Source organism: Arthrobacter sp. MW3 TE3886 (assembly GCF_041262145.1).
Lineage (GTDB): Bacteria > Actinomycetota > Actinomycetes > Actinomycetales > Micrococcaceae > Arthrobacter.
Genome location: NZ_JBGCAN010000001.1, coordinates 2,575,461 through 3,032,512, shown reverse-complemented (window position 1 = coordinate 3,032,512; position 457,052 = coordinate 2,575,461). Strand labels below are relative to the sequence as shown.

412 protein-coding genes, 1 tRNA gene, 9 pseudogenes and 1 riboswitch (2 of these 423 cut by a window edge) are annotated in these 457,052 nt (G+C 67.2%); of the genes and pseudogenes, 249 read left to right on the top strand and 173 right to left on the bottom strand.

Annotated elements, in window-relative coordinates:
• Nucleotides 1-319 carry the beginning of a helix-turn-helix transcriptional regulator gene (locus ABH915_RS13795; protein ID WP_370122237.1) on the bottom strand. It extends 596 nt beyond the left edge of the window, so the window shows 319 of its 915 coding nt (coding positions 1-319); it begins with the start codon at nt 317-319; its stop codon lies off the left edge, out of view.
• 198 nt (nt 320-517) lie between these two features.
• Between ABH915_RS13795 and ABH915_RS13790 the strand changes: the two genes are divergently transcribed.
• From ABH915_RS13790 to ABH915_RS13775, 4 genes are all read left to right on the top strand, one after another.
• Nucleotides 518-1,831, top strand: coding sequence for an MFS transporter (locus ABH915_RS13790; RefSeq protein ID WP_370122234.1), 1,314 nt, complete (start codon nt 518-520; stop codon nt 1,829-1,831).
• A 65-nt stretch (nt 1,832-1,896) separates the two neighbouring features.
• Complete coding sequence (locus tag ABH915_RS13785) at nt 1,897-2,754, top strand: aldo/keto reductase (RefSeq protein ID WP_370122231.1); 858 nt, start codon at nt 1,897-1,899, stop codon at nt 2,752-2,754.
• A gap of 113 nt (nt 2,755-2,867) precedes the next feature.
• Nucleotides 2,868-3,596, top strand: a complete 729-nt coding sequence (locus ABH915_RS13780) for a flavodoxin (RefSeq protein WP_370122228.1) — start codon at nt 2,868-2,870, stop codon at nt 3,594-3,596.
• Between the two features lie 54 nt (nt 3,597-3,650).
• Complete coding sequence (locus ABH915_RS13775; RefSeq protein ID WP_370122225.1) at nt 3,651-3,971, top strand: carboxymuconolactone decarboxylase family protein; 321 nt, start codon at nt 3,651-3,653, stop codon at nt 3,969-3,971.
• An 84-nt stretch (nt 3,972-4,055) separates the two neighbouring features.
• On the opposite strand, the gene ABH915_RS13770 is transcribed toward ABH915_RS13775, so the two are convergent.
• Nucleotides 4,056-4,868: a DeoR/GlpR family DNA-binding transcription regulator gene (locus ABH915_RS13770; RefSeq protein WP_370122222.1), complete on the bottom strand. Its 813-nt coding sequence runs from the start codon at nt 4,866-4,868 to the stop codon at nt 4,056-4,058.
• Between the two features lie 94 nt (nt 4,869-4,962).
• Between ABH915_RS13770 and ABH915_RS13765 the strand changes: the two genes are divergently transcribed.
• From ABH915_RS13765 to ABH915_RS13750, 4 genes are all read left to right on the top strand, one after another.
• Nucleotides 4,963-5,610, top strand: a complete 648-nt coding sequence (locus ABH915_RS13765; protein ID WP_370122220.1) for a bifunctional 4-hydroxy-2-oxoglutarate aldolase/2-dehydro-3-deoxy-phosphogluconate aldolase — start codon at nt 4,963-4,965, stop codon at nt 5,608-5,610.
• A gap of 61 nt (nt 5,611-5,671) precedes the next feature.
• Nucleotides 5,672-6,967: an MFS transporter gene (locus ABH915_RS13760; RefSeq protein WP_026537170.1), complete on the top strand. Its 1,296-nt coding sequence runs from the start codon at nt 5,672-5,674 to the stop codon at nt 6,965-6,967.
• A gap of 87 nt (nt 6,968-7,054) precedes the next feature.
• Nucleotides 7,055-7,642, top strand: a complete 588-nt coding sequence (locus tag ABH915_RS13755; protein ID WP_370122216.1) for an AAA family ATPase — start codon at nt 7,055-7,057, stop codon at nt 7,640-7,642.
• Between the two features lie 73 nt (nt 7,643-7,715).
• Nucleotides 7,716-8,240: a hypothetical protein gene (locus ABH915_RS13750; protein WP_370122213.1), complete on the top strand. Its 525-nt coding sequence runs from the start codon at nt 7,716-7,718 to the stop codon at nt 8,238-8,240.
• An 85-nt stretch (nt 8,241-8,325) separates the two neighbouring features.
• Here ABH915_RS13750 and ABH915_RS13745 read toward each other — a convergent pair whose 3' ends face one another.
• From ABH915_RS13745 to ABH915_RS13725, 5 genes are all read right to left on the bottom strand, one after another.
• Nucleotides 8,326-9,651: a wax ester/triacylglycerol synthase domain-containing protein gene (locus tag ABH915_RS13745; protein WP_370122210.1), complete on the bottom strand. Its 1,326-nt coding sequence runs from the start codon at nt 9,649-9,651 to the stop codon at nt 8,326-8,328.
• A gap of 243 nt (nt 9,652-9,894) precedes the next feature.
• Complete coding sequence (locus ABH915_RS13740; protein WP_370122208.1) at nt 9,895-10,347, bottom strand: hypothetical protein; 453 nt, start codon at nt 10,345-10,347, stop codon at nt 9,895-9,897.
• A 98-nt stretch (nt 10,348-10,445) separates the two neighbouring features.
• Nucleotides 10,446-11,003 carry a hypothetical protein gene (locus tag ABH915_RS13735; RefSeq protein WP_370122205.1) on the bottom strand — a complete coding sequence of 186 codons (558 nt, stop codon included), beginning with the start codon at nt 11,001-11,003 and terminating at the stop codon, nt 10,446-10,448.
• A gap of 131 nt (nt 11,004-11,134) precedes the next feature.
• Nucleotides 11,135-13,357 (bottom strand): transglycosylase domain-containing protein, encoded by a 2,223-nt coding sequence (locus tag ABH915_RS13730; protein WP_370122202.1) that lies wholly within the window; start codon nt 13,355-13,357, stop codon nt 11,135-11,137.
• 14 nt (nt 13,358-13,371) lie between these two features.
• Nucleotides 13,372-13,878 carry an LURP-one-related/scramblase family protein gene (locus ABH915_RS13725; protein WP_370122199.1) on the bottom strand — a complete coding sequence of 169 codons (507 nt, stop codon included), beginning with the start codon at nt 13,876-13,878 and terminating at the stop codon, nt 13,372-13,374.
• 238 nt (nt 13,879-14,116) lie between these two features.
• On the opposite strand from ABH915_RS13725, the gene ABH915_RS13720 reads away from it, so the two are divergent.
• Complete coding sequence (locus tag ABH915_RS13720) at nt 14,117-15,439, top strand: hypothetical protein (protein WP_370122196.1); 1,323 nt, start codon at nt 14,117-14,119, stop codon at nt 15,437-15,439.
• Nucleotides 15,440-15,461: 22 nt separating this feature from the next.
• Here the strand turns inward: ABH915_RS13720 and ABH915_RS13715 are convergent, their stop codons facing one another.
• Nucleotides 15,462-16,571, bottom strand: a complete 1,110-nt coding sequence (locus ABH915_RS13715; RefSeq protein ID WP_370122193.1) for a HoxN/HupN/NixA family nickel/cobalt transporter — start codon at nt 16,569-16,571, stop codon at nt 15,462-15,464.
• Between the two features lie 241 nt (nt 16,572-16,812).
• Here ABH915_RS13715 and ABH915_RS13710 point away from each other — a divergent pair, with 241 nt between their 5' ends.
• On the top strand, nt 16,813-17,328 hold the full coding sequence (locus tag ABH915_RS13710; RefSeq protein ID WP_026537180.1) for a DUF664 domain-containing protein: 516 nt from the start codon (nt 16,813-16,815) through the stop codon (nt 17,326-17,328).
• 164 nt (nt 17,329-17,492) lie between these two features.
• A complete protein-coding gene (locus ABH915_RS13705; protein ID WP_370122190.1) occupies nt 17,493-18,035 on the top strand; it encodes an aminotransferase class V-fold PLP-dependent enzyme in 543 nt (180 codons plus the stop codon).
• A 66-nt stretch (nt 18,036-18,101) separates the two neighbouring features.
• On the opposite strand, the gene ABH915_RS13700 is transcribed toward ABH915_RS13705, so the two are convergent.
• Complete coding sequence (locus ABH915_RS13700) at nt 18,102-19,142, bottom strand: Gfo/Idh/MocA family protein (protein WP_370122187.1); 1,041 nt, start codon at nt 19,140-19,142, stop codon at nt 18,102-18,104.
• A gap of 106 nt (nt 19,143-19,248) precedes the next feature.
• A complete protein-coding gene (locus ABH915_RS13695; protein WP_370122184.1) occupies nt 19,249-19,944 on the bottom strand; it encodes a maleylpyruvate isomerase family mycothiol-dependent enzyme in 696 nt (231 codons plus the stop codon).
• A gap of 473 nt (nt 19,945-20,417) precedes the next feature.
• Here ABH915_RS13695 and ABH915_RS13690 point away from each other — a divergent pair, with 473 nt between their 5' ends.
• The 3 genes from ABH915_RS13690 to ABH915_RS13680 all read left to right on the top strand — a co-directional run bounded on the left by ABH915_RS13690 (nt 20,418) and on the right by ABH915_RS13680 (nt 25,735).
• Nucleotides 20,418-23,825: a choice-of-anchor D domain-containing protein gene (locus ABH915_RS13690; protein ID WP_370122180.1), complete on the top strand. Its 3,408-nt coding sequence runs from the start codon at nt 20,418-20,420 to the stop codon at nt 23,823-23,825.
• A 122-nt stretch (nt 23,826-23,947) separates the two neighbouring features.
• Nucleotides 23,948-24,919, top strand: coding sequence for a dienelactone hydrolase family protein (locus ABH915_RS13685; protein WP_370122177.1), 972 nt, complete (start codon nt 23,948-23,950; stop codon nt 24,917-24,919).
• A gap of 42 nt (nt 24,920-24,961) precedes the next feature.
• Nucleotides 24,962-25,735 (top strand): glycoside hydrolase family 16 protein, encoded by a 774-nt coding sequence (locus ABH915_RS13680; protein ID WP_370122175.1) that lies wholly within the window; start codon nt 24,962-24,964, stop codon nt 25,733-25,735.
• Nucleotides 25,736-25,744: 9 nt separating this feature from the next.
• Here the strand turns inward: ABH915_RS13680 and ABH915_RS13675 are convergent, their stop codons facing one another.
• The gene (locus ABH915_RS13675) at nt 25,745-26,065 is read right to left on the bottom strand and encodes a hypothetical protein (RefSeq protein WP_370122172.1); all 321 of its coding nucleotides are present in this window, start codon (nt 26,063-26,065) and stop codon (nt 25,745-25,747) included.
• Between the two features lie 322 nt (nt 26,066-26,387).
• On the opposite strand from ABH915_RS13675, the gene ABH915_RS13670 reads away from it, so the two are divergent.
• A complete protein-coding gene (locus ABH915_RS13670; RefSeq protein WP_370122169.1) occupies nt 26,388-27,041 on the top strand; it encodes an aspartate/glutamate racemase family protein in 654 nt (217 codons plus the stop codon).
• 86 nt (nt 27,042-27,127) lie between these two features.
• On the opposite strand, the gene ABH915_RS13665 is transcribed toward ABH915_RS13670, so the two are convergent.
• Entirely contained in the window at nt 27,128-28,312 is a 1,185-nt protein-coding gene (locus ABH915_RS13665) for a glycoside hydrolase family 16 protein (protein WP_370122166.1), read from the bottom strand.
• A gap of 344 nt (nt 28,313-28,656) precedes the next feature.
• Here ABH915_RS13665 and ABH915_RS13660 point away from each other — a divergent pair, with 344 nt between their 5' ends.
• Nucleotides 28,657-29,376, top strand: coding sequence for a DNA alkylation repair protein (locus ABH915_RS13660; RefSeq protein WP_370122163.1), 720 nt, complete (start codon nt 28,657-28,659; stop codon nt 29,374-29,376).
• Nucleotides 29,377-29,457: 81 nt separating this feature from the next.
• Here the strand turns inward: ABH915_RS13660 and ABH915_RS13655 are convergent, their stop codons facing one another.
• Both ABH915_RS13655 and ABH915_RS13650 read right to left on the bottom strand, forming a co-directional pair.
• A complete protein-coding gene (locus ABH915_RS13655; protein ID WP_370122161.1) occupies nt 29,458-30,663 on the bottom strand; it encodes a cation:proton antiporter in 1,206 nt (401 codons plus the stop codon).
• A complete protein-coding gene (locus ABH915_RS13650) occupies nt 30,660-30,908 on the bottom strand; it encodes a hypothetical protein (RefSeq protein ID WP_231386249.1) in 249 nt (82 codons plus the stop codon). The genes ABH915_RS13655 and ABH915_RS13650 overlap by 4 nt, the downstream gene beginning before the upstream one ends.
• A 202-nt stretch (nt 30,909-31,110) precedes the next feature.
• A riboswitch (cyclic di-AMP (ydaO/yuaA leader) is annotated at nt 31,111-31,313 on the top strand.
• Between the two features lie 4 nt (nt 31,314-31,317).
• Here ABH915_RS13650 and ABH915_RS13645 point away from each other — a divergent pair.
• Complete coding sequence (locus ABH915_RS13645) at nt 31,318-32,007, top strand: hypothetical protein (RefSeq protein WP_370122158.1); 690 nt, start codon at nt 31,318-31,320, stop codon at nt 32,005-32,007.
• Between the two features lie 146 nt (nt 32,008-32,153).
• On the opposite strand, the gene ABH915_RS13640 is transcribed toward ABH915_RS13645, so the two are convergent.
• The 5 genes from ABH915_RS13640 to ABH915_RS13620 all read right to left on the bottom strand — a co-directional run bounded on the left by ABH915_RS13640 (nt 32,154) and on the right by ABH915_RS13620 (nt 36,071).
• Complete coding sequence (locus ABH915_RS13640; protein WP_370122155.1) at nt 32,154-33,161, bottom strand: sensor histidine kinase; 1,008 nt, start codon at nt 33,159-33,161, stop codon at nt 32,154-32,156.
• Nucleotides 33,154-33,831 carry a response regulator transcription factor gene (locus ABH915_RS13635; RefSeq protein WP_370122153.1) on the bottom strand — a complete coding sequence of 226 codons (678 nt, stop codon included), beginning with the start codon at nt 33,829-33,831 and terminating at the stop codon, nt 33,154-33,156. Before ABH915_RS13635 ends, ABH915_RS13640 begins: the two co-directional genes overlap by 8 nt.
• A 5-nt stretch (nt 33,832-33,836) precedes the next feature.
• Nucleotides 33,837-34,580: a DedA family protein gene (locus ABH915_RS13630; protein ID WP_370122151.1), complete on the bottom strand. Its 744-nt coding sequence runs from the start codon at nt 34,578-34,580 to the stop codon at nt 33,837-33,839.
• A gap of 2 nt (nt 34,581-34,582) precedes the next feature.
• Entirely contained in the window at nt 34,583-35,392 is an 810-nt protein-coding gene (locus tag ABH915_RS13625; protein WP_370122148.1) for a phosphatase PAP2 family protein, read from the bottom strand.
• A 121-nt stretch (nt 35,393-35,513) separates the two neighbouring features.
• On the bottom strand, nt 35,514-36,071 hold the full coding sequence (locus ABH915_RS13620; RefSeq protein WP_370122145.1) for a dihydrofolate reductase family protein: 558 nt from the start codon (nt 36,069-36,071) through the stop codon (nt 35,514-35,516).
• Nucleotides 36,072-36,224: 153 nt separating this feature from the next.
• Here ABH915_RS13620 and ABH915_RS13615 point away from each other — a divergent pair, with 153 nt between their 5' ends.
• On the top strand, nt 36,225-37,310 hold the full coding sequence (locus ABH915_RS13615) for a serine hydrolase (protein ID WP_370122143.1): 1,086 nt from the start codon (nt 36,225-36,227) through the stop codon (nt 37,308-37,310).
• Nucleotides 37,311-37,322: 12 nt separating this feature from the next.
• Here ABH915_RS13615 and ABH915_RS13610 read toward each other — a convergent pair whose 3' ends face one another.
• The 3 genes from ABH915_RS13610 to ABH915_RS13600 are packed head-to-tail and all read right to left on the bottom strand — an operon-like array spanning nt 37,323 to nt 44,120.
• Nucleotides 37,323-40,463 (bottom strand): efflux RND transporter permease subunit, encoded by a 3,141-nt coding sequence (locus tag ABH915_RS13610; RefSeq protein ID WP_370122140.1) that lies wholly within the window; start codon nt 40,461-40,463, stop codon nt 37,323-37,325.
• Nucleotide 40,464: 1 nt separating this feature from the next.
• Nucleotides 40,465-40,932: a hypothetical protein gene (locus ABH915_RS13605; RefSeq protein WP_370122137.1), complete on the bottom strand. Its 468-nt coding sequence runs from the start codon at nt 40,930-40,932 to the stop codon at nt 40,465-40,467.
• A complete protein-coding gene (locus ABH915_RS13600) occupies nt 40,929-44,120 on the bottom strand; it encodes an efflux RND transporter permease subunit (RefSeq protein WP_370125003.1) in 3,192 nt (1,063 codons plus the stop codon). The genes ABH915_RS13605 and ABH915_RS13600 overlap by 4 nt, the downstream gene beginning before the upstream one ends.
• Nucleotides 44,121-44,418: 298 nt before the next feature.
• Here ABH915_RS13600 and ABH915_RS13595 point away from each other — a divergent pair, with 298 nt between their 5' ends.
• Nucleotides 44,419-44,613: a DUF1918 domain-containing protein gene (locus tag ABH915_RS13595; RefSeq protein ID WP_370122134.1), complete on the top strand. Its 195-nt coding sequence runs from the start codon at nt 44,419-44,421 to the stop codon at nt 44,611-44,613.
• A 54-nt stretch (nt 44,614-44,667) separates the two neighbouring features.
• Here ABH915_RS13595 and ABH915_RS13590 read toward each other — a convergent pair whose 3' ends face one another.
• Nucleotides 44,668-46,122 carry a DUF5129 domain-containing protein gene (locus ABH915_RS13590; RefSeq protein ID WP_370122132.1) on the bottom strand — a complete coding sequence of 485 codons (1,455 nt, stop codon included), beginning with the start codon at nt 46,120-46,122 and terminating at the stop codon, nt 44,668-44,670.
• Between the two features lie 104 nt (nt 46,123-46,226).
• Here ABH915_RS13590 and ABH915_RS13585 point away from each other — a divergent pair, with 104 nt between their 5' ends.
• From ABH915_RS13585 to ABH915_RS13575, 3 genes are read left to right on the top strand one after another with little or no spacing between them, the layout of a single operon-like run.
• Nucleotides 46,227-46,766 carry a hypothetical protein gene (locus tag ABH915_RS13585; protein WP_370122129.1) on the top strand — a complete coding sequence of 180 codons (540 nt, stop codon included), beginning with the start codon at nt 46,227-46,229 and terminating at the stop codon, nt 46,764-46,766.
• On the top strand, nt 46,763-48,433 hold the full coding sequence (locus tag ABH915_RS13580; RefSeq protein WP_370122127.1) for a DUF5671 domain-containing protein: 1,671 nt from the start codon (nt 46,763-46,765) through the stop codon (nt 48,431-48,433). The genes ABH915_RS13585 and ABH915_RS13580 overlap by 4 nt, the downstream gene beginning before the upstream one ends.
• Nucleotides 48,434-48,481: 48 nt before the next feature.
• Nucleotides 48,482-48,949 (top strand): SRPBCC family protein, encoded by a 468-nt coding sequence (locus ABH915_RS13575; protein WP_370122124.1) that lies wholly within the window; start codon nt 48,482-48,484, stop codon nt 48,947-48,949.
• 60 nt (nt 48,950-49,009) lie between these two features.
• Here the strand turns inward: ABH915_RS13575 and ABH915_RS13570 are convergent, their stop codons facing one another.
• Nucleotides 49,010-49,279 carry a hypothetical protein gene (locus tag ABH915_RS13570; protein WP_370122122.1) on the bottom strand — a complete coding sequence of 90 codons (270 nt, stop codon included), beginning with the start codon at nt 49,277-49,279 and terminating at the stop codon, nt 49,010-49,012.
• 151 nt (nt 49,280-49,430) lie between these two features.
• Here ABH915_RS13570 and ABH915_RS13565 point away from each other — a divergent pair, with 151 nt between their 5' ends.
• On the top strand, nt 49,431-50,543 hold the full coding sequence (locus tag ABH915_RS13565) for an alkaline phosphatase family protein (protein ID WP_370122119.1): 1,113 nt from the start codon (nt 49,431-49,433) through the stop codon (nt 50,541-50,543).
• 57 nt (nt 50,544-50,600) lie between these two features.
• On the opposite strand, the gene ABH915_RS13560 is transcribed toward ABH915_RS13565, so the two are convergent.
• Nucleotides 50,601-51,311 (bottom strand): endonuclease/exonuclease/phosphatase family protein, encoded by a 711-nt coding sequence (locus ABH915_RS13560; RefSeq protein WP_051533017.1) that lies wholly within the window; start codon nt 51,309-51,311, stop codon nt 50,601-50,603.
• A gap of 196 nt (nt 51,312-51,507) precedes the next feature.
• Here ABH915_RS13560 and ABH915_RS13555 point away from each other — a divergent pair, with 196 nt between their 5' ends.
• Nucleotides 51,508-52,311, top strand: coding sequence for a thioesterase family protein (locus tag ABH915_RS13555; protein WP_026537204.1), 804 nt, complete (start codon nt 51,508-51,510; stop codon nt 52,309-52,311).
• On the opposite strand, the gene ABH915_RS13550 is transcribed toward ABH915_RS13555, so the two are convergent.
• Nucleotides 52,308-52,697 (bottom strand): DUF2177 family protein, encoded by a 390-nt coding sequence (locus tag ABH915_RS13550; RefSeq protein ID WP_370122116.1) that lies wholly within the window; start codon nt 52,695-52,697, stop codon nt 52,308-52,310. The two genes, ABH915_RS13555 and ABH915_RS13550, sit on opposite strands and share 4 nt — an antisense overlap.
• 16 nt (nt 52,698-52,713) lie before the next feature.
• Here ABH915_RS13550 and ABH915_RS13545 point away from each other — a divergent pair, with 16 nt between their 5' ends.
• On the top strand, nt 52,714-53,460 hold the full coding sequence (locus tag ABH915_RS13545; RefSeq protein ID WP_370122113.1) for a biotin/lipoate A/B protein ligase family protein: 747 nt from the start codon (nt 52,714-52,716) through the stop codon (nt 53,458-53,460).
• On the opposite strand, the gene ABH915_RS13540 is transcribed toward ABH915_RS13545, so the two are convergent.
• The 3 genes from ABH915_RS13540 to ABH915_RS13530 form a co-directional block, all read right to left on the bottom strand.
• The gene (locus ABH915_RS13540) at nt 53,433-55,016 is read right to left on the bottom strand and encodes a carboxyl transferase domain-containing protein (RefSeq protein ID WP_370122110.1); all 1,584 of its coding nucleotides are present in this window, start codon (nt 55,014-55,016) and stop codon (nt 53,433-53,435) included. The two genes, ABH915_RS13545 and ABH915_RS13540, sit on opposite strands and share 28 nt — an antisense overlap.
• Nucleotides 55,010-56,263 carry a CaiB/BaiF CoA transferase family protein gene (locus ABH915_RS13535; protein WP_370122107.1) on the bottom strand — a complete coding sequence of 418 codons (1,254 nt, stop codon included), beginning with the start codon at nt 56,261-56,263 and terminating at the stop codon, nt 55,010-55,012. The genes ABH915_RS13540 and ABH915_RS13535 overlap by 7 nt, the downstream gene beginning before the upstream one ends.
• 84 nt (nt 56,264-56,347) lie before the next feature.
• Complete coding sequence (locus tag ABH915_RS13530; RefSeq protein WP_370122104.1) at nt 56,348-57,757, bottom strand: SLC13 family permease; 1,410 nt, start codon at nt 57,755-57,757, stop codon at nt 56,348-56,350.
• A gap of 122 nt (nt 57,758-57,879) precedes the next feature.
• Between ABH915_RS13530 and ABH915_RS13525 the strand changes: the two are divergent.
• From ABH915_RS13525 to ABH915_RS13515, 3 genes and pseudogenes are all read left to right on the top strand, one after another.
• Nucleotides 57,880-58,589 (top strand): annotated as a pseudogene (locus tag ABH915_RS13525) (FadR/GntR family transcriptional regulator).
• Nucleotides 58,590-58,601: 12 nt separating this feature from the next.
• Nucleotides 58,602-59,921, top strand: coding sequence for a carboxylesterase family protein (locus ABH915_RS13520; RefSeq protein ID WP_370122102.1), 1,320 nt, complete (start codon nt 58,602-58,604; stop codon nt 59,919-59,921).
• A gap of 233 nt (nt 59,922-60,154) precedes the next feature.
• On the top strand, nt 60,155-60,826 hold the full coding sequence (locus ABH915_RS13515) for an N-acetyltransferase family protein (RefSeq protein WP_370122100.1): 672 nt from the start codon (nt 60,155-60,157) through the stop codon (nt 60,824-60,826).
• Between the two features lie 13 nt (nt 60,827-60,839).
• On the opposite strand, the gene efeB is transcribed toward ABH915_RS13515, so the two are convergent.
• Together efeB and efeO are read right to left on the bottom strand one after the other, a co-directional pair.
• Nucleotides 60,840-62,234 carry an iron uptake transporter deferrochelatase/peroxidase subunit gene (efeB, locus tag ABH915_RS13510; RefSeq protein WP_370122097.1) on the bottom strand — a complete coding sequence of 465 codons (1,395 nt, stop codon included), beginning with the start codon at nt 62,232-62,234 and terminating at the stop codon, nt 60,840-60,842.
• Nucleotides 62,231-63,157 carry an iron uptake system protein EfeO gene (gene efeO, locus ABH915_RS13505; RefSeq protein ID WP_370122094.1) on the bottom strand — a complete coding sequence of 309 codons (927 nt, stop codon included), beginning with the start codon at nt 63,155-63,157 and terminating at the stop codon, nt 62,231-62,233. The genes efeB and efeO overlap by 4 nt, the downstream gene beginning before the upstream one ends.
• Before the next feature lie 212 nt (nt 63,158-63,369).
• On the opposite strand from efeO, the gene ABH915_RS13500 reads away from it, so the two are divergent.
• Together ABH915_RS13500 and ABH915_RS13495 are read left to right on the top strand one after the other, a co-directional pair.
• Complete coding sequence (locus tag ABH915_RS13500; protein WP_370122091.1) at nt 63,370-65,916, top strand: AMP-binding protein; 2,547 nt, start codon at nt 63,370-63,372, stop codon at nt 65,914-65,916.
• 32 nt (nt 65,917-65,948) lie between these two features.
• Entirely contained in the window at nt 65,949-66,437 is a 489-nt protein-coding gene (locus ABH915_RS13495) for a hypothetical protein (RefSeq protein ID WP_370122088.1), read from the top strand.
• A gap of 34 nt (nt 66,438-66,471) precedes the next feature.
• Here the strand turns inward: ABH915_RS13495 and ABH915_RS13490 are convergent, their stop codons facing one another.
• Together ABH915_RS13490 and ABH915_RS13485 are read right to left on the bottom strand one after the other, a co-directional pair.
• The gene (locus tag ABH915_RS13490) at nt 66,472-67,098 is read right to left on the bottom strand and encodes an NADPH-dependent F420 reductase (protein ID WP_370122085.1); all 627 of its coding nucleotides are present in this window, start codon (nt 67,096-67,098) and stop codon (nt 66,472-66,474) included.
• A 54-nt stretch (nt 67,099-67,152) separates the two neighbouring features.
• Nucleotides 67,153-67,893, bottom strand: a complete 741-nt coding sequence (locus ABH915_RS13485) for an SDR family oxidoreductase (protein WP_370122082.1) — start codon at nt 67,891-67,893, stop codon at nt 67,153-67,155.
• A gap of 138 nt (nt 67,894-68,031) precedes the next feature.
• Between ABH915_RS13485 and ABH915_RS13480 the strand changes: the two genes are divergently transcribed.
• Nucleotides 68,032-68,631 carry a TetR/AcrR family transcriptional regulator gene (locus ABH915_RS13480; RefSeq protein ID WP_370122080.1) on the top strand — a complete coding sequence of 200 codons (600 nt, stop codon included), beginning with the start codon at nt 68,032-68,034 and terminating at the stop codon, nt 68,629-68,631.
• On the opposite strand, the gene ABH915_RS13475 is transcribed toward ABH915_RS13480, so the two are convergent.
• Together ABH915_RS13475 and ABH915_RS13470 are read right to left on the bottom strand one after the other, a co-directional pair.
• Entirely contained in the window at nt 68,628-69,887 is a 1,260-nt protein-coding gene (locus ABH915_RS13475; RefSeq protein WP_370122078.1) for a cytochrome P450, read from the bottom strand. The genes ABH915_RS13480 and ABH915_RS13475 overlap by 4 nt on opposite strands.
• 54 nt (nt 69,888-69,941) lie before the next feature.
• On the bottom strand, nt 69,942-71,573 hold the full coding sequence (locus ABH915_RS13470) for an FAD-dependent oxidoreductase (protein ID WP_370122075.1): 1,632 nt from the start codon (nt 71,571-71,573) through the stop codon (nt 69,942-69,944).
• A 94-nt stretch (nt 71,574-71,667) separates the two neighbouring features.
• Between ABH915_RS13470 and ABH915_RS13465 the strand changes: the two genes are divergently transcribed.
• Nucleotides 71,668-72,456, top strand: a complete 789-nt coding sequence (locus ABH915_RS13465) for a GNAT family N-acetyltransferase (protein WP_370122073.1) — start codon at nt 71,668-71,670, stop codon at nt 72,454-72,456.
• A 27-nt stretch (nt 72,457-72,483) separates the two neighbouring features.
• Here the strand turns inward: ABH915_RS13465 and ABH915_RS13460 are convergent, their stop codons facing one another.
• On the bottom strand, nt 72,484-73,926 hold the full coding sequence (locus tag ABH915_RS13460) for an AAA family ATPase (protein WP_370122070.1): 1,443 nt from the start codon (nt 73,924-73,926) through the stop codon (nt 72,484-72,486).
• 470 nt (nt 73,927-74,396) lie between these two features.
• Here ABH915_RS13460 and ABH915_RS13455 point away from each other — a divergent pair, with 470 nt between their 5' ends.
• Nucleotides 74,397-74,693: a hypothetical protein gene (locus ABH915_RS13455; RefSeq protein ID WP_370122067.1), complete on the top strand. Its 297-nt coding sequence runs from the start codon at nt 74,397-74,399 to the stop codon at nt 74,691-74,693.
• A 135-nt stretch (nt 74,694-74,828) separates the two neighbouring features.
• Here the strand turns inward: ABH915_RS13455 and ABH915_RS13450 are convergent, their stop codons facing one another.
• Both ABH915_RS13450 and ABH915_RS13445 read right to left on the bottom strand, forming a co-directional pair.
• Nucleotides 74,829-75,131: a hypothetical protein gene (locus tag ABH915_RS13450; protein ID WP_370122064.1), complete on the bottom strand. Its 303-nt coding sequence runs from the start codon at nt 75,129-75,131 to the stop codon at nt 74,829-74,831.
• A gap of 15 nt (nt 75,132-75,146) precedes the next feature.
• On the bottom strand, nt 75,147-75,872 hold the full coding sequence (locus ABH915_RS13445; RefSeq protein WP_370122061.1) for a GAF and ANTAR domain-containing protein: 726 nt from the start codon (nt 75,870-75,872) through the stop codon (nt 75,147-75,149).
• Between the two features lie 305 nt (nt 75,873-76,177).
• On the opposite strand from ABH915_RS13445, the gene ABH915_RS13440 reads away from it, so the two are divergent.
• From ABH915_RS13440 to ABH915_RS13430, 3 genes are all read left to right on the top strand, one after another.
• Complete coding sequence (locus ABH915_RS13440) at nt 76,178-76,528, top strand: GAF domain-containing protein (protein WP_370122059.1); 351 nt, start codon at nt 76,178-76,180, stop codon at nt 76,526-76,528.
• 184 nt (nt 76,529-76,712) lie between these two features.
• A complete protein-coding gene (locus ABH915_RS13435) occupies nt 76,713-76,883 on the top strand; it encodes an ANTAR domain-containing protein (protein ID WP_370125002.1) in 171 nt (56 codons plus the stop codon).
• Between the two features lie 66 nt (nt 76,884-76,949).
• A complete protein-coding gene (locus ABH915_RS13430; RefSeq protein WP_370122056.1) occupies nt 76,950-77,687 on the top strand; it encodes a GAF and ANTAR domain-containing protein in 738 nt (245 codons plus the stop codon).
• Between the two features lie 25 nt (nt 77,688-77,712).
• On the opposite strand, the gene ABH915_RS13425 is transcribed toward ABH915_RS13430, so the two are convergent.
• From ABH915_RS13425 to ABH915_RS13410, 4 genes are all read right to left on the bottom strand, one after another.
• Nucleotides 77,713-78,213: a DinB family protein gene (locus ABH915_RS13425; RefSeq protein ID WP_370122054.1), complete on the bottom strand. Its 501-nt coding sequence runs from the start codon at nt 78,211-78,213 to the stop codon at nt 77,713-77,715.
• A 67-nt stretch (nt 78,214-78,280) separates the two neighbouring features.
• The gene (locus ABH915_RS13420; RefSeq protein ID WP_370122051.1) at nt 78,281-78,943 is read right to left on the bottom strand and encodes an MBL fold metallo-hydrolase; all 663 of its coding nucleotides are present in this window, start codon (nt 78,941-78,943) and stop codon (nt 78,281-78,283) included.
• Entirely contained in the window at nt 78,940-80,025 is a 1,086-nt protein-coding gene (locus ABH915_RS13415; RefSeq protein WP_018773198.1) for an S-(hydroxymethyl)mycothiol dehydrogenase, read from the bottom strand. Before ABH915_RS13415 ends, ABH915_RS13420 begins: the two co-directional genes overlap by 4 nt.
• Before the next feature lie 192 nt (nt 80,026-80,217).
• A complete protein-coding gene (locus ABH915_RS13410; RefSeq protein ID WP_011692168.1) occupies nt 80,218-80,475 on the bottom strand; it encodes a mycoredoxin in 258 nt (85 codons plus the stop codon).
• A gap of 264 nt (nt 80,476-80,739) precedes the next feature.
• On the opposite strand from ABH915_RS13410, the gene ABH915_RS13405 reads away from it, so the two are divergent.
• Complete coding sequence (locus ABH915_RS13405) at nt 80,740-81,486, top strand: SOS response-associated peptidase (RefSeq protein WP_081801615.1); 747 nt, start codon at nt 80,740-80,742, stop codon at nt 81,484-81,486.
• A gap of 55 nt (nt 81,487-81,541) precedes the next feature.
• Here ABH915_RS13405 and ABH915_RS13400 read toward each other — a convergent pair whose 3' ends face one another.
• Entirely contained in the window at nt 81,542-81,964 is a 423-nt protein-coding gene (locus tag ABH915_RS13400) for a VOC family protein (RefSeq protein ID WP_370122046.1), read from the bottom strand.
• A 14-nt stretch (nt 81,965-81,978) separates the two neighbouring features.
• On the opposite strand from ABH915_RS13400, the gene ABH915_RS13395 reads away from it, so the two are divergent.
• Complete coding sequence (locus tag ABH915_RS13395) at nt 81,979-82,305, top strand: chorismate mutase (RefSeq protein ID WP_370125001.1); 327 nt, start codon at nt 81,979-81,981, stop codon at nt 82,303-82,305.
• 21 nt (nt 82,306-82,326) lie between these two features.
• On the opposite strand, the gene ABH915_RS13390 is transcribed toward ABH915_RS13395, so the two are convergent.
• Nucleotides 82,327-82,713 (bottom strand): hypothetical protein, encoded by a 387-nt coding sequence (locus tag ABH915_RS13390; RefSeq protein WP_018773194.1) that lies wholly within the window; start codon nt 82,711-82,713, stop codon nt 82,327-82,329.
• 246 nt (nt 82,714-82,959) lie between these two features.
• Between ABH915_RS13390 and ABH915_RS13385 the strand changes: the two genes are divergently transcribed.
• From ABH915_RS13385 to pdxS, 6 genes are all read left to right on the top strand, one after another.
• Nucleotides 82,960-83,295 (top strand): DUF6504 family protein, encoded by a 336-nt coding sequence (locus tag ABH915_RS13385; RefSeq protein ID WP_370122043.1) that lies wholly within the window; start codon nt 82,960-82,962, stop codon nt 83,293-83,295.
• Nucleotides 83,292-86,816: a DNA polymerase III subunit alpha gene (locus ABH915_RS13380; RefSeq protein WP_370122040.1), complete on the top strand. Its 3,525-nt coding sequence runs from the start codon at nt 83,292-83,294 to the stop codon at nt 86,814-86,816. The genes ABH915_RS13385 and ABH915_RS13380 overlap by 4 nt, the downstream gene beginning before the upstream one ends.
• A gap of 147 nt (nt 86,817-86,963) precedes the next feature.
• Nucleotides 86,964-88,973 (top strand): threonine--tRNA ligase, encoded by a 2,010-nt coding sequence (gene thrS, locus ABH915_RS13375; RefSeq protein ID WP_370122038.1) that lies wholly within the window; start codon nt 86,964-86,966, stop codon nt 88,971-88,973.
• 19 nt (nt 88,974-88,992) lie between these two features.
• On the top strand, nt 88,993-89,646 hold the full coding sequence (locus tag ABH915_RS13370) for an HIT domain-containing protein (protein ID WP_370122035.1): 654 nt from the start codon (nt 88,993-88,995) through the stop codon (nt 89,644-89,646).
• Entirely contained in the window at nt 89,639-90,277 is a 639-nt protein-coding gene (gene pgsA, locus ABH915_RS13365; protein ID WP_018773189.1) for a phosphatidylinositol phosphate synthase, read from the top strand. The genes ABH915_RS13370 and pgsA overlap by 8 nt, the downstream gene beginning before the upstream one ends.
• A gap of 209 nt (nt 90,278-90,486) precedes the next feature.
• Nucleotides 90,487-91,413, top strand: a complete 927-nt coding sequence (gene pdxS, locus ABH915_RS13360) for a pyridoxal 5'-phosphate synthase lyase subunit PdxS (RefSeq protein WP_026266390.1) — start codon at nt 90,487-90,489, stop codon at nt 91,411-91,413.
• A gap of 276 nt (nt 91,414-91,689) precedes the next feature.
• On the opposite strand, the gene ABH915_RS13355 is transcribed toward pdxS, so the two are convergent.
• Complete coding sequence (locus ABH915_RS13355) at nt 91,690-93,702, bottom strand: M3 family metallopeptidase (RefSeq protein WP_370122030.1); 2,013 nt, start codon at nt 93,700-93,702, stop codon at nt 91,690-91,692.
• Nucleotides 93,703-93,784: 82 nt separating this feature from the next.
• Here ABH915_RS13355 and ABH915_RS13350 point away from each other — a divergent pair, with 82 nt between their 5' ends.
• From ABH915_RS13350 to ABH915_RS13335, 4 genes and pseudogenes are all read left to right on the top strand, one after another.
• Nucleotides 93,785-95,029, top strand: a complete 1,245-nt coding sequence (locus ABH915_RS13350; protein WP_370122027.1) for a CapA family protein — start codon at nt 93,785-93,787, stop codon at nt 95,027-95,029.
• An 11-nt stretch (nt 95,030-95,040) separates the two neighbouring features.
• A pseudogene (locus ABH915_RS13345) lies at nt 95,041-95,451 on the top strand (alpha/beta fold hydrolase); the annotation flags it as partial.
• Nucleotides 95,452-95,482: 31 nt separating this feature from the next.
• On the top strand, nt 95,483-95,905 hold the full coding sequence (locus tag ABH915_RS13340) for a hypothetical protein (protein ID WP_370125060.1): 423 nt from the start codon (nt 95,483-95,485) through the stop codon (nt 95,903-95,905).
• A 69-nt stretch (nt 95,906-95,974) separates the two neighbouring features.
• Complete coding sequence (locus ABH915_RS13335; protein WP_370122024.1) at nt 95,975-96,754, top strand: alpha/beta fold hydrolase; 780 nt, start codon at nt 95,975-95,977, stop codon at nt 96,752-96,754.
• A gap of 58 nt (nt 96,755-96,812) precedes the next feature.
• Here ABH915_RS13335 and ABH915_RS13330 read toward each other — a convergent pair whose 3' ends face one another.
• Genes ABH915_RS13330 through ABH915_RS13320 form a run of 3 tightly spaced genes read right to left on the bottom strand, consistent with a single transcriptional unit; the run spans nt 96,813 to nt 99,390 of the window.
• Entirely contained in the window at nt 96,813-97,301 is a 489-nt protein-coding gene (locus tag ABH915_RS13330) for a GNAT family N-acetyltransferase (RefSeq protein ID WP_370122021.1), read from the bottom strand.
• A gap of 5 nt (nt 97,302-97,306) precedes the next feature.
• Nucleotides 97,307-98,104: a type 1 glutamine amidotransferase gene (locus ABH915_RS13325; protein ID WP_370122018.1), complete on the bottom strand. Its 798-nt coding sequence runs from the start codon at nt 98,102-98,104 to the stop codon at nt 97,307-97,309.
• The gene (locus ABH915_RS13320) at nt 98,101-99,390 is read right to left on the bottom strand and encodes a MurT ligase domain-containing protein (RefSeq protein ID WP_370122015.1); all 1,290 of its coding nucleotides are present in this window, start codon (nt 99,388-99,390) and stop codon (nt 98,101-98,103) included. The genes ABH915_RS13325 and ABH915_RS13320 overlap by 4 nt, the downstream gene beginning before the upstream one ends.
• Nucleotides 99,391-99,504: 114 nt before the next feature.
• Between ABH915_RS13320 and pdxT the strand changes: the two genes are divergently transcribed.
• From pdxT to ABH915_RS13275, 9 genes are all read left to right on the top strand, one after another.
• Nucleotides 99,505-100,206, top strand: a complete 702-nt coding sequence (gene pdxT, locus ABH915_RS13315; protein ID WP_370122013.1) for a pyridoxal 5'-phosphate synthase glutaminase subunit PdxT — start codon at nt 99,505-99,507, stop codon at nt 100,204-100,206.
• Between the two features lie 3 nt (nt 100,207-100,209).
• Nucleotides 100,210-100,965: a YebC/PmpR family DNA-binding transcriptional regulator gene (locus ABH915_RS13310; RefSeq protein WP_018773179.1), complete on the top strand. Its 756-nt coding sequence runs from the start codon at nt 100,210-100,212 to the stop codon at nt 100,963-100,965.
• Between the two features lie 48 nt (nt 100,966-101,013).
• Nucleotides 101,014-101,592: a crossover junction endodeoxyribonuclease RuvC gene (gene ruvC, locus ABH915_RS13305; RefSeq protein WP_370122010.1), complete on the top strand. Its 579-nt coding sequence runs from the start codon at nt 101,014-101,016 to the stop codon at nt 101,590-101,592.
• A 123-nt stretch (nt 101,593-101,715) separates the two neighbouring features.
• Nucleotides 101,716-102,360: a Holliday junction branch migration protein RuvA gene (gene ruvA / locus ABH915_RS13300; protein ID WP_370122007.1), complete on the top strand. Its 645-nt coding sequence runs from the start codon at nt 101,716-101,718 to the stop codon at nt 102,358-102,360.
• The gene (ruvB, locus tag ABH915_RS13295) at nt 102,353-103,477 is read left to right on the top strand and encodes a Holliday junction branch migration DNA helicase RuvB (protein ID WP_370122005.1); all 1,125 of its coding nucleotides are present in this window, start codon (nt 102,353-102,355) and stop codon (nt 103,475-103,477) included. Before ruvA ends, ruvB begins: the two co-directional genes overlap by 8 nt.
• Before the next feature lie 262 nt (nt 103,478-103,739).
• Complete coding sequence (yajC, locus tag ABH915_RS13290) at nt 103,740-104,162, top strand: preprotein translocase subunit YajC (protein ID WP_026266388.1); 423 nt, start codon at nt 103,740-103,742, stop codon at nt 104,160-104,162.
• A 105-nt stretch (nt 104,163-104,267) separates the two neighbouring features.
• The gene (secD, locus tag ABH915_RS13285) at nt 104,268-106,043 is read left to right on the top strand and encodes a protein translocase subunit SecD (RefSeq protein ID WP_026266387.1); all 1,776 of its coding nucleotides are present in this window, start codon (nt 104,268-104,270) and stop codon (nt 106,041-106,043) included.
• Nucleotides 106,044-107,063: a protein translocase subunit SecF gene (secF, locus tag ABH915_RS13280; protein WP_018773173.1), complete on the top strand. Its 1,020-nt coding sequence runs from the start codon at nt 106,044-106,046 to the stop codon at nt 107,061-107,063.
• A gap of 242 nt (nt 107,064-107,305) precedes the next feature.
• Nucleotides 107,306-109,597, top strand: a complete 2,292-nt coding sequence (locus ABH915_RS13275; RefSeq protein WP_370122001.1) for a bifunctional (p)ppGpp synthetase/guanosine-3',5'-bis(diphosphate) 3'-pyrophosphohydrolase — start codon at nt 107,306-107,308, stop codon at nt 109,595-109,597.
• 41 nt (nt 109,598-109,638) lie between these two features.
• Here ABH915_RS13275 and ABH915_RS13270 read toward each other — a convergent pair whose 3' ends face one another.
• The 3 genes from ABH915_RS13270 to ABH915_RS13260 all read right to left on the bottom strand — a co-directional run bounded on the left by ABH915_RS13270 (nt 109,639) and on the right by ABH915_RS13260 (nt 112,938).
• Nucleotides 109,639-110,313, bottom strand: coding sequence for a type IV toxin-antitoxin system AbiEi family antitoxin (locus ABH915_RS13270; RefSeq protein WP_370121999.1), 675 nt, complete (start codon nt 110,311-110,313; stop codon nt 109,639-109,641).
• 116 nt (nt 110,314-110,429) lie between these two features.
• Nucleotides 110,430-112,070 (bottom strand): DUF349 domain-containing protein, encoded by a 1,641-nt coding sequence (locus ABH915_RS13265; RefSeq protein ID WP_370121996.1) that lies wholly within the window; start codon nt 112,068-112,070, stop codon nt 110,430-110,432.
• 61 nt (nt 112,071-112,131) lie between these two features.
• Nucleotides 112,132-112,938 carry a peptidylprolyl isomerase gene (locus ABH915_RS13260; protein ID WP_018773169.1) on the bottom strand — a complete coding sequence of 269 codons (807 nt, stop codon included), beginning with the start codon at nt 112,936-112,938 and terminating at the stop codon, nt 112,132-112,134.
• Nucleotides 112,939-113,215: 277 nt separating this feature from the next.
• Between ABH915_RS13260 and hisS the strand changes: the two are divergent.
• Nucleotides 113,216-114,560, top strand: a pseudogene (gene hisS, locus ABH915_RS13255) (histidine--tRNA ligase).
• On the opposite strand, the gene ABH915_RS13250 reads toward hisS, so the two are convergent.
• A complete protein-coding gene (locus ABH915_RS13250) occupies nt 114,557-115,924 on the bottom strand; it encodes an APC family permease (protein WP_370121993.1) in 1,368 nt (455 codons plus the stop codon). The pseudogene hisS and the gene ABH915_RS13250 sit on opposite strands and share 4 nt — an antisense overlap.
• A gap of 123 nt (nt 115,925-116,047) precedes the next feature.
• On the opposite strand from ABH915_RS13250, the gene aspS reads away from it, so the two are divergent.
• From aspS to ABH915_RS13235, 3 genes are all read left to right on the top strand, one after another.
• Nucleotides 116,048-117,811, top strand: coding sequence for an aspartate--tRNA ligase (gene aspS, locus ABH915_RS13245; protein ID WP_370121990.1), 1,764 nt, complete (start codon nt 116,048-116,050; stop codon nt 117,809-117,811).
• Between the two features lie 119 nt (nt 117,812-117,930).
• Nucleotides 117,931-118,782 carry a GNAT family N-acetyltransferase gene (locus ABH915_RS13240; RefSeq protein WP_370121988.1) on the top strand — a complete coding sequence of 284 codons (852 nt, stop codon included), beginning with the start codon at nt 117,931-117,933 and terminating at the stop codon, nt 118,780-118,782.
• A gap of 120 nt (nt 118,783-118,902) precedes the next feature.
• Nucleotides 118,903-120,768 carry a DUF222 domain-containing protein gene (locus tag ABH915_RS13235; protein WP_370121985.1) on the top strand — a complete coding sequence of 622 codons (1,866 nt, stop codon included), beginning with the start codon at nt 118,903-118,905 and terminating at the stop codon, nt 120,766-120,768.
• A gap of 60 nt (nt 120,769-120,828) precedes the next feature.
• Here ABH915_RS13235 and ABH915_RS13230 read toward each other — a convergent pair whose 3' ends face one another.
• The gene (locus ABH915_RS13230) at nt 120,829-121,476 is read right to left on the bottom strand and encodes an acVLRF1 family peptidyl-tRNA hydrolase (protein WP_370121982.1); all 648 of its coding nucleotides are present in this window, start codon (nt 121,474-121,476) and stop codon (nt 120,829-120,831) included.
• Nucleotides 121,477-121,540: 64 nt separating this feature from the next.
• Between ABH915_RS13230 and ABH915_RS13225 the strand changes: the two genes are divergently transcribed.
• The 17 genes from ABH915_RS13225 (at nt 121,541) to ABH915_RS13145 (ending at nt 137,367) form a co-directional block, all read left to right on the top strand.
• Nucleotides 121,541-122,974, top strand: a complete 1,434-nt coding sequence (locus ABH915_RS13225; protein WP_018773159.1) for a replication-associated recombination protein A — start codon at nt 121,541-121,543, stop codon at nt 122,972-122,974.
• 264 nt (nt 122,975-123,238) lie between these two features.
• On the top strand, nt 123,239-123,637 hold the full coding sequence (locus tag ABH915_RS13220; protein WP_370121979.1) for a cupin: 399 nt from the start codon (nt 123,239-123,241) through the stop codon (nt 123,635-123,637).
• A 185-nt stretch (nt 123,638-123,822) separates the two neighbouring features.
• Entirely contained in the window at nt 123,823-124,449 is a 627-nt protein-coding gene (gene rpsD / locus ABH915_RS13215) for a 30S ribosomal protein S4 (protein ID WP_018773157.1), read from the top strand.
• A 180-nt stretch (nt 124,450-124,629) separates the two neighbouring features.
• Nucleotides 124,630-125,004 (top strand): DUF948 domain-containing protein, encoded by a 375-nt coding sequence (locus ABH915_RS13210; RefSeq protein WP_018773156.1) that lies wholly within the window; start codon nt 124,630-124,632, stop codon nt 125,002-125,004.
• A 19-nt stretch (nt 125,005-125,023) separates the two neighbouring features.
• Entirely contained in the window at nt 125,024-125,290 is a 267-nt protein-coding gene (locus ABH915_RS13205) for a DUF6167 family protein (protein WP_370121975.1), read from the top strand.
• 175 nt (nt 125,291-125,465) lie between these two features.
• Entirely contained in the window at nt 125,466-128,144 is a 2,679-nt protein-coding gene (gene alaS / locus ABH915_RS13200) for an alanine--tRNA ligase (protein WP_370121972.1), read from the top strand.
• 10 nt (nt 128,145-128,154) lie between these two features.
• Nucleotides 128,155-128,739, top strand: a complete 585-nt coding sequence (gene ruvX / locus ABH915_RS13195; protein ID WP_370121969.1) for a Holliday junction resolvase RuvX — start codon at nt 128,155-128,157, stop codon at nt 128,737-128,739.
• Nucleotides 128,736-130,478: an endolytic transglycosylase MltG gene (gene mltG, locus ABH915_RS13190; protein WP_370121966.1), complete on the top strand. Its 1,743-nt coding sequence runs from the start codon at nt 128,736-128,738 to the stop codon at nt 130,476-130,478. Before ruvX ends, mltG begins: the two co-directional genes overlap by 4 nt.
• Nucleotides 130,475-131,386, top strand: a complete 912-nt coding sequence (locus ABH915_RS13185; RefSeq protein ID WP_370121964.1) for a shikimate dehydrogenase — start codon at nt 130,475-130,477, stop codon at nt 131,384-131,386. The genes mltG and ABH915_RS13185 overlap by 4 nt, the downstream gene beginning before the upstream one ends.
• Nucleotides 131,387-131,412: 26 nt before the next feature.
• Nucleotides 131,413-132,612, top strand: coding sequence for a chorismate synthase (gene aroC, locus ABH915_RS13180; RefSeq protein WP_026266381.1), 1,200 nt, complete (start codon nt 131,413-131,415; stop codon nt 132,610-132,612).
• Nucleotides 132,613-132,677: 65 nt separating this feature from the next.
• On the top strand, nt 132,678-133,232 hold the full coding sequence (locus ABH915_RS13175; RefSeq protein ID WP_370121962.1) for a shikimate kinase: 555 nt from the start codon (nt 132,678-132,680) through the stop codon (nt 133,230-133,232).
• Complete coding sequence (gene aroB / locus ABH915_RS13170) at nt 133,232-134,323, top strand: 3-dehydroquinate synthase (protein ID WP_370121959.1); 1,092 nt, start codon at nt 133,232-133,234, stop codon at nt 134,321-134,323. The genes ABH915_RS13175 and aroB overlap by 1 nt, the downstream gene beginning before the upstream one ends.
• Nucleotides 134,323-134,841 (top strand): tetratricopeptide repeat protein, encoded by a 519-nt coding sequence (locus tag ABH915_RS13165; protein WP_370121956.1) that lies wholly within the window; start codon nt 134,323-134,325, stop codon nt 134,839-134,841. Before aroB ends, ABH915_RS13165 begins: the two co-directional genes overlap by 1 nt.
• 155 nt (nt 134,842-134,996) lie before the next feature.
• Nucleotides 134,997-135,560 (top strand): elongation factor P, encoded by a 564-nt coding sequence (gene efp / locus ABH915_RS13160; RefSeq protein WP_018773146.1) that lies wholly within the window; start codon nt 134,997-134,999, stop codon nt 135,558-135,560.
• Nucleotides 135,560-135,970, top strand: coding sequence for a transcription antitermination factor NusB (gene nusB / locus ABH915_RS13155; protein ID WP_018773145.1), 411 nt, complete (start codon nt 135,560-135,562; stop codon nt 135,968-135,970). Before efp ends, nusB begins: the two co-directional genes overlap by 1 nt.
• A gap of 246 nt (nt 135,971-136,216) precedes the next feature.
• Nucleotides 136,217-136,543, top strand: a complete 327-nt coding sequence (locus tag ABH915_RS13150) for an ArsR/SmtB family transcription factor (RefSeq protein WP_370121951.1) — start codon at nt 136,217-136,219, stop codon at nt 136,541-136,543.
• Nucleotides 136,540-137,367 (top strand): cation diffusion facilitator family transporter, encoded by an 828-nt coding sequence (locus ABH915_RS13145; protein ID WP_370121948.1) that lies wholly within the window; start codon nt 136,540-136,542, stop codon nt 137,365-137,367. The genes ABH915_RS13150 and ABH915_RS13145 overlap by 4 nt, the downstream gene beginning before the upstream one ends.
• 152 nt (nt 137,368-137,519) lie before the next feature.
• Here ABH915_RS13145 and ABH915_RS13140 read toward each other — a convergent pair whose 3' ends face one another.
• Nucleotides 137,520-138,794, bottom strand: a complete 1,275-nt coding sequence (locus tag ABH915_RS13140; RefSeq protein WP_370121945.1) for a PrsW family intramembrane metalloprotease — start codon at nt 138,792-138,794, stop codon at nt 137,520-137,522.
• A gap of 136 nt (nt 138,795-138,930) precedes the next feature.
• Between ABH915_RS13140 and pyrR the strand changes: the two genes are divergently transcribed.
• The 13 genes from pyrR to ABH915_RS13075 all read left to right on the top strand — a co-directional run bounded on the left by pyrR (nt 138,931) and on the right by ABH915_RS13075 (nt 154,451).
• Entirely contained in the window at nt 138,931-139,545 is a 615-nt protein-coding gene (gene pyrR / locus ABH915_RS13135) for a bifunctional pyr operon transcriptional regulator/uracil phosphoribosyltransferase PyrR (protein WP_018773143.1), read from the top strand.
• On the top strand, nt 139,542-140,612 hold the full coding sequence (locus tag ABH915_RS13130; protein ID WP_370121941.1) for an aspartate carbamoyltransferase catalytic subunit: 1,071 nt from the start codon (nt 139,542-139,544) through the stop codon (nt 140,610-140,612). The genes pyrR and ABH915_RS13130 overlap by 4 nt, the downstream gene beginning before the upstream one ends.
• Nucleotides 140,612-142,000: a dihydroorotase gene (locus tag ABH915_RS13125; RefSeq protein ID WP_370121938.1), complete on the top strand. Its 1,389-nt coding sequence runs from the start codon at nt 140,612-140,614 to the stop codon at nt 141,998-142,000. The genes ABH915_RS13130 and ABH915_RS13125 overlap by 1 nt, the downstream gene beginning before the upstream one ends.
• Nucleotides 141,997-142,518 carry a hypothetical protein gene (locus tag ABH915_RS13120; RefSeq protein WP_370121936.1) on the top strand — a complete coding sequence of 174 codons (522 nt, stop codon included), beginning with the start codon at nt 141,997-141,999 and terminating at the stop codon, nt 142,516-142,518. The genes ABH915_RS13125 and ABH915_RS13120 overlap by 4 nt, the downstream gene beginning before the upstream one ends.
• A gap of 37 nt (nt 142,519-142,555) precedes the next feature.
• Nucleotides 142,556-143,806, top strand: a complete 1,251-nt coding sequence (gene carA / locus ABH915_RS13115) for a glutamine-hydrolyzing carbamoyl-phosphate synthase small subunit (RefSeq protein ID WP_370121933.1) — start codon at nt 142,556-142,558, stop codon at nt 143,804-143,806.
• Nucleotides 143,806-147,105, top strand: a complete 3,300-nt coding sequence (carB, locus tag ABH915_RS13110; RefSeq protein WP_018773138.1) for a carbamoyl-phosphate synthase large subunit — start codon at nt 143,806-143,808, stop codon at nt 147,103-147,105. Before carA ends, carB begins: the two co-directional genes overlap by 1 nt.
• A complete protein-coding gene (pyrF, locus tag ABH915_RS13105; protein ID WP_370121930.1) occupies nt 147,098-147,964 on the top strand; it encodes an orotidine-5'-phosphate decarboxylase in 867 nt (288 codons plus the stop codon). Before carB ends, pyrF begins: the two co-directional genes overlap by 8 nt.
• 189 nt (nt 147,965-148,153) lie before the next feature.
• Nucleotides 148,154-148,471: an integration host factor, actinobacterial type gene (gene mihF, locus ABH915_RS13100; RefSeq protein ID WP_018773136.1), complete on the top strand. Its 318-nt coding sequence runs from the start codon at nt 148,154-148,156 to the stop codon at nt 148,469-148,471.
• Between the two features lie 40 nt (nt 148,472-148,511).
• Nucleotides 148,512-149,084, top strand: a complete 573-nt coding sequence (gmk, locus tag ABH915_RS13095) for a guanylate kinase (protein WP_018773135.1) — start codon at nt 148,512-148,514, stop codon at nt 149,082-149,084.
• A 39-nt stretch (nt 149,085-149,123) separates the two neighbouring features.
• Nucleotides 149,124-149,384: a DNA-directed RNA polymerase subunit omega gene (gene rpoZ / locus ABH915_RS13090; protein ID WP_018773134.1), complete on the top strand. Its 261-nt coding sequence runs from the start codon at nt 149,124-149,126 to the stop codon at nt 149,382-149,384.
• A gap of 52 nt (nt 149,385-149,436) precedes the next feature.
• Nucleotides 149,437-150,747 carry a bifunctional phosphopantothenoylcysteine decarboxylase/phosphopantothenate synthase gene (locus ABH915_RS13085; RefSeq protein WP_370121925.1) on the top strand — a complete coding sequence of 437 codons (1,311 nt, stop codon included), beginning with the start codon at nt 149,437-149,439 and terminating at the stop codon, nt 150,745-150,747.
• 77 nt (nt 150,748-150,824) lie between these two features.
• Nucleotides 150,825-152,060, top strand: coding sequence for a methionine adenosyltransferase (gene metK, locus ABH915_RS13080; protein ID WP_370121922.1), 1,236 nt, complete (start codon nt 150,825-150,827; stop codon nt 152,058-152,060).
• Nucleotides 152,061-152,276: 216 nt separating this feature from the next.
• Nucleotides 152,277-154,451 (top strand): primosomal protein N', encoded by a 2,175-nt coding sequence (locus ABH915_RS13075; protein ID WP_370121919.1) that lies wholly within the window; start codon nt 152,277-152,279, stop codon nt 154,449-154,451.
• Between the two features lie 260 nt (nt 154,452-154,711).
• Here ABH915_RS13075 and ABH915_RS13070 read toward each other — a convergent pair whose 3' ends face one another.
• The 4 genes and pseudogenes from ABH915_RS13070 to ABH915_RS13055 all read right to left on the bottom strand — a co-directional run bounded on the left by ABH915_RS13070 (nt 154,712) and on the right by ABH915_RS13055 (nt 158,655).
• Complete coding sequence (locus ABH915_RS13070; protein WP_370121916.1) at nt 154,712-155,803, bottom strand: glycosyltransferase family 4 protein; 1,092 nt, start codon at nt 155,801-155,803, stop codon at nt 154,712-154,714.
• Nucleotides 155,800-156,726, bottom strand: coding sequence for an alpha/beta fold hydrolase (locus ABH915_RS13065; RefSeq protein WP_370121913.1), 927 nt, complete (start codon nt 156,724-156,726; stop codon nt 155,800-155,802). Before ABH915_RS13065 ends, ABH915_RS13070 begins: the two co-directional genes overlap by 4 nt.
• Before the next feature lie 11 nt (nt 156,727-156,737).
• A pseudogene (locus ABH915_RS13060) lies at nt 156,738-157,609 on the bottom strand (aldo/keto reductase).
• A gap of 83 nt (nt 157,610-157,692) precedes the next feature.
• A complete protein-coding gene (locus ABH915_RS13055) occupies nt 157,693-158,655 on the bottom strand; it encodes a sugar-binding transcriptional regulator (protein WP_370121910.1) in 963 nt (320 codons plus the stop codon).
• A gap of 123 nt (nt 158,656-158,778) precedes the next feature.
• Here ABH915_RS13055 and ABH915_RS13050 point away from each other — a divergent pair, with 123 nt between their 5' ends.
• From ABH915_RS13050 to glpK, 3 genes are all read left to right on the top strand, one after another.
• Nucleotides 158,779-160,554 (top strand): glycerol-3-phosphate dehydrogenase/oxidase, encoded by a 1,776-nt coding sequence (locus ABH915_RS13050; RefSeq protein WP_370121907.1) that lies wholly within the window; start codon nt 158,779-158,781, stop codon nt 160,552-160,554.
• 156 nt (nt 160,555-160,710) lie between these two features.
• Nucleotides 160,711-161,463 carry an MIP/aquaporin family protein gene (locus ABH915_RS13045; protein ID WP_026266377.1) on the top strand — a complete coding sequence of 251 codons (753 nt, stop codon included), beginning with the start codon at nt 160,711-160,713 and terminating at the stop codon, nt 161,461-161,463.
• 42 nt (nt 161,464-161,505) lie between these two features.
• Nucleotides 161,506-163,020 carry a glycerol kinase GlpK gene (gene glpK, locus ABH915_RS13040; RefSeq protein WP_018773124.1) on the top strand — a complete coding sequence of 505 codons (1,515 nt, stop codon included), beginning with the start codon at nt 161,506-161,508 and terminating at the stop codon, nt 163,018-163,020.
• A 133-nt stretch (nt 163,021-163,153) separates the two neighbouring features.
• Here glpK and ABH915_RS13035 read toward each other — a convergent pair whose 3' ends face one another.
• From ABH915_RS13035 to ABH915_RS13020, 4 genes are read right to left on the bottom strand one after another with little or no spacing between them, the layout of a single operon-like run.
• Entirely contained in the window at nt 163,154-164,089 is a 936-nt protein-coding gene (locus ABH915_RS13035) for a hypothetical protein (protein ID WP_370121902.1), read from the bottom strand.
• A gap of 30 nt (nt 164,090-164,119) precedes the next feature.
• A complete protein-coding gene (locus ABH915_RS13030; protein ID WP_026537280.1) occupies nt 164,120-167,266 on the bottom strand; it encodes an efflux RND transporter permease subunit in 3,147 nt (1,048 codons plus the stop codon).
• 1 nt (nt 167,267) lies between these two features.
• Entirely contained in the window at nt 167,268-167,726 is a 459-nt protein-coding gene (locus ABH915_RS13025) for a hypothetical protein (protein WP_370121898.1), read from the bottom strand.
• Nucleotides 167,723-170,899 (bottom strand): efflux RND transporter permease subunit, encoded by a 3,177-nt coding sequence (locus ABH915_RS13020; protein ID WP_370121895.1) that lies wholly within the window; start codon nt 170,897-170,899, stop codon nt 167,723-167,725. The genes ABH915_RS13025 and ABH915_RS13020 overlap by 4 nt, the downstream gene beginning before the upstream one ends.
• Before the next feature lie 852 nt (nt 170,900-171,751).
• On the opposite strand from ABH915_RS13020, the gene leuS reads away from it, so the two are divergent.
• The 3 genes from leuS to ABH915_RS13005 all read left to right on the top strand — a co-directional run bounded on the left by leuS (nt 171,752) and on the right by ABH915_RS13005 (nt 175,795).
• Nucleotides 171,752-174,283: a leucine--tRNA ligase gene (gene leuS / locus ABH915_RS13015; protein WP_370121892.1), complete on the top strand. Its 2,532-nt coding sequence runs from the start codon at nt 171,752-171,754 to the stop codon at nt 174,281-174,283.
• Between the two features lie 136 nt (nt 174,284-174,419).
• Nucleotides 174,420-175,496 (top strand): DegV family protein, encoded by a 1,077-nt coding sequence (locus ABH915_RS13010; protein ID WP_370121889.1) that lies wholly within the window; start codon nt 174,420-174,422, stop codon nt 175,494-175,496.
• 113 nt (nt 175,497-175,609) lie between these two features.
• Complete coding sequence (locus tag ABH915_RS13005; protein ID WP_018773116.1) at nt 175,610-175,795, top strand: hypothetical protein; 186 nt, start codon at nt 175,610-175,612, stop codon at nt 175,793-175,795.
• Here the strand turns inward: ABH915_RS13005 and ABH915_RS13000 are convergent.
• Nucleotides 175,779-176,378, bottom strand: coding sequence for a hypothetical protein (locus tag ABH915_RS13000; protein WP_370121886.1), 600 nt, complete (start codon nt 176,376-176,378; stop codon nt 175,779-175,781). The genes ABH915_RS13005 and ABH915_RS13000 overlap by 17 nt on opposite strands.
• 911 nt (nt 176,379-177,289) lie before the next feature.
• Here ABH915_RS13000 and ABH915_RS12995 point away from each other — a divergent pair.
• From ABH915_RS12995 to holA, 3 genes are all read left to right on the top strand, one after another.
• Nucleotides 177,290-177,937, top strand: coding sequence for a helix-hairpin-helix domain-containing protein (locus ABH915_RS12995; RefSeq protein ID WP_370121883.1), 648 nt, complete (start codon nt 177,290-177,292; stop codon nt 177,935-177,937).
• 148 nt (nt 177,938-178,085) lie between these two features.
• On the top strand, nt 178,086-180,047 hold the full coding sequence (locus tag ABH915_RS12990) for a ComEC/Rec2 family competence protein (RefSeq protein ID WP_370121880.1): 1,962 nt from the start codon (nt 178,086-178,088) through the stop codon (nt 180,045-180,047).
• The gene (gene holA / locus ABH915_RS12985; protein WP_370121876.1) at nt 179,981-180,997 is read left to right on the top strand and encodes a DNA polymerase III subunit delta; all 1,017 of its coding nucleotides are present in this window, start codon (nt 179,981-179,983) and stop codon (nt 180,995-180,997) included. Before ABH915_RS12990 ends, holA begins: the two co-directional genes overlap by 67 nt.
• Before the next feature lie 243 nt (nt 180,998-181,240).
• On the opposite strand, the gene rpsT is transcribed toward holA, so the two are convergent.
• Both rpsT and ABH915_RS12975 read right to left on the bottom strand, forming a co-directional pair.
• Entirely contained in the window at nt 181,241-181,501 is a 261-nt protein-coding gene (gene rpsT, locus ABH915_RS12980; protein WP_018773112.1) for a 30S ribosomal protein S20, read from the bottom strand.
• Nucleotides 181,502-181,704: 203 nt separating this feature from the next.
• The gene (locus ABH915_RS12975; protein ID WP_370121873.1) at nt 181,705-182,322 is read right to left on the bottom strand and encodes a type II toxin-antitoxin system PemK/MazF family toxin; all 618 of its coding nucleotides are present in this window, start codon (nt 182,320-182,322) and stop codon (nt 181,705-181,707) included.
• Nucleotides 182,323-182,576: 254 nt separating this feature from the next.
• Here ABH915_RS12975 and lepA point away from each other — a divergent pair, with 254 nt between their 5' ends.
• The gene (lepA, locus tag ABH915_RS12970) at nt 182,577-184,430 is read left to right on the top strand and encodes a translation elongation factor 4 (RefSeq protein ID WP_026266375.1); all 1,854 of its coding nucleotides are present in this window, start codon (nt 182,577-182,579) and stop codon (nt 184,428-184,430) included.
• Nucleotides 184,431-184,475: 45 nt separating this feature from the next.
• The gene (gene hemW / locus ABH915_RS12965) at nt 184,476-185,714 is read left to right on the top strand and encodes a radical SAM family heme chaperone HemW (RefSeq protein ID WP_370121869.1); all 1,239 of its coding nucleotides are present in this window, start codon (nt 184,476-184,478) and stop codon (nt 185,712-185,714) included.
• Between the two features lie 132 nt (nt 185,715-185,846).
• Here the strand turns inward: hemW and ABH915_RS12960 are convergent, their stop codons facing one another.
• Nucleotides 185,847-186,266: a DUF4870 domain-containing protein gene (locus tag ABH915_RS12960; RefSeq protein WP_018773108.1), complete on the bottom strand. Its 420-nt coding sequence runs from the start codon at nt 186,264-186,266 to the stop codon at nt 185,847-185,849.
• 143 nt (nt 186,267-186,409) lie between these two features.
• Nucleotides 186,410-187,261, bottom strand: coding sequence for a DUF3097 domain-containing protein (locus ABH915_RS12955; RefSeq protein WP_370121865.1), 852 nt, complete (start codon nt 187,259-187,261; stop codon nt 186,410-186,412).
• 317 nt (nt 187,262-187,578) lie between these two features.
• Here ABH915_RS12955 and hrcA point away from each other — a divergent pair, with 317 nt between their 5' ends.
• From hrcA to ABH915_RS12940, 3 genes are all read left to right on the top strand, one after another.
• Nucleotides 187,579-188,592, top strand: coding sequence for a heat-inducible transcriptional repressor HrcA (hrcA, locus tag ABH915_RS12950; RefSeq protein ID WP_018773106.1), 1,014 nt, complete (start codon nt 187,579-187,581; stop codon nt 188,590-188,592).
• 78 nt (nt 188,593-188,670) lie between these two features.
• Nucleotides 188,671-189,801, top strand: coding sequence for a molecular chaperone DnaJ (gene dnaJ / locus ABH915_RS12945; RefSeq protein WP_018773105.1), 1,131 nt, complete (start codon nt 188,671-188,673; stop codon nt 189,799-189,801).
• A 2-nt stretch (nt 189,802-189,803) separates the two neighbouring features.
• A complete protein-coding gene (locus ABH915_RS12940; protein ID WP_370121860.1) occupies nt 189,804-190,592 on the top strand; it encodes a 16S rRNA (uracil(1498)-N(3))-methyltransferase in 789 nt (262 codons plus the stop codon).
• Nucleotides 190,593-190,644: 52 nt separating this feature from the next.
• On the opposite strand, the gene ABH915_RS12935 is transcribed toward ABH915_RS12940, so the two are convergent.
• A complete protein-coding gene (locus tag ABH915_RS12935) occupies nt 190,645-191,571 on the bottom strand; it encodes a GerMN domain-containing protein (protein WP_370121858.1) in 927 nt (308 codons plus the stop codon).
• A gap of 374 nt (nt 191,572-191,945) precedes the next feature.
• On the opposite strand from ABH915_RS12935, the gene ABH915_RS12930 reads away from it, so the two are divergent.
• Entirely contained in the window at nt 191,946-193,001 is a 1,056-nt protein-coding gene (locus ABH915_RS12930) for a DNA polymerase IV (protein WP_370125000.1), read from the top strand.
• Nucleotides 193,002-193,088: 87 nt separating this feature from the next.
• Nucleotides 193,089-193,586 carry an N-acetyltransferase family protein gene (locus ABH915_RS12925; protein ID WP_370121855.1) on the top strand — a complete coding sequence of 166 codons (498 nt, stop codon included), beginning with the start codon at nt 193,089-193,091 and terminating at the stop codon, nt 193,584-193,586.
• 42 nt (nt 193,587-193,628) lie between these two features.
• On the opposite strand, the gene ABH915_RS12920 is transcribed toward ABH915_RS12925, so the two are convergent.
• Nucleotides 193,629-194,072, bottom strand: a complete 444-nt coding sequence (locus tag ABH915_RS12920) for a GNAT family N-acetyltransferase (RefSeq protein ID WP_370121852.1) — start codon at nt 194,070-194,072, stop codon at nt 193,629-193,631.
• A gap of 61 nt (nt 194,073-194,133) precedes the next feature.
• Between ABH915_RS12920 and ABH915_RS12915 the strand changes: the two genes are divergently transcribed.
• Entirely contained in the window at nt 194,134-195,180 is a 1,047-nt protein-coding gene (locus ABH915_RS12915; protein ID WP_370121850.1) for an NAD-dependent epimerase/dehydratase family protein, read from the top strand.
• Nucleotides 195,181-195,208: 28 nt separating this feature from the next.
• On the opposite strand, the gene ABH915_RS12910 is transcribed toward ABH915_RS12915, so the two are convergent.
• Nucleotides 195,209-195,862: a class I SAM-dependent methyltransferase gene (locus tag ABH915_RS12910; protein WP_370121847.1), complete on the bottom strand. Its 654-nt coding sequence runs from the start codon at nt 195,860-195,862 to the stop codon at nt 195,209-195,211.
• Nucleotides 195,863-196,030: 168 nt separating this feature from the next.
• Between ABH915_RS12910 and ABH915_RS12905 the strand changes: the two genes are divergently transcribed.
• From ABH915_RS12905 to ABH915_RS12880, 6 genes are all read left to right on the top strand, one after another.
• Nucleotides 196,031-196,219: a hypothetical protein gene (locus ABH915_RS12905; protein WP_370121844.1), complete on the top strand. Its 189-nt coding sequence runs from the start codon at nt 196,031-196,033 to the stop codon at nt 196,217-196,219.
• A 162-nt stretch (nt 196,220-196,381) separates the two neighbouring features.
• Nucleotides 196,382-197,470, top strand: a complete 1,089-nt coding sequence (locus ABH915_RS12900; protein ID WP_018773096.1) for a PhoH family protein — start codon at nt 196,382-196,384, stop codon at nt 197,468-197,470.
• Entirely contained in the window at nt 197,467-197,940 is a 474-nt protein-coding gene (gene ybeY / locus ABH915_RS12895) for an rRNA maturation RNase YbeY (protein WP_018773095.1), read from the top strand. The genes ABH915_RS12900 and ybeY overlap by 4 nt, the downstream gene beginning before the upstream one ends.
• Complete coding sequence (locus tag ABH915_RS12890; RefSeq protein WP_370121839.1) at nt 197,937-199,268, top strand: hemolysin family protein; 1,332 nt, start codon at nt 197,937-197,939, stop codon at nt 199,266-199,268. Before ybeY ends, ABH915_RS12890 begins: the two co-directional genes overlap by 4 nt.
• Nucleotides 199,252-200,211: a GTPase Era gene (gene era, locus ABH915_RS12885; RefSeq protein ID WP_018773093.1), complete on the top strand. Its 960-nt coding sequence runs from the start codon at nt 199,252-199,254 to the stop codon at nt 200,209-200,211. Before ABH915_RS12890 ends, era begins: the two co-directional genes overlap by 17 nt.
• A gap of 133 nt (nt 200,212-200,344) precedes the next feature.
• Nucleotides 200,345-201,916: an LCP family protein gene (locus ABH915_RS12880; RefSeq protein WP_370121835.1), complete on the top strand. Its 1,572-nt coding sequence runs from the start codon at nt 200,345-200,347 to the stop codon at nt 201,914-201,916.
• Nucleotides 201,917-202,057: 141 nt separating this feature from the next.
• Here the strand turns inward: ABH915_RS12880 and ABH915_RS12875 are convergent, their stop codons facing one another.
• Nucleotides 202,058-202,798 carry a TetR/AcrR family transcriptional regulator gene (locus ABH915_RS12875; protein WP_370121833.1) on the bottom strand — a complete coding sequence of 247 codons (741 nt, stop codon included), beginning with the start codon at nt 202,796-202,798 and terminating at the stop codon, nt 202,058-202,060.
• Nucleotides 202,799-202,979: 181 nt separating this feature from the next.
• On the bottom strand, nt 202,980-204,932 hold the full coding sequence (locus tag ABH915_RS12870) for a M13 family metallopeptidase (protein WP_370121830.1): 1,953 nt from the start codon (nt 204,930-204,932) through the stop codon (nt 202,980-202,982).
• A gap of 252 nt (nt 204,933-205,184) precedes the next feature.
• Between ABH915_RS12870 and leuA the strand changes: the two genes are divergently transcribed.
• From leuA to ABH915_RS12855, 3 genes are all read left to right on the top strand, one after another.
• A complete protein-coding gene (gene leuA, locus ABH915_RS12865) occupies nt 205,185-206,924 on the top strand; it encodes a 2-isopropylmalate synthase (RefSeq protein ID WP_370121827.1) in 1,740 nt (579 codons plus the stop codon).
• A gap of 174 nt (nt 206,925-207,098) precedes the next feature.
• Nucleotides 207,099-207,851, top strand: coding sequence for a DNA repair protein RecO (gene recO, locus ABH915_RS12860; RefSeq protein ID WP_018773087.1), 753 nt, complete (start codon nt 207,099-207,101; stop codon nt 207,849-207,851).
• A 20-nt stretch (nt 207,852-207,871) separates the two neighbouring features.
• Complete coding sequence (locus ABH915_RS12855) at nt 207,872-208,723, top strand: isoprenyl transferase (RefSeq protein WP_018773086.1); 852 nt, start codon at nt 207,872-207,874, stop codon at nt 208,721-208,723.
• Between the two features lie 6 nt (nt 208,724-208,729).
• Here the strand turns inward: ABH915_RS12855 and ABH915_RS12850 are convergent, their stop codons facing one another.
• Together ABH915_RS12850 and ABH915_RS12845 are read right to left on the bottom strand one after the other, a co-directional pair.
• On the bottom strand, nt 208,730-209,701 hold the full coding sequence (locus tag ABH915_RS12850; protein ID WP_018773085.1) for an alpha/beta hydrolase: 972 nt from the start codon (nt 209,699-209,701) through the stop codon (nt 208,730-208,732).
• Nucleotides 209,702-209,746: 45 nt separating this feature from the next.
• Nucleotides 209,747-211,441 carry an FAD-binding dehydrogenase gene (locus ABH915_RS12845; protein ID WP_370121822.1) on the bottom strand — a complete coding sequence of 565 codons (1,695 nt, stop codon included), beginning with the start codon at nt 211,439-211,441 and terminating at the stop codon, nt 209,747-209,749.
• Between the two features lie 126 nt (nt 211,442-211,567).
• Between ABH915_RS12845 and ABH915_RS12840 the strand changes: the two genes are divergently transcribed.
• Nucleotides 211,568-212,641: a quinone-dependent dihydroorotate dehydrogenase gene (locus tag ABH915_RS12840; RefSeq protein ID WP_370121819.1), complete on the top strand. Its 1,074-nt coding sequence runs from the start codon at nt 211,568-211,570 to the stop codon at nt 212,639-212,641.
• Between the two features lie 102 nt (nt 212,642-212,743).
• Here the strand turns inward: ABH915_RS12840 and ABH915_RS12835 are convergent, their stop codons facing one another.
• Nucleotides 212,744-213,343, bottom strand: a complete 600-nt coding sequence (locus ABH915_RS12835) for a DUF3043 domain-containing protein (RefSeq protein WP_026266367.1) — start codon at nt 213,341-213,343, stop codon at nt 212,744-212,746.
• A 106-nt stretch (nt 213,344-213,449) separates the two neighbouring features.
• Between ABH915_RS12835 and ABH915_RS12830 the strand changes: the two genes are divergently transcribed.
• The 5 genes from ABH915_RS12830 to ABH915_RS12810 all read left to right on the top strand — a co-directional run bounded on the left by ABH915_RS12830 (nt 213,450) and on the right by ABH915_RS12810 (nt 218,649).
• Nucleotides 213,450-214,880, top strand: coding sequence for a dipeptidase (locus ABH915_RS12830; RefSeq protein WP_370121816.1), 1,431 nt, complete (start codon nt 213,450-213,452; stop codon nt 214,878-214,880).
• A 169-nt stretch (nt 214,881-215,049) separates the two neighbouring features.
• Nucleotides 215,050-215,439, top strand: a complete 390-nt coding sequence (locus ABH915_RS12825; RefSeq protein ID WP_018773080.1) for an iron-sulfur cluster assembly accessory protein — start codon at nt 215,050-215,052, stop codon at nt 215,437-215,439.
• Nucleotides 215,440-215,646: 207 nt separating this feature from the next.
• Nucleotides 215,647-216,519 (top strand): cytochrome c oxidase subunit II, encoded by an 873-nt coding sequence (gene coxB / locus ABH915_RS12820; protein WP_026537309.1) that lies wholly within the window; start codon nt 215,647-215,649, stop codon nt 216,517-216,519.
• A 10-nt stretch (nt 216,520-216,529) separates the two neighbouring features.
• The gene (gene ctaD / locus ABH915_RS12815; RefSeq protein ID WP_018773078.1) at nt 216,530-218,251 is read left to right on the top strand and encodes a cytochrome c oxidase subunit I; all 1,722 of its coding nucleotides are present in this window, start codon (nt 216,530-216,532) and stop codon (nt 218,249-218,251) included.
• Entirely contained in the window at nt 218,248-218,649 is a 402-nt protein-coding gene (locus ABH915_RS12810) for a cytochrome c oxidase subunit 4 (protein WP_018773077.1), read from the top strand. Before ctaD ends, ABH915_RS12810 begins: the two co-directional genes overlap by 4 nt.
• Nucleotides 218,650-218,799: 150 nt before the next feature.
• Here ABH915_RS12810 and ABH915_RS12805 read toward each other — a convergent pair whose 3' ends face one another.
• Nucleotides 218,800-219,093, bottom strand: coding sequence for an HPr family phosphocarrier protein (locus ABH915_RS12805; RefSeq protein WP_370121810.1), 294 nt, complete (start codon nt 219,091-219,093; stop codon nt 218,800-218,802).
• Between the two features lie 271 nt (nt 219,094-219,364).
• On the opposite strand from ABH915_RS12805, the gene ABH915_RS12800 reads away from it, so the two are divergent.
• Nucleotides 219,365-220,156 carry a GntR family transcriptional regulator gene (locus ABH915_RS12800; protein ID WP_026537313.1) on the top strand — a complete coding sequence of 264 codons (792 nt, stop codon included), beginning with the start codon at nt 219,365-219,367 and terminating at the stop codon, nt 220,154-220,156.
• A 154-nt stretch (nt 220,157-220,310) separates the two neighbouring features.
• Here the strand turns inward: ABH915_RS12800 and ABH915_RS12795 are convergent, their stop codons facing one another.
• The 4 genes from ABH915_RS12795 to ABH915_RS12780 all read right to left on the bottom strand — a co-directional run bounded on the left by ABH915_RS12795 (nt 220,311) and on the right by ABH915_RS12780 (nt 224,652).
• Nucleotides 220,311-221,990 carry a ubiquinol-cytochrome c reductase cytochrome b subunit gene (locus ABH915_RS12795; RefSeq protein ID WP_018773074.1) on the bottom strand — a complete coding sequence of 560 codons (1,680 nt, stop codon included), beginning with the start codon at nt 221,988-221,990 and terminating at the stop codon, nt 220,311-220,313.
• On the bottom strand, nt 221,968-223,038 hold the full coding sequence (locus tag ABH915_RS12790; RefSeq protein WP_026266363.1) for a ubiquinol-cytochrome c reductase iron-sulfur subunit: 1,071 nt from the start codon (nt 223,036-223,038) through the stop codon (nt 221,968-221,970). Before ABH915_RS12790 ends, ABH915_RS12795 begins: the two co-directional genes overlap by 23 nt.
• Before the next feature lie 100 nt (nt 223,039-223,138).
• Nucleotides 223,139-223,927 (bottom strand): c-type cytochrome, encoded by a 789-nt coding sequence (locus ABH915_RS12785; protein WP_026537316.1) that lies wholly within the window; start codon nt 223,925-223,927, stop codon nt 223,139-223,141.
• Nucleotides 223,928-224,013: 86 nt separating this feature from the next.
• Entirely contained in the window at nt 224,014-224,652 is a 639-nt protein-coding gene (locus tag ABH915_RS12780) for a heme-copper oxidase subunit III (protein WP_173403075.1), read from the bottom strand.
• Between the two features lie 148 nt (nt 224,653-224,800).
• Between ABH915_RS12780 and trpD the strand changes: the two genes are divergently transcribed.
• A complete protein-coding gene (gene trpD, locus ABH915_RS12775; RefSeq protein ID WP_018773070.1) occupies nt 224,801-225,862 on the top strand; it encodes an anthranilate phosphoribosyltransferase in 1,062 nt (353 codons plus the stop codon).
• Nucleotides 225,863-225,933: 71 nt separating this feature from the next.
• Here the strand turns inward: trpD and ABH915_RS12770 are convergent, their stop codons facing one another.
• Together ABH915_RS12770 and ABH915_RS12765 are read right to left on the bottom strand one after the other, a co-directional pair.
• A complete protein-coding gene (locus ABH915_RS12770) occupies nt 225,934-226,215 on the bottom strand; it encodes an Lrp/AsnC family transcriptional regulator (protein ID WP_018773069.1) in 282 nt (93 codons plus the stop codon).
• An 88-nt stretch (nt 226,216-226,303) separates the two neighbouring features.
• Entirely contained in the window at nt 226,304-226,747 is a 444-nt protein-coding gene (locus ABH915_RS12765; protein WP_370121803.1) for a DUF3054 domain-containing protein, read from the bottom strand.
• 131 nt (nt 226,748-226,878) lie between these two features.
• Between ABH915_RS12765 and ABH915_RS12760 the strand changes: the two genes are divergently transcribed.
• Both ABH915_RS12760 and ABH915_RS12755 read left to right on the top strand, forming a co-directional pair.
• Complete coding sequence (locus tag ABH915_RS12760; RefSeq protein ID WP_155855742.1) at nt 226,879-227,034, top strand: hypothetical protein; 156 nt, start codon at nt 226,879-226,881, stop codon at nt 227,032-227,034.
• 105 nt (nt 227,035-227,139) lie between these two features.
• Nucleotides 227,140-227,532 (top strand): SHOCT domain-containing protein, encoded by a 393-nt coding sequence (locus tag ABH915_RS12755; RefSeq protein WP_370121800.1) that lies wholly within the window; start codon nt 227,140-227,142, stop codon nt 227,530-227,532.
• Nucleotides 227,533-227,667: 135 nt separating this feature from the next.
• Here the strand turns inward: ABH915_RS12755 and ABH915_RS12750 are convergent, their stop codons facing one another.
• Nucleotides 227,668-227,886 carry a hypothetical protein gene (locus ABH915_RS12750; RefSeq protein WP_231386238.1) on the bottom strand — a complete coding sequence of 73 codons (219 nt, stop codon included), beginning with the start codon at nt 227,884-227,886 and terminating at the stop codon, nt 227,668-227,670.
• A gap of 445 nt (nt 227,887-228,331) precedes the next feature.
• Between ABH915_RS12750 and ABH915_RS12745 the strand changes: the two genes are divergently transcribed.
• The 6 genes from ABH915_RS12745 (at nt 228,332) to ABH915_RS12720 (ending at nt 232,877) form a co-directional block, all read left to right on the top strand.
• Nucleotides 228,332-228,721, top strand: a complete 390-nt coding sequence (locus tag ABH915_RS12745) for a VOC family protein (protein WP_026266362.1) — start codon at nt 228,332-228,334, stop codon at nt 228,719-228,721.
• A 114-nt stretch (nt 228,722-228,835) separates the two neighbouring features.
• Nucleotides 228,836-229,657, top strand: a complete 822-nt coding sequence (locus ABH915_RS12740) for a Fic family protein (RefSeq protein WP_370121796.1) — start codon at nt 228,836-228,838, stop codon at nt 229,655-229,657.
• Complete coding sequence (locus ABH915_RS12735) at nt 229,602-230,027, top strand: hypothetical protein (RefSeq protein WP_370121793.1); 426 nt, start codon at nt 229,602-229,604, stop codon at nt 230,025-230,027. Before ABH915_RS12740 ends, ABH915_RS12735 begins: the two co-directional genes overlap by 56 nt.
• A 90-nt stretch (nt 230,028-230,117) precedes the next feature.
• A complete protein-coding gene (locus tag ABH915_RS12730) occupies nt 230,118-230,879 on the top strand; it encodes a MerR family transcriptional regulator (protein ID WP_370121790.1) in 762 nt (253 codons plus the stop codon).
• A gap of 114 nt (nt 230,880-230,993) precedes the next feature.
• Nucleotides 230,994-231,443: a cupredoxin domain-containing protein gene (locus ABH915_RS12725; RefSeq protein WP_370121787.1), complete on the top strand. Its 450-nt coding sequence runs from the start codon at nt 230,994-230,996 to the stop codon at nt 231,441-231,443.
• A gap of 60 nt (nt 231,444-231,503) precedes the next feature.
• Entirely contained in the window at nt 231,504-232,877 is a 1,374-nt protein-coding gene (locus ABH915_RS12720; protein ID WP_370121784.1) for an FAD-binding oxidoreductase, read from the top strand.
• Between the two features lie 47 nt (nt 232,878-232,924).
• Here the strand turns inward: ABH915_RS12720 and ABH915_RS12715 are convergent, their stop codons facing one another.
• Complete coding sequence (locus tag ABH915_RS12715) at nt 232,925-233,815, bottom strand: aminoglycoside phosphotransferase family protein (RefSeq protein WP_370121781.1); 891 nt, start codon at nt 233,813-233,815, stop codon at nt 232,925-232,927.
• Nucleotides 233,816-233,893: 78 nt separating this feature from the next.
• Nucleotides 233,894-234,283: a hypothetical protein gene (locus ABH915_RS12710; RefSeq protein WP_370121778.1), complete on the bottom strand. Its 390-nt coding sequence runs from the start codon at nt 234,281-234,283 to the stop codon at nt 233,894-233,896.
• Here ABH915_RS12710 and ABH915_RS12705 point away from each other — a divergent pair.
• A complete protein-coding gene (locus ABH915_RS12705; RefSeq protein ID WP_370121775.1) occupies nt 234,276-234,569 on the top strand; it encodes a hypothetical protein in 294 nt (97 codons plus the stop codon). The two genes, ABH915_RS12710 and ABH915_RS12705, sit on opposite strands and share 8 nt — an antisense overlap.
• A gap of 25 nt (nt 234,570-234,594) precedes the next feature.
• Nucleotides 234,595-235,083, top strand: coding sequence for a GNAT family N-acetyltransferase (locus ABH915_RS12700; RefSeq protein WP_370121773.1), 489 nt, complete (start codon nt 234,595-234,597; stop codon nt 235,081-235,083).
• A gap of 376 nt (nt 235,084-235,459) precedes the next feature.
• On the opposite strand, the gene ABH915_RS12695 is transcribed toward ABH915_RS12700, so the two are convergent.
• Nucleotides 235,460-236,134 (bottom strand): ScbR family autoregulator-binding transcription factor, encoded by a 675-nt coding sequence (locus ABH915_RS12695; RefSeq protein WP_370121771.1) that lies wholly within the window; start codon nt 236,132-236,134, stop codon nt 235,460-235,462.
• Nucleotides 236,038-236,826: a class I SAM-dependent methyltransferase gene (locus ABH915_RS12690; protein WP_370121768.1), complete on the bottom strand. Its 789-nt coding sequence runs from the start codon at nt 236,824-236,826 to the stop codon at nt 236,038-236,040. Before ABH915_RS12690 ends, ABH915_RS12695 begins: the two co-directional genes overlap by 97 nt.
• A 208-nt stretch (nt 236,827-237,034) precedes the next feature.
• Between ABH915_RS12690 and ABH915_RS12685 the strand changes: the two are divergent.
• Nucleotides 237,035-237,625 (top strand): annotated as a pseudogene (locus ABH915_RS12685) (helix-turn-helix domain-containing protein).
• 25 nt (nt 237,626-237,650) lie between these two features.
• Here the strand turns inward: ABH915_RS12685 and ABH915_RS12680 are convergent.
• The 7 genes from ABH915_RS12680 to ABH915_RS12650 all read right to left on the bottom strand — a co-directional run bounded on the left by ABH915_RS12680 (nt 237,651) and on the right by ABH915_RS12650 (nt 245,619).
• Nucleotides 237,651-238,190 carry a dihydrofolate reductase family protein gene (locus tag ABH915_RS12680; protein WP_370121765.1) on the bottom strand — a complete coding sequence of 180 codons (540 nt, stop codon included), beginning with the start codon at nt 238,188-238,190 and terminating at the stop codon, nt 237,651-237,653.
• Nucleotides 238,191-238,507: 317 nt separating this feature from the next.
• Nucleotides 238,508-238,903 carry an STAS/SEC14 domain-containing protein gene (locus ABH915_RS12675; protein WP_370121762.1) on the bottom strand — a complete coding sequence of 132 codons (396 nt, stop codon included), beginning with the start codon at nt 238,901-238,903 and terminating at the stop codon, nt 238,508-238,510.
• A gap of 167 nt (nt 238,904-239,070) precedes the next feature.
• On the bottom strand, nt 239,071-241,737 hold the full coding sequence (locus ABH915_RS12670; protein WP_370121759.1) for a PEP/pyruvate-binding domain-containing protein: 2,667 nt from the start codon (nt 241,735-241,737) through the stop codon (nt 239,071-239,073).
• A 232-nt stretch (nt 241,738-241,969) separates the two neighbouring features.
• Nucleotides 241,970-243,238, bottom strand: coding sequence for a PRC and DUF2382 domain-containing protein (locus ABH915_RS12665; protein ID WP_370121756.1), 1,269 nt, complete (start codon nt 243,236-243,238; stop codon nt 241,970-241,972).
• A gap of 650 nt (nt 243,239-243,888) precedes the next feature.
• A complete protein-coding gene (locus ABH915_RS12660; RefSeq protein ID WP_370121753.1) occupies nt 243,889-244,335 on the bottom strand; it encodes an Hsp20/alpha crystallin family protein in 447 nt (148 codons plus the stop codon).
• Between the two features lie 332 nt (nt 244,336-244,667).
• Entirely contained in the window at nt 244,668-244,934 is a 267-nt protein-coding gene (locus ABH915_RS12655) for a GlsB/YeaQ/YmgE family stress response membrane protein (RefSeq protein WP_018773045.1), read from the bottom strand.
• Nucleotides 244,935-245,130: 196 nt separating this feature from the next.
• The gene (locus ABH915_RS12650; RefSeq protein ID WP_018773044.1) at nt 245,131-245,619 is read right to left on the bottom strand and encodes a MarR family winged helix-turn-helix transcriptional regulator; all 489 of its coding nucleotides are present in this window, start codon (nt 245,617-245,619) and stop codon (nt 245,131-245,133) included.
• A 315-nt stretch (nt 245,620-245,934) separates the two neighbouring features.
• Here ABH915_RS12650 and ABH915_RS12645 point away from each other — a divergent pair, with 315 nt between their 5' ends.
• The 4 genes from ABH915_RS12645 to ABH915_RS12630 all read left to right on the top strand — a co-directional run bounded on the left by ABH915_RS12645 (nt 245,935) and on the right by ABH915_RS12630 (nt 249,050).
• Entirely contained in the window at nt 245,935-246,774 is an 840-nt protein-coding gene (locus tag ABH915_RS12645) for a hypothetical protein (protein ID WP_370121750.1), read from the top strand.
• Between the two features lie 8 nt (nt 246,775-246,782).
• Nucleotides 246,783-247,184: a phage holin family protein gene (locus ABH915_RS12640; protein ID WP_370121747.1), complete on the top strand. Its 402-nt coding sequence runs from the start codon at nt 246,783-246,785 to the stop codon at nt 247,182-247,184.
• An 18-nt stretch (nt 247,185-247,202) separates the two neighbouring features.
• Complete coding sequence (locus ABH915_RS12635; protein WP_370121744.1) at nt 247,203-247,811, top strand: DUF3618 domain-containing protein; 609 nt, start codon at nt 247,203-247,205, stop codon at nt 247,809-247,811.
• Between the two features lie 117 nt (nt 247,812-247,928).
• Complete coding sequence (locus ABH915_RS12630) at nt 247,929-249,050, top strand: YihY/virulence factor BrkB family protein (protein WP_370124999.1); 1,122 nt, start codon at nt 247,929-247,931, stop codon at nt 249,048-249,050.
• 12 nt (nt 249,051-249,062) lie between these two features.
• Here the strand turns inward: ABH915_RS12630 and ABH915_RS12625 are convergent, their stop codons facing one another.
• The gene (locus ABH915_RS12625) at nt 249,063-249,695 is read right to left on the bottom strand and encodes a hypothetical protein (protein ID WP_370121742.1); all 633 of its coding nucleotides are present in this window, start codon (nt 249,693-249,695) and stop codon (nt 249,063-249,065) included.
• 208 nt (nt 249,696-249,903) lie between these two features.
• On the opposite strand from ABH915_RS12625, the gene ABH915_RS12620 reads away from it, so the two are divergent.
• On the top strand, nt 249,904-250,026 hold the full coding sequence (locus ABH915_RS12620) for a hypothetical protein (RefSeq protein WP_370121739.1): 123 nt from the start codon (nt 249,904-249,906) through the stop codon (nt 250,024-250,026).
• A 136-nt stretch (nt 250,027-250,162) separates the two neighbouring features.
• Here ABH915_RS12620 and ABH915_RS12615 read toward each other — a convergent pair whose 3' ends face one another.
• The 4 genes from ABH915_RS12615 to ABH915_RS12600 all read right to left on the bottom strand — a co-directional run bounded on the left by ABH915_RS12615 (nt 250,163) and on the right by ABH915_RS12600 (nt 253,533).
• Entirely contained in the window at nt 250,163-250,522 is a 360-nt protein-coding gene (locus ABH915_RS12615) for a helix-turn-helix transcriptional regulator (RefSeq protein WP_370121736.1), read from the bottom strand.
• 65 nt (nt 250,523-250,587) lie between these two features.
• Nucleotides 250,588-251,052 carry a hypothetical protein gene (locus tag ABH915_RS12610; protein ID WP_370121734.1) on the bottom strand — a complete coding sequence of 155 codons (465 nt, stop codon included), beginning with the start codon at nt 251,050-251,052 and terminating at the stop codon, nt 250,588-250,590.
• Complete coding sequence (locus tag ABH915_RS12605; RefSeq protein WP_370121732.1) at nt 251,042-252,145, bottom strand: TerC family protein; 1,104 nt, start codon at nt 252,143-252,145, stop codon at nt 251,042-251,044. Before ABH915_RS12605 ends, ABH915_RS12610 begins: the two co-directional genes overlap by 11 nt.
• 1,016 nt (nt 252,146-253,161) lie before the next feature.
• The gene (locus ABH915_RS12600) at nt 253,162-253,533 is read right to left on the bottom strand and encodes a hypothetical protein (protein ID WP_370121729.1); all 372 of its coding nucleotides are present in this window, start codon (nt 253,531-253,533) and stop codon (nt 253,162-253,164) included.
• 145 nt (nt 253,534-253,678) lie between these two features.
• Here ABH915_RS12600 and ABH915_RS12595 point away from each other — a divergent pair, with 145 nt between their 5' ends.
• Entirely contained in the window at nt 253,679-255,079 is a 1,401-nt protein-coding gene (locus ABH915_RS12595) for an MFS transporter (protein WP_370121726.1), read from the top strand.
• An 82-nt stretch (nt 255,080-255,161) separates the two neighbouring features.
• The gene (locus ABH915_RS12590) at nt 255,162-255,314 is read left to right on the top strand and encodes an LPXTG cell wall anchor domain-containing protein (protein WP_018773036.1); all 153 of its coding nucleotides are present in this window, start codon (nt 255,162-255,164) and stop codon (nt 255,312-255,314) included.
• A gap of 107 nt (nt 255,315-255,421) precedes the next feature.
• Here the strand turns inward: ABH915_RS12590 and ABH915_RS12585 are convergent, their stop codons facing one another.
• Both ABH915_RS12585 and ABH915_RS12580 read right to left on the bottom strand, forming a co-directional pair.
• Nucleotides 255,422-257,770 carry an FdhF/YdeP family oxidoreductase gene (locus tag ABH915_RS12585; protein ID WP_370121722.1) on the bottom strand — a complete coding sequence of 783 codons (2,349 nt, stop codon included), beginning with the start codon at nt 257,768-257,770 and terminating at the stop codon, nt 255,422-255,424.
• Between the two features lie 133 nt (nt 257,771-257,903).
• Complete coding sequence (locus tag ABH915_RS12580; protein ID WP_370121719.1) at nt 257,904-259,643, bottom strand: long-chain-fatty-acid--CoA ligase; 1,740 nt, start codon at nt 259,641-259,643, stop codon at nt 257,904-257,906.
• 351 nt (nt 259,644-259,994) lie between these two features.
• Here ABH915_RS12580 and ABH915_RS12575 point away from each other — a divergent pair, with 351 nt between their 5' ends.
• From ABH915_RS12575 to ABH915_RS12545, 7 genes and pseudogenes are all read left to right on the top strand, one after another.
• The gene (locus ABH915_RS12575) at nt 259,995-261,377 is read left to right on the top strand and encodes an MBL fold metallo-hydrolase (RefSeq protein WP_370121716.1); all 1,383 of its coding nucleotides are present in this window, start codon (nt 259,995-259,997) and stop codon (nt 261,375-261,377) included.
• Nucleotides 261,374-262,690 (top strand): erythromycin esterase family protein, encoded by a 1,317-nt coding sequence (locus tag ABH915_RS12570; protein ID WP_370121713.1) that lies wholly within the window; start codon nt 261,374-261,376, stop codon nt 262,688-262,690. The genes ABH915_RS12575 and ABH915_RS12570 overlap by 4 nt, the downstream gene beginning before the upstream one ends.
• Before the next feature lie 33 nt (nt 262,691-262,723).
• Entirely contained in the window at nt 262,724-263,593 is an 870-nt protein-coding gene (locus ABH915_RS12565; protein ID WP_370121710.1) for a universal stress protein, read from the top strand.
• A 104-nt stretch (nt 263,594-263,697) separates the two neighbouring features.
• A pseudogene (locus tag ABH915_RS12560) lies at nt 263,698-264,385 on the top strand (hypothetical protein).
• Nucleotides 264,386-264,617: 232 nt separating this feature from the next.
• Complete coding sequence (locus ABH915_RS12555) at nt 264,618-265,823, top strand: anion permease (RefSeq protein ID WP_370121707.1); 1,206 nt, start codon at nt 264,618-264,620, stop codon at nt 265,821-265,823.
• Nucleotides 265,820-266,041 (top strand): hypothetical protein, encoded by a 222-nt coding sequence (locus tag ABH915_RS12550; protein WP_018773023.1) that lies wholly within the window; start codon nt 265,820-265,822, stop codon nt 266,039-266,041. Before ABH915_RS12555 ends, ABH915_RS12550 begins: the two co-directional genes overlap by 4 nt.
• A 74-nt stretch (nt 266,042-266,115) precedes the next feature.
• Nucleotides 266,116-266,664 carry a dihydrofolate reductase family protein gene (locus ABH915_RS12545; RefSeq protein WP_018773022.1) on the top strand — a complete coding sequence of 183 codons (549 nt, stop codon included), beginning with the start codon at nt 266,116-266,118 and terminating at the stop codon, nt 266,662-266,664.
• 41 nt (nt 266,665-266,705) lie between these two features.
• Here the strand turns inward: ABH915_RS12545 and ABH915_RS12540 are convergent, their stop codons facing one another.
• A complete protein-coding gene (locus ABH915_RS12540; protein WP_370121704.1) occupies nt 266,706-267,170 on the bottom strand; it encodes a hotdog fold thioesterase in 465 nt (154 codons plus the stop codon).
• On the opposite strand from ABH915_RS12540, the gene polA reads away from it, so the two are divergent.
• The 3 genes from polA to rpsA all read left to right on the top strand — a co-directional run bounded on the left by polA (nt 267,169) and on the right by rpsA (nt 273,146).
• Nucleotides 267,169-270,066 carry a DNA polymerase I gene (gene polA / locus ABH915_RS12535; protein ID WP_370121702.1) on the top strand — a complete coding sequence of 966 codons (2,898 nt, stop codon included), beginning with the start codon at nt 267,169-267,171 and terminating at the stop codon, nt 270,064-270,066. The genes ABH915_RS12540 and polA overlap by 2 nt on opposite strands.
• 79 nt (nt 270,067-270,145) lie before the next feature.
• Complete coding sequence (locus ABH915_RS12530) at nt 270,146-271,432, top strand: GNAT family N-acetyltransferase (RefSeq protein ID WP_370121699.1); 1,287 nt, start codon at nt 270,146-270,148, stop codon at nt 271,430-271,432.
• 238 nt (nt 271,433-271,670) lie between these two features.
• Entirely contained in the window at nt 271,671-273,146 is a 1,476-nt protein-coding gene (gene rpsA / locus ABH915_RS12525) for a 30S ribosomal protein S1 (RefSeq protein WP_026537355.1), read from the top strand.
• A 463-nt stretch (nt 273,147-273,609) separates the two neighbouring features.
• On the opposite strand, the gene ABH915_RS12520 is transcribed toward rpsA, so the two are convergent.
• Together ABH915_RS12520 and ABH915_RS12515 are read right to left on the bottom strand one after the other, a co-directional pair.
• The gene (locus tag ABH915_RS12520) at nt 273,610-274,206 is read right to left on the bottom strand and encodes a GNAT family N-acetyltransferase (RefSeq protein WP_370121695.1); all 597 of its coding nucleotides are present in this window, start codon (nt 274,204-274,206) and stop codon (nt 273,610-273,612) included.
• Nucleotides 274,190-274,891 carry a YigZ family protein gene (locus ABH915_RS12515; RefSeq protein ID WP_370121692.1) on the bottom strand — a complete coding sequence of 234 codons (702 nt, stop codon included), beginning with the start codon at nt 274,889-274,891 and terminating at the stop codon, nt 274,190-274,192. The genes ABH915_RS12520 and ABH915_RS12515 overlap by 17 nt, the downstream gene beginning before the upstream one ends.
• 22 nt (nt 274,892-274,913) lie before the next feature.
• Between ABH915_RS12515 and coaE the strand changes: the two genes are divergently transcribed.
• The 3 genes from coaE (at nt 274,914) to ABH915_RS12500 (ending at nt 279,604) form a co-directional block, all read left to right on the top strand.
• Nucleotides 274,914-276,290, top strand: a complete 1,377-nt coding sequence (gene coaE / locus ABH915_RS12510; RefSeq protein ID WP_370121689.1) for a dephospho-CoA kinase — start codon at nt 274,914-274,916, stop codon at nt 276,288-276,290.
• A 40-nt stretch (nt 276,291-276,330) separates the two neighbouring features.
• Entirely contained in the window at nt 276,331-278,412 is a 2,082-nt protein-coding gene (gene uvrB / locus ABH915_RS12505) for an excinuclease ABC subunit UvrB (protein ID WP_018773014.1), read from the top strand.
• A gap of 163 nt (nt 278,413-278,575) precedes the next feature.
• Nucleotides 278,576-279,604, top strand: a complete 1,029-nt coding sequence (locus ABH915_RS12500; RefSeq protein WP_026537358.1) for a TerC family protein — start codon at nt 278,576-278,578, stop codon at nt 279,602-279,604.
• Nucleotides 279,605-279,754: 150 nt separating this feature from the next.
• Here the strand turns inward: ABH915_RS12500 and ABH915_RS12495 are convergent, their stop codons facing one another.
• The 3 genes from ABH915_RS12495 to ABH915_RS12485 all read right to left on the bottom strand — a co-directional run bounded on the left by ABH915_RS12495 (nt 279,755) and on the right by ABH915_RS12485 (nt 284,313).
• The gene (locus ABH915_RS12495; protein WP_370124998.1) at nt 279,755-281,113 is read right to left on the bottom strand and encodes an alpha/beta fold hydrolase; all 1,359 of its coding nucleotides are present in this window, start codon (nt 281,111-281,113) and stop codon (nt 279,755-279,757) included.
• A gap of 19 nt (nt 281,114-281,132) precedes the next feature.
• Complete coding sequence (locus tag ABH915_RS12490) at nt 281,133-281,678, bottom strand: N-acetyltransferase family protein (protein ID WP_370121685.1); 546 nt, start codon at nt 281,676-281,678, stop codon at nt 281,133-281,135.
• A gap of 88 nt (nt 281,679-281,766) precedes the next feature.
• Nucleotides 281,767-284,313, bottom strand: coding sequence for a DEAD/DEAH box helicase (locus ABH915_RS12485; RefSeq protein ID WP_370121682.1), 2,547 nt, complete (start codon nt 284,311-284,313; stop codon nt 281,767-281,769).
• Between the two features lie 143 nt (nt 284,314-284,456).
• Between ABH915_RS12485 and ABH915_RS12480 the strand changes: the two genes are divergently transcribed.
• The 17 genes from ABH915_RS12480 to ABH915_RS12400 all read left to right on the top strand — a co-directional run bounded on the left by ABH915_RS12480 (nt 284,457) and on the right by ABH915_RS12400 (nt 304,385).
• Nucleotides 284,457-285,236 (top strand): trans-aconitate 2-methyltransferase, encoded by a 780-nt coding sequence (locus ABH915_RS12480; RefSeq protein ID WP_018773009.1) that lies wholly within the window; start codon nt 284,457-284,459, stop codon nt 285,234-285,236.
• A 134-nt stretch (nt 285,237-285,370) separates the two neighbouring features.
• Nucleotides 285,371-287,137, top strand: a complete 1,767-nt coding sequence (locus ABH915_RS12475; protein WP_370124997.1) for an ABC transporter ATP-binding protein — start codon at nt 285,371-285,373, stop codon at nt 287,135-287,137.
• 113 nt (nt 287,138-287,250) lie between these two features.
• Entirely contained in the window at nt 287,251-289,092 is a 1,842-nt protein-coding gene (locus ABH915_RS12470) for an ABC transporter ATP-binding protein (protein ID WP_370124996.1), read from the top strand.
• Nucleotides 289,089-289,481, top strand: a complete 393-nt coding sequence (locus ABH915_RS12465) for a GntR family transcriptional regulator (RefSeq protein WP_370121678.1) — start codon at nt 289,089-289,091, stop codon at nt 289,479-289,481. The genes ABH915_RS12470 and ABH915_RS12465 overlap by 4 nt, the downstream gene beginning before the upstream one ends.
• Nucleotides 289,482-289,548: 67 nt before the next feature.
• Complete coding sequence (gene uvrA / locus ABH915_RS12460) at nt 289,549-292,497, top strand: excinuclease ABC subunit UvrA (RefSeq protein ID WP_370121675.1); 2,949 nt, start codon at nt 289,549-289,551, stop codon at nt 292,495-292,497.
• A 209-nt stretch (nt 292,498-292,706) separates the two neighbouring features.
• Nucleotides 292,707-293,498, top strand: a complete 792-nt coding sequence (locus ABH915_RS12455; protein ID WP_370121672.1) for an HAD hydrolase-like protein — start codon at nt 292,707-292,709, stop codon at nt 293,496-293,498.
• On the top strand, nt 293,485-294,153 hold the full coding sequence (locus ABH915_RS12450; RefSeq protein ID WP_026266350.1) for a 1-acyl-sn-glycerol-3-phosphate acyltransferase: 669 nt from the start codon (nt 293,485-293,487) through the stop codon (nt 294,151-294,153). Before ABH915_RS12455 ends, ABH915_RS12450 begins: the two co-directional genes overlap by 14 nt.
• Nucleotides 294,154-294,251: 98 nt before the next feature.
• Nucleotides 294,252-296,261 carry an excinuclease ABC subunit UvrC gene (uvrC, locus tag ABH915_RS12445; protein WP_370121668.1) on the top strand — a complete coding sequence of 670 codons (2,010 nt, stop codon included), beginning with the start codon at nt 294,252-294,254 and terminating at the stop codon, nt 296,259-296,261.
• A gap of 121 nt (nt 296,262-296,382) precedes the next feature.
• Entirely contained in the window at nt 296,383-297,306 is a 924-nt protein-coding gene (gene rapZ / locus ABH915_RS12440; protein WP_370121665.1) for an RNase adapter RapZ, read from the top strand.
• Nucleotides 297,306-298,325, top strand: coding sequence for a uridine diphosphate-N-acetylglucosamine-binding protein YvcK (gene yvcK, locus ABH915_RS12435; RefSeq protein ID WP_018773000.1), 1,020 nt, complete (start codon nt 297,306-297,308; stop codon nt 298,323-298,325). The genes rapZ and yvcK overlap by 1 nt, the downstream gene beginning before the upstream one ends.
• Nucleotides 298,326-298,335: 10 nt before the next feature.
• Nucleotides 298,336-299,316 carry a DNA-binding protein WhiA gene (gene whiA, locus ABH915_RS12430; RefSeq protein WP_018772999.1) on the top strand — a complete coding sequence of 327 codons (981 nt, stop codon included), beginning with the start codon at nt 298,336-298,338 and terminating at the stop codon, nt 299,314-299,316.
• Between the two features lie 167 nt (nt 299,317-299,483).
• The gene (locus tag ABH915_RS12425) at nt 299,484-300,107 is read left to right on the top strand and encodes a superoxide dismutase (RefSeq protein ID WP_018772998.1); all 624 of its coding nucleotides are present in this window, start codon (nt 299,484-299,486) and stop codon (nt 300,105-300,107) included.
• Nucleotides 300,108-300,394: 287 nt separating this feature from the next.
• Nucleotides 300,395-301,405: a type I glyceraldehyde-3-phosphate dehydrogenase gene (gene gap, locus ABH915_RS12420; protein ID WP_018772997.1), complete on the top strand. Its 1,011-nt coding sequence runs from the start codon at nt 300,395-300,397 to the stop codon at nt 301,403-301,405.
• A gap of 10 nt (nt 301,406-301,415) precedes the next feature.
• Nucleotides 301,416-302,642, top strand: a complete 1,227-nt coding sequence (pgk, locus tag ABH915_RS12415) for a phosphoglycerate kinase (RefSeq protein WP_018772996.1) — start codon at nt 301,416-301,418, stop codon at nt 302,640-302,642.
• A gap of 107 nt (nt 302,643-302,749) precedes the next feature.
• The gene (gene tpiA, locus ABH915_RS12410; RefSeq protein WP_018772995.1) at nt 302,750-303,565 is read left to right on the top strand and encodes a triose-phosphate isomerase; all 816 of its coding nucleotides are present in this window, start codon (nt 302,750-302,752) and stop codon (nt 303,563-303,565) included.
• 48 nt (nt 303,566-303,613) lie between these two features.
• Nucleotides 303,614-303,871: a preprotein translocase subunit SecG gene (gene secG / locus ABH915_RS12405; RefSeq protein WP_018772994.1), complete on the top strand. Its 258-nt coding sequence runs from the start codon at nt 303,614-303,616 to the stop codon at nt 303,869-303,871.
• 118 nt (nt 303,872-303,989) lie between these two features.
• Nucleotides 303,990-304,385, top strand: a complete 396-nt coding sequence (locus ABH915_RS12400) for an RNA polymerase-binding protein RbpA (RefSeq protein ID WP_018772993.1) — start codon at nt 303,990-303,992, stop codon at nt 304,383-304,385.
• On the opposite strand, the gene pgl is transcribed toward ABH915_RS12400, so the two are convergent.
• The 6 genes from pgl to tkt are packed head-to-tail and all read right to left on the bottom strand — an operon-like array spanning nt 304,344 to nt 312,600.
• On the bottom strand, nt 304,344-305,156 hold the full coding sequence (gene pgl, locus ABH915_RS12395) for a 6-phosphogluconolactonase (protein ID WP_026266348.1): 813 nt from the start codon (nt 305,154-305,156) through the stop codon (nt 304,344-304,346). The genes ABH915_RS12400 and pgl overlap by 42 nt on opposite strands.
• Nucleotides 305,146-306,087 carry a glucose-6-phosphate dehydrogenase assembly protein OpcA gene (locus tag ABH915_RS12390; protein WP_018772991.1) on the bottom strand — a complete coding sequence of 314 codons (942 nt, stop codon included), beginning with the start codon at nt 306,085-306,087 and terminating at the stop codon, nt 305,146-305,148. The genes pgl and ABH915_RS12390 overlap by 11 nt, the downstream gene beginning before the upstream one ends.
• Nucleotides 306,084-307,646 (bottom strand): glucose-6-phosphate dehydrogenase, encoded by a 1,563-nt coding sequence (gene zwf, locus ABH915_RS12385; RefSeq protein WP_018772990.1) that lies wholly within the window; start codon nt 307,644-307,646, stop codon nt 306,084-306,086. Before zwf ends, ABH915_RS12390 begins: the two co-directional genes overlap by 4 nt.
• A 15-nt stretch (nt 307,647-307,661) precedes the next feature.
• Nucleotides 307,662-309,296: a glucose-6-phosphate isomerase gene (locus ABH915_RS12380; protein WP_370121653.1), complete on the bottom strand. Its 1,635-nt coding sequence runs from the start codon at nt 309,294-309,296 to the stop codon at nt 307,662-307,664.
• Between the two features lie 6 nt (nt 309,297-309,302).
• Entirely contained in the window at nt 309,303-310,418 is a 1,116-nt protein-coding gene (gene tal, locus ABH915_RS12375; RefSeq protein WP_018772988.1) for a transaldolase, read from the bottom strand.
• 1 nt (nt 310,419) lies between these two features.
• Nucleotides 310,420-312,600 (bottom strand): transketolase, encoded by a 2,181-nt coding sequence (gene tkt, locus ABH915_RS12370; protein ID WP_370124995.1) that lies wholly within the window; start codon nt 312,598-312,600, stop codon nt 310,420-310,422.
• 496 nt (nt 312,601-313,096) lie between these two features.
• Here tkt and ABH915_RS12365 point away from each other — a divergent pair, with 496 nt between their 5' ends.
• Together ABH915_RS12365 and ABH915_RS12360 are read left to right on the top strand one after the other, a co-directional pair.
• Complete coding sequence (locus ABH915_RS12365) at nt 313,097-314,059, top strand: heme o synthase (protein ID WP_026266346.1); 963 nt, start codon at nt 313,097-313,099, stop codon at nt 314,057-314,059.
• A 130-nt stretch (nt 314,060-314,189) separates the two neighbouring features.
• Complete coding sequence (locus ABH915_RS12360; protein WP_370121649.1) at nt 314,190-315,161, top strand: threonine/serine dehydratase; 972 nt, start codon at nt 314,190-314,192, stop codon at nt 315,159-315,161.
• A 24-nt stretch (nt 315,162-315,185) separates the two neighbouring features.
• Here the strand turns inward: ABH915_RS12360 and ABH915_RS12355 are convergent, their stop codons facing one another.
• The 5 genes from ABH915_RS12355 to ABH915_RS12335 all read right to left on the bottom strand — a co-directional run bounded on the left by ABH915_RS12355 (nt 315,186) and on the right by ABH915_RS12335 (nt 320,157).
• Nucleotides 315,186-316,346 carry an acyltransferase family protein gene (locus ABH915_RS12355; RefSeq protein ID WP_370121646.1) on the bottom strand — a complete coding sequence of 387 codons (1,161 nt, stop codon included), beginning with the start codon at nt 316,344-316,346 and terminating at the stop codon, nt 315,186-315,188.
• Between the two features lie 279 nt (nt 316,347-316,625).
• The gene (locus ABH915_RS12350) at nt 316,626-317,129 is read right to left on the bottom strand and encodes a hypothetical protein (protein ID WP_231386236.1); all 504 of its coding nucleotides are present in this window, start codon (nt 317,127-317,129) and stop codon (nt 316,626-316,628) included.
• A gap of 298 nt (nt 317,130-317,427) precedes the next feature.
• Entirely contained in the window at nt 317,428-318,372 is a 945-nt protein-coding gene (locus ABH915_RS12345) for a heme A synthase (protein WP_370121643.1), read from the bottom strand.
• A 7-nt stretch (nt 318,373-318,379) separates the two neighbouring features.
• Nucleotides 318,380-319,192, bottom strand: a complete 813-nt coding sequence (locus ABH915_RS12340) for an ABC transporter permease (RefSeq protein WP_370121640.1) — start codon at nt 319,190-319,192, stop codon at nt 318,380-318,382.
• Complete coding sequence (locus ABH915_RS12335; protein WP_370121637.1) at nt 319,189-320,157, bottom strand: ABC transporter ATP-binding protein; 969 nt, start codon at nt 320,155-320,157, stop codon at nt 319,189-319,191. The genes ABH915_RS12340 and ABH915_RS12335 overlap by 4 nt, the downstream gene beginning before the upstream one ends.
• 113 nt (nt 320,158-320,270) lie before the next feature.
• Between ABH915_RS12335 and ABH915_RS12330 the strand changes: the two genes are divergently transcribed.
• From ABH915_RS12330 to ABH915_RS12300, 7 genes are all read left to right on the top strand, one after another.
• Nucleotides 320,271-321,146: a helix-turn-helix transcriptional regulator gene (locus ABH915_RS12330; protein ID WP_370121634.1), complete on the top strand. Its 876-nt coding sequence runs from the start codon at nt 320,271-320,273 to the stop codon at nt 321,144-321,146.
• Nucleotides 321,146-322,609 (top strand): Fe-S cluster assembly protein SufB, encoded by a 1,464-nt coding sequence (gene sufB, locus ABH915_RS12325; RefSeq protein WP_026537378.1) that lies wholly within the window; start codon nt 321,146-321,148, stop codon nt 322,607-322,609. The genes ABH915_RS12330 and sufB overlap by 1 nt, the downstream gene beginning before the upstream one ends.
• On the top strand, nt 322,609-323,895 hold the full coding sequence (gene sufD / locus ABH915_RS12320; RefSeq protein WP_370121630.1) for a Fe-S cluster assembly protein SufD: 1,287 nt from the start codon (nt 322,609-322,611) through the stop codon (nt 323,893-323,895). Before sufB ends, sufD begins: the two co-directional genes overlap by 1 nt.
• A gap of 31 nt (nt 323,896-323,926) precedes the next feature.
• Entirely contained in the window at nt 323,927-324,286 is a 360-nt protein-coding gene (locus ABH915_RS12315; RefSeq protein ID WP_026537380.1) for a non-heme iron oxygenase ferredoxin subunit, read from the top strand.
• A gap of 88 nt (nt 324,287-324,374) precedes the next feature.
• Nucleotides 324,375-325,172 (top strand): Fe-S cluster assembly ATPase SufC, encoded by a 798-nt coding sequence (sufC, locus tag ABH915_RS12310; RefSeq protein ID WP_026537381.1) that lies wholly within the window; start codon nt 324,375-324,377, stop codon nt 325,170-325,172.
• A 13-nt stretch (nt 325,173-325,185) separates the two neighbouring features.
• A complete protein-coding gene (locus ABH915_RS12305; RefSeq protein ID WP_018772973.1) occupies nt 325,186-325,518 on the top strand; it encodes a metal-sulfur cluster assembly factor in 333 nt (110 codons plus the stop codon).
• A 209-nt stretch (nt 325,519-325,727) separates the two neighbouring features.
• Nucleotides 325,728-326,324 (top strand): hypothetical protein, encoded by a 597-nt coding sequence (locus tag ABH915_RS12300; RefSeq protein ID WP_370121625.1) that lies wholly within the window; start codon nt 325,728-325,730, stop codon nt 326,322-326,324.
• A 30-nt stretch (nt 326,325-326,354) separates the two neighbouring features.
• On the opposite strand, the gene ABH915_RS12295 is transcribed toward ABH915_RS12300, so the two are convergent.
• Entirely contained in the window at nt 326,355-327,242 is an 888-nt protein-coding gene (locus ABH915_RS12295; RefSeq protein ID WP_370121622.1) for a neutral zinc metallopeptidase, read from the bottom strand.
• Between the two features lie 58 nt (nt 327,243-327,300).
• Between ABH915_RS12295 and ABH915_RS12290 the strand changes: the two genes are divergently transcribed.
• Entirely contained in the window at nt 327,301-328,713 is a 1,413-nt protein-coding gene (locus tag ABH915_RS12290) for a class I adenylate-forming enzyme family protein (protein ID WP_370121619.1), read from the top strand.
• A gap of 103 nt (nt 328,714-328,816) precedes the next feature.
• On the top strand, nt 328,817-329,971 hold the full coding sequence (locus ABH915_RS12285) for a thiolase family protein (protein ID WP_370124994.1): 1,155 nt from the start codon (nt 328,817-328,819) through the stop codon (nt 329,969-329,971).
• Nucleotides 329,972-330,432: 461 nt separating this feature from the next.
• Here the strand turns inward: ABH915_RS12285 and ABH915_RS12280 are convergent, their stop codons facing one another.
• From ABH915_RS12280 to ABH915_RS12270, 3 genes are read right to left on the bottom strand one after another with little or no spacing between them, the layout of a single operon-like run.
• Complete coding sequence (locus ABH915_RS12280; protein WP_370121616.1) at nt 330,433-331,056, bottom strand: energy-coupling factor transporter transmembrane protein EcfT; 624 nt, start codon at nt 331,054-331,056, stop codon at nt 330,433-330,435.
• On the bottom strand, nt 331,053-331,802 hold the full coding sequence (locus ABH915_RS12275; RefSeq protein ID WP_370121613.1) for an energy-coupling factor ABC transporter ATP-binding protein: 750 nt from the start codon (nt 331,800-331,802) through the stop codon (nt 331,053-331,055). Before ABH915_RS12275 ends, ABH915_RS12280 begins: the two co-directional genes overlap by 4 nt.
• Complete coding sequence (locus ABH915_RS12270) at nt 331,799-332,446, bottom strand: biotin transporter BioY (protein WP_370121610.1); 648 nt, start codon at nt 332,444-332,446, stop codon at nt 331,799-331,801. Before ABH915_RS12270 ends, ABH915_RS12275 begins: the two co-directional genes overlap by 4 nt.
• Nucleotides 332,447-332,760: 314 nt before the next feature.
• Between ABH915_RS12270 and ABH915_RS12265 the strand changes: the two genes are divergently transcribed.
• Complete coding sequence (locus ABH915_RS12265) at nt 332,761-334,359, top strand: ABC-F family ATP-binding cassette domain-containing protein (protein WP_026538746.1); 1,599 nt, start codon at nt 332,761-332,763, stop codon at nt 334,357-334,359.
• Nucleotides 334,360-334,429: 70 nt separating this feature from the next.
• On the opposite strand, the gene ABH915_RS12260 is transcribed toward ABH915_RS12265, so the two are convergent.
• The 4 genes from ABH915_RS12260 to ABH915_RS12245 are packed head-to-tail and all read right to left on the bottom strand — an operon-like array spanning nt 334,430 to nt 336,531.
• Nucleotides 334,430-334,909 (bottom strand): YbaK/EbsC family protein, encoded by a 480-nt coding sequence (locus tag ABH915_RS12260; RefSeq protein ID WP_370121607.1) that lies wholly within the window; start codon nt 334,907-334,909, stop codon nt 334,430-334,432.
• 3 nt (nt 334,910-334,912) lie between these two features.
• The gene (locus tag ABH915_RS12255) at nt 334,913-335,791 is read right to left on the bottom strand and encodes an SURF1 family protein (RefSeq protein WP_370121604.1); all 879 of its coding nucleotides are present in this window, start codon (nt 335,789-335,791) and stop codon (nt 334,913-334,915) included.
• On the bottom strand, nt 335,792-336,085 hold the full coding sequence (locus ABH915_RS12250) for a hypothetical protein (protein ID WP_018772962.1): 294 nt from the start codon (nt 336,083-336,085) through the stop codon (nt 335,792-335,794). It lies immediately after the preceding gene.
• A complete protein-coding gene (locus ABH915_RS12245) occupies nt 336,082-336,531 on the bottom strand; it encodes a DUF3099 domain-containing protein (protein ID WP_370121601.1) in 450 nt (149 codons plus the stop codon). The genes ABH915_RS12250 and ABH915_RS12245 overlap by 4 nt, the downstream gene beginning before the upstream one ends.
• Nucleotides 336,532-336,682: 151 nt before the next feature.
• Here ABH915_RS12245 and fabG point away from each other — a divergent pair, with 151 nt between their 5' ends.
• The 3 genes from fabG (at nt 336,683) to ABH915_RS12230 (ending at nt 339,017) form a co-directional block, all read left to right on the top strand.
• The gene (fabG, locus tag ABH915_RS12240) at nt 336,683-337,408 is read left to right on the top strand and encodes a 3-oxoacyl-ACP reductase FabG (RefSeq protein WP_018772960.1); all 726 of its coding nucleotides are present in this window, start codon (nt 336,683-336,685) and stop codon (nt 337,406-337,408) included.
• A gap of 232 nt (nt 337,409-337,640) precedes the next feature.
• Complete coding sequence (locus ABH915_RS12235) at nt 337,641-338,060, top strand: Hsp20/alpha crystallin family protein (protein ID WP_018772959.1); 420 nt, start codon at nt 337,641-337,643, stop codon at nt 338,058-338,060.
• A gap of 180 nt (nt 338,061-338,240) precedes the next feature.
• On the top strand, nt 338,241-339,017 hold the full coding sequence (locus ABH915_RS12230) for an SDR family oxidoreductase (RefSeq protein WP_018772958.1): 777 nt from the start codon (nt 338,241-338,243) through the stop codon (nt 339,015-339,017).
• Nucleotides 339,018-339,114: 97 nt separating this feature from the next.
• On the opposite strand, the gene serB is transcribed toward ABH915_RS12230, so the two are convergent.
• Nucleotides 339,115-339,996: a phosphoserine phosphatase SerB gene (gene serB / locus ABH915_RS12225; protein WP_370121596.1), complete on the bottom strand. Its 882-nt coding sequence runs from the start codon at nt 339,994-339,996 to the stop codon at nt 339,115-339,117.
• Nucleotides 339,997-340,128: 132 nt separating this feature from the next.
• Between serB and ABH915_RS12220 the strand changes: the two genes are divergently transcribed.
• The 5 genes from ABH915_RS12220 (at nt 340,129) to ABH915_RS12200 (ending at nt 344,248) form a co-directional block, all read left to right on the top strand.
• Nucleotides 340,129-340,914 carry an ABC transporter ATP-binding protein gene (locus tag ABH915_RS12220; protein WP_026266341.1) on the top strand — a complete coding sequence of 262 codons (786 nt, stop codon included), beginning with the start codon at nt 340,129-340,131 and terminating at the stop codon, nt 340,912-340,914.
• An 18-nt stretch (nt 340,915-340,932) separates the two neighbouring features.
• On the top strand, nt 340,933-341,718 hold the full coding sequence (locus ABH915_RS12215; RefSeq protein ID WP_018772955.1) for a sulfite exporter TauE/SafE family protein: 786 nt from the start codon (nt 340,933-340,935) through the stop codon (nt 341,716-341,718).
• Between the two features lie 34 nt (nt 341,719-341,752).
• Nucleotides 341,753-342,562 carry a TrmH family RNA methyltransferase gene (locus tag ABH915_RS12210; protein WP_370121591.1) on the top strand — a complete coding sequence of 270 codons (810 nt, stop codon included), beginning with the start codon at nt 341,753-341,755 and terminating at the stop codon, nt 342,560-342,562.
• Between the two features lie 170 nt (nt 342,563-342,732).
• Entirely contained in the window at nt 342,733-342,990 is a 258-nt protein-coding gene (locus ABH915_RS12205; RefSeq protein ID WP_018772953.1) for a type B 50S ribosomal protein L31, read from the top strand.
• A gap of 154 nt (nt 342,991-343,144) precedes the next feature.
• Complete coding sequence (locus tag ABH915_RS12200) at nt 343,145-344,248, top strand: biotin/lipoate A/B protein ligase family protein (RefSeq protein ID WP_370121588.1); 1,104 nt, start codon at nt 343,145-343,147, stop codon at nt 344,246-344,248.
• Between the two features lie 177 nt (nt 344,249-344,425).
• Here ABH915_RS12200 and pepN read toward each other — a convergent pair whose 3' ends face one another.
• Both pepN and ABH915_RS12190 read right to left on the bottom strand, forming a co-directional pair.
• On the bottom strand, nt 344,426-347,080 hold the full coding sequence (gene pepN / locus ABH915_RS12195) for an aminopeptidase N (protein ID WP_370121585.1): 2,655 nt from the start codon (nt 347,078-347,080) through the stop codon (nt 344,426-344,428).
• A 34-nt stretch (nt 347,081-347,114) separates the two neighbouring features.
• On the bottom strand, nt 347,115-348,140 hold the full coding sequence (locus ABH915_RS12190; protein ID WP_370121582.1) for a YeiH family protein: 1,026 nt from the start codon (nt 348,138-348,140) through the stop codon (nt 347,115-347,117).
• Nucleotides 348,141-348,283: 143 nt separating this feature from the next.
• On the opposite strand from ABH915_RS12190, the gene ABH915_RS12185 reads away from it, so the two are divergent.
• Genes ABH915_RS12185 through ABH915_RS12175 form a run of 3 tightly spaced genes read left to right on the top strand, consistent with a single transcriptional unit; the run spans nt 348,284 to nt 351,649 of the window.
• Nucleotides 348,284-349,882: a circularly permuted type 2 ATP-grasp protein gene (locus ABH915_RS12185; RefSeq protein ID WP_018772949.1), complete on the top strand. Its 1,599-nt coding sequence runs from the start codon at nt 348,284-348,286 to the stop codon at nt 349,880-349,882.
• Complete coding sequence (locus ABH915_RS12180; protein WP_026266338.1) at nt 349,875-350,801, top strand: alpha-E domain-containing protein; 927 nt, start codon at nt 349,875-349,877, stop codon at nt 350,799-350,801. The genes ABH915_RS12185 and ABH915_RS12180 overlap by 8 nt, the downstream gene beginning before the upstream one ends.
• Entirely contained in the window at nt 350,798-351,649 is an 852-nt protein-coding gene (locus ABH915_RS12175; RefSeq protein ID WP_018772947.1) for a transglutaminase family protein, read from the top strand. Before ABH915_RS12180 ends, ABH915_RS12175 begins: the two co-directional genes overlap by 4 nt.
• Nucleotides 351,650-351,732: 83 nt before the next feature.
• Here the strand turns inward: ABH915_RS12175 and ABH915_RS12170 are convergent, their stop codons facing one another.
• Nucleotides 351,733-352,923 (bottom strand): IS30 family transposase, encoded by a 1,191-nt coding sequence (locus ABH915_RS12170; protein ID WP_370121577.1) that lies wholly within the window; start codon nt 352,921-352,923, stop codon nt 351,733-351,735.
• Nucleotides 352,924-353,016: 93 nt separating this feature from the next.
• Nucleotides 353,017-353,514 carry a pyridoxamine 5'-phosphate oxidase family protein gene (locus ABH915_RS12165; RefSeq protein ID WP_026538736.1) on the bottom strand — a complete coding sequence of 166 codons (498 nt, stop codon included), beginning with the start codon at nt 353,512-353,514 and terminating at the stop codon, nt 353,017-353,019.
• A 157-nt stretch (nt 353,515-353,671) separates the two neighbouring features.
• Between ABH915_RS12165 and ABH915_RS12160 the strand changes: the two genes are divergently transcribed.
• Nucleotides 353,672-355,372: a GAF domain-containing sensor histidine kinase gene (locus ABH915_RS12160; RefSeq protein ID WP_370121574.1), complete on the top strand. Its 1,701-nt coding sequence runs from the start codon at nt 353,672-353,674 to the stop codon at nt 355,370-355,372.
• Between the two features lie 51 nt (nt 355,373-355,423).
• Here ABH915_RS12160 and ABH915_RS12155 read toward each other — a convergent pair whose 3' ends face one another.
• Nucleotides 355,424-356,155: a response regulator transcription factor gene (locus ABH915_RS12155; RefSeq protein ID WP_026538734.1), complete on the bottom strand. Its 732-nt coding sequence runs from the start codon at nt 356,153-356,155 to the stop codon at nt 355,424-355,426.
• A gap of 308 nt (nt 356,156-356,463) precedes the next feature.
• Between ABH915_RS12155 and ABH915_RS12150 the strand changes: the two genes are divergently transcribed.
• Nucleotides 356,464-356,907: a universal stress protein gene (locus ABH915_RS12150; protein WP_370121571.1), complete on the top strand. Its 444-nt coding sequence runs from the start codon at nt 356,464-356,466 to the stop codon at nt 356,905-356,907.
• A gap of 24 nt (nt 356,908-356,931) precedes the next feature.
• On the opposite strand, the gene ABH915_RS12145 is transcribed toward ABH915_RS12150, so the two are convergent.
• The 3 genes from ABH915_RS12145 to glgC all read right to left on the bottom strand — a co-directional run bounded on the left by ABH915_RS12145 (nt 356,932) and on the right by glgC (nt 360,481).
• Nucleotides 356,932-357,399 (bottom strand): pyridoxamine 5'-phosphate oxidase family protein, encoded by a 468-nt coding sequence (locus ABH915_RS12145; protein ID WP_026538732.1) that lies wholly within the window; start codon nt 357,397-357,399, stop codon nt 356,932-356,934.
• Between the two features lie 96 nt (nt 357,400-357,495).
• A complete protein-coding gene (locus ABH915_RS12140; protein WP_370121568.1) occupies nt 357,496-359,004 on the bottom strand; it encodes an SDR family NAD(P)-dependent oxidoreductase in 1,509 nt (502 codons plus the stop codon).
• A 61-nt stretch (nt 359,005-359,065) separates the two neighbouring features.
• Nucleotides 359,066-360,481: a glucose-1-phosphate adenylyltransferase gene (gene glgC, locus ABH915_RS12135; protein ID WP_370121565.1), complete on the bottom strand. Its 1,416-nt coding sequence runs from the start codon at nt 360,479-360,481 to the stop codon at nt 359,066-359,068.
• 102 nt (nt 360,482-360,583) lie between these two features.
• On the opposite strand from glgC, the gene glgA reads away from it, so the two are divergent.
• Complete coding sequence (glgA, locus tag ABH915_RS12130) at nt 360,584-361,789, top strand: glycogen synthase (protein ID WP_043423194.1); 1,206 nt, start codon at nt 360,584-360,586, stop codon at nt 361,787-361,789.
• A gap of 77 nt (nt 361,790-361,866) precedes the next feature.
• Here glgA and ABH915_RS12125 read toward each other — a convergent pair whose 3' ends face one another.
• Nucleotides 361,867-364,038: an acyl-CoA dehydrogenase gene (locus tag ABH915_RS12125; protein WP_370121561.1), complete on the bottom strand. Its 2,172-nt coding sequence runs from the start codon at nt 364,036-364,038 to the stop codon at nt 361,867-361,869.
• Nucleotides 364,039-364,110: 72 nt separating this feature from the next.
• A complete protein-coding gene (locus tag ABH915_RS12120) occupies nt 364,111-364,851 on the bottom strand; it encodes a TetR family transcriptional regulator (RefSeq protein ID WP_370121558.1) in 741 nt (246 codons plus the stop codon).
• Nucleotides 364,852-364,912: 61 nt separating this feature from the next.
• Here ABH915_RS12120 and ABH915_RS12115 point away from each other — a divergent pair, with 61 nt between their 5' ends.
• From ABH915_RS12115 to ABH915_RS12105, 3 genes are read left to right on the top strand one after another with little or no spacing between them, the layout of a single operon-like run.
• Complete coding sequence (locus ABH915_RS12115) at nt 364,913-366,316, top strand: acetyl-CoA C-acetyltransferase (protein ID WP_370121555.1); 1,404 nt, start codon at nt 364,913-364,915, stop codon at nt 366,314-366,316.
• A 10-nt stretch (nt 366,317-366,326) separates the two neighbouring features.
• Entirely contained in the window at nt 366,327-367,667 is a 1,341-nt protein-coding gene (locus ABH915_RS12110; protein ID WP_370121552.1) for a 3-oxoacyl-ACP reductase, read from the top strand.
• Nucleotides 367,664-368,578, top strand: a complete 915-nt coding sequence (locus tag ABH915_RS12105) for a MaoC family dehydratase (protein ID WP_370121549.1) — start codon at nt 367,664-367,666, stop codon at nt 368,576-368,578. The genes ABH915_RS12110 and ABH915_RS12105 overlap by 4 nt, the downstream gene beginning before the upstream one ends.
• Nucleotides 368,579-368,652: 74 nt before the next feature.
• Here the strand turns inward: ABH915_RS12105 and ABH915_RS12100 are convergent, their stop codons facing one another.
• From ABH915_RS12100 to ABH915_RS12080, 5 genes and pseudogenes are all read right to left on the bottom strand, one after another.
• On the bottom strand, nt 368,653-369,804 hold the full coding sequence (locus ABH915_RS12100) for an aromatic acid exporter family protein (protein WP_370121547.1): 1,152 nt from the start codon (nt 369,802-369,804) through the stop codon (nt 368,653-368,655).
• Nucleotides 369,805-369,880: 76 nt separating this feature from the next.
• Nucleotides 369,881-371,005: a serine hydrolase domain-containing protein gene (locus ABH915_RS12095; RefSeq protein ID WP_370121545.1), complete on the bottom strand. Its 1,125-nt coding sequence runs from the start codon at nt 371,003-371,005 to the stop codon at nt 369,881-369,883.
• Nucleotides 371,005-372,072, bottom strand: coding sequence for a glutathione S-transferase family protein (locus tag ABH915_RS12090; protein ID WP_370121542.1), 1,068 nt, complete (start codon nt 372,070-372,072; stop codon nt 371,005-371,007). The genes ABH915_RS12095 and ABH915_RS12090 overlap by 1 nt, the downstream gene beginning before the upstream one ends.
• Nucleotides 372,073-372,120: 48 nt before the next feature.
• Complete coding sequence (locus ABH915_RS12085) at nt 372,121-372,885, bottom strand: M50 family metallopeptidase (RefSeq protein WP_370121540.1); 765 nt, start codon at nt 372,883-372,885, stop codon at nt 372,121-372,123.
• Nucleotides 372,882-373,236: pseudogene (locus ABH915_RS12080) on the bottom strand (TraR/DksA family transcriptional regulator). Before ABH915_RS12080 ends, ABH915_RS12085 begins: the two are co-directional and overlap by 4 nt.
• Nucleotides 373,237-373,391: 155 nt before the next feature.
• Here ABH915_RS12080 and malQ point away from each other — a divergent pair.
• On the top strand, nt 373,392-375,635 hold the full coding sequence (gene malQ / locus ABH915_RS12075) for a 4-alpha-glucanotransferase (protein ID WP_370121537.1): 2,244 nt from the start codon (nt 373,392-373,394) through the stop codon (nt 375,633-375,635).
• Nucleotides 375,636-375,762: 127 nt separating this feature from the next.
• Nucleotides 375,763-376,791: an alkaline phosphatase family protein gene (locus ABH915_RS12070; protein WP_370121534.1), complete on the top strand. Its 1,029-nt coding sequence runs from the start codon at nt 375,763-375,765 to the stop codon at nt 376,789-376,791.
• Between the two features lie 130 nt (nt 376,792-376,921).
• Here the strand turns inward: ABH915_RS12070 and ABH915_RS12065 are convergent, their stop codons facing one another.
• Nucleotides 376,922-377,191, bottom strand: coding sequence for a hypothetical protein (locus ABH915_RS12065; RefSeq protein ID WP_370121532.1), 270 nt, complete (start codon nt 377,189-377,191; stop codon nt 376,922-376,924).
• 243 nt (nt 377,192-377,434) lie between these two features.
• Here ABH915_RS12065 and ABH915_RS12060 point away from each other — a divergent pair, with 243 nt between their 5' ends.
• The 4 genes from ABH915_RS12060 (at nt 377,435) to ABH915_RS12045 (ending at nt 383,366) form a co-directional block, all read left to right on the top strand.
• Nucleotides 377,435-378,952, top strand: coding sequence for a CHAD domain-containing protein (locus ABH915_RS12060; RefSeq protein ID WP_370121529.1), 1,518 nt, complete (start codon nt 377,435-377,437; stop codon nt 378,950-378,952).
• Entirely contained in the window at nt 378,913-380,121 is a 1,209-nt protein-coding gene (locus ABH915_RS12055; RefSeq protein ID WP_370121527.1) for an AI-2E family transporter, read from the top strand. The genes ABH915_RS12060 and ABH915_RS12055 overlap by 40 nt, the downstream gene beginning before the upstream one ends.
• A gap of 121 nt (nt 380,122-380,242) precedes the next feature.
• A complete protein-coding gene (locus ABH915_RS12050) occupies nt 380,243-382,222 on the top strand; it encodes an amino acid transporter (protein ID WP_370121524.1) in 1,980 nt (659 codons plus the stop codon).
• Between the two features lie 502 nt (nt 382,223-382,724).
• Nucleotides 382,725-383,366: a PKD domain-containing protein gene (locus ABH915_RS12045; protein WP_370121521.1), complete on the top strand. Its 642-nt coding sequence runs from the start codon at nt 382,725-382,727 to the stop codon at nt 383,364-383,366.
• 195 nt (nt 383,367-383,561) lie between these two features.
• Here the strand turns inward: ABH915_RS12045 and ABH915_RS12040 are convergent.
• A tRNA-Leu gene (locus ABH915_RS12040) sits at nt 383,562-383,644 on the bottom strand.
• A gap of 164 nt (nt 383,645-383,808) precedes the next feature.
• Here ABH915_RS12040 and ABH915_RS12035 point away from each other — a divergent pair.
• Nucleotides 383,809-385,125: a M20/M25/M40 family metallo-hydrolase gene (locus tag ABH915_RS12035; protein WP_018772922.1), complete on the top strand. Its 1,317-nt coding sequence runs from the start codon at nt 383,809-383,811 to the stop codon at nt 385,123-385,125.
• A gap of 16 nt (nt 385,126-385,141) precedes the next feature.
• A complete protein-coding gene (locus ABH915_RS12030; protein ID WP_370121517.1) occupies nt 385,142-386,305 on the top strand; it encodes an acyl-CoA dehydrogenase family protein in 1,164 nt (387 codons plus the stop codon).
• Nucleotides 386,306-386,377: 72 nt separating this feature from the next.
• On the opposite strand, the gene ABH915_RS12025 is transcribed toward ABH915_RS12030, so the two are convergent.
• Nucleotides 386,378-386,611: a DUF5703 family protein gene (locus ABH915_RS12025; protein ID WP_018772920.1), complete on the bottom strand. Its 234-nt coding sequence runs from the start codon at nt 386,609-386,611 to the stop codon at nt 386,378-386,380.
• Between the two features lie 39 nt (nt 386,612-386,650).
• Between ABH915_RS12025 and ABH915_RS12020 the strand changes: the two genes are divergently transcribed.
• Nucleotides 386,651-386,923, top strand: coding sequence for a hypothetical protein (locus tag ABH915_RS12020; protein WP_370121513.1), 273 nt, complete (start codon nt 386,651-386,653; stop codon nt 386,921-386,923).
• 29 nt (nt 386,924-386,952) lie between these two features.
• Here the strand turns inward: ABH915_RS12020 and ABH915_RS12015 are convergent, their stop codons facing one another.
• On the bottom strand, nt 386,953-387,888 hold the full coding sequence (locus ABH915_RS12015; RefSeq protein ID WP_026266333.1) for an aldo/keto reductase: 936 nt from the start codon (nt 387,886-387,888) through the stop codon (nt 386,953-386,955).
• 50 nt (nt 387,889-387,938) lie between these two features.
• On the opposite strand from ABH915_RS12015, the gene ABH915_RS12010 reads away from it, so the two are divergent.
• Together ABH915_RS12010 and mshC are read left to right on the top strand one after the other, a co-directional pair.
• Nucleotides 387,939-388,772: an undecaprenyl-diphosphate phosphatase gene (locus ABH915_RS12010; protein ID WP_026538709.1), complete on the top strand. Its 834-nt coding sequence runs from the start codon at nt 387,939-387,941 to the stop codon at nt 388,770-388,772.
• 15 nt (nt 388,773-388,787) lie between these two features.
• Nucleotides 388,788-390,068, top strand: coding sequence for a cysteine--1-D-myo-inosityl 2-amino-2-deoxy-alpha-D-glucopyranoside ligase (gene mshC, locus ABH915_RS12005; protein ID WP_370121509.1), 1,281 nt, complete (start codon nt 388,788-388,790; stop codon nt 390,066-390,068).
• Nucleotides 390,069-390,077: 9 nt separating this feature from the next.
• Here the strand turns inward: mshC and ABH915_RS12000 are convergent, their stop codons facing one another.
• Both ABH915_RS12000 and ABH915_RS11995 read right to left on the bottom strand, forming a co-directional pair.
• Nucleotides 390,078-390,596, bottom strand: a complete 519-nt coding sequence (locus tag ABH915_RS12000; RefSeq protein ID WP_018772915.1) for a DUF1269 domain-containing protein — start codon at nt 390,594-390,596, stop codon at nt 390,078-390,080.
• 150 nt (nt 390,597-390,746) lie between these two features.
• On the bottom strand, nt 390,747-391,652 hold the full coding sequence (locus ABH915_RS11995; RefSeq protein WP_018772914.1) for a PAC2 family protein: 906 nt from the start codon (nt 391,650-391,652) through the stop codon (nt 390,747-390,749).
• A gap of 153 nt (nt 391,653-391,805) precedes the next feature.
• On the opposite strand from ABH915_RS11995, the gene ABH915_RS11990 reads away from it, so the two are divergent.
• From ABH915_RS11990 to ABH915_RS11900, 19 genes are all read left to right on the top strand, one after another.
• Nucleotides 391,806-392,603: an HAD family hydrolase gene (locus ABH915_RS11990; RefSeq protein WP_370121505.1), complete on the top strand. Its 798-nt coding sequence runs from the start codon at nt 391,806-391,808 to the stop codon at nt 392,601-392,603.
• Nucleotides 392,596-393,783 (top strand): site-2 protease family protein, encoded by a 1,188-nt coding sequence (locus ABH915_RS11985; RefSeq protein WP_370121502.1) that lies wholly within the window; start codon nt 392,596-392,598, stop codon nt 393,781-393,783. Before ABH915_RS11990 ends, ABH915_RS11985 begins: the two co-directional genes overlap by 8 nt.
• Before the next feature lie 101 nt (nt 393,784-393,884).
• On the top strand, nt 393,885-394,964 hold the full coding sequence (locus tag ABH915_RS11980; RefSeq protein WP_370121499.1) for a tRNA (adenine-N1)-methyltransferase: 1,080 nt from the start codon (nt 393,885-393,887) through the stop codon (nt 394,962-394,964).
• An 84-nt stretch (nt 394,965-395,048) separates the two neighbouring features.
• Nucleotides 395,049-396,860: a proteasome ATPase gene (arc, locus tag ABH915_RS11975; protein ID WP_370121496.1), complete on the top strand. Its 1,812-nt coding sequence runs from the start codon at nt 395,049-395,051 to the stop codon at nt 396,858-396,860.
• Nucleotides 396,857-398,530 (top strand): depupylase/deamidase Dop, encoded by a 1,674-nt coding sequence (dop, locus tag ABH915_RS11970; protein ID WP_370121493.1) that lies wholly within the window; start codon nt 396,857-396,859, stop codon nt 398,528-398,530. Before arc ends, dop begins: the two co-directional genes overlap by 4 nt.
• A 90-nt stretch (nt 398,531-398,620) precedes the next feature.
• Nucleotides 398,621-398,824 carry a ubiquitin-like protein Pup gene (locus ABH915_RS11965; RefSeq protein WP_026266331.1) on the top strand — a complete coding sequence of 68 codons (204 nt, stop codon included), beginning with the start codon at nt 398,621-398,623 and terminating at the stop codon, nt 398,822-398,824.
• A gap of 86 nt (nt 398,825-398,910) precedes the next feature.
• Complete coding sequence (gene prcB / locus ABH915_RS11960; RefSeq protein ID WP_026538701.1) at nt 398,911-399,753, top strand: proteasome subunit beta; 843 nt, start codon at nt 398,911-398,913, stop codon at nt 399,751-399,753.
• Nucleotide 399,754: 1 nt separating this feature from the next.
• Nucleotides 399,755-400,462, top strand: a complete 708-nt coding sequence (prcA, locus tag ABH915_RS11955) for a proteasome subunit alpha (RefSeq protein WP_026538700.1) — start codon at nt 399,755-399,757, stop codon at nt 400,460-400,462.
• A gap of 1 nt (nt 400,463) precedes the next feature.
• Nucleotides 400,464-401,828: a Pup--protein ligase gene (gene pafA, locus ABH915_RS11950; RefSeq protein ID WP_026538699.1), complete on the top strand. Its 1,365-nt coding sequence runs from the start codon at nt 400,464-400,466 to the stop codon at nt 401,826-401,828.
• 111 nt (nt 401,829-401,939) lie between these two features.
• Nucleotides 401,940-402,875: an FKBP-type peptidyl-prolyl cis-trans isomerase gene (locus ABH915_RS11945; RefSeq protein ID WP_370121487.1), complete on the top strand. Its 936-nt coding sequence runs from the start codon at nt 401,940-401,942 to the stop codon at nt 402,873-402,875.
• A 66-nt stretch (nt 402,876-402,941) separates the two neighbouring features.
• Nucleotides 402,942-403,337 (top strand): FKBP-type peptidyl-prolyl cis-trans isomerase, encoded by a 396-nt coding sequence (locus ABH915_RS11940; RefSeq protein WP_018772903.1) that lies wholly within the window; start codon nt 402,942-402,944, stop codon nt 403,335-403,337.
• 165 nt (nt 403,338-403,502) lie between these two features.
• Nucleotides 403,503-405,566, top strand: coding sequence for a helix-turn-helix transcriptional regulator (locus ABH915_RS11935; RefSeq protein WP_370121483.1), 2,064 nt, complete (start codon nt 403,503-403,505; stop codon nt 405,564-405,566).
• Nucleotides 405,567-405,571: 5 nt separating this feature from the next.
• On the top strand, nt 405,572-405,979 hold the full coding sequence (locus tag ABH915_RS11930; RefSeq protein ID WP_370121481.1) for a hypothetical protein: 408 nt from the start codon (nt 405,572-405,574) through the stop codon (nt 405,977-405,979).
• A 35-nt stretch (nt 405,980-406,014) separates the two neighbouring features.
• A complete protein-coding gene (tatA, locus tag ABH915_RS11925) occupies nt 406,015-406,284 on the top strand; it encodes a Sec-independent protein translocase subunit TatA (protein WP_018772900.1) in 270 nt (89 codons plus the stop codon).
• Nucleotides 406,285-406,332: 48 nt separating this feature from the next.
• Nucleotides 406,333-407,127 (top strand): twin-arginine translocase subunit TatC, encoded by a 795-nt coding sequence (gene tatC, locus ABH915_RS11920; protein WP_018772899.1) that lies wholly within the window; start codon nt 406,333-406,335, stop codon nt 407,125-407,127.
• A 24-nt stretch (nt 407,128-407,151) separates the two neighbouring features.
• Nucleotides 407,152-410,085, top strand: a complete 2,934-nt coding sequence (locus ABH915_RS11915) for a DEAD/DEAH box helicase (protein ID WP_370121478.1) — start codon at nt 407,152-407,154, stop codon at nt 410,083-410,085.
• A 104-nt stretch (nt 410,086-410,189) separates the two neighbouring features.
• Nucleotides 410,190-411,872 (top strand): amidohydrolase, encoded by a 1,683-nt coding sequence (locus tag ABH915_RS11910; protein WP_370121475.1) that lies wholly within the window; start codon nt 410,190-410,192, stop codon nt 411,870-411,872.
• Between the two features lie 471 nt (nt 411,873-412,343).
• Nucleotides 412,344-413,078, top strand: coding sequence for a polyprenol monophosphomannose synthase (locus ABH915_RS11905; protein WP_026538693.1), 735 nt, complete (start codon nt 412,344-412,346; stop codon nt 413,076-413,078).
• Between the two features lie 47 nt (nt 413,079-413,125).
• Nucleotides 413,126-413,863 (top strand): VOC family protein, encoded by a 738-nt coding sequence (locus ABH915_RS11900; protein WP_370121471.1) that lies wholly within the window; start codon nt 413,126-413,128, stop codon nt 413,861-413,863.
• Nucleotides 413,864-413,998: 135 nt separating this feature from the next.
• On the opposite strand, the gene ABH915_RS11895 is transcribed toward ABH915_RS11900, so the two are convergent.
• The 4 genes from ABH915_RS11895 to ABH915_RS11880 all read right to left on the bottom strand — a co-directional run bounded on the left by ABH915_RS11895 (nt 413,999) and on the right by ABH915_RS11880 (nt 417,362).
• The gene (locus tag ABH915_RS11895; RefSeq protein ID WP_026266329.1) at nt 413,999-414,346 is read right to left on the bottom strand and encodes an RNA polymerase-binding protein RbpA; all 348 of its coding nucleotides are present in this window, start codon (nt 414,344-414,346) and stop codon (nt 413,999-414,001) included.
• A gap of 416 nt (nt 414,347-414,762) precedes the next feature.
• Entirely contained in the window at nt 414,763-415,719 is a 957-nt protein-coding gene (locus tag ABH915_RS11890) for an SPFH domain-containing protein (protein ID WP_018772893.1), read from the bottom strand.
• Nucleotides 415,720-415,808: 89 nt separating this feature from the next.
• Nucleotides 415,809-416,270, bottom strand: coding sequence for an NfeD family protein (locus ABH915_RS11885; protein WP_370121467.1), 462 nt, complete (start codon nt 416,268-416,270; stop codon nt 415,809-415,811).
• 225 nt (nt 416,271-416,495) lie between these two features.
• On the bottom strand, nt 416,496-417,362 hold the full coding sequence (locus ABH915_RS11880) for a methyltransferase domain-containing protein (RefSeq protein ID WP_370121464.1): 867 nt from the start codon (nt 417,360-417,362) through the stop codon (nt 416,496-416,498).
• A gap of 167 nt (nt 417,363-417,529) precedes the next feature.
• Here ABH915_RS11880 and ABH915_RS11875 point away from each other — a divergent pair, with 167 nt between their 5' ends.
• On the top strand, nt 417,530-419,653 hold the full coding sequence (locus tag ABH915_RS11875; RefSeq protein ID WP_370121461.1) for a prolyl oligopeptidase family serine peptidase: 2,124 nt from the start codon (nt 417,530-417,532) through the stop codon (nt 419,651-419,653).
• Here the strand turns inward: ABH915_RS11875 and ABH915_RS11870 are convergent.
• From ABH915_RS11870 to ABH915_RS11850, 5 genes and pseudogenes are all read right to left on the bottom strand, one after another.
• Nucleotides 419,650-420,360 carry a peptide deformylase gene (locus ABH915_RS11870; protein WP_370121458.1) on the bottom strand — a complete coding sequence of 237 codons (711 nt, stop codon included), beginning with the start codon at nt 420,358-420,360 and terminating at the stop codon, nt 419,650-419,652. The genes ABH915_RS11875 and ABH915_RS11870 overlap by 4 nt on opposite strands.
• A gap of 9 nt (nt 420,361-420,369) precedes the next feature.
• Nucleotides 420,370-421,377, bottom strand: coding sequence for a hypothetical protein (locus tag ABH915_RS11865; RefSeq protein WP_370121455.1), 1,008 nt, complete (start codon nt 421,375-421,377; stop codon nt 420,370-420,372).
• Between the two features lie 91 nt (nt 421,378-421,468).
• Nucleotides 421,469-422,647, bottom strand: coding sequence for an FAD-dependent oxidoreductase (locus tag ABH915_RS11860; protein WP_370121452.1), 1,179 nt, complete (start codon nt 422,645-422,647; stop codon nt 421,469-421,471).
• Nucleotides 422,640-423,338 (bottom strand): annotated as a pseudogene (locus ABH915_RS11855) (class I SAM-dependent methyltransferase); the annotation flags it as partial. The gene ABH915_RS11860 and the pseudogene ABH915_RS11855, both read right to left, overlap by 8 nt.
• Nucleotides 423,339-423,500: 162 nt before the next feature.
• Nucleotides 423,501-424,655 (bottom strand): annotated as a pseudogene (locus ABH915_RS11850) (type III polyketide synthase); the annotation flags it as partial.
• Between the two features lie 104 nt (nt 424,656-424,759).
• Between ABH915_RS11850 and ABH915_RS11845 the strand changes: the two are divergent.
• The 3 genes from ABH915_RS11845 to ABH915_RS11835 all read left to right on the top strand — a co-directional run bounded on the left by ABH915_RS11845 (nt 424,760) and on the right by ABH915_RS11835 (nt 428,148).
• Entirely contained in the window at nt 424,760-425,209 is a 450-nt protein-coding gene (locus ABH915_RS11845; protein ID WP_370121449.1) for a helix-turn-helix transcriptional regulator, read from the top strand.
• Nucleotides 425,206-425,625, top strand: coding sequence for a VOC family protein (locus ABH915_RS11840; RefSeq protein WP_370121446.1), 420 nt, complete (start codon nt 425,206-425,208; stop codon nt 425,623-425,625). The genes ABH915_RS11845 and ABH915_RS11840 overlap by 4 nt, the downstream gene beginning before the upstream one ends.
• Nucleotides 425,626-425,733: 108 nt before the next feature.
• On the top strand, nt 425,734-428,148 hold the full coding sequence (locus ABH915_RS11835) for an ATP-binding cassette domain-containing protein (RefSeq protein WP_370121443.1): 2,415 nt from the start codon (nt 425,734-425,736) through the stop codon (nt 428,146-428,148).
• Between the two features lie 213 nt (nt 428,149-428,361).
• Here the strand turns inward: ABH915_RS11835 and ABH915_RS11830 are convergent, their stop codons facing one another.
• From ABH915_RS11830 to ABH915_RS11805, 6 genes are all read right to left on the bottom strand, one after another.
• Nucleotides 428,362-430,161, bottom strand: a complete 1,800-nt coding sequence (locus ABH915_RS11830) for a CocE/NonD family hydrolase (protein ID WP_370121440.1) — start codon at nt 430,159-430,161, stop codon at nt 428,362-428,364.
• 18 nt (nt 430,162-430,179) lie between these two features.
• Nucleotides 430,180-431,121 (bottom strand): MBL fold metallo-hydrolase, encoded by a 942-nt coding sequence (locus ABH915_RS11825; protein WP_370121437.1) that lies wholly within the window; start codon nt 431,119-431,121, stop codon nt 430,180-430,182.
• Nucleotides 431,118-432,050: an alpha/beta hydrolase gene (locus ABH915_RS11820; RefSeq protein WP_370121434.1), complete on the bottom strand. Its 933-nt coding sequence runs from the start codon at nt 432,048-432,050 to the stop codon at nt 431,118-431,120. The genes ABH915_RS11825 and ABH915_RS11820 overlap by 4 nt, the downstream gene beginning before the upstream one ends.
• 4 nt (nt 432,051-432,054) lie before the next feature.
• Nucleotides 432,055-433,197 (bottom strand): FAD-dependent monooxygenase, encoded by a 1,143-nt coding sequence (locus ABH915_RS11815; protein WP_370121431.1) that lies wholly within the window; start codon nt 433,195-433,197, stop codon nt 432,055-432,057.
• Nucleotides 433,198-433,275: 78 nt separating this feature from the next.
• Nucleotides 433,276-434,229 carry a phosphotriesterase gene (locus ABH915_RS11810; protein ID WP_370121428.1) on the bottom strand — a complete coding sequence of 318 codons (954 nt, stop codon included), beginning with the start codon at nt 434,227-434,229 and terminating at the stop codon, nt 433,276-433,278.
• On the bottom strand, nt 434,226-435,293 hold the full coding sequence (locus ABH915_RS11805; protein WP_370121426.1) for a phosphotriesterase: 1,068 nt from the start codon (nt 435,291-435,293) through the stop codon (nt 434,226-434,228). The genes ABH915_RS11810 and ABH915_RS11805 overlap by 4 nt, the downstream gene beginning before the upstream one ends.
• Nucleotides 435,294-435,607: 314 nt before the next feature.
• Here ABH915_RS11805 and ABH915_RS11800 point away from each other — a divergent pair, with 314 nt between their 5' ends.
• The 5 genes from ABH915_RS11800 to ABH915_RS11780 are packed head-to-tail and all read left to right on the top strand — an operon-like array spanning nt 435,608 to nt 440,640.
• Entirely contained in the window at nt 435,608-437,338 is a 1,731-nt protein-coding gene (locus ABH915_RS11800; RefSeq protein ID WP_370121423.1) for an MFS transporter, read from the top strand.
• A gap of 54 nt (nt 437,339-437,392) precedes the next feature.
• The gene (locus ABH915_RS11795) at nt 437,393-438,565 is read left to right on the top strand and encodes a cytochrome P450 (RefSeq protein WP_370121420.1); all 1,173 of its coding nucleotides are present in this window, start codon (nt 437,393-437,395) and stop codon (nt 438,563-438,565) included.
• Nucleotides 438,562-438,756: a ferredoxin gene (locus ABH915_RS11790; RefSeq protein WP_018772872.1), complete on the top strand. Its 195-nt coding sequence runs from the start codon at nt 438,562-438,564 to the stop codon at nt 438,754-438,756. The genes ABH915_RS11795 and ABH915_RS11790 overlap by 4 nt, the downstream gene beginning before the upstream one ends.
• A complete protein-coding gene (locus tag ABH915_RS11785) occupies nt 438,753-439,997 on the top strand; it encodes an NAD(P)/FAD-dependent oxidoreductase (RefSeq protein ID WP_370121417.1) in 1,245 nt (414 codons plus the stop codon). Before ABH915_RS11790 ends, ABH915_RS11785 begins: the two co-directional genes overlap by 4 nt.
• A gap of 28 nt (nt 439,998-440,025) precedes the next feature.
• Nucleotides 440,026-440,640 (top strand): TetR/AcrR family transcriptional regulator, encoded by a 615-nt coding sequence (locus ABH915_RS11780; RefSeq protein WP_018772870.1) that lies wholly within the window; start codon nt 440,026-440,028, stop codon nt 440,638-440,640.
• A gap of 194 nt (nt 440,641-440,834) precedes the next feature.
• Here the strand turns inward: ABH915_RS11780 and ABH915_RS11775 are convergent, their stop codons facing one another.
• The 4 genes from ABH915_RS11775 to ABH915_RS11760 all read right to left on the bottom strand — a co-directional run bounded on the left by ABH915_RS11775 (nt 440,835) and on the right by ABH915_RS11760 (nt 444,501).
• Nucleotides 440,835-441,596 (bottom strand): maleylpyruvate isomerase family mycothiol-dependent enzyme, encoded by a 762-nt coding sequence (locus ABH915_RS11775; protein WP_370121414.1) that lies wholly within the window; start codon nt 441,594-441,596, stop codon nt 440,835-440,837.
• Nucleotides 441,596-442,420 (bottom strand): fumarylacetoacetate hydrolase family protein, encoded by an 825-nt coding sequence (locus ABH915_RS11770; protein ID WP_370121411.1) that lies wholly within the window; start codon nt 442,418-442,420, stop codon nt 441,596-441,598. Before ABH915_RS11770 ends, ABH915_RS11775 begins: the two co-directional genes overlap by 1 nt.
• On the bottom strand, nt 442,420-443,562 hold the full coding sequence (locus tag ABH915_RS11765) for a cupin domain-containing protein (RefSeq protein ID WP_370121409.1): 1,143 nt from the start codon (nt 443,560-443,562) through the stop codon (nt 442,420-442,422). Before ABH915_RS11765 ends, ABH915_RS11770 begins: the two co-directional genes overlap by 1 nt.
• A gap of 117 nt (nt 443,563-443,679) precedes the next feature.
• Complete coding sequence (locus ABH915_RS11760; RefSeq protein WP_018772864.1) at nt 443,680-444,501, bottom strand: IclR family transcriptional regulator; 822 nt, start codon at nt 444,499-444,501, stop codon at nt 443,680-443,682.
• 153 nt (nt 444,502-444,654) lie between these two features.
• Here ABH915_RS11760 and ABH915_RS11755 point away from each other — a divergent pair, with 153 nt between their 5' ends.
• The gene (locus ABH915_RS11755; protein WP_370121405.1) at nt 444,655-445,875 is read left to right on the top strand and encodes an MFS transporter; all 1,221 of its coding nucleotides are present in this window, start codon (nt 444,655-444,657) and stop codon (nt 445,873-445,875) included.
• Nucleotides 445,868-447,145 (top strand): FAD-dependent oxidoreductase, encoded by a 1,278-nt coding sequence (locus ABH915_RS11750; RefSeq protein ID WP_370121402.1) that lies wholly within the window; start codon nt 445,868-445,870, stop codon nt 447,143-447,145. The genes ABH915_RS11755 and ABH915_RS11750 overlap by 8 nt, the downstream gene beginning before the upstream one ends.
• Nucleotides 447,146-447,153: 8 nt before the next feature.
• Here ABH915_RS11750 and ABH915_RS11745 read toward each other — a convergent pair whose 3' ends face one another.
• Together ABH915_RS11745 and ABH915_RS11740 are read right to left on the bottom strand one after the other, a co-directional pair.
• Entirely contained in the window at nt 447,154-447,816 is a 663-nt protein-coding gene (locus ABH915_RS11745; protein ID WP_370121399.1) for a hypothetical protein, read from the bottom strand.
• Nucleotides 447,817-447,901: 85 nt separating this feature from the next.
• Nucleotides 447,902-448,468, bottom strand: a complete 567-nt coding sequence (locus ABH915_RS11740; RefSeq protein ID WP_370121397.1) for a dihydrofolate reductase family protein — start codon at nt 448,466-448,468, stop codon at nt 447,902-447,904.
• A 107-nt stretch (nt 448,469-448,575) separates the two neighbouring features.
• Between ABH915_RS11740 and ABH915_RS11735 the strand changes: the two genes are divergently transcribed.
• Nucleotides 448,576-449,013: a VOC family protein gene (locus ABH915_RS11735; RefSeq protein WP_370121394.1), complete on the top strand. Its 438-nt coding sequence runs from the start codon at nt 448,576-448,578 to the stop codon at nt 449,011-449,013.
• 482 nt (nt 449,014-449,495) lie between these two features.
• Here ABH915_RS11735 and ABH915_RS11730 read toward each other — a convergent pair whose 3' ends face one another.
• Nucleotides 449,496-449,624, bottom strand: coding sequence for a hypothetical protein (locus tag ABH915_RS11730; protein ID WP_370121391.1), 129 nt, complete (start codon nt 449,622-449,624; stop codon nt 449,496-449,498).
• Nucleotides 449,625-449,867: 243 nt separating this feature from the next.
• On the opposite strand from ABH915_RS11730, the gene ABH915_RS11725 reads away from it, so the two are divergent.
• Nucleotides 449,868-450,455 (top strand): hypothetical protein, encoded by a 588-nt coding sequence (locus tag ABH915_RS11725; protein WP_370121388.1) that lies wholly within the window; start codon nt 449,868-449,870, stop codon nt 450,453-450,455.
• Between the two features lie 230 nt (nt 450,456-450,685).
• Here ABH915_RS11725 and ABH915_RS11720 read toward each other — a convergent pair whose 3' ends face one another.
• The 3 genes from ABH915_RS11720 to ABH915_RS11710 form a co-directional block, all read right to left on the bottom strand.
• Nucleotides 450,686-451,144 carry a T6SS immunity protein Tdi1 domain-containing protein gene (locus tag ABH915_RS11720; protein ID WP_370121386.1) on the bottom strand — a complete coding sequence of 153 codons (459 nt, stop codon included), beginning with the start codon at nt 451,142-451,144 and terminating at the stop codon, nt 450,686-450,688.
• Between the two features lie 171 nt (nt 451,145-451,315).
• Complete coding sequence (locus ABH915_RS11715; RefSeq protein WP_370121384.1) at nt 451,316-451,900, bottom strand: hypothetical protein; 585 nt, start codon at nt 451,898-451,900, stop codon at nt 451,316-451,318.
• 325 nt (nt 451,901-452,225) lie between these two features.
• Nucleotides 452,226-454,157: a glycoside hydrolase family 15 protein gene (locus ABH915_RS11710; RefSeq protein WP_370121381.1), complete on the bottom strand. Its 1,932-nt coding sequence runs from the start codon at nt 454,155-454,157 to the stop codon at nt 452,226-452,228.
• A 94-nt stretch (nt 454,158-454,251) separates the two neighbouring features.
• On the opposite strand from ABH915_RS11710, the gene ABH915_RS11705 reads away from it, so the two are divergent.
• From ABH915_RS11705 to ABH915_RS11690, 4 genes are all read left to right on the top strand, one after another.
• Nucleotides 454,252-454,695 carry a VOC family protein gene (locus ABH915_RS11705; protein WP_370121378.1) on the top strand — a complete coding sequence of 148 codons (444 nt, stop codon included), beginning with the start codon at nt 454,252-454,254 and terminating at the stop codon, nt 454,693-454,695.
• A gap of 99 nt (nt 454,696-454,794) precedes the next feature.
• Nucleotides 454,795-455,385: a dihydrofolate reductase family protein gene (locus ABH915_RS11700; RefSeq protein ID WP_370121375.1), complete on the top strand. Its 591-nt coding sequence runs from the start codon at nt 454,795-454,797 to the stop codon at nt 455,383-455,385.
• A 147-nt stretch (nt 455,386-455,532) separates the two neighbouring features.
• The gene (locus ABH915_RS11695) at nt 455,533-455,964 is read left to right on the top strand and encodes a LexA family transcriptional regulator (protein ID WP_026266320.1); all 432 of its coding nucleotides are present in this window, start codon (nt 455,533-455,535) and stop codon (nt 455,962-455,964) included.
• 8 nt (nt 455,965-455,972) lie between these two features.
• Nucleotides 455,973-457,052, top strand: partial view of a Y-family DNA polymerase gene (locus tag ABH915_RS11690; protein WP_370121372.1) — the 5' portion only. It continues 219 nt past the right edge of the window; the window shows 1,080 of its 1,299 coding nt (coding positions 1-1,080); it begins with the start codon at nt 455,973-455,975; its stop codon lies off the right edge, out of view.

Here is a 457,052-nt window from a genome sequence, read left to right as displayed (position 1 = left end):
CGGCCCGGACCCGTCGCTTCCCCGGTTCCCGCGACGGGGCGGCGGCCCTGGCCAGGTCGAGCAGATGGGCCCGTTCGGCCTCGTCGAGCTGGAGGGCCGCGGCGAGGGATTCGAGGACGCTCTCGGATACTCCCCGCAGGTTTCCACGCTCGAGCCGGGCATAGTATTCGGTGCTGACGCCGGTCAGCATTGCCACTTCCTCGCGTTTGAGGCCGGCCACCCGCCGCGTCCCGCCGTAGGCGGGCAGCCCGGCCTGGGCGGGAGTGATGCGCGAGCGCCGGCTCATGAGGAACTCGCGGACGTCTTGACTGTTCTCCATGGCCCCTACGCTACGACGTCCCGGTCCGGCCTAACAGGAACTGGCAGTACACCGCACGGCAGGTACTCCCGCGCGCAGGAATTGGCTGGTTTTCTTGAATGAGTCCAGTCTCCCCATCCTGCAAGGACACCATGTCTTTATCCACGCTCAGCCCCTCGAGAACGGTGGCCCGGGCCGCGCGCATCGCTGGCGGTAGCCATGCTCGGGTTCTTCGTCGTTGCCCTCGATGCCCAGATCGTCAATGTCGCCCTGCCAGAGATCCGCAACGACCTCGGAGGCGGCCTGTCCGGACTGCAGTGGATCGTCACCGGCTACACCCTGATGTTTTCCGCCCTGCAGCTTTTCTCGGGGACCTTCTCCGACCGGGCAGGGGCCCGCCGCGCCTATGGCCTCGGCATGGTCCTGTTCACCGCTGCGTCCCTGGCGTGCGGGTTCAGCCCGAGCCTGCCGGTCCTCATTGCCGGCCGCATCCTGCAGGGCATCGGCGCGGCGATGATCACCCCCAGCTCCCTGGCCCTCATCCGGGAGGCCTACCAGGATGCAGCCAGTCGCGGCCGGGCCATCGTGTACTGGGGTCTGGGCGGCTCCGTCGCCGCGGCGGCAGGTCCGGTGCTCGGCGGCGTCCTCACCCAGTTCGACTGGCGGCTGATCTTCTTCGTCAACCTGCCGGTCGGTGCCGCCGCACTTATGGTGCTCTCCCGTGTCGCCCCGTCGCCACGGCGGCCGGCGCCCTTTGACTGGCTCGGGCAGATCACGGCCGTGCTGGCCCTGGCCAGCCTGACCTACGGCATCATCGAAGGCGCGGAGGTTGGCTATGGGAGCCCCGAAATCCTCACACTGTTCGCTGTGTGCGCGGCGTCGGCGGCCGCATTCGTGCTGGCGCAGGCCCGGGGACGGCATCCCATGGTCCCGCTGGACCTGTTCCGGTCACGCACAGTCTCCACTGCCCTGGCCATAGCCGTCGTCACGATGGCGGCGTTCTACGGCGTCGTCTTCCTCCAGAGCCTGTACTTCCAACAGCAACGCGGCGCCACCGCGCTGGAGGCCGGACTGCTGTTCCTGCCCATGACCGGCCTCGTCGCCGTCCTCAACCCCCTCGCGGCCCGGCTGATGGCCCGGTTCGGCAACGTGGCCATGATCGCCGCCGGCCAACTGCTCATGGCGCTGGGCCTGGCCGGACTGTGGCTGCTCCCCGCCGACGCGCCGGCCCTGCTCGTGGCGCTCGTCATGGTCCCCGTCGGCGTCGGCGGATCCTTTACCGTGCCCCCGATCATCGCCCTCGTCATGGACCACGTGCCGGCACAGAACGCAGGGACCGCCAGCGGAGTCATCAACACCGCCCGGCAGGTTGGCGGCTCCCTCGGCGTCGCCATCTATGGCGCCCTGCTCGCCGGGCACGACTTCATGGACGGCCTCCGCCTGGGCCTCGGCACCACCGCCGTCGTCCTCCTCATCCTCATCGCCGCGTCGCTGCGACTACGGCATGCGGAAGCACCCCGGCCCCAAACGTGACAGAGCCGCAGGCCCCGCCACGGCCCTGTCCGCAACCAATCGATACCCCGCACAAAGGAAATCCCATGAATAACGTGACCCTCAACAACGGCGTCCAGATGCCGATCCTCGGCTTTGGTGTCTTCCAGATCCCCGACGACGAAACCCAGGCCGCCGTCGAAGCCGCCCTCGCGGCCGGTTACCGCCACCTGGACACGGCCGCCTCCTACGGCAACGAAGCGGCCGTCGGCGCCGCGATCAAAGCCAGCGGAGTCGCCCGCGACGAACTCTTCATCACCACCAAGCTCTGGATCCAGCACGCACCCACCGGCAACGTTCAAGACGACACCAGGCGCGCTTTCGGAAAGTCCCTGGACCGGCTCGGACTGGACTACATTGACCTGTACCTGATCCACCAGCCGCTCGGGGACTACTACAGCGAGTGGCGGGCCATGCAGGAAATCAACAAGGAAGGCCTGGCCCGCGCCATCGGCGTATCCAACTTCCACCCCGACCGCCTGGTCGACCTCATCGACCACAACGAGATCGTCCCGGCCGTCAACCAGATCGAGACCCACCCCTTCCACCAGCGCGCCACCGACCAGGAACTGATGCGCGAACGCGGCGTCCAGATTGAGTCCTGGGGACCCTTCGCCGAAGGAAAGAACAACCTGTTCACCGATCCGCTCCTCAGCGCCATCGCCGAGGCGCACGGCAAGTCCGTGGCCCAGGTCGTCCTCCGCTGGCTCATCCAGCGCGAAGTGGTCGTCATCCCCAAATCAGTCCGGCCCGAGCGGATGGCCCAGAACCTCGATGTTTTCGACTTCGAGCTCACCGACGAGCAGATGAGCCGGATCGCCACCCTGGACACCGGTGCGAGCCTCTTCTTCGACCACCGCGACCCCGCCATGGTCAGCTGGCTCGGCGGACGCCGGATCGACTAATCACGCCCGTCTTCCGTCCGGGTGACCCGCCCCGTCACCCGGACGGACCCCATTGCCTCCGCCGCGGGCCACCGCCGGCCCCGGGGCGGCAAACACGACCAGAGAGACCCGTGATGAACACCAGCCTGGAGCCCATTGCCCGGCGTGCAGTCCTGCGTTCGGCCGTCAGCGGTCTGGGCGCCGCCATGATCACGGCCGGAATCTCGGGTTGCGGCCCGGGAGAACAGGACGCCCCCATGCCCCTACAAAAGCCAGCCACGCCGCCCTCCGCACAAATCACCCCGGGAGCGCGGGAACGCCGGCGGGTCCTGCTCGCCTACTTCTCCCGCGCCGGGGAAAACTACTATTACGGCGGGCGCACCAACCTCGACGTCGGCAACACCGAAGTACTGGCCGGCATGATCGGCAATCTCATCGCGTGCGACGTACACCGCATCGAGGCCGCCGACCCCTACCCGGACAGCTACGACGCGACCGTCGCGCGCAACGTCCGCGAGCAGGACGGCAACGCACGCCCGGCCATGGCCTCGCCGCTGGCCTCGATCGAGGAGTACGACACCGTGCTGCTGGCCAGCGGGATCTGGAACGTCCGGGCGCCGATGATCATGACGACATTCGCCGAAAGCTACGACTTCACCGGCAAAACCATCCACGCCGTCACCACCCACGCCATGAGCGGTCTCGGCACCACCGAACGGGACTACGCCCGCTCCTGCCCGGGGGCGACCATCGGCGAAGGGCTCGCGGTGCGGGGCGAGGACGTCCGGGACGCCGGGCCGGCTGCCGAGGCCTGGCTTCGCCGCACCGGACTGCTCCAGGACCGTTCAAGCCCGGCGGGGTGAGCTGCCCTCACCCAATCCCCATCCACTGCACACACTTCCCGAAGGGACTCCAGCATGAGCAATTCACACCAGACCCGGGCCCAGCAACTCATCGGCGACTTCGCCCCCAAGCTCGTCGACCTCACCGACAACGTGCTCTTCGGCGACGTCTGGGAACGGAGCGAACTCTCCCCACGGGACCGCAGCCTCATCACGGTCGCCAGCCTCGTCACCAGCGGCAGCACCGACCAGCTCCGCGGACACCTCGTACGCGCAAAGGCCAACGGCCTGACCGAGACCGAACTCAAAGAGGCCATCATCCACCTGGCCTTCTACGCCGGCTGGCCCAAAGCGATGTCCGCCATCACGGTCGCCAGGGAAATCTTCACTGCCTGACGGTGTCCACGAACCCGGCATTTATCGGGTCGATCGCACGCTGCGACCATTCAGCCCGGATCTGAAGCAGGGCTCCGGAGGCGGCTACGTAAGGCCCGGCTTCCGGAGGCCTGCGACATGGACAGTGACTCCCAGTTCGCGGATGCTCTCCTGCATTTCCTGGGGCAGCTGCTCATCGGTGATGACCGCATCCATTTTGTCGATCGGGGCAACACGGAACCTTGAGACGGTTCCGAACTTGGTGCTGTCCGCCAGGAGGAAGCACGACGTCGAGGCCTCCAGGGCGGCGAGCTTCATCTCCACCTTGTCCATCGACGGGGTCGTGACACCGCGCGACATGTTCCAGGTGCCGGTGCTGAGGAAGAAGAGGTCGATGTTGATGCCCTTGATGGCTTCCGCCGCAATCCGCCCCGAGCTGGATGCGCTGGAGGGGTCCACGGCGCCGCCGGTGTGGATGGCCTCGATGTGGGGGTGAGCGAAAAGGCTGGTCACCACGTAGAAGTCGTTGGTGACGACCGTGAGGTTCTTACGCTCGCTCAGGTAGGGCACCACGGACTGACAGGTGGTCCCCGCATCCAGGAACACCACCATGTCATCTTCCACGAACCCGGCCGCGAGTTCCGCGATGGCCTGCTTGCGTGGCAGCTCGAGCTGGGCCCGGAATTCCCGCTCCCGCGGCGGGGCCTGACCGGTCCATTCCGCCAGGCGGACCCCGCCCTGCACTGAGACGACCTGACCCGAATCCTCCAGCGCTGTGATATCCCGCCGGACGGTCATGTGGGACACACTCATGTAGTCCGTGAGGCTGCGGATGCTCAGCACTCCTTCGCGCCGCAGCAGGCGCAAGATCTCCTGGTGGCGCTGCTCAGGAATGAGCGGTCTCACTGTCGGATTCACGTAAAACTCCTTCGGTACGCGGACACATCACTACTTTAACAAACTTTCACGCACATGTTCCCATGTGTGAAAATTTGGGCTAATCTCTTAAATCATGTTAACCAAGTTTGAAGTACTCGAAACCATTGTCCGCACCGGTGCCCTGCTTATCGCACGGCTGGATTCGGCAGACGAGGCCTACCGGGTTGCCGAGGCAGCCATCGACGGAGGCATCCGGGCCGTCGAGGTCCCGTTGACCGTTCCTGGCGCTCTCGGTGTCATCGAGCGGCTGGCCGACAAATACGGCGATCAGGGGATCGTCGTGGGAGCGGGCACCGTGCTCGACGCCGAAGCCGCCTACGCCTCGGTGTCGGCCGGGGCGCGGCTGCTCGTCAGCCCGCAGCTCAACCCGAACATGATCGCCGCGGCCAACCGCTACCAGGCGGTCACTGCCAGCGGCGCCTTCACCCCCACCGAGGTCCTCAACACGCTGGAAGCCGGTGCCGACATAGTGAAGCTCTTCCCGGCTGAACTCGGCGGCCCCGCCTACGTCAAGACGATCCTGGCGCCGCTGCCGCAGGCACCGATCATGCCGTCCGGGGGAGTGACGCCGGAGAACGTCGGTGCGTGGTTCGCCGCCGGCGTGACCGCAGTCGGCGTCGGCAGCTTCGTCACCAAGGCCGCCCAGAACGACGGCGACTACGGGCTGGTTGCCCGCGCTGCCCGGACGTTCCTCGAAGCGATAGACAACGCCCGGCCGTAGGGTCTGGCACCACAACGACATCCGACAGAAAATGTCGACAGAACACAAAGGAGTGAGCTGCATGAGCCAAGCTTCCGCAGAAATCGCAACATCCGAGGTGAAGCCCGCGAAGGGCGTGCGGATCAGGTGGTACCTGATCGCGCTGCTCGTGATCGGCGGCATCATCAACTACCTGGACCGCAACAACCTGAGCATCGCGAACACCACGATCGCCAAAGAGTTCGGCCTCAACACCCTGCAGATGGGCGTGCTCCTGTCCGCATTCTCCTGGCCGTATGCCATCGCGAACCTGCCTGCCGGCTACCTCGTGGACAAGTTCGGCCCCAAGCGCATGTTCGCCTGGGCCGCGGGGCTGTGGTCCATCATCTCGATGCTCTCGGCGTTCGCCAACTCCTTCGGCTTCCTCTACGCCGCCCGCGTGGCCCTCGGCATCGCCGAGTCCCCGTTCTTCACCTCGGGCCTGAAAGTGGCCGACAAGTGGTTCAACAAGTCCGAGCGGGCACTTCCCGTATCAATTATTAACACCGGCTCACAGCTTGCCAACGCTATCGCCCCGCCGCTGCTGACGTTCCTGATGCTCACCATGAGCTGGCGGGGCATGTTCATCGTGATCGGCGCCCTGGGCATTGTGATTGCCCTCGTCTGGCTCCGGATCTACCGGGACCCCACGATGAAGGAACAGTTCATCATCAAGGGCGCGGAGTTCGAGGAACAGCAGCAGCCCAAGGAGAAGCAGGCCGGCTGGGGCGAACTGCTCAAGAAGAAGAACACCTGGTTCATGGTCCTCGGCGCGTTCGGCATCTTCTACACCGTCTGGGTGTACCTGACCTGGCTTCCGAGCTACCTGCAGACGGCCCGCGGCTTCAGCCTGAGCCAGATCGGCTGGCTTGCCGGGCTGCCGTTCCTTTGCGGCATCGTTGGAGTCCTCGCCGGCGGCATCCTCTCCGGAAAGCTGATCAAACGCGGCGTCCCCACCATCACGGCCCGCAAGATCCCGATCGTGGGCGGCGCCCTGCTCGCCGCCGCCGCTGTACTGCCGGTCGCGTACGTCGAGAACACGGCCCTGGCGATCGTGCTGCTCTCCGTCGGCTACTTTGCGGCCCAGGTGCCGATCGGCGTGCTGTGGACCCTGGCCTCGGACATCGCTGACTCCAACCAGGTGGCATCCCTGGGTGCAATCCAGAACTTCGGCGGGTTCCTCGGCGCCGCGGTGGCCCCGATCGTCACCGGCTACATCCTGAATGAAACCGGCGGCAATTACACACTGGTGTTCCTGATCGGTGGCATGCTCCTGATCGTCGGCGCCCTGTCCTACGGCGTCTTCGTCAAGGACCGCCGAGCGGCCATCAAGGTCTAAGGAATATCCCCACGCACTAGGCGTGCTGTGGCGGGCGCGGATTAGCACCCGCCACAGCACAACACAGGTTCAAGGAAGAACAGGCAGTTGACTACCACCACTCCCAAAGTCTTTTTTGTGATCGGCCCTGCCGGCTCTGGAAAGTCCAGCGTCAGCCGGCTGATCGCCGCGCGGTTCGGTGCCGCCTACATCGACAAGGACACCGCCACCATCCGCTTCACCGAGCTGCTGCTCAAGCTGAACAACTCGGATCCCAACGAACGCGACAACAACGAGTTCTACCAAACGACCATCATGCCCCTGGAATATGCGTCCATCCTGGACCTCACCAGGGACAACCTCATGGCAGGCAACTCCGTGGTCCTGGACGCACCCTTCGGAAAGTTCTTTTCCGACAGCGAATACCTGACCAAGATCCGTGCCCACCACCAGTGGCCAGACGCGGAACTCGTAGTGGTCCACGTCAAACTTGCCGGAGAGGCCCTCCGGCAACGCCTCATCACCCGCGGCTACCCGCGTGATGAATGGAAACTGTCCAACTGGGAAACCTTCTGGGCGGGAGCCCAAGCAAACTCCTGCCACTGGCACGGCGCGATGCACATCGATTTTGACAACAGCGCCGCGCCTGCTGACATGACCGCTTTTGAAGCTGAACTCTGTTCCAGCCAGACCTAAACTTTGCCCTGGCGTCCACAGACTATGCCCCGGTTGCCGGCAGGATACCCAGTCCATCGCTTAGGGTCGGGGCATGACCTTGAGCTTGGACGGCGCGCCGGACATTCGTGAGCAGGAATGCTCCTGTTGCGGGGCGACCTTTGTCGTTGTGGATCACTTCATCCTGATGGATGGCCGCACCCATGCCATTGCGAAGTCAGCACTTCATCACCATGGCGACGAACATGAGGCGTGGATCGATGTCATATTCGGCCCATTCGGGGACGACTCCACCGGCGGGCGAGTGAGCTTCGGCTGCAGAGTCGGTCCCATAGCGGGAGCCGCAGAACCGGCGGCGACTCTGGTGGACGCAGCCCGGCCATATCCTGACTCACCCCTTTGGGGCCACAAACTCTCACGCGAGGAAGCGCTCCAGCAGGACTTGCTGGCCCAATTCTGGGTCGTCGTGGACTGGCTGCTGAGTACGGACCCAACCGTTCACAGTCATGTCTACCGGAGGGACATCTCGAAGAGCCACTGGACAGGGCGGATGAATCACGACGGCGCCGGTCCGGGCTTCTGGACAAAGGTCCGTAAGCGCTTGGATAAACGGCGTTAGCCAGCGCCAGGTCAGTTAGGTTCCCACCCGCGCAGAATGCGCCCGGCCGTCTGCTCTCCATGAGCGGACATTCCCGGGTCGAAGCTCATGCGGGCCCAGCCTCCGTCAGAGCCTCAAGTGCGCTGGAAAGTTCGTCACGCAGTCGTGTCAGGTCCGGGCATGTCTCGGGATCGGCGATTGCGGTGATGGTCAGCGTGCCGGCGTAGGAGAGGACGGCAAATGCAACCGTTACGTTACCGCTGATCGCTCCGAGCGGAATGATCCCGGATACCGGCCTGCCCGCGATCTCCAGGGCACGTTCGGGCCCCCGCAGGTTCGTGACGAATGTATGGACAAGGTGTTGGTGGTCTATGACGAAGCGGTAGGCGCCAAGGTGCGCTGCGATCCGGGATACGGGGCCGATGATTGCAGTGGAGGCCCCGGGAGGCCGCTGCTTGACACTCATCATTGTTGCGGCCACTTTTGCCAGCCGTCTGTTGGTCGGACCGACCGCGGGAACGGTCACCGGGATGATGCCGCTCCGGTTCCCCAAGTAGGTGACTGTTGTGTGGCGGCGTGCCGAAAATAGCACGGAGATGACGAACTCTTCGACATATTCGCCCCGCGCCAGCAGCACGCGGTGCAAGGCCGTCGCGACGGCGGTGAGGATGAGATCGTTGATCGTAGCTCCCTGCACGTGTGCGGCGGTTCTGACGGCCTCCACGTCGCAGCGGAGGACAGCAAGCGTCCGTTGCGGACCCGTCGGGCGGTTGAGTGAGGTGCGGGCAGCCCGGGGTTTGCCCGTCTCTCGCAACTCGGAGGCTCCGGCGGCTGCGGTCCGCAGTGCGGCCGGCAGCCGGGCCAGCGCGTTGAATCGGCTCCTCGCAGCATCAACGGCCAGCTGCAGCGCCGAGTATGGAATTTCGGGCTCCCGGCGGCCATCCCATCCGTCTTCCGCGGCGGCCAGGGCCTCCAGGACGGCAAGACCTCCAATTCCATCCGTGAGGACATGATGAAAAACGACAACAAGCGCTGACAGGTCCTGGCTCACGCCGGTAATGAGCTTGGCTGACCAGAGAGGACGGTCGTGGGACAGCGGCGTGGCGAGCATTTCGGCTGCAATGTTGAGCACGGCTTCCTCGCCGCCGGCCGGACAGGCGATCACGCCCAGGTGCTGTGCCGGATCAAAGCCGGCATCTTCCGCCCAAATAGGCCGCCCGCAGCCGAAGGGGACAGAGACCAGCCGTTGACGCAGCCGGGGGACAGCGCCGAGCCGACGCGCCAGTGCATCCAGGAGGGGTGCCGGACCTTCGCCGCCTTCCTCGCTGAGCATGAGGATGGCCCCGACTTGCATTGGTGCTGAGCCAATATCGGCGTCCAGGGACATCATGTCCTCGGCACTCACCCGGTCAACAAGTTGTCTTGGCGTCATTTTCGGTCCCCGGAACCAGATCTCTGAATTCTCTGTACTCCTTGGAGGGAAGAAAACAGCAACCCACAAGTTGCTGAGCAGAGACAGCCTGCGACCCGACTTGGTCGTCATGTCCTCACTGTTGGGCCTATACGGCTTAGACGCTAGGGCAGAACGTCCCACTTGCCCGCTCTGCATAGCCGAGGAGCCAGCCGCCAGCGGCGCTGAAAAATGTGGAGCGACGACGGCGGCCAGCTCCCGCCGCTAGGAGGCCTTCGCGCTGGTGGTACCGGGGCCGGCGTTGATGGCCGCCGCCACCAGGCGGTCGAAGCTGGAGGTCCCGTTCTCCGGAGGCACAACCGTGAAGACCGCAACCCACTTCTCGGGGGCATGTCTCTCCAGCGTTGACGCCCGGGCCACGTGCAGGTTCAGCCCCGGTACGCCGCTGACAAGGAGCGGAAGCTGCTCGCCGGTCTTGGTCATGTGCCGGAATTGCCTGACCGACAGTTGGTCGCCCGGGCTGCTCGTGACCTCTGCGAGGGTGTCATTGATCCTCTTGGTCAGCCCCCGCATGAAGCGCTGCTGGGCCATGACGGTGCGCACCGTCAGAAGCGCGGCGAAGAAGAGGGTGAACAACACCAGGGCACCGAAGCTTCTGAGGAAGGGCAGAAAGATCATCAGGAACAGGCAGAGAATCAATCCCAAAATACTCGACATGATGAATTTGAAAACGGGGTTTTCGCCCGGTTTCTTTGACCAGCGAACAAGGGCGACGATGTCCTTTCGGGGCTGATCGCGCCGTGAAATATCCATGATTAGTACCCCTTCACTTCCATGAGCGCTTCGGCCAGGATGATTGCCTCGCGTGCTTCCTTGAGATCGCTCAGCAACCCCATATCGGGAATGGCTCCTGTGGCCACGGTGGAGCCGGCGATTTCGGAAAAGATGCTGCTCAACCTTTCGCGGTCTTGTGACAGCATCCGGGACGAAGTCAGCTTAATTCTGCTCAGCTCAAGCTCCAGCAGTGACTTGTCGATGGCCTCTCGACGCCCTTGCATGACTGCCAGCTTCTCGGTGACACGCTGGACACGGCCGCGGAGCATCGATTCCATTTTTCCTGCCACGACGTGGAGCTCGCACAGCGCGGTGTAGGACTGCGGGGACCCGGAGTGCACGGCGAGCTGCTCACTGACGTAATGGCGCCGTCGTTCCCATTTCCGGACGGCGGATTCAGATGGTCCCACGAGGAGGGAAACAGCTGCCAGTGCTTTGTCCAGCGACGCGGCCCGGGTGCTCAGGCTGGTTGTGGCGGCGTCCAGCCTCGACAGGAAGGCGTCGTAATTGTCGTGGGGCTGGGCGCTATCGGGAATCATGAGCTACCTGCGCGCGGTGGCGCGATTCCCCTCGCCGGAAAATTGGCCCCGTCTCCCATGGCAAGAGGATAGAGGCTCCAAGCCCGAAGGCATAGAGTGCTCTTTTGGATCCAGAGGATTTCGGGCCCGTGTCAGCGACACAACAACGCACCATTAACCCCAGGGAAGCACGGCGTGCGGGTCGTAGGGGGAGTCCGGCTCGCGAAGGGCGACCGGGTCATGGACTCAGGCGGCGCCGGGAAGGGGGCGGTGGGGTAATACCGGGCGACCTGAAGCATGTAGTTCGCCCACTGCGGGCCGGCGAGCATGTACCCGTCAATGGCCTTATAGAACTTGCCGTTGACGGTGATGTTTTGTCCTGGCCGCTTCTGGCCCTCCAGTGCGTCGCCGAAAAAGGAAGCCGTCGCGAGGCCGCTCGTGTAGCCCACCACCCAGGTGGCGCCGTTGGTATTGGACGTGCCGGTCTTGGCCGCAACCGGGAACCGCTCCTGGACCTTGGGCTTGATGTAAACGCCGGACCCGCGTTTCAACACGTCCTGCAGCACGGCGTTCACGCCCCGGGCGACCTCGGGCTTGAACGCATCACGGCAGGCGCTGGTCTCAGCCGGAAGCTTACGTCCCCCCGCATCTGTGACTGACACGATGGCGATCGGTGCGCAGTACTTGCCGTCGTTGGCGAACGTGGCAAACGCGTTGGCCAGATGGAGCGGCGCCACCCCGATGGCGCCCAGCAGATTGCCCAGCTGGTGCATGTTGATTTGGGCGTTGTCCACGCCGCTGTGGAGCCCGGCGGCATCGACCATCTTCTGGATGCCGCAGAAGTCGAGTTGCGCGGCCTCGGCGAAGGTGGCGGTGTTGATGGAGTTATACAGCCCGTAGTCCACGCGCATGCGGCGGTAGTACCCGGCGTCGTTGTTCTGGAGGTCGTCCGCCGCGCCGAGGCTCTTCTGGCTGGTGCTGTAGGCCCCGAGCACCCTGCCGCAGCTTGATCTCCAGCGGAACCCGAGCGGATAGGAGCGCCGGGACGCGTCGACTATAGCGGCCAGGGACTTGCCCTCGTTGAGCCATTCCGCGAACGTGAACGGCTTCATGGTGGAGCCGGGCTGGAACCCGCCGGCGCCGTTGAGGTCGTTGCCGTTGGCATCCTTGGAATCGACGTTGAAGTTCAGTTGCGTATCGAATTTCCCGGGCGCCGGGAGGAAGACGGTGTTTTGCGCCATCGCCAGGATCTTGCCGGTACCGGGTGCGATGGAGACCATCGCCGAGCCCCATTTGTCCGGGTTGGCCCCGGCCGTGGCATCGACCTGCGCCTGGGCGGCCAGTTGGAGCCGGCTGTCCAGGGTGGTGGTGATAGTCAGGCCGCCGCGGAACAGCTTCCGCTCCCGCTCGGCCATATCCGCGCCGTAGGCCGGATTGTTGAGGATGAGGTGGGACACGTAGTCGCAGAAGTACGGTGCCATTTCCGCGCCCGCGCACCCTTGCCTGCCGGGGGTGATCTTGAGATCCACCGGGGCGGCGACGGCCGCATCGTGTTGCACTTGCGTGATGGCGCCGTAGCTGAGCATCCTGGCGAGAACCTGGTTGCGTCGCTGGACGGCGTTCTCCGGATGGACGTCAGGATTGAAGAAGCTGGGGCTATTCACGAGGCCGGCCAGCAGGGCAGCTTGCGGCAGGGTGAGGTCCTTGGCCGTGGTGTTGAAGAAATAGCGGGACGCGGCTTCGATGCCGTAGGCGTCCCGGGCGAAAAACACGATGTTCAGGTACCCCTCGAGAATTTGGTCCTTGGTGTACTTCTTCTCCAATTCGACGGCGAGCCTCATCTCGCGAATCTTGTCGGCCATGCTCTTTTGCCCGTTGAGGACAATTTGATCGCCCCGGTCCGCCGACACGAGGGATTCGTTGAGCACGTTGGTGACGTACTGCTGGGTCAGGGTGGAGGCGCCCTGCCTGCCGCCGCTGGTCAGGTTGGACACCAGGGCCCGGAGAATCCCCTGGGGGTCGATGCCGGCATGTTCGAAGAAGCGGCGGTCCTCGATCGCGACGATCGCGTCCTTGATGTACCGGGACATCTGGTCGAGGCGGACCTTCACGCGGTTTTCCGCGTAGAAGGTGGCGATCGGTTTCCCGTCGGCGCTGAGCACCCTGGTCGACTCCGACGGCGGATCAACGGTCAGTTCCGAGGGAAGGCTGTTGAACAGGACGATCGATTCCTTGACGGCGACGCCGGCGGCGGCCACGGTCGGGACCAGGAGGCTGGCGGCCAGGACGCCGCAGACCGCGCTCGCTGTGAAGAAGCCGAAAAGCCCCCACAGGGTCACGGCTAGCCGGGATCGGGTGCGTTTCCTGGGCGCCATGGTGCCTGGCCAGGCTAGGTCAACGAGTCGATGGCGACGGTGATCGCCAGGAGGAGCGGAACGTCCTCGCCCGCCGCGATTTCGACGCCGTAGGACTCGCGCACACGGAACCATTTCTTGGAGATCGTGGCGACCGTATGGCCGTCGCGTTCGATCTCGTACTCGTGGTCGACGATGTTGCCGTGCGCCTTCATATCGGGGCCGCCCTTTACGTCGATCGAGAAGCGGTCACGGAGCCCTATCAACGCCTTGTGGACCGTTGCGGCGGTGTCTTCGCCGCGCTCGACGGCGACCTTGTCCCGGATCGAGAGCTTGCGCTCCTGGATGCGCGCCACCTCGTTGCCGGAGTCATCCTCCAGAACAAAAGTGTCCCGCATCCGCAACGCCTTGCCATTGACTTTGTAGGCGCGTCTGCCCTGGCTGTCTTCGATCCAGAAGTCATCCCCGATCGACAGCAGCTTCTCGCGCATCTGAAACCGCTCGCCCACGGGTTCGTCAGGCCGGTGCCGCAGTAGTCCCATTCCCTGACCATAGGACCGCTCCTCCGGCCGCCGCCTCACCCGAACCGGATGGTCCGCGGGCCACTCGGAAGAACGGCCTGGAATGAGGCTGTACCAGCACCTGTCCCCAGCTTTTTACAACCCCGGCGCACTAGGTTCGGCGGATGACCTGTCTCGACTTATGGTCGAAGCGCCGGAGCGGACACACTCAAGGTCGCGGAGCTCTCCTCCGTTCACCCACAAACCCGCGAGGATGGCCATGAGAATCAATTCCGCCTTCACAGCCTTGACCACCCTGCTCCTGACGGCCGGCTGGTTGGCGGTGGGCCTCCCGGCGCCGGCCCAGGCCGCGGGCACCACGTACTTCGTCAGTGCGGCCGGGAGCGATACGAATTCGGGAACGTCAAGCGCTGCACCTTGGAAGTCGCTGTCGAAGGTCAACTCGATCGTCCTCGAGCCCGGCGACACCGTCAGTTTCCGCAGGGGCGACACCTGGACCGGAGGTGTCGTGACCACCCAGAGCGGGACCGAGGCAGCGCCCATCACCTTGATCGGCTACGGCACCGGCAACGCTCCGACCATTACCGGCGGCAAGTCAGGAAACTGCATCAGGATCAACGGCAACTTCACCACCGTTGACGGGCTTCGGGGCGTCTCCTGCGGCTACGCGGGCATCAGCGTCACCGGCGACCGCAATACGGTCCGCAATTCCAGCGCCTCCAACAATGCCGTTGGCATCAAAGCAGGGACCGGGTCTGACTTCGGGAAATACACCGGCAATGTGCTGACCAACAACAACATCATGAACGTCCTGACACAGGGCACGAATTGCGGGACACCCCAGGCGGTGAACTGCAGTGACGATTCTGGTGCTTCCGGTGTGCTGGTCAACGGCAATGACAACGAACTTTCCGGCAACACGGTCAGCGGCTCCACCGCGTTTTCCTACGATTACACGCGCGACGGCGGTTCTTTCGAAATCTACAACGGCAGCCGGAACTACATCCATCACAACGTGTCCCTGGACAACAACAACTTCTCGGAGATCGGCCGGTCCTCCGGAACTGCGGACGGGAACATCTACCGCTACAACCTGGTCCGGTCGACCTGTGGTGCCAACTGTGCCCAGGCCAAGGGCTTGATCGCCCGCGGTGCAGGGACGTCCTTCGGGCCGACGAACGGCACCGTGTTCGAGTTCAACACCGTGTATCTGAACGGCCCGCAATCCCAGTCCGTCGTCTGCCATGCGGGCTGCCCGGCATCGACCGTGATTCGAGGCAATATCCTGACGGGCGTCAAGAACTCCTTGTGGATCAACGGCTCGGGCTGGACCGAGAAGCAGAACGTCCTCAACGGCCCGGTCAACTTTGTCCCGAACAGCACGTCCACCACCGCGTCGGCCCGCTTCGTGAACGCACCGGCCGATCTCCACCTGACCGGCACCAGCCCGGCCATCGACCGCGCTGGAACGAGCCTGTCTGCCGTCGACCTTGCCGGAAGTGCGGTGCCCCAGGACGGGGACTGCAACGGAACGGCCGCTGCCGATTCGGGGGCCTACGAGTTCGACTCGCCCAACTGCTGACCCATTTTGCGCCGGAAGCGGCTCAGGTGGTGCCAGCTTGGCTCCAGCGTTGCTCGATCCGGCCAAATTTCCAGACGGCGAGCGCGATCAGCCAGATGATGACAAACAGTCCGACAATGATGTACCCGACGTTTCCGAGGTCCAGCGAACCAATGGCGGCAGCCGGCCCGGATTCGAGTCCCAGCTTGTCCGCCACGACCCCGAGCAGCACGGTAACCCCGACCACCAGGGCCACAATCACCGAGAGCACCGTGACTGTGAGGTTGTAAAAGACCTTGCGGACCGGCTTCAGGAACGCCCACCCGTAAGCCCGGGACATGAACACGCCGTCGGCGGTGTCGAAAATGCTCATTCCGGCGGCGAACAGCACCGGCAGGACCAGGATGGCGTACCAGGGCAGGGAGAAGGCCGCGGAACCGGCCGCGAGCACGAGCAGGGCCACCTGGGACGCGGTGTCGAATCCCAGGCCCATCAGCAGGCCGACGGGATAGATGTGCCATGGCTTGGTGATCCTCCGGATGGTTCCGCCGAGGAGCCGCGCCAGGAAACCCCGGTTGTTGAGCTGGTGTTCAAGCTCGGCCTCGTCCAGTTCCCCGGTCCGCATCCCGCGGAACACCCGGGCGATGCCGATCACCGAGGCGAGGTTCATCAGACCAATCAGGATCAGGAACGTTCCAGCCACGACGCTTCCCACCAGTCCCAGCGTCTGCATCAGGGCCGAGTCCCCGTCCTGCACGGTGCCGGCCATGGCCCTCGCGCCGAGGGCCAGGAGCAGCGCCGCGCCGAACACCACGGTCGAGTGGCCCAACGAGAACCAGAAGCCCACCCCCAGCGCGGCCTTTCCCTCGCCGACCAGCTTGCGGGTGGTGTTGTCGATGACGGCGATGTGGTCGGCGTCGAACGCGTGCCGCACTCCCAGCAGAAAGGCGGTGACGCCCAGCCCTACCCCGTACACACCGGAGCGGCCCAGCGCGAAGTTCTGTGGAGCCACGGCCAGGGTCAACACACTCCAGCCGACGACGTTGAGCAGGAGGACGAAGCCGGTGATGCCGGCGAGATGGAACTTGTCCCGGCGTTCCCAGCGACTGGACGTCGCCCGCACCGGCTGCGCTACAGGCAACAAGTTGCTCATAATCCGTAAGGGTAGGCGCGGGGGGTCGCCGCTGCCAAGACCTCGCGGACTGCGGAACTGCGTGCGGCAGTGTTGACACCTGGAGGGTCTCGCTTGCGCCCTTGGCACGGAGACGCGCGGCCCTACCCACCGGTGCGGCCTCCATGCAAGCATGGGGATCACCGATCATGCACAGCACTTCGATCACGCACAGCACTTCGATCACGCACAGCACTTCGATCACGCACAGCGGGGGGACTCGATGAAATCCAATGAACTGCTGCTGGATGCCTTCGGCCGGATCCGCGAGACGGTGGCCGCGGCCCTGGCCGGGGTTGACGAGGCCGCCCTGCTCCGACGGCCCGGAGGCAACGGGAACTCAATGGCCTGGCTCATCTGGCACCTCAGCAGGGTCGAGGACGCCCAAGTCGCCTCCGCCGCGGGCCTGGACCAGGTCTGGACCTCGGAGGGGTTTGCCGCCCGCTTTGGCCTGCCGCTCTCCAAGCGGGACACCGGCTACGGCCATACGAGCGCCCAGGTGGACGCGGTGCAGGCACCGCCGGAACTGTTGCTCGAATACTACGACGCGGTCCACCGGCAGACTGCGAATTTCCTGGCGAACCTCGGCGACGACGACTTCGACCGCATCGTCGATACCCGCTGGGACCCGCCCGTCACCCTCGGGGTGCGGCTGGTGAGCACGATTGCCGATTGCCTCCAGCATGTGGGGCAGGCGGCCTACGCCAAGGGCCTGAACTCCGTGCACGGGCACGGCTAGGGCGGTCCCGGCCATGCAGGCGGCCGATATTCGCGGGCTCTTCCCGGGGCTACAGGACACCATCTATCTCAACACCGCCTCCATGAACGTCGGCTGCGCCCCCGCCCGCGAGGCCTACGAGCTGGCCGTCGGGCGCCGGTCCGCCGGCAAGTTCGACTGGATGGATGCCGAGCGGGCAGGGGAGGAGGCCCGCAGGTTACGAAGTCCGGTCCGTGGCACCGGGCGGCGACGGCGTGACGGCCGAGGCATTTGGCCAGGCGGCCGACGGCGGCACCCGCCTGATCGCCGTGAGCGCCGTTCATTCGGCCAACGGCTACCGGGCCGACCTGGCCGCGCTCAGCCGGGTCGCGGCCCGCTCCGGCGCCTGGTTCTTCGTCGACGGCTGCCAGGCCGCGGGCGCGGTGCCGCTGGATGTGGTGCGCGACGGCGTGGATTTCCTGGCCGCCGCGAGCCACAAGTTCCTGCTCGGCTCCAGAGGCATGGGCTACCTCTATGTCCGCAGCGGGTTGCTTGACCGGATCCAGCCCGTCGGTCCCGGCTGGAAGGCCGCTCGCAACCCGGCCGAGAGCTTCTACGGACCGGCTATGGACCTCTCACCCACGGCCTCGAAGCTCGATGCCTCCTTGGCGTGGTTTCCCGCCCTGGCCGAGCAGGCGGCGCTTGGCATCTTCCGCCGGTTCGGCATCACGGCCCTGCTCGATCGCTGATCGGGCGCGGCTGAGCGGCGGCGGGCCCTGCCTCTCCTGGACACCGGGGCTGCCGGAGCACCGGAACTAGGCGCGCCCGTGGTCCTTGGCGTCGCTGGCGTAGGCGAGGCCGATCTGGCGCCTGACTTCATCCATGGCCTCCATGACCTGAACGCTCTGCCGGGGCGGCAGGATGTCGTTGGCAATGGCGCGGGCCGCAATGAGCCGCTCCATTTCCCGCGCCTGGTATTGCATGCCGCGGCCGGCGACTGGTTCATCGAAGCGCTCGACGACGTTTCCGTCGGCGTCGTACCTGGTGAAGGCCGACGGCGTGTACCAGACTGACGGGATCTCGATCCGGCCTCCGGTTCCGATGATCGCGGCCTGGTTTGGTCCTGCCGTGTCCAGCGCGCATTGCAGCACGGCCTGCTGCCCGTCACCGTACTCGAAGATCATCGCGGTCTGCCGGTCCACACCGGTTTCAGTCATGCTGGCCGTAGCCCGGATGCCGGTCGGCGCCCCGAAGACGTCGAAGGCGAAGGACACGGGGTAGATGCCCAGGTCCAGGAGCGCTCCGCCGCCCAGCGCCGGGTCGTTGAGGCGGTGCGCCGGGTCTCTGGGCAGATTCTGGTTGTGGTCCGCGATCACTGTCCGGACCTCGCCCAGGGCACCGGACCGAATCAGCTCACGGATACGGACCATGTGCGGAAGGTAGCGGGTCCACATGGCCTCAAGGGCGATCAGTCCCTTCGCCTCGGCGAGCTCCACAATCTCCCGGGCCTGCCAGGCGTTCATGGCGAAGGGTTTTTCAATCAGCACGTGTTTACCCGCGTCCAGGGCCAACAGCGCATTCTCGTGGTGGAACGGGTGCGGCGTCGAAATGTAGACAACATCGACGTCCGGGTCGGCCACGAGGTCCTCGTAGCTTCCATGGGACGTGGGGATCTGAAACCGGGCCGCGAACTCGGTCGCGGATGCCAGGGTCCGGGAGCCCACGGCCTGGACCACTGAGCCGTTGTCGATCAGGTCCGGCGTCTGGAGCCCGGCGATGAACCCGGTGCCAAGAATTCCCCATCTGGCCACGGGCGTGGAGAGATCTGCGGTGCCGGTTGTGGCGTGCTCTGACATGAGTTTGGGTTCCCTTCGAACATGCGGTGACGAAAGCATCGGGCGGCTCGTGGAGTGTCCACGGCTTCCCGGGACGTGTTCGTATCCTAAGCCTGAAAACCGGGACTCACGGCGTGAGCGGACCCCGAAGCACGCGCAGGGCCGCGGCGGCGTCACCTTCAATGAGGGCGCTGTCTGCCAGGTTGGATCGACCCCAAAGACCCAGATACATGATCGGCAACGGGGCGGAAATCGATGCCACGGCAGGACCAGGGCCCAGCGTCCAGATGGCGGCCCCCGGCACCCGGAAGGTCACGGCTTTGTCCGGGTGCGGCATCCGGTCCAGCCGCAGCTGCCGCGGCGTGAACATTGCCAGCACCTCGTCGACACCGTCGAGCATGAAGTCATCCGCCAGCGCGGGGATCTCCAGGCCAAGTGCCTGGCAGGCGTCGACAAGGTGGATGGCGTGTTCGTGGGCCTGTCGCCGAAGCCAGAACCGGGCGGTGCGCGGCCGCGGGCCAAAGTTCCAGCATTCTTTCTCGGGATCAAGGCCCTTCATCGTCTCGAGGAAGGGTGCGGTGCCCGCCAGGAACCAGGCCGCGGCGCCCTCGGAAGGCGGTGCAGGTTCCTGGGCGAAGGTGCCTGTCCGGGCCACAGCTGCTGCCCACCGCTCGATTGAGCCGAGATGCCCGAAGAGTTGCTCGAGCGACCAGCCGGGGCACGCCGGAACGGCGCTGGCAAGCGTGTCCCGCGGCTGCCGGGCGAGCGTACCGAGGTGGTTCAGGGAGCTGGCCAGCTCGGCCAGGAATCGATCGGGCGACATGAGAGGAGCCTAACGCGACGCCGGGGCAGTCAGCGGCCCGGGCGGGCGCGGAGCGCTGAGGCGTTTCCGCACGCCCGGCAAGTAGGCAATCGTGTCCGCCCAAGTACAAGGCCAGTAGCAGCCGGAAGAATACGGGAATCGCACGCGAAAAGTCGGGTAGCCTCCACTCGCGCGCTCACCAACCCCCGCTTCTAGGCTCCAAAGTACTGGGTTAATAAAGTCAATGTAATGGTCAGGATCGGGTCTCAGCCATGCATGATCAAACAGAATCTCGAGTGTCGTCCGGCCATTTTCAGGGCCGTCTGCGCAGTAAACGGCCGGGAGGGCCACCGCATCCCCGGAAGCACCGGGCGGGCGCAATCCACGCATCGTCGCCCCGACACCGCGGGTGGTCCCGGGGCGCGTGGGCGTCGCTGCTGTCGGCAACGCTCGCCCTCGCCGGGCTGTCGGTCGGCGGGACCGCCGTCGCGGACGTGGGGACCATTGCCCACGATTCCCTGCGGACCGGATGGGACCGCGACGAGCCCGGGCTCTCGCCGTCGGCGGTCGCATCATCAAACTTCGGCAAACTGTTCTCCGCAACCGTGGACGGGCAGGTCTACGCCCAGCCGCTCGTAGTCGGCACCACCGTGATTGCCGCGACGGAAAACAATGCCGTCTACGGGCTGGACAGCGCCACGGGCGTGGCAAAGTGGACGCGCAAACTCGGGCCGGCGTGGCCGGCGTCGACGGTGAGCTGCGGTGACCTCACTCCCAACATCGGAATCACGTCCACTCCGGTCTACGACCCGGCGACGAAAAGCGTCTACCTGCTGGCCAAAACGAATGACGGGGCAAGTAAGCTGTTCCCGCACTGGTACATGCACGCCCTGGATGTGGCGACCGGCGCGGAGAAACCCGGCTTCCCCGTCAAGATCCAAGGCGCCCCGACCAATGACCCGGCCCGCCCGTTCAACCCGATGACGGCGATGCAGCGCCCAGGGCTGCTGCTCCTGAACGGGGTCGTATATGCAGGATTTGCCAGCCACTGCGACTACACCCCCTTCGTCGGCTACGTCGTCGGCGTATCGACCGCCGGCCGGCAGACGACGATGTGGGCCACCGAATCAGGCAACGCCAACGCGGAGGGCGGAATCTGGCAATCCGGCGGAGGACTGGTGTCCGACGGTCCCGCCAACATCCTGCTCACCACAGGGAACGGCATTTCCCCGAAGCCCGGCCCGGGATCGAATCCCCCAACCACACTGGCGGAGGCGGTGGTCCGGCTCCGGGTCGGCAGTGACGGCAATCTGAAAGCCACCGACTTCTTCAGCCCGGCCGACAACGCAAAACTTAACCGGAACGACGCCGATCTGGGCTCCGGCGCTCCCGTCGCGATCCCGGACGGCTATGGCACCGCTGCACACCCCCACCTGTTGGCCCAAATCGGTAAAGACGGCACCATGTACCTCCTGGACCGGGACAACCTGGGCGGCATGGCGCAGGGGGCCGGCGGCACCGACGCCGTCCTGGACAAGGCCGGACCGTACAGCGGAGTGTGGGGAAAGCCCGCGTTTCTCGGGACCAGCAACGGTGGTTACCTTTACGTCGTCGAAAGCAACGGGTACCTTCGCGCCTTCAAGCTCGTGCCTGGCGCCAATGGCGGGGTCAGCCTCGCCGCCGTCGGGACCTCTGCGGGCACGTTCGGGTTCAGCTCCGGTTCGCCGGTGGTGACATCCTCCGGCACGGACGGGTCCTCCGCCCTGGTCTGGGTGGTCTATGTCAGCGGAGGCACCGGGGCCGGGGCCGAACTGCGCGCCTACCGTGCAATTCCGGACAGTACCGGGAACCTCAAGGAAGTGTTTAGCGCACCACTGGGTATAGGGGCCAAGTTCTCCTCGGTGGCCACGGACAAAGGCCGCGTCTACGTGGGCACCCGGGACGGGCACGTCCTGGCTTTCGGCGCCCCGACAACATCAGCGGTAGGGGCAAAGAACACCGACCTCGGTACCGTCGCGGTGGGGAAGACGGTGACCGGCAACGTGACGATCACCGCGTCGCGGGCGGTGACGGTGAGCTCCATCACAACAAGCACCCCGTTCAGGATCGGAACCACGCTCACCCTGCCCCGGACCTTGGCCAAGGGCGGAAGCATGACGGTACCTGTGGCCTTCTCGCCGGCCGTTCCGGGACAGGCGGATGGCACCCTGAGGGTCAAGACAGCCGACGGCGAGACCGTCCTCCTCGGCGTCCACGGCGTCGGCACGAAGGAGGGCCTGGGCGCGACTCCGGCCACGGTCCAGTTCACCGACGTCCCGACAAACACTGTCAGCCGGCAGACCGTCAACATCGTCAACACGGGTACCACCGTCGCCAAGATCACCGGCGTCACTCTGCCGGCCAACGCACAGCTCCGCGTTGACGCCACCACGGTGCCGGCCGTCGGGCAGACCATCCAGCCCCTCGCGTCGGTGGCGGTGTCCATGACGTTCAGTCCCACCTCGGCGGGTCCGGTGACCGATACGCTCGTAGTCGCCAGTGACCGAGGGAAGGTGACCGTCAAGGTGGCCGCGACCGCAGTTTCCGGCGCAGCGCACCTGGAGTTGCCGCGCTCTTTGGACTTCGGTGACGTCCCAGCCGGGACGTCGGTTACGCGGGCTTTCGAGATCAAGAACACTGGCAACATCCCAATGACCATCACGAAGGCGAAAGCGCCGCAGGGCGTCTTCTCCACCACGAATCCCATCTCCGAGGGCTTGAAAATTCCCGCCGGTGAAACCGCGTACCAGACCGTAACCTTCGCACCCACGGCCGTCGGGCAGGCCGGAACTTCCGAAACTTACTACCTGATCACGGCGAACGACGGCCAAGCTGCCCAGAAGGTCATGCTCACCGGGAACGGTACCGATGACCCCATCGCTGCCTACGCATGGAAGATTAATGCCGGCCGCCCCGGGTCGAGCCTCGGCCGGTCTCTGACCGCGGAGTACGCCGTGGGCGTGGGCAAATGCCAGGACTACACCAGAGGGGTGATCTGCTGGTCGCCCAAGACCGGGGCCCATGCAGTCCTCAATGAAATCTACAAGCGTTACAAGGCCGAAGGCGGCGCCGGAGGCCGCTTCGGCTTCCCGACCTCGGACGAGAAGGTGTCGCCAGACACGGTGGGGCGGTACAGCGACTTCTCTGGTGCGGGCGGGACCTCGATCTACTATTCACTGGCCACTGGAGCGCACTCGGTGACCGGTGCGATCCGGTCCAAATGGAGGGCACTCGGCGCGGAGACAGGACCGCTGGGCTATCCAATCACCGACGAGAAACGGGCCCCGGACGGGGTGGGACGGTACAACCACTTCTCCGGTGCGGGTGGGGCGTCGATCTACTGGACACCGACAACCAAGGCCCACTCGGTGACAGGGGCCGTCCGCGCCAAGTGGGCGTCGCTGGGCTGGGAGACCGGACTTGGCTATCCGACGTCCGACACTACGGCGTCGGCGGACGGGGTAGGACGGTACAACCACTTCTCAGGTGGAAGTGGAAACTCGATCTTCTGGTCGCCGACGACTGGGGCGCACTTTGTCTTAGGCGCCATCCGGTCCAAATGGGCGGCCCTTGGCTGGGAGACCGGCCCGCTGCGTTACCCGATCACGGACGAGAAGGGCACCCCGGATAAAGTGGGGCGCTACAATCACTTCTCCGGTTCGGCGTCGATCTACTGGACGCCGAGGACCCTGGCGCACTCGGTGACCGGTGCGATCCGGTCTAAGTGGGCGTCACTGGGCTGGGAGACGAGCCGGCTGGGATATCCCACGAGCGACTCGTACACGGTATCCGTCGGTCGGGCGACGGATTTCCAATATGGACGGCTGACGTGGAACGCAACACTGAAGAAGGTCACCGGATAGGCAACGCGCGGACCAACCCGGACGCTTGGCGCGTTGGGCCTCATGGGGCGGCCTCCGTGCAGGACCCTTGCCGGAACTCTGACTTCGGAGGAGGATGATCGGCACACTGGAGGAGGCCCGTCATGACCCAGCTCGGCAAGTTTGAGAAGTATCTGATCGAGGAATTCTTCGACGACTACCGCGCCGGCGCCATGAGCCAGCATACGTTCACGCGCCGTGTGGCGTTCATCATGGGCAGCATGGCAGCGGCCTCGGCGGCGATGATCCTGGTGGGCTGCACGCCCGACGAGGTTCCCCGCAGTACCGATCCCATGCCGACGCCGACACTGTCCGCTCCGGGGTCCGGCGCCGCGTCCGCGGGTGCGGTGCCGGGGGCCAAGAGCCCGCTGTCGGTCCCGGAGGGAGCGGCCGGACTAACAACGGCGACCGTGCAATTCGCCTCGGGCGGCACCGATATCAGTGGCTATCTCGCACGGCCGGCACAGGGGGCCGCCGGGCCGGCCGTGCTGATCTGCCACGAGAACCGCGGGCTGACACCCCATATCCAGGATGTGGCACGCCGCTTCGCCAAAGCCGGATACGCCGCAATGGCCCTGGACCTGCTCAGCCGGGAGGGCGGGACCGCGGGTATGGACCCGGACGCTGTCCCGGGCGCGCTGACCAAGGCCGGGGCGCAGCGTCACGTTTCCGACTTCACAGCCGGCTTTGACTACCTGAACGCCCAGGACTTCGTTGATCAGGGTCGCATCGCCATGAACGGCTTCTGCTTCGGTGGCGGCATCACGTGGCAGTCGGCGACCGCGATTCCGGGACTGAAAGCGACCTCAGCATTCTATGGACCCGCGCCTGACCTGGACAAGGTCACCGCCATCAAGGCGGCTGTCTTCGGCGTCTACGCCGAACTGGACCAGCGGATCACCGGCGCCATGCCGGCGCTCCGGGATGCCTTGGCCAAAACCGGCGTCCGGAACGAGCTCAAGATCTATCCCGGCGTGGACCACGCCTTCCACAATGACACCGGGCCGCGCTACAACCAGGAGCAGGCCACGGCCGCATGGAACGACACGCTCGCCTGGTTCGGCAAGTACGTATGAGCGACAGGGCCCGGAGATACCTCCCGACCGGATAGAGGCACGATGACCGTAGGACGAACGACGGCGGCCCTGGCCGCGGCGGGCGCGTTGACTCTTCTCGGGTATGGCGCCGCGCCGGGCATGGACCGGCCCGCCGAAGTTGCCACGGCCATGACGCTCGCCTCCAACGGGACCCAGGCCGCCGTCGTCCGCGGCTGGGGACCGGTGGTGGCCGGGGATGAGTTTAATTATGCAGGGCCGCCTGACCCGGCGAAATGGAAGGTCTACAAGGGCCCGGGGCACGCGGGCAAGGGGATCCGAAGTCCGAATGCCCTTGCAGTGGGCGGCGGCGTCGTGACCCTCAGCGGCGACGGGGCAGGCACCACGGGAGGAATGTCCGCCAGGTTTGCCAATCAGCGGTTCGGCCGCTGGGAGGCCAGGATGAAAACGAGTGCGCGGGATTTGCAATACCATCCGGTCCTGATCCTGTGGCCGAACAATAACAGTTCACCCACGTGTGCCGAGATCGACTATGCGGAAGGCACTGCGAACACCACTCTGATCAGGTTCAACCTGCACCACGCCTGCAGCGGACCGGGCTTCCAGACCCGGGCAGCCCGGACGCTCGACACGACGCAATGGCACAACTATGCAGTCGAGTGGACCCCCGCCGGAATTACCGGATACCTCGATGGGTCATTGTGGTTTGCGGACACGAACCTGGCGCATCAGCCCACGGTGGGCATGCACCAAACAGTGCAACTGGACTGGTTTCCCAACGGCACGCCCACCAAACCCAGCCAGATGCAGGTCGACTGGATCCGCGTTTACAAGTAAGTGTTGCGCTTACTCGCCGGAGGCAAATTCCGGCCGGAACGGGCCGCCAGCCTCTGACGTCCCTTCGCGGTGCCCGTCCAAAGCCTTCAACGCCGCAAGGTGCTCCAACAGGGCCCGTTCCGGATGTCCGGGATGCGCAGCCAACTGCTGGCGCAGCAGTTCCCGTGCGCGGGTTTGTTCCGGGGCAGTGTCGTCGAGGACGGCGTCAATGATCCTGGCTGCCTGATGTCGGATACCGGCGGCAGATGCGGCATGTTCCGCACCGGATACCAGGTTCTCGGGATTCTGTTCTTCGAGGCGTCCTGGAGTGGACGACGGCTCCACCGACATGGCTATTCCTTTGGTCAACGTTCCGGCTGAGTCCGGAACCGGCCTGCCGCCTTCCCCCAATCCCGGGTACTGCACCCGGGTCCTAAGACGGGCCACCGTGACAAACCTACAACGACGCCGGGCCACCAACCCCACACGGGAGCGAAGTTTTCGCCAAGTTTCATGCACAAGCCACGTCGCCGCTGCCCGCGGAATGCTAACGGCCGCTGGCGCCACGGGGGGTATCCGCTGCAGCGCTTGTGTTGGTCATCTGCCCGAAAAGACGCGGAAATACTCGCCGGGTAGCCTCGCACCAAGCAATCCGTTCGAAAGGTAGTACGCCATGCGTGTTGGACTGATCCGGGTGATGACGACGTCGGACCGACGCCTGCTTCACGCCCACGGGAAACTCCTCCGGGAAGCATTCGGATTTACCGTCACCTCGCGCTGTATACCGGACCAGCCGTCCGGCGTTTACGACCAGGCGTCGCTCGAGTCTGCGGCGCCCAAGGTTGTCCAGCTGGCGCGGGACATGGCGGGGGACGCCGACGCCCTGATTATCAGCTGCGCGTCCGACCCCGGGCTGGCCGCCGCACGGGCAGCCGTGGATATCCCGGTCATCGGGGCGGGCTCCGCGGCCGCGGCCGCGGCTCTGACCTTCGGCGGCCGGATTGGAGTTTTGGGACTCGGCGCACACGTACCGGGCCCGATCTCGGATGCACTGGGCGACCGCATGCTGCTCATTGACGGGCAGGGGCGGGTCGAAACACCCGACGCGTTCCTCATGCCTGCCGGGATCTTCGACGCCCTCGCTGCGGCCCACATGCTGGTTGACGCCGGTGCCGACGTGATCGTCCAGGCCAGCACGGGCCTGAGCAGCATCGGCATGGCGGACGTGCTCCGCCGCCGGCTCGGGGTTCCGGTGATCGACGCCGTGACGGCGGCCGGTTCGATGCTCGTCTCAGCAGTTCTCTCCCGGGAACTTCAGGAGGTTTGAGTCCTGCCGCCTGTGGCGGCGTACCAGCGGCCAACGCCACGGCAGCCCCGCGCCGCAACAGGGCGCGGGGCTGCCTGGTGTCGGTCCTATTTGTAGACGCGGACCCAGTCAACCTGCATCTGTGAGGGCTTGGTGGCCGATCCGTCGGGGAACCAGTCCAGCTGCAACGTCTGATGCATGCCCACGGAGGGCAGGTGCGCGGGGTTCGTGTCGGAGAAGGTCTTCACGCCGTCGATGTAACCGGTGATGCCGGCAGGAGTCCACTCCACTGCGTAGTTGTGCCACTGGGTGGTGTCAATCGTCTTGGCCGCCGTGGTCTGGAAGTTCGAGCCGCCGCAGGCGTAGTGCAGGAAGAACTTGATCTGCGTGGTGTTGGTGCTGCCCTCGGCGTAGTCAATCTCGGCGCAGTTGGGCGAGGTGTTGTTGTTGGGCCACAGGATCAGCACGGGGTGGTACTCGGGGTCCCGGGCGTTGGTCCGCATCCGCGTCTCCCATTTGCCGTATTTCTGCTGCGCAAATTTTGCCGACATGCCGCCCGTGGTGCCGGCCGAGTCACCGCTGACGGTTGCCACGCCGTTGGCGACTGACCACGCCTGCGGGCTCCTGACACCCTTGCCGGCATGTCCGGATCCCTTGAAGACGCTCCATTTGGTGGAGTCGGGGGCGCCGGCCTTGGAGAACTCGTCACCCGCAACAACCGCACCCCAGCCCCGGGCCGTGGCGGCCTGGGACCCGTCGCCGGTCGCGGCGACGGCGGCCTGGGCCGCGACGGGCGCGGCGGCCGCCGTTACCGGTGCCGGTGCCGGAGCGGCTGCCGCTTGTGCGCCAGCTGCCGGGGCGACTGCCGCGGCGGCCGGTGCAGGTGCCGCACCGGCTCCGGGGGCCGCAGGTGCAGCGGCCCTGCCGGAAACAGGTTTGGGGGCCGAGGGGGCCGCCGGCTTCGGCGTTGCGGCCGCCGAGGCCGTGGCTTTCGCGGCAGGATGCGAGGCCTGTGTTGCCGCCGAGGACGTGGAGTCCGCAGCAGAATTCGCGGCCTCGGTGGCCGGGGAAACGGCTGCGGCGCCGGACGTGGGGCCAGCGCTGCAGCCGGTCAGGGCCAGCGCTCCCAGGCTCAGCGCAATCGCTACCTTGCTCAGCTGTGGTGCCGAGAGGCGTGCCTTCGGCCGTGCATCTTTGAACGTTGATGTATTGAGCGTTGACTTATTGAGCGTTGACTTATTGAGCGTTGACTTATTGAGCGTTGACTTATTGAACAGCGGTTTCTTGAACAACGGACCCCTCGGGCTTTCGTGGCTGGCACACACAACCGACGCTGCCAGGGCGGCGGATAGTGCGGAAAGTTTCATCCGGCCCCTGCCGCAAGGCATGGGCGAGCAGACGCCGAACGGCGCAACGGGGCCCTGCGAAGGGGCGGTCCGGGGCCCTGCATTCGGGCCGGGCCTCACGGCCAGCGGCCAACGTTACCGGACCGTTACCTCAGCCCGCAAACCTCCCGCGCAGATAGTGGTGACCTGCCAGGCAGGGCCGGCGGGGGATCTGGACGGTCCACGCCCGCCGCTCAGGACGGCTTGGCACCGCGTTTCCACCGTGAGCTGGGAGGGGAAAGAATGGACCTGTGAGTCAAGCCGGCGAATTCATCGACCGCTCCCTGCAGCGGGAAGCTTCCTGGCGCCGCTCTGAGCAGCTGCAGGCGCGGCTGGAAACGGAGCCAGCGGGCAGCGGCCTTCGGTTCTACGGCACCTCCGTGGGTGCCGTGCGCGGCACGGTCCGCGATGCCGGCCGCCGCTATCCCGGACTCTCCCGTGATGAGGTCGCTGCGCTGAGTTCCGAACTGTGGGGCCCGGAACTGGAGGGCTCCGATCTGGACGGCCCGGAACTGCGGGCAGCGCCGGTTTTCGAGCGCCGGCTGGCCGCCGTTGTCCTGCTGCAGAACAACGTGAAGCTGCTGACCAACGCCGACCTCACCCGGCTGGAGGGGTTCATCCGGCAGGCGCGGGTGCCGGACCTTGTGGATCCGCTCGCCGTCGACGTCGTCGGGCCCCTGGTGGACGGACTCGATGTCCTGGCCAGGGTACGGGCCGACAGCGTGCTGGACCGATGGGTGCGCGAGCCGGATGCCTGGCTGCGCCGGGCCGCGCTGCTCTCGCCGTTGCTGGCGCTGCGCGCGGGCGCGGGGGACTGGGACAGGTTTGTCCGGCACGCCAACGCGGTGCTCGGCGAGACTGGCGGGAAGTTCGACGCCGACGGCATGGCTGTCCGGGACGCGGTCTCCCGGGTCCTGGCGGAGATGGCAAAGCGGAGGCCGGAACTGCAACTCACGTCCGTTGGAGTATGACGATCCGGACCTTCGCCGCCGGATCGGCTGGTTCAGGCACTTAGGCACGCAGACATGTCGGACATTCAGACATCCGGACTGTCAGCCCTTCGGATCTCCCGGATCGCCCTGCCCGACGGTGCTGCCGGAATCCCCGGACTTACCGCCGGCACCTGCCGGCAGCGCGAACGTCCTCGCCGCCCGTGACCCGGCGACGGCGCCCGCGGCTATGGTGACCAGCGCTCCCACCAGCAGGGCCGCGGCCTCGCCTGGGAGCAGGACCTGAAGCTGCGTGCCGATGCTCGCCGCGGCCACCGGTACGCCTAGCTGGGCCGCCGACAACACCCCGAGGGGCAGCGGGAGTCCCAGGAAAGCCAGGTCGGCATGCGCCAGCAGGGCCCCGCCCCCCAGTGCCAGGCCGAGGGCAATCATGTCAGGGTGTCCGGCCAGGTCCCTGAGCGTCAGCGAGGCACCCAGCCAGACGAAGAAGAGCGGACCCAGGAAGCCGTCGCTGAGCGCGAACAATTGCCGGGCCAGCCGCCGCGGTTCGCCGACGGCAGCCATCACCAGGCCGAAGGAAAAGCCTGCCATCATCACAGAAACATTGCTCCACGTTGCGACACCGGCCAGGGTGAAGAGTACGGCCAGCTGGATCCGCAGCTCCAGGGCAAACTTGCGGCTTTCCGAGAGCCGGTGCACGCGCCGGCGGATTCCCCGGCGCTCCAGCCAGCGCAAGCCGACAAAGAGCACCACCGCGCACCCGGTCACCACGAGGACGCCCAGCGCCGCCTGGACTGCGTGGGGCGGATCCACCAGGAGCGGCAACGCCACAATGCAGGCTGTGTCGGCTATTGCCACCTGCGCTGTCATGTCCACGACATCTGGCCCGCCGAGGCGCAGGGAATCGACGATTGGAAGCACCAGGGCGGCCGACGAAGACGCCAGCAGCACGACATAGAGGGGAGCATGTCCAGTCCCGAACAGCAGCCCGATGCCGGTTCCGACCACCACCGCTGCCGCTGCGGCCACAATCGCCCGGCGCGAGCCCTTCCCGAGGGCGCCACGGATGTGCGGATCCCGCACGGGAACGTGGGTGCCTGCCACGAACATCATCAGCGCAAAGCCGATATTGGCCAGCAGGGTGAATGTCGGGTCCGCGGGGTCCACAAGGGCCAGGCCTGAGCGCCCGATCGCGATGCCGGCCAGCAGCTCACCCAGCATGACAGGCAAGTGCCAGCGCACGGGCAGGGCCAGCAGGGGGCCAGCCAGGGCGATGACGGCGATCAGCGCCAGGGACAGGAAGGTCACGGTTCGCCGCGGCCCGCCGGCACCGTTCCCGACCGCCGTTCCACTACTGCGTAGGCCTTCCCGTCCAGGAAGGCCCAGTCGTTGACAACCATGTACCCGAGCGCGTCCACCCGGTCATTCAGGACGTGCTCGTCGAAGCCCCCGTCGCGCGGTTCCGCGTCCCATGTGCTCACATGGACGTCCCCGCCGTCCAGGATCAGCAGCTCGGTGTTGACGTCGAAATCCTCTTGGGGCTGAGTGCTCAACTGGCAGATGGCGACACAATGGCTGTTCATTTCGGGCCTCCGCTTCCGGTGGTGCTGATGGCATCATCCTATGTTCGGAAACGGCCGCCGCCCTATGGGCAAATTGCGGCACGCCATCACCGCCTCCGTTACCTGAATGTGACTTTCGGGTGCGGTTCGCGCTACGGTTGATGAGTGCCTGTTGTCTCCGATACGGGCGCTCCCCAGCCGATTGCCTAACTCTGCCGCGGCCCGGGGGTAACTCGCATCAACGTCCGGCAGAGACGGGGAAACCACTTTTGACCTGCTGATATGCAGGTCTTGGGGTGAAGCCGCACAGTGCCCGCCACGACGGGCCCGGGAGTGCGGCCGGGTGCCTCCCATCCGAATCCGACAGCTCACCTCGCAGGCATTGGGAGAGGCTACATTCATGACTTCAGTCAATACTTTTGCGCGCCATGCCGCCGTCCTCGCCGCCGCATCCGGCCTGGTCCTGACCAGCGGAATGGCTGCCAACGCCGCCACCGCCCCCGTGCAGCGTGACTCCGCTCCGGCGTCGAACATCGACGTCACCGGACAGGTCAGCGCCCCCGTCAGCGCCGATTCAAGCGTCAAGATCAGCTTCGAGCGCCCCGCAGTGGATTCTGTTGCCGCGCCGGTCATCGAGCAGCCCGTTGCTCCGGCTCCGGCTCCGGCTCTGGCTCCCGCTGCAGCCCCGGCTGCAGCCCCGGTGGCAGCGCCCAAGGCGACCGTCCAGGTGCAGGCCGCTCCGGCAGCAGCGCCGGCCGCGGCGCCCGCTGCCGGCGGACGCAACGCCATCATGCTCTCGGCCGCCTACAGCCAGGTGGGCATCACCCAGGACTGCACCGCCATGGTGGAGAAGGCCCTTGGCGCCGCGGGCAAGCCCGTTGGCGACATCGGTCCCCGCGCGTTCCTTGGCCTTGGAGCCGTTGTGGCCACGCCGCAGCCCGGTGACATGGTGGTCCAGTCCGGCCACGTGGGCATCTACGCCGGCAACGGCCAGGTGGTCAGCGGCGGCATGAACGGCTCGAACCAGACGATGGTGCACCCGCTGTCCTGGCTCACCGCGACCGGCGGCGTGACCTTCGTCCGCGCCTAAGCCGCATGGCCCCGACCGGGGCCAGACAGTCCGGAAAGACCGGCGATCGATTTCCCTTGGGGGCAAATCGATCGCCGGTCTTTTCTGTCTCTGCATTTTGGGGGTCCGGGCTCCCGGCGGCACCGCCTTTCTCCGGCACAGGATCCTCAGGGATTCCCGCTCTCACTGAGCGGAAGCGTCAGCTTCATGACCGTTCCCTCGTCCCCGGTCGCGGCCACCTCGACAGTGCCCCCGGCAGCGACGGCAATCTCCCGGACCAAGGCCAGCCCGATGCCAAAGCTCCGCTGTCCCTGTGAAGTACCGGTGCTGGCGGTCCGCACGAACCGGTCAAAGATCCGGGCCTGATCGACGCCAGTAATTCCGGTCCCCGAGTCCGCCACGGTGATCACGGCGCGCTTCTGCTCGATTGAGGTCGTGATGGACACGCGGCCGCCCGGAGGCGTGTGGGCCAGGGCGTTGTCCGCCAGGGCCAGCACGGCACGGCGCAGCGAGTTCTTCTCGATCCGGGCCAGCGGCCGGGCATCGGCAGAGAATTCCAGGCGCACCTTCCGCTGCTCTGCCACCGGCTGGAGGCTGACGGCGACGCTGGCGGCAGCATCGGCCAGGTCGGCAGGGGGTGCGGAGTGGGCCGGGGCCTCCGCGGTAGCCGCGAGGAGCAGTTCGGTGACAATCCCGGTCAGCGTCGCGGCGTCCTCCCGGATCCGGGCCAGGTCCTGGCTTTGCCTGGAGCCGGGCACAGTGTTGCGCTGGGCCAGCTGGATCCTGGTGTCCAGGATGGTCAATGGGGTGCGCAATTCGTGGCTCGCGTCCTGGACGAAACGCCGCTCCCTGGCCAGGGCCTCACTGAGGGGTCGGATGGCGCTGCGCGCGCTGAGCCACCCGACGATGCCGGCCAGCAGGATTCCCGCCACCCCGGCGATGATCATGGCTTCGAGGACATCCTTGGAATCCAGGTATGTGTAGGCCGCCCCGGCCGCCGCCGAACGCGGCACTTCAGGATGGGCCAGTTGGTTCGTGAGGTACAGTGCCGTGGCGGCGAGCAGCCCGAGAACCATGACCGCGCACGCGGCGCTGATCCGCAGCGCGACCTTGAGGGAGGCCTTGCGCAGGACGGAGTGGTCCGGATTTCCGCGTGCCGGCCGGCCGTCACTCATGAGCATCGCCGATCTGGTATCCGAGGCCGTGCACCGTGCGGATCACGGCTTTGGAGATCTTCCGGCGCAGGTGATGGACATAGGTATCGATCACGCCGGGCTGCTCCGAGGCGTGGAAGCACGCCGCGAGGAGCTCGTCCCGGGTGAAGACGCGGTCCGGTTCCGCGGCCAGGGCTGCCAGCAGTTGGCCTTCCTTCGCGGTCAGCGGCACCGTTTGCCCGTAGACGGAACGGACGGAACGCTGCGTCGGGTCCAGTTCCCAGTCCCCGATCGCCACCGGGGCCGGGGCCGGGGGAGGGAAGGAGCGCGTCAGTGCGCGCAGGCGTGCTGCCAGTTCGCCGGCGTCGAACGGCTTGGTCACGTAATCGTTGGCGCCGGCGTCCAGTCCCCTGACCTTTTCGTCGGGGTCGCCCAGCGCGGTCAGGACCAGGATGGGCGTGGCAATGCCTTTCGACCGCAAAGCCGTGATGAGGGCGATGCCGTCCATGGCGGGCAACCCGCGGTCGACAATCATGACGTCCCAGCTCCCGGTCAGCCCCTGGTGGAGGCCATCGCGGCCGTTGGTGACCAACTGGACCCGGTAGTCGGGGTCCAGGAGCTCGGCGATGAGCGGTCCCAGGACGGCGTCGTCCTCGACGAGCAGCAGGGAGGGAAGCTCAGCGGAAGTCATGTCAGCTATTCTTCCGCGGCCATTTCCTCAGTCCGCCATCCGCCCCCGGGTTCCTCCGCCGTGTCGCCGGCGGCGTGGGCTGCGGACGCGGCTGCGCCGCGGGAGTTGCGGCGGCGTTTGAGGAGCTGCACCACCCCCGGCACGACGGAGACGAGCACCATGGCCACGACGATGGCGTCGATGTTCCTGGCGATGATGTCAAAGTGCCCCAGCCAGGTGCCAAGCATCGTCACGGAGGCCGCCCATGCCGCGGCGCCGGTGATATTCCACAGGGTGAAGGATTTGTAGTCATAGCGCGCGATCCCGGCGGTCAGGGGAGCAAACGTCCGGACCATGGGGACGAAGCGCGCCAGCACGACGGCGGCCCCGCCGTGGCGGCGGAAGAAGTCCTCCGTGGTGGTCAGGTGCGCTGTCTTCAGGATCCGGGCGTCGTCCTTGAACCAGCGCCGGCCAAATTTCCGTCCGAGCATGTAGCCGACCTGGTCCCCGGCGACCGCGGCCGCGGTGACGACGCCGATCAGCACGGGCAACGTCAGTTGCAGCTGCTGGTGCAGAAGGCCTGCGGTGAACAGCAGGGAGTCGCCGGGCAGGAAGGGAAAGAGCACGCCCGATTCGATGAAGACCATGGCCGCGATCACACCCAAGGCGGCCGGACCCAACCCGGCGAGCAGGTTTGCCGGGTCCAGCAGGGACGGTGTTCCGGCGGCGTGGGCGGCCGGAAGGACGGTAAGAACGTTTAGGGCGGGCATTGTCATTTCCCCTCAGCGCCCAGCGGCCGGCTGCCGGATGTCGCCCGACGCCAATCCGCCATCCGCGGAGTGACACGGTTCCACAGGCCCGCGAGCAAGACCACGGCTGCGCTCGCGGCCAGGAACGACGCCGCGACGTCGGTGGGGTAGTGGACGCCGATATACAGCCGTGACCAGGCTACGATCAGGGCCACCGCCGCCGCCCCGGCGGCCGTGACCTTGGCCCAGCGGGTTCCGCGGGCCAGGAAGTACACTGCGAATCCCAGTGCCACCGCAAAGGACACGTGGCCGCTTGGGAAGCTGTTGGAACCCGTTTCCGGCGCCAGGGGATCGAACAGCAGGGCAGGGTTGGGCCGCTGGCGGGCCACGATGAGCTTGAAGATTTCACTCGCCACCCAGCCGGATGATGCCACGAGGCCGAAAGCAACCGCCTTGGGCAGGCCGCCGCGGAACAGCCAGATGGACAGCGCCGTGGCGCCGATCAGCGCGAGGCCCGCCACCGGGCCAAACACGACGGTCAGGGCCATCGCGACGGCGGTCAGGGCGGCGGCGTGGTGCCGGCTTAGGTCCTGATCGATCCCGAGCTCGGTGGCGCTAAAGCCGGGGGTCAGCTGCGCCGCCAGGCCCAGCGCCACGACGGCGGCGGACAGCAGAATGCCCAGCACCAGCCAGTGGCGGATCTGGGGGAGGGCCCACAGCCGGGGCCCCGCGGTGGGAGGCACAGCGTCGGGACGGCGCAGTACTCCACTGCGGCTCAGTGCTCCATCACCGCCCGGCGGCGTATCGCGCTTAACAGGGGCAGGTCCAGTCATGGGATCCTCCGGCTCGGGACAAGGGCGCCCGGACAGGCGACAAATTCCACTCTTCCGTCAGCCGTTTAAGAAATGCTTAAGAAAGTGCCGCAGCGATGGCCGCAGGGGGCCGCCGCGCCGGCTACGCGGCGTAGCGCAGCAGCGCCACTCCGTTGCTGAAAGCCCGTGTCTCCAGCAGCCGGAGCTGGGCTCTGCTGTCCGCAGCCTTGAACAGTGGTCTGCCCCGGCCAATCAGTACCGGATGGACGTACAGCCAGTATTCGTCGATCAGCCTGAGCCGCCGGAAGGTATCGGCCAGTTCTGCCCCGCCGAGGGCCAGGTCCCCGCCCGGCTGCGCCTTCAGGGCCAGCACTTCTTCCGCCACCACATCCCGGACTACGGTGGTGTTCCAGTCGGCTGATGTCAGCGTCCGGGAGTAGACGATCTTGGGCATGTCCCGCCAGATCCGGGCGAACTCGGCCATCACTGGGCCGGCGGCTGGGTCCTTGTCCGCGGTGGGCCAGAACCCTTCCATCAGCTCGTACGTGACGCGGCCGTCAAGGAAGGCGCCCATGGTGCTCAACTGTTGGTTGAAGTGGCGGTGCAGCTCGTCGTCGACCGTGTGCCAGCTGATGTCGCGGTCCGGGCCCTCGAAGAATCCGTCGAGGGACACCTGCATGGCCAGGACGATTTTTCGCATGTCCGCTCCTCACGTTTTCTCCACAGTACGCCGCGGCTTTGGATGGCAGAACCACTTTTCCCCGGATACGTGCCCTTGCGCGGGATGCCGCAAGCGGGAAGAATGCTGGAAGTCTATGGCCCCACCGCGGTCAGTCACCTTCGGGGAAGTACGATGCCTGCGAACGATTCGAACAACAGCACGGGGCCGGTCCGGATGCCTGAGCCGACGCCGCGCCACTACCGCTCCGGCGGGCACCGGGCAAGCGACGGGTCCCAGCCCGGCCCGCGGTCCCTCGCCCGGCGTGAGGGGAGGATCCGGAGACAGTATCTGACGGCGGCCGCCGTCGCACTGGCCCTTGTCGCCGCCGGCGGCGTCTATGCGGGCGTCCAGGCAGGGCTGCCTTCTGACCCGCCGGCCGCTGCGGCGACGGCGCCGGTCACCGATGCCGGCCGGACCGTTCCGCCGGCATCTGACCTGCCCACAACTGCTTCGCCCGTGGCGGGCACCGTCTCGGCGGCCGCCGGGAAACCGGCTGAGCTCCCCGCCGTGCCTGCCGTCGCGGTCCCGGCCATTGACCCGGAACTGGACAGCCAGATCAACGGGATCATCGAGGCCAACAGCGCCTATGCGCTGGGGGTGTCCTTGATCGATGTCTCCGACGGCGTGGTCCACGGCTATGGGGCCCAAGGCAAGTTTGTGGCCGCCAGCACGGCGAAGATCCTGGCCGCGTCGGCGTATTACCACCTCGTGGAAACCGGCCGCGCCTCGCTGACCGCCCGGATGGGCGCCTCGACGGCCGGCGCCCAGATCCGCCAGATGGTCCAGCAGAGCAACAACGATTCGTGGGCGCTGATCCTGCGGGCGGTCGGCCAGCGGGGCATCACGGAATACGCCGCGTCGATCGGGATCACCTACGACCGCACGGTCAACCTGCTGACGCCCGCAGAAATGGCCAGGACCCTCCAGCTGCTCTACACGGGACAGCTGCTCAATGCCCGCAACACCGCCCAGCTCCTGTCCTATATGCAGAACACCAACTTTGAGACACTGATCCCGCCGGCGGTTCCGCCCGGGGTAGGGGTTCACCATAAGTACGGACTGCTGTTCGGAAACCTGCATGACGCGGCCGTCCTGGACAAGGACGGCCGGGCCTTCGTGTTCGTCGTGTACACACGGGGCAAGAATTACTCCGATATGGGCCCCCGCACCCAGATCATTCAGCAGCTCACCCGGACTGTGACCGCCGCGTTGTTCTGAGTCTGGCCACCGTCAGACGGTCGCCGGCCCGGCGGCAGCCCGTTCCCTCTCCGTGGTCTTCCTGGACTTGGCGAACCGGAGATAGAGCGAGGGCACGATGAACAGATTGAGCAGGGTGGAGGTGACCAGGCCGCCCAGGATGACGACGGCCATGGGGTGTTCAATTTCATGGCCCGGGATGTTGCCCATGACCACCAGGGGTACCAGGGCCAGCCCGGTGGCCAAGGTGGTCATGAGGATGGGCGAGAGCCGCTCCGCCGCCCCGCGCATCACCAGGGCGCGGCCGAAGGTTTGGCCTTCATAGGTTTCCAGATGCTGGCAGTGGTTGATCAGCAGGATGCCGTTGCGCGCAGCGATCCCCATCACCGTGAGGAAGCCGACGAGGGACCCGAGGGACAGGACGCCGCCGGTCATGTAGGCGGCTATGACCCCGCCCACCAGGGCTACGGGCAGCGTCAGCAGCGACAGGACTGCCAGCCGCCAGCTGCGGAAGGACGCCTGCAGCAGCAGGAGGATCAGCACAAGTGCCGCCGCGGAGTAGATCATCAGACGGTTCGTTGCCGCCTCGCGTTCGGTGTATTCGCCGAGCAGCTGCACGCTGTAGCCGGTGGGGAGCTCCAGGCTCTCCAGCCGTGATTTCAACTCACCGACCACGGTTCCCAGGTCCGCTCCGTTGGCCAGGAAGGATCCCACCTCGACACGGCGGGAACCGTTGGTGCGGTCGATCTGGTTCGGCGTCGCCTGCAGGCTCACGTCCGCGACGTCGGCGAGGCGAACCCGCGTTCCGCTGGGCGTGTCGATGGGCAGATCCTCGATGCTGGTGACGGAGGAACGGGTGGCCGGGGTACTCCAGACCTGGACGTCGTAGGCCCGGCCGTCCCGGAAGACGTCGCCGACTTCCTCGCCTGCCACGAGTGTCGCGGCCGCGCGCCGGACGTCGCCCGGTTTGAGGCCGTACTTCTGCGCCGCGGCCAGGTTAACCGTGACGGCGATCTGGGGGACTTCCACCTCCAGGGAGACATGCGGGTCCTCGGTGCCCTCGATCGAGTCCATGAGGGTCTTGACCCGTTGCGCCTGTTCCCGGAGCACGTTGAGGTCGTCTCCGTAGACGCGGACCAGGATGGGTTCGCTGGCGCCGGTGATGACCTCTTCAATCCGCTCCTTCAGATAGGTCTGGACGTCACGGTGCAGCCCCGGGTAGCCGTTGACCACTTCCTCCACAGCGGCCACCGTCTTGTCGTAGTCGGCGTGGCGGTCGATGCTGATCCAGTGTTCGCCGGCATTGACACCGACGATCTCGTCCGCGGCGAATGCCTGCCCGATGTGCGTGCCGCAGTTCAGGACCCCGGGGACCTTGAGGAATTCCTCACAGCCGCGCTGGGAAATCCTGAACTCTTCGGCGGCAGAGGTTCCCGGTTCGGAGATCCAGTGCATCAGGAAGTCCCGTTCCTTGAACGTGGGGAACAGGGACGAACCCATCAGGGGAGCGAGGACCAGGCCCACCACCGCCAGAACGCCAAAGCCCGCGTAACCGAACCGGGGCCGGTTCATGGCCTTGGACAAGGCGGCGTGGTAGCCGCGTTTGAGCACCCGGACCAGCGGCGCATCGCGTTCTTCGAGTTTGGCGTTGCCCAGCAGAATCAGGGCAAGGGCCGGCGTCACTGTCAGCGCCACGAGCATGGAGGCCAGGACGGCCAGGGTGTAGGAGACGGCCAGCGGCCGGAAGAAGACGCCGGTCAGCCCTTCCAGGAAGAAGATCGGTACGGCGGCGACCACAATGATCAGGGTCGCGTAGACGATCGGGCTCCGCATCTCCAGGGAGGCTTTCAAAACCACCGATGCCGCAGATTCATCACTGCCCGCAGCACGCCGCTGGCGGAGCCGGCGCATGATGTTCTCGACGTCGATGATCGCGTCATCCACCACCACTCCCACGGCGATGACCAGACCCGCCAGGACCATCGTGTTGATGGCACTGGACGTGAAGTAGAGCACCAGCGCGGCCGTAAGCAGGGACAAGGGAATGGCGACGATGCTGATCAGGGCCGTGCGCCACTGGAACAGGAACGCGACGAGGATCATGACGACCAGCAGGCAGCCGAGCAGCAGCGCGACGCTGAGGTTTGAGATCGCCTCCTCAACGAAGCTGGCGGGCCGGAAGATCGTGGTGTCGAAGTTGATGCCGCTCAGACCCGGCTGCAGCTCGTGGAGGGCCTCCTCTACACCTTTGGTCACGTCCAGTGTGTTGCCCCAGGGCAGCTTCTCGACGATCAGCATAAGCCCGTGGCCGTTGTTGATCACGGCGTCACCAATCAGCGGCTGATGGTCCTCCACAACCTGGGCAACATCGCCCAGATGCAGCGCCACGCCGTTCTTTTCCCGAATCGTCACCTGGGCCAGATCCGCGGGCGTCTGGATCGGCTGGACGTGGCGGACCCCCATCCTCTGGGTCGGACTGTCAATGAAGCCGCCCGTGCCGATGAAGCGTCCGGGCGAGTACTTCAGCAGCCCGGCGTCGAGGGCGCCGGCAGTGACTTCCATGACCTGGTTCAGGGAGACGTTCTGGGCCTTGAGCTTGTCAGGCTCCACCTGGACCTGCAGCATCTGGAGCCGCTCGCCCCAGATGGCCACGTTGGCCACCCCGGGGACCCGCAGGAGCCGGGCCCGGATGGTCCAGTAGGACAGCATGGACATTTCGATGAGCGAATGTTCCGACGACGTCATCCCGATCTTCATCACGCGGCTGGTCGCGGACAGCGGCTGCAGCATCACCGGCGGGGCCGCCCACGTGGGCAGCGCCGCGGTCACCGAAGCCATCCGTTCCGATACGAGCTGACGGGCGTTGAGCAGGTCAGTGCCCTGATGGAAGAGCAGCACGATCGAGGACAGCTGGGGTACGGACTTGGACCGGATCTCGTCCAGGCCCGGCATGCCGCTCACGGCGGCCTCGATCGGCACACTGACGAGCTCTTCGACTTCCTGGGCGGTCAACCCGAGGCATGCGGTCTGGATTTCCACGCGTGGCGGGGCGAATTCCGGGAAGACATCCACGGATGCTGCGCCCAACTGCAGGGAACCTAGCAGCATCACGGCGCACGCGAGGGCGACTACAACCGTCTTGAAACGGAGGCTGATCCCGATGAGCCAGCGCATGTCACTCGGCCGTATCGAATTCGGTGCCGAGAAGTTCCGCGGCACCTGTGGTGACTACCACGGTTCCTGCCGGCGGCCCGTCCGTCAGGACGGCCACGTCGCCGTTGATGCGCTGGACCGTGATGGATTGGCGGACGTAGACCCGGGGCTCAGGGTTGGTGTAGACCCATGCCTTGCCCGAGCTGTCGTACAGGATGGCCCCGTAGGGGACAGTGAGTTTCCCGGTCTGGGGATCCACTGCAGTCACCGCCGTCGCGATCCCGACCCGTTCGACGGCGTGGTCCGTGAGGGTGAGCCGGTGAAGATCCGTGCCCGGGACTTCAGCGATCTCCGCCGGTTCGCCTTCGGACGGTGCGGCCTCCGGCGCCTGGGCGCAACCTGTGGCCGAGAGCGCCGTGAACACCGTCACGATCAGCGCAATGATGAAAACCGCGACCTTGTTGCCCCGCGGCGAAAGTGTGGAGTTCATGACGCATCCCGGCTTTCAGTTGGTGCGGCGGTGCCCTGGCCGGCCGGCGGGCTGGGCGCCTGCTGGGGCTCGAACCGAAGCAGCACAGCGGGCACCACAAACAGCGTGAAGAACGTTGTTGTCAGCAGGCCGCCCCAGATGATCACGGCAAGCGGCAGGATGATTTCCGTTCCGACGACCCCGCCCAGCAGGACCAGGGGCACCAGCGCCAGCGCCGTTATCACGGTCGACATCAGGACAGGTCCCAGCCGCTCCCTGCTTCCGCGGACCACCAGCGCCTGCCAGGGGGCCGAAGCATTTGTTTCCCGCAGGCCCCGGACGTGGCCTGCCAGCAGGAGGGCGCCGCGGACAGCGATTCCCAGGACTGCGGCGAAGGCGACCAGGGCGACCAGCGCGTTGACGCCGCCGGTGACCTGGGCGGCCAGCGCGCCGCCGGACAGTGCCAGGATCAGGCCCAGGAAGAGCGGGGCGGCGAGCCGCCAACTCCCCGTCGCCGTTTGCAGCAGGACCAGGATGCCGGCCGCGGCGACTGCCGCGAGCAGCCAGAGCCACTGGTAGTTGCTTTGCTGCTGGGCGTACTGGGTGAGGATCTCGGCGTGGTACGCCATCGGGAACTGCATCTGCTGCAGGGCCGCGTTGATGTCACGCTGGATGTCGCCCAGGGGGCGCCCCTGGATGTCGGCTTTCACATCGATGCGGCGCGAGGTGTCATCGTGCAGGATCACGGACTCGTTCCCGACCATGGTCACCTGTGCGATGTCGCCGAGGCGGGCGTGGCCGCCGTTGGGAGTGTCGATGACCAGGTTGCGGACGCTGTCCAGGCTGCTGCGGGTGGCCGCGGCGCCCTTGACGATGACGGAGAAGACTTTCTGCTGTTCGTACAGGTTGCCGACCTCGATGCCCTGCAGCAGGGCGGCTGCCGCGCGTCGGACGTCGCCGGGGACGACGCCGGCCTTTTGGGCCGCGGCGAGGTCCACCTTGACTTCCGCGATGGGCTGTTCGGCGGGCAGGTCGACGTGGGGATTGGCCACACCGGCCGTGTGCTCCAGGATTGTTTGGACCTCCGCCGCCTTCTGCCGCAGGATCGTCGGGTTGAGTCCGAAGACCCGGACGGCAAAGCCACTGTCGGCTTCTTCCCGGATCTGGTCGATGCGTTCCTGCGGATAGGTGGAGACTTTGCTGGTCAGGCCCGCATAGCCTGCGATCACGCGGTCGACGGCGGCGGCCGTGTCGGCGTACGACGCGTCCGGGGCCACGGTCACCCACAGCTCGCCGGAGCTGACGTCGCCGACCTGATCAGAGGTGATCGCGCGTCCGATGTGTCCTCCAACGTTGGCCACCCCTTGCAACGTGCGCAGTTCGTCGGCTGCCGCCTCGGTGATCCGGCTCATTTCCTGGTCCGAGGTGCCGGCGATCGCGCTCCAGTGCACTACCAGGGTCTTGTCCGCCAGGACTGGAACGACCGGATGGGTTCCGGCCAGCTGGGGAGCGAGCGCCAGTCCGGCCAGCGCCACCACCGCGGCGGCGGCGAATACCCACCGGGTTTTCCCTGCCAGACGCTTCACGTACCTGCCGTACGCGCCTTCAAGCCGCCGGAGGGACCGCCGCTCCGGGGCCTTGGATGCCGCCGGAAGGACGAACGCGAGGGCTGCAGTGACCGTGAGGGCGATGATCATCGAGACAACCAGGGCAATCAGGTAGCTCTGGACCAGAGGTCCGAACAGGGCACCGTTCTCACCCGGGATGAACAGCGCGGGAGTGAGGGCTAAAGCCATGATCAGCAGTGAGTAGAGCATCGGTGTGCGGGCTGCCCGCAGGGCGGCCGGGATCACTGAGTCGCGCGGTTGCCTATCCAGTGCCGGCGTAGACTCCGTCCCGCCGTCGGAAGGTTCGCGGCGGGACCTGGTCTCGGCCCTCCGTGCCCGGGCGATGCCGCTGAGGTCTTCCGCGACGTCTCCCACGATGACCGCCAGGGCCAGCACCAGGCCGGCCATGACCATGGTGTTTATCCCGGTGCCGCGCCAATCGAGCACCAGCGCCGCCGCGGTCAGCGACACCGGGATCGTGATGAGGCTGATCAAGGCGGTGCGCCAGGAACGGAAGAAGGCCCCAAACATGGCGACGATGAGCAGCAGCGTCACCAGCAGGGCGGCGCCGAGCGTCCCGATCTCCTCGTCGATAAAGGACGCCTGCCGGTAGACGCTGGTATCTATCGCGACGCCGGGCAGGCCGGGCTGGAGGGCGTGCAGGGCCTCTTCAACGCCCCGGGTCACGTCCATCGTGTTGGTCTCCGGGAATTTCTCGATGACCAGCAACAGCTCCGCTTCCTTGCTCAGCAGGGCGTCGCCGATCAGCGGCTGGTGATCCGTTGACACTGTGGCCACGTCTTTGAGCAGGAGATGGCCTGGCGCACCCTGGACGGGGACCTGGCCCAGGTCCTCCGGTGTGGTGATCGGCAGGACATGCTGGACCCCGATCCGCTGGTGGCCCGTCTCAAAGAAGCCGCCGGTGCCGGGTGTGGATGCCTCCAGGTAGCTCAGTGGCGAGACCCACACGGAGTTGCCGGTCGTCTTGATGATTTCGTCCAGCGTGACGCCCTTGGCTTCGAGCCGCGCCGGGTCCACCAGGACCTGGAGCTGCTGGTCGCGCTGGCCCCAGATCGCCACGTTGGCGACGCCCGGCACGGCCAGGAGCCCGGGCTTCATGGTCCAGCGGGCCAGGACGGACATGTCGATGGCCGACATGTCCTTGGAGGTCAGCCGGATCATCATGACCCGGCTGGTCGAGGACAGCGGCTGCATCAGCACCGGAGCCGCCGAAACGTTGGGCAGTGCGCGTGCCTGGGTCAGCCGTTCCGAGACCAGCTGGCGTGCGCGGAGGAGGTCGGTCCCCGGCTTGAAAACCATCTGGATCGAGGACAGGCCGGGGACGGATTTGGACCTGATGGCCTCCACCCAGGCGACCCCGTTCAGCAGGTCGGCTTCCATGGGTGAGGTGATGAGCTGCTCAACCTCGGCGGCCGACAGTCCCAGGGCTTCGGTCTGGATCTCCACCTGGGGCGGGGCGAATTCCGGGAAGGCGTCCACGGACATGCTCGGCAGGCTGGTGAGCCCGAGGGCCAGGATTCCTGCGGCCGCTGCCAGGACCAGAATCCGGAACTGCAGAACCCAGCGGAGAATTGCGTCCATCACGGCCGGTACCCCGCAGGCTCCACCATGTTGCCCGGGCCCGCGGAGCGGCGACCTCCGGGCCGGCGTCGCCGGTGGCCCGGGCCGACGAGCCCGGGAAGCGAGGAGATCGGGCGACGCGGTCCGGCGGCGGAACCGAACTCGGGGAAATGGGTGCTTAGTGTTTTTTCTGCTGTGGAAAATGCCCGGATGGTGTTCACGGCACGGCTCCTCAGTCCAAGGCCATGGCGCCCCCCACCGTCAAGAGTCATAATGATCTTCGGGCACACAGGCGTCAATAGAGATACAGGTGATCGCCATGAAAGCAGTCGCAGGGGACCGCATTGTCATCCGGGGAACCACGGTCGAATCCACGGACCGACACGGCCAGATCCTTGAGGTCAGGGGGGTCGATGGTGCTCCGCCGTACCTCGTCAGGTTTGACGACGGGCACGAGACGATCATGTTCCCCGGTGGTGATTTCGCCGTCGAACGGCCCGGGACCGAGCCCTAGGAGGAAGGGCCCGGGGAGTACGGCCCCAAGGAGTGGGGCCCTGGAAACGTGGCCTTAGAAACTTGATGAGCTCCCGGACCCGGAGAAGCTTCCGCCGCTGGACCCGTACCCGGTGGTGGTGCCGCCGCCGCGCGCGCTGCTGACACTGCTGACGCCGCTGGTGAAGCCTGTGTTGAAGCTCGGGACTGAGAAGAAGTAGTAGGACGGGTACACCGTTCCGAGGATGCTTGGCTCGTAGGTGCGGCCGTATTTTGCCTTCGCTCCCGCCTGCGCGCTGTCCATTTCCTCGCGCATCAGCCCGGCTTCCTTCTCATTGCGGGCAAAGGCCTGGATCAGGGTATCGGCGTGCTCCTTCAACAGCTCCGAGAGGTGGGTCCGGGCGTCACGCAACCGGTCCAGCGCCGTTTCGGGTGTGATTGAGCCGTCCGCCAGTTCCGCCGACCAGCGCTCCATGTCACGTCGGCTTTCGTCGCGGAAGGACCGCAGGGCCGCCGCCGTCGCTGAGGTTCCCTCGGCGCGGCGCTGGCTCAGCAGGTCTTCCACGCCGTCCAGGTCACTGCGGAACGGCGCGAGCTGGCGGTCCCAGGCGGCAGGCCAGGACGAGCCTCGGTTGAGCAAGGCATTGGTATCGGCGATCACGTCGTCCAGCGCGTCGAGTTCGGCGGCGGTGTCGGCGTAACTCCGGACCAGTTTGAGGTTGGGCCGGCGGCTCAGGTCCCGGCTGCTGAGGGCGTGTACCTGGTTGGATAGTTCGGTGGCTGCACCGTAGCGGTTCACGAATGTGCGGTGCTTTTCGAGCACCGTGCTCCCGTACCGGGACGACTCGGGGATAGTGCTGGCGTTGAGCTCGGTCACCTGCAGGTCCATGCTGACATTGGCGTAGCTGGCGTCGCCCCGGGCCAGTTCCTTCCGGCTGGACACCCTGGTCCGCCACCGCACGATCAGCCATGCCGCGGCTGCGCAGACCGCGGCGGCCACTGCCGCCCAGGCTGTGACGAGGAAAGCCGTGGACCGGTACCACGGCTGGTTGATGAGTTCGGCACCGCGGCGGATCCCGGCAACGGTGCCCTCGGTCCACTGCGCATCGCGAAGGAGCTCCTTGGCGGCGTTCTGGATGTCCTCGCGCTGTTCAAGGGAGACCTTCCGGTCCTCGCCCATGTACGTCCCCACATGCCGGCCCACCGGATCGAGGGCGAAGATGAACAGCCCGTCTGCCCACTTCTGCCCGTCGGCGCTGATCCATTCGGGATGTTCGGTGCGGGCGAACCGCAGGACTTCTTCGTTCAGATTGTCGGCGGCCGTGCCGTTGTACGTGTAGACCGCAACTTTGGTGGGCTCATAAAAGTCGGTGGCTTGTACCGCCGGCAGCAACGTCCGCTGGTCCAATACCCCGGCGCGGTCTTCAACCACGACGGCGGTCGGCGTCACGGCGAGCGCCGCGGGGGCCCCGCCGAGAAGGCCGGCCATCAGCACAACCGCAGCGGCGAGGGCTTTGCGCATGAATCCCATTTTCCGAGCGTAGTGGCTGGCTTCGGCTGCGTCGACGCGGACGCCGCGGAAAGGGGACGAAAGACATCGTGACCGTGCGCTGGACCGGCGTCCATACTTGCGGCATGAGCCCGCAGCCTGAAGGACCGCCGGAGGAACCCGGCCCGGAGAAGCCGGAGAAGCCGGAGAAGCCGGAGAAGCCGGAGGAGCCGCGCCGCACCCGGCCCGACCGGACCCTGCTGGCCATCCTGGCCGCGATCGCGGTGATCGTGATCATCGCGCTGGCAGTTATCTTCACCCGCGGGGAACCTGCGCCCCTGGCCGAGTCAACGCCCGCCGGCGTCGCACAGCGCTATGCCGCCGCCGTCATTGCCGGGGATGAGGCCGCCGCCTCCGCCTACCTGACGCCAGCCGCCCGGAGCAAGTGCACACCCGACGCCCGCCCCACGGCCCGGAATCTGCGCGTCACGCTGGTATCCACCACCGAACGGCCGGAATCCGCGGACGTGAGGGTACTCATCACTGTGTCCGAGCCGGGCGGCCCCTTCGGCAGCGCCGAATACCAGGTGGAGGACGCGTTCGACCTCGTTCGGTCGGGCAACGGCTGGCTGATCGACACCGCACCCTGGCAGCTGACAGTGTGCCCGGGCCAGGTGAAGCAGTGAGCGCCCAACGGACTGTGCGCCGGCTCATCACCTACGCGCTGCTGTTCGCGCTGGTGGTGATCACCGCCGTCGGGCTCAGCGGACTGCTGGGCCGCCTGTTGGTGGCGGGGACGGAGATGGCCTCGGACGACGTCGCCGGGCTCGCGCGCTCGCTGGCTTTCGCCCTGATTGGCGGGCCGCTCGCTGCCCTCTTGTGGTGGGCGGTATGGCGGCGGCTCGACGACCCGGAGGAGCGGTCCGCCATCGGCTGGGGTCTCTACCTGGCTGGCGCCTACCTGCTCGCCCTGCTCATCGCCGCCACCAACGTGCTGAACTCTCTGTCCTCGCTGATCGGCGGCCAGGGCCCGGAATGGCGGCTGTCGCTGGCCACCGGTCTGGTGTGGGCCGCGGTCTGGGCCTGGCACCGGTGGATGTGGCATCACCCCCGGAAGAACCCGACAGACCTCTCCGACGTCCCCACGGTGCTCGGCTCGGTGCTGGGGCTCGTGCTGGGCGTGGGCGGCGCCTTCTCAGCCCTATCCACCCTGCTGGATGCCGCTCTGCGGGGAGCCGCGACTGAGGTGTCGGTGGGCAAGCCGTGGTGGGTTTCGGCGCTGCAATCCCTGGTCTGGGCCGTCGGCGGAACCATTATCTGGTGGTGGCATTGGAAGCACGACGGCGGCCGGAGGCTGCAGACCGGGCTGGCCGACGTCGCGCTCATCACGGTCGGGGTGCTCGGCGCCGGCATTCTCACCCTGGGCGGAGCCGGCGTCGCGCTCTTCGTGGTCCTTCGCCTGCTGTTTGACCGTTCCGAACCGCTGGAGCTCCTGCTGGAGCCCCTCGCGCCGGCTGTGTCCGCGGCCGCCATCGGCTGCCTCGTCTGGGTCTACCACCGCAACATCGCGCGCGGGCGCACAGAGGCAACGTTGCAGGGCGGCAGGCTGGTGACCTCCGGCGTCGCCCTGGTCGCGGCAGCGTCCGGGATCGGCGTGATCGTCAACTCGGTCCTCGCGATGACGGCGACGCCGCTGGCCGGCGCCGGGGCGCGGACGTTGCTGCTTGCGGGAATCAGCTCGCTCCTGGTTGGCGGGCCGGTCTGGTGGCTTGCGTGGCGGCCCGTGGAGCAGTCGGCGGCGACCGGCGCCGGACTGAACGCGCGACGGATCTACCTGGTGGCCGTGTTTGGTCTGAGCGCGGTGGTGGCGGTGGTCACGCTGCTGGTGATCGGGTTCCGGATGTTCGAGTTCTTCCTGGGCGAGGTCAGCGGTGGAAGCCTGGTGGACCGGATCCGCGCGCCCCTGGGGCTTCTGGTCGCCACGGGACTCGTGTTCGGGTACCACTTTGCCGTCTGGCGGCAGGACCGCGCCGTGCTCGCCGCGGCCGGTCCGGTCCGTCCGCGAACCATCGGCCACGTGATCCTCGTGGCGGGATCCGACCCCGCACCGCTGCGGCGAGTCATCGACGAGGTCACCGGGGCCGGCGTCACCGTCTGGAAGCGGGCCGACGGCGTTGTTGGTGCTGCTGCCAGTGCTGCCGGCGTTCCCGGCGTTGCCGGCGGGGAAGCCGCGGGCGATGCCGGGACCCAGGAGAACCGGTTGGCGGCCGCACTGGAGGGTATGGCGGCGGCCCGGGTCCTGGTCGTTGCCGATCAGCACGGGGGGATTGAGGTCATCCCGCTGCAGGGCTGACCTGCCTGTCCTGCGCCCGGTGGGGCCGATCACCCCTAGGATTGCGGCATGTCTACCTACGAAGTTACCCGCAGTGCAGTCATTCCCGCACCGCCCGAGGACATCTTTCCGCTGGTCAACAGCTTCCGCGAATGGACCAAGTGGTCGCCGTGGGAGTCAGTTGATCCTGACATGGAACGGAGCTACTCCGGCAGCGAATCCGGGGTCGGCGCCAAATACGCCTGGAGCGGGAACCGCAAGGCCGGCTCCGGCACGATGGAAATCGTGGACACCGCCGAGCCGCGCAACATCAAGATCCGTCTGGAGTTCACCAAGCCCTTCAAAGCGGTCAACCCCACCTCCTTCACGTTCACGCCTTCCGGTGACGGCACTCAGGTCACCTGGACGATGACCGGGGAGAACAAGGGCATCGGCAAGGTCTTTGCCCTGTTCATGGATATGGACAAGATGGTCGGCGCCGACTTCGAAAAGGGCCTGGCCTCGCTGGCTGGCGCCGTCGCACAGCGAAAGGCCTGAGCGGGGACGCCGCCGCCGGGCCGCCCTGCGGCGGCTCGTTAGTCCCGGCACGTTGGCCGGTCAATTGCGGCCGCTCAGGACGGCCCAGCGGTCCGGATAAGTTCGGGGTGATGACCGGGCGACCTCGGGGTGGGCCCGCAGCCAGCCTTTGAGCACGTTGGCGCCGTAGGGCGCGAGCATCGGATTGTCCGGATTATCGGAAACCCCCCGTGACCGGGCCCGGTGCGTGGCGTCGCGCACTACATCAATAAACGCCGGGTCAAACGTGCCGTCGCGCCCCCTGGCGGTGCTCAGATCCAGGAACGGAATGGAATCCGATGGTGCGCCCATGAGTGCAAACTACCACCACAGCATTCACGACTGAACTCGTTCCCAGCAACTGTGCAGGGTCCTCGCGGGTTTTCTTGACCGCGGTGTGAAAGAGTGCAAACACTGAAGCCGCCAAGGCCACGCTGATCGGTCAATCAGAAAGCCGGAATCCATGAGCCGGACTGCCACGAAAACTCGTCGCCGAATCGCCGCGCTGCTTGCTGCAGCAGTCCTGGTGGTGTCGGCAGCGGCGTGCGAGCCGGCGCCGCCGGGGAGCCACCCGGGTCCCACGGCCGGGGGCACCGCCACCACGGGGGCGGCGTCGAAGCCCGGGCACGTGTTCGTCATCAATCTCGAGAACAAGGGCTACAACAAGGTGTGGGGCGCAGGTTCTGAGGCCCCCTACCTGTCGCAGACGCTTCGCAGCCAGGGCGTCCTGCTTTCGAAGTACTACGGGATCGCCCACAATTCGAACCCGAACTACCTGGCCCAGATCTCCGGGCAGGCGTCCAACGCGATGACCCGCGCCGACTGCCCCACCTACGCCGCGTTTGAGCTGACGGGGACCGGCGCGCTCGGCTTGGCGGAGGGCACCGGCTGCGTCTATCCGGCCTCGGTCCCCACGGTCGCCGGACAGCTCAGCGCCGCCGGCAAGACCTGGAAGGGTTACATGGAAGACATGGGCACGCCGTGCCGGCATCCCGAACTCGGCGGGCAGGACACCAGCCAGGGCGCCAAGGTGGGTGACCAATACGCAACGCGGCACAACCCGTTCGTGTATTTCCAGGCCATCACCTCGTCACCGGACTGCCAGAGCAATGTGGTGGACTTCAGCGAACTCCGCGGCGACCTCCAGTCCGTAGCCACCACCCCGAACCTGTCCTACATCTCGCCCAATCTTTGCAATGACGGCCACGACAACCCCTGCGTCGATGGCAGCGCAGGCGGACTGGCCACCGCCGACCATTGGCTGAGCCAGCAGGTCCCGGCCATCCTGGACTCCCAGGCCTTCCGGCAGGACGGGATGCTGGTCATCACCTTCGACGAGTCCGAGGGCAAGACCGTTGGGCCCTCAGGGCTGCTGCCCGGAGGGACGGCCGGCGGCAGGATTGGTGCACTGGTCCTCTCGCCGTTCACGAAGGGCGGCACGACGTCGGACCGGGCCTACAACCACTTCAGCCTCCTGGCCAGCATCGAAGACGCGTTCTCGCTCCCGCGCCTCGGGTACGCCGGGGCGCCTGGGCTGAACGGCTTCGGCGGGGACGTCTTCAATGCTGGCTCCTAGCGGCAGGACCTGCCCGGCAGGACCGACCCCTCAGGATCTACCCGGCAGGAGCGTCCGTCAGCTGGGCGCGGGTGCCGCACCGTTGCCGTTGCCATCCTGGCCATATTCGGCCGTGATGAGGATGGGAAGGTGGTCCGAGGCGCCCCGGGCCAGCGTTTCCACGCTTTCGATCTCGAGGCCCTGGGACGTGGCAAAGTCGAAATGGCCCTTGAAGACTTTGTACCGGGTGTAGGTCCGTCGGTCACTCATGGTGAGGTCGTAGCCGGCGTCTTTCATCTGCGCTGTCAGGGACTTGGTGAAGAACGGATAGTTGAAGTCACCCACCATCAGGGACATCAGTCCGCCGCCCATGCTGAGCAGCTCGGCGTGGGCGGCATGGATCTGGTTCCGGCGCAGTGAGTTGGACGCCGTCAGCGGCGCTGCGTGGAACGATGCGATGACGAGACCGTGGTCGGTCTCGTTGTCGGTCACCCGCGTGCCGATGAGCCGCTCGTGCGCGGGGGAGAGGACACGGTCGTGCAGGGACTTCTTGAGGGCGAAGGTCTTGGTCTCGTAGGCCGTGAAGCGGCTCATGCGGTAATAGATCGCCAGGCCCAGCCGGTTGCCCTTGGTGGAATCGGCCAGATGCAGATCCCCGATGGTTTCGGGCAGATCGTCCGTGTCGCACTCCTGGAGGCACAAAGCATCAATCTCGAAATCACGGGCCAGATCGACCAGCTCGCCGCTGGCCGCGTGCTTGCGGAGGTTGTAGCTGATGACTCTAAGCAGGGGGAGCACCTCTTCGGTGAATAGTCGTTTAAACCTCACCCGAGTCTACCCAGTCAGAGCGGATCGAGTGGGAACAAACGCAACGCGCGTCCCGGGTCCGCGCCGGACCGGAGCCGGAAACACAATGGCCGGGAGCTGCGAAAAGCGCAGCAGGATAGTGTGTTCTGGAATCACCAGCCATGCGAAAGGGCGGACGTTGACTGCTGCACTACCGGATCTTGCCGAGGGCGATTTCTACTACGAGGTCCTGGGGGACGGGCGGTTCCGCTCCACCATCCACGCCCAAGGCGCCTGGAACGAACACGAGCAGCACATGGCCCCCGCATCCGGCATCATGGCCGACTGCCTGGCCCGGCATGAGCCCCGCGAGGATATGCGCATGGCGCGGCTCAGCTACGAAATCCTCGGGCTGATCCCCGGCGGTGAGTTCGAGATCGTGACCTCCACCCTGCGCCCGGGCCGGACCATCGAACTGGTGCAGGCCGAGCTCGTCGCCGGCGGGCGCACGGCCATCCGCGCCACGGCCTGGCGGATGATCACCTCGGACACGTCCGCCATCGCGGCTTTCGAGGATCCCCGGATTCCGGCCCCTGAGGACTGCGAGCCGTACGACGCCGCGGCCGTCTGGCCCGGCGGCTACATCGCCTCATTGCACATGCGGATCGCCGAGGGCCACCGGGCGGGCTCGGGGACAGTGTGGCTCCGCACCGACTATCCGCTGACCGACCGGGCGGACAGCGGCGACCTCGCCCGGCTGGTGGGCCTCGTGGACACAGCGAACGGTATTGCCGCCCGGGTCCCGCCGGGCAAGGGCAGCTACGCCTTCCCCAACCTGGACCTGCAGATCCACATGTACCGGCAGCCGGAGGGGGAGTGGCTGGGGCTGGACAACGAAGTCACGTTCGGCACGGACGGGATCGGGCTCACCTCCACGGTGTTGCATGACCTCACGGGCCCGTTCGGACGCGCGGAACAGATCCTGACGCTGCGCAAGTCCTAGTTCGTGTGGAAGACGAGCCAGCCGGCCAGCGTGGCCAGCGCCGTGAGCACGGCTCCCCACAGGATGTCGACGACGATCAGCTGCCACGGCCACGTCTTGAGCGTGGCGGCATTTGTCAGGTCGTAGGTGGCGTAGCCAAACACGCCCAGCGCGGCACCGTAGCCCACAGCGCTGAGCCAGCTGCCGCCGTCGAGCGTTGGCGTCAGGGCAAAGAACACGATCCCGGCAATGTAGATCACGTAGAACACCACCGCGTAACCTAGATTGGGCTTGTCGGCCATCAGGCCACCAATCTGGCGGCGGTAGAACGGGTTCATCGTCTTGAGCCAGATGGCGTCGATGACGGCGAAGGCGGCGGCTACGACGAGGAATTGCAGAATGACCATAAGGGAGCATAACAACATGCCGCAGGCGCCTGCCGGGTCCCGGACACTGACGGTGGTGCGGCAGCAGGAATCACTGGGCGCCGCGGCCGACCTCGACTTCGCACTCGGGCTCCTTCAGAAGGTCAAGACCGGTTCACTCGGTCCCATCTTGCGGCTGTACCGGCCGGTTCCCACGGTCGCCTTCGGCCAGCGCGACGCGCACCTGCCCGGCTTCGAGGCCGCCGCCAACGCCTGCCGGCAGCTGGGCTTCGAGCCGCTGGTCCGCAAGGCCGGCGGCCGCGCGGCGGCGTACCACGAGCGAACGCTCGTCATTGACCACTTGGAACCCGATGCGGACGCGATAGCCGGGGCCAAGGGACGGTTCTCGCGCTTCGGCGAACTGCTCGCCGGGGCACTGCGCGACGCCGGCGTGGATGCCGGCGTCGGTGAGATCCCGGGGGAGTACTGCCCCGGGGAGTTCAGCGTGCACGGCAGCGCCCCGGAGTTCCCCGAACACCGGATCAAGCTGGTCGGCACCGCCCAGCGCGTGGTCGCCGGCGGCTGGCTCTTCAGCTCCGTGATCGTGGTGGCGGACTCGGCCCCAATCCGCGCGGTCCTGGAGGCCAGTTACGCCGCCCTCGGCCTCGAATGGGACCCGGCGACGGCCGGCGCGGCCGATGACCTCGTGCCGGGCCTCGACGTCGATGCGGTCGAGGCCGCGGTGATCGCCGCCTACGGACGCTACGCCCCGCTCAGCTACGCGGAGTTCTCGAGCCTGCGCTGAGTGCGCCCGTCAACCGGCCCGGCCGGGCGGCGTCCCTCCGCCGGTGCAAGGACGCTGCCCAGGTTTCGGTACTTTGCCAGGCGCCGGGGGAGCAGTTCGTCGACTCCTGCTTTAGAGAGCGCGGCGAGTTCGTATTCGATGGCGCGGCCGAGGCGGCTGCAAAAGGCCAGAGCCTCGTCGGCGGCATTAGGGCGTTCGTCCACGATGTGCTCCACGAGTCCGTTGGCGTGCAGCGACGCGACGTTGACGCCCTGGGCCTCGGACATGGCCGCGGCGAAGCCGGTGCTCCGATGGACGATGGCGCTCGCGCCTTCTGGCGGCAGCGGCGACAGCCAGGCGTGCTGCGCGGCGATGGTGCGGTCCGCGGGCAGGAGGGCCAGTGCCCCGCCTCCGGCCCCCTGCCCGAGCAGCACGGACACCGTGGGTGCGTTGATCCCGATGAGGTCGTGCAGGGAGCGGGCGATCTCGCCGGCCAGGCCGCCTTCCTCGGCTTCCCGGGACAGGGCGGCGCCGGCGGTGTCGATGATGGTGACCAGCGGCAGCCCGAGCTCCTCGGCGAGGCGCATGCCGCGCCGGGCCTCCCGGAGGGACGCCGGCCCCATTGCCGTCGGCCGGTCGGCCCGCGGCCGGGTGTGGCCGATAACGACGCAGGATTCCCGGCCGAAACGGGCCAGGGCCAGCTGAAGGCCGGGGTCCTTTTCGCCCTGGCCGGTGCCGCTGAGCGGGAGCACGTCCCGGGCCCCATGCGCCAGCAACTGCCGGACATCCGGCCGGCGGGGGTCGCGGGAGATGCCGATCGACTCCCAGGCACCGGCGCCGGACGGCTTCACGGACAGCGTGGCGGGCGCGGTGACCGTCGGGCGGGGGCCGGTGACCAGGATGCCCAAGGCGCGGTCGACGACGTCGGACAGCTGCGAGGACGGGACCACCGCGTCAATCAGCCCTTTGTCGAAGAGGTTCTCGGCCGTCTGGACGTTCTCCGGGAACGGGGTGGCGTGGAGGGCCTCGTAGACCCGGGGTCCGAGGAAACCGAGCAGGGCGCCGGGCTCGGCGGCGGTGATGTGGCCGAGGGACCCCCACGAGGCCATGACGCCTCCCGTGGTGGGATGGCGCAGGTAGACCAGGTAGGGCAGCCCGGCGTTGCGGTGGGTGCGGACGGCGGCGCTGATCTTGACCATGGAGAGGAACGCGATGGTCCCTTCCTGCATGCGGGTCCCGCCCGACGCCGGACCGGCGAGGAGGGGCAGGCCCTCGCGGGTGGCCCGTTCGACGGCGGTGACGATCCGCTCCGCGGCGGCCTGGCCGATGGAGCCGGCAAGGAACCGGAACTCGCTGACGATCACGGCCACCCGGCGGCCGCGGATAAGGCCTTCGCCGGTGAGGACGGACTCGTCCACGCCGGACTTGGCCCGGGCGGCGGCCAGTTCCTGCCGGTACCCGGGGCCGGAATCAGGGTCCAGCACGGGAGCGTCCCAGCTGCGGTAGGACCCGGGATCGAGGACCGCGGCGATGAGTTCGGTGGCGTCCAGGTGCCGGACCTTCTGCTGGGTCAGCATGCCCGGGGACCCTTCTGGCCTGTGACTGTCGCCGCACCGGCCCGGGTGCCGGCTGTCAGCCCCAGCCACCGCCGGATCTGCTCCCCGTCCTGGTCCAGCAGCGGCGGTGCGGTGTGGGACGTCAACGTCGTTTCAGTGGTGCCGGCGGCGCTGAAGAACCGCAACGGCGGGCCAGGGAGCGCCACGGTCCCGAGGATTTTGTGCTCGACGTCGATCACCAGGCCCTGCGAGTGGACCTGTTCCCATTCGTAGACTTCGTCCAGGGTTCTGACCTTGCCGGCCGGGATGCCGGCGGCGTTGAGTTTGGTGAGCAGCGGCTCCGCCTCAAAACCGGAGAACACCCGCTCCACCTCTTCGATGACTTTCTCGCGGTTGCGCACGCGGTCCGCATTGGTGGCGAACTCCGGCCGCGCGGCGTCGATCCCGAACGTCGACGCGAACGTTCTCCAGAGCTTTTCGCTTCCCACGCTGATCTGCACCCTGCCCTGCCGGCAGTGGAACAGTCCGTAAGGGGCGATGGACGGGTGGTGGTTGCCCTGGGCCTTGGGCACTTCGCCCGCAACAGTGGCCCGGGTGCCCTGGAAGGCGTGGACCCCGATCAGGGCCGCGAGCAATGAGGTGCGGACGATCTGGCCCTGGCCGCTCCGCTCACGCTGGAGCAGTGCCGCGAGGGTGCCGAACGCCCCGTACATGCCGGAGAGGAGGTCGGCGATGGGGACCCCAACCCGCTGCGGATCGTCCGGCCCGGGTCCGGTCAGCGACATCAACCCGGCCTCGCCCTGGAGGATCTGGTCGTAGCCGCTGCGTTGGGATTCGGGCCCGTCGTGCCCGAATCCGGTGATGGAGAGGACCACCAGCGCCGGATTCAGGGCATGCATCTGCGCAGCGGAGAACCCGAGCCGGTCCAGGACGCCGGGACGGAAGTTTTCGATGACCACGTCGGCGCGTTCCAGCAGCTCTCGCAGCACTGCCCGCCCGTCGTCGCTCTTCAGGTCCAGGGCAATGGATTCCTTGTTGCGGTTGCAGGAGAGGAAATACGTGGCCTGCGGATCATCCTCGGGGCCCACGAAGGGCGGACCCCAGCCGCGGGTGTCGTCTCCGGTGCCGGGGTTCTCCACCTTGATCACCCGCGCGCCGAGGTCAGCCAGCATCATCCCGGCATGCGGGCCGGCGAGGGCACGGCTCAGGTCCACCACGAGATAGCCGGTGAGGGGGCCTTCGGCGTCGGGCATGGATTCGGTGCTCATGGGCGTGTGCCTTCTTTGGTCGGTCTTGGCGGGTGCGGCGGTGTGCTCGCCCCGGCTGGTTGATTTGCCGGCTACATCCAGGGGTCACATCCAGCCGGGGACTACCATGACCAGCCAGGCGATGGCCGGCCCGACGGCGACGACGATGCCGCTGTAGGCCAGGATCTGCTTGTAGAACCTGTCCTTGTCCACGTCCTCGGGCGCGTTGGCCAGTACCAGGGCGCCGTTGGTGGAGAACGGGGACACATCCACGATCGTGGAGGCCACGGCCAGGGCGGCGATCACGCCGACGGCGCCGACCTCGCCGGTGGCCAGGAACGGCACCGCGAGTGGAATGAGGGCCGCGAGGATGGCGGTGGAGGAGGCGAAGGCCGAGACGATGGCGCCGATGTAGCAGATCAGCAGGGCGGCGAGCAGGGGCATGCCAAGATCCGCCACGCCGCCGGACACGTATGCGATGGTGCCGGCTTCTTCGAGGACGCCCACGAAGGTGAGCATGCCGCAGATGAGCAGGACGGTGGACCAGCTGATCTTGTTGACGGCGCCCTTCTGCGCTGCGGGGGACACGAGGGCGAGGACGATTGCGATGGTGATTGAAACGAAGCCGACGTCCACCTTGAATCCGAGCGAGATGACGGCCAGGGCGATCAGGCCAAGGATGGTGATGAGCTGGGGAACGGATGCACGGGCACCCCTGGCCGGGGGCGCACCGGCGCCGGCGGGACCGCCTGCCGGGGATGCAACGGAGCCTGAGGTGCCTTTGGCCGAGACGCCGGCCGCGGAGATGTCGGATCCGGATCCCTGCAGCGTGACGCCGGCCGCGCGGGCACCCACGCTGACGGACATGCGCTTTTCTGCGGCCTGTTCAACCAACCGCCCGCCCGGGGTGGACAGCAGTTTGCCGCCGCCGAGGACGACAAACAGCACCAGCGCGATGGCCAGGTTGAAGAGGAAACTCGCCAGGAAGATCGCCATCGGATTGGCGTCCAGCTCCGTTTTGGCAATGATGCTGTTGACGGTGACGCCGTAGACGGCGATGGGGGAGAAGCCGCCGGCCTGTGCGCCGTGGATCACCATCATGCCCATCATGAGCGGATTGATTTTGTGTTTGGCGGCGAAGCTCAGGGCGATCGGCGCGATGATGGCCACGGCGGCCGGGGAGAGGGCGCCGACGGCGGTAATGACCGCGGTGATGCCGAACATGACCCACGGGATCAGGGCAACCTTGTTGCCGACCAGCCGGACGGCGCCCCGGACCAGCAGGTCGATGGTGCCGTTGTTTTGCGCGATGGCGAACAAGTAGGTGACCCCGACGATGGTCAGGAACAGGCCGCCGGGGAAGTTGGCCAGAATCTCGTTGGTGGACATCCCCAGCACCAGGGAGCCCAGAAGAAAGGCACCTACAAAGGCCAGGGCACCCATGTTCAGCGGCAGCACCGTGGCCAGCAGGAACATCACCGCCAGGATGATGATGGACAGGACGGGAGCGGACATCGTTGTTCCTCCGGATCGAAGTGATTGGTACTGGCTTAGTGGCCTAGCCTCCTAGACACTAGGTGTCTTTGTCAATAGTTCTCCGGTAGTCTTAGGAGTCAAGGAAGGCTGGAAGGACTCGTATGGCAAAGCAAGCGGCAACGCATCAGATTTCCCGCGTTTCGCGGCCCCGGCTTTACGAGCAGCTGGTGGAGCAGATCATGGACTTCATCGAGTCCGCAGAGTTGGGCCCCGGGGGGACACGTTGCCGGCCGAACGGGAACTTGCCGAGCGGTTGGGGGTTTCCCGTGCCACCCTGGCGCAGGCCCTGGTGGCCCTCGAAGTGCTTGGCGTGATCGACGTCCAGCACGGCACCGGAGCGGTGCTGGTCTACCGGCCGAACGTTCCATCCGTGATCAAAGGCCTCCGCGAGCACCGGAGCCGTCTGCCCGAGATCGTTGAGGCGCGGAGCACGCTGGAGGTCAAGCTGGCCGAACTGGCCGCGGCCCGCCGCACGGAGCAGGACATGAGCGCGATCGATCACGCCCTCGAAGCCATGACTGAAGAGGTCGCCTCGGGGGACCGCGGCGCACGCGGCGACGAGCTGTTCCACCAGGCCGTCACCGCCGCGGCCCACTCTGCGGTCCTGGCCCAGCTCATGACCTTCATTGCCGGCATGGTCCTGGAAACGCGCCTCGAATCACTCGGACAGCCCGGCCGGCCGGAGCAGTCGCTCGCCTCCCACCGCAAGATCGCCGACGCGATCAGGTCCCGGGACTCGGCGGCCGCCGCGGCGGCGATGCTCGAGCACATTGATCTTGTCTCCGACGTTGCCCTCCTGAAGAACAGCTAGACCGGAATAAACGTGAACCTTTCCTTCGATCCGCCGTGTGGCCCGATCGCCGGATGGCGCGACGGCGACGTCGTGCGTGCCGCCGCCATTCCCTACGCCACCGCGGAACGCTTTCAGCCGCCCGCGCCGGCACCCGACTGGTCCGAGACGCTCGAGGCGACATCCCTGTCTCCGGCGTGCCCGCAGGCGCCGGTGCCCTTCCTGGATGACGTGCTCGGCACCCGCTACGGCGAACTGCCGGGCAGCGAGGATTGCCAGCGCCTGACCATCACCCTGCCTGCCGATCTCCACGACGGTGAACGGCTGCCTGTCATGGTGTGGCTGCACGGCGGGTCCTACACGTCCGGTTCCGGGGATCTGGCGATCTTCGACCCGGCAGCGCTGGTTGCCGAAACCCGGGTGATCGTCGTTTCGGTGACCTATCGGCTGGGCCTCTTCGGATATTTGTCCACCAGCACCGGCCGGCCCGCCAATCTGGGCCTGCTGGACCAGATCGAGGCGTTCCGGTGGGTGCAGCGCAACATCGCATCCTTCGGCGGCGATCCGGGCCGCGTCACGGCGTTCGGGCAATCCGCAGGGGGCGACGCCGTCGCGCACCTCATGGCGACCCCTGACGCGGCGTCGCTCTTCCAGCGCGCCATCATTCAAAGTGCTCCGTTGGGCATCACGCGGGGGCGGGAAAGGATGAACGCCGCCATGGGGGTGGCCGCCGAGGCGGTTACCGCCGCGACTCCGGCGATGGACGTTGTTGCTATCGAAGAGGATGTGGCCCGGGCGGCGAGGAAGTTTGGGCTGATGGCTGCCATGCCGTTCGGGATCCAGTACGGGCATTCACCCCTGCCCGAGGAGTCCGGGCTTGACCGGGCCTGGAATGCCGCTGCCCCGGCGATCGACATCCTGATCGGCTACACAGCGGAGGAGGCCCGGCTGTTTCTGCCCCGCAGCCCGCGCCTGGGCCGGGTGGCGAGGATTCCCGTGGTCGGCAGCGCGGTGCTCAAGGCGGTCACATGGGTGGTCACGGAAATGGTGTACGGCAAAGCGGCCAGGCAGTTCGCCAGGCGGCATGTACGGGCGGGCGGCCGGGCCCATAGCTACCTGTTGTCCTGGCGCGCACCGGGAAATCTCTACGGCGCCGCGCACACGGTAGACCTGCCCCTGCTGTTCGGCCACCAGGGCACGTGGGAGGGTGCCGGGCTCCTGGCGGGAGCGACGTGGGACGAGATCAATGCCCACGGCCGGGCGATGCGGGCACTGTGGGCACGGTTCGCCTACGGGGAAGGTCTCGGGTCCCGCGGCGAGATTCCCGGCTCGCTCCGGTACCGCTCGGTCTGAACTCCCGAGGCCTCACGCGGCGTGCGATTTCGCCCCCGCTGGATCAGAACCGCAGCGATCACCCAGAGGAGCGCCACGACGCCGAAGGCGATCAACCGGGCGGTTCCCTCTACGGCCCGAACAGTCCCCGGCCGAAGCACGGGAGTGTTTACTCCGTGAGTTCGGCCAGGATTTCGGCGGCGTCCGTATTGCCGGCGGATGCAGGGTACCGCGCTGAAGGAACCGGCCCTGGTGTGAGCGGCCCAGCCCTTGGAGCCGCGGGCACGTGGCTCCTCGCCGCAGCCAGCGTCCTCGTCCTCGTCATCGGCTACCTTGGCCCGCCGCCTTGTGCGCGCCGCACGGCACCGGTGACCCCAGTTGATAGATTCTGGACCATGACCACTCCGGACATCAGCGTCAGGGCCGCAACCGTGCACGACGCCGCACGGCTGGCCGAGATCCACATTGCGGCCTGGCGGGCCACTTACCGCGGAGTCATGACGGATGAGTATCTTGACGGTCTCGACGCCGGGCGGGCAGCGTTTGCGTGGCGCCGGAACATCCTGGATCCCGGGGAAGGGACCATACACCTCGTCGTCCAGAGCGGCGATAACGTTGTGGGCTTCGCTATCCTCGGCCCGGCCGACGCCCCGGATCCGGGAACCGGTCAGCTCCACGCGATCAATGTGCATCCGGACTGGTGGGCACAGGGCGCAGGCTCCGTCCTGTTTGCCGCCGCGGAACAACAGTTGATCGACCTCGGCTTCGACCGGGCATTTCTCTGGGTGGAGAAAAGCAACGATCGGGCCATCAGCTTCTACACTAACCGCTGCTGGGTCGACGACGGAGGCACCCTGGAAGACACCAGATTCGATCCGGCTGTGGCCGAGAAACGCCACAGCCGGAACTTCCGTGCCGTGCGGTAGCCGAAGGAATCCGTCACGTGAAGAGACCTTCGCCGACGAAGCCCCCCGCCCTGGTGCCCGGCGGAACCGCGAACAGGCCCGAGCCGGTGTGTTTAAGGTATTCCACAGCCAGCGTGTCCTCCTTCGCCATGGCCAGCTGCATGGGCACATAGTGGGTCCTGGGGTCCGTGACGAACGCGATGAAGAACAGTCCGGCGTCGAGGTGCCCCAGGCCGTCCGAGCCGTCGGTGTAGTTGTAGCCGCGACGGAGCATCTTGACGCCGTCGTTCTGGCTTGAGTGCGCGAGCCTGACGTGGGCGTCCAGCGGGATCAGCGGTTCCCCGCTGCGCCCCTGGAGCTCGAAGTCCGGGGCGGTGAATTCCTCGCCTCCGGAGAGCGGGGCCCCTGCGCCCTTGGTCCGCCCGATCAGCGCTTCCTGTTCCCGCAGCGAGGTGCGGTCCCAGATTTCGATGTGCATCCGGATCCGGCGCGCCACCAGGTACGTGCCGCCGGCCATCCAGCCCTCTTCCGGACGCGTTCCCCGGCCTGCCCATACGTGCTCCTCGAGCAGGGCGGTGTCCTCGGCCTTGAGGTTGTTGGTGCCGTCCTTGAAGCCGAAAAGGTTCCGCGGGGTGGTCTGGGACCGCGACGTGGAGGACGTCCGCCCGAAGCCCAGTTGGGACCAGCGGACGCGGGTCTGCCCGAAGCCGATGCGGGCAAGGTTGCGGATCGCATGGACGGCCACCTGGGGGTCGTCCGCGCAGGCCTGCACCACGATGTCGCCGCCGGTGCGTCCGGGCTGGAGGTCGTCGCCGGGGAAGTGCGGCAGGTCGATCAGGGCGTCCGGTCGGCGCCCCTCGAGTCCGAAGCGGGCCTTGCCGTCCTTCCCGAACAGGCCGGGGCCGAACCCGAAGGTGAGGGTGAGTTTGCCGGCCCCCAGGTCCAAAGCTTCTCCCGTGTCCTCGGGCGGGGCGTCGTAGGGGCCGTCGACGGCGCCGCTGCTGCCCGTGCTGCGTCCCGCGGTCATGGCCGCAGCGGCCGCCGTCCAGTCCTTCAGGAGCCGGATGAGCTCGGCGCGGTTCTCCGTGACGAGGTCGAAGGCTGCAATGTGAAGGCGGTCCTGGGCCGGCGTGACGATGCCGGCCTGCCGGTCACCGTGGAAGGGGATGATGTCGCCGGGCGCCGCCAGCGGCGCGGCCGCTGCCGTCACGGCGTCGTGGCTGAGGAGGCCAGCCGCCAGGCCGGCGACGGCGCCCGCGCCGCCGGCTCCTGCGAGGGATAGGAGCCCGCGGCGGGACAGCCGGCCCTTTCCCGAACCGGGGGCTGCGGACGGCGCGGGCGAGGCCGGGGCTCCCGGTGCCTTGGCTGATTCCGGAGTGCCGCCGTCGGGGGTCTGGCCGGGGCTGCCGCCGAAGGGGCAGCCGGTCACAGGACTACTGCCGACGTGAGCTTGGCCAAGGGCTCGCCCAGGGCATCCACCAGGGAGGCGAGCTGCTGGACCTGGGCCTGGCTGAGGTCGTTGTAGTAGGCGAAGCCTGCGCCGGTGGAATGCTGCTTGAGCCCGGCCTGCAGGGCTGCGAACTTGGCCTCGAGCGCTGCGGCCAGGGCCGGGTCCTTCTGCGCCAGCACCGGCTTCAGGCTTTCGAAGGCGGTCCGGGCTCCGTCAACGTTGGCCTGGAAGTCCCAGAGATCGGTGTGGGACCAGATTTCTTCCTCCCCGGTGACTTTGCCGGTGGCTACTTCGTCCAGGAGCTCCTTGGCACCGTTGCCGATTTTGTCCGCGGAGAGTTCCACTGTGCGGGTCCGCTGGGCCAGGTCCTCGGTGTCGGCAACGAGCTGCGTGGCGATGGCGGCACGCGCCGCCGGTGCGAGGGGGGTGTAGCCGGCCGGCGGGAACAGGTCCTTCTCTGCCCGGTGCCAGCCGGTCCATTCCTGGCCGGGTTCGAGGTCGGCTTCACGGGCATCGAGCTTGGGGTCGAGGTCCCCGAACGACTCGGCCACCGGCTCGATGCGCTCCCAGTGCATGCGCGTCTCGGCATAGAGCCCGCGGGCCTTCGTTGCGTCCCCGGCGGCGTAAGCCGCCGCGAACGCCTTCGTGCCGTCAAGCAGCTGATCGGTCTGGTCCTTGACATAAGCGGAGTACTGCCGGGTGCCGGTGTCCAGCAGGGCCTGGAGTTTGGCGTCGACGGCGGGACTGCTGCTGACCTGGACGGGGCCGGCGGCGGCGTCGCCCGGGGTCTTTGGGGTGTCCATGCAGCCGGCCAGGGCAAGCGGAACCGCGGTTGCCGCGGCCAACAGGGCAAGCGTCTTCCGGAGCCGGGGAGTGGTTTTGGGCAGGGGGATGCTGGGCATGGGTCTTTCCTTGGATCGGACGGGTGGAACGGCGCTGTGCTGGGGTGCGGAAGCCGGGAGTGCGGGACCATGTGGGCTTCCCTCGGCAATACCGCCGACGCAAGCCCGACTTAGGCACTCCTAAGTAAGGAGGATACCCATCGGCGGGGATTACGCAAACCTTTCATACCCTAATTTGGTTTAGGTAAGCCTAATCTAATAAAGTCATCCGGGTGACCACGCAGCTTGACTTCATGCGGGTGCCCTTTGCCGCCGATCTTGCGAGCCACGGGGACAGCCCTGCCATCCTCACCGACACCCTGGCAATGACGTACCGGGAGCTGGCGGAGAGGGTCGATGCCTTCTCCCTCCGGCTTGGCACCACCCGGCGCCTCGTGGCGCTCGCCGCCGCCAACGACCTCGACTCCCTTGTGGTCTATCTGGCGGCCCTGGTCGGCGGCCACCCGCTGATTCTCCTGCCGGAGGACAAGCCGGCCGCCCTGGAATCCCTCGTCGCGGCCTACGACCCCGACGTCGTTGTCCGGTCCGGCACCGGGCAGCTCCTGATGGACGAACGCCGGCCCGGCACCCGCCACGAGCTTCACCCGGACCTGGCCCTCCTGCTCAGCACGTCCGGATCCACGGGCTCGCCCAAGCTTGTCCGGCTCTCTCATGCGAACCTGCAGGCCAACGCCGAGTCCATTGCCGAATACCTGAACATCGGGCCCGACGACCGTGCGGCGACGACCCTGCCGACGTCCTACTGTTACGGACTGTCCGTGATCAACAGCCACCTGCTCCGCGGCGCCGGACTGGTCCTGACCGACCTTTCCGTGGTTGATCCATGCTTCTGGGAGCTTTTCCGACGCCGGGCAGCTACGTCCTTCGCGGCCGTTCCGTACACCTTTGACCTGCTGGAACGCGTCGGGTTCGCGGACATGGACCTGCCCGGCCTGCGCTACGTCACCCAGGCCGGGGGCCGGCTGGGGCCGGAATCGGTGCGGAAATACGCCGAACTGGGCCGCCGCAACGGCTGGGAATTTTTCGTGATGTACGGCCAGACCGAAGCGACGGCCCGGATGGCGTACCTGCCTCCGGAACTGGCGGCCGAAGTCCCTGGCGCGGTGGGCATCCCGGTGCCCGGCGGCTCGTTCCGGATCGACCCCGTACCGGGGCTGGAACACGGCGAACTTGTCTACAGCGGCGCCAACGTCATGCTTGGCTATGCCGAATGCCCGGCGGACCTCGCTGCGGGCCGGTCCGTTGCGGAGCTGCGCACCGGCGACCTCGCCCGGCTGCACCCGGCGGGCGTCTACGAAGTCGTGGGCCGGCGCAGCCGGTTCGTCAAGATCGTGGGGCTGCGCGTTGACCTGGGACAGGTCGAGCGGCTCCTGGCGGACCTCGGTATGCAGGCGGCCAGCGCCGGGACGGACGACGGCGTCGTCGTCGCCGTCGAAGGCGACCACGACGCGCACCTGCTGGGCAAGGTCCTCGCCCAGGGCATGGGGCTGCCGCGGGCGGCCCTGGAGGTCCACGCCGTCGAACATCTCCCGCGCCTGGCAACGGGCAAGCTCGACTACCAGGCCGTCCTGGCCCTGTCCCGGCCGGAACCCGCCCCCACGGCGGAAACCGGCGGCCCGGACAATAGTCCTCCGGACAGCGTCCGGAGGATCTTCCAGGACGCCCTGGAGTGCGCCGACATCGCGCCCAATGACACGTTCGTGTCCCTGGGCGGGGACTCACTGTCCTACGTGGCCGCCTCGGTGCGGCTGGAACAGGCCCTGGGCCATCTCCCGCCCAACTGGCACGTGACGCCGGTCCGGGACCTGGAGCCGCCGCCGCGCAGTGCACCGGCCCGGAAGCGCCGGCGGTTCGTTGCGCCCGTGGAAACGACCGTCGTGCTGCGGGCCGTCGGGATCGTCCTGATCGTCAGCACGCACGTCGGTCTGTTCAGCTGGCAGGGTGCGGCCCACGTGCTCATGGCGGTAGCCGGTTACAATTTCGCCCGCTTCCAGCTCTCCGGGAAGCGGGTCCCGCGGCTGCGGCGGCAGCTGTCGAGTGTGGCAAGAATCGTGGTGCCGAGCATGGCGTTCATTGCGGTGGCGTACCTGACCACCGACTACTACGCACCCGCCAATATCCTGCTGCTCAACGCCGTCCTCGGGCCGGAGGCGGTGACCACCCAGTGGCATTTCTGGTTCATCGAAATTCTCCTCTACCTGCTTCTCGCGGCGACGGCACTGCTGGCCATTCCGTGGGCGGACCGCGCCGAGCGGCGCTTCCCCCTGCTCTTTCCGCTGGCGCTGACCGGCGTGGGGCTCCTGACCCGGTATGAGCTGGTGAACCCCGGAGTGCCGCACACGGCGCCTGCGCTCTGGCTCTTCGCGCTCGGTTGGGCTATTGCACGGTCCCGGACCATCGCCCAGCGTTGCCTGGTCTCTGTCACTGCAGCAGCCACCGTTCCGGGATTCTTCGAGAATCCGGGCCGGGAGGCCACTCTGCTCGCCGGGATCCTGCTGCTCATCTGGCTGCCCGGCATTCCGGTGCCGAAGGTCCTCCGCCGCCTCATGGTCGTGCTCGCCAGCGCCTCCCTCTACGCGTATCTGGTCCACTGGGTGGTCTACCCGCCGCTGGCCGCGATCAGCCCCGCTTTGGCCGTGGCAGGCTCGTTGGCCGCGGGCGTGGCCTACTGGGCGCTATGCGGGCGGGTGATGAGCGCAGTCAGCCGGTGGCGTACACGCGCAGGCAACGATCCGGGCACGAATGCAGCACAACGGTAGGCGGCGGGTGCCGTACCAGCGACACTGACGGCATGGCTCTCAATTGGAAGGACCGTGGTCGGCACTCCGCGATCAGTGCCACGGTGGGCGCATTGGCACTCGTTGCCGCGATCCCGGGGTGCGCGTCCTCCACTGACGGGGAGCCGCCGTGCTTCCCGCCCGCCTATTCGCTGACTCCGACGACGGCCGCGCCTGGGCAAAGCGTGACGGTGGCAGCGCCGGACGCTGACTGCAATCCCCGCTACGGCAAGAATGCGCGCATCCAGGTGAGCGTCACCGACGCAACAGGCGTGGAAGTCGTCAACACCACCGCCGCCATGAACGACGCCGGCGGGTTCACGTACACATTTGTTGTACCCGCCCGGACGGCCGTGGGGGATGCCGTCGTAACCGCTATGCCCTACAACGTTGACTGGTGCGATGACACCGGCAGGAACAACCGCGTGGCGGGCGCTGGCGACGTCCGCCTGGAACGGCTGTCCTGTGCGGCGCCAATGACGCCACTGACGGTCACCCGCTGAAGTGCACTCCCCAGCGGGTGACGCGAGCAGAGGCTTACTCCTTGAGATCCCGGGTGAGGATCTTGAAGCCCACACCGCGGCCCAGGCCCTGTTCGAATGCCAGGGCGAACCAGAGCTTGACGAAGTCATCGACGATGCCGACCTTGGCGGCGTCGCCGACGCGGATGGGCCGGAGGCCGGTGGCGCTGATGAGCTGTTCCACCGTTTCCTGGCCGGTGCCCGCGGGGCCGGCGTAGAGCATGTCGCCGTTCACGCCGTCGTAATTGGCGTCGGCGAAGCTTTCCCAGCCGAGGCTGTTGAACGCCCGGTAGACACGCGCGGCCGGCGCATGCTCGCTGATTAAGGCGACGCTGTTCATGGTGGTGCCGCCGGTGTTGTTGGTGGCGTCGATGACGATCTTGTGGCCGATGGCGGCGGCCATGGCAGGTACGGCCTGTTCCATGGCGGCGCCGTTGATGGCAAGGAGGACGACGTCTGCGGAGGTGATCGCGGCGTTGATGGTGTCGCGTGCAGCTCCGATGCTGTCGGCGTAGTCGGTGAGGTCTGCGTCCTCAGGGGAGCGGGCGCCGAACGTCACCGGGTAGCCGGCTTCGGTCCAGCGGCGGGCGAGAGTGCGTCCGATGATGCCGGCGCCGATCACGGCGATCTTGGGCTGGGTCATGAGGGGTTCTCCATTCGGGGTGCAGGTGGTGTGGCGCAGGGTCGGTGGGGAGCGTCAGCTGACGTGCACGCCGCCGTCGACGTCGAGGACCGTCCCCGTGACGAAGGTGTTGGTCATCAGGAACAGCGCGGCGGAGCCCACGTCCTGGGCGTTGCCCACGCGGCCGGCGGGAACGGCGCTGCCGTAGTCGGCGTACATGCCCTGGCGCATTTCCTCGGGCATGCCGGCGTATGCCGGGGTGTCGACGAGGCCGGGGGCGATCACGTTGACGCGGACCGGGGCCAGGTCCAGGGCGTTCGCCTTGCCGAATGCCTCGAGGGCGGCGTTCACGGCGGCCATGACGGGCCGGCCGGGGGCGTGCTTGCGGCTGGCGCCGCCGCCAACCATGGTGATCGACCCGTCCTGGGCGATCGCGCCGGACGCTGCGCGGACGGCGTCGTAGTAGCCCCAGAACTTGATGTCCATGAACGGCCGGGCGGCGGCGGAAGAAAGTTCGCGCACCGAACCCATCGCACCCGGCCCGGCGGACAGGACCAGGTGATCGAACGCACCGATCCGTTCGAACAGGGCTTCAACCGATGCGGTGTCCGAAATGTCGACCGGCTCGGTCCGCACGGGCGCGCTGAAGGTGCCCTCTGCGCGCTGCGGGTCACGGCTGGCAACCGTGACGCTCGCGCCGGCAGCCAGGGCCTGTTCCGCAGCGGCGCGGCCGATGCCGGAGGTGCCGCCGACGACGACGACGTGCTTGCCCGCCAGAACGGGGGCGGCGGGCAGGTTCTGTGAAACAGCAGTCATGGCAAGGAATCCGTTCAGTTCGGTTGCATTCCGACTATGTGACGGAACGTTCTCATTCATCTTGTGACGGAACGTTCCGTCTGTCAAACTGTAGGAGAACTTCTTCCGCCGGCGCGGGCCGGAGGAGGAGCGAAGACAGTGACCCAGAGAGACGGTGGGAAGAGCATGGCGCGCAAGACGGCCGCAGAAAACCGACAGCATGTGCTGGCCTCGGCAAGCCCGTTGTTCTACCGCCAGGGCATCCGGGCAGTCGGCATGGACCAGATCATCAAGGAAGCCGGCGTTGGCAACGCCACCGTTTACCGTCAGTTCCCCACCAAGGACGACCTGGCGACGGCCTACGTCCAGGAGCGTGCGGACGCCTGGTTCGAGCGGATGCACGCGGCTGCCGACGAAGTGGAAGATCCCCGCGGCAAGATCCTGGCCGTCTTCGAGGTCACGGCGGGGGATATCAGCGGCGCGATGTATCGGGGATGTCCGATGCTGAACACCCACACGGAGTTCCCCGATCCGGCCCACCCCGCCCACGCCGTAGCGGTGGTCCACAAACTGCAGGTCTGCGACTGGTTCCGCGCCCTCGCTGAGAGCGCCGGCGCAAATAGCCCGCAGGTCCTGGCGGAGCAACTCCTGCTGGTACTCAACGGCACCTTGTCAACGGCCGCCGTCCTGGGGGCGGACGGCCCGGCCAGGCAGGGACTCGCCCTGGTGCGACAGTTGATCGCTGCCGCCTGCGACTAGCCTGTATGGCCAGGGGCGAGGACGCCGTCGATGTCTATCGGAAGGTGGGAGGGGCCGCGCAGGAAAGGGCTCGGCCGGTACGGCGGCGGGTCGGAGACCAGCCGCGGGTTCTCCAGCCTGGTGGCGAATTGGGTGAGGGCGACCTGCGCTTCAAGACGGGCCAGGGGCGCCCCGAAGCAAAGATGGACGCCGCCACCAAAGCCGAGGTGCTGGTTGTTGCGCCGGTCGGGGATGAAGAGGCCGGGGTCTGTGACGTGGGCGGGGTCGCGGTTGCCCGCGGCGAGGACCAGGGTCAAGGAGGCGCCGGCCGGGATGGTGGTGCCGGCGATCTCGATGTCGTCGAGGGCGGTGCGGAACGGGATGAAATGGACGGGCGGCTCGTAGCGGAGCAGTTCCTCGACCATCGGGATGGCCAGACCCGGGTCACCGCGCAGCCTCTGGAGCTCGGCGGGGTGACGGAGCAACGTCAGTGCGCCGTTGGAGATGAGGTTCACGGTGGTTTCGTGTCCGGCGATGAGCAGGAGAAGCCCGGTGCTCACCAGTTGTTCGTCCGGCATGCGCCCTTCGGGGCCATCATCGGTGGCCATCGCGGAAAGCAGGTCATTCCCCGGTGCCCGCCGGTGGGCGTCGACCAGTTCCTGCATGAATGCACGCAGTTCTTTGCCGGCCTCGAGCCTCTTCTTTTGCTGGGTTTCGGGATCGAGACCAGGATCCGTAGATTGCAGGGCAACGTCCACCCAGATCCGGAAGCGCTGTTCATCGCCTGGGGGCACACCGAGAAGTTCGCAGATCACCGTGACGGGCAGCGGATACGCCAGGTCATCGACGACGTCGATCCGGCTGCGGTCCGCCATGTCGTCGACGAGGCCGGTGACAATTTCCGCCATCCGCTCCTCCATCCCGGCCACCCTGCCGGGAGTCGTAGGCGGGCCGAAGTGCCGCATGGTGATCCGTCGAAACTTGTCGTGGTCAGGCGGATCCATGCTGAGGAAAGTCGGCGTCATGCCCGCGCCGTCGCCGTCCCCGTCCTCGCCGGTGGCGGCCGCGCCCGCCGCGGCGGCTGCCGGGTTCCTGGCGATGTCTGAGCTGACCCGCGGATCGTGCAACAGGGCGGCGATTTCCGCGTAGGTGCTCACCAGATAGCTTCCGTCCGGAAGACGTGTCACAGGGGTCTTGCGGAGCTCCTCGTAGAACGGGTAGGGGTTCGCCCGGTTGGCGGTGTCGAGGATCTGCTCCCAGATGGTGGGCTGTGCCATGGCGAAGGCTCCTAGGGTCGTGGGGCCGGTGGGTGCCGGTCTCCGGGCGGCGCGTTACGGGAGGCGGCGGTCAGTCAATCTGGCGCGCCGCTCATTGGGATAGTGGCCGGTCACCACGACGGTCGCATCCTGGGTCGGGCTGGCGGCGGGCTGGAACCCGGCCGGCACCGGCTGCGCATCGGCGGGCTCGTCAACATGGTGGAACGAGGGCGGGAAGGACGCCGCCTGCTCGATCAGCGGTTCATAGAAGTCAAGCCATTTGTTCTGGTTGAAGGCCACCGCGGCCACGATGCGGCCCTTGTAGCCGTAAACCGCCAGGAACCGGCGCGAGGCCACCGATCCCTGCACGATGGCGACCTGATCGGCGACCGAGGGTACGCCCACGCTCTTGATTTCGGTGCCGAACTGGACGGACCAGAACTTAGGCACCGCCAGGTGCGGCCACCGTTCGGTCTCGCCGCTCACCATGTTGTGCGCCGCAACCTCGGCCTGGGAGATCGCGTTGCCCCAGTGCTCGACGGCGAGGAACTGGTAGCCGAACATCGGCTGCGGGGCGCGGGACACGTCGCCGGCGACGAAGACGTCATCGGTGACCAGCCCGTTGGCGTCGAAAGCGCGGCAGCCGGCGTCGCACGCGACGCCCCACACACCGCTCGCCAATCCGGAACCGGCGAGCCAGTCACCGTTGCGGACAGTCCCGAGCGCGGCGACCGCGATATCCACGTCAAGTGTGGTGCCATCGGAGAGGCGGGCGCGGCGCAGCTGTCCGCCGGCATCGCCTTCCAGCGAGACGACCCTGACGCCGCAGCGCAGATCCACGCCGTTCTCGATCTGCAGCTCTCCGGCAATTGCACCGATCACGCTGCCCAGCGCTGCGCCGAGCGGTGCCGGACCAGCCTCCGCCACGGTGACCGGCAGGCCAAGTTCGCGGCACACCGAAGCGACTTCGCAGCCGATGAACCCGGCGCCAATGACCAGGACCCGGCGAGGGCGCGCGGCCAGGAGCTGCCGAAGCGTTGCCGCGTCCTCCCGGGTCCGCAAGGTCAGCACGCCTGCCAGCGCCGCCTCCGCCGCGTTTGGCCAGGAACGGGCCCGCACGCCGGTGGCGATCAACAGCTTGTCGAATCCGATCCGGCTGCCGTCGGCGAGATGCACCTGCCTGGCGGCCAGATCCAGACCCGTGGCGGCGACGCCCAGACGCCAGTCTGCGTCGATTGTCCGGCGGCGTGGCAGCGACGTGTCATCGGAGCGCACCGTACCGGTCAGGACCTGTTTCGACAGCGGCGGCCGGTCATACGGTTCGTGCGTTTCCTCGCCGATCAGGGTCAGCGAGCCTGCGAACCCTTCCTCGCGCAGCCGCTCCGCCGCGCGCAACCCGGTCAGAGACGTGCCCACGATGACGATCCTTCCGGATCGTTTGAACGTGCCCCCGTTGCTCCCGCCTGCGGCTGCCGTTCCCGGGGCTTCCATGGGAGGCCGCGGGCTGCGCGGCTCCTCAAGCTGGTCGAGTCGGATGGCCTGTACAGGGCACGCCGCGGCGGCCCGCCGGATCCTCGTGCGCTGCGCGTCGTCAGGGTCGGGGTCGTACGTCAGGGCCTCGTCCCCTTGGATGGTGAAGACGTCCGGGGCGAGGAAGGCGCATTGTGCGTAACCCTGGCATTTTGTGAGATCGACGACGAGCCTCATGCCGGACTTCTCCCTGTTTGGTCAAGCGAATCGAGTCTAAGCCTCGGCGGCTGGCCGTGGAAGAGGTAGTTCTCTGGCTGTACCGTGGAGGCCGATGACTCTTTCTGAAGAACTTCTCATGGCGTACGACCGGCAGCTCCGGACAGATGCCGAGACCCCCAGCGCCACCGGCGTTGAACGGCTGGGCCCGCTGCGGCTGGTGACCTTCGCCGGCGGCAGGGGTTTCGTGACCTATCAGGACCTCGATGGGGCCGATGCCCGGACGATTGCGGGTTGGGTGGCCGAAGCGCTCGCGTTTTATCGCAGCGATCCCGCGATCGCGCGGGTCGAGTGGAAAACCCGTGGTCACGATCATGCGCCCGGACTCCATGGCGCACTGCTCGACAACGGATTTGAACCTGATGAGACCGAATCGGTCATGATCGGGCCGGCCCACTCGCTGAATGTGGAGGTTCAGCTCCCGCCCGGCGTCAGCCTGCGACGGGTGAGCGCGGAACGGGACATCCGGGCGATGAGCGCAATGCAGGACGAGGTTTTCGGCGTCGACCCCTCCGACGGCAACGCTGAGGCGATCCTGCGTCGCGTGGCACGCGACGACGGCATGGAACTGTGGGTAGCCGAACACGAAGGACTGATCGTGAGCGCGGGCCGTCTCGAACCGGTGCCGGACACAGAATTCGCGGGCATCTGGGGCGGGGCAACGCGGGCCGAATGGCGCGGCCGGGGTATTTACCGGGCCCTCACCGCCGCCCGGGCTCGCGCCGCACTAACGCTCGGTAAGAAACTCATCCACAGTGACTCGACCGAATATTCGCGACCAATCCTGGAACGCTATGGTCTGCGCCGGGTGTCCACAACCACGCCGTACCGGTGGCGGCGCTGACGGCCCAGACACTGGGCGCGGGCATTCCTAGCCCCCGGGACGAAAGGTCGCCGGCGGTCCGGGGAACGGCCCTCCCATGCCCTCAGCGTCGCCCCCGGCGCCGCTGCCGAGGAGGCTTCGGGTGAGGGCGGCGCTGTCGGCCATCAGGTCATCCACAGCCTTCACGAGATGAATGTCCGCCACCGGCACGCCTTCCAATGCTCCGGCAACGACCGCACGGCGGACGAGTTCGCGCGCGAACGAGGCGGTGGTGCCGTCGGCGCGGGCGGCGGCATCTTCAATCGAGTTCGGGCTGAAGGGAATACCACGGGCATACAGTCTGATCAGCGCAACCCGCTCCGCCTGGGCAGGCATGGGAATTTCCACGGCCAGGTCCACGCGGCCCGAGCGCTGTGCCAGGGCGCGTTCGAGCATGTCCACGCGGTTGGTGGTAAGGACGAACGCCACATCGGCGTCGCTGGCCAGACCGTCCATGGCGTCCAGCACCTCGAACAGCAGCGGCTGAGGCCCGTGCCCGAAGCTGCGGTCCTCGGCGATGAGGTCGCAGTCCTCCAGAACCACGATGGAGGGCTGCAGCGCCCTGGCCATGGTGGCCGCTTCTGAGATCCTGGCGAGCGATCCCCCCGAAAGCAGGATTGCTGTGACACCTTCGCTCCGACTCAACAAATACCTCACCGTATGGGTCTTGCCCGTCCCCGGCCTGCCATAGAGCAGGACGCCGCGTTTGAGGTGCTGGCCGTACTTGATCAGGGACTCACGGTGCTCGGCGATACCCAGTGCGTGGTCCGACACTTTCTCCAGCAGGCCGTCCGGCAGGATGACATCCGTCGCGCCAAGGACCGGCCGCGCATGAAAGGTTACCCCGGCCGCACTGGGACCATACTCACCCATCACCAGGGAAATGACCTGCCCCTTGAGCACGCTGTTGTGCTGCATCCGGCGCCGGAACTCCGAGAGGAACCGGGCGGCCCTATCTGTGGCGCCGGCCAAAACTTCAAGGGACGCGGACTGCCGGCCATACCGGGGGTTGGCGTCCCGCTGTAGCACGGCGATGGGGCTGCCTCCGTGGCTGAACAGCCACAGCCCCAGGGCCACGGCCTGCCGTTGTTCGTCCGGCCCGACAGCGAGGTTGGCGTAGTCCGGTTGGGACAGGGGGAATTGCGGAAATAGCTGGGACTGCTGCAGCATGTCGCTCAGCGAGTGATGGTGGCGCTGGTCGCCGCCGCCGATGCCCACGAGCCGGAACTCAGGATCCTCCGCGGCGAGCTCCTCCATGAGGATGTCTGCGTCCACGAACCGGTGCGGCGGAATCTCCTCAACTACTACGGACACTGATTCGGCCCGGACCGCCAAATGCTCGGTCAGCGTAGTCAGCAGTTGGGTTCCCGGTTGCACCCGCTGCTGCCCGGACTGCGCAAGCTCCACGAGCCGTGCGAAATTGTCGATGAACTTCCCCAAAATTTCATCCATGCGCTGACCCTACCAGCGCCGCAAATCGGGTGTGGCGCGGCGAGCACAGCTCGCGCTAGGGTCTGGAACAGCACCCGGTCTTCTGACGAGGACGTACGGAGCATGTTGTCGGTTCGGCGGTTGGGGAAGGCCGGCACGGGGGAGCTACGGGCTTACCGGCCGGGAAATCCGCCTATTGATTGTTACTCTCTTTTCCTTTTGTGCGGCAAATGCAATTGATATTCTGATTTTGGTCAGGAAGCGGCTGCAATCTTCGTTGCGGGGAGTTCCAGCCTCATGCCCACCAGAATCGATGTCGCCGTCAGTTCCGACGTGGACCCGCTGGCGTTCGCTCTGACGCCAATTGGCCACTTGACCGCCGGCACTGTTGTCGCCCAGTTCGCCGTGTCCGGCCCTCGAACACTCGCGGCAGTCGGCCGGCCCGCTTCTATGCGCTCCTCCTCACCGGGGCCTGGCCGGGGCGGTGCAACATGACCGGCAGACGGTCACAGCAGCCCCCAGGCGGCAGGATCTATTACACCTTCCGGCACTGGCCCCAGGTGCCGACGGGCGACCTCCTGCAACTGCGGCAGGCGCTGGTCCAGTGCCAGGAACCGGCCATCGAAGACGCAGCGTCAGAGCTCCGGCGGATCATCAACGCGGAACTGCGCGGCCGCGGCCGGCGCTGGGAGCGGCACCTGGGCGTGATCGGGGCGCTATCACGCCGCCGGCACGCCGGCAGGCGGTCCGGCGCGCGTGACCAAAAGCCCGATCCCGGGTTCCCTTAGGCCGGCGCGGATGCGGCCCTGTGAAAACGCATCGGGGGTGGCCGCATCCGCGCTCAAACGCACCCATCGTGCAAATCCGGCGGTGGACCCCGCTGGTGCCCGGCGGCGGACTGAGCTGCCACCCGCGCACGGCCATCACGGGCGCTGGTCGGGTCCGGAGTCCTCGTCGGGGGTACCAGTGGCCGGCCTGCTGTAAGGTGCCCGCGGCGCGGTGGAGTTGAGCGCATCCAGTCGTTCGTTGACGGCATGGGCTAGGATGTCGCGCTGAAGGTCCGGCAGAGACATCGCACCGTGCAGATACGCCTCCACTTCCAACTCACCGGCCTGGCCGCCCAGGGTGAAGTATTTCAGCCAAAGTTCATCGACGTTGAGCCCGGTGTGGGACAGCGCAGCAGTGATCCCGCGACGTTGCTCGCTTTCTTCATTGCTCAAGGCCATAGTTCCGCCTTGTGTTTAGGTGCCGGACGGCGCAGAGAAGCGGACCAACGCCGCCGCGGTCTCATGCAATGTTTCCCCCGACCGACGTGACATGGCGATCAGAGTCCGGAAGGCATCGTCCTCTCCGGTGTTGTCCCGTGCCATCAGCATGCCCTTGGCCACACTGATGGTGTCGCGCTGGAACAGGGCGTGCTGGAGTTGCTGACTCAGGGCCGCGGCAGCCTCGCGAGCTTGCGCGTGAACGACAAACAACGCTGCCTGCTCAGCAAACAGGGCCAGCAGCCGGACGGTGCGGGCATCGAAGTGGTCCGGGTCGCGGGCGTAGACCTTGACCGCCCCCACGGCCGTGGTCCCGGTCAATAACGGGCTGCTGGCGACTGAGCCGACGTCCATCGAAGCCACCGCCGCACTCCAGCCGGGCCACCGGGGATCAGCAGCGGCATCGCTGACGAGCACGGGCTGACCTGTTGCCCACGCAGTCAGGCACGGACCTTCGCCGAGTTCAAACTGCAGTCCATCTGCTTGCGAAACAATCTCGCCACCTGAGGATGCAGCCGTGAGCCGCTCACCCGAGGGTTTCATCAGGCTGACTCCTGACCCCATCGCCCCGGGAATGGCGGCGACGGCGGCATCGGTGATCAACTGCAGGGCGTGCGCCACGGTTTCCTCGGTCAGCAGCATCCGGGACGCTCGCGCGAAGACCGCGGTGAGCTCCTCTGCCAAGGGCAGGTCGGTTTCCATGTTCCACCTCGACAGATTCCACTGCGCCGTTTTCACTGTGCCACGGCGGGGCGCTGCGGCTGCGGATTCCAGCATAACCGGCCACGGGCCGCAGGACACCTGTTCACCACGCAGCACCGCGCGTAGGGTGAAAGGAGGAGATACCCCCGGAGAGTTCGACCGGCCGACGTTCTTCGCACCCAGGTTGCGTACGACCTAGAGCGCGCATCCCAAAACTGGGCTCCTGCAAGGGCGACCCACAGGAAGAGGACGCCGTCACTTCACAACCAGGGGCTGCGCCGACCGCGGAACAGCTCCAAGAATTGTTGCTGGAGAGCCCGGGATTCACCGATTTCCTCCTCAGCCTTTCCACACTGGCGGCCGCCGCGTTTGCGGGCAAACATCCCATGATGTGTGCCATAACGGTTGAACGCAATGGGAGTCCAGCCACCGTCGCCAGTAGCGGACCCGAAGCGCAACGCCTGGATGAGATCCAGTACAGCCTTCACGACGGGCCCTGCCTGACCGCGCTGCGGACCGCTCAAACCGTCTTGGTGACCGAAGTCGGAACGGATCCGCGCTGGGTTCCCTACGCCCGCAACATGTCCAAAGAAAACGTTAGATCGGTGCTCGCCGTGCCGATCCCCCACCGACAACGGGTCAGCAGCGGCACTTAACTGCCATTCATCCGAAACGGGGGTATTCGAATCGGGCATCGTCGAACAGGTGCGGGAATATGCGTCGTCGATCTCCAACATTCTCCGTCTCGCCCTCAGGGTTCATCCGGCCAGTCCCTACCCGGAACATCTGCGGTCGGCTCTCCAGTCCCGCGCCGTGATTGATGCCGCCGTCGCGCTGGTCATGGCCCAGAACCGGTGCAGCCACGACCAGGCGTTGGCGTTGATAAGCCGTGCGGCGGCAATCCAAGGCACACGCATGCATGACATCGCCGCAGACATCCTCGCGGGTTCCGCGCCGGACCCCGGACCGGCTGATCGGCCCAACGGCCCTTCCGCTGATTCCGGGCAGTAGGACCCGTCCCGCCCCGGTGCCCGCAAGGTAAAATTGCCCGGGGGCATACGGCCGGAAGGAGCCGGGATGGAAATTGCGGGGCAGCGTTTCAGGACGGCGGAAGAGCTGCAGGACCTCGTCCTGACCAGCCAGGACCTGGAAGAATTTCTGGGCGAACTGGCACAACATGCATCCGCCGGGCTTTCGCACGCGGAGCGGGAAGTCATTTGCGCCTTAACTGTCGCAAGGCCTAAGAAGCCCGTCGCGATCCGTGCCGGCAGCCGGCGGGCATTCGAACTTGAAGAGCTTCAGGCCGCAGCCGGCGCGGGCCCCTGCATCACCGCACTGGACGGAGCGCACACGTTATACGTCAGGGACGCGGCGCGCGAAAGCCAGTGGCCCGAATTCGGTCAAGCGGCCGCAGGCCGGGGCTACGTTGGGGTGCTCGTGGTCCCCATCGATCTGGACGACGACAGCCGGGCCGCCCTGAGCTGTTATGCCACACACCGTTCCGGTTTTACGGACGGCGAGATCCTCGCCGCGGAAAACATTGCCCGGCAGCTCTCCGGGCCCCTGCGCCTGACCTTGCGGATCGACCGCCTCAGGAGCGCCCGCGACGACCTTGCGGCCGCAATGAAATCACGTACGGTCATCGACATGGCAATCGGCGCGGTGATGGCCCAGAACAGATGCCCGCCGGATGAGGCCTTCACAGTGCTCCGCAGAGCCTCCAACGCCCGCAACTGCAAGCTGCGCGAGGTCGCGGCCTCAATCGTTGCCGCCATTGCCGGCACCACAGATATTCGTTCACGCTTCGAGTTGTGAGGCCCCGGCCCGGGGGCCGGTGCCGTCAGGTGCGCGCTGCCAGGATCTGCTCGCGCAAAATGTCCGCGTGCCCGCAATGCTGGGCGAGTTCCCTGAGCATGTGCAGGTAGACCCACCGCAGCGGCAGCGGGCCGCGCCGGTTGCCCCTGACAAGGTCGTCAAGATCGAGGGAAGCGGCCCGACGGCGTGAGTCCTCGCAGGCCTGGAGGTAGGCGGCCTGGAGGCCCGCGATGGTGTCCTCCTCCGCCAGGATAAACGATTCGTCGGGGGTGGCCGGAATGCCGATCTCCGCCCGGGACCGGCACGTGATGGCCTCATCAAACCAGACCTTCTCCACGAAGGCGGCGTGTTTGACCAGCCCCAGCAGGGTGGTCCGCGACGTCACCAGCGAGGCCCGGGCCTCCTCTTCGGTGAGCCCGTCCAGGCAGGCGTGCAGGTCCGCACGATGTTCATCGAGGAACGTATCGAACTGGGTCCGTAGGTCCGCGGTCAGTACTGCCGGATCCTTGCTGGGGAGAGAGCTCATGGCGTCACATCCTATGGCGGAAAGGCCCGGTCCGGAAGCGGTGGACCGGGCCATTGCCTGGACGCGGTCAGTGTCCCCGCGCGATCCATTCCTCAAGATGCGGTGCCTCGGCGCCGATCGTCGTCGGATCCCCGTGGCCGGTCCGGACCGTCGTGCCGGCCGGGAGCGGCAGAAGCCGGGCCCGGATGGACTCGATGATGGTCGGGAAGTCGCTGAAGGAACGGCCCGTCGCCCCGGGGCCGCCCTGGAACAGCGTGTCCCCGCTGAACACCGTTTTTTCGCTAAGCACGGTGCCCTCGCTCTCGAGAAGGAAGCACACCGACCCGGGCGAATGGCCGGGGGTGTGCAGTGCCACGAGCCTTGCCCCCGCGACGTCGAACGTGTCGCCGTCGGCAATGGCGTGGTCCGGCTCGGTGCCGGGGAAGACCCGCTCCCACAGCATCCAGTCGTCCCGGTGCAGGTACACGGGCGCGTTTACGAGCGACCGGACCTCGCCCACGGCGCGGATGTGGTCATCGTGGCCGTGCGTGAGCAGGATTGCCGTGACCTTCCTGCCCGAGACGGCGGCGGCCACGGCAGCGGGATCGTGGGCCGGGTCGATGATGACGCATTCGGTGTCATCCCCGAGGATCCAGACGTTGTTCTCGACATCCCAGGTCCCGCCATCGAGGGAAAACGTCCCGGAGGTCACCAGCCGGTCGATCCGGATGCTCTCAGAGCCGGCGTTCACAGCTCCACCACCGAGCGCAGCACGGCGCCGGCGTGCATCTTCGTGAAGGCTTCCTCGATCTGGTCGATCGTGATCCGCTCCGTCACGAAGGCGTCCAGGTCCAGCTTGCCCTGCCGGTAGAGGCTGATGAGCGTGGGGAAGTCGCGCGAAGGCAGGCAGTCGCCGTACCAGGAGGACTTCAGCGAGCCGCCGCGGCCGAACACATCCAGCAGCGGCAGTTCAAGTGTCATCTCGGGGCTCGGCACACCCACCAGGACCACCGTGCCGGCGAGGTCCCGGGCGTAGAAGGCCTGCTTGTAGGTTTCCGGGCGGCCAACGGCGTCGATCACCACATCGGCGCCGAAACCGCCGGTCAGTTCGCGGATCGCTTCGACGGGGTCGCCGGCGGAGGAGTCCACCGTGTGGGTGGCGCCGAGGTCCTTGGCGCGCTGGAGCTTCTTGGCGTCGATGTCGACGGCAATCACCGTGGTGGCTCCGGCGAGCGCCGCGCCGGCGACGGCGGCCACGCCGACTCCGCCGCAGCCGATCACGGCGACCGAATCGCCGCGCTGGACGTTTCCGGTGTTGATCGCCGCGCCGATGCCTGCCATGACGCCGCAGCCGAGCAGGCCGACGGCGGCGGGATCGGCGTCGGGGTCCACCTTGGTGCACTGGCCGGCCGCCACGAGGGTCTTCTCGGCGAAGGCGCCGATGCCCAGCGCGGCCGTCAGCTCCGTGCCGTCCTCCAGCGTCATCTTCTGGGTGGCGTTGTGGGTGTTGAAGCAGTACTGCGGCTGACCCCGGCGGCAGGCGCGGCACTCGCCGCAGACGGCCCGCCAGTTCAGCACCACGCGGTCCCCGGGGGCGACCTCGGTGACATCGGGTCCGACGGCACTGACGACGCCGGTGGCCTCGTGGCCGAGCAGGAAGGGGAAGTCGTCGTTGATGGCGCCCTGCTTGTAGTGCAGGTCGGTGTGGCAGACACCGCAGGTCAGGATGTCCACGAGGGCCTCGCCGGGGCCGGGGTCCGGCACCAGGATTGTCTCCAGGGTGACGTCGGCGTTCTTGGAACGGACTACTGCGGCCTTGACTTTATGGACCATGAAACAAGCTCCTCTGCTCTGGAACGCGGATTACTGGCACAACTTACTGGTTACTGGCACAACTTACTGGTTGCTGGCGCAACTTACTGGTTGCTGGCGCAACTTACTGGTTGCTGGCGCAACGGGCGACGGCGCGGCCCTTGGGAGGCCGCGCCGTCGTAGTTTGGTGGTGTCCTTGGATGCAGGAAGGGCCTAGGCGGCGAGCCGGCTCTTGACCTCTGCTGCGGAGGGGTTGGTGGCGGCGGTGCCGTCCGGGAACAGCACGGTGGGGACTGTGCGGTTGCCTCCGTTGAGCTGCTCGACGAGATCGGCGGTGCCTTCAACTTCCTCGATGTTGATCTCGGTGTACCCGATGCCCTGCGCGTCCAGCTGCTTCTTCAGCCGGTTGCAGTAGCCGCACCACGTGGTCGAAAACATGGTGATGGTGCCGGATTCGGGGGTGAAGTCCACGAAGTTCTCCTCAAGTAAGTGGTTGGGGCCGGCATGTCGGGCCGGTCGCCCACGGAAGTCGTACGTCACTGCCAACAACCGTACCCCGCAGCCCGCTATTCCCGCAGGCGCGTGACGGAGGCTGGGGCGGATGCGAATTCGCGGGAAAGCAGCGGAGTCGCCGCAAAGCTCCGGCGAAATCGCAGGTTTCCGGCGACCTCGGCGGGGCTCAGCCGGGAGGCTGGGGCGGATGACATGGGATGGGTGCGGTGGCATGCTGGTGCCATGTGTGGACGCTATGTGATGGCCCGGGCCGTCGGAGACCTGCTGGCCGAATTCGATGCCGGGCTGGAGGATGAGATCGCGATTCCACCGTCGTGGAACGTGGCCCCGACTGCGGATGTGCCGATCCTGCTCGAACGGCTGGTGGAGGGGGAGCCGGTCCGTCAACTGCACATTGCGCGCTGGGGCCTGGTGCCGTCCTGGGCCAAGGACCCGGGCATCGGGTCCAAGATGATCAATGCCCGCAGCGAGACCGTGCTGGAGAAGCCAGCCTTCCGGAAAGCGACCCGCGCACGCCGCTGCGCCGTCCCGGCGGACGGCTACTACGAGTGGAAGGGTGAGGGCCGCACCAAGCAGCCCTACTACGTCCATCCCAAGGACGGACGCCCCATTGTCTTCGCCGGGCTTTATGAATGGTGGCGGGACCCGTCCAAGGCGGAGGGCGACCCGGAGCGCTGGATGCTTTCGACCTCGATCATGACCACCGACTCGCCGCCGGAGGGCTACGCCGGGGGGATGCTGGCCGAGCTGACCGCGCTGCATGACAGGGTTCCGCTGCCTATGAACCGCGAGACCATGCAGACCTGGCTGGACCCGCAGGCCGATGACGCGGCCGGGCTCGTGGATCTGGTCCGGGCCGGGGCGCACGACGTGGCGGAGGGCTGGACGATCGACGCCGTCGGCACCGCCGTCGGGAACGTCAAGAATGACTCACCGGAACTCATCCAGCCGGTCGGGAGCCTGTTCTAGCGGGTGCCCCGGCACATCCAGCGACTGCCCCGCGTGGGGGCGTTGGGCCCCTGGGTCAGAGCGTCACTTTGCCGCCGCCGTCGACCGACCAGCCGGGGTTGAAGGCGACTTCCCAGCGGTAGCCGTCGGGATCGGCGAAGTAGCCGGTGTAGCCACCCCAGGGCTGGGTCTTCGGCGCCGCAACGATGCGGGCTCCCGCGGTCTCGGCCTCGGCCATCACCCGGTCGACTTCCGCCGTGCTGGCCAGGTTGTGGCTGAGCGTAATGCTCGCAATGCCGGCAGGGGGATCGGTGGCCGCTTCGGACTGCATCTGGCCCGCGTCCCAGAGCGAGAGGATGAGCCCGTGGTTGACCTGGATGAAGAGCACCTCCCCGGGGACTTCCCGGTGGGCCGGCCAGCCGAGGCCCTCGACGTAGAAGCGGCGTGAGGTGTCAACACTGCGGACACCTAGCGATATGAAGTCGACTCGTGGCTGCATCTTTCGATACTGTCATGCACATGCCCACAAATCACGCAGACGACAAGGCCAACCAGGCCGACCGCGAACAGCTCGCCGCCGTGCGGGTGGCTGTTGACGAGGTGGACGAGCAGATTGTGTCCTTGATCGGGCGCCGCGAGCGGCTGATCCGGATCGCGGGGACCCTCAAGGCGGACAGCGCCGAGGTCCGTGCGCCCGGGCGTGTGGAGCGGGTCATCGAACATGTCCGCGCCACGGCGGAAAAGAAGGACATCGACGTCGAACTTGTCGAGAAGACTTACCGGGCGATGATCGATGCCTTCATCACGCTCGAGCTGGAAGTGTACAAGTCCACTTCCTAGCGGGAGCCCATAAGAAGTTGCCTAGAGGGCCTCTTCAACAGGCACGTTGGCCTGGTAATCCCGGCCGTCACAGTCGCTGAAGGCCGTCATGAGATGGCCCTTGGGCAGGCCAAGCACAGTTGCAATGGGGAAGTTCCCGGTGATGGTGTTTCCTGAGTGTTCCACGCCTTTGAGGTCGAAGTTCTCTTCCGTGCCGTCATGGTTGAAGTAGTAGAAGGACACGGCCTCGCCGTTCATGAACTCAATGCCCAGTCTGCGCTGATGGGAGTAGTCCGGCCCGGCTGCCAGCAGGCCCACCACGTAGGCGCCCTGCCCCGGGATATTTCCGTCTATATCGAAGGTCGCCACCAAGGTTGAATTCTTGGCGGCGATCTTTACGTGCTTCAGGAGTGCGATATGGGAGCTCATGGCTCAATCCTGCTACCTGTGCAATCGTCCGTCCACCCCCGATCTGGGTTTTGTCGCCTCTCCGACGTAGACTGTATTTATTCGAAGATATGTTCGAATAAATACGGGGATCGAATAACAGAGGCGCTGCAACAGAAGGCGCTGCAACACAGGGCGCTGAATCACAAGGCGCTGGAAGCGGAATAGACGTAGGAAGTCGAAGCGGGGACTGGGCCGGCTCCAGCCCGGACTGGGTCGGGAGGCAACGTGGGCATTTTCAGCGAGTCCGTGGATGTCGTCTGCACGCCCTCCGGCCAGCCCCTGCGCCTGGACTGGGCCGGCCGGCGCTATACGGTCTGCGCGGAACCCGTCCGCTGGTATGAACGCCGCCAGTGGTGGGCGGAGGAACGCCGGGCGCCGCTCGGGAGCGGGCCTGGCCTGGTGGATCACGAGATCTGGCGGGTCCAGGTGCGAGCCGCCGGGGATCACGCCGCGGATTCGACCCTCACCCTTGACCTGACCCGGCACGTAGGCAGCGGCCGGTGGCGGCTCCTGAAGATCCACGACGCCCTGCAGCCCCTCCGGAAGTCCGAATCAGCATGAATTTCACCCATCTGCACGTCTCCACCGCCTTCAGCGCCCACTATGGCGTCTCCTGGCCGGATGAACTCGCCGCCGCGGCCGCCGCTGACGGCGCCACCGCGCTGGCCTGCACGGACCGTGACGGCCTGTACGGGACCGTCAAGCACCTGAAGGCGTGCATGGCCGCCGGGCTGGATGCGGTCGTCGGGGTGGACCTTGCGGTCTTTGACGACGACGGCGACCACCGCACCCAGCTCGGGGGACGCGTCGTCGTGCTGGCGCATGGACACAACAACGGTGCCGGCTACCGGGCGCTGTGCCGGCTGATCTCCGACGCCCATGCCCGCACCACGGGCAAGGCCGGGGGAATAGTGCCGGTGGCCGTCACCCGGGCGGAACTGGCCTCCCGCACCCTGCACCCGGAAACCCTGCAGCCGGTCCTGACGGTGCTGATCGGCCCGGACTCCGACGTCGGCCGGGCCATGGGCGGCCGGCGCTACCTGCGGCCCCGCACCCTGTTCAAACGCTGGCTGGACGCCATGCCCCCCGGAACCCTCGCGGCGGAGGTTGTGTCCCAGCTCAGCCCGCCCGGGGAACCGCTGAGCACCGCCCATGCGGTGCGCATGCTCAAACTCGCCGCAGAACACGGGGTGGCCGCCGTGCTGAGCAACACCGTGCGGTATGTGGCTGAGGACGGCGCGGCCACCGCCGATGTGCTGGACTCGGCCAGGACGCTGAAATCCCTCCCCGAGCTCTCCGCTGCCCCGCTGCTGCAGCCCAACGGGCAGGGCTGGCTGAAATCGGCGGCCCAGATGCTGCAGCTGGGCAAGGAGATCATCCACGCCGCCGGCTACGGCACGGCGGACCTCAAGCGGCTCCTGGCCCAGACCGAGGCGCTCGCGGACCGCTGCCGCATGGATCCAGAAACCGACATGGGCTGGAAACAGCCCGTGGTCCCGGAGGCCTCCGTGATCGGGATCGACGGCGACGCGCTCGCCGAACTGACCCTGCGTTGTGAGGCCGGCATCGGCCGCCGCTTCCCGGGAATTTCCGGGGAGCGGGAACAACAGTTGCGGGCCCGGCTGGAGCACGAACTCCGGATCATCGACTCACTCGGCTTCGCCTCCTACTTCCTGACCGTCGCAGAGGTCTCCCGGATGATCTTGGACCTGGGCGTCCGGGCGGCCGCACGCGGTTCTGGCGCCTCCAGCCTGGTCAACTACCTGATCGACATCAGCCAGGTGAACCCGCTCCAGCACGACCTCATCTTTGAACGCTTCCTCTCCCGGGACCGCGCCACGCTGCCGGACATTGACATCGACGTCGAAAGCGCAGAACGGCACAACGTCTACCGGAAGATCTTTGAGCGCTTCGGAGCCGAACGCGTCACGCTGATGAGCATGCAGAACGGTTACCGCGCTCGCGGTGCCGTGCGCGACGCCGGCCTGGCCCTGGGCATGGACGACGGCGAGGTCGGGGAAATCGCCAAGCAGCTGTGGCGGTTCTCGGCCCGGCATTTCCGCGAAGCCCTCGTGGAGAAACCTGAACTGAAGGAATTCGCGGACCGGGTGGAGCAGCGCGGCTTCACCGAAAACCAGCAACTGGACCTGCTGGTGGACCTCACGGAGCGGCTGGACCGGCTGCCCCGCCACATCTCCATGCACCCGTGCGGGGTCATCCTCGGCGATGCCACCCTGCTGGACCGCACCCCCGTACAGCCCAGCGGCCTGGGCCTGCCCATGAGTCAGTTCGACAAGCACGACATGGACCCCATGGGCATGCTCAAGCTCGATGTCCTGGGCGTCCGGATGCAGAGCGCCATGGCCTTCGCCGTCCGGGAAGTCATCCGGCTCCACCCCTCCAAGGCCGAAGTGGTGGCCGCCGGCGCGCATCCGGCCGGCCCTGACGGGACCGGGCCGGATTACATCTCAGGGGACGGGCACATCGACCTCAACGCGGTCCCGCTCGATGATGAGCCAACCTTTGAACTGATCCGCAGCACCCATACCCTGGGCTGCTTCCAGATTGAGTCCCCTGGCCAGCGCGAACTGATCGGCAAGTTGGCCCCCCGGGAATTCAACGACCTCATCATTGACATCTCGCTGTTCCGGCCGGGTCCGATGAAATCCGACATGGTCCGGCCCTTCCTGGAGCACCGGCACGGATTCGCCCCCGAGGTCTACCCGCATCCCGACCTCAAGCCGGTCCTGAAAGAGACCCACGGGGTCACGGTCTTCCACGAACAAATCCTCAAGACCTTCGACGTCATGACCGGGTGCGGGCTGGCGCGGGCGGACGAGTTCCGCCGTGCGCTGGGCAATGAAGTGCTTGAAGCCAAGGTGGAGGAGTTCTTCCGGAAGGAGGCGCGGGCCAGGAACTACGGTCCCGAGGTGGTGGACAAGGTCTGGGGCACGCTGAAGGCCTTTGGCAGTTTCGGGTTCTGCAAGGCCCACGGTGCCGCCTTCGCCGTGCCCACCTACCAGTCCGCCTGGCTGAAGGCACACCACCCGGAGGCCTTTCTCGCCGGGCTCTGGGAACACGACCCCGGCATGTACCCCAAGCGCCTGCTCGTGGCCGAGGCCCGCCGGCTGGGAATCCCCATCCTTCCCCTCGACATCAACCGGAGCCAGGCCGAGTACCGGGTGGAGCGGGTGGAATCCGGGCCGGACCGGGGCAGGCTGGGCATCCGCCTGAGCCTGAACGGCATCTTCGGACTCTCCGGCGCCGAGCTGAAACGGATTGTGGCCGGCCAGCCCTATGATTCCCTGGCGGACCTGCGGGCCAGGTCGCGGCTCAGCCGGCCCAGCATCCAGCGACTGGCCCAGCTGGGGGCCTTCGATTCGCTGCACCGGGCGTCCGGGGGAGACGCCAACCGGGCGGATCTGGTCCAGCACCTGCAGAAACTCCAGGCCCGCCCCCTGCGGAAGGGCGTGGAGGTCATTGAGGGCCAGTTGGCGTTGCCGCTGGGGGACGTGGAGCTGACGAACCTGTTGCCGGCGCTGCCCGCACCCAGCATGGTGGACAACGTCCGCGCGGAGCTGGACCTCATGGCCGTGGACGTCAGCGAGCACCTCATGACCAGCCACCGCCCGCTGCTGGACCGGCTCGGCGTCACCACCGCGGACAAGCTGCTGGGCCTGCGCAACGGCACGGAGGTGCTGGTTGCCGGGGTCCGGGTGGCCACCCAGACTCCGCCCATGCGCGGCGGCCGGCGGGTGGTGTTCATCAGCGTCGACGACGGCACGGGCTGCGTGGATTCGGTCTTCTTCCACGAAGCGCAGGAGCAGTCCGGATCCTTGCTGTTCGGCACCCGCCTGTTGCTGATCCGCGGCACCACCCGCCGGACCGGGCCGCGGGGGATCAGTATCAGCGCCTCCATGGCCTGGGACCTCAGCCGCCCGGAGACCCTGCCGTTCCCGGCCCCGGAATCCGGCGTCGACGGCCAGCAGGAGCCTTACCTGTCCGGCCACCTGCCCAGCCCCCTACCCGGCCCCCTGGACGGGATCAGCAGGAACCTCGCCATCACCGGGCTGGGCGGCTGACCGGCCCGCGGCGGGGCCGCCGCCGGGTTGCGGCCGCGCCCGTGGCGCGTTGGTTGGCCTCTGGAGAAACCGATAGCATGGACGAGGCTGGCTGTGGTCCCCGTACGCCACAAGCTACGAAGCCTTAACTTTGAATAGGAGACACCCGTGTCAGATGCCCAGCAGATCACCCTTCTCGTCGACGGCGAAGAGACCAAGGTGACTACCGGGACCACCGGCGCGGAACTCTTCTTTGAGCGCCGCGACGTCGTTGTGGCCCGCGTTAACGGCGAGTTGAAGGACCTGGACCAGCCCCTTCCCGAGGACGCCAACGTTGAGTCCGTCACCATTGATTCCCCGGACGGGCTCAACGTACTGCGCCACTCCACGGCCCACGTCATGGCCCAGGCCGTGCAGCAGCTGCGCCCCGACGCGAAGCTCGGCATCGGCCCCTACATCACGGACGGCTTCTACTTCGACTTCGACGTCGCTGAACCCTTCACCCCGGAAGACCTCCGCCAGCTCGAAAAGATGATGCAGAAGATCATCAACCAGAACCAGAAGTTCGTGCGCCGCGTCGTGTCCGAGGACGAGGCCCGCGAGGCGATGAAGGACGAGCCCTACAAGCTCGAACTGCTGGGCAAAAAGAATGACGCCGCCGATGCCGGCGAGGGCGTCAGCGTCGAGGTCGGCGCCGGCGACATCACCATCTACGACAACGTGGACCGCAAGAGCGGGGACAGCGTTTGGTGCGATCTGTGCCGCGGCCCGCACCTGCCGAACACCAAGCTGATCTCCAACGCCTTCGCGCTGACCCGGTCCTCGGCGGCCTACTGGCTGGGCAACCAGAACAACCAGCAGCTGCAGCGCATCTACGGCACCGCCTGGCCCACCAAGGACGCGCTCAAGGCCTACCAGGAGCGCATTGCCGAGGCCGAGCGCCGCGACCACCGCAAGCTCGGCGCGGAGCTGGACCTGTTCTCCTTCCCGGACGAGCTCGGCTCGGGCCTGCCGGTCTTCCACCCCAAGGGCGGTATCATCCGCAAGGCCATGGAGGACTACTCCCGCCAGCGCCACGTCGATGCCGGCTACGACTTCGTCTACACCCCGCACATCACCAAGGGCCACTTGTACGAGGTCTCCGGCCACCTGGACTGGTACAAGGAGGGCATGTTCCCGGCGATGCACATCGACGCGGAGCTCAACGAGGACGGCACGGTCCGCAAGCCCGGCCAGGACTACTACCTCAAGCCGATGAACTGCCCCATGCACAACCTGATTTTCCGCTCCCGCGGCCGGTCCTACCGCGAACTGCCCCTGCGGCTCTTCGAATTCGGCTCGGTCTACCGCTACGAGAAGTCCGGCGTGGTGCACGGCCTGACCCGCGTCCGGGGCATGACCCAGGACGACGCCCACATCTACTGCACCCGCGAGCAGATGAAGGACGAGCTCACCAGCACGCTGAACTTCGTCCTGGGCCTGCTCAAGGACTACGGCCTGGACGACTTCTACCTCGAGCTCTCCACCAAGAACGAAGACAAGTTCGTGGGCGACGACGCCGCGTGGGACGAAGCCACCCGCACCCTTGCCGAGGTGGCCGAAGCCTCCGGGCTCGAGCTCATCCCGGATCCGGGCGGAGCCGCGTTCTACGGCCCCAAGATTTCGGTCCAGGCCAAGGACGCGCTCGGCCGCACCTGGCAGATGTCCACCATCCAGCTGGACTTCAACCTGCCCGAACGCTTCGAACTCGAGTTCCAGGCCGCCGACGGCACCCGGCAGCGGCCCGTGATGATCCACCGCGCCCTGTTCGGCTCGGTGGAACGATTCATGGGCGTGCTCACCGAACACTACGCCGGGGCCTTCCCTGCCTGGCTGGCACCCGTCCAGGTGGTGGGGATCCCGGTCGCGGAGGCCTTCAACGACTACATGTTCGACGTCGTGGACCAGCTGAAGGCGGCCGGCATCCGCGCCGAGGTGGACATCTCCTCGGACCGTTTCCCGAAGAAGATCCGCACGGCCAGTAAGGACAAGATCCCGTTCGTTCTGATCGCCGGCGGGGACGATGCCGAGGCGGGAGCGGTGTCCTTCCGCTTCCGCGACGGCAGCCAGGACAACGGTGTGCCCGTCGCCGAGGCCGTCCAGCGGATCGTCGACGCCGTCCGCAACCGGACCAGCTAGGCAGACGGAAGGGCAGCGCGTGCAGGAATCGACAGGGGCCGGGCCGGAGTATCCGGGCGACCACGCCGTGACGGACGACTTCGGCCTGGCCGGGGTCCCGGACGCTTTCCAGCGCCTGTGGACCCCGCACCGGATGGCGTACATCAAGGGTGGCCAGCACCAGTTCAAGGACCCCAACGACTGCCCGTTCTGTGCCGCACCCGAGCGGGGGGACGAGGACTCCCTGATCGTGTACCGGGGCCGCACCAGCTACGTGGTGCTGAATCTCTTCCCGTACAACCCCGGCCACCTGCTGGTTTGCCCCTACCGGCACATCCCCGACTACACGGATCTCACGGTCGAGGAAACGGCGGAATTCGCCGAACTGACGCAGACGGCCATGCGGGTGCTGCGCAAAGTCGCCAACCCCTCCGGTTTCAACCTGGGCATGAACCAGGGAGTCACCGGCGGGGCGGGCATCGCCGGCCACCTGCACCAGCACGTGGTGCCGCGCTGGGGCGGGGACGGAAATTTCTTCCCCATCATTGCCCAGACCAAGGCGGTCACGCAGACCCTCGGCGAGGTCCGCCAGCAGGTCGCCGACGCCTGGCCGCAGGAAAAGCCCGCGCCGCAGGAAACACCAAAGCAGCAAATACCAGCGCACCAGGAAACAGCCGGGGAGAAGGATGCTTAACAGGCACGCCCGGGGTTTCTTCACCGCCCTGTTTTCCCCGGTTGCCCGCTGGCTGCTGAGGATCGGGGTCTCTCCCGACGCCGTGACGGTGGTCGGCACGCTCGGCGTCGTGGTCGGCGCCCTCGTGTTCTACCCGCTCGGGCAGCTCTTTTGGGGGACCGTGTTCATCACGGCGTTCATTTTCTCCGACGTCATCGACGGCATTATGGCCCGGATGCAGCAGCGCGGCGGCCGGTGGGGCAACTTCCTGGACTCCACCCTTGACCGCGTGGCCGACGGCGCCCTGTTCGCCGGCGTCGCCGTCTGGTTCTTCACCGGCGGCGCCAACCCGGCGATCGCCGTCGCCGCCATTCTCTGCCTGGTGCTCGGCATGGTGGTCTCCTATGCGCGGGCCAAGGCCGAAGCCCTGGGTTTTCACGCCAACGTCGGCATCGCCGAGCGCGCCGAGCGCCTCGTGTCCGTGCTGGTGGTCACGGGACTCACCGGCCTGGGCCTGCCCTCCGTGGTGCTGCTGGTGACGCTGTGCCTGCTCGCGACGGCGAGCCTGGTGACAGTGATCCAGCGCATCGTGACAGTGCACCGCCAGTCGCTTGGGGAACCCGAAGGTACCGCCACGGAACGTCCCGCCTGACGGCGCCACACGGTGCCCCGGCGGCCGCGCCGAATCCCAGTCCCCGCGCGAGATTCGACTGCTGTAACCCGAATTCTGCCGTGCCCCGGCCGGGGGATAGTATTAGCCTTACCGGCCAATGGATCCGGTAATCCGGTGTGTGCGAGACACGGCATAAACGTGCCGTCCGCGCCCCCGGCGAGGTCATCTATCTACCCATAGGGGTTTTTGTGTCTACACCTGATGTAAGCAGCGAAGCCGGCGCGTCCGCGAAGAACGTCACGGGCAGCAGCCGCGTCAAGCGCGGCATGGCTGAGATGCTCAAGGGCGGCGTCATCATGGACGTCGTCAACGCCGAGCAGGCCCGCATCGCCGAAGACGCCGGTGCCGTGGCCGTGATGGCGCTGGAACGCGTTCCGGCCGATATCCGCGCCCAGGGCGGCGTGTCCCGCATGTCCGATCCCGACATGATCGACAAGATCATCGCGGCCGTGTCCGTGCCGGTCATGGCCAAGGCCCGGATCGGTCACTTCGTCGAGGCGCAGGTTCTGCAGTCCCTCGGCGTGGACTACATCGACGAGTCCGAGGTCCTGACCCCGGCCGACTACACCAACCACATCGACAAGTGGAACTTCACCGTTCCGTTCGTCTGCGGTGCGACCAACCTGGGCGAGGCCCTGCGCCGCATCAACGAGGGCGCGGCGATGATCCGGTCCAAGGGTGAGGCCGGCACCGGGGACGTCTCCAACGCCACCACGCACATGCGCCAGATCCGCGCCGAGATCAAGAAGCTCGCCGGCATGGCCGAGGACGAGCTCTACGTCGCGGCCAAGGAACTGCAGGCCCCGTACGAGCTGGTCAAGGAAGTTGCCGCGACCGGCAAGCTCCCGGTGGTGCTGTTCACCGCCGGCGGCATCGCCACCCCGGCCGACGCCGCGATGATGATGCAGCTCGGCGCCGACGGCGTGTTCGTCGGCTCCGGCATCTTCAAGTCCGGCAACCCGGCCCAGCGTGCCGCCGCCGTCGTGAAGGCCACCACCTTCTACGACGACCCGGACGAGATCGCCAAGGCCTCCCGCGGCCTGGGCGAGGCCATGGTCGGCATCAACGTCGACGAGATCCCCCAGCCGCACCGCCTCGCCGAGCGCGGCTGGTAGCGTTCGGGCGCTTCTCAACGTTCGTGGCGCTGGGCGCCCCGAACGTTGAGCCTCTGCGCCCTCTCTTATTAAGCCAAGAGAGTTGGGCGCGATTCTCGCCAGAGCAATAACCACGACGCCGGGCGGTCACCTTCTTGGGTGGCCGCCCGGCGTCGTTGGTTTTCCCCGTCGGTTGCTCCGTAGCTGCCGTTATCGGGCCTCAAAAGGGCGCCTGCGGAGCAGTCGATGAGGGGTCAGCTGAGACGGGTCAGTCGATGAGGGTTCAGTCCAGAGGGGTTAGTCGAGGCCGCGGCGCTTCAGCAGCGGCCCGAGATCCGAGTCCCGGCCGCGGAAGGCGCGGAAGGACTCCAGCGGGTCCCGGCTGTTGCCGCGGGAAAGCAGTTCGGCGCGGAAGAAGTCGCCGTTGGCGCGGCTGAGGCCCCCGTTTTCCTTAAACCATTCCACGGTGTCGGCGTCCAGGACCTCGCTCCAGATGTAGGAGTAGTAGCCGGCGGCGTACCAGCCTCCCGCGAAGATGTGCTGGAAGTAGCCGGTCCGGTAGCGCGGCGGGATCAGGCTGTGCGCCACGCCGGCCGCAGCCAGGGCTTTCGCTTCAAACTCGACGGCGTCGTCCGGGATGTCGGAGCCGTCCAGGACATGCCACGCCAGGTCCAGCAGCGCAGCGCCGAGGTATTCCGTGGTGCCAAAGCCTTCGCCCCACAGCTGCGCGGCGTTGAGTTTGTCCACGGTCTCCTGCGGCAGGGGCTCGCCGGTGGCGTGGTGCCGGGCATAGTTGGCCAGGACCTCGGGCCACATGATCCACATTTCGTTGACCTGCGAGGGGTATTCCACAAAGTCCCGCGGCACGTTCGTACCGGAGAACCGCGGATACGTGACGGCGGAAAACAAGCCGTGCAGGGCATGGCCGAACTCGTGGAAGGTGGTGCGCAGCTCGTCCAGCGTCAGCAGGGTGGGTTCGCCGGCCGGCGGCTTGGAGATGTTGAGGTTGTTGATCACCACAGGACGGGTGTTCAGCAGCCCGGACTGCTCCACGAGGGAATTCATCCACGCGCCACCGCGCTTCGTGTCACGGGTGTAGTAGTCGCCCAGGAACAGGCCCAGGTCCGTGTCGTCGGAATTCTTCACCTCCCAGACGCGCACGTCCGGGTGGTAGCCGGCGAGGTCGGCGCGTTCGTGGAAGGTGACGCCGTACAGGGCGTTCGCCGCGAAGAACACGCCATCATTCAAAACCCGGTCAAGCTCGAAGTAGGGGCGCAGGGCCTGCTCGTCCACGGCATACCGCTCCCGCTTGACCTTGGCCGAGTAGTACGCCCAGTCCCAGGCCTCGAGCGGGTGGCCCGCGGCCTCGGCCAGCGCCTCGGACTCCGCGTCGGCATTGCGGACGGCGGCCGGGGCCAGCCGGCTCATCATCGCCTGAACGGCTTGGAAGTCCGGTGCCGTCTGCCGGTCCACGCTGAGTTCGGCGAAATTCGAGAACCCCAAAAGGCTGGCCTTCTCGGCGCGGAGCCGGACCATGTCCTTGACCAGATCGAGCACATCGAAGCTGCCGCCGTCGCTGCCGCGGCCGATGGAGGCCTCATAGAGGCGACGGCGGACATCCCGGTTCGCCAGCGCGGCCATGGCGGGCTGGTTGCTCGGCTGGATCAGGGTCAGCAGGAACTTCCCCTCGTGTCCGGCGGTCCGGGCAGCCTCGGCGGCGCTGGCGACGTCGTCGGCGGGCAGGCCAGCGAGGTCGGCGGCGTCATCAAGCAGCAGGGCCGCGGACTTCATGCCCTCCTTGACGCGCTGGCCGAACTCGGTGCCGAGCCGGGAAAGCTCGGCGTTGACTTCCTTGAGGCGCTCCTGGCCGGCGTCGTCGAGCTGGATGCCGGAGGCCCGGAACTCCTTGAGGTATTCCTCCACGAGCCGGGCGGACTCCGCGTCCAGGACCGTTGCGTCCAGCGCCGCGAAGCGCTCATAGAGCCCGCGGTTGAGGTAGACGGCGTCCTGGTGGGCGGCAAAGAGCGGGGACAGGCGGGTCTCGAGGTCCCTGATGGTGTCTGAGGCGTCCGCGGAAACCAGGGTGAAAAAGGCGGCGGCGGCCCGGTCCAGGAGCCGGCCGGAGCGCTCCATGGCGAGGGCCGTGTTTTCGAAGGTCGGGGCCGCCGGGGTGTCCACGATGGCCTGGATTTCGGCAAGGTGCTCGGCCAGGCCGGCCTCGACGGCCTCGGCGTAGTGCGCGTCTTCGATATCCGCGAACGGCGGCAGTCCGTAGGGCAGGGTGCTGGGGCTCAGGAGGGGATTGGTCATGAAATGACTCTTTCATGCAGGCGGCCGCTTCTCAACGATCGCCTCCGTGTGTTGTGATGCCGCCCACCATAGGATGAGCGGCATGGGGAACATGACCGCAAGGCAGCGGGGCCGGATGCTGGCTGTCGCCACGGCCGTTGTTCTCGCGTCTCTGCTGGCATCCTGCGGACTCTTTGCCGGGCCGGATAACCCCCCGGGTCCCACGGCGGGAGCCGGCGGTACCGGGGGAGCAGCTGACGTTGCCCGGCCGCCGTCGGGCACCCCGACGCCCGGGAAGGGTCCAGACTGTGCGGCTGCCCGGTGCACCTCCGTCCTCGTCACCGGGGACATGCTGGTCCACCCCCAGCTCTGGCGGCAGGCCAGCGAGGACGCCCGCGCTGCCGGCGCGGCGGGGCTGGACTTCGGCCCGCTGCTGGAGGGCCAGCGGCGCTACATCGAGCAGAGCGACGTGGCGATCTGCCATCTGGAGACACCGGTGGCCGGCCCGGACGGTCCATACTCCGGGTATCCCTCGTTCAACGTTCCGCCGCAGATCATCACCGCCGTGCGGGGCGTGGGCTATCATGCCTGCACGACGGCCAGCAATCACACCGTTGACCGCGGCACCGCGGGACTTATCCGCACCCTGGACGCCCTCGACGCCGCCGGACTCCGGCACACGGGCTCGTACCGGACCGAGGCGGAGTCCCGGGGCATCCTGATCCTGCAGACCGCCGCGGCCAAAATCGCCGTCGTTGATGCCACATACGGCCTCAACGGGCTGCGCGCCGAGCAGCCCTGGCAGGTTGACCTGCTCGATCCCGATGCCATGATTTCCAAAGCACGCAAGGCCAGGGCTTTGGGCGCGGATATCGTGCTGGGGGTCATGCATGCTGGCCAGGAGTATTCAAACGGGCCCGACGCCCAGCAGTGCGACGTCGCCCATGCGCTCGTGGACAGCGGCCTGTTCAGCCTGGTCTACGGCCACCACAGCCACTCGGTGCTGCCGATCGAGAAGTACAAGGGAACCTGGATTGTGTACGGGCTCGGGAACGGCATCACCGAGCTCTCGCCGTCGTTCGTCGTCAACAACGAGGGCCTGCTGGTCCGGGTGCAGTTCAGCCAGGACGCGGCCGGGTCCTGGGCCGCCTCGGACCTGGCCTGGGCGCCGTCGGTGATGGTCCGCGGACCCTACCGCTGGTGTTCGGTGGCGGCCGACGCGCCGCAGGGCCGTTGTGCCGGAACCGCGGCGGACGCGGCCACGCGCCGGCGCACCACGGCCGTGCTGGAGTCGATGGGCGCCGCGGCGGCGGGCGCCCATGAGCTTATTCTCACCCCGGGGCCCTAAGCTTGGGCGGCATGGAGATGATCAACGAACGGCGGCGCACCGTCGCGTCCAACGGGGCCGAGCTTGCCGTGTTTGAGTATGGCAGGGAGCCGGGACCGGACGTGCCGACGCTGCTGCTGGTACACGGCTATCCGGACAACCATCAGGTCTACCTGCCGGCCATCCGTGATCTGGCCCGAAGCCACCGCGTGGTCGCCTACGACACCCGGAACGCGGGCGCGTCCGCCGTCACCGGCCTCCCCGGGGACTTCACCCTGAAGACGCTCGTGGATGACATGTTCGCCGTGCTGGCCGCCGTCGGAGCAAGGGACGTCCATCTTGTGGGCCATGACTGGGGATCGATCCAGGGCTGGGCCGCAGTCCAGGACCCCAGGGCCGCGGGGCTGATCGGCCGGTACACGTCCATCTCCGGCCCGGACCTGCGGCACTTCGCCCGCTGGGTGCGAAGCCGGTATGCACGTCCACGGGGCGTGGCCGCAGCTGGCCGGGCAATTGGCCCGCAGCTGGTACATCGCTGCGTTCCTTGTGCCGAAGCTGCCGGAGGCCGCCTGGCGCCTGTTCCTCACCAAACGCTACGCGCAGACGGCGAAGCGCGACGTCGGCGATGATCCCATCCGCGGCCTGGCCCTCTACCGCGCCAATTTTTTCTCGGCCGTGAACTGGCCGCCCGGCGGCCCCGTGACGCTGCCTGTCCAGGTGGTGGTGCCGTTGAAGGATCCCTTCCTGTCGCCGGACCTCGTGGAGGGATTGGAATCCTGGGTGGATGACCTCACGGTGATCCGGGTGGACAGCGGCCACTGGTGGCCGGCATCCCGGCCGGCGGAGTTCGCGGAGCTGCTGCGGCAGCCGCAGCCGCAGCCCACGACGACGCCGTAGGCGGGCCCCGTCATGGCGCGGGCAGGCCGGCGGGTTCGGGAATGCCGGAGCGGGACGTTCCCCAACGGGATGGACTACCTGACGTGGGGCCCGGGCCCGAAAACGCTCTTGTTCGTCCAGGGCGGACCGGGGAGCTTTGTGCCCCAGGGGGTGCTGCGCGGGGTGTTTCGGCGGGAGTTCGCCGCCTATCAGGAGGCCGGGTACGCCATCTGGATTGTCACCCGCCGGCGGAATATGCCGGAGTCGCACACCGGCGCCGACATGGCGGCCGACTATGCCCGGCTGATCGCCGAGGAGTTCGGCGGCCGGGTTGACCTGGTGGTGGCCGAGTCATTCGGCGGGATGATCGGGCAGTACCTGGCCGCCCGCCATCCGCGGTCCTTCGGGCACATCGCGATGGTGGTCACGGCGGCCGAACTGAGCGCGTGGGGCAAGGACGTGGACGAGCGGATGGCCGCCGCCGTCGCGGCCGGAGACCCGGGCCGCGCCGGCATGGTCCTGGCCGAGTACCTCTTACCCGGCCCGCGGACCCGGTGGCTGCGGAAACTGCTGGGACCTGTTGTCGGCAGGCGCGTGCTGGACCCCGCCGGGTGCCCCGCCGCGGACATCCTGACGGAGGCGCGTGCCGAGCTGGCGTTCGATGCGCGGGCGGTGCTGCCGCTCATACGCCCGCCCGTCCTGCTGCTCTGCGGCGGGCGGGACGCGTTCTTCCCGAAGACGGTTGCGGAGGAGACCGCGCGCTTGATTCCTGACTGCACCCTGATCGTCTACGAGCGGTGGGGCCATCTCCGGGCGGGATCGAGCAGGCGGGTGCCGCGCGACGTCCTGGCCTTCGTCCGGAGCCGGTAATCGGGGCCGCAATGGGGGCCGGTAATGGCAGGCCGGGCCGTGGAAAGCTGCCGGGCTGTTACCCGGCGTCGAGGCGCAGGCTCATGAAGACGCTGTTGGGGTCGGCTTCGTAGCCGTCGAAAGGCGGGCAGCCCGCGAAGCCGTGCCGTTCGTACAGCCGCCGCGCGGGGGCGAAAAACTCCTGGCTGCCCGTCTCCAGGAACAAGCGTTCGTAGCCGCTGTCCCGGGCCTCCGCCAGAAGGTGGCGCAGCAGTGCCGAGGCCACACCGCGCCCGCGGGCTGCATTCGCGGTCCGCATCGACTTGATCTCGGCGTCGCCGGAAGCCAGGTGTTTCAGCGCCGCGCAGCCCAGGAGCCGGGAGTCCTGCCGGGCCGTCCAGAAGCTGACGCCGGGTCCGGCCAGCGCGGCGGGATCAAGGGCGTGGACGCTTTCCGGCGGGGAGGTCGCGTACATGTCGGCGAGGTGCTCGCCCAGCAGCTGCAGGACGTCCTGCCGCCCGGGCGTGTCGCGCCCAATCTGGATCGTGCCGCCGCCGGTGCCTGCCATCCGGGTCAGCGGGGCCGGCGGGCGGCGTGTTCCCGCGCCAGCACCGCGTAGGAGTCGTCCGGGGTGCCCGGGGTGAAGCTGCCGTATTTGCGTTCGACGGCGGTCCGGATCAGGAAATCCGCCAGGGCCGGGTTCTTGGGCAGCAGCGAGCCGTGCAGGTAGCTCGCCACGATGTTGCGGTAGCGGGCGCCCTCCTGGCCGTCGGTGCTGTTGTTGCCGGTGCCTTTGGCGGTGGTCCCGAGCGGTTCGACGCCCGGTCCCAGCGTGGTCTGGCCGCTGTGGTTCTCATAGCCCAGGATGCTGCCGAACTCGGGGGAGGAGACCGTGACGTTCCCGATCAGGCGCTCATCGGTGCCGTGGGTCTCCACGTCCAGGATGCCGATGCCCGGCAGGACGGACCCGAGCCGGGTCTTGAAGAACTTCCCGAACAGCTGGTACAGCCCGCAGATCACGAGCATCGGGGTGCCGTCGTCGGCCATCTGCTTCAGGGTGGACTCGCGCGAGAGGAGGTCGTCCTGGATGACGAGCTGGCCGCTGTCCTGACCGCCGCCACCGACGATCAGGTCCACGTCTGCCGGGAACGGGTCACCAACGTTGTATTCGAGCAGTTCCGGCGTGTAGCCGTGCCAGCGCAGGCGCTGCGCGAGGACCAGGGCGTTGCCCCAGTCGCCGTAAATGTTCATGTCCCGCGGGTAGAGCTGCAGGACCCGGATGGTTCCCTTGCTGGGGGCCGCGGAATCTTCGGGCGGAAGTTCGTGCCCAAAGGACAGCTCGTGCGGGGTTTCGGGGGACCCGGGGGTCATGAGACCACCTCCACTGTGGTGATTTTGGACAGCTCGCGGCGGATGGCCAGCATGGCCGTGTAGGTGCAGAAAATCCTCTTCGGCTTGCCCTCGCCGCCGCGGATGAACGCTGCCAGTGCCGGCGCAATTTCCGTGTCGACGGCGCCGATCGCGACGTCGTCGTACTGCAGCCGCAGCGCCATGTCATACGCGCGGGAGCCCGTGAGCTGGTCCACGCCGCCGTCGCGGAGCGTGTCGAATTCGACGTCCCACAGCCAGGACATGTCCCGGCCGTCTGCGTAGTTGTCGTTGATCGCGATCATCGTGGCGTACCCCGCGGCCGGGAAGGATTTGAGGCCGAGCCGGAAACCGCTGGGGTTCTTGACCAGGACCAGTTCCAGCGGGAGGCCATCGACCACGAGGCTTTCGCCGCGGCCGAACGCCGGCGCCACCTTGGACAGCGCCGTGAGCAGGCCGGCCTGGTCGGTCCCGGTGCCGCGGGCGCCCGCGACGCCGCGGGCCAGGGTCAGCGCGGCGGCGGCATTGAAGATGTTGTAGACGCCGCGCAGTTTCATTCCCGTGGTGACCGTCGCGCCGTCGTACTCGAAATCGGCGTCGTCGGCGCCCACGCGGCGCAACACGACGTCGGCGGCGGGCCGGGCGGGGGCGGCCGGCACCGGGCTGCCCGGGGCGGCGCGCATGTCGTCGTCGTTGGGGAAGGTGCTCAGCAGGGCATCGTCCAGCCCGAAGTAGAGCACCTCCGGCCCGTCCAGGGTCTGCGCGATCCGGGCGACCCGCGGGTCTTCCCGGTTCAGGACCACGGTCCCGGTGGTCTTGGACGCGATGTGCTGGAGCAGCTCGGCGGTCTTGTCGATCTCGCCGAAACGGTCCAGCTGGTCGCGGAGGACATTGAGCAGGAGGCTGTACCGCGGCGGGACCTTGTTGACGAAGTGCACGGCATGCGCCTCGTCCAGCTCCAGGACCGCGACGTCGGCATCGAGCCGGCCCCGCCAGTCCACCTCGCCCAGGAGCGCCGCGGCCACGCCGCGGGTGAAGTTGCTGCCGGTACGGTTGGTGAAGACCTTCAGCCCCTGGCTCTCGAGCAGTTCCACCACCATCTTGGTGGTGGTGGTCTTCCCGTTCGTGCCACTGACGACGGCGACCCCCAGCGGCAGCGTGGACAACGTCCGCCGCATGAAATCGGGGTCGATTTTTTCGACCACAAGCCCGGGGAGGGCCGAGCCTCCGCCCCTGAGCCGGGAGACCCGGCGGACGAACTTGCCGAGCGGAACGCTGAAGTAAAGCATGCTCTGTAATATATCCCAGCAGCGGCATGGAACCCGGACGCGCGGGGCCGTCGAAGGCGCCTTGCATGCTCCTTCCATGCGCTGCGGCGCGGCGCAGCGCATTATGCTGTGGGGATGACCACCCCCTCTTTTTTCCCTGAATCCCGCGCGGGTTCGGGCCTCCGGATTGGTGTCCTGGCACTCCAGGGCGATTTCCGGGAGCATCTGCATGCCGTGGAAGCCGCCGGTGCCGCGGGCGTCGGGATCCGGCGTCCCGCCGAACTCGACGGCCTGGACGGGCTCATCATCCCCGGCGGCGAATCGACCACGATCGACAAGCTCGCCAGGATCTTCGGGCTCCGGGATCCGCTGCGCGAACGCATCCAGGCCGGCCTGCCCGTCTACGGCTCGTGCGCCGGGATGATCCTGCTGGCGGACGAGATCGCGGACCCGGCGAAGGACCTGGCCGGAAACCCGCAGCAGACGTTCGGCGGACTCGACATCACCGTGCGCCGCAACGCCTTCGGCCGGCAGCGTGAGTCCTTCGAGACGGACCTGGACTTCAGGGGGCTCGGGTTCAGCGCCGCCGGCGGGGCAGTGGCCCCGGTCCACGCCGTCTTCATCCGCGGGCCCTGGGTGGAGCGCGTCGGCGACGGCGTCGAAGTCCTCGCCCAGGTGGAACCGTCCAAAGCCGGCCACCCCGAATCCCTGGACGGGACGGCTAGAATTGTTGCAGTGCGTTCCGGCAAGCTGCTGGCCACCTCCTTCCACCCGGAAGTGACGGGGGAAAAGCGCGTGCATGAACTGTTTATTCGAATGATCAGAGGAGAAGCGTAAAGCATGTCAGGCCACTCCAAATGGGCGACGACCAAGCACAAGAAGGCCATCCTTGATAGCCGCCGGGCCAAGTCGTTCGCCAAGCTGATCAAGAACATCGAAGTCGCGGCGCGCATGGGCGGCCCTGACCTCTCCGGCAACCCCAGCCTGGAACTGGCCGTCACCAAGGCCAAGAAGACATCGGTGCCCGCTGACAATATCGACCGCGCCATCAAGCGCGGCGCCGGGCTCACCGGCGAGGTCGTCGACTACACCGAAATCATGTACGAGTGCCGCGGCCCGCAGGGTTCCGCGCTGCTGATCGAGTGCCTCACGGACAACAAGAACCGTGCCGCCTCCGAGGTCCGGCTCGCCATCTCCCGCAACGGCGGCACGATCGCCGATCCCGGCTCCGTCAGCTACCTCTTCTCCCGCAAGGGCGTCGTTTCGCTGCCGAAGAACGGCCTCAGCGAGGACGACGTCCTGATGGCAGTCCTCGACGCCGGGGCAGAGGAAGTCAAGGACAACGGCGACAGCTTCGAGATCCACTCCGAGCCGACCGACCTGCAGGCCATCCGCGATGCCCTCAAGGAAGCCGGCATCGAGTACGACACTGACGAGGCCGAGTTTGTGCCGTCCATGCAGGTGCCGCTGGACCTCGACGCCGCCAAGAAGTTCATGAAGCTCGTGGACGCCCTGGAAGAACTCGACGACGTCCAGAACGTCTACAGCAACGCCGACCTCAGCGACGAAGTGCAGGCCGCACTGGAAGCTGAGTGACGCGCTCACCTCGCCGAGACGTTGAGGCCCGGTCTTGACGGCCCAATCGTGACGTTGCGCGTGTTGGGGGTTGACCCGGGCCTCACCCGTTGCGGGATCGGCGTCGTCGACGTCGAGCGGAACCGGCGGGCCACCATGGTGGCCTTCGGCGTCGTGGGAACTTCCCCCGAGGAGAGCCTGGACCAGCGGCTGCTGGTCATCGCCACATCCATCGATGAGTGGCTGGACAAGTACGAGCCGCACGTCCTCGCCGTGGAACGGGTCTTTTCCCAACTCAACGTCAGCACGGTCATGGGGGTGGCGCAGGCCTCCGGCGTGGTCATTGCGGCCGCCGCGCGCCGTGGCATCCCGGTGGCGCTGCACACCCCGTCGGAGGTCAAGGCCGCCGTGACCGGAAGCGGGACCTCGAACAAGGACGCCGTCACCAAGCTGGTGACCAAGATCCTCCGGCTGGACGCGCCCCCGCGCCCGGCCGACGCCGCCGACGCCCTCGCGTTGGCCATCACCCATGCCTGGCGGGCCGGCAGCGGCGCCGCCGTCTCGACTACGGGGCCGGGCAGCCAGTCCCTCACTCCGGCGCAGCGGGCGTGGGCGGACGCGGAGGCAAAAGCGCGCCGTGCGCGCTGAATGTCCGGCTGTGGCGCCGCGGAGCTTGGTAGGGTATTCGTAGATATGTTCGGATAGCCGGCATGCCCGGCCGTACTTTCTTTAATCCCCGTTACAGACGCCAGTTAGACCAGGAGCCCGGCCTTGATCAGTTTTCTTCGCGGAACCGTTGCGCATGTTGGCCTGTCCTCCGCCGTGATCGACCTCAACGGGGCCGGCATGAGCGTCAACGCCACACCGCAGACCCTCAGCGGCCTCCGCGTGGGTGAGGAGGGAAAGCTGTTCACGTCCCTGATCGTGCGGGAGGACTCGCTGACCCTGTACGGCTTCGCGAGCGATGACGAGCGCGAGGTGTTTGACGTGCTGCTCAGCGTCAGCGGCGTCGGTCCCCGCCTCGCCCTGGCCGTGCTGGCCGTCCACGAGCCGGAAGCCATCCGGGTGGCCGCACACTCCGGCGACGGCAAGGCCTTCACGAAGGTCCCCGGCATCGGACCGAAGGTGGCCGGCCGGATCGTGCTCGAACTCGCCGGCAAGCTTGTGCCGCACGGCACTGCCGGCGCGCCTGTCGCGGCCGTGTCCGCGGAATCAGTCTGGAAGCCCCAGGTGGTGGCCGCGATGACCAGCCTGGGCTGGTCCGAAAAGGATGCCACGGCCAGCATCGACAAGTCCCTGGCCGATTCCCCGGACCTTGCCGCCAACGGCAATGTGGCGGAGATTCTCCGCGCGACGCTGCGCTGGCTGGGCCAGGACGGCGCCCGCGCCGGAAACCGGGTAGGCGCGCGTGGCTGAGCCGTCGATCGTCGCCGGGGGAGAGGAGCCGGAGGAGCGGGTCATCGAAGCCGCCCTGCGGCCCAAGAACCTGCACGACTTCGTGGGCCAGCACCGGGTCCGCAAGCAGCTCTCCCTCGTCCTGGAGGCCTCGCGCATGCGTGGCCGCAGCGCGGACCACGTGCTGCTCTCCGGCCCTCCCGGCCTGGGCAAGACCACCCTGTCCATGATCATCGCGGCCGAAATGAACGTCCCGCTGCGGATCAGCAGCGGCCCGGCCATCCAGCACGCGGGTGACCTCGCGGCCATCCTTTCCTCGCTCTCCGAGGGCGAGGTCCTGTTCCTGGATGAAATCCACCGCATGTCCCGGCCGGCCGAGGAAATGCTGTATATGGCGATGGAGGATTTCCGCGTCGATATCGTCGTCGGCAAGGGCGCCGGCGCCACGGCCATTCCGCTGGAGCTGCCGCCCTTCACCCTCGTCGGCGCCACTACGCGGGCGGGCCTCCTTCCCGGGCCGCTGCGGGACCGCTTCGGTTTCACCGGCCACCTTGAGTTTTACTCCGTCGAGGAGCTGGAACTGGTCCTGCGCCGTTCCGCCGGCCTGCTGGACCTGAAGGTCAATTCCGCCGGATTCAGCGAGATCGCCGGCCGGTCCCGGGGCACGCCGCGCATCGCCAACCGGCTCCTGCGCCGCGTCCGGGACTGGGCGCTCGTGCACGGCATTGAGCAAATCGATGCGCGGGCGGCGTCTGCGGCCCTGGACATGTATGAGGTGGACAAGCGCGGCCTGGACCGGCTGGACCGTGCCGTTCTCGAGGCCCTCATTACCAAGTTCGGCGGCGGGCCGGTCGGCCTGTCCACGCTCGCGATCGCCGTCGGCGAGGAAACGGAGACCGTGGAAACGGTCGCCGAGCCCTATCTGGTGCGGGAGGGACTGCTGGGCCGGACGCCGCGCGGCCGCATTGCCCTGGCGCCGGCATGGACGCACCTGGGCTTCGCCGTTCCGGCCGGCGCCTTCGGCCAGGACCCGCTCGAGCTGTTCCAGGCCGACGAGCTGGGCCAGAGCCCGATGGGCGGGCCCGGCGGGGATCTTGGTGAAGAAACCGATCCTCAATGGATCCGTAACAGCCGCTAGCACCGTTCTTTCAGCTTTTCCCTTTAGACTGGTATGACGCTCGGCACGTTCGGGTTTTGTTTCCGTGGGCGGAGAGCAGGTAGCCGCCGGCGGTCTGGGGGACGGTCTCGCTGCCAGTTTGCTGCGCAGACCCCTGCCCGCGCCGCCCGGAGCAAACGGACGTTGCTGAAAAACAGCTATGCAAGTACAGAACGGAACAATCCCTGTGTTCGGACTTATTTCTGCCCAGACCCAGCCGCAGGCCGGCGGCGGCATCGACATCATGACGATTCTCCTCTTCGTCATGCTCGGACTTTTCGTCTTCATGATGTTCCGCCGCAACAAGAAGACCCAGCAGCAGCAGGCACAGCTTCAGTCCAAGTTCGAGCCCGGTGTTGAGGTCATGACGAGCTTCGGGCTGTTCGGCCGGATCGTGAACATCGATGAGGCCGAGAACAAGGTCACGCTGGAGCTCTCCCCGGGAAACACCGCCACCGTGCACCGCCAGGCCGTCACCAAAATTGTGGAGCCGGTTGTCGCCGCCGAGGAGCCGACGGTCGTTCCCGACGACGCGTCCTCGCTGACCACCGAGAAGCTGGGTGCTGAGGGCACGGACGCCAGCGCCCCGGTCCACGACGCGCCGCGCACCGAAACGCCCGAGGAAACCCTGCGCCGCCTCAACGACGAAGGTAAAAAAGACAGCTAGTCTGCCTTCCTGAGCTATCCCGCGAAGCAACGGTTGCGGGCATCCGCCGGCGGGGGCCCCGAGCCCGCGCCGGCGGATCCGCCGTAAATAATAGAAAGATCGACAATGGCACGAACTGGCCCCAAATACTCAGCCATCAGGATGCTGGTCTGGCTTGGCGTAATCATCGCCGCCATGACGGCTGTCCTGGCGGGCGGCACGATGGCCGGCCAGGCGGGCTGGGCTCCAAAGCTCGCACTGGACCTTGAAGGTGGCACCCAGATGATCCTGGCGCCCAAGGTTGAGGGCGGTTCGGGTATCACCGAAGACCAGCTCAACCAGGCCGTGGCGATCATTCGCCAGCGCGTGGACGGCTCAGGTGTCGCGGAAGCGGAAATCAGCACGCAGTCCGGCCGCAACGTCGTCGTCAGCCTCCCGGGAACCCCTGCCAAGGAAACCCGTGCGTTGATCCAGGCTTCCGCCGACATGAACTTCCGCCCGGTCATCCAGACCGGTCCCGGCGCAGCGGTCCCCGCCGCGTCCAGGACCCCGGACGCCCAGCTGCCGAAGCCGACGGCCGCACCCGCCAACAGCAGCGACGAGAACTGGATTACCCCCGAGGTCTACAAGCAGTTCGAGGCGCTCGACTGCGACAACCCCTCCCAGGACAAGCAGCAGCGCTCGGACCCGACCAAGCCGCTGGTGACCTGCGAGCCGGCGTCGGCCAATTCGCCGGCCATCAAGTACATCCTCGGTCCGGTGGAGGTGAAGGGCTCGAACATCAAGTCCTCCTCCTTCCAGCTGCAGCGGGGCGCCCAGGGTGCCGTGACCAATGAATGGGCCGTCAACATCCAGTTCGATGACGCGGGCACCACCAAGTTCAAGGAAATCACCGAGCGCCTGTACCAGTTCTACGCCGCCGGCGGCGGCCAGACCGGCTCGGATCCGAAGTCCCAGTTCGCTATCGTCCTGGACGACCAGGTCATCTCCGCCCCGCGCTCCCTCGCCGTCATCACCGACGGCCGGCCGCAGATCACCGGCGGGTTCACCGAGGAGTCGGCCAAGGCCCTCTCGGACCAGCTCCGTTTCGGTGCCCTGCCGATCAGCTTCGAAATCCAGAGCGAACAGCAGATCTCGGCGACCCTGGGCGGGGAGCAGCTCCGCATGGGTATGCTTGCCGGCCTGATCGGCCTGCTGCTCGTGGTGATCTACTCGCTGTTCCAGTACCGTGCCCTTGGCTTCGTGACCGTGGCCTCCCTCGTGATCGCCGGCGTGCTGACGTTCCTGGCCATCGCCATCCTGGGCTGGACCGAAAACTACCGGCTTTCCCTCGCCGGCGTCGCCGGCCTGATCGTCGCCATCGGCCAGACGGCCGACTCGTTCATCGTCTACTTCGAGCGCATCCGCGATGAGCTCCGCGAAGGCCGCGGCCTGGTCTCGGCCGTCGAAAACGGCTGGAAGCGGGCCAAGCGCACCATCCTCGCCTCCAAGGCCGTGAACCTCCTCGCCGCCGTCGTGCTGTTCTTCGTGGCAGTGGGCAACGTCCGCGGCTTCGCGTTCACCCTCGGCCTCACCGCGATCGCCGACCTCATCGTCGTCTTCATGTTCACCCACCCCACCCTGCAGCTGCTGGCCCGCACCAAGTTCTTCGGCGAAGGCCACCGGTTCTCGGGCCTGGACCCGAAGCGCCTCGGCGCCGTTCCGCTGTACCGCGGTGCCGGCCGGATGCGTACCCCGGAGGACAAGCCCGTGGCGGTAGTACGGGCGAAGAACACCGGTGCCGCCGCCGAGGCAGAGCGCCGGATGACCATTGCAGAACGCCGTCTCGCCGAAAAGCAGGATCAGGCACAACAGGCACAGCTCGCCGGTACCTCCAAGAGCGCGTCCAAGGAGGGCAAGTAAATGGTCAACTTCTCAACATTCGGCAATGAGCTGTACACGGGCAAGCGCTCGTACGACTTCGTCGGCTACAGGAAGATCTGGTTCCTGATCGCCGGAATCGCCGTCGCGCTCTCAATCCTGATCCCGGTCGCCAAGGGTGGATTCAACCTCGGCATCGAGTTCCGCGGCGGCTCCGAGTTCACGGTCTCCAACGTCAAGACCACCGAGGCCTCCCTCGGCGAGAAGGCCGTCACGGACGTCGTGGCGGGGTCCGTACCGCGCGTGGCGAACGTCGCCGGCACCACCATGCGGATCCAGACGGACAAGCTCTCCGACGACGAGACGCTGCAGATCAAGGAAGGCCTCACCAAGGCCTATGGCGTGACGGATAACGAAGTCACGTCAACCTTCGTCGGCCCCACCTGGGGTGCGGACGTCACGAAGCAGGCGCTGATGGGCCTGGCAATCTTTGTGGGCCTGGCCGCCGTGCTGATGGCGCTCTACTTCCGGACCTGGAAGATGTCGCTCTCGGCACTTGTCGGCATGGCGGTCACGATGTTCATGACCGCCGGTGTTTACGGCCTCAGCGACTTCGAAGTGACCCCGTCCGCCATCATCGGCTTCCTCACGGTGCTCAGCTACTCGCTGTACGACACCGTGGTGGTGTTCGACAAGATCCGGGAGAACACCTCGGACATGCAGGCCTCCACCCGGCGGACCTTCGCCGAAGAGGTCAACCTCGCCATCAACCAGACCCTGGTCCGGTCCATCAACACCATGGTTGTGGCCATCCTGCCGGTCGGCGCGATCCTCTTCATCGGGGCCGGGCTGCTCGGTGCCGGAACCCTGCGGGACCTGTCCCTGGCGCTGTTCGTGGGCATCCTGGTCGGCACTGCCGCCACGATCTTCATCGCGGCTCCGCTTTACGCCGCGCTGCGTCAGGGCGAACCCGACCTGGTCAAGCAGGCCAAGCGGGTGGAGCAGAGGCGCGCCGAAGCGGCAGCCAAGACCGCGTCGCCGGCATCGCCCGCCACGGCCTGAACCGTCCCAAGCGACCACAAACGGGCCGGAGGCCGTCCCTTTCGACGGCCTCCGGCCCGTCGCCGTATCCCCGCCGGTTATCGAAGTATCCTGCTGCGGGAATACACTTGAATAATTAACCGGTCGCGAGAGGTGCTCCATTGGAAGAACGTTCGACGCCGGTGCCGGAGGCACCAGCGGACAAGGGCCAAGGCCAGGGGTCACAGACTGGCCTGGTGGTTCCCGGACGCCCCGATGTTCCTGTGCCGGTTGACAATTCCGGTGCCCGGCCCACTTTCCCCGGCCGTCGCGAACGCACGAGGTCCCGCCTTGCCCGGCTGACGGGCCGCGGTGCTCCGGCGTACTCGCCGATCCTGGAGCCGTTGTTGCGCACGGTGCGCGCCAACAACCCCAAAGAGGATTTCGACCTCATCCAGCGCGCCTTCGTGGTGGCCGAGCGCTGCCACCGGGGCCAGAAGCGCAAGAGCGGTGACCCATACATCACCCACCCGGTCGCGGTGGCCACCATCCTCGCCGAACTCGGCCTCAGTGGCACCACGCTGGCCGCGGCCCTGCTGCACGACACTGTCGAGGACACGTCCTACACCCTCGCCGACCTCAAGGCCGAGTTCGGCCCGGAAGTGGCCATGCTGGTGGACGGCGTCACGAAGCTGGACAAGGTCAGCTTCGGTGAGGCGGCCCAGTCCGAGACTGTGCGCAAGATGGTCGTAGCCATGGCCAAGGACATCCGCGTCCTGATGATCAAACTCGCCGACCGGCTCCACAACGCACGCACCTGGCGTTTTGTCTCGGCTGAGTCCTCGGCCCGCAAGGCGCGCGAAACGCTGGAGATCTTCGCGCCGCTGGCCCACCGGCTCGGCATGAACACCATCAAGTGGGAGCTGGAGGATCTGTCCTTCGCTGCCCTCTACCCGAAGGTGTACGAGGAAATCGTGCGCATGGTGGGGGACCGGACCCCGGAGCGCGAAAAGAACCTCGCGGTCATCCGCAACCAGATCACCGAGGACCTCCGGACCGCGAAGATCAAGGCCACGATTACCGGACGGCCAAAGCACTACTACTCGATCTACCAGAAGATGATCGTCCGCGACAAAGACTTCGACGACATCAACGACCTCATGGGCGTGCGCGTCCTGGTCGATTCAGTCCGGGACTGTTACGCGGCCCTGGGCGCGATGCACTCGCGCTGGAACCCCCTGCCCGGGCGGTTCAAGGACTACATCGCGATGCCCAAGTTCAACATGTACCAGTCGCTGCACACCACGGTGATCGGTCCTGGCGGCAAGCCGGTGGAGATCCAGATCCGCACCCACGAGATGCACCGCCGGGCCGAGTACGGCGTCGCCGCGCACTGGAAGTACAAGGACCAGCCGAACCGGACGGCCGCCGGCCCCGGCAGCCCGCGCGACGGCGACATGGGCTGGCTGCGGTCCCTCGTGGACTGGCAGCAGGAGACGTCGGACCCCGGCGAATTCCTCGACTCCCTGCGCTTTGAGATCAACGCCCGGGAAGTGTTCGTCTTCACACCCAAGGGCGAGGTCATGGCCCTCCCCGCCGGGTCCACGCCCGTCGACTTCGCGTATGCGGTGCACACCGAGGTAGGCCACCGGACCATCGGCGCGCGCGTCAACGGCAAGCTCGTTCCGCTCAACAGCGAACTGAACCACGGCGACTGGGTCGAGATCTTCACGTCCAAGGCCGAAGGCGCCGGCCCCAGCCAGGACTGGCAGCACTTCGTCAAGAGTGCCCGGGCCCGGAACAAGATCAGGCAATGGTTCAGCAAGGAACGCCGCGAGGAAGCGATCGACCGCGGCAAGGACCTGCTGACCAAGGCGATGCGGAAGCAAAACCTCCCGCTGCAGCGGCTCATGACCCACGACGCCCTTGCGGCGATCGCGGAGGACTTCAAGTACGCCGACATCTCCGGACTCTACGCCGGTGTGGGCGACGGCCACACCTCCGCGCAGTCCGTGATGGAACGCCTGGTGGAGAGCCTCGGCGGGAACGAGCACCCAGACGATGCCCTCACCGAGGTCTCCATCCCGACCCAGGTCAGCAAGGCCCGCTTCTCCGATTCCGGTGTTGTTGTCCGCGGCGTGGACGACGTCTGGGTGAAACTGGCCCGATGCTGCACGCCGGTCCCGCCGGATCCGATCCTCGGCTTCGTCACGCGCGGCTCCGGGGTCTCTGTGCACCGGACCGACTGCACGAACGTGAGCGGCCTGATGGACCAGCCGGACAGGATCGTGGAGGTGGACTGGGCCCCCACACAGTCCAGCGTGTTCCTGGTGGAGATCCAGGTCGAGGCGCTGGACCGCAAATCGCTGCTCTCCGACGTCACGCGGGTGCTCTCGGAAAACCACGTCAACATCCTGGCGGCGAGCGTCCACACGTCCACGGACCGGGTGGCCATTTCCAAGTTTGCCTTCGAGATGGGCGACCCCAAGTACCTCAGCCACGTGCTCAGCGCGGTCCGCAGGATCGACGGCGTCTTCGACGTGTACCGCACCACCGGAAACCGCCGCCGCAGCTGACCGGCAGTTCGCGGCTCGGCCCGACCCTGGAGAGAGCGGGGTCAATCCGGCGCCGCCGGCTCTGCCACGAGGGCGGCGAGCTTCGCGAGGGCGGCCCGCTTGTGCGGGACGCGCGGACTCGCGTCAACGGCAAGCCTGAGCAGCCGCAGGCGCACGCCCAGCTCGGGACGAGCCAGCAGCGCCCTCAGGGCCGGCAGGGCCCGTTCCTCATCCACGTGCATCGCCACGTCCACGGCCGTGCGCAGCGGACTGGACACCATCAGGCCTCCCATGCTCACGACGTCGAACGGCCCCAGCCGAACTTCGTGGAAGGTGCAGCCGCGCACGGACCGCAGGCTGGAAATCCGCCGGTTGGCGTCAACCAGCAGCGCCAGACGGTCCGGCTCCGTGGCACACCCATAGATCCATGCCGCGGTCATCCGGCCCGCCACGACCCGCTGCCGGATCGTCGGCGCCACCGCCAGGGACGCGGCACGCGCGCGAAGCTGCGGACTGGCATCGGCCCCGGGTGGCAGGTAGCCGCGCTGGTACAGCTGCGTCAGCACGCCGTCGGCGGCCATGGCCTGCAGTTCGGGCCAGGAGAACAGAGCGCCGGGGGAGTAGAGCTCGCAGTTTTCCGGACCCGGCCCCGAGCCTCCCGGCCCCGAACCTCCCGAACCCGGGGCGTGCCGGCCCGGAACCTGCGGGGCGGCGGGAGCGCGGGGCATGGGTACCATTCCGCCATCGTTCCCGGTTCCCCGGACATAGAACAGGCCCCGTACCGGTCATGTGGATAACCGGAACGGGGCCTGGACTGACCTGCTGGTGTACTTCGTACTGGGCTGCAGCGTGCCTAGGAGAGCTCACTCGCTGAGCGCTCGAGCTGCTCCAGCCAGGCCTGACGTGCCTCGAGGGCTTCCCGGGCGGCCTTGATCTTGCGTTCGTCGCCGGCCTTCTCCGCCTTGGCCAGGTCTTCCTTGAGACCGGCGATGGCGGCTTCGAGCTGGGTGAGGGCGCTGTTGGTGCGTGCCTTCGTCTCCGGGTTGGAGCGCTTCCAGTTTTCGTCCTCGGCCTGGCGGACAGCGTCCTCCACCTTCCGCAGACCGGCCTCGACGCGGCCCATGTCGGCGCGCGGCACCTTGCCGGCTTCTTCCCAGCGGTCCCGGATGGACTGCAGTGCCTTCTTGGCTGCCGCGAGATCCTTGATCGGCAGGAGCTCGTTGGCTTCCACCAGGAGCGCTTCCTTTACCACCAGGTTCGCACCGTATTCCTGGTCGATCTCGTCGTTGGCTGCCTGCCGGTTGGTGAAGAAGACGTCCTGGGCGGCGCGGAAGCGTGCCCACAGCGCGTCGTCGTCCTTGCGGCTGGCGCGGGGGGAGGCTTTCCACTCATCCATCAGGCGGCGGTACTCGCCGGCGGCAAAACCCCAGTCGGTCGAGGAGGACAGGGCCTCGGCTTCGGTGATCAGCTTCTCTTTTACGGCCTTGGCCGCCGAATTGTTGCTGTCCAGCTGGGAGAAGTAGGCGCGGCGGTGCCGGTCAAACACCGTGCGGGCGGCGCGGAACCGCTTCCACAGCGCGTCCTCGTTGCTGCGGCCGAGCCGGACGCCGCTCTTCTGTGCGGTCTTCCAGCTCTCGAAGAGTTCGTTCATCCGAGCGCTGGAGGTCTTCCATTGGATCTGCGCGGGATCGTGGCCGGCGATTTCCTCGGCCTCGGCCACGATGGCCTCGCGGGCGGCAAGCTCAGCGGCGCGGACGGCGTCGTGTTCGGCTTTCTCGGCCTTTTCCAGCTCGCCGATCTGCGTCACCAGCGCGTCCAGCCGGGCCTCGGCGGAGCGGAAGTCGCCCACCATGTTCCGTTCGGCGAGCTGCTCGCGCAGGTGCGTTACGGTCTTCTGCATGTCCGCGGTGGGCGCCTTGGAGCTCACCCGCTGTTCAAGCAGGACGATCTGGGCCACGACGTCGTCGAACTTCCGGGCGAAGTAGCCCAGGGCCTCGTCGGCGCTGACCCCCGGGTACTGGCCTACGGGATATTCCGTGCCGTCAACGGTCAGGAAGACGTGGCCGTCGCCTTCAACACGGCCCCAGCGGGCCGCTTCGGCCAGTGAGGCTGCGGAGGACACGGCCACCGGCGCGGGAGCCGGTGCGGCCGCCGACGGCTTGGCCTTCGGCCGGGCGGCAAACGCTGCCGGGCTCGGCGCGGGACGCGCGGCCGTGGGGCCCGGCGTCGGAGCCGATGCGGGAGTCGCTTCGGCTTCGTCAACAGCCTCGGCCGTCTCCGTCGTCTCCGTCGTCTCCGCCGCCGCGGCGGGTTCCGCCGACACAGTGGGTTCGGATGCCTCGGCGGGCTCCTCGCCTCCGGCGGCCGCGGGTTCCGCAGTCTCGCCGGCGGCGTCTACTGCAGCGCCTGCACTCTCGGCTGGGGTGGCCTCGGCTTCGGTATCGTTGGCAGCTGCTGTTGCCAATGTTTCGTCGGATTTCTGACTGTCTGTCACCGCTAGAAGTCTTTCGCTTGGAGGGAAATACCGGGACCACGGCCTTTAGGGCCGCGGCTGGTTACTTCAGTGAGAACGAGTCTATCGTGACTGGTTCCACAGGTGCGCCGTCGGTGGCGTTGTCGCCAGGCTTCAGTCCGGCGGCGGCAATACCGCCCACCACGTCGAGCCCCGAGGTCACCTTGCCCACCACCGTATAGCCGCCGGCGGCATCCGCTGGAATGACTGTGTCCTTGTACACAATGAAGAACTGGGTGCCGTTGCCGTTGGCGTTCCCGCCAGTCCGGGCCACGGCGATCGTTCCGGCGGGGTACTTGTTGTCCGGCGGGGTGTTTTCCAGCGGGCCCCAGGTGTAGCTCGGGTCGCTGCTGCCGTCGCCGGCCTTGGACCCGCACTGGAGTACGCCGAAGTTTTCGGCCGTGGTCAGCCGGTGGCAGCTGACGCCGTCGTAGAACTTCTGGTCGGCAAGGGATTTGAAGACCGCCGCGGCCTGGGGGGCCTTCGTGCCGTCGAACTCGACGCCGAGCGTGCCGCGGTTGAGCTTGAGCTCGCCCGTGAACGTCTTGCCCGCGGCGGTCTCCGGCTTGGGGATGTTCGCGCCATTCGTCGGGGCCGCGGTGGGTGTAGCGGATGCCGACGGGCTGTTCAGTCCCTCCTGCACGGCCGCGAACTCCTCTTCGGTCGGGTTCGAGGCGAAAACGGTCAGCTGCAGCACCAAGGCCAGGCCAATTGCCGCCGTGCCGGCGCTGATGGCGAAGACGTTGTCGCGCTTGCGGCGCTTGTCCTGGTCCCGGCGCAGGCCGCGCCTGGCCTCCATCTGCTGGACGCGCCGCTTCGCTTCGCGTGCGCTGCGTGAACTGGCCGCCAAAGGTCCTCCTGGTTGTATGGCCGCCACCATAACGGGCCGTGGGCGCCGTCGCGGTAGCAGCAGCAAGCTGCAGGCAGCCCCGCCGGGCCGGCTCCGTTGGAAGAAGCGGGCGCCGAACGCATAAACTGACTGCCGCACACAGTTTATGCACGACTGGCCGGTCTGCCGCTTATCTTCGTCACGTTTCGACAGTGAGAATGCCGCCTGACGCCCGCGCCCAGACATACTGCAGTAGCAACGAGATACCGCAGTGGTAACCAGAGGAGAAAATTTCACCATGGCACGCACAGCCTCCCTGTCAGGATTCCCCGAGTGGCTCCCCGAGGAGCGGCTGGTGGAACTCCATGTGCTGGACACGCTGCGCCGGACCTTCGAGCTCCATGGTTTCTCCTCGATCGAGACCCGCGCCGTGGAGACGGTGGGCCAGTTGCTGCGCAAGGGGGAAATCGATAAAGAGGTCTACGGGCTGAGCCGGCTCCAGGACGAGGACGCGGACACCGCTGCCAAGGTTGACCCGCACGCCCTTGCCCTGCACTTCGACCTCACCGTGCCGTTCGCCCCGGTACGTCGTGGAAAACGCCGGCTACCTGGCGTTCCCGTTCCGCCGTTACCAGATCCAGAAGGTCTGGCGCGGCGAACGTCCCCAGGAGGGACGGGCCCGCGAGTTCACCCAGGCGGACATCGATGTTGTCGGCGACGGTGAACTGCCGTTCCGGTACGACGTCGAAATCGCCCTCGTGATTGCCGAGGCGCTCAACGCGCTGCCCATCCCCGACTTCCTGCTGCGGATCAACAACCGCAAGCTGGCCGAGGGCTTCTATACCGGGATCGGCCTCACGGACACCGCGGGCGTCCTGCGCAGCATCGACAAACTCGAGAAGGTCGGGCCGGCGAAGGTGGCCGAGTTGCTGAAGGAGGAACTCGGCGCCACCGACGATCAGGCGCAGGCTGCCCTGAAGCTCGCGGGCATCCGCACTGCGGACACGTCCTTCGTGGAGCAGGTCCGGGCGCTGGGCGTTACCAACGAGCTGTTGGAGGAAGGCCTGAACGAGCTGGAGCAGGTCATTGCGGCCGCCGTCCAGCACGCGCCGGGACGGGTCGTAGCCGATCTCAGCATCGCCCGCGGCCTCGACTACTACACGGGCACCGTGGTGGAAACCGTCCTGGTGGGGCACGAGCAGCTGGGTTCGATCTGCTCCGGCGGCCGCTACGACGCCCTGGCGAGCAAGGGCAACCGGAAGTTCCCCGGCGTCGGCCTCTCGATCGGCGTGACCCGCCTGGTATCGCGGATCCTGAGCCAGGACCTGGCCAAAGCCACGCGCTCCGTGCCGACCGCCGTGCTGGTGACGCTCAACAACGACGACAGCTGGGCCGCCGCGCAGGATGTCGCGGCGCAGCTGCGCAGCCGTGGCATCGCCACGGAGGTCGCCGCTAAGGCCGAGAAGTTCGGCAAGCAGATCAAGTTCGCCGACCGTCGCGGCATTCCGTTTGTCTGGTTCACCGACGACGACGGCAAACACCAGGTCAAGGACATCCGCACGGGCGAGCAGTACGACGCCGACCCGGCCGCGTGGACGCCCTCCGAGGAGGACCTGCACGTGCGCGTCATCGCCGCGCGCTAGGCCTTCCGGGCAGGTCCGCTGTTGGCCCGCGTCCTGCGCACCCGCACGACGAGGAACCGCCCGGCCACCCCTGCCGCCAGCACCGCCGCCATGAACAGCACGGAGGCCGGCGGCAGGGTGACGGCCAGGATCAGGCAGCCGAGGAAGCCCAGAACATTGAGCCAGCGCGGCGCATGCCAGGGGCGGCCGGACAGCGTGAAAGCCGCGGCGTTGGTCACGGCGTAATAGACCAGCACGCCGAAACTGGAAAATCCGACCACGGTCATCACATCGGTGCTCAGCAGCAGGACGACGACGGCGGCCGCGACGGCCAGTTCCGCCGTGAACGGGACGCTGCGGGCCCGGCCCACCCTGGCCAGCGGGGCGGGCAGGTCCCGCTCCCGCGCCATCGCCAAAGTGGTCCTGCCGACCCCGGTGATCAGGGCCAGCAGCGCGCCCAGGCAGGCGGCCGCCGCGCCGGCCTGGACGAACGGGACTCCGCCGCTGAGGCGGGAGGCCTCCACCGCGTCCAGCAGCGGCGCCGTCGAAGCCGCCAGCTGCTGCGGCGGCAGGTGCCACGGCAGCAGCGCGGCCAGGCCAAGGTAGATCACGAAGGCCCCGGCCAGTGCGGCCAGGATGGCCCGCGGGATGGTACGGGCGGGATCCTTGACCTCCTCACCCAGGGTCGCGATCCGCGCATAGCCCGCAAAGGCAAAGAACATCAGCCCCGCCGCGGGAAGGACGCCCCAGCCGCCGGAAGGCGGCGCGGGATAGGCCGGCGCCGCCGACACCGCGGGGGCGCCCGCCGGGTGCGGACCGAGCAGGGAGGCCACGGCGACGAAGACGAGCGTGGCCAACACAACGGCCAGCAGGATCCTGGTCAGCAACGCGGTCCGCGTGATGCCGAGCAGATTAACTCCCGTGAGGGCGACGACGCCGGCGACCGCCAGCGGCGTGGCATAGGCCGGCGCCACGTAGTGCCCGAACGTCAGCGCCATCGCCGCGCAGGACGCCGTCTTGCCCGTGATGAAACCCCAGCCCGCAATGAAGCCGGGCCACTGGCCGAGCTGCCGGCGCCCGTACACATAGGTGCCGCCGCTGGCGGGGTACCTTGCCGCCAGCTGCGCCGACGCGACGGCATTGCAGTAGGCGATGACGCCCGCCACGGCCACGGCGAGTGTCAGCAGCGGCCCGGCCAGGGCGGCGGCGGGGGAGAAGACGACGAACACGCCGGCGCCCAGCATCGACCCCAGGCCGATTGCCGTGGAATCGAACACGCCGAGCCGGCGCTGCAGCCGCTGGTGTGGCCGCTGCGGGCCGGGCCGGCCGCCGGGCTGATCACGGGGCTGGTCACCGGGCTGGGTTCCGTTGTGCCGGGTTGCCATGGCGGAAGGGGCCTTTCCAACGGGTAAACTCGAACGGGATCGTTCCCGTAGCGATCCTATTAGAACGTCATTGTTTTAATATCGCTTTTGATTTTCCCTCTGTCTTCTTCAGAAAGGCGTGCCGTGCTGCGCACACATGACCTCGGATCACTTCGCTCCGAGCACATTGGACAAACCGTAACCCTCGCCGGCTGGGTCGGCCGGCGTCGTGACCACGGTGGTGTCGCATTCGTTGACCTGCGCGACGCGTCCGGCGTCGCCCAGGTTGTGGTCCGCGAAGAAGAGGTCTTCCACGGACTGCGCAACGAGTATGTGCTGCAGATCGTCGGCACCGTCTCCCAGCGTCCCGAAGGCAACGAGAACCCGGCGCTTCCCACCGGCGAGATCGAGGTCATGGCCGAGAAGGTCACCATCCTCAACACCTCAGATCCGCTGCCGTTCCAGATCGACGAGCACGTAGAGGTGGGCGAGGAAGCACGCCTGAAGCACCGCTACCTGGACCTGCGCCGCCCCGGCCCCGCCCGCAACCTGCGCCTGCGCTCGGAAGCCAACCGCGTGGCCCGCGAACTGCTCCACCAGGACGGCTACGTGGAGATCGAAACCCCCACGCTGACCCGTTCGACGCCGGAAGGCGCCCGCGACTTCGTGGTCCCCGCACGCCTGGCGCCGGGTTCCTGGTATGCGCTGCCGCAGTCCCCGCAGCTGTTCAAGCAGCTCCTTCAGGTGGGCGGCTTCGAAAAGTACTACCAGATCGCCCGCTGCTACCGCGATGAAGACTTCCGCGCGGACCGCCAGCCGGAATTCACGCAGCTGGACATCGAGGCCAGCTTCGTGGAACAGGACGACATCATCCGCCTGGGCGAGAACATCGTCCAGGCCCTGTGGAAGCTGATCGACGTCGAGATCCCGACGCCGATCCAGCGCATCACCTACCACGACGCCATGGCCCGCTACGGCTCGGACAAGCCGGACCTGCGCTTCGGCCAGGAGCTCACCGAGCTGACCGAATTCTTCAAGGACACCAACTTCGGTGTCTTCAAGGCGCCCTACGTCGGCGCCGTCGTCATGCCCGGCGGCGCCTCCCAGGCCCGCCGCGCCCTCGACGCCTGGCAGGAATGGGCCAAGCAGCGCGGCGCCAAGGGCCTGGCGTACGTGCTCTACAAGGAGGACGGCGAACTCGCCGGTCCCGTCGCCAAGAACCTCACCGAGACCGAGCGCGCTGGCCTCGCCGACGCCGTCGGCGCCAAGCCCGGTGACTGCATCTTCTTCGCAGCCGGCGAGAAGACTCCGTCCCGTGCGCTCCTCGGCGCTGCCCGTGTCGAGATCGGCCACCGCACCGGGCTCATCAACCCCGCTGACTGGGCCTTCTGCTGGGTCGTGGACGCGCCGATGTTCGAGCCCGCCGCCGCCGCGGTCGCCTCCGGCGACGTCGCCGTCGGCGCCGGCAAGTGGACCGCCGTGCACCACGCGTTCACTTCGCCCAAGCCCGAGTTCATGGACTCCTTCGACACGGATCCCGAGTCGGCGCTGTCCTACGCCTACGACATCGTCTGCAACGGCAACGAAATTGGCGGCGGCTCGATCCGTATCCACGAGCGCGACGTCCAGGAACGGGTTTTCGAGCTCATGGGCCTGGACAAGGCAGACGCGCAGACCAAGTTCGGCTTCCTGCTGGAGGGCTTCAAGTTCGGCGCCCCTCCGCACGGCGGCATCGCGTTCGGCTGGGACCGCGTGGTTGCCCTGCTGGCCGGCGTGGAGTCCATCCGCGACGTCATCGCGTTCCCGAAGTCCGGTGGCGGCTTCGACCCGCTGACCCAGGCTCCCGCTCCGATCACGGCGCAGCAGCGCAAGGAAGCCGGCGTCGACTTCAAGCCCGAGGCCAAGTAGGCCGCGGACGGCAAAACCAGGCTGGAAACACCAGCCGTAGCGGCAGGGGCTCCCCGGGCAACCGGAGGGCACCTGCCGCTGTCATGATCGGCCGCAACTGTTCCGGACGGAGAACCTCGATGGACCTGAACCCGATGCCCGAAGCGGGCCCGGAACCGGACCTCCTGGCCATTCCGGGGCTGGACGGGCTGATGGATGCCGCGTGGCCGGCTGCCGAACGGGAGGAATCGGGCGGCTGGGTGCTGCGGGCGGCCTCCGGCGTGACGCAACGGGCAAACTCGGTCTGGGCGCGGGTTCCCGGCGATGATGACCCGCACCGGCTGCTGGCCGCGCTCCGGGAGGCCCGGCTTTGGTACCGGAACCGCCGGCTTCCGCTGATTTTCCAGGTCTTCGACGGCCCGCCCCATGCGGCGCTGCACGCGATGCTCGATGACGAAGGGTTCACCCGGCAGTCCGAAACCCTGGTCCTGGTCCGCGGCCCTTGGGTGGAGTCCGTACCCGGCCCGGATTCCGGCGGCCCCGGACCTGCCGTGGAAATCTCCGCCGAGCCGTCGGCGGAATGGCTGGAGCTGTGGTGGAACGTCGACGGCCGCGGGGGAGCGGACGAGCTCGCCGTGGCCCGCCGCATCCTGGCCGGGTGCCCGGCCCTGTACGCCCTCGTCCGGGACGACGGCGGGGCGCCGGCCGCCGTCGCACGCCTCGCCTTGCCCAACACCGGCCCGTCCGGGCCCGGGTGGGGCGGGCTGTACTGCATGGCAACGCGTCCGGATGCGCGGCGTCGGGGCTATGGGAGCCGGGCGGTCCAGGCGCTGCTGCGCGAGGGCGGGACCCGCGGCCTGGCGGGGTACTGGCTGCTGGTCATGGCCTCCAACTCCGGTGCCCGTGAGCTGTACGCCCGCGCCGGCTTCCGCGAAGCCGGCCGCTACCTCTACCGTCAGGACAGGCCCAAGCGGCACCTGACCGGCTGCTAAGGATTCCGGCTCCGGCGTTCGGATCACTCCGGGTTCGCGGGATGACCCTCGGCTCAATGCCCACGCTCGAGGACAGCGGATGTCTCTATTTCTGTCGGTGGCTCGTGATTTGCTTGGGGTATGGATCGCAGGACAGCGTGGGGTGCGGAGACGTGGAGTGCGGAGAGCGGTGCGGCCGTGGAGGCCGTCGCCGAGTCCGCTGCCGCGCTGGCTGCCCTGGCCGGAGCGGGCGCTGACGACGCCGATCCGCCTGCCGACCCGCTGGAAGCCGCCGATCCGTTGCGGCGGCTGGCGGAAGGTTGCCTGGACGGGCTCGCCGAGGTGGCCCGGCTGGAGGCCCGGACCGCGGCGCTGAAGGTTCAGCTGGCCGCCGGCTACGCCCAAGCGGCCAGGTTCCTGGCCCCGCCGGCGGCGTCCGCGCGGGACCGCGCCGTGCAGGAGATGGCCCTGGTGGCCGAGGTCGCCTGTGTCCTGACCGTCAGCGAACGCAGCGCCGGCGCCCTGCTGGCCGAGTCCCGGGCCCTGACGGCGGCGCTGCCGCTGACCCTGGCCGCGCTGCGGGCCGGCACGATCTCCTGGGCCCACGCCCGGATCCTTGTCGAGGAAACCGCCGGCCTGGACCGGGCCGGCGCGGCCGGGCTCGAAGCGCATTTCCTGGACCCCGCCGCACCGAACCCGGCCCGCGGCTGCCCGGCCGGGGACCTCGTTCCGGCCCGGTTCCGGGCCAAGGCACGCACCTGGCGCGAACGCCACCACCCGGCCAGCATCGAGACACGCCACGCCACGTCCGCCGCGGACCGGCGGGTCGAGTTCGTCCCGGACCGGGACGGCATGGCCTGGCTCTCCGCGCACCTTCCGGCCGATACGGCCGCCGGGATCTGGGAACGGACCACCGCCGCCGCCCGCGCCCTGCAGGGCCCGGACGAGGCCCGGACCCTGGCCCAGCTCCGCGCCGACATCACCGCCACCTGGCTCCTCACCACCGGCACCGGAACGGACGACGGCGGAACGGCCAACCGCGACACCGGCACCGGGACCACCGGCGGCACGGGTGCGGGTGCTGGCGTGGGGACGGGCGCGGGCTTGGCAGGGGGTGGTGTTCCGTCGCCGCGGGCGCAGGTCCTGGTCACCGTCCCGGTCCTGTCCCTGCTGGGCGCCACGGACGAACCGGCCGTCCTGGACGGCTACGGGCCGATCCCGCCGTCGATGGCCCGCCGCCTCCTCCTAGACGGCGCCGGCTCCTTCCACCGGGTCCTGACCGACCCCCGGGACGGTGCCCCGCTGGAAATCGGCCGGACCAGCTACCGCCTGACGACGGCCCAGCGCCAGTGGCTCCGGCTCCGCGACGGCAGGTGCCCCTTCCCCGGCTGCGGCAACCACTCCCTGGACAACGAGGCAGACCATATTCTGGCCTGGGCCGACGGCGGCAGCACCGGGATCTCCAACCTGGGCCAGCCCTGCCCGAAACACCACCGGCTCAAACACGCCTCCGCCTGGACACCGGCCGGAGCCAGCAAAGACCACCCGCCGGGCTGGACCTCCCCGGCCGGGCGGCACTACCCCAGCGAACACCAGGACTGGGAACCACCCCGCTGGCCCCAGGACTGGCTGCCCGACATCCCGGCCACGGACACACGCCCGGAACCAGACACCGACACAGGCCCCGACACAGGCCCGCCCGAGGACCCGGAGCCAGGCCTGCCCCCGGACCCCTTCCCGGACTGGGACCAATTCACCGCCGGGCACCCACTGCCCGCCGCAGACGCGGACCCGGACCTGGCCGAGGATCCGTACCCGGACCTGGCCGAGGATCCGTACCCGGCCCTGCCCGAGGATGCGGACCGGGGCCTGCCCCCGGACCCCTTCCCGGACTGGCACGAATTCACCGCCGGGCATCCACTGCCCGCCGCAGACGCGGACGAGCCGGCCTGGCCGGGGCCCCTGAACGACCCCTATCCGGAACGTTCCCTGTTCCACTGTGTCTGATCGCCCCCCGGTCACCGCTACTTTGGCGCCCAAAGAGCAGCTGCGGGCAATCGGCAACTGCTACGCCGGCGGGTCGGTCACCAGGATCCGCACGGAGCACAGCTCCGCGGCGGCCTTCTTCAGTACCGCCGCGCGTGGATCCGGGACGTCCAGGAACGCGAGCCGCGTCAGGCCGGCGTAGCGCCGGAGCACGGGCTCGGCGAGCACTTGGTCCGCCAGGGTCCGGTCGCCGCCGGGCGCGAGGTATTCGACCCGGTGCTCAGCGAAGATCCGTCCGGCGTGCTCGGCGACAGCCTCCACGAGGGCATCGGCCTGGTTGGCGCGCCGCCGGGCAAAACGTTGCTGGGACCAGCCACCCGCAGCCGTCCGCGACTGGACGTGGCGCGTGCCGGTCTTGGACGCCAGCACGGCGCCGGCGCTGACCACAGCCACCGAATATCCGCCGCGGCGGACCAGGACGGTGCCGATGCTCCGGGGCTGCCCGGCCAGGGAGGCCAGCCGGGAGAGGGCGTCATGGCCGCTGCCGGGCCGGCCGTCCACGGGCCAGGGCGCCCGGAGGACGGCCACGGCGCCGTCGGCGGCGCGCAGCTGCAGGCCGGCGTCGAGCTCCTCCTCCGCCAGTGCCCCGTGGCTCGCGGCGAAGCGGTCCACCCAGCCCGGCAGCCGGTCGCCGGAGACGAAAGCCACACGGGTCTCGGGGCTGGACATGGCAGGTACTCCGTTGCGGGGGATGAGGGTGAGGGGCGGCAGGAACTAGAAGTAGCCTATCTATGTGGATGATCTCTTTGGTGCAGGGCGGGACAACGCCGACGGTAGCGACGACTTCGGCGCAGCCGAGGGTGCCACCGACGATTCCGGCCACGCCCGGTCTGCCGCCGGGCCAGCGTCGCCACGGAGCCCCCTCGCCGTCCGGATGCGGCCGCGCACCCTCGATGATGTCGTGGGCCAGCAGCACCTGCTCGGCCAAGGCTCCCCGCTGCGCCAGCTGGCGGCCGGCTCCGACGCGACCGGCCCCGCGGGCCCCAGTTCACTGATTCTCTGGGGGCCTCCAGGAACCGGCAAAACCACGCTCGCGCACGTCATCGCCAAGGGCCCGGGGCGGAAGTTCGTCGAGCTCTCCGCCATCACCGCCGGAGTAAAGGACGTCCGCCGCGTCATGGACGAGGCCCTCACTGCCCGGGACCTCTACAAGACCACCACCGTGCTGTTCCTGGACGAGATCCACCGCTTCAACAAAGCCCAGCAGGACGCCCTGCTGCCCGGCGTCGAAAACCGCTGGGTGGTGCTGGTCGCCGCGACCACCGAAAACCCGTCCTTCTCCGTCGTCTCCCCGCTGCTCTCGCGGTCCCTCCTGCTAACCCTCAAGCCGCTCACGGACGCCGACGTCGAGGGCCTGCTCCTGCGGGCCGCGACGGATGCCCGCGGGCTCGGCGGCAAAGTAGAACTCAGCGACGACGCCCTGGCGCACCTCGTCCGGCTCTCCGGCGGCGACGCCCGACGGGCGCTGACCGCGCTCGAGGCCGCGGCCGGCGTCGCGTTCGGGGACGCCGACGACGCCGATGCGGCTCCGGTGAAGATCGACCTCAAGCACACGGAGCGGGCCCTGGACGTCGCCTCCGTCCGCTACGACCGGGCCGGGGACCAGCACTACGACGTCGCCAGCGCGTTCATTAAATCGATCCGGGGCTCCGACGTCGACGCCGCACTGCACTATCTCGCCCGGATGCTGGAGGCGGGAGAGGACCCCCGGTTCGTGGCCCGCCGGATCGTGATCTCGGCGGCCGAAGACGTCGGCATGGCTGACCCGACGGCGCTGCAAACCGCCGTCGCGGCGGCCCAGGCCGTGCAGCTGATCGGCATGCCGGAAGGCCGCATCATCCTTGCCGAGGCCGTGGTGCATCTGGCCACCGCACCGAAGTCCAACGCCGCGTACATGGGCATCAACCAGGCGATCGCCGACGTCCGCGCCGGGCTCGGGAACGGCATCCCCGCCCACCTGCGCGATGCCCACTACCCGGGATCAAAACAGCTGGGCCACGGCAAAGGCTACAAATACGCCCATGACGCCCCGCACGCCGTCGCCACCCAGCAGTACCCGCCGGATGACCTCGTCGGGCGCAACTACTACGAACCCACCGGCAACGGGGCCGAACGTGACATCTCCACCCGGCTCGAGCGGCTTCGGAAGATCATCCGCGGCACCTGAACCGCTCGCGAACCGCCCGTGAACGCCCGTGACCAGCGGCTGGTCGGCAGCGGGCCGCGGCGCCGGAATCCGCCGTTGACATAGGGACCAAGAGGTCTAACGTGGAATTATGTCAGCACGGATCTGCTGACCGTCCGTGCGGCGCAGGGGACAGCGCGGGCACATGCCGGCTCCCGCTACCCGGAGCCTGGAACGTCAGCCGGCTTCGCTCCATCCCAGGTCATCCACCGCGAGCGTTCCCGCCCCCTCCCCAGCAGGTGCCCCATGAGTATCAACTTCGTTACAGCCATGGCAGTGAAGTCCTTCGATGTGCCGGACAAGAAACGGTGCCCGGACAAGGCCGAATTCGACCTCTGCACGGTGAACGACTACTCGGTGGCCCGGTTGATCCTGGGCCCGGGCTGGCGGTGGTCGGTTAACACCCGACCCTACGAGCAGACCGACGTCTGCCTGCACCACCATCTCGGTTTCTGCATTTCCGGTGAGATGGAAGTTGAAACGGCCGAAGGGCTGCGCTCCACGATCCACGCCAACGACACCTACGCGATTCCGCCCGGTCACGACGAATGGGTGGTGGGCCAGAAACCGTTCGTGGCCGTGGAATTCCTGGGGGCGGCGTCCTTTGGGCGCAGCGGAGCCCGGGGAGTGCACGCCCGGATCTGAGCCGGTCCGTCGGCCGGATCTGGTAGGCTTGTTCGTTGTCTGGCAAGGTACGGACGCACAATCCATTGAATTTCGCATTTGATGAGGGTTGCCCTGTGCCCAGTAGCAAAAGGCAGCGGTTGGCCGATGCTCTCCATCGTGGAGGCCAGTAACACTGACACACCGCAGATATTGGAAGGACACAAGTGGCTAACAACACTCGTGCTCGCCGTACCGCACGCCTTTCGCGCGCACTCGGCATCGCTCTGACCCCCAAGGCCGCCAAGTACATGGAGCGCCGCCCGTACGGCCCCGGTGAGCATGGCCGTGCCCGCAAGAAGCAGGACTCCGACTACGCCGTACGTCTGCGCGAAAAGCAGCGTCTGCGCGCCCAGTACGGCATCCGCGAAGCCCAGATGACCCGTGCCTTCGAAGAAGCACGCCGCACCAAGGGCCTGACCGGTGAAAACCTGATCGAACTGCTCGAAATGCGTCTCGACGCCCTCGTGCTGCGTGCCGGCTTCGCCCGCACCATCGCCCAGGCCCGCCAGCTGGTTGTGCACCGCCACATCCTCGTTGACGGCATCCGCGTTGACCGCCCGTCTTTCCGCGTCGGCGAGGGCCAGCTGGTCCACGTTCACAGCCGCAGCGAGACCATGCCTCCGTTCCAGGTTGCAGCAGCCGGCGCTCACCGCGACGTCCTGCCGATCGTTCCGGCTTACCTGGACGTCAAGCTTGACGCCCTGCAGGCCCGCCTGGTGCGCCGCCCCAAGCGTTCCGAGATCCCCGTGACCTGCGAAGAGCAGCTCGTCGTGGAATTCTACGCACGCTAATTCAAAAGGCATCACCTACAAAGAAGCCCGTGGCAAGCGCCGCGGGCTTCTTTGTATGTAAGGTACTTGGGGGAGTTCCCCGGGAGCAGGCTCTGCCTGCCGGTTTAAACTGCCGGCCGAAACCGTCGGAACCCGACGCAACAAGCTGGTATCCACTGCAGTTCAAGGAGATGAGTGTCTATGTCTGGTGGCGATATTGCCGGCCTGATCGCGGCTGGAGTGTTTGCACTGCTGGTCTTGCTGCTCGCCGTGCCGATCCTGAAGCTCGGGGGAGTGTTCGACGAAATGCGGACCACCATCCGCTCCATCAGCGACGGCGCCACCCCGCTCATGGACGAGGTCACCGCCACGGTGACCACCACCAACGAGCAGCTGAAGAAGGTTGACGGCATCTCCTCGAACGTCTCGGACGCCTCCGCCAACATCTCGGCGCTGTCCTCGCTCATGGCCGCCACCGTAGGTTCGCCGCTGATCAAGGTGGCAGCCTTCAGCTACGGTGTGCGCTCCGCCTTCAGCACCCGCAAAAAGCCCGCCACCGGCCGCCGCAGCCGCTAACCCTCCGGGAGCACCTGACATGAACAGAATCATCTGGATGGGAATCGGCGTCGCAATCGGCATCATCGCTTTCCGCAAGGTCACAGAAGCCCAGTCCGCCCTCGGCCCCGAGGGCCTGAACCGGGCTGTCGGACGGCTGGCAGACGGCCTGCTCGACTTCGCCGATGCCATCCGCGACGGCATGGGCGAGCGGGAGTCCGAACTCCGCGCGGCGCTCGGGATCGAGACCGCAACGGACCTGGCTTCCGGCGGCACCGTCGCCCGCCGGGATGCGGTCCGGCGCTAGCCGGGAGAGAATTAGTAAGTAAGGTGCCCGTCACCGGGGGGTGACGGCGCGCCGACGCCCCGGTGGCGGGTACCAGATTGACGGGCCCGGATCAGTGCCGGTCCCCAGCTTGTCCCGCGCAACACAGACGCGGGCCACATATCGCAGTGAATATTGAAGGGTAAGAAATCAGCTCATGAAGTCGCAGGAGATCACCAAGCGCTGGATCGACTTTTTTGTCAGCAAGGGGCACACCGCCGTGCCCTCCGCCTCCCTGGTCTCCAGCGACCCGTCCCTGCTGTTCACGGTGGCCGGTATGGTCCCGTTCATCCCGTACCTGACGGCACGGGAGGAGGCCCCCTACCAGCGGGCCACCAGCGTGCAGAAGTGCATCCGGACCGGTGACATCGAGGAAGTCGGGAAAACAGCCCGCCACGGCACCTTCTTCCAGATGTGCGGCAACTTCTCCTTTGGCGACTACTTCAAGGAAGACGCCATCAAGTTCGCGTGGGAGCTCCTGACCACCAGCGTGGACGACGGCGGGTACGGGCTGCCGCCGGAGCGGCTCTGGGTCACCGTCTATGAAGAGGACGACGAGGCCGAGCAGCTGTGGCTGAAGAACACCGGCATGCCGGGCGAACGGATCCAGCGGATGGGCAAGGCCGATAACTACTGGTCCACCGGCCAGCCCGGTCCGGCCGGTCCCTGCTCGGAGATCTACTACGACCGCGGCCCGTCCTACGGCGTCGAGGGCGGCCCCATCGCCGATGAAAACCGCTACGTCGAGATCTGGAACCTCGTGTTCATGCAGTACCAGATCGACAACGTCCGCTCCAAGGTGGATTTCGACATCACCGGAGAGCTGCCCAAGAAGAACATCGACACGGGCCTCGGCATGGAGCGCCTCGCGATGATCCTCCAGGACGTCGAGAACATGTACGAGACGGACCAGGTCCGTCCCGTCATCGACCGGGCCGCGGCGCTCTCCGGCCGGGAGTACACCTCCGCTGAGTCCGCCGAGGACCCGCACCACACGGACGACGTCCGCATGCGCGTCGTGGCCGACCACATCCGCTCGGCGCTCATGCTGATCGCCGACGGCGTGACCCCCTCCAACGAGGGCCGCGGCTACGTGCTGCGCCGCCTGATCCGCCGGGCCGTCCGCTCCATGCGCCTGCTCGGTGTCGAAAAGGCCTGCCTGCCGGAGCTGCTGCCGGCCTCGCGGGACGCCATGAAGGGTGTCTACCCGATCGTCGAGACCGACTTCGAGCGCATCAGCCGGATTGCCTACGCCGAAGAGAAGGCGTTCCTGCGCACCATCGCTTCGGGCACCGCCCGCCTCGAGGACGCCGTCAAGGAGTCCAAGGCCGCCAACCAGCCGCTCTCCGGCGCCGACGCCTTTGCCCTGCATGACACCTACGGTTTCCCGATCGACCTCACCCTGGAAATGGCCGAAGAGGCCGGGCTGAAAGTCGACGAGCCCGAGTTCCGCAAGCTCATGCTCGAACAGCGCCAGCGCGCCCAGGCCGACGCCAAGGGCAAGAAGGGTTCGCACGCGGACCTCAGCGCGTTCCAGGAGCTGCTGTCCGCCGGCGAGACCGTCTTCACCGGCTACACCGAACTCCAGGGCGAGTCCAAGGTCCGCGGCATCCTGTCCGGCGGCCGGAAGGTCGCCCAGGCCTCCACCGGCGATGAAATCGAACTGGTCCTGGCCGAGACGCCGTTCTACGCCGAGGCTGGCGGCCAGGCTGCCGACACCGGGCTGATCACCGGCGACGGCTTCGTCGTCGAGGTCCTGGATGTCCAGCGCCCCGTCAAGGGCCTCAGCGTCCACAAGGCAATCGTCCGCGAAGGCGAAATCGGTGCCGACTCGCTGGTTCAAGCCGCCGTGGACCGGGAACGCCGGCACGCCGCCGAGCAGGCCCACACCGGCACGCACATTGTGCACGCGGCCCTGCACCAGATCCTCGGCCCGGAGGCCCTGCAGCGCGGCTCCTTCAACAAGGCCGGCTACCTGCGCTTCGACTTCGCCTGGGGCGAGGGCCTGAGCGCCGCCACCCGGTCCGAGATCGAGGAAGTCTCCAACATCGCCATCCGCAACAACTTCCGGGTGGAAACCAAGATCATGGGGCTCGCTGAGGCCAAGGCGCTCGGCGCCATGGCGCTGTTCGGCGAGAACTACGGCAACGAGGTCCGCGTCGTGGAAATCGACGGTGCCTGGTCCCGCGAGCTCTGCGGCGGCACGCACGTCGAGAACACCTCGCTGATCGGCAGCCTGTCCCTGCTCGGCGAACAGTCGGTCGGCTCAGGAAACCGCCGCGTCGAAGCCTTCGTGGGCATGGACGCCTTCCGGCACCTGGCCGCGGAGCGGGCACTTGTCACCGAACTCACGGAAATGCTGAAGGTTCCCTCCGGGCTGCTCGCGGACCGGATTTCCAGCACCCTGACCAAGCTCAAGACGGCCGAAAAGGAACTCGAGCGGCTGCGCAAGGAGCAGCTCACGGCCGCCGCTGCCCAGCTGGTCGGCACCGCCCAGGACGCCGCCGGCGTCAAGGTCATTGCGCACGACGCCGGCCAGGTCAGCGGCGCGGACGACTTGCGCGGCCTGGCCCTGGACCTGCGGACGCGTCTCGGTTCCGAGCCCGCCGCCGTCGCGGTGGCCGGTGTCAGCAACGACCGTCCCGTGATCCTGATCGCCACCAACGAAGCCGCCCGGGCAGCCGGAGTCAAGGCCGGCGCCCTGGTGCGCCTCGCCGCAGGCATCCTCGGCGGCGGCGGCGGCGGCAAGGACGACGTCGCCCAGGGCGGCGGCACCGACGCCGCCAAGGTCGGCGCTGCCCTCGGCGCCGTCGTGGACGCCATTACCCGGCGATAGCGGAGCCCACGTGTCTGAAGCTGCTGTGGCCGGCGTCTATCCCCGGGGCGTGAAGCTCGGGGTGGACGTCGGCACCGTCCGCGTGGGCGTGGCCGTCTGCGACCGCGACGGAATCCTGGCGACCCCGCTGCGCACGCTGCAGCGGAACGTGAAAAAGAACACCGATGTGCGACTCTTGGCCGCCCTGGCCGCGGAGCTGGACGCCGTGGAGATTTTCGTGGGACTGCCGCGCACCATGAAGGGCGAAGAACACGCCTCCGCCAGGATGGCCACAGAATACGCACAGCTGCTGGCACTGGCCCTGCGCGACGCCGGATCCGAGCTGCCCGTGCGCCTCATTGACGAACGGCTCAGCACTGTGACCGCGCACCGCAACCTGCACGAGGCTGGCATGAGCAGCAGGAATCACCGTACAGTTGTTGATCAGGTTGCGGCGGCAGGTATTCTGCAACATGCGATTGATATGCAAAAGGCCAGGGGAACGGAGGTCGGAACCCGCGTGTACGCGGAGTCTGCGCCGGGGCCGACCGGAGGCGGCGCACAGACCGGCCCGGCAGTACAGACGCACTCTTCAGAACATGGAAGGCTACAGTGAGCCCGGTCAACAGTGATGACTCCTCCGGTGACGCCCTTGGTGGCGCCGGCCGACCGCTGACGCGCAAAGAAATCCGGGCCCGGGAAAAGCTTCTGGCCACCCAGGGCCACAACGTGATCCCGCCGCAGGCTTTTGAGACGGGAGCGGACGTCCCTACGCCGGCCCCGGCACCCGCGCAGGACCGCGAGCTGCCGCAGTCCGCACCGGAACTCCCCGACGCGGCTCCGACCGTGCACGAAGAAGCCGTTCGTGAAGAGCCCGTACACGAAGAAGCCGCGCAGGAAGAGCCTGTGCACGAGGAAGCCGTGCGTGAAGAGCCCGTGCACCGGGAAACAGTGCACGAAGAGCCCGCGCACGAAGACTTCACGCAGCTGATCCCCGTGCGCGAAGTACCTGTCCACGAAGTACCTGTCCCCGACGAGCCCGTCCGCGAAGACGTTGGCCACGAGGACGTCGTCTATGCGTCAGCGGGACGGCTCGGCTACGAGGCCCGCCACGATGCAGCTGTCCATGACGCCGGCGTCCACGATGGCTACGCTCCGCACCCCCTCGACGAGGCGCACCATGCCTACGACAACTCCGGTGACCCCCAGGCACAGCCGCACCCGGACGCCGAGTACCACGGCGACCCGGGCGAGGAGCTGATTGCCGGAGCGGTCCGCCACAACAAGGGTCCGTCCAAGAAGGTCCGCCGCCGGCGCCGCTTCCTGGCCCTGGTGCTGACCCTGACGGTCTTCGTCGTCGCAATCGCCGTCGGCGCCCAGTTCCTCAAGCCGCTCCTGGGCGGGGACACCATGGCCGACTACCCCGGTCCCGGAACCGGTGAGGTCACCATCACAGTCGAACCCGGCGCCGGGCCGCGGTCCGTGGCCACCGAGTTGCAGTCGAAAAAGGTCGTGGCGAACGCGGACACTTTCCTCAAGGAGTTCACCGCTTCGGGCGGTGCCCTGAACCCGGGCACGTTCTCGATGCGCCAGGAAATGAAGAACTCCGATGCCGTGGATGTCCTGCTCAACAAGGGCCAGGACAAGGTCATGTACTTTGCGCTCAGCGCCGGGTTGCGGATCGGCGAATCCCTGCAGGCGATTTCCGAGGGCACCGGGATTTCTGTTCAGGAGCTGAAAGCGCTCAGCGATGCGCCCGGGCAGTTCGGCGTCCCGGCCAAAGCCAAGAACCTCGAAGGCTACCTTTCGCCGGGAGAGTACCGCTTCCCGTTGGGCTCCTCCGCCAAGGACATTATGCAGAAGCTCGTCGGCAACACCCAGGCTGAACTCAAGGCCCAGGGCGTCACCGATCCCGCGAAACAGTACGACGTCTTGACGGTGGCAAGCATCGTCCAGGCCGAAGGCGGCCAGGCCGAATACGGCGACGTGGCCGGGGCTATCTACAACCGCCTCAAGCCCAACAACACCGAGACCAACGGGCTCATCCAGTCCGATGCCACCGTCACCTATGGCCTGGGCATCCGCAGCTTCCACATCGACGAGGCCCAGAAGGCTGACAAGTCGAACCCGTACAACACCTACGCCAACCAGGGACTGCCGGCCGGCCCCATCGGTTCTCCCGGCAAGACGGCCATTGACGCCGCCGCCAAGCCCAAGTCCAATAACTTCCTCTACTGGGTCACCATCAACCTGGACACCAAGGAGACCAAGTTCTCCAAGACCCTGGCGGAACACAACGGCTACGTGGAGCAGTACAACGCCTGGTGCGAGGCCAACCCGGGACGCTGCGTATGACGCTTCGGGCGGCCGTCCTTGGGCATCCCATCAGCCATTCGAAGTCGCCGGCGCTGCACCGGGCCGCGTACGCCCACCTCGGCGTGGACATTGCCTACTCAGCCATTGATGTGACCGAGGCCGCCCTGCCGGATTTCATGCGGCAGGTCAGGGACGAGGTGCGCGCTGACGGTTCCTGGCGTGGCCTGTCGGTCACCATGCCGCTCAAGTCGGCCATGGTGGCGGAAGTGGACGAGGTCCGGGGCGTCGGCCGCGTACTCGGGGTCGTCAACACGGTGGCGTTCGAATCCGACGGCGGCAGTGCTGGCCACACCCGGTTGGTCGCTTACAACACCGACGTCGCCGGGATCGTCAACGCGCTCCGGCACGCGGGGGCAGCCTCGGCGCCCACCGCCGCGATCCTCGGCGGGGGCGGGACCGCAGCCGCGGCCATCGCGGCGCTCAAGGAGCTGGGGGCGGTGTCTGCCGATGTGTTCGTCCGCGATGTCAGCCGCGCGGCGGAAGCCCGCGCGGCTGCCGACGCCGTAGGCGTCCCCGTCCGGGTCCTTCCCCTCGCCGGCGCGGCAGCCGCCGTCGCCGCCGCCGACGTCGTCATCTCCACGCTGCCGCCCCGCGCGGCGGACGCGCTGGCCGGTGAACTGGCCGAAGAGCTGGCGGCGAATCCGTCGAGCGCACTGCCGGCGCACGGCAGCCCGGGCGTCCTCCTGGACGTCGCCTACGATCCATGGCCCAGCCGGATCGCCGCGGTCTGGCAGGAAGCCGGCGGCACCGTGGTCCCGGGACTGGAAATGCTGATCTACCAGGCGGTGGAGCAGGTGCGGCACTTCACCGGGCTGGGCGAGGCCCTCCCGGCCGGAGTCACAGATGTGATGTGTGACGCAGTCGGAGCGCCCCGACGGGTGTTCTAACCGCCCGACATGGCAGGATGGAATGTATGTTGCGTTGGTTGACTGCCGGAGAATCCCATGGCCCGGCACTGGTCGGAATAATTGAAGGCGTGCCCGCCGGTGTGGAACTCACCAGCGCCCACATCAGCGAGGCGCTGGCCCGCCGCCGGCTCGGCTATGGCCGCGGCGCCCGGATGAAATTCGAGCAGGACGTGGTGACGATCCTCGGCGGAGTCCGCCACGGCCTGACCCAGGGCGGCCCCGTCGCCATCCAGGTCGGCAACACCGAATGGCCCAAGTGGGAACAGATCATGTCCTCCGATCCCGTGGAGCCCGAAATCCTGGCCGACCAGGCCCGGAACGCCCCGCTGACGCGCCCGCGGCCCGGCCACGCCGACTTCACCGGCATGCAGAAATACGGCTTCGACGAGGCCCGCCCGGTCCTGGAGCGCGCCAGCGCCCGCGAAACGGCCACGCGGGTGGCGCTCGGCACGGTCGCTGCGGCGTTCCTCAAGCAACTCGGCATTGAACTCGTCTCCCACACCGTGTCCATCGCCAGCGTAGCCGTGCCGGAAGGCCGGCCGCTGCCGGTCCCGGGCAACGTGATCGCCCTGGACGCCGACCCGTTGCGCTGCTTCGACCGCGAAACCTCGGACGCCATGGTGGCCGAGGTCGACGTCGCGCACAAGGAAGGCGAAACCCTCGGCGGCGTCGTGGAAGTACTCGCCTACGGGCTCCCGCCGGGACTCGGCAGCTACGTCCACTGGGACCGGCGCCTCGACTCACGGCTGGCGGCGGCCCTGATGGGCATCCAGGCCATCAAGGGCGTTGAGGTCGGCGACGGGTTCCTGACCGCGGCCCGCCGCGGCTCCGCCGCCCACGACGAGATCGTCAAGGACGCGGACGGAAAGATCATCCGCACCTCCAACCGCGCAGGCGGGATCGAGGGCGGCATGAGCATCGGCGATGTCCTGCGCGTCCGTGCCGCCATGAAACCGATCGCCACCGTGCCCCGCGCCCTCAGGACGGTCGACGTCAGCACGGGGGAGGCCGCCAAGGCCCACCACCAGCGCTCCGACGTCTGTGCCGTGCCGGCCGCCGGTGTGGTGGCCGAGGCCATGGTGGCCCTCGTGATCGCCGAAGCGGTCGCGGAAAAATTCGGCGGTGACTCCGTGCAGGAGACCGCCCGCAACATCAAGGGTTACCTGGACAGCATTCCGGCGTCCCTGGACTCGATCGGCCACTAGTGCCGGCCGGGAACACCGACGGGCCCTCCGTTGCGGCGGCGCCCGCCGCAAAAAACGTCGGCCCGGTGGTCCTGATCGGACCGATGGCGGTGGGCAAATCGGCGATCGGGCAACAGCTCGCCCAGCACCTGGGGTGCGCCTTCATCGACACCGACGCCCTTGTGGTAGCCCAGCACGGGACGATCGCCGAGATCTTCGCCAGCCGGGGCGAGCACGCCTTCCGCGAGATGGAGGCCCGGGCCGTGGCCCAGGCCATCGAAGAGGCACAGGGCGACACCGCCATCATTTCGCTCGGCGGTGGGGCCGTCCTTGACTCCGGTACGCAGCAGCTCCTGGGCCGCTGTACCGTTGTATACCTCGAATGCGACGCCGAGACTGTGGCGGAACGCATCGCCAGAAATTCGGGCCGGCCGCTCCTGGCCGGCGACGCCATGGGCCGGTGGCGGACCTTGTTCGCCACCCGGCAACCGGTCTACGAACGGCTCGCCGACCTCGTCCTCGATGTCCGGCGCGGCAGCGTTCCGGAGCTGGCTCACCGGCTGGAAGATGCGCTGGGGGAGCACGCCGCGGCTCAGGCCGCGGCGTCGCCCACTCCGGCGTCGACAAAGGAAGTTGAATAGTGAGTACCGAATCAACCGTCATCAAAGTCACCGGACAAACGCCGGGTGAGAACTACGACGTCGTAGTGGGCAGCGGCCTCCTGGCAAGCCTGCCGGGCCTGCTGGGCGAGCGCGTCAAGCGCGTCCTGGTCATCCACCCCCGCGCGCTGCGGCTGACCGGGGACACCGTCCGGGAAGAGCTGGCCGCCGCCGGCTTCACCGCGCTGACCGCGGAAATCCCCGACGCCGAAGAGGGCAAACACATCGAGGTCGCCTCCTTCTGCTGGCAGGTGCTGGGGCAGAACGACTTCACCCGCTCCGACGCCATCGTCGCCGTCGGCGGCGGCGCCGTCACGGACCTGGCCGGCTTTGTCGCCGCGACCTGGCTGCGCGGCGTGAAGGTCATCCACATGCCCACGAGCCTGCTGGGCATGGTGGACGCCTCGGTCGGCGGCAAGACCGGGATTAACACCGCCGAGGGCAAGAACCTGGTGGGCGCGTTCCACCCGCCCGCCGGCGTCCTCGCGGACCTCGACACGCTGGAGACACTGCCGAAAAACGAGATCATCTCCGGCATGGCCGAGGTCATCAAATGCGGCTTCATCGCCGACCCGGCCATCCTGGACCTGATCGAAAAGGACCCGTCCGCGGTCTCCGATCCGCGCTCGGACATCCTGCGGGAACTGATCGAACGCGCCATCACCGTCAAGGCCCGCGTTGTGTCCGAGGACCTGAAGGAAACCGGCCAGCGCGAGATCCTGAACTACGGCCACACCCTGGGCCACGCGATCGAACTCGCCGAGCGCTACTCCTGGCGGCACGGCGCCGCCGTCTCCGTGGGCATGATGTTCGCCGCCGAACTCGCCCGCAGCGTCGGCCGGCTCAGCGACGCCGACGCCGACAGGCACCGCAGCATCCTGGAAAGCCTCGGACTTCCCATCACGTACCGCCGCGACCGCTGGCAGGCCCTCCTGGACGGCATGCGCCGGGACAAGAAATCCCGCGGTGACCTGCTGCGGTTCGTGGTGCTCGACGGCGTCGGCCGGCCCGGGATCCTCGACGTCCCGGACACGTCCCTGCTGTTTGCCGCCTACCAGGAGATTGCCTCCTGATGCACATGGTCAAGGGCGGCACGAGCGAGTGGCCGGACGCGGGATTTCCCGGGATCCGGATCAACCCGCAGTCCCTGATGCCCCAGATCGTCAATGACGAGGTCCTGGCCGAGGCGCTGGCAGCCTCGACGGACCCCGGGGACCTGATCCTCGTCCGGCTCGTCGAGGGGCACGCGGCCGAAGCCGCGGAGCTCCTCGCCGAGGCCCGCTACAAGGACCCCGGCTCGCTCCGGCTGCGGATCTTCGAGGCGGACGTGCTCCGGGTCTCGAACCGGTTCGACCGGGCCGTGGAGGTGTTCCGCCAGCTCCTCGCCGAGACCCAGGGCACCCTGGAGGAGGCCGCCGTCCGCCAGCACCTCGGCCGGTCCTACTTCGCCGGCGGGAACATCGGCGCCGCCGTCGAATCCTTCGCAAAGGCGCTGGATCTGCGCGTCGCCGGGTCCGCCGACGCGGCCCTCATCTACGCCTCCACCGTTGCGTTGCAGCGCGCCAGGGACGTGCTGGAACTGCAGTCCTGAGCCTGCGTCAGGCAGCCGTCCGCCGGAACCGGTAGAATAGATCTTGGATTTTTGACAAATACGCGCTGGCGGGCCGCTTGGCTTGCCGGCCCGGCATAGATCGTCCGGCCGATAGCACCGGCCTGATGGAACCAGAGAGAAACTAAGAGGATACAGTGGCAACCACTAACGACATCAAGAACGGAACCGTCCTTAAGCTCGAGGGCCAGCTTTGGAACATCATCGAGTTCCAGCACGTCAAGCCCGGCAAGGGTGGCGCGTTCGTGCGCACCAAGATGCGCAACGTGATGTCCGGCAAGGTCGTCGACAAGACCTTCAACGCCGGATTGAAGATTGAGACCGCCACGGTGGACCGCCGCGACTACCAGTACCTTTACCAGGACGGCGCCGACTTCGTCTTCATGGACACCTCGGACTTCGACCAGCTCACCGTCTCGGCCGCCACCGTCGGCGACGCCACCAACTTCATGCTCGAGAACCAGATGGTCAACATCGCCATCCACGAGGGCAACCCGCTCTACATCGAACTGCCCCCGAGCGTCGTCCTCGAGATCACCTACACCGAGCCGGGCCTGCAGGGCGACCGCTCCTCGGCCGGCACCAAGCCCGCCACCCTCGAAACCGGGTACGAGATCCAGGTGCCGCTGTTCGTCGAGAACAACACCAAGGTCAAGGTCGACACCCGCGACGGCAGCTACCTCGGCCGGGTCAACGACTAGTGAGTGCGCGCGGTAAGGCCCGGAACCGGGCCCTCGATGTGCTCTTTGAGGCCGAGCAGCGCTCGGCCTCGGCGTTCGACGTGCTGAAGTCCCGCCGCGAGCAGACAGACCAGATCGTCAACCCGTACACCCTCGAAATCGTCGAAGGCGTGGTCTCGCACCAGGTGGCCATCGACGAATTCCTGGAGACCTATTCGCAGGGCTGGACCCTGGAGCGCATGCCCTCCGTGGACCGCATCATCCTGCGGATCGGCACCTGGGAACTGCTCTACAACGACGACGTCCCGGACGGCGTGGCGGTCAGCGAGGCTGTGGCCCTGGCCAAGACGCTCTCCACGGACGAGTCGCCGTCGTTCATCAACGGCCTGCTGGGCCGGCTGCAGCAGCTGAAACCCTCGCTGCTGGCGTAGGCTCTCGGCGCCCCGAAGAACCCCGGCCAGGACATCCTGGCCGGGGTTCTTTCTGTTCCCCCGGTGACCGCCATGTCCTGGTCGGTTTCTCACAAACGTCGCAACAGGTCTGATCCGAACGTAACAGGGAGATGCGTGAGCTCGAGACTAGTACTACTACGGTGAAGCGCGGGCGTGTCCGCGGGGGACGGTAGCATGTGAGAGTACAGAATTGCGTGAATACATCACGCGTTGTACTTTGTGTGTATGGAAATGCTCACGCAGGCACCCGTCCTGGCCAGATTTGGCTATGCAGTGTCAGACCCAACCCGCGCCCGGATCCTCCTGGCACTTTCAGATGCCCCGTCCTATCCCTCGGATTTGGCTGAGGCGCTGGGAGTTTCCCGACAGAGCATGTCCAACCATCTGACGTGCCTGCGTGGCTGTGGGCTGGTGGTGGCCGTTCCCGACGGGCGGCGGACCCGGTATGAGCTGGCGGACGCGCGGTTGGGCCATGCGATCCAGGATCTGCTCGGTGTTGTTCTCGCTGTTGATCCGGCGTGCTGCGCCCCGGACGGGGAGTGCCTCGTATGACGGCGCTGCTGCAGGCACCCACCCGGGAACGCCGCGCCGTGCTGAACCGCCGCATCCGGCTGTTCGCGGCCGCGACCATCACCTACAACGTCGTTGAGGCCGTCGTGGCGCTCTGGGCCGGCAACGTCGCCGACTCTGCTGCATTGATCGGTTTCGGGCTGGACTCGGTCATCGAGGTGACCTCGGCAGTGGCGTTGTCGTGGCAGTTCTCCTCGAAGGATCCTGAACGGCGCGAGCACCTGACGCTGCGGATCATTGCCATCTCGTTCTTCGCTCTCGCCGCGTTCGTGGCCATTGACTCCATCCGGTCCCTGACCGGTGCCGGTGAAGCGCAGCAATCCCTGCCGGGCATTGTGATCGCAGCGTTGAGCCTGGCGATCATGCCCGTGCTGTCCTGGGCCCAGCGCCGGGCAGGGCGGGAACTCGGGTCCCGGACGGCCGTCGCCGATTCAAAACAGACCCTTCTATGCACCTACCTTTCCGCCGTCCTACTCGTTGGCCTGGTCCTCAACAGCACGCTGGGCTGGTGGTGGGCCGACGCCGGCGCCGCCCTGGTCATCGCCGGCATCGCGGTCCGTGAAGGCATTAACGCCTGGCGTGGCGAAGCGTGCTGCGCCCTTCCCCACGCCGATGACGCGCACGGCCAGGGGCACGGCGGCGAAGACGATGACTGCTGTGCACCAGCAGCCGGCACAACCAGCCCTGCAGTATCCGTGGCTTCGGTGCCGGCGGAGCAGGAAGGGGCCTGCTGCGCCGGGTGCCAGGCCGATGCGAAGCCGGCGCCGGTGACCTTGACTCTCGGGACGAAACCGGCTGATCGATGAGCGCTGTTTCGACCGCACGGAACGTGCGGATCGCAGCTGCTCGACGACGCCGCTAGCCCGTAGACGCAAGAACTGCATGCATCAACACCACTTGCAGACGGTGTTGCGACGTTGTGGGAAACCGCCCTGGTCCCACTGGCGTCCGCCGTTTCCTAGCCGACGACGGCGGCCCGGAGTGCGGCGATCCGGGCGAGCTGGTGCTGCTCATCGCGCTGGTGGGCCGGCACGTCCCGGCCGCTGAGGATCCGTTGCCGGGTGAGGGCGAGCTGGGTGGCGGCATCGAGCAGGGCCTTCATCTGTGCGCCCCGCCCGGTGGACTTGGCCCAGCGCAGCGCCGAACGGCGGCCGGCCGCGGTGGCCAGCATTTCGACCTCGGCCGCGGTGAACCAGCCCGCGGCCGCGTATTCCTTGAGCCGCTGACGGGTGAGCCTGCGCTCAGCCACCCGCAGCAGCGCGATCACCAGCACGGCCAGCAGGAAGATCGGCACCTGCACCATCACGTACCGGTCCAGGAAGTCCCGGCCCATGCTGTTCCAGGCGCTGTGCAGCAGCATCGCGGGAACGAGGCCGGCGAAGAACGCCAGCACGGACAGTCCGGTGTTCCCGCGGCTGGCGGCGAAGCCCATCACCAGGCCCGTGGTACCCGTGAAAATGGCGTGGGCGAAGGGTGAGAGGACCCCGCGGAGAAAGAAGACCACTGCGAGGTCCGTGCCGGGGTCGCTGGATTCGGCGATGGCGCGGCCGAAGTAGAGGATGTTTTCGGTAAACGCGAAGCCCGCCGCGATCGTGAAGGCGAACACCACACCGTCGACCGGTCCGTTGAAGTGTTTCGGGGCATAGAGCACGAGCAACAGCAGCCCCAGGGACTTCGCGAATTCCTCCACCACCGGCGCCTGGACCGTCACGGCGAACGTCGTATAGTCCAGTCCCGAGGCGGGCCCCGCCACCAGTGAGAAATAGGGCTGGATCAGCATCGTCACCGCGATCGAGACGACGGCTCCCCAGGCAAACGCGAAAAGCAGCAGGGCCCTCGGCTCGGGTTCCCAGCGGTCGATGAAGCGCACCGTCAGCAACACTGTCGTCAGGGGAATCAGTGAGGCGACGAAGCCGACAGCAAAGCCGGCGATGCCGGTCCTCTCCAGCAGGAAGGGAAGGACCAGGAAGAGGCCGAGGAACGCCAGGAATCCGCCGGCCAGCACGAGGCCGAAAACGCCGGAACTGCGGCCGTTCTTCCAGCCCGGACCGCCGCCCGCCGGCCGGGCGGGAGGCAGCGCCGGCTGGAACTGGCTGCGGTCGTTGGCAGGGGGCCGCTGGTAGTACGCCGGCTGCACCCGCCCCAGCCACGTCGGGTTCGCTTGCTCCGGCAGCGGCCGCTGGCGGGAGCCTCCGGGTTGCCCATGCCCCGGCCGCGGCTCGTTCATCGTCATGGAACCGAGCCTATGTCCGTGTGAGGTTAAACGCATTCCCGCGGCGACGGGGCGGCAGTGCCGTTGTGGTAATTTGAAAGAGCAAATATTCCTTTTTTAATTCCGTCCCGTGAGGCGGGGAAAGGGGAGACGAGCCATGACTTCCGTGCCTTCAGCACCGGGTCCGGCGCAGGTGGTGCTCACCCGGGTTGTCCTCAACCAGGCTGACATAGACCGCGCCCTCACTCGTATCGCCCATGAAATTCTCGAGGCCAACAAGGGCTCCCAGGACCTCGTCCTGCTGGGCATCCCGCGCCGGGGCTATCCCCTGGCCGTCCGCCTCGCCGCCAAGATCGCCGCCGCGGATCCCACCGTGGACGCCGCCGCGATTGTCGGCCAGCTCGACGTCACGATGTTCCGCGACGACCTCTCCCACCAGCCCACCAGGCCGCCGTACCCCACCCAGCTGCCGCGCACCGGCATCGACAACAAAGTTGTGGTGCTGATCGACGACGTCCTCTATTCCGGACGCACCATCCGGGCGGCCCTGGACGCCATCATCGACCTCGGCCGGCCGAGGATTGTCCGCCTTGCCGTGCTGATCGACCGTGGCCACCGGGAACTGCCCATCCGCGCGGACCATGTCGGCAAGAACCTGCCCACCTCCTCATCGGAGAAGGTCCGGGTCCGGCTCGAGGAAACCGATTCTGCCGGAGGCGGGGCAACAGACGGCGCCCCCGTCAACGAAGTGGTCATCGAGGCCACCGCATGAGGCACTTGCTCTCCACCGAAGACCTGAGCCTGCACAACGCCATCCGCATCCTGGACACCGCCGAGGAAATGGCGGCGGTGGGGGAGCGCGAGGTCAAAAAGCTCCCCGCCCTGCGCGGGCGCACCGTGGTCAACCTCTTCTTCGAGGACTCCACCCGCACCCGGATCTCCTTCGAGGCCGCCGCCAAGCGGCTCTCCGCCGACGTCATCAACTTCGCCGCGAAGGGCTCGTCCGTCTCCAAGGGCGAGTCGCTGAAGGACACCGCCCAGACGCTCGCGGCGATGGGCGCCGACGCGGTGGTCATCCGGCACTGGGCCTCCGGCGCCCCGCACCGGCTCGCCGCGACCGACTGGATCGACGCCGCCGTCATTAACGCCGGCGACGGCACCCACGAACACCCCACCCAGGCGCTGCTGGACGCGTTCACCATGCGCCGGCACTGGTCGAAGCTGGCCGGAACACCGTCGGCCGGCGCCGACCTCAAAGGCATGCGCGTCGCCATCGCCGGTGACGTCCTGCATTCGCGCGTGGCCCGCTCCAACGTCTGGCTGCTGCGCACCCTCGGCGCCGAGGTCACCCTCGTCGCGCCGCCTACGCTGCTGCCCGTCGGCGTCGAAAAATGGCCGTGCGCGGTCAGTTTCGACCTCGACGAGACCCTCGCGCAGGGGGTGGACGCGATGATGATGCTCCGCGTCCAGGGCGAACGGATGAATGCCTCCTTCTTCCCCACCACCCGCGAGTACTCGCGCCGCTGGGGCTTCGACGACAACCGGCTCCGTGCCCTCGACAGCCTGGGGCTCAAGGACACCATCATCATGCACCCGGGTCCGATGAACCGCGGCCTGGAAATCTCCGCGGCCGCGGCCGACTCGCCCCGCTCCACGGTGCTGGCGCAGGTCCGCAACGGCGTTTCGGTCCGGATGGCGGCACTGTACTTGCTGCTGTCCGGAGAGAACCGCGAGCCCGCCGCCGCAGCAGTTTCTGCCTCTGCGGCCGCGTCTGCGGCCGCGCCCGCGGCCCACGCCGCCAACCCGAACCTCACCTATTCCCACCAGGAGAGCCACTGATGGCCAATCAGCACCAGAACGCAGACAACAGCGGCACGTACCTCATCCGGGGGGCCTCGATCCTGGGCGGAGCAGCCGAAGACCTCCTGATCCGGGACGGCGTGATCGCCGCCCGCGGCCGGCAGCTGGACGCCGACGTGGCCGGGGCGCGGGAAGCGACAGTCATCGACGCCGCGGGCCTCGTCGCGCTCCCGGGCATGGTGGACATCCACACCCACCTGCGCGAACCCGGCCGTGAAGACGCGGAAACCGTCGAAACCGGCACCCGCGCCGCCGCCCTGGGCGGCTACACGGCCGTGCACGCCATGGCCAACAGCACCCCGGTGGCGGACACCGCCGGCGTCGTGGAGCAAGTCCTCACCCTTGGCCGGACCGCCGGCTGGGTGGACGTCCGCCCGGTAGGCGCGGTCACCGTGGGCCTCGCGGGGGAGCAGCTCGCCGAGCTCGGTGCCATGGCAGACTCCCGCGCCCACGTTCGGGTGTTCTCCGACGACGGCATCTGCGTGCACGATCCGGTGCTGATGCGCCGCGCGCTCGAATACGTCAAGGCGTTCGACGGGGTCGTGGCCCAGCACGCGCAGGAACCCCGCCTCACCGCCGGCGCCCAGATGAACGAGGGCGAGGTCTCCGCCGTCCTCGGCCTGGCCGGCTGGCCGGCCGTCGCCGAAGAGAGCATCATCGCCCGTGACGTGCTGCTGGCCCAGCACGTCGGTTCCCGCCTGCACGTCTGCCACGTCTCCACGGCCGGGTCAGTGGAGATCATCCGCTGGGCCAAGTCCCGCGGCGTCAACGTCACAGCCGAGGTCACCCCGCACCACCTCTGGCTCACCGATGAGCTCGCCCGCAGCTACGATCCCGTCTACAAAGTCAACCCGCCGCTGCGCACGGACGCCGATGTCCAGGCCCTCCGGGCCGCCCTGGCCGACGGCACGATCGACGTCGTCGGCACCGACCACGCCCCGCACCCGAGCGAACACAAGGAGTGCGAATGGGCGCAGGCAGCCATGGGCATGACCGGGCTGGAAACCGCGCTCTCGGTGGTGCAGCACACCATGATCGAAACCGGCCTGATGGGCTGGGAGGACTTCGCCCGTGTGACCTCTACGGCGCCGGCCGCCATCGGCCGGGTCAAGGACCAGGGCCGGCCGCTTGAGGCGGGGGAGCCGGCCAACGTCATACTCGTGGACCCGGCTGCGCGCTGGACCGTGGACCCTTCTAAGATGGCAACCATGGGCCGAAACTCTCCGTTTGCCGGCCGGGAACTGCCGGGGAAGGTAGTGGCGACGTTTTTCAAGGGCCACCCGACCGTTCTCGACGGAAAACTCAACACCCCGTACCGGTGGCCGGTCGATGCGCTCGACGCCGGACCGGCGGGCCGCCGCCCGTGAGTGTCAAGGACCTTTCCCTGCTCTTCACGCTCGTCCTGATTGGCGTCGCGCTTGCCCTCATCGCCGTCGGCTGGCGTAACCGCCTGCGCCGTCAGTCCGACGTCGAGCCCCTCCCCGAGGTTCCGGCCGGCCTCGGCGCCCCGCTGGCCGCCGCCGACGGACAGTACGTCGCCTCCACCACCGCCGGCGACTGGCTGGACCGGATCGCCGTGCACCATCTGGGCATCCGCACCAACGCCAGGCTCTCCGTGCACCCCGAAGGCGTGCTGTTCGAGCGCGCGGGCGCCGGCCCGGTGTTCATCCCGGCCGGACGCCTCACCGGTGTGCGGCAGGAAAGCGGCATGGCCGGAAAGTTCGTGGAAAAGGACGGCCTGCTGGTGCTCAGCTGGATGCTCGGTTCCCACGAACTCGACACCGGCTACCGGACGCGCCGCGCCGAGGACAAGACCGTGCTCCTCACCACCCTCCAAAATTTGATCTCCGCAGCCCCTCAGGCAGAAGCCGATAGTGGAAAGTAACGACGTGACGGACTCCAACGCAGTGTCAGAAAAAACAGTGCCAGAAAATTCAGTGTCAGAAAATTCAGTGACAACACCCGCTGCAGCAGCATCCACCCCCGCAGTCCTCGTACTCGAGGACGGCCGGATTTTCCGCGGCACCAGCTACGGCGCCACCGGAACGGCCCTCGGCGAGGCAGTCTTCGCGACCGGCATGACCGGCTACCAGGAGACCATCACCGACCCCTCCTACGCTCGCCAGCTCGTGGTGCAGACCGCGCCGCACATTGGCAACACCGGCGTCAACGCCGACGACGCCGAGTCCCGCCGCATCTGGGTGGCCGGCTACGTCGTCCGCGACGCCGCGCGCCGGCCCTCCAACTGGCGTTCCGAACGCTCCCTCGACGACGAGCTCGTCGAGCAGGGGATCGTCGGCATCCAGGGCGTCGACACCCGCGCCATCACCCGCCACCTGCGCGAACACAAGACCATGCGCGCCGGCATCTTCTCCGGCGACGCCGCCCGCGCCACGGACAAGGACCTCGTCGACGCCGTCCTGGCCAGCGCGCCGATGGAAGGCTCCCGACTCGCCGAGGAAGTCAGCGTGGACGCCGCCTACACGGTGGAGCCCAAGGACTTCGGCTGGGACGGCGAGCCTCGGTTCAGCATTGCCGCGATCGACCTCGGCATCAAGCGCATGACCCCGGTCCGCTTCGCCGAGCGCGGGGTCCGGGTGCACGTGCTGCCCGCCACGGCAACCCTCGCCGACGTCCAGGCCGTCAACCCCGACGGCTTCTTCATGTCCAACGGCCCCGGCGACCCCGCCACCGCGGACAACCAGGTGGCGCTGCTGCGCTCCGTGCTCGATGAGAAGATCCCGTACTTTGGTATCTGCTTCGGCAACCAGATCCTGGGCCGGGCCCTCGGCTTCGGCACGTACAAGCTGCGCTACGGCCACCGCGGCCTGAACCAGCCCGTGATGGACCGCCGCACCGGCAAGGTCGAAATCACCTCGCAAAACCACGGCTTCGCCGTCGACGCCCCGCTCAACGGCGCCACCCAGGCCCCCGAGGAACGCTTCGGCCGCGTCGAGGTCAGCCACGTGAGCCTCAACGACGACGTCGTCGAGGGCCTGTCCTGCCTGGACATTCCGGCCTTCTCCGTGCAGTACCACCCCGAGGCGGCCGCCGGCCCGCACGACGCCGCCTACCTCTTCGACCGCTTCATCGAGCTGATGGCGGACGCTTCTTCAACGACAGAGACCGGCACAAAGACTGCCACCGATTCCAAGACTGAGGACACGAAGTAATGCCCAAGAGAACTGACCTCAAGAGCGTCATGGTCATCGGGTCCGGCCCGATCGTGATCGGCCAGGCGGCCGAATTCGATTACTCCGGCACCCAGGCACTGCGCGTCCTCAAGGAGGAAGGCCTGCGGGTCATCCTCGTCAACTCCAACCCGGCCACGATCATGACGGACCCCGAGTTCGCTGACGCGACCTACATCGAGCCGATCACCCCCGAAGTGGTGGAGAAGATCATCGCCAAGGAGCGCCCCGACGCGCTCCTGCCGACCCTCGGCGGCCAGACGGCCCTGAACACGGCCATCGCGCTGGACAAGAACGGCGTCCTGGAGAAGTACAACGTCGAGCTGATCGGCGCCAATATTGCCGCGATTGAGCTTGGCGAGGACCGCGAGAAGTTCAAGGGCGTCGTGGAGCGCTGCGGCGCCGAGTCGGCCCGCAGCCACATCATCCACACCATGGACGAGGCACTCGAGGCGGCCGGGGACCTCGGTTACCCGATGGTCGTCCGGCCCTCCTTCACCATGGGCGGCCTGGGCTCCGGGCTGGCCTACGACGAGGGGGACCTGCGCCGGATTGTCGGCCAGGGCCTGCAGTACAGCCCCACGTCCGAGGTGCTGCTCGAAGAGAGCATCCTCGGCTGGAAGGAGTACGAGCTCGAGATGATGCGGGACAAGAACGACAACGTCGTGGTGGTCTGCTCCATCGAGAACTTCGACCCGGTCGGCGTGCACACCGGCGACTCGATCACCGTCGCTCCGGCCCTGACCCTGACGGACCGCGAATACCAGCGGCTGCGCGACATCTCCATCGCCGTTATCCGCGAGGTGGGCGTTGACACCGGCGGCTGCAACATCCAGTTCGCCGTCGAGCCTGACACCGGCCGCGTCGTCGTGATTGAAATGAACCCCCGCGTCTCCCGTTCCTCCGCCCTCGCGTCCAAGGCCACCGGCTTCGCGATCGCCAAGATCGCCACGAAGCTGTCCCTCGGCTACACCCTGGACGAGATCCCGAACGACATCACCCAGAAGACCCCGGCGTCCTTCGAACCGACCCTGGACTACGTGGTGGTGAAGGTCCCGCGCTTCGCCTTCGAGAAGTTCCCGGCGGCGGACCCCACCCTGACCACCACCATGAAGTCGGTGGGCGAGGCCATGGCCATGGGCCGGAACTTCACCGAGGCGCTGCAGAAGGCGCTGCGCTCCCTGGAGCAGAAGGGCTCCCAGCTGGACTTCAGCCACGTCCCGGAATGGGAAGTCGCGGAGCTGATCGAAAAGGCCAAGCGTCCCACCACCGAGCGCCTGCACCAGGTGCAGCGCGCCATGCTCGGCGGCGCCACCGTCGAACAGCTCTTCGAGGCGACCAAGATCGACCCCTGGTACCTGGACCAGCTCCAGCTGCTGAACGAGATCTCCCTCGAAATCCGCCAGGCCGCGGCGCTGACCCCGGAGATGCTGACCCGCGCCAAGCGCCACGGCTTCTCCGACGAACAGATCGGTGCGCTGACCCACAACTCCGAGGACGTCGTCCGAGGGGTCCGGCAGGCCCTGGGCATCCGTCCCGTCTACAAGACCGTGGACACCTGCGCGGCCGAGTTCGCCGCCTACACCCCGTACCACTACTCCTCCTATGACGAGGAGGACGAGGTGGCGCTGCACGCCAAGCCGTCCATCATCATCCTCGGGTCCGGACCCAACCGGATCGGCCAGGGCATCGAGTTCGACTACTCCTGCGTCCACGCATCGATGGCACTGCGCAAGGCCGGCTACGAGACCGTGATGGTCAACTGCAACCCGGAAACCGTCTCCACGGACTACGACGTCTCCACCCGGCTCTACTTCGAGCCGCTCACCCTGGAGGACGTCCTCGAGGTCATCGCGGCCGAGGAACGCACCGGCGGGGTCATGGGCGTCTTCGTCCAGCTCGGCGGCCAGACCCCGCTCAAGCTCGCCCAGCAGCTCGCCGACGCCGGCGTGCCGATCCTCGGCACCTCGCCGGAGGCAATCGACCTCGCCGAGCACCGCGGCGCCTTCTCCCGCGTCCTCGACAAGGCCGGGCTCGTCTCGCCGAAGAACGGCACCGCCGTGTCCTTCGAGGACGCCAAGAAGATCGCCGACGAGATCGGTTACCCCGTCCTGGTCCGCCCCTCCTACGTCCTCGGCGGACGCGGCATGGAGATCGTCTACGACGAGCCCAACCTCTCCCGCTACATTGCCAACGCGACCGAAATCACCCCGGATCACCCGGTGCTGATCGACCGCTTCCTTGAGGACGCCGTCGAGATCGACGTCGATGCCCTCTACGACGGCACGGAGATGTACCTCGGCGGCATCATGGAACACATCGAGGAGGCCGGCATCCACTCCGGCGACTCGGCCTGCGTGCTGCCGCCCATCACCCTGGGCGGCAACGTGCTGGAACGGGTCCGCACCGCCACCCTGGCCATCGCCGAGGGCGTGGGCGTCCGCGGCCTGATCAACATCCAGTTCGCCCTGGCCTCCGACGTGCTCTACGTCCTCGAAGCCAACCCGCGCGCCTCCCGCACCGTGCCGTTCGTCTCCAAGGCCACCGGTGTGCAGATGGCGAAAGCCGCGGCCCTGATCGGCACAGGCGTCACCATCAACCAGCTCCGCAGCGCCTACAAGATGCTGCCGGAGAGCGGCGACGGCTCCACCCTGCCGCTGGACGCGCCGGTCTCGGTCAAGGAAGCCGTGCTGCCGTTCAGCCGCTTCCGCACCCCCGAGGGCAAGGTTGTGGACTCCCTGCTCGGCCCGGAAATGCGCTCCACGGGCGAGGTCATGGGCATCGACAAGCACTTCGACACGGCCTTCGCCAAGAGCCAGGCGGCCGCGAACAACGCGCTGCCCACCGAGGGCAAGATCTTCGTCTCGGTGGCCAACCGGGACAAGCGCTCGGTCATCATGGGCGTCAAGCGGCTTTCGGACCTAGGCTTCGAGATCGTCTCCACCGGCGGCACGGCCGACGTGCTTCGCCGCAACGGCATCCAGGCCACCCCGGTCCGGAAGGTCGCGGAGGGCTCCAGCGCCGAGGGTGAAGGCACCATCGCCGACCTCATCATCGCCGGCGAGATCGACATGGTCTTCAACACCCCCTCCGGTGGCGAGGCCCGCAGCGACGGCTACGAACTCCGTGCCGCCGCGACGTCGATCGGGATCCCGTGCATCACCACCGTGGCCGAGTTCAACGCCGCCGTCCAGGCCATCGAGGCGCTGCGCACCTATGAATGGTCGGTCACGAGTCTGCAGGAGCACGCCGCGAACCTGAAGGCGCTCCAGGATGCCTGAGGCATCCGCCGCCGAAACGGCCGGCCGGGAGTCCTTCGGCTCCCGGCTGGGGCGGGCCATGGCGGCCCGCGGCCCGCTGTGCGTCGGCATCGACCCGCACCCGGCGCTGCTGCAGCGTTGGGGGCTGGGTGACGACGCCGCCGGGCTGGAACGCTTCTCGCTGACCGTGCTGGAGGCCGTGGGTTCCCTCGCTGCCGCGGTGAAACCGCAGGTGGCCCTGTATGAGCGCCACGGCTCGGCCGGCATCGCCGTGCTCGAACGCACCCTGGCGGCGGCCGCTGAAGCGTCCGTGCTGACCATCGCGGACGCCAAACGCGGCGACATCGGCTCCACCATGGCCGCCTACGCGGACGCCTGGCTGCGGGACGGTTCGGCCCTGGCCGCGGATTCGGTGACGTTGAGCCCGTACCTGGGCTTCGAGTCACTCCGGCCCGCTCTGGACCTGGCGGCCGAGACCGGGCGCGGGGTGTTCGTCCTGGCGCTGACCTCGAACCCGGAGGGAGCCTCGGTCCAGCACGTCGGCGGGACGGACTCCGTGGCGCGGCGGATCACGGAAGCGGCCGCGGTGGAGAACCGCCGCTATGACGGTTCCCTTGGTTCCGTGGGCCTGGTGGTCGGCGCCACCGTGGGCTCCGCCCTCACCGCACTGGATCTCGATCTGGCGGCGGTCCGCGGGCCCATCCTTGCCCCCGGGCTGGGTGCGCAGGGAGCCACCGCCGCGGACCTGCGCCGCACTTTCGGTGCGGCCTATCCCCAGGTCCTGGGCACCTCAAGCCGGGACATCCTCGGAGCCGGACCGCAGCAGCATGCCCTCCGGGATGCCGCGCGGCGCACCCTCGACGAACTCCTCGCCGCATAGCGGCAGCCGCCACACCGGCCCGGGACCGGAGCCAACGGACCCGGGCCGCGGGCTGCCCCGTCCGGGGACTGCGCTTTTCCGTTCCCGAACTGGCCGGCGCGCAGATTTCCATTGATTTCTGCCGCCGCCTGACGGTAGGTTCGGGGCAAGGGCATGAGTGCCCCGTCCCGCCATGCAGGGAGGCCTTCCGTGAGTTTGAGACCACTCACTCCTCAGGAGCGTTCCGACGCCCTTCGCAAGGCTGCTGCCGCAAGGGCCACCAGGGCCGAGGCCAAGGAGCGCCTCAAGACGGGCGAGCTGACCATCGCCAAAGTCATCAGCGCCGCCGAATCCGACGACGCCATTGCCCGCATGAGAATCGTGGAGCTGCTCGAGGCCCTGCCCGGGATCGGCCGGGTCCGGGCGGCGGCCATCATGGACCAGCTCGGCATCGCACAGTCCCGACGGGTCCGCGGCCTGGGAATCCACCAGCGCCGGGCGCTGGTAGATTTTATTGACGACAAGTAGCTCGGTCCGCCGAGTTGCCCACCACCGCCCAAAGGAATATGTGAGCAAGAAACCGGGACTGACAGTCCTCGCCGGCCCGACGGCTGTTGGCAAAGGCACCGTGTCCACCTACATCCGGGATAACTATCCCGGCGTCTGGCTCTCCGTGTCTGCCACCACGCGCCCGCCGCGGCCGGGGGAGCAGGACGGGATCCACTACTTCTTCAAATCGGCCGAGGAATTCGATTCTTTGGTCGAAAACGGCGAATTGCTCGAATGGGCCGTCGTCCACGGCCGGAACCGCTACGGCACGCTGCGCAGCACGGTTGACGCCGCCATTGCCGAGGGCCGCTCGGTGCTGCTGGAGATCGACCTGCAGGGCGCCCGGCAGGTCAAGCAGGCCGTCCCGGATGCCCAGTTTGTGTTCCTGGCGCCCCCGAGCTGGGACGAAATGGTCCGCCGGCTGGTCGGCCGCGGCACGGAAAGCACCGAAGAACAGCAGCAGAGGCTGGAAACCGCTAAACTAGAACTTGCCGCTGAACCGGAGTTCGACCACACCGTCATCAATGATGACGTTCGTCGGGCAGCGGACGAGCTTGTTTCACTCATGGGGCTGACCCCGAACCCGCGCTAGACGCCCGGACGTACCGGCCCGTTAGAATTTGGAGAATTCGTGTCCACGAACCTTGAAGGCATCATCAACCCGCCGATCGACGAGCTGCTGAAGGCCGCCGACTCGAAGTACGGACTGGTGATTTTCGGTGCCAAGCGCGCACGCCAGATCAACGCGTACTACGCCCAGCTGCATGAGGGCCTCTTTGAGTACGTTGGCCCGCTGGTCGACACCAAGCTGAACGAGAAGTCCCTGTCGATCGCGCTGCGCGAGATCAACGAAGGCAAGCTCGTCTCCACGCCGATCGAAACCGCAGAGTAATTCCCTCCGCGGGAAGAGCCAAGTAAACAGACTGCCTGCTGACGGAGATCACGTGCGCATAGTCCTCGGAGTCGGGGGAGGGATTGCCGCCTACAAGGTGGCATCGCTCCTCCGGCTTTTTACTGAAGCCGGGCATGACGTCACGGTCATCCCCACCGAGGCGGCCACCCGCTTCGTTGGCGTCGCCACGTGGGAGGCCCTGTCCGGGCACCCGGTGAGCAACAGCGTGTTCGACGCCGTCCACACGGTCAACCACGTCCGGCTCGGCCACGAGGCCGAACTGATCGTCGTGGCCCCGGCCACGGCCGATCTCCTGGCCCGTGCGGCCACCGGCCAGGCCGATGACCTCCTCACCAACACCCTGCTGATGGCCGGCGACTGCCCGGTGATCATGGCCCCGGCCATGCACACCGAAATGTGGCAACACCCCGCCACCGAAGCCAACGTCGAAACCCTGCGCAGCCGCGGTGTCACGGTGCTGGAACCCGCGAGCGGCCGGCTCACCGGCGCCGACTCCGGCCCCGGCCGCCTGCCCGAGCCCGAGGCGATCTTCACCGCCGCCATGGCCCTCGCCGGCGCCGCCGCATCCGCCGCTTCGGCGGCCATGCCGGCCGTTAAGGCTGACATGGACACCGCGGCCGCCGGGCCGGCAGCGGCGCAGCCGGCGGTCCCGCCGTTGGCCGGGCTGACGGTGACCATCAGTGCCGGCGGCACCCGGGAACCGCTGGACCCCGTGCGGTTCCTCGGCAACCGTTCCTCCGGCAAGCAGGGCGTGGCCCTGGCCGCGGCCGCCAGTGCGGCCGGCGCCCGCGTCCGCCTCCTGGCCGCCCACATGGAGGTCCCGGCGCCCGCCGGCGTCGAACTCGTCCAGGTCGAAACTGCCCTGGAACTGCGGGAGGCGGCGCTGCACGCGGCCGCCGACTCCGACGTCGTCATCATGGCTGCCGCCGTCGCGGACTTCCGCCCGGCGGACGTCGCCGGGACCAAGATCAAGAAGCGCGACGACGTCGCCGACCCCGTGATCAACCTGGTGCGCAACCCGGACATCCTGCGCGAGCTCGTCGAGGTCCGCGACGCCGCGTCCCGGAACCAGCTGATCGTCGGCTTCGCCGCCGAGACGGGCGACGCCGGCGGTGACGTCCTGGACTATGCCCGGGACAAGCTGCGCCGGAAAGCCTGTGACCTGCTGGTCGTCAACCAGGTGGGCCGGGACTTGGTTTTTGGTGAGGACACGAACTCAGTAGTCATCCTTTCCCGCGACGGCTCCGAACCCCAAGAGGCGTCGGGTTCCAAATCCGACGTCGCGGCTGCCGTGATCGACCGGATCAGCGCCGAGCTGAGCCGGGCTGTACCGCCGGCGTAGCCCGGCGTAACCAACATCTCCTTAGCACGGGGACACACGCCGCCGGACGTCCGTTATCCAACCAGTAAGGTAGTTGAGTGACTTTACCGCTGCACATCCCCGCCTTCCACGGGTCCACGCCCGCCGCGCTCCGGCTCTTCACGTCCGAGTCGGTGACGGAGGGCCACCCCGACAAGATCTGTGACCAGATCAGCGATGCGATCCTCGACGCCCTGCTCGACAAAGACCCCGAGTCCCGGGTAGCCGTGGAGACGCTGGCCACCACCGGGCTGGTCCACGTCGCGGGCGAGGTCACCACCGACGCCTACGTCGAGATCCCCCAGATAGTCCGGGAGACCATCCTGGGCATCGGGTACGATTCTTCGGCCAACGGCTTCGACGGCGCCCGGTGCGGCGTCTCGGTGTCCATCGGCCAGCAGTCCAACGACATCGCCGGCGGCGTGTTCAACTCCCTCGAAGCGCGTGAAGGCCGCCAGGAGGACGACTACGACCTCCAGGGCGCCGGCGACCAGGGACTCATGTTCGGCTACGCCAGCGACGAGACCCCGTCCTACATGCCCGTGCCCATCTGGCTCGCGCACCGGCTCTCCGAGCGGCTGACCGAGGTCCGCAAGAACGGCGAACTCGCCTACCTGCGCCCGGACGGCAAGACCCAGGTCACCGTGGGCTACGACGGCGACCGTCCGGTCTCGGTCGAGACCGTCGTCATCTCCAGCCAGCACGCCGAGGGCACCAGCCTCGACCGGCTCCGGGCCGACCTCGCCGAGCACGTGGTGGGACCGGTCATGGCGCTGTCCAACCTGGACACCTCACGGACCCGCAACATCCTCAACCCCGCAGGCGCCTTTGTGATTGGCGGCCCGGTGGGCGACGCCGGCCTCACCGGCCGCAAGATCATCGTTGACACCTATGGCGGCATGGCCCGCCACGGCGGCGGCGCGTTCTCCGGCAAGGACCCGTCGAAGGTGGACCGCTCGGCCGCCTACGCCATGCGCTGGGTCGCCAAAAACGTGGTGGCCGCCGGCCTCGCCAAGCGCGCCGAAATCCAGATCGCCTACGCGATCGGGCAGGCCCGCCCGGTGGGAACCTACGTTGAGACGTTCGGAACCGAAACCGTGGACCCGGCCCGGATCAGCGCCGCGATCGCCGAGATCTTCGACCTGCGCCCGCGGGCCATCATCGACGCCCTCGACCTCAAGCGCCCGATCTACGCCAAGACCGCCGCGCACGGACACTTCGGCCGCGAAGACCCGGACTTCACCTGGGAACGCCTGGACCGGGTGGACGAGCTGAAGGCGTTCTTCAACGCCTAAGGCCGGGCCACACCGTCCGAAGCCGTCCCGGCGGTTTGTTTTGATGGTGAGTTTGTCAGTCCTGTGTGATGTGCTGTAGCCAGGCCGCCCTCCGGTGGCCTGGCTACAGTTTTTTAAGATCACAGTTTTCCAGCATCACAGTTTTCCAGGATCGCTGTTTTCCAAGATCACCGTGCATTTGAAAAACCGCCATTTAGCCCGAGGGGAGGTGCGGCCGTGAGTCCCAATCCTGCCGGCGGCGCGCCCGGCGAACCCCAGCAGCTCTCCCTGCTCCAGGGCTTCCCCGCCTCCGCCGCGGAAGCGTCCGGGCCCGCCCTTGCCGCGCACCTGCCGGTGGCGCGGGTGCTGATCGAATCCTCGCTCCCACACCTGGACCGGCCGTTCGACTACAGCGTGCCCGCCGCCCTCGACGCCGAAGCCCTGCCCGGAGTCCGGGTCAAGGTCAAGTTCAACGGACAGGAACTGGCCGGATACCTGCTGGAGCGCACGGCCGGATCCGACGCTGGCCACCCCCTCGTGCCGCTGCACAAGGTACTCTCCGCCGTGCCCGTCCTGACCCCCGCCGTGGCCGAGCTCGCCGGCCGGATCGCCGCGCGCTACGCCGGAACCGTCAGCGATGTCCTGCGCGTTGCCGTGCCGCCGCGCATGGCCAAACTCGAAAAGGAATTCGCCCCGGACGGCCGGCTCGACCCTAGGCTCTTCGGCACTGAGATGTTCGGTCTGGCGACCGACGTGTCGCTTCCCTCGCCGGCCGCCGGCAGCGTCTGGACCCGGTACCGCAACGGTGCGGCGTTCCTCGCCCACCTCGCCGCGGGAGAGTCGCCCCGGGCCGTGCTGACCGCCCTGCAGGGGTACGGGCCCGCCAGCTGGCCGCGAATGATCGCCGAAGCCGTGGCCGCGGTCCGGATCTCGGGCCGCGGCGCCGTCGTGGTGGTGCCCGACTACCGGGACCTCGACCGCGTAGAATCTGCCCTGCTGGAACTGCTTCCCGCCGGCGACGTCGCCCGGCTCACCGCCGACGACGGCCAGACGCCGCGCTACCGCAGTTTCCTGCGCGTGCTCAGCGGCGCCGCCGGAGTCGCGGTGGGTACCCGGTCCGCGGCCTACGCGCCGGTGCCGAACCTCGGGCTCGTGGTCTGCTGGGACGACGGCGACGACCTCCACATCGAGCAGCGGTCACCGTACGCGCACACCCGCGAAGTGCTCCTGCTGCGGGCGGGCCAGGAAGGAGCCGCGTGCCTGCTCGCGGCCCATTCGCGCAGCACCGAAACGGAGAGGCTGGTCGGCTCCGGCTGGGCCCAGGCCGTGGAAGCGGACCGGACCGTCCTGCGGCGGACAGTCCCGCGCGTCCTGAACACGGCCGACAGCTACGAACTCGAGCATGACCCGCTCGCCCGTATCGCCCGTCTCCCCGGCGCCGCCTGGCGGGCTGCCAAGGAGGGCCTGGAACGCGGTCCGGTCCTGGTCCAGGTGGCCCGCGCCGGCTACGCCCCCTCGCTGGTGTGCGACACCTGCCGGGAACCTGCCCGCTGCACCGCCTGCAGCGGGCCCCTGGCGATCGCCGGCCCGGCCGGGAGCAGCGCCGTGCCGCAGTGCCGCTGGTGCTCGGCACCGGCCCCGGCATGGCGCTGCGGCACATGCAACGGCGCCAGGCTCCGGCGCGGCGCCACGGGAGCCCTCCGCACCGCGGAGGAACTCGGCCGGGCCTTTCCGGGGAAACCGGTCATCACCTCTTCCGGGGACCAGATCAAGGCCACCGTTGCGGAGACCACGGCCCTCGTGGTGGCCACCGTCGGCGCCGAACCGGTGGCCGCCGGCGGCTACGCCGCAGCCCTGCTGCTCGACGGTGACTCGCTGCTGCGCCGGGAAAACCTGAGGGCGGGGGAGGACGCAGTCCGCCGCTGGTTCAACGCCGCGGCCCTGGTGCGGCCGGCTTCCGAGGGCGGCCTGGTGGTCATTACGGCCGACGACGCCGCCGGGGTCGGCGCCCTGCTGCGCTGGGATCCTGCCGGGTACGCCAGCCGTGAACTGGCACTGCGGCAGGAGCTGCAGCTGCCGCCCGCCGTGCGGGTCGCCTCCGTCACCGGCGGCAGGACCGCCGTCGGCCATTTCACGGATGCCATTCAGCAGCAGCTGGCCGCGCAGGGAACAGTCCTCCGGACGGCCGGGCCCGCGCCGGTCATCCTGCCGGCAGCCGCAGGGGCCGGCCGCACGCCCCCGCGGGATACTGTGCCCCGGGATTCCGGCGAGGAGGTCCGGACCCTGCTGTTCATCCCCTACGCACAGGCCGCGGCCGCCACGGCCGTCATGCGGGCCGTCAAGGCGGCGGCCGCAGCCAAGCGCAGCGACGACCCGGTGCAGCTGCGGCTGGACGGCGTCGACGTCCTCTAGAACCTTCCATGGCGTCCCCGCGGTCCACCTGGTCCCGCCCTGCGCGGGCGGCCCCACCCTGCGCGGGCCTGCCTGCGCGGCGGCCCCACCCTGCAGCGGGCCTGCCTGCTGGCAGCCATTCGCCACGGACGGCCGGAATGAGGCTTCTATAGCGGCCCTCTGCGACAAATGGGTGGTCGGGGACCGTGGCCCCGGCGTCATCCCGGCCCCGCCGCGGGTGCGGCGTCGATCTCCGAGCCGGCCACTTACGGCCGTTCCGGCTATTTCCGGCCGCGAGGCCGGTTCCGAAGCGCGACGGCCTCTTCGGCGACGGCCACGAGCCGCCGCGCGGACTCGTCCCAGCTGAAGTCTGCCGCCCGCTCCACGGAACGGCGGGAACGGGCTTTCCACAGGGCGGGGTCCTCAAGCGTGCGCACCGCCTCGGCAAACTCCGCCGGAGAGTCCGGATGCACGTAGCTGACGGCGTCGTCGCCGACTTCCCGGAAGATCGGGATGTCGCTGGCAATGACCGGCGTGCCATGCGACATGGCCTCGACGAGCGGCAGTCCGTAGCCCTCGGCCCGGGACAGGCTGATCAGGGCGGTGGTGCGTGCCAGGAGGGCCTCGTACTCGGCGTCGGTCACGCCGTTGTGGAAGACGATGTTTGCGCCCTCCGGGGCCAGGGCCTCGAGTTCGGCCCGCCGCTCCGGGGCGATGCGGCTGAGCAGATGGAGGGTCATATCCGGCAACTCCGCCATGCCGCGGACCATGGTCTCCACGTTCTTGTAGGGCATGAAGGAACCCATGTAAAGCAGCGTCTTGTCGGCCCCCGCCCCGGGGTCGCGGGGGGTGTGGCCGTGCTGGGGGGCGTTGCCGACAATCCTGACGGGACGCCGGGTGAGCCGGTACTTCGCCATCAGGGCCGCCGTGGTGGAGCTGATCGTTGCCACGATGTCCGCCCGGTTCAGCAGAAGCCGCTGGGGCCAGAAGGCCTTGTGGTACAGGCGCCACAGGACCCTGACCGGGGCCGGCAGGAATCCGGGAGGAGTGGGGTGCTCATAGTAGATGAGGTCGTGCAGGGTCAGCACCAGGGCGTACTTCCGGCCCCAGCTGCCCATGGTCTGCATGGGGCACACCACCACGTCCGCGCCCAGCTTGTTGACCCTGGCCGCCACGAAGAGTTCGGCCGGGGACAGCGGGCTGTTGATCACGGTGTACGGAACTTCGGGCAGGAGCGCGAGCTGGCGGGGGTCGCTGATCAGCATCGAGACGTCGGCGATCTTGGCCGCTGCCGCGATCAGGCTGGCGCCGTAGCGGCTGATCCCGTCGTGCTGGTCCAGCCGGGTGAAGCGGGCATCAATGAGAATCTTCACGCGGCGTGGTCCTTCAGGAAGCGCCGGATGTAGCGGGCGGCGGGTTCGGGGGTTTCGTAGTGGATCAGGTGTCCGACGCCGGGAATGACTTCCAGCCGCCCGTCAGGGAGCCGCGCCGCGAGTTTGTGCTGGTCCGCCAGCATGGCGATCTCGTCCTTCTCTCCCGCGATCAGCAGCACCGGAAGCGTCAGTTCGCCGGCCACCTCGGTGACGTTGCTGCCCACCGAGGCCTTGAAGGCCTGAAGCAGGCTGTCGCGGTCCGCGAAGGAGGAAAAATAGGCGCTGTGCTGGGCGTGCACGAACCGGCGGATGTCCTTGTCCCCGGTCTTGGCCATGGTCACGCTCATCACCCGCACGATCGCCTGGCTGCGCAGCAGGGCCAGCCCGAACCGCTGGGGAAGTCGTGCGGCGGCCTCGTAGTAGAGCACCGCAAGCTTCGTCATCAGGCCTTTGGGCCCTTCGAGGGCAGGCGCCGCGATGGGATTGACCAGGATCAGTTCGGCCACGGCGCCGGGGTTGGCCGCCACGAAATGGCTGGCAATGATCGAACCGAACGAATGCCCCAACAGGACCGTGTCCGCGCCCAGCCCCAGCGCGGCCATGAAGCCTTCAATGAATTGGCAGTAGGCGGCAACGCTGTGCCCTGTTCCTGCGAAGGCAGCCGAGCTGCCGAAGCCCGGCAGGTCCGGCATGATCAGGCGCATGTCCGTCAGCTGGTCGGCTACCCGGAGCAGGCCGTGGTGGTCGCCTCGGAACCCGTGCACCACCAGGATGGTGCGCGTCTCGGCGGTGACCTCGGCGGGTTCGTAGACCCAGTACGCGATCCGGGCGCCGTCAACCTCAACGGCCGCGGCCCGGGTGCGGGCGTCGAGTCCGCCGCTGAACAGGGGCGCGCGTGAGGGCCCGGTATCCACTTGTTCCATTAGTTCGAATCCTATGCGACGTTGTCGGGGTGGGAGCCGGTCCGGAAGCCGCGTTCGAGGCCGCCGACCTCCGTCATGTCCAGCGGGGAGAGCTCAAAGTCGAAGACCTCGAAGTTTTCACGGATCCGCCCGGACGAGCTGGCCTTGGGAATGGCGATATTGCCCAACTGCAGGTGCCAGCGCAGGATTATTTGCGCCGGCGTGCGGTCGTGTTCGGCCGCGAGGGCCAGGATCACCGGGTCCTTCAGGACCTGGCCGCGGCCCAAAGGACTCCACGCCTCCGTGCGGATGCCCAGGACCTCGTGCTTTTCCCGCAGTTCATCCTGCTGCAGCCAGGGATGAAGCTCGATCTGGTTCACGGCGGGCACCACCTCCGCCGTTTCCAGGAGCCGGTCCAGGTGCTGCGGCTGGAAGTTGGAGACGCCGATTGCGCGCACCTTGCCCTCGCGATACAGCGTCTCAAGGGCCCGGTACGTTTCCGGGAACAGGCCCCGGCGCGCGCACGGCCAATGGATCAGGTAGAGGTCGATGTACTCCAGGCCGAGGTTGGAGATCGAGGTGTCGAACGCACGCATGGTGGCGTCGTAGCCGTGGTCGTCGTTCCAGACCTTGGTGGTGATGAAGAGGTCCTGGCGGGAAACATAGGGTGCGGTTTCCCCGGGGCCGCCGCCGGTGCCCTCAAATCCGGACAGGGCACCGACTCCCTTGCCGACGCCGGTCTCGTTGCCGTACATGGCGGCGGTGTCGAAGTGCCGGTAGCCGGTCTCGACCGCGCCATGGTCACCAGGCTGGCGGCGTCGGCCGGGGGGACCTTGTACAGCCCGAATCCCAGCCGGTCGATCAATACGCCGTTGTTCAGGGTCAGCCGGGGGGAGAGTCTCATGACAAAGACTTTACCCACTGGCGCTGGCGGATGCCGGACCGCCGTTGCTGCAGACCGCGCCGGTCACGGTGCCCCGCAGCCGCTCAGCCCAGTCCGTCGAACCGGACCAGCCTGCGGGCGCTGGCCTCGTCCAGGATCAGGTCGGTGGCCAGTCCTGCCGCCAGCGCGCCCCTGAGCCCGTTGATCTTGGAGGCACCTGACACCACGCAGATGCGGCGCCGGACCTGGCGGAGCTGGGCCAGGCCCGGGCCGGTGGACCGCGCGTTGAGCGTGATGCCGTCCGAGGACCCGTCGGCGCGGAAGAACACCGTGGCCACATCGCCCACCACATCGGAGTTCGCCAGCACGTTCAGGTCGTCTTCATCGAGGTAGCCGCCGGCGTAGACGTGGCTGGGGTAGTCGGCGTCGACCGATCCGACACCAAAGATGGCGATGCTCATCCGGGCCTGCAGCTCCAGGATCCGCTGAACACTGCGCTCATTCCACATGGCCTTCTTGGTCGCGGCGTGGTCGAAGAAGGCCGGTACGGGAAACTGTTCCACCCGTGCTCCGTAGGCGCTGCCGAACCGCCGCATGATGTCGGAGGCATAGGTGATGCCGGTGGTCTGCATGTTCCCGGCGCCGTTGAGCTGGACGATCACGCTGTCGTGGGTGATCTTGCGCGTCAGGTGCCGGCTCACGGCACTCAGGGTGGAGCCCCATGCGACGCCAATGATGGCGTTGGAGTCCACCAGCGGTCCGATCGTCCGGGCGGCCTGCATGGCCACCCGGTCCAGTGTTTCCGCCTCATTGAGGGTGTCCACCACTGGAACGACATGGACATCCACCTTGTACTCGGCGCGGATCATGCCCTCGAGTTCGGGCCCGGTGTCCAGCGGGCTGCGGATCTGGATCTGCACCAGACCCGAATCGCGCGCCGCCGACAACAGTCGCGAAACCGTGGACCGGGACGTCCGGAGCTCGCGGGCGATGGCATCCATGGTCAGGTCCTGCAGGTAATACAGCTGGGCCGCGCGGAGGGCGTCGGACTGGCGTGAATGCATCATGAAATTTCCCATCTGCACGTTTGTGCATAGTGCTTGACTCCATTTTCCATTAGTCCAAAGAATAGTGTTGAACGGCGCCGCGCCACGGGCGTGCCGCACAGAATCAAACCCAAGGGAGCAGTTTTGGGACAGAAGGACTCAGTCGGCACACCGGCGAACGATCGCGCCTCGGTGCAGAAGCTGCGAACGCGGCGGCACGCGCAGGTTCTGATCATCGGAGGCGGAATCAACGGGGTCGGCACATTCCGTGATCTGGCGCTGCAGGGCGTGGACGTGGCGCTCGTTGAGCGCGGCGATTATTGCCAGGGCGCCAGCGGCGCCTCCTCCCACATGATCCACGGCGGCATCCGGTACCTCGAAAACGGCGAGTTCCGCCTCGTCCAGGAGTCCGTGACCGAGCGCAACAGGCTCCTGCGGATCGCACCGCACTACGTCAAGCCGCTGCAGACCACGATCCCGATCTTCAGCACCTTCTCCGGAGTCCTGGCCGCCCCCATGCGCTTCCTGACCCACAAGCAGGGCAAGCACACCGAACGCGGGGCGTTCCTGATCAAGCTCGGCCTGAGCATGTACGACTTCTTCTCCCGCGACGGCGGCACGGTCCCGCGCCACCAGTTCCGCGGACGCAAGCGCGCCCTGGCCGAGCTGCCCGCGCTGCACCCCGGGATCAAATACGCGGCCACCTACTTCGACGCCTCGGTCCACAACCCCGAGCGCCTCACCCTCGACGTGCTCCAGGACGGCGAGAAGGCCGGCGGCGCTGACAGCCACGCCCGGGCCAGCAACTACGTCTCGCTTGTCTCGCTGGGCGGCTCCGGGACCAGCGGCACCCCCGGCACCCCCGGAACCACGGTCCAGTTGCGCGACGAACTGACCGGCGAGATGTTCGACTTCACTGCCGACGTCGTCGTGAACACCACCGGCGCCTGGGTCGACCTGACCAATGAGGCCATGGGGGCGGCGTCGTCGTTCATGGGCGGCACCAAAGGTTCGCACATCGTGCTGGACCATCCGGAGCTGCTCGCGGCGTGCAACGGCCGCGAGATCTTCTTCGAGCACACCGACGGCCGGATCGTGCTGATCTATCCGATGGGGGACCGCGTCCTGGTCGGCACCACCGACGTCGACGCCGATATGGCCCAGGACGCCGTGTGCACCGAGGCGGAAATCGACTACTTCTTTGACCTGATCGGCCACGTCTTCCCGGACATTCCGGTGGGCCGGGACCAGATTGTCTACTCGTTCTCCGGTGTGCGCCCGCTTCCGAAGCATGATGCCACCCAGCCCGGGTTCGTCAGCAGGGACTACCGGATCGAACGCCGGCAGGCGGCGGGCGGAGCCGTCCTCAGCCTCGTCGGCGGCAAGTGGACCACGTTCCGGGCCCTGGCCGAGCACCTGAGCAACGACGTCCTGGCCGAACTCGGCCTGGAACGGAAGGTTTCGACGGCGAAGCTCGCCATCGGCGGCGGCGCCGCCTTCCCGGACAGCGAGGACGGCGTCCAGCGCTGGATCAAGGCCCACATGTCGGCCGGCCGCGATGCCGCCCGCGTCACCGGGCTGCTGACCCGCTACGGGACTCGCGCCGAAGAAGTCATCCGGTTCCTGGACGGGCCGGCCGGCGGGCCGGACCGGCTGCTGCATTCGACGCGTGAGCTGAGCACCCGCGAACTGGAGTTCATGGCCGCCCACGAGCAGATCGGGCACCTCGTGGACGTCCTCATCCGCCGCACGTCCCTGGCTTTCCGCGGCCTGGTGACCGGGGAACTGCTGAATGAAGTTGCGGACATCCTTTCCGGACCGCTCGGCTGGGACGCGGCACGCCGGGCCACAGAGATCAGCCACGCACAGGAGGTGCTCCAACGGTTCCACGGTGTCCGGGTCCACAGCCTGGTCGCCTGATATTGCTTGCGTGCCCGGGCAGGGAAGCCCGGGTGCAAGCACTGCGCGGTCCGCCCCGGCGGCCGGCGCAGTGGCTGGCCGGCAGCACGAACATGCTGCCGGCCCCACGGCTTCCAAACTCGCGGACGCCGACAACAGAAAATAGAGGAGTCAAAGATGTCTCTTGGAATAGTTTTCCTATCCGAATTATTCGGTACCGCCATGCTGACCCTGCTGGGTTGCGGCGTGGTGGCCAACGTTGCGCTCAAAGGCACTAAGGGCAACAACGGCGGGTTCCTGATGGTGACCTGGGGATGGGGCATTGCCGTCTTCTCCGGTGTCTATGTTGCCGCCATCTCAGGTGCACACCTGAATCCTGCCGTGACTTTCGGCCTGTTGGTCAACGGCAAGAAGTTGTACGCCCCCGGCGTTCCGGTCGACTTCGCCTCAACCCTGACCTACTTCGGCGGGGAACTGACCGGCGCCTTCCTGGGCGCCGTCATCATGTGGCTGGCCTACCGGCAGCACTTCGATGCCGAATCCGAGCCCGCCAGCCAGCTGGCCGTCTTCTCCACCGGCCCGGCGATCCGCTCGAACCCGTGGAACCTGATCACCGAGATCATCGGCACCTTTGTCCTCGTCTTCGTCATTCTGACCTTCGGCGGGACTCCGTCCGGACTTGGCCCGCTGGCGGTCGCCCTGCTGGTTGTCGGCATCGGTGTTTCTCTCGGCGGCCCCACCGGCTACGCCATCAACCCGGCCCGTGACCTGGGCCCGCGCATCGCGCACGCCCTCCTCCCCATGAAGGGCAAGGGGTCCTCCGACTGGAGCTACTCCTGGATCCCGGTCGTCGGACCCCTGATCGGTGGCGGCCTCGGCGGCCTCGTGGCCGCGGTTGTGCCGATCATCCCCCCTGTACTGCCCCTCTGATTGCCAGATCAACTGCCACGCTAAACAGACAAGGACGTCAATATGAACCAGTACGTAGTTGCCATCGACCAGGGCACCACGAGTACCCGCGCCATCGTGTTCGACCACAGCGGCAGCATCGTCTCCTCCGGCCAGATGGAGCACGAGCAGATCTTCCCCCAGCCCGGCTGGGTGGAGCACAACCCCGCTGAAATCTGGAACAACACCCGCGAAGTGATCGGCTCGGCCCTGTCCAAGGCGAACCTGACCCGGCACGACATCGCCGCCGTCGGCATCACCAACCAGCGCGAAACAGCGGTGGTGTGGGACAAGACCACCGGCGAGGCGATCTACAACGCCATCGTGTGGCAGGACACCCGCACCCAGCCGATCGTGGACGAACTCGCGAAGGACGGCGGGGTAGAACGTTTCAAGCAGAAGGTGGGCCTGCCGCTGGCGACCTACTTCTCGGGCACCAAGATCAAGTGGATCCTGGACAACGTCGAAGGCGCCCGGGCCAAGGCGGAGGCCGGTGACCTCGTCTTCGGCAACACCGACTGCTGGGTGCTCTGGAACCTGACCGGCGGGACCGACGGCGGAGTGCACGTCACGGACGTGACCAACGCCTCACGGACCATGTTCATGGACCTTGAGACGCTGTCATGGGACCAGGAGATTCTGGACGCGTTCGGTGTCCCGGCCTCCATGATGCCGACCATCAAGTCCTCCTCCGAGGTCTACGGCACGGTGCACACCTCCCAGTTGCTGCGCGAGGTTCCTGTGGCCGGGATCCTGGGCGACCAGCAGGCGGCCACGTTCGGGCAGGCGGCGTTCGATGCCGGGGAAGCCAAGAACACCTACGGCACGGGCTGCTTCCTGATCTTCAACACGGCCGAGGAGATTATCCATTCCAAGAACGGGCTGCTGACCACCGTCGGCTACAAGCTCGGCGACGCGGCGCCGCACTACGCGCTGGAGGGCTCCATTGCCGTCACCGGTTCCTTGATCCAGTGGCTGCGGGACAACCTCGGCATGATCAGCAGCGCCCCGGAGGTCGAGACCCTCGCGGCCTCGGTTGAGGACAACGGCGGGGTGTACATTGTTCCGGCGTTCTCCGGCCTCTTCGCGCCGTACTGGCGCTCGGACGCCCGTGGCGCCATTGTGGGCCTGACCCGCTTTGTTACCAAGGCCCATATTGCCCGCGCGGCGCTGGAGGCCACCGCCTTCCAGACACGCGAGGTGCTCGACGCCGTCAACGCCGACTCAGGCGTCCCGCTGACGGAGCTGAAGGTCGACGGCGGCATGGTCGCCAACGACGCCCTGATGCAGTTCCAGGCGGACATCCTCGGCGTGCCGGTCATCCGTCCGAAGGTGGTCGAGACGACGGCGCTGGGCGCAGCCTACGCGGCCGGCCTGGCGGTCGGATTCTGGAAGGACCTGGGCGAGTGCTCGGCCAACTGGGCCGAGGACAAGCGGTGGGAGCCGCAAATGGACCAGGCCGAACGGGAACGCCAGATGCGTCTCTGGAAGAAGGCCGTCACCAAGTCCATGGACTGGGTTGACGACGACGTGAAGTAGGCGCACACACCGACCCGCCGGGTGCCGCCCCGGCGGGTACGGCTTCGGCGGACAGTGAAGAGCTCCGGCCAGGGAAACCTGGCCGGAGCTCTTCACTGTCTGCGTCAGCGCTGTCCCGCGTCGGGTTTGTCCCTCAGGGCACGGGCCGCGTAGACGGGGTCCTCACGACAGCACGCGGCGTCTTGGCGTAGACGTCCTTGCTGACCGTGTAGCCCCTGCTGTCGAGCTCAAGGGCACGGGTGTTGATCCTGTCCAGCACCGCGCTGGTGAGCCTGGTGATCTTGACCAGGTCCATGAACTCTTGGTCTTCGCCGCCGACTGCTGTCACCTTGATGAGCCCGGTCCCGGCTGAGTAAAACTTGCGCTGGTGGCCGGCGCTTGGCGGGTCGAGCGGGTTGAACTCATCAATCACCAGCACGTCGTTGTAGCATCCCGTGGGGACGCAGACTCGTTGGTCCTTCGCGAACACGTCCCCGCAGTCCAGGAAGTCCACGGTGGGGGCATAGGCCTGGACGTATGCAGGGGTGTTCCGGTGCGGCTTGGCCTGCATGGCGATGCCGGCCCGGGCCCTGTCGATGCCGCTGATGAACGTGCTGGGCGCGCCGACCAGCTTCCCGTCCTCGTACTCCTCCGGATATTCGCCGAAGAGCCAGACTGTCCCCTTCTCCGTTTGGGCGAAGAAAGCGAGTTCGGACTCCACGAGTTCACCGTCGGAGTAGTCCCGGTCCCAGACCACGATCGTCTTGACCCCGTCAATGACCTTGGTTAGCCCTGTGACGGTGCTGACGACCGTGCGGGTGGTCGTCCCGTCCGGGGAGATTACTTTGCCGGTTGTGGTGTATTGCATCCCGGGCCTGAGCCTGAGCCACTGGTTGTCGATATTCGGTTTTGCCGGGAACGCGGAACGGTTGAACCTCAGCACCGAGCCGGGGCCGCACAGTTCCTTGGTACTCGTGGCCGCCGGCGCGGCGGTGGCCGTCGCCGCGGCCGCCGTCGCCGCCGTCAGCGACGCCACCACCAGCAAGACCGCGGAGCAGTAAGCGGTAAATCTCTTAGATAGTGGTGTCATCTGACTGGCCTCTCCTTATTGGTGGTGGTACTAGGCGACAGGGACGGGTTCCGGCTGGCCGGGCTGGCGGTCACGGCGTGACGGGCCCTTCTTGGCGAACCGCAGGTAGAGCGATGGGACGATGAACAGGTTGACCAGTGTCGACGTGACAAGGCCGCCCAGAATGACCACCGCCATGGGGTGCTCAATCTCATGGCCGGGGAGGTTCCCCATCACCACCAGTGGCACAAGGGCCAGCGCAGTGGCAAGAGTGGTCATCAGAATCGGCGACAACCGCTCGGAAGCCCCCCGCAACACCAAGGCAGGTCCGAAGGTCATTCCCTCGAACTGTTCCAGGTGCTGGCAGTGGTTGATGAGCAGGATGCCGTTGCGGGCTGCGATACCCATCAGGGTCAGGAATCCGACCAAGGAACCCAGCGACAGGATCCCGCCGCTGAGGTGGGCAGCAATCACGCCACCGACCAAGGCGACCGGCAGTGTCAGGATGGCCAGGACGGCCAACCGCCAACTGCGGAACGCCGCCTGGAGCAGGAGGAAGACCACGAGGACCGCGCCAATCGAGTAAAGCAGCAGCCGTTGTGAGGCGGCCTGGCGTTCAGCGTATTCGCCGAGGACAACCGCTTCATAGCCGACCGGGAACTGAACCGACTCCATCTCCGATTTCAATGTCTCCACAACCTTGGCCAGATCGCCTTCCTTGACGTTGGCACTGACATCGATGCGCCTCGAACCCTCCGAGCGTTCAATGACGTTGGGCGTGGGTTTGACCGAAATCGTGGCGACATCGGCCAACCGGATCCTTTGCCCGCTCGGCGTATCGAGCGGGAGGTTCTCAATGCTCGTGACACTTGTCCGGATCTCCGGTGCGCTCCACACCTGGACGTCGTAGGCCTTGCCGTCACGGTAGACGTCGCCCACTTCTTCGCCGGAAACCAGGGTGGCCGCGGCGCGTCGCACATCGCCCGGCTTCAGCCCGTAGCGATTGGCGGCCTCCAGGTTCACTTCCACGTTGATCTGTGGAATGTTCGCCTGGAGAGCGACCTTTGCGCCGATGGCTCCGTCAATGCCGCCCAGAATGCCCTTTATCTTGTCAGCTTCCGTGCGCAGCGTCGCGAGGTCGTCTCCGTACACGCGAACGACGACCGCGTAGCCAGTTCCTGTCAACACCTCGCGGATGCGCTCCTTGAGGTAGGTTTGGACGTCCCGCACGATTCCGGGATAGCCGTCCACCACTTCTGTGATGGAGGCCAGCGTTTTGTCATAGTCCACTGAGGGGTCAACGCTGATCCAGTTCTCGCCGAAGTAGACGCCCACAACCTCATCGGCGTTGAATGCCTGCCCGATGTGGGACCCGCAATTGTTCACCCCTGGGATTGTCATGAGTTCCTTGCAGGCCAGTTGGCTGACACGGACTTCCTCTGCGTTGGACGTGCCGGGCTGCGTGAGCCAGTGCATCAGGAAATCGCGCTCCTTGAACGACGGGAGCAGTGATTGGCCCAGCAGCGGCGCCGCCACAAGGCCGATGACGCCGAGAGCGCCCAAGGCGAGATATCCCGGGGCGGGCCTGCGGACCATGGGCCGGAGCAACTTGCCGTACCAGCGCTTCAGCACCCTGACTACCGGGGGATCCCGGTCCTCCAGCTTGGCGTTCCGGAGGAAGATGTACGCCATGGCCGGGGTGACAGTGAGGGCCACCAGCATGGAGGCCATCACGGCGAGGGTGTACGAAGTGGCCAGCGGCCGGAAGAACGCGCCGGTCAACCCGTCCAGGAAGAAGATCGGCACCGTGGCGGCGACGATGATCAAGGTGGCGTACACAATAGGTCCGCGGACCTCAAGCGAGGCATTGACGACCACACGGGCGGTACTTTCGGTGCCGCCGCTGGCACGGTGGTGCCGGAGCCGTCTGACGATGTTCTCGACGTCGATGATGGCATCGTCCACCACCACCCCGACGGCAATCACCAGCCCGGCAAGCACCATCGTATTTATCGTGCCTCCGGTCCAATAGAGCACCAGGGCCGCTGCCATCAGTGACAGCGGGATCGCCGTCACGCTGACCAGCGCCGTCCGCCATTGGAACAGGAAGACGCTGAGCACGAGGACCACCAGGAGGCAGCCCAGCAGGAGTGCGAGGCTCAGGTTGCCGAGGGACTCCTCGATGAATGACGCCGGCCGGAACAAGGTGGTGTCGACTGCGATCCCGGTCAGGCCGGGCTGCAGTTCTTTGAGCGCCTCCTCCACGCCGCGCGTGACTTCGAGCGTGTTGCCCCACGGCAGCTTTTCAACAATCAGCATCAGGCCGGGGCCGCCGTTGATCACCGCGTCACCGATCAGCTGCTGGTGGTCCTCGACGACGTTCGCCACGTCAGCGAGCCGCAGGGGAGGCAGTCCCTCGCGCTCCTCCAAAGCAACCTGGGCAAGGTCGGCCGGGGACGTGATGGCCTGTACGTGACGGATACCAATACTCTGGCTGGGTGTATCGAGCGAGCCGCCAGTTCCGATGAGGGCGCCGGGGGAGTACTGCAACAGACCAGCATCCAGGGCATCGGAGGTTGAGCTCATCACGTTTTCCAGGGTGACGTTGTTGGCTGCCAGTTTGGCCGGATCAACCTGCACCTGAAGCATCTGGAGGCGTTCGCCCCAGATGGCCACATTGGCTACGCCCGGAACCCGAAGCAGATGAGCCCTGATGTTCCAGTAGGAAATCATGGACATCTCGATGAGCGAGCGGGTGTCCGAGGACAGGCCGATCTTCATGACGCGACTGGTCGAGGACAAGGGCTGCAGCATGAGCGGAGGGGCAGCCCAGGTGGGCAGGGTCGGGATGACCGTTGCCAGGCGCTCCGACACCAGTTGCCTGGCCGTGAGCAGGTCAGTGCCGTTCTCGAACTCCATCACAATCGACGAGAGCTGGGGGACTGACTTTGACCTCATGTGATCGAGGCCATCAATGCCGTTGAACGCCTCTTCCATGGGAACCGACACCAGCTCTTCGACCTCAGCGGCGGTAAGTCCCAGGCAGGCTGTTTGGACCTCGACTTTCGGTGGCGCGAACTCGGGGAACACGTCCACCGAAGCGCTGCTGAGTTGCGCGCCGCCCACGACCATCAGCGCCACAGCGAGCGCGATGACGATCGATCTGAACCTCAGACTGGCTGCGACTATCCGGCGCATGTCATTTACCCGTGTTCAACTCTGCGCCAAATAGTTCGACCGCGCCCACCGTTACCACTGCAGTCCCGACGGCGGGGCCTTTGCTGGCCGTGACCACGCCGCCTTCGATCTTGCTGACGGTGACGGCTTGGCGTTCGAACACTCTCGGTGCGGGGGTGGTGTAGACCCAGGTCTTGCCATTGGCGTCATACAACAGCGACGCATATGGCAGCAGCACGTCCGTTCCGGTGCCCGCCTTAACGGGTTCCGTCTTCAGCTCGATGCGGGCCAGGCCGTGTTCGGTCACGGTCAGCTTGGCGATGCCGGTGGTGGCGTTCTTCTCCACCTTGACCGGAGCCGCACCTGGCGCCGCAGCGGGTGCCACCGCTGTGGACTGTGCGCATGCCGGGAGGGTGAATAGCGCGGCGGCACAGGCTGCGGCCGCCAGGGCCAGACGGAGTTGGGGCTTTTGGCTGGTCATTTTGCTTCCACCTTTTCCTGCATATCGGGCTGAACGGGAACCTCGGCTTCGTAGACTTCGGCCCACTCTTCAGGGGCGGACCGGGGCCCGAACCAGAGTGCGAGCAGGGGGAGTACGAAGATCCCGATGAGGGTTGTAGTGATAAGTCCGGTGACAATGATCAGGGCTATCGGCCCCAGGAGGGCTCCGCCCACGGCGCCGCCGAAAAGTCCCGGCGGGATCAGAATCGCCACCGTGATCAGGGCGGACTTCAGGATGGGCGATACCCGGTCCCTGGCTGCCATCATGACGACTTTTTCACGGGACTCCTGCGGGGCTGCACGCCACAGTTCATCCGTGCGGGCAGAGAGAAGTGCCGCGTTGCGGCCAGCGATGGCCAGCACGGCGGCAAACGCCGTGAGCGCCAGCACACTGATGGCGCCTCCCGCGATCCAAGCTGCCACGGCAGCCCCCGCCAGCGCCGCCGGCAGTGCCAGGAAGTTGGCGAGGGCCAGCTTCCAGCTCCGGACCGCCGTCTGGAGCAGCAGGAACACTCCGAGGAGGGCTGCTGCCGCAAGCCAGAGCAAAAGGGTGTCGGCACCCTGCATCTGGGCATACTTGGTGGGGATCTCCGCGTGGTATTCCAGCGGGAACTGGATCTGCTGGATGGCCGTTTCAATGTCGCGCTGAATGTCGGCCAGCGGACGTCCGCTGACGTCGGCCACGACGTCGATCCTGCGAGACGTGTCATCGTGCAGGATCACGACCTCGTTGGGGACGAGCCGTACGTCGGCGATCTGGCCCAGCTGGACCTGGCCGCCGTTTGGCGTGTCGAGCAGGAGTTCGCGGATGCTGGTCAGGTCATCCCTGACGTCCAGTGCCCCCCGCACCACCACTTCAAAGACCTTCTGTTCTTCGAAGAGGTTGCCGACCACAATCCCTTGCATCAGGGCCGCAGCGGCGCGCCGTGCGTCGCCGGGTTTGATCCCGACCTTCTGCGCCGCCTCAAGGTTGACCTCGACTTCGACGATGGGTGTCATCGCGCTGGCGTTGATCGTCGGGTTCTGCACGCCGTCGATCTTCTCGATGGCCTTGCGGACTTCTTCGGCCTTCTCGCGCAGAACCGGCATCTCGGTTCCATAGACGCGGACCGCGAATCCCGGATCCATATTGGTGTTCTGTGCGCCGATCTTCTGCTGGGAGTAGTTCACGACGTTGTTGGCGATGCCCGGGTAGCCCTGGACGACGTCGCGGACTGCCCTTTCCGTTTCGCTGAAGTCGGCATCCGGTGTGATGGTGACCCAGAGTTCCGCGGAACTGTTGCCCACAATCTGGTCGGAGGAAATGGCGCGACCGATATGGCCGCCAACGCCCGAAACACCCGGCAGGGTCCGCAGCTCATCGGAGGCTTTCGACGCCACCCTGCGCACCTCGTCGTTGGACGTGCCGGCCATGGAGTCCCACTGCACCAGGAGCGTACGGTCCGGAAGCGTCGGAATGACGGCCCGGGTTCCGACCAGCTGGGATGCTGCAGCGAGTCCCAGCAGGCCAACGACGGCGACAGCAATGATGCCGAGGGTGCGGCGGGAACGTCCGCCCTCGAGCGCCCGGTCGTAGTAGGACCTCGCCCGCGCAACACCGCTCGATTCGGTCCGTGGGGCCGTTTCACGGGGAAGCAGGAGATACGCCAGTACCGGTGTCACGGACAGGCCCACGAGCATTGACACAGCAAGCGTCAGGGCCATTGACCAGAACAGCGGATGGAAGAACGCACCGCCGACGCCAGGAATGAACAGCGTTGGAATAAGCGCGACCACCATGATGAGGGATGCGTGGAACAGAGGGGTGCGGACGTTGCGGACGAGTTGGACCATACGGAACCTGATGGTGGCATCAGTTTCGGTCTCGGTGGCCTGCAGGGGCCGGCGCCGCTGCGCCTGCACATCCTCCACGATGTCTCCCACTATCACGGACACACCAAGGAGGATGCCGGCCAGGATCGAGATATTCAGTGTGGACTCGGTCAGGTAGAGCACCACCGCTGCCGCCATGACTGTCGTGGTGATGGCCGCGAGGGCTATCACGGCGACACGCCACGAACGGAAGAGCAGCCAGAAGAGCAGGACAGCAAGCAGGAGGCTCACGAGCAGGGCCACGCCGAGTCCGTCCACGGCATCCTGCAGGAACGAGGCGGGCCGGAAAACGGACGTGTCCATCTGGATTCCGGAAAGCCCGGGCTGCATGTCGTTCAGGGCAGCTTCGATGTCCTTGGTGACTTCCAGCGTGCTGGTTCCGGGGAACTTCTCCACAACCAGCAGGAGGCCTGCATCCTGGCCGACGACGGCGTCGCCGATCAGCGGCTGGTGGTCCGCCTTCACCTGGGCGATGTCACCAAGAAGCATGGGAGATGGGGCGTCTTCGACACTGACCTTGGACAGGTCGTCGGGCGTGCGGATGGGCAGGACATGCTGGATGCCCAGTCGCTGGCTCGGCGACTCCACGAACCCGCCTGTGCCGGGGGTAGACGCCTCAAGGAAGGTCAGCGGAGACACCCAGACGGCGTTGCCCGTGGTCTTGATGATCTGTTCGAGCGTGATGCCCTTCTCACGCATCTGCGTGGGGGTCACCTCGACCTGGAGCTGCTGCTCGCGCTGGCCCCAGATGGAAACGTTGGCGACACCGGGGATACCGATCAGCCGCGGCTTGATCTTCCACCGGGCCAGGACCGACATTTCGATGCCGGAGAGCTCCTTGGAGTTCATCCGGACCATAAGGACACGGCTGGTTGACGACAGTGGCTGCATAATCAACGGCGGTGCCGAGACGTTCGGCAGTGCATGGGCCTGGGTCATGCGTTCGGCCACAAGTTGGCGCGCCCGCAGAAGGTCGGTGCCCGGCTCGAATACGAGCTCGATTGAGGACAGGCCCGGGACGGACTTGGACCGGATTTCATCGAGCCACGCCACACCGTTAAGGAGGTCGGCTTCCATTGGAGACGTGATGAGCTGTTCAACTTCGGCAGCTGAGAGGCCCAGGGCCTCGGTCTGGATCTCAACGTGCGCCGGGGCAAACTCGGGCATGCTGTCGATGGCAACATGTGGGACGTTCACTACCCCGAAGGCAATGAGCCCAGCGGCCAGGGCGAGAACCAGGATGCGGAACTGCAGACTGAAACGGGTGATCCAGCCGAACATGGCTAGCTCTGTTCCAGGGAACCGGCGGCGTGAATGCAGCCGGTGGGGGTTTTCGGCAGTTGCACGGCAGAATTGCGCAAGTGATTCATGGCAGGCTCCTCAACCCGAGACCATTTGCGAATCCCCCCAAGAGATCCCAATTTTTGCTGATCTTTATCGAATAGTGTTCCTCTTTGAATCGTTTGGCAAGATCAAAATTTTATGCCTCGCCCCCGGGTTTTCACGGGTTTCTCCCAGTCTGGAGGCCCATAATCCGCATTCGGATCAGACTTCGTGGAACGGGCCGGCCGGACGCGGATGGCCACCCGAGTATTCGCTTATTTTCTACCTGCTTTTATAGACCGAACTACTTGAGTTTTCGGCGTGACTACTCGTCCGATGCGTGCAGCATTTGGCAGTAAGTACCGCTATTCCATAGGTATGTCATTTGTAACAATTGTGGACATAGCGGGACGCGCCGGGCTCCGGAGCGCGAGTCGACTGCGACTACGGGGCCGCTACCGGCCCCGTCCGTTCAGCGCGAACCAGCCCGAGGGGCTAAAGTGGTCCTATGCGCGCCGTGCTCCTGCTTAGCTAGCCGCCCGGCATCCCGACGAGACCTCGATTCCGAAGAGTCCCCGGATTGCCGAGCGGCGGCCCCTCCATGTCGAGGGGCTTTTGTGTGTCCGGGGTGCATCCCGGGCCGCAACGCACGAAGTAACAGCAGGAGTAACACGTACGGACAGTATGGAGTCGGGGCCGGGCAGCCGGCCATGACAGTGCAGACTTGATGGTGAACAGGCCTGGCGGCAGGCAGGCCTGAAGGTAGACAGGCCTGGGATAACAGGCCGCATAGAACAGAAGAGGCCAGCAGTGAGCGTTCAGCCGGAAACACAGACCGGATCGCCAGCAGCCGCGGCGGAGGGGCCCGAGGAAGGTGCCTACAGCTTCGCGGCAATGGAAGCCAAATGGCCGCAGGTCTGGGAAGACCTGAAGGTCTTCACGCCGCTCGATGACGGCTCTAAGGAACGCCGCTACGTGCTGGACATGTTCCCGTATCCGTCCGGTGACCTTCATATGGGCCACGCCGAGGCTTTCGCGATGGGCGACGTCGTGGCGCGCTACCTGCGCCAGCAGGGCTACGACGTGCTGCACCCGATCGGTTGGGACTCCTTCGGCCTGCCCGCGGAAAATGCAGCGATCAAACGCAACGCGCACCCCAGCGAGTGGACGTACGCCAACATTGACACCCAGGCGGCGTCGTTCAAGCGCTACGCAATCTCCGCGGACTGGTCCCGCCGGCTGCACACTTCCGACCCGGAGTACTACCGCTGGACCCAGTGGCTGTTCACGCGGTTCTACGAGCGTGGACTGGCCTACCGAAAGAATTCCCCGGTCAACTGGTGCCCCAAGGACCAGACCGTGCTGGCCAACGAACAGGTGGTCAACGGGGCCTGCGAGCGGTGTGGCACTCCTGTGACAAAGAAGTCCCTGAACCAGTGGTATTTCAAGATCACCGACTACGCCGACCGCCTGCTCGATGACATGGACGAACTGCGCGGGCACTGGCCCGAACGCGTCCTCGCGATGCAGAAAAACTGGATCGGCCGTTCCGAGGGCGCCCACGTCAACTTCGTGATCGAGGCCGACGGCGGCAAAGCCGCCAAGGATGTCACCGTTTTCACGACGCGTCCGGACACTCTCTACGGCGCCACGTTCTTCGTCGTCGCCGCCGACGCGCCGCTCGCCGTCGAACTGGTCACCGACGAGCACGCCGCTGCCCTGGACGCCTACCGCGAACAGGTCAAGGCGCTCTCCGAGATCGAGCGCCAGTCCACCGAGCGCGAAAAGACGGGCGTCTTCACCGGGCGCTACGCGACCAACCCGCTCAACGGCGAAAAGCTGCCCGTCTGGGCCGCCGACTATGTCCTGGCCGACTACGGCACAGGCGCCATCATGGCCGTCCCGGCTCATGACCAGCGCGACCTCGACTTCGCCAAGACCTTTGACCTGCCCGTCCGGGCAGTCCTGGACACCGGCGAGGAAGACCCCGCTGCCACGGGCATCGCCACCACCGGCGAGGGGACCCTGATTAACTCCGGCGGCCTCGACGGGCTGCCGAAGGCCGAGGCCATCCCGGCGGCCATCGAAATCCTGCGCGAGTTGGGCACCGGCGAGAAGTTCGTGAACTTCCGGCTGCGTGACTGGCTGCTCAGCCGGCAACGGTTCTGGGGTACCCCGATCCCCATCATCCACTGCCCGGCCTGCGGCGAGGTCCCGGTCCCGGACGATCAGCTGCCCGTGACCCTGCCGGCGGACCTGCGCGGCGAAGACCTGTCCCCGAAGGGCACGTCGCCGCTCGCCGCGGTCGAAAGCTGGGTCAATGTCGAGTGCCCCAACTGCCACGGTCCGGCCAAGCGGGACACGGACACGATGGACACCTTCGTGGATTCCTCCTGGTACTTCCTGCGCTTCGTCTCCCCGCAGTACACCGGCGGTCCGTTCGATCCGGAGAAGATCAACGACTGGATGCCTGTGGGCCAGTACGTGGGAGGCGTGGAGCACGCCATCCTGCACCTGCTCTATGCGCGGTTCTTCACCAAGGTCATCCACGACCTCGGCATGATCGAGGCGGACGAGCCGTTCAGCGCGCTGCTGAACCAGGGGCAGGTCCTCAACGGCGGCAAGGCCATGAGCAAGTCCCTGGGCAACGGCGTCGACCTCGGCGAACAGTTGGACAAGTTCGGCGTCGACGCTGTCCGTCTGACCATGATCTTCGCCTCCCCGCCGGAGGACGACGTCGATTGGGCGGACGTATCGCCGTCGGGCTCCGCGAAGTTCCTGGCCCGGGCCTGGCGCCTCGGCCAGGACGTAACAAGCGCACCCGGCGTCGACGTCGCCACCGGTGACCGTGCCCTGCGCACCGTCACCCACCGCACGATCGCCGATGCGCAGGCACTGCTGGAGAACAACAAGTTCAACGTGGTCGTGGCAAAGCTGATGGAACTGGTCAACGCCACCCGCAAGACTATTGACGCAGTCGGCGGTGCCGGCGGCGCGGACCCCGCAGTCCGCGAAGCCGTGGAAGCCGTAGCCGTCATCCTGAGCCTGTTTGCGCCCTATACCGCCGAGGACCTCTGGAACGTCCTGGGGCACCCGGCATCGGTCGCCAACGCAGGCTGGCCCACCCACGACGACGCGCTGCTCGTGGAGGACACGGTCACCGCCGTCGTCCAGGTGCAGGGCAAGGTGCGGGACCGGCTGGAGGTTTCCCCGGACATCTCCGAGAAAGACCTGCGCGAACTGGCGCTGGCATCGGAAAATGTCCAGCGCGCCCTCGACGGCCGTGCCCTTCGCACGGTGATCGTGCGGGCGCCTAAACTGGTCAACATCGTCCCGGCCTAGCCGGGCGTACTAGCCTGACACTGGCCGCTGGTTGACCCCGGCGGCCAGTGCAGACAACCAGTGCAAACAATGGGACGGGCACGATTGCCCTCGCCGGCAAAAAAGTTCATGCGTCCCCCACAGCAGGAGGTCCTTCGTGCCAGACCGCGAGCCGTCAGGCTGGCCATGGCTGCGCGACCGGCTTGTTCGCCTGCGGCAGGGTTCCCGGGGAAGCATCCCCGAAGCGGCTCCCGCCGCCGTCGTGCAGGTTGCGGTGGTCACGGACTCTGCTGCCGCGCTGCCCGCCGACTGGATCCGGGCTCTCGCTGCCGACGGTCGGCTCACTGTAGTCCCCATGCCCGTTATGGTCGGCGCCGAAATCTACGGCGAAGGTGAGGACGACATTGCGGAGACCATCGCCGTGGCCCTGGCCAGCGGCAAGCCCGTCAAGACCTCGCGTCCGTCACCGGGGCAGTTTGAACACGCCTACCGGGAGGCCAGCGAGCGTGGCTTTCAGTCCGTGGTCTCCATTCACATCTCCGCAGGGCTTTCCGGGACTGCCGACGCCGCCCGCCTGGCAGCCCAACGGGTCGGCATCCCGGTAGAGGTCCTCGACTCCCGGACGGTTGGAATGGCGCAGGGGATGGGCGTGCAGGGCGCGGTGGTCGCGGCCGCCGACGGCAGGAGCGCGGCCGAGGTGTTGGCCTTTGCGCAGGACAGGCTGGACCGCACCAAAGTGTATTTCTATGTGCCGAGCCTGGAACAGTTGCGCCGGGGCGGCCGGATCGGTGCGGCGGCCTCGCTCTGGGGGACCATGTTCTCGATCAAACCCATCCTGGCGGTAGACGATGGCCGGATTATCCCGTTGGAAAAGGTCCGGTCAGCGGGGAAGGCCATCGCACGGCTCGAAGAAATCGTGGCCGCCGACGCCTCCACCAGGCCTGCCGGGCAGGCACGGCTGGCGGTGCACCACTTCGGCAACCAGGCCGAGGCCGAAGACCTTGCCCGGCGCCTGGCCGTGGCATTGCCGGAATGCCCGCCGGCCCAGATCAGCGCACTCCCGGCCGTCCTGGCGGCCCATGCGGGGCTCGGTGTGCTGGCGGTGATCGTGGGGGAGGGCAGCACCCCAACCGCAGCGAAGCCCGATGCCTTCGCCGGAGACGTCGCTGGCCCGGCGGGCGGGGAAGCGCGCCCCGGCGGGGCGGCAGCCGAAGCGACGGAAGCCGGCGACTAGTCCGGCGGGTCCATCCGCTCCATCTGCGCGGGCGCTGGCCTCTGGCCGTGAACGGGCGGCGGCGGTAAAGTCACTCCACCGAACCCAGCGAACATGCGAATCCGGAGGCCGCCATGGCAATGCAGGTGCACCACGTAGCCCAATTCGACCGCGACGTCGCCGAAGAGGTGACCAAGTGGCTGAAATACCTCAAGGGCCAAGTGACCAGCGTTCAGTTCCTCACCACCACGGTGCCGGATCCCAAGGCCGCGGACAAGTGGCGGGTGCAGTACGAGGCGTACATCACCTATCAGAAGTGAACCCCGGGGCAGAAGTGAACCTCGGGCTGTAGCTGCGTTTCAGGGGGTAGGCACGGGCGATGTCCGTCCGGGCGTCGGCGATTCCGTCGACGCAGGTGTGGACGATGTCGTTGGCACGGTCGTTGGCTCGGACGGTGGCTCCGACGTTGGCTCGGACGTTGGTGGGGTGGTTGGCTCCGATGTTGGCGGGGTCGTTGGCTCCGATGTTGGCGGGGTCGTTGGCTCGGACGTTTGCGGGATGGTTGGCGCGACCGTCGGCGCTGGCGTTGGCTCGGAAGGTGGCGGGGACGTTGGCGGGGCGGGCGTTGCCGGGGTCGTCGGCACGGTGACTGGCTCGGACGTTGGCTCGGACGTTGGCACGGTGGTCGGTATGGCCGCCGGCGGCGGTGTCGGCGCAAGGGGTGCCGGTATCGTCGTCAGGGTCGTTGGCAAAGGCGTGGGCGCGGGTGTTGACACTGACGTCGGCGGGGCGGTTGCCGGCGCGGTCGTCGGAGGCGGAGTCGTTGGCGGGGGCGTCGGCCCGGGGGCTGGCTGATTCGGCCCGATAGTGTAGCTGGGCTGCTCGCCTGAGCCGTTGACCCAAAGGGCCGCTTTCACCCTGTGGGCACTGCCGGGCTCCAGCCACCAGAGCACCTGGACGTTGCAGTGGTAGACAATCGTGACATTGGCGACGGCGCCCTGCGGCGGAACGGCATGGATGGATGTGGCGGCTGTTTGGGTCGTCCAGATGAAATTCTGGTCCGCATTCATTCCCGCCGTACCGTCGACCGAAACATGCGCTATGCCGTAAAGACCGTGCTGAGGGCAGAAGCTGCTTTCCAGAGAAAACTTCACGACCTGGGTTGAGGTGGCTTGCGTTGTATCTGCCACTACGGGCGGGGCCGGCAGCATGGTACCGCCAAGCGCCAGCACCGCCGCGGGCCCAAACAACCACTTCATTGCACACCAGCTTTCGCCGCCTGATGTTCACATCCAGGCGATCAGGGTTGCCCCCAGCCGGCAAAGTCTTCTCGATTGGATGCAGACGTTACCACCGGGTCCGGGCGGGCACCAGCGTAGGGAATACTTGCCTGATGCCGCGGATCTACGCGTATTACTCAGGTATTTCCACATACGCCTGGTCCCCGGTATCAGCGGGCGTGAGGGCTGCCTAGAGTCGTTTCCATGTCACGCCGCAACCCGGGAGCTGGATCCGACACGGGAGTTAGGGCTGCCCGTGAACGCCTGGCGGCGACTGGGGATGCCCGGGATGCGGGGGACGCCGCGTATCCGGGCAAATTCCCGGATCCCGGCCGGGAAGCGGGCAACTCCATGGGGCTGCTGGAGGTGCAGGTGCCGGCACCGGACGGCCCCGTCCCGGCCCGGGCGGCTGATGCCTTCCGTGCTGCTGGACGGCGCGTTGGGGGAGACCCTTCACGCCATGCGGATGCAACCCGCGGGTACCGCCGTGCAAGGACGCAGCCGCTGACTTTGCGATTGCGGGCCAGGACCGGGGTGCAGGCTGCGGCTCTGCTGGGCGTCCTCGCCGTGCTGCTGGGCGGCTGCTTCTGGTGGCAGGCCGGCACCGGCGGTGCCCAGGTGGTGGCTCTCAGCGACTCCGCCCCTGCCGCCGAGGAAGCACCCGGTCCCGCAACTGGCGAGACAACCGCGCCTCCGGGAGATGGTGGCTCCGGAGAGCCGGAAAGCATCGAGGTACATGTTGCCGGTGCCGTGGCCAGCCCGGGGGTGGTTCAACTGCCCGCGGGAAGCCGCCTGCACGAGGCGATTGCGGCCGCCGGCGGACCCACTGGCCTCGGGGACCCGGACCGGCTCAACCTGGCAGCCGTCCTGGCGGATGGGCAGAAGGTCCTGGTGCCGATCCGCGGCGAACCCGATGAGCCGGATGCGCCCGCGGGCGGATCATCTGCGCCCGGTTCCGGTGCGGGCGGCACAGGGCCAGTCAGCGTTGGTGGGAAGGTCAACCTCAACACCGCCGGCCTCGAGGAACTCGGGACTCTCCCGCGCGTCGGGCCGGTGCTGGCGCAGCGGATCGTGGACTGGCGCCGGCAGCACGGGCGGTTCAAGACCGTGCAGGAGCTCGACGCCGTTGACGGGATCGGTCCGAAGTTGCTCGAGGCCCTGCTCCCGTTGGTGGGTATCTGACGTGGCACAGCCTGACATCGCATCGCCTGACACTGCACAGCTCGGCACTGCACAGCCCGGCATTGCAGAGCCCGGCAGTGCACAGCCCGGCATTGCAGAGCCCGGCAGTGCACAGCCCGGCGTGAATCGGACCAGTCGGCTGGGTTCTGTGAGGGTCCCCCCGAGCCGCTGGCAGCGCTACGCCGACGCGGCCGTCCGTTCCCCGGCGCGCGAGGAGCACGATGATCCGGTGGCCGCCGGCCGGATCCGCGAAGCCCTCAAACCCGCGCGTGACACCGCCTCTCGTCAGCGCCAGATCGCACGGAGACGGCGGACGGACCTGCGGCTGGTGTTCCCGGCACTCCTCGTCTGGGGTACCGCCGGTGCCGGGAACTGGTTGCCCCCTGCTGGACTGGCCGGCCTCTGCACTGCCCTGGCGGCGGCCGGCATCATGCTCTTCTTGCCCGGCCGCGTCAACCTCGGCCGTTCTGGGATCCGGCCGGCGAGGGAGCGGCGCACCAGGATTGGGCGCGGCGGCGCCAGGCTCGGCCCCAGTGCCGGGCAGGCGGCTCCGCGCAGCTTACGTGCCACGGTGGCAGTGGCGCTGTTACTCTCCCTCGCGGCGGGCGCGCACGCCGCCGTCGAGGCCTCCCAGCGGCATGACGGCGCAATCGCCGAAGCCGTGGCCGCCCGCGCGGCCGTCGTCGCGGAACTGGAAATTGCAGGCGCCCCGCGGCGGCTCAGGATTCCCGGGGCCGGTGGCCTGGCCGACCGCTGGGCAGTTCCCGTGAAGCTGACCGCGATGACCTTCGGCGGCCACAGGGTCGCAGGGGACGCCCGACTCGTCGTCATGGGCGGGGCCTCGTGGGGAGACGCCGTTCCGGGCCAGCACCTGCGCGCTACAGGCAAGCTCCGGCCGGCCGCACCAGGACAGCCGGAGGCGGGACTCCTGGCAGCGACGTCCGCGCCGACCCTGTTGCGGGGACCCGGGCCATGGCAGCAGGGCCCCGGGGAGCTGCGCCGCGCCTTCACCGCCGCGGCGGCACGGTTCGGGGTCGACGCCGGCGGGCTGCTGCCCGGCATGGTCACCGGCGACACCAGCACCCTGGACGCCGAGTTGGAAGCCGTCATGAAGACCGTCGGGATGACGCACCTGACAGCCGTCAGCGGGGCAAACTGCAGCCTGATCCTGGGGACGCTGCTGCTCACCGCCCGCACCCTCCGGCTTCCGCGCACGGCAGCCGCTGGGGCCAGTCTCGCGGGGCTCGCGCTGTTCGTCCTCATGGTGGGACCCGATCCCAGCGTGCTGAGGGCCTCGCTCATGGGCAGCATCGGCCTCGCGTCTGTGGCCTTTGGCCGGGCAGGGCGCGGACTCAGCCTGCTCTGCGTGGCCGTCATCGGGCTGCTGGTGGCGCAGCCGGTCCTGGCGACCAGCTTCGGGTTCCTGCTCTCGGTCCTGGCCACGCTGGGAATCGTTGTCACCGGACGCCGCATCATGGACTGGCTGCCACCCTCGGTGCCGCGCTGGGCGGCAGCCGGCGTCGCCGTCCCCCTGTCCGCCCAGCTCTTCTGCGCCCCGGCGATCGTACTGTTGCAGCCGCAGTTCGGCGCCTACGCCCTGCCCGCGAATATGGCCGCTGCAGCGCTCGTGGCGCCAGTAACACTCCTCGGCACGGCCGGCGCGGCGCTCCTGCCCGCTATCCCCGCCGCAGCAGGACTCCTCATGGCCGCAGCTGCTGTCTTCGCAGGCGCAGTGGCGGGGGTCGCACGGTTCTTCGCGGCCCTCCCGGGCGCCGCCCTGCCTTGGCCGGAAGGGGCCTTGGGCGCAGCCACCATGGGACTCTTTTCCGCGATTGTGCTGGCGGCGGCGTGGCTCGCCCTGCACCCGGCCGCGGTTGTTCGGGGCGTCCTGGCGGCGCACGCGCGGGTGGTGGCCGTCCTCGACGGACGGTCGCAGACGGTGGCACGGTCAGCCGCCCGGCAGACCTTTAGCCGCGGCTTGGAGCACCGGTCCGGGCGTGGGACGCTTAGAGTCCGCAAACCAACTTCCGGGAGGAATCACGAGTGGCTGCTGCCCAGACCCAACGGCCCAGGACCTCGGCGTCGAACACCGCCACCTGGCGCGACGTGACACCTGCTGCCGTCGTCCTGGTGGGCGGTCCGGAAGACTACCTGGGTGCCCGAGCCATGGACCGTATCCGCGGGCAAGTCCGCGCGGCGGCGCCCGACGTCGAAATTACGCGGCTCAATGCAGGCAGCTACACGGCCGGGTCCCTGGCAATGAACGTCAGCCCTTCACTGTTCGGCGAACAAAAGCTCATCGAGGTCGACGGGCTCGAGGCGATGAACGATGCCTTCCTCGCCGATGCCCTGAAATATGTGGCCCAGCCGGAACCGGACGCCTTCCTGGTGCTCCGCCACGGCGGGGGAGTGCGCGGCAAGAAGCTGCTGGACGTCATCAAGGCCGCGGGCTGGCCCGTAGTCGACTGCCAGCCGCTCAAGAAGGACGCCGAGAAAATCGCCTTCGTCACGGCCGAGTTCCGGGCGGCCTCCCGTCGTATCGAGCCCGACGCCGTGCACGCCCTCGTCAACGCCGTCGGCGCGCAACTCGCGGAACTCGCCGCCGCCTGCAGCCAGCTGATCGCTGACGCCACCACCGGCGTGGACTCGGCAATGGTGGACAAGTACTACGGCGGCCGGGTCGAAGCAACAGCTTTCAAGGTCGCGGACGCCGCGATGGCCGGCAACGGCCCCCTGGCCCTCTCCACACTTCGCCATGCCCTGGCCACGGGCGCGGACCCCGTTCCGATCGTGGCTGCCCTGGCGTCGAAGTTGCGCTCCCTGGCCAAGGTGGCCGGTGCGCAGGGATCGTCCTCGCAGATCGCCAAGCAACTGGGAATGCAGCCCTGGCTCGTCGAACAGGCCCAGCGGGAAGTCCGGCGCTGGACGCCCGAGGGGCTGGTCCGCTCCATCCAGGTCACCGCCGAGGCCGACGCCCAGGTCAAGGGCCTCTCCCGGGATCCCGTTTATGCCGTGGAACATGCGGTGACGGTGATTGCCACTTCAGCCCGAAGTTCCTGACACCCGCGTTCGAACCCAGGGTCCGGGCCTGTCGGCCCTGCGGGTCCCGTTGGAGGTGGCCCTGCGTGTCGGCCCTCTGCGGTTCCGGACCCGGGCGCGCACCCGGCTGCGGTTAGCCTGCGGCGTACCGGAGCCGTACCAGAACGGGTGCGGAGTCGGCCCATTGCGGAACCGGCTTAAAAGGATGTGGCCGGCACCCACTGGGTGCCGGCCACAATCATCAGTTCAAGTGAACTGGAAACCTTAGAGCGCGTTGACCTTCTTGGAGATGGCCGACTTGCGGTTTGCAGCGTTGTTCTTGTGGAGAACACCCTTGCTGACGGCCTTGTCCAGCTTGCGGCTGGCAGAAAGCAGTGCAACAGCCGCAGCATCCTTGTCGGTGGACTCAACGGCGGTGTTGACGGCGCGGATGGCCGTCTTCAGCTCGGACTTGACTGCGTTGTTGCGCAGGCGAGCCTTTTCGTTGGTCAGGATGCGCTTCTTCTGGGACTTGATATTAGCCACGTGTGAACTCTCTTTTTCAATGCGGAAAATGGTCTAGAGGGCTTTCAGATTGGCCATTGACTGAGCGGCGTGGGGATACCTATGGCGACCAACCATCTGTGGCCGTCGACCTGCACGGACACACAGCTGTAAATAATAGCAGAGATCAACGTGCAGGCACGAGTGCGGGTGGCGATCCGCCGCCGCACAGGGTGTCCGCCGGGTCAGCTCCAGCCGCGGCTCTCCCGCAGCGCGGCCGCGACGAGGTTGAAGCGGCCTGCGTCCAGGATCGCCCCTTCGCGCCGGATGTCCTTGGAATTGATCTGCAGAACCCGGTCCAGCTTCGCTTCGCTGGGCCGGCCCTGGCGGTCCCAGGGTCCCGTGCCGATGTCCACGTAGTCATCCGACCGGCGGGAGTCGCCGTCGTGGTCCTTGCTCGTCAGCATCAGTCCCAGCAAATACCGGCCACTGGTGCCCACCAGCAGCACCGGACGGTCTTTGCCCTGGGAATAGTCCTCCTCGTAGGGCACCCAGGTCCAGACGATTTCTCCGGGCTCGGGCAGGCCGTTGGGTGCGGGGGCGTAGCGGACGGCGGCCCGCCCCCGGAAGTCGCCGGGATATGTCCCGGTCAGTCCGGCGGCCGGGGTGCCGCCCGTGGCGCGGGTCGGGGTGCCGGGACTTGCATGGCCGGGCCGCCGCTTCGCCGCAGGCTTTCCGACAGGTTTTCCGGCGGGTTTCGCCGCCGGCCCGCGGGTGGTCCCCGGTGCGGAGCCGCCGAGTCTATCCAGGAAGCGCAGGGCATCGCGGACGGCGCCGCTGATCGATCGTAAGTTCCAATCCATGGGGAAACCATACCGGCAACCCCCGGAGGGCAAGGGAGAGAGGGGCAGGGAAAGGAAGAGGGCGAGAGAGGCGGAATCCCGCCGAGAGTCCACCGGAGCTGGCAGAGTACGCAACGCAACGCGGGGATGCACTGCCTCTGGCCCGGACGTGGGAGACTATAGGGACAGAAATGCGCCACGTCGCAGGATGGCATACGAGCATCCGCACCTCGCCGTGGAAAAGCCAACAGTAATGCCAACAGTAAGGACCCTGCGTGTCTCCCATGGCCCGCACCGCCCCGGTGCCCGCCGCAACAGATCCGGCCATCATCCGGAACTTCTGCATCATTGCGCACATTGACCACGGCAAATCCACACTGGCCGACCGGATGCTCCAGTTCACTGGTGTTGTCCAGTCCCGTGACATGAAGGCCCAGTACCTGGACCGCATGGACATTGAGCGCGAACGCGGCATCACCATCAAATCCCAGGCCGTCCGCATGCCCTGGGAACTCGACGGCACCAGCTACGCGCTGAACATGATCGACACCCCCGGGCACGTCGACTTCACGTACGAGGTCTCCCGCTCGCTCGCGGCCTGCGAAGGTGCGATCCTGCTGGTGGACGCAGCCCAGGGCATCGAGGCCCAGACACTCGCCAACCTCTACCTGGCGATGGAAAACAACCTCACGATCATCCCGGTCCTGAACAAGATCGACCTCCCGGCAGCACAGCCGGAGAAGTACGCGGCGGAACTCGCCAACCTGATCGGCGGCGACCCCGACGACGTGCTCCGCGTCTCCGGCAAGACCGGCATGGGCGTCGAGGTCCTGCTGGACAAGATCGTCCGCGACCTGCCGGCCCCGGTGGGCGACCCGAACGCCCCCGCCCGGGCCATGATCTTCGACTCGGTCTACGACACCTACCGCGGTGTGGTCACCTACGTCCGCGTGGTCGACGGCATGCTGCACCCGCGTGAACGCATCCAGATGATGTCCACCCGTGCCACGCACGAGCTCCTTGAGATCGGTGTGAGCTCCCCGGAACCCACCCCCTCCAAGGGCCTTGGCGTCGGCGAGGTGGGCTACCTCATCACCGGTGTGAAGGACGTCCGCCTGTCCAAGGTGGGCGACACCGTCACCAACCTCGCCAAGCCGGCCACCGAGTCCCTCCCCGGCTATGCGGACGCCAAGCCGATGGTCTTCTCCGGCCTGTATCCGCTCGATGGCACGGACTATCCGGTGCTCCGCGATGCGCTGGAGAAGCTGATGCTCAACGACGCCGCGCTGGTGTATGAGCCGGAAACGTCGGCCGCGCTGGGATTCGGCTTCCGGGTGGGGTTCCTGGGCCTGCTGCACCTGGAAATCACCCGCGAGCGGCTCGAACGCGAATACAACCTGGACCTGATTTCCACCGCACCCAACGTGGAATACGAGGTGACGCTGGAGGACAAGAAGGTCGTCCACGTCACGAACCCCAGCGAATACCCCACCGGCAAGATCGCGGAAGTCCGCGAGCCGATGGTGTCCGCCACCATCCTTGCGCCGAACGAGTTTGTCGGCGCCATCATGGAGTTGTGCCAGAGCCGGCGCGGCGTCATGGGCGGCATGGACTACCTCTCCGAGGACCGGGTGGAAATCCGTTACCGCCTGCCGCTAGCCGAAATCGTCTTCGATTTCTTCGACATCCTCAAGTCCAAGACCCGCGGCTACGGGTCACTGGACTGGAAGGCCGACGGCGAGCAGGTGGCCGACCTGGTCAAGGTGGACATCATGCTCCAGGGCGAGCAGGTTGATGCGTTCTCCGCCATCACCCACCGTGACAAGGCCTACGCCTACGGCGTGATGATGACCGGCAAGCTGCGCGAACTCATTCCGCGCCAGCAGTTCGAGGTGCCCATCCAGGCCGCCATCGGCTCCCGGATCATCGCCCGCGAAAGCATCCGCGCCATCCGCAAGGATGTCCTGGCCAAGTGCTACGGCGGTGACATCACGCGAAAGCGCAAGCTGCTGGAAAAGCAGAAGGAAGGCAAGAAGCGCATGAAGATGGTGGGACGCGTCGAGGTGCCGCAGGAGGCCTTCATCGCCGCGCTGACAACGGACGAGTCCAAGGACAAGGCCAAGAAGTAACGGTGCAGGTAATGACTGTTGCTGCAGTATCGGCAGGCCAGGCCCGTGCCTAGCGTCCTTCCCCTCGGCGACCCGGCGCCGCCGGACGGGCTCCTGCCCGCCCAGGCGCGCGAGGGCGCCGATCAGCGCGCTTTCGGGCTGTATGTGCACATCCCGTTCTGCGCGGTCCGCTGCGGATACTGCGACTTCAACACCTACACCGCCACCGAGCTGGGCGGCGGGGCCTCCCAGGACGCCTACGCCGCCACCGCGATCGCGGAAGTGGAGTTCGCTGCCGCGGCCCTGAGGGGCAGCGGCCTGCCTGACCGTCCCCTCAGCACGGTCTTCTTCGGCGGCGGCACCCCCACGCTGCTGCCGGCGCAGGACCTGGCGCGCATCCTCACAGCCGCGATCGGCGCCTGGGGCCTGCAGCCCGGCGCCGAGGTAACCACCGAGGCGAACCCCGATTCCGTCACGCCCGAATCCCTGCAGCTGCTCGCCGACTCCGGGTTCACCCGGGTCTCGTTCGGCATGCAGTCGGCCGTGCCGCATGTCCTGAAGGTCCTGGACCGCACCCACACGCCGAGCCGGGTGCCCGAGGTGGTGCAGTGGGCGCGCGATGCCGGGCTCGCCGTCAGCCTCGACCTCATTTACGGGACGCCGGGGGAGTCGCTGGAAGACTGGCGCTGCTCGCTCGAGACCGCACTTTCCTACGCCCCCGACCACATCAGCGCCTATGCCCTGATCGTTGAAGACGGCACCAAGCTTGCCGCGCAGATCCGCCGTGGCGAAGTCCCGGAAATTGACGACGACGACCACGCCGCCAAATACGAACTCGCCGACGAGCTGATTTCCGCTGCCGGGCTCGCCTGGTACGAGGTCAGCAACTGGTCCCGCACCCCCGAACAGGTCTGCCGGCACAACCTCGCCTACTGGCGCGGGGACGACTGGTGGGGCATCGGGCCCGGGGCGCACTCGCACGTCGGCGGCGTCCGCTGGTGGAACGTCAAACACCCCACCGCCTACGCCAACCGCCTCGGCGCCGGCGTCTCACCTGCCGCCGGACGCGAAACGCTGGACAGCGAAACCCGCAATGTGGAACGCGTCATGCTCGAGGCCCGGCTGAACTCCGGACTCGACATCCCGAGCCTCGGCGGCCTGGGGGACACCGGCAGGCACGCCGTCGCAGGGCTGATCGCTGACGGCCTCGTGGACCCCGCGGCCGCGTTCAAGGGCCGGCTCATCCTCACGCTCAAAGGCCGGCTGCTGGCCGACGCCGTCGTCCGCAGGATCCTGCCGGACTAATCTGCCCGGTCGCAAAGCCTCCACAATTTGGCGGCCCGCATCAGCGGCCGCACACGGCCTGCGGCACAAAAAAGAGCCGGCCGCTGCCTCATACGGGCAGCGGCCGGCTCTCTTTAGTTTGGTCTGCGCCGGCTATTTGATCCAGCGCAGGTTGAACTCGTAACGGTGCGGCTGGCCGCGGTTGACGTGGATGCCTGCCGCCACCGAGAAGCACGTCACAGCAATCCAGATCACCGTGGCGAGCACGGCGAAGAGGTTGCCCACCACCGGGATGAAGACCAGCAGATTGGCCAGCACGGCGGCGATGGTCGGCGGCAGCGTGAAATTGAGGGCTTCCTTGGATTCCTGCGCCGTGAACGGGCCGCGGTCCTTGAAGATGAGGTAGATCAGCAGCGACGGCACGCAGCCCAGGATGCCGCCGAAGTGGGCGAGCGTGGCCCACTGCCGGTCCTCGCTGGCCGTCAGCGGCAGCGCGTTTGCCGGAACCCCATGGTACGGGGGCTGGCCATGGCCAGCCTGATTGCCCGTGTGTTCGCGTGCGTTATCTGCCACGGTGTAGCCCTTCGGATTGCGGTGATGCGTTGCTGCCTGGGTTGTGCCTGAACTAGCCGGGACCGCACTGGAAGCGCGGCCGCCGTTTCAAGAATACTTGCTCGCACCCGGAAATGGAGATCAGGGGCGGCCGCCGCGGCGGACTAGGGCGCGGTGAGGAAGTCAATGACCTCTTCCACGCGGCCGAGCAGCGACGCCTCCAGATCAGCGTAGCTGCGGACAGCACCGAGGAGTTTCTGCCAGCCCAGGCCGATGTCCTCCTTTGTGGAGTGGGGCCAGCCGAAAGCCATCAGGATGCCGGTCTTCCAGTCCATGCCGCGGGGGATCACGGGCCACTGCTCGATCCCCAGGACCGCGGGCCGGATGGCCTGCCACACGTCCACGTAGGGGTGCCCCACAATGAGGACGTTGCCGGCGGCGCCCGGTGAGGCCATGACGGCATCGGCGATCCGCGACTCCTTGGAGTCGGGTACCAGGTGGTCCACGAGCACGCCGAGGCGCCGCCCCGGGCCCGGGCCGAACTCCGCCACGGCGGCTGCGAGGTCGTCAATGCCGTGCAGGGGTTCGACGACAATGCCCTCCACCCGGAGGTCATCGCCCCACACCTTCTCCACGAGCTCGGCGTCGTGCTTTCCCTCCACCCAGATACGGCTGGCCTTGGCCACCTGGGCGCGCTGCCCCGCCACCCGCACCGAGCCCGACGCCGTGCGGCCGGCACCGGCGGCCGGTGCCGCTTTCTTCGGGGCCGGCGGCATCAGGCGGATGGGCTGGCCCTCCAGGAGGAAGCCAAAGCCGAGGCGGAAGGACCGCGACTTGCCCCGCCGGTCCTCCAGCGCCACCACGTGCATGCCGCCGGACTTCTCCACCCGGGTTACGGCGCCCACCCAGCCGGACTGGACCTCCTCGAGGACCATCCCGCGTTCCACCGGGACTTCCGGCAACTGGGTCTTGGCGGGGGCGGACAGGTCCTGGGGTCCCCAGTTCTGGTACGACATCTCTACACGCTTACTTTGCACTCGGAATGTACGGCGGTCGGTGGAACTCTCCGGGGCCGGAACCGGACCGCGACGGCGCGGCAACGGCAGCGGCTGCCACGGTCTCGGCGCCGGCGTGACGGGAATCGCGTTCCCGCGGGCCACGCCTGGAGCGAATCCAATGCTAACAACGCGGCGACTCATATTAGACTGGTTAGCACTTAGGCATGTCGAGTGCTAACCCTTGTCCTGTTGCGGACCGTCCGTGCAGCACTTGTGGACCCGGACCGGACACGGCGGACGGCACCGACTGCGGGACCGTCGATTGGAGGTGGAGCGTGAGCGAACCGCGCAAACTCGAAGTGCTGCGCGCCATCGTGGAGGACTACGTCCATTCGCGTGAGCCCGTGGGTTCCAAAGCACTCGTGGAACGGCACCATCTCGGCGTCTCCAGCGCCACGATCCGAAACGACATGGCGGCGCTGGAAGACGAGGGCCTGATCACGGCACCGCACACGAGCGCCGGCCGGATCCCCACTGACAAGGGCTACCGGCTTTTCGTCGACCAGATCTCAGCGGTGAAGCCGTTGTCCCCGGCCGAGCGCCGGGCCATCCAGGCGCTGCTGGAAGGATCCGACGACCTCGACGACATTCTTGACCGGACCGTGAGGCTCCTCTCGCACCTGACCAACCAGGTCGCCGTCGTGCAGTATCCGCTGCTCAGCCGCGCCCGGGTGCGGCACATCGAGTTCGTGCTGCTGGCGCCCCGGAAAGTGCTGGCGGTACTGATCGCGGACACCGGCAAGGTGGAGCAGCGCGTGATCGACGTCGGGCAGGACCTTCCCGACGACGCGCTGGCGGAACTGCGGACCAGCTTTCTGGCCAGCCTCTCCGGAACCCCGCTGAGCCTGATGCCGCAGCTGCTGCCCGCCGTCGTTGCCGGTGGCCCGCCCGCGCGGCGCGGAGCGGCCCAGGCGCTGGCCCGCGGCCTGGAGGCCCTGGCCACGAGCAGCCGCGAAGAGCGCATGGTCATGGCCGGCACCGCCAACCTGGCCCGCTCCAACGTGGACTTCCCGCTCAGCATCGGCCCCGTGCTGGAGGCCCTCGAGGAGCAGGTGGTCATGCTCCGCCTGCTCAGCGAAATGGCCGAAGACCCGCGGGGAGTCACGGTCAGCATCGGCCGGGAAAACCCTTACGACGGTCTGGCCGAGGCCTCGGTTGTGGCCACCGCCTACGGGCCGGACGCCACGGCCAAGGTCGGCGTGCTTGGGCCCACCCGGATGGACTATCCCACCACCATGGCCGCCGTCCGCGCGGTGGCCCGCTACCTTTCGAGGATCCTGGGGCCCTGACAGGCCCGGGACCGAACACGACTTCTTGCCCCACAGGCAGTGCCCCACAGGCAGTACGAAAAGGAAGAGATACACACTTTGAGCAGCCACTACGACGTTCTTGGAGTCTCCCGCGACGCATCGGGGGAGGAGATCAAGAAGGCCTACCGGAAACTGGCCCGCACCCTGCACCCGGACGTGAACCCCGGGGAGGATGCCTCGGACAGGTTTAAAGCCGTCACCCACGCCTACGAGGTCCTCTCTGATCCGCAGAAGCGCCGGGTCTATGACACCACCGGCAACGAGAACGGTACCGACAACGGCTTCGGCGGCGGCAGCTACTCGGGCCAGGGCTTCGCCTTCCAGGACATCTTCGAGACCTTCTTCGGCGCCGGCGGCGGCCAAGGCGGCCCGGCGTCCCGGGTCCGCCGCGGCCAGGACGCACTGATCAGCGTCCGCATCGACCTCCGCGACGCCGTGTTCGGCGTGAACAAGAAGCTCGAGGTTGACACGGCCGTCATCTGCCCCACGTGCGAGGGTTCCTGCTGCCGCGAGGGCACCCACCCGGTCCGCTGCGACATCTGTGGCGGCAGCGGTCAGGTCCAGCGCGCCGTACGGTCCATCCTGGGCCAGGTCATGACATCCGCCCCCTGCGGATCCTGCGAGGGCTTCGGCACCGTCATCAAGGACCCCTGCAACGAATGCAGCGGCCAGGGCCGGATCCGCAGCCGCCGCTCCCTGACCGTCAAGGTCCCGGCCGGCGTCGCCACCGGCACCCGCATCCAGCTGTCCGGCCAGGGCGAGGCAGGCCCCGCCGGCGGCCCCGCCGGGGACCTGTACGTGGAGATCCGGGTCAACAACGACCCCACCTACGTGCGCGAGGGCGATGACCTCCACGCGAGCCTCAACATTCCCATGACCGCTGCCGCGCTCGGCACCGAAATATCCCTCGACACCTTCGACGGTCAGCAGGAGATCGACGTCAAGGCCGGCACCCAGTCGGGCGAGATCATCACCCTGCGCGGCCTCGGCGTCACGCACCTGCGCGGCCACGGCCGCGGCGACCTGAAGGTGCACCTGCAGGTGGAAACGCCGGTCAAGCTCGATCACGTCCAGGAAGAACTGCTCCGCCAGTTGGCCAAGCACCGCGGCGAGCACCTCACGGAAGGAAAGCTTGCGGCCAGCGGCGGCGTCTTCGCCAAACTGCGGGACCGGCTCGGTAACCTGTAGCGGTGAGTAACCCGGTCTTCTTCACCGCTCCAGGCACCCTGGACCAGCAGGTCCCCGGCTCGGCCTTCGTCCTTGAAGGCGGCGAGGCACGCCACGCCGTCACCGTCAAGCGGATCGCCGTCGGGGAAACCGTCGACATCGCGGACGGCGCCGGCAAACGCCTGACCGGCACCGTGACCGCAGTCGCTCCCGGGGAGCTGACCGTCGAATGCGTGGACCTTGCCGAGGAACCGCGGCCCGGAACCCGGCTGGTCCTGGTCCAGGCCCTCGCCAAGGGCGATCGCGACGAACTCGCGGCCGAGACCGCGACCGAACTGGGCATCGACGCCGTCATTCCCTGGCAGGCCGAGCGGTCCATCGTGCGGTGGAAGGCCGAGCGGGCCGCGAAGGCGCATGCCAAATGGCAGTCGGTGGTGACGGCCGCCGCCAAACAGGCGCGCCGGGCATGGATTCCCGAGGTCCGGGCCGCCGTCGACGGCGCCGGGCTGCAGGCGGCCGTGGCGGCGGCAGACCTCGCCGTCATCCTGCATGAAGACGCCGTGCGCCCCCTGCGGCTCGTCCTGGAATCCTGGTTGGAATCCGCGCAGCCCGGCGAGGTCATGGCAGGCGACGCCGGATCCCGTGAGGTCCTGCTGATCGTGGGTCCGGAAGGCGGCATCAGTCCGCGGGAGGTGACCCGGCTCTGCGACGCCGGCGCGGTCACGGCCCTTTTGGGGCACCATGTTCTGCGTTCGTCCACGGCGGGGCCCGCCGCCACCGTGCTGGCCAGCGACATCCTCGGCCGCTGGTGACCTGCGGCAGCCGCCGTCACCAGTGACAGTGACGGCCATTTGACGGTGACGGTTATTTGACCGTGAACCCGCGGGTGTCCTGGAATACCTCCTTGGCGCTGTCGGATGCGTCCACCTGGGACACCCGGACCTCATAATTGCCCGGTCCGAGGTTCACGGACAAAGTGAACAGCCCGGACTGGGTTGCATCGGCCGAGGCGGTGGCGCTGCCGTTGAGATACGCGGTCTTGGCGTTGTCGCCGTCGCCGTCGACCTTGAGGATCGCCCAGCGGAGCTTCCCGCCCTGGACGGTGCTGCGGCCACGGATCTTGACCGATCCGTCGCCCACGGACGTGCCCTCCTGCGGATCAATGATCCACACAGGGGCCACCATCCCGGCGCTGCGGGACGTCGGCTCGCCCAGACGGACATGGTTGAAGGCCACGTAGTCCGTGTGACCGTCCACCAGCACAACCACCTGGACCTGCTGTCCGGCATCGATGAGGCCGGCGCTGGCCGCGGCAGCTGTCGCCGTGTAGATGAGCTGCTGGATGGCGCGCTCGGCCATGGCCGCATCCACGTTGCTGTTGAAGGCATCAGCGGAGACATCCACCGTGATGACGTTCTTGCCGGAAATCGACGTCGCCAGCTTCTTCGGATTCTGCCAGGGCGTGAAAAAATCCGGGTCCAGCGGCTTCTGCGACATCATTACCCGCAGGGCGCGGGTGACGGGATTGTCCTGGTCCGGAACGTCTCGGAACTCGCGGTAGAGAAACGCGTTGTCATTGCCCCGGCCGATCCAATACACGGGAGCCTTGTTCGACGTCTGGGCTGTCTCGAGCGGAGCGCTCGTGGTGGGCACGCCCGACGCCGGGACGGGAATGAGTTCCGACGGGCTGCTGGAATTCGTGATGCCGCTCTGCGGCGTCGCCACGCAGCCGGACAGGACGAGGGCGGCAGGCAGCGCCAACGCCAGCGCGGCGCGGCGGATGCGCCCCACCGATGGCTGCTGAACTCCACGCTTGCTGATGCCGCTGTCCCTTCGTCTTACGCCCCGCGTTCCGCGGTGATGGTCCGTTTGTAGCCGTCGTCGGCCGCTGGCGGCCGCCCCCGTCCCTCACCGGCCGGAGACCGGCGCGGCGATCCCGGGGGAGCCGGATTCCAGCATGGCACACGGGCACGGCGCGGCAGCCGGGTTTGGGCCCCGGCGCCGGAACTGCAACGGGAACGATATGAGGCCGATACAAAGTTGATACCTAAAGTTGCCCGCTGGTGGTTCCAAGCGCGGACGCCGGTGGCGCCCATCGTTGCTGAGCCAGCGATGCCTGCCGGGGTCGTTTAGGGCAGACTGGTGGCGTGAGCGGAATCCCGTGGGTGCTGCACGTCGATCTCGACCAGTTCATCGCGGCTGTCGAAGTACTCCGGAGGCCGGAGCTTGCTGGCAAGCCGATCATTGTCGGCGGCCGGGGCGATCCTACGGAACGCGCCGTGGTGTCGACCGCATCCTACGAAGCCAGGGCGTTCGGCGTGGGTTCCGGCATGCCCTTACGCATTGCGGCCCGGAAAGTGCCCGACGCCGTGATCCTGCCCGTCGATCAGGAGGCTTACCTGGCGGCGTCTGAAACGGTCATGGCCACCCTGCGCGCGCAGCCCGGCGCCACCGTGCAGGTGTTGGGTTGGGACGAAGCCTTTGTGGGCATCAAGACTGAGAATCCGGAAGCCTACGCCCGGCAGGTGCAGGCCGCTGTCCTGGAGCGTACGCAGCTGCATTGCAGTGTGGGCATCGGCGACACCCTGGTCCGAGCCAAGGTCGCCACCGGTTTCGGCAAGCCGGCCGGCGTCTTCCGTCTCACTGCCGGGAACTGGCTCGCTGTCATGGGCAGTCGGCCCACCAAGGACCTGTGGGGCGTCGGAACCAAGGTGTCGGGCCGGCTGGCCAAACTCGGCATCAACACAGTCGCCGAGCTCGCCGCGTCCGACCCCCAAGACCTGGTACCGGAGTTCGGCCCCAGGATGGGACCTTGGTACGCGGAGCTCGGACGCGGGGACGGCGCCAGCGTTGTGGACGCCACCCCGTGGGTTGCCCGCGGGCATAGCCGGGAGACCACCTTCCAGCGCGACCTGACCGAACCCGCCCAGGTGGACGGCGCCGTGAGGGAGCTGACGGCGCGTGTCCTGGAGGATGTTGTGGCCGAAGGACGGCCCGTGGTTGGACTGACCCTGAAGGTTCGCTACGCGCCGTTCGTCACCAAGACACACGCGAGGAAGATTCCCGAGACATTCGACCGGGACGAAATCCTCTCGCGGGCCTTGGACCTCGCAGCCGGAGTCGAAGCGGGCCGTCCGATCCGGCTCCTGGGCCTGCGGGCCGAAATGGCGATGCCCGACGATGCCCGAACGGGACATACACCGACGCGCGGCGGTTGGTGACGGCGTCGCTGCCTTACCGCCGCAGCGTTCTGCGGGCAGGCTGAAAATGACCCTGGGAACCCCTCAAGTCAAAGCTAGGCTGGGAGGATGGAATACCACATCCGCCAGGCCGCGGGTGGGGACGCTGACGCCGTAGTCCGGATGCACACCCGGGCCCATGAGGAATGCTACGGCCACCTTCTGTCCCCGGCGTTCTTCGATGCGCGCCGTGCCAGCATCCCGCAGCGCGTGGAAAAACGCCGACCTTATCTGGACAGCGCTGAGCCTCGAATCATCGCCCTGGACAAGAGCAATGAAATCGTCGGATTTGCCGACGCAGGCACGGGACGTGACGATGACTTACCCGGAGAACTTGAGCTTTACTCCATCTACACACTGGGGCGCACCCATGGCACTGGACTCGGGGAAGCCCTGCTGAGGGCCGCCCTCGGCGATTTACCCGCCTACCTGTGGGTGCTTGAGGCCAACCCCCGTGCTCAGGCCTTCTATGCCAAGAACGGTTTTCAGCCCGATGGGACACGAAAATTGCTTTCACCCGATTGGGAGGAACTACCTGAGATAAGGATGGTCCGCTCCGACATTTAGCCGGGCACATCCACGGCGCATCGGCCTGGCGGACCCGAGGGGTCAGAACCTGAGAATGTTCAGTTCCGCGGCCGGCTCGAAACCAAGCCGTGCGTAAAAGTCGCGTGATTCGTCGGAGGGGGAAAGCACCATCCGTACGGCAGTGATGCTTTGCGCGAACCGGATCGAGGCGTGCACGAGCCGGCCGCCGACTCCGGCGTTCCGAAACTCCGGAAGGACGTATGCGTTGCCCAGATAGACCCACCGGGACGATTCCGTCCCCGGTTTGGGCATCCGCTCGAAAATCATCAGGTTGAGCATCCCGACTAGTTCGCCACCGTAGTCGGCCACGAAGAACTTTCGGGGACTGGCAGTCATCCACTCTCTAAAGGCGGCATCGAAGGCTGGATCGTTGATGAGCGCAGGGTCCTGTTCCGCCGCCCACGTGGCCCTTAGCGCCGCAAGGCCGGGCACATCGTCTGGGCGCCCTTCGCGAATGATGAACATGGAAGTACCGTACTTTGGCGGTGCGTCCGCCCCAGGCACCCCGTCCGTTAGAGTCGGACCCATGAAACGGGCTGTGATCCTTGGAGGCACTGGCGTTCTCGGCCGCGCAATTGCGTGGCGGCTGATCCGTGCCGGCTGGGCCGTGGACATGACGGGCCGGGACCGGACCAAGATGCCGGCTGACCTGGCTGCCGCCGGTGCCCGATTTATCGCCGCCGAACGTCGTGACGACGACGCCCTGGCCGGGCTGATGGCCGGTGGTGCCGATCTCCTCGTGGACGCGGTGTGTTACGCGGAGGCCGATGCCCGGCAACTCCTGCCGCACCTGGCCGCGGTGACCTCCGCCGTCATGCTCTCGAGCAAGGCCGTGTACGTCGACGCCGCCGGCAACCACGTCAATTCCGATATACCGCCCCGCTTTGAGGCGCCCATCCTCGAGGGCAATCCGACTATGCGGCCGGGAGCCGGGGAATACCGTTCCCGGGAAGGCTATGGCGCGAACAAGGTGGCCGCAGAGCACACCCTCCTGGACAGCGGCCATCCGGTGACAGTGATCCGGGCCTCCAAGGTACATGGTGAGGGCGCGGCCCTGCCCCGGGAATGGATGTTCGTCAAACGGGTGCTCGACCGGCGCCCGGCCGTATTCCTGGCCCATGCGGGGCAGGGTGCGGACCACACGACGGCAGCGGTGAACACGGCGGCCCTCGTGGAACGGGTGGCCGCCGTGCCCGCGGCACGGATCCTCAACAGCGCTGATCCAGATGCGCCGAATGCCCGGGAGATCGCGGCAGCAATCGCCCGCCACTTGGGCCACCATTGGGAAGAGGTGCTCTTGGATGACAGCGCACCCGCGGGCCTCGGCGACCACCCTTGGGATTTCCGGCCCCCGCTGGTACTCAGCACCAAGGCCTCCCTCGACCTGGCCTATGAGCCGGTGGGGACATACGCCCAGACCATCCCGCATCAGGTGGACTGGCTGGTGAAGGCGGCAGCGGCCGGAGCCATGCCGGGAACCGACGATCCGTCCCTCGGGCACTATCTCGACTACAGCCGTGAAGAGCAGTTCACCGCTGGTTCCGCCCTGCGGACACGCCAACGTCCCCTGTGAGGGGCTACAGGTTTGAGGGGCTAAGGGCTTAAGGGGCTAGGGGTTTGTCGACGAGAATGGCGGCCTGCGGATGTTTTTCCGTGGCTCGCGGTGAACGCACCAGCTGGGCGCGCATCGCAAAGCCCTGTTCCGTGAACCGGAGCGCCACCTCGTCGGGGGCGTGCAGTTCCGTGCGGAGCTGGACGTCATGTCCGTAGGCGCGGTCAATCGTGTGGTGGCCGCTGCCGGCGTGGAAAGCGACGAGCGCCGAACCGCCCGGGCGGAGCGCTCTCCAGAACTCGCGCGCGATCGCCGGCAGCGCCGTCGGGGGAGAGTGGATGATCGAATACCAGGCGAGGACGCCGTCCGCAGCTGCGTCGGATTTGGGCAGGTCCGCCAGCTCTCCGACTTCGAACAGCAGCCCGGGATGCAGTTCTTGCGCGACCCGGACCATTTCGGGCGACACGTCGACACCGCTGACGTTCAGCCCGGCATGGCCGAGGTAACCGGTCATTCGTCCGGTGCCGCATCCGACGTCGATCACCGTCCGGTCCGCCGTGGCGCGCAGGTGCGCTATGAAATGGTCCACCATGGCCATATCCAGCTCGGCCTCGAAGCTGGTATCCGGGATCACCGCTGAATAAGTCTCGGCGACCGTGTCGTACGCGGATCTGACGTCCATCAAATTTTCGTGGTTTGCCATCAACCGAGCCTAACGGCCATGGCCGGCGAACCCGTGGCGTCCATTTCTTACGTCATGCAACGGGTCCGTGACGCGTTGTGTCGCTGCGCGACAGTGCGTTGCGGCCGGCTTGGGAACCCGTATCCGCGGTGGTTGATTTGGGGCTACCAGCGCCCGAAAGGACCCGCCATGACGGAACAAACTGATCTCAGCCCGACGACACTCCGCCACGTTCTTGGACACTTCGCCACCGGGCTGACGTTGATCACCGCAGCAACCCAGCACGGGCCGGCCGGTTTCACCGCGGAACAGCCGTGCCCGGCAACAGGCGCCCACTGGCTGGATGGGTGGGTCGTCTTCGGTAACACGGACCCGTAACGGCCGACGCCGTATCCCCTCCGGCGTCGGCCACGCCGCGCTGGCGTAAGATGGAAGGACCCGTTGACCCCGGCCGCGGGCGGTGCGAACCGCCGTCGGTACGGATCACGGCGACAGACCATATTCATACTGGAGGGGACCAGAGGCCCGCGGGCCAACACCATGACTGAAGCAGCGAACGGCAAGGCCCGGTTCAGCGCCCGAGAACGCACCGCAGGGGAATTTCCCCACTCCCTACCAGGGCTGCGGACGGAGGTGGTCTTGTTCGACGACTCAGAGCAGATGGTCCAGTCGCTGGGCAGCCATGACGAAGCCTTAAGATTCATCGAAAACCAGTTCCCCGCCGTCGATTTCCACGTCCGGGGCAACGAGCTTGCGATCAGCGGGCCTGCCGCCGACGTGCCGCGCATCATGCGCCTGCTCAATGAGGTGCGCGGGCTGGTGGCCCGAGGCACCGTCATCACCCCGGCCGTGCTGCAGCAGCTCGTCTCCATGCTCCGCAGCCAGTCACTGCAGAACCCCGTGGAAGTGCTGACCACCAACATCCTCTCCACCCGCGGGAAGACCATCCGGCCCAAGACGCTGAACCAGAAGAACTATGTGGACGCGATCGACGCGAACACGGTCATCTTCGGGATCGGGCCGGCCGGTACCGGCAAGACCTACCTGGCAATGGCCAAGGCAGTCCAGGCCCTGCAGCAGAAGGAAGTCAGCCGCATCATCCTGACCCGTCCTGCCGTCGAGGCGGGGGAGCGGCTCGGCTTCCTGCCGGGCACCCTGAGCGACAAGATCGACCCCTACCTGCGGCCGCTCTACGACGCCCTGCACGACATGATGGACCCCGAATCCATTCCCCGCCTCATGGCCGCCGGCACCATCGAGGTCGCCCCGCTGGCCTACATGCGGGGCCGCACGCTCAACGATGCCTTCATCATCCTCGATGAGGCCCAGAACACCACGCCGGAGCAGATGAAGATGTTCCTGACCCGTCTGGGCTTCGGCTCCAAGATGGTGGTCACCGGCGACATCACCCAGGTGGACCTGCCCTTCGGCACCCGCTCGGGGCTCAGGATTGTCGAGGAGATCCTGCAGGGAATCGAGGACGTCAACTTCTCGATCCTGGATGCCTCCGACGTCGTTCGGCACCGCCTCGTGGGGGATATCGTCAACGCGTACAGCATCTGGGACGAAGTCCAAAGGAACCGGGTCAAGCACTCCGTTGCCCGGGAAACGCGGGGAGAACACGCATGAGCATTGAGGTTAACAACGAATCCGGCGTCGTCGTGGACGAGTCCGAGCTCGTGGCGCTGTCGCGTTTCATCTTCGAAAGCCTCTACATCCACCCGCAGGCGGAGCTGTCCATCCTGCTGGTGGACGAACCCGCCATGGAAAAGCTGCACCTCGAACTGATGGACGAGCCCGGCTCCACCGACGTCCTCTCGGTCCCCATGGACGAGTTGACGCCGGGCACGCCGGACAAGCCGACACCGCAGGGCATGCTCGGCGACATCGCCATCTGCCCCCAGGTGGCCGAGGTCCAGGCCCGCAACGCCGGCCACTCCACCCAGGACGAGATGCTGCTGCTGACCACGCACGGCATCCTGCACCTGCTGGGCTATGACCACGCCGAGCCGGAAGAGAAGGAAGAGATGTTCGGGCTGCAGCGCGAACTCCTGACAGCCTTCACCGGCAAAGCAGCCCCGTCCGAGACGGTTCAGTGACCCCACTGATCCTCGCCGGCATGGCGCTGGTGTTCCTTAGCTTTGCCGCAGTGCTCACCGCCGCCGAGTCCGCCTTCAACTTCCTGCCCCGGCACGACGCCGAACAGGCGGTCCTGAACAGCAGGGGCACCTCGCTCAAACGCATCCTGGCCCATCCCGTGGGGCACATGCGCGCCCTGCGGTTCTGGCGGGTCTGGTTCGAGATGGCCGCCGCCGTGGCCGTCACCGTCCTCCTCTACAGCATGCTGGACAACGTCTGGCTGGCCGGGCTGGCGGCCACCGGCATCATGGCGCTGGTCGGCTTCGTGATCGTCGGCGTGTCCCCCCGGCAGCTCGGCCGGGTCCATTCCGCCGCCCTGGTCCGGTTCAGCGCCCCGCTGGTCCGGTCCCTCTATGCCGTGCTCGGCCCGATCCCGGGCTGGCTGGTGCGGCTCGGCAGCGTCGTAGCGCCCGGCGCGCCGGCCGACAGCGAGGCGTTCTTCAGCGAGGAGGAATTCCGCGAACTCGTGGACCGGGCCACCGAGTCCGACGTGATCGAGGACAACGAGGCCGAGCTGATCCAGTCGGTCTTCGACTTCGGGGACACCCTGGTCCGCTCCGTCATGGTGCCGCGGACCGACATCCTCACGATCGACTCCGGATCCAGCCTGCACCGTGCGATGTCGCTGTTCCTGCGCTCCGGGTATTCGCGGATCCCGGTCATCGGCGAAAACACGGACCAGATCCTGGGCATTGTGTACCTGAAGGACGTTGCCGCCTCGCTCCACAACCTCGGCCCGGACGAGGAACCCCCGGTCGTGGACGAGGTGGCCCGCGAGGTCCGCTACGTGCCGGACTCGAAGCTCGTCAGTGACCTGCTGCGCGAACTCCAGAAAGAATCCACGCACGTTGCGATCGTCATTGACGAATACGGCGGAACTGCGGGGCTGGTCACGCTCGAGGACCTCATCGAGGAAATCGTCGGCGAAATCGTGGACGAATACGACACCGAAAGCGCCGAGGCCGTGGCCCTGGGGGACGGAAGCTACCGGGTCAGCGCCCGCATGAGCATCGATGACCTCGGCGAACTCTTCGACCTCGAGCTCGACGACGACGAAGTAGACACCGTGGGCGGCCTGCTCGCCAAGGCCCTCGGGCGGGTGCCGATTGTCGGCAGCACCGTCCAGGTCCACGGACTGTCACTCCGCGCCGACCGGCTGGAGGGCCGGCGGAACCGCGTCAGCCACATCATTGCGGCCGCCGTGGCAAAAGAACAAACTGACCTTGAAGACCTTCTCGACGAGGCCGCACCAATCCAACAGGGAGTCTCACGTGAGCAAGCAGAATAAGTCCGACGGCGAAGCAGCCTACGGCGGCTACCGCGCCGGTTTCTCGGTGCTGGTCGGGCGGCCCAATGCGGGCAAGTCCACCCTCACCAACGCCCTGGTCGGCCAAAAAGTCGCGATCACCTCGGCCAAGCCCCAGACCACGCGCCACACAATCCGTGGCATCGTGCACCGGGACGACGCCCAGCTGATCCTCGTCGACACCCCGGGCCTGCACCGCCCGCGCACGCTGCTGGGGAAGCGGCTGAACGAACTGGTCGCCGACACCCTCGCCGAGGTCGACGCGATCGGCTTCTGCCTGCCGGCCAACGAGAAGATCGGCCCCGGGGACAAGTTCATTGCCGCCCAGCTCGCCGCCATCCCCAACAAGCCCATCATCGCGATCGTGACCAAGGCCGACACCGTGGACCGCCAGGCCCTCACCGAGCAGCTGCTCGCCGTCGCCGCCCTGGGCCGCGAGGTCCTCGGCGAGGAGGGCTGGAAGGACATCGTCCCGGTCTCCGCCACGGACGGATTCCAGGTCGACACCCTTGCCGACGTCCTGATCGGCCACATGCCGGCGTCGCCGCCGCTGTACCCGGACGGTCACCTGACGGACGAACCGGAAGCGGTGATGATCGCCGAACTCATCCGGGAAGCAGCCCTCGAAGGCGTCCGCGACGAATTGCCGCACTCCCTGGCGGTCGTCGTCGATGAGATCGTTCCGCGGGAAGGCCGTCCCGAAGACCGGCCGTTCCTGGACGTCCGCGTCAACCTGTACGTCGAGCGCCCCTCCCAGAAGGCCATCATCATCGGCAAGGGCGGCGCCAGGCTCCGCGAGGTCGGGACCAACGCGCGCAAGGCGATCGAGGCGCTGCTCGGTGCCCGGATCTACCTCGACCTGCACGTCAAGGTCGCCAAGGACTGGCAGCGCGACCCGAAGCAGCTCGTCAAACTGGGGTTCTGAACCGGGCTGTTCCTGGGCCACTATTTTGGCCGTTGGGCCCTTCCCGCCGCTCCCAAGACAGGGCCATCGGCGTTTTCTCAGATTCGGACTCTAAAATGGGCTGACTCCCCGTTCGTTTAGGAAGGCTCAACAAGTGGTTCGACCCCGCGACAACCGTGCCGACGGATCCGCCCCGCCGGCCCGGTCAACGGCCGCTGCCCGGCACACGGCCGATCCCGCCGTTGGTCCGGCCCGCCACCTCGGCTCCGCCCGCCGGACCCCCACCTGGCTGAAAGTCTTCACGGGCGTGGTGGCCGTGCTTTTGGTCGGCGTGATCGCTTTCGGCGCCTACTGGGCCATCCGGCTCCAGGGCAACCTCACCAAGGCCCCGCTGAGCGCCGGCAGCACCAAGACCGAGGGTGCCGTGAACGATTCGACGGACCGGATGCAGATCCTGATCCTTGGCTCGGACACGCGCGACGGGAAGAACTCGCAGTACGGCACCAGCGATGACGCGACCGGCTACGGGCACTCGGATGTGATGATGCTGATGGACATCTCCGCGGACAACAAGCGGGTCAACGTGGTCAGCTTCCCCCGCGACCTGCTGGTCGATATCCCCAAATGCAAGGACCCGAAAACCAACAAGGAGTACCCGGCCCAGACCGGTGTCATGATCAACTCGGCAATGTCCGAGGCCGGCATCGGCTGCGCCGTGGACACCGTCAATAAGCTCACCGGCCTGGAAATCGACCACTTCATGATGGCCGACTTCAACGCCGTCAAGGAACTCTCCAACGCCGTCGGCGGCGTGTCAGTGTGTGTCAGCGACGCCGTATACGACCCCGATTCGAAGCTGCGGCTGCCCAAGGGCACCTCCACCGTCCAGGGCGAGCAGGCCTTGTCCTTCGTCCGCACCCGGCACGCCTTCGGCGACGGCGGCGACCTCGGCCGGATCAAGGCCCAGCAGGGCTTCCTGTCGGCCCTGACCCGGAAGATCAAGGACGACGGCACGCTCACCAACCCGGCCCGGATGCTTGGCATCGCGGACGCGATCACCAAGAACCTGACCATCGACGACGGCCTGGCCTCGGTGCCGACATTGCTGACCGTGGGCAACCGGCTCAAGAACATCGACGTCGGCAAGGTAGCCTTCGTTGCCACCCCGACAGTCCCGGCCGAAGCGGACATCAACCGGCTGCAGCTGGCCGAGCCCGCGGCATCCCAGCTGTTCGCCGCCATGCGCAACGACGTGGACTTGACGGATCCGACCGCGAAGCCGAGCACTTCCCCGAGTGCCAGCGCCACGCCGACGCCGACTCCCAGCCCCACCGCCCCGGCGTATGACAAGACGCTGCAGCCCGTCACCGTGGCCAACGGCTCGGGCGTTCCGGCCCGGACCCAGGAAATCATGCAGGCCATCAAGGGCGCCGGCTTCACCCAGGTGGGCCAGTTGACGGCTCCGCCCGTCGCCGCGACGGCGGTCTACTACGGTGCGGACTCCGCTGACGTGGCCGCGGACGTCGCGGCCCTGCTCGGCGTGGCGCCGGATCGGGTGCTCCCGGCCGCCGGAGTAACCGGGGTCCAGGTCTACCTGGGCAGTGACTTCGCCAACGGGACGCCGACCGCCGCCGCTGCTGCCCCGCAGCTGCCCAAGGACATCGTGAACCAGACCGCCGGCGACACCGTCTGCCAGCAGGCCAACCCGGAACTGATCACGCGCTAACCCCGCCCGCAAAAAAGGGTCCCCGTTCAGACTTCCCTGAACGGGGACCCTTTTTCTGGTCAGGGGTTTTGGGCGACGGCCTGCGGAGGTGTTGTTTCGGCGCCGCAGCCGTCGCAGCAGGCCTGCTCCGTGGCCGCCCGGCTACGCTGGTGCCTCCGAAGATCCCGTGCCCGGCGTCTCCCGCTCATGGCGCTCCGGCTGGAGGGCTGAGACGGCGTTTCGGACGAGTCTCAGGTAAGAGTCGTTGGTGTACAGGCCGTGGGTGTATAGCTCCAAGGCCGGCAGAGCGAGACGGAGCAGCATTTGCTGCTGTGAAGCCGGCAGCCCGAGGGTGCGTTCAATGTGCGGTCCCATGGTTATCAAGCCCACGACCATCGTGGCGGTCAGGACGGCCAGCGCCCGCGGGTCGTCGGAGGGGCGCATCGTGCCGTCCGAAATGCCGGCCCTGATGATCGTCTCGCTCTCATCGGTAAGGACGTCGATGAACCGGGCTGCGGCGGGTGTGTTCTCAGCCACGACGCGTCCGAGGTAGCTAATCTGTGCCTGATAGCTGCCGGGGTCAGCCTGGTAGGAGCGCATAACCTCGCCCATGCCCTCCAGCGTGGCCTTTTCACGGGCCCACCCCACCAGCGCTTGGAGCACGTAGTCGTCGCATGCCTGGCGAAGTTCTTCTTCGCTTCCGAAAAGCTCAACGATTTCATTGGTCGTGACGCCTGCAGCGTGTGCGATCTCGTCCAGCCCCGGTCGGCCGAACCCGACGGTCGCATAGTGGGAGACGGCCGCATCGCGGATCCTCGTTCCCGCGCCGTCGCCCCCTTGACCGCCGGATAAGGGGGCAGCTCCCGTCCGGTCTTCTGCCAGCAATGCCGATTGGACGAACAACCGGATCAGTCTGCCCACCGCGAACACGTTCCCTCCGCTGGATCCGAGTCCCTTATGTTCAGTGAATACTCTGCCCCGGCAGGGCGACAGAGAACAAAGCCCTCATTAGGGACGGCAGTGGGGCGGGGTGCTCCGGCCGGACCCGGGGCCCGCGGCATCCGCATCACCCCGGGTCCTCTGGTCACCAGATGCTGACGCGCTCCTGCGGTGCCATCCACATGCCGTCCCGGTCCGTGACGCCGAACGCTGCATGGAAGGCGTCAAGGTTCTTGGCGATGGCGTTGGTGCGGAACTCGTTGGGGGAGTGCGGATCCGTGGCGAGCCGGCGGATGGCCTCTTCAGTCCGGATGACCTGCCGCCACCCCGCGGCCCAGGACGCGAAGAACCGCTGCACCCCGGTCATGCCGTCGAGCACCGGCGGTTCCTGCCCGTCGAGGCTGATCAGGTAGGCCTTATAGCCGATGGCGAGGCCGCCCAGGTCGCCGATGTTCTCGCCCAGGGTCAGCTTGCCGTTGACGGTGTGGCCGGGGGCGGCCGTGGGGGAGAGGGCATCGAACTGCGCCACGAGCCGGGAGGTCAGAGCCTCGAAGGCGGTGCGGTCGTCCTCGGTCCACCAGTTGCGCAGCAGGCCGCTGCCGTCGTACTGCGAGCCCTGGTCATCGAAGCCGTGGCCGATTTCATGGCCGATCACGGCACCGATGCCGCCGTAGTTGACGGCGTCATCGGCGTCGGCAGTGAAGAACGGGGGCTGCAGCATGGCAGCGGGAAACACGATCTCGTTCAGGAGCGGATGGTAGTAGGCGTTGACCGTCTGCGGCGTCATCAGCCACTTCTCGCGGTCCACGGGCTTGCCGACCTCGTCGAGGTGGCGGTCGACGTCGGCGCTGTGCGCACGCTCCACGTTCCCGAGCAGATCGGCGGGGTCGATCTCCACGGCGGAGTAGTCAATCCACTTGTCCGGGAAGCCGATCTTGGCGCGGAATGAATCCAGCTTCTTCAGGGCCTCGAGCTTGGTTGCCTCGCCCATCCAGGCCAGCCCCGTGATGGACTCCCGGTACGCCTCGATCAGGTTGGCCACGAGGGTCTGCATGCGCGCCTTGTGCCCCTCCGGGAAATGTTCGGCCACGTAGATCTGGCCGACCGCCTCCCCGAGGGCCGCCTCGACCACCGCGACGCCGCGCTTCCAGCGGTCCTTGATCCGCGGCGTACCGCTCAGGGTGGTGCCATAAAACGCGAAGTTCGCGTCCACGAACTCGGAGGACAGGTACGGGGCGGCCGCGCTGACCACCCGCATGGCGAGCCATTCCTGCCAGGTCGCCAGCGGTTCGGAGTCCAGCAGCGAGGCCGCGCCGGAGAAGAAATCCGGGGTGCTCACCACCAGCTCGGCACGCTTTTCCGGCTCTATGCCGGCCGCGTCGAACCAGTCGGCCAGCAGGGGGAACAGCTCCGCCGCTTCCTCCGCGGACTTCAAGTTGTACGTCTTTTGCGGATTCCGCAATGTCACGTTGTCCCAGTGGTGCGAGGCAAGCGCAGTTTCCAGCGCCACCACGCGGCCGGCCGCCCCCTCGGGGTCGGCCACGTCCGCGAGGCCCAGCATGGCCCCCACATGTGCACGGTAGGCCTGGACCATCGGGGCGAACTTCGCCTCCCGGTAGTAGGACTCATCGGGCAGGCCCAGGCCGCCCTGGCCGGTGTAGAGCAGGACCCGGTCCGGGTTTCCGGCATCCGGGGCGGGGTAAATGTAGAAAAGGCCGGAGACGTCGGCGCGGAACAGCCGCCCGGCCAGCGCCACGAGAGCGGGCACCGACGTCGTCGCGAACACCTCCGCCAGCCGCGCCCGGAGCGGGTCCAGGCCCTTGGCCTCGACCGCCGCTTCGTCCATGAAGCTGTTGTACAGGTCCCCGATCTTGCGCTCGATGCCGGTAGCCTCCGCGCCGCGTGCGGCGGCCTGCTCGATGATCTCCTTCACCGCGAGCTCCGACGCGTCGCGCAGGGCGGTAAACGTGCCTTCCAGCGGCCGGTCGTCCGGGATGACCGTGCTGTTGAGCCAGCCGCCATTCACATGCTGGTACAGGTCATCCTGCGGGCGGACGCTGGCGTCGATGGTGGACAGATCGATCCCCGAAAGTGGCACGGATGCTCCTTTGAGAGGCAGTCCGGCCCGGAGCGTTTGCCGGCGCACGGTCTGCATGGTGGACGTTACGGTGGTCTGGCTCCTTCATCTTACGCACCCGTGTTACTGTGAAAAGGTGCGCGCAGAACTGCTCCTTCTTAGCTGCCGCGGCGAGGCCTCAGACGCGATCTAGCGCAAGGCCCACCCTCGCTGCGGAGTTTGTGTTGCCCGGCCACCCTTTCACCAAGAATCACAGAAAAGGCCCCGATTGTAATGCGAAACGCACAGAAGCCCTCAGGAATGCCGGTCCACCGTTACGTCCCGTTCCAGGACCAGATCACCGTTGAACTGCCGGACCGCACCTGGCCGGACAAGGTCATCACCAAGGCCCCGCGCTGGTGCGCCGTGGACCTCCGCGACGGCAACCAGGCCCTCATTGACCCCATGAGCCCGGCCCGCAAGCTGAAGATGTTCGACCTGCTGGTCCGGATGGGCTACAAGGAGATCGAGGTCGGGTTCCCCTCGGCATCGCAGACCGACTTCGACTTCGTCCGGCAGCTGATCGAGGGCAACCACATCCCCGACGACGTCACGATCCAGGTGCTGACCCAGGCCCGCGAGCACCTGATCGAGCGGACCTACGAGTCCCTGGTCGGGGCGAAGCAGGCAATCGTCCACCTCTACAACTCCACGTCCGTCCTGCAGCGCCGGGTGGTCTTCAACCAGGACGAAGACGGCATCCTGGACATCGCCCTGCAGGGTGCACGGCTGTGTAAGAAGTACGAGGAAACCCTCGCCGATACACACATCACCTACGAGTACTCGCCCGAGTCCTTCACCGGCACCGAGCTGGAGTACGCGATCCGGGTCTGCAACGCGATTGCCGACGTCTTCGAGGCCTCGGCGGACCGGCAGGTCATCATCAACCTGCCCGCCACGGTGGAAATGGCCACCCCCAATGTCTACGCCGACTCCATCGAGTGGATGAGCCGGAACCTGCACCCGCGCGAAGGCATCATCCTGTCCCTGCACCCGCACAACGACCGCGGCACCGGCGTCGCCGCCGCCGAGCTGGGCTACCTGGCCGGCGCAGACCGGATCGAGGGCTGCCTCTTCGGGAACGGCGAACGGACCGGCAACGTGGACCTGGTGACGCTGGGCCTGAACATGTTCGTCCAGGGCATCGACCCGATGATCGATTTCTCCGACATCGACGAAATCCGCCGCACGGTGGAGTACTGCAACCAGCTGCCCGTGGCCGAGCGGTCCCCGTACGGCGGAGACCTCGTCTTCACGGCGTTCTCCGGCTCGCACCAGGACGCGATCAAGAAGGGCCTGGAGGCCCTCGAAAAGGACGCGGCCGCGGCGGGCAAGGACGTGGCCGACTACACCTGGCAGGTCCCCTACCTGCCGGTGGACCCGAAGGACCTTGGCCGCAGCTACGAGGCGGTCATCCGGGTCAACTCACAGTCCGGCAAGGGCGGCGTCGCGTACCTGCTCAAGAACGAGCACAGCCTGGACCTGCCGCGCCGCGCCCAGATCGAGTTCTCCGGCGTCATCCAGAAGCGGACCGACACGGTTGGCGGAGAAGTCAGCGGACCCCAGCTGTGGCAGGTCTTCCAGGACGAGTACCTGCCCTCGGGCTCTGCCGACAGGCAGTGGGGCCGCTACGCCCTCGGCTCGATCAGCACCGAGACGGACGAAGACGGCGACATGACCCTGACCGCCGCCCTGAAGATCGACGGGACCCAGGTCCGCCGGACCGGGACCGGCAACGGCCCCATCGCGGCCCTGCTGAGCATCCTGCGGGAGGACGGCGTGGACGTCCGGGTCCTGGACTACAGCGAACACGCACTCTCCGAGGGCGGCAGCGCCCTCGCCGCCGCGTACGTCGAATGCGCCGTGGGTGAGCGCGTGCTCTGGGGCGTGGGGATTGACGCCAACACGAGCACGTCCGCCCTCAAGGCCGTCATCTCGGCCGTGAACCGCGCCATCCGGGACGCCCGCGCCTGATCCGACCCTGCCTGAACTGAACCTGCCTGATCCGTCCGCGGACGGGCGGGCACTGTTGAACCAACACATACGGCGCCGCCGGAACACTCCGGCGGCGCAGTTTTTTGCCAACGCGTTTCACCTCGGCGGTGCTGCCCATGCCGTGATTCCGCAAAGACAGTGCGAAGATTAACTGTGGTCCAACAATCCTTCGCAGCGCGCGCCTACCGTGATGACGCCGTCGTACTGCGCACCCACAAGCTGGGCGAGGCCGACCGGATCATCACCCTGCTGACCAAGCACCACGGCCAGGTGCGGGCGGTGGCCAAGGGCGTCCGGCGCACCAGCAGCCGGTTCGGTGCCAGGCTGGAACCGTTCATGGTAGCCGATCTCCAGCTGATTTCCGGGCGCACCCTGGACGTCGTCACGCAGGCCGTGGCCAAGGGCGCCTACGGCGGAAACATCGCCGCGGACTATGGCCGGTACACGGTGGCGGCCGCCATGACCGAGACGGCTGAGAAGCTCACGGACGTCGACGGCGAAGCCGGAACCGCCCAATACAACCTGCTGGTAGGTGCCCTCGCGTCCCTGAGCCGGGGCGACCACGCCCCCGAACTCATCCTGGATTCCTACCTGCTCCGCGCCCTCGCGACCGGCGGCTGGGCGCCCAGCTTCACCGACTGCGCCCGGTGCGGCGCGCCCGGGCCGCACACCGCCTTTTCCGCGCCGCTTGGCGGCATGGTCTGCCACGCGTGCCGGCCGCCGGGATCGCCCGCCCCGGCCCCGGAGACGGTGCTCCTGATGGGTGCCCTGCTCACCGGGAACTGGACGACGGCGGACGCCTCCGCGTCCGTCCACCGCCGGGAAGCGGCCGGGCTGGTGGCCAGCTACCTCCAGTGGCACCTGGAACGAGTCCTGAAATCCCTCAAACATGTGGAGCGAACGTAAAAGTGGCATTGGGAAGAAGCTTGGGAAAGAACCTGGAGAAGAGCCAGGCGAAACAGGCCAACGGCCGGCGGCGGACCACCCCGGTGGTGGCTCCGTATCCGCACCCGTCCGGCGCTGTTCCGCCCGCGATTCCCGCGGAGTTCATCCCGAGGCATGTGGCGATCGTCATGGACGGCAACGGGCGCTGGGCTAACCAGCGCGGCCTGCCGCGGATCGAGGGCCACAAGGCGGGGGAGCCTGCGCTGCTGGACGTCATGGCCGGCGCGATCGAGCTGGGGATCGAGCACGTGAGCGTGTACGCCTTCTCCACCGAGAACTGGCGGCGGTCCCCCGAGGAGGTGCGCTTCCTGATGGGCTTCAACAAGGACGTGCTGCGCCGGCAGCGGAACCAACTCGACGACTGGGGGGTTCGCATCCGCTGGTCCGGGAGGCGTCCGAAACTGTGGGGCTCGGTGATCCGCGAGCTTGAAGAGGCCGAGGACTACACCCGCGGCAACAGCACCTGCACCCTGAACATGTGCGTCAACTATGGCGGGCGCGCCGAGATCGCCGACGCCGTCGCCGCGATCGCCGAGGAAGTGGCGCAGGGCCGGCTCAAGCCGGGCGCCATCACCGAGCGGACCATCCAGAAGTTCCTGGACGAGCCCGACCTGCCCGACGTTGACCTGTTCCTGCGCAGCTCGGGGGAACAGCGGCTGTCCAATTTCATGCTGTGGCAGTCGGCCTACGCCGAGTTCGTGTTCCTGGATACCCTGTGGCCGGACGTGGACCGCCGGACCCTGTGGGACGCCGTCGAGATCTACGCACAGCGGGACCGCCGCTACGGTGGAGCCATCGATGCCGCTCCCGCCGCGGGCGGCCAGGTCAGCTGATCCGCGTCAATCGTAGACGTATGCCCTAATCCACCGGGACAGCCGGGCATAGGCGTCCGCGCGGACCCGCGGGGCGGAGAGGAAAACGTCATGCAGGGCGCCGTCAATCCGCTCCAGCGTGACGGTGCGGCCCAGGCTGAGCGCGCGGAGGGCGATCGTGTTCACGTCCAGGACCGCGTCTGTGCGGCGCATCGACTCCTTCCAGAACATCCCGTTGGCGCTGGCGCCCGAGATGAGCACCAGGATGGGTACATCGATGTTCAGGCCACGGGCGACCCTGGACTGTCCGGCGAGCACGGCGCTGAGCCAGCCGGCGCGGACCGGAAAGGCATGCGGCGGGCGGTAGGCATCGTCCAGGGCCCATTCGCCCTCCGCGGCGCTGCTGATGCTGCGCCAGTAGAAGGCCCGCTCGGGCAGCCGGATCACTGACTCTGGCCAGAACCGGGCGAACGGCTCCACCATGGTCCGCGCGGCCCGGCGCAGGGCGGGGCTGCCGTGGACTTCCAGCCACGGGCTGTCCAGGACCAGCTGTGACACCACCCCCGGATGCCGGTCGGCCCACAGCGCAGCGATCAGGCCGCCGGTGGAGTGTCCCATCAGCGTCACCTGCGGAGCCGCACCGGCGGGCCGGAGCGAGCCGATGATCCCGATCGCTGCGGTGATTTCGGCGTCGTAGTTGTCCAGGTCCGCGACGTAGCCGCCGTGGGTGCCGGGGCGCAGGCTGCGGCCATGGTTGTGCATGTCGAGGGCGAAAAACTCAAACCCCTGCCCCGCCCAGAATTCCGCGAGCTCCTCATTGAAGAAATAGTCACTCCAGCCGTGCAGGAACAGCACGGCCCGGGCCGGCAGCCCCGAGGGTGCCGGCGGGAGCGGGGTATGGCGGACCAGGGTGGCAGTGCGCAGCACACCGTCGGGGCCGGCGGCCTCGAAGGCGCACGCCTGGAAATCATCCCCCAGAATGTCGGTCCGCCACTGCATCGACTTTCCTCCTGCGCTGCTTACTCTGTGCTTGCTGCGTGCCGGCTATGCCGCGGACGCCGCGGCGCGGCCCGCCGAACGTCCGGAGAAGAGACACCCGCCCAGGAACGTCCCCTCGAGTGCCCGGTAGCCGTGGATTCCGCCGCCGCCAAACCCTGCGGCCTCACCGGCCGCGAACAGCCCGGGCACCGGCTGCCCACCGGCATCCAGGACCCGCGACTGCAGATCCGTCTGCACACCGCCAAGGCTCTTGCGCGTCAGGACCGAGAGCCGGACGGCAAGCAGCGGACCGTGCCGCGGATCCAGCAGCCGGTGCGGCGGCGCCACCCGCATGATCTTGTCGGTGGCGAAGCGCCGCGCTGCCCGGATCGCCGCAAGCTGCGGATCCTTGCCCATCCCGCTGGAAAACTGCCGGTCCCGGTCGCGGATCAGCTGCTCCAGGGCCGCGGGGTCGATGAGCTGCCCGCCCGTCAACTCGTTCATCCGGCCGGCCAGCCCGGCGGGGTCCCGTGCCTGCAGGAAGTCGACCCCGCGGTCCAGGAACAGCTGCAGCGGCGTGTCGCTGCCGGGCTTCAGCCGTGAGGCCAGCCGCCGGACATCCTTGCCCGTGAGATCCGGGTTCTGCTCGGATCCGGACAGCGCGAACTCCTTCAGGGCGATGCTGCGGTTCAGGACGAACCATGAATGGGCATGTCCCGTGGCCAGTATGTGGCGGAGGGCGCCGAGGGAATCGAAGCCCGGAAACAGGGGAGGCGGGAGCATCCGCCCGGTCGCGTCCAGCCACAGGGCCGACGGCCCGGGCAGGATTCGGATGCCGTGCCCCGGCCATACCGGGGCATGGTTGTGGATGCCCTCCGGGTAATGCCACATCCGGTCCCCGTTGATGAGGTGTCCGCCGGCGCGGCCCACGGCGGGGAGGAAATCCCCGTCCACGGATGCCGGCAAGCCACTCAACATCCGCTCCGGCGCCGCGCCGCCCGGCCACTGCTTGCGGACCATATCGTGGTTGCCGCCGATCCCGCCGCTTGTCACCACCACGGCCGCGGCCGCAGCCTCGAAACTCCCGGCCACACGCCGTGAAGAGCTTTCGCCCCGGCGCGCGCCGCTGGCCTCGAGCAGTTCGCCGCGCACGCCGCTGACCCGGCCCGCGGTTTTCACGAGCCCAGTGGCTCGGTGGCGGAAATGGAACGACACGCGGCCGGCAGCTTCGCCTTCGCGCAGTTTGGCAAGGAAGGGGGCCACCAGCGCAGGTCCCGTGCCCCACGCGACATGGAAGCGCGGGACAGTATTGCCGTGGCCGTCCGGACCGTAGCCACCGCGTTCGGCCCACTGCACCAGGGGAAACAGCCCGACGCCCAGCGAGGCGAGCCAGGCGCGCTTCTCCCCGGCGGCGAAGTTCACGTACGCCGCCGCCCAGTCCTTCGCCAGGGCGTCCTCCGGCCGGTCGAAGCCCGCGGACGCATGCCAGTCGGCGAGGGCCAGCTCTTCGCTGTCCCGCACCCCGAGCCGCCGCTGTTCCGGGGTGTTGACCAGGAAAAGGCCGCCGAAGGACCAGTGCGCCTGGCCGCCGACGGAGGCCTCGGGTTCCTGATCGAGCACCGCCACCCGGCGGCCGGCGGCATAGGCCTCGGCCGCGGCCACGAGCCCGGCCAGGCCGGCGCCGACCACCACGACGTCGGCCTCGATCCCGCGCCCTGATGCCCCACGGCCGCCCGTTCCGACACCCTCATCGCTGGTCATGGCTTCATGCTAACTCGCCCCGGTGCCCTTCGGCCGCCGGGGCCGGGGCGTGCGGCGTTGCAGTCACAACGGCAGTCGCCGGCGCACTGGTTTGGTCTGCGCGGCCCGAACCGGAAAACTAGAGGCATGCGCGTATATCCCACATTCTTCCGGCTGGCCTTCTCATGGATGGACGCCGAACGCGCCCATAAGATCGGCTTCAAGGCCATCCGCCTCGCCCACAGCTGCGGTGCCGGGCGGTTGCTGCAGAAGTTCACCGCCCCGGCGGCGTCACTGCAGACCCAGGCGTTCGGCCTGACCTTCCCGTCGCCGTTTGGCCTGGCGGCCGGTTTCGACAAGGAAGGCCTCGGCATCGAGGCGCTGGCCGAGCTCGGCTTCGGCCATGTTGAGGTGGGCACCATCACCGGCCAGGCCCAGCCCGGGAACCCGGCGCCGCGGCTCTTCCGCCTTGTGGAGGACAGGGCCGTCATCAACCGCATGGGGTTCAACAACGACGGCGCCGCGGCGGTGGCCCCGCGCCTCAAGTCCGCCCGCGCCGCCCTGCAGCGCCAGCACCCCGGCGTCCGGCCCGTGATTGGGGTGAACATCGGCAAGAGCAAGGTGGTTGGGCTCGATGACGCGGTGTCCGATTACCTGATCAGCGCGCGCAGCCTTGCTCCCGCAGCGGATTATCTCGTGGTGAACGTCAGCTCGCCCAACACCCCCGGGCTTCGGTTGCTGCAGGACGTGGAGACCCTGCGCCCGCTGCTGAGCGCAGTGGGGGAGGAGGCGGACAAGGCCGCCGGCCGCCACGTTCCCCTCCTGGTCAAGATCGCGCCCGACCTCAGCGATGAGGACATCGACGACGTCGCGCGACTGGCGCTCGACCTGAAGCTGGACGGCATCATCGCCACCAACACCACGATCGCCCGCACCGGGCTCGCCTCCAGCCCCGATAAGGTCGAGGCGTGCGGGGCAGGGGGTCTTTCCGGAGCACCCCTGAAGAAGCGGTCCCTGGAGGTCCTGGCCCGGCTCAAGTCCGTCACCGGCGGAGCACTGACCCTGGTCTCGGTGGGCGGCGTCGAAACGGCGCAGGATGTGCAGGCACGGCTGGACGCGGGCGCCACCCTTGTCCAGGGCTACACGGCGTTCCTTTATGAGGGCCCCTTCTGGGCCGCCCGCATCAACCGGCTGCTGGCCTCCCACCCGAGCCGGCGCTAAAGCTCACGGGGTACTCGGGCCCGGATCTTTTCGCTGCAACCAAGAAGCCCCCGGCAGGTGACTGCCGGGGGCTTCTCGGTTGAAAAATAGTGGAAGGGAATGTTAAGCGGGGTACTCGCCGCGCCGGACCTGGGGCTTGGGCAGGCGCAGGCGGCGGAACTGCAGGGAGCGCATGGAGCCGTACCAGACGGTGCCGCGCTCGACGTCGCCGAACTTTTCGCCGAGCCGCTTCTTGAGCTTGCGGGAGAGGATGAAGACGTCCACGAAAACCGCGAGGAACATGACCCAGAAGGCGCCCAGGACGTAGACCATCTGTGCACTGGAGGCCGGCACGAGCAAGGAGATGATGACAAACAGCAGGGCCCCGAACATGAGGAATTCGCCAAGGCTGAAGCGGGCATCGACGAAATCACGGGCGAACCGCTTCTGCGGACCCTTGTCCCGCAGCGGCAGGAACTTCTCATCACCGGTGTCCATGGCCTGCCGCATCTTGAGCCGCTGCTCCGTGACGGCGGCGCGCTCGGCAGCCTTGGAAGCCTTGCGGTCCTCCGGCACGAGGGGCCGCTTGCGGGCCGCCTCCTGGGCGCTGCGCTTGGGCGTGGGTGCGCCCTTGCCGGTCACGGCGCTACGGGCTGCTGCCTCGGATGCCTGCTGGTCAACTACGTCCTGCGCCGATGGCGCTTCCTTTTTACGTCCAAACACCCCTAAAGAATACCCCGCAGACACAGGCCCGAGACCCAGCCCACACGGTGCAGGCCCGGCCGTGACGCTGTTTGTAGTGATTCAGAGCACGGGTAGTGTTTTGGCCATGACTTCATCTACCGCGGGGAACCCGCAGACCATCATGGACCACGACGGCACCATCGATGCCGAGGCCCTCCGCCAGGCCGTTGCCGAATCGTTCGACGAGACGATCGGCCAGCTGACGGACCTTGTCGCCATTCCGGGCATCGCCTGGCCCAGCTTTGATCCTGCTCCGTTGAACCGCAGCGCCGACGCCGTCGCTAGCCTCGTACGGGCCAGCGGCTTCGATGACGTCCGGATCCTCCGCTGCGACAAGGAAGACGGGACGCCCGGCGGGCCCGCCGTCGTCGCCCGCCGCCCGGCCGCGGAGGGCAAGCCGACAGTCCTGCTGTACGCCCACCACGACGTCCAGCCCACCGGCGACCTGGCACTGTGGGAAACCGACCCCTTCACCGCCGTCGAGCGCGACGGCAGGCTCTTCGGCCGCGGCGCCGCCGATGACAAAGCAGGCATCCTCGCCCACGTCGCGGCCTACTCGGCGGTGACGCGCGTGCTCGGGGACGAACTGGGCCTGGGCGTGACGTTCTTCTTCGAGGGCGAAGAGGAGGCCGGTTCGCCAACGTTCCGGCAGTTCCTGGAAACCCACCGCGAGCTGCTCCGCGCGGACGTGATCGTCGTAGCCGATTCCAGCAACTGGAAGGTCGGCATTCCGGCCCTCACCACCAGCCTGCGCGGCCTGGTGGACGGCACCATCGAGGTCAAGGTTCTGGACCACGCCGTGCATTCGGGCATGTTCGGCGGCCCGGTGCTCGATGCCCCGACCCTGCTGGCCCGCCTGATCGCGACCCTCCACGACGACGAAGGCAGCGTCGCGATCAAGGGCCTGGTGAGCCGCGATGACGTCGTTGTCGACCTCACCGAGGAGGAGTACCGTGCTGACGCCTCCGTGCTCGACGGCGTGAAGCTCGCCGGGACCGGCAGCATTGCCTCACGCATGTGGACCAAGCCTGCCCTGTCCATCATCGGTTTTGACGCCCCGGCCGTGGACGTAGCCTCCAACACCCTGCTGCCGAGGGCGCGGGCCAAGTTCAGCCTGCGCCTGGCCCCGGGACAGGACCCGGAAGCCGCCATGGAGGCTGTCCGCAAGCACGTCGAAGACCACGCCCCGTTCGGCGCGCAGGTCGTATTCACCCCGGGGGAGAGCGGCAATTCCTTCCTGACCGACACGAGCTCGAAGGCCGCGTCGGTGGCCATGTGGGCCCTCGGCGAGGCCTGGGGCGTGCCTGCCGTCGAAATGGGGATCGGCGGATCGATTCCCTTCATCGCGGACCTGACGGATCTCTACCCGGACGTGCAGATACTGGTCACCGGCGTCGAGGATCCCGATTCCCGCGCCCACAGCGCCAACGAATCGCTGCACCTGGGCGACTTCCGGAACGCGATCGTCGCCGAGGCCCTGCTGCTCGCGCGCCTGAACGACGAGGGCGCGCTCTAGCCCCCGTGCACTGGCGGGCCCGGGGAACATCCAGCCGTCTCCCACAGTTACGTCAGGAGTTAGAGCTACAAGGCTGCGCGAAGTAGCATGTAGCTATAGCCCATACCGTTTAAGTAGGGGCGGGCACCGTGCGAGCGGGGCCGCCACCACCGTTGCAAGAAGGTAGGCCATGAGCACTACAACCAATGAAAACAGCGCCGGCAACACTGCCGCCGAGACCGGCGAGCTGGCCACGCACGAGGTCATGCTGACCGACGTCGCGGCCGGAAAGGTCCGCAGCCTGCTGGAGCAGGAAGGCCGCACCGATCTGCGCCTCCGCGTTGCCGTGCAGCCCGGCGGTTGCTCCGGCCTGATTTACCAGCTGTACTTCGACGAGCGGCTGCTCGACGGGGACGCTGTGCGCGACTACGACGGCGTGGAGGTCGTCGTCGACAAGATGAGCGTTCCTTACCTCAGCGGTGCCAGCATCGATTTCGAGGACACCATCGCCAAGCAGGGCTTCACGATCGACAACCCGAACGCCGGCGGGTCCTGCGCCTGCGGAGATTCTTTCCACTAATTCCTTCCACTAAGGCCGGGCATTTTGCCCGGCCTTAGTGCCGCAGGATCCTCAACGAGCGGCGCCTACAAAAAGCTCCCGACGCACGGTGCGGACATGTGGGCGAAAACTCCCGGGGAGCGGTAAGCTCTACACCGAGTAGTAAAACTTTTCGTTTGCCCTGCCCGTAATTTGCGGGGCAACAGCAACAAGTAGGAAGGGCCGTCTGTGAGTTCGCAGAACCGAACCGGCAGCCGACGCAAACAGATCACTACGATCACTGGCTTGGCACTAGCCGGCGCGTTGGCTTTGACTGGATGTTCACCAGAGGTACAGAAGGGCTGGTTGCCCACCGAGCGTGGCACCACCAATCACACTGACCTCATCATGGACCTCTGGGTCAACTCATGGATTGCCGCGCTGGTCGTCGGCATCATCACCTGGGGCCTGATGATCTGGTGCATCGTCGCTTACCGGCGCCGCAAGGGCACCGTGGGCTTCCCGCGCCAGAACAGCTTCAACCTTCCGCTTGAAGTGTTTTACCTGACGATCCCGCTGTTCATGGTCCTGGTGTTCTTCTACTTCACCGACCGCGATCAGCAGTCGATCGATGACCGCTCAACGCCGGCCGACGTCGTCGTCGACGTCCGCGGCAAGCAGTGGGCCTGGGACTTCAACTACTTGAAGGGCAACGTCGTCACCGAGGACGTGCACGAAGCGGGCGTCCAGGCGCACCTGACCGGCAACGACGTGGACAAGGAAAAGCTGCCCACCCTGTACCTGCCGGTCAACAAGTCGGTTGACCTCGAGCTCAACGCGCGCGACGTCATCCACTCTTTCTGGGTCCCTGCCTTCCTGCAGAAGCGGGACATGATTCCCGGCAAGACCAACTACATCCGGTTGACGCCCACCAGGGAGGGCACTTACGACGGTAAGTGCGCCGAACTTTGTGGCGAGTACCACTCCGAAATGCTGTTCCGCGTGAAGGTTGTCTCCGAGTCGGAGTTCCAGGCGCACATGGACAAGCTGCGCCAGGACGGGAACACCGGCCTGCTCGGTGAAGAGTACGACCGCAACCCGGCCCCGGCCGAAACCAAGTAAGGGGAGCGACGTGGCAACTTACACTCAATCCGCCGGGATCCTCGAGGCTCCCGTAGTACCGAAGTCCAAGGGACGCATCGTCGTCAACTGGATCACCTCGACCGACCACAAAACGATCGGGTACATGTACCTGATCGCGTCGTTCATCTTCTTCTGCTTCGGCGGCATCATGGCGCTGCTGATCCGTGCCGAGCTCTTCGAGCCCGGCATGCAGATCCTGCAGACCAAAGAGCAGTACAACCAGCTCTTCACCATGCACGGCACCGTCATGCTGCTGATGTTCGCGACGCCGCTGTTCGCCGGCTTCACCAACGTCATCATGCCGCTGCAGATCGGTGCCCCCGACGTCGCCTTCCCGCGACTGAACGCACTGGCCTTCTGGTTCTTCCTCTTCGGCTCCACGATCGCCGTCTCCGGCTTCATCACCCCGCAGGGTGCCGCGTCGTTCGGCTGGTTCGCGTACGCGCCGCTGTCCAACACCACGTTCAGCCCCGGCGTGGGCGGTGACCTCTGGGTCTTCGGCCTGGCGCTCTCCGGCTTCGGCACCATCCTTGGTGCGGTCAACTTCATCACCACCATCATCTGCATGCGCGCCCCGGGCATGACCATGTGGCGGATGCCGATCTTCACCTGGAACGCCCTCGTAACCTCCATCCTGGTCCTGATGGCCTTCCCGCCGCTGGCCGCCGCGCTGTTTGCCCTCGGTGCGGACCGCCGCTTCGGTGCGCACATCTTCGACCCCGAGAACGGCGGTGCCGTCCTCTGGCAGCACCTGTTCTGGTTCTTCGGCCACCCTGAGGTGTACATCATTGCGCTGCCGTTCTTCGGCATCGTCTCCGAGATCTTCCCGGTCTTCAGCCGCAAGCCGATCTTCGGCTACAAGGGCCTGGTCTACGCGACCATCTCAATCGCCGCCCTGTCCGTGACCGTGTGGGCCCACCACATGTACGTCACCGGCTCGGTACTGCTGCCGTTCTTCTCCTTCATGACGATGCTCATCGCCGTTCCGACCGGCGTGAAGTTCTTCAACTGGATCGGCACCATGTGGCGCGGTTCCATCACGTTTGAGACCCCCATGCTGTGGAGCATCGGCTTCCTGGCGACGTTCCTCTTCGGTGGCCTCACCGGCATCATCCTGGCCTCGCCGCCGCTGGACTTCCACGTCTCGGACTCCTACTTTGTGGTGGCACACTTCCACTACGTGGTCTTCGGCACCGTCGTGTTCGCCATGTTCGCCGGCTTCTACTTCTGGTGGCCCAAGTGGACCGGCAAGATGCTCAACGAACGCCTCGGCAAGATCCACTTCTGGATGCTGTTCCTTGGCTTCCACGGCACCTTCCTGATCCAGCACTGGCTCGGTGTCGAGGGCATGCCCCGCCGCTACGCCGACTACATGCCGCAGGACAACTTCACGTGGATGAACCAGTTCTCCACCATCGCCTCGTTCGTCCTCGGCGCGTCGCTGATTCCGTTCTTCTGGAACGTCTACATCACCTGGCGCAGCAACGAGCGTGTGGAAGTTGATGACCCGTGGGGCTTCGGTGCCTCCCTGGAGTGGGCCACGTCCTGCCCGCCGCCGCGCCACAACTTCACCTCCCTGCCCCGCATCCGCTCCGAGCGTCCTGCCCTGGACCTGCACCACCCGGAGCTTTCCCAGTCCTACACCGTGGATTCGCCTGCTCCGGCAGCAGCGGCTCTCGGTAACGCCGACCAGAAGGACACCGCCAAGTGAAAATCGAATCAAGGATCTTTGGCTTCGGCGTCTTCTTCTTCGTGCCCGTGGCATTCATCTACGGTTACCTGACCAACTGGACCGAATGGGTGGGCGCACTGGCCATCCTGCTGGTCGGCGGCCTCGCCGGCATGATCGGCGCCTACCTCGGCTTCACCGGCCGGCGTGTGGGCATGCGCCCCGAGGACCGCAACGACGCCGAGATCCACGAAGGCGCCGGCGAGCAGGGACACTTCAGCCCCTGGAGCTGGTGGCCGCTGATGCTGGGCCTGTCCTGCGCCGCAGGGTTCCTCGGCCTGGCCGTGGGCTGGTGGATCGTCTTCATCGCCGGCGGAATGGCAGTGGTCGCACTGGTCGGCTGGGTCTACGAGTACAGCCGTGGTGACCACGCGCACTAGCGCGCACCCGGACTAAAAGTTCAGAACAAACGACGGCGGGCCCCACCAATGGTGGGGCCCGCCGTCGTTTGTGCCTTGCTTCCTTGTTGCTGCCCGGGCTTGTTCCTGCCGGCTGGGTGCGCCCTCGCGCGACCGGCCCGCGTGCGCCCCTCAGGACGCCGCTGCCGACTCCAAGAGGATCCGGAGTTCCTCCAGCGCACCCTCGGCCTCTGCAGGGCTGCAGGCGGCCGGGAGGGCGTCCACAGCGACGGCCAGCTCCACCTCACAGCCACACTCGAAGTCCTCGGTCATGACCTCCAGCAGCGACCGGGCGTCGACGCCGGGCCTGCCGTCCTTGCTGATGGTCACCGGGAGGCCGGTCGCCGTGACCGCCCGGACAAATACTGCCGCCGGCCGGGCGTGGAGGCCGATGGCGGCCGTGACGATTGCCTTGCGAACTGGCAACGGGACTCCCTCATGCTGATGTTGTTCTGTACGTGCTGCTACTGGGCGGGCCGGCCACCCGACCGCGATCCAGGTGGAGACGTTCGGCAGGCATTCCGTCGGAGCGGGCGGGCGCCCTTGCCCCGGCTCCGGTCTTTACCTTCTAGGGTAGCCGCGGGGGAGTGCCCCGCACGACTTGAGTCGGCGGCGTGGTCTAGACCTGCCGGGCCACGGGCTTACCCTTGAGATATGAGTGTTTTTCCCGTGCCGGGCCGCGACCGGAGGCTGAAGCATGGCGTCCACTAACGCGTCCAAAATGATCGGCGAGATCGACCGTGAGAGCGGGGTGCCGATCTACGTGCAGCTGCGGGAAATCCTGCGGGCGCACATCGCCGCCGCCTGCCCGCCCGGATCTGCCCTGCCCTCCGAACGGGACCTCGCCCAGCGCTTCGGCCTGGCCCGGATGACCGTGCGCCAGGCCATCGATGCCCTTGTGGGCGAGGAAGTGATCGAGCGCGTCGTGGGCCTGGGCACGTTTGTGCGCAAACCCAAGCTGGATCTCCAGGTGAAGCTGACCTCCTACAGCGAAGAGATGCAGCGCCGCGGCATGGTCCCCGCCGCAAAGGTCCTGAGCTTCGAGCAGATTGGCGCGAGCGCGTTCCTGGCCCGCGAATTGCAGTTGGAGGAGGGGACACCCCTGGTCCGGTTCCGGCGCCTCCTGCTGGCCGACAACGAGCCGATGAGCGTGGACGAGAACTTCATCCCGGCCCACCGGGTTCCCGGGCTGCTGGACGGCGAACCGCCCACATCCCTCTACAACGTGCTGAGCGAACGCTACGGGCTGGTGATGGAGTGGGGCGAGGACATGATCGAGGCCACGGCGGCGTCGCCGTCCACGGCCCGGCTTCTGAACGTCGAGGTCGGCACTCCGCTGCTGAAGATTCAGCGGCACGCCTTTGTGGCCCGTGCCATGGTGGACTACTCCGTGTCCTACTACCGGGCTGACCGCTACAAGCTCTGGGTGCCCTTGCAACGCCCCGGCGTCCGGCCTACCCGCAACTACGCCTCGGGGTACCGCCCCTAGCACCAACAACGCGGGGTCACTTCGCGCCCATCCCGAGGGGGGTTAGGGGCGCGAAGTGACCCCGCGTTGTTGTTGTTTCTGTTGTTTCGTTGGGAATGCAGGAAGGCCCGGTCCCCAAGGGGACCGGGCCTTCCTGTGTATTGCTTGGTGCTGCCTAGTGGCTCAGCGTCTTCTGGGACTCTGCAGCTTCGACGGCCTCGTGGGCGCCGTGGTGGCCGTGAGCGGCCTCCAGCTCTGCCGGAGTGGCCGGGGCAACCCGGTCCTCGAAGAACCAGCGGGACAGCTTCGCGCGGCGCTTTTCCCTCCGGTCGACGACGCCGTTCTCGTTCGGCACCGCCGGGAGCGGGGCCGGGGACTCGAAGCCGACCAGCTTGTAGCGCTTGTATTCATCCAGCGGGGCGTGGACCTCGATGAACTCTCCGTGCGGCAGGCGCACGATGCGGCCGGTTTCACGGCCGTGCAGGGCAATCTCGCGGTCCTTGCGCTGGAGCGCCAGGGCGACCCGCTTCGTGACGATGAACGCGATGACCGGGCCGATGAAGAACAGGGCGCGCAGCCAATAGGTCACATCGTTCAGGGCCACGTGGAAGTGGGTGGCGATGAGGTCCGAGCCGGCGGCTGCCCACATCACGCAGTACCAGACGAAACCGGCCATGCCGATTGCCGTACGGGTAGGAGCGTTGCGGGGACGGTCCAGGACGTGGTGCTCCCGGTTGTCCTTGGTGATCCAGCGTTCGATCCACGGGTAGGCAAACATGACCGTGAAGAGGATGCCCGCGGGGACCAGGGCCGGAAGCAGCACGTTGAACGTGAACATGTGGCCGAACCAGATCTGCTCAACCTTCCAGTCACCGATCGTGCCCGGCATCAGGCGCAGTGCGCCGTCAACGAAACCGATGTACCAGTCAGGCTGGGTGCCAGCCGAAACCGGGGAGGGGTCGTACGGGCCGTAGTTCCAAATCGGGTTGATGGTGAAGAACGCCGCCATGAGGGCAACGACACCGAACACGATGAAGAAGAAGCCGCCGGCCTTCGCCGCGTAAACCGGTCCCAGGGGGTAGCCGACGACGTTGCCGTCATTGCGGCCGGGGCCGGGGTACTGCGTGTGCTTGTGCACAACCACCATGAAGAGGTGCATCACGATCATCAGCAGGATGAGCGCGGGAACCAGGAGGATGTGGAGCATGTACAGGCGGCTGATGATCATGGTGCCCGGGAACTCGCCGCCGAAGAGGAAGAACGAGGTGTACGTGCCGATGACCGGGATGGACTTGATGACGCCGTCGATGATGCGCAGGCCGTTGCCGGAGAGCAGGTCATCGGGGAGTGAGTAGCCGGTGAAGCCTGCGGCCATGGAGAGGATGAGCAGGACGCTGCCGACCACCCAGTTCAGTTCGCGGGGCTTGCGGAATGCGCCGGTGAAGAACACGCGAAGCATGTGCACGGAGACAGAGGCTACGAACAGCAGGGCTGACCAGTGGTGTACCTGGCGCATGAACATGCCGCCGCGGACATCGAAGGAGATGTCCAGCGAGGAGCTGTACGCCACGGACATTTCAACGTTCTTCAGGGGCGCGTAAGAGCCCGCATAGTGCGTCTCCGCCATGGACGGATCGAAGAAGAAGGTCAGGAAAGTGCCCGAGAGCAACAGGATGACGAAGGAGTACAGCGCCACTTCGCCGAACATGAACGACCAGTGGTCCGGGAAGACCTTCCGGCCGAATTCACGGAGGATTCCGGAGCCGCCAACACGCTGGTCGACGAAGTCGGTGATGCGGCCGCCTGAGGTTTTGGCGACGAAGACGGGGGCATCAGGAGTTTGGGATGAGGACATGCTGCTCACGCTCCCAGTAGGTCGGTCCAACGGGTTCATGGAAGTCGCTCGTGGCGACGAGGTAACCCTCAGAGTCGACGGAGATCGGCAGCTGGGGGAGGGGGCGGCTGGCGGGGCCGAAGATCACCTTGCACTGCTGGGTCAGGTCGAAGGTGGACTGGTGGCACGGGCACAGCAGGTGGTGCGTCTGCTGCTCGTAGAGGGCAACAGGGCAGCCCACGTGGGTGCAGATCTTGGAGTAGGCAACGATTCCGTTGTAGGCCCAGTCTTCGCGCCCGGGAGAGGGGTGGAGCTCCTCGGGGTTCAGGCGCATGAGGAGGACAACGGACTTCGCCTTCTCATTCAGCTTGCCTTCGCTCAGCTCGTTCAGCCCTTCCGGGATGACGTGGAAAGCAGAGCCCAAAGTGACGTCCGCGGCCTTGATCGGAGTGCCATCGGGGTCGCGGGCAAGACGCTTGAGTTTGCCGTCCTGCGGGGCCCACATGGTGTGGGCCAGCGTGTCATCCGGCCGGGGACCGAGGTCACCAAAGATGGCCAGGGCCGGCAGGGGTGCCAGTGCGACGGCGCCGAGCAGGGTGTTGCGGATCAGCGGGCGGCGCTTGATGCCGGTTTCTTCCACAATGTCATCGACGATGCGGACGGCCGCCTGGCGGTCTTCCTCGGTGCGGATCGCGTGGCGCTCTTCCGAGACCTCGTGGTCCGGCATGAGGGCCTTGGCCCAGTGGACGATACCGGTGCCGATGCCCAGCATCGCGAACGCGGTACCCAGGCCCAGCAGTGCATTCTGGAGACGGATCGTGGCGATCGTGGAGTCATCCCCCAGATCGATCGCGAAATACGCCACCAGGAAAATCAAGGTGCCAACGACCGAGATGCCGAACAGAAGGGCTACCTGCCGTTCTGCCTTTTTTGCGGCCTTCGGGTCCGTGTCAGCCAGGCGCAAACGGTGCGGGGGAATTCCAGGATCCTGGAATTTCTCCACCTCATTCTGACCAGCCGTAGCTACGGTGCCCGAGTCGTTCGGACCGCCGTCACTATGGTTGCCCATAATTCGCCTCATCCTTCTCTCGTCTCGGCGAGTGCCGAGTTAGGTTTCAATTCAAACTGCTGACGGGTCAGCAGAAAATTCTTACAGGTGCAAGGTCCGCTTAGGACGTGCGGGACGTGAGCCAGATGGTGAACGCGATGATGACACCCAGGCCGGCAATCCAGACAAACAGACCTTCGGAAACCGGTCCCAGTGCGCCAAGATCAGCGCCGCCGGGCGAACCGTTGGCCTCAATCTGCTTCAGGAACGTGATGATGTCGCGCTTGCCCTCCGGGGAGATGTTCGCGTCGCTGAAGACCGGCATGTTCTGCGGGCCGGTAACCATGGCTTCGTAGATGTGCTGGCCGGAGACACCCGCGAGGGCCGGGGCGAACTTGCCCCGGGTCAGTGCACCGCCGGCAGCGGCAGCGTTGTGGCACATGGCGCAGTTCGTGCGGAACAGCTCGCCACCCTTGGCGGCGTCGCCCTTCTCATCGAGCACACCTGCCTCGGGGATGGCCGGACCGGGGCCGAGGGAGGCAACGTAAGCAGCCAGCTGCTTGGTCTGTTCCTCATTGAACTGGGCGGGCTTCTTGTAGGCCTGCGGGCCGTTCATCTGCATGGGCATGCGGCCGGTGCCGACCTGGAAGTCAACAGCGGCGGCGCCGACGCCCACAAGGGACGGTCCGGCCTGCGATCCGCTGGCACCCATTCCGTGGCAGGTGGCGCAGTTGGCGGCAAAGAGCTTGCCGCCTTCCTCTACGTCGCTTGCGCTGTAGGTGGTGGTGTCGGCCTTGGCCTGGTTGACGGTGGTGGCAACGGCGTACAGCCCACCCGTGACCAAGAGGCCCATCAGCAGCAGTGCAATTGCTGCCAGTGGGTGACGTCGCTTCTGCGAGAGTGCCTTCACGTGGTGGTTCCTTTATTCGATCCTGCGGTGGCTCCGGGAGCCGCTTCTTGAAATTCTGCCTCTTGTAGAAAAAGAGTCAAGTCTGACTACTTGAGGACGTAGATGACCAGGAAGAGGCCAATCCAGACGACGTCCACGAAGTGCCAGTAGTACGAGGTGACGATCGCCGAAGTCGCTTCAAAGTGTCCGAACTTCTTCGCGGCGAAGGAGCGGCCCATGATGAGCAGGAAGGCAATCAGACCGCCGATGACGTGCAGGCCGTGGAAGCCCGTCGTGATGTAGAAGGCCGAACCGTAGGCGTTGGAGGACAGCGAGACATGCTCGGAAACGAGCATGGCGTACTCGGTCGCCTGGCCGGCGACGAAGAAGGAACCCATGAGGAACGTCAGGATGAACCATCCGTTCATCCCCCACTGGGTAAAGCTGAAGCGTCCGCCGGTCCGGCGCGGCTGGAGCCGCTCGGCAGCGAAGACGCCCATCTGGCAAGTAAAGGAACTTGCCACGAGGACGATCGTGTTAACGAGCGCAAACGGGAAGTTGAGCTTGGCTGTCTCCTCGGCCCACATCAGTCCGGAAGTCGAACGGAGTGTGAAGTACATGGCGAAGAGACCGGCGAAGAACATCAACTCACTGGACAGCCACACAACGGTTCCAACAGAAACCATGTTCGGGCGGTTCAGCGTCGGGTGCGCCGGGGTACTGGGGGCATGGGTCGCAGATGTCACATAGACATTATGTCTATAAAAGTCCGTCCTGCCCAACGCAAACCGCGTTTTCGGAGGACTTTTTCTACAAAGACGCGAATTCGCGCGGAAAAGTTCCCGGCGGGGTTCACATTGGTCTTTGCGGGGCCGACCTCGATAGCATCGGGAGGTGACTTCACAGGCATCTGCACAGGCGGCAGGCAACACCTGGCCGCGGCTCATCAACGCTCTCATCAGCGGCGCCGACCTCACTGCCGGGAGCACTGAGTGGGCCATGAACTCCATCATGTCCGGTGAGGCGACGCCGGCCCAGGTGGCGGGATTCCTGGTGGCGCTGCGCGCCAAGGGCGAGACCGTGGATGAGCTGGCTGGCCTTGTGGAGGCGATGATCTCCAACGCCAACCCCATTGACATTGCCGGTGAGAAGCTGGACATCGTCGGCACGGGTGGCGACCAGCAGAACACGGTCAACATCTCCACGATGGCCGCCCTTATCGCCGCCGGAGCGGGGGCCCGGGTGGTCAAGCACGGCAACCGTGCGTCGTCGTCCTCGTCAGGCTCCGCCGATGTCCTTGAGGCCCTCGGTGTCCGGCTGGATCTTCCCATTCCCCGCGTGGCGCTCAACGCCGAAGAGGCGGGAATCACGTTTTGCTTCGCCCAGGTTTTCCACCCCTCGATGCGGCATGCCGCCGTCGCCCGCCGCGAACTCGGCGTTCCGACGGCGTTCAACTTCCTTGGCCCCATGGTCAACCCGGCACATGTCCAGGCATCGGCGGTGGGCGTCGCCAATGAGCAGATGGCCCCGCTGGTGGCCGGAGTGCTGGCCAAGCGCGGCAGCCGGGGCCTGGTTTTCCGCGGCAATGACGGACTGGACGAGCTCACCACCACCGGCCCGTCGCGGGTGTGGGAGATCCGCAACGGTGAGGTAACTGAAGAGATGTTTGATCCGCGCGATCTCGGCATCCGAAAGGCCACACTGGAGGAGCTGCGCGGCGGCGACGCGGTGGCGAATGCCGCCGTCGTCCGGGCCGTCCTGGGCGGTGCGCCGGGGCCGGCCCGCGATGCGGCGCTGCTCAACGCCGCGGCCGGATTGGTGGCGTTCGACCTCGACGCCGTGGGTCCGCTGGCGGAGCGCATGGCCGCAGCGTTTAGCCGCGCCGAGCAGTCCATTGAATCCGGAGCGGCGGCCGCCGTGCTGGACAGATGGGTCGCCCTGTCTCAGACCGCCTAAAGATCAAGTAGGACGGGCCCGGCAGATTCTGCCGGGCCCGTCCTCTGTGCTGCTGGTATGTGGGTTGTTCGCTACTGCTCGAAACCGAGGGCAAAGGCCGCATCGAGGTCGTGCTGGGAGTACGCGCGGAACGCGATCTGCGTGGTGGTGTGCGCGACGCCGGGCACTTTCGAGAGCTTGTCCGCGATGACGTCCGCCAGGTCCTCGTGCTTGGCAACCCGGGCGATGGCGATCAGGTCCCACTCGCCCGTTACGGAATAGACCTCGCTGATCCCCGGGATGGCGGAGATTTCCTCGGCGGTCTCCGGGATGCGTGAAGCGTTTGTCTTGATCAGGACGAATGCGGTGACCACGTGTGAGCCTTTCCGGATCGGTTGCGCCGTTTGCGGGCCTGTCGGCGGCCCTTGCACGGGCGCTGCCATCTTCTGCAAGCCTAGTGCATTAGGCCTGGCGGCGGCGTGAACGCAGCCGCCGGACGCCCGCGGCCACCAGCCGGTAACCCAACAGGAAGACGGCCAGGCTCAGCAGGGCCACGATGATGAAGGGCAGCACCACCGTCTGCCCCGTGAGAGCCCGCAGGAGCATGCCGACGCCGACGGCTCCAAGCCAGACAGCGACGCCGGCGGGCCACACCTGCAGGGGGTCATGCCACAACCGCAGGACCAGCCAGGCCAGTGCCGCGCCCGTGAGGAAGGGCCACGCCGTCGCAAAGACACCTGTGATGATTTCTCCGCGCTGGTGCGCGTCGCGCCCAATCGCTGCGAAGAGCAGAATCAGCAGTGCATCCGCGCATGCGGCCAGGGCCGCTGTCTGCGCGGGCCGGAGGCCGGTACGTGGACTGCCCTGAGCGGACGGGCGGGGGAGTCTGGGGGCTGGAGAAGGCATACATCCAAGCCTAGTCCCGCTGGCCATCGCCGCCCTGCAGGAGGACTACGCATGACGCCCCCGGTGCCCGCCCCGGACCCCGGTCGGCGTGGCCCCCAGGCTCAGGGACTGTCCGCACATATGATCGTGGCATGAGTAGCGACGCCGTTCCGGAGGCTGTTGTCCCGGTGCAGCTGGATCCTCAGCTGGACGGCCAGCTGAGCATTAACGACATCCTGCTCGAACTTGGCCAGGCTCCCGTGGTGCACCCCTCGCCGGATGTGGCCAGCGAGCTGCACTTCTTCTAGGCCCGCCACTCCGCTGAAATCAGGCCCTTTGGTCCTAACAGCGCACAGCCCGGGAGACTAGCTTGGCGCGTAAGGATGCCAGCAGGGCCTCCTCAGAACGGAAGGATGGCTCCCGTGGAGCAATTCTGGAACTTCATTTGGCTGTTCTTTTGGTCATTCGCGTTCATCGCGTATCTCTTCGCACTGTTTGCGGTCATCACAGACATCTTCCGGGACCACGAACTCAGCGGTTGGCTCAAGGCCGTGTGGGTCATCTTCCTGATCTTCGTGCCGTTCCTCACGGTTCTCGTATACCTGATCGCGCGGGGCCGCAGCATGGCCGAGCGCCAGGCCCGCAGCGCCCAGCAGGCAGAAGCGGCAACAACGGAATACATCCGCTCCGTGGCCAAGGCGTCCCCCACCCAGGAAATCGCAAAGGCCAAGGAACTTCTCGACGCCGGCACGCTGACCCAGAGCGAATTCGACGCTGTTAAGGCGAAGGCGCTGAGCCAGGCCTGACTCCACCGCCTTCAAAGTCGGCCACCCCATCAGCGGAAAACGCAGCCGTCGTCGCGGCTGCGTTTTCCTTTGGCGTGCGCAACGTCCGGCGCGAGGTTCGGCACGATCTATGCTTGCTGATTCCCCCGCTGGACATCAGTGGAGTGCAAGTCCCAGGTAGAGGGCTGCAAGGGCAAGCGTGGTGGGGGTCATGACGAGACGCTCAGGTTTACTGCGGGAGATCCCGTTCATGAGGACGCCAAGCACGAAGTATGCCGTCATCACCCACACGGTGACCGCCGTAAAGGATTCGCTGACCAAGGCCGGGACAAAGTCGGCCTTTGCGAGCGCGGCGTAGGCGAAGAGTGCGTACACGGCAATGGATATGGCGCTTCCGATTCGCAGTTTGGCTGGGAGGACACGGTGGTTTCCGCCCCACGCCAATCTCCCGAGCGGGGCACCGGCGGCCAACGCGCCTTGGAAAACGGTCAGGCCAGCCAGAAGTGTGCAAGCGAGTATTGCGAAAAGCTGATCTAGCGGCATCTAAATCCATCTCCTTGTAGCTGTCCCAAGCCGCAACGTGTGTCCACTGTGCCGCGAGCTTGACGAGCAATTTCCCGGGCCTTCGCGAACCCGGTTCCTCCCGGCGCTGCGCTCCTGTTCTTCCCGGCGCTGCGCTCCGGCGCTTCATGCATGTTGTCGTAGCTGTGGAGAGCTTATTCGTGTATTCGAAAAATCGCGGCAGGCGCCATCCGACCACCTCGCAGCGGCATTGTCCGTACCGGTCTTCCGGCGAGACCGCCGGGGTATTGTGGGGCGCATGGAGATGCGCCTGGAGGTCGTACAAGTACCCGTCAGTGATGTGGACAAGGCCAAGTCGTTCTATACGGACCGACTCGGGTTCGTCCTGGACCACGACGTCGAATACATACCGGGCATGAGGGTCGTGCAACTCACGCCACCCGGCTCCGCCACCTCCATAGTCATCGGCACGGGAATGACCAGCATGCCGCCGGGCAGCCTGGAGGGCCTGCAATTGGTGGTCCCCGATATGGCGTCCACGCGGGCTGAGCTGCTCCAGCGGGGAGCAGAAGTCAGCGAAGTCCAAGACATGGGTGGAATCGCCTTCGCCTACTTCAGTGACCCGGACGGCAACCGCTGGGTCATACAGGAAGCTACGGGGCCGGACGCTAGGCAAGCCGGCTCCTAGACAGAGGGCAGAGTGCTCCGCCACGGCGGGTTTCCCCAAACACGCGTCGCGTTATTCATGTTTAGCCCCTAAAGTCTAAATAGCAAGGTGACTATTTAGACTTCCGGAGGATCCATGACCCGCTGGCCTGCGCACGGCAGCAAGACGATGCCGTGGAAGTCGTCTGGGCGGCCGCCCCGCGAAGACCGGGAATTCACTGAGGTTGCGGTCTCGCTGCCGCCCTTGATCGCCGGGAGCTGGTTCGATCCGGGGCGCGAGACCATCGTCGCCCTGGAAGAGGCCGCCGTCGCCATAGCGTCCCTGGACGTCACCGCCGGCACGCGGATGGCCGCCATCAGCGGGTTCCTGCTCCGCAGCGAGGCGGTCTCCTCCTCCAAAATCGAGCACGTCAACGCCAACCGCGACGACTACGCCCGGGCCATGATCGGGCTCAAGGCCAGTGACGACGCCCGCTCCATGGTGGCTGCCGCTGACGCTGTGCAAGGGATGATCGACGACGCCGGGCGGACCGGCGAGATCCGGTTGGAGGCTATGCTGGCCGCCCATCACACGCTCATGAAAGACGACCCGATGGACGGCCCACACGCCGGCCGGCTCAGGGACGTGCAGAACTGGATCGGCGGCAGTGACCATTCACCGCGCGGCGCCATCCACGTCCCGCCCCCGCCGGAGCTCGTGCCGGACCTGATGGAAGACCTGATGGTCTTCTGCAACCGCCGCGACGTGCCGATCATGGCGCAGGCGGCGATCGCGCACGCCCACTTCGAGTCCATCCACCCCGTTCACCGACGGCAACGGCCGGATCGGGCGGGCCCTCATTGGTGCGATTTCCCGGCGTCGTGGGCTCACCAAGAACACCGTCACCCCGATTGCGTCGGCGATGGTCGCCGACGTCGACACGTATTTCAGCCTGGTCAACAACTACCGCTCCGGTGATGCCGATCCGTTCGTGCTCTACTTGGCCCGTTCCGCTGTCCGCGCCTCGGATGCGGCCCGGGAATCCGTCGCCGCCCTCGATGCGCTGCCGGCGATGTGGCTGGAGCTGGCCAGGCCCCGGAGAGGATCCGCGGACGAGAAGATCATCCCGTGGCTGCTGGAGCGGCCCGTGTTCGAGGCCCACAGCGCTGCCCATATTGCCGGCGTCGCCGAGAGCTCCGTCTACGCCGCACTGCAGCGGCTCTCCAACGCCGGCGTCATCACCCCGGTCACCCAGTCCAAGCGCAGCCGCGCCTGGGCGGCGACCGAAGTCCTCGACGAGGTGGACCGGCTGAACAACCGGCTGGCCGACGTCGGGAAGGCCGGCTGACCAGGGACGGAACCGGAGCCGGCGGCCCGTCCCCAGGAGGCGGCGGAGGGACTTGATCCTCACGCGGGGTGAGGATCTACTGTGGATCACATGACAGAGACGAGCGGTGCCGCAGGCCAGTGGAGCATCGGCGACCTTGCCAAAGCATGTGGAGTCACGGTCCGCGCCCTTCATCACTACGACGAGATTGGGTTGCTGTCGGCAGGCCGGCGGACGGCTTCCGGCCACCGCCGCTACTCCGAGGACGACGTCCGGCGGCTCTACCGGATCCGGGCGCTGCAGATGCTGGGCCTGCCGCTGGCCGAAATCGGCGCCGCACTGGGAACCCCTGCCGATGACATGGGCTCGCTGCGCACGCTCCTGGAAAGACAATTGCTGCACCTGCGCCGGCAGGTCGAGCAGGTCCAGGCGGTGCAGGACCGGATATGCGACCTGCTGTCGCGCATCGACGGGGCCGCCATGCCGGCACCGGAACAGTTCATGGCAACTTTGGAGATGATCACCATGCTGGAAAACTACTTCACACCAGAACAGCGGCAGGAACTGGCCGGCCGCAGAGCCGAACTTGGCAGCGACAGCATCGAGGCCGCCAAGGTCCGGTGGGCCGCATTGGTCGAGGAGGGTCTCAGACACGTCGAAAATGGGACGCCGGTATCTGATCCGGCCATCCGGGACTGGGCCAGGGCATGGGACGAAATCGGATCCATGTTCCATGCCGGCGAAGAGACCAAAGCCGCGGCCCGTTCCATGTGGCATGACAATCAGGCTGCCCTCAGCACCGATCTGCCCTGGACCACGGATCAACTGGCCGGACTCATGGCCTACCTGCAAAAGGCAAGGACGCAGCCCTGATGGCCGTGTTCTCTGACGCAGCTATTTAGCGGTGCTTTTTGATGGTGGCGGATGCAGAATGGAAGGAAGCCGGGCTGATTCCTCAGCCCCCTCCAGCGTTGAGGAGGGCACATCATGACGAGCAACAAGACACGGACTGCACTTGTGCTGGCAACGGTACTGATTGGGCTGAGCGGCTGTGCCGGAGGCGGCGGAACGCAGACGCCGGCGCCCGCCACGACGGCCGGGACCTCTCCCAACATGTCGATGGAACCGTCTGCCCCGGCCGGATCCGCCGCGTCAGGATCGGGCAGCGGGGCGGCAAACGCCGCCTCCGCGACCATCACGATCAGCAACTTCGCCTACGAGATCCCGGGTGCCGTGGCTCCCGGCGCTGAGGTGAAGGTGATCAACATGGACACTGCCGAGCACACGGTAACCGCTGACCAGAATGTGACTCTCTTTGATGTCGAGGTCAAGGAAAACGGCGGTACGGCCACATTCAAGGCACCTTCCGAACCGGGGACCTACGCCTTTCACTGCACCTACCACCCCAACATGCACGGCTCACTGACGGTCAAATGAGCACGACGCCGTGGGCCGGGGAGCGCTCCTGACGATCTCGAACGAGAAAGGTGCCGTGGCGTGGCTTTCCGGACCCCCTCGCCGTCGCTTGATCCGGCCGACGTCGATGGCTTGAGTTCGGCGCTCCGGGGCCCTCTGTTCCGTCCAGGAGACGTCGGCTACGACGAAGCCCGGAAGGTCTTCAACGCTATGATTGACCGCCGTCCGGACGTGATTGTCCGTCCGGCCGACGCCGACGATATTCGCCGTGCGGTGACCTTCGCCCGGGAAAACGATCTCCCCGTCTCCATTAAGGGCGGCGGCCACAACGTGGCAGGGAACGCCGTTGACTCCCGTGGGCTCATGCTGGATTGCTCCGGCATGAAGAGCGTTCAGGTCGACGCCGAACGGCGGGTCGCCGTGGCTGGAGCGGGTGCGCTTCTGGCCGACCTTGACGCCGCCACTCAGGCGCACGGCCTGGCCACGCCGCTCGGCGTCGTGTCGGTTACCGGCATCGCCGGCTTGACCCTCGGGGGTGGCATCGGCTGGCTCAACGGCAAACACGGGCTCGCTTGCGACAACGTACTGGCCGCCGACATCGTGACTTCGGATGGCAGGCTGCTGACGGCGAGCCCCCACCAACACGCAGACCTCTACTGGGCCATCCGTGGTGGCGGCGGCAACTTCGGCGTTGTCACGTCTTTCACCTATGGTTTGCATCCCGTCGGGCAGGTTCTTGCCGGAGCGCTCTCATTCCCGGCCGAACGGACAAGGGAGGTCCTGGGGTTCTATCCCGGATTCGCCGCTTCCTGCCCCGACGAACTCTCGATGTCGGCCAGCCTGGGGTGTGATACCTCTGGGCGCCCTGTTTTCGGCGTCGGCGTCTGCTGGAGCGGCGGGCATGATGAGGCGGCGCTGGCGCTCCGACCCCTGCGCGAGCTCGGCCCAGCTGTGGACGTGGTGGTGCCAACCGACTATGTCGCTTGGCAGAGCGCCCACGACGCCGGCTTTCCGCGGGGCCGGAACCACTATTGGAAATCGAGTTTCTTCACTGACTTCACCGCCGGCGCCATCGATGTCCTGCTCCAGTTTGCGGCCGAGATGCCTTCAGCGGCGAGCGGCATCGGAATGCAACAACTGCACGGTGTGGCCGCGAGGGTTCCCCCGGCAGCCACGGCATTTCCCCATCGCCGGTCCCAGAGCGAACTTCTCATCCTGGCCCAGTGGTCTGATCCGGCAGAATCGGAGCGGCACGTCGGCTGGGCCCGCGCCTTCTTCGAAGCGATGCAGCCCTTTGCCGCGAGCGGTGTCTACGTCAACGATCTGGGCCAGGAAGGGGAGGAACGGGTGAGGGCAGCCTACGGCGCGAACTACGATCGGCTGGCCGCAGTCAAGGCCGCATACGACCCCATCAACCTCTTCCGCTCAAATCAAAACGTGCGCCCCACCGGATAGGAAATGACGATGACTCGAGCTGTGCCCTCGATCGTGGCAGGGAGTGCTCAGCGGGCGCTTGCGAGGGTGCGCATGATGATGATGTTGGCGGTCCCCGCAGCACGGCGGGCGACTGAGACAGCCATGATCGGGGCGAAGTTGCGGCACCAGAGCCACAGCCGGTCTGGGTCGATTGGATCAGCAATATCAGCGAGCTGTCGGCACCGGCTGCGAATGGCCGCTTCGCTGGTCGCTCCGGACATAGCCAGGTCGGTGAGGTCCATCGCTGGATCACCAATGCACGGCCGTGGGTCGATTGCGACAATTCGGCCGCCGTTACCCGTCCGCAGAATGTTGCCTGGGTGAAGATCGCCGTGAAGAAGCCAATCCCCGTCATTTGCCATCTCGATCGCAGCAGCGTGGCATCGATGCCAGGCTGCATCGTCGATCGGTGAGTTCGGGAGAGCGCGTCGTCGGCGATCCCACAACTCGAACACGAACTCCACGCGCTCACGGGCACGGGGAACATTCGATGGCGGTGTCCTGTTTGGCGTGTAGAGGTCGCTGATGAGACTGCTAACCTCCGCGATGCTGCACGCTTCGGTCAGTTCGGTGGCATCGGGAAGCCAGTGGAGCAAGATCGCGCCACGGTTGGCGTCCGCGTCCACCAGGTCGACGACAGTGCGCGCGTTTGCCCAATACGTGAGCGCCGAGGCCTCCTGCTCTGAGATTGTGGGGTCGGGTGAGAGCTTGAGCGCGTACCGCGCTCCGTCCGCGGTCGACACGCACTCTACGAGGGCACCGGTCTCGCCCGCGCAGACAGCGCGGGGCTCCATTCCCCACTTCTCACAGAGCTCTCCAACGATCGTTCCGAAGTTGTCGATCCAGGATGCTGCCGCGGGGCCGAATCGTTCGATCAGCCGGTCGCGGGCAGCAGCGGGCATCGCAACCTGTGTCATGTAGCGATGCTACGCGGTGCGGTGCCACCCTCGTGAAACTTCCCGATCAGATCCCTTGCCGGGTACTGACAGCCACGATCACGCATAGCTGGCGGTAACCGTCCTAGCTTCTCCATCGAGTTGGATTCGACCGCCGTAGGGGAGGATCCACTGCGGCCGGGTGTGCCCGAAGGGGACTCCGATGCACACGACGGCATCCGGGTTGTATCGTGCGATTTCGGTGCTGACCACATCGCGCTGTGCGGCGCGCAGCCGAGCCCGTTCGGCGGCAGGTGGAACCTGCCCGTGGCTGCTGACGGGAGGCCTGGCGACCATCACGCCGTCAACCGCCCCCAGGACACCACGCTCGCCGAGCGCACGAAACCATCGCTTGACCCAATCTGCGGGAGCGAGCAGTTCGCTGGTTTCGAGGATCAAGATTGCGCCCCGGAGCGCGTCGACGGAAGGCAGCCTGTTGGCGATGGACAAACATCCGTCAAGCCACAATGGAAAGCCGTCAGCACTTTCTATCGTCCAGCTCGCACTGAGTCTCTGCGCCTTGGTGGCGACAAGTGTCGCCGCCATCCTGTGGAATCCGATCGACGCAGACATCATCAATCGCGCCGACAATGCGGGGTGGGACGAATCTATGCTTCTCCCGCACCAAATGGAACTCTCGTTCGTCCTCAACGCATCAGTTACAGCAACGTGTGTCGTCGTCGTGACCGCGATCATTGGAGTGCTGGCCTCGTGTCGGCGGGCCGCGCCTGGCTGATTTTGATGGCTGGAATACTGAGGAAATGACTCTCGCTGAACTGGAACTGCCCGGCCGCCGATTCACAATCAGGAAAGCTGAATCATGTGATGTGGCTTCGATTGTTGGGCTGCTGGCTGCCGACCAGCTCCGAGCCTCTGTCGACTCGATTGCAATCGAGCACCGGAATCCCTACGATCTTGCTTTCCAGGCGATTGATGCGGACCCCGCGCAGCTTCTTCTCGTAGTTGGCTCGACCGAAAATGAAGTGGTTGGGACCATGCAACTTACATTCATTCCCGGCTTTGCCAGAGGCGGAGCTACACGGCTGCAGATCGAAGCAGTACGTGTCCGGTCCGACCTTCGGAGCCTGGGCCTTGGAGGGGCGATGATCTCGTGGGCGGTCGCAGAAGGGCGCCGACGTGGGGCACAACTGGTTCAGCTCACGTCTGACCAGTCCAGGGTCGCAGCACACCGGTTCTATGAGCGACTTGGCTTCGAAGCGTCGCACGTAGGCTTCAAACTTTCCCTCTGAGGTTGCCGCTCCAAGCCTCGGAACATGGGGACGCCCCGATGCTATTGGGGGATGCATCGGGGCGCCTCCGACAACCATAGGCGGAGACTTGTTCAAGTTCAAACGTGACGGCGGCGGTCGCCGCGAAAGGGCTTGGATCCCCATGGCGGACCGTCCAGTCCGGGGTCTGTGCCGGCGCCCCCCAAAAAATGCGCCCCGACACAGCCCCTCTTCGAGCGGAGTCCGCAATGGATCCGAGACAAGAATAATTGACCTCCAGCGCTAAAACAAGGCGGTCATCCGGTTTATGGGAGTTGGGCTCGCAGAAAGTCCCGAGGAGGGCAAGCAAGGCACCTCCTGCTCGGGAGTCGCAGTCCTAGCTGGCCGTGCGAGGCGGTCACGGTGCTTGTGGGGTACGAATCCCTGTCGGGCTGAGGCTTCCAGTGGAAACCAGTCCGGAGAGGGCATGGGGGTCCTCGTTGAAATCGTCATGCATGATCCCCGGCAGCACGATCTCCCACATTTCTTCGATCCGTTGCATGACGTCCGCGCGGTCGGTGAGTACTCCGGAGACCATCTGAACCCCGGTGAACGAAGCAACAAGGTATCGGGCAAATGTCCCGGCGTCGATGGAAGGCCGGACCTGCAATTCTGCCTTGGCCCGTTCGATAAGCTGCTCCATTACGGCGATCCAGTCCTCGTAGGGGCCGCGCACGGGCGGACCAAAAGCCGTCGCCTCAAACGTCAATCGGATGCCGGCCCTGACAACTGGCTCGTGCACGAGCTGGAGCCCAAAAGCGCGGCACAACAGGATCATTGCCGTCAGGCCTGGCCAATCCCCGGCAAGGATGCTCTCGCTTTCGGCCACGACGATCCGATGCTGCTCCTCGATGACCGCCCTGGCCAGATCTTCCTTGGACTGAAAGTGGAAATAGAGGGCGCCCTTGGTCACCCCGGCCGCCTCAGAGACCTGGGTCAAGCTGGCACTGCCGTAGCCATGCTCCTCAAAAACTGCAGCGGCACCGACAACAATGGCGCCGCGGGTGGCCTTCGCGCGATCCTGAAGGACCATCTATGAACCTCAACTTCAACTCTGGGACGTGGAAGCAGGATCTTCACCCACCCGCTGCGCGAGTTGATCGGGAGTTCCGCCGGCCGGCGTTCTCTGAAGCACCCTCTGTCGCGTCGCAACTGTCGCAACTCCGGGACCCACCAGTCGCCAACTGAAAGGTAGGAGACGAAAGCCTGGTCCGATCCTAGCAAAGCGGTCAACCGTCTTGTAGCGGTGGATCGACTGCACCTTCTGCGACGGCACGGGCGGTACTTTCTTGGCCAAACCAGAGCCTCCGGCCCCGGAGCTCGGCGTTGCCGGTGCGCCAGTCGCGGCTCCAGCATGCCGCCGGGGGCTACCCAATGCGAGATGCGTTCGTAGAAGGCAAGCTGCGGCATCGCCGGGTGCGCGTAGTGGGTGGTCACAAGGTCGAACCGGCCTCCCGGCGCCCACGACGTCAGATCCGCCTCGACCCAGGTCACCCTGCCGGGCGCGGACTGCCCTTCGGCACGCTCGGCCGCCTGAGCGAGGGCAGCGCCGGAGATGTCGGCGCCGGTGACCTGCCAGCCGCGCGCGGCCAGCCAGGTCGCCTCGGCCCCTGTCCCGCACCCGGCATCCAGCGCTGTACCCGGTGCGAGTCCGCCGGTTTCGCGGACGAGATGCGGGTTCGGGGCACTCCCTCCCGAATCTGCCTGCGCGGCACCGTGGGCCAATGCCCAATGCCCAGTGCCCTTGCCAGTAGTCCTTGTCGAAGCTGTGCGTCATCGCATCCCCGTCGCGTCCCCCAGCTTCTTCCCCTGACGATGTCCCTGCCGTCTCGGCCATCTGGAACCCCTTCCGATCTGATTACGCTTGAGATTCCATGGTCGTGAACAATCACGTGGGCGTGCAAGCGGTATTGCCGAATGGCAAAATGGCCCCATGAGCGACGATCTCGACAACACACTCAGCGCCGTCGGGCCGCGCCTCAAGCGCCTGCGACTCCGCCGTGACGTCACACTCGCTGACCTCGCCGAGCAGACAGGCATCTCCGCCAGCACACTCTCCAGACTCGAAGCAGGCCTGCGGCGGCCCACCCTCGAGCAGCTCCTTCCACTGGCCCGCGTGCACGGGGTAACCCTCGACGAACTCGTGGATGCGCCGCCGACCGGCGACCCCCGGCTCAATCTGCGGCCCGTCGCCGGTGCAGACGGGTCGACGATCTTGCCGCTCACGCGCCGGCCAGGCGGTATTCAGGCCTAGAAGTTCATCCTCCCCAAGGGGCGGGATGGACAGGAGCCTCAGCTGCGCACCCACGAAGGCTACGACTGGGCCTATGTCCTCAACGGCACCTTGCGCCTCGTCCTCGGTGAACATGACCTGATCCTCAGGCCCGGCGAAGCCGTGGAGTTCGACACCCGAACCCCGCACTGGTTCGGCGCCACCAGCGCCGGGCCGGTTGAATTCCTCAGCCTCATCGGCAAACAAGGCCAGCGCGCCCACGTCCGGGCTGCACCCAAACGCGATAGCTAGGCGCATCCTCTGACGGGCTCACTCCTTAGGCCGCTGCCGGCGCCATCCGGAGGGCCAGCATCCCGCCTTCGAGGAGCTCAAGTTCGACGATGTGCAGCGTGTGCCGGGTTCCGTCCTCCGGCAGCATTTTCTTGCCACGCCCGAGCACGATGGGGGAGAGCAGCAGAACGTACTCGTCGACGAGGTTTTCCTCCATGAGCGTCTTGGTCAGCGTCGGGCTTCCCCACACGAGCACGTTCTCCCGCTCGCGAAGTTCGCGGACTTGGCCGGGTATGTCGTCGGCGATAATCGTGCTGTTGTTCCAGTCGGCGTGGTCCAGCGTGGTGGACACGACATACTTTGGCATGGCGTTGAATGTGTCGGCCGTGAAGTCGCCCGACCGTGACGGCCAGGAGGCGGCGAAGCCCTCATAAGTGACCCGGCCGAGCAGCATCGAGTCCGCCCCGGCCAGAACTTGTTCGTTGAAGGCCACGGTGGCGTCGCTGAAGAACGGGCCCGACCAGAGCTGGGGCTCCTCGGCAACGTTGTCCAGAGTAGAAAAAGCAGTCACTGTCAGCTTGCCCATGAATATCTCCTTCAGGTCGGTGGCGGCTGTTATCCGAGGCTTTCGGAGCCGGAGTGGTCGTGCCTCGTGGATGGCGGCCAGGGCAACTGCGCTGGCCGCGAGTCTGAGGGCGTGGACCCTGCACCACCGCTTAGGCAGGGGGTTGCGGCGCGTCTCGCTGAGTAAATCCCGGCGGGCAGAGGAAGTCTGTCCCATGCCCACAATCTATCGCCGATGCCCCTCGCCGGGCCATGGAGTCCAGGCGGACGCTTCCGCGATGGTCATTGTGGGATGAAGCCACTCATGCCGGGCCGGTCAGCCCACCAGGGTCCTCACGGTCATGCCGCGGATCCTTCTTCTGCTGCGGGAGCAAACAATTGTCCCAGCCACTGCCTGGCAACGTCGACGGACGTGAAATATCCGTGCGGGCAATCCTGTTGCCGCAGCAGCGCCGCGGCCACCACGCGGTCCACGACGGAAGTCCCGACCAGTGCCACTGCTGAGACGAAGCGCGTCCCCAACAGCGTCTCTCTCGCCCCGGGACTCATGCACACGTCCACAACCTCCACAATCATCGGCTGCCGGCTGGTTCCACTCATCGCCTGGACGGCCGCAACGACGGCGCCGGCATCGGCTGCCGAGACCGTGGAGCCGGGCTTCCAGGTCAGGTGGAACGTGCCCTCCGCATCCAGGTCCAACTTTGCGTTTGTGCAGGTCAACGCGATTTCCGCCATGAGTTCCCCTTAGTCTTCCGATGAGGGTAGCCCACCCCGCGGAATAAATGTGACTTGTTGAACAATCACAAGGCATGACGGCAAAGGGCAGGAACGCATGAGTGTTCCGCGGAGGCCCTGCATCATCGCGCACTAGCGGGCGGCAGGAGCGCTTTGACGGTTTCCGGTCACGGCCCCTGCCCATCGGCCCGATCCGAGATCGTGACAGTGCCGGCGTCGCCGTCCACGCGGATTCGCTGGCCGCTGGTGAGCCGCTGGGTGGCCACACCGGTGCCCAGTACGGCCGGGATGCCATACTCGCGGGCCACGATTGAACTGTGGCTCAACGGCCCCCCGACGTCGGTGACCACGGCGGAGGCCATCGCGAACAGCGAGGTCCAGGCCGGGGTGGTGATGCGGGCCACCAGGACGTCCCCGGGCTTCATCAGGCCGAAATCCTGGGGCCCGCTCAGGACGCGGGCGGGGGCGGTGACCTGGCCGGAGCTGGCGCCGGCGCCCTTGATGACGTCGCCGAGCTGGTCCTGTGGGCCCGCCGGCATCATGGAGCCGAAGGCCCGCTCCATCCAACGGCTCTCCGGCAGCAGTTGCGGGGCAGCGGCCTTGGCCTGGCCCCGCCACAGCATCTTGCGCTCCTCGACGGCACCGGCGCGGACGGGCCGGTCTGCCCCGGTAATTGCCACGGCCGCCGGTGTGCCCGGCCCGGCAAGGCCGAACTCGACGGCACTGCGCAACTCCCGGTGGCGCAGCCAGAAGACGTCGCCGGGCTCGGCGATGACACCGGAGCCGACCAGCCGTCGTCCGAGCTCGAACAGCATCCGCCGCAGCAGCGGCCACGCCAGGCCGACGTCGGCCAGGGCATCCTCGCGGATCGGGGCCGCATTTTGCGCCCACCGGAGCAACCGGAGGAACGCGGCACGGCGCCTCGGCCCGAGCCGGGCGATGATCCGGCTCGTTTCCTCCTCGCGGCGGGCGGCCGAGAGCCGCTGGCGCTCGTACGGGTCATTGCCCTGTCCGCGCAGGTAAAACTTCACGGTCTCCAGCAGCGGCGAGGGATCGTCGGCCGGCACCGGGCTGACGAAGTCCAGGTTGTAGACCGCATGGCCGAACCGGCCGAGGTGCTCCTGGAAACGGGCATGCCAGTGCTGCCAGGGTGCCGGGTCCACGCCGGCAGGCGGGAACCCGGTGCGCTGCGACCCGGCCAGTGCCGCGGTGGGTGCGTTGAGGATCGCCGGGGCCAGCCCCGGGACGTCCCGGGCCCAGGCTGCGAGGTCGTACAGCGACTTCTCGGCCCGGATGGGTTCGCTGTCGTAGCCGAGGAGGAAGGTCTGGGCGGGGGGATCGCCGTCGCGCCGAACGAACTTGTCGTAGTAGGCCCGGAAGGAGATTTCGCTTGTTGCGGCGATCGGAATGATGGACTGCACGGCCGTGTAGTACACCGTGCCGGCGTCCAGCAGCGTCTGCACACCCGCCAGCAGTTCCTCGCCGGAGAGCTCCCCGACGGGCTTCGCCGACCAGTCCTTGATCACCTCCTCGTAGCGGGGATGCGAAAATTCCCGCCAGCCGGCCACTCCCATATGCGCCTTGCCGCGGGCCAGCGCGCGCATCGCGGTCAGCGACTTGCCCATCACCCGCCACATTCCCGAGTTGCGGTAGTAGTAATAGGCGTAGCCGTTGATAGTGGGCAGCCCGACGTCGTCCTCGCGGATTACTTCCTTGCCGACGGCGCCGGCCATCAGGGCCCTCAGCGACCGGGACACCGAGCCGTCAATGAGGTCGGCGAACAGCGGCGAGAGCGGGTCGGGCAGCTGTTCAACGATGCTTGCCCGGAAGTACAACCCGTGCCGGTAAGGCACTGGCCAGGTGTCCGGGACGTCGGCTGACGGTTCGGGCAGTGCGGTGATGGGCCGGGATTGCAGGATGAAGAACTCGCCACCGGCGCGTGCCCATTCGATGTCCTGCGGCGCCCCGAAATGATCCGTAATCCGTGTTCCGTAGCCGGCCAGCTCGGCCGCCTCCCGGTCGTCCAGTACGGCCTGGCGACGGCGCGCCGCCGGCACCGGCTGCTCCACGGTGCCGCGCTCCGCGTAGACGGTCATGACCTCCTTGTCAGCTGTCCGGCGCGACAGCACACGGCCCGTCTCCACTTCGACGACGACGTCATCCGTGGTGACCGATCCGCTGACGACGGACTCGCCCAGACCCCATGCTGCACTGATCACCGTCTGGTCGCGGCGCCCGTTGGCCGGATTGGCGGTGAACATCACCCCGGCCGCCTCGGCGTCGACCATCTGCTGGACCACGACGGCGAGGTGCACCGTGTCCGGTCCGATGCCTTCACGGGCGCGGTAGGCCATGGCACGCGCCGTCCACAGGGAGGCCCAGCACTCGGTCACGGCCGCGGCCAGGGCCTCTTCCCCGCGTACGTTGAGGTAGGTTTCCTGTTGCCCGGCGAAGCTGGCTGAGGCGAGGTCCTCGGCCGTGGCGGAGGAGCGCACCGCCACGGCCGCGTCCCCGTTGCCGAGCCTCCCGTAGGCGGCGCCGAGTTCCGCCGCGATCCCGGCCGGCATGGTGCCGCCGGTGAACAGGGCGCGGATCCGTTGCGAGGCTTCCTCGTAGTCCTGGGGCGCCGCCGTCGGCGACAGGGTGGCCAACTCATGGATACCGGGCCCTAGGTGATTGGCAGCCACATAATCCGCATAGGCTGCGGTGTTCAGCACAAACCCCGGAGGGACTGGCAGTCCTGCCTGGCTGAGGCCGCCCAGTCCGACGCCTTTGCCGCCGGCCACGGCAACGTCGCCTCGCCCCACATCGCCGAAGTTGTTGATGTAGGTCATGACCTCGAGTCCTTTCCGCCCGGAGCCGGGGCTCCGTGGTTGAGCCTGATGCCCAACATACTGGCACTGCTGCAGGCAAGAGGCCATAGCCGCACGGGGCCAAGGTATCCCGTTGACGCCGCCGGCCGAGGGGTGCCCGGAGTCACGAATTGCTCCGGCCTCCAGTGCGACAACGCGATGCCCGGGGCGATGGCCGTAGCCGTTGCCCCGGGCATCTACTCAGATCGAATGCTCAACCGCGGCTGTCTTCGGCGCCCTCGGAGCCCTGGTCGTCGAAGTGTTCTTTGTGGACCTTCTCACGGATGGTGACTTCATCGGTGACCGTTTCAGTAACGATGTGGACCCGTTCAACCGGGACGGTCTCCGTGGTGACTATGACTCGCTCTTCGTGAAGGATAACCTCGTCGTCGCTGTCCGGACGGCCCGCGAACTCGCCGCGGTCTTCCTCGGCAATCGGTTCCCGCTCGATACGAACCTCTTCGCGCTGCACTGGCACCGTCCTGGTGACGGTTTCCGTGGTGACGTACTTGCGCAGGCGCGCGCGGCCCGTCGCGTCGTGGGTTTCCGCGCGGTCCGTTTCGGTGGTGTCTTGTTGTGTGGTGGGGGCCGGGCCGACGTCGGTGGCGGGTGTGGTGGTGGCGTATCCGGCGGTGCCGGTGGCGTCGCGGGTTTCCGCGCGGTCCGTTTCGGTGGTGTCTTGTTGTGTGGTGGGGGCCGGGCCGACGTCGGTGGCGGGTGTGGTGGTGGCGTATCCGGCGGTGCCGGTGGCGTCGCGGGTTTCCGCGCGGTCCGTTTCGGTGGTGTCTTGTTGTGTGGTGGGGGCCGGGCCGGCGTCGGCGGCGGGTGTGGTGGTGGCGTATCCGGCGGTGCCGGTGGCGTCGCGGGTTTCCGCGCGGTCCGTTTCGGTGGTGTCTTGTTGTGTGGTGGGGGCCGGGCCGGCGTCGGTGGCGGGTGTGGTGGTGGCGTATCCGGCGGTGCCGGTGGCGTCGCGGGTTTCCGCGCGGTCCGTTTCGGTGGTGTCTTGTTGTGTGGTGGGGGCCGGGCCGGCGTCGGTGGCGGGTGTGGTGGTGGCGTATCCGGCGGTGCCGGTGGCGTCGCGGGTTTCCGCGCGGTCCGTGCCGGTGGTGTCTTGTTGTGTGGTGGGCGCCGCGTCAGCTGTATTCGCTTCGGTGTAGGTGCGTCCGCTCTCCATCCGGTAGTGCTCGTAGAGCCGGTCTTCCTCGGCAGGCTCCAGAGGCCGATCGGCGTCGATCCTTGGCGCGTCTTTGACCTGATTCTTGTTGTAAGGAACGACGATGTCATTGCCCTCCAGTCGAGCACCCTCAAGGGGCACGAATGATTCGGACATCCCGAACAAGCCCGTCCGGACGGTCACCCAGCTGGGCTGTCCGGCCTCGTTGTCTACGAAGACCTGGCCGATCGAGCCGATCTTTTCTCCGTCTCCCGAAAGGACATTTGCGCCTTGGCTGAGCAGACGGTCAATTTGTTCTGTGGTGAGCACGACGTCTCCTTGGATCTCCTCGATTGGAATGGTGGGTCCGGCCGGGAGCCCTTGATGGACTGCCTGACCGGTACCGGACAGTACGTTTTGGTGCTGCCCGGTGCTTTGGAAGCGTCCGTGGCGCTGCGAACTCCGGGAAGGGGCCATGATCGGTCGGCAGTACGCTCAGCTGAGAACTTCCGAGGACGACCCGCAGATCTGGCAGGGGCAGGGTCCTGGGCGACACCCTCGCGAGCGGCGGCCTGAAGGCGAAAGCGAGTAGAGACTGGGGGATGAACGTTGTCACCACCGCCAGTCCGGCTTGGAGCCGGTGCAAAATGTCCAATGATATGCGCCGCCATTCGATCAGGAGGCTGGGACCGGTCCCGTTGCGCAGGGAGCTCTCCCGCGCCTTTTTCTGTGTTATATCACGAGACGGGTTTTGTTAGGAAGCACCCTTATGAATAGTTGAGATCCCGGCGGCTGGGCTCCGCCGGCAGGCACGGGAAGCCCGACGGGGCACGGCCGAGCCGCTCTGCTGAGGAGGATGGAATGAGACGTGGTGAGCGCAGGGCGCTGCAGATCTGGGTCCCAGCGGTGCCCTGAAGGCGCGCGGCCGCGATCGCTGGTGAGAGTGCCGGTTGAATCGAGTCGAATGCCGGAATTGCCGGTCAGGTCACGAAGTTCTCAGGTGCTTCCGGTGACTGGCTTCCGCCGCGGGAGACGTGGACTTTCGTGGTGGATGCCCCGGATTGCTCCGGGATCTGGGCGCGGATTTCCAGGACACCGTCGATGTAGCTGGCCTCGACGTTGTCAGTGTCCGCCCCGCGGGGGAGCGGGACGCTGCGAGAATATTCGCCGTACCGCACTTCGCTGCGGTAACCCGGCTGATTCTTGTGCGCAGGTTCCGTGCGCCGTGCCACAATGTTCAAGTTGCCCTCGGTGACGGTGATATCTATGTCCCTGTCGGGATCGATGCCGGGGATGTCGGTTCGGACCACCAAGGTGTTTCCGTCTCGGTATTCTTCGACTCTGAGCCAGGTGTCGGTCTCGCCCTGCAGGAAGCGCCGGACAGGTTCGGGCACGTCGATGCCCGTGCGGCGGAATAGGTTGTCCATCTCTATCTCCTTGCTGTTTTGCATCTCTGGTCCCGTGAGGTCGGAGGCGCGCGGAGCCGTGCCATCGGCGGCTTTGGCGGCTACTACCTACGACGGCTACTCACGACGGCGACGCCGGCGCCGGCCGCGGGAACTGCTCTTGAGGACTTTCAGAGCCTGTGCTCAACGAAGCGTGGCGGGCAGGGGGCCCGGCATGAGGTTGGATTCGGCGGGTGCGGGCCGTGAGACACCCGGAGTTCCTTTGCCGGGTGTTCCAGAACCGGCCCGCAGCCGCCTAACAGATGTTGCAGGACGCAATCAGGGGCAGCCCTGCATCCGAAGGGCCGAGCCTGCTACGCCCTTGTCCTGCGACCGGCGAGGGCGCCATAGATCAGGAGCACAATAACGGCCCCGAGGATGGAGAGAAGCCAGGTCCGGAGATCGAAGAAGTCAGCGAGGCCTCCGCCGAAGATCAACGAGCCGATCCAACCTCCGAGGATTGCGCCCACGACACCAACAACGAGTGTGATCAGCCAGCCGCCTCCCTGCCGGCCCGGAAGGATCGCCTTGGCGATAGCTCCGGCGATAAGGCCGAGAATGAGAAAAGCAAGAATTCCCATCTTTGTACTTCCTTTCGGTATACCGGTCGTGGAATGCGGCCGTAACGGCGATTTAATCAGCATGCGTAGTAACGCGCAATACCCGGCGTAGCGGCCTTGGATCGCGCTCGTCCCTCTCCGGTCCCGCCTCCAAGGGAAGCGGCGGCCGGCCGTGGGTCCCGGGTGTGGCCGGCCCAGGGGAACTGGCCGGGGGAGGCTAGTTCATTGAAGCTGGGGGCCGGCTTTGGGTGGGCGGAGGGCCGCTGGAACCTGGAGTTCCCGGTCGTGGAGCCTGGAAGAACTCCACAAACCGGGCGAGTTGTTCAGACAAGGCCTCCCACCCGTCGAAGTCGGCAGGAACGGCCGCACGCTCAGCCCGAGAGGCCGCCTGCAGTGCGGCGTTGCCGGCGTCGGTAATCTCGACCCGAAATTGGCGCCGATCCTCCGGGTTTCGCGTCCTCGTGACCAACCCCCCGTCCTCGAGCCGGGCCAGGACGCGGCCGAGCGTTTGGCCTTGGACGTGGACTTTTGCGGCGAGCTGTTCCTGGTACATGGGGCGGGGTGCCACGGCTTCCAAGGCGATGACGGCGGCACGCGTCAATCCCAGCGGAGCCAAGGCATCGTCGTGGAGGCGCTGGACTAAACGGGCCGCTGCCGTCAGAAGCCGGTAGCCGTCCCGGGCGTGGGGCTCACGGGCGAGGATCACGAAGAAGGCCTTCCTGATTGGGTGGCAACGAAGGTCACGCTGCCCGCGACGGCGGCAAAAAGCGCCGGCGCTGGACCTCCACCCTATGCATGCCGGACACTCTTTTGGCAAGTATGCTTACTATTTTTCGCACGCCGCTTGCAGGTGCGCGGTGCGTCGTGGGGAGGGCGGGGGCCGGGCCCTCCGATTTTCAACGAAGGGCTTGCGCTCCATATAGCAAGTGTGCTTACTATCAAGTTAGTAACCGTGCTTACTAATTTCATCCGGTAGCGCTAGTCACGATCCCAAGCGGACCATTCCTGAAAGAGAGCAACGATGACACAGAATCCATGGGCCCAGGCAACACCCGAAGTTTCCCCGGACCGGTACGCCGGCGTTGGAGTTGTGCCCCCGCAAGGTACGGGACGCGCTGACTCGAAACAGGAAGCGGCCAGGGACGAAGCTGCGGACGTAACGCGGCACGCGACAGACGCTGCGCAGAACGTCGCCGAGACGGCCAAGACCGAGGCAGTCAACGTTGCCGCCGAGGTCAAGACCAATGCCCGGGACCTACTGCACCAGGCCAAGTCCGATCTCACCGAGCAGGCAGGAACCCAGCAGCAGAAGGTCGCCGAAGGTCTGCGGTCCGTCGCCGGCGAGCTGCATTCCATGGCTGCCGCCTCGGACCAGCCCGGCGTGGCCACCGACCTCGTCCGCCAAGCCGCGGAGCGGTCCTCCGCTGTTGCATCCTGGCTCGATGGCCGGGACCCGGGTTCGCTGCTGACCGAGGTCAAGTCCTTTGCCCGCCAGCGCCCGGGCACCTTCCTCCTGCTTGCGGCCGGTGCCGGTGTATTGGCCGGGCGTCTCAGCCGCAGCCTGAGCGCCGGTGCTCCCGAGCCGACGGGCGCCACCGCTGCCGGAACCTCCACTGCTGGCCGGATCCCCGATACCGGGGTAGCGGTTCCGCCGCCGCCGGTGCAGATGCCTGCTCCGCAAACCACGACGGCGGGCCTCGCGGATACCTACCCGCCGAATCCTCTGGACTCCGATTTGGGCACCCCCGATCCGCTCCGCGACGCCGGGCCGGGCCGCCGTGCCTCAGAGTCCGTGGCGGGTGAGCCCTTGCAGCAGGCTGATCCGCTGCGCGATGACCCCTTTGACGGCGGCCGTCGATGAGCAGCGAAATGCCTCCCACAGCCGCGCAGGCAAAGGCTGAATCGACTTCCCTCGGTGACCTTCTTGGTGAGGTCACACGGGACATGTCCACCCTGATGCGTCAGGAGGTTGAACTGGCCAAGGTCGAACTCAAGCAGTCCGCCACACGGGCAGGCAAAGGCACCGGCATGCTCGCCGGAGCTGGCGTCGCGGGCCACTTCGTGCTCCTGTTCCTCTCTTTGGCGCTTTGGTGGGCGCTGGGGAATGTGATGGGACTGGGCTGGTCCGGCGTCGTTGTCGCCGTCATTTGGGCAGTTGTCGCCGCCGTTCTGGCAGCCATGGGCCGCAAGGAACTGAACGCGATCAAGGGCATGCCGAGAACGGCCGAAACCCTCCAGGAAATCCCGCCCACACTAAAACCCAACTCCTAGATTCAGCGAGGAAACACGATGAGTGAAAACCCGGATGTCATCCGAGCAGATATTGAAGCAACCCGTGCCCGCCTGGGCACCAACGTGGACGCCGTCGCTGACAAGGTCACGCCGTCGCACATCGTCCAGCGGCAGACGGACAGAGTCAAAGAGAACGTCAAAGACGCGGTCTTCGGAGTGAAGGATAAAGTCATGGGAGCCGCTGACCACACCGCCGACCACGTCCACTCCGCCACCGGAAGCGTCGGCGCGCATGTGAGTGACGCGGGCTCCGCAGTTGCGGGAGCGCCGCGCCAGCTGAAGAACAGGACCCAGGGGAACCCGCTGGCTGCCGGGCTGATCGCTTTCGGCGCCGGTCTACTGGTGTCCTCCCTGATTCCCGCCAGCCAGAAGGAACGCGAAGCCGCCGACGCCCTCAAGACGGCCGCCGAGCCCCTCACCACGGAACTGACGGACGCCGCCAAACACATGGCTGAGGGACTCAAGGAGCCCGCCCAGGAAGCCATGGAAAACGTCAAGGCCACCGCAGCGGACGCTACCGAACACGTCAAGGCAGAAGGCCAAACGGCTGTGGCGGACGTCAAGGATCGGACCGCCGAAGCCAAGGACAACGTTCAGCAGGCCTGAGGCCGCATCTGAATACGGCCGGCTGCCCCGCTAATGCGCTGGGCGGCCGGCCACTTCGTTTAACCCCAAGAAGGATTTTCCATGGCCACGAACCCTGCTAAGGCAGAAAATGACTCCATGACCGACGCCGAAACGGACGAGAGCAGCACCGCTAAGGCCCGCACGGCGCCCGCCCCGGACGACTCCCGCAAGCCGGACAGCCCCGCCGACGTCACCAAGCCCTCCTGGAAGTACATCGCCAAGAAGACCCTGCGTGAATTCACGAAGGACCAGTGCCCGGATCTCGCCGCAGCCCTGACGTACTACTCGGTTCTCTCCATTTTCCCGGCGCTGTTGGCCCTCGTGTCCTTGCTGGGCATTTTCGGGCAGGCCGGGAAGACCACATCCGCGCTCCTAGAGATCGTCCAGGGCTTCGCGCCCGGTGACACAGTGGAAGCCATCCGCCAGCCAGTCGAGCAGCTCAGCAGCTCCTCCGCTGCCGGACTCACCCTGGTGATCGGCATCCTCACCGCTCTCTGGTCCGCCTCCGGCTACGTCGGGGCCTTTGGCCGGGCAATGAACCGGATCTACGAAATCGACGAGGGCCGGCCGTTCATCAAACTTCGGGGCACGATGCTCGCCGTCACCATTGCCACGGTGCTGATCGTTCTCGTGCTTTCGGCCATGCTGGTGCTGAGCGGGCCGGTGGCCGAGGCCGTCGGCAACGCGATCGGCCTGGGCGGGGCAGTCCTGACGGCGTGGAACATTCTCAAGTGGCCGGTGATTTTGTTGCTCGTGATTCTGGCGATCGCCATCCTCTACTACGCCACCCCAAACGTAAAGCAGCCCAAGTTCCGCTGGATGAGCCTGGGATCCACAATTGCCCTGGTGATCTTCCTGCTGGCGTCCCTGGCCTTCGCCTTCTACGTTGCCAACTTCAGCAGCTACGAGAAGACCTATGGTGCGATCGGCGGCGTCATCATCTCGCTGCTGTGGCTCTGGATCCTGAACATGTCACTGCTGTTCGGTGCCGAGTTCGACGCCGAGATGGAGCGGGGCCGGCAGCTCCAGGCCGGCATCGAGGCCGAAGAGACCATCCAACTGCCGCCCCGGGACACGAAACAAAGCGACAAGCTGCAGGCCCGCGAAGAAGACGACATCCGCCGCGGGCGGGAACTGCGGGAACAGCACGGGAACCAGTCCGAACAGCGGGATGGCAGCAACCGTCCCAAGCACAACGATGGAGTAGACCGCACCTAGCTCACGAAGAAGTCAGGCCTGGCTTATGGCGGCGAGTTTGACGCCGTTCGTTTGTCCTTCCCAGGTACCGGTCAACGTGAGCCGGCCGACTGGTTGCTCGCTAAGGTCCAGTCGCCGGACAACGAGTATGCGAAGGCCGGCAGTCTCGATAGCGGTGCCGGCGTCGGTGGCGCGCGGTGCCGGCGAAGAGACGTCAGGAACTGCCTCGAGTTTCGGTCCAGTGTTTTGCACGAAGACCGTCTGGGCCAGGAGTTCCAGGTTTTCCCCTTTTTGGAGGTATTGCTCTGCCTGCGGGCGTCCCAACATGATGCTCGCCGCCAGTGCTGCCACGTAGATTGGATCGGCGCAGGCATCGTAAACCCATCTCGGGCCGAGTACCGAGTGCTGCATAGTGCCGACCAACCAGGGTTCCGCGCCAGCCAAGGGCTGGGCCCTGTACGTGAGTGGGACTTGAAAAGTGGAGCTGCCCACAGACACGATGATGGTTTCTATGCCGACCTCGCCGGCGGGGTCGTCGAACCGGTAGGAGCCTGCTTTGTGCAGCGTTGCCGTGTCGGGTTCCGTGAACCACGGCTGGCGGGGCAGCCACTCTGCGAGAAGTTCAAGTTTCGTCGGCTGCAGTTCTGCCTGGTGGATGATCGCCATGACTGCAAGCCTAACCGCGGCCCGGAGAGTTCGGGCAGAAGCTGTCCTTATGTTGTTACCGGGGTCAGTTCCTCGGCCGTTGTAGGGTCGTGGCTGCCCAGGGGAGGCGGGTATGGCTTTGTTGCGCCGTCACCGCAGCCATGCGCCGGGCCACCGATCAGCCCGTCCCCCAGGACGCCCACGGCCAGGCCGCCTCAACGAGGACGACATGCAGTTCATCCGCACCCGGGCCCACAGCGCCTTCGCCGCCCACGGCGCCGAACGCCTCTTCGACGCCGTCCAACCCGAGGACACCGGCCATCGCCGGCATGGGCGGCCCGGCGCAGACTAGCCCTCGGCCGCAGGCAGCAGGAGGGACTTTTGCGCGCGCCCGTCAGGTAGTCCATGGCAGCCGACCGTCCCTCGGGCTGAGCGTGTGCCTCAGCCGGGCGGACGGTCGATACAGCCCCTGCCCCGAATGCGCGAAATCAGGTTGCGGGATACCGTTTCCGGGGGCGGTCATGCGGTCGGGATGAACGGATGTCCCGGGGTGGCTCCGCCGCGGTTGAGGGGGGGTCTGCGAAGAGGCCGATCAGTCCGTCGATTTCCCTGGTTGCTGTGGCGGGGTGCCGGAAGTGCTGGTGGGGTTCTATGGCATAGCGGGTTCGTCGTCCGTCCCGGCTGCGGTGCAGGTATCCGCTGGCTTCGAGATCCTTGAGGATTTGGAGGGTCGATCGTGGTGTGATCCCGACCTTCTTGGCGATGTCTTTCACGCGGGCGTCCGGGTCTGTTGCCACCGCCAGAAGGACGTGGCCGTGGTTCGTGAGAAAGGTCCAGGTTGGGCGCAAAGGTGTTGGTGGTGCTGGAGGAAGCGGTGGGTGCAGGCCATTTTCCGGATCCGGCGGCAGGATTGTCATGGTTCCTCCTCGCTGGCGTCTCCGATGGCGCCCGCATGCCTGTCGGGACGCAGGCGCTGTGCCTTCGTGATGATCGTGCCATCATCTTGCCTTGCCGGCGTTACGAGGATGAAAGCGCGGATTGCCAGTGCGGCGGCCTTGATGCTTTTCAGCGAGGCGCCTCCGGTGGTCCCTGCTTGTGTGTAAAGACAGGGAACCGCCCGGACTTGGAAATCGGTCGTGGTGCTTTCGAGCACCGGCCGGACCCGGGCGGCGATCGCTTCTGCTTCTGCAGTCTGCCGGATGCCTGCGAGCCGGTGGGTGAGGCGGCTGAGGCTGAATCCGGTCCGTTCCACCGGCACCAGGAGTATCAGGGGTCTGCCTTCCAGTCCGGCCACAGCCGCTGCGCGCCGTGCAGTCTCAGGCGCCCCCGCCCCATCAAGTATCAGGGCCGCCACCGGGCGGACCGGTTCATCTTTCACGTGCGTCACCCTTTGTAAATGAGTGCGGATCCGTGTCTGATTTCCCGGCATCGCCCTGTTGGGGTGTTGAGGTGGCTTTCGTGCCACGGCGTCTGACCCATAGTGGTTCCAGAGCCATGATCTCCTCGGGTGAGGCGGTGCCGAAGGGGGAGTGCGCCGGCCCCTCGGGAGCCCTGCGTTCTTGGCCGCGGGTGGCCCAGAGGCTGACGCCGATGGACACCCCGAGGATGGTGGCGATGACGGCCAGGGACAGCGCGGTGGGGATGTAGTAGATATCGATTTTGAGGAGCATTTTGATGCCGACCCAGATCAGGACGAGTGCGAGTCCGATCTTGAGGTAAATGAAGCGGTGGATCAGGTCAGCGAGCAGGAAGTACATCGCCCGCAGGCCCAGGATGGCGAAGGCGTTGGCGGTGAAGACCAGGAACACTTCGTCGGTGACGGCGAAGATCGCCGGGATGGAGTCCACGGCGAAGATGATGTCCGTGACCTCGATGAGGACCAGCACCGCGAGCAACGGGGTGGCCAGCAAGACACCGTTTTTGCGGATCAGGAACCGCTGGCCGTGGAAGTCGTCCGTCATGGGCACGCGCTGGCGGAAGAGTTTCAGCGCCCGGGACTTTTCCGGGTCAAGCGTGTCGTTGCGGTGGCGGATCATCCGGTAGCCGGTGATGAGCAGGAACGCCGCGAAGACGTACAGCACCCAGCCGGCACTGGAGATGATGGCGGAGCCCGCCGCAATGAAGATGCCCCTGAAGATCAGGGCGCCCAGGACCCCGAAGAACAGCACCCGGTGCTGGTATTCGCGGGGGACTGCGAAGTAGGTGAAGATGATCGCCCAGATGAACACGTTGTCCACGGCGAGGGATTTCTCGATCAGGTAGCCTGCGAAGTATTGCTGGCCAAACTCCGCCCCGTAGACCTGCCATGTCAGGAAGCCGAAGCCGACACCGAAGGCGACCCAGACTGCAGACCACAGTGCGGCTTCCCGCACACCGATGACGTGGGCCTTGCGGTGGGCAAAAAGGTCAACAGCCAGCATCAGGACAATGACGGCTAGAACGGCCAGCCAGGCCCAGAAAGGAACATTCATCAGGGAGTACCCGCTTCCAGTCAGTTCAAACCAACTGGAGGTCTTTCCCAGTCCCAAGGGACCTGTGCCGCCGGGCCGCTCAGGGTCGGCCGTACTGACGACGGGACATTCAGGGGATACTCCCCTCCACACAAATTAGTGAAGCATAATTCATCTATTGCGGCAACGGGTCGTGGCTGGCCTGGCCAGCCCGGACGCCCCAGGGATTACTGCAGACTCACCGGCCAAGAAACTAGAACACTGGCGTTGCCTAGCTTCGCTCAGATAGCTCCGACGTAGTTCGCGGGCCTCGCCGCGCTCGGGCAGCACAAGCTTTTTCTATTTCTTTTTGCTGCTGTCCGTTGGATCCTACGTGCCCGCTCCACCGGCTCAACCGTCCTGCGGACGGCAGCGCACCGGATGCCTTGTGTCGGCGCTTCGCTTATTTCCTCCCACAACCCCTCCGCTGCTTGCCCTTCGGGTTGCCCCGGCTCCGTCGGGCACAGCTACGCGATGCTCCGCCAGCAGGCAAAAACATGGTGGGGGAGAGGGAAGCCGGTACGTCAGGCACCCGCCCCGCCCGAACGAAACGGAGCATCACCTCATGAGAACCCAAACGTTGATCCACGCGGTCACCGGCGACACCGCGGAAGCGGTCACCGCCCCCGTCCTTCCTACGTCGAAGGCGACGCCGCCGCGCACTGGTTCCGGTCCCAGGAGGCCCGCTTCGCAGCGATCACCGCCGAGGTGTTCTTCCACTGGGCCTCCGGCCAGTCCGACGGCCGGGACAACCTCCCCGCCACAGCCGCCGAACTCCCGGATCAGGACCGCAAGCCCTACCGCGGCTGGACCGACTAAAAGCCGCCAGGTTCCCCCGGCAAAGCTGTCGGGGGAACTAGAGCGGCACCGCCACTATCTGTTGACAACATCATGGAGATTCCTTCAGATTGATGCAGCCCAGGGTAGGGCCGGCGTGAAGTTTCAGTGGACTATGGCGGTGGTCACCGGCCGCAGCGCGGGACGGAACTTCTGGCCCATCAGGTAATGGCGTGCACGAGGTCGTCCACCGGCCGGGAGCTGTCGATTCGAAGGACGGGGCAGGGCAGAGTTGACAGCCACTGTTCATGCCGGCGGAGGTTCCGGCCCGCGAAATCGGGGTCGTCATATCCTTGCGCCCAGGCCGAAAGAACCCAGGCACTCCGCGGTAGGAAGACTTCGCGCATCAACGATATGCGCTCCGGCGGCGTTCGCTTTTCCCGGTACGGCGGTGATGTCGGCTGCCAGAAGTAGTCGTCGGCGTCGGCGTGGGGTACTGCCCACTGGTTGGCGATTGCCCGGCCGAGCGTTGTCGTTCCAGATCTGCTGGCGCCCGTGATGAACAAGCGGCAGGGGTTGAGGGTGTTCAGCATCGTCGCAGAGTACCTCGTTAGGCCCAGCTCACCGCACAGCGTTGCCCAGGAGGGTTATCCATCCTTCCCGGTGAGACTGTCGGAGGGGGTGCGGGTGTTAGCTTGAGGGGTGGCTTCCCTACCGTCGGCGCGTACGCAGAGGCTCGTGCTGTGGATCGCGATTCTCGCCTCCTTTGTGTCGTTTCTCGACGGCAGCGTCATCAACGTAGCGCTGCCGGCCATTTCCCGTGAACTGGGCGGCGGACTGACGACGCAGCAATGGGTTGTCGATGCCTACCTGATCACCCTGGGGTCACTGATCCTGGTCGCCGGTTCGCTCTCTGATTTGCTGGGCCGGGTTGTCGTTCTCCGCGCAGGCCTGATCGGGTTTGGCGCGACATCAGTCATGTGTGCGCTGGCCCCCACAGCGGACTGGCTGGTCCTGGCCAGGGCGCTTCAAGGCGTCGCGGGCGCCTTGCTGGTGCCCAGTTCCCTGGCCCTGATCACATCAAACTTCGACGAAGCGCCCCGGGCGAAGGCAATCGGCCAGTGGACAGCTGGTACGACCGTGGCTTTCATCGCCGGACCCCTGCTCGGCGGAGTGCTCGTAGATTCGGTGGGCTGGCGCTGGATCTTCGGAATCAACGTCCTGCCCATTGCCGTGACTTTGTACTTGCTAGCCGTGCTGCGGGCCAAGGATGTGCGCAAGCAGGGCGTGCGGATCGACTACCCGGGTGCTGTGCTCTGTGTGCTCGGGTTGGCGGGGCCGGTCTACGCGTTGATCGAACAAGGCAACTATGGCTGGGGGAGTCCTCTCATTCTGATGCCCCTCGCCCTCGGCATCCTGTGCCTCGCCGGATTCATTTGGCGGGAAAGGACGGCGCATCAGCCGCTCTTGCCCCTCAGCCTCTTCTCCGTCCGAAACTTTGCCGTCGGCAACGCGGCTACGGCATTTATCTACGCCGCATTGTCGATCGGGGGATTCATCATCGTGCTGTTCCTGCAGCAGGTCGCAGGGTTTCCGGCGACGATGGCCGCGCTGGTATTGCTTCCGGTCAGCATCGTCAACATCCTCCTGGCGTCATGGTTTGGTTCACTGGCCGGGCGGTTCGGACCGAGGTGGTTCATGGCCTTCGGACCTGCTCTCGCCGGCGGCGGCTACCTCCTGATGCTCGTGACTGAGATCCCGGTCAACTATTGGACCCAGTTGATGCCTGGGATCCTCCTGTTCGCCGTCGGGCTCTCGGCGACAGTCGCCCCACTGACCGCCGCCATTCTCGGTTCGGTTTCGGAACAACAGGCCGGCATCGGCTCGGCAGTGAATAACGCCGTCAGCAGGGTAGCCGGTCTGATCGGCATCGCTCTGGTAGGCCTGGTCGTGGACGGCGACCTTGAGCTCGATGGATTTCACCGGATGGTGGCGGTGACGGCGGTGTTGTTGATACTCGGGGGCATAGTTTCCGCCGTCGGTATCCAGAACCGGCCTAAGCGGCCCGCACTCCGGGCAACGCAGAAGGTCCCATCCCAAAGCAGCGGGAGCCGTCGGATTTTCAAACCTGGCCCATAGGACGGGCCGCGTTCAGAGCTTGTGTCCGGGGCCGGAGCGTCGTTGCGCCACCACGGCCACACGGGTGGCATAGGCTGTCGGTATGGGACTAATAATCACACTGCTTATCATTTGGCTTGTTCTTTCGATCCTCGGCTTCGCCGTGAAGGGCCTGCTCTGGTTGGCCATCATCGGCCTGGTACTCCTGGTGGCCACGGCTGTATGGGGCTGGGTGAAGCGAAAGGCCAAGGCCTGATGCAACCCTGATATCCATTCGGCGGCGGCCGGTCCCTTCAGGATCGGCCGCCGTTTTCGTTCGGACCGGCCCGGGCCGGCCCCGTTGCGGGTGACTTGGGCAGGTGACTAGGGTGAGGCCACCCGGGCAGGGGCTGTTGCCGCGGCGTCGGGTGTCTGGTCCAGGCTTGGCTCGAGCCGGACGATGACTGCCTTCGAGACTGGCGTGTTGCTGCCTTCGGCCGTGTGGTTCAGCGGCACCAGCACGTTGGCTTCGGGGTAATAGGCAGCAGCGCAACCGCGTGCCGTGGGATAGGACACCACACGGAACTTGCGCACCACGCGTTCCTCACCGTCGTCGTACACGCCGCGGACGTCCACGTACTGACCGGCCGCGAGGCCGAGTTCGGCGATGTCGTCAGGGTTGACGAACACCACATGGCGGCCCTTTTTGATGCCCCGGTAGCGGTCGTTGTGCGAGTAGATGGTCGTGTTGAACTGGTCGTGGGAGCGCATGCTCTGCAGGATCAGGGTTCCCTCCGGCCGTTCGACAAGTTCAAGGTCATTGACTGTCAGCACGGCCTTGCCGGTGGGCGTGGGGAAGGTGCGGGAGTCGCGGGGACCGTGGGCGAGGACAAACCCGCCTTCCTGCCGGATCCGTTGGTTGTAGTCGTTGCAGCCGCCCACGACGTGCGAAATGTGATCCCGGATGAGGTCGTAGTTCTTCTCATAGCCGTCCCAGTCGGCCCTGATCTTGTCGCCCACCAGGAGTTTGCCCAGCCGGCTCACGATGGCCGGCTCCGAGAGCAGATGATGGGACACCGGTTCGACGCTGCCCCAGGACGGGTGCACGGCGCAGACGGTGTCCTCCACCGAAACGAACTGCGGACCGGATTCCTGGATGTCGATCTCGGTGCGGCCCATGGTGGGGAGGATCAGGGCCTCGCGGCCCGTCACAGTATGCGAGCGGTTCAGCTTGGTCGAGATCTGGACCGTCATCTCCGTGTTTTGCATGGCAGCCTCGGCGGCGTTCGTGTCCGAGATGGCACCCACCAGGTTGCCGCCCAGGGCGACGAATACTTTGATCTCGCCCGCGCGCATCTTGTTGATGGTCTCGACGGCGTCCGCGCCGTGTTCGCGGGGCGGCTCGAAGTCGAACTCCTCGCCGAGGGCCTCCATGAAGGACTGCGGCATCTGCTCCCAGATGCCCATGGTCCGGTCGCCCTGCACGTTGCTGTGCCCGCGGATGGGGGAGGCGCCGGCGCCGGGCTTGCCGATGTTGCCTCGCAGCAGCAGGAGGTTGATGATCTCCTTGATGGTGGCAACGCCCTTCTTCTGCTGCGTGATGCCCATGGCCCAGGTGATGATGACTTTCTCGGCCCTGAGGTAGCGGGCGGCGAGCTCGTCGATGTCCTCGCTGCGCAGGCCCGTGGCCTCGAGCACTGTGCGCTCATCCAGGCCGGCGAGGTGCTCCTTGAGCTCCTCGAGTCCCTCGCAGTGTTCGGCCAGGAAGGCGTGGTCCAGGACTGTCCCGGGGTTCTTGGTCTCGGCGTCGAGGACGCGCTTGGATACGGCCTGCAGCAGCGCCATGTCGCCGCCGATCCGGATCTGGAGGAACTGGTCTGCTATCTGGACGCCGTGACCGATGACCCCGTTGACCTGCTGCGGGTTCTTGTACCGGCGCAGGCCGGCTTCGGGGAGGGGATTGACGGCCACGATCTCGCCGCCGTTGCGCTTGCACGCCTCGAGTTCTGTCATCATCCGGGGGTGGTTGGTGCCGGGGTTCTGGCCCATGATGATGATCAGGTCGGCCCGGGCGTAGTCGTCGAAGCTGACGGTCGCCTTGCCGATGCCAATGGTCTGGCCCATGGCCCAGCCGGAGGATTCGTGGCACATATTGGAGCAGTCCGGCAGGTTGTTGGTGCCGTAGCCGCGGACCATCAGTTGGTAGAGGAAGGCGGCCTCGTTCGAGGTCCGGCCGCTGGTGTAGAAGGCCGCCTGGTCGGGGGAGTCCAGGCCCTTGAGCTTGTCGGCCACGAGCCGGAGCGCCTCGTCCCAGCTGACCGCCTTGTAGTGGTCCTCGCCGGCGGCTTTGTACACCGGTTCGGTCAGCCGGCCCTGCATGCCAAGCCAGTACTCGGTCTGGCTGCGCAGGTCGCTGACCGAATTCTCGGCCCAGAAAGTTTCGGGAACCACCACCGGGGTCGCCTCCCAGGTCACCGCCTTGGCCCCGTTTTCGCAGAACTCGAATGCCTTGCGGTGGTGCGGATCCGGCCACGCGCAGCTCGGGCAGTCGAAGCCGTCCTTCTGGTTCATCGCCATGACGGTTTTGCGGGTCCGGTTCAGTCCCATCTGTTCGATGGCCGGCTTCATGGAGTGGTACACGCCCGGGACACCGGCGGCCCAGCTCTTCGGCCCGTCCCCGACGACGAGATCCTGCTCGGACGGTTCCTCGATATGAGGAGTCTTGCGAGTCACGTGAATTTCCCTTCTGCAACCACCACCCGGACGGGGCGGCGTGCTGATCTGCCACTCTGCACCTTACCTTCAGGCCTATCAGCTTGATCGGAGCGCCGCAAGCAATTGGCCGGGCCGGGGGCAAGGAGGAACGCTACCGGCCGGCCACGAGGGTGTCCCGGATCTCGCGGCGCAGGACCTTGCCGATCAGCGAACGCGGCAGCTCGTCCATGACGGCAACGCGGCGCGGCACCTTGTAGGCGGCCAGGTTCTCCCGGGCAAACGCCAGCAGCGCCTCCTGGTCCAGGCCAGAGCCCGCGCTCGGGACGACGGCGGCAACCACGTCTTCGCCGCCGCCCGGGCGGGGCAGTCCCACCACGCACACGTCGCGGACACCGGCGTATCCGGAGAGGACGTCTTCCACTTCCGAGGGGGAGACGTTGAAGCCCCCCGTGATGATCAGTTCCTTGATCCGGTCCCGGACGGTCACAAAATCATCCTTGTCCACCGAGACAATGTCACCGGTGCGGAACCAGCCGCCTTCCAGCAGCGCTTCTTCCGTCTCCTTCGGCCGTTTCCAGTAGCCGGCAAAAACCTGCGGGCCCCGGATCAGGAGCTCACCCTCGGCGCCCGGGGGACGGTCCAGGAGAACGTTCCGCGGGTCAACCACACGAATGTCCGTCAGGGGGAACGGGACCCCCACGGTTCCCGGTTTCCGTGTGGGCCCGAAGGGGTTGCCCAGGGCGATGGGTGAGGTTTCCGTCAGCCCGTAGCCTTCGATCAGGTAGCCTCCGGTCGCCTTCTCCCACGTATCCACCGTCGCCGTCGGCAGGTTCATCGCCCCCGAGATGGAAAAGCGGATGCTGTCCAGCGCAATACCGCGCTCGGCGGCCGCTGCGGCGATGCGGTCGTAGATCGGCGGCACCGCCGGCAGGAACGTGGCGGGCGACTTCTTGTGCGCCTTCAGCACAAGGTCGACGTCGAACTTGGGGAACAGCACCAGCTTCGCGCCGATGCTCAGGGCAAACGTCATGCACAGCGTCAGCCCGTAGGCGTGGAACATGGGCAGCACCGCGTACACGGTTTCCCTGCCGTCCTTGAGTCCGGGCACCCAGGCGCGGCCCTGCGCGGCGTTGGCCTGCAGATTGGCATGGGTCAGCATGGCGCCTTTGGGCCGGCCCGTGGTGCCGCTGGTGTATTGGATGACGGCCAGGTCGGCGGCGGCCGGGCGCGGATGCCTTTTCTTCAGGCTGCCGGCGCCAAGAAGGTCTTTCCATGCCAGCACGGTCCGGGGTGCCGGCTGTGCCGCGGGCCGGGGCGGGTGCTTGGCGGCGGCCAAGGCGGCGCGCGCCGCGCGGGCCGCCGGTACGGGGAGCCGCAGCGCGATCCGTTGCAGCAGCGGCATCGCCGGTATCAGTTCCACGGAGACGATGCTTCGCAGCCCGACGTCGGCGGGCAGATGGCGGACCTTGTCCACGGCCTTGTCCCAGACAATGGCGACGGTGGCGCCGTGGTCCTCGAACTGGTGGCGCAGCTCGCGGTCCGTATATAAGGGGTTGTGTTCGACGACGACGGCGCCCAGGCGCAGAGCCGCGTGGAACGCGACGATGTGTTGCGGGCAGTTCGGCAGGACGAGTGCCACCCGGTCACCGGCTTGGACGCCGAGCTTCTTCAGGCCCGCGGCCGCCCTGTTGATGGCGGTGCCGAGGTCGCGGTAGCTGGTACGCGCGCCGAAGAATTCGAGCGCTGTCTTCTTCCCGTAGCGCCGGACGGACGAGTCCATCAGGTCGACCAGGGACCCTTCCGGGAGTTTGAGGCTGGCGGGAACGCCGGGGCTGTAGTGGCGGGTCCAGGGGCGGTCGGGACGTCGGGCCCCTGCGGATGTGGTGCTCATGGTGTGTCCTTGCCACTGGGCTGCGCTGTGCGGGGCTGTGCCGGGCTCCCGGCCGCGGGCCCGGCCGGGCCCGTCAGGAAATCCTACCGGGGCGGGCCCGTGCGGACGCGGGCAGCGGGAAGGGACTCCGGCGGGCGGCGCTGGCCCGGAGGTGACTTTTGGCCCTTGGCGCTTGGCAGGCCCGGGCGGAAGCTGGGCGTACACAGCGAGCCGCAGATCCGCGCATTTCTCTGGGCCGCGCAGTTCAGAGGGCCGCGCAGTTCAGAGGTTTGCGCAGTTCACAGGTTCGTGCAGGTCACAGGTTCGCGCAGTTCACGGGTTTGCGCAACGTAAAAGGTCCACGGGAGCGCCATGAAGCACCAACAGCCGAGCCTGAACTTCCTTGGTGCCACCGACACCGTGACCGGTTCACGCTACCTGATCGACGCCGGCGGCGGGCGTGTGCTGGTGGACTGCGGACTCTTCCAGGGCTACAAGCGCAGCCGCGAGCGAAATCGGGCGCCCTTTCCGGTGCCGCCGCGGTCCGTCGACGCCGTGGTGCTGACCCACGCGCACCTGGACCACACCGGTTACGTCCCTGCTCTGGTCAGGGACGGGTTCCTCGGCCCCGTGTATGCCACGGCCGGGACCACGGACCTGTGCAAACTCATCCTGCCGGACAGCGGCCACCTGCAGGAGGAAGAGGCCCGGTACGCCTCGCATCGGGGGTCATCCGCGCATGATCCCGCACTGCCGCTCTACACGGCTGCGGACGCCGTTGCGTCCCTTAACAGATTCAAAATCCTAGATTTTGACGTTCCCCGCGATCTGGGCGGCGGCATGGAGCTGACGTTTGTGCCGGCCGGGCACATCCTGGGGGCCGCCCAGGTGCACGTCCGGCTTGGCTCTCAGTCGGTGCACTTCACCGGGGACCTGGGCCGCGCCGATGACCCGTTCATGTACCCGCCCCGTCCGCTCGGCGAGACCGGCATCCTGGTGACGGAATCAACCTATGGCAACAGGAAACATTCCACCGAGGATCCGGAGCAGCTGCTGGGAGAAATCATCAACCGCGTCGCGAAACGCGGTGGGGTCATCATGTTTGCCGCGTTCGCCGTCGGCCGGGCCGAAACGCTCATGCTGTACCTGTCCCGACTCTTGCGCAAGGGCGCGATTCCCCGCATCCCGGTCTACCTGAACAGCCCCATGGCCATCGACGCCTCCGAAATGTACCAGCGCCACCCCGAAGAACACAGGCTCAAGCGGGAGGAATACGTGGACATGTACAAGCTGGCCAAAATCACCCGCACAGTGGACGAATCCAAGTTGCTGAACCTGCGCGGCGGGCCCATGATCATCATCTCGGCCAGCGGCATGCTGACTGGCGGACGGATCCTGCACCACGTCGCGGCGTACGGCCCCGACCCGAAAAACGCCATCATCCTCAGCGGTTACCAAGCCAGCGGCACGCGGGGGGCCACCCTGGCTGCCGGTGAACGCGAGCTGCGCATCTACGGGGAGGACGTCAAGGTGCGGGCCGAGGTTATCCAGATGGAAAGCCTGTCCGCGCACGCCGACGGCGACGCCATCATCGCGTGGATGAGGGCGGCAGCAATAGAGCCGCGCATGACCTATGTCACGCACGGTGACCCGGACGCGTCGGACGCCCTGCGGATCAGGATCAAACGCGAACTCGGGTGGCGGGCCAGGGTGCCCGAATACCTGGAAGCGGTCGATATCGAGGATCCGCGATGATTCCCGGGGCCGTCACCCGCACCACCGTGCTCAAGGAGATCCACGACCTCGCCCGGCCGCTGAAAACCGATAGGGACCTCAGCGGCCTCGTGCGGCGCGCGGCCGACTGCCGTTTTGTCGCCATCGGCGAGGCCTCCCACGGCACCCACGAGTTCTACACATGGCGTGACACGCTCAGCAGGAGGCTCATCGCGGAGGAAGGCTACAACTGGATTGGGGTGGAAGGGGACTGGCCCGACTGCTGGCGCATCAACCGCTGGGTCCGCGGCCAGGACGGGAAGGACCAGGGCGTCCACGCGCTGCTGGCCGGCTTTGAACGCTGGCCGACCTGGATGTGGGCCAACGAGGAAGTCGCGGCGTTCCTGGACTGGCTGCGCAGCTGGAACCTGGCCAGGCCGCTGGACAAACGTGTCGGGTTCTACGGACTGGATGTCTACTCGCTCTGGGATTCGCTGCGCGAAATCATCGGCTGGCTGCAGGAGAACGTTCCCGACGCCGTGCCCGCGGCCGAGCGCGCCTGGCAGTGCTTCCTGCCCCACCACGAGGACCCGCGCCAGTATGCCTGGAGCACGCGGCTTGTTCCGCAGTCCTGCGAGCCCGACGTCGTGGCCCTCCTGACCGAGGTCAGGAACCGGGCCTTCAGCCCCGGCCACCATGAGGAGGACGCCTTCGACGCCGTCCAGAACGCTGAAGTCGCGGCCAACGCCGAACACTACTACCGCATCATGGTCCGCGGCGACCGGCAGTCCTGGAACGTCCGCGACCACCATATGGCCGACACCATCGACCGGGTCAGCAGGCACCTGGGGCCGGCGTCGAAGGGCCTGATCTGGGAACACAACACGCACATCGGCGACGCCCGGGCCACCGACATGGCGCAGGACGGCCTGGTCAACGTCGGGCAGCTGCTGCGCGAACGCCACGCGGGGGAAGGGGTGCTGCTGGTCGGCTTCGCAGCCCACCGCGGCTCCGTGATCGCCTCCGACGGGTGGGGCCGCCCCGAACGCATCCTGGCGGTGCCGGAAGCACGCCCGGGCAGCCACGAAGACTTCCTGCACCAGGCCCTGGGGGTGCCCGCGGTGCTGGAGTTCGGCGACGACAGGACCGGGCCATGGCTTTCGACACGGCTCGGGCACCGGGCGATCGGCGTCGTCTACCACCCCGAAAGGGACGCCGGAAACTACGTTCCGACCCGAATGGGGGAGCGCTACGATGCCCTCATCTGGCTGGAACACACCGCACCGCTGCGGCCGGTGCACCATGAAGGCCCGCCCCAAGAACCGGAGTTCGAGACCGAGCCCACCGGATACTAGGCCGGTGTGCATTCCAGGAAAGCAGGAACCAGCATGAGCAAAGCAATCATTGTCGGCATCAACGGCTCGGCGGGCAGCAACGCCGCCCTGGCCTGGGCCCTTGAACGGGCCGGCCGGGACAAGCTCCCGGTCACGGTCGTTCACGCGGTGGACGACCGCTGGATGTCGCCGGATTTCCAGTACCACGAGATCATCCGGGAATCGGGGATGGAACTGCTGCGGGACGCGGAGGAGGCCGCCCGGCAGCAGGCGCCGGAGGTCACGGTGGACATCCAGCTCCGTCATGGCAGCGGCGGCTCGGTGCTCCGGGACGTGTCCAAGGAAGCCGCCATGATCGTGGTCGGCGGGCACGACAAACACTGGATGGGCGGCGGCCCCATGACGGACCGGGCCCTGCAGGTTGTCTCGGCCTCGGAATGCCCGGTAGCGGTCGTGCCGGCGAAACCGGCCGCCGGGGCAAAGGGCGTTGTGGTCGGCGTGGACGGCTCAGAGGAGTCGCTGCAGGCCGTCGCTTTCGCGGCCGCAGAAGCTGACCGTGGTGGAGACGAGCTCACCGTGGTCCTCGCGTTCAAGAGCCCCGCCCGGTGGGTCGAGAAGCAGCTGCCGACCAGCGGTCTCGCCGAGAGCATCGTCGAAGAAGACCGGATTGTCCTCGCCGAGTCGGTCGCCGGGCTCGGCGACAAATATCCCGACCTGGTGGTCCACCAGCGCCTGGAGACGAACACCGAACCGGCCAAGGCCCTCGTGGATATCGCCGCCGGCGCCAGGGAGTTGGTGATCGGAAGCCGCGGACGTGGCGGGTTCTCCCGGACAGTGCTCGGCTCCACGGCACACGCAGTGCTGCTCAACGTGCCGTGCCCCACCATCGTCACGCGGGTGCACAAGGTCAAGCACGGGGACTGACCGCCAGGCAGGCAACCCGTTCCCCGGCAGGACCCGGAACGGGCCGGAAGGCCCCCTTTTGGAGGGGGCTTTCCGGCGTCGCCCACGGATGGGAGGATGATGCCGTGGACCCCTTCTTCAATTTCGTCACTCACTTTTGGTGGCTTGTCTTCCCCCTGAGCGGACTGGCCGGCGGGTGGGCGCGGTCCTGGTCCAAAGCCGCTGAACGCCGGCACCGCCGCCGGGTGGAGCTTTACACGCTCAAGAACCAGGCGGCGCAGGCAGAGCAGGCCAGCCAGGCCGACGTGCTGGCCCTCATGAAGGCGCACGACACCGTCAACAAGCGCTGGCTGGACTACGAACTCGACGTGGGCAAGCTGATCGACTATCCGGTCATGACGGATGTCCGGGAGCCGCTCACCGTGGCCCTTCCTGCGGGCCAAGCGCGAGGCCGACGGGCTGCGGCCCGCCGCCCCGGCCGACGTCAGGACCGCCGCACGGCTTGCGGAGTACCGGGCGGCCGTGACCAGCTTTGAGCTCGCATTCGACGTCGCCGAACGGGAAGCCAAGCGGATCAGGGACAGCAAGTTCACCGGTCCCGAACGCCAGCGGCTGGAGACGGCCCGGAAACTTCTGCGGATCGCATCGGACGCGGCCGCGACTCCCGCCGAGCGGCAGACGGCTTACCGGCGCGCCCGCCGGGAACTCGACGGGCTCATCGTGCTGCCCGAGGCGACGCTCGCGGCGCTGGAGGACAGGATCGCTTCGATGCTCGACGCCGGTCCGGCACCGGACGCCCGCCGGGCCGTCTAGCCTCCTGTGACCGGCGTCGCACCCGCCGCCAAGATTGCCGGCCACCGGCGGGCGGCCCCGGGAATTAGGGTCTTCCGGCATGTTTTGCCCTGCCGTCTTTCCCACGTACCATCGATAAGGTTTCAAGCTGTTAAGTGACCACAAACAATCATCGGACATCAGATGAAAGTTTGTCGTCCTGCGGCGCCGGGGATGGAACTGCTGACCATGGACACTGCAGATTGGGCAACAGGTGGAAATCACCGTAATGGTGGCGCTAGTGATATCGCTGGCGCTATTCTTCGACTTCACCAACGGATTTCATGACACCGCGAACGCCATGGCTACCCCCATCGCGACCGGCGCCATCAAACCGAAAACAGCAGTTGCCCTCGCGGCGGTGCTGAACCTTGTGGGAGCGTTCCTCTCCACTGAAGTCGCCAAGACCGTCTCTGGCGGCATCATCAAGGAAGGCTCGGACGGTGTCCAGATCACCCCGGACATCATCTTCGCCGGGCTGATGGGCGCCATCCTCTGGAACATGATCACCTGGCTCAAGGGCCTGCCGTCCAGTTCTTCCCACGCCCTCTTCGGCGGCCTGATCGGCGCCGCGATCGCCGGTATCGGCATCCACTCGATCAACTTCGAGTCGCTCCTGCAAAAGGTCATTCTTCCCGCCGTGTTCGCCCCGGTCATCGCCGGGGGCGTCGCCTACTTGTGCACGCGGCTGGCCTACGCCCTGACCTCCCGCCACGACCCGGAAACCGGTGACAAACTCACGCAGAAGCGCGGCGGCTTCCGGACCGGGCAGGTCTTCACGTCCAGCCTTGTGGCGCTGGCGCACGGCACCAACGACGCCCAGAAGACCATGGGCATCATCACGCTGGTCCTGATCTCGGCCGGCACCCAGCCCGCCGGTTCCGACCCCCAGTGGTGGGTCATCACGGCCTGCGCCCTGGCCATCGCGATCGGCACCTATGCCGGCGGCTGGCGGATCATCCGCACCATGGGCTCGGGCCTCACCGAAGTGAAGCCCGCCCAGGGCTTCTCCGCAGAGACCAGCACCGCCGCCGCTATCCTTGCCTCCTCGCACCTGGGCTTCGCCCTGTCCACCACACAGGTGGCCTCCGGCTCAGTCATCGGCTCCGGAATGGGACGCCGCGGCACCACCGTGCGGTGGGGAACCGCCGGCCGGATTGCCATCGGCTGGCTGTTCACGCTCCCCGCGGCCGGAATCGTGGGCGCACTGACAGCGATGCTCGTGCAAACCGGGGTCGTGGGAGTGGTCATCGCGGCCGTCGCCGGCACCGCCGCCGTGGCCTACATGTTCCTGCGTTCGCGCAAATCCCATGTCGGCCACCACAACGCGGTCCAGATCGAGGAAGTCGGCCAGGCCGTGCAATTCCGCAAGAAGAAGTCCGCCGCGAAGGCGATCAAGAACGGTGGTGTCCAGCGATGAAATGGTTGGAACTGTTCAGTGTGGCAGGTGCCACGCTTGTCTCCGCAGTGACGGTCGTCGTCCTCTACGCCCTGGGTGTCCGCCTCACGGCCATCGCGGGCGATATCCGGAACTCGCCGCCGTCGTGGACCCGGCCGCTCGCCTACGGCTGCTTCGCCGTGTGCGGCTGTGCGATCCTCTACGGGCTCTACCTGATCATTCCTTACTTCCACAAGTAGGGCGTCCGCGCGGCCGTGCAGCCGGTGCGTCACGGGGATGGGACACCGGTTACCGGATTCGCTAGGCTGGGGCCATGGTGAGCTTCCAGTACTTCGTGGCCTCGTCACTGGACGGGTTTATCGCCACCGCCGACGACAATCTGGCCTGGCTGCTGCAGTTCGACGGCTTTGAGGGCGGACAGGACAGCTATGACGCGTTCATGGCCGACGTCGGCTGCATTGTCATGGGCGGCGAGACCTACGCGTGGCTTCGGGAGCATGAACCGGACACGTGGCCGTATCCGGGCACACCCTCCTGGGTTTTCACCCGCCACGAACACTCCGCCCCGGAGGGCGCAGATGTGACGTTCGTTCGCGGGGCCGTGGGCGAGTTCGTGGACGACCTCAAAGACGCAGCCGGCGGCCGGAACGTCTGGGTTGTGGGTGGAGGCGTGCTCGCGGCGCAGTTCGCGGACGCCGGGCTGCTGGACGAACTAATTGTCTCGGTCATTCCCGTGGTCCTGGGCAGCGGCAAGCCGTTGCTGCCCATGGCGGGCCCAACGCCGCCGCTCGAGCTGACGTCTTCCCGCACCTTGGGCCGGGGCATCGTGGAGTTGCGGTACCGCTTCCCGGGCCGGACGTAGCCGGATCCGGCCAGATCCGGTACCGCAGGCGGTGCGTCCCCCTAGCGCGCGATATCGCGGATAAGGTTTGTGATCCGGGCGGTGGAGAGCCGCCGGCCGTGCCCGTCGGTCATCACGATTTCGTGGGTGGCGAGGGTCCGGCCGAGGTGGATGGCGGTGCAGGTGCCAGTGACAATGCCTTCGGAGATAGCCCGGTGGTGCGTCGCCCCGACCTCGATCCCCAGCGCCTGCCGGTTGGGACCGGCGTGCAGGCCCGCGGCGAACGAACCCAGGGTTTCGGCCAGGACGACGTGGGCACCGCCATGCAAAATGCCGGCCACCTGGGTATTGCCCTCCACCGGCATGGTGGCCACGGTGCGCTCCGGGCTCATCTCGAGGAAGCGGATCCCCATCTTCACCACGAGGGCTCCGACGCCGTACTGGCCCAGCCAATCGTGCATCTCCTCGGGAACCCCGGCAGCCGCGAGCTCGGCTGCGTACGGGCCGGGCGTGAAATTGTCCATCATGGGAACTAGGCTGGCACCTGTGAGTGAAACTACCAAACCGGCCCTTGCTTCCAAAAGTGCTGCCCCCCAGAATGCCGCCCCTCTTTCTGCTGCCCCCCTTTCCGCAGACCTTATCCCGGCAACTGAGCCGGATTCAGTGGTTGCGGCCAAGTCAGCCGGAAAATCCAGCCGGGCCGGGGCGTCGGTTTCCGCCACCGAGGCCCCCGTGATCCCGATCACGGACCAGCCGCGGCTTCTGGTGCTCGACGGACACTCCATGGCGTTCCGGGCGTTCTTCGCCCTGCCCGCGGACAAGTTCTCCACCGCCGCGGGCCAGCACACGAACGCCGTCCACGGCTTCACCTCCATGCTGATCAACCTGATCAAGGAGCAAAAGCCCACCCACGTGGCGGTCGCGTTCGACGTCTCCGATGACACGACGCACCGCAAGGCCGAGTACAGCGAGTACAAGGGCGGACGCAACGAGACCCCGCGGGAAATGAGCGGCCAGATCGACCTCATTGACAAGGTCATGGGCGCCTGGGGCATCAAGACCATCAAAATGCCCGGTTGGGAAGCTGACGACATCCTGGCCACGCTCGCCGCAATGGGGGAAAAAGCCGGTTACGAGGTGCTGCTGGTCTCAGGCGACCGCGACGCCTTCCAGCTCATCACCGACAACGTTTTTGTCCTGTACCCCAGGAAGGGTGTCAGCGATATTCCCCGCATGGACGCGGACGCCATCCAGGAGAAGTATTTCGTCAGCCCGGCCCAGTACTCGGACCTTGCCGCCCTGGTGGGGGAGTCCGCGGACAACCTCCCCGGCGTTCCCGGCGTCGGGCCCAAGACCGCAGCAAAATGGATCAACCTTTACGGCGGCCTGGAGGGTGTCCTGGAGAACCTCGACGCGATCGGCGGGAAAGTAGGGGACTCCCTGCGCGAATACGTTGACGACGTCAAGCGCAACCGGCGCCTCAACAGGCTTCACACCGACCTGGACCTGCCGGTGACACTGGACGAGCTCGCGGACCCTCGGCCGGACCAGGCCGCCCTCGAGGAGCTGTTCGACGCCCTGGAATTCAAAACCATCCGCACCCGGCTCTTTGCCCTCTACGGCAGTGAAGTTGCCGAAGCCGACCGGGAAAGCCTCGAAACGCCCGACTTCGTGGTCCCGTCGGACGCAGCCGAGCTCGGCGCGTTCCTCGCGGCCGGTGCCGGCAAGCGCTCCGCGGTGGCGGTCGACCTCGTGCCGGGCCGGATCGGCGAGGACGCCGCCGCGGTGGCGATCGTCCGCGACGACTCCGCCGTCTACATCGACCTGGCCAGCCAGGACGCTGCCGCCGAAAACGTCCTGGCAGCGTGGCTGCGTGACGCCCAGGCACCAAAGGTGGTGCACGGGTTCAAGGCTGCCCTGAAGGCCCTCACCGCCCGCGGATTGGAACTGGAGGGCGTGGTGGATGACACCTCCATCTCCGGCTACCTCATCCAGCCCGACCGCCGCAGCTATGAACTCGCCGAGCTGGCGCAGCATCACCTGAACATCTCGGTTTCGACCGAGGCGGCCAAGGCGGGCCAGCTGGAGCTGGCGTTCGACGACGACGACGCCGCCAGTGCCGGCGCGCTGGTCCACGTGGCCGCCGTCGTCCAGGCCCTGAGCCGCTTCTTCGAATCAGAACTGAAGGAACGCAAAGCCCAGGACCTGCTCACCACGCTGGAACTGCCCGTCAGCCGCGTGCTCGCCGATATGGAACTCGCGGGAATCGCCATCGACATGCCCCGCATGGACGAGCAGCTCTCGGACCTCGCCAAGGTGATCGACAACGCCCAGGAGCTGGCGTTCGCCGCGATCGGCCATGAGGTCAACCTTGGTTCGCCGAAGCAGCTCCAGACCGTGCTGTTCGACGAACTCCAGCTGCCGAAGACCAAGAAAATCAAGTCCGGCTACACCACCGACGCCGCCTCGCTCAAAAACCTGCTGGAAAAAACCGGGCACGAATTCCTGGTCCAGCTCATGGCGCACCGGGAGTCGTCGAAGCTGCGCCAGATGCTGGAGTCGCTGAAGAAGTCCGTCACGGAAGACGGCCGGATCCACACCACCTACGCGCAGAACGTCGCAGCCACGGGCCGGATCTCCTCCAACAACCCCAACCTGCAGAACATCCCGATCCGCAGCGAGGAAGGCCGCCGCGTCCGCGGCATCTTTGTGGTCAGCGAGGGCTACGAGTGCCTGCTCTCCGCCGACTACTCGCAGATCGAAATGCGCATCATGGCGCACCTCTCGGGCGACGCCGGCCTGATCCAGGCCTACAAGGACGGCGAAGACCTCCACCGGTTCGTGGGCTCGAACATCTTCCATGTGCCCACCGACCAGGTGACCAGCGCCATGCGGTCCAAGGTCAAGGCGATGTCCTATGGCCTCGCGTACGGTCTGACCTCGTTCGGGTTGTCCAAGCAGCTGGAGATCTCCGTTGACGAGGCACGGACCCTCATGAAGGACTACTTCGACCGGTTCGGGGCCGTCCGCGACTATCTCCGCGGCGTAGTGGACCAGGCCCGGATCGACGGCTACACGGCCACCATCGAGGGGCGCCGGCGCTACCTGCCGGACCTGACTAGCACCGACCGCCAGCTGCGCGAGAATGCGGAGCGCATCGCGCTGAACTCTCCCATCCAGGGATCGGCGGCGGACATCATCAAGCGCGCCATGCTGGGCGTCCACGCGGAACTGGCGGCACAGGGCCTGAAATCGCGCATGCTCCTGCAGGTCCATGATGAACTGGTCCTCGAAGTCGCCGAGGGTGAGCGCGAGGCGGTGGAGAAGCTGGTGACCGAGCAAATGGGCTCGGCCGCGGACCTCAGCGTTCCGCTGGACGTCCAGATCGGCATGGGCTCCAGCTGGTACGAGGCGGGGCACTAACGCTTACCGGTTCCGGCAGGTTTTCGTTCCGGCAATGCCGGGACTTCAGGATTCGCAGGATTCTCAGGGGGAGAAGTAGATGGCAGATAAGTACGAGCTCAGGCGGTTCCGCGCGGTCGCGAAGGACTCGGCGGACTATGCGCAAGGCACGGCCTGGCTGCACGGGGTCGGGATCGGCTTCTACGAGGAGCCGCGCAAAGACGACTTCGTGGACAAGATCATGGCCATGTATCTCGTGGACGACCGCGAAATGACCGGCGTTTACCAGGCCGACGGCGTCGCGGCCCACTCGCTGGCGGCCGACGTCCCGGTGGCGACCTTCGCCACCCTGCGCAAGGACCTGAACATCGGCTACGGCCTGCAACTCGAGGCCCATCTGGTCACGGCCGTCACGGTGCGCGGGACCCACCGCCGGCAGGGGCTGCTGCGGCGGATGATGACCGAGGACCTCGCCGCGGCGAAGGCGGATGGCGTCGCGCTGGCGGCGCTGACCGCCTCGGAGGCCTCGATCTACGGCCGGTTCGGTTACGGCGTGGCCACCTTCGAACGCAGCATCAAGGTCGACACCGGGCCGCGCTTCCGGTTGCGCCATGCGCCCGCCGGCTCCGTGGAGATTGCGGACCGCAGAGTCCTCTTGGATCTGGCCCCCAAGGTCTTTGGGCGGCTTCACGCCTCCATGCCCGGGTCAATCTCGCGGCAGGAAGCGTACCGGCTGCGGTCCTCGGGCATGCTCGGCCGCGACGGCAGCGAGGACGAGGCAATCCGCTGCGCCTTGCACTATGACGCCGACGGCACGGTGGACGGGTACGTGTCCTATAAGTTTGCCGGGTGGGACGCCAAGCCGTACACCATGGAGATCGTGGACCTCGTGGCCGCGAATGACGCCGCGTACCTGGAACTGTGGCAGTTCCTGGGCAGCATCGACCTTGTGGACCGGATCAGCTGGCAGGATGCGCCGGTGGACGACCCCCTGGCCTGGGCGCTTGAGGATCCGCGTTGCGTCGAGGCCTCGGACCACCGCGACATGCTGTGGCTGCGTGTCCTGGACCCGGTCCGGGTGCTGGGGGCCCGGCGCTACTCGGCCGACGGGACGGTCGTTCTCGCGATCAGGGACGGTCTCGGCTTCGCAGCCGGCACCTTCGCTCTCACGGTCAGCGGGGGAGAGGCCACGGTGACGCCGGCTCCGGAGGCCGAACCGGACCTGTCCCTTGATGTCGCGGACCTCGGCTCTATCTACCTGGGCGCCGTCTGTCCCGTGACCCTGAAAGCTGCCGGCCGGATCACCGAGCACACCGCCGGGGCGGCGCTGACAGCGCGGCTCATGTTCGCCGTCGAACGTTCACCGCACTGCCTCACGCACTTCTAGGCCTCCGGCCCGCTTTCGGCGCCACCGCCGACGCGAACACTCCCGGGCGCTTTGACCGGCGTTCGCGTAAACGACTAGACTAAACGGGCGCGTACTACGTGCGCGCATCTACAATCCACAAAATCAGGATGACCCGGCGGATCGCTAGCTGTGATGCCGTGCTCTTGGCCTGCATTCCATAATGCCGGCGAAGCGGTTTGCCTGACCGACTCACTATCCACAACGGAGCCCCTACTACATGACCATCACCTCCACCGAGAAGCCCGGTACCCCCGTAGTCGCCATTAACGACATCGGTACCGCTGAGGACTTCCTCGCAGCTGTCGACGCCACCATCAAGTACTTCAACGACGGAGACCTCGTCGAAGGTACCGTCGTCAAGGTCGACCGCGACGAAGTTCTGCTCGACATCGGTTACAAGACCGAAGGTGTCATTCCCTCCCGCGAGCTTTCCATCAAGCACGACGTTGACCCCGGAGACGTCGTCTCCGTTGGCGATCAGGTCGAAGCCCTGGTGCTCACCAAGGAAGACAAAGAAGGCCGCCTGATCCTCTCCAAGAAGCGTGCTCAGTACGAGCGTGCCTGGGGCGACATCGAGAAGGTCAAGGAAGAAGACGGTGTTGTCACCGGTACCGTCATCGAGGTTGTCAAGGGTGGTCTTATCCTCGACATCGGTCTGCGCGGCTTCCTGCCCGCATCCCTCGTCGAGATGCGCCGTGTGCGCGACCTCGCTCCGTACATCGGTCAGCAGATCGAAGCCAAGATCATCGAGCTGGACAAGAACCGCAACAACGTTGTGCTTTCCCGCCGTGCATGGCTCGAGCAGACCCAGTCCGAGGTCCGTTCCACGTTCCTCAACAAGCTGGAAAAGGGCCAGGTCCGTCCCGGCGTCGTTTCCTCCATCGTCAACTTCGGTGCCTTCGTGGACCTGGGCGGCGTAGACGGCCTGGTTCACGTTTCCGAGCTGTCCTGGAAGCACATCGACCACCCGTCCGAGGTTGTCGAAGTTGGCCAGGAAGTCACCGTCGAGGTTCTCGAGGTCGACCTGGACCGCGAGCGCGTCTCCCTGTCGCTCAAGGCTACGCAGGAAGATCCGTGGCAGACCTTCGCCCGCACCCACGCCCTCGGGCAGGTTGTTCCGGGTAAGGTCACCAAGCTGGTTCCGTTCGGCGCGTTCGTTCGCGTTGAAGACGGCATCGAAGGCCTGGTCCACATCTCCGAGCTCGCCGTGCGCCACGTTGAGCTGGCCGAGCAGGTTGTCTCCGTTGGTGACGAGCTGTTCGTCAAGGTCATCGACATCGACCTCGAGCGCCGCCGCATCTCGCTCTCCCTCAAGCAGGCCAACGAGGGCGTCGACGCCGACAGCACCGAATTCGATCCGGCTCTCTACGGCATGGCCGCAGAGTACGACGAAGAGGGCAACTACAAGTACCCGGAGGGCTTCGACCCGGAGTCCAACGAGTGGCTCGAGGGCTACGAGAACCAGCGCGCAGCCTGGGAGCAGCAGTACGCTGACGCCCAGACCCGCTGGGAAGCACACAAGAAGCAGGTTGCCCAGCACGCTGCCGACGACGCTGCAGCTGCAACGTCCGGCGAGAGCGATTCCGGCACCACCAGCTACTCCTCCGAGCCGGCTGCGACCGAGACCGGTGCAGGCACGCTTGCTTCGGACGAGGCTCTTGCCGCTCTGCGCGAGAAGCTGACCGGCAACTAATTGCCGGTGTTCCTCACGGAGTCCGCTCCCTGAGGCCAGGCAGTTGGTAGCTTGAAGGTGGCCGTCCCCTCGGGGGCGGCCACTTTTCTTTGTGCCCCGGGGGACATGCCCATTTTTGAAGCCCTCCCTCCGGGGACATGCCCATTTTTCGAGCCTGCCCGTGGACATTTGTGGATTGTGCCCAGTCCTGGCCCTGGGCGCGGGACATGTCCAGTGCTGGGAGGCAGGCGCCACGCACTGGCGCCGGACATGCCCCGCGGGCGCCCGGGCCACCGGACATGCCCATTCCTCGCACTAGGCACTGGGCTGCAGCTGCCACGCGTTTCCTGCTTGTCAGGACAAGCACGGTGTCGCCCCTGGAATGTAGGCTCCTTGAAGGCAGCCAGGCGCTGCCGACGGAGGGCATGTCCAGTGTTGGGAACGTGGGATGGGCATAGCAGGAACCGGCCCGGATGCCATGCCTTCAGCGCAGCGGGATCTTCCCTATGACCGGTACCGTCTCCGTCTCCGAGGGAGCACCGGTCACCAGTTCGGCGCCCGCGTACTTCAGCAACGCGAGGGCTCCGACGTTGCCGGCCGTTGTCTCGGCCACCAGGACGGCTGCCCCGGCCGACGCGGCGCGAGCCATTATGAGGCGCAGTGCCTCGCGGCCCACACCCCGGCCGCGGAAGCTCCGGGCGAGCCAGATCCCGGTTTCCAGCGCCCCACCACCGCCACCAGCCCCGCCACTACCGGCCCCGCCCCCACCAGCCGCGCCGTCACCCGCTTCTGCCGGCTCAGGGTCCATCCGCTTGAGCCGGATGGACCCTGCCAGCTGCCCGTCGCAGCGGATGGCCCACGTCTTTTGCCCCGAGGGACCGTCCAGACCGGCTGCGGCGGCGCGGTGGAATTCGCGGAACCAGCTGATCCGGTCGGTGTTCCAGCCGGCGGTCGTGCCCAGCGGCGGGGTGACCTCGTCGGCGTCGGCGTCCCGCAGCGCAAGTTCCAGGAGCTGTTCGAGCAGCTCCTCGCTGACGTCAAGCAGCTCGACCGCGGGCGCAGGCTCAGCTGATGGGGACATCGATCCACTCCGTTTCTCCGGGCAGCAGCGACGCGCTGCCGGCCGACATGGCGGCCACACGGTCCGCGGCCCGGGCCAGTTCTTCCGGATCATCCGGCAGCGCCAGCCTCAGGACAGTAGTCTGCGCCTCGTAACGGGTTTCGGCCATGACATACCCCGCGGCGCGCAGATCGTTCTCGAGTCGCCCGGCCACGGCGTGCTGCACCGGCACCGAGCAAATGCGCAGCCGGCGGCGCCGCACGAGGGGAGCGAGCTCGAGCGCGCCGGACACCGATTCGGAATAGGCCCGGACCAGGCCGCCGGCACCCAGGAGAATGCCGCCGAAATAGCGCACGACGACGACGGCGACGTCGCTGAGGTCGGTGACGCCGGGTGCGGTCTCCCGTTTCAGCAGCGCCTCAAGCATGGGCACGCCCGCGGTGCCGGACGGCTCGCCGTCGTCGTTGGACCGCTGGATGTCCCGGTCGGGACCGAGCACGAAGGCAAAGCAGTGATGTCGTGCGTCATGGAATTCCCGGCGCAACCGGCCCAGGACGGCCCGGGCGGCGTCCTCGTCCGCCGTGCGGGCCAGCACGGTGATGAAACGGGATCGCTTGACCTCGATTTCGTGGCGAAACTCGGGCCCCGCGGCGAGGGTGGTGTAAACGGCCGTCCTGCTCTCGGGGGATTCCGCCGCATCTGCCACCGGTTCAGTTTAGTCTGGTGAGGTGTTGAAGATCGGGTTGACCGGCGGAATCGCCTCGGGAAAGTCCATGGTTGCCGCGCGCCTGCGCGACCTCGGAGCAGTACTTGTCGACGCCGACGCGCTTGCCCGGGAGGTTGTGGAGCCGGGTACGCCCGGGCTGGCCAGTGTGGTGGAGGCTTTCGGTGCTGCCGTCCTGACCCCGGACGGCCGGCTGGACCGGGCACGGCTCGGTGCCCTGGTCTTCGGTGATCCGGAGCGCCTGGCCGCGCTCAACGGGATCATCCACCCGTTGGTGCGGGAGCGCGCCGCGGCGATGGTCGCCGCCGCCCCGGCCGGCGCCGTCGTGGTCCAGGACATCCCGCTCCTGGTCGAAACCGGACAAGGGAAGAACTTCCATCTGGTGGTCGTGGTGGATGCCCCCGACGACGTCCGGGTCCACCGCATGGCCGAACACCGCAACATGACCGCCGACGAGGCGCGCGCCCGGATGGCAGCCCAGGCGGGCCGCGAGGACCGGCTGGCCGCTGCGGACGTCGTGCTGGATAACTCAGGCACCGCTGAGGACCTCCGGCACGCGGTTGACGCGCTGTGGGAGGAGCGGCTGACGCCGTTCGCACTAAACCTCAAGGAGCAGAGGATTGCCCCGCGGACGGCGGGGCCGGTCCTCGCCCCGGCCGATCCCGCGTGGGCCGCGCAGGCCGCCCGGCTGATCTCCCGACTGCGGGCAGCGGTTCCGCAGGATGTCCTGGCCGTGGACCACATCGGGTCCACGGCCGTCCCTGGTCTCGACGCCAAAGATGTAATCGACCTCCAGCTCAGCGTTCGGGACCTCGACGCCGCGGACCGGATCGCGCCGCTGTTGGCCGCCGCTGGATTCCCGCGCTGGCCCGGCATCATCGCCGACAACCCCAGGCCCTCGCACCCGGACCCTGCGGACTGGGGCAAGCGGCTGCACGGCAACGCCGACCCCGGCCGGCCGGTGAATCTCCACCTCCGCGCGGCCGGCTCGCCGGGTTGGCGCTACGCGCTGTGCTTCCGCGACTGGCTGTGCGCCGATCCCGAGGCCCGGGCGGACTATGTCGCCGAAAAGCAGCGGGTCGCGGGGCTGCACGACGTCGACAAGTCCACCGCCGGCTACGCGGCCGACAAAGAGGGCTGGTTCACCGACTACGCCGCGCCCCGGATGGAAGCGTGGGTGCAGCGCACGGGATGGCAGCCGCCGTCGTACCCGGACAACGCCGGAACGGACAACCCCGGAGCGGACGACGGCGGTACAGGCACCGTTGGCGGCGCCGCCGCAACGGCACCTGCCGCCAGCTCTTCCACGGCACCTGCCACCGGCCCTGCGCCGGGACAAAGCGCTGGCGCCGGGGTCGGCCCCGGTACTGCCCAAAGCTGAATCAGGGCATCCTGTCACAGCCCGGCGGTAGATTAGGTACATGAGTCTTGCCCAGGAAATCAACCGCGTCGTGGCGCCCTTCGAGGTCATCAGCGAGTTCCAGCCGGCCGGTGACCAGCCGGCCGCCATCGCAGAGCTGACCGAGCGCATCAAGAACGGCGAAAAAGACGTCGTGCTGCTCGGCGCCACCGGTACCGGTAAGAGCGCGACCACGGCCTGGCTGATCGAGCAGGTCCAGCGTCCCACCCTGGTGATGGTGCAGAACAAGACCCTCGCCGCGCAGCTGGCCAACGAATTCCGCGAACTGCTGCCGAACAACGCGGTGGAATACTTCGTGTCCTACTACGACTACTACCAGCCGGAAGCCTACGTCGCCCAGACGGACACCTTCATCGAGAAGGATTCCTCCGTCAACGAGGAAGTCGAACGGCTCCGCCACTCCGCCACCAACGCGCTGCTGACCCGCCGCGACGTGATCGTGGTCGCCACCGTCTCCTGCATCTACGGCCTCGGCACCCCGGAAGAATACATCGCCGGCATGGTGACGCTCCGCAAGGGCGCCGAGATGAACCGCGACGACCTGCTCCGGAAGTTCGTCTCCATGCAGTACACCCGCAACGACATGGACTTCCACCGCGGCACGTTCCGGGTCCGCGGGGACACCGTGGAAATCATCCCGATGTACGAGGAACTGGCGATCCGGATCGAGTTTTTCGGCGACGAGATCGAAAACATCCAGACCCTCCACCCGCTGACCGGCGAAGTGCTCCGGGACGAGAACGAAATGTACGTCTTCCCCGCCTCGCACTACGTCGCCGGTCCGGAACGGATGGGCCGGGCGATCAAGCGGATCGAAGACGAACTGGCCGAGCGCCTCACCGTGCTGGAAAGCCAGAACAAGCTGGTCGAGGCCCAACGGCTCCGGATGCGCACCACCTATGACCTGGAAATGATGCAGCAGATGGGGTTCTGCAACGGCATCGAGAACTATTCCTCGCACATCGACGGCCGGGCCCGCGGGACCGCGCCGCACTGCCTGATCGACTACTTCCCGGACGACTTCCTCCTGGTGATCGATGAATCCCACGTCACCGTGCCGCAGATCGGCGCCATGTACGAGGGCGACATGTCCCGCAAGCGGAACCTCGTGGACCACGGCTTCAGGCTGCCCTCGGCGATGGACAACCGCCCGCTCAAATGGGACGAGTTCCAGGACCGCGTGGGCCAGACCGTCTACCTCTCCGCCACACCGGGCAAGTACGAGCTCGGCAAGTCCGACGGTTTCGTCCAGCAGATCATCCGCCCCACCGGCCTGATCGACCCCGAGGTCGTCGTCAAGCCCACGAAGGGGCAGATCGATGACCTGCTGGGTGAAATCCGGACCCGCACCGCGAAGAACGAGCGGGTCCTGGTCACCACCTTGACCAAGCGGATGGCCGAGGACCTGACGGACTACCTGCTGGGCCACGGCGTGAAGGTGGAATACCTGCACTCCGACGTCGACACGCTGCGCCGCGTGGAACTCCTGCGCGAACTGCGGATGGGCGTCTTCGACGTCCTCGTCGGCATCAACCTGCTCCGTGAAGGCCTGGACCTTCCGGAAGTGTCGCTGGTCAGCATCCTGGACGCGGACAAGGAGGGCTTCCTGCGCTCCTCGACGTCCCTGATCCAGACCATCGGGCGCGCCGCCCGAAACGTCTCCGGCCAGGTGCACATGTACGCGGACCGGATCACCGACTCGATGGCCCACGCCATCGACGAGACGAACCGCCGCCGCGCCATCCAGGTGGCCTACAACACGGAGAACGGGATCGACCCCCAGCCGCTCCGGAAAAAGATCGCGGACATCACCGACCAGCTGGCCAAGGAAGACGCGGACACCCGCGAGCTGCTGGCCGCGGCCGGGAAGAACCGCGGCAAGGGCAAGGGCACCTCGCTCATCCGTGCGGACGGTCTCGCCGCCGCGCCGGCAGAGGACCTCGTCGGCCTGATCGAACAGCTGACCGAACAGATGCACGCCGCAGCCGGGGAGCTGCAGTTCGAACTGGCCGCCCGGCTGCGCGATGAGGTGGGCGAATTGAAGAAGGAACTGCGGCAAATGCAATCCGCGGGGCACGCCTAGGGTAAACTCGGTCAAACGTAGGGGAGTATCCGAAACGCTACGATCGTCAACACGCACGGCTACGATGCCGTGCCGGGCGTAGCGGGCAGCCAGGCAGCGTCATGCGCCGGCGGTCGGAGAGACTTACACCGCTGAGCTGTACCCTACGAAAGGTATTTCCCCCGTGCCCGAGCTTCCCCTGTGGTTCGAGATCGGCTCGTTTGTTGTCCTCGGCGTCATTCTGGCCATCGACCTGCTGATGGTCCTCAAACGCCCGCATGAGCCCTCCATGAAAGAAGCCGGACTGTGGGTCGCGTTCTACGTGGCCCTGGCCTTGGTCTTCGCCGGCGCCATGTTCGCCTTCACCGGCCCGGAATTCGGCGGCCAGTTCATCGCCGGCTGGGTGACCGAATACAGCCTGAGCATCGACAACCTGTTCGTCTTCATCATCATCATGGCCCGCTTCTCGGTACCGAGAAAGTACCAGCAGGAAGTGCTCATGGTGGGCATCATCATCGCCCTGATCCTCCGCGGCATATTCATCATGCTGGGCGCGATTGTGATCGAGCAGTTCAGCTGGGTCTTCTACATCTTCGGTGCTTTCCTGCTCTGGACCGCCTGGAAGCAGGCCCAGGACGAGGGCGAGGACGAGGAAGACAAGGAAAACCCGCTGATCGCCCGGATCCGCCGGGTCCTGCCGATGTCCGAGCAGTTCGACGGCGGCAAGCTCCGCACCGTGGTCGACGGCAAGAAGGTGTTCACCCCGATGCTGATCGTCTTCGTGACCATCGGCATGACGGACCTGCTCTTCGCGGTCGACTCCATTCCGGCCATTTTCGGCCTCACCCAGAGCGCCTTCATCGTCTTCACCGCCAACATCTTCGCCCTCATGGGCCTGCGCCAGCTGTACTTCCTGCTCGGCGGCCTCATGAACCGGCTCATCTACCTCAAGCACGCCCTGTCCGTGATCCTGGCGTTCATCGGTGTGAAGCTGGTCCTGCACGCCATGCACGTCAACGAGCTGCCGTTCATCAACGGCGGCCAGCACATCGAGTGGGCCCCCGAGATCCCCACCTACGTCTCGCTCGGGGTGATCATCGGCACCATCGTTATCGCGGTGATCGCCAGCCTGGTGAGCTCCAAGGCGTCCAAGTCGAAGCTGGACGCCCGGCTGGAAGAGGACTCACGCAAGAGCCTGAGCGACGTCGACTAGTTCCGCACCGCCGGGGGTACCCGGCAGCGCATGCCTGGCAGCGCACAGCAGTACGGCGCTGGCCCCTCGCGGGTCCAGCGCCGCACCTGTTTCGGCTAAATGTTGAGCCGGGCGCCATCAGGCCGAGACCGTGCCTGGCAGGCGGGCGGGTCAGCGGCGGGCGGAACGGGCCATCCCCAGCAGGCGCCCGAAGATCGCCTCGCCGTCGTCCGCGATGCCGTCGTGGTGGAACTCGCCGGACTCCCAGACCTGCAGGCCCCGGACCGCGGCCGCCGTGTCCAGGGACAGCTCCCGGTCCACGTAGATGTCGTCGGTGTAGACGGCCGCGGCGACGGGCACGGTGTTCAGTGCCAGCCTCGCCGGATCGTAGAGCGGCGCCCAGTCGTCCTTTTCGGCCAGGAGCCGGGCCACCTCCTGCAGCGGGCGCAGGGCTGGGTCCTGCTCGAAGTACCACGGGTACACCATTTCCCCGGTCAGAAGCGGTTCGCCGGCGTCGGGCCGGAACTCGGGGAATTCCTCCAGCACGCGCCAGGCGGCCCAGTTGGTGGCACCGTCCTGGGCGTAGATGGACTCGTGCATCAACGCATACAGCGGGTTCGCGGCCCGGGACACGAGGCCACGGACCTGTTCCAGGAAGGCGTCCGAGAGGCGGTCGCCGCCGGGTGTGGCCACGAAGGCGTCCTCGAGCAGGTGGTGCAGCGCGTCCACCCGGGTATTGCCGCCCAGGAACGAGCCCACCATCTGGAACCGTTCCACCGTGAGCCGGCCGCCGTCGGCCAGGACCTCCTCTGTTTCCCGCAGGTGCCCGGCGATCCGGGTGATGGCGGCCCGGTCCTCGGGGTACCAGTCAAAGTATTCGGCGTTCCGTGCCGCGACCCGCTGGAACGTGGCCCGGTACACACGGTCCGCGGAGCCGCCCAGCGGGGCCAGCCCGCCTGTCACGAGTGCCTCGCGCAGCCCCTCGGGGGCGAAGGAGAGGTAGCTGAGTGCGCAGAATCCGCCGTAGCTCTGGCCGTAGATGGTCCAGGGGGCGGAGTCCAGGGCGGCCCTGATGGCCTCGGCGTCGGCGACGATCGAGTCGGCGCGGAAGTGCTTCAGGTAGTCGGCCTGCTCCGCGGCGGTCCCGCGCAGCGGCAGCGTGTTGCGGTCCACGGGCGAGGACAGTCCGGTGCCGCGCTGGTCGAGCATGAGGATCCGGAAGTCCTTCGCGGCGGCCTTGCTCCAGCCGCCCAGCGACGGGAACCGGTTTCCGCGGCCGCCAGGACCGCCCTGCAGGAACAGCAGCCAGGGAAGCCCGGCGGCCGCTTCCTCGCTGTGTTCGGTGGACACGTACTCGCGGGCGAACACGGTGATGGTTTCGCCGCGGCGTCCCGCCTCGCTGAAGTGGTCCAGGGGGACCTGGAAGGAGTGTTCCGCGGTCCGCATGCCCCGGTAGGTGTGGCGGGCCCGGACGCTGTGCGGAACTTTGCGCCCGTCGCTGGATGCAGTCTCCAGGAGGGAGGCTCCCATGAGTCCCGTCATTGGGAGATCAGCCACGGGTTGCCGCCTCGCGGGAGCCGGAGCTTGAGCCGGCAGGGGAGCCGGCGCCGGCAACTGCGCGGCCGCCGAAAGCCGCCAGCGCCGCTCCGGTGAGGCGGAAGGTGGACCATTCCTCCATCGGCACGGCGCCGAGCTTCCTGTAGAAGTTGATGGAGGGCTCGTTCCAGTCCAGGACACTCCATTCGACGCGCGCGTAGCCGCGGTCGACGGCGGTCGCTGCCAGGTGCTGCAGCAGTGCCTTGCCGTGGCCTTCGCCGCGGGCCTCCGGCCTGACGTAGAGATCCTCCAGGTAGATCCCGTGGACGCCCTCCCACGTGGAGTAGTTCAGGAACCAGAGGGCAAAGCCGCGGACCTCGCCCGCCGCGTTCTCCGCCATCGTGGCGAAGACCTTGGGATTGTCGCCGAAAAGGACCTCGGTGAGCATCTCGGGGGTGTTCCGGACGGCGTCCGGTTCCTTCTCGTAGAGGGCGAGGTCGTGGATCATCTGCAGGATGGCAGGGACGTCATGCGCTGTGGCAGGCCGGATTACACTCATTGTTCGAGTTTACCCGCGGCGCGAAGGCCCCGGCCCTGCGTTCAAGCCCGCCGTGCTTTCAGCCCTGCGCCGGCCCGTGCCGTCCCGCTTAGAGCCGGTTGACGTCGGTGACGCGGACGACGGCGGTCCCGGACTCGTCCGAGGCCGCCAGATCCACTTCGGCGGAGATGCCCCAGTCGTGGTTGCCGGCGGGGTCATCGAAGATCTGCCGCACCTTCCACACTCCGGGCTCCTCGGTGATGATCAGCAGCCCGGGGCCGCGGGCATCCGGGCCGGTGCCGATGTCGTTGTGCTCATCAAAGTAGTCATCGAGGGCATCTTCCCAGCGCTCCGCGTCCCAGCCGGAGCCGGCGTCGAGCTCGCCCAGGGCCGTGGCGGCCTCATCGGCGAACAGCTCCACGCGGCGGAACATCTCGTTGCGCACCATCACCCGGAAGGCCCGGATGTTGGAGGTCAGCGACGGCGGCGGGGGCGGGGGAGCGTCGTGCGGTGTGGGCGCGGCGCCGGATGTGAGCTCTTCCCATTCGTCCAGCAGGCTGGAGTCCACCTGCCGGACCAGTTCTCCCAGCCAGGCGATGAGGTCCTCGAGGTCCTCACGGAGGGCATCCTGCGGGACGGTCTGGCGGAGCGCCTTGAAACCGTCGGCGAGGTAGCGCAGCACGATCCCTTCCGAGCGGGCGAGGCCGTAGAACTGGACGAACTCGCCGAAGTTCATGGCGCGCTCGTACATGTCCCGGACCACGGACTTGGGCGCCAGCTCGAAGTCGCCGACCCAGGGCGCGGCCTTGCGGTAGACATCGAAGGCCTCGCCGAGGATCTCGGCGAGCGGCTGCGGGTAGGTGACCTCTTCGAGCATTGCCATCCGCTGGTCATACTCGATGCCGTCGGCCTTCATCGCCGCGATGGCCTCGCCGCGCGCCTTCTTCTGCTGTGCGGAGAGGATCTGGCGCGGTTTCTCCAGGGTGGCCTCGATCACCGACACCACGTCCAGGGCGTACGACGGCGACTCCGGGTCCAGCAGCTCCAGCGCGGCCAGCGCGAACGGGGACAGCGGCTGGTTGAGGGCAAAGTTTGCCTGCAGGTGGACCGTGAGCCGGACCGTGCGGCCGTCAGCGCCCTGCTCCCCGGCCGGAATCCGCTCCACGACGCCGGCAGCGAGCAGCTCGCGGTAAATTCCCAGGGCCTTCTTCATGAGCCGCAGCTGGGCCGGACGGGTCTCGTGGTTTTCGGTGAGCAGGCGGCGGGCGGCCTGGAACGGGTCGCCGGGGCGTTCCATCAGGTTCATCAGCATCGCGTGGGTCACGGTGAAACTTGACGTCAGCGGATCGGGAACAGACTCGACCAGCCGCTTGTACGTCGGTTCACCCCAGGACACGAAGCCTTCCGGGGGCTTCTTCTTCACCACCTGGCGCAGCTTCTTCTGGTCGTCGCCGAACTTGGCGGTGGCTTTGGCCATCGCCTTGACGTTTTCCGTCACGTGCTCCGGGGCCTGGACCACCACGGTCCCGGCGGTGTCATAGCCGGCGCGGCCGGCGCGCCCGGCGATCTGGTGGAACTCGCGGGAGTTCAGCAGCCGGGTGCGGACGCCGTCGTACTTGCTCAGGGCGGTGAGCAGCACGGTGCGGATGGGCACGTTGATGCCTACCCCGAGCGTATCCGTGCCGCAGATGACCTTCAGCAGGCCGGCCTGGGCCAGCTGTTCGACCAGCCGGCGGTACTTCGGCAGCATGCCGGCGTGGTGGACGCCGATCCCGTGCCGGACCAGCCGGTTGAGGGTCTTGCCGAAGCCTGCGGCGAAACGGAACCCGGCAATGAGCTCGGCGATCTTGTCTTTTTCCTCGCGGGTGCAGACGTTGATGCTCATCAGGTTCTGGGCCCGGTCGATCGCCTCGACCTGACTGAAGTGGACCACGTAGACCGGGACCTGCTTGGTGGCGAGCAGCTCCTCGAGGGTCTCGTGGACCGGGGTCTGTTCGTAGTAGTAGTGCAGCGGAATGGGGCGTTCCGCGGAACTGACGGTCGTCGTCGTGCGGCCGGTCAGTTCGCTGAGGCCGTCCTCGAACCGGCTGACGTCGCCGAGTGTCGCCGACATCAGCAGGAACTGCGCCTGGGGCAGCTCAAGCAGCGGCACCTGCCACGCCCAGCCGCGCTGCGGGTCCGAGTAGAAGTGGAACTCGTCCATGATCACGGCGCCTAGCTGCGCCGCCGAACCTTCACGCAGGGCGATGTTGGCCAGGATTTCGGCCGTGCAGCAGATGATCGGGGCGTCCTGGTTCACGCCGGAGTCGCCGGTGATCATGCCGACGTTGTCGGCGCCGAAGATCTCACAGAGGGCAAAGAACTTTTCCGAGACGAGGGCCTTGATCGGGGCGGTGTAGTAGCTCCGCTGCCCGCGGGCCATTGCCTGGAAGTGCGCGGCGATGGCGACGAGGGATTTCCCGGACCCGGTCGGGGTGGCCAGGATGACGTTGGAGCCGGCGGCCAGCTCCATGATGGCCTCGTCCTGGGCGGTGTACAGGGCCAGTCCGCGGGTCTCGGTCCACTCGACAAACCGGGTGTAGAGCTCGTCCGGGTCCAGGCCCGTCCTGCCGGGGATACGGGCGGCCGGGGCGGGGAGCTGATCAACGAGTTTCATTGCTGTCCAGCTTAGTGCCCGCGTGGTACCCGCGGCACCGGACGGGCCGTGCGCCGCACGCAGCGCAGGCGCTCTTCCTTGGCTGTCCCACGGGCCGGGACTAGGCTTCGGTTAGGACAACGTGCCGGGAACTGGAGGCAGCCATGAAGTGGGATCCGGAGAAATATGTGCAGTTCGGTGACTACCGGGACAGGCCATTTTTCGATCTGACGGGGCGGATCCATGCCGAAGCCCCGCGGCACGTGGTGGACCTCGGCTGCGGTCCCGGAAACCTGACCGCGACGCTCGCGGACCGCTGGCCGGGCGCGCAGGTGGTCGGTCTGGATTCGTCGCCGGAAATGCTGGCCATTTCCAAGGACCACGCAGCCGCGGCGGCCAATCTTTCCTACGAGCTGGCCGACATTGAGCACTGGCTGCCGTCCGGCGACACGGACGTGGTGGTCACCAACGCGGCCCTGCAGTGGGTGCCCGGCCACCGAAAGCTGCTGCCTGGATGGCTCGATGCCCTCAAGCCGGGCGCCTGGTTCGCGCTGCAAGTGCCGGGGAACTTCAATGCCCCGTCGCACACCCTGATGCGGGAGCTGGCCGAATCTCCGGCCTGGGCGGGGCGGCTCGCCGGGGTGCTCCGCCACGACGACGTGGTGGGGGAAGCGGCGGAGTACCTGGAAATCATGCTCGACGCCGGTTGTGCCGCAGACGCCTGGGAGACCACCTACCAGCAGCTGCTCCCGGGCGCCCACCCGGTGTTGGAGTGGGTCCGCGGCACCGGGCTCAGGCCGGTCCTCGCGGCCCTCCCCGAGGACGAGGCCAGGGAGTTCGAAGCCGAGTACTCGGCACGGCTGGACGACGCATATCCGGCAGGCCGGCACGGGACGGTCTTCCCGTTCCGCCGCACGTTCGCGGTGGCGCAGAAAACCGGGTAGGCGGCGCGTCTGCCGGTTGACACGAAGCACTCCGGAATGGGGCTTACAATGACGTGGCGGTGTGGGGCGGCCGTTAGGCTGATCACCATTCCGGGCCCTGGGCTAGTAATGGAGGTTCAGTGCTTATAGGCCTGATGTCGCGGCTGTTGTCCGCGCATAAGGGGACCGTGCTGGCCATCGTTGTGCTGCAGCTCGTGCAAGCCACTGCCAACCTGCTCCTGCCCACCCTGAATGCCGCGATCATCGACGACGGCATCATCGGCGGGGACACCGGGGAAATCCTCCACCTCGGGGCCTGGATGGCCGGAATCGCTGCCGTCCAGGTGATCACGGCCGTCGCGGCCGGATATCTGGGCGCTGTGGTCGCCATGGAGATTGGCGGCCAGCTGCGCGGGGAGCTGTTCGCGAAGGTGCAGTCCTTCTCCTCCCAGGAGGTCAGCGCTTTCGGCGCGCCCAGCCTCGTGACCCGGGCCACCAACGACGTCGCCCAGATCCAAAACCTCGCCGTCCTAGTGTTCATCATGCTGATTGCCGCACCGGCGATCTTCATCGGCGGCATCGTGCTGGCCGTGCACCAGGACGTGGTGCTGTCCTGGATCGTGGTCGTGGTGATCCCGGTCCTGACGGTGATCATGACGGTGATCGTGCGCCGCCTGATTCCCCTGTACCGCCAGGGCCAGGGCCTCCTGGACCGGATCGGCCGGGTGCTGCGGGAGCAGATCATCGGCGCGAATGTTATCCGCGGCTTTGTCCGGCAGGACCACGAAGTCCGCCGCTTCGATGAAGCCAACAAGGACCTCACCCGGAACAATTTGCAGTCGGCCCTCCTGGTGGCGGCGATGATGCCGATGATCATGTTCGTGGTCAACATCTCCTCAGTGTTCGTGGTGTGGTTTGGCGGGCATCGGATCGACGCCGGCGAAATGCGGCTGGGGGCGCTGACGGCGTTCATCGCCTACATCCTGCAGATCCTGATTGCCATCATGATGGCGATGTACGTCTTCATGACCGCCCCCCGGGCAGCGGCGTGCGCGGAACGGATCCGCGCAGTGCTGGACACGGAACCGGCCATCGCGGATCCGGCCGTTCCCGCCGGCACTGCCGCGACTCCAGCCGGCACTGCCGCGACTCCCGCCGGCACCGCCGCCACGGGCCGCTCCGGCGCTGTCGAGTTCCGGAACGTGTCATTCGCGTACCCCGGCGCTGAAGCGCCTGTGCTGGACGGCGTCTCGTTCACCGCCAGGGCCGGGACCACGACGGCGATCATCGGCGCGACCGGCAGCGGCAAGACGACACTCCTGAACCTGCTGCCCCGCTTCCTCGACGCGACGGCCGGAGAGATCAGCATCGGCGGGGACAACGTGCGGGCGATGCCGCTGGACGTCCTGCGCGGCCTGATGGCAATAGTCCCGCAGCAGTCCTACCTTTTCGCGGACACCGTCGCCGAGAACCTCCGGTTCGGGGCGCCCGCCGCGAGCGAGCCCGAATTGTGGCAGGCTCTCGAAGCTGCCCAGGCCGCCGAATTTGTCCGCGCCCTGCCGCTCGGGCTCGAAACCCCCGTAAGCCAGGGCGGCACCAACTTCTCCGGCGGCGAACGGCAGCGCCTGTGCATCGCGCGGGCCCTGCTCAAGCGGGCCCCCGCCTACCTGTTCGATGACAGTTTCTCGGCTCTGGACTACGGCACCGACGTCAGGCTCCGGGCGGCGATTGAGCCGCTCCTGCGCTCGGCGACCGTGCTGATCGTGGCCGAGCGGGTGTCAACAATCGTGGACGCCGGGCTGATCCTGGTACTGGAGGGCGGCCGGGTCGTCGCGCAGGGTACGCACAGCGAACTCATGGAGTCCTCGCCCAGCTACCAGGAAATTGCCGCGTCCCAGCTGGTGCTGGAGGAAGCCCCGTGAGCCGCGAGCGGGCACACCGCGCCGGGACCGTTGCCGGACCCGGCGTGCCGGAGCGCATCAAATGGCACACCGCCACCCGGCTGCTTGGCCTGCTGCTGCCGCTGAAATGGCGGATGGCCGGTGTCATCGCCGCCACCTGTGCGTTCGTGACACTGAACGTGGCGGCGCCCAAGGTCCTGGGCGACGCCACCGACGTCGTCGTCGATGGCTTCCTGGGCGGCTCCCTCGACGAGCAACAGTTGGCCGAGCGGCTGCTGGCGGTTTCCGCCATGTACGTCGGGGCGTCGCTGTTCAGCTGGATCCAGGGCAGCCTCACCGCCACCGCGGTGCAGCGCCTCAGCTACGGCCTCCGCGGCTCCGTGGAACAAAAACTCCATGTGCTGCCGTCCAGCCATTTCGAGGAGCAGCGCCGCGGCGACGTGCTCAGCCGGGCCACGAACGACGTCGACAATATCTCCCAGGCACTCAACCAGCTCCTCAACCAGCTGATCATGTCCGTCCTGATGCTCTCGGCCGCACTCGCCATGATGCTGTGGCTCTCGCCGCTGCTGGCGCTGATCGCGGTCCTCTCGGTGCCGGTGTCCACGGTCATCACGGTCCTCGTGGCCCGGCACTCCCAGGCGCACTTCAAGGAGCAGTGGAGCAGCACGGGGGCACTGCACGCCCAACTCGAGGAATTCTTCACCGGGCATGAAGTGGTGAAGGCATTCGGCCGGCAGGAAGAGTCGGCCGCGAGCTTCCGGGAGCGCAACGAGAAGCTCACGCGATCCAGCACCCGCGCCCAGTACCTGTCCGGCATCGTGCAGCCGCTGCTGGTGTTTGTCGCCAACCTCAACTACATCGCGATTGCTGTTGTGGGGGCGCTGCAGGTCACCGCGGGGCTCTTGACGATCGGCGGCATCCAGGCCTTCGTCCAGTTCTCCCGCCTCTTCAGCCAGCCGGTGAGCCAGATCGGCGGCATGCTGACCCTCGTGCAGTCCTGCCTGGCCTCGGCCGAGCGCGTGTTCGAGCTGCTGGACGCCCCGGAGATCCCCCGGGACAGCGCCGTGCCCGCCGTTTCGGCAAACGGCGCCGGCAAACTGCGCGGCGCCACGGCTGCGCGGAAGTTCCATGTCCCGCGCAAATCCTCCAACGGACGCAAACCCCCTGCCCCGTCCACGCCCGGCGACCTGCTGGATCCGGGCGCGGTGGCAGGCCGGGTCACGTTCGAACACGTCAGCTTCAGCTACAGCCCTGGCACCCCCGTGGTGAAGGACCTCTCCTTCACGGTGGACCCGGGACAGACGGTGGCGATCGTGGGACACACCGGGGCCGGCAAGACCACCGTCGTCAACCTCCTGATGCGCTTCTATGAACTCGACTCCGGCCGGATCCTGGTGGACTCGACGGACATCGCCACCATCCCGCGGGACGAGCTGCGGCGCGCCTTCGGAATCGTGCTGCAGGATGCCTGGCTGTTTACCGGCAGCATCCGGGAGAACATCGAATACGGCCGGCCCGGCGCCACCGACGCCGACATCGTCGCCGCGGCCCGCGCCAGCCACGTGGACCAGTTTGTGCGGTCCCTCCCGGCCGGCTACGCCACGATGCTCGGCAATGACGGCGACTCCCTGAGCCGGGGCCAGCGCCAGCTCGTCTCGATCGCACGGGCGCAGCTTGCAGGGCGCAACATCATGGTGCTGGATGAGGCGACGAGTTCCGTCGACAGCCGCACGGAGGTGCAGATCCGGCATGCCATGGAGCAGCTGCGGCAAGGTCATACGAGCTTCGTGATCGCGCACCGTTTGTCCACGGTCCGGGACGCTGATCTAATTCTCGTCATGGACCACGGACGAATCGTTGAACACGGCACCCATCAGCAGCTGGTGGCGCGGCGGGGCCTCTACAAGGATTTGTACGAGGCCCAGTTCGCCGGCCGCGAACAGGTCCCGGCCGTCCGGAAGGCCGAACAGTGAGCCCCGCAGACGCCGCGGGGGAGCGCTTCCCGGGAACCTGGCGGACCAATCCGGCCAGCTCCGTCCCGCTCTTCGAACAGCTGCGGCTCTACGTCATCGAACGCGCCGACAACGGCACGCTCGCGCCGGGCACCAGGCTTCCGGCCGTGCGCAGCCTCGCCGGCGAGCTGGGCGTGGCTCCGCACACCGTGGCGCGGGCCTACAAGGAACTCGAGGCCGCCGGCGTTGTGGTGACCAAGGGCCGCAACGGCACCGTTGTGTGTGCCCGCGATGCGGCCTGGAGTTCGCTGTCCGCCGCCGCCGAGGAGTTCGCCGCGGCCGCCAAGGCCCAGGGCGCGAGCTTTGCCGAGGCCGTGCAATTGCTGGCCGCCGCCTACGACCGCCAGTAGCACATCAGGTGCCGCCCTGGACTCGCGGAATAGTTTTTCGAAGAAGTTTTCGATTAGCATTAGATTCGTGCCTAAAGCTGTAGCTGAAGATCCAGCCGTTGAAGTCCATTCCGCCGTCGAGCCGCTGGCAGTCCGGGATGCGGTCCCGTCCCGCCCCGTCCTGAAACGTCCGGACATGACGCGCCTCGTCGTCAAAGGCGCCCGCGAGCACAACCTGCGCAACGTGGACCTCGACCTGCCGCGCGATGCCATGATCGTGTTCACCGGCCTGTCCGGTTCCGGGAAGTCCTCCCTCGCCTTCGACACCATCTTCGCCGAGGGCCAGCGCCGCTACGTCGAATCGCTCTCCGCCTATGCCCGGCAGTTCCTGGGTCAGGTGGACAAGCCCGACGTCGATTTCATCGAGGGCCTCTCGCCGGCGGTGTCCATCGACCAGAAGTCCACCTCCAAGAACCCGCGCTCGACCGTGGGCACCATCACCGAGATTTACGACTACATGCGCCTGCTCTGGGCCCGTGTGGGCCGGCCGCACTGCCCCGTCTGCGGGGAGCCTGTAACCAAACAGACCCCGCAGCAGATCGTCGACCAGCTGCTCGAACTCCCGGACGGCACGCGCTTCCAGGTGCTGGCACCCGTGGTCCGCGGCCGCAAGGGCGAATTCGTGGATCTTTTCAAGGAACTCACCGCCAAGGGCTACTCGCGGGCCCGGGTGGACGGCGAGCTCGTCCACCTGAGTGATCCGCCGAAGCTGGGCAAGCAGTTCAAGCACACCATCGAAGTGGTGGTGGACCGCCTCGTGGTCAAGGAAGGCATCAGCCAGCGCCTGACCGACTCGGTCGAAACCGCCCTCGGACTGGCGGAGGGCCGCATTCTGGCCGAATTCGTCGACCTCGAAGCGGACGATCCCGAGCGGATCAGGGCGTTCTCCGAACACCTCGCCTGCCCCAACGAGCACCCCCTGGCGATCGACGAGATCGAGCCCCGCTCCTTCTCGTTCAACAACCCTTTCGGCGCCTGCAGCGCGTGCAGCGGCATCGGCACCAAGCTGGAGGTCGACGAGGAACTCCTCATCCCCAACCCGGAGCTTTCGCTCTCCGAGGGGGCCATTGCGCCGTGGTCCCTGGGCACCGCCACCACGGAGTACTGGAACCGGCTGCTGGCCGGGCTCGCCGAGGAACTCGGCTTCTCCATGACGACGGCGTGGGAGAAGCTCGACACCGACGTCCGGCAGACCGTCCTGCACGGCAAGGACCACAAGGTGGTGGTGCAATACCGCAACCGCTTCGGTCGGGAACGCAAGTACAGCACCGGCTTTGAGGGCGTCGTGCAGTACGTCCACCGCAAGCACGGCGAGACCGATTCCGACTCCGCGCGCGACCGCTACGAGGAATACATGCGCCAGGTCCCGTGCCCGGCCTGCAACGGGGCACGGCTGAACCCCGCGTCGCTCTCGGTGCTGATCAACGGCAAATCAATCGCAGAGGTCGCCGCGCTGCCCATGCGGGAATGCGCAGGCTTCCTCGACAACCTCGTCCTGACCGGCCGTGAGGCCCAGATCGCCCACCAGGTCCTCAAGGAAATCCAGGCCCGGCTGACCTTCCTCCTCGACGTCGGGCTCGAGTACCTGAACCTGGAGCGGCCCTCCGGCACCCTGTCCGGCGGCGAAGCCCAGCGCATCCGGCTGGCCACCCAGATCGGCTCCGGCCTCGTGGGCGTGCTGTACGTCCTGGACGAGCCCTCGATCGGCCTGCACCAGCGGGACAACCGCCGCCTGATCGAGACACTCACCCGGCTCCGGGACCTCGGCAACACCCTGATCGTCGTGGAGCATGACGAGGACACCATCCACGAGGCCGACTGGGTGGTGGACATCGGACCGGGCGCCGGCGAGCACGGCGGCATGGTGGTCCATTCCGGTTCCTACCAGGCGCTGCTGGAAAACACGGACTCACTCACCGGCGACTACCTCTCGGGCCGGCGGAAAATCGAGATCCCGAAAAAGCGGCGCAAATACGACAAGAAGCGCGAGCTCAAGGTGGTCGGGGCGAAGGAGAACAACCTCCTGAACATCGACGCCAGTTTCCCGCTGGGCCTGTTCACCGCCGTCACCGGGGTCAGCGGCTCGGGCAAGTCCACCCTGGTCAACGAGATCCTCTACAAAGTGCTCGCCAACAAGCTCAACGGCGCCAAGCAGGTGGCCGGCCGGCACAAGTCCGTCCAGGGCCTCGAACACCTGGACAAAGTGGTGCACGTCGACCAGAGCCCCATCGGCCGCACGCCGCGCTCGAACCCGGCCACCTACACCGGCGTGTTCGACCACATCCGGAAGCTTTTCGCCGAGACCACCGAAGCCAAGGTCCGCGGCTACCTGCCGGGCCGGTTCTCCTTCAACGTCAAGGGCGGCCGCTGCGAGGCCTGCTCCGGCGACGGCACCCTGAAGATCGAGATGAACTTCCTGCCGGACGTCTACGTCCCCTGCGAGGTCTGCCACGGCGCCCGGTACAACCGCGAAACCCTGGAGGTCCACTACAAGGGCAAGACCATCGCTGATGTGCTGAACATGCCCATCGAGGAAGGGGCCGAGTTCTTCGCGGCCTTCTCGCCGATCGCGCGGCACCTCAACACGCTCGTCGACGTCGGCCTTGGCTACGTCCGGCTGGGCCAGCCCGCCACCACGCTCTCCGGCGGTGAGGCCCAGCGTGTGAAGCTCGCAGCCGAGCTCCAGAAACGCTCCAACGGCCGCAGCGTCTACGTCCTGGACGAGCCCACCACCGGCCTGCACTTCGAGGACATCCGCAAGCTCCTCATGGTGCTGCAGGGCCTCGTGGAGAAGGGCAACACGGTGATCACGATCGAACACAACCTCGACGTCATCAAGAGCGCCGACTGGATCGTGGACCTTGGCCCCGACGGCGGGTCCGGTGGCGGCCGTGTGGTCGCCTCCGGCACCCCCGAGCAGGTGGCCAAGTCCAGCGAAAGCCACACGGCCGCCTTCCTCGCCGAGCTCCTCGCCTGAACACCAGCCGCCGGAGACCGTGCGGCGGCAGGCATGCTTCCGCCGCACGCGTCCCCCCGCCGGGATGTCACCGCCCGATCCATTCGCTGCTGTGTTCCCTGATGTATTCGCTGATGTACCGCGTGATGTGTTCCCGATGTATCGCGTGATGTATTCCCGCAGGGGTATGCGAATTTCTGGCAACAGCACACTCGTGAGAAACTAAGCCGGTGACGCATACAACAGTGCCCGTGATCTTCGACCTTGACGGCACTCTTGTCGATCCCGCCGGGGGAATTACCGACGGAATCGCCGCGGCCCTCGCCGAACTTGGCCTGCCGGTTCCGGACAAGTCCCGGATGGACGCCATGATTGGGCCCAAGCTCAGCCATTCCCTGACGGAAATCGCCGGTGTTCCGGCCGCACAGCTGGAAGACGCCATCCGCATCTACCGCGCGCACTACGTTGCCACGGGAATCGCGCAGAGCCGGCTCTACCCGGGAATCCGCGGCCTCCTCGAGGACTTTGTCGCCGCCGGACGGCCCATCGCCGTCGCGACCCAGAAGCCGGAAGGACTGGCCCGCACCGTCCTAGCGCACCACGGCATCGCCGGGCTCTTCCACAGCATCCGGGGCTCCGCCGCCGACGAGGCCGCCGGCCAGGGCGCGGGCTCCGTTCCCGAGGGCTCTGTTTCCGAAGCCTCGGTTCCCGAAGCCTTCGTTCCACAAGGCAAGGCCGGCATCGTCGCTGCCGCGCTCTCGGACCTGGCTGACGCTGCCCCTTCGGCCGTCGGCCGGGCCGTGATGGTGGGGGACGGGGCACAGGACGTCGCCGGGGCCGCTGCGAACGGACTGGACTGCATCGGCGTAGGCTGGGGGTTTGCGCCCGACGGCGAACTGCACGCGGCCGGTGCCGTCGAGATCGTGCACACCACCACGGCGCTACACGCGACGATCAACCGGCTCTCCGAACGCCCGGGGACCACAGCCCTGAACGAGGTGCACACCGATGGCAATGTTTGACGCAATCCGCTGGACCACGCGGGGGCTGGTAACCACCACGTGCCGTCCCACGGTCATTGGCCTGGAAAACGTGCCCAAGGACGGGCCGTTCATCGTGGCCCCGAACCATCTCTCCTTCCTGGACAGCGTGATCGTCCAGGCCCTCATGCCGCGGCCCGTGGCATTCTTCGCGAAGGCCGAATATTTCACCACCGGCGGCATCAAGGGCAAAGCCATGAAGTCCTTCTTCGAGGCCGTGGGCTCCATTCCGGTGGAACGCGGCGAGCAGGCGGCGAGCGTCCAGGCCCTGAAAACGCTGCTGGACATCCTCGACTCCGGCAAGGGCGTGGGCATCTATCCCGAAGGCACCCGCTCCCGCGACGGCATCCTGTACCGCGGCCGCACCGGCGTCGGCTGGCTGGCCCTCACCACGGGCGCGCCCGTGATCCCGGTGGGCCTGATCGGCACCGAACACCTGCAGCCCGCGGACAGCAAGTCCGTCAAACCGCAGCACTTCACCATGAAGGTGGGCGAGCCGCTGTATTTCGAGAAGACCGGACCGGACCATTCCCTGCCGGCCCGCCGCCAGGTCACGGACCGCATCATGGACGCCATCGCGGACCTCAGCGGCCAGGAACGCTCCACCAGCTACAACCAGAGCAAGTCGGCCGAATAGCCCGCGGTTTCCTGCCCCAGCCTGCCGCTCCCGGCCTCCGCCTTGCCTGCGGCGGTGCACGTGCAACGGCACCGCCGGCGGCTCAGTAGACTTGATCTGTGGCAGATCCAGCGAGTTACCGACCCCAGACGGGTGAAATTCCGACCAATCCGGGCGTGTACCGCTTCCGCGATCCGCACGGCCGGGTCATCTACGTCGGCAAAGCCAAAAACCTCCGTGCCCGGCTGAACACCTACTTCGCCAACCCCGCCGGGCTCATGCCCAAAACCTACGCGATGGTGCACACGGCCAGCAGCGTCGAATGGACCGTGGTGGGCAGCGAGCTCGAGTCGCTGCAGCTGGAATACACCTGGATCAAGGAATTCACGCCCCGCTTCAACGTGATGTTCAGGGACGACAAAAGCTACCCTTACCTCGCCGTGACGATGGGGGAGAAGTACCCTCGCGTCCAGGTGCTGCGCGGCGACCGGCGCAAGGGGACCCGGTACTTCGGCCCGTACACCGCAGGCGCGATCCGGGACACCATGGACACCCTGCTGCGCGTCTTCCCGGTGCGCAGCTGCAGTCCCGGGGTGCTGAAACGCGCCGAAGCCAGCGGCCGGCCCTGCCTGCTCGGCTACATCGACAAATGCTCCGCGCCGTGCGTCGGCCGGATCTCCGCTGCGGACCACCGCGCCCTGGCCGAGGATTTCTGCACGTTCATGGGCGGCGAAGCCAAGCCCTTCGTCAACCGGCTGGAACGGGAGATGGCCGCGGCAGTCGCCGAGCTCGACTATGAACGCGCGGCCCGGCTCCGGGACGACATCGTGGCCCTGAAGAAGGTCTTCGAACGGAACGCCGTCGTCCTGGCCGAGGGCACGGACGCCGACGTTTTCGCCCTGCACGAAGACGAACTCGAGGCCGCCGTCCAGGTCTTCCACGTCCGCGGCGGACGGATCCGCGGCCAGCGCGGCTGGGTGGTGGAAAAGGTCGAGGACTCCACCACCCCGGAACTGGTCGAACACCTGCTCCAGCAGGTCTATGGCGAGGAAGCCGGGCTGCAGGGCAGGTTGCCCCGGGAAGTGCTGGTGCCCACCGAACCCAGCAACGGCCCCGAGCTCGCACAATGGCTCAGCGGCCTGCGCGGGGCTCGGGTGGACATCCGCGTCCCCCAGCGCGGCGACAAGGCCGCCCTCCTGTCCACGGTCCGTGAAAACGCCGAGCACGCCCTCAAACTCCATAAATCCCGGCGTGCCGGCGACCTCACCATGCGCTCCCAGGCCCTGCAGGAAATCCAGGAGGCGCTCGAGCTTCCCGTGGCGCTGCTGCGGATCGAGTGCTTCGACATCTCGCACGTCCAGGGCACCAACGTGGTCGGGTCCATGGTGGTGGTCGAGGACGGCCTGCCGAAAAAGTCCGACTACCGGAAGTTCGCCGTGACCGGAGCCGCCGCCACCGACGACACGGCGGCCATGCACGATGTGCTGACCCGCCGGTTCCGGCACTATCTCCAGGAGAAAAACGAGCACGCGGCGGCCGCGGCCAAACCGGCGCACCAGGCGGCCCTGGACGCGGCAACTGCCGCGGCGGTCGCGGACTCCACGACGCCGGCGCCGCGGAGCAAATTCGCCTACCCGCCCAACCTTGTCGTCGTCGACGGCGGCAAACCGCAGGTCAATGCCGCCGCGCGGGCGCTGGAAGAGCTGGGCATCGAGGACGTCTATGTGGTCGGCCTGGCAAAACGGCTCGAGGAAGTGTGGCTGCCGGACAGCGACTTCCCGGTGATCCTGCCGCGCGCCTCCGCCGGCCTGTATCTGCTGCAGCGGATCCGCGACGAGGCCCACCGCTTCGCCATCAGCTTCCACCGGCAAAAGCGCGGCAAGGCCATGACGGTGTCCGCGCTGGACAGCGTGCCCGGGCTGGGCGAGTCCAAACGCAAGGCCCTCCTGGCCGAGTTCGGCTCCGTCAAGGCGATCAAGGCCGCGACGCAGGAGGAACTCACCGGTGCCAAGGGGATCGGCCCCTCCCTGGCCGCCTCGATCGTCCGGCACTTCACTGCCGGCGGCCTCGAGGAAGCCGCCACGGTTCCTGCCGTCAACATGACCACCGGCGAAATCCTCGACACTTAGCTAGCGCCGCCAAACTTAGCTAGGGTAAAGACTTGGGTACGGCACGGCCGCGGCATCACCGCGGCCGGCGCGCAAACCTGACGGAACAGCAAATCGCACAGGCAGAGATGGGGCTTCACTGATGGCAGAGTCGACGGCAGGATCCGAGACGGATGCGGACGGCATGACACCCGTCAAACCCGTCGAGGCTGAACTGCTCGTGGTGACCGGAATGTCGGGAGCCGGCCGCAGCACCGCCTCGGACGCCCTTGAGGACCATGGCTGGTATGTCGTGGAGAACCTGCCGCCGCAGATGCTCGGCACGCTCGCCGAACTGGTGTCCCGGACTCCGCACTCGATGTCCAAGCTCGCCGTCGTGATGGACGTCCGGAGCAAGGAACTGTTCGTCGACATGCGCGCGGCGCTCCGCGCCCTGGAAGCCACGGGCGTGAGCTTCCGCGTGCTGTTCCTCGACGCCAACGACGACGTCCTGGTGCGGCGCTTCGAGCAGGGCCGCAGGCCCCACCCGCTCCAGGGCGGCGGCCGGATCCTCGACGGCATCGCCGCCGAACGCGAGCTGGTGCGTGAATTGAAGGACACCGCCGACATCGTCCTGGACACGTCCTCCCTCAACGTCCATGGCCTCGCCACCGCCATCACCGAACTCTTCAGCGAGACCGGGCCGGTGGCGCTGCGGCTGAACGTCATGAGCTTCGGCTTCAAGTACGGGCTCCCGGTCGATGCCAACTTCGTGGCCGATGCCCGCTTCATCCCCAACCCGCACTGGGTGCCGCAGTTGCGCCCGCACACCGGGCTGGACAAGGACGTCAGCGGTTACGTGCTGGAGGCCCAGGGCGTCAGCGACTTCGTGGAACGCTACGTGCTGGCCCTCGAACCGGTCCTGGACGGGTACCGGCGGGAGAACAAGCACTACGCCACCATCGCCGTGGGCTGCACCGGCGGCAAGCACCGTTCCGTGGCGGTCGCCGTCGAACTCTCACGGAGGCTGGCGCAATATCCGCGCGTCACCGTGACCACGACGCACCGGGACTTGGGCCGCGAGTAATGGCGCTGCTGACCGGCCCGCTGCCCCTTGTCCCGCCCGCCAGCGCGGCCTTCGCCAGCCAGCAGGACAAAGGACCCTCCGTCGTCGCGCTCGGCGGCGGCCACGGTCTCTCCGCCTCGCTGTCGGCCCTGCGCCTGCTGACCTCCGAGCTCACCGCGATCGTCACGGTCGCGGACGACGGCGGCTCCTCCGGCCGGCTCCGCGAGGAGTACGGGGTCCTGCCGCCCGGTGATCTGCGGATGGCCCTGTCCGCGCTGTGTGACGACACCGACTGGGGCCGCACATGGCGGGACGTCATGCAGCACCGTTTCGCGCCGGGCAAAGGCCGCGGCGGCTCCCTCGATGAACACGCGATGGGCAACCTCCTGATCGTCACGCTCTGGGAGCTCCTGGGTGACACCGTCGCGGGCCTGAAGTGGGCCGGCGCCCTGCTCGGCGCCCGCGGCGAAGTCCTGCCGATGTCCAGCGTCCCGCTGACCATCGAGGGCCAGGTCCGGGTCACCGCCCCGGACGGAGCGACGGCACTGCAGACCCTCACCGGCCAGGCCAAGTGCGCGGTGGCAGGGTCCCTGGAGCACGTCCGGCTCTTGCCTGAGAACGCTCCGGCCTGCACGGAGGCACTGACGGCGATCGAGCTGGCAGACTGGGTGATCCTCGGCCCGGGCTCCTGGTACACGTCCGTTCTGCCGCACCTGTTGCTGCCCGAAATGCGCGAGGCCCTCGCCAACACGGCCGCCCGCCGGTGCCTGACCATGAACCTGGCCACAGATACCAAGGAGACCGCCGGCATGACCGCCGCCGACCACCTCCGGGTGCTGCGCGAGTACGCGCCGGAGTTCACGATCGACGTCATCCTGGCCGATCCGGCGTCGGTGCAGAACCTGCCCGACTTCGAGGCGGCGGCAGGAATGCTCGGCGCCGAGGTGGTCTTGGGTAAAGTGGGGGCGTCTGGTCGCCGTCCGGTCCACGATCCGTTGCGGCTGGCGACGGCGTATCACGATATTTTCGGGAATAGTTAGGAAAGGTGCCATGGCACTGACAGCATCAGTCAAGGAAGAACTTTCCCGTCTGGATATCAAGAAGTCCTCAGTCCGCAAGGCCGAGGTCTCGGCCATGCTCCGCTTCGCCGGCGGGCTGCACATCATCTCGGGCCGGATTGTGATCGAGGCCGAAGTCGACCTCGCATCGACCGCCCGGCGGCTGCGCGCCGCCATCGCCGAGGTGTACGGCCACCAGAGCGAGATCATCGTCGTCTCCGGCGGCGGCCTGCGCCGCGGCAGCCGCTATGTGGTGCGGGTGGTGCGCGACGGTGAGGCCCTCGCCCGCCAGACCGGACTGCTGGACGCGCGGGGCCGCCCCGTGCGCGGCCTTCCGTCGGTAGTGGTCAACGGCTCCGCGGCGGACGCCGAAGCCGTCTGGCGCGGCGCGTTCCTGGTCCACGGCTCGCTCACCGAGCCCGGCCGGTCCTCGGCCATGGAAGTCACCTGCCCCGGCCCCGAATCGGCCCTGGCCCTCGTCGGCGCCGCCCGCCGCCTGGGCATCCAGGCCAAGGCCCGCGAGGTCAGGGGAGTGGACCGCGTGGTGATCCGCGACGGCGACACGATCGCCGCGCTGCTCACGCGCATGGGTGCACACGACGCCCTGATGGTCTGGGAGGAACGCCGCATGCGCAAGGAAGTCCGGGCCACGGCCAACCGGCTGGCCAACTTCGATGACGCGAACCTGCGCCGTTCCGCGCAGGCCGCCGTGGCCGCCGGCGCCCGGGTGGACCGGGCCCTGGAAATCCTGGGCGACGACGTCCCTGACCACCTGAAGTATGCCGGTGAACTCCGGGTCGCGCACAAGCAGGCCAGCCTGGACGAGCTGGGCCGGCTCGCCGACCCCGTCATGACCAAGGACGCCATCGCCGGCCGGATCCGCCGGCTCCTGGCCATGGCGGACAAACGGGCCCAGGACCTCGGCATCCCGGGCACGGAAGCCAATGTGACGCCGGAAATGCTCGACGACTAGCCCGCCCCTAGAATCAACAGCAGGAATATACCGGGAATGGAAATACCCGGGAGCCGCGGCGGGTTGTCGCCGTTGGATCCCACCGCAATTTTCCGGATGCCCGCATCCGGATGCACAATCCGAGAGTTACCGAACCGGACAACCCGTCCACGACATTGGAGGATTTTGTGACCGAGTACGTACTGCCCCAGCTCGACTATGACTACGCAGCGCTGGAACCGCACATCTCCGCGAAGATCATGGAGCTGCACCACAGCAAGCACCACGCCGCCTACGTGGCCGGCGCCAACAACGCCCTGGCCCAGCTGGCCGAGGCGCGCGAAAAGGGCGACTTCGCCAACATCAACCGCCTCTCCAAGGACCTCGCGTTCCACACCGGCGGGCACATCAACCACTCCGTCTTCTGGAAGAACCTCTCCCCGGACGGTGGCGACAAGCCCGAGGGCGAGCTCGCCGCGGCCATTGACGACGCCTTCGGCTCGTTCGACGCATTCCGTGCCCAGTTCAGCGCCGCGGCGCTGGGCCTGCAGGGCTCCGGCTGGGGCTTCCTGGCCTACGAACCCATCGGCGGCAACCTGGTCATCGAGCAGCTCTACGATCAGCAGGGCAACGTCGCACTCGGCACCACCCCGCTGCTGATGCTGGACATGTGGGAGCACGCTTTCTACCTGGACTACGTCAACGTCAAGGCTGACTACGTCAAGGCCTTCTGGAACATCGTGAACTGGGCCGACGTCGCCAAGCGCTTCGACGCCGCCCGCAAGAACGCGACGGGCCTCATTACCCTCTAGGCAGGTCCCATTACCCTGAACGGGGTGACGGAATCGACTTCCGTTTGTAACAAACCTCACATTACGGGCCGGTCGGCCCGAAATGTGGACGGACTGCCCCTGCACTTGCGGGGGCAGTCCCGGTTAAACGTAAGATGGATCACGGAAGGCGGTTAGCCTTCAGCAATGTGGCTGGTCGCCCTCCGATCTGGTAATTATCTCTGCCCAATGGCGTGCGGGATCTGTTAGTTGGCTTGAACGCCTTCTCAACTAGTCGTGCTCGCAAGAGCACCAAGGAGACTGAAAACGTGACGACCCGTATTGGCATCAACGGCTTTGGCCGTATCGGCCGCAACTACTTCCGCGCCGCCCTCGCGCAGGGCGCAGACCTTGAGATCGTTGCGGTCAACGACCTCACCAGCCCGGAAGCCCTCGCTCACCTCTTTAAGTACGACTCCGTGGGCGGCCGCCTGGCCGAAACCATCGAGGTCAAAGACGGCAACATCGTCGTCGACGGCAACATCATCAAGGTCCTGGCCGAACGCGATCCCGCGAAGCTGCCCTGGGGCGAGCTCGGCGTCGACATCGTCATCGAGTCCACCGGCTTCTTCACCAAGGCCGCCGATGCGCAGAAGCACATCGACGCCGGCGCCAAGAAGGTCCTGATCTCCGCCCCCGCGTCGGATGAGGACATCACGATCGTGATGGGCGTCAACGACGGCCTGTACGACAGCGCCACGCACCACATCATCTCCAACGCCTCCTGCACCACCAACTGCCTCGGCCCGCTGGCCAAGGTCATCAATGACGCCTTCGGCATCGAGCGTGGCCTGATGACCACCATCCACGCCTACACCGCCGACCAGAACCTGCAGGACGGCCCGCACAAGGACCTCCGCCGCGCCCGCGCCGCCGCCATCAACATGGTGCCCACCTCCACCGGTGCCGCCAAGGCAATCGGCCTGGTCCTGCCGGAACTCAAGGGCAAGCTCGACGGCTACGCCATCCGCGTGCCCGTCCCCACCGGTTCCGCCACTGACCTGACCGTCACGGTCTCCCGCGAGACCACGGTCGCCGAAGTCAACGCAGCCCTCAAGGCAGCGTCGGAGACCGAGGAGCTCAAGGGCCTGCTGACCTACACCGACGAGCCGATCGTCTCCTCGGACATCGTCGGCGACCCGGCATCGTCCATCTTCGATTCCGGCCTGACCAAGGTGATCGGCGACCAGGTCAAGGTTGTGTCCTGGTATGACAACGAGTGGGGTTACTCCAACCGCCTCGTGGACCTCACGGAGCTTGTCGCGTCCAAGCTGGGCTAGGGTAAGACTCATGACATTTCACACCCTCAACGAACTGATCGCTGATGGTGTCCGCGGGCGGTACGTTCTGGTCAGAAGTGACCTGAACGTGCCGCTCGACGGCTCTACAGTGACTGACGATGGCCGCATCAAGGCCTCCCTGCCAGTGCTGGCGAAGCTCACGGACGCCGGTGCCCGCGTGCTGGTTACAGCACACCTCGGCCGCCCCAAGGGCGCCCCGGAAGAGAAATACTCACTCAAGCCCGCAGCCGCACGGCTGGCCGAGCTTGCCGGGTTCAAGGTCTCACTTGCCACTGACACCGTCGGCGAGTCGGCCAAGGAGCTCTCCGCCGCGCTGCAGGACGGCGAAGTGCTGGTCCTGGAAAACGTGCGCTTCGACGCGCGGGAGACCTCCAAGGACGACGCCGAACGCGGCGCCTTCGCGGACGAACTCGTCGCGCTCACCGGTGATAACGGCGCGTTCGTCGACGATGCCTTCGGTGCCGTGCACCGCAAGCACGCCAGCGTGTACGACGTCGCCACGCGGCTGCCGTCCTACCAGGGTGACCTCGTCCGCACGGAGGTCGAGGTGCTGCGCAAGCTCACCACCGACACCCAGCGGCCCTACGTCGTTGTCCTCGGCGGCTCCAAGGTCTCCGACAAGCTCGCTGTCATCGACAACCTCCTGGGCAAGGCGGACACGATCCTGGTGGGCGGCGGCATGCTGTTCACCTTCCTCGCCGCCGCGGGTCACAAGGTCGCGGGCAGCCTGCTCGAAGAGGACCAGATCCCGGTCGTCCAGGACTACCTGAAGCGGGCCGCCGACGCCGGCACCGAGTTCGTTGTGCCCACCGATGTTGTGGTGGCGAGCAAGTTCGCCGCCGATGCCGAGCACGAGACCGTTGCCGCCGACGCCATCGAGTCGGGCAGCTTCGGAGCGCAGGGCATCGGGCTGGACATCGGGCCGGTCTCGGCAGCGGCGTTCGCGGAACGGATCAAGGGCGCCAAGACCGTGTTCTGGAACGGGCCCATGGGCGTGTTCGAATTCGCGGCCTTCGCCGGCGGTACCCGGGCCATCGCCCAGGCCCTGACCGAGACGGACGCGTTCACCGTCGTTGGCGGCGGCGACTCGGCGGCAGCGGTCCGGACCCTCGGCTTCGCCGATGAGGCGTTCGGCCACATTTCCACCGGCGGCGGCGCAAGCCTGGAGTACCTTGAAGGCAAGGAACTCCCCGGCCTGAGCGTCCTCGACCGTTAGAAGCACAGACCGCTAAAAGCACCGGCATTTGAGCCGGCAGGGTGCCCTCCGCAGCGAACGGGCACCCTGCCGGCTGCTCCCACACACCAAGAACTCCTGGAGATCACGTGACCACGTCAACCAACGGTAAATTCGACCGCAAGCCTTTCATCGCCGGCAACTGGAAGATGAACATGGACCACGTCCAGGGCATCACCCTCCTGCAGAAGCTGGCATGGACCCTGTCCGACGCCAAGCACGACTACAGCCGGGTGGAGGTCGCCGTCTTCCCGCCGTTCACGGATCTCCGCGGCGTTCAGACGCTGGTCCAGGGCGACGAGCTCGCCGTCGTCTATGGCGGCCAGGACCTCTCCCAGTTCGACTCCGGCGCCTACACGGGCGACATTTCCGGCCAGTTCCTCGCCAAGCTTGCCTGCAGCTACGTCCTGGTTGGCCACAGCGAACGCCGCACCATCCACAACGAGTCCGACGCCGTGCTCAACGCCAAGACCAAGGCCGCCTTCCGGCACGGCATCACCCCGGTCCTCTGTGTCGGTGAAGGCCTGGAGATCCGGCAGGCCGGCACCCACGTGGACCACACCCTCGCCCAGCTGCGCGCCGGCGTCGAAGGCCTCACCCCGGAGCAGGCCGCCGAGCTCGTGGTCGCCTACGAGCCCGTGTGGGCCATTGGCACCGGCGAGGTGGCGGGCCCGGAAGATGCGCAGGAAATGTGCGCAGCCATCCGCGCCGAACTGTCCACCCTCTTCGGAGCCGACGTGGCCGCCAAGACCCGCCTGCTCTACGGCGGCTCGGTCAAGGCCAACAACGCGGCGTCGATCCTCAAGGAGCGCGACGTCGACGGCTTGCTGGTCGGCGGTGCCAGCCTGGACGCTGCCGAGTTTGCTAATATTGTCAGGTTCGAGAGTCACCTGTTGACGGATTAGTCCGGACACAGCCTGACCCCCGCAATCCAATCCTTCTGAAAGGCCGTCGTGGACGTTCTTCATGTCATTCTGCAGGTCCTCCTGGGCATCACCAGCCTCCTGCTGACGTTGCTCATCCTGCTCCATAAGGGACGCGGAGGCGGCCTGTCCGACATGTTCGGCGGCGGCATGAGCTCGGGGCTGAGCTCCTCCGGGGTCGCGGAACGGAACCTCAACCGGTTCACCGTCATCCTGGGAATCACCTGGGGAGTGGTGATTATCGCCCTCGGCCTGCTCATGCGGTTCAGCACGGGCGCCGATTCCTAGGACGCCCGTCCGAAAACTCCATATGGGGTCCTTATGGCCCTCCCGGCATCGGGAACTCACGAACTACACTGTGGCTGTCGTCTTGCACTTCCACCAGCTAAGTAGCCAGGAGTTCCCGATGCTGCATTCTGCTTCCGGATTCAAGGGAATCCGCGTGGGCGCCACCGAGGGGGCATCTCCCCGCCATGAACCACTGAACGGGGCCGGCGTACGCCAGCCCCGTATTCGTGTCTCCTTCCGGTGCGCCAAGGGCCATGAAACCGCGCTCGTGTTCGCCCAGTTGCCGGAGGAACAGATCCCCGGCGTCTGGGACTGCCGGCGCTGCGGCGGCACCGCAACCCGCGACGAATCAAAGTTTGCCCTGGAGGAAGCACCGACAGAGGGCTTCAAGACGCACCTGGAATACGTTAAAGAGCGGCGCTCCAGCCAGGACGCCGAAGACGTGCTGGCCGGAGCGCTGGAACGGCTACGCTCAGGACGCACCCTTCCGGACGAGCTGCTCCGGGACCCGTGAGGCCGCGTTCTCGTCAATCAGCCACAGGGTTTCCCGGCGGCCGCGCGGCCCCGCCGCGGGAACCTGCACCGGATTGGCGCCGGCCAGGGCGAGCCCTACGGCGCCGGCCTTGTCGTCACCGGCCACCACCATCCACACCTCGGAAGCCGTATTGATCGCCGGCAACGTCAGCGACACCCGTGCCGGCGGCGGCTTGGGGGAGTTGTGGACACCCACGACAGTCCGTTCCTTCTCCCGGATGCCGGCTTGCTCCGGGAAGAGCGAGGCGACGTGCGCATCCGGCCCGACGCCGAGGAGGACAATGTCCAGGCGGGGGAGCCGCGCCGGCATTTCCGGCCTGTCGTCGGACATGTCCGCGGCGTGCTCGGCGGCCGCTGCCTCGGCGAGGCGGCGGGCATAGTCGGCCGCCGCGTCGTCCGGGCTGTCGAAGTCATCGGTGGAACCGGGCACATGGACGCGCGCTGGATCAACACCGATATGGGACAGGAGGGCGTCCTGGGCCTGGCGGGCGTTGCGCTCGGCGTCGTCTGCCGCCACAAAGCGCTCGTCCCCCCACCAGAAATTCACCTTGGACCAGTCGACGGCCCGCGCCGCCGGCGACTCGGCCACGGCCTTGAGCGAGCCGATGCCCATTGTTCCCCCGGTAAGCACCACCGTGGCCTCGCCGTGCCGGTCCTGGATATCCACAAGCTTGGTAATCAGGCGGGCTGCGATCGCAGCCATCAGAACGGTCGAATCAGGATGGATGCTTACTCTCGGGTCAGCGCTCACTGGGACGGACACTCCTTAGATTGGTACGCGGCAGTCCCATAGTAATCACTTCACCGAAGACTTCGTCCGGATCCAGGCGGCGGAGTTCCTCGGCCAGGCAGTCCTTGAGGCTGCGGCGGGGCAGTGAGATCCGCTGCGCGGGCTGGCCGGGCTGGGTCAGTTCCGCAATGGTGAGCCCGGGCCGGAAAAGCTGGATGTCGCCGCCGGGCCGGGTCAGCCGGACGCGCCGGATGCCGGTTCCGGCCGGATCCGCAACGATCGTCACGGGAACGTCCAGGGCCAGGGTGAGCCAGGCGGCGAGGAGCACGGTGCTGGGGGAGTCCGAGGCGCCCTCGACGGCCACGGCCGTCACCGGTGAGTCGTCCACCTGGTCCAGGACCGCAGCCAGCTGGATGCGCCAGTTGGTCAGCCGGGTCCAGGCCAGGTCCGTGTCGCCGGCCTTGTAGGTGCGGCGGATGTTTTCCAGCGCCGCGACCGGGTCCGCTTCGTTGGCCGAGTCGGTGATCCGGCGGTGCGCGATGCCCCCGATCGAGGTCTGGCACGCATTCCTGGGTGCGCCGTGCGGCCACCACGCCACGATCGGGGCGTCCGGGAGCAGCAGGGCCGCGACGAGGGATTCGCTTTCCTCGGCGAGTTCGCCGTAACCGCGGAGCAGGATCACCTCGGAGGCCCCGGCGTCGCCGCCGACGCGGATCTGGGCATCCAGCCGGGTCGGGGCCGAGGCACCGGCGTCGGCGAGGACGATGATCCGGCACGGGTGTTCGCGGCTGGCCTCGTTGGCTGCCTCGATGGCTTCCTCTTCGAGCCCGGAGCGGGTGACGACCACAAGGGTCAGGACCCGGCCCAGGGCGATCACGCCGCCCTGCTCCCGCAGGGCCATGATCTTCTTGGAGATCTTGGAGGTGGTGGTGTCGGGAAGATCTACGATCATGGCCTTCTCCAGGTTCGTCCGTCGCGGGCAAGGAGCTCGTCGGCCGAGGCAGGGCCCCAGCTGCCGGGAGCGTAGGGCTGGGGCTGTTCGTCGAGGCCGGCCCAGTAGTTCTCGAAGGGATCCAGGATCTTCCAGGACAGCTCGACTTCCTGGTGCCGGGGGAACAACGGCGGTTCGCCGAGGAGCACGTCCAGGATGAGGCGTTCGTAGGCTTCGGGGCTGGACTCGGTGAAGGAGTGGCCGTAGCCGAAGTCCATGGTGACGTCGCGGACCTCCATCTGGGTGCCCGGGACCTTGGAGCCGAACCGGATCGTGGCGCCCTCGTCGGGCTGGACCCGGATCACCACGGCGTTCTGGCCGAAGTCGTCCTCGCCGTGGTCGGTGAAGAGCAGGTTCGGTGCGCGCTTGAACACGACGGCGATCTCCGTCACCCGGCGCCCCAGCCGCTTTCCGGCACGCAGGTAGAACGGCACGCCGGACCAGCGCCGGGTGTTGATGTCCACCCGGATCGCGGCGAACGTCTCGGTCTTGGAATCGGCGGGGATGCCCTCTTCCTCCAGGTACCCGAGGACTTCCTCGCCGCCCTGCCAGCCGCCGGTGAACTGACCGCGGGCGGAGTGGGTGGAGAGGTCGTGGGGGAGCCTGACGGCGGCGAGGACCTTTTCCTTCTCGGCCCGCAGGTCATCGGCGTTGAAGGAGATTGGCTCCTCCATGGCTGTCAGGGCCAGCAGCTGCAGCAGGTGGTTCTGGATTACGTCGCGGGCCGCGCCCACGCCGTCGTAGTAGCCGGCCCGGCCGCCGGTGCCGATGTCCTCGGCCATGGTGATCTGGACGTGGTCCACATAGTTGGCGTTCCAGAGCGGCTCGAAGAGCTGGTTGGCGAAGCGCAGTGCCAGGATGTTCTGCACCGTCTCCTTGCCCAGGTAGTGGTCGATCCGGAACACCGCGTCCGGCGGGAACACCGACTCGACGATGTCGTTGAGCTGGCGGGCCGATTCGAGGTCGTGTCCGAACGGCTTTTCGATCACCACGCGGCGCCAGTTGTCGCCCGCGGCCTGGGCCAGGCCGTGCTTGGAGAGCTGGCGGCAGACCTGTTCGAAGGCCTTGGGCGGGATCGAGAGGTAAAACGCGTGGTTTCCCCGCGTCCCGCGCTGTTCGTCGAGTTCATCGATTGTGTCGGAGAGCCGCTTGAACGCCTCGTCGTCGTCGAACTCGCCCTGCACGAAGCGGATGCCCTCGGAGAGCTGCTTCCAGACCGTTTCATCGAACGGGGTGCGGGCGTAGGTTTTGACGGACTCCTTGACCTCCGCCGCGAAGTCCTCGTTCTCCCACTCGCGGCGGGCAAAGCCCACCAACGCGAAGCTCGGCGGCAGCAGCCCGCGGTTGGCGAGGTCATACACGGCCGGCATGAGCTTCTTGCGGGCGAGGTCCCCGGTCACCCCGAACAGGACCAGCGACGCCGGCCCGGCAATACGGTTCAGACGGCGGTCACGGGGGTCCCGGAGCGGATTGCGCCCCCGGCCGGCCGTGTTCCTGCCGCCGTTGTAGGTTTCTGGCATGGTTGCGTGGGTGCCTTAGCTTTCAGTGGAGGATGCGGCCTGGCCGGCGAGGGACGTGACGAGCTCCTGGAGCTGCTTCACGCCCGCGGCGCGGTCGGTGAGGTGCAGCCGGAGGACCGGACGGCCGTGCTCGGAGAGGACCTGGGCATCGCCCGCGGCCTGCGCCGAGATCAGCTCGCCGAACGTGAACGGCCGGTCCGGGATGGCCAGGTCAGCCGCGGACGCGGCCGTGACCTGCAGGAAGACGCCGATCGCGGGTCCGCCCTTGTGGAACTGGCCGGTGGAGTGCAGGAACCGCGGGCCCCAGCCGAAGGTGACCGGGCGTCCGCTGACAGCGGCCAGTTCGTCCCGGACGCCTTCGAAGCTGGCGTAGGCGAGCCGGTCGAAGTAGGCCTGCACGCTGAGGTAGTTGTCCGGGCCGAGTTCGGCGAGCAGTGCGCCGACGGCCTCTGCCGCGGTGGCGGCGTCGCCGAGCCATGCCCCGCCGCGGACCTCGATGGCGCCGTCGGTGAAATTCGCCGGTGTCGGTTCGGGCTGTGCGTCCAGCAGGCCGCGGGCAGCGATTTTAGCTGCCTCGACATCGGGCTGGTCGAACGGGTTGATGCCCAGCAGGCGGCCGGCCACGGCGGTGGCGAATTCCCACACCATCATCTGCGTGGCCAGGCCGCCGGCAATGGCGACCTCGTTCTCGCCGAGCTGCACGTCGGCGTCCGCCGCGACGAGCCGGATGACCAGGACGTCGGGAGCGCCCAGGGTGGCCTCCGGGGAGGCAGGACCGGCCACGACCGGCAGCACGCCGGTGCCGAGCTTGCCTGTGGATTCGGCGATGAGCTGTTCGGCCCAGTCGGCGAAGCCCACGATCCCGGACCCGTCCTCCGCGATGACGATCTTGTTGCGCAGCGGGGTGGTGCCGCCCAGTGCGGTGCCGAGGGCGAGACCGATGTTCTCCTCCGAGTCCTCATTGAGTATCTCGGCGGCTTCTTCGGCCTCATCCAGGAAAGCCTGGATGTCCACTCCGGCCAGCCCGCACGGGACCAGCCCGAACGCGGTCAGGGCCGAGAAGCGGCCGCCGACGTTGGGGTCTGCATTGAAGACGGCGCGGTAGCCCGCCTCCCGTGAGGCCTTGTCCAGCGGCGACCCCGGGTCGGTGACGATGATGATGCGGCTCTTCGCGTCGAGCCCGGCATCGGTGAACGCCTGCTCGAAGATCCGGCGCTGGGAATCGGTTTCCACGGTGGAGCCGGACTTGGACGAAACCACGATTGCGGTTTCGGCCAGCCGGTCCGCCACCGCGGCACTGACCTGTTCGGGGTCGGTGCTGTCCAGCACAGTCAGCTCGACGCCAGCGGTGCCCGCGATGACTTCGGGCGCCAGGGAGGAACCGCCCATGCCGCAGAGGACGATCCGCGTTACGCCCTCGGCCTTCAGCGCGTCGCGGAGTTCGAGGATGTCGCCGACCAGCGGCTGGGAGACGGTGGCCGCCTCGACCCAGCCCAGCCGGACAGCGGATTCCTGCTCTGCGTCCGGACCCCACAGGGTGTGGTCCTTCGCGAAGATCCGGGTGGCAATACGGTCTTCCAGCAGTGCCGGGAGGTGCTGCTCATGTGCCTGGCGGGCTGCGCCGGTGGCGTCGTAGCTGAGTGTGCTCATGGTGGGTTAGGAAGCCTTCCGTGCAGAGGCCAGGGCGCCTTCGACGTCGCCCAGCAGTTCCTTCCAGCTGGCCACGAACTTGTCCAGGCCTTCGGATTCGAGCAGAGCGACGACCTCGTTGTAGGAAATCCCCAGTGCGTCGAGGGAGTTCAGCGTGGCGTTGGCGTCGTCGTAGCCGCGGGTGACGGTGTCGCCCGTGACGGTGCCGTGGTCGAACGTCGCGTCGAGCGTCTTCTCCGGCATGGTGTTGACGACGCCGGGGGCGACGAGTTCGGTGACGTAGAGGGTATCCGGGTAGGCCGGGTCCTTCACGCCGGTGGAAGCCCAGAGCGGGCGCTGCGGCAGGGCGCCGGCCTCGGCCAGCAGGGCCCAGCGTTCGGTGGAGAACAGCTCCTCGTAGACCTGGTAGGCCAGGCGGGCGTTGGCCAGGCCGGCCTTGCCCTTGAGTGCCTTGGCTTCCTCGGTGCCGATGGCATTGAGGCGCTTGTCGATTTCGGCATCGACGCGGGAGACGAAGAAGGACGCGACCGAGTGGATCGTGGACAGGTCATGGCCGTTGTCCTTGGCCTGCTCGAGCCCGGACTGGAAGGCGTTGATCACGGCGCGGTAGCGTTCCAGCGAGAAGATCAGGGTCACGTTGACGCTGATGCCCTCGGCCAGGGTGGCGGTGATCGCCTCGAGGCCTTCGAGGGTTGCCGGGATCTTGATCAGGACGTTGTCCTTGTTGACCTTCTTGTACAGGTGCTTCGCTTCGGCGATGGTGCCGGCGGTGTCCCAGGCCAGGCGGGGGTCGACCTCGATGGAGACGCGGCCGTCGACGCCCTTGGTGGCCGCCGCGACGGGGGCGAACAGGTCGCAGGCGTCGGCCACGTCGGTGGTGGTGATTTCGAAGACGGTCTCCTCGACGGTGGCGCCGGCCGCGGCCTGGGCGGCGATCACGGCGTCGTAGTCGTGGCCGGCGGTGATGGCGGCGTGGAAGATCGACGGGTTGGTGGTGACGCCAACGACGTTCTTCTCTTCGATCAGCTTGCGCAGGGTGCCGGTCTGCAGGCGGCCGCGGGAAAGGTCATCGAGCCAGATCGAGACGCCGGCGTCGGAGAGCTGCTGGGTGGGGGTAGTCATTTCATAACTCCTGGAAATCATGGGTTCCGGGGGCACAACGTCCCCCGGAACCGTGGTGGTGGATCAGTTGGTGAGGCCGCGCGAGGGATTCCTTCGCGGCGGCGGCGACTGCTTCTGCCGTGATGCCGAATTCCTGGAAGAGGCGCTTGTAGTCCGCGGACGCGCCGAAGTGCTCCAGGGAGATGGAACGGCCGGCGTCGCCGACGAATTCCTTCCAGCCCAGGGCCAGTCCGGCCTCGACCGAAACGCGTGCCTTCACGGCCGGGGGCAGCACGGCGTCGCGGTAGGCGGCGTCCTGCTTGTTGAACCATTCCACGCAGGGCATGGACACCACGCGGGTGGGGATGCCCTCGGCCTGCAGCGCTTCGCGGGCGTTGACGGCGAGCTGGACCTCGGAGCCGGTGCCGATCAGGATGACCTGGGCGTCGACGGTGTTGCCGTCCTTCGACGCCTCAGCCAGGACGTAGCCGCCCTTCTCGACGCCGGCCGTGGAGCCGAAGGTGTCGCCGTCGGCCACGCCGGTGCCGCGGGCGTACGTGGGGATGTTCTGCCGGGTCAGGACGATCCCGGCGGGGTTTTCGTGGTTTTCCAGCATGGCCTTCCAGGCCGCGGCAACCTCGTTCGCGTCGCCCGGGCGGACGACGTCCAGGCCCGGGATGGCACGCAGGGAGGCGAGCTGCTCGACGGGCTGGTGCGTGGGGCCGTCCTCGCCCAGGCCGATCGAGTCGTGCGTCCAGACGTACAGCGACGGGACGCCCATGAGGGCGCCGAGCCGGATCGCGGGGCGCTGGTAGTCGGAGAAGATCAGGAACGTTCCGGAGAACGCCCGGGTGCGCCCGTGCAGGGAGATGCCGTTCACGATCGATGCCGCGGCGTGCTCGCGGATGCCGAAGTGCAGGACCCGGCCGTAGGGGTTGCCCTTCCACGCCGCGGTGGACCGGGACTTGGGGATGAATGAGGGCGAGCCTTCGATCGTGGTGTTGTTCGACTCCGCGAGGTCGGCGGAGCCGCCCCAGAGTTCGGGCATGACCGGGCCGATCGCGTTCAGGACCTTCCCGGAGGCGGCCCGGGTGGAGACGTCCTTGCCGGCCTCGAAGACCGGCAGGGCGGCCTCGAAGTCGCCCGGGAGCTTCTTCGCCTCGACGCGTTCCAGCAGTGCAGCGGCCTCGGGGTTGCCGGCCTGCCACGCCTCGAACGAGGTCTGCCAGTTGGTGCGGGCGGCCGCGCCGCGGTCCTGGACGGCCCGGGCGTGGGCCAGGACGTCCTCGTCGACCTGGAAGGCGCGTTCCGGGTCGAAGCCCAGGACCTTCTTCAGTGCCGCGACTTCCTCAGCGCCCAGGGCGGAGCCGTGGATCTTGCCGGTGTTCTGCTTCTTCGGCGCCGGGTACCCGATGATGGTCCGCAGGGAGATGATGGAGGGCTTGCCGGTTTCGGCCTTCGCGGCAAGCAGTGCGGCGTGCAGCTCCTTCACGTCTTCGACGTATTCGCCGGTCCGGGTCCAGTCGACCCGCTGGGTGTGCCAGCCGTAGGCCTCGTAGCGGGCCAGGACGTCCTCGGTGAACGCCACATCGGTGTCGTCCTCGATCGAGATGTGGTTCTCGTCGTAGATCACCACGAGGTTGCCCAGTTCCTGGTGCCCGGCGAGTGAGGACGCCTCGGAGGTGACGCCTTCCTGCAGGTCACCGTCGGAGGCGATCACCCAGATGGTGTGATCGAACGGGCTCGTGCCGGCAGGAGCGTCGGCGTCGAACAGGCCGCGCATCCGGCGCTGGGAATAGGCGAAGCCGACCGCGGAGGCCAGGCCCTGGCCCAGCGGGCCGGTGGTGATCTCCACACCCTTGGTGTGCTTGTACTCCGGGTGGCCCGGGGTCAGCGAGCCCCAGGTCCGCAGCGCCTCCAGGTCCTTCAGCTCCAGGCCGTAGCCGGAGAGGAACAGCTGGATGTACAGGGTCAGGGACGTGTGTCCGGGGGACAGGATGAACCGGTCGCGGCCCAGCCAGTCCGGGTTCGCCGGATCGTGGCGCATCAGCTTCTGGAACAACAAATACGCGGCCGGAGCCAGGCTCATCGCCGTTCCCGGGTGGCCGTTTCCGACCTTCTCCACCGCATCCGCAGCCAGCACACGGACGGTGTCCACCGCGCGCTGGTCCAAGTCAGTCCATGACAGTTCTTGCTCTTCCAAATGTGGCACGAAAACCGGGCCCCTCTCTGTGCTGACGGCCGGCGGTACGCTCTATTTTCCGCCCGGGCACAGTTCGGTGCCCGCTGCGGTTCGTACCAGCCGTTCACCATCGAAACGTTGATCTATCATTCAGACGCAGATGCAGAGCCGCGTGTCCGGCAAGTGCCTGTGTGCGTGCCCGTGTGCGCTGATCTAAGGACAGCCTAGTCCCATTCCACTTTGTGGTCAGCGTATATCTCACCAATTGGACCTGATTTCGCTTATATGAATCACCGTCCGCCGTGGGGCCGGTGAGCCGGCGTTAACGCGCCGGAATCATGGGCGCCGTTCGGCGGCCGTCCGCCCCGGAGCTCCACGGTATGATGGGTGGTGGCCTTCGACTGGGGCAAGGACACGGGCGTGCGCCGAGCGCGGAGCCCGGTCTGCAGCACAGTGCGTTGCGAAATCCACCCGGGGCTGCCCAGCCAGACAGAACTGCACAGCCAGACAGAACAGAGTGACTGCCACCGTGAGCACAACTAATACGCCGCTGAACGCCTCCCCGGCCTCGGGAAGAATGGGCTTCGGCCGCAAAGCCAAGGCCTACCTGGCGCTCACGAAACCCCGCGTCATCGAGCTCCTGCTCGTCAGCACGCTGCCCACCATGATCTATGCCGAACGTGGTTTCCCGTCGATCGGCCTGATCCTGGCGACGCTTGTGGGCGGCGCGTTCGCGGCAGGTTCGGCCGGCGCCTTCAACTGTTACATCGACCGCGATATCGACAAGCTCATGCACCGCACCGAGAACCGGCCGCTGGTCACCGGTGAGGTCACGCCCCGCGAAGCCCTCATCTTCTCCTGGCTGCTGGGCGCGGCGGCGATCGCCATCCTCTGGTTCGGGGCCAACCCGCTCGCCGCGTGGCTCGGACTCGGCGCCATCGTCTTCTACGTGGTCATCTACACCATGATCCTGAAGCGGCGCACGGCCCAGAACATTGTCTGGGGCGGCGCCGCCGGGTGCTTCCCGGTCCTGATTGCTTGGGCCGCCGTCACCAACACTGTCGAGTGGCCCGCCGTCGTGCTGTTCATGGTGATTTTCCTCTGGACCCCGCCGCACTACTGGCCGCTGTCGATGCGCTATGGCGAGGACTACCGCAACGCCAACGTGCCGATGCTGGGCGCCATTGCCGGTGCGAAAGTGGTTTCGGTGCAGGTGGTCCTCTACGCCTGGGCCATGGTGGCGTGTTCGCTGCTGATGATCCCGGCCGGCGGTGCTGGCTGGGTCTACACGGTGACCGCCGTCGGCGCCGGTGCCTGGTTCCTGTACGAGTCGCACGCGCTGTACAACCGCGCCCAGGCGGGCGACGTGTCCAACAAGGGAGCCATGAAAGTCTTCCACGGCTCCATCAGCTACCTGACCCTGCTCTTCATTGCCCTGGCCGTCGACCCCTTCGTCGGCTCGGCCATCATGGGCGGCTGATTCCTCCGTTTATCTGCCTGACGCTCCCTCACCAGTGGTGGGGGAGCGTCAGCTGTAGCAGCGGTAAGGTCCTTTCGGACCCGGGGTATCCTTACGAACCGGCCAGGCGAGACAACCTCAGGGGGAGCCCGTGATCAACCGCAGCGATGTACTTCAGGCACAGAACCGCATCAGTGGCTACGTGCGGCGCACGCCGTTGCTCCGCGGGGGTACCGCTACCGCCCCGCTGTGGTTCAAATGTGAGTTCCTGCAGCACACGGGCGTATTCAAGGCCCGGGGCGCCTTCAACCGCCAGCTCGCCGCCCGGGAGCGCGGGGAGCTTGATCCGGCCGTCGGCGTGGTGGCGGCGTCGGGCGGCAACGCGGGTCTGGCGAACGCGTACGCCGCCGCGGCCCTCGGCGTGCCGGCGACGGTGTTCGTCCCGGAGAACGCCCCGCGGGTGAAGGTCGAGCGTCTCCTCGCGTACAACGCCACGGTCCGGCAGGTTGGAGCCGAGTACGCGGAGGCTTTCGCGGCCGCAATGCACTGCGTGGAAGACACCGGTGCCTTGTTCTGCCATGCGTACGACCAACTGGAAATCGCGGCAGGCGCGGGCACCCTTGCTGAGGAAATTCTCGAGGACGAGCCCGGCACCGACACGATCGTCGTCGCCGTCGGCGGTGGCGGACTGTATGCCGGCGTGGCGGCAGCTGCCGAGGGCCGGGCCCGCGTCGTCGCGGTTGAACCCTTCACCATCCCCACGCTGCACGCGGCCCTCGACGCCGGCCGTCCGGTCGATGTGGCCGTTTCTGGTGTCGCCGCGGATTCCCTCGGAGCCAGGCGGGTGGGTGGGATCGCCTTCAGCATCGCCTCACGCGTCCCGCCGACCTCTGTGCTCGTGGACGACGCCGCCATCGTCGCCGCCCGCTCACAGTTGTGGAGCGATTACCGGATCCCCGCCGAATACGGGGCCGCGGCTGCGTTTGCGGCGCTCACGTCAGGGGCGTACACACCCGCCGAAGGGGAACGCGTCGCGGTGATCGTCTGCGGGGCGAACACCGATGCCTGCACGCTGGAGAACGATCCCGGGGCGGGCAGCGCGGGTGCGCCGGGTACCCGCTGAACAGGACCGACCGAACAGCGCCGACTAACCGTGCCGGGAGGCGGCGCTGCCGGCCTGCTGCCGGTCCGGATAGTACCGGGCCGAATAGTGCTGGTCGAAGCGGGCCCGCGCGATCCGGCCGAGCCGTTCGACGGTGTGCCAGCTGATGACCGCAATGAGCAGGGTCACCACGATGGCCGACACCGCGATGAACGGCGGCAGATCGGCCGTGGAGCCGCCGTTGAGCCAGAGAATGACGGCGTAGTTCCAGAGGTACGCGGCGTACGAGACGGTGCCCAGCAGCTGCACCGGGCGCGTCCACTTGGGCATCACTGCGGTGCGGGAGGCGGCCAGTGCGACCAGGACGGCTGAGGCGGCCATGGCCAGCGGGCCGCCAATGAACATGAAGGCCGGCGTTTCGTTGGCCTTGGGGAAGAAGATCAGCGCGGCCAGGACGGCCACGGAACCGAGCAGCGCCGCACGCCTGGGCCAGCGGCCGGTGAACCAGCTGAACACATGGACCCTGTAGAGCCGCAGGGCGGAACCGATGATCAGGCCCAGGCCCCAGGTTGTCGGGAGTGCGTAAACCAGCGAGTGAAGTTGCGGGGCCAGGGTCACCATTGCCAGCACACTGGCGGACATGAGGAACAGGGCGACGGCGGCGGACCAGCCAATCAGCCGTCCCTGGCGGTTGCGCCGCAGGGCGAGCACCAGGAGCGCGGGCCAGATCAGGTAGAACTGTTCTTCCACCGCCAACGTCCAGAGCGGTCCGATCGCCATGCTGACGTCGAAGGGCAGGGGGAGGTCTTTGAGGTAGCCAAGACCGGCGAGGACGGTGTACCCCACGATTCCCTTGGACCGGTCACCGAGGACGTCGGTGGCCAATTCGACGATGGCGTATACGCCCAGGAGAGAGACCAGGGCCGGCACCAGCCGGAAGGCCCTGTGCGCATAGAAGCGTCCGTAACGAATTTTGCGGTGCCGTTCGATGTCGCCGACCAGCACGTTGGTGATCAAGTAACCGCTCAGCACGAAGAAGGCAATGACACCCACGATGCCGGCGCCTTGGAATATGCCGGGCCAGGAATGTCCGAGCAGGACGGCGCCAACAGCGGCACCGCGAAGAACGTCCAGGCCGTCCAGCCGTGGGAGCTTTGCAGTATGTTGGACCGCCTGTGCGGGCCTTTCGCCGACTAGTAACGCCACATATCCTCCGCTGCCTCTATCTGGCCGGTTCCAATTCCAGCTGCATCAAGGCAAAACCGAGCCGTCCTTCTATCCATGGATGCGATTACGGCGCCAGTCCTGCGCCCTATCCAAGTATTCCCGCCTTGGCTGGACGAAACCTGACGCCGGCTCTGCGGCTGCCCGGCCAATGGGCAGGCCCAAAAGGGGCCACACCATCCAGTATTCCGAACGCTTTCCCGTTTGGACAAGTGACCGGCCAGTAACCTGAGGTCGAATGGGGGGAGGCCTTGGGCCTCTTTAAAGATTGTGGGCCACCAGCTCAAGCCCGATTACCAGCAGGCTCAACACGACTTCGGCGAACATGATGGCGGCCTTGTGACGCAGAGGGATCTCGAGGCGCCGGATCGCGAGGAACCCGACGACGGCGAGCGAGACAACCAGGACCACGATCGCCCACGCGAGGGCGACGGCCGTCGACCACAGGCCGAGGCCGGCTGCCGTGAGGAGGAGCAGCGGAGTGACCAGGACGCCGAGGCCGTCCGCGCTGACTGCGATCATGTGGTGCAGCTCGTCACCGGTGGGAAGCTTCGAATGAACTGTCAGGTGGCTCAGGAGATCGGCGACGAAAATCCCCAGCAGGGAACCGATCACCACGATACTGAGCGTCGCCGCCGCTGCTAGCGGCGTGGTCTCGTCCGCGTGACTCCGAAGCGCCAACACCACGGCCAGGCTCGTGAAGATGATGTAGACGCGTTCTTTGAGGCTCGCCGCGCGCTGGCGGGCTGAGGGTGAAGGAGGCACGGTCGGTTCTGTCGCTTGCATCAGAGAAGGCCTTCCGGTCAGCGTCACGGGAACGAACGAGGAAAGCCCGCGGCCGCGACGATCCATGTCCATGCCATCCCATAGTCCACCCGGAAATCCCGTCAAGGCCAGCCCCCGGGAGGTGAATGCGGTACTGAACATCGTTGCCACAGCGCCCGGACGGGTACACAGACATCAAACGCGGGGTCACTTACGGGCCGTCCGGACGTGCCGGATGGGCGGTAAGTGACCCCGCGATGCTTTGTTCAGGGGTGCTGCGGCTGATTAGTCGACCGGGTTAGTCCACCGGGCTGTAGCGGGCGATGTCCGCGGCGTTGGTCGCCGCGCTCATCAGCAGCGCCGCCGCCAGCATGTGCGCGCCGACGAGCAGCGCCGGAATGCCGTTGTAGTACTGCGTGAAGCCGATGACGGCCTGCAGCACCGTGACGCCCAGGAGCATGAACACCGCGGAGCGGAACGGCCCCTGGATCCGGCCGCGGAGCACAAGGACCAACGCGAACAGCGCGCCTGCGGTCACCAGGTAGGCGGGCACAGCGTGGATGTGCGCGAACAGGTCCCAGTCGAGGTCGTTGCGCGGGGCGTTCGCGTCGCCGGCATGCGGGCCGGCGCCGGTCACCACCACGCCAAGGCAGACGGCCACGGCGGAGAGGACCGCGACGGCGGTCATCACCGGGCGGGCAGCCCCCGGCAGGGCGGGAAGCTGCACGGTCCGGGCCTTGCCCGTGCGGCCGTAGGCACGGTTCACCAGGAGAGTCGCGAGGACCACGAGGGCCATGGACACGAGGAAGTGCAGGCCCACGACCCACGGGTTCAGCCCGGTCAGCACCGTGATGCCGCCGATGACGGCCTGGGCCGGGATGCTGGCGAGCAGGCCGAGGGCGAGCAGGAACAGGTCGCGGCGCTCCCTGCGGAGGTTCCACAGGTAGACCAGCATCATCACTGCGACGGCCGCCAGCGCAAACGTCAGGAGCCGGTTGCCGAATTCAATGATGCCGTGGATCCCCATTTCCGGGGTGGTGGCCAGGGACGCTTCCGTGCAGCGCGGCCAGGTGGGGCAGCCAAGGCCCGAGGCTGTCAGGCGGACGGCGCCGCCGGTCACCACCAGGACGATCTGGCCGATGAGGGACAGCACGGCGAGCCGCCTGATCGTCTTGTCGACGCGGACTGGCAGCCGGGAGGTGATTCCGGAGACAATCCGGGGAGTTCGTGACGCCGTGCTCACAGTTTTCTCAATTCCACTTGAACCAACGGGTTGCTGCGCCGCCGGCGATCGCCGTCCAGAGCAGCAGGACAAGCACGGCGGCACCATTGACGCTGCCGTACAGGAAAGCATCCCTCAGCGCCTGGCCCAGCGCGCCGGAGGGAAGGAAATGCACCACGGCCTGGGCCAGCGCCGGGAGCCGTTCGGCCGGGATCACGATTCCGCCCAGCGCGCCAAGCAGGATCCAGAGCAGGTTGGTGATAGCCAGGGTCGCCTCCGGCCGGACCGTCCCGGCGACCAGCAGCCCGAGTGCCGTGAAGGCGGCGGCGCCGAGGACCAGGATGGCCAGCCCGGGCAGCCAGCCCGCGGGGTTGGGCTGCCATCCCAGCACCATGGCCACCGCGGTGACGATGAGCACCTGCAGGAACAGCACCGCCAGGACGGCCAGGACCTTCCCCGCGATCAGGCCGGTGCGGCCCAGGGGAGTCGTGGACAGAAAGCGCAGCACGCCGTAGCGGCGGTCGAAGCCGGTGGAGATGCCCTGCCCCGTGAAGGCCGTGGACATGGCGCACAGGGCCAGGATGCCGGGAACGGCGACGTTGATGCGGCTCGCACCAAGTCCGTCCAGCAGCGGCGTCACGGTCAGGCCGACCATGGCCAGCAGCGGCAGCACGATCGCGAGGATCAGCTGCTCGCCGTTCCTGAGCATGGTAACGGTTTCGTACTGCCCCTGCAGCAGGATGCGGCGCAGGAGGGAAGCGGGGGCGCTGCCGTGCGCGGCAGGGGGCGCGCCGGCACGGCGCGCGCTCTCCAGCGGGGCGCCACCTGTTACGCGGGTCATCGGATCTCCCTTCCGGAGATGTCCAAAAAGACGTCCTCGAGGCTGCGCGCTTCAAGGCTCAGGGAGCTGGGCATGATCCCGCGCTGGGCCCACCACGCGGTGATCGCGGCAAGGTCGGCGGGGGTCAGGGCTCCGGTTACGGCATAACTGCCGGCCCGCGCCTCGGTGACGTCGACGCCGTCGGGCAGCACGCCGGCGAAGTCCAGGCCGGGTTCGGTTTCGAAGAGCAAGGTGCGGATGTGCTGCGCCGCGTCGCCGGCGGGCAGCTGGTGGCGCAGGAGCTGGGCGACGGTGCCTTCGGCGACGTTGCGGCCGGCGTCGATGATGTAGACGTAGTCTGCGAGGCGTTGGGCGTCGTCCATGAGGTGCGTCGTCAGGATGATGCCCATGCCGCTGTTCCGCAATTCGGAGATGAGATCGAAGACCATCTGGCGGGACTGCGGGTCCAGGCCCGCGCTGGGCTCGTCGAGGAACAGGACCTCCGGATTGCCGACCAGCGCCGCGGCCAGGGCGAGGCGCTGTTTCTGCCCGCCGGACAGGCGCCGCACGTTGGTGCGGCTGAAAGAGTCGATCCCCAGGCGTCCGATGAGTTCATCCACCGGCCAGGGGTCCTGGTACATGCCGGCGATGTGCCGCAGCAGGGGGATGGGCCGGGCCGACGGCGGCAGGCCGCCGTCCTGGAGCATCACCCCCACCCGGGCGCGGAGGCCCGCGCCGGCCGAATCCGGATCGTGGCCGAGTAGGCTGATGGCGCCGGCGGTGCGCTTTTGCAGCCCCTGGGCGCATTCGATGGTGGTGGTCTTGCCCGCGCCATTGGCGCCGAGCAGGGCCGTGACCTGGCCGCGTTCGGCGATGAGGGAGAGGCCGCTGACCACGCGCAGCATCTTGCCGTCGAGGGTGGGCAGTGGACCAACATCCTTGACAAGCCCGTTGATGGTCAGAACGGGGGATTCGGGAGATCGCACCACAGCATTCTACGCGATGTAGTACGCCGCCCCCGGAGGGGCTGGTCGCGCAGGCAAGCCATGCCTTACTGGAATGCCGGACTAAATTACGACATGATTGTGTTGTGTATTCCATGAGTCCCTCTGTGTCCGGAGCCGCTGCGTCCGCAGTCCCGTCCGGCCGCGGCGCCGCGCGCGTCGGGTCCGCCCGGGCACACGTGGCGGCCGTTCCGGACGTAGTTCCCGCGGCGGCCGGCACCCACACGCACGACGCCGAAGAGCGCACGCGTGACCGTGTCCTGAATGCGGTGCTGGAGCATGGACCCATCAGCGCTGCCGAACTCGGCGACCTTCTGGGCTTCACCCCGGCAGCCGTGCGCCGCCACCTGGACCACCTCGCGCGCAGCGGAGTGATTGAGGTCAAGCGGGTTGCCCGCGCCGGTGCCGGCGCCGGACGGCCCGCCCGCCGCTACGTCCTGAGCTCCCAGGGCCAGTCGAACCTGGGCAACGACTACCTCGACATCGCCTCCGTGGCGCTGCGCCGCCTCGGCGAGGCGGCCGGCCCCGAGGCCGTGCGGCAGTTCGCCGTCGAGCGGTTCGCCGACATGGAGCGCCGCTACGCACCGGAGATCGAGCAGGCCGGACCGGACATCACCGCCCGCGCCCAGGCTCTCTCCGCGGCCCTGAGCCGCGACGGGTTCGTGGCGTCGGCGCAGTCGATCGAAGCCAAGGCCCCGCTCCCGGCCGCGCTCTCCAGCGTCCAGCTCTGCCAGGGGCACTGCCCCATCCAGCACCTGGCTGCCCAGTTCCCCGTGTTCTGCGACGTGGAGACCGAAGTGTTCTCCCGGCTGGTCGGCGTCGACGTGCGCCGGCTGTCCACCCTGGCGCGCGGCGGGCACGTTTGCACCACCCACATACCTACGGGCCGTCCGGCCGCCGTCGGGACTCCCAGTCCCGCAGCACCGGTCAACCCGGACGAAGTATCCAACCATCTCCAAGAAAGGCCGTGATGACGGACCAACTATCAGAGAAGAAGGTTGCTGACTCTACTGTGATTTCGGAGATTCTGGAAAAGAATCCCGAGCTCCACGGAATCGGCACCTATGAATACGGCTGGGCCGACAAGAACGACGTCGGGGCCAACGCCCGGCGCGGCATCGATGAAGACGTTGTCCGCGATATTTCGGCCAAGAAGAACGAGCCGGAATGGATGCTCGACCTCCGGCTCAAGGGCCTGAAGTACTTCGACCGCAAGCCCATGCCCACTTGGGGCGCGGACCTGTCCGGCATCGACTTCGACAACATCAAGTACTTCGTGCGCTCCACCGAGAAGCAGGCCGCAACCTGGGAAGACCTGCCCGAGGACATCCGGAACACCTACGAGAAGCTGGGCATCCCGGAAGCCGAGCGCAGCCGCCTCGTCTCCGGCGTGGCCGCCCAGTACGAGTCTGAGGTGGTCTACCACCAGATCCGCGAGGACCTGGAAGCCCAGGGCGTCATCTTCCTGGATACGGACACCGCGCTGCGCGAGCACCCGGAGATCTTCCAGGAGTACTTCGGCACCATCATCCCGGTGGGCGACAACAAGTTCGCGTCGCTGAACACGGCCGTCTGGTCCGGCGGTTCCTTCGTGTACGTGCCCAAGGGCGTCCACGTGGACATCCCGCTGCAGGCCTACTTCCGCATCAACACGGAAAACATGGGTCAGTTCGAGCGCACGCTGATCATCGCGGACGAGGACTCCTACGTCCACTACATCGAAGGCTGCACCGCGCCGATCTACACCTCGGACTCGCTGCACTCCGCCGTCGTGGAAATCATCGTGAAGAAGGGCGCCCGCGTCCGCTACACGACGATCCAGAACTGGTCCACCAACGTGTACAACCTGGTCACCAAGCGCGCCATCTGCGAAGAGGGCGCCACCATGGAGTGGATCGATGGCAACATCGGCTCCAAGGTCACCATGAAGTACCCGGCCGTCTACCTCGTGGGCGAAGGCGCCAAGGGCGAGACCCTGTCCATCGCGTTCGCCGGCGAAGGCCAGCACCAGGACACCGGCTCCAAGATGGTCCACATCGCGCCCAACACCAAGAGCTCGATCATCTCCAAGTCCGTGGCCCGCGGCGGCGGCCGTGCCGCCTACCGCGGCCTGGTCCAGGTCCGCGAAGGCGCCAAGCACTCGGCCAACACGGTCCGCTGCGACGCGCTCCTGGTGGACACCATCAGCCGGTCGGACACCTACCCGTACATCGACATCCGCGAGGACGACGTCACGATGGGCCACGAGGCCACGGTCTCGCGGGTCAGCGAAGAGCAGTTGTTCTACCTGATGTCCCGCGGCATGCGCGAAGACGAGGCCATGGCGATGATCGTCCGCGGCTTCATCGAGCCGATTGCCCGCGAACTGCCGATGGAATACGCCCTCGAGCTGAACCGACTGATTGAACTGCAGATGGAAGGATCGGTCGGTTAATGACTGACATCACTACTGAAAAGGCCCGCATCGGCGCGCCCTCAGCCCAGCCGTTCATCAACGGCTTCACCGAGGAAGGCGAAAGCCTCTCACCGCTGAACGCCGCTGAGTCCAAGGCGCCGCTGGCCGGCGAAGCCGTCAAGCGCCACTCGCACGGCGGCGGCGTCGGCGTACCGGACAGCTCACGCGCGGGCCGCCTGACCTCCTACAAGCTGGCGGACTTCAAACCGCTGACCGGCATGGAGGAGGACTGGCGCTTCACCCCGCTCAAGCGCCTCCGCGGCCTGCACACCGAGGTCCTCACCGGTGCGGCACCGGCCGTGAGCGTCACCGCTCCGGACACCGTCAAGGTCGAGACCGTCGGCCGTGACGACCGCCGGATCGGCTCCGCCGCCATCCCCGAGGACCGCGTCTCCGCGAACGCCTGGGAGAACTTCACCGAGGCCACCGTCATCACGGTCCCGTCCGAGGTCCAGGTGAACGGCGAGGTCAGCGTGCTGCTGACCGGCCAGGGCACCGCCGCTTCGGCGCAGCACGTCGTGATCGTCGCGGAAAAGTTCTCCAAGTCCGTCGTCGTCCTGGACCACCAGGGCACCGCGGTCGTCTCGGAAAACATTGAAATCCTCGTTGAGGACGGCGCGCAGCTGACCGTCATCTCGCTCCAGGAATGGAACGACGACGCCGTGCACGCCTCCTCCCAGCAGGCGAAGCTCGGCCGCGACGCGAAGTTCAAGCACATCGTGGTCAGCCTCGGCGGCGACCTCGTGCGCGTCACGCCCTCGGCACGCTTCACCGCCCCGGGCGCCGAAGTGGAATTGTTCGGCCTGTACTTCGCCGACGCCGGCCAGCACCTCGAGCAGCGCCTGTTCGTGGACCACGCCGTGGCCAACTGCAAGTCCAACGTCCTGTACAAGGGCGCCCTGCAGGGCCGCAACGCGCACACCGTGTGGGTCGGTGACGTTCTGATCCGCAAGGAGGCAGAAGGCACCGACACCTACGAGGCCAACCGCAACCTGGTCCTGACCGACGGTGCCCGCGCCGATTCCGTGCCGAACCTTGAGATCGAGACGGGCCTGATCGCCGGCGCCGGCCACGCGAGCGCCACCGGACGATTCGATGACCAGCACCTGTTCTACCTGATGGCCCGTGGCATCCCGGAAGAGGTGGCCCGCCGCCTGGTGGTCCGCGGGTTCCTGAACGAGATCATCCAGAAGATCAACGTTCCGGCCATCGAAGAGCGCCTCACGGAAGCCGTCGAGCGCGAACTCGCGGCGACCAACCACTAGTGCCCAGCACTAGAGAACACGGACTACATCAATGACTGAACAGCCAAAGGGCGAGCTGGTCTGCAACGCCAGCGAGATCCAACTCAAGCAGGCGCTGCGGATCCTGATCGACGACTACCCGGTAGCGATCGTGAAGGACTCGATGGGGGAGATCCACGCCATCGGCGACACCTGCTCGCACGCGGACATCTCCCTCTCCGAAGGGGAGGTCGAAGGCTGCAAGATCGAGTGCTGGGGCCACGGATCCCAGTTCGACCTGCGCAGCGGCGAGCCGCTCCAGCTGCCAGCCTATGATCCTGTTCCCGTGTTTGCCGTGACCGTCGTGGATGACGAGGTCTACGTGGACTTCACCAACGTCCTGAACGGCGCCGAGGCTCCAAACTTCAGCTAGCTGCCTGCAGCCGGCAACCCGCACAAGAAAACTTATCGCCAAGAAAACGCACAGTGCCGAGGGCACGGTGCAGAGGAGAACAAGACACATGTCGACTCTTGAGATCAAGGACCTGCACGTCAGCATTGACACCGAGCAGGGCACCAAGGAAATCCTGAAGGGCGTCAGCCTGACCATCAGGACCGGCGAGACGCACGCCATCATGGGCCCCAACGGTTCCGGCAAGTCCACGCTGGCGTCCACCATCGCCGGGCACCCGCGCTATAACGTCACCTCCGGCACGATCACCCTCGACGGTGAAGACGTCCTCGCCATGAGCGTCGACGAGCGTGCCCGCGCCGGCCTGTTCCTGGCCATGCAGTACCCCGTCGAGGTCCCGGGCGTGAGCATGACCAACTTCCTGCGCACTGCCAAGACCGCGATCGACGGCGAAGCCCCCAAGCTGCGCACGTGGACCAAGGACGTCAAGGCTGCCATGGCGCAGCTGCGCATCGACGCCGACTTCACCCAGCGCAACGTCAACGAAGGCTTCTCCGGCGGCGAGAAGAAGCGCGTCGAGATCCTCCAGCTCGAGCTCTTCAAGCCGAAGTTCGCCATCCTCGACGAGACCGACTCCGGCCTGGACGTCGACGCGCTCAAGGTTGTCTCCGAGGGCGTCAACCGCGCCCACGGCGAAGGCAACATGGGCACCCTGCTCATCACGCACTACACCCGGATCCTGCGCTACATCAAGCCGGACTTCGTGCACGTGTTCGTCGATGGCCAGGTTGTGGAAGAGGGCGGCCCGGAGCTCGCCGACCGCCTCGAAGACGAAGGCTACGACCGCTACGCCACCGGCGCAGGGGCGGCCACCATCGCTGCCGCCTCGGCGGCAGCCCAGGCGTAGTTAGGACTCCGCAATGACCGAACTCAATGTGGCCCGCACGGGCCTCGAGGATGTCGAAGAGGCGCTCAAGGATGTGATCGACCCGGAACTCGGGGTCAACATCGTTGACCTGGGCCTGCTGTACGGTCTGAAGTACTCGGACGACGACGGCGCCCTGCTGATCGACATGACGCTCACCACCGCCGCCTGCCCGCTCACCGACGTGATCGAGGAGCAGGTCGGCAAGGCCCTGGACGGGATCGTCGACGACTGGCGGCTCAACTGGGTGTGGATGCCGCCATGGGGTCCGGAACGGATCACCGAGGACGGCCGCGACCAGATGCGCGCCCTGGGCTTCAACATCTAGATCCGCACACATAGCAGGAGCGCACGGCGGGCCGGCCTGGCCCGGACCGCGTACGACGGCGGCCCCACCTCACTGAGGCGGGGCCGCCGTCGTCATTCCGTTCCGGTGTTCCCGCCGCCGTTCCCATATGGTCCTGGCGGTGGTCTGATAAAGACAACGGGTCCACACGCTTCGGGCCGGGCACGCCGTCGAACAGGAGGCACACGGATATGGATGCCACTCCACCGCCGCGGCCCTCCGGTGCCAGCGGGGACTTCGTGGTTGTCGAGGACAGCGGCGAGTTCTCCTACTACCGTTCCCGGGACGCCCTCCTGGCCGACTTCGAATATGTCGGCGAAGCTCCGTGCATCATTGACCGCGGCGCCACCACGTACCGGCTGGAGCTGGACCAGAACCGCCACCTGCGCCTGGGACCGCCCCTGGGATCCGTGGAGTTCCACTGGCTGCGCCAGGCCCTCGCGGAGGCACGCGAGGTGCATCCCGAGTCTCACCGGCTGCAACGTGTTGATCCCGTCGGGCTCGCCGGGCTCGTGGCCGGCCTGTTCGAAACGCTGCAGCTGGAGCGCGGAACCGACGTCGAGCTGGGGCTTTGGAGCCTGGACATCGACGGTCTGGCGACGCGGCGCAATGCGCTGGCCGACGTCGACCGCCTCCTGGCCGGAAACAACCGGCTGGACACGGTCCTGGTGACCGACCCGTTCGGGCACCAGTACCGCCCGGTGTGGCATCCCAAGCACCGGCACCTGGGCCATGCCGGATTCTTCAGCTACTTCGAGGTCCCTGCCCGGGGCCGGCCCCGGGGGTGAGGCCACGGGATTGGGGCTTGAGCGCTGGGGCTAGGGCGTTGCCACCGCGAACGTGTCGCACTTGTTGATGTCCCCGGTGGTGTACCCCTGGTAGAACCACTTCTGCCGCTGGGCACTTGATCCGTGGGTCCATGCCTCCGGTGAGACGCGGCCCGTGGCGGCCTTCTGGATGCGGTCATCGCCGACGGCCGAGGCCGCCGACAGGGCGTCCTTCACATCTTGGTCAGTGAAGGGTTCGAGGTAGGGCTGGCCGGTCTTGGGATCTGCCTGCGTCGTCGCATAGTGGGCCCACAGCCCTGCGTAGCAGTCGGCCTGGAGCTCAACCCGGACACCTCCGGAACCGGGGCCCTGGGGGTCCTGTTGTGCCCGGTCGAGGTCGCCAAGCAAGTTCTGGACGTGGTGGCCGAATTCGTGGGCCACCACATATTCCTGCGCCAGAGGGCCGCCGGAGGAGCCAAACCGGTCCACGAGTTCCTGGAAGAAGCCTGGATCGAAGTATGCCGTGGTGTCGACGGGGCAGTAGAACGGCCCCACGTCCGAGGTGGCGGCGCCGCAGCCGGTGTTGGTTCCGCCGGTGAAGATCACTGCCTTCGGCCGCGGGTACTTGGTGTTGTACTGGGCCAGATAGGCCGGCCAGAAGGCGTTCAGGCTGTTGACCGTGCCGGTGATCCTGCAGTCGAGGCGGGCGTCGGCGTCGGCGCCGGTCTGGCAGGCGGGGGCAGAGCCCTGGCTCTGCGTCTGGGGGTCCTGGACGGTGCCGGCCAGACCCTCGAGAAGCTGGGGATTGATGCCAAAGAGGGCTGCCAGCAGCAGGATGATGCCGCCGCCGATCCCGCCGCCGATCATCGGGCCGCGGCCCATCCCGCGGCGGTCCTGGACCTGCGACGGATCCAGTGGGGCGTTGTCGTTAAAGCTCATGGAGTCACAATATCCCGCACAGGCCGCGGCCGCGGCCAGCAACGGTAAAGTTGGTTCGATGCCTTTTCTCGACAGACTCCAGCGCTGGGCCGATGACCGTCCCGACGAGACAGCCGTCGTCGTTGCCGGAGATCACCTCAGTTGGTCCGGCCTGCGGGACGCAGCGGCAGCCCTGGTGCCCGCGGCTCCCGCCATCACCGTGCTGTCCGAACAAAATTCAACCCGCTTCGCCGTAGCGTTCGCCGCCGCCGTCGCTGGTGAGCGGCAGTGCGCCGTGCTGGACCCGGCCTGGCCGCAGCAACTCCAGGACGGCATCACCGCCCGCATCGCCGGGACGGAGACGGGGCCGGCGCATGCACTTCCCGGGCTGGGGACCGAGCTGGTTGACGGGCCGCCTGACACCTCGTTCCTGATCGGCCTGACCTCCGGCACCACCTCGGTGCCCAAGGCGTTCACCCGCTCGCGGCGGTCCTGGCAGGAATCGTTCGAGGCCTCCATTGAGTTCTTTGGACTGACGCAGGACGACAAGTCTTTGGCTCCCGGACCGCTCGCGGCAAGCCTGAACCTCTACGCCCTCGCCGAATGCCTGTATGCCGGCGCGGAGTTCCACAGCCTGGACCACTTCGACGTCGGCGCTGCCCACGCGGCCGTCAGCCACGACGGCATCACCCGCCTGGTCCTGGTGCCCACCATGCTCCGGCTGCTCAGCGAGCGGGGCCTGGCCGGCGGGGTCGATGCCTCCGGCATCCGCAGCATCATCTGCGCCGGTTCCAAGCTGGATGCCCGGACGCTGGAGGCGGCCCGGCGCTGGGCCCCCAACGCGACCATTTTCGAGTACTACGGCGCCTCCGAGCTCAGCTTCGTCTCGGGCGCCGGGTTGCGTCCGGGCGAGCCCGTTGAACCGGGCGGGACCGGCATCGGGAAGCCATTTCCCGGCGTCGCTATCCGCATCCTCGACGACGGCGGCGCCGAACTCCCGGACGGCAGCGACGGCAACATCTGCGTCCGCAGCGGCATGGTCAGCAACGGCTACCTGTGGGGTGACGACGGCCAGGCGCTGCGCTGCTTCGACGGCTGGTACACCGTGGGCGACCAGGGCTACCTCTCCGGCGGGACCCTGCACATGCTCGGCCGCCGCTCCGACATGATCATCACCGCCGGCACCAACGTCTACCCGCATGAGGTGGAGATGGCGCTGGCCTCCGTCCCGGGCGTCGCGGCGGCCGTGGCGGCCGGCATGGTTGACGATCTCCGCGGCCAGCGCGTCGTGGCCGGCGTCGTGCCCTCACACGGGGCGGTCACCGCCACCCAGCTGCGGTCCGGGATCGACGATGTGCTGACACGGAACAAGCGGCCCCTGGAGTATTTCGTGCTGACGGAGCTGCCCCTGACGGACCGGGGCAAAATCAGCCGGCAGCTGCTGCTGGACTGGGTAGCCCGGAACGATCCCAGGATCCGGCGTCTTGGCTGAGCCGCGCGCGGGCACAGCGCCTTCTTCCCCCGGGCGGCCACTCCCCGTCACGCCGATCCCCGGGCTGTCCTTCCCCGGGCTGCTGCCGGAGGACAGGCAGCCGGTGATCATCGCCGCGCGCCGGACACCGCTGTGCCGGGCCAACGGGGCCCTGAAGAAGCTCCGCGCCCACGAACTCCTGGCTCCGGTGCTCCGCAGCCTGCTCTCCGGTGCCGGTGCCGGCCCCGCGCCGGGCTCCGTGACCGACGTCGTGATCGGCAACGCCGTGGGCGGCGGCGGAAACGTGGCCCGGCTCGCCGCGCTGGAGGCCGGCCTGCCCGTCACCGTCCCCGGCGTCACCGTGGACCGGCAATGTGGCTCCGGTCTGGACGCGATCGTCCTGGCCTCCCGGCTGGTCGCGGCGGGCGGCGGCGGCCTGTACCTCGCAGGCGGCGTGGAGAGCATCAGCACGGCTCCGCTCCGGGCGCACCGCAACGACGACGGCAGCCCGGGCTTTTACAGCCGTGCCCAGTTTGCCCCGCTGAGCTTCGGCGACCCCGACATGGGCGTGGCGGCCGAGAACGTCGCCGGCCGCTTCGGCATCAGCCGGGAACGCCAGGACGCCTTCGCGCTCCGCAGCCACCACCGTGCCCTCGCTGCCGCGGCTGCCGGGATCTTCGACGGCGAAATCGTGCCGCTCGCCGCCGGCCCCGCTGCGTCCGCGGCAGCCGACGACGGGCCGCGGCCGAGCCTTGGCCCGGCCCTGATGGCCCGGTTCCCGCCCGTTTTTGCCAGTGGCGGCACGGTCACGGCCGGGAACTCCTGCTTCGACGCCGACGGTGCCGCCGCCGTCGTCATCACGTCCCTGGAACGGGCCCGGCAGCTGGGCGCCGCGGACGGTTTGCTGGTCCTGGGAACTGACACCGCCGGGGTGGCGCCGCAACTGCTGGGCATCGGCGCGGCCGCGGCGGCCGAACGGCTCCTGGCGGCACACGGCCTGACGGCCGCGAACGTGGGCCTGGTGGAATTCAACGAGGCCTTCGCCGCCCAGACGCTCGCGTGCTTTGACCAGCTGGGCATCGACCCGGAGCGGGCCAACCTCGACGGCGGCGCCCTGGCCCTCGGCCACGCCTATGGAGCCTCGGGCGCGGTCCTGGTCACCCGGCTGCTGGCCCAGGCCCGCAGGTCCCCGGAGCCGGGGCAGCTTGCCCTGGCGATGATCAGCATCGCAGGCGGCATGGGCACGGCCGCTCTGCTGGGGTACGCGCGCCTCACGTAACCCCCGCCGGGGGACATGCCCAGTCTTCGCCGCTGAGCGTGGACATATGGGTCACATGTCCACCGGCTGCGGCCAACGGAGGGCATGTCCATCTGCCCGGTGCGGACATCCCCTGCCCCGGCACCAGGTAAAGCGACATGCCCATGCAAGCCACCGGAAGGGGACATGCCCAGTCCCTGGCGCGAGGAGTGGACATATCGGCCACATGTCCACTGGCTGCGGCCAACGGAGCGCATGCCCATTTGCCCGGTGCGGACATGCCCTGCCCTGGCACTAGGTAAGCGACATGTCCAGGCCAGGCGCAGGGGAAAGGACATGCCAGTGCCCGGCGCCGGAGGAGGACATGTCCAGTCCTCGGCGCGAGGAGTGGACATATCGGCCACATGTCCACTCGCTGCGGCCAACGGAGGGCATGTCCACGGGGGGAGGACGCGGAACCGGGGTGTGGGTGTGCGAGGTGCCTAGTCCTCCGGCTCGCCCAGTCCACGGGCGGCGAGGGCTTCGCCGGTCTGCCGGGCGAAGGCCACCGTACTGATAAAGACGGGCAACACAAGGGCCCGCGGGTTGCGTTCGAGTCCGCGGGCCCGCGCCGAGTCGCGCACGTCCGTGTAGGCCTGGGCAACGAACGGGATACTGCGGAGCATGATGGCGATGGTCAGGGCGAAGCGTTCCGGGTCCGCACCGAAGCGCCGGAACGGCCGGGCCAGCGAGGCCACGCCGTCGAGGAGTGCCTGCACAGGGGTGGTGGCGGTCAGGATTGAGGCCGCGACCACGCAGACCAGGACGTTCAGCACGATCCGGACGGCGGTCGGTGCACCCAGCTGCCACCACTGGAAGAGCCCGATCGCCACGAGAACCGGAAGGACCGGACGCACCGCGCGAAACAGCCGGGCAGGGCCGGCCCCGCTCAGCAGGAACAGTCCGCAGAGCAGCACCAGCATGGCGGCCGACACGGCCCAGTCTGCGATCAGGAACGACGTCATTCCGCACCCAACGACCAGCAGGAATTTCAGCCACAGCGGCGCCCGGTGGACCAGGGACGTGCCCGGCACATACGCCGCCAGCAGGAAGCCGTGGCCGCTCACGCCTGCTCCAGCCGGCCGCCCGCAGGTCCGCCGGACGAGGGCAAACCCGCCGCGCTCAGGGCGCGGTAATGCGCGACGGCGGCCGCCGGTTCGCCGTCGAACACCACCTGCCCGGCGTCCACCACCAGGACTCGGTCCATGTCCCGGGCCAGGTCAAGGTCGTGGGTGGACAGGATCACCTGCTGGCGGAGCCCGGCGAGGGTGCGCCGAAGGAGTTCGCGGTTGCGCAGGTCCAGCAGCGTGGACGGCTCGTCCAGGACCAGCACCTCCGGCTCGACGGCCAGGACCGCGGCCAGCGCCAGGAGCTGACGTTCGCCGCCGGAGAGCTCGTAGATGCTCTGGTCCGCCAGCGGCAGGAGGCCGAACCGTTCCAGCACCGACTCCGCGTGGACCCGGCGCTCAGTGGCGTTCCGGATGGAGCGGCGCAGGGACAGTTCCACATCCTCGCGTCCGGTGGGCATGACGAGCTGGGAGAGCGGATCGGTGAAGACAAAGCCCACCCGGCGGCGGACCTCCCGGACGGCCCGGACGGTATCGGCGCCGTCGATTCTCACGGTGCCGCTGCTGGGTGCCACGAGCCCGTTCAGGAGCCGCAGGAGGGTGGACTTGCCCGAGCCGTTGGCCCCGATAACCCCGATCCGCCGTTCCGTGAGGTCGAGCGAGAGCTCCTGGAGCAGCGTCTTGGGGGCGGGGCGGCCGTCGACCGGCACCCGCACCGAAACCCGGTCCAGGACGATGATGCTCACGGGCGGGGTTCAACCGTCCGGACGCGGCGCAGCAGCAGGTCCGGGAAGGCCTTGTGCAGGGCCAAGGCGATGCTGACGGCCAGGATGTTCTTGATGATGTCGCCGGGGTAGAACACGAGATCGGCCAGGAAGGCTTTGGAGAAGTCCAGCTTGGCGTTGACCATCATGCCCAGGATGCCCAGGCCGTGGATGAAGATGATGCTGCTCAGCATGGCGGCGGCGAACAGGAGGATGGCGCGCAGCCTGCCGGTGCGGTTGGCGGTGCGTTTGAGGACGACGACGGTCAGCCAGCCGACGGCCGTGGCGGCCAGCAGGAACCCGATGATGTAGCCGGCGGAGGGGCCGGCGAGCACGCCCAGGCCGCTGCGGCCGCCGCTGAAGATCGGCAGGCCCGCGAAGCCAAGAAGCAGGTAAAGGCCGACGGCGGCGAAGGCCCGGCCCGGGCCGAGGGCCAGCCCCGTGAGCATGACGGCGAGGGTCTGCAGCGTGATGGGGACGCCGAGCCCGCCGACGGGGATGGCGGCGATCAGGGCAGAAGCGGCCACAAGGGCGGCGAAGACGGCGATGAGGCCAAGGTCGGTGGCATTCCAGCGGCCCCGGCGGCGCGGGGTCCTGGCTGTGGCGGGACGGTCGGTTTGCGTCATGATGTTCCTGTCGGGGTGCTGCGGCGGAATATGGTCTGTGATATTGACTGTACGGTCGCGGCGGGGACGGTTTTTTGTAGACGCCCCACTAACCGGCGGCCCGGAAGCTGGAGGGCGCCGCCAATGAACACCGCCAGCGGGCCGGACCAGCATTGCGCCGGCGGCTGGCCACTGCCAAAGGTGCCCATGTCATGGAGCCGGGGCAGTGCCGGTAGACTTGGGGAGGCCGTGCTCTCGCACCGCCCTGCCCCGGCCCCGCCCAGACTCCACCCGTTGTGCCGCGGCATTCCCTGTTGTGAAAGGCCTTAGCTGCATTGATTACCGTCCAGGATCTCGAACTGCGCGCCGGCGCCCGCCTCCTCATGGACCAGGTGAGCTTCCGGATCGACAAGGGAGACAAGATCGGTCTGGTCGGCCGTAACGGTGCAGGCAAGACAACGCTGACCCGGGTGCTCGCGGGCGAGGGCCTGCCCGCCGCCGGCAAGGTAACCCGCAGCGGCGAAATCGGCTACCTGCCGCAGGATCCGCGCACTCCGGACATGGAGCAGCTCGCTCGGGACCGGATCCTGTCCGTCCGCGGCCTGGACATTGCCGTGGGCAAGCTCCGTGTGGCGCACGAAGAGATGGCCAGCGAGGACCCCGCGGTCCAGCGCAAGGCGATGAACCGCTATGACCGGCTGGAATCCGAGTTCCTGGCCGCCGGCGGCTATGCCGCGGAAGCCGAGGCGGCAGCGATCTGCTCGAACCTCGCCCTGCCGGACCGGCTGCTGAACCAGCCGCTCAAGACCTTGTCCGGTGGACAGCGGCGCCGTGTGGAGCTGGCGCGCATCCTCTACTCGGATGCCGAAACCATGCTCCTCGATGAGCCCACCAACCACCTCGACGCCGATTCCATCTCCTGGCTCCGCGAGTTCCTCAAGAACCACCAGGGCGGGCTGATCGTCATCAGCCACGACACCGAGCTGCTTGAAGCGACCGTCAACAAGGTCTTCCTCCTCGATCCCAACCGCGCCCAGATCGACTTCTACAACATGGACTGGAAGCGCTACCTCACGCAGCGTGAAACGGACGAGCGCGCCCGCAAGCGTGAGCGGGCCAACGCGGAGAAGAAGGCCCAGGTCCTCATCGACCAGGCCAACAAAATGCGCGCCAAGGCCACCAAGGCCGTCGCCGCCCAGAACATGGCCAAGCGTGCCGAACGCCTCCTTGGCGGCCTCGAAGCCGTGCGCGCGACCGACCGCGTGGCAGCGCTGCGCTTCCCGGATCCGTCACCTTGCGGCAAGACCCCGCTCACCGCGGACGGCCTCAGCAAGTCTTACGGCTCGCTGGAGATCTTCACCGACGTCGACCTTGCCATCGACCGCGGTTCCAAGGTGGTCATCCTGGGCCTCAACGGCGCCGGCAAAACCACGCTGCTGCGGATGCTGGCCGGCGTCGACAAGCCGGACACCGGCGAAGTCGTTGCGGGCCACGGCCTGAAGGTGGGCTACTACGCGCAGGAGCACGAGACGCTCGACGTGGACCGCACCGTCCTGCAGAACATGCGCTCCTCGGCCCCGGACATGAACGACGCGGAAGTCCGCAACATCCTGGGCTCGTTCCTGTTCTCCGGCGACGACGTCGACAAGCCCGCCGGTGTGCTCTCCGGCGGCGAGAAGACCCGGCTGGCGCTGGCCACCATCGTGGCCTCGAGCGCGAACGTGCTGCTCCTCGATGAGCCCACCAACAACCTCGACCCCGCCAGCCGCGCGGAAATCCTCGGGGCCCTGAGCAACTACACCGGCGCCGTCGTCCTTGTGAGCCACGATGAGGGCGCCGTCGAGGCGCTCAACCCGGAGCGCGTTGTCCTGCTTCCCGACGGCATCGAGGACCACTGGAACGAAGACTACCTGGACCTCATCACGCTGGCGTAAGCCGCCTGGCTGACTCGCAGCAAAGGCCGTCGTGAGCGCTCACGACGGCCTTTGCTGCGAGTGAATCGGGTCAGCGGACCGGCATCTCTTCCGCGCCCGTGATCCGGTGCAGGTCCTCGTAGCTGATGGAGAACATCGAGTTGTGGTCCCCTGCCCCTGCCCAGAGCACGCGGTGGGCCGACAGCGACTCGTCCAGCAGGGTCCGGATCTTCTCCGGGTGGCCTACCGGGGCGACCCCGCCCACCTCCTGGCCGGTGTGCGCCAGGACGAACTCGGGGGAGGCCCGGCGGATCTTGCCGGCGCCCAGCCGGTCGGCGACCTTGCGGACGTCCACCTTGGCCGCGCCGCTGGCCAGGATGAGCAGCGGGGTGCCCTCGAGGTCGAACACCAGGCTGTTGGTGATCGCCGCGACGTCGCAGCCCAGCGCGGCGGCCGCCGCTGCCGCCGTCGGGACTTTTGAATCGAACACTGTGACGGTGTCTTGGGCGCCGAGGGCGGTGAGGGCACGCTTGACGTTTGCCACCGGTCGGGGATAGGCCTCAGGGCTCATCGTTCAGAACCCCTGGGCATCGAGGATGGCGTCTTCCTCTTCTTCCGCTGTCGCGTTCTTGCGCTTGCGCGGAGCCGGGCGGCGCCGCACGGCCGGGCCGCTGGAGTGCAGGAATCCGCCGGCCGCAGCCTCGGCTTCGGCGTCCTCCGCGTCGATCGCGGCGTTGCGGGCCTGCTGCCTGGCCGCGTAGCCGAACCCGACGAACATCAGCACGCCGAACGCGAACCACTGCAGTGAGTAGGACAGGTGGGTGCCTTCATCGGTGGTCGGCTTGGGGAACGGGAACGGCATGTCCTGCACCGACGGCGACTCTGACGCCAGCTGTCCGTAGGCGCCCGTCAGCAGCGGATAGCCCAGCTGCGCGGAATAGGCGGCGAGGTCAATCGAGGCCAGCTGGCCGTCAGGGGCGCCGCGCTGCAGCTCGGGCTCGGCCGGCTTGAGGCGGGCGACCACCGTCACCGGACCCTGCGGCGGGGCCGGCACTGAGTCGGGCCGTCCCGGCGTGTTGTTGCCGATGGGCAGCCAGCCGCGGTCGATCACCAAGGTTTCGCCGGTCTGGAGCTTGAAGGGAACCACCACCTCGTAGCCGGGCTGGCCGTTGAGCGGCCGGTTGCGGACGATGCGCTGGCCGGCGGCGTCGTAGCTGCCCTTCAGTTCCACCTGGGTCCACTCGCGCTCCGGGTCCAGCCGGCTGAATTCGTCCCGGACCGCGGCGAACGGCACAGGGGTGGCCGAGTAGTTCGAGACCACCCGGTTGATTTCGGCCAGGGTCTCGGCGCGGCGGTCCATCTGCCACCGGCCCAGCCCAACGCAGCCGGCAGCGAAGACCGCGGCCAGCAACAAGTACCCCAGCCATTTACTGGAGAAGAGAAAGCGGTACATTCAGCCGATCCTGCCTGACGGGTCGAGCGGGGCGGTCGCTCCGGGGAGGGGGACGGTCTCTGCGCCGAGGACCACAGTCTCTTTCCACAGTCCGCGCGTCTGGAGGTAGTCCTCAAGCCAGGCGCGGTGCTCCCCGCACGCCAGCCAGATCTTGCGCCGCTCCGGGGTGTGGATCTTCGGATTGTTCCACAGCAGCTGCCATTCGGCCGCCGCGCGGCAGGCTTTCCGCGAGCAGACGGTGCCGGGGGCCGCGGCGGTGTCGCCACCGGTCCCGGCCAGGTCAAAGAGGTTCATGAAGCTGCCCGTCCATGGTCGTCGTCGTTCTCATCTTCGATCAGCTCACCTTGCAGCAGCGTCCCCGCCCCGTCTGCGCGGTCATCGATATCCTGCCCGGCCGGGTCTGCGGTCTCCGGGGCGTCCAGCTCTGCGAGCGGAGCGTAGTCCAGGAGTGAGTCGCTGTGGATTTCCGCCTTGTCGCTGCCGTTGGCGATCACCACGGCCACCCAGGGCAGGAAGACTGCGCCGGCAATCGGCAGGAGCTTGAACCAGCCATCCACGACAAAAATCAGGATCAGGCAGACCATGCGGATGCCCATGGCGACGGCGTACTTGACCATCCGCTGGTGCATCTCGTCCGAGTGGGCAGCAGCGGCGTCGGTGATGCTGTGCACCTCGGTACCGCCGGACTCGGAGTCCGGCCTCCCGGGTACATGCGCACCGGGTCGGTTTTTGAGTGTCACGGCTGTCAGATCACGCTCCCAAGGCTTACTTCGATTCTCTCACCATCGGCGGAGCCGCCCAAACGGAAGCGAACCGGGCGCTAAGATCGGAGGCAGGAAAAATCCAGCCCCCAGCGCGGCCCTCCCTGCCGCAGAATCCCGGAGCCCCCATATGACTGACACATCCACCACCGGCCGCAGCGTTCTGATCACCGGCGGAAACCGCGGGATCGGCCTGGCCATCGCCGAGTCCTTCCTGGCCAACGGCGACAAAGTGGCCGTGACCTTCCGCAGCGAATCGTCGCTGCCCGAGGGCATCCTCGGCGTCAAGGCCGACGTCACGGACGAAGCTTCGGTTGACGCTGCGTTCGCGGAAGTTGAAGCCGCGCACGGCCCGGTGGAAGTACTCGTGGCCAACGCCGGCATCACCAAGGACACGCTCCTGATGCGCATGAGCGAAGACGACTTCACCTCGGTGATCGACACGAACCTCACGGGCGCCTTCCGGGTCATCAAGCGCGCATCCAAGGGCATGATCCGGGCGCGCAAGGGCCGTGTGGTGCTGATTTCCTCCGTCTCCGGCCTGTACGGCGCGCCGGGCCAGATCAACTACTCTGCCTCGAAGGCAGGCCTGGTGGGCATCGCCCGGTCGCTCACCCGCGAGCTCGGCGGACGCGGGATCACCGCGAATGTGGTCGCGCCCGGCTTCATCAACACCGACATGACGGCCGAGCTGCCCGAGGCCACACAGAAGGACTACCTGACGAAGGTTCCCGCCGGCCGCTTCGCCGAGGCCTCCGAGGTCGCCAACGTCGTGCGCTGGATCGCCAGCGACGAGGCGTCCTACATTTCCGGCGCGGTCATTCCGGTCGATGGCGGCCTCGGAATGGGCCACTAGCCCGGACCACGCCGGAGCCCTCCTGACATAGCGGATAGAACACAACGGACGACGGCGGCTTCCGCCGTCGTCCGTTGTGTTCTGTCCGCCGCAACCGCAGCCGCCGGCGACAAGGGACCCGCAGTTTTCCGCGCCGGGCCTTATTGCCCTTGGCTCCGGGGCTTCGGGAGCGTGTAATGGGCTCACAGCCCCTGACCATGCCGCGGCAGGGGCGTGGACGCAGGAGGAAATCATGAGTGATCTCAGCAAATGGACGCCCTCGGACATGCTGGAACCGGTCCGCCGCTTCCTTGACGGTGATCTGTCCATAGCGCCAGGGATCAAGATCGAACAGTTCCAGGAGGGCACCACCCTGGTGGTGCGGGCGGAAGTGCCGGGCATCGACCCGGACCGGGACGTCGACGTCTCGGTCGGCGAGGGCGTGCTCAATATTGCGGTGGAGCGGCGGGAGTCGTCCGAGCACAAGAGCAAGGACGGTTACCGCTCGGAGTTCCGCTACGGCCGGGCCGCCCGGAGCATTGCGCTGCCCGCGGGGGTGAGGGAGGAAGACATCACCGCCACGTACAAGGACGGCGTCCTGGAAGTCCGCGCACCGGCACCCAAGGTTGTGACCGGCGAAGCGACGACGAAGATCCGGATCGACCGCGGCTGACCGGTCGCCGGCACGTTCCCGCCATGGCTCCTAACGGCCGCGGCGCCTTTCCGGCACGGCACGGCGGAACTACACTGCCGGGGCTTCTTTGTGGATGCTGAACAACTGTAATGGCGTGATCCGCTGGCATGATGGATTGCAGACCCACAGTATTTGGACGTTTGGAACAAAGGAGCTCGTATGGGACTGCTGGAGAACAAGACAGCGATCGTGACCGGATCGTCGCGCGGAATCGGCGCCGAAGTGGCCAAAATCCTCGCCGCCGAGGGTGCGGCCGTCGTCGTCAACTACCGCCAGAAGGCGCCGCGCGCCAACAAGGTTGTCGCCGAGATCGAAGCCGACGGCGGCCGTGCTGCGGCCGTCGGGGCGGACCTGACCACCCAGGAAGGCGTCCAGGCCTTGGCCAGCGCCGCGATGGAGAACTTCGGCTCGCTCGACCTCCTGGTCCTCAACGCCTCCGGCGGCATGGAGACCGGCATGGAAGAGGGCTACGCCCTGAAGCTGAACCGCGACGCCCAGGTGAACATGCTCAACGCCGCCGTCGCGCTCATGCCTGAAGGCTCGCGCGTGGTCTTCGTGACCAGCCACCAGGCCCACTTCATCGACACGGTGCCCACCATGCCCGAGTATGAGCCCGTGGCCCGCAGCAAGCGGGCCGGGGAGGACGCACTCCGCGCCCTCGTCCCGAGCCTGGCGGACAAGGGGATCACCCTCGTGGTGGTCTCCGGCGACATGATCGAGGGCACCGTCACGGCCACCCTGCTTGACCGGTCCAACCCCGGCGCCATCGAGGCCCGCCGTGCAGAAGCCGGCAAGCTGTACTCGGTCAAGGAGTTTGCCGCGGAGGTCGCCAAGATGGCCTCGGCCGACGTCGAAACCGGCCATACCGAATACGTCGGCGGTGCGGATTATTTCGGTAAGACCGCAGAGCAGGCAGCGGACACGAGCTCCAGCTAGGGACAGGCCGCCAAGCGCCGGAATGGCGCGTCGAGAAGGCACGTCCCGGCAATGTTTTTACTGAACATTGCCGGGACGTGCCTTCTCGGTTAATGCATCAGACTCCCGCGATGTACCGCACGGCGTCGAGATAGGGAAGGTTGACGGCGGCGTCCGCGGCAGCCCGGACGGCCGGCTTCGCGTTGAAGGCGATGCCGATCCCTGCCGCGCCCAGCATGTCGAGGTCATTGGCGCCGTCGCCCACGGCGATGGTGTGTTCCATCGGGATGCCCTCGGCCGCGGCCCATTCGCGCAGGTACTTCTCCTTGGCCGCCCGGTCGATCACGTCGCCGAGCACCCTGCCGGTCAGTGCGCCGTCGACGATTTCGAGTTCGTTGGCGATCCAGTAGTGCAGACCCAGGTCTTCGGCGATCGGCCGGAGGATCTGGTTGAAACCGCCGGACACGACGGCCACGGCATGGCCGGCGGCCTGGAACGCCGCCACCAGCTCGGAGGCGCCCTCGGTCAGCCTGACCTCGGAGCGGACCGACTCGACGACGTCCGCGGGCAGCCCTGCGAGGACCGCCACCCGGGCGTGCAGGCTCTGGGCGAAGTCCAGCTCCCCGCGCATGGCCGCCTCGGTCACCGCCGTCACCTCCTCGCGCTTGCCGGCGTAGGCGGCCAGGAGCTCGATTACCTCCTGCTGGATGAGGGTGGAGTCCACGTCCATGATGAGGAACTTCCGCGGCGCGCTGCGCAATGCTGCCGGTACCAGCGCCGTGTCGACGCCCTCGATGCCAGCGGCCGCCAAATCGCGGCGTGCACCGTCCAGTTCGGCCTCCAGCGCGCAGTCCGCCGCATACACCTCGAAGCGGGCGTCGCCGGTGCGGGTTTCCGCCCCGACGCCCAACCCGGCGGCCGTCAGGAGCGAACGCAGCCGCTGGATGTCGGGAAGGGACAGTTTCAGGCCGTAGCTCACAGCGGTCACGTTCGAACTCATGGCCTCAATCCTAGCGAGCGGGCGGCGGGCGGCCCGAATTCGTTGCGCCCCGGCAGGCGCCGCGTGACGCTCCACGGCAGGGCGCGGCGCCGGTTATCAGTCGTCCGCTTTTTTGTCCTAGTGTCTACTCCTATGAGTGATGTTCTTGAAATGGCCGGGGTCAGTGTTGTACGCGGGGCAAAGACGCTCCTGGACAAGGTCGACTGGCAGGTCAAGGAGGGCGAACGCTGGGTGATCCTGGGCCCCAACGGCGCCGGCAAGACCACACTCCTCCAGCTGGCCGCGGCCCGCATCCACCCGACGTCCGGAATGGCGGGCATCCTCGAGGAAGTCCTCGGCGCCGTCGACGTCTTCGAGCTCCGCCCCCGGATCGGCCTGTCCTCCGCTGCGCTGGCCAGCCAGATCCCCGAGCACGAGAAGGTCCTCAACGTGGTGGTCACCGCCGCGTACGGCGTGACCGGCCGCTGGCGCGAGGGCTACGAGAAGGACGACGAGCGGCGCGCCTTCGGGCTGCTGAACGAGTGGGGGATGGGCCCGCTGCTCAACCGCCCCTTCGCCTCGCTTTCCGAAGGGGAGCGCAAGCGCGTCCAGATTGCCCGCGCCCTCATGACCGATCCCGAGCTCCTGCTCCTGGACGAGCCGGCCGCGGGGCTCGACCTCGGCGGCCGCGAGGACCTGGTCCAGCGCCTGAGCGAACTCGCCCGCGACGACGCCGCCCCGGCGATCGTCCTGGTCACCCACCACCTCGAAGAAGTGCCGCCGGGCTTCACACACGCGATGCTCATGCGCGACGGCGGAGTGGTGGCCTCCGGCCCGCTGCCGGAGGTCCTCACGGCGGAAAACCTGAGTGAAACGTTTGGCCTGCCGCTGGACGTCAGCGTCAACGCGGGCCGGTACACCGCGACCGCCAGCCGCTGACGGGGCCGCTGACCGCGCGTGGAGCTCCTCAATAGCGCCCTCATATTCTTCGCCGGGCTGTGGGCGGGCACCATCAACAGCGTCGTCGGATCCGGCACCCTGGTCACGTTCCCGGTGCTGATCGCCCTCGGCTACGCCCCGGTCACGGCCTCCATCAGCAATGCCATGGGGCTCGTGGCCGGCAACGCCACCGGCGCCTGGGGCTACCGGAAGGAACTCGAAGGCCGGGGCAAGCAGCTGCTCCGGCTCCTGCCGGCCTCGCTGCTGGGTGCCGTCACCGGGGCCTACCTGCTCCTGCACCTGCCCGAGAAGGTCTTCTACTACGCCGCCCCCGTCCTGATCGTGCTGGCCCTGCTGATGGTGGTGTTCCAGCCGCGGCTGCAGCGGTGGGTGAGGAACCGCGAGGAGAACCCCGAACACGCGATCAGGGACCGCCGCCACAGTGTCCTGCTGGTGGTGCTGGTGTACCTCGCCGGCGTCTATGGCGGCTACTTCGTCGCGGCCCAGGGCATCCTGCTGGTCGGCATCCTGGGCGTGTTCATGACCGGGACCATCCAGAACGCCAACGCGATGAAGAACTTCCTGGTCCTGGGCGTGAACGTGGTGGCCGCCGCCTCCTACCTCCTGTTCGCCTTCGACCGGATCGACTGGGGCGTGGTCGGGCTGATCGCCGTCAGCTCCCTGATCGGCGGCGTGATTGGCTCCAAGGTGGGGCGCCGGCTCTCCCCCGCGGTCCTGCGCGGGGTCATCTTCACCCTGGGCCTGGTGGCACTGGGATTCATGATCGCCAACCTGTTCAAATAGCCCCTTCCAACAGACTCCCAGGAATGACCTGCCCGTGACCTTTCACTTTCTCGAATCCGCCGACGACCCGCGGGTCGCGGACTACACGCAGCTCACCGACGTGCACCTGCGCAAAGTCCGGGAACCCGCCGAGGGCCTGTACATCGCCGAGTCCTCCCGCGTCCTGCGCCGGGCCCTGGCCGCCGGGCACCGGCCGCGGTCCTTCTTCCTGGCCGAGAAGTGGGCCGGGGACCTCGCCGATGTCTTTGAGCAGTTCCCGGACGTCCCGGCCTACATTGGCTCCGCGGCGCTGCTGGAGGAAATCACCGGCTTCCACCTGCACCGCGGCGCCATGGCCGCCATGCACCGGCCCGCCCCGGTGCCGCTGGCGGACCTCCTCGCCGGAGCGCGACGGGTTGCGGTGCTGGAGGACATCGTGGACCACACAAACGTCGGGGCCATTTTCCGTTCGGCCGCGGCCCTGGGCGTGGACGCCGTCCTGGTCTCGCCGCGCTGCGGGGATCCGCTCTACCGCCGCAGCGTGCGCGTCAGCATGGGCACGGTCTTCCAGGTGCCGTGGGCCCGGCTGGAGGACTGGGCGGAAGGCCTGGCCGTCCTGCAGCAGCAGGGCTTCACCGTCGCGGCCATGGAGCTGACGGATGACGCGGTGGACCTCGACGTGCTCGCGGCCAGCCGCCCGGAGCGGCTGGCCCTGGTGCTGGGCACGGAAGGCGCGGGCATGAGCGAAGGAACCCTTGCCGCCGTCGACCTCGCCGTGAAGATCCCGATGCGCCCGGGCGTCGATTCGCTCAACGTCGCCGCGGCGTCGGCGGTGGCGTTCTGGGAGCTCCGTCCGAAGGACTGAGGCGACCTGGATCGTGCGGCGGCCGCGCCGCGCTGACGTGCGCCAACGGTGTTCGTCAGCGGTCCGGGGATCGGCTATGATTGATAGCTGGCCGTCCGGTGCTTTCCGCCGGCCATCCCATTCATACCTGGCAACTGGCAAAATCCAGTTGTGCGAACAAAGGTCCAATTATGAAGTCTAATACTCACCCGAAGTACGAAGCTGTTGTTTTCAACGACCTGGCTTCCGGCGTCAAGTTCCTGACCAAGTCCACCGTGTCTTCTTCGAAGACCATCGAGTGGGAAGACGGCAACACCTACCCGGTCATCGACGTCGAAATCTCCTCCGAGTCCCACCCGTTCTACACGGGCAAGCAGCGCATCATGGACTCCGCAGGCCGCGTCGAGCGCTTCAACGCTCGCTTCAAGGGCTTCGGCGGCAAGAAGTAACCTTCTTCCTCCTGGTCTTATGGAAAGCCCGCACCGGCAACGGTGCGGGCTTTCTGCGTCTCTGCTGCTGTTCCGGCTAACCGGCTAACCGGCTAACCGGCTAACCGGGTCGCGGGTTCCCGGGTTCCCTGCCGCATGCGGCAGGATGGAGGTCATGACTTCCCATCCCGCCGCCCCCACTCCCAGCACCGACGACGACGGCGGCCGCCACCACGGCGAGTACAAGGTCCCGGGTGGCAAGCTCGTGGTCGCCGACTTCGACGTCGTCGATGGCGTCCTGGCCCACGTCTCACTGAGCGGGGACTTCTTCCTCGAACCCGACGAGGCGCTCCCGGAGATCAACCGGGCGCTCACCGGGCTGCCCATGGACGCCAGCGCCGCGGATATCGCGGACGCCGTGACGGAGGCGCTGCCCGAAGGCACCGTGCTGTTCGGCTTTTCCGCCGACGCCGTCGCCGTCACCGTCCGCCGCGCCCTGGCGAAGGCCACCGGCTGGGCGGACCACCACTGGAACATCATCGCCCCGTCTGTCCTGCCCACCCACGTCAACGTCGCCCTGGATGAGGTCCTGACCGAGGAAGTCGGCGCCGGGCGGCGCAATCCCACCCTGCGGTTCTGGGACTGGGAGGAGCCCTCCGTGGTGATTGGCAGCTTCCAGTCCGTCCGCAACGAACTCCATCCCGAAGGCGTGGCCCGGCACGGCATCAGCGTGGTCCGGCGGATCAGCGGCGGGGGAGCGATGTTCATGGAGGCCGGGAACTGCATCACCTACTCGCTGTACCTCCCGCAGACCCTCGTGGACGGCATCAGCTTTGCGGACTCCTACCGTTTCCTCGACGCCTGGGTGATGGCGGCCCTGGAAAAGGTCGGCATCAGCGCCTTCTACGTGCCGCTCAATGACATCGCCACCGAGCACGGCAAGATCGGCGGCGCCGCGCAGAAGCGGCTCGCCAACGGCGGCATGCTGCATCACGTCACCATGAGCTACGACATCGACGCCGAGAAGATGGTGGAGGTGCTGCGGATCGGGAAGGAGAAACTGTCCGACAAGGGCACCAGGAGCGCCAAGAAGCGCGTCGATCCGCTCCGCCGCCAGACCGGCCTGGCCCGCGCCGAAATCGTTGCGGCGATGATGGACGTCTTCGCCGAACGTTACGGCGCAACGCCCTCCGTCCTCACCGACGCCGAGCTGGAGGCGGCCCGCCGCCGCGTGGAGACCAAGTTCGGCACCACGGAGTGGCTGCACAGGGTTCCATAACCACCCGTTCCCTAGCGGCCCGTTCCCTAGCGGCCCGTTCCACCCCGTCGATTGTTCCCCACCGGCCCCCTCGCCTCGCAAGCTCGGCCAGGGAACCCTGCCGGCGTGGGCCCTACTGCCGTTCTGGGCCGCCAGGAGGGCGGCTACGGAGCAGTCGATCGCGGGTTCATCGCGGGTTTATCGTGGGTTCGCAGCCCGGGCGTGCGCCGCCAGGGCCGGTGCCGTCAGTGCCTGCGCCGTGAGGGAGCGGTGCAGCTGGCTGCGCTGTTCGATGATGATCCGGCGCAGGGCGCGCGGCGCGTCCGGGTGGGCGGCCAGCCACTGGTCGGTGCGCACAATCACGGCGTGGGTTTCGGGTGTTTCGCCGTCCAGGTCCTGTCCCGCGGGGTAGAAGCCGCGGACAATCCGGCTGGCGATCTCAATGCTGCGGTCCGCCCAGACGTGTTCGAGGGATTCGAAGTACGGGTCGATGAACGCGGCCAGCAGGGAGGCCGCGCCGGTGTTAAACCCGGCGATGGTGGCGCCGAGGAGCTGGTTGGACAGACCGGTGCCGTGGACGGCGGCCTCCCAGGCGGCTGCCTTGACGCTCTCCTCGGGGCGGGCGGCGAGGGCGGTGGCGTGACCGGACTTGCCTGCCGCCGTGTTGTCCCGGGCGAGCTCCTGGTCCAGCTGCTCCTGTGAGGCCCGGCCGTTGGCCGCCAGGCCATGCCAGAGATTCCAGCGCAGTTCGGCGTCCACCGCGAGGCCGTCGATCACGGTGCTGCCGTCCAGGATGCCCCGCAGCAGGTCCAGCCGGCCGGCGTCGTAGCGGCTGGTTGCGGCGAGGGTCCGGGCCCAGGCCAATTGCTGGTCGGAACCCGGCGCTGCCGCCTGCAGCTGTTCGGCGGCCGTGGTGAGGAAGCCGTGGCGCACGGCGTCCCGCTGGCCCCGGGGCACGTAGCGTTCCACCGCCGTCGAGGCGTTGCCCAGCACGTTGAGGAGGACGCCGATACCCGGCTCGGCGGGTCCGAAGCGCTGGACGGCGTCGACGTAGAGGGCCGCCGGTGTGACGGCATCGCGGGCCGAGTCCCACAGCGCCGTCCAGCACAGCGCCCGCGCCATGGGGTCCTCCAGCTTGTCCAGGGAGCCGCGGACAGTGGCCTCGGAACGCGGGTCCAGCCGGACTTTGGCGTAGCTGAGGTCCTCGTCGTTGACCAGCAGCAGCGCAGGCCGCGGTTTGCCGGCCAGCGCGGTCACGTCGGTCCTGGCGCCGCGGACATCGGTCTCGACGCTGTCCGTGCGAACCAGGGCGCCGGCGTCGTCAAAATTGTAAAGGCCGATCCGCAGGCGGTGCGGCCTGGGCTCCTGCCGGCCGGTGGCGGGATCCACGGCGTCCTGCAAGACCGCGACGGAGCTGAACGCAGTGTTGTGCTCGGTGGACGTGGTGATCTCGCTGGACAGGGTGGAGATGCCGGAGGTCTGGAGCCATTGGCGGGCCCATTCGCTGAGGTCGCGGCCGGACGCCGCGCTCAGGGCGGCCAGTAGTTCAGCGAGGGTGGTGTTGCCGTAGGCGTGGTCCCGGAAGTACTGCCGGGACCCGGCGATGAAGGCCTCGAACCCGACGTAGGCCACCAGCTGCTTCAGCACCGACGCGCCCTTGGCGTAGGTGATTCCGTCGAAGTTCTGCTTCGCGGCTTCCAGGTCCGGGATGTCGGCGACGATGGGATGGGTGGTGGGCAGTTGGTCCTGGATGTAGGCCCACGCCTTGCGGTTGTTGGCGAAGTTCACCCAGGCCGTGTCCCAGTCCGTGGTCCGGTCCACGCCGAGGGTGCCCATGTAATCCGCGAAGGATTCCTTGAGCCACAAATCATCCCACCACTTCATGGTGACGAGGTCGCCGAACCACATGTGCGCCATCTCGTGCAGGAGCGTGTTGGCGCGGGCCTGGTACTGCGAGTCGGCGGCCCGGGAGGTGAAGACGTAGCTTTCGGTGAAGGTCACAAGGCCGGGGTTTTCCATGGCGCCGAGGTTGTACTCGGGGACGAAAGCCTGCTCGTATTTGCCCCACGGGTAGGGGAAATCGAAGAGCTCGTTGAAGAAGGACAGCCCGTTCCTGGTGAGGCGGAACAGGGCGTCGGTATCGAAGGACGCGGCCATGGAGGCGCGGCAGTAGAGCGCCAGCGGCACGTCCAGGACGGTGCCGTCGCCGAGTGTCCCGCGCCAGGTGTCCTCTGCCTTGAAGTACGGTCCGGCGAGGACGGTAGTGATGTAGGTGGACATCGCCTTGGTGGGCGCGAAGTCCCAGCGGCTCGTGGCGGGATCGCTCGTGAGCTGGGTGCGCAGCACCTCCGCCCCGTTGGAGGACACCTGCCAGTCCGAGGGGGCCATGACGTGGAAGGTGAATTCGGCCTTCAGGTCGGGCTGTTCGAAGTTCGCGAACACCCGGCGGGCGTCGGCGGGTTCGTACTGCGTGTAGAGGTAGCACTGGCCGTCGGCGGGGTCAACGAAGCGGTGCATGCCTTCACCGGAGGTGCTGTACAGGGCCGTCCCCGTGATGGTGACCTGGTTCTCCGGCTGCAGGTTCTCAAGCCGGATCCGGGATCCGTCCACGACATCGGCGACGGCGAGCCCCTTGCCGTTGAGGAAGACGCTGTGCACGCTGCCGGCGATGAAATCCACGAAGGTCGTCGCCCCGGGTTCGCTGGCCGAGAAGGAGATGATGCTGCGGCTCGTGTAGCCGGCGACGTTCGGGTCGGCCGCCTGCCGGACGTCGAGGGAGACATCGTAGCTGTGAGTGGTGATGAGGGCGGCGCGGGCCGCGGCCTCGTCGCGGCGCAGATTCTGGTTTGACACCCAGCTATCTAATCACGGGAGCGTGTGCGCCCGGTCACGCCGGCGGGAACATCAGGAAGGCGGCCGCCAGGCCCAGCAGGGCGATCAGCAGCCAGGACGCCAGCGCGGCCAGCAGCGCGCGTGCGCCGGTGTGCAGCAGCTGCCGCACCCGGACGGCGGAGCCCAGCCCGAACAAGGCCATGCCCAGCAGCAGGTCCTGGAGGGCGGCGGCCGCCTCCAGGACCGCGGGGGACAGCCACCCGGTGGTGCGTACGGCCGCCAGGGCCACGAATCCGATGACGAACAGCGGGATCACCGGGGGGCGCTTGGCGCCGTCGGCCGCGGTGCCTAGCCGGTGGTGGAAGCCCGCGGCGGCGACCATCGGCGCCAGCAGGATCACCCGGGTGAGTTTGACGACGACGGCGACGGCAAGGGCCGCGGTGCCCGCGGTCTGGGCGGTGGCGACCACCTGTCCGACGTCGTGCACCGAGGCGCCGGTCCACGCCCCGAAGAGCTCCGGCCCCAGGCCCAGCGGCCGCGCGAGCAACGGCAGCACGCCGATCGCCAGCGTTCCGCACAGGGTCACGAGCGCCACGGGCAGCACGGTTTCTTCCTGCCGGATTTTGCGCACGGCGGCCATCGCCCCGATCGCGGACGCCCCGCAGATGGCGAAGCCCGTGGCCACCAGCAGCGCCACGCGGGGAGGCAGCCGGAAAAGCCTGCTGATCCCGTACGTGCCGGCGAAGGCGGCCAGCACCACGGCGGTCACGAGCAGCAGCGCCGCCCAGCCCAGGCCCAGCACGTCGCCGAGGCTGACTTTCAGGCCCAGCAGCACGATCCCGGCCCGCATGAGGTGTTTGCCGGCGAAGTCCAGCCCGGGCCGCGCCGGCCCGGAGGTCCAGCCAGATACGCCCGGCAGGTTGGCCGCCAGCAGCCCGAGGAGCACGGCCAGGGTCATCGCCGGCAGCGCGGGGAGGAACAGGTGAACAGTGACGGCAACGGCGACGGCCGCCGCAGCGCCGGTCAGGCCAGGCGCGGCCGCTGTCAGGCCTGACGCGGCGGCGGATCTCTTCGGGGGCACGCCCCTACATTGCCGTACCCGGCCGGAAAAGCCGTAACCGCCGCCATCCCGGCAGCCGGCTGCGTGCTGTGCGGCCGGCACTGAGCGCCGCGCCGCGGGCCGTCGAAATGATTTCGTAACGAAAAAGTGGTTGGCTAGTGACCATGTCTGACCTATTCCAGGAGTACTCCGAGGCCGCCGGCCGCACCGGCGCCTACGACGAGATGTTTGCCCCCGGCCAGCAGGCCCGGAAATCCTACGGGCAGGTGGCCCTGGCCCTGCGCGAACTCTCGTTGGCTGACGTCAGCGCCCGCGCCGATTCCATGGCACGGACCTTCCTGGACCGCGGCGTGACGTTCGACTTTGCCGGTGAGGAACGGCCCTTCCCCCTGGACATCGTCCCCCGGGTGATCCCCGCCGACGAGTGGAGCGTCCTGGAACGCGGTGTGGCCCAGCGCGTCCGTGCTCTTGAAGCCTTCCTCAATGACGTCTACGACAAGATGACGGTGGTGTCCGACGGCGTCATCCCGCGCCAGCTCGTCACGACCAGCGCCCACTTCCACCGCCAGGTGCACGGCTTTGAACCGGCCGGCGGCGTCCGGGTCCACATTTCCGGAATCGACGTCGTCCGCGACGCCGAGGGCACGTTCCGGGTCCTGGAGGACAACGTGCGGGTGCCCTCGGGTGTCAGCTACGTCCTCGAGAACCGCCGGGCCATGGCCAAGGGCCTGCCCGAGGCTTTCGGCCAGCAGCTCATCCGCCCGGTCGAGGAGTACCCCCGCCGGCTCCTGTCCGCCCTGCGGAAGACGGCGCCCTCTGGCGTCGACGATCCCACCGTCGTGGTCCTGACCCCCGGCGTCTTCAACAGCGCCTACTTCGAGCACACCCTGCTCGCCGGCCTCATGGGTGTCGAACTCGTCGAGGGCCGCGACCTCATCTGCCGCGGCAACCGCGTCTACATGCGCACCACGGCGGGCGAGCAGCGTGTGGACGTCATCTACAAGCGCATCGACGACGAATTCCTGGACCCGCTGCAGTTCCGTGCCGACTCCATGCTCGGCTGCCCCGGCCTGGTCAACGCCGCCCGCGCCGGCGGCGTCACGATCGCCAACGCCGTGGGCAACGGCGTCGCCGATGACAAGCTCGTCTACAGCTACGTGCCCGACCTCATCCGGTACTACCTCAACGAAGAGCCCGTGATCGCCAACGTGGACACGTTCCGGCTCGAAGAGAAGGAGGCCCGGGAACACGTCCTGGACCGCCTGGACGAGCTCGTGGTCAAACCGGTGGACGGCTCGGGCGGCAAAGGCCTGGTGATCGGCCCGGACGCGTCCAGGGACGAACTCGATGCCCTGCGCAAGCGGATCATCGCCGACCCCCGCGGATGGATCGCCCAGCCGGTGCTGCAGCTGTCCACGGTGCCCACGCTCAGCGGCGACAAGTTCGGCCCCCGGCACGTGGACCTGCGCCCCTTCGCCGTCAATGACGGCGAGGACGTCTGGGTTCTCCCCGGCGGACTGACCCGTGTGGCGCTCAAGGAGGGCTCGCTGATCGTCAATTCCAGCCAGGGCGGCGGCTCCAAGGACACCTGGGTCCTGGCCGACTCCCCGCAGGTCCCCGTCGAAGTGATCCCGCGGCCCACCATCGCAGTCCGCGAGCGGGTTTCGGTCTGGCCGGTGGAGAGCAACTGGCGCGACAGCCAGAAAGAGCAGCAACAGCAGCAGCAGATTTCTGATGCGCAGGAGGTAACCGCGAATGCTTAGCCGTATTGCCGAGTCATTGTTTTGGATTGGCCGCTACGTGGAACGGGCCGACGGTACCGCCAGGATCCTCGACGTCCACCTCGAACGGCTCAACCATCTGCCCATGGAGGAACAGCGCAGCGTGGCGCAGGAACTCCTGGCCGTCATGGGTGCCCGCGCACAAAGTGACGATTTCGGCCTGCCCGAACTGCTCAACGCCCTCGCCTACGACAAGCAGAGTGCCACGTCCATTGCCGGTTCCCTCGGTGCCGCCCGGGAAAACGCCCGCCGAGCCCGCGAGACTGTCTCCTCCGGGCTCTGGGAAAGCCTCAACACGACCTACTACGGGCTGAACCAGCACCGCAAGGACGTGGTGGGCACCTACCGGTTCTGCAACTGGGTCCTGGAGCGCACCGCCATGGTCAGCGGCCTCGCCGACACCACCGTCAGCCACGACGAGAGCTGGCAGTTCCTGGTCCTAGGCCGGTCGCTGGAGCGTGCCGACATGACAGCGCGCATGCTCTCCACCCGCGATGTCCTCTCGGCCGGCATGTCCTGGGTGAACATGCTCCGCTGTGCCGGCGCCTACGAATCCTTCCTGCGGACCCGCCGGGCGGCGTTCGGGGACCAGCACGCGGCCGAATTCCTGCTGCTGGACCGGCTGTTCCCGCGGTCTATCGTCTACGCCCTGCGCGACGCCGACGAGTGCCTGGCGAAGCTCGACCCCTCGGCACAGCGCGTCGGCTTCATCAACGACGCCCGCCGGATCGTGGGCCAGGCCCGCACCTTCCTGGAGTTCCACCGCACCGATGACCTCATGTCGGAGCTGCCGGAGCACATGGAGCGTGTGCAAAAAGCCGTGTCGCAGGCTTCGGACGCCATTTCCCGTAAGTACTTCAATCAGGCAGACGAGCTGGCCTGGGTGGGAGAAGTTTCATGACCCGGCTGAACATCGTCCACAAGACGGCCTACAAGTACAACAAGCGCGTCACCCTGTCCTACAACGAGGCCCGGATGACCCCGCTGACGGACCCGCAGCAGGTGGTGCTGGAGTCCTCCATGAAGGTTTCGCCTTCACAGGCGGCCCTGAGCAGCTACCGCGACTACTGGGGCACGCGGGTGACCGCCTTCGACATGCAGATGCCGCACGAGCACCTCGAAGTCCTGTCCACCACCACCGTCGAGGTGCACCGGGTCGAGAAGATCGCAGCCGAGGCCGACATCGTCGGGTGGGACGTCCTGTCCGCTCCGGAGACGCTGAACCAGTTCAGTGACTGGATTCCGCAGTCCCAGCTGACAGGTCCCGGCTCCGAAGTGCTCGCCATCATTCCCGGGGTTGTCGAGGGGAAATCGCCGCACGAGGCCGCCATGGCGATCTTTGCCTGGATGCGCGGTGAAATGACCTACATGAAGGGCTCCACCGGCGTCACCACCAACGCCGAGCAGGCCTGGAACCAGCGCCAAGGCGTCTGCCAGGACCTGGCGCACCTCGCCATCGGGTCACTGCGCAGCTGCGGTATCCCGGCTCGCTACGTGTCCGGCTACCTTCACCCGCGTTCGACGGCGGAGCTCGGCGAGACGGTTGCCGGCCAGTCGCATGCGTGGCTCGAGTGGTGGGACGGCGAATGGCGCAGCTGGGACCCGACCAACCACAAACCGGCGGGGGACTTCCACGTCACCGTGGCCCGGGGCCGCGACTACCGCGACGTGCCGCCGCTCAAGGGCATCCTGTCCGGCGGCGGGGGATCGGCCCTCAGCGTCAGCGTGGAAATCACCCGCGTCGCGTAGGCGCACCCCACGCCTCGCGTTGCGCTATCAGACCGGGCTGCCCTGAAGCCGGCAAAGTCAACTGGTCGGTGCAACGCGGGTGTTTAGGCTGCTGTTTGCAGCAGCTGGTTCAGCCGGTTGGCTGGGGTCTCGAGGTCCAGGGTGGGACGGGGCCGGCGGTTGAGTTTCGCTGCGACCTGGCGGAGGTCTTCGGGGGTGTGGACGGAGAGGTCCGAGCCTTTCTCGAACCAGAATCTCAGCAGCCGGTTGGTGTTCTCGTTGGTGCCGCGCTGCCAGGGCGAGTGCGGGTCGCAGAAGTAGAGCGTGGTGTCCAGGGCGGTCTGGATCCGGTCATACTCGGCGAGTTCGGTTCCGCGGTCCCAGGTGATCGAGCGGCGCAGGTGATCCGGGAGGTGGCCCATCTCCCGGATCATCGCGGCAGCGACGGTGTCGGCGGTGTGGTCCCCGGGGAGGTGGAGGAGGATCGTGAACCGGGTCGAGCGTTCCACGAGGGTGCCGATCGCGGTCCCGTTAGAGCCGATGATCAGGTCTCCCTCCCAATGCCCGGGCACGGCCCGGTCCTGGACTTCGGCCGGGCGTTCGCTGATCTTGAAGGCCTCCTTGTAGGGGCTGTTCTTCGTCCGGTCCGCGGCATGCGGGACGCGCTGCTTCCGTTTCAGGCTGAGCTTTTCCGCCAGGTCCGCCCGCAGACTTCCGCGGGATTGAACATACAGCGCCTGGTAGATCGTTTCGTGGCTCACCTGCATAGTCTGATCGTCGACGAAGTAGAAGGCCAACATCTCCGAGATCAGTTTCGGGCTCCACCCGTCATCCATCCACACCCCGATCAGCCGGCACAACGCCTCGTCCTGGACCAGTTTCAGCGGTTTGGGCCGGCGCCTGGCCTGGTGGGCCCTCGTGTGGGCGACCGAGGCGTAATACACCCCGTCGTCGCCGGTGTTGCGGTTGACCTCACGCCAGACCACGGATCTGTCCCGGCCGATCGCCTCGCCAATCCTGGCGTAACTGAGCCCGCTCCGCCGGCCCATCTGGATCATCCCGCGCTCAGCCAGGTTCAACGCCCGGCCCCCCGGCCCTTCGGCCGTGGGCGCCGGATCCGAAAGACCCCCGACTGGCCCCATGTCCATAGTCATCATGTGGCCAGACTGGGCCCACCAGTTTCTCCCGGTCCCATGAGTGGCTCCGACACGCCGGGCCGCAGCAAGAATCGACATTCCGCCACACACCAGGTCAAAGAACTCAGTGCGCGCTTCCAGGGAAAACACATTGACCATCAAACGCTCCATCAATCAGAGCGTTGCTACGACCATATGAATTTGCCCCCCTCAGGGCAGCCCGGTCTGATAGTGCAAAAGGTGTTTGCGGGGTTACTCGAGGCCGGAGCGGGTGGCGTCGTCCAAGGGTGTCCACCACGTCTGCGGCGGCACCACTTTGAAGCGCCGGCCCGTGACGGTATCCGGCGTGATCCGGACGAAGTGTTCCTTCTTTCCGGCCTGCCACGGGAACAGCAACAGGCCCACCGTGTCCATGACCTCCTGGGGGTTCTGCACTGGGGCGGCCTGGCCCTTGATGACAACGCTCCAGGCGACACCGGTGTCCGCGTTGATGCCGTCGGCTTCCACCGCCACCGGCGTGCCGCCCGTGGCCGCCTGCAGCTTGGTGCCCTCCGCGGTCCGAAACACCAGCGTGCCGTGGTCCACTTTGTAGTTAATGGGGAAGATGTCGGGATGATCGTCCACCCAGACCGCCAGCCTGCCCACCGAGACACTGCGTAACAGCTGCCAGCATGTGTGGTGGTCGAGGTCTTCGACGGCGTGGGTCTGGTCCTTTGGCTCGTGACGGCCCGGGCTCGATTCAGTACTCATGCGGGCGAGCGTACGCGGCCGGGCGGACGGCGGCTAGGGCAAATGGACCCAGCCGCCGGGTTTATCTCCGAATTCCGGGGCTTTCCCGAGTCGTTCGCGCTATTCTGGCATAGGGCCGTCAGCGTCTACATTGGCCGGAGCGATTGGGGGCAATGACATGCATTCAACGGGTGAGGGCTCAGGCCATACCGTGTCCGAGCCAAATCCCGTAGTTGAGGAATTGCTGAAGGGGTTCGGCGCCAGGGCGGAAGAGCTGCTTCAATCCAAGGAACGCATCGCCGGCCTGCTGGAAGCCGTCGTCGCCCTGGCCGAGGACCTGAGCCTGGATGCCGTCCTGGAACGCGTGGTCGGGTCGGCCTGCCGGTTGTTGCACGCCCGGTTCGGCGCCCTTGGCGTCATCGGTGATGACCACGCTCTCAGTCACTTCATCACCGTCGGCATCGATGGCAAACTGGCGCGGCAGATCGGTCCGCTGCCGACCGGCCACGGCGTCCTCGGCCTCCTGATCACAGACCCGAGGCCGCTCCGGCTGCATGAACTGAGCAAGCACGCCGAGGCCTACGGGTTCCCCGCGCACCACCCTCCCATGAAGTCCTTCCTGGGGGTACCGGTCCGCGTCCGGGACGTGGTGTTCGGAAACCTCTACCTCACGGAAAAAGAAGGCGGGGACGACTTTTCCGCCGACGACGAGACCTTGGCCGTCGCTTTGGCGGCAGCCGCCGGTGTCGCCATCGAAAATGCCCGGCTCTACGACGACGCCCGCCGCCGGGCACGCTGGCTGGAGGCCTGCATGGACGTCTCCGGGCTGATGCTGAGCACGGACCGCGACTACACGTCGGGCGGCCTGGACCCGATCGCCGGCCGGGCGCTCCAGGAGTCCGCGTCCTCGCTCGCCCTGCTGGTGGCCCCCGCCGCCAACGGCGTGGCCCACGTGGTGATCGGCGTTGCCGGTGAGCGCGGCACGGCGTTTTCGGGACGGTCACTGCACTTGGAGTCAGAGCTCCTGGAGGGTGTCCTCGAAGGCGGCGAACCGGTGCTGTTCGACGACGCATCCGAAGTGTTGGGGGAGGTCGACGGCGCCGTCAGGGGCCCGCTGCTGGCAGTGGCGCTGAGTACCCAGGGCGCCCACCACGGCCTCCTGCTGCTGGCACGGGACAAGGAGTCGGTGCGCTACGCCCGGACCGACATCGAAATGGGGGCCGTCTTCGGCTCCCACGTGGCCCTCGCCTTGGAACTGGCCCGGGTGCACCGGCTGCGCGAGGAGCTCCTGGTCTTCACCGACCGCGACAGGATTGCCCGGGACCTGCACGACCTCGTCATCCAGCGGCTGTTCGCCGCCGGGCTGAGCGTGCAGAGCCTGACCCGTTTCACCAAGGAGGAACTGGCGCTGGAGCGCATCCGCAACATCACCGGCGAACTCGACGAGGCGATCCGCAGCTTGCGCGACACCATTTACTCGCTCAAGAGCAACACAGGCGAGATCGAATTGCTGAGCGGCCGGATCCGTCGGGTCACACGTAGCTCGTCGAAGTCGATGCCGTTCCCGCCGCGCCTGACCATCACGGGACCGGTGGATGCCGTGACGCCGGACAAGGCCGATAACGTCGTGGCCGTGGTTTCCGAGGGGCTCAGCAACGCCATCCGGCACTCCGGGGCGGATACGATCTCGGTCTCGGTTGCGGTCGTCAGGGGCCGGGTGACGGTGGTGATCAGCGACAACGGCGCCGGATTCGCCAAGCCCGAAAAACGCAACGGGCTTAGCAACCTCGAAGACCGGGCGCGCATGCTCGACGGAAAATGCACTATCACGAGCGCGCCCGACTCCGGTACCAGCCTGGAATGGTCGGTGCCCCTGTAGCCGGCGGTGCCCCCCTAGCCGGCGCGCCCGGAGGCCCGGTGACCGCGGAGCCTACCCGACGCTGCGCGGCCGGATTACTTCGCCGGTTCTCCCGCCGGCGGCCGCCGGAAATGCCGGGCTGGCGATGAAGACGGCGGCCTGCGTGCGGCGTTCGAATCCGAGTTTGGCCAGCAGGGACGACACATAGTTCTTCACGGTCTTTTCCGCCAGGAACATTTCGGCGGCAATCTGCCGGTTGGTCAGTCCGCCGCCCACCAGCTCCAGGACCTTGCGTTCCTGGGGGGTGAGGGAGGACGTGCGCGGGTCGACCTCTTCGGCCTCCACCAGGCTGTCCACGACGCCGGCGGCCACGCCCTCCTCGAAGAGGGACTCGCCGGCTGCTGCCCGCCGCAGGGCGCCGATCAGGTCCGTGCCGCCGATCTCCTTCAGCACGTATCCCCGTGCCCCGGCCAGGACGGCGCCACGCAGGGCCTGTTCGTCGTCGAAGCTCGTCAGGATGATGCAGTTCAGGGACGGGTCCACCGACCTCACATCCCGGCAGACCTCAATGCCGGTCCCGTCCGGCAGGCGGGCGTCCAGCACACAGACATCAGGGTGCAGTGCGGGAATCCGGCGGGTCGCTTCCACCGCGGATCCGGAACTGCCGACCACGGCAAACCCCTCGCCTTCGAGAAGTTCCTGCAGCCCGCGTCTGACAAGTTCGTGGTCATCAAGGATAAAGACGCGGATCACCGCCTGCCCGCCATCAGGTGCAGTGAGACCTGCGTCTGCCCAGGCAATCATGATTCTCCCGTCCGGCCGCTCACGCGACCGCTCAATGCTCTTAGTAACACGCTGATTTTTGTATCGAGATACTGTTTCCATCTGCTGACCCCAGCCTCTGCCATTCTTCTGCACTGGGGCGGCGCGAACAAGGGTCATAGTGCCCAACAGGCTGGCTCCGGCCAGTTGCCCGTAGCGTTTCCGGGTAGCCGGCCGGCCAGCGTGGGTGCATGCCCTTTGGCCCTAGGCGTCGTGCCGGTCGAGGGAAATCATGGGAGCGTCGCCATCTGGCGCGGGATGCTCGGCCGGTACGAGGGCAAAGGATTGGGATGAACGAAGTCAGGGACGTCCGCACGATCGTGGTAGGCGTTGACGGCTCGGACGCTTCGGTGTCCGCGTTACGGCATGCGCAGGGCCTCGCGGTGCCCTTGTCCGCCAAAGTCCTCGCGGTGGCATGCTGGGACTACCCGCCGGTGTACGACGGCTATGTCGCCGTCGGGATCGACGACTTCGACGTCCGGGCCGGCGAAATCCTGGCCGAGGCGGTGGTGAAGGCCTTCGGCCCGGACACCCCGGACAACGTCGAGACCCGCCTCATCCAGGGACACCCCCGCCGCATACTGATCGAGGAGAGCAAAACCGCGGACATGCTCGTGCTGGGCCGCCGCGGCCACGGGGGATTCGGTGGACTGTTACTGGGATCGGTGAGTTCGGCCTGTGTGGCACACGCGCATTGCCCGGTGCTGGTGGTCCACTCACCAGAACACGACTGAAGCCGCACTCCTGCCCGGAGGATCCTATTCGAACGTGGCCCGGCGCGGATCCGAGAGCCGGGTGGTCCACACGTCGGGCCGGTTGACCTTGAAGCGTCGTCCGGTCAGGGCTTTGGGAGCCACCCGCACGTAGTAGGCCTTCTCGCCGGGCTGCCAGGGCTCCAGGAGCAGGGAGTCCACTTCGTCCTTCTCTTCCTGGCTCTCGATGACCTCGGCTTCGCCGCGCGCCATCACACTCCAGGCCGTCTCGTCGCGGACGTCGTAGCCGTCGATCTCGAATGCAACCGGCTTGCCCGTGATGGCACCCCAAAGCTTCGTGCCGCCGGCGGTGCGGAAGGCAATCGCCCGCCGTTCGAGTACGAAATTCACCGGGAAGATCTCCGGATGGTTGTCGACGATCAGCGCTACACGCCCCACGACTTCGGTGTCGAGCAGCGCCCAGCACTGGTCCATGGTCAGCGAGTATTCCGGCGAGGGCGTGGTTGAGTCCATGTCGAGCCACGATACGGGCCGGCCAGGATCCCGATTAGGGCCATAGGTCCCGCAGCGGACACCACCGTGACGCGCGCTGCGGCCCGCCGGCGCCGGTCACCAGGGACTGGGCTTGTAGTCCTTCAGGAAGACGCCGTACTGGTCCTCACCGGATTCGCCCATCACGATGGGGTCGTAAACGCGGGCGGCGCCGTCAACGAGGTCCAGGGGCGCGTGGAAGCCCTCTTCCATGAGGCGGACTTTGGTGTAGTGCGGCCGCTCGTCCGTGATCCAGCCGGTGTCCACGGCCGTCATGAGGATGCCGTCGGCGTCGAGCATTTCCTGGGCGCTGGTTCGCGTCATCATGTTCAGCGCAGCCTTGGCCATGTTCGTGTGCGGGTGCCCGGGGCCCTTGTAGGCGCGGGAGAACTGGCCCTCCATGGCGCTGACATTGACGATGTACTTCCGCCGCGCGGTGGACCGCTTCATGGCACCCCGCAGCCGGCTGACCAGCAGGAACGGAGCCGTCACGTTGCACAGCTGCACTTCGAGCATCTCCAGCGGATCCACTTCGTCCAGCACCTGGGTCCAGCTGTTGATGGTGGCGAGGTCCGGGACCAGACCGCCCGCGTCGATCGCGGTGCCGGAGGCAATCCGCTCCAGCGACGCCGAACCGGTGGACAGGGCCAGGGAAGTGATCGCGTCCCCGGCCAGTACGGGGTGGTCGAGCACGCTGCTGGCCAGGGCAAGCGGGTGCTTGTCGTGGGCGTGGCCGAACGTGACGAGCTCCGGGCCGCCGTTGGCAGCCTGGAGGGCGGCGGGCAGCGGCTCGTCTTCGGCGTCGACGAGCGGCTTGTAGGCATTGCCGGAGCGCCGGACCGTCTGGGCCGCGTTGTTAATGATGATGTCCAGCGGTCCTGCGGCATCCAGTGAATCCGTCAGGGCCATTACCTGGGACGGGTCGCGGAGATCGATGCCCACGATCCGGAGCCGGTGCAGCCAGTCGGCGCTGTCCTCCATCGCCGCGAAGCGGCGGGCGGCGTCCTTCGGGAACCGGGTGGTGATGGTGGTGTGTGCGCCGTCCCGCAGGAGCCGGAGCGCGATGTACATGCCGATCTTTGCCCGCCCGCCGGTCAGCAGGGCCCTGCGGCCGGTCAGATCGGTGCGGGCGTCGCGCTTGCTGTGGCTGAACAGGGCGCACTCGGGGCACAGCTGGTGGTAGAAGGCATCCACCTGGGTGTAGTGCTGCTTGCAGATGTAGCACGGCCGGGACCTGATCAGGTGGCCGGCGATTTCCCCGGTCGCGGACGTGACGAGCTTGTTGCCGCGCGTTTCGTCGTCGATCCTGTCGGGGGCCGCCGTCGCCGTCTGCGCGATCACGGCGCGATCCGCCTCGGCGATCTCATCGCGCTTGCTGACCCGCCGGTGGCGCTTGACGGCCTTGAACATCTTCCCGGTGGCGCGGCGCACTGAGACGTAGTCCGGGTGCTCCTCGTCATAGGCGTGGATCGTGTTCAGGACTTTCAGGCAGGCCTGGATTTCCTCCGGGGTCAGCCCGGCAAGACCAGACCCGGCAAGACCAGACTCGGCGGCGGAAACGTCGGAGGACAGATCGGGGGAGCTCATTGCCCTAATTTTACAGGGTGCGGGGAGCCCGGCCGGACGAGCGTGCCGGGCCCCCGCCTGCCTATGCCGTGGGTGATTGTTTGACCGGTCCGTCCGTGCCGACAGCGGCGGCCTGGACGTCGGCCACCTTGTCCACGGACTCCCGCAGTTCGGGCCAGTTCTCGGTTGCGGTGCGGACGGCGTCGGGCACCAGGCGCAGGTTGGCCGCGGACAGCGCGCGTTCCGCATCGCTGGGGTCCGGGACGTGCTGGCCCTTGGACAGGACCGTGATTCCGGAGTCGGTGACCTTGAAGCCGCGGGCGCGGTCCAGTTCGGGATCGAGCCCGATCGCGGCCCCGGCCGGCACCTTGACGTTCTTGTCGATGATGGCGCGCTTGATCACGGCGCCTTCACCGACGTTGACCTTGTCCATCAGGACCGAGTCCAGGACCCGGCTCGAGGTGCCGACGTAGACGTCGTTGGAGAGCACGGAGCCTTCCACGATGCCGCCGGAGACGACGACGCCGCTGGCCACGATCGAATCCAGTGCCGTGCCCACCGTGTTGGACTTGCCGCGGACAAACTTGGCCGGCGGGGAGATGGTCTGGCGGGTGTAGATCGGCCACTCGGAGTTGTAGAGGTTGAAGACCGGGACGGGGGAGATCAGGTCCATGTGGGCGTCGTAGAACGAATCGATGGTGCCGACGTCGCGCCAGTAGGTGCGGTCCCGTTCGGTGGATCCGGGGATGTCATTGAGGGTGAAGTCGTAAACGCCGGCCTCGCCCTGGTTCACGAAGTAGGGAATGATGTCCCCGCCCATGTCGTGCTTGGTGTCGAGGCGCTCGGCGTCAACGTGGAGGGCTTCAATCAGGGCGTCGGCGTTGAACACGTAGTTGCCCATCGAGGCCAGGAACTGGCTGGGGTCCGCCGCGAGGCCGGGTGTCGACGAGGGCTTCTCGACGAACGCGGCAATCTTCTCCGGGTTGTCCGCGTCCGTTTCGATCACGCCGAACTGGTCCGCCATGTGCAGCGGCTGGCGGACGGCGGCGACTGTGGCTTTCGCCCCGCTGGCGACGTGCTGGGCCACCATCTGGGAGAAGTCCATCCGGTAGACGTGGTCTGCGCCGACCACGACGACGATGTCGGGATTGGCGTCATGAATGAGGTTCAGGGACTGGTAGATGGCGTTGGCGCTGCCCAGGAACCAGCTCTTGCCGACGCGCTGCTGGGCCGGGACCGAGGCCACATAGTTCCCCAGCTGGGTGGACATGCGCCACGTTTCGGAAATGTGCCGGTCAAGGCTGTGGGACTTGTATTGCGTCAACACCACAATTTGCAGATAGCGGGAATTCACAAGATTTGAAAGGGCAAAGTCAATAAGCCGGTAGCTTCCGGCAAACGGGACACCAGGCTTGGCCCGGTCCGCCGTCAACGGCATGAGCCGGTTTCCCTCGCCACCTGCGAGGACAATTGCCAAAACTCTCTTTTGATGCGGCATGGTGATAGCTCCTGAACGCCTTCGTTACTCCCCAATACAGTCCGGCATGCCCGAACGTCTTCACACTAGATCAGTTCCACCGTAACGACTACCTTGGTGCATGTGCGAATAGATATTGTGACCAAAGAATTCCCGCCGGAAATCTACGGCGGCGCCGGGGTCCACGTGGCCGAGCTCAGCAGGGTGCTGGCCCAACGCGTGGACCTTCAGGTGCGTGCCTTCGGCGCGCCCCGCGAGCCCGGGTATCACGGAGCGACCGTCACGTCGTATTCCGTGCCCGAAGACCTGGGCTCAGCAAACGCCGCTATCCAGACCCTCGGGGTGGACCTGAGGATCGTTCCGGACATCGCCGGCGCGGACCTGGTCCACTCCCACACCTGGTACGCCAACATGGCCGGACACATCGCGTCGCTGCTCCACGGCATCCCGCATGTCCTCAGCGCCCACAGCCTGGAGCCGCTGCGCCCGTGGAAGGCCGAGCAGCTCGGTGGCGGCTACGCGGTGTCCTCATGGGTGGAAAAGACCGCCTACGAGGCCGCGGCCGCCATCATCGCCGTCTCGGAAGGCATGCGCCAGGACATCCTGCGCAGCTATCCGGACGTCGACCCGGCCAAGGTCAAGGTGGTCCACAACGGCATTGATGTCAGCCAGTGGAACCGGGACGAGGCTGATGACATCATCCGTCCGCTCGGGATCGATCCGGAGCGCCCCAGCGTTGTTTTTGTGGGCCGGAACACCCGGCAGAAGGGCGTACCGTACCTGCTGCGGGCCGCCGCCAAGCTCCCGGCCGACGTCCAGCTGGTGCTGTGCCTCGGTGCCGCGGACACGCCGGAACTGGCGGCCGAGACGGCACGCCTGATCGAGGAACTCCAGAGCCAGCGCAGCGGCGTGATCCTGATCGAACGGATGCTGCCCCGCAACGAGGTCATCCAGGTGCTCAGCCACGCGACGGCGTTCGCGTGCCCGTCCATCTACGAACCCCTGGGCATCGTCAACCTCGAGGCGATGGCCTGCGGCGCCGCCGTGGTGGCCAGCGCCACGGGCGGCATTCCGGAGGTCGTCGAGCATGGCAAGACCGGGCTGCTTGTTCCGATCGAGCAGGTCACCGACGGCACCGGCATCCCGCTGGACCCGGAAAAGTTCGTCACCGACTTTGCCGAGGCCCTCATCGAAGTGGTGTCCGATCCCGCCCGGGCACGCGCCATGGGTGAAGCGGGCCGGCGCAGGGCCGAGGAACACTTCTCCTGGGAATCCATCACGGAGACCACGCTCGAGGTCTACCGTTCGGTGCTCAACAAGGACTCCTGACCCCGGGTCCAAACGGCAGAACGACGACGGCGCCGCCCCGGCTGAGGGGGCGGCGCCGTCGTCGCATTTCGGCTGGGTCAGCCGAGGGCTTTGGTGCCGTGGGCCTTTGTGCCGTGGGCCTTTGTACCGTGAACGGCGCGCGCCAGCATAATCTTTTCGTCCAGGGGCGCCTGGCCGCTGGCCCGCTGCTTGCGGAAGTAATTCCGGGCCTCGTCCTGGCGGACCTTCTCCGCGCCGGTGGAGATCTCGGCGCGGAGGTGCTCCGGCCCGTAACCGAACGCGTCCACCAGGTCCAGGGCGTGCGGGCGGATCTTCACGAGCAGGCGGTTGATGTATTCGCCCACAGTGCGTCCGCGCTGCATCGACAGCCTGCCGTTCATGAGGTACCAGGACAGGTTCTTCTCGATCAGGGACAGGCCGAACAGATCGCGCAGCCACGTCAGGACCTTGCGCGTGCCCGGGTCAGTCACTTTGCCGAGGGCCTCGGTAAAGGCCTCCCACTGCAGCAGCTCCGCATGGGCCTGGGCGGCTTCGATGAGTTCGTGCTGGTGGGCGTTGAACAAGGCGGCGCCCTGCTGCTGCGGGAGCTTGTTCGCGCCCTTGAGGGCCGTGGCCACCTCAGCGACCATGGTCTGGACGCGGTCCGTGAGCAGGGTCCGCTGGCTTGCCTCGTCCTTGATCGCCAGCGCGGCTTTCTGCACTGATCCGGTGTCCGCCACGAACTGGGCGACGCCGCGCAGTCCGGTGCGGTGGATCGCGGCACCGGTGGCCTGGCCCACGACGTAGCGGGCCAGCACGCCGACGTTGACGGTGCGGAATTCCTTGGCGTAGTCCGCCAGCAGGCGCTTGGCGACCAGCTGCAGCAGGACCGTGTTGTCGCCCTCGAACGTGGCGTACACGTCGAGGTCGGCACGGAGCGAGGCGAAACGGTTCTCGATCAGGAACCCGGCGCCGCCGCAGGCCTCGCGGCACTCCTGCAGGGTGTCCAGGGCATGCCAGGTGCTCAGCGGCTTCAGGGCCGCCGCCAGGGTTTCGAGGTCCTGGCGGTCCTGGTCGGTGTCGTGACGGCCGGAGAAGACATCGTCGAATTTCTGCAGCAGTTGCTCGCTGGCGAAGCTGGCGGCGTACGTGGTGGCCAGTCGGGTGAAGAGCCGGCGCTGGTGCCGCTGGTAGTCCAGCAGGACTTCCTCGTCGGTTTGGGAGGAGGCATTGAACTGCCGGCGTTCGGTGGCGTACTGAATTGCGGTTTTCAGGGCCAGTTTCGACGCCGTCACGGCGGCGCCGTCGAGGGAGACCCGGCCCTGGACCAGCGTGCCGAGCATGGTGAAGAAGCGGCGGCCCGGGCTGGCGATGGGGGACGTGTAGTTGCCCTCGGGGTCGACGTCGCCGTAGCGGTTCAGGAGGTTGGTGCGGGGGATCCGGACGTTCGTGAAGTGCAGCCGGCCGTTGTCTATGCCGTTCAGGCCGCCTTTGACGCCGTCGTCCTCGCCCCCGATGCCCGGCAGGAAGTCCCCGGTCCCGGCGTCCCGGAGGTCCATGTAGAACGCGTGCACGCCGTGGTTGACGCCCTTCGTCACCAGCTGGGCGAAAACGACCGCGGCCAGACCATCGTTGGCGGCGTTGCCGATGTAGTCCTTCCACGCGGCCCGGAACGGCGTGTGGACCACGAACTCCCCGGCGGCGGGGTCGTAGGTGGCGGTGGTGGCAATGCTGGCCACGTCCGAGCCGTGCCCGGTTTCGGTCATGGCGAAGCAGCCCGGGATGTCCAGGCTCATGATGCCGGGCAGCCACTTCTCGTGGTGTTCCGAGGTGCCGAGGTGGTTCACTGCGGAGCCGAACAGTCCCCACTGGACGCCGGCCTTGATCTGCAGCGACGGGTCGGCGATGACCAGCTCCTGGAAACCGGCCACGTTCCCGCCGTGATCATCCGAGCCGCCCACGGACTCGGGGAATGCGCGGTGGACGGCGCCATTGTCCACCAGGATCCTGAGCTGGCCGAAGACGCGTTGGCGATGTTCGGTGTGGGTCTGGCCCTCGATTTTGTGCAGTTCCGGGCGGCCGGCGAGGCCCCTGGACTGCAGCCGGATGTCGGCCCACTTGCCGAGCAGCTGTTCGCCAAGGGCCGCGACGTCGACGGCGGGCGCCTCGGGGGAGCCGGGTTGGCCGGCTGCTGTGGGTGCCGCCGGCTGCTGTGGTTGCGGCCGGCTGCGGGGGGCGTTGCCGGTGGTGCGGTCGGCTAGTTCAGTCATGTCGTTTCCTTCTGTGGTTCTGACAATCTCTAGTGCTGACAGTTCAGTTCGCGGGTGTGGGCAGGGCCGCTGCTACGGTGTGCCCTGGCCCGCCAGGCCCGTTCGTTCCGTTTGTGCTGTTTCTTCCGGAGGAGGCGCCTGCAGCTCGGGGGCGATGCCGAAGCACAGCCAGTCCGTGATCTGCCGCGCCATGGCCTCCTGGCCGGGCTTGGCCGGTCCGGGCGGGCTGGCGAGCCACTGTTCACCCGCATTGCGGACCAGGCCGATCGCGGCATTGGGCCAGTAGCCGATCACGGCTTCCTTGTCCTGGCCGCCGCCCAGATGGCTGCGCATGGGCCGGGCAATCATGTCGCTAATGGCGGCGAAGAAGTGGCTCAACGCTCCGGCTGTGGACATGGTCGGGCCGGCCGTCTCGGCCTCGCCGGACGCAGGGCGCGTGACGAAGGTGTAGACGTTCGGGCTGGTCTCGGCCATTTGCAGGTATGCGGACACCATGGCGAACAGGCCTTCGCGGGGCGTCTGGGCGCTCTGGGCCGCCTCCTGGATGCGCCGCTGCATCTGGCTGAGGACCACCTCGCCCACGGCCTGCTGGAGTCCGGCCTTGTCGCCGAAATAGCGGTAGAACACGGACTTTGACGTTCCAGCGGCTGCGGCGATGTCCTCCATGGACGCGTCACTGCCGAGGGCATGCACCGCCTTCCGGGCGGACTTGATCAGTTCCCGCCGCCGTTCCTCGCGGTGGGACTGCCAGCGGGAAGCGCGGCCGTCGACGGTGCCCTGCCCGGCAGGCGGGGTGGCTTTGGGGCTGTTCACGATACCCAGCGTATCAGGTACGCTGGGTATCGGTAATCGCTTTGATCGAAGGAGACAGCCCATGTCCGTCAACGGACAGTCAGTGCCCCGCCCCCAACCAGCCGCCGCCGCACCCGCCACCGCATCAGCTGCCGCCGAGGCCACACAGCATGTCGGCGCGGTCCCGGCGCAACTCCGCAAGGCGGTGGTGGTGGGCGGCAACCGCATCCCGTTTGCCCGGACCGGAGGCGCGTACACCAAGTCCTCCAACCAGGACATGCTCACGGCCGCCCTGGATGGCCTGATCGCCCGCTTCGGCCTTCAGGACGAGCGGATCGGAGAAGTGGCCGCCGGGGCGGTCCTCAAGCACTCCCGGGACTTCAACCTCACCCGGGAAGCCGTGCTCGGCTCGGCCCTCTCTGCCGAGACCCCGGCGTATGACCTCCAGCAGGCCTGCGCCACCGGCCTGGAGACGGTGCTCGGCCTGGCGAACAAGATCAAGCTGGGCCAGATCGACTCCGCGATCGCCGGCGGCGTCGACTCCGCTTCTGACGCTCCCATCGCCGTCAGTGAGGGACTCCGCGAGGTGCTCCTTGACCTCAACCGCGCCAAGACGGTGTCCCGGAAGCTGCAGGTCCTCAGCCGGCTCCGTCCCAAGGATCTGGCCCCTGATGCCCCGAACACGGGGGAGCCGCGTACCGGCCTGTCGATGGGCGAGCACCAGGCGCTGACCACGGCGCAGTGGAAGATCACCCGCGAGGCCCAGGACGAGCTCGCCTTCAACAGCCACCGGAACCTTGCCGCGGCCTACGACGCCGGCTTCTTCGATGACCTCCTGACCCCGTACCGGGGACTGAGCCGCGACTCCAACCTGCGCGCCGACACGAGCACGGAGAAACTGGCCACCCTCAAGCCCGTTTTCGGCAAGAACCTGGGCGCCGAAGCGACCATGACGGCCGGCAATTCCACCCCGCTGACCGATGGCGCGTCCACCGTGCTGCTCTCGTCCGAGGAATGGGCCGACGCCCATGACCTCCCCAAGCTCGCCGCGGTCATCGACGGCGAGGCTGCGGCCGTCGACTTTGTCCACGGCAAAGACGGACTGCTCATGGCGCCGGCCTTCGCCGTGCCCCGGCTGCTCGCGCGCCACAATCTCACCCTCGCGGACTTCGACTTCTTCGAGATCCACGAGGCCTTTGCCGGCACGGTGCTGAGCACGCTCGCCGCGTGGGAGGACGAGGAATTCGGCCGCACCCGCCTGGGCCTGGACGGCGCCTTCGGCAGCATCGACCGGGCCAAGCTGAACGTCAACGGCTCCTCGCTGGCCGCCGGACACCCGTTTGCGGCCACAGGCGGCCGGATCGTGGCCTCACTGGCCAAAATGCTGCACGACAAGGGCCAGGTCAACGGGCGCCCGGCCCGCGGCCTTGTGTCCATTTGCGCCGCCGGCGGCCAGGGCGTCGTCGCAATCCTCGAAGCACTCTAGGGAGAATCGGATGAGCGACAAGTACACCCGGCTGGTCAGCCACGGACTCGGCAAGGACCTCGCCAAGCGGCTCGGCCTCCCGCAGCCGGCGGTCCTCCGCCGGCACGAGCCCGGCCGCCCCCTCATCGACGGACCGGTCCTGGTCCAGGGATCAACCGGCGGCGCCGACGAGCTCGCCGCCACCCTGCTGGACTGGAACCTCGACGTCCGCCGCCACGCGATCCCCAAGGAAAAGCTCGGCGCCATCATCCTGGTGCTGGACGAGCTGGCCCACCCCGGCGACCTTGAGAAACCGGTCCTCACCGCGGCCGTATCGCTGCGTGACCTCGCCCCGAACGCCCGCGTCATCACCGTCTCCCGCACGGCAGGCTCGGCGACGGAACCGGCAACGGCGGCTGCCAGGCAGGGCGTGGACGGTCTCCTGCGGTCTTTGGCGAAGGAACTCCGCGCCGGAGCCACCGGCAACGGCATCCTGCTCGCCGACGGCACCCGGGCCACGAGCCCGGCAGCGCTGGGGGCGTTGAGGTTCTTCCTCTCGGGCCGTTCGGCGTTCGTGGACGGGCAGTTCCTGACCGTCAGCTCCGGCGCCGGTCAGCTGCCCGACGACGTCGAGAAGCCGCTGGCCGGCAAGGTGGCCGTCGTGACCGGCGCCGCGCGCGGAATCGGGGCAGCGATTGCCCGCACCCTGTACCGCGACGGCGCCACGCTCATTCTCGTCGACATTCCAGCGGCGGGGGACCATCTGGCGGCAGTGGCCAACGAGGTCCACGGGACGGCCCTGCAGCTGGACATCAGCCGCGAAGACGCCGGCCAACGGATCATCGACCACGCCGCGGCACGGCACGGCCGGCTGGACATCATGATCCACAACGCCGGGATCACCCGGGACAAGCTCCTGGCCAACATGGACGCCGGCCGCTGGAATGCCGTGATCGCCGTCAACATCGCCGCGCAGCTGCGGATCAATGAGGCCCTCCTTGCGTCGGAGCACTTCCGCGACTCGCCCCGGATCGTGTCCGTGGCCTCTACCAGCGGGATCGCCGGAAACCGCGGCCAGACCAACTATGCCGCGTCCAAGGCCGGCGTGATCGGCATGGTCCGCGCCACGGCGGCGCTGGTCGGCGAGCGCGGCGGGTCGATCAACGCCGTCGCGCCGGGCTTCATTGAAACGGAGATGACCGCCAGGATCCCGTTCGCCACCCGCGAAGTGGCGCGCCGGCTCAACTCCCTGCAGCAGGGCGGCCAGCCGGGCGACGTCGCCGAGGCCATCGCGTTCCTGGCCAGCGACGCCGCGGGTGGGATTTCCGGGGAGGTGCTGCGCGTCTGCGGGCAGAACCTGGTCGGCGCATGAGCGGATCCCAGACCGTCATCCTGGGCGAGATGCCCGCACTGTCCAAGCTCTATGTCAACGCGGCGGCCGCCGCGGCGCGGCGCCGGGTCCTGGGTACCCACGGCGGCACCGAACTGCCGGCCTACACCCACGAGGTCCGTGGCGTGAAGGCCGACGTCGCCAACCTGACGGCCTACCAGCACCTGATCGGCGAGAGCGCGAGCGATGTCCTCCCGGCCGGCTTCATCCATGCGCTGGCGTTTCCGCTGGCCATGAGCGTGATGAACCGGGACGATTTTCCGTTGCCCCTGCTGGGCATGATCCACCTGACGAACAACGTGGTGCAGTCCGCGCCGGTCCTGTTCACCCAGGCCCTGGATATCCGGGCCCGGGTGGAGAACCTGCGCGGGCACCGGGCCGGTACGCAGCTGGATGTCGTCGCGGAGGTCCGTGCCGCCGGGCAGGAAGACGTCCGCTGGCGCGGGGTCTCAACGTACCTGGCCAAGGGGATGTTCCTACCGGGGATCGACAAGGCCTCGGTGGCCGTGCCGCCGCCGCCGTTTTCCGTGCCGGATCCCACGGCCATGTGGCAGCTGGGCGTCGATACCGGGCGTGCCTACGCGGCTGTCTCCGGGGACTTCAACCCCATCCACCTGAGCGTCCTGACTGCCAAGGCCCTCGGACAGCGGCGGTCCCTTGCCCACGGCATGTACCTGGCCTCCCGTGCGCTGGCCGACGTCGGTGCCGTCCGGGGGGATTCGTTCAGCTGGGAGGTGGCCTTCGAAGCGCCCGTGTTCCTGCCGGCCCGCGTGGCGCTCGACATCAGCACCGTGCAGGCCGACGGCGGTGCGTGGCAGCGCTCGGACTATGTGGCGTGGAACCCGCTGTCCGGGCGCCGGCACTTCAGCGGCTCTGTGGCGGCGCTGACCTAGCCGGCGGGCGCGGTGCCGCCCGGGCCCGGACAGACCGGCCGGGCCCGCCTCGCCGGCGGACAGTGCGTTCTTTCCTAGTCTGCCGGCGCCGTGGCCGGTTTGGCCTCCGGCCGCCCGGGCGTGGCCACACGCAGCATGCGGTGGAGGCTCAAGAGGATGGATTCGACCGCGCTCGGGGCGTCCTTGCTGTGCTGTTCGGCGGCAAGCCTGGCGGTGAGCTCGTTGATCGCCGCGTCGGCGGTGCGGGCCAGCTCGGTCTGGCGATCCGGGTTGTCCTCCTCCGTGGCTCGCAGCACGTCGCCGACGGCGGACATGGCGTCACCGAGGGGTGCCGCGTATTCGTCCGGGATCACGAACGGGGTGTCCTCGGCCCAGATGACGTCCGAGAGCACCTGGGTGACGTCCTGCACGTGGAACGTGAGCCGCTCGAGGTCGCGCAAGTTGCGGTAGTCGAGGTTCATGTCGCGCGGATGCAGCCGGCGGCGGGGATTGGCCCGGCGGCTGGCGTCGGCTTTCTCGACGGCGAGCCGCACCGAGCGGGCGTGCGCGGCGAGCGATTCCGAGCGCCGGGACCAGTCAACATGCTCCGGCGGCCAGCTTTCCTTGAGTGCCTTGCCCATGTCCCAGAGTTGCTGGGCGAGCGCCTGGCGCAGTTCCACGATGCTCAGCGCCGCGGCCCGGAAGTGCAGTGGCGGGAAGACCAGCAGGTTCACGACGATACCCACGGTGACGCCGACCGCCATCTGGAAAAGGTACCCGAACGAGAATGAGTCCGGGTTGTGGCCGCCGACCAGCAGGACCAGGAGGGCCGCCGTCGGGATCCAGTCCCGGCCCGAACCGATCTTCGGCAACCCGGCCAGGACCACGCCCAGGCCCATGACCACCGCGACCGTCCACGGCGACGGCGAGCCGAGGCTGAACAGCATGAACGCCAGTCCCACCCCGATCGCCAGACCGACCAGCGCCTGCAGGCCCTGGCGCATGGAGCCGGCGACGTTCTCGTACATGGCCACCAAGGCGCCGAGCGGGGCGTAGTACGGATACTCGGCCGCCGAGCCCGGCATGAAGGGAGCGATCGCGAAAGCAATGCCCGCGGCAAGCGCCGCCTTAAGAGCCAGCTGGAGCCGCGGCCACACTAGCGCTGCCGCGATGCCGCTTGCCACGCTATGGGCCCGAATGCGCAGCGCGGAGGGGGGCTTTTCTGTTGTCTTTTCTGGATTGGCCATCCCGGCTCACCCTAGGGCCGTGTGGTTGCTGCTACAAATGGACGAACCCGTTGCCGCGCCGCAGGAGCCTGCAGCTTCACGCCCAGGACGCGGAGTGGGCGGCCCGCCGCACCGCCGCGGACAGCCGCTGGGCCCGGCCGGCGGTCCGGCCCTCCTCGCTGCGGCGGGGCACATACCCGAACCCGAGGCCGTAGCCGGGATCCGCGAAGCCTAGGGCCGCGCTGGCGCCCTCGTGCCCGAAGGCCAGATGGCTGCCGAAGTTCCGCCCCGGCTGGGGTTTCATGAACCCGACGGCAAAGGCGTTGTCCTGCCCGGAGCACCGGTCAAGTCCCCAGACCTGCTCCGCGGCCATGAGCTCGATGGTGGCCGGCGCGAGGAACGCGGGGCTGCCGTCCACCCCGGTGGTGGCGGCGGCGTAGAGCCTGGCCAGCCCTTCAGCTGACCCCACGCCTCCGGCGCCGCTCATGCCCGAGGCGCGCACCACGCGATGGTTGGGCAGTTCCATGACGGTGCTGACCGGCGCGTTGCTGTTCAGCCCGTCGAGGCTGAGCGGGTCCAGCCACGGCTGGGCCGGGTCAGGGGCGTAAAGCACCTCGCGGTACCGCGGTTCCTGGTCCTCGGGCAGGCCCAGGAAGAAGTCGATCCCCCACGGGCGGCGGAGGCGTTCGTCGTAGAGCCCCTGCAGCGTCATCCCCGAGGCGCGGCGGCAGAGCTCCTCCATCAGGATCCCCAGGGTCAGGGCGTGGTAGCCGAAGGCTGTGCCCGGGCGCCATAGCGGCGCCGCGGCCGCGAGACGCCGTGCGGCGGCCGGCGTCGTGAATTCCGCGAGGGGAATACCGCCCACGACGCCGGGCAGCCCCGCCTGGTGGGAAAGGGCCTGCCGCACGGTGAGCCGGTCCTTGCCGTGGACGCCAAACTCGGGCCAGTAGGACGCGACGGTGCGGTCGAGGTCGAGCCGGCCGTCCTGGACGAGGAGGGCGATGACGAAGGCAGCGACTCCCTTGGAACAGGAGTAGGTGCCCGTGATCTCGCCAGGGGCCAATCCCGGTCCGCCGCAGAGGTCCAGCACCCGGGTGCCGTGGTGGTAGACCGCCAGCTGCGCGCTGTAGCCCGGATCCTCACAAAGGAAGGCGTCGAAGAGCTCACGCACACCCGTGAAACCGGGGGCGGCAAACCCAGCCGAGACGGCCGCCGTCGACATCAGGCTGCGCCGTGTCCGGGGGTGACCTCTTCGCCGGCCCGGACCGGTCCGGGAGGCGTGCCGTCGCCGAACGGCCGGCCGCCGAGGGCTTCGCGGCCGTGCTCCGAGAGCCAGTTGCCCAGTTCCGGCCCGCGGGGGACCACCCCGGTGGGATTGATGTCCTCATGCACGATGTAGTAGTGCTGCTTGATTTGCACAAAGTCGGTGGTGTCACCGAACCCTGGCGTCTGGAACAAGTCGCGCGCGTAGGCCCACAGGACCGGCATCTCGCTGAGCTTTTGCCGGTTGCACTTGAAGTGGCCGTGGTACACGGCATCGAAGCGGGCCAGTGTGGTGAACAGCCGGACGTCGGCCTCCGTGATCGTGTCACCCACCAGGTACCTTTGGCCCGCCAGGCGTTGCTCGAGCCAGTCCAATGCCGTCCAGAGCCGATCGTAGGCGGCGTCGTAGGCCTCCTGGGAACCGGCGAAGCCGCAGCGGTAGACGCCGTTGTTCACCTCGGTAAAGACACGCTTATTGACGGCGTCGATTTCTTCCCGCAGGTGCTCCGGGTACAGCTCCGGCGCGCCGGCCCGGTGGTACTGCGCCCACTCCGTGGAAAAGTCGAGCGTGATCTGCGGGAAGTTGTTGGTGACTACCTGCCCGCTGGGTACGTCCACGATCGCCGGGACGGTAATCCCGCGGGGGTAGCCGGGGAAGCGCCGGAAGTAGGCGTCCTGGATGCGCTCGATCCCGAGGACGGGATCCCTGCCGTCCGGGTCGAGATCGAACGTCCAGGACCGGGCGTCGTGGGTGGGGCCGGGCTGGCCGAGCGAGATGACCTCTTCCAGGCCGAGGAGCCGGCGCACGATCACTGTGCGGTTGGCCCACGGGCAGGCACGCGCGGCGATGAGGCGGTAGCGGCCAGGTTCCACGGGCCAGCCGGGCTCGCCGTGGGGGCCCGCGGCGCCGTCCCGGGTGATCCGGTCCTCAATGTAGTTCGTATCCCGGGTGAATTCCTCGCCGCCGGTCACGTACGCGCCCTTGGTGCTGAATCCCGGATCGTCGGTGTGGGTACTCTGGCTCATGGTCCCAGCCTAAGGCCGGGAAGAGAACGGCCCGAACGCTGCTGTTAACTACAGTGCCGTGAACACGGGCGCCATCGGCTGCCAGGCAAACCACCAGGCGCCGGCCACAACCGCGGCGAAGAGGGCAATCCACACCGCGGCGGGGACGGAGGTGGCCCGGGCCAGCAGGTAGGCGTCCGACGTCGGGAGCCTGTCACGGTGCCGCAGATGGACGTTGGCCAGTTTGCCGAGGTCCCTGACGGCAGCGACCAGCAGCGCCAGGCCCAGCACAATCATCACGTGGCCGTTGAATACCGGCGGCACAAAGAGCACCAGGAGCGCCGAGGCCAGCACGGCGGCGGCGGTGATGAGGAGGCCGACGCCGTTGCGGAGGAACAGGAAGGACGCCAGGAGGATGAGCGTGCCCACCGACATCGCGGCCGGCCCCCAGCCGTTGAACCCGCACCAGACCATCGCTGCCCCGACGACGGCGGGCACGGGGTAACCCCAGAACGTCGACCAGGCGGCGGACAGGCGGCTCCTGCTGTACGTCGTGGTGGTACCGGAGTGGTCCAGGCCAAGCCGGATGCCGCCGAGCCGCTGGCCGGTGGTGAGGGCGGCAAACGCGTGGCCGAGTTCGTGGGTCACGGTGGCGAGCAGGCCAAAGTAGCGCCAGGACAGGCGGGGCAGGGAGACGGCCACTGCCAGCAGGATCACCGCCACGAGCTCAGTGCTGCCCACGTGCGGGCTGGACGCGTGGGTGAATCCGGCAACGATCCGCTCCCACCATGTCAGGGCGAGGTTCGGTTCCCCCAGCAGGCCGGGCCGGATCATGCCCTACCCGAGGCATGCGCGATGCAATACGCCGTCCACGGCCTGGCTTCCAGCCGGTCCCCGGGGATCGGGGTGCCGCATACAGCGCAGATTCCGTAAGTGCCCTCGTCCAGGGCGGGCAAGGGCGGCATCGATCTGCAGCAGCGAAGCCCTGCTCTGTTCCAGGAGCGCGGATGCCTGGGACAGTTCGAAGGCGATCGTTGTGCCCTCGGGGTCGTGTTCATCGTCGACGTTGGAGTCGAGGCGGGCCGCGTTGACCGAGGTGATGTCCCGGCGGAGAGCGGGCAGGAGGGCAAGCTTGCGGTCACGTTCCTCGCGCAGGAGGATCCGGAACCGTTCGACGTCAACCATAGGGTTCAAGGCTAGCGCGGTCGCTGTGGCGGCGCCTAAACGGGCCGAAGGACCCGTCCGCACCGGGAGCCGCCGAGGGACCCAAAGAACTGGTAGATGATTCCCACATCCACGGAAAGGGCGCGGGCGGTGGGGGCAGCGTCTAGAGTGGGCGCATGGTGGACCAGACGCACCCCGAGACCCCCGCAAATCCCGAGAACCGTCCAAACCCCGATAATCCTGCAGACACCGGCAACACCGCGGCACCGGGAAGTCCCGTGCGGGCCGGGGACGCTGATACGGCCGACGCACTCCTGCGCGAACTCGCCGCAGCCTACGGCGTCGACACCAGCTACTGGGGCTGGGACGGAGTGCAGCGTTCCGTGGCCGCCGGGACCCTGCGGGACGTGCTGGCGGCCCTCGGGGTCCCCGCCAACGGGCCCCAGGAGCAGCAACGCTCCCTGGCAGAGTCCCGGCTGGCACCCTGGCGGCGCATCCTGCCCCCGGTCCTGGTAGTGAGGGAGGGACAGGAGACCCACGTCGAGGTCCACGTCCCGCACGGAAGCGACGTCCGCGTCTGGATCGACGCCGAGGACGGCAGCAGCCACGAGGTGGCCCAGCGGGAGAACTGGGACCAGCCGGTCGACGTCGACGGCGTCCTCACCGGACGTGCCACGTTCGCCATTCCCGGCAGCCTCGGCCTCGGCTGGCACACCCTGAGAGCCGACGCCGAAGGCACCGCGGCGCAGTGTCCGCTGGTTGTTACGCCAGGCCGGCTCCGTGCCTCGGCCCTGCTCAAGGAACGCCGCATCTGGGGACTGACGGCCCAGTTGTACTCGGTGCGGTCCTCCCGGTCCTGGGGGATTGGCGACTTCGCCGATCTCAGCGACCTCGCCGAGGTTGCCGGTGAGCAGGGGGCGGGGTTTGTGCTGGTCAATCCGCTGCATGCCGCCGAACCAGTGCCGCCGGTCGAGGATTCCCCGTACCTGCCCACGACGCGGCGCTTTTTCAACCCGCTCTACCTGCGGGTGGAGGAAATCCCGGAATACGGCTACCTGGACGCTGCCGGCCGGGCCGAAGTGGCACGCCTGGCCGAGGGCCTGCAGGCGGCCAACCGTTCCCGGGACCTCCTGGACCGCAACGCCAGCTACGCGGCGAAGCTCTCGGCCCTGGAACTCGTGTTTGCGGTCCGCCGCGGCCCGGCCCGCACCCGGCAGTTCGCCGACTTCTGCGCCGAGCAGGGGCAAGGACTCGAAGACTTTGCGCTTTGGTCGGCGCTCGCCGAAGAGCTGCCGCCGTCGGCGCCGGAATGGACCGGAGCGGCGGCATCCCCGGCGTCGCCCTACTGTGTTGAACAGCGGCCCAGGCTGGCAGCCCGAATCGAATTCCACAGCTGGCTGCAGTGGCTCTGCGACCAGCAGCTCGAGGCGGCCCAGCGTTCGGCACGCCAGGCGGGGATGGGGATCGGCGTCGTCCATGACCTCGCCGTCGGCGTAAAACCCGGCGGTGCCGACGCCTGGACCCTCGCCGGCGTTCTTGCCCGGGGCGTGAGCGTTGGTGCACCTCCAGACATGTTCAACCAGTTGGGCCAGAACTGGTCGCAGCCGCCGTGGCATCCGGGCCGGCTCGCCGAATCCGGCTATGCCGCCTACCGGGACATGCTCCGTACCGTCCTGCGGCACGCCGGCGGCATCCGGGTGGACCATATCCTCGGCCTGTTCCGGTTGTGGTGGATCCCCGAGGGCGCAGGACCGGAGAGCGGCACGTATGTCCACTACGACCACGAGGCTCTCATCGGCATCCTTGCCCTCGAGGCGCAACGGGCCGGTGCGATCGTGATCGGCGAGGACCTGGGCGTGTTCGAGCCATGGGTCCGCGGCTACCTGGCCGAGCGGGGGATCTTCGGCACGTCGATCCTCTGGTTCGAACACGACGCCGACGGCCCGATTCCGCCGGAGGACTACCGCGAGCAATGCCTGACCAGCGTCAACACCCACGATCTGCCCCCGACGGCGGGCTACCTCGCCGGTGAACACGTCACTTTGCGCGAATCGCTCGGGCTGTTGCGCCGGCCCGTGGCGGAAGAACGCGCCGAGGCCGCGGCCGAGCAGGAGGCAGTGCTGGCCCGGGTCCGGGCACGCGGCCTGCTGGCGGAGACCGGCACGGACGTGCGGACCACGGTGGAGGCGCTGTACGCCTACACGGCGCTGGCCCCGTCAGCACTGCTGGGAGTGGCGCTGGTCGACGCCGTGGGGGAGACCCGGACCCAGAACCAGCCGGGCACCAGCACCGAATACCCGAACTGGCGCATTCCGCTGGCCGCTCCCGAGGGGGTGGTGCTGATCGATGACCTGCCGGACAACGAGCGGTTCCTGTCCCTGCTGGGCGCCGTCCGCGGTGCGCTGCATCCCGGAGCCTGACCCGACACGGGGGAGTCGAGACCTGAACACTGAACCGGGCGCGGGCAGTTCCTTGACCTGAGCCTGGCCTGAGACCGTGAATGCAGACAGCATTGGCCGCACCAATACCGGCCGCTAGCATGGACCGATGACGCGGATCGGCCGACTCTCCCTGGCCGCCGGATGGGCGCTGGCGATGCTGCTGGTGGGGTGCACGCCGGCGCAGCCCTTCCAGACCGGCCCGCCCTCGCAGTCCCCAACCGCCGGGTCCCCACCGGCCGAGACCCTGCCTGCCGAGACACCGACCGAATCGCCCCCTGCAACCCCGCCGCCGTCCCCGTATTTCGCGCAGCCGGCCCCGCACCCCGCGCCGGGCGGGTTGGCCAGCAGCGGGATCGCGCACATTGTAGTCATCGTCCAGGAGAACAAGGCGGCCTCACAGATCATGGGTGCCAGCGAAGCGGGCTACTTCAACAAGCTTGCGGCGCAATTTTCAGTGGCCGCCAACTACCGGGCCATCACCCACCCGAGCCTGCCCAACTACCTGGCCCTCACGAGCGGGACCAGCGCGGGGATCACCAGCGACTGCAAACCGAACTCCTGCACCGCCGATGTGCGCTCCATCGCCGATGAGATCACCCAATCCGGAAGGACCTGGAAAATGTACGCCGAGGGCATGCCCGCGGCCTGCACCGCGCATGACTCCCACCGGTATGCGGTGAAGCACAATCCGTTCATGTACTACCCTGCCGTGACGGGCAACAAGGCCTCCTGCTCGGACCATGTTGTGCCGTACAGCCGGCTGGGGCAGGACCTGCAGTCCCCGTCCTCCCTGCCGGACTACTCTTTCATCAGCCCGGACATGTGCAACGACACCCACGACTGTCCCATCGGCACCGGAGACGACTGGCTCGCCCGCGAAGTGCCCAAAATCCTGGGGTCCCCTGCCTTCACGACGCAGAACTCACTCCTCGTGCTCACATGGGATGAGGGCAGCAAAGAGGACAACCGGGTGGCTACGGTATTCGCCGGCCCGGCGGCGCGGAAGGGCTTCACATCCAATGCCGCCTACTCGCACTACTCCTTGCTGCACACCATCGAGGACGTGTGGGGGCTGAGCCCCCTGACCGACGATGTCCGCAAGGCGCCCCTCATGGGCGAATTACTCAACCACTAGCGGTCAGCCTTTTCCCGGCCAATACACAGGAAGCACTGCCCATAATGGACCCGAAGCTCCGGTCAACCGCTATTTGACCGGAGCTTCGCCACATCCGCTTGCACCGCCGGCGGTCTCCGCCCGGGTACAGCTAGGGCTGGGCCTCGACGAGGATGACCAGGGTCTCGGGCAGTACGCCATCGTAGGCCATCGCCTCGCCCATGACGTCATTCTGCATCGCGGCCATGAGGGCATCCACATCAGGAACATCCATCATCACTGCGACTTGCGTCGGGTTCTGGGGGTTGACGAACGTACGAATGTTGGTGATCCCCAGTGGACCGAACACCTCTTCGCGCTTCGGTGAGGCAAGCCAATGATCCTTGTCCTTGACATCGTGGTGGCCGATTATGGTTGGCATGGCGGTCCTCTCGCAGGGGGCCAGCGGTCCGCCGGCCCACTGCTCCGAAAGTTACTCGCCGCTGCATGCCCGGGCAAGTCTATTTTCCGGCCGCACCCCGCCGCGTCTGTGTGTGTCTTCTGGAGGGCCGTGTCCCGGTCCAGGACGGCCGCCCGTCCCCAGCACCCCGTTCCCGTGACAGTCTCCTGCGATAGGGGCCTTTGGGCACACGCCGGGCGCCTGGGGGAGTTCCTAGAATGAAGCATGGCCGCCGACGCGATCGAGGTCGAACACAAGTACAGCCCTTCGGAATCCGACGCCCTCCCGCCACTGGCATCAATCCCGGGGGTGGATCGCGCCGGGCAATCCGCAAACGAAATGCTGGACGCCGTCTATTTTGATACCAAAGCTCTGGCATTGGCCGCGCAGCGGATCACCCTGCGCCGCCGGTCCGGCGGTCCGGATGACGGATGGCACCTCAAACTCCCGGTCGCCGCGGGGGAGCGCCGGGAGACACGGGAGCCGCTTGGCGGCGATCCGGATGCCGTGCCGGAAAATCTGCGGCAGCTGGTGCTTGTCCACACCCGCAGCCACGCGCTGGTGCCGGTTGCACGCATCAGGACCAGCCGCAGGTTGACGCCGTTGTACGCCGCCGACGGCGCCGTCCTTGCCCACTTCAGTGACGACCGTGTCGAGGCGCAATCCCTGCTAACCCCCGCGGAACCGTCGCGGTGGCGGGAATGGCAGCTGGAACTCGCCGACGGCCCCCGACAGCTGCTCCAGGACGCTGACGCTCTGTTCGCCGCAGAGGGAGTCACCGTCGCCGCCCTCCCGTCCAAGCTCGCCCGGGCGCTCGGACCGGACTATCCGGAGAATCCCGGCACGGCGCCAAAGCCCAGCCGGAGCGGGCCGGCTTCGGACGTCATGCTCTCCTATCTATCCCAACAGGTACGCGCCGTGAAGCTGCATGATCCTCGTGTCCGGGTCGATGCGCCCGATGCCGTGCATCAATTCCGGGTCGCCGCGCGCCGGTTACGGTCTGCACTGGCCACCTTCCGAAAGCTCACAGATACGACGTCGGCCAGGTTCCTTCGGGGCGAGCTCCAGTGGCTCGCCGGTACTGTGGGCCAGGCCCGGGACGCCGAGGTCATCCGCGCCCGGCTGAAGGACATGATCGGTGCCGAACCTCCGGAGCTGTTGATCGGACCCGTTGCGCAGCAGATCCAGGAGCACCTCGGCACCGTCCAGCAACAGGGCCGTGCCGCCGGCCTGGCAGCGCTGGACAGCACCCGCTACTTCCGCCTCCTCGATGCCCTCGATGCCTTCCTTGCGGTACCTCCGCTTAACGCCTGTGCGGGCAATGATGCGCCGGGGACGGTTGGCCGGCTCGTCTCCGCGGAACGAAAACGCCTCAAGGCGGCGGTCCGGTCCCTGGATGGCGGCGCAGGCGGGACCCCGCAGGATGCCGCATTGCATGAAGTTCGAAAGAGCGCCAAGCGGCTGCGCTATGCCGCCGAGGCGGCTACCCCCATTTTCGGCACTCAGGCAACAAACCTTGCCCGGGCCGCGGAGGGCATCCAGGAGATACTCGGAGACTTCCAGGACAGCGTCGTCACCCGGGCAACCCTGCTGGTGCTGGCTCGGCAGGCCGCGGACGGCTCCGGCAGCGGATTTACCTACGGGCGCCTGCATGCCCTGGAACAGCAGCGCGGCAACGAGGCCCGCTTGCGGTTCTATGATGCGTGGCAACAGTCCAGGCCGAAACCCCTGCGCTGGACCTAGCCACCGCGTCCGAACGCCGGGAGAAACCGATGATCGAACCCCGCAGCGGAATGCCGGCCATCTGGTCGGACGGACTGGGCCGCGCGAGCATCCGCTCCGTCCAGGTCCTCGCCGTGTCCGCCCTCGCGTGGGCGATCATCTGGGCCGCCAGCCGCATCCCGCTCGTCATCATCCCGGTCCTGATCGCCGTTATCCTTGCCGCGGCAATCTCCCCGCTGGTCCGCTGGCTCACGGGGCACGCCTGGCCTCGCGCCCTCGCGGTGGTTGCCTCGTTCGTGGCCATTCTCGCCGTTTTCGGCAGCGTCATCGCCGGCATCGTCATTCTGGTCTCCAACCAGTGGGGCGAGCTTACGGCCCGCGCCACTGCCGGGGTCGAACAACTGCACTCATTCCTGAACCACGGACCTGTCCCTGTCAGCGACCAACAGATCACCGCCCTCACGGACTCGGTGCGGGAGTTCTTCACCTCGAGCACGTTCGGTGCAGAAGCCCTCACCGGTGCCCGCACCGTGGTGGAGATCTTCACCGGTGGGGTGCTGATGGCGGTCACCCTGTTCTTTTTCCTCAAGGACGGCCCCGAGATCCGGGCCTTCCTTATTGGCATGCTGCCCGCTGACCACCGCGCCAGGGCACACCTGGCGGCGGACCGCAGTACCGTCGTCCTGGGCGGGTATGTCCGCGGCACCGCCATGGTGGCCGCGGTTGACGGTCTCGTCGTCGGGGTCACCCTCGCCATCATGGGAGTGCCGCTGGCCCTGCCGCTGGGAGTGTTCATCTTCATTGGCGGATTCATCCCGATCGTCGGCGCCACCGTCGCAGGCACCCTTGCCATTGCCGTCACGCTGGTCTCCAACGGGCTGGCCCAGGCGCTCATCGTTGTGGCCGTGGTCATCGGGGTGAACCAGCTCGAACACCACTTCCTGCAGCCGGTCCTGATGGGCAAAGTCCTCAGCATCCACGGCCTGGCGATCCTGCTCGTCCTGGCGGCCGGCACCATACTCGCCGGCATTGTCGGCGCGCTGCTGGCCGTGCCGGTCACTGCCGTCACCTGGACCGTCGTCAAGACATGGTCCGGCAAGGACCCGCTGCCCGGGCCAGAGCGGCCCGGGCCCGAACTGCCCGAACCTGAGCTGCCCGCAACTGACCTGCCCGAACCTGAGCCGCGGTAGGCTCGCCGTTCCGGACACTGCCTGCAGCTGACGGCCGGCACTGGGAGCCGGCACTACAATTGACCGGTTCCTACGACTTGCCCCTGCCCGGCAGACGCCCGGCCACCGACAGAAAGATCCGATGCAGACCACTTCTGACCACGCCGTCCCGGCCCAAGTCGACCTGAAGCAGGCCGACCGCCCGGACCGCAAGCCCCTGGTCCGCTGGCTACTGGCCAACCAGGTCGCACCCGCCGGCCCCGAGGCCGAGGAAGATCACAAGCCCAACGCCTGGTGGAAGGTCATGTGCCTGACCGGCGTCGACTATTTTTCGACCTTGTCCTACCTTCCGGGCATCGCGGCCCTGGCCGCCGGTGCCCTGTCGCCGCTGGCCACCCTGCTCATTGTGGCCCTGACGCTGCTGGGCATGCTGCCCATGTACCGCCGGGTCGCGCAGGAGAGCCCGCACGGGCAGGGCTCGGTTGCCATGCTGGAGAAGCTGCTCCCGTTCTGGCGCGGCAAGTTCTTCGTGCTGCTGCTGCTTGGGTTCGTTGCGACCTCGTGGATCATCACCATCACCCTCTCGGGGGCCGACGCGACGGTGCACCTGCTGGAGAATCCGATCGTCCCGGAGGGCTTGAAAGGCAGCGCCGTGATCATCACGGTGATCCTGCTGCTGATTCTGGGCGGGGTGTTCCTGCTCGGCTTCAACGAGGCCGTCGGCGTCGCCATCCCGCTCGTGGCCATCTACCTGCTCCTGAACGCCGCCGTCGTCGCCGCAGGATTCGCACATGTCCTCTCCGAACCGTCCCTGATCGCCGGCTGGACCGATCGGCTGTTCGCCAGCGCCGGCGGCGGCCCCATGGACCTGATCGGCCCTGCCGTCATCGCTTTCCCGCTGCTGGTCCTGGGCCTGTCCGGGTTCGAGACCGGCGTTTCCATGATGCCGCTGATCAAGGCCACCGGCGACAGCCCGGAGCAGGTCATGGCGTCCCGGGTCAGGAACACCCGCAAGCTGCTCACCACGGCGGCGGCCATCATGAGCGTCTACCTGATGTCCACCAGCTTCCTCACCACGGTCATGATCCCGGCCCAGGAGTTCGAGGAGGGCGGACAGGCCAACGGCCGCGCCCTGGCGTTCCTCGCCCACGACCTGTTCGGCGCCGGGTTCGGCACCGTTTACGACATTTCCAGCGCCCTGATCCTCTGGTTCGCCGGGGCCTCCGCCATGGCCGGGCTCATCAACATCGTGCCCCGGTACCTGCCGGCCTACGGCATGGCACCGGAATGGGGCCGGGCGGTCCGCCCGGTCGTGATCGTCTACACCGTGCTGAGCGTCGGCATCACCATCGCCTTCAACGCCGACGTCAACGCCCAGGCAGGGGCCTACGCCACCGGCATCCTGGCCATGATGGTCTCCGGAGCCGTCGCCGTGACGGTCTCCGCAATCCGTCGGCACAGCCGGGCCGGCACCATCGGCTTCGGTGTACTGACCCTGGTCCTGCTGTACGCACTGGGCGCCAACGTCATCGAAAAGCCCGACGGCATTGCGATCTCGGCGTTCTTCATCGCCGGCATCATCGTCGTCTCGCTCATCTCCCGGGTGCAGCGCACCACCGAACTGCGGCTGGAAACCATCGAGTTCGACGAGGCAGCCCGGCAGTTCATCACCGATTCGATTGCCTTCGACGGTCAATTGAACGTCATCGCCAACAAACGCCAGGCCGGTGACAAGGCTGAGTACGCGGACAAGGAGTACGAACAGCGCGGGCTGAACCCGGTCCCGGGCCCGGCGGATGTCATCTTCCTCGAGGTGGAAATCTCCGATCCTTCGGCGTTCAGCCACACGCTCCGGGTCGAAGGCGTCGAAGTGGACGGCTACCGGGTGCTGCGGGTGAAGTCCCCGGCCGTGCCGAACGCGATCGCAGCGGTCCTGCTGGCCATGCGCGACTCGACCGGCACGAAGCCCCAGTGCTATTTCGAGTGGTCCGAAGGCAACCCCGTCGGCCACCTCATGCGGTACCTGTTCCTGGGCGAGGGCGACACCGCGCCTTTGGTGCGCGAAATCCTCCGCGAGACCGAGCCCGACCAGGCACTCCGGCCATCCATCCACGTGGGCTAGGCACAACGCACGATAACCACCACGAACAGCCCCGCCGGGATTCCGGCGGGGCTGTTCGCATGATGCGGCCGGTACCTGAACCCACACCCCGGCGGGCGGCCGGCTAGCCATTTTCGGGAGCGGGTCCGCAGTGGAGGTGTGGGGAACGACGTGGATCCCGGGTTGCCGCCTGACCGGTGCCCGCCCTCAACATTGGCTAGGACCTAGCCGGGGTGGGGGGAATCCGCAGTATGTGGCTTCTCCCATGCTTATCCTGTGTGCGGCGACACACTTCCGCTAAGCGGTCGTCGGTATTGCGCATGTTGTGTTGTACAAACATCGATCAGTGGGGGAGTTCATGGGAAAGTGCAGGACACCAGGGTGGACGATCGCGGCGGCATCGCTGATGCTGGCCACAGGCTGCGCACAAGGTCCCGGACAGGCAGCGCCGGTCGGAAGCGCATCGACGGATTCCCCGGCCCAGGCAGCGGCGCCCGGCACCTCTTCGCCGGCAAGCCCGGCAGTGGCCAGCCAGACCCCTTCGGACCAAATCCAGTCAAGCCAAGCCGCCGGCGGCAGCCTTCAGGTCAACACCATCCCCCTGGGCGGCAGTAACCTCGACGTCGAGGCGAGACTGCCGATTAACGGCTACTGGGCAGTGCCCGGCCAGGAGATCACCTACGACGCCTCATCCTCCATGGGCACCATCGGCACATACGAATGGGACCTGGACGGGGACGGGACCTTCGACAAGACCACAACGTCGCCAGTCCTCAAACACGTCTACCCTGCGACGTTCGAAGGTCAGATGATCTTGCGGGTCTCGAGCCCGCTCGGCAGCACCAACGTTCTGAAGACCCCGGTCCACATCGGCTCTGTCGGTCCCTGGGGTGTCCGGCCGGCCCGACCGGCCACCGTCAAGGCCGAGGTCGTCTCCGCGGACGGCACGCACGTCAAGCTCACCTGGGAGTCCGATGACCCGACGGCTGCTTCCTGGGCGGTGGCCGTCAACGGCGTCCCCGTTGGCCGCATCGAAAAGTCTGCCCGCTCCGTCACGGTCACCGACATCCGGCGCGGCAAGGACGTCCTTCTGGAAATTTTCGGCATCACCGCCGACGGCAAGGTCGGCGAACGCGCAGGAACAACGCTGCCGGCCGCCAAATGAGGGAAGCCGTTCGCTACAACAGCCCTCGTCCCGGCCGGGATGGCAGTTGTCTGGATCGTCGACTGGATAACCCGTAGTCCGTGACGGAACGGTCCTTGCCGTTTCCGGCGTGCGGGGGAGCGAGGAGCTTGAGTCCGCATGGGTGAGAACAGAAAAAAACCCCTGGAATCCTTGGATTCCAGGGGTTTTCCCTTGTGCGCGGAGGGGGACTTGAACCCCCACCCCCTTTCGAGGACTAGCACCTCAAGCTAGCGCGTCTGCCATTCCGCCACCCGCGCAGGTGGTAATTCCGAGTTCGTTTCGCCTTTCAGCGTTTTGCTTTTCTCGGAAGCAGCGAGAAAGACTCTAGCACGACTTTTCCGGAAACAAATAATCGGGGTCCGCGGGGGTGGTGTGGGTAGGCTGAAGCAAGCAATTGAGCCACCCGCCACGAGGAGCCGCTATGACTGACAACCGGACCGAAACCAGGCCTGAGGACGAGGTCGTCAGGATCTGCCAGGAGCTGATCCGGATCGACACGTCCAACTACGGCGACGGCTCCGGCCCCGGTGAACGCGCGGCCGCCGAATACACCGCCGGGCTCATGGCCGAAGTCGGGCTGGACGCCGAAATCTTCGAAGCGGCCCCCGGCCGCGCCAGCGTGGTCACCCGGTTGGCGGGGGAGGACCCCTCCGCCAGCGCCCTGGTGGTCCACGGCCACCTGGACGTCGTCCCGGCCCTGCGCGAACAGTGGTCGGTTGACCCCTTCGGAGCCGAATTGAAGGACGGCCTGATCTGGGGGCGCGGCGCCGTGGACATGAAGGACATGGACGCCATGATCCTGTCCGTGCTGCGCAACTTCGCCCGCACGGGACGCAAGCCCAAGCGCGACCTGATCTTCGCGTTCTTCGCCGACGAGGAAGCCGGAGGCACCTACGGCGCCCGCTACGCCGTCGAAAAGCGGCCCGAACTCTTTGAAGGCGCCACGGAGGCGATCTCCGAAGTCGGCGGATTCTCCGCCACCATCGGCGGCCAGCGCACCTATCTGCTCCAGACGGCGGAAAAGGGCCTCTCCTGGCTCCGCCTTGTGGCCCACGGCCGCGCAGGCCACGGCTCCCAGATCAACACCGACAACGCCGTGACCAGGCTTGCCGGCGCGGTTTCCCGGATTGGTGCCTACAACTGGCCGATCGAGCTCACGCCGACCACCCGGCAGTTCCTCGACGGCGTCACCGAACTCACGGGGGTCGAATTCGATCCCGATGATCCGGACAAGATCCTCAAGGAACTCGGCACGGTGGCCCGCTTTGTCGGCGCCACACTGCAGAACACCACCAACCCCACCCTCCTCAAAGGCGGCTACAAGCACAACGTCATTCCGGAATCGGCCGAGGCCCTCATCGACTGCCGGACCCTGCCCGGGCAGGAACAGCAGGTGCTGGAAATCGTGCGCGAACTCGCCGGCACCGGCGTGGACATCAGCTACGTGCACAACGACGTGTCGTTGGAGGTGCCGTTCGCCGGCAACCTCGTCGATTCGATGATCGACGCCCTGCACTCCGAGGATCCGGGCGCCAAGGTACTGCCATACACGCTCTCCGGCGGCACGGACAACAAGTCCCTGAGCCGGCTCGGCATCACCGGCTACGGCTTCGCCCCGTTGATGCTTCCGGACGAGCTCGACTTCACCGGCATGTTCCACGGCGTCGACGAACGGGTCCCCGCGGACTCCCTGAAATTCGGTGCGCGGGTGCTGGACACCCTGCTCACCAACTACTGAGCGGACACCGCCTGCCATGACGCCCGAGGACATCCTCAGCGCGCCGCTGCTGGAACGGATCCGCGGCCGTGCCGCCGGCTACGACCGCGACAACGCCTTCTTCCACGAGGACCTCGCGGACCTCACGGCGGCCGGCTACCTGAAAATCTTCGTACCCGCTGTCGACGGCGGACTCGGACTCGGGCTGGCGGAAGCGGCGCAGCTGCAAAGCAGGCTGGCGACCGCGGCGCCGGCGACGGCGCTGGCCGTCAACATGCACCTGGTGTGGACCGGCGTCGCCCAGGTCCTGGCCGCCCGCGGTGACTCCTCGCTGGATTTCATCCTCAAGGAAGCGGCGCAGGGTGAGGTCTTCGCGTTCGGCAATTCGGAGGCCGGCAACGACTCCGTGCTGTTCGATTCCCGCACGGAGGCCGTCCCGCTGCCCGGTGGCGGCTACAGCTTCACCGGCCGCAAGATCTTCACCAGCCTGTCCCCGGCGTGGACCCGGCTCGGGATCTTCGGGAAGGACGCCAACGCCGCGGACGGCGCCGGGGAACTGGTCCACGGGTTCATCACCCGGGAAACCCCCGGTTACGAGATCCTGCCCGACTGGGACACGCTCGGCATGCGGGCCAGCCAGTCCAACACGACCGTTCTGGACGGCGCCGTGGTGCCCGCGGAACGGATCTTCCGGAAACTGCCGGTGGGCCCGAACGCCGACCCCCTGATCTTCGCGATCTTCGCCTGCTTCGAGACGCTCCTCGCCGCGGTGTACACGGGAATCGGCGAACGGGCCCTCACGCTCGGGGTGGAAGCGGTGCAGCGCCGGACATCGTTCAAGAACGGCGGCCGCAGCTACGCCCAGGACCCGGACATCCGCTGGAAGGTGGCAGAGGCGGCGATGGCCATGGATGCGCTCTACCCGCAGCTGTCCCGGGTGGCGGCCGACGTCGACGGCCTCGCGGACCACGGCAGCCAGTGGTTCCCCCGGCTCGTGGGGCTCAAGGTCCGGGCCACGGAAACGGCGCGGACCGTGGTGGACCTCGCTATCCGGGTGTCCGGCGGCTCCAGCTACTTCCGCGGCTCCGAGCTGGAGCGGCTGTACCGGGACGTGCTCGCAGGCATGTTCCATCCCTCAGATGAGGAGTCGGCGCACAATACCGTCGCGAACGCCTGGCTGGGCCCGCTGGAGACACCCTAGGGCGGCCCCGGACTCCCTGCGGCGTTCGCGGGTGCCGATCCCGGCCGATGCGCGGCCGGGGTCCGCGGCGGCCTAGACGGTGCGCTGGACCTGGATGACTTTCCGGCGCAGCCAGAAACGCCGCCCGCCGCCCACGTAGAGGCGGCTGCGTTCCAGTTCCCATTTGCCGTACTCGGAATGCTCCACGAGCCGGCGGCGGGCCTCGGGGAGCGAATCCTCAGGACCGACCGTCAGCACGAGATACTCGTACTGCTTCACATAGTCCCGTTCCCGCCGGACCGAGCTGCTCAGAAAATGTTCTTTCATTGCTCTCCATTTTCGTCTTTTTCCGACTAACGTGAAGTCATGAGCATCGATCCGCGTGTCGCGCTTCAGTCCCTGACCTCTGCACTGGAAGAACACCTGGCGGCGGCCTCCGCCCGCAGAAGTGACGGGGATCCCGCGGTCGAGGCGGCGTTCTTCGCCGTTGCCGATGCCTTTGAAGTCTACGACGATGCGCTGTATGAGGCGTATGGGGAAGTGACGCCGCTCGAAGTGATCGACGGCGACGAAGACGACGAAGAAGACGATGTCGACGACGAAGAGGACCTAGAGATCCTGCAGAATTCGGAGAACTAGGGGGACCTGCGGATCTCCGGGGACCGCCCTCAGCCGGGGTCGGACACGTCTTCGAGCGCCTGCGCGATCTCCGGCGGCAGCGGCGCGAGCGCCGAATCCAGGATTTCCTTGAGCTGAACCGGTGTCCGGGGGCCAACGACGGCGGTTGCGACGCCTTGCTGGGACAGGAGCCAGCTCAGCGACACATCCAGGGCGGTCCGGCCGAGCCCCTTCGCCGCCATGGCGACGGCCTCCACCACGCTTGACGCCGGTCCCTCGAGATAGGGCTCCACGTACGTCGCCAGCCGCTGGTTCGCGGCGCGGGAATCAGCCGGGATGTGGCCGCGGTATTTGCCGCTCAGGACGCCGCGTCCGATCGGAGCCCAGGCCATCAGGCCCAGCCCCGCGTCCTCGATGGCCGGAATCAGCTCAATCTCCGCGTTGCGCTGCAGGAGCGAGTACTCGGACTGGTTGGCCACGAGGGGGAAGCCGGCGATCGCGGCGGCCTTTGCGGTCTGCCAGCCGTTGAAGTTGGAGACGCCGGCGTAACGCGCCCGGCCGGACCGCACTGCGTGGTCCAGCGCGGATAGGGTTTCCTCCAGCGGAACATTCGAATCCCAGGCGTGCGCGAACCAGAGATCCACGTAATCGGTTCCCAGCCGGGCAAGGCTCGCGTCCAGCCCGGAGAGCATCCCGTTGCGGGAGGTGTCGACGCTGCGGCGCCCGTCCGCCGTCGTCAGTCCGGCCTTCGTGGAGATCACCACTTCGGAGCGCGCCACGACGTCGCCCAGTATTCCGCCGAGCATCGCCTCGGCCTGCCCGTCGGCGTAGGATGCCGCCGTATCGATCAGGGTTCCGCCGGCATCGACGAAGGACCGCACCAGGGCGGCGGCATCCTGTTCCTCGGTTTCCCTGGCCCAGGACATGGTGCCAAGGGATAGGGCGGACACGCGCAACCCACTGTTGCCGACATAACGCTGCTGCATGTCAGCTAGCTTACGGGGTCGGGCAGCTTCGTAACGTAGGGTCTATAAACGTGAACTGGATACAAGCGGCTCTGTTGGGCCTGGTACAGGGGCTGACCGAGTTCCTCCCGATTTCCTCGAGCGCCCATCTGCGGATTGTCGGCGCCTTCCTCCCGGAAGCGTCCGATCCCGGCGCCGCCTTCACGGCCATCACGCAGCTGGGCACCGAGACGGCGGTGATCGTCTATTTCTGGCGCGACATCCTGCGGATCATCCGGGCCTGGGCCGGTTCGCTGACCGGCAAAGTGTCCCGGCAGGACCCGGACGCGCGCATGGGCTGGCTTGTGATCCTCGGCAGCATCCCGATCATCGTCCTGGGCCTGCTGTTCCAGGACCAGATTGAATCGGTACTGCGCAGCCTGTGGGGCGTCGCGACCATGCTGATTGTCTTCGGCATGGTCCTCGCGGTGGCCGACACCATCGGCCGGCAGGACCGCGAACTGACGCAGCTCACCTACAAGCACGGCCTCTACTACGGTCTCGCGCAGGCCCTGGCCCTGTTCCCCGGCGTGTCCCGCTCCGGCGGCACGATCAGCGCCGGGCTCCTGATGGGCTACACCCGTGAGGCGGCGGCCCGCTACTCGTTCCTGCTGGCCATCCCCGCCGTGTTCGGCAGCGGCCTGTACCAGCTGTACAAGGTGGTCTCCAAGGAAGGCATCACCGGCCCGTACGGTCTCCCGGAAACGGCCCTGGCCACCGTGATCGCCTTCATTGTGGGCTACGTCATCATCGGCTGGTTCCTGAAATACGTCTCCACCCGCGGCTACCGGCTCTTCGTCTGGTACCGGATCATCCTGGGAATGTCCCTGTTCCTCTTGCTCGGTTTCAATGTCATCAGCGCCTAGCACTAGGCTTGGGCTGTGAAATCCTGGATCTCCCGCCCTGTTGCCCAGCTCCCCGGCAGCATGCCCGCCCTGCGCCTCTTCGACACCGCCAAGGGCGGGATCGTCACCCTGGAGGCCACGGGTGAGCAGTCCATGTATGTCTGCGGCATCACTCCCTATGACGCCACGCACATGGGCCACGCGGCCAGCTATGTCGCCTTCGACCTCCTCAACCGCGCGTGGCGGGACGGCGGGCAGCAGGTCGCCTACGTCCAGAACGTCACCGACGTCGACGACCCCCTCCTGGAGCGCGCCACGGCCACCGGCGTCGACTGGCGCGAGCTCGCGGCGAGCCAAATCGAGCTCTTCCAGACCGACATGGAGGCCCTGAACGTCCTCGCCCCGGACCACTACATCGGTGCCGTCGAGGCCGTTCCCCTGATCGTTCCGGCCATCGAGCGGCTCCTGCGCAACGGACTCGCGTACCGCGTCCCCGGCACCGGCGGCGAGCCCGACGGCGACGTCTACTACGACGTCGAAGCCGCCGGGAAGCACTCGACCGACGACGTCGACGCCTGGACCCTGGGATCCATATCCGGTCTCTCCGACGCCGAAATGCTGGAACTCTTCGCCGAACGCGGCGGCGACCCTGGCCGGGCCGGGAAGCGCCAGGCGCTGGATCCGCTGCTCTGGCGGGTTGCCCGCGAGGGCGAGCCCAGCTGGCCCGGCGGCGAGCTGGGGGAGGGCCGGCCAGGCTGGCACGTCGAATGCACCGTGATCGCCCAGGAGTACCTGCCCAAGCCGTTCACCGTCCAGGGCGGCGGCTCGGACCTTATTTTCCCGCACCACGCAATGGGTGCCGGCCACGCGTACTCACTGGCCGGCGTGCCGCTGGCCCGCCACTTCGCGCACGCCGGCATGGTGGGCCTCGACGGGGAGAAGATGAGCAAGTCCAAGGGCAACCTTGTCCTGGTTTCCAGGCTCCGCGCTGACGGGGAAGAACCTGCCGCGATCCGTCTGGCGATCCTGGCCCACCACTACCGCACGGACTGGTCATGGACCGACGCAGGGTTCGCGGAGGCCAAAGACCGGCTCCGCACCTGGCGCGAGGCCCTCGCCGTGGCCCTGGAAGGCTCCGCCGCGGCCCTGATCGGCCGGCTGCGGACCGAACTCGCCAACGACCTGAACGCGCCCGGCGCACTCGCTGCCGTCGATGCCTGGGCCAAGTCCGCCCTGGCCGCCCCGGGGGAGGCCTCAGCCACGGACGCCGCGCTGGTGAGCGACGCCGTCAATGCCCTGCTCGGCGTCGAACTCTAAGGCAAACGGTCAGGACGAGGCGGCTTCGATGATCTTCTCGTCGCCCTCGTTCACGGCCTTGACGACGGCGTCGTAGTCACCACTTTCGATGGCCTTGCTGACCTTCTTGGTGGCCTTGCTGATCGCCTTGTCGACGCGGTCGAGGTAGAGGTCGTCGACGATGGCAACGATCGCCGAGGAACCCGGCGGCAGAAACTCCTCCGCGTTGACGCCGATGGACTTCTCCTCGTGGCGCTTCCTGATGGCACCCACGCCTGCGCCGATTCCGGCACCGATCACGCCGGACAGCAGCAGTGGCGGAGCGAACAGTCCGACCACCAGCCCGCCGACTGCGCCGGCCGTGGTGCCGCCGGCGACCAGTCCGCCGCCGTGCTCCTTGACCTCGGTCTTGCCCGAGGAATCACGCGACAGCACGACCGCAGCCGCCACGGCCGCGTCCTCCATGCCCTTGATCGCCTTGAAATCCTCTGCCGCCGAGCCCTCGTCGGCGTACGACGACACGAACAAGATGTAGTTGTGATCTGTCATGGTGTGCCCTCCACTGAGTTCTTGGCCGGCGCTGCGGCCAGGTCCAACTCTTGCCGCGACAGGCGCGGGCCGGCAGGGTCATAAGACTCTGGTCCGGGGGAGAACCCTCGTAGGCAGCCGGTCCGGCTGCCGCCATGAAGCAGGCGCGGGCTAGGGCTTGTCCTTGCCCCGGCGCTTGAGGTACCGCTCAAATTCGCGGGCGATCGATTCACCGCTGGCCTCCGGCAGGTCGGCGGTGTCCTTGGCCTCCTCCAGCTGGCGCACATACGCGGCAATTTCCGGGTCCTCTGTCGCGAGCTCGTCCACGCCGCGCTCCCACGCGTCGGCCTCCTCGACCAGTTCCGTGGTGTCCAGCGGGACCTGGAGCAGCTCTTCGACCCGGTGCAGCAGGGCCAGCTGCGCCTTGGGCGACGGGGCCTGGGCCACATAGTGCGGCACGGCCGCCCAGAGCGACACGGTCGGGAGCCCGGCCAGCAGTGCCACCTCGCCGAGCACGCCCACAATCCCCACCGGGCCCTCGTACTGCGAGGCCTCCAGGTCCATCCGCTCACGGAGCGCGGCGTCGTCCGTGGACGTGCTGACCGGGATGGGCCGGCTGTGCGGCACGTCAGCCAGCAGCGCACCGACCAGGATGACGTAGTCGACATGCAGGGCCTCGGCATGCACCAGCAGCTCCGCCGTGTAGGCACGCCACTTGTAGGACGGCTCGGTGCCCTGTACGAAGATGACGTCCACATTCGAGTCCGGGACGCTGGCCTTGAAGATCCGCGTCGAAGGCCACTTGATCTTCCGCTCACCGGCCGCCGTCCGGCGGATCGTGGGCCGGGTGAACTGGAAGTCGTAGTACTCGTCGGCGTCGATCGCCCCGACCTTCTTGCCGCCCCAGAGCTTGTTCAGGTAGCGCAGGGCATCGCTGGCGGCCTCCCCTGCATCGTTCCAGCCTTCGAACGCCGCGAGCATGACGGTGATGCGCCGGCCCTCGGGCACTGGCTGCAGCAGCCGCTCCGGCTCGGAGACGGCGCCTGGTTCGGTGGGGTCTGCCTCGAAGCTGTTCATGCCATCACCCTACGTCCAAGAACCCGCCGTGCGCAGGCAATCGCGCGCCAACGAACCGCAAATTCCGCCCGGAATCCCGCGCCCGGGCGGACGGAATTCGCCGTAGGCGTAGCGCGGGCGCCCGGCCGCGGGCTTCCCCGTAGACTGGAAGGCATGCGATCCTCAGCTTCCCGGCCCCTCCTTAAAGCAGCGCTCTGGGACATGGATGGCACCATTGTCGACACCGAGCCCTACTGGATCGCAGCCGAACACGCACTCGTCGAAGCCCACGGCGGACAGTGGTCGCACGCACAGGCCATGCAGCTCGTGGGACAGTCCCTGATGTTTTCCGCGGGAATCCTGCAGGAAGCCGGCGTGGCGCTGGAACGGCGGGAGATCATCGACACCCTCACCGGCCACGTGATCAGCCAGGTCCGGACCTCCATTCCCTGGCGGCCCGGGGCCCGGGAACTGCTCGACGAACTGTACAACGCCGGCGTCCGCTGCGCCCTGGTCACCATGTCCGAGGCCCCGCTGGCCCGGGAGATCGTTGCGAGCCTGCCCGAGCCCTACTTCGAGTTCCTCGTCACGGGGGACACTGTCACCCAGGGCAAGCCGCACCCGGAGGCTTACCTCACGGCCGTTGAGCTCCTGCAGCAGCAGGACCCCGAACTTGGCCTGCACCACTGTGTGGCCCTGGAAGATTCCGTGCCGGGTGTCGCCGCCGCCGTGGCCTCCGGCGTCGTCACGGTCGCCATCCCGCACATCCTGCCTCTCCCGCACGATCCCCGCCGCGCCACCTGGGACACCCTGGAGGGCCGGACAGTCGCGGACCTGGAAGAGCTCGTCGCCCTGCGGCACGAATTCCCGGACGCCACGTTCGGTGCCGCAGCGGATGCCACCGGCCACTTAGCGGCGGACCCGACCGCACTCTTGACTGCACTCTCGACCGCGGGTCACGTCCGTGGCTGACCCCGGCAGCCAGGGACAGCCCGGCAAGACTCCGGCTACCCGCCGGGAGGGGATCCCGCTCGGCCGCATCGCCGGCATTCCGGTGTTTCTGGCGTATTCGTGGTTCATCATCGCGGCCTTCACGGTGATCGCCTACGGGCCGGTCCTGCAGAGCAACAACCCGCGCCTCGGCGTCACCGCCTTCTTGGTCGCCTTCGCCTACGCGCTGCTGCTCCTGGTCTCCGTGCTGGCCCACGAACTCGCGCACGCACTGACCGCGAAGCTGTTCAAGTGGCCCACGGAGAAAATTGTCCTCAACCTCTGGGGCGGCCACACCCAGTTCCAAAGCTTCACGGCCACGCCTGGCCGCTCCGTCCTGGTGGCAATGGCCGGCCCGGCCGCGAACTTCGTCCTGGCCGGCGCAGGCTGGCTCCCGCTCGCCTATGGGGACCTGAACGGCGTGGCCGATATCCTGGCCAACATCTTCGTCTGGGCCAACCTGCTGATCGGCATCTTCAACGTCCTTCCCGGCCTTCCGCTGGACGGGGGCCGGCTGGTCGAATCCGCCGTGTGGAAAGCCACCGGCAGCCAGGAAAAGGGCACGATTGCCGCAGGCTGGGCGGGCCGGATCATCGTGATCGCCCTTGCCCTGTGGTTTATTGTCCTGCCCCTGGCCAGCGGCGCACGGCCGGATATTTCCTTCACCCTCATCACCGCCCTGGTGGGCAGCTTCCTGTGGATGGGGGCGTCGGCGTCGATCCAGCAGGCCCGCCTGCGGGGCCGCCTGCACCTCGTTGACGCCGCGGCCCTTGCCGAACCCGCCCTCGGCCTCCCGGAAACCGCCACAGTCGCGGACTTCCTGGACCGGGCGCCGGCAGGAACGCCCGCCGTGGTGCTGTGCGACCGGGACGGCCGCCCCGTGGCCATCGTCGACGCCGGCGCCGCAGCCACCGTGCCTGCCGGACTGGCCGCAGCAACCGCCCTGACCGCGGTCTCCTACCCCCTTGGCGCGGGCGCCTATGTCCCCGAATGGTCCAAGGGCCAGGAGCTGGTCCAGTACCTTGCCCAGCTCGAGGGCCAGGAGTACGCAGTGGTGAACCGCGAAGGCGCCGTCACCGGGCTGCTGCGCCAGTCCGCCGTCGTCCGGGCCATAACGGGCAAGTACCGGAACGAACGCCAGAACCAGGGCCAGAACCGGTAGAGTTACTGGGCGGTCGTGAATTTCCGGCCCCCACGCGCAAGGACCGGTGCCCGCCGGCATGTCCGCGGCCACACAGCTTTACAGGAGCGAGGAACATCTTCATGAGCAGCGACACCGCCGCAGGCACTAACACCGCCACCACCGCCGCCGCCGCAGGCACTGACACCGCCGCCGCCGGCGCGAATGGTGCCACCGGCGCGGCGCGCCGCCGCGGACCGTTCCGCGAAGGCGAACGCGTCCAGCTCACGGACGAGCGCGGCCGCATGAACACGATCACCCTCGAAGTCGGCGGGGCCTTCCACACCCACCGGGGCTTCCTGAACCATGACGAGATCATCGGCAAGCCTGACGGCTCGGTGGTGGTCAACAACGTCGGGCAGCAGTACCAGACCCTGCGCCCGCTGCTTTCGGACTTCGTGCTCTCGATGCCGCGCGGCGCGGCCGTGGTCTACCCCAAGGACGCCGGCCAGATCGTGACCATGGCGGACATCTTCCCCGGCGCGCGCGTTGTCGAAGCGGGCGTCGGCTCGGGCGCCCTGTCCATCTCCCTGCTGCGCGCGGTGGGGGACAACGGATACCTGCATTCCTTCGAACGCCGCCAGGAGTTCGCGGACATCGCCCGCGGCAACGTCGAGACCATCTTCGGCGGCCCGCACCCGGCCTGGAAGATCTCCCTTGGCGACTTCCAGGAGCAAGTGGTGCGCACCGAGGAACCCGGCTCCGTGGACCGCGTGGTCCTGGACATGCTGGCGCCGTGGGAATGCCTCGACGCCGTCGCCACCGTCCTGGCCCCCGGCGGCGTGTGGATCAATTATGTCGCGACTGTGACGCAGCTTTCGCGGACAGCCGAAGCCATCCGCGCGGACGGACGATTCACCGAACCCGACGCGTGGGAATCCATGGTCCGCGGCTGGCATCTCGAAGGCCTGGCCGTCCGCCCGGACCACCGCATGGTCGCCCACACGGGCTTCCTGCTGGTAACCCGGCGGCTCGCCGACGGCGTCACGGGCATCTCGGTAAAGCGCCGCCCCTCCAAGACCGATTTTAACGAAGAAGACGTCAATGCCTGGACCCCGGGCGCTGTGGGCGAGCGGGCGGTCTCGGACAAAAAGCTGCGCCGCGCCGCCCGCGACGCAATCGCCGGAACAAACGTCGTCGACACCCCGGAGATAACGAACTAGGCAGCATATTTCGGATGTCTCCAGCGGCACCCGCCTTCTTAGGGCTATGGTCTTAACAGAAGAGCAGGAAGGGGCTGATGCACGATGGAGACTCCGAATACTGACCCGGGCCGCACACCGGCCGAGGACGCGGCGGATGCTGCCGCCCGCACGGACGCGGCCCGCGCCGCGGCCGGCGACGGCGACCGCTATGCCGCCAATGAACTGTCCGTCGCCGAGCGGCAGGTCAACATCCTCCGGGACAAGCTCCGCCACATTGACCGCCAGCTTGCCGCCGCGACGCAGAACAATTCCAAACTGGTCAGCATGCTGGAAACGGCCAAGGCCGAGATCCTGCGGCTGAAGAACGCCCTCGACCAGGAGGGACAGCCGCCGTACAGCTTCGGCACCATCCTCCAGCTCAACCCGAAACGGCAGCCGACGGCCGGGAACAGCGGCCAGGCGGCCACGGAAGAATCCGTGGATATCTTCAACGCCGGCCGCAAGATGCGGGTGGGGATCAGCCCGCTGGTCAACATTAGCCAGCTCGCCGTCGGGCAGGAGGTCCTGCTCAACGAGGCCCTGATGGTGGTCGCCGGGCTCGGCTACGAGCGGGCCGGGGACCTCGTCACGCTCAAGGAACTGCTGGGGACCGACCGTGCCCTGGTGGTGGGCCGCGCCGATGAGGAGCGGGTCATCCGGCTCTCCGGCGCCCTGCTCGCCCAGCGGCTCCGGGTCGGGGACGCGCTGTCCATCGATTCCCGCACCGGGTACGCGCTGGAAAAGATCCCCCGCTCCGAGGTGGAGAACCTCGTGCTCGAGGAAGTCCCGGACATCACGTACCAGGACATCGGGGGACTGGGCCCGCAGATCGAACAGATCCGCGACGCCGTCGAACTGCCGTTCCTGCACCCGGACCTGTACCGGGAGCACGGGCTGAAGGCGCCCAAGGGCATCCTGCTGTACGGCCCGCCCGGCTGCGGCAAGACCCTGATCGCCAAGGCCGTGGCCAACTCGCTGGCCGCCCGGGCCGCCGAGCGCGCCGGCAAGACGGACATGAAGAGCTACTTCCTGAACATCAAGGGACCCGAGCTGCTCGACAAGTACGTCGGCGAGACCGAACGCCACATCCGCCTGATCTTCGCGCGCGCCCGGGAAAAGGCGTCCGAGGGCAGCCCCGTGGTGGTGTTCTTCGACGAAATGGACTCCCTGTTCCGCACCCGCGGCACCGGCATTTCCTCCGACGTCGAAACCACCATCGTCCCGCAGCTCCTCAGCGAGATCGACGGCGTCGAACGGCTGGACAACGTGATCGTGATCGGCGCCTCCAACCGGGAAGACATGATCGATCCGGCGATCCTGCGCCCGGGCCGCCTGGACGTCAAGGTGAAGATCCAGCGGCCCGACGCCGAGGCCGCGGCGGACATCTTCAACAAATACATCACCACGGACCTGCCCTTCCACGAGACCGACCTCGCCGAACACAACGGCGACGTGCAGGCGACCGTGGACGCCATGGTCCAGCGCACCGTCGAGGCGATGTACTCCACCGAGAAGTCCAACGAATACCTCGAGGTCACCTACGCCAACGGCGACACCGAAATGCTCTACTTCAAGGACTTCAACTCCGGCGCCGTGGTGCAGAACGTCGTGGACCGGGCCAAGAAGTACGCCATCAAGGACCTGTTGACCATCGGCCAGAAGGGCCTGCGGATCGACCACCTGCTCCGGGCAGTCGTGGACGAGTTCCGTGAACACGAGGACATGCCCAACACCACAAACCCGGACGACTGGGCACGCATCTCCGGCAAGAAGGGCGAGCGCATCACGTACATCCGCACCATCGTCCAGGGCAAGGCCGGCCAGGAGCCCGGGAAGTCCATCGAGACCATGCCCAGCACGGGCCAGTACCTGTGACGGCTGTTGTCCCCGGCAAGCCCGCCGACACCGCGGGCGGGCTGCCGGTCGGCGGGGCGATGCGGGTGATGGGCTCGGAGACCGAATACGGCATCCACGCGCCCTCGGCCCCGGGAGCCAACGCCACGATGATGTCGGCCCGGGTCATCCAGGCGTACGCCCAGGTCACCCGGCAGCGGGCCGCCGGCGGCGCCGAGACCCGGTGGGACTACACGGACGAGGAACCGCTGCACGACGCCCGCGGCTGGACCCTGGAACGCAGCAGCGCGGACCCGGAACAACTCACCGACCAGCCTCCCGTCCTCGACGCCGAAGCGATCGCCCTCGCCTACGGCCGGCAGGAACTCGAGGCCGACGGCCAGGACGAGTCCGGGACGCTGCTGATGAACATGGTGCTGGGCAACGGCGCACGGCTGTACGTGGACCACGCCCATCCGGAGTATTCCAGCCCCGAGGTGACCAACCCCCGCGCCGCCGTCACATGGGACGCCGCCGGCGACCTCGTGGCGCTGGCCGCGGTCCGGCGCCTCGCCGCCGATCCCGAACTGCCGCCGATCAACCTGTACAAGAACAACACGGACAACAAGTCGGTCTCCTACGGCTCGCATGAGAATTACCTGATGCCCCGCTCGGTGCCGTTCGGCGAGATCGTGCGCGGCCTCACGCCGTTCTTCATCACCCGGCAGATCATCTGCGGTGCCGGGCGGGTGGGCCTGGGGCAGGACAGCGCCCGGGCCGGCTACCAGATCAGCCAGCGCGCTGACTTCTTCGAAACCGAAGTGGGCCTGGAAACCACCATCCGGCGCCCCATCATCAACACCCGGGACGAACCCCACGCCACCGCGGACAAATACCGCAGGCTGCACGTCATCATTGGCGACGCCAACCTCAGCCAGGCGTCCAACTTCCTCAAGTTCGGCACCACCGCGATGGTCCTGAGCCTGATCGAGGCCGGGCTGGCGCCGCGGATTGAAGTCCACGAGCCCGTCGCCGCGCTGCAGGCCGTCAGTCACGACACCTCGCTCACCGGGCTGCTGCGCCTGGGCGACGGGCGGCGGATCAGCGCCCTGGATCTCCAGTGGATCTATTTCGAGGCCGCCTCCAAGCATGCGCAGGACACCGGCGTCGCGGACGCCGTGGACGGTGACGGCCACACCCACGAGGTCCTGGAGCGGTGGTCCGCCACGCTGAGCGAGCTCGGCGGTGACCGGGCGGCGGCCGCGTCCTCGGTCGAGTGGCTCGCCAAACTGTCCCTGCTGGAGGGCTACCGCCAGCGTGACGGCCTGGGCTGGGACAACGCTCGGCTGGGCCTCGTGGACCTGCAGTGGGCTGACATCCGCCCCGAAAAGGGGCTCTACTACCGGCTGCTGGCCCGTGACCGGATGCACCGAATCGTCGACGACGCCGCGATTGCGCGTGCGGTAACCGAACCGCCGTCGGACACGCGGGCGTACTTCCGCGGGCGCTGCGTCAGCAGGTTCGGAGCGGACCTCGCGGGGGCCAGCTGGGACTCGGTGATCTTCGATGTCCCCGGCCGCGGCAGGCTCCAGCGGGTCCCCACCCGCGAGCCGCTGCGCGGAACCGAAGCCCTCACCGGCGGCCTGTTTGCCCGGCACCGGGAGGCCGGGACCTTCCTGGCCGAACTGCTCGGACTCAGCCCCGGTTCCTGAAAACAAAGCCCCCCGCGGGCGCCCCGGGCGTGGCACTATTGCTACAGGATGTCCCTTACGAGAAAAGGGACGGACATGAAGGAGAAGACAATGGCAGGCCAGGAGCAGCAGCAGCCGCAGTCGCGGGACACCGAGGTTGACGAGGACGTCCCCGCCGCGCCGCCGGCCCCGGCGGACGCCCAGGCGTCGGCAGCCACCCAGGGCGTCGACGATCTCCTCGATGAGATCGACGGCGTGCTGGAGTCCAATGCCGAGGAGTTTGTGCGCGCATTCGTCCAAAAGGGCGGCCAGTAGGAGCGCCGCCGGCCGCCGGATGAGGGCGGCGGGAGGGGCTAAGGGCCGGAAGAGTCGTTGATCCACCACGTTGAGGGAGAGCGTTAGTGCAGGAAACAACAGCCAACCGAGTAGCAGCCAACGCGACGTCCTCATTCACCGAGCATCTGCAGCGCGAACGGCCCGATCTGATGCCCTTCGGCCAAGTGCCGTTCAACCAGTTGCCCGCCGCCGGGCACACCGGGCAGCCGGGAGCGCCGCTGCAGGTCCCGCACGGGACGACGATCGTGGCGATGACCTATGCCGGGGGAGTGCTGATGGCCGGGGACCGCCGCGCCACCATGGGCAACGTGATCGCGAGCCGGCACATCGAGAAGGTCTTTCCCGCCGACCAGTATTCAGTGCTGGGCATCGCCGGGACCGCCGGAATCGCGCTGGACATCACCCGGCTGTTCCAGGTTGAACTCGAACACTACGAGAAGATCGAAGGCACGCTCCTGAGCCTGGACGGCAAGGCGAACCGGCTCGGCGCCATGGTGCGCGGCAACCTGCCCATGGCCATGCAGGGCCTCGCCGTCGTCCCCCTGTTCGCGGGATTCGACCGGCCCGCAGGCTTCGGCCGGCTCTTCTCCTATGACGTCACGGGCGGCCGCTACGAGGAACAGGAGCACCACGCGGTGGGATCCGGCTCGATGTTCGCCCGCGGCGCGCTGAAGAAACTGTGGCGTCCGGGCCTCTCGGAGCAGGACGCTGTGGCGGTCGCCGTCGAGGCCCTGTACGACGCCGCCGACGACGACTCGGCCACGGGCGGCCCGGACCCGGTCCGGCAGCTGTGGCCGGTGGTGTACATCGTGAACCGAACAGGCGCCTTCCGCGTCCCGGACCGCGATCTTGCCGCCGTGGCCGGCCGCGTCATCGAATCCCGCGCCGTCGCCCAGCGGGAGGCCTGAGATGACCCAGCAGTTCTATGTATCCCCCGAACAGCTGATGAAGGACCGTGCGGATTTCGCACGGAAGGGCATCGCCCGCGGACGCTCGGTGGTGGTCATCAGTTGCCGAGACGGGATTGCCCTCGTGGCGGAGAACGCGTCCCCGTCGCTGCACAAGATCGGCGAGATCTACGACAAAATCGCGTTCGCCGCCGTCGGTAAGTACAACGAGTTTGAGAGCCTGCGGCAAGCCGGGGTGCGGTACGCCGATGTCCGCGGATATTCCTACGACCGCGAGGACGTCACGGCCCGCGGGCTCGCCAGCGTGTACGCACAGAGCCTTGGCGCGGTGTTTACGGCCGAACAGAAACCCTTCGAGGTGGAACTGGCCGTGGCCGAAGTCGGTCAGTCCCAGGAGGCGGACCATCTGTACCGGTTGACCTTTGACGGGTCGATCGCCGACGAGCACGGCTTTATCGTGATGGGCGGCCAGGCAGACAAGGTCTCCGAGGCTGTCGCGGCGGGCTGGCAGGGCGAACTCGACTTCGCGGGCGCCATCCGGCTGGCCCTCGCCGGGCTCGTGGCGGACAAGGAAACCACCACCCTGCCGGTATCCGCACTGGAAGTTGCGGTACTGGACCGGGATTCTGAAAGCGGCCGCGGCACCCGCCGGGCCTTCCGCCGGCTCGAGGACCCGGACATCGTGGCATTGCTGGCTGAGGAGAAGTGAGATGGACAAGCGCATATTCGGCATCGAAACCGAATTCGGAATTTCCTATTCAAGCCCGGAGTCCCGGCCGCTGGCACCGGAGGAAGTGGCCCGCTACCTCTTCCGCAAGGTGGTCAGCTGGGGACGGTCCTCCAACGTCTTCCTGACCAACGGCTCGCGCCTTTACCTGGACGTCGGGTCCCACCCGGAATACGCCACCGCCGAGTGCGACGACCTCGCCCAGCTGATCGCCCATGACCGCGCCGGGGAACTGATCCTGTGCGACCTCGTGGACGAAGCCCAGGAACGGCTCGCGGCGGAGGGCTTCAACGGCACCGTCTACCTGTTCAAGAACAACACGGACTCGGCCGGGAACTCCTACGGCAGCCACGAAAACTACCTCATCCCGCGGCGCGGGGAATTTTCCCGGCTCGCGGAGATCCTCATTCCCTTCCTCGTGACCCGCCAGCTGATCGCCGGGGCCGGCAAGATCCTCAAGACCCCGCACGGGGCGACCTTCGCATTCTCCCAGCGGGCCGACCACATCTGGGAAGGCGTCTCCTCCGCCACCACCCGCTCCAGGCCCATCATCAACACCCGGGACGAGCCGCACGCGGACGCCGAATTTTACCGGCGCCTGCACGTGATCGTGGGCGACTCCAACATGTCCGAAACGACGGCGCTGCTCAAGATCGGCACGGTGGACCTGATCCTGCGGATGATCGAGGCCGGGGTGATCATGCGCGACATGCGGATGGAGAACCCGATCCGCAGCATCCGGGAAATCTCCCACGACCTCAGCGGCCGGGCCCTGGTCCGGCTCGCCAACGGCCGGCAGCTCACGGCCCTGGAAATCCAGCGCGAGTACCTGGGCAAGGTCACCGCGTTCGTGGCCGAACACGGCGCGCATAACCCCCACGTGCCGCTGATCCTGGACCTCTGGGAGCGCACGCTCGACGCCATCGAAAGCGGCGACACGAGCACGATCGATACCGAAGTGGACTGGGCCATCAAGAAGAAGCTCATGGACAACTACCGGGAACGGCACGGGCTGGGCCTTGACGCCCCCAGGATCGCGCAGCTGGACCTGACCTACCACGACATTTCCCGTGGCCGCGGCCTCTTCTACCTGCTCCAGGCCCGCGGCGCCGTGCGCCGGGTGGTGGACGACACCGCGGTCAAGGACGCGGTGGATGCACCCCCGCAGACCACGCGCGCCAAACTCCGCGGCGACTTCGTCCGTCGCGCCCAGGAGCTCGGCCGCGACTACACCGTGGACTGGGTCCATCTGAAGCTGAACGACCGCGCCCACCAGACCATTCTGTGCAAGGATCCCTTCCGGAGCGTGGACGACCGGGTGGATGCGCTGCTGGACTCGATGGGCTGATACCCAGCTTCGCACGTTATTCTGGGGTAGGGCCGCCTTGCGGCCGCCGCTTTCTTTGCCACGGGAAACCGCACGGCACTGAGTCCACCCTGCCCCGACGAAAGTTTCCAATTGCGCCGACTACTAGCAATTCTTCTTCCCGGACTGCTGCTGCTGACCGCCTGCGGCGGCAGCGAAGCGCCTCCGGCTCCGGAACCCACCAGCCAGTCCGCGGGTGAGACCGCCAAGCTGGACTCGGTCAAATTGACCGAGAACGGTGACAAGAAGGCCCCCGGCGTCGACTTCACCAAGCCGCTCGACGTCAAGGAACCCACTGTCAAGGTGGTCACCGAGGGCGGTGGCGAGCGGGTCAAGGCCAACCAGATCGCCGACATTTCGATCGTGGCGTTCAGCGGCACGGACGGCTCCACCCTCGAAGACACGTTCCCGAACGATCCCGAGCCGCTGGAGCTGAACGACGAGCTCAAGGGCAGCAGTCCTGTCATCTACAACGCGTTCGTGGGCGCCAAGGTCGGCTCGCACCTCGCCCTGGCCGTTCCCGGCCAGGCCGCAGCCGAGGGGGCCGCCGCCAAGCCGACCCAGCTGCTGATCGTCAAGGTGCTCGCCGCCAAGGACGCCCCGCCGGTCCTGGACAAGCCTGAGGGCGACGCCGTCACCCCGCCGGCCGGACTGCCCACCGTCAAGGAAAACGACAAGGGCGTCCCGGAGATCTCCGTCACCGGCGTCAAGGCCCCGACCGCGCTGGTCTCCCAGGACCTCATCACCGGCAAGGGCCAGGCCCTCAAGGAGACCGACACCATCACCGTGAACTACGTCGGCGTCGCCCTCGCCACCGGCAAGGTCTTCGACTCCAGCTTCGAGAGTGGCAAGAAGGCCACCTTCCCGCTGACCGGCGTCATCAAGGGCTGGACCCAGGGCCTGGCCGGCAAGACGGTCGGCTCCCGCGTCCTCCTGGTCGTCCCGAAGGACCTGGCCTACGGAGACCAGGGCCAGGGCGACGCGAAGGGCGACCTCGTCTTCGTAGTCGATATCCTCGGCGTCAAGTAATCCACCGCAACAACCGCACCAACTGCAACAACGACACTCACTACACGTCACCTCAAAGGAGTAACCATGTCATTTGGACAGCGCAACCTCGACCGCGAGAAGCCGGAAATTGACTTCCCCGAAGGAGACGTCCCCACCGAACTGGTCATCACCGACCTGATCGAAGGGGACGGCGCCGAGGCCAAGCCCGGCGACACCGTTTCCACCCACTACGTGGGCGTCGCCTGGTCCACCGGTGAAGAATTCGACGCATCCTGGGGCCGCGGCGCGCCGCTGGACTTCCGGGTCGGCGTCGGCCAGGTCATCCAGGGCTGGGACCAGGGCCTGCTGGGCATGAAGGTCGGCGGCCGCCGCCGCCTCGAGATCCCCTCCGAGCTTGCCTACGGCTCCCGTGGCGCCGGCGGGGCGATCGGCCCCAACGAGGCCCTGATCTTCGTCGTGGACCTCGTCGCCGTCCGCTAGGGTTCACCACACAGACGCAACCCGTACGGTGGCTGAACCAGCCGGCTGATTCCGCCGGCTGAATCAGCCCCAGCGGCGTTGAAGCGCGGTAACAATCGGAAAAGTTCTTCCGGCTGTTGCCGCGCTTTCGTCATTTTCCGGGACCGGCTTTAGTACCCTTGCGAGGTGTCCGCCTCACGTACAGAACGCCTCCTGAACCTGCTCATCGCCCTGCTCAACACCAAGTACGGCCTGCGCCGCAGCGAACTGCGCGATAAGGTCTACCACGACACCACGAGCAGTGACGTCGCCTTCGGCCGTATGTTCGAACGCGACAAGGGCGAGCTGCGCCAGTTCGGCTTCGACGTCGAGGCCGTGATGGACACGGGCTGGGGTTCCGACGACCCGGCAACCACCCGCTACCGGATCGGCAAGGAATCGAACCGGCTGCCCGACGTCAGCCTCACGCCCGAAGAGTGCACAGTCCTCATCCTCGCGGCCCAGCTCTGGGAGCACGCCGCCCTCGGCTCCGCCGCTGTGGACGCGGTCCGGAAGCTGCAGGCTGCCGGCGGCCTCGTCGACGCCGAACTCCCCACCGGCGTCCAGCCGCGTATCCGCCCCGCCGGCCAGGCCTTCGAGGACCTGGTTGCCGCGATACACGCCCAGCACCCGGTCCGGTTCAGCTACCTCGCCGGCAGCACGGGCCAGGAGCAGGAACGGCTGGTGGAGCCCTGGGGCCTGGGCAGCCGCTTCGGCCAGTGGTACCTCGTGGGCCATGACCGGGGCCGGGGGGACAAACGGTTCTTCCGCCTGTCCCGCCTGACGTCAGCGGTGACCGTCCTGGATAAGGAAAGCTTCACGCCGCCCGCCGGGTTCAACGTCCGCGCCGAGCTGACCGGCCTGGCCGAACTGCCGGTACAGCATGCCGTGGTCGACGTCGAGCACGGGCGGCTCCTGGGCCTCCGCAAACGTGCCCAAGCGCTTCCAGCCCCAACGTCGGCAGCCGCAGCGCCGGGGGCCGGGGTTCCGGAACCGGAGGCTCCGGAACAGGGAGCACAAGGGCCCGCGGCCGGGACGGACCGCCTCGCGGTGCCCTTCCGCGACGCCGAGACCCTGGGCGAGGAGCTGGCCTCCTACGGTCCCCGCGTCACCGTGATCTCACCTCCCGAACTCGCCGGCGCCGTCCGCCGCCGCCTCACGGCAGCCGCCGAATTCGCCGACCGGCCCCTGCCGGACGTGGCTTTCCCGGAGGCGGCCCGCGCCGGCCGCGCCCGCAAACGCACGTCGGAGGACCAGCTCAAGCGGATGCTGCAACTCGTGCCCTTCCTGGTCCACAACCAGGGACTGCACATCAGCGAGGTCGCCGCCAGGTTTGGCATCACCCGCAAGGCGCTCGAGGACGACCTTCGGATCCTGATCTGCTCGGGCCTGCCGGAAGGCTACCCGGACGATCTGCTGGACATCCAGTGGGACGATGACCACGTCTTCATCACCCAGGCCCTGGACATGACCCGCCCCGTACGGTTCACCGTGGACGAGGCCTGCGCGCTCCTGACCGGTCTGGAGACCCTCAACAGCCTGCCCGAGCTCGCCGAAGGCGGCGCACTGGAATCGGTGACGCTCAAACTCATGGCAGCGGCGGGGGAGGAGGGCGTCAAAGCGGCGGCGCTCTCCGGCCCCGAGGTCGCCCCCGGTGACTCCGCCACCCTCGATACCGCCCGCGCGGCCCTCGAATCCGGCGCGCAGCTGCACCTGAGGTACTTCTCGCCGCAGCGCGACGCCGTGTCCGAACGCGACGTGGACCCCTTGCGGCTCTATTCACTGGACAACACGTGGTACCTCGAGGCGTACTGCCACTCCGCCCAGGGCCTCCGCAACTTCCGGCTGGACAGGATCGAAGCCCTTGAGCCCAACGGCCGGCCGGCGGCCGCGGCGGCGAAGCCCGCGGACAGCTTTCCCGTGAAACTGTTCACCCCGAACGACGACGACACGGTGGTCGTGGTGGAACTGGCGCCCCGCGGCACCGGCCTCGCTGACGACTATTACGCCGAGCGGACCGCGGCCTTGCCCGGCGGCGGGATGCTCGCCGAAATCCGGTTCGGCAGCACGGACTGGCTGCCGATGTTCGTGGCCCAGCACGGCGGGATGGTGCGGATCCTGCAGCCGGAGGCCCTGGCGGCCGCGTCGCGGGACTGGCTCGCCGCGGCCCTGACGCAATACGAAGCCTCGTCGGATCGCCCGATAGACTGATCTGCATGCCTTGGTGGTCCTGGATCGTTATTTGGATAGCGCTGGTCGCGTTGTCGCTGTTGTTCTTCGGCGTGCTCGGCTTGCGGCTGTTCCGCCAAGCCACGACGACGCTCTCGGAATTGGGTGAAGCCGCTGACCGCTTTTCCACCCTGCCCGCACCAGCAGGCCCGGCCGGTATAGCAGGAGCCGGTACAACAGGAACCGGTTCAGCGGCCGGCGCCAGTGACCCGGCCGGCGCGGACAAACCGCTACGGCCGGTGCCCGGCGACGCCATTTTTGCCTCGCCCGCGCGAATGCGACATGATTACCACGCATCCAAGCTCGCCCGGCAAAATGCGCGCCGGCTGCGCCGCATCCAACGCAAGAAGGACCGCGGTCAACCCCAGGCGCTGCGCGACATCGAAACGCGTTAGACATAGGATGTATTCAAACGAAAGGACCTCTCCACATGAGGCTTGAAGGCTGGCATCTCATCATCATCATCGTTCTGGCACTGGTGCTCTTCGCTGCGCCGAAGCTGCCGGGCATGGCCCGCAGCCTGGGCCAGTCGATGCGCATTTTCAAGTCGGAAGTCCGGGAAATGAAGAAGGACGGCACCACCGATGCCAAGGATGGCTCCGAGCCGGTTGAAGGACGGGTTATCAACCACCCGCAGGCCGGCGCACCGGAAAGCCGCACGGGCGACGGAACCGACGTTCCGCCGTCGACCCGCGCCTAAGACCGCATGGCAGTAACCATGAGCCGTCGATCGAACCCCGAGGGGAGGATGGCGCTCCTCGACCACCTCAAAGAGCTGCGCAACCGGCTCTTCAAGGCGGCAATCGCCGTCGTCCTCGGGACGGTAGTGGGTTTCCTTGTCTACCAGCCAATGCTGGCGGCGCTGATCAAGCCGATCCGCGACCTGAACGAACACGAAGGCCGCCAGGCCACCCTGAATTTTGACGGCGTCGCGAGTTCGTTCGACCTCATGATCCAGGTCTCGGTGTTCCTGGGCCTGATCATCGCCAGCCCCGTCTGGCTTTATCAGCTCTGGGCCTTCATTGTGCCCGGGCTGCACAAGAAGGAACGTCGGCTGGCCCTGTCCTTCGTGGCGGCGGCCGTGCCGCTCTTCGTCGGCGGCGTCCTGCTGGCCTGGCTCGTGCTGCCCAACGCGGTGCGCGTCCTGACCGACTTCACGCCGTCGGGCGGTTCCAACTTCATCAGCGCACAGGTGTACCTGTCCTTCGTGCTGCGGCTGCTGCTCGCCTTCGGCATCGCCTTCCTCCTCCCGGTGGTCCTGTTCGGGCTGAACCTGGCCGGCCTCATCAAGGGCCAGCAGCTCGTCAAGAGCTGGCGGATCACGGTTTTCCTGGTCTGCCTGTTCGCCGCGATGGCCGCTCCCGGCGCCGACGCCATGAGCATGTTCTACCTGGCCGGGCCCATGCTGGCGCTGTTCTTCGCCGCGATCGGGCTGTGCCTGCTCAACGACCGACGGCGCGAGCGGCGCGCCGTCAAACGCGACGCGGAGACCGAAGCCACCGCCGACCAGGCCACCCCCAGCTCCGAGCTGGAGAATCTCTAGCCTTTCGCGCACTAGGCTGGAAGCATGTCGTCACACCCCGGGCCGGAATCACCGTCCGAACGTTACCGCGCCAGCGTCGAGCGGGCTGCTGAAGCCAAGACCTACCTGGGCGGTTTCATCCGCTCGCTCGAATTTGAACTCGATGACTTCCAGCGCGAGGCTTGCCTGTCCCTGCAGGCCGGCCGGGGCGTGCTGGTGGCCGCCCCCACCGGCGCCGGGAAGACGATCGTGGGGGAGTTCGCCATCTATCTGGCCCTCCAGCGCGGGCTCAAGGCGTTCTACACCACCCCCATCAAGGCCCTGAGCAACCAGAAGTACTCCGAGCTGGCCGCCAAGTACGGCGCCGCCCAGGTGGGCCTGCTCACCGGTGATACCAGCATCAACGGCGACGCCCCGGTGGTGGTCATGACCACCGAAGTGCTCCGCAACATGCTCTACGCCGATTCGGACACCCTGGACGATCTCGGCTTCGTGGTCATGGACGAGGTCCACTACCTCGCCGACCGCTTCCGCGGCGCCGTGTGGGAGGAAGTCATCATCCATCTGCCCAGCGAGGTCCAGGTGGCCTCCCTGAGTGCCACGGTCTCCAACGCCGAGGAGTTCGGTGCGTGGCTCGACACCGTCCGTGGGCAGACCGACGTGATCGTCTCCGAGCACCGCCCGGTGCCGCTGTGGCAGCACGTCATGGTGGGCCGGAAGATCGTGGACCTGTTTGCCGGTGACACCAGCTTTGACGAGATCGCGCTGCCTGGTGACGCAGCCGCCGGGACCGTAGGAGGTGCCGTAGCCGGCGCTCCCGCCGTCGGCAGCGGCTCCTCGGCTGCCGTCACGGCAGAAGTGCCCGGGCGGGCCGGCTTCGAGGTCAACCCTGAACTGCTGTCCATGGCCCGGGCCGAGAGCCAGATGAATTTCCGTGGCCGCTTCGGCCACGGCGGACGCAACCAGCGCCGGCAGCAACGCAGCCAGCGGGACGAACCGCAAGGCGCCCAGCGCAGCCCGGTGCGGAAGGCCAGCCGGCCGCAGGTCATCGCCAGCCTGGACCGGCAGGACCTCCTGCCGGCCATCACATTCATCTTCTCGCGGGCCGGCTGCGATGCCGCCGTGGCCCAGTGCGTCGCGGCCGGACTCTGGCTGACCACCGAGCGGGAACAACAGATCATCGCCCAGCGCGTCGACGAGGCCGCCCAGGACATCCCCTCGGACGACCTCGATGTGCTCGGCTTCTGGAGCTGGCGGGACGGCCTGCTGCGCGGGCTCGCGGCGCACCACGCCGGTATGCTGCCGACCTTCAAGGAGGTTGTGGAGAAGCTGTTCGTCGACGGGCTGGTCAAGGCCGTCTTCGCCACCGAAACACTGGCCCTGGGCGTCAACATGCCGGCGCGCTGCGTCGTGCTGGAAAAGCTGGACAAGTTCAACGGCGAAGCCCATGTCAATATCACGGCGGGGGAGTACACCCAGCTGACGGGCCGGGCCGGCCGCCGCGGCATCGACGTGGAGGGCCACGCCGTCGTGCTGTGGCAACCCGGCACGGATCCGGCCGCTGTCGCCGGCCTGGCCTCACGGCGGACCTATCCGCTGAACTCCAGCTTCCGGCCCACGTACAACATGTCGATCAACCTTTTGGCGCAGTTCGGCCGGGCGCGTGCCCGGGAGATCCTCGAATCATCCTTTGCCCAGTTCCAGGCGGACCGCTCCGTGGTGGGCCTGGCCCGGCAGGTCAGGAGCCGGGAAGAATCCATTGCCGGGTTCAGCAAGGCCATGACCTGCCACCTGGGCGACTTCACCGAATACGCGAAGTTGCGGCGGGCCCTGGGCGATGCCGAGACCATGGCCTCCCGGAGCACGTCCCGGGCCAGGAAGTCCCTGACCGAGGACTCCCTGAGCAGGCTGCTCCCGGGTGACGTGGTGGATGTTCCCGCCGGCAAGTCGCCGGGACTGGCGGTGGTGCTCAGCTCCGACCACGAATCGCGCGAGCCCCGCCCCGCCGTCATGACGCTGGACAACCAGCTCCGGCGGATCGGCCTGCACGACGTCGAAGGGCCGTTGTCGCCGATCACCCGGATCAGGATTCCCAAGTCCTTCAACGCCAAGGTTCCCAAGTCCCGCCGCGACTTGGCGTCCTCGGTGCGCAACGCCATCCGCGAGCACCGGCCGCCGGCGCCGCCGCGGCGCGACGACGACTTCGGCCGGGCCTCCGCGGCACCCAACCAGGAGAAGCGGATCGCCGAGCTGCGCCGGGAGCTCCGCGCCCATCCGTGCCACGGCTGCAGCGAACGCGAGGACCATGCCCGGTGGTCCGAACGCTGGTGGAAACTCCGCCAGGAAACGGACGGGCTAATCCGCCAGATCCAGGGCCGGACCAACACCATCGCCAAGACGTTCGACCGTGTATGCGGCGTCCTGACGGGCTACGGCTACCTGGAAACCTCGGATGCCGGCGTGCTGTCCATCAGCCCCGACGGGCAACGCCTGCGGCGGATCTACGGCGAAAAGGACCTGCTGATTTCGCAGTCCCTGCGGATGGGGGCCTTCGACGACCTCGACGCCGCCGAGATCGCCGCCCTTGCCAGTGTGCTCGTCTACCAGGCCAAGCGTGAGGACCGCGGGCTGCGGCCCAAGATGCCGAGCGTGTCCCTGGAATCCGCGGTAGACACCGTGGTCCGCGAATGGTCCGCCCTGGAAGATATCGAGGAAGCCAACAAGCTGCCCCTCACCGGCGAGCCTGAGCTCGGCCTCGTCTGGCCGATCTTCAAGTGGGCCAAGGGCCGGCACCTCCAGGACGTGCTGAGCGGCACCGACCTGGCCGCTGGCGACTTTGTCCGCTGGGTCAAACAGGTGATCGACCTCCTGGACCAGCTCGCCGACATCCCGAACCTCGACCCCCGGATTGCGCGGCTGTGCGCGGACGCCATCAAACTCGTCAAACGCGGCGTCGTCGCCTATTCCTCTGTGGCGTAGGGGGCTGGCCGGACCGGCCCGCTCCCTGGACCACTAACGAGTCTTCCCAGACTTTCGAACCGCCGGCGCTGGGCCGGCCACCAGTAACAAGGAGTTCCCGCCCCATGACCGATTCGCCGGCCGCCCCCGCCCCCCGCAACGTCACGCTGTACCGCAACGGCTCCGTCTACACGGCGGCTGATCCCTTTGCGACTGCGATGCTGGTCGACGGCGACACGGTCGCCTGGGTCGGTTCCGAACAGGCCGCCACATCCATCGCGGACGCCTCGATGAAGGTGGTCGATCTGCAGGGCGCGCTCCTGGCCCCCGGCTTCGTCGACTCCCACGTCCACCTGACGGAAACCGGAATAGCCCTGGAGGGCCTGCAGCTGGCCGGGGTGCGTTCCGCCGCTGAGCTGCTCGAGGCCGTTGCCGGCTTCGGTGTTTCCGCTTCCGGCGCGGACGGTACCGTCCTGGGCCACGGCTGGGATGAGACCACCTGGGCCGATCCCACGCTGCCCTCCCGGGACGAAATCGAACGCGCGGCCGGCGGCCGCCAGGTCTATCTCTCCCGCGTGGATGTCCACTCGGCCCTGGTATCGAACTCCCTGGCCGCGTCGGCCGGACTGGACGGGCTCGACGGCGGCGCCGGCAGCCAGGTCAAACGGGCGGCCCACACCGCCGCCCGCCTGGCGGCGCGCCGGCTGCCGGCCGACGCGCTACGCGCCTACCAGCAGCGTGCCCTCGCCGAGGCTGCGGCCAACGGCTACGTGGCCGTCGCCGAGATGGCCGCGCCGCATATCGGAAGCATCGAGGACCTGCGGCTCGCTGTGGCCTGGAACAGCAACTCCGGCGGTGGCCCGAACGGGGTGAACGGCGTGGCAGTGCCGGAGATCCTGCCGTATTGGGGCGAGCTCGCCGCGTCCGCCGAACATGCCCAGTCCATTCTGGACGGATTGGGCCTGCCCGTGCTGGGCCTGGCCGGCGACCTCAACATCGACGGCTCGATCGGCTCACGGACCGCCTTCATGCGGGAGCACTACACCGACGCGCCCGGAGAGCGCGGCAACCTGTACCTCTCCGTGGCCGAGGCCGCCGCCCACCTCGCCGCGTGCTCCCTCCTGGGGATCCAGGCGGGTTTCCACGTGATTGGCGACGCCGGCCTGGACGCGGCCCTCGACGCCCTCGACCTCGCCGCGGCTGAGGTGGGGGAGCAGCGCGTCCGCGCCGCGGGGCACCGGTTCGAGCACGTCGAGCTCGCGGATGCCGCCGCGATCAGCCGGCTGGCCCGCTATTCCGTCAGCGTCAGCGCGCAGCCGGTCTTCGACGCCCTCTGGGGTGGCGGGGACCGCCTCTACCAGCAGCGCCTCGGCTCCCGCCGGCTCGGAATGAATGCCTTTGGCAGCCTCTACGCTGCCGGTGTGCCGATCTGCTTCGGCAGCGACAGCCCGGTGACGCCGCTGCGGCCGTGGTCCAGTGTGCGCGCGTGCCTGCAGCACTCCAATCCCGCCGAACAGATCTCCGCCCGCGCCGCGTTCCTTGGCCACACGCGGGCCGGCTGGCGGGCAGCCCGCTACCACAACCCCATGGCCGGGCAACTGGTGCCGGGGGCTCCGGCCAGCTTTGCGGTCTGGGAGGTCGAGGAGCTCATGGTCCAGGTGGCCGACGGGCGCGTGCAGTCGTGGAGCACCGACCCGCGCGCCCGCACCCCGCTCTTGCCGGCGCTGGACACCGGCAGCGATCCTGCCTGCCTCCTGACGGTACGGGACGGCCAGGAACTCTATGCCAGCGGGGCCCTCGGCGTCTGAACACACGGCGCTTCATCCGGCTGGCCGCGCAGGGCCTCAACCGGCCCCGTCATCCAGCCGGCGGAGCGGAAACATTGCCGCCCGCGACCCCGCCCTGAACTGCACCGACAGACAAAACGGCAGGTCACGGCTCGGTTGACAGATGTGGCCGCCCCCGTAGCATTGAGGGGCAACGGAGGGTTGCGTACGGCGCAGACTCCGGCAGTCCCCGGTCCATCCCAGGTTGCCGCACGCGCGGAAGCTTCACTTGGTCATGACCACGGGAACCCGAGGGGCGGGTCCACTTCGCAGCAGAAAACGGTTCCGGCGCCGCAATTCGCGGCCTGCCGTAACTGGCCCGAAGCGGGTGGACCTGCCCGGGTGGTCACACGGCCGCCTGGCGGGCTCGCAACTCCCTATAATGGGGAGTTGCGCCTGAAGAACGATTGACTTTCGGCGCACCGACCGCTCCCTTCAAGGAAAGGCCTCGCTGTGCGTGTCCTCACCATCATCCCGACCTATAACGAGCTGGAATCGTTGCCCAAGACCCTCGGACGCCTGCGCACAGCCGTGCCCGCCTCCGACGTGCTGGTTGTCGACGACAACAGCCCTGACGGCACGGGTCAGCTGGCGGACCGCATGGCCGCCGAAGACGGCCAGGTCCACGTCCTGCACCGCGCCGGAAAGGCCGGTCTGGGAGCGGCGTACATTGCGGGCTTCAAGTGGGGCCTGGAGGCCGGCTACGACATCCTCGTGGAGATGGACGCCGACGGCTCGCACCAGCCCGAGCAGCTGCCCCAGCTGATCGAGGCAGTGGAGCAGGGCGCGGACCTCGCCATGGGCTCCCGCTGGGTGCCCGGCGGCCGCGTGGTCAACTGGCCGCTCTACCGCCAGGCCATCAGCCGCGTCGGCAGCACCTACGCGCGGATCATGCTCGGAGTAAAGATCAAGGACGTCACCGGCGGCTTCCGTGCCTTCCGGCGGACCACGCTGGAGAAGCTGAACCTGGATGCGGTGGACTCGGTTGGCTATGGCTTCCAGGTGGATCTGGCCTGGCGCGTGGCCAAGCTCGGCCTGACCATCGTGGAACGGCCCATCACCTTCGTCGAGCGCGAGCTCGGCGCTTCGAAGATGAGCGGCAACATCGTCGTCGAAGCCATGATCAACGTCACCAAGTGGGGACTCACGGCGCGCTGGAACAAGCTTCGGGGCAAGCAGGACGCCTAAGGCGTGTCTCCCGGATCGGGCATTTCCCGGGTATAGGGTCGGTCGGTATGGCGCTGCGACTTGTTCAGGTGAATTTCAAGGCCCGGGATGACTCAGCACTCGGCCGGTTTTGGGCCGAGGCACTCGGCTGGGGTGTTTCCAGCGAAGGGCCCGGTGTGACCAATGTTGAACCCCTGGGATTCGTCTGGCCGGACCCCGCCGCCGTCTGCATCGATGTTGTCACCGTCCCGGATCCCGAGACGGTGAGATACCGCGCGCGCCTCGATCTCGCCACCACCTCTGAGGCCCATCAGGCTCAGCTGGTCGCGCACCTGTTGGAACTCGGCGCGACGCCCGCGGACGCGGGCCAGGGTGCTGTGCCGTGGAGGCTTCTGGCCGACCCGGAGGGCAACCTGTTCCGTGTGCTGGAGCCCCGCCCGATCTACCAGGACACCGGGCCGATCGCCGCGGTGGTGGTCAGCTGCGCAGACCCGCGGGCCATGGCCCGTTTCTGGGGTGGGGCGATGGACTGGACCCTGCACGAGGTCACCGGCGATCATGCGAGGCTGCGTTCGGCCAAGGGTGTCGGGCCGTATCTGGAGTTCCTCCGCACGCCCGGCGGGAAGACCGTGTGGGGCCGTGTCCATCTCGACCTGAAGCCGTACCCGGGTGATGATCACGGGGTGGAGGTGGCCCGGCTGCGGGCTCTGGGCGCCACCGACGCCGACGTTGGCCAGGGCGATGTGCCCTGGGTCTGCCTCGCCGACGCGGAGGGCAACGAGTTCTGCGTCCTCACCGCGGGCTGACGCCGACCCCCGGCTCCTCGGTGCGCGTGCAGGGGGGTGCAGCTCCAGAGGACGCAGCCGCCGGAACAGAACAAGGGCCGGGCCCGCATCGAAATGATGCGGGCCCGGCCCTTGCCGTAGCCGGTGCGCCGGGGGCTAGGCCGAGCGGCGTTCGCCGCGGCGTTCGCGCAGGATCGTGAGGCGATCTTCGAGGATCTGCTCAAGTTCGGGAAGCGAGCGGCGCTCCAGCAGCATGTCCCAGTGCGTGCGCACTGCCTTCTCGTTGCTGTTGACGGGGCGTTCGCCGTCCACCAGCAACGCCTCCTTGCCCGTCTTCGAAACCCAGACCGGGGGGATTTCGGCTTCCGAGGAGAACGTGACGAACACCTGTTCGCCGTCCTCGCAACGGTATTCAACCCGCTGGCGCGGAGCCGGTTCGACGCCGGATTCGGTCTCCATGCTCTGTGCGCCAAGGCGCATACCCCGCAGGCTGCGATCGCTCATCTTTTCTCCCTCTATTCGGTTCGCAGGGTCCAGCCCTGCGGTGTCCGGTGACCGTCAGGCGCCGGACTTCTGGTTGCACCGCGTTGTACCGTACCTGGCCCGGTGTGGCCCGGCCAGATGACAGTCACCAGTGGACAAAACTGTTTGGAACGTCATTGGAATCAACGCTGTGCGGAGCGTTTTTGTTCCGGACGGCTGAACTGACCGGACAAATATTCAAGTATACGGGAGTGGTGCATGCGAGGTAAAGCGAGTAGCCCCGCGGCGCGGACTGCGTAACCTGTACCCGACTGGCCCGGACTTAAACTGGCAGGCCCCCGCAGCCGGGCCGAAACGGCCGGGCTGCGGGGGCCCAGACGGAACTACCCGGTCCGCACGGTCATGCCGGCTGGATCCGGTCCAGCGCGGGAGCAGGCTCAGGGCCGGTTGCCCTGGCCGTCGGCTGCCGCGGGCGGTGAGTACGGAGCAACGTCCGGCGTCGAGGCCGTCTGCTCCTGCACCGCGCCTGCACCCAGTACGCTGCCGATCCCTTTGAGCGCCTCGCCAACCTCGCTGGGAATGATCCACAGCTTGTTCGAGGACCCCTCGGCAATCTTCGGGAGGGTCTGGAGGTACTGGTAGGCCAGCAGTTTCTGGTCCGGGTTGCCCTTGTGGATCGCGTCGAAGACCTTCTGGATGGCCTGGGCCTCCCCGTCGGCCCGCAGGATCGCCGCCTTCGCGTCGCCCTCGGCTTTCAGGATGGAGGACTGGCGCTGCCCTTCGGCGGTGAGGATTGCGGACTGCTTGGTGCCCTCGGCCGTCAGGATGGCGGCGCGGCGGTCACGTTCGGCGCGCATCTGCTTTTCCATCGAGTCCTGGATGGAGTGGGGCGGATCGATCGCCTTGAGCTCCACCCGGGAGACCCGGATGCCCCAGCGTCCGGTCGCTTCGTCCAGGACGCCGCGGAGCTGGCCGTTGATCTGGTCGCGCGAGGTCAGCGCTTCCTCCAGGTTGAGGCCGCCAACCACATTGCGCAGGGTGGTGGTGGTCAGCTGTTCCACGGCCTGGATGTAGTTGGCGATCTCGTAGGTGGCGGCCCGGGCGTCCGTGACCTGGAAATAGACGACGGTGTCGATCGAGACCACCAGGTTGTCCTCGGTGATGACGGGCTGCGGCGGGAAGGACACCACCTGCTCTCGCAGGTCGAGCAACGGCAGCAAGCGGTCCACAAACGGGATCAGCAGGGTGAGTCCGGGATTCAGGGTGCGTTGGTATTTGCCCAGCCGTTCAACGACGCCGGCCCGGGCCTGTGGAATGATCCGGACCGACCGGACCAGCACAATAATGACGAACACAATTAGTACCAGCAGCACAATTGCGACTGCGATATCCATACATCACCTATTCCCCAGTTGTTTTGTTTTAGTCTCGCACCGGCAGTTCCGACGCCGGCGGGACGGCGGTTTCCGCCTTGCGGTGTCCCTTATTGGACAGCGGATTCCGGTTGCGGGGCCACGATCGCGGTGGCCCCTTCGATGGCGCTGACCACAGCCTGTTGCCCGGGCGCCAGCACTCCCGATTCGGACCGCGCACTCCAGACGTCCCCGCCAATCTTGACGAGCCCGCCGTTTTCGCTCACAGCCTCCATGACGACGGCGGATTCGCCGATGAGGCGTTCGATGTTGGTGCGCCGATCCGCCGGGCCATGGTGGAGATGCTTGAGGGCCACCGGCCGGACGAAGCCGATCATGAGCAGGGACACCACGCAGAAGGCGATAATCTGCAGCCACGGATCGGCGCCGGCAAAGTCCGCCACCAGCCCGGCGAGGGCGCCGCCGCCGAGCATGATGAAGAACAGGTCGAGTGTGATCATCTCGACCACGGCAAACAGGAGAAAGAGTGTGAGCCACAACGCCCACCAATTCTCGATCAGCCATTCAGACATCAATTCCCCCTTGAGTCCCGGGAGCTGCAGGCACAGTTCCCCAGTACTGTGATTCCATCCTAAGCGGAAGGGCAATAGCTGGGACCGGCGGCCGGGAATTGATGATCAAAGTGGCCAAGTCGTTATTTCGCGGGCCGATTCCCCGCCCTGGTCTTCCGCGCCGGTTCCCTTCCCGGGGGTAGTTTCAGGGCGTCCCGGACGGCACCCGGCGATGCGGCGGAATCGTCAGCGGATGGGTTGAAAAACACTGATCCGGAAGCGGGCCGTGACAGCGGTCCGCTCCGGAAGCGCGGCCTCGAGGGCAGCGAGTGCGGCACGGTCCAGGTGGTGGCCGGCCGGTCCCATGTAGGCCAGGTTGGCGACGTCGCGCGGACCGAGGGCCAAAACCAGGTCCAGATCAGTTGCCTCGACGGGCGTGAAGTGCTGGCCCAGCGACGCGGCGAGCCGCTCGTCTTTGGCCGGCTCGATCCCCAGCATCCCGGCCGGCCCGGCAACCTCCGCCAGGTGGCCGGGCCGCGGCGTGACCACGACCAGGCGGCCGCCGGGGCGGAGCACCCGGGCGAACTCAGGCGCGTTGCGCGGCGCAAAGATCACGGTGACGACGTCGACGGCGTTCTCCGCCACCGGCAACGGCTGCCAGACATCCCCGACCACGTTCAAAGCCTCGGGGTTCAGCCTGGCTGCACGGCGCAGTGCGAACTTGGAAATGTCCAGGCCGATTGCCGCGGCCGGAACACCGTCAGCGGCCCGGTCCAGCATGGCCCTGAGGTAGTGGCCAGTACCTGTTCCGGCGTCGAGCACGAGGGGCCGGCCGGCGGGGGTTTCCCGGAGCGCCGGTGTGGCGAGCCCGGCAACGGCATCGGCCAGCGGCTGATAGTGCCCTGCGGAGAGGAAATCGAAGCGGGCCGCCACCATGTCTGCGCTGTCGGCTTCAAAAACTGTCCCCTTGCCGACCAGGAAGTTGAAGTAGCCCTGCCTGGCCGCGTCAAAGCTGTGGCCGGCGCCGCACACAAGAGTGCGGGCGCCGCCGGTGAACCGGAGGCCATTGCGGCACACCGGGCACAAGAGGGGAAGATCGGCGGTGGCAGGCATAGCTTTCATCCTATGCGCGGGTCCGGTGCCCGCCGCGCGGCGCGGGCGCCGGGGACCGTGCACCCCGGTCAGGGCGCGGCGGACAGGGCACCCCGCGGCATGCCGCGCCGCACCGGCGCAACGTGAGGTGTTTCACAGCGGCCGCGCCACGGGCTAGGCTCGCACTCGTGAAATCTGAACATCTTCCGCTGCTCAATTCCGTGTCCGCCCCGGCCGTGCACCCCGACGGTTCCCGCGCCGTGGTTTCCGTGATCCGCCCGGACTTCGATGCCGACGCCTACGTGGGCCAGCTGTGGACCGTGCCCCTGGGCCCGGATGGCCCGGACTTCAACAACCCGGACTTCAACAACCCGGACTTCAACAACCCGGACTTCAACAACCCGGACTTCAACAACCCGGACCGGAAGCCGCGCCGGCTGACCCGCGGCTTCCGCGACACGGCACCGGACTTTTCACCTGACGGCCGGGCCCTTGGGTTCCTGCGTGCAGCAGCCGGCGGAAAGCCGCAGCTGTTCGTGGTGGAAGCCGCCGGCGGCGAACCCCAGCTGTTGACGGCGGCCCCGCTGGGGGTCAGCTCCTTCACGTGGTCGCCTGATTCCACCAGCATTGTCTTCAGCGCCAGGACGCCCGATGAGGGCCGGTACGGCAGCGTCGACGGCGTGGGTGCGGGCAGCGAGGACGCCCGGCTGATCACGGATTTCCAGTACCGGATGAACGGTCTTGGCTACACCGCCGACAAGCCGTTGCAGCTCTTCATCCTCGAGGTGCCGCAGCTTGGCGCCGAGCCGAAGGTGGCCCCGGCCGGACGCGCCCTGAAAGCCCTCGGCACCGCGGCGGACTCCGCGGAGAATGCAGCCGGGCTGCTGCCGGCCGCCAAACAACTCACCACCGCTGCAGCGGACCACAACGGGGCCAGCTTCAGCGCCGACGGCGGCACCATCTACTTCACCGCGGCCCTGCACGATGGGCGGGACACGGACCTTGTCAGCGGAATCTACGCGATTCCCGCCGTCGGAGGGCAGCCTCAGGCCGTGCTGCCAGCCAATACCGGACGGCATAGCATCAGCGCCGTGCGCCAATCCGCGGATGGGCAGTGGCTGTTCTTCCTCGCCCAGGACCTCGGCGCATCCGGCCGGGACTTCGTGGCCAGGAACACCGCCCTCTACGCGATGCCTGCCGCCGGGGGAGAAGCCACGGCGCTCAGCGATGCCGAGACGCTGGACCTGTCCGGCGGCAGCTGGATCGAGCTGCGCGGCGGTGCGGGGGCCCTGGTGCTGAACAATGCGCGGGGAACCGTGGAGGTGCACGAGTTCCTCGCGACGGGCGGCCACACCGTCCTCCTGGAAGGCAATCGGGTGGTGACCGGCGCCGCGGAAGGCGGCGGGAGGCTTGTGGCGAGTTTCAGCGATTCGACCACGGCCGGTGATCTGGCCGTGCTCGAGGGCGGGCAGGTACGCCGCCTGACGGACTTCTCCGCCCAGCTGCGGAGCGTGGCGGGGATCAGTGAGCCGCAGGAACTGACTTTGCCCTCGGCCGACGGGTACCCGGTCCATGGCTGGCTCGTGAAGCCCGCGGGCCCGGGCCCGCACCCGGTCTTGCTGAACATCCACGGCGGCCCTTTTGCCCAGTTCAGCGGGGCGTTGTTCGACGAAGCGCAGGTTTATGCGGGGGCCGGTTACGCCGTGCTCATGTGCAATCCGCGGGGTTCGGCCGGCTACGGCCAGGCACACGGCCGGTCCATCAAGGAACGAATGGGAACAGTGGACATGCAGGACGTCCTCGCGTTCCTTGACGGTGCAGTGGAGAAGTTCGAGGACCTGGACGCCGCCAATGTCGGCATCATGGGCGGATCCTACGGCGGCTACCTGACGGCATGGACCATCAGCCACGACCACCGTTTCCGAGCGGCCATAGTCGAGCGTGGTTTCCTGGACCCCGTGAGCTTCACGGGTTCTTCCGACATCGGCTGGTTCTTCGGCGGCGAATACACCGGCCCGTCGGCGGAGCAAATGGCGGCCCAGAGTCCCATGGCGCGCGTGGAGCACGTCCGGACGCCATCGCTGGTGATTCACAGCGAGGAGGACCTCAGGTGTCCCGTGGAACAGGGGCAGCGATACTTCACCGCCCTGAAGCAGCAAGGTGTCGAGACCGGATTCCTGGTCTTCCCGGGCGAGAACCATGAGCTGTCCCGATCCGGCACGCCGCACCACCGTAAGCAGCGGTTCGATGAAATCCTGAAGTGGTGGGCCCGCTACCTGCCGTCCGCAACGAATCCGGCACCGCAGCCTTAGTCTGCAGCGCCAGTCTGCAGCCCCAGTCCGCTGCCCTCGTCCTCGGCCGGGTCCGGCAGGAACCCGAGTTCCTGCCGGGCGAGGCTGATGTCCGGTTGGGCCCAGCGGGCGGAGTATTCGGCATTGTTGCTGATGGAGCGCAGCTCGGCCCGGTCAAGGAAGAGGATCCCGTGCAGGTGGTCGGTTTCATGCTGGACAATCCGGGCTTGCCAGCCGGAGAAAGTCTGTTGGAGTTTCGTCCCGTCCGGCGCGGTGAAGTCGAGCTGGACTGATTCCGGCCGCACCACGGCTGCCTGCAGGCCTCCAATGGAGAGGCAGCCTTCGTAGAACGCCACGGACTTCGCGCCCAGGGGACGATAGCTCGGGTTCAGCATGGCAAAGAACGGCAGCGGTTCGCGCCCGCGGACGGCAGCGACGTCGGGATCGACGTCGAACTGGTCCTCCAGGACGGCGAGCTGCAGCGGTATCCCCAGCTGCGGGGCCGCGAGGCCCACACCCGGGGCCTTGTGCATCACGCTGCGCATGAGGTCGATGAGGTGACCGAGTTCGGCATCAGTCAACTGGCCATCGTACGGCGCCGCCACGTGCCGGAGCACCGGATGTCCGGCCTGGATAATCGGCGGAAGGATGCCCGCGCTCAGGATCTCCTGGACAGTCTCGCTTATCCGGGCGGCGCTGAAGTCGGTGGGCCTGGCGTCAAAGGGCATGCCCCCAGACTACTGGCGCCCGCAGGCCTTTGTAACAAAGTCGTAAATGCGGTTGCGAAGCTGGTTGCCGGCGTCGATCTTCAAAATTCCCTCGCGGCCCGCAACGCTGACCTGCAGCGGTAGGAGCGTGCCCACCTTGTCTTCGGCCACTGCATGGGGATCGCAGCGGGAGGGCCTGATGCCGAGGCGTACTTCGGCCGGGGCCCCGCCGGCGCGGACCGTCACCGACCGGGGCCACGGGTCTTGTCCGGCCTCCGCCAGCAGGGTGGTTTCCTCGATCCGGTCAATCACCAGTTCACCGGCGCCTCCGGCGGCGCGCGGTTGCAGCAGCAGACGCACGACGGCGGTCCGGCCATCCGCGGCGACCTCAAGGTCCTGGGCCAGCGCGATCGTGGCGACGGCCGAGGCTTCCCGGGCCAGGCACAGCTCCGAATTGTTCCGTGCCAGGACGCCGAACGGGTCTGCCGCCGGGGCCATGGCCGGGACCGGCACGGCTCCTTCCGGTGTGGCCAGCCGCAGGGATACACGGGCGTCTCCCGCACCCCCGGAGGTGGCTCCCGCCCCGGCTTCGGGCCCGGCTCCAGGTCCCGTTTCAGGCGCCGCCGGGCTGCCGCAATCCGGGGCGGGCAGCGGCGCCGGCAGACTCTTGGGCTGTCCGGGCGGCAGCTCGATCCCGCCGGTTCGGGCGGGCCAGGTGATTGGGGCCGCGAAGAGAGGGCTGGTCAGTTCCGCGCCGAGGACCGTCAGGGCGTGGCCGGTGGTGTTCGTGAGCTGGATTTCGATGATCTGCTTGCTGTAATTGTCGCGGAACTGGCTGATTTCCGCGGTCACAGGGCCTGTGGAGATCGAGGTCGCCGACGCCGCCGCGGTTGCCGGGGACGCGGTGCCGCCGACCGTCCCGGTGCTGCATGACGCCGCCGTGCCCAGCAGCACCGTGGCAGCCGCTGCCCGCAACCCCCAACGGGATGCGGCGCCGCGCGTCACAGGAAGTCCGCGCGTCACGGGAAGTCCGTCCATGCGCACAGTCTATTCCGGGGCAAACCCGCCACACGGTGGCGTCACACTGGCCGCGGCAGGAGGGGCTTTGGATCGCAGACGCCTGCGCTGCCTACTGCATCGTGAAACGGCGGGCGATCAGGGAATTCACCGCAGGAACTGCGGCCACGCCTGCGATGCCACGGTTCCGCAGCGCCAAGAGACGGTCCGTGAGGGGCCGGCCCAGGGCCATGTTGATTTCGGCCTGGCGTGCCGCCCTGGCCGCCGCCCGCAACCGGGTCCGTTCAAAGGTCCTCAGGGCGCCTCCCACCTCCTGGCCGCGCACGGCCGCCGACACGATCGGTGCCAGCGCGGCCGCATCCAGCCAGCCCAGGTTCATGCCCTGCCCGCCGATGGGGCTCACCTCGTGGGCCGCGTCCCCGATCATCACCACCCGTCCGGCCAGCATCCGGCGGGCCAGGCGCGTGCGGACGCCGAAGCGGCTGAGCATGCTGTTGGTCCCGGCGTCGATGTCGAAACCCGTCCGCTCGCGCACGCAGCACATAAGCCACCGCGCGTCCGCGCCGGGACGGCCGGCTGATGGTCCGCCGGCTGCAGGTCCGCCGGCCGCGGCGTCGCCGGTGCCCAGCCGGACCACCCAGCGGCGGAGCCGGCCAGGCAAGGGGAACGACTCCACGATGCCGGCGCCGGAGAGGAACAGTGCGGCGTCCGGACCGAAACCGGTCCCGTCCGCAAAGTCACCCATGAGGTAGCTGTCCGGGTACTCTTTCACGCGCAGGTCGATGCCCTGCAGGGCCCGCACGGTGGAGCGCACGCCGTCGGCGGCGATGACCAGCGGCGCCGAATAGCGCAAGGTGCCACTTCCGGAGTCGGCTTCCACGCTGACCCGGCCTCCGTCGTCGGAGAGCCGGGTGAGGCGGACGCCGCGGTGCAGGGCGCCGTCGCCGAGCTCGTTGACCCGCCGTTCCAGGTGCGCCTCAGTCCGGGCCTGGGGCAGGGACAGCACGAACGGAAAGCGGTCCGAGACGCCGGCAAAGGACATCCGGGCGAGGCACTTTCCGCCGGCCAGCGCCATGCCGCCGCGGATCTGGACCCCCTCGGCAACCAGGTCCCCGGCAACGCCGGCTCCCGCGAGCGCGGCCAGCGCCGGTGGATGGATGCCGATGGCACGCGACTGCGGTTCCGGTGCGCTCCGCTGTTCCAGGACCTGCACCTCCACGCCGTCCTGCAGCAGCAACGCCGCCATGAACAGTCCCACCGGGCCGGCACCGATGATCAGCACGTCAGCCATTGGCAGCGGCCCTGTCCGGGTGGCCGCCGTCGGGAGTGCCGTGCAGCAGCAGGTTGCGGAAGGGGGCGTGGCGGGCAGCCGTCCAGCCCGGGGGAGCGGCGGCGGCCAGCTCCGCGGCGGTGTAGCTTCGCCGGATGGAGGTCAGCCCGTCCCGGCGGATGTAGGAACCGGTGAGCACCCAGGAGCCGGCGAAGAACAGCGCGTAGGCGGCGGGGCTGCGGCGAATGTCGTTGTGGACCACGGTGCCACGGGACAATTGGGCCGACTCGGCCAGGAACGCTTCCAGTTCGTCAAGGTGGTGCAGGACGTGGTTGGACACCACGAGGTCGTACCGGGTGCCCTCTTCGAGCAGCTCCGCACTGGCCGCCTGGCGGAACGTCACGTCCGCCGTCGCGTGGCGGGCGCGGGCGAACAGGATCGCCCGCGGATCCGGGTCAATGGCGGTGACCTCCAGACGCAGTCCGTCCCGGGCTGCCCAGCGGGCCAGCAGCACGGAAACGTCGCCCCCGCCGCACCCGATATCCAGCAGGGACGTTGCGGAGGCGGTGGACAGCCGGGGCCGGATCCGGGTCCGATAGATGCCGCGCCAGCCGGCAATGGCACGGTTGACGAGCGCAAATTGGGCATACGTGCGCTCCAGGCGGCCAGGGTCGCAGCCCGGCAGGTCCATTTCCTCGATGGCGTCTGACGCGCGGTCCCGCAGGAGGGCGGACCGAAGGTGTTCCGGGCCCTGCTTCGCGCTGAACGGTTTCAGCGTGGCCGCTTTCAGACCCGCACCGCTACTGACGGCGCTGATACCGCCGGTTCCGCCGATTGCGCCGCTGGCTCCTGCCGCGGAACCGCGCCGGGGCCGCGGGGCAGCCAGCCGGGTGAAGAGCGCCGTCTCAACCGTCAGGCCCGGGCCGAAGGCCATGGAGCAGATCCGTTCCGCTCCGGGGCCAGCGTCGTCTGCGGCGTCGTCCGCTGCCGGCAGCTCGAGGATGTGCTTGAGGACGAACAGGACGGTGGCGCTGCTCATGTTGCCGAAGTTCCGGAGGGTTTCGCGGGCCGGGACCAGCTGCTCGTCGCTGAGCTCCAGCCTGGACTGGACCTTGTCCAGAATGCTCCGCCCGCCCGGGTGGATGCCCCAGTGCTGGATCTCCCGGTAGGGGAGCCCCAGCAGCGAGCTGTCGCGGGACAGGAGCGGTTCGAGCGCGCCGATGATGTGGTCATCGATGATGTGCGGGACATAGTTGCCCAGCACCATCTCGAAGCCCTCGTCGCCGATGTTCCAGGCCATCGAGTCCTCCCCGACGGGCGTCAGGACGGTTTCGAAGTGGTCCAGCCGCAGCAGGGCAGGTTCGCCAGGGATGTCCCGCGCGGTGATGATGGCCGCCGCGGCGCCGTCGGCGAACAAGGCCGATCCCATGATGGTGTCCGGATCATTGGAGGTCCGGACGTGAAGGGAGCAGAGTTCGGCGCAGACCACCAGCACCGTCGCATCCGGATCCGCCTCGCAGAAGGACTTCGCGGCCCGCAGCGCCGGGAAGGCTGCATAGCAGCCCATGAAGCCGAGGTGGTACCGCTGGACGGCCGGGTTGAGGCCGAGGGCACGGACAATCTTGTAGTCCGGGCCGGGATTGAAGAATCCGGTGCAGGAGACCGTGATCAGGTGGGTGATGTCCGGCGCATCGACACCCGGACAGGCCTCCAAGGCTTTTTGGGCGGCCTCAATGAAGAGCTTGGTCGCCTCCGTGGCGAAAATGCCGTTGCGGATTTTGGTGCTGGGGCTGAGCACCAAGCCGGTGGCGGGGTCGAAGAACTGAGGGTTTTCCGCCTGGCTGTCCGCCGTGAGTTCCTCCACCGCCGTGTGCCGGGTGTCGATGGCTGCGGAGTCAAAGCACGTGTTGACCAGCCGGGATCCGAGCCGGGTGAGGCCCGGCTGGGCGGCGAACACGGCCCTGGCCTCGGGCTGGACCAGGATGGTTGGCGGAACTGCAGTTTCCAGTGACCTCAGGTAGACCGTCATGGTTCATTCTCAGTGAGCCCGCCGCCAAAGACAATGGAATGGCCGGAGATTCGGGGACACCTCCGGGCTGGACAACCTCGGCCAGTCGTAGCACGATCGCACATGTGACCAGCAAACCCGACCGGGCGCAGCACTTGCGCGACCTCGCGCGGTTGCGCCGCGTCCGTGACCGAATGGACCGGGAGTACGCACAGCCGCTGGATGTCGAGGCCCTCGCCCGCGGCGCCCACATGTCCGCCGGGCACCTCAGCCGCGAGTTCCGGCTGGCGTACGGCGAGTCGCCGTACAGCTATCTCATGACGCGGCGCATCGAACGCGCGATGGCCCTGCTGCGACGCGGCGACCTGAGCGTCACCGAGGTCTGCTTCACGGTCGGTTGCTCGTCGCTGGGCACCTTCAGCACCCGTTTCACCGAACTGGTTGGCGTGCCGCCCAGCGTCTACCGGCGCGAGGCTGCCCGTGCAACCGCAGGGATGCCCTCCTGCGTCGCGAAACAGGTCACCAGACCGGTCAGGAATCGAGAAGTGCCGGACCCCGAACCGCAACTAGCATGATTTTCATGGACATCAACATTCACGCGAGTTTCCTTCCACACAACGATCCCGACGCCGCCTTGGCCTTCTATCGGGACACCCTCGGCTTCGAGGTCCGCAACGACGTCGGCTACGGCGGGATGCGCTGGATCACGGTCGGCCCGGCCGGCCAGCCGGGCACATCAATCGTCCTGGAGCCGCCGGCCGCCGATCCCGGCGTCACGGACGAAGAGCGCCGCACCATTGACGAGATGATGGCCAAGGGCACCTATGCGCGCATCCTCCTGGCCACCAAAGACGTCGATGCCACCTTCGAGCGGCTGCAGGCCAATGGCGCCGAGGTGGTCCAGGAACCGACAGAGCAGGCCTACGGGGTGCGCGACTGTGCCTTCCGCGATCCCGCGGGCAACCTGATCCGCATCCAGCAGCCGCTCTGAGCTGTCCGCCGCCCGGGACCGCCGGACCAGGTGCCAGCTGGTTAGATAGAGCCAGTCGACGACGACGGGGACCGTTTGGGGCTGCCCCGCCTTACAGATGGAGACACGATGAGCATTGCCACGAGCACGGACACGCAGTCGCCTGCGCTGCATGAAGCGGACAGCCACGATCTGATCCGCGTGCAGGGGGCACGGGAGAACAACCTCAAGGACATCAGCGTCGAGATCCCGAAGCGCCGCTTGACGGTGTTCACCGGCGTGTCCGGCTCCGGCAAGAGTTCGCTGGTGTTCGCCACCATCGCCGCTGAATCGCAGCGGATGATCAACGAGACCTACAGCGCGTTTGTGCAGGGCTTCATGCCCAACCTGGCGCGGCCCGAGGTGGACCACCTCGAGGGGCTGACCACGGCGATCATCGTTGACCAGGAACGGATGGGCGCCAACCCCAGGTCCACGGTCGGCACCGCCACCGACGCGAACGCCATGCTCCGGATCCTCTTCAGCCGCCTGGGCATGCCCCGCATCGGGCCACCGACCGCCTTCTCCTTCAACGTCCCGACGCGCAAGGCGAGCGGGGTGATGAGTACCGAGAAAGCCGGCGGCCGGGTGGAGCGAAGCGTGGTGCGCGATGTGGTCTACCTGGGCGGCATGTGTGCGCGCTGCGAGGGCATGGGCTCGGTGTCCGACTTCGACCTCACCGCGTTGTACGACGACAGCAAGTCCCTCAGTGAGGGTGCGCTGACGATTCCCGGCTACAGCATGGACGGCTGGTACGGCCGGATCTTCAGCGGCGCCGGCTTCGATATGGACAAGCCGATCGCGAATTTCACCAAGAAGGAAATGCACGACCTCCTCTACAAGGAGCCCACCAAGATCAAGGTCGAGGGCATCAATCTGACCTACGAGGGCGTGATCCCGAAGATCCAGAAGTCGATGCTGTCAAAGGACGTCGACGCCATGCAGCCGCATATCCGGGCCTTCGTGGAGCGCGCCATCACGTTCCAGACCTGCCCCGAGTGCGACGGCACCCGGCTGAGCCCGGAGGCCAGGTCCGCGAAGATCCACGGCAAGAACATCGCCGACCTGTGCGAGATGCAGATCAGCGACCTCGCCGCATGGATCCGCGAGCTCGACGAGCCTTCGGTCGCACCCCTGCTGAAAGGCCTGCAGCATCTGCTCGACTCGTTCGCCGAAATCGGGCTGGGTTACCTCTCGCTGGCCCGCCCGGCGGGCACCCTGTCCGGCGGAGAGGCGCAGCGCACCAAGATGATCCGGCACCTGGGCTCGTCCCTCACGGACATCACCTACATCTTTGATGAGCCGACGATCGGCCTGCACCCGCATGACATCGAGCGGATGAACCAGCTGCTGCTGCAGCTGCGGGACAAGGGCAACACTGTGCTCGTTGTCGAGCACAAGCCGGAGACCATCGCCATCGCCGACCACGTCATTGACCTTGGCCCCGGCGCGGGCACCGAGGGCGGCAACGTGTGCTTCGAGGGAACCGTGGAGGGCCTGCGGGCCAGTGACACCATCACCGGCCGCCACCTCGATGACCGGGCCAAGGTCAAGGAATCGGTGCGAAAGCCCTCAGGCGCGATGGAGGTGCGGGGTGCGTCGACGCACAACCTCAAGGACGTCGACGTCGACGTTCCGCTCGGCGTGCTGTGCGTGGTCACGGGGGTCGCGGGTTCGGGCAAGAGCTCGCTGATCCAGGGCTCGGTGGCCGGCCGCGACGGTGTGGTGGTGATCGACCAGGGCGCCATCAAGGGATCCCGGCGCAGCAACCCTGCGACCTACACGGGCCTTCTCGAACCGATCCGCAAGGCGTTCGCCAAGGCCAACGGCGTCAAGCCGGCGCTGTTCAGCTCCAACTCAGAAGGTGCCTGCCCGACCTGCAACGGCGCGGGCGTCATCTTCACCGAACTCGGCGTTATGGCCACCGTCGAGTCCACCTGCGAGGACTGCGAGGGCAGGAGGTTCCAGGCGTCAGTCCTGGAATACAGGCTGGGCGGGCGCAACATCGCCGAAGTGCTGGCAATGTCGATGACCGAGGCCGAGGATTTCTTCGGTGCAGGCGAGGCGAAGACACCGGCGGCGCACGAAATCCTCGACCGGCTCGTCGACGTCGGGCTCGGCTACCTCACCCTCGGCCAGCCGCTCACCACGCTGTCCGGTGGCGAGCGGCAGCGCGTCAAGCTCGCCACCCAAATGGCGGAGAAGGGTGATGTCTACGTCCTCGACGAGCCCACCACCGGCCTGCACCTCGCCGACGTCCAGAACCTGCTGGGCCTCCTCGACCGCCTTGTGGACTCCGGCAAATCGGTCATCGTCATCGAGCACCACCAGGCGGTCATGGCACACGCCGACTGGATCATCGACCTCGGTCCCGGCGCAGGGCACGACGGCGGCCGGATCGTTTTCGAGGGCACGCCCGGCAGCCTCGTCGCCGCCCGCTCCACCCTCACCGGCGAGCATCTGGCGGCCTACGTCGGTTCAGTGCCTGAACACAGCATCAAGTGAGCGAGTGTGGTGAGGCAGGGGACTAATCTGGGGACGTGGCAAGCATTCGAGACGCTCAAAGGCAAATGACCCGCCGGCTTTTTCTCGACAAAGGGCTGCAGCTTTTCGAGGAGAAGGGGTTCGCCGCCACTACAGTGGATGACATTTTTGAGTGAACCGGCAACGCCAGGGCATAGTCTGTTGGCTGCGCCCTGGCGTTCAGGTGCCACGGCATCAGTGCGCCTGGTCTTCCGCCGGCTGGCCCTCCGCAGCCTGGCCCTCCGCAGCCTGGCCCTCCGCCGCCTGGCCCTCCGCCGGCTGGCGGGAGGTGAACGGCAGGACCAGCCTGGACTGGTGGGCGGCGTCGCGGTAGATCTTGTGGGTGACAGGCCGGCCCACCGGCAGGTGGAAGGCATCCGGCGGCAGCAGCGAATTGTGCTCGTCGGCGAGCGGCTCGCCGTTTGACAGCTCCACGGTCAGCTTGTGACCTGGCTTGAACGTGTTCGCGAACGGGTAGAGGCGCAGCACGTACTCCTCGATCGTTCCCGGTTCCACCGGCATGGAGCGGGTGTGCGGGTGGTACGGGTTGCCCTCGGTGGTCCGCCCGTCCAGCTCGCGGTGCGAGGCCTTGAGGTAGCCGCTGGTGATCAGCTGGCGCTTGCCGTTGGGTGCGTAGTCCCACAGGCGCAGGATGAAGTTCGTGTCCGGCTGGTCGATCTCCGCAAAGATGTGTGCGGCACCGGCGCCGATCAGCTCCGTGTCCTCCTCGAACGGCTCCGTGGACCAGCTCAGGATCTCCACCTTGTCCGTCACAGTCAGTGGAGCCTGGTAGAACCCGTCCGGGGCGGCGTACTCGGCCCCCATCAGCTCGGGCTCGGTCGACAGCTTGTGGCGCGGGCGCAGATACAGGGACGTGTATTTGATGTCCTTCGGCGGCCACGCCTCCGCGGTCACCACCTCGCGGGAGCCCTCCACGAAGACACTCACGGCCGGCTCGTCCATGACGCCGCTGTCGATGCCCTTGATCCAGTAGTCGTACCACCGGAACATCTTGTCGTGCTCCTCGATGAAGGGGCGCGACTGCATCGGCGGGTAGGGGCCGATGTCCAGCTTCTTCGGGCCCTTCAGCTCGTTGAACAGCTCGATGGTGCCGTCCAGGGTCCAGCCGCGGCCCTGGTCCAGCTGCAGCCACACCGGGATGTCGATATTCGGGGCCAGCGTGATGGGGTTGCGCTCCTCGTACCAGTCCCCGTCGAGCTCGTTCATCACGATGTCGAACCAGGCCTCGTGGTTCTTCGGATAGTTGAGGACGTGGACCAGGTTCGGCCACGCGGCGACGTCGGGATCCTCGAGGCGCTGGGCGACAAGCTTCTTCAGCTCCCCGGGGGAGTACTTCTCGATCATGCGCGACTTGACGCCGTCGGTGAATGCCCAGCCGGAGTCACCGCCGCGGCCCTCGCGGGCGGCCCGCGGCATGAACCACATGATGCCGCCGTGGTAGGTGGTTTCGTAGAAGTCGTAGTGGCCGCCGCTGACGAAGATCGCCTTCAGGTGTGGCGGGCGCTCGGCCGCGGCCAGCACCTGCATGGATCCGAAATAGGAGATCCCGACCATGCCGACATTGCCGTCGCACCAGGGCTGCTCGGCCACCCACTCGATGAAGTCGTAGGCATCCTGGCCCAGCGAGACACCGCCGGCGTTGTAGTTGCCGATGTGCTCGCCGCCGGAGTGGCCGGAGCCGCGGAGGTCGCCGATGACGTGGACGTAGTCCTCCTTGACGATGCGGGCAATGTCGCCGGCCTCGATGCAGCCGTCCCACATGGGGCTGGGGCGCCGCTGCGGCGGGGTGGTGAGGGCCAGTGCCTGCAGTTCCTTGCCGTAGGGGCTCAGCGCCACCAGCGCCGGACGCGGCCTGTCCTCGGTACCGTGATAGGCGTCCGCGGCGAGCTCGACGCCGTCCCGCATGGGGACCCGGAGGTCCTTGCGGACGGCGATCTTCTGCCCACCGGCGTCGATTGTCTGATACTCATTCATGATTGCGGGACTCCTCAGTTAAGACGTCTGGTTGAACTGCGTGAGATGGCCGTGCATCGTGGTGAAGAACGGGGACGGTTCCAGTGTGGGGTCCCCCGTGTAGCCGAGTTCTTCGGCCACCGGCGCGAAGGGGGAGTACACCGAATCGGACTCCCGCAGCCCCGCGTGAAAGTACCGGCGGACGGCGGCGTCGATCCTGGCCTCGAGGTCCATGCTGCCCTGCAGGGCATTCCGGGCCGCCTCACGGTCCAGTTCAACGCCGTACGGCACGCCGTCCGCGCCCCGGTACGGGTGCCCGAGGTAGAGATGCTGCGGCCGGACCTCGTCGCGCAGGTACCGCAGGCTTGAGCGGTAGGCGGCCGGATCCTCGTAGCCGGGGAAGCCGTTGGCAGCCCCGTGGATCTGCACGGCGTCGCCGACGAAGACCGACTGCTGGCCGTCGATGACGTACGCGACGGACCCTGCCGTGTGGCCGGGGATGTGGTGGACCGAGACGGTGACGTCCCCGCCCAGGGAGAGGGTCTCGCCGCCCCTAACCAGCATGGTCGGCTCCATTTCGCCGGAGATGACATGGTTCGCTGCTTGTGTCTGCTCCTCGACGGCATGCGGATTGTCGATGTACTGCTGGCGCACGGCCACGTACTGGTCAACGTGCGCTCGCCGGGAGCGCAGCAGAGGTGCGTCGGCCTCGTGGATCACGACCCTCGCGCGCCGTTCGGTGAGCTCCCACAGGGCGCGCGCCCCGCCCAGATGATCGATGTGGCCGTGGGTCAGCAGGATCCAGCGCACGTCCTCGATCCGGCGGCCGATCGCCTCCAGTGCCGGCACCATGCCTTCGGCGGGCGAGGACGCGATCCCGGTGTCGACGATGGCGGGCTCGGGAGCGTCGATGAAGAAGCTGTAGAGTCCGAACCGGCCCCACGGCGAGACCAGGGGATGGACAGCGACTGGCTCCGTCATTGCCCGGCCCTCGCGTTCAGGAAATCGCCTGTCTCTTCGAAGGCCCGGTAGAACTCCGGGATCCAGGAGAAGTGCTGGACGAAGCCGTGGTTGGCCCCCGCGTAGCGGCTGACCGAAGCGGCGATGCCGGCCTCCGCCAGTCGCTGGCCGTAGCGTTCGCCCTCATCGCGCAGGGGATCGTACTCGGCGGTGATGATGAGGGCCGCGGGCAGGCCAGCGAGGTCATCGCGCTTGATGGGCGAGACGAGTGAGTCCGCCGGGTCCGCACCGTTCTCAAGGTAGAAGGAGTTGAACGGTTTGAGGCCCGCCGTCTCCAGGCCGTATCCCTCGGCGTTCTCCCGCAGCGAGGCGTAACGGTCGACGTCGAAGTCCAGGTCCAAGGACGGGTAGAAGAGGACCTGGTGCGTGATCCGGTCAAACCCGTCGTCGTGGGCTTTCGCGGCGACGGCGGCCGCGAAGTTGCCGCCCGAACTGTCGCCGGCGATGGCGAGGTTTTTCCCGTCCCAGCCCAGGCGCGTACCCTGCTCGGCGGCCCAACGGACCACCCCGTAGCAGTCGTCGAGGCCGGCAGGGAAAGCAGCCTCGGGCGCCAGGCGGTAGCCCACCGAGATGACCTTGTAGCCGGTTTCCTTGGCCAGGGCCCGCGCGACGTGGTCGTGGGTGTCCAGATTGCCCAGGAAGAACGCCCCGCCGTGGAGGTACACCAGAAGCCCATACGCGTCAGCCTCGGCCGCCGTGTAGATCCGCACGGGCACCTCGCCCGACGGCGTCACCGCAGTGGCGTCCTCGACAGAGTACAGCGCCAGGCGCTCCTCCAGTGGGGGAACCTGCGCGGCCTCGCCGGCGCGCATGGCCTCGGGGTTCAGCGGCGAACCGTCGGGCGCCGGCAGGGTGCTGAGGATCTTGGCGATTTCGGGATGGAGGGTCATGGGATCAGGCTTTCGACTGTGCTGGTGCGTTGACGGTGGCGGGCTTCTGGGACGTGGGCTTTTGTCCCGGGAAGACATCATTGACCTCGTCCACGGTCCACCCCTGACGCGAGATGCGCTGCAGCTCGTCCGTTACCGGCTTACGGGTTGCCTGGAACAGGGCCAGTGCCTCCTTGACCGAGCCGGCCTCCGCCAGGGCATCGGCGAGCGCGCCGGCATCCTCGATGGCCGAGTTGGCGCCCTGGCCCTGGTGGTGCAGCATCGAGTGGGCCGCATCGCCCATGAGCACGACGGAGTCCCTATGCCAGGTGTCAACCGGGTCGATGTCGTAGACGGCGCGGATGTTCACGGTGTCCATGTCGAGGCCGCGGGCGATGTTGACGATCCGCTCGTCGAAGCCCTCCACCGTCGCCACGAGGTCGTCCTTCGTGATTGCGGGGGCCCAGGTGCTGTCCGGGCACAGTGCGGTGATGTCGAAGGACATCTGGTTGCGGTGGCGCAGCGGCAACAGGTAGACCTTCGTGCCCCGGCCCATGTACATCCGCAGGTTGTCGTCCACCACCATGCCGTGGGCGTCGTCGGCGGAGATCACAGCGCGGTAGGCGTGTTCGCCGGAAAACACCGGGCCTTTGTTGCTGAAGAGCTGCTCGCGCACCACGGACTTGATGCCGTCGGCGCCCACCACCAGGTCGGCCTCGACCGTCTTGCCGTTGGTGAAGGTCAGGACGGAGCGGCCGCCCTTGTCCTCGATGGTCTCCAGCTTGTGGCCAAGGTGCACCATGCCCTCCGGCAGCACGCTCAGGAGGGCCTCGATGAAGTCGCCGCGGTGGATCAGGTGGGTCTGGGTCTGCTCGCCGAACTCCGGCCAGGTGTCCTTCATGATCGGGTCACCCGTGGCGGTGAGGATTTCGAAGTAGTCGCTCGGCGAGCTGACTTTCGCGATCGTGTCGAAGATGCCCCACTGGCGGAACCGGTGCATGGTGGCGGGGCGCAGCCCGATGCCGGCGCCGACCTCCCTCATCTGGGATGCCTGTTCGTACACGGTGACGTCGGCACCGAGCAGGCTCAGGGCCTTGGCCGCCGCTGCGCCGCCGTACCCCGCGCCGACGATGGCGATGTTGAGGTTCTTGATGTCTTCAGCCTTCATGGTTCATCTCTTTCTTGACTCTTTCTGGGCCCGGGCCATGTCTGGGGGAGCGGGCAGGTTGTGGTGGCCTGTCCGGGATCAGGCGTGAAGCGCCAGGAAGTCGGCCGGGTTGTCCTCGAGCAGGAGTTTGAGGGTGGCGTCGTCGATGCCGGCCGCGCGCATGTCGGGGATCATGTCCTCGAAGATGTAGTTGATGGTGTGGCCCCTCACGCCCGGCCAGCCCAGCGGGCTGCAGTTCGCGTCGGCCGAGACGAGGAGCTTGTCCGCATAGCCCTTGTTCACCAGGTTGACGAAGTGCTGCATGCGTTCGGCGCGTTTGCGGCCCCAAAACGGCGGATCCGGCAGCTCGAGGTCGTAGCCGAAGGTGTCGAAGCCGATGCGGCCGCCCTGCTCGTAGATCCAATCGTGCGGGGTGATCGGAGCGTTTAGGCCGTCGTCGGCGTGGCCGAAGAGCACGCGGTCCAGCCGGAGGCCCTCTTCGTTGAAGATGGTCACCGCCGGTTCGGGGTCGATGGCCAGGTGGGTCAGGATGGGTGCTCCGGTGACGACGGCGGCGCGGGCCGCGGCCCGGTAAATGCGCTTGTCCAGGTCCGTCATGCGTCCGCCGCGGCTCACGCCGACCTTGATGACGCCGGCTTTGGCGCCTGTGTTGCCGATGCCGACGGTGATCTCGTGGATGAACACCTTCGTGAGGTAGTCCACGGTGGCGCGGGAGAAGTGCGGCAGGGCGGTGTCGCCGCCGACGAAGCCGGTGCAGGCAACGATGTGCACGCCCGTCTTCTGGGACAGGGACTTGTAGTAGTCGACGTCGCGGCCGTTGCAGATGCCCGTGGCGTCCACGAAGGTTCCGCCGCCGTATTCGCGGAACTTCCGCAGCTTTGGCACGGTTTCCTCGTAAGCCTGCTCCGGCGACTTCCACCACTTGGTGTCCAGTTCAGACCCGGGCATGCCGTAGCCGATGTGTTCGTGGACCGCCACGATTTCCAGTTCTTCGGCCGGGATGGTTCCCAGCACGGTGTTGACCTTGGTCATTCGTTCACCTCAGGGGTTCGAAAGGCTTGATGTGTGTGGGGGCCGACGCGTGCCTGGCGCACGGTCAGCAGGTTGCGCGGGTTGTCCACGAGGATGCGCTGGGCGTCTTCTTCGCTCAGGCCGCGGGCCTTGAGGAACGGCACGAACGTCGTCAGGACGTGGCTGTAGGGCAGGTTGTACTCCGGCAGGCCCTTGGCAACGCCGATCGAGTTGCCCGACAGGATGATCCTGTCGGCATGGCCGGCCTTGACGAGCCCGAGCACCAGTTCGGCGCGATCGTGGTCGGTGAGGTAGTCCGGGTGGTCGTTCAGGCCCACGTGGTCGATGCCGACGAAGGCTCCCCGGCCGGCCACCGCAATGGCGGAGCCGGCGGCGTCCTTGCGGTCCAGGTCGCCGACGATCACCCGGTCGGCTCCGATCTGCTCGTCCAGGACGATGTCCAGATCCTGCAGGGCATCGGCGCCGAAGCGGATGGAGACCGGGACACCGGTGTTCCTGGCGGCGCGGGCGGAGCCGCGGAACAGGCTTTCCTCGGTCGGGGTCATGCCGGCACGGTCGGCAACGGTCGCGACAATCCCGGCGGCGGCGCGGCGCTCGACCCGGGGAACCACCATCCCCTCAGTAACCTCCTTGCCGAAGAGATCGCCGAACTTTTCGGCCGGCCACGGGGTGGGCGGGTTGGTCTGCGGCGTCAGGAAGTATCCGCCGAGTTCTTCCTCCGGGCCCAGGCCCGTGGAGGCGACGATGTGGACGCCGGTGGAGCGGGACAACGCCTCGTAGAGCTTGAGGTCGCGGCCGTGGAACATGCCGGTGCTGTCGACGATCGTCTGGCCGCCGTGCGCGCGGAAGTCCTTGAGCTTGGCCGCCAGGGCCTCGAAGATCTCCGCCCGGTCCATGGGGATGTCCGGTGCGTACTGGGCGCCCGGGACCACCGACAGCAAGGCCTCGTGGAGCGCGACGACGCCCAGTTCCGAGGCGGGGACGGGACCCAATACCGTATTGACGGTTTGCCCGGTGGAGGCGTGGAACGCGCCACCGCTATCGACGGGTTTGGTGTGACTCACTTGGCTTCTCCCTTGAAGATCGGGTGCTGACTGTAGGGCGCCGCGGTGTCTGACCGTGCCGTAGCCCCGTTGCGAGGTAGCCAGCATCACATTTTTCTTTACAGCATGTCAAGAAAACATTCGAAGCGTAAGCGTGGAAAGGATCGGAGCGTTCACGAAAACAACGTTCAGTAAATGTTCTTGACATTCTGTAAACCTTGACACCAGACTGTGGGGAGCGCCACACCCACTTCCGCCTGCCGGCTCCTGCTCCGGTAGGGCACTAGCCCTGGCGCTTCACCGGAGAATCGACCGGAAACAAAGGAGTTTCATCGATGAGTCAGACAATTTCGGCGCCGAGCCGCAGCTCGGTTCGAGCCACCTTCATAGCCGCTTACAGCGCCGTCACGCTGGCCCAAATCACGAATGCACTGCCTGGCGCCCTCAACGGCACCTTTGCCGTGGAATTCCACACCTCGGGCGCAGGCCTGACCTGGATCGCAGGCATGTTCATGATGGGCATCGTGGTGTTTGAGCTCAGCTGGGGGCTCCTGGGCGACCTATTCGGACGCAAGAAGCTGCTCTACGCGGGCGCTGTGGTCAGCGTCGTCGGCTCCGTGCTGGCAGCGCTGGCGTCCACCACCGAGATGATGATCGCGGCGCAGGCGGTGGGCGGCATCGGGGCGGGCATACTCTTCCCCATTTCGCTGTCCATGATCGCGGCCATCACCCCGGACCATCGCGCCCGGGCGAAAGTTATCGCCACCTGGGCCGGGTTTCTGTCCCTTGGTGCAGTGATCTCGCCGATGCTGGCAGGCCTGACGGCACAAGCCTTCACCGTGGCGGGTCCCGCGGCGGGCGCCCCCAACACCTTCAGTGGATGGCGCGTTGCCTATTACATTGCCGCCGCGATCGCCGTCGCCGTCCTCATCGTCGCTGTCCGGGCGCAGGACTCCGCAGCAGCCGACGGACGCAAGTTGGACATCCCCGGCCAGATCACGCTCGCGCTTGGCCTGATCGCTGTCCTCTTCGCCACCGTGCAGGCGGTCGACGCCGGATTCGGCAGCACCGAGGTGATCGCAAGCTACATCGCGGGCGGCACTCTCCTGGTCGCCTTCGTCATCATCGAAACACGCACCCGGCAGCCGCTCATTCACCTGTCGCTGTTCAAGAACAGCGCCTACTCAATCACGGGAGTTGTTGCCGTCACCGGCATGTTCGCTTTCCTCGCGGTCTGCTACAGCACCAGCGTCGCCGTCGGCGGACTTGCCCTCGCCGAAGCCTGGAAGGTCGGCGTGCTGTTCGTCTTCATCCAGGGCCCGGCCTTCGCCTTCATCCCGGTGGTGGGCTGGCTCATCCACCACGTGGCCCCGCGCTGGGTGCTCACCGCGGGCTTCGCATTCATGGCCGTCTCCGCCTACTGGCTCTCGACGTTCTCCCTGGGCACGCCGGAAGCCTTCGGCGGAACTCCCTGGACGGCCTTCATTCCGCCGCTCCTGCTGTTGGGCATCGGGTTCGCGCTCACGGTCGGCTCCATCACTGCCGTGGCCATCAACACCGTGCAGCCGCAGCACATCGGCATGGCCTCTGCCACGACCAACCTCCTGCGCGACCTCGGGTTCGCCCTGGGCCCTGTCATCGGCTCAGCCATCGCCTTCGGAATCGGCGCCACCGTCTTCGCGGCACCCCTCGCCGGGATCCTCGGCGGTTTAGGGCTGCCGGCCGACGCCGTCGCAGGACTCTCGAACGTGCCGCCATTGGGCTACCTCTCAGGCTGGGATGGCGTCATCGCGCAGTTCTCCGGCCAGGCAACGGCCAGCGGCGCACCGGCCCAGGCCGTCGACGGCATGGTCAAGGCCCTCGGCTCCGCGCAGCAGCAGATCCAGGGCGTGGCCGGGACGTCCCTTGGCCAGGGCTTCCAGGCCGTGTACCTGGCCGCGGGCATCGCGGCGGCCCTCTCCGCCATTCTTACCCTCTTCATCTCCGCACGTTCCTCGGCACCTTCGCCGGATGCCATCGCGGAGACCTCGAAAACCACCCAAGCCAATGCAGAAGCGATCGTCTAAGCCTGACGGCCTCCGGCCCCGGGCCGACCACCCACCATCAATAAGGAGAACACCATGACTGCACCCACCGAATCCGGCATCGACATCTGGGACGACGACGTCCTGGTCGACCCATACCCCACTTACGCCGCGCTCCGCGAGCAGGCAGCAGTGGTCCACCTCCCCAAGAACGACATGTACGTCCTGACACGCTACGACGTCATCCGCGACGCACTCGGTGATCCGGAGACCTTCTCGTCCACAAGCATCGGTTTCAACCCCATGGTGAACGAGGCCCTGCAGGGCACCTCCCTCGCATCCGACCCGCCCATTCACACGCAGCTCCGCGCCACGCTGTCACAGAACCTCACCCCCCGGGCGCTCCGCGGGCTGAAAGTCGTCATCGACGAAAAGGCGGACAAGCTCGTCGCCGAGCTCGCCGCCAGCGGCAGCTTCGAGGCCATCGATTCCCTGGCCCGGGCCTTCCCGATGGAAATCGTTGCCGACCTCATTGGCTTCAGCGGGCACGTCAAGGACAACATGCTGCGCTGGGGCAAGGCCGCTATGCAGGTCCTCGGCCCGCTGAACCAGCGCACCCAGGAGAGCTTCCCGATCGCCGGCGAGCTCTACGGCTGGTGCTCGTCGGTCACCGCAGAAGATCTCACACCCGGCTCAATCGGCCGAGGTATTTTCGATGCCGAGACGCGCGGCGACATTCCCCAGGGCTCTGCGGGGCACATCATCCACCAATACCTGGGAGCCGGCGTTGATACGACCATCGCGTCAATCGGGAACATCATTGCGCTGTTCGGCCGCCACCCGGAGCAGTTCGAACTGGTCCGGAGGAACCCGGAACTGGTCCCCGCAGCGTTCGCCGAAGTGCTGCGGTACTGGGCCCCGGTCCACATATGGGGCCGCAAGGCCATGCGCGACGTGGAGATCGAGGGCGTCACGATTCCCGCAGGCGCCCAGGTGGGCATCCTCTTTGGGGCCGGCAACCGGGACCCGCGGCACTACGAGGATCCCGACACCTTCGACGTGCTGCGGAACCCCGTGGACCACCTGTCCTTCGGCTACGGACCGCACGGCTGCGCCGGTCAGGGCCTGGCGAAACTTGAAGCGCATGCGATCATTGAGGCGCTTGCCCGCAGGGTGAAAACGCTGACGATCTCCGACGAGGTCCGGGAGCCGAGCAACATCACGCGAAGCCTCGAATCGCTCCAGGTCGCCAAGGTGGTGGCAGCATGAGGATCCACCTCGACCGGCCGCGCTGCGAGGGACACGGCCTCTGCGAAGAAGCCGCGCCGCGGCTGATGCACCTCGACGATGACGGCGAGCTGGTACTCGACGTCCCGGACGTGGAAGGGGCTGACCTGGACGCCGCGAAGGCGGCGGTAAGGGTCTGCCCGGTTGCCGCACTGCGATTGGCCGCGGCATGACGATGCGAAAAATCGTGGTGGTCGGCAACGGCATCGCCGGACTCACGGCCTGCGACTCGCTGCGCTCGGCCGGCTTCGACGGTGAGCTCACTGTCGTGGGCGCGGAGCGCCACCAGCCCTACAGCCGGCCGGCCCTCTCCAAAGCGCTGCTGCACGCTGTCGAGGAGAACAGTGCCGACGGAAACGGTGACGGTGGACTCCAAGCGCATGTGCTCCCCGAGCCGACCCACAATGCAACGGAGCTGCTCGGGGTCAGCGCCACGGGCCTGGACGTCGAGGCCCGGATTGTGCGCCTGGACGGGGGAGGGGAGCTGGCGTATGACGGCCTCGTCATAGCTTCGGGTTCCCGGGCCAGGCGCCTCGACGCGGGTGCGCGAAGGACGCAAAAGAAGGGTACAGCGCAACCGCAACAGGACGGCCACCTCCGGGAACTCACCCTGCGCACCATCGAGGATGCGTTCCTTCTTAAGGAACGCGTCGCATCGCGCCCCTCGGTTATCGTGATCGGCGGCGGAGCACTGGGCATGGAGGTCGCGTCCGGTTGCGTGCACGTGGGCTGCGAGGTCACCCTCGTCGCCGACGTCAAGCCCCTGGCGCGTCAGCTCGGCGACCATCTGGCGGACATCTTCACCTCCGCCGCCATCCGGCGCGGACTGCGGGTGGTTGGCGGCGGGAAGGCCCGGCTTGTCGATCACGGTGCCGGGGTAAAGGTGGTCCTGGCCAACGGCACCGAGCTGGAAGCTGATCTGGTGGTCACCGCCATCGGCGACGAGCCGAACACCGGCTGGCTCGCTGGCTCGAACCTCCTCGTCGACGGACAGCTGCGGGTCGATTCGCGCGGCAGGCTCCGGCCGGACATCGTCGCCGCCGGCGACGTGGCGTCCTTCCCGACCCGCCGCGGGGTGGAACGGGTGCCCCTGTGGACCAGCGCCATCGACCAGGCCAAGATCGCTGGCGTCGGTCTGCTCAGGGGTGACGCGGCGCCCGAGTTCAATTTCCAGCCGTACTTCTGGACGGAGGCATTCGGCCTCTCGCTCAAGTCGGTGGGCTTCGCGCCGGCCCTCGGGGCTCCCGACTACTGCGAGCCCGGCGGGGGTGCGGACTCGATGCTGCTTCGCTGGGACAACGCGGACGGTTCCGGCACCGCCGCTGCGATCAACTACCGGATCCCCGTCCCCAAGCTGCGCCGGTTGGCCGACGCCGGTCCGGCCGCGCTGCGTGCGGCGCCCGCTCGCGCCTGACGCCGCGCAACACCGTTAGGATTGATCCATGTCGTCGTTGCGAGAAGCCCAGAAGCAGCTGACCCGTGACGTGATCGTCGAACGGGCGCTGGAACTCTTCACCGAGAAGGGCTACGCCGCTACGACGATCGATGAGATCGCCGCTGCGGCCGGTACCACCCGGGTGACTTTTTACGCCTACTACCCTACGCGCAGCGACCTGATGCGGGACTTCATGGCGCGCGTCAATGCCGTGCTGGACCGCGCGGACGGCCCCGACCGGGGATCGACGGCGGCAGACCTCGTCGACGTCGTCCGCGCAGGCGAGCTGCCGGGCATCCTGGCCTGGCTGGAGTCGCGGGCGGCGCTCTGGCCGGTTTTCCGCCCGTACCTCGACGTGCTCGAGGAGGCCGCCGCCGTCGATCGCGAGGTGCGCGCCTTAGTCGAGGGATGGCATGAGGAGGTCATCTCCGACCTCGTGCGCGGGATGGAGCTGGCAGGGCGCTTCTCCGAGGAGACGCACCACATTCGCGGCACCCTTGCCTTCACCTCGCTCGACTACGTGGCCACGCTCTGGACACGACGGAAGTTTGAACCAAACCGCGAACACGCCCTCGAGGTGCTCGCCGACAACTGGTACCACCTGCTCTGCGACGAAGGCTAAGCCCGCCGTCGCAGAGCGGCTCTACTGCGCTCCAGCGGCGGTCCGGGGGCACTTTGGCGCGGACACGCCGTCAACCAGGGCTCCGGCGTCGAACATTGCCCGCAAAGGGCCCCCGGGCGCAGGCAACCAGGCACGAAAGCGGAAGGCCCCCTCGCCGAGGGGGCCTTCCGCTTTTACGACCGTTTAGCCAGTTCTCAAATCCACTTCGGGGCGGCTGGGACCTTTCCGTCCACGTCTGCAGTGCCGGGCCCGGTGGCGGTGACCCCGCCGCTGGTGCCGCGGCCGGCGGCCCATTCGACGACGGCGGCGAGCGGTCCGGAGACCACGGTGGGGGTCGCCGAGGCCGTGTCCCCGAACGTCAGGTCGTGGTCCGTGACCTTGACGACGAGGTCCTTGTCGGTGCCGCGGGTTTTCCAGGCGCCGGTGATGTCTGTCAGCAGCCGTTCCAGCACGGGTGCGGGGATGTCGGCGAAGCTGGCGCCGTTGGCGAGGTCGACGGCGTGCATCCAGACTTCGCGGCTGCGCATCCACACTGTCTCTTCAGCGGGGACGATCCGTCCCTGCGCGGTCTTCACTTTGTGGTGCCAGGCCTCTGCCGGAAGGTCGCGCCATTCGACGTTCAGGTGCACGGCGGAGTGGTCGAAGAGGTGCCGCAGCGCGATCGGGCTGAGCGTGGCGCCGAAGTCGATCTCGTGGTCCCGGACCGCGGTGGAGGCATACATCGGGGTCTCGACCCCGGTGGCGGCCCACTCCACCAACCGGGCGATGGCCCGGGCGTTGTAGCCGATGTGCGCGGTGATGTGCCGGCGGGTCCAGCCCGGCAGCAGCGAGCCGCCGTCGAGCTCCGCGTCACTGAGCTCGTTGAGTTTGCGGGCGAAGAACGCGGTGCCGCGCCGGGCCTGCAGCAGCGCCGCGAGCAGCTCCGGGTCCGTGGTCTGGTCGTGGCGGGCCACCATCAGGCTTCCTTGATGACGCGGTTCTTCAGCTGGCCCAGTCCCTCGATGGTGGTGACCAGGACCTGGCCTTCCTGCAGGTAGCGCTTCGGGTCCTGGGCGTGGCCCACCCCGCCGGGGGTGCCGGTCGCGATCACATCGCCCGGGTTCAGCGTGATGATGGTGGAAATGTAGGAGACCAGGAACTCCGGGGTGAAGACGAGATCCCCGGTCGGGGTGCTCTGCTGGATCTCGCCGTCCACCGCCGAGGTCATCAGCGGCCCGGCGGTGAACTCGTCCTTGGTGACCAGGGCGGGGCCGAACGGGGTGGACTTCTCCCAGGTCTTGCCCTGCAGCCACTGGATGGTGCGGAACTGGTAGTCCCGCATGGACACATCGTTCAGCACGGCGTACCCGGCGATGTGGTCCGCGGCGTCGGCCTCGCTGATCCGGCGGCCCTTCTTGCCGATCACGACGGCGAGTTCGGCTTCCCAGTCGACGGCGTCGGATTCCTGCGGCAGGGCCAGGTCATCGTTCGGGCCGATCAGGGATTCCTGGTACTTGGCGAACAGAGTGGGGAACTCGGGCACGTCCCGGCCCATTTCCTTGATGTGGTTGCGGTAGTTGTGGCCCACGCAGATGATCTTGCCGGGGGAGGGCACCACCGCTTCGAGGTCGGCGCCCTCGGCCGGGTGGGTGGCGCCGTTCGCTGCGGCGGCGATGGATTCCCAGGCGGAGTCCTTCAGCAGGGCGCCGACGTCGGCGAACCCGTCGATCTCGGTCAGGGTGTCGCCGTCCTGGCGGACAGCCCTATTGCCTGTGGGGGTGCGGAGGGTGAGGAGTCTCATTACTTGTTGCGTCCTTCGATGTAGGTGCGGTTGAAGTTCAGCCGTTCAAAAATGGGTGCATCGCTGAAGCGGAACAGATCAAACGAAGCTTGGGAGCCAGCGTCGGCCTGCAGCGACCACTCCTGCCAGGACGGGACCACGAAGAGGTCGCCCTTGGCCAGGGTCCTGGTCTCGCCGTTCAGGACCACGGAGCCGGAGCCTTCGAAGACCTGCCAGACACTGGAACCGACCTCCCGGACCGCGTCGGTGGTGGCGCCGGCGCGGAGGCGGTGGAATTCGGCCCGGATGGTCGGCATGACGTCGCCGCCGGTGGTGGGGTTGGTGTAGCGGACCGCGGCGTGGCCCTGGGACACGGTGGCCGGGTGGCCCTCGTCCTCGAGCAGCAGCTGCTCGGCCAGCGCCCGGTCGGTGTATTCCCAGCGGTAGGCCGCGATGGGGGAGCAGGTGGTGTCATCGAGCCCGGAGAGCGGGCGCAGGCCCGGGTGCGCCCAGAGCCGTTCGGAGCGGGAGATGTCCGGGGTGGCCTCGTCGGTGACGCGTTCGGTGCCGAATTCGAAGAACCCGGCGTCGGCGTAGTGCACGAACGGGATGTCCAGCCCGTCGATCCAGGCCATCGGCTGATCGGTGTCGTTGTGGTGGCCGTGGAAGTTCCAGCCCGGGGTCAGCAGGAAATCGCCGCGGGACATCCGTACCGGGTCCCCGTTCACCACCGTCCAGACCCCTTCGCCCTCGACGACGAAGCGGAACGCGTTCTGCGAGTGGCGGTGCTCGGGGGCGGTCTCCCGGGCGCCGAGGTACTGGATGGCCGCCCACAGCGTGGGGGTCGCATACGGGGTTCCGGCCAGGCCCGGGTTCGCCAGGGCGATGGCCCGGCGTTCCCCGCCCCGGCCCACCGGAACCAGATCCCCGGCACGTGCCGCCAGCGGATACAGATCACTCCACCGCCACACGTGCGGGACCGCCTTCGGTGACGGGACCATCGGCATCAGGTCCGCGATCTCGGTCCACAGCGGGATCAGGTTCTCCCGGTCAAAATCCTGGTACAGCTCCTTGAGCTGGGCAGCCTCTTCAGGCGTGGGCTCCGGGACAGTGTGCCCCGCGGCCACTGATTCATGAGTCGTGTTCTCGGCGCTGATGGACACGTGGGCCTCCTCTGTAGGTCAGAACTCTATTGGCGTAGTTCGACTCTACGGATGCCGGCGTGTGACCCCGAGCATATTCTGCTCAACAGAATTTCTCGCGCAGGGCGCCGGGTGCACTCAGTCCGGCTCGGCCGGGTTTGCGGCGATGTCGATCTCCAGCTGCCGACAGGTTTCCCGCAGGGCGGGGACGAGTCCGGCGTCGAACACCCGGCGGAAGCGGGTCGCGGGAGTGGCGACGGTGATCGCGCCGACGACGTGCCCATGCCGGTTGTGCAGGGCCATCCCGAGGGCGCTCACGCCCTCCTCGGTGCCTTCGAAGTTGGCTGCGAACCCGTTGCTGCGGATGGATTCCAGCTCGCGCAGAAATGCCGGAAATTCCTGGTCCGGGATGGTGTCGCCGCCGATTTCAGCGTTGTGGCTGCGGAACAACTGCTCGATCATGTGCGGTTCCAGTTCGGCAAGCATGGCCTTGCCGCCGGACGTCTTATTGGCAGGCATCACCGTTCCCTGCCGGTCACCAACACGCAACACGTTGTTCCCTTCCACAGTGGCCAGGAAGCGCACTTTCGTACCCACCCGCACCATAAGGTTGACGGTCTCGTTGAGTTGCGCCGAGAGCAGCTCCATGTGCGGCTGCGCGAGGGTGCGGAGCATGCGGGTCCAGCTCAGCCCGGCGGGCCCAACGCCCATGGCCGGGCCGGGGACGTAGCGGCGGGTCTCGTCCTGGACGGCGAAGCCCCGGTAGACCAGCATCGCCAACAGGCGGTGGGCGGTGGAGGGGGCCACGCCCAGCTCGACGGCGGCGTCCTTGAGCCGCAGCGCGCCGCCGTCGCGGAGCAGCTGGAGGAGCTGCAACGCGTTGTCCACCGCCTCGATGGAATAGGTCGGCCGCTTCTGAACGGGCTTGCGGGCGGACTTTGCTGACGGGTTGTTCTGCACATCAGAATTGTATTGTGGTTCACCTGCGGCGGCTAGGACAGTGGTGGCATGAATCACACACCTTCCGCTGCAGCGCCGGAGCGGCCAACCCCGAGTCTTGACGGCTCGACCACCGCCGATGGGCCTGCATCGCGGTTCTCCAAAGGCTCGGCAATGGCCGTCCTCGTCTGCTGGCTCCTGGTGGTCTTCGATGGTTACGACCTGATCGTCTACGGCACGGTCCAGTCGTCCCTGATCTCTGAGACCGGCTGGGGCCTGAACAGGGCCACCGCCGGAACGATCGGCTCAATGGCCTTCGTCGGCATGATGATCGGAGCGATCTTCGCCGGTCGGATGGCTGACTCCTGGGGCCGCCGTCGCACCATCCTGGGGTGTGCCATCGTCTTTTCGATCTTCACGATCCTGTGCGCGTTCGCCCCCAGCGCCCCCGTCTTCGGTGCTCTGCGGCTCCTCGCCGGCATCGGGCTCGGCGGCCTGGTGCCCTCGGCGAATGCGCTCGTGGCCGAACTTGTCACGGCCAAGTGGCGGTCCACTGTCGCCACCCTGATGATGTCCGGCGTCCCGATCGGCGGATCGATCGCGGCCCTCGTCGGCATCCAGCTGATTCCCGCCTTCGGCTGGCAATCCATGTTCCTCGTGGCCGTGCTCGCACTGCTGATCGTGGTGCCACTCGGACTCAAATACCTCCCGGAAACCCTGGCGCCGGTCAGCGGCACAGCCAGCAAGGACCATGCGGTCAAGGAGCCGTCCGGTTTCAAATCCCTGCTCCGCGCCCCGTACCTGGGCGTCAGCGTGCTGTTCGCCCTGGCGACGATCGCCACCCTGTTTGCCTGGTACGGGCTGGGAACCTGGCTGCCCAACCTCATGCAGCTGGCCGGCTACAACCTCGGGTCCGCCCTGACCTTCGCCCTGGCCCTGAACCTGGGCGCGGTGGCCGGCTCGGTCATCACGGCCTGGGCCGGGACCCGCTTCGGTCCGATTCCGACGGCGATCGCCGCGGCCGCCGTCGCCGCCGGCGCGCTCGTGGTGCTGGTTACGGGACCGCCGGTCACCGTCGTCTATCTCATGCTGGTCCTCGCTGGCGTCGGCACCCACGGCACGCAGTGCCTCATCATCGCCGCCGTCGCGAGCCACTATCCCGCCCACCTGCGCGGCACCGCGCTGGGCTGGGCGCTGGGGACGGGCCGCATCGGCGCCGTGGCCGCCCCGCAGGTAGGCGGCCTCCTGCTGGCCGCCGGGCTGGGCGTCAATTCCAATTTCCTCGCCTTCGCCGGTGCAGCCGCCATCGCGGCGGTCCTGCTGGCCGCCGTCGGCCTCAAGCTCAAGTCCAAAACCTCAACCCCTCACTCACTTACAGGAGCAAGCAATGTCTGAGCACGCCCCGTCCACCAGTTCCCTGTCCACCGACGGCTCGTCCACCGATGTCCTCGTCATCGGAGGGGGAATGGCCGGACTGGCAGGAGCCCTCGCGCTGCGGGAAAACGGCGCCAACGTCACCCTCGTGGAACGGGCCCCCGAATTCGGCGAGGTCGGCGCGGGGCTGCAGATGGCCCCCAACGCCTCCCGGGTCCTGAAGCGCTGGGGCCTGCTGGAGAAGGCCCTGGAGATTGGCGTCCAGCCCAAGCATCTGGTGTTCCGCGACGCCGTCACCGGCGAGGAGCTCACGCGCCAGAGCCTCGGCGGGGAATTCGAGGAACGCTACGGTGCGCCCTACGTGGTGATCCACCGCAGCGACCTGCACCGGGTCCTGCTCGAAGGCTGTGAAGCGGCGGGCGTGAAACTCGTAAACGACGTCATGGTCGAGAGCGTGGAGACCGTGAACGGCAGGGGAGTGGCCCACACCGCCGCCGGCGTGGACTACGAGGCCGACGTCGTGATCGGCGCCGACGGGCTCAAGTCCACCCTCCGTCCGCTCGTGGCCGGCGACGAGCCGGTTCCCTCGGCCTACGTCGCATACCGCGGCACCGTGCCGATCACCGAACACACACCCAAGGCAGACCTCGAGGACGTCATTGTCTACCTCGGACCGGACTGCCACCTCGTGCAGTACCCGCTGCGCAAGGGCGAGCTGCTGAACACCGTAGCCGTTTTCAAGTCCGCATCCTTCGAACGTGGCGAGGAGCAATACGGCGGAGTGGACGAGCTTGAGGCCGCGTACAAGGATTGCGTCCCCGCCGTCCAGGCTGCGCTGAAAAACCTGGGCACCAGCATGCGCTGGCCCATGTACGACCGCGATCCGATCGACAACTGGGTGGCCGGCCGGATGGTGCTGATGGGCGACGCCGCGCACCCGATGCTGCAGTACCTGGCCCAGGGCGCCTGCCAGGCGCTCGAGGACGCAGCCGTGCTGCAGGACGTCAGCAACGGCACCGTGTTCACCGCGGACGGCGTCAACCCCGACGCCTGGGACGGCGCGATCAAGGAGTTCAACAACCTCCGTGCCGGCCGCACCGCCAAGGTCCAGCGCACCGCCCGCGTCTGGGGCGAATCCTGGCACGTCTCCGGGCTGGCCAGAACGCTGCGCAACCTGCTCTTCAAGAGCCGGATGGACAACGACTTCCGGTACAACGACTGGCTGTACGGCCAGGACGGCGACGGCGTGCCGGCGGCCCACTCCGGCGTGGCGGACAAGATTTCCGCCTGATCCGGGCGCTAGCGCGGTCCGGGCTCTCCCGGCGCCGGCGGGTACGGCGGGTACGGCTGCTGTGCCATCGGCGCTTGGGGCGGGTACTGACTCTGCGGGGGATACTGCCCCTGCTGAGGCGGGTAGGGCTGTCCCTGGGCGTAGGGGGACGGAGCCGGCCACTGGGGCTGCTGTACCGGGGCGTATTGCGGCTGCATGGGTGTCCGGGCGTAGGCGGCCTCCGCCCGTGACTTTGCCCGGGCCTCGACGGCCCGGGCGGAGAAGAACCGCTGATGCCCGAGATAGACCACCACGAAGAGGCCGACGGCGACGGAGAAGAACGCGACTGCGGTCACCCCGGAGGTCAGGCCCCGCATGAGGCCGTAGATGAGCGTCAGCAGGCCGCCGATCAGGAACCCTCCGGCGAACAGTGGCTTCCTCGATTCAGTCCAGATGCTGGCCCCCAGGATCACGAGGGCCGAGACGAGCGCCGCAATGGTGACGTTGCGGTTGTAGTCGTGCATCGCCGACTGATGGGCCTCGATGGCTGCCTGCCGGGCCGCGGCGTCGAGACCCACCAGCGACGACAGTTCAGGGGCTGGATAGAAGGTGGCGATGCCGAGGCCAACGAAGAGCACGATGATGATGCCCAGGCCGATCGAGTAGAGGACGCGCAGGGATTTTTCGGTCATACCCCTATCATGCGTAGACAGTCAGGCCGGGGCGGGGAGGCGCGCCCCCCGCGACAAACGGCGTCGTCCGGGGCGGGCTTTCCGCCTATTTCTTGATCTCGTAGCGCAGAAGGACCACGCCGTTTTCGAACGGCGTGGCCTCGACCAGCACCAGGTCCTGCCGATCCTCGAAAATGCGCGTTCCCTTGCCGCGTGCCACCGGGCAGACCCGCATTTGGACTTCGTCGACAACGCCGGCATCCAGCAGGGAGTGCATGAGTTTCATGCTTCCCCACAGCCAGAGGTCCTTGCCGTCTTGCTCCTTGAGCTTCCGGATGGTGGCGGCCGGGTCACGCGTCACGGTCGCGGCGGGAAAATCGCCCCAGGGGGCGTCATCCAGCTTCGATGAGGCGACGAACTTGGTGAGGTTGTTCAGCTTCTGACCAAATTCGCCCTGTTCGTCGGCGTACGGCCAGTAATCCTTGGACTGGGCGTAGGTATTCGCGCCCAGAATCATCGTGTCGACCGAGTCGATGAACGCCATCACGCTCGCCTTGAACGCCGGGTCGGTGGTCTCGGAAAAAGGCTCACCCGACACGAAGCTGAGCCCGCCATCCTCCTCTGCGGCGATGTTGTCGACGGTAACCCACTGCTGGACTATGAGCTTTCGCATGGCGCCAACTGTAGCCCGCCGGGGCGGTCCACGCGCCCCATTTTTCGGCGGTGGGCGGCTCGGTGCGGGCCTACGGCGACAAGCCTTGGTCACCTAAGCTGTGGGGCATGACGATTTACAGGATGGATCACGTCGGAGTTGTGGTCGAGGATCTCGCGGCCGCTATCGCGTTCTTCGTCGAACTGGGCCTGGAACTGGAGGGCGAGGCAGCGGTCGAGGGTGAATGGGTGGACCAGCTCGTCGGCCTTGACGGCGTCCGAGCGGACCTCGCCGTCGTGCGGACACCGGACGGCCATGGCCGGGTCGAGCTGTCGACGTTCCACACGCCGGTGGCCACCAGTCCGGCGCCGATGGCGCCGATCAACACACCGGGCATCCCTCGCCTCACGTTCGCAGTCGACGCCGTCGACGACGTCCTCGAGCGCCTGCGCGCCCACGGTGCCGAACTCGTGGGGGAGGTGGCGCAGTACGGGGACATCTACCGGTACTGCTATGTCCGCGGACCGGCCGGGATCATCATCGGGCTGGTCGAGGAGCTCCGCTGAACGTCATTCAGGGCATCGGTGTCCCGACGTGAAAGCCCCCTGAATCCGTCGCATAGCACTGGTGATGGGGGAGTAGCCGAGCGCCTCCGCGGTAATGGCTACGAGCGCGAGTTACGTGTTCTCGTGGACGGTTCCGAGCAGTGCAGCCCCCGTGTTGAAGACATTGCGCTGGGGAACCGTTGGTGATTGTGTCGCCCGGGAGAGACACCGGGGCAGTCGGGGATGGTCAGAACGGACCGCCGTCCGGGTCCCAAACCAGCGAATGCCGCCAGGGCGCGGAACAGCCGCAGCAGGATCTTGCCGCCGGCAGCGAACTCGCCGTCGATGAGACATTCGATATGGTCGAAAGCCGCTGCAGCTCTGCCTCAGTGAAAGCGCGGCGCTGGATCGACAAAGCATTGTTGATCGTGCGCTTGGGAGTTTTCCACTCGAAGCTGATCCAGCTCGGAATGTGTCCCTGAACTCACGTTCGGAAAACTGACTCAGCAATACCCAGGATGCTTCAGCCAGGCAAAGAGCATCGCCTCGGCATTGCTGGAGGAACGCCGCGTCGTGATGCTGGTCTGCCTTTCACCGGCCCGCAATCCGGCAGGAATTTCGTCGATGTCCACCGGACGTCAATGCCACTGAAACTCATCTCATGCGGGAGTTCGGCAGCCACTCCACCTCTGACTATTCAAGCGCCGATAATCAACATTATGTCAAGTAGAAGTGATTCAAGCGCAGAATCTGCAGATTTGGACCCGGTGATACGCACTGCCCGGTACAGGTGTCTGGATAGGCATGGACGCGTTAATCCAGTGAGCGCACCTGGGCAGGGCACTATGAAGCGACCTCGTGCGAGACTACCAAGCATGGTAACTGCCGCTTTCTACTTCGCGACCCTTGAGGACCAGGCGACGCTGCTCGACTACTTGGGAGAACCGGACAAGGTCACATTGCATCCGTGGCCAGTTGTTCGAAGTCCCCTGGATGCCCTCAGCCGTGACGAGGCCCTCGCCGTCCCGCAAGTGATGGTAGCCAACCGGGACCTCGGCCCACCACTGCCGACCCGCCCGGGTGACCGCGCGATGGATCAGCCTACGAAAGCTGGCGTCTTCAATAGGCTCAATTGGGACCGGTTGCGCCCTGCCCCGGACGAAGCTTTGGTGGACTCAAATGCTTCCCCGGTGCTTCTCTGGGTCCCCGCCAAAATCGGAACCGACGTCATAGGCGTCAGCCAGCTCGGATCGCAGGCCGACGCAATGGCAGCAATATCGACGGATTATGAGCGCTGGGTCAACCGGACGACCGACTGGATACGACGCAGGGGGACGAAAGTCTGGGGCCTTGGGCAAGGGACGGTTCGGCCCGATCTCGACATACAGCTAGGCTTCGTCAACAGTGTCTACGCACTTCCTGGAGCTCTTCGAGACCTCGAGCAAGGCGCGGCCGGACGCTAATGAATGGCAGCTACGCCCAATATTGAGCGCCTGATCCGACGCCTCGCCACGGAAGAAGTCCGTCACCGATCGTTGTGCTGCACAGTCAATAGCTCGAGTCTGATCAGTACGCGACGCACCGTGTGTGAGCCATAAGTCTCCATAAGCTTCAATTGTGGAATCTGATGCATCAGGCGCCCCTCTCCCCCGACCATTCAAGCCACGCAGCCAATGTGCTACGTACTCCACCTTTAGGCCAGGGATATTCCGCTGATCGGTGTTCCGGGCGGAAGAGTTCGGACCTGATTGTGAATCTGGCCAGCAATGTTCAGGGTCACGACGAAATCGCCTAACTCGACGTTGCTAAGTTCGGTCGGACCTCCGAGAACTGGTGGTATGCGAAAACCGTAGATCTCGGCCTCGCCCGGTTGGAGACCCGCGTTCTCTGCCTGGTGGGCCAAACCGATCATGAGGTAGTCGTCTTGCCCCTCGCGCGAGTTCAGTACCGCGCTCAGGTCACCCTCGCTCGACCACAGACGAGTAAGTTCGCCGGCAATGACGTCGAGGAACCAGAATCCGCTCTCCGTCTGAAAGAACACGTCACCGAACGGCGAAGTGAAAAGCGGACGCTTGTCGGCAAGATCGAGGAACGTCCAGGACTCGAGAGCATCGGCATAGAGAGCCGGCGGGAATCGACGAAGAGGTTGCATAACGTGACATTAGCGGAGACACTCGCTTCCCACGTGCGACATTCCCGGAAGTTGGGCGCTATTCGATATCAAAGACGCCCGAACTTGATCGCAATAGCGCCAGTGGGTTGTATTTGAGGACAAGTCAGATTGATGGCAAATTTGTGAGTCACAAAGAGAAATCCGCTCGATTCAGAGCGCCAACAAGCCCTCCGCGAGTGACTTCCTGACTCGCGCCCGCCCTCCCCCGGCCGTTTCTGCGGGGAAGCCTCCGCTCTCGAACGCCATGTTGAGATACGACACAAAGGGCATTTCGGCCTCCGTGACAAAGATTCCGTCGATGCCTCCGTCCGGGAGCCTGAGCCCATACGAATCGCCGCCGCTCACGTTTGCCTTATGTAACCGATCTGGCGCGGCTGGAAGCACGAATGAACCGACCTGCGGGTCATCTGATACCTCTTCTTCCCACGCCTCGTACTCCGCGGCAAAGAACCCAGCCATGGATTCTTGAGGAAATCTCGTACCCTCCAACTCGATGACCAACGGGTCCGCGTACGACGACTCGCTCCACTCCGGGTGGGTACCAACCAGCCACACGTCACCGACGAGGCGGATCCAGGACGAAAGGGCAAGAGGGATAGGGCCGAACTCCGCTTCCAGCCAGGAAACCAGTCGCGGCGCCGCAGGTGTCGCCGGACGGAACGGAACGACCGGGACGCGCAGCCCATCGTTGGAATGAAACCTAAATCCCTGCGACGTGAGGCGTTCGACGAGCACCTCAATGTTGGACCGCGCCCTAAGGGCCATCTGATCGCACACGGCCTGCGCCTCATCCCGAACAGCAGGATCACCGACGGCGGGTCCTAGACGTCGCAGTTCGGACCAGACACGCTCCCGGTCGCCTCTTCGGTATCGCTCGACCCAGTTTTCAGACCCCATGAAGATCGATTGTCCACCATCCCCCAACGCTTGCCGCGCATTCGGCAGCAAGACCATACGCAAGTCGCCGCCCCTGTCTACATCGCCGGGTTCGGACCCGAGTCAGTGCGGCTTCCCGTGGAAGCTTAAGCCCGAAATCCGAACCTTGGCCTTCGTCTACGTATCAAGGCGTGCGGTGGGCCGGGGCGAACTGCGCCGCGCGGGTGGCTTCTTCGGCGCGGATGAGGTGCACGAGCGCGTTGATGAGGGCCAGGTGGGTGAACGCCTGTGGGAAGTTGCCGAGGTGACGGCCGCTCACCGGATCCAGCTCCTCAGCGTAGAGGCCCAAGGGACTGGCAAGAGACAGCAGACGTTCGCACAGTGCCTTGGCGCGTACCACCTCTCCGATCTCGACCAGGGCTGAGACGAGCCAGAACGAGCAGGTCGTAAAGGTCTCTTCGTCGCCGGTGAGACCGTCGTCGGTCTGCTCGGTGCGGTAGCGAAGGACGAGTCCGTCCCGGGTGAGTTCATCGGCGATGGCCAAGACCGTGGCGCACACGCGTGGATCGTTGGCGGGCAGGAATCGGACGAGCGGAACAAGGAGAAGCGAGGCATCGAGGTTTGTTGTGCCGTAGGACTGGACGAACACGCCTCGGTCGTCGACACCATTGCGGCACATGTCCTCATGAATCTCTGTTGCGATGGCGTCCCACTTTCGGGCGTAATCAGCCTGACCGTGCAGGCGCGCCAGCCGGGCACCACGATCCAGGGCGACCCAGCACATGAGCTTGGAGGAGGTGAAGTGCTTCGGTTCGCCACGGACCTCCCAGATGCCGTTGTCGGGGTCCCGCCAGTGGGCAGCGGCTTGCTCGACCTGGCGGAGCAGGACGGGCCAGAGCGGCTCGGGAAGCTGATCACGGGATTTGGCGTGGAGGTAGACGGAGTCCAGCATCGTGCCCCAGACGTCGAGCTGGCGCTGGTGGGCGGCCGCGTTGCCGATCCGGACGGGGCGGGCGCCGTCGTAGCCGCCGAGTCCCTCGACTGTAACCTCGGGAAGGTCCCTTTCGCCGTCGATGCCGTACATGATCTGCAGGTCGTCCTCGGCGGCGACGTCGCGGATGAAAGCGAAGAAGTCGTCGGCTTCCCGGTCCAGGCCGAGGGTGTAGAGGGCCCAGAGCGCGAACGTGGAATCGCGCACCCACGTGTACCGGTAGTCCCAGTTCCGCTCTCCCCCGGGCGTCTCGGGCAGCGAGGTGGTGGGCGCCGCGACCAGAGCCCCAGTCGGTGCGTAGGTGAGGCCCTTCAACGTCAGCGCGCTTCGCTGCAACTGCTCCCGCCATGGGTGGTCGGGGAACTCGCCCCCGGTGATCCATTGCCTCCAGAACTCAGTGGTCTGCCACTGCTTGCGCGTGGCTTCTTCCCACGTCCGCGGCGGGGGCAGCGACCCCCAGGAGAGCGCGACAAAAGCCTGCTCGCCCTCGGTCATCCGGCTGCGGATGACCACGATGGAGTCCTCGATGCCCAGCCGGCGGTCGGTAGTCAGACGCAGCACCGGATCCCCCTCATCGCCGCTGACGGTCACGGCCTCTCCGTATCCGGGACCGGAGAAATCCCACCGTGCCCGGCGCCGGCCGTAGCTGAAGACCGGCTCGCACAGCACGGACAGCTCAACCGCACCGTTGACGCACCGGACGGTGCGCAGCAGGCAATGCTCGGCCTCGTAGTTCGTCGGCGGGCGGCGGTACCGGCCGGCCCTCTCGTCGGTGTGGTGCCACGGACCCATCACCAGGGCATCCCTCACGATCAGCCAGCCCGTCCTGGTCTGCCAGGTGGTCTCCAGGATCAAGCTGCCGGGGAGGTAGCGGCGCGCAGTGGGCTCCCGGACGCCGTACGGCGCCACCTTGAAGCCACCCGCGGCGCGGTCGAGGATAGTCGAGAACACACTCGGTGAGTCGTGACGCGGCACGCACATCCACTCGACCTGCCCGCTCGATGCAATCAAGCAGTTGGCCTCACAGTCAGACAAAAACCCATAGTCGGCGATCGGCGGATACGGACTCGTGCCGGTCCCGGGCCGCCGCCTCCCCTCTGCCCCTGACCGGGCGTCGATCCTCACCACCCCAGTATGTTCCCCTCAGAGTAAGTTGAGAATCCCTGCCGGCTCCGTCATTCGGATGGATCGACAAGACGAACAACGGAGGTTGGACCTCATGTCACATTTACGGCGTTTCGATCATGTTGGCATCACCGTTGCCGATCTCAAAGAGGTGACGGCGTTCTTCGTCGGGCTGGGCCTCGAGGTCGAGGGCACGCCGATGTTCGTCGAGGGCGAATTCCTCGACACGGTCATCGGCATCCCCGGCTCCCGTACCGAGATCGTAATGATGCGGGCGCCCGACGGAGGTACCCGGCTGGAGCTTTCGAGCTTTGTCCGGCCCGACCACCGGCCTGGATCGCCCGCGGCAATGGCCAATGAGCTGGGGCTGCGCAACGTGGCCTTCGAGGTCGACGACCTCCAGGCGGTCGTCGACCGGCTGGCCGCGGACGGCTACGGGCTGGTCGGCGACATCGGTCAGTACGAGCAAATCTGGCGCATGGCCTATGTGCGCGGTCCGGAGGGGATCATCGTGTCGCTGGCCGAGCGGATCGGCTGACCTGCCCTCACCCACGCAAACCGGAGTCTTCCAAACCGGCTGGTATGCCTGCCAGATAGGTCTTGTCGGTGCCCCTCCGAGTGGTGACATGATGGGCGCATGAGCCGAGTCACGTGCGATCTGACCATCTCCCTCGACGGATTCCTCGCCGGTCCGAACCAAAGCATGACGGAACCCCTGGGTGAGGGCGGGGAGCGCCTGCACAGGTGGATGTTCGAGGAAGCCGAGTCCAACGCAGCCGAGCTCGAAGGCATCCTCGCGGCCGGCGCCTACATCATGGGCCGGAACATGTACGCCGGTCCCGGGGCATGGGATGAGCAATGGCGGGGATGGTGGGGAGATGAACCGCCCTATCACGCACCTGTGTTCGTTCTTACCCATCACCCCCGCGAGCCCCTGGAGATGGAGGGCGGCACCACGTTCAACTTCGTGGCCGATGGGATCGAATCGGCGCTTGCCCAGGCGCGGAAGGCCGCTGGCAGCAAGGACGTGGCCATAGCCGGCGGAGCGCAGACCGCCCGACAATTCCTTTCGGCGGGGCTGATCGACGAGCTGCGGCTCCACATTGCGCCCATAGTCCTGGGTGCGGGCGAACGGCTGCTGGACGGCGTGACGGACCTCAAGCTTGAGCCGACGGACGTGAGCGGTTCCAGCCTCGTCACCCACGTGCGTTATCGCGTAATCCGCTGACAAGCTGACCCTGAGCCCTCGGGCGACACTCGGCGGACGCCGCGGCGCCGTCGCACGGGTAGTGGGGCAGAACGGCAGAGTCCATCTTTTGTCGGCCCATCCGGCTACACTGAATGTATCGAACATATATTCGAATAAGGGTGTGTTGTGGGCGTTGTTGTCGGTCCCCGCGTGATAGATGCGGGCATGTCGTTGTTGTCGGTGCTGATCTCGCCGGTCCCCGTCGCGGCCGGGTACCCCTCGCCGGCGCAGGATTACTTTGATGGGCGGATCGACCTGAACGAGCACCTGATCAAGGACATCACCAGCACCTACGTCGTGCGGGTCTCCGGAGACTCGATGGAACGCGCCGGCATCAGCGACGGCGATGAACTGATCGTGAACAGGGCCCTGGAGCCCAAGGACGGGTCCGTAGTCATCGCCGTCCTGGACGGGGAATTGACCATCAAGCGGCTCCGGATCACGGCCGCCGGCGTCGTGCTGCAGGCGGAGAATCCGGCGTACCCGGACATCCGGGTGCCATCCTTGTCAGATCTGGTCATCTGGGGCGTCGCGACCCGCTGCCTGCACCATGTTTGAGGCACACCATGTCTAAACCCGCCCCGATGCGGCGGATGCCGCAGATCGCGCACGTGGACGTGAACTGCTTCTACGCCTCGGCCGAGCGGGCATTCGACCCGTCCCTCGAAGGCCGGCCCGTCGTCGTCCTGTCCAACAACGACGGCTGCGCCGTCACCCGGTCCCCGGAAGCCAAGGCCCTCGGCATCACCCTGGGTGAGCCGTGGTTCAAACTCGCCCCGCGGGCCCGGGAATGGGGGCTCGTTGCGCTGTCCAGCAACTACGAGCTCTATGGGGACATCAGCGCCCGGGTGATGGAACTGCTCGGCCGCTACAGCGCCTGGCTGGAGGTCTACAGCATCGACGAGGCCTTCCTCGGCGTCAAAGGCACCCCGACGGACCTGCTGGCCCTGGGCCAGACCATGAAGGCAGCCGTGCGGCGGAACGTCGGGGTTCCGGTCTGCGTCGGGATCGCAGGGACCAAGACCCTGGCGAAACTGGCCAACAAATGGGCCAAGCACAACCCCGCCTTCGACGGCGTCTGCTACTGGGACTCCGTACCCGCCGCCGCCCGGGAAGCGCTCATGGGCCGGCTGTCCGTAATCGAAATCTGGGGCGTCGCGACGCGGCTGACCAAACGCCTCAACGCCCTAGGGCTCCATTCCATCCTTGACCTGGCCCGGGCCGATCCTGTGATGATCCGGGACCGCCTCTCCGTGGTCATGATGCGCACCGTCCTGGAACTGCAGGGCACCCCGTGCATCCCGATGGAGGAAGAACGGATCGGCCGGGACCAGCTCATCTTCTCGCGCTCCTTCGCCACCCCCATCACCACCGCCGCCGGCATGCGGCAGGTTATGAGCGTCTACGGCCAGCAGGCCTCGGCACGGCTGGCCAAACACGGCCTCCAGGCCAAGGTCCTCACCGCCTTCGCCGGCACCTCGCACTTCAACCCGAACGACACTTCCTACCCGTCGGTGTGCGTGCCGCTGCCGATGCCCACCGCCGATCCCGTCCTGCTCACCCGGGCCGCCCACGCACTCCTCCCCCACATCCACGAAGGCATCAAGTACGCCCGGGCAGGCATCATGGTCACCGACCTGCGCCCC

What these genes read in the sequence shown, in the direction of transcription:
- ABH915_RS13545 (WP_370122113.1), top strand. Translation starts at nt 52,714, where the DNA reads ATGCCGCAGGCGCCTGCCGGGTCCCGGACACTGACGGTGGTGCGGCAG.
- ABH915_RS12305 (WP_018772973.1), top strand. Translation starts at nt 325,186, where the DNA reads ATGACCGAACTCAATGTGGCCCGCACGGGCCTCGAGGATGTCGAAGAG.
- ABH915_RS11910 (WP_370121475.1), top strand. Translation starts at nt 410,190, where the DNA reads ATGACCGATTCGCCGGCCGCCCCCGCCCCCCGCAACGTCACGCTGTAC.
- ABH915_RS12315 (WP_026537380.1), top strand. Translation starts at nt 323,927, where the DNA reads ATGACTGAACAGCCAAAGGGCGAGCTGGTCTGCAACGCCAGCGAGATC.
- ABH915_RS11995 (WP_018772914.1), bottom strand. Translation starts at nt 391,652, where the DNA reads ATGAACAGCTTCGAGGCAGACCCCACCGAACCAGGCGCCGTCTCCGAG.
- ABH915_RS12485 (WP_370121682.1), bottom strand. Translation starts at nt 284,313, where the DNA reads ATGAAACTCGTTGATCAGCTCCCCGCCCCGGCCGCCCGTATCCCCGGC.
- tatA (WP_018772900.1), top strand. Translation starts at nt 406,015, where the DNA reads ATGAGGCTTGAAGGCTGGCATCTCATCATCATCATCGTTCTGGCACTG.
- ABH915_RS12475 (WP_370124997.1), top strand. Translation starts at nt 285,371, where the DNA reads ATGTCGCGGCTGTTGTCCGCGCATAAGGGGACCGTGCTGGCCATCGTT.
- ABH915_RS12925 (WP_370121855.1), top strand. Translation starts at nt 193,089, where the DNA reads ATGGAATACCACATCCGCCAGGCCGCGGGTGGGGACGCTGACGCCGTA.
- ABH915_RS11725 (WP_370121388.1), top strand. Translation starts at nt 449,868, where the DNA reads ATGGTAACTGCCGCTTTCTACTTCGCGACCCTTGAGGACCAGGCGACG.
- ABH915_RS13780 (WP_370122228.1), top strand. Translation starts at nt 2,868, where the DNA reads ATGAACACCAGCCTGGAGCCCATTGCCCGGCGTGCAGTCCTGCGTTCG.
- ABH915_RS12545 (WP_018773022.1), top strand. Translation starts at nt 266,116, where the DNA reads ATGGTGAGCTTCCAGTACTTCGTGGCCTCGTCACTGGACGGGTTTATC.
- ABH915_RS13760 (WP_026537170.1), top strand. Translation starts at nt 5,672, where the DNA reads ATGAGCCAAGCTTCCGCAGAAATCGCAACATCCGAGGTGAAGCCCGCG.
- ABH915_RS13495 (WP_370122088.1), top strand. Translation starts at nt 65,949, where the DNA reads ATGGCTCTCAATTGGAAGGACCGTGGTCGGCACTCCGCGATCAGTGCC.
- ABH915_RS12230 (WP_018772958.1), top strand. Translation starts at nt 338,241, where the DNA reads ATGGGACTGCTGGAGAACAAGACAGCGATCGTGACCGGATCGTCGCGC.
- ABH915_RS13140 (WP_370121945.1), bottom strand. Translation starts at nt 138,794, where the DNA reads ATGACGATGAACGAGCCGCGGCCGGGGCATGGGCAACCCGGAGGCTCC.
- ABH915_RS11770 (WP_370121411.1), bottom strand. Translation starts at nt 442,420, where the DNA reads ATGAGACTCCTCACCCTCCGCACCCCCACAGGCAATAGGGCTGTCCGC.
- arc (WP_370121496.1), top strand. Translation starts at nt 395,049, where the DNA reads ATGGAGACTCCGAATACTGACCCGGGCCGCACACCGGCCGAGGACGCG.
- ABH915_RS13460 (WP_370122070.1), bottom strand. Translation starts at nt 73,926, where the DNA reads ATGGATGAAATTTTGGGGAAGTTCATCGACAATTTCGCACGGCTCGTG.
- ABH915_RS13680 (WP_370122175.1), top strand. Translation starts at nt 24,962, where the DNA reads ATGACCGTAGGACGAACGACGGCGGCCCTGGCCGCGGCGGGCGCGTTG.
- malQ (WP_370121537.1), top strand. Translation starts at nt 373,392, where the DNA reads ATGGTGGACCAGACGCACCCCGAGACCCCCGCAAATCCCGAGAACCGT.
- ABH915_RS12920 (WP_370121852.1), bottom strand. Translation starts at nt 194,072, where the DNA reads ATGTTCATCATTCGCGAAGGGCGCCCAGACGATGTGCCCGGCCTTGCG.
- ABH915_RS12020 (WP_370121513.1), top strand. Translation starts at nt 386,651, where the DNA reads ATGAGCATCGATCCGCGTGTCGCGCTTCAGTCCCTGACCTCTGCACTG.
- uvrB (WP_018773014.1), top strand. Translation starts at nt 276,331, where the DNA reads ATGAGTCTTGCCCAGGAAATCAACCGCGTCGTGGCGCCCTTCGAGGTC.
- ABH915_RS12630 (WP_370124999.1), top strand. Translation starts at nt 247,929, where the DNA reads ATGACCGACGCCGAAACGGACGAGAGCAGCACCGCTAAGGCCCGCACG.
- ABH915_RS12330 (WP_370121634.1), top strand. Translation starts at nt 320,271, where the DNA reads ATGAGTCCCTCTGTGTCCGGAGCCGCTGCGTCCGCAGTCCCGTCCGGC.
- ABH915_RS12060 (WP_370121529.1), top strand. Translation starts at nt 377,435, where the DNA reads ATGGCCGCCGACGCGATCGAGGTCGAACACAAGTACAGCCCTTCGGAA.
- ABH915_RS13025 (WP_370121898.1), bottom strand. Translation starts at nt 167,726, where the DNA reads ATGACCAGCCAAAAGCCCCAACTCCGTCTGGCCCTGGCGGCCGCAGCC.
- ABH915_RS12660 (WP_370121753.1), bottom strand. Translation starts at nt 244,335, where the DNA reads ATGGACAACCTATTCCGCCGCACGGGCATCGACGTGCCCGAACCTGTC.
- ABH915_RS13675 (WP_370122172.1), bottom strand. Translation starts at nt 26,065, where the DNA reads ATGTCGGTGGAGCCGTCGTCCACTCCAGGACGCCTCGAAGAACAGAAT.
- ABH915_RS11915 (WP_370121478.1), top strand. Translation starts at nt 407,152, where the DNA reads ATGTCGTCACACCCCGGGCCGGAATCACCGTCCGAACGTTACCGCGCC.
- ABH915_RS13020 (WP_370121895.1), bottom strand. Translation starts at nt 170,899, where the DNA reads ATGTTCGGCTGGATCACCCGTTTCAGTCTGCAGTTCCGCATCCTGGTT.
- ABH915_RS13150 (WP_370121951.1), top strand. Translation starts at nt 136,217, where the DNA reads ATGGAAATGCTCACGCAGGCACCCGTCCTGGCCAGATTTGGCTATGCA.
- ABH915_RS12790 (WP_026266363.1), bottom strand. Translation starts at nt 223,038, where the DNA reads ATGGGCAACCATAGTGACGGCGGTCCGAACGACTCGGGCACCGTAGCT.
- ABH915_RS13715 (WP_370122193.1), bottom strand. Translation starts at nt 16,571, where the DNA reads ATGAGCAACTTGTTGCCTGTAGCGCAGCCGGTGCGGGCGACGTCCAGT.
- ABH915_RS13325 (WP_370122018.1), bottom strand. Translation starts at nt 98,104, where the DNA reads ATGACCCCCGGGTCCCCCGAAACCCCGCACGAGCTGTCCTTTGGGCAC.
- ABH915_RS11740 (WP_370121397.1), bottom strand. Translation starts at nt 448,468, where the DNA reads ATGCGAAAGCTCATAGTCCAGCAGTGGGTTACCGTCGACAACATCGCC.
- yajC (WP_026266388.1), top strand. Translation starts at nt 103,740, where the DNA reads ATGACGATTCTCCTCTTCGTCATGCTCGGACTTTTCGTCTTCATGATG.
- ABH915_RS11785 (WP_370121417.1), top strand. Translation starts at nt 438,753, where the DNA reads ATGACGATGCGAAAAATCGTGGTGGTCGGCAACGGCATCGCCGGACTC.
- ABH915_RS13695 (WP_370122184.1), bottom strand. Translation starts at nt 19,944, where the DNA reads ATGTCGCCCGATCGATTCCTGGCCGAGCTGGCCAGCTCCCTGAACCAC.
- ABH915_RS13395 (WP_370125001.1), top strand. Translation starts at nt 81,979, where the DNA reads ATGCACATGCCCACAAATCACGCAGACGACAAGGCCAACCAGGCCGAC.
- ABH915_RS13710 (WP_026537180.1), top strand. Translation starts at nt 16,813, where the DNA reads ATGAAATCCAATGAACTGCTGCTGGATGCCTTCGGCCGGATCCGCGAG.
- ABH915_RS13565 (WP_370122119.1), top strand. Translation starts at nt 49,431, where the DNA reads ATGAGCCGGACTGCCACGAAAACTCGTCGCCGAATCGCCGCGCTGCTT.
- ABH915_RS13575 (WP_370122124.1), top strand. Translation starts at nt 48,482, where the DNA reads ATGTCTACCTACGAAGTTACCCGCAGTGCAGTCATTCCCGCACCGCCC.
- ABH915_RS13125 (WP_370121938.1), top strand. Translation starts at nt 140,612, where the DNA reads ATGGCCAATCAGCACCAGAACGCAGACAACAGCGGCACGTACCTCATC.
- ABH915_RS12125 (WP_370121561.1), bottom strand. Translation starts at nt 364,038, where the DNA reads ATGACTGAACTAGCCGACCGCACCACCGGCAACGCCCCCCGCAGCCGG.
- ABH915_RS12745 (WP_026266362.1), top strand. Translation starts at nt 228,332, where the DNA reads ATGGAGATGCGCCTGGAGGTCGTACAAGTACCCGTCAGTGATGTGGAC.
- ABH915_RS12450 (WP_026266350.1), top strand. Translation starts at nt 293,485, where the DNA reads ATGGCAATGTTTGACGCAATCCGCTGGACCACGCGGGGGCTGGTAACC.
- ABH915_RS11820 (WP_370121434.1), bottom strand. Translation starts at nt 432,050, where the DNA reads ATGACCCTCCATCCCGAAATCGCCAAGATCCTCAGCACCCTGCCGGCG.
- ABH915_RS11865 (WP_370121455.1), bottom strand. Translation starts at nt 421,377, where the DNA reads ATGGACGGACTTCCCGTGACGCGCGGACTTCCTGTGACGCGCGGCGCC.
- ABH915_RS13790 (WP_370122234.1), top strand. Translation starts at nt 518, where the DNA reads ATGCTCGGGTTCTTCGTCGTTGCCCTCGATGCCCAGATCGTCAATGTC.
- ABH915_RS13685 (WP_370122177.1), top strand. Translation starts at nt 23,948, where the DNA reads ATGACCCAGCTCGGCAAGTTTGAGAAGTATCTGATCGAGGAATTCTTC.
- ABH915_RS13645 (WP_370122158.1), top strand. Translation starts at nt 31,318, where the DNA reads ATGACTTCAGTCAATACTTTTGCGCGCCATGCCGCCGTCCTCGCCGCC.
- ABH915_RS12680 (WP_370121765.1), bottom strand. Translation starts at nt 238,190, where the DNA reads ATGGGCAAGCTGACAGTGACTGCTTTTTCTACTCTGGACAACGTTGCC.
- ABH915_RS12110 (WP_370121552.1), top strand. Translation starts at nt 366,327, where the DNA reads ATGAGCGACAAGTACACCCGGCTGGTCAGCCACGGACTCGGCAAGGAC.
- ABH915_RS12270 (WP_370121610.1), bottom strand. Translation starts at nt 332,446, where the DNA reads ATGACGCAAACCGACCGTCCCGCCACAGCCAGGACCCCGCGCCGCCGG.
- ABH915_RS13220 (WP_370121979.1), top strand. Translation starts at nt 123,239, where the DNA reads ATGAGTATCAACTTCGTTACAGCCATGGCAGTGAAGTCCTTCGATGTG.
- ABH915_RS12570 (WP_370121713.1), top strand. Translation starts at nt 261,374, where the DNA reads ATGATTCCCGGGGCCGTCACCCGCACCACCGTGCTCAAGGAGATCCAC.
- ABH915_RS13380 (WP_370122040.1), top strand. Translation starts at nt 83,292, where the DNA reads ATGAATTTCACCCATCTGCACGTCTCCACCGCCTTCAGCGCCCACTAT.
- ABH915_RS13700 (WP_370122187.1), bottom strand. Translation starts at nt 19,142, where the DNA reads ATGTCAGAGCACGCCACAACCGGCACCGCAGATCTCTCCACGCCCGTG.
- ABH915_RS12625 (WP_370121742.1), bottom strand. Translation starts at nt 249,695, where the DNA reads ATGGCGATCATCCACCAGGCAGAACTGCAGCCGACGAAACTTGAACTT.
- ABH915_RS13335 (WP_370122024.1), top strand. Translation starts at nt 95,975, where the DNA reads ATGGACTACCTGACGTGGGGCCCGGGCCCGAAAACGCTCTTGTTCGTC.
- ABH915_RS12290 (WP_370121619.1), top strand. Translation starts at nt 327,301, where the DNA reads ATGCCTTTTCTCGACAGACTCCAGCGCTGGGCCGATGACCGTCCCGAC.
- aroC (WP_026266381.1), top strand. Translation starts at nt 131,413, where the DNA reads ATGTTGCGTTGGTTGACTGCCGGAGAATCCCATGGCCCGGCACTGGTC.
- ABH915_RS13785 (WP_370122231.1), top strand. Translation starts at nt 1,897, where the DNA reads ATGAATAACGTGACCCTCAACAACGGCGTCCAGATGCCGATCCTCGGC.
- ABH915_RS12600 (WP_370121729.1), bottom strand. Translation starts at nt 253,533, where the DNA reads ATGCTGAACACCCTCAACCCCTGCCGCTTGTTCATCACGGGCGCCAGC.
- ABH915_RS13165 (WP_370121956.1), top strand. Translation starts at nt 134,323, where the DNA reads ATGCACATGGTCAAGGGCGGCACGAGCGAGTGGCCGGACGCGGGATTT.
- ABH915_RS12105 (WP_370121549.1), top strand. Translation starts at nt 367,664, where the DNA reads ATGAGCGGATCCCAGACCGTCATCCTGGGCGAGATGCCCGCACTGTCC.
- ABH915_RS11745 (WP_370121399.1), bottom strand. Translation starts at nt 447,816, where the DNA reads ATGACCGAAAAATCCCTGCGCGTCCTCTACTCGATCGGCCTGGGCATC.
- pdxT (WP_370122013.1), top strand. Translation starts at nt 99,505, where the DNA reads ATGACCACCCCCTCTTTTTTCCCTGAATCCCGCGCGGGTTCGGGCCTC.
- ABH915_RS13765 (WP_370122220.1), top strand. Translation starts at nt 4,963, where the DNA reads ATGTTAACCAAGTTTGAAGTACTCGAAACCATTGTCCGCACCGGTGCC.
- ABH915_RS13470 (WP_370122075.1), bottom strand. Translation starts at nt 71,573, where the DNA reads ATGAGGCTCGTCGTCGATCTCACAAAATGCCAGGGTTACGCACAATGC.
- pyrF (WP_370121930.1), top strand. Translation starts at nt 147,098, where the DNA reads ATGCCTGAGGCATCCGCCGCCGAAACGGCCGGCCGGGAGTCCTTCGGC.
- secF (WP_018773173.1), top strand. Translation starts at nt 106,044, where the DNA reads ATGGTCAACTTCTCAACATTCGGCAATGAGCTGTACACGGGCAAGCGC.
- ABH915_RS13730 (WP_370122202.1), bottom strand. Translation starts at nt 13,357, where the DNA reads ATGGCGCCCAGGAAACGCACCCGATCCCGGCTAGCCGTGACCCTGTGG.
- ABH915_RS12260 (WP_370121607.1), bottom strand. Translation starts at nt 334,909, where the DNA reads ATGAGCCCTGAGGCCTATCCCCGACCGGTGGCAAACGTCAAGCGTGCC.
- ABH915_RS13490 (WP_370122085.1), bottom strand. Translation starts at nt 67,098, where the DNA reads ATGACCCAGCCCAAGATCGCCGTGATCGGCGCCGGCATCATCGGACGC.
- ABH915_RS12915 (WP_370121850.1), top strand. Translation starts at nt 194,134, where the DNA reads ATGAAACGGGCTGTGATCCTTGGAGGCACTGGCGTTCTCGGCCGCGCA.
- ABH915_RS13595 (WP_370122134.1), top strand. Translation starts at nt 44,419, where the DNA reads ATGAAAGCAGTCGCAGGGGACCGCATTGTCATCCGGGGAACCACGGTC.
- ABH915_RS12740 (WP_370121796.1), top strand. Translation starts at nt 228,836, where the DNA reads ATGACCCGCTGGCCTGCGCACGGCAGCAAGACGATGCCGTGGAAGTCG.
- ABH915_RS13465 (WP_370122073.1), top strand. Translation starts at nt 71,668, where the DNA reads ATGACTCTTTCTGAAGAACTTCTCATGGCGTACGACCGGCAGCTCCGG.
- ABH915_RS13045 (WP_026266377.1), top strand. Translation starts at nt 160,711, where the DNA reads ATGTCTCTTGGAATAGTTTTCCTATCCGAATTATTCGGTACCGCCATG.
- ABH915_RS12090 (WP_370121542.1), bottom strand. Translation starts at nt 372,072, where the DNA reads ATGAGCCAGAGTACCCACACCGACGATCCGGGATTCAGCACCAAGGGC.
- ABH915_RS12030 (WP_370121517.1), top strand. Translation starts at nt 385,142, where the DNA reads ATGACGCCCGAGGACATCCTCAGCGCGCCGCTGCTGGAACGGATCCGC.
- ABH915_RS11795 (WP_370121420.1), top strand. Translation starts at nt 437,393, where the DNA reads ATGACTGCACCCACCGAATCCGGCATCGACATCTGGGACGACGACGTC.
- ABH915_RS12845 (WP_370121822.1), bottom strand. Translation starts at nt 211,441, where the DNA reads ATGACCAGCGATGAGGGTGTCGGAACGGGCGGCCGTGGGGCATCAGGG.
- ABH915_RS13400 (WP_370122046.1), bottom strand. Translation starts at nt 81,964, where the DNA reads ATGCAGCCACGAGTCGACTTCATATCGCTAGGTGTCCGCAGTGTTGAC.
- ABH915_RS13750 (WP_370122213.1), top strand. Translation starts at nt 7,716, where the DNA reads ATGACCTTGAGCTTGGACGGCGCGCCGGACATTCGTGAGCAGGAATGC.
- ABH915_RS12470 (WP_370124996.1), top strand. Translation starts at nt 287,251, where the DNA reads ATGGCCGGTGTCATCGCCGCCACCTGTGCGTTCGTGACACTGAACGTG.
- ABH915_RS12095 (WP_370121545.1), bottom strand. Translation starts at nt 371,005, where the DNA reads ATGTCGACGGCGGCCGTCTCGGCTGGGTTTGCCGCCCCCGGTTTCACG.
- ABH915_RS12390 (WP_018772991.1), bottom strand. Translation starts at nt 306,087, where the DNA reads ATGATCGTAGATCTTCCCGACACCACCACCTCCAAGATCTCCAAGAAG.
- ABH915_RS11870 (WP_370121458.1), bottom strand. Translation starts at nt 420,360, where the DNA reads ATGCCCTTTGACGCCAGGCCCACCGACTTCAGCGCCGCCCGGATAAGC.
- ABH915_RS12735 (WP_370121793.1), top strand. Translation starts at nt 229,602, where the DNA reads ATGGTCGCCGACGTCGACACGTATTTCAGCCTGGTCAACAACTACCGC.
- ABH915_RS12255 (WP_370121604.1), bottom strand. Translation starts at nt 335,791, where the DNA reads ATGTACCGCTTTCTCTTCTCCAGTAAATGGCTGGGGTACTTGTTGCTG.
- sufB (WP_026537378.1), top strand. Translation starts at nt 321,146, where the DNA reads ATGACGGACCAACTATCAGAGAAGAAGGTTGCTGACTCTACTGTGATT.
- ABH915_RS11830 (WP_370121440.1), bottom strand. Translation starts at nt 430,161, where the DNA reads ATGAATGAGTATCAGACAATCGACGCCGGTGGGCAGAAGATCGCCGTC.
- ABH915_RS12575 (WP_370121716.1), top strand. Translation starts at nt 259,995, where the DNA reads ATGAAGCACCAACAGCCGAGCCTGAACTTCCTTGGTGCCACCGACACC.
- ABH915_RS12540 (WP_370121704.1), bottom strand. Translation starts at nt 267,170, where the DNA reads ATGATGGACAATTTCACGCCCGGCCCGTACGCAGCCGAGCTCGCGGCT.
- alaS (WP_370121972.1), top strand. Translation starts at nt 125,466, where the DNA reads ATGAAGTCGCAGGAGATCACCAAGCGCTGGATCGACTTTTTTGTCAGC.
- ABH915_RS12905 (WP_370121844.1), top strand. Translation starts at nt 196,031, where the DNA reads ATGACGGAACAAACTGATCTCAGCCCGACGACACTCCGCCACGTTCTT.
- ABH915_RS13485 (WP_370122082.1), bottom strand. Translation starts at nt 67,893, where the DNA reads ATGACTGCTGTTTCACAGAACCTGCCCGCCGCCCCCGTTCTGGCGGGC.
- ABH915_RS12150 (WP_370121571.1), top strand. Translation starts at nt 356,464, where the DNA reads ATGAACGAAGTCAGGGACGTCCGCACGATCGTGGTAGGCGTTGACGGC.
- ABH915_RS12910 (WP_370121847.1), bottom strand. Translation starts at nt 195,862, where the DNA reads ATGGCAAACCACGAAAATTTGATGGACGTCAGATCCGCGTACGACACG.
- ABH915_RS11860 (WP_370121452.1), bottom strand. Translation starts at nt 422,647, where the DNA reads ATGGCTGACGTGCTGATCATCGGTGCCGGCCCGGTGGGACTGTTCATG.
- ABH915_RS12160 (WP_370121574.1), top strand. Translation starts at nt 353,672, where the DNA reads ATGCATTCAACGGGTGAGGGCTCAGGCCATACCGTGTCCGAGCCAAAT.
- ABH915_RS12140 (WP_370121568.1), bottom strand. Translation starts at nt 359,004, where the DNA reads ATGAGCTCCCCCGATCTGTCCTCCGACGTTTCCGCCGCCGAGTCTGGT.
- ABH915_RS12725 (WP_370121787.1), top strand. Translation starts at nt 230,994, where the DNA reads ATGACGAGCAACAAGACACGGACTGCACTTGTGCTGGCAACGGTACTG.
- ABH915_RS11980 (WP_370121499.1), top strand. Translation starts at nt 393,885, where the DNA reads ATGAGCAGCGACACCGCCGCAGGCACTAACACCGCCACCACCGCCGCC.
- ABH915_RS13605 (WP_370122137.1), bottom strand. Translation starts at nt 40,932, where the DNA reads ATGAACTCCACACTTTCGCCGCGGGGCAACAAGGTCGCGGTTTTCATC.
- ABH915_RS13055 (WP_370121910.1), bottom strand. Translation starts at nt 158,655, where the DNA reads ATGATGCATTCACGCCAGTCCGACGCCCTCCGCGCGGCCCAGCTGTAT.
- ABH915_RS12620 (WP_370121739.1), top strand. Translation starts at nt 249,904, where the DNA reads ATGCAGTTCATCCGCACCCGGGCCCACAGCGCCTTCGCCGCCCACGGC.
- ABH915_RS11835 (WP_370121443.1), top strand. Translation starts at nt 425,734, where the DNA reads ATGAGCATTGCCACGAGCACGGACACGCAGTCGCCTGCGCTGCATGAA.
- ABH915_RS12015 (WP_026266333.1), bottom strand. Translation starts at nt 387,888, where the DNA reads ATGCAGCAGCGTTATGTCGGCAACAGTGGGTTGCGCGTGTCCGCCCTA.
- serB (WP_370121596.1), bottom strand. Translation starts at nt 339,996, where the DNA reads ATGAGTTCGAACGTGACCGCTGTGAGCTACGGCCTGAAACTGTCCCTT.
- ABH915_RS12850 (WP_018773085.1), bottom strand. Translation starts at nt 209,701, where the DNA reads ATGCAGTGGCGGACCGACATTCTGGGGGATGATTTCCAGGCGTGCGCC.
- pgk (WP_018772996.1), top strand. Translation starts at nt 301,416, where the DNA reads ATGACATTTCACACCCTCAACGAACTGATCGCTGATGGTGTCCGCGGG.
- ABH915_RS12635 (WP_370121744.1), top strand. Translation starts at nt 247,203, where the DNA reads ATGAGTGAAAACCCGGATGTCATCCGAGCAGATATTGAAGCAACCCGT.
- ABH915_RS12180 (WP_026266338.1), top strand. Translation starts at nt 349,875, where the DNA reads ATGCTTAGCCGTATTGCCGAGTCATTGTTTTGGATTGGCCGCTACGTG.
- ABH915_RS12760 (WP_155855742.1), top strand. Translation starts at nt 226,879, where the DNA reads ATGAGTAGCGACGCCGTTCCGGAGGCTGTTGTCCCGGTGCAGCTGGAT.
- yvcK (WP_018773000.1), top strand. Translation starts at nt 297,306, where the DNA reads ATGGCGCTGCTGACCGGCCCGCTGCCCCTTGTCCCGCCCGCCAGCGCG.
- ABH915_RS11940 (WP_018772903.1), top strand. Translation starts at nt 402,942, where the DNA reads ATGTCATTTGGACAGCGCAACCTCGACCGCGAGAAGCCGGAAATTGAC.
- ABH915_RS12175 (WP_018772947.1), top strand. Translation starts at nt 350,798, where the DNA reads ATGACCCGGCTGAACATCGTCCACAAGACGGCCTACAAGTACAACAAG.
- ABH915_RS12025 (WP_018772920.1), bottom strand. Translation starts at nt 386,611, where the DNA reads ATGAAAGAACATTTTCTGAGCAGCTCGGTCCGGCGGGAACGGGACTAT.
- ABH915_RS11735 (WP_370121394.1), top strand. Translation starts at nt 448,576, where the DNA reads ATGACGATTTACAGGATGGATCACGTCGGAGTTGTGGTCGAGGATCTC.
- ABH915_RS12155 (WP_026538734.1), bottom strand. Translation starts at nt 356,155, where the DNA reads ATGATTGCCTGGGCAGACGCAGGTCTCACTGCACCTGATGGCGGGCAG.
- ABH915_RS13585 (WP_370122129.1), top strand. Translation starts at nt 46,227, where the DNA reads ATGAGCCCGCAGCCTGAAGGACCGCCGGAGGAACCCGGCCCGGAGAAG.
- polA (WP_370121702.1), top strand. Translation starts at nt 267,169, where the DNA reads ATGGGAACTAGGCTGGCACCTGTGAGTGAAACTACCAAACCGGCCCTT.
- ABH915_RS11815 (WP_370121431.1), bottom strand. Translation starts at nt 433,197, where the DNA reads ATGAAGGCTGAAGACATCAAGAACCTCAACATCGCCATCGTCGGCGCG.
- ybeY (WP_018773095.1), top strand. Translation starts at nt 197,467, where the DNA reads ATGAGCATTGAGGTTAACAACGAATCCGGCGTCGTCGTGGACGAGTCC.
- ABH915_RS11750 (WP_370121402.1), top strand. Translation starts at nt 445,868, where the DNA reads ATGTCTGAGCACGCCCCGTCCACCAGTTCCCTGTCCACCGACGGCTCG.
- ABH915_RS11705 (WP_370121378.1), top strand. Translation starts at nt 454,252, where the DNA reads ATGTCACATTTACGGCGTTTCGATCATGTTGGCATCACCGTTGCCGAT.
- ABH915_RS12975 (WP_370121873.1), bottom strand. Translation starts at nt 182,322, where the DNA reads ATGGATTGGAACTTACGATCGATCAGCGGCGCCGTCCGCGATGCCCTG.
- ABH915_RS13430 (WP_370122056.1), top strand. Translation starts at nt 76,950, where the DNA reads ATGGAAATTGCGGGGCAGCGTTTCAGGACGGCGGAAGAGCTGCAGGAC.
- ABH915_RS11800 (WP_370121423.1), top strand. Translation starts at nt 435,608, where the DNA reads ATGAGTCAGACAATTTCGGCGCCGAGCCGCAGCTCGGTTCGAGCCACC.
- ABH915_RS12185 (WP_018772949.1), top strand. Translation starts at nt 348,284, where the DNA reads ATGTCTGACCTATTCCAGGAGTACTCCGAGGCCGCCGGCCGCACCGGC.
- ABH915_RS13445 (WP_370122061.1), bottom strand. Translation starts at nt 75,872, where the DNA reads ATGGAAACCGACCTGCCCTTGGCAGAGGAGCTCACCGCGGTCTTCGCG.
- ABH915_RS13550 (WP_370122116.1), bottom strand. Translation starts at nt 52,697, where the DNA reads ATGGTCATTCTGCAATTCCTCGTCGTAGCCGCCGCCTTCGCCGTCATC.
- ABH915_RS11890 (WP_018772893.1), bottom strand. Translation starts at nt 415,719, where the DNA reads ATGGATATCGCAGTCGCAATTGTGCTGCTGGTACTAATTGTGTTCGTC.
- ABH915_RS13720 (WP_370122196.1), top strand. Translation starts at nt 14,117, where the DNA reads ATGAGAATCAATTCCGCCTTCACAGCCTTGACCACCCTGCTCCTGACG.
- glgC (WP_370121565.1), bottom strand. Translation starts at nt 360,481, where the DNA reads ATGCCGCATCAAAAGAGAGTTTTGGCAATTGTCCTCGCAGGTGGCGAG.
- ABH915_RS12755 (WP_370121800.1), top strand. Translation starts at nt 227,140, where the DNA reads ATGGCTCCCGTGGAGCAATTCTGGAACTTCATTTGGCTGTTCTTTTGG.
- ABH915_RS12250 (WP_018772962.1), bottom strand. Translation starts at nt 336,085, where the DNA reads ATGAACCTCTTTGACCTGGCCGGGACCGGTGGCGACACCGCCGCGGCC.
- ABH915_RS12765 (WP_370121803.1), bottom strand. Translation starts at nt 226,747, where the DNA reads ATGCCTTCTCCAGCCCCCAGACTCCCCCGCCCGTCCGCTCAGGGCAGT.
- ABH915_RS12705 (WP_370121775.1), top strand. Translation starts at nt 234,276, where the DNA reads ATGGACAAACATCCGTCAAGCCACAATGGAAAGCCGTCAGCACTTTCT.
- ABH915_RS12480 (WP_018773009.1), top strand. Translation starts at nt 284,457, where the DNA reads ATGAAGTGGGATCCGGAGAAATATGTGCAGTTCGGTGACTACCGGGAC.
- ABH915_RS13740 (WP_370122208.1), bottom strand. Translation starts at nt 10,347, where the DNA reads ATGTCGAGTATTTTGGGATTGATTCTCTGCCTGTTCCTGATGATCTTT.
- tatC (WP_018772899.1), top strand. Translation starts at nt 406,333, where the DNA reads ATGGCGCTCCTCGACCACCTCAAAGAGCTGCGCAACCGGCTCTTCAAG.
- ABH915_RS12490 (WP_370121685.1), bottom strand. Translation starts at nt 281,678, where the DNA reads ATGAGTGTAATCCGGCCTGCCACAGCGCATGACGTCCCTGCCATCCTG.
- ABH915_RS12730 (WP_370121790.1), top strand. Translation starts at nt 230,118, where the DNA reads ATGACAGAGACGAGCGGTGCCGCAGGCCAGTGGAGCATCGGCGACCTT.
- ABH915_RS13610 (WP_370122140.1), bottom strand. Translation starts at nt 40,463, where the DNA reads ATGCGCTGGCTCATCGGGATCAGCCTCCGTTTCAAGACGGTTGTAGTC.
- ABH915_RS13350 (WP_370122027.1), top strand. Translation starts at nt 93,785, where the DNA reads ATGGGGAACATGACCGCAAGGCAGCGGGGCCGGATGCTGGCTGTCGCC.
- ABH915_RS12715 (WP_370121781.1), bottom strand. Translation starts at nt 233,815, where the DNA reads ATGACACAGGTTGCGATGCCCGCTGCTGCCCGCGACCGGCTGATCGAA.
- pafA (WP_026538699.1), top strand. Translation starts at nt 400,464, where the DNA reads ATGGACAAGCGCATATTCGGCATCGAAACCGAATTCGGAATTTCCTAT.
- ABH915_RS13425 (WP_370122054.1), bottom strand. Translation starts at nt 78,213, where the DNA reads ATGAGCTCTCTCCCCAGCAAGGATCCGGCAGTACTGACCGCGGACCTA.
- ABH915_RS13670 (WP_370122169.1), top strand. Translation starts at nt 26,388, where the DNA reads ATGCGTGTTGGACTGATCCGGGTGATGACGACGTCGGACCGACGCCTG.
- tal (WP_018772988.1), bottom strand. Translation starts at nt 310,418, where the DNA reads ATGACTACCCCCACCCAGCAGCTCTCCGACGCCGGCGTCTCGATCTGG.
- ABH915_RS13320 (WP_370122015.1), bottom strand. Translation starts at nt 99,390, where the DNA reads ATGCTTTACTTCAGCGTTCCGCTCGGCAAGTTCGTCCGCCGGGTCTCC.
- ABH915_RS13745 (WP_370122210.1), bottom strand. Translation starts at nt 9,651, where the DNA reads ATGACGCCAAGACAACTTGTTGACCGGGTGAGTGCCGAGGACATGATG.
- ABH915_RS12800 (WP_026537313.1), top strand. Translation starts at nt 219,365, where the DNA reads ATGGCGTCCACTAACGCGTCCAAAATGATCGGCGAGATCGACCGTGAG.
- ABH915_RS13130 (WP_370121941.1), top strand. Translation starts at nt 139,542, where the DNA reads ATGAGGCACTTGCTCTCCACCGAAGACCTGAGCCTGCACAACGCCATC.
- whiA (WP_018772999.1), top strand. Translation starts at nt 298,336, where the DNA reads ATGGCACTGACAGCATCAGTCAAGGAAGAACTTTCCCGTCTGGATATC.
- ABH915_RS12530 (WP_370121699.1), top strand. Translation starts at nt 270,146, where the DNA reads ATGGCAGATAAGTACGAGCTCAGGCGGTTCCGCGCGGTCGCGAAGGAC.
- sufD (WP_370121630.1), top strand. Translation starts at nt 322,609, where the DNA reads ATGACTGACATCACTACTGAAAAGGCCCGCATCGGCGCGCCCTCAGCC.
- ABH915_RS11755 (WP_370121405.1), top strand. Translation starts at nt 444,655, where the DNA reads ATGGCCGTCCTCGTCTGCTGGCTCCTGGTGGTCTTCGATGGTTACGAC.
- zwf (WP_018772990.1), bottom strand. Translation starts at nt 307,646, where the DNA reads ATGCCAGAAACCTACAACGGCGGCAGGAACACGGCCGGCCGGGGGCGC.
- ABH915_RS13620 (WP_370122145.1), bottom strand. Translation starts at nt 36,071, where the DNA reads ATGCGAAAAATCGTCCTGGCCATGCAGGTGTCCCTCGACGGATTCTTC.
- efeO (WP_370122094.1), bottom strand. Translation starts at nt 63,157, where the DNA reads ATGCCCAGCATCCCCCTGCCCAAAACCACTCCCCGGCTCCGGAAGACG.
- ABH915_RS12565 (WP_370121710.1), top strand. Translation starts at nt 262,724, where the DNA reads ATGAGCAAAGCAATCATTGTCGGCATCAACGGCTCGGCGGGCAGCAAC.
- ABH915_RS12590 (WP_018773036.1), top strand. Translation starts at nt 255,162, where the DNA reads ATGGGACTAATAATCACACTGCTTATCATTTGGCTTGTTCTTTCGATC.
- ABH915_RS12400 (WP_018772993.1), top strand. Translation starts at nt 303,990, where the DNA reads ATGCTGCATTCTGCTTCCGGATTCAAGGGAATCCGCGTGGGCGCCACC.
- prcA (WP_026538700.1), top strand. Translation starts at nt 399,755, where the DNA reads ATGACCCAGCAGTTCTATGTATCCCCCGAACAGCTGATGAAGGACCGT.
- ABH915_RS13640 (WP_370122155.1), bottom strand. Translation starts at nt 33,161, where the DNA reads ATGAGTGACGGCCGGCCGGCACGCGGAAATCCGGACCACTCCGTCCTG.
- ABH915_RS12580 (WP_370121719.1), bottom strand. Translation starts at nt 259,643, where the DNA reads ATGAGCACCACATCCGCAGGGGCCCGACGTCCCGACCGCCCCTGGACC.
- ABH915_RS11810 (WP_370121428.1), bottom strand. Translation starts at nt 434,229, where the DNA reads ATGACCAAGGTCAACACCGTGCTGGGAACCATCCCGGCCGAAGAACTG.
- ABH915_RS13635 (WP_370122153.1), bottom strand. Translation starts at nt 33,831, where the DNA reads ATGACTTCCGCTGAGCTTCCCTCCCTGCTGCTCGTCGAGGACGACGCC.
- pyrR (WP_018773143.1), top strand. Translation starts at nt 138,931, where the DNA reads ATGACTTCCGTGCCTTCAGCACCGGGTCCGGCGCAGGTGGTGCTCACC.
- ABH915_RS13340 (WP_370125060.1), top strand. Translation starts at nt 95,483, where the DNA reads ATGCACGTCCACGGGGCGTGGCCGCAGCTGGCCGGGCAATTGGCCCGC.
- ABH915_RS11825 (WP_370121437.1), bottom strand. Translation starts at nt 431,121, where the DNA reads ATGACGGAGCCAGTCGCTGTCCATCCCCTGGTCTCGCCGTGGGGCCGG.
- ABH915_RS12295 (WP_370121622.1), bottom strand. Translation starts at nt 327,242, where the DNA reads ATGAGCTTTAACGACAACGCCCCACTGGATCCGTCGCAGGTCCAGGAC.
- ABH915_RS13035 (WP_370121902.1), bottom strand. Translation starts at nt 164,089, where the DNA reads ATGACACCACTATCTAAGAGATTTACCGCTTACTGCTCCGCGGTCTTG.
- ABH915_RS12830 (WP_370121816.1), top strand. Translation starts at nt 213,450, where the DNA reads ATGACTTCATCTACCGCGGGGAACCCGCAGACCATCATGGACCACGAC.
- rapZ (WP_370121665.1), top strand. Translation starts at nt 296,383, where the DNA reads ATGGCAGAGTCGACGGCAGGATCCGAGACGGATGCGGACGGCATGACA.
- ABH915_RS13030 (WP_026537280.1), bottom strand. Translation starts at nt 167,266, where the DNA reads ATGCGCCGGATAGTCGCAGCCAGTCTGAGGTTCAGATCGATCGTCATC.
- ABH915_RS11900 (WP_370121471.1), top strand. Translation starts at nt 413,126, where the DNA reads ATGGCGCTGCGACTTGTTCAGGTGAATTTCAAGGCCCGGGATGACTCA.
- ABH915_RS13735 (WP_370122205.1), bottom strand. Translation starts at nt 11,003, where the DNA reads ATGATTCCCGATAGCGCCCAGCCCCACGACAATTACGACGCCTTCCTG.
- ABH915_RS13330 (WP_370122021.1), bottom strand. Translation starts at nt 97,301, where the DNA reads ATGGCAGGCACCGGCGGCGGCACGATCCAGATTGGGCGCGACACGCCC.
- ABH915_RS13705 (WP_370122190.1), top strand. Translation starts at nt 17,493, where the DNA reads ATGCCGAGCGGGCAGGGGAGGAGGCCCGCAGGTTACGAAGTCCGGTCC.
- ABH915_RS13600 (WP_370125003.1), bottom strand. Translation starts at nt 44,120, where the DNA reads ATGGACGCAATTCTCCGCTGGGTTCTGCAGTTCCGGATTCTGGTCCTG.
- ABH915_RS12340 (WP_370121640.1), bottom strand. Translation starts at nt 319,192, where the DNA reads ATGACCCGCGTAACAGGTGGCGCCCCGCTGGAGAGCGCGCGCCGTGCC.
- ABH915_RS13240 (WP_370121988.1), top strand. Translation starts at nt 117,931, where the DNA reads ATGGACCTGAACCCGATGCCCGAAGCGGGCCCGGAACCGGACCTCCTG.
- glpK (WP_018773124.1), top strand. Translation starts at nt 161,506, where the DNA reads ATGAACCAGTACGTAGTTGCCATCGACCAGGGCACCACGAGTACCCGC.
- ABH915_RS12825 (WP_018773080.1), top strand. Translation starts at nt 215,050, where the DNA reads ATGAGCACTACAACCAATGAAAACAGCGCCGGCAACACTGCCGCCGAG.
- ABH915_RS13475 (WP_370122078.1), bottom strand. Translation starts at nt 69,887, where the DNA reads ATGGCACAGCCCACCATCTGGGAGCAGATCCTCGACACCGCCAACCGG.
- ABH915_RS11775 (WP_370121414.1), bottom strand. Translation starts at nt 441,596, where the DNA reads ATGGTGGCCCGCCACGACCAGACCACGGACCCGGAGCTGCTCGCGGCG.
- ABH915_RS13625 (WP_370122148.1), bottom strand. Translation starts at nt 35,392, where the DNA reads ATGACTGGACCTGCCCCTGTTAAGCGCGATACGCCGCCGGGCGGTGAT.
- ABH915_RS13270 (WP_370121999.1), bottom strand. Translation starts at nt 110,313, where the DNA reads ATGGTACCCATGCCCCGCGCTCCCGCCGCCCCGCAGGTTCCGGGCCGG.
- ABH915_RS11965 (WP_026266331.1), top strand. Translation starts at nt 398,621, where the DNA reads ATGGCAGGCCAGGAGCAGCAGCAGCCGCAGTCGCGGGACACCGAGGTT.
- ABH915_RS11880 (WP_370121464.1), bottom strand. Translation starts at nt 417,362, where the DNA reads ATGCCTGCCACCGCCGATCTTCCCCTCTTGTGCCCGGTGTGCCGCAAT.
- rpsA (WP_026537355.1), top strand. Translation starts at nt 271,671, where the DNA reads ATGACCATCACCTCCACCGAGAAGCCCGGTACCCCCGTAGTCGCCATT.
- ABH915_RS13725 (WP_370122199.1), bottom strand. Translation starts at nt 13,878, where the DNA reads ATGGGACTACTGCGGCACCGGCCTGACGAACCCGTGGGCGAGCGGTTT.
- ABH915_RS12205 (WP_018772953.1), top strand. Translation starts at nt 342,733, where the DNA reads ATGAAGTCTAATACTCACCCGAAGTACGAAGCTGTTGTTTTCAACGAC.
- ABH915_RS13230 (WP_370121982.1), bottom strand. Translation starts at nt 121,476, where the DNA reads ATGTCCAGCCCCGAGACCCGTGTGGCTTTCGTCTCCGGCGACCGGCTG.
- ABH915_RS12000 (WP_018772915.1), bottom strand. Translation starts at nt 390,596, where the DNA reads ATGACAGATCACAACTACATCTTGTTCGTGTCGTCGTACGCCGACGAG.
- ABH915_RS13005 (WP_018773116.1), top strand. Translation starts at nt 175,610, where the DNA reads ATGGCAATGCAGGTGCACCACGTAGCCCAATTCGACCGCGACGTCGCC.
- ABH915_RS12300 (WP_370121625.1), top strand. Translation starts at nt 325,728, where the DNA reads ATGGATGCCACTCCACCGCCGCGGCCCTCCGGTGCCAGCGGGGACTTC.
- ABH915_RS12605 (WP_370121732.1), bottom strand. Translation starts at nt 252,145, where the DNA reads ATGAATGTTCCTTTCTGGGCCTGGCTGGCCGTTCTAGCCGTCATTGTC.
- ABH915_RS13185 (WP_370121964.1), top strand. Translation starts at nt 130,475, where the DNA reads ATGACGCTTCGGGCGGCCGTCCTTGGGCATCCCATCAGCCATTCGAAG.
- ABH915_RS11720 (WP_370121386.1), bottom strand. Translation starts at nt 451,144, where the DNA reads ATGCAACCTCTTCGTCGATTCCCGCCGGCTCTCTATGCCGATGCTCTC.
- ABH915_RS12070 (WP_370121534.1), top strand. Translation starts at nt 375,763, where the DNA reads ATGACGCGGATCGGCCGACTCTCCCTGGCCGCCGGATGGGCGCTGGCG.
- ABH915_RS11700 (WP_370121375.1), top strand. Translation starts at nt 454,795, where the DNA reads ATGAGCCGAGTCACGTGCGATCTGACCATCTCCCTCGACGGATTCCTC.
- ABH915_RS12035 (WP_018772922.1), top strand. Translation starts at nt 383,809, where the DNA reads ATGACTGACAACCGGACCGAAACCAGGCCTGAGGACGAGGTCGTCAGG.
- ABH915_RS13250 (WP_370121993.1), bottom strand. Translation starts at nt 115,924, where the DNA reads ATGGCAACCCGGCACAACGGAACCCAGCCCGGTGACCAGCCCCGTGAT.
- secD (WP_026266387.1), top strand. Translation starts at nt 104,268, where the DNA reads ATGGCACGAACTGGCCCCAAATACTCAGCCATCAGGATGCTGGTCTGG.
- ABH915_RS13530 (WP_370122104.1), bottom strand. Translation starts at nt 57,757, where the DNA reads ATGTCCGCTCCCGTCCTGTCCATCATCATCCTGGCGGTGATGTTCCTG.
- ABH915_RS13535 (WP_370122107.1), bottom strand. Translation starts at nt 56,263, where the DNA reads ATGAGCACCGAATCCATGCCCGACGCCGAAGGCCCCCTCACCGGCTAT.
- ABH915_RS12695 (WP_370121771.1), bottom strand. Translation starts at nt 236,134, where the DNA reads ATGGTCCTTCAGGATCGCGCGAAGGCCACCCGCGGCGCCATTGTTGTC.
- ABH915_RS12235 (WP_018772959.1), top strand. Translation starts at nt 337,641, where the DNA reads ATGAGTGATCTCAGCAAATGGACGCCCTCGGACATGCTGGAACCGGTC.
- ABH915_RS12220 (WP_026266341.1), top strand. Translation starts at nt 340,129, where the DNA reads ATGAGTGATGTTCTTGAAATGGCCGGGGTCAGTGTTGTACGCGGGGCA.
- ABH915_RS13355 (WP_370122030.1), bottom strand. Translation starts at nt 93,702, where the DNA reads ATGACCAATCCCCTCCTGAGCCCCAGCACCCTGCCCTACGGACTGCCG.
- ABH915_RS13630 (WP_370122151.1), bottom strand. Translation starts at nt 34,580, where the DNA reads ATGCCCGCCCTAAACGTTCTTACCGTCCTTCCGGCCGCCCACGCCGCC.
- ABH915_RS13310 (WP_018773179.1), top strand. Translation starts at nt 100,210, where the DNA reads ATGTCAGGCCACTCCAAATGGGCGACGACCAAGCACAAGAAGGCCATC.
- ABH915_RS12640 (WP_370121747.1), top strand. Translation starts at nt 246,783, where the DNA reads ATGCCTCCCACAGCCGCGCAGGCAAAGGCTGAATCGACTTCCCTCGGT.
- ABH915_RS13205 (WP_370121975.1), top strand. Translation starts at nt 125,024, where the DNA reads ATGAACAGAATCATCTGGATGGGAATCGGCGTCGCAATCGGCATCATC.
- ABH915_RS12520 (WP_370121695.1), bottom strand. Translation starts at nt 274,206, where the DNA reads ATGTCCCCATCAGCTGAGCCTGCGCCCGCGGTCGAGCTGCTTGACGTC.
- ABH915_RS12050 (WP_370121524.1), top strand. Translation starts at nt 380,243, where the DNA reads ATGCAGACCACTTCTGACCACGCCGTCCCGGCCCAAGTCGACCTGAAG.
- ABH915_RS12655 (WP_018773045.1), bottom strand. Translation starts at nt 244,934, where the DNA reads ATGGGAATTCTTGCTTTTCTCATTCTCGGCCTTATCGCCGGAGCTATC.
- ABH915_RS13145 (WP_370121948.1), top strand. Translation starts at nt 136,540, where the DNA reads ATGACGGCGCTGCTGCAGGCACCCACCCGGGAACGCCGCGCCGTGCTG.
- ABH915_RS12955 (WP_370121865.1), bottom strand. Translation starts at nt 187,261, where the DNA reads ATGTCGTACCAGAACTGGGGACCCCAGGACCTGTCCGCCCCCGCCAAG.
- ABH915_RS13210 (WP_018773156.1), top strand. Translation starts at nt 124,630, where the DNA reads ATGTCTGGTGGCGATATTGCCGGCCTGATCGCGGCTGGAGTGTTTGCA.
- ABH915_RS12065 (WP_370121532.1), bottom strand. Translation starts at nt 377,191, where the DNA reads ATGCCAACCATAATCGGCCACCACGATGTCAAGGACAAGGATCATTGG.
- ABH915_RS12170 (WP_370121577.1), bottom strand. Translation starts at nt 352,923, where the DNA reads ATGGTCAATGTGTTTTCCCTGGAAGCGCGCACTGAGTTCTTTGACCTG.
- ABH915_RS13775 (WP_370122225.1), top strand. Translation starts at nt 3,651, where the DNA reads ATGAGCAATTCACACCAGACCCGGGCCCAGCAACTCATCGGCGACTTC.
- ABH915_RS13540 (WP_370122110.1), bottom strand. Translation starts at nt 55,016, where the DNA reads ATGCTGACCCAGCAGAAGGTCCGGCACCTGGACGCCACCGAACTCATC.
- ABH915_RS13405 (WP_081801615.1), top strand. Translation starts at nt 80,740, where the DNA reads ATGTGTGGACGCTATGTGATGGCCCGGGCCGTCGGAGACCTGCTGGCC.
- ABH915_RS11930 (WP_370121481.1), top strand. Translation starts at nt 405,572, where the DNA reads ATGCCTTGGTGGTCCTGGATCGTTATTTGGATAGCGCTGGTCGCGTTG.
- ABH915_RS11895 (WP_026266329.1), bottom strand. Translation starts at nt 414,346, where the DNA reads ATGAGCGATCGCAGCCTGCGGGGTATGCGCCTTGGCGCACAGAGCATG.
- ABH915_RS12645 (WP_370121750.1), top strand. Translation starts at nt 245,935, where the DNA reads ATGACACAGAATCCATGGGCCCAGGCAACACCCGAAGTTTCCCCGGAC.
- ABH915_RS13435 (WP_370125002.1), top strand. Translation starts at nt 76,713, where the DNA reads ATGGCCCAGAACCGGTGCAGCCACGACCAGGCGTTGGCGTTGATAAGC.
- ABH915_RS13450 (WP_370122064.1), bottom strand. Translation starts at nt 75,131, where the DNA reads ATGGCCTTGAGCAATGAAGAAAGCGAGCAACGTCGCGGGATCACTGCT.
- ABH915_RS11840 (WP_370121446.1), top strand. Translation starts at nt 425,206, where the DNA reads ATGATTTTCATGGACATCAACATTCACGCGAGTTTCCTTCCACACAAC.
- ABH915_RS12550 (WP_018773023.1), top strand. Translation starts at nt 265,820, where the DNA reads ATGAAATGGTTGGAACTGTTCAGTGTGGCAGGTGCCACGCTTGTCTCC.
- ABH915_RS12200 (WP_370121588.1), top strand. Translation starts at nt 343,145, where the DNA reads ATGACTTCCCATCCCGCCGCCCCCACTCCCAGCACCGACGACGACGGC.
- ABH915_RS12115 (WP_370121555.1), top strand. Translation starts at nt 364,913, where the DNA reads ATGTCCGTCAACGGACAGTCAGTGCCCCGCCCCCAACCAGCCGCCGCC.
- ABH915_RS11885 (WP_370121467.1), bottom strand. Translation starts at nt 416,270, where the DNA reads ATGTCTGAATGGCTGATCGAGAATTGGTGGGCGTTGTGGCTCACACTC.
- ABH915_RS12795 (WP_018773074.1), bottom strand. Translation starts at nt 221,990, where the DNA reads ATGTCCTCATCCCAAACTCCTGATGCCCCCGTCTTCGTCGCCAAAACC.
- ABH915_RS12900 (WP_018773096.1), top strand. Translation starts at nt 196,382, where the DNA reads ATGACTGAAGCAGCGAACGGCAAGGCCCGGTTCAGCGCCCGAGAACGC.
- ABH915_RS13455 (WP_370122067.1), top strand. Translation starts at nt 74,397, where the DNA reads ATGACCGGCAGACGGTCACAGCAGCCCCCAGGCGGCAGGATCTATTAC.
- pgsA (WP_018773189.1), top strand. Translation starts at nt 89,639, where the DNA reads ATGCTTAACAGGCACGCCCGGGGTTTCTTCACCGCCCTGTTTTCCCCG.
- ABH915_RS12495 (WP_370124998.1), bottom strand. Translation starts at nt 281,113, where the DNA reads ATGGGAGCCTCCCTCCTGGAGACTGCATCCAGCGACGGGCGCAAAGTT.
- ABH915_RS13615 (WP_370122143.1), top strand. Translation starts at nt 36,225, where the DNA reads ATGCCTGCGAACGATTCGAACAACAGCACGGGGCCGGTCCGGATGCCT.
- ABH915_RS12165 (WP_026538736.1), bottom strand. Translation starts at nt 353,514, where the DNA reads ATGAGTACTGAATCGAGCCCGGGCCGTCACGAGCCAAAGGACCAGACC.
- ABH915_RS12700 (WP_370121773.1), top strand. Translation starts at nt 234,595, where the DNA reads ATGACTCTCGCTGAACTGGAACTGCCCGGCCGCCGATTCACAATCAGG.
- ABH915_RS13415 (WP_018773198.1), bottom strand. Translation starts at nt 80,025, where the DNA reads ATGGTCCATAAAGTCAAGGCCGCAGTAGTCCGTTCCAAGAACGCCGAC.
- ABH915_RS11780 (WP_018772870.1), top strand. Translation starts at nt 440,026, where the DNA reads ATGTCGTCGTTGCGAGAAGCCCAGAAGCAGCTGACCCGTGACGTGATC.
- ABH915_RS12085 (WP_370121540.1), bottom strand. Translation starts at nt 372,885, where the DNA reads ATGATCCGGCCCGGCCTGCTGGGGGAACCGAACCTCGCCCTGACATGG.
- ABH915_RS13570 (WP_370122122.1), bottom strand. Translation starts at nt 49,279, where the DNA reads ATGGGCGCACCATCGGATTCCATTCCGTTCCTGGATCTGAGCACCGCC.
- ABH915_RS12840 (WP_370121819.1), top strand. Translation starts at nt 211,568, where the DNA reads ATGCGCGTATATCCCACATTCTTCCGGCTGGCCTTCTCATGGATGGAC.
- ABH915_RS12380 (WP_370121653.1), bottom strand. Translation starts at nt 309,296, where the DNA reads ATGAGCACACTCAGCTACGACGCCACCGGCGCAGCCCGCCAGGCACAT.
- ABH915_RS13590 (WP_370122132.1), bottom strand. Translation starts at nt 46,122, where the DNA reads ATGGGATTCATGCGCAAAGCCCTCGCCGCTGCGGTTGTGCTGATGGCC.
- ABH915_RS13065 (WP_370121913.1), bottom strand. Translation starts at nt 156,726, where the DNA reads ATGGAACAAGTGGATACCGGGCCCTCACGCGCGCCCCTGTTCAGCGGC.
- ABH915_RS11990 (WP_370121505.1), top strand. Translation starts at nt 391,806, where the DNA reads ATGCGATCCTCAGCTTCCCGGCCCCTCCTTAAAGCAGCGCTCTGGGAC.
- ABH915_RS13390 (WP_018773194.1), bottom strand. Translation starts at nt 82,713, where the DNA reads ATGAGCTCCCATATCGCACTCCTGAAGCACGTAAAGATCGCCGCCAAG.
- ABH915_RS12145 (WP_026538732.1), bottom strand. Translation starts at nt 357,399, where the DNA reads ATGGACTCAACCACGCCCTCGCCGGAATACTCGCTGACCATGGACCAG.
- ABH915_RS11790 (WP_018772872.1), top strand. Translation starts at nt 438,562, where the DNA reads ATGAGGATCCACCTCGACCGGCCGCGCTGCGAGGGACACGGCCTCTGC.
- ABH915_RS12675 (WP_370121762.1), bottom strand. Translation starts at nt 238,903, where the DNA reads ATGGCGGAAATCGCGTTGACCTGCACAAACGCAAAGTTGGACCTGGAT.
- fabG (WP_018772960.1), top strand. Translation starts at nt 336,683, where the DNA reads ATGACTGACACATCCACCACCGGCCGCAGCGTTCTGATCACCGGCGGA.
- ABH915_RS13235 (WP_370121985.1), top strand. Translation starts at nt 118,903, where the DNA reads ATGGATCGCAGGACAGCGTGGGGTGCGGAGACGTGGAGTGCGGAGAGC.
- ABH915_RS12100 (WP_370121547.1), bottom strand. Translation starts at nt 369,804, where the DNA reads ATGGCCAATCCAGAAAAGACAACAGAAAAGCCCCCCTCCGCGCTGCGC.
- carB (WP_018773138.1), top strand. Translation starts at nt 143,806, where the DNA reads ATGCCCAAGAGAACTGACCTCAAGAGCGTCATGGTCATCGGGTCCGGC.
- ABH915_RS12670 (WP_370121759.1), bottom strand. Translation starts at nt 241,737, where the DNA reads ATGACCTACATCAACAACTTCGGCGATGTGGGGCGAGGCGACGTTGCC.
- leuA (WP_370121827.1), top strand. Translation starts at nt 205,185, where the DNA reads ATGCGAAACGCACAGAAGCCCTCAGGAATGCCGGTCCACCGTTACGTC.
- sufC (WP_026537381.1), top strand. Translation starts at nt 324,375, where the DNA reads ATGTCGACTCTTGAGATCAAGGACCTGCACGTCAGCATTGACACCGAG.